The 459,476-nt window shown below is 65.4% G+C and carries 402 protein-coding genes, 3 tRNA genes, 2 rRNA genes, 5 pseudogenes and 3 riboswitches (2 of these 415 running past the window's edge); of the genes and pseudogenes, 236 read left to right on the top strand and 176 right to left on the bottom strand.

From position 1 onward, the window contains the following. Together XH93_RS40735 and XH93_RS40730 are read right to left on the bottom strand one after the other, a co-directional pair. Positions 1-109, bottom strand: the 5' portion of a protein-coding gene (locus XH93_RS40735) for a GlsB/YeaQ/YmgE family stress response membrane protein (RefSeq protein WP_139858489.1). 170 nt of this gene lie to the left of the window's left edge; 109 of the gene's 279 nt are visible here — the first part of the coding sequence; the start codon lies at positions 107-109; the stop codon falls past the left edge of the window. A 25-nt stretch (positions 110-134) separates the two neighbouring features. Further along, positions 135-737 (bottom strand): YidB family protein, encoded by a 603-nt coding sequence (locus XH93_RS40730; RefSeq protein ID WP_139481787.1) that lies wholly within the window; start codon positions 735-737, stop codon positions 135-137. 178 nt (positions 738-915) lie between these two features. Here XH93_RS40730 and XH93_RS40725 point away from each other — a divergent pair, with 178 nt between their 5' ends. The 3 genes from XH93_RS40725 to XH93_RS40715 all read left to right on the top strand — a co-directional run bounded on the left by XH93_RS40725 (position 916) and on the right by XH93_RS40715 (position 2,940). Then, positions 916-1,926 carry a 2-dehydropantoate 2-reductase gene (locus XH93_RS40725; RefSeq protein ID WP_194475530.1) on the top strand — a complete coding sequence of 337 codons (1,011 nt, stop codon included), beginning with the start codon at positions 916-918 and terminating at the stop codon, positions 1,924-1,926. Between the two features lie 82 nt (positions 1,927-2,008). Further along, on the top strand, positions 2,009-2,215 hold the full coding sequence (locus XH93_RS40720) for a hypothetical protein (RefSeq protein WP_194471763.1): 207 nt from the start codon (positions 2,009-2,011) through the stop codon (positions 2,213-2,215). Between the two features lie 302 nt (positions 2,216-2,517). Then, entirely contained in the window at positions 2,518-2,940 is a 423-nt protein-coding gene (locus tag XH93_RS40715; protein ID WP_194471762.1) for a CAP domain-containing protein, read from the top strand. A gap of 111 nt (positions 2,941-3,051) precedes the next feature. On the opposite strand, the gene XH93_RS40710 is transcribed toward XH93_RS40715, so the two are convergent. From XH93_RS40710 to XH93_RS40700, 3 genes are all read right to left on the bottom strand, one after another. Continuing rightward, positions 3,052-3,648 (bottom strand): hypothetical protein, encoded by a 597-nt coding sequence (locus tag XH93_RS40710; RefSeq protein WP_371815142.1) that lies wholly within the window; start codon positions 3,646-3,648, stop codon positions 3,052-3,054. A 270-nt stretch (positions 3,649-3,918) separates the two neighbouring features. Further along, positions 3,919-5,016, bottom strand: coding sequence for a helix-turn-helix transcriptional regulator (locus tag XH93_RS40705; RefSeq protein WP_194471760.1), 1,098 nt, complete (start codon positions 5,014-5,016; stop codon positions 3,919-3,921). A 216-nt stretch (positions 5,017-5,232) separates the two neighbouring features. After that, positions 5,233-5,871 carry a TetR/AcrR family transcriptional regulator gene (locus tag XH93_RS40700; RefSeq protein ID WP_194471759.1) on the bottom strand — a complete coding sequence of 213 codons (639 nt, stop codon included), beginning with the start codon at positions 5,869-5,871 and terminating at the stop codon, positions 5,233-5,235. A 77-nt stretch (positions 5,872-5,948) separates the two neighbouring features. On the opposite strand from XH93_RS40700, the gene XH93_RS40695 reads away from it, so the two are divergent. Next, complete coding sequence (locus XH93_RS40695) at positions 5,949-7,454, top strand: NAD(P)/FAD-dependent oxidoreductase (RefSeq protein WP_194471758.1); 1,506 nt, start codon at positions 5,949-5,951, stop codon at positions 7,452-7,454. Positions 7,455-7,569: 115 nt separating this feature from the next. Then, positions 7,570-7,646: transfer RNA gene (locus XH93_RS40690), tRNA-Arg, on the top strand. 45 nt (positions 7,647-7,691) lie between these two features. Here XH93_RS40690 and XH93_RS40685 read toward each other — a convergent pair. Beyond that, positions 7,692-8,690: a LysR family transcriptional regulator gene (locus tag XH93_RS40685; protein WP_210340431.1), complete on the bottom strand. Its 999-nt coding sequence runs from the start codon at positions 8,688-8,690 to the stop codon at positions 7,692-7,694. 336 nt (positions 8,691-9,026) lie between these two features. On the opposite strand from XH93_RS40685, the gene XH93_RS40680 reads away from it, so the two are divergent. The 8 genes from XH93_RS40680 (at position 9,027) to XH93_RS40645 (ending at position 16,592) form a co-directional block, all read left to right on the top strand. Next, positions 9,027-9,626 (top strand): flavin reductase family protein, encoded by a 600-nt coding sequence (locus tag XH93_RS40680; protein ID WP_194471757.1) that lies wholly within the window; start codon positions 9,027-9,029, stop codon positions 9,624-9,626. A 2-nt stretch (positions 9,627-9,628) separates the two neighbouring features. Beyond that, entirely contained in the window at positions 9,629-10,045 is a 417-nt protein-coding gene (locus tag XH93_RS40675) for an ester cyclase (RefSeq protein ID WP_194471756.1), read from the top strand. A gap of 3 nt (positions 10,046-10,048) precedes the next feature. Further along, complete coding sequence (locus XH93_RS40670; RefSeq protein WP_194471755.1) at positions 10,049-11,656, top strand: 4-hydroxyphenylacetate 3-hydroxylase family protein; 1,608 nt, start codon at positions 10,049-10,051, stop codon at positions 11,654-11,656. Positions 11,657-11,747: 91 nt separating this feature from the next. Then, complete coding sequence (locus XH93_RS40665; RefSeq protein WP_194475528.1) at positions 11,748-12,653, top strand: dioxygenase; 906 nt, start codon at positions 11,748-11,750, stop codon at positions 12,651-12,653. Positions 12,654-13,022: 369 nt separating this feature from the next. Beyond that, a complete protein-coding gene (locus XH93_RS40660; RefSeq protein WP_194471754.1) occupies positions 13,023-13,340 on the top strand; it encodes a DUF485 domain-containing protein in 318 nt (105 codons plus the stop codon). Next, the gene (gene actP / locus XH93_RS40655) at positions 13,337-15,031 is read left to right on the top strand and encodes a cation/acetate symporter ActP (RefSeq protein ID WP_194471753.1); all 1,695 of its coding nucleotides are present in this window, start codon (positions 13,337-13,339) and stop codon (positions 15,029-15,031) included. The genes XH93_RS40660 and actP overlap by 4 nt, the downstream gene beginning before the upstream one ends. Before the next feature lie 37 nt (positions 15,032-15,068). Continuing rightward, positions 15,069-16,424, top strand: coding sequence for a fumarylacetoacetase (gene fahA / locus XH93_RS40650; RefSeq protein ID WP_194471752.1), 1,356 nt, complete (start codon positions 15,069-15,071; stop codon positions 16,422-16,424). Between the two features lie 15 nt (positions 16,425-16,439). Continuing rightward, on the top strand, positions 16,440-16,592 hold the full coding sequence (locus tag XH93_RS40645; protein ID WP_194471751.1) for a hypothetical protein: 153 nt from the start codon (positions 16,440-16,442) through the stop codon (positions 16,590-16,592). Here the strand turns inward: XH93_RS40645 and XH93_RS40640 are convergent. Further along, entirely contained in the window at positions 16,555-17,631 is a 1,077-nt protein-coding gene (locus XH93_RS40640) for an AraC family transcriptional regulator (RefSeq protein ID WP_194471750.1), read from the bottom strand. The genes XH93_RS40645 and XH93_RS40640 overlap by 38 nt on opposite strands. A 240-nt stretch (positions 17,632-17,871) precedes the next feature. Between XH93_RS40640 and XH93_RS40635 the strand changes: the two genes are divergently transcribed. The 3 genes from XH93_RS40635 (at position 17,872) to XH93_RS40625 (ending at position 20,814) form a co-directional block, all read left to right on the top strand. After that, positions 17,872-18,639 carry an enoyl-CoA hydratase/isomerase family protein gene (locus XH93_RS40635; RefSeq protein ID WP_139481802.1) on the top strand — a complete coding sequence of 256 codons (768 nt, stop codon included), beginning with the start codon at positions 17,872-17,874 and terminating at the stop codon, positions 18,637-18,639. A 2-nt stretch (positions 18,640-18,641) separates the two neighbouring features. After that, a complete protein-coding gene (locus XH93_RS40630; protein ID WP_194471749.1) occupies positions 18,642-19,853 on the top strand; it encodes a CaiB/BaiF CoA-transferase family protein in 1,212 nt (403 codons plus the stop codon). Between the two features lie 109 nt (positions 19,854-19,962). After that, complete coding sequence (locus XH93_RS40625; RefSeq protein ID WP_371814878.1) at positions 19,963-20,814, top strand: tetratricopeptide repeat protein; 852 nt, start codon at positions 19,963-19,965, stop codon at positions 20,812-20,814. A gap of 373 nt (positions 20,815-21,187) precedes the next feature. Here XH93_RS40625 and XH93_RS40620 read toward each other — a convergent pair whose 3' ends face one another. Then, a complete protein-coding gene (locus XH93_RS40620; RefSeq protein WP_139858469.1) occupies positions 21,188-21,898 on the bottom strand; it encodes a hypothetical protein in 711 nt (236 codons plus the stop codon). 381 nt (positions 21,899-22,279) lie between these two features. On the opposite strand from XH93_RS40620, the gene XH93_RS40615 reads away from it, so the two are divergent. After that, a complete protein-coding gene (locus XH93_RS40615) occupies positions 22,280-23,821 on the top strand; it encodes an aspartate ammonia-lyase (RefSeq protein WP_194471748.1) in 1,542 nt (513 codons plus the stop codon). 189 nt (positions 23,822-24,010) lie between these two features. On the opposite strand, the gene XH93_RS40610 is transcribed toward XH93_RS40615, so the two are convergent. Further along, positions 24,011-25,846, bottom strand: coding sequence for a cytochrome c (locus XH93_RS40610; protein ID WP_194471747.1), 1,836 nt, complete (start codon positions 25,844-25,846; stop codon positions 24,011-24,013). 245 nt (positions 25,847-26,091) lie between these two features. On the opposite strand from XH93_RS40610, the gene XH93_RS40605 reads away from it, so the two are divergent. Together XH93_RS40605 and XH93_RS40600 are read left to right on the top strand one after the other, a co-directional pair. Further along, on the top strand, positions 26,092-26,772 hold the full coding sequence (locus tag XH93_RS40605; RefSeq protein WP_246799443.1) for an alpha/beta family hydrolase: 681 nt from the start codon (positions 26,092-26,094) through the stop codon (positions 26,770-26,772). A 135-nt stretch (positions 26,773-26,907) separates the two neighbouring features. Then, the gene (locus XH93_RS40600) at positions 26,908-27,636 is read left to right on the top strand and encodes an aspartate/glutamate racemase family protein (protein ID WP_194471745.1); all 729 of its coding nucleotides are present in this window, start codon (positions 26,908-26,910) and stop codon (positions 27,634-27,636) included. A 137-nt stretch (positions 27,637-27,773) separates the two neighbouring features. Here the strand turns inward: XH93_RS40600 and XH93_RS40595 are convergent, their stop codons facing one another. Then, entirely contained in the window at positions 27,774-28,550 is a 777-nt protein-coding gene (locus XH93_RS40595; protein ID WP_194471744.1) for an SDR family oxidoreductase, read from the bottom strand. Between the two features lie 168 nt (positions 28,551-28,718). On the opposite strand from XH93_RS40595, the gene XH93_RS40590 reads away from it, so the two are divergent. The 3 genes from XH93_RS40590 to XH93_RS40580 all read left to right on the top strand — a co-directional run bounded on the left by XH93_RS40590 (position 28,719) and on the right by XH93_RS40580 (position 31,685). After that, positions 28,719-29,546, top strand: a complete 828-nt coding sequence (locus XH93_RS40590; RefSeq protein ID WP_194471743.1) for a phytanoyl-CoA dioxygenase family protein — start codon at positions 28,719-28,721, stop codon at positions 29,544-29,546. Between the two features lie 22 nt (positions 29,547-29,568). Continuing rightward, positions 29,569-30,363 carry an acetoacetate decarboxylase family protein gene (locus XH93_RS40585; protein WP_210340430.1) on the top strand — a complete coding sequence of 265 codons (795 nt, stop codon included), beginning with the start codon at positions 29,569-29,571 and terminating at the stop codon, positions 30,361-30,363. An 80-nt stretch (positions 30,364-30,443) separates the two neighbouring features. Next, positions 30,444-31,685 (top strand): ABC transporter substrate-binding protein, encoded by a 1,242-nt coding sequence (locus XH93_RS40580; RefSeq protein WP_371814877.1) that lies wholly within the window; start codon positions 30,444-30,446, stop codon positions 31,683-31,685. Positions 31,686-31,736: 51 nt separating this feature from the next. On the opposite strand, the gene XH93_RS40575 is transcribed toward XH93_RS40580, so the two are convergent. Then, the gene (locus tag XH93_RS40575; RefSeq protein ID WP_194471742.1) at positions 31,737-32,516 is read right to left on the bottom strand and encodes an IclR family transcriptional regulator; all 780 of its coding nucleotides are present in this window, start codon (positions 32,514-32,516) and stop codon (positions 31,737-31,739) included. Between the two features lie 87 nt (positions 32,517-32,603). Then, the gene (locus tag XH93_RS40570; RefSeq protein WP_194471741.1) at positions 32,604-33,578 is read right to left on the bottom strand and encodes a ketopantoate reductase family protein; all 975 of its coding nucleotides are present in this window, start codon (positions 33,576-33,578) and stop codon (positions 32,604-32,606) included. 163 nt (positions 33,579-33,741) lie between these two features. Between XH93_RS40570 and XH93_RS40565 the strand changes: the two genes are divergently transcribed. Beyond that, positions 33,742-34,542 (top strand): enoyl-CoA hydratase-related protein, encoded by an 801-nt coding sequence (locus tag XH93_RS40565; protein ID WP_194471740.1) that lies wholly within the window; start codon positions 33,742-33,744, stop codon positions 34,540-34,542. Positions 34,543-34,551: 9 nt separating this feature from the next. On the opposite strand, the gene XH93_RS40560 is transcribed toward XH93_RS40565, so the two are convergent. Together XH93_RS40560 and XH93_RS40555 are read right to left on the bottom strand one after the other, a co-directional pair. Then, on the bottom strand, positions 34,552-34,821 hold the full coding sequence (locus XH93_RS40560) for a hypothetical protein (RefSeq protein ID WP_246799442.1): 270 nt from the start codon (positions 34,819-34,821) through the stop codon (positions 34,552-34,554). A 56-nt stretch (positions 34,822-34,877) separates the two neighbouring features. Then, positions 34,878-35,762 carry a LysR family transcriptional regulator gene (locus XH93_RS40555; RefSeq protein WP_194471738.1) on the bottom strand — a complete coding sequence of 295 codons (885 nt, stop codon included), beginning with the start codon at positions 35,760-35,762 and terminating at the stop codon, positions 34,878-34,880. Positions 35,763-35,867: 105 nt separating this feature from the next. Here XH93_RS40555 and XH93_RS40550 point away from each other — a divergent pair, with 105 nt between their 5' ends. From XH93_RS40550 to XH93_RS40535, 4 genes are all read left to right on the top strand, one after another. Then, complete coding sequence (locus tag XH93_RS40550; RefSeq protein ID WP_194471737.1) at positions 35,868-37,229, top strand: FAD-dependent oxidoreductase; 1,362 nt, start codon at positions 35,868-35,870, stop codon at positions 37,227-37,229. Between the two features lie 24 nt (positions 37,230-37,253). After that, positions 37,254-38,258 (top strand): ABC transporter substrate-binding protein, encoded by a 1,005-nt coding sequence (locus XH93_RS40545; protein ID WP_194471736.1) that lies wholly within the window; start codon positions 37,254-37,256, stop codon positions 38,256-38,258. Between the two features lie 404 nt (positions 38,259-38,662). After that, on the top strand, positions 38,663-39,436 hold the full coding sequence (locus XH93_RS40540) for an ABC transporter ATP-binding protein (RefSeq protein ID WP_194471735.1): 774 nt from the start codon (positions 38,663-38,665) through the stop codon (positions 39,434-39,436). After that, entirely contained in the window at positions 39,429-40,253 is an 825-nt protein-coding gene (locus XH93_RS40535) for an ABC transporter permease (RefSeq protein ID WP_194471734.1), read from the top strand. Before XH93_RS40540 ends, XH93_RS40535 begins: the two co-directional genes overlap by 8 nt. A 158-nt stretch (positions 40,254-40,411) precedes the next feature. Here XH93_RS40535 and gtdA (XH93_RS40530) read toward each other — a convergent pair whose 3' ends face one another. Continuing rightward, a complete protein-coding gene (gene gtdA, locus XH93_RS40530; protein WP_194471733.1) occupies positions 40,412-41,452 on the bottom strand; it encodes a gentisate 1,2-dioxygenase in 1,041 nt (346 codons plus the stop codon). 95 nt (positions 41,453-41,547) lie between these two features. On the opposite strand from gtdA (XH93_RS40530), the gene maiA (XH93_RS40525) reads away from it, so the two are divergent. The 3 genes from maiA (XH93_RS40525) to XH93_RS40515 are packed head-to-tail and all read left to right on the top strand — an operon-like array spanning position 41,548 to position 43,857. Next, positions 41,548-42,180: a maleylacetoacetate isomerase gene (gene maiA / locus XH93_RS40525; RefSeq protein ID WP_194471732.1), complete on the top strand. Its 633-nt coding sequence runs from the start codon at positions 41,548-41,550 to the stop codon at positions 42,178-42,180. Continuing rightward, positions 42,170-42,676: a MarR family winged helix-turn-helix transcriptional regulator gene (locus tag XH93_RS40520; protein WP_139479727.1), complete on the top strand. Its 507-nt coding sequence runs from the start codon at positions 42,170-42,172 to the stop codon at positions 42,674-42,676. The genes maiA (XH93_RS40525) and XH93_RS40520 overlap by 11 nt, the downstream gene beginning before the upstream one ends. Further along, positions 42,676-43,857, top strand: coding sequence for a 3-hydroxybenzoate 6-monooxygenase (locus XH93_RS40515; protein ID WP_194471731.1), 1,182 nt, complete (start codon positions 42,676-42,678; stop codon positions 43,855-43,857). The genes XH93_RS40520 and XH93_RS40515 overlap by 1 nt, the downstream gene beginning before the upstream one ends. Before the next feature lie 204 nt (positions 43,858-44,061). Here the strand turns inward: XH93_RS40515 and XH93_RS40510 are convergent, their stop codons facing one another. From XH93_RS40510 to XH93_RS40485, 6 genes are all read right to left on the bottom strand, one after another. Beyond that, positions 44,062-45,162 (bottom strand): ISAs1 family transposase, encoded by a 1,101-nt coding sequence (locus XH93_RS40510; protein ID WP_139480423.1) that lies wholly within the window; start codon positions 45,160-45,162, stop codon positions 44,062-44,064. Positions 45,163-45,311: 149 nt separating this feature from the next. Beyond that, positions 45,312-46,922: a benzoate-CoA ligase family protein gene (locus XH93_RS40505; protein WP_194471730.1), complete on the bottom strand. Its 1,611-nt coding sequence runs from the start codon at positions 46,920-46,922 to the stop codon at positions 45,312-45,314. Continuing rightward, positions 46,919-48,064, bottom strand: a complete 1,146-nt coding sequence (locus tag XH93_RS40500; RefSeq protein WP_194471729.1) for an FAD-dependent monooxygenase — start codon at positions 48,062-48,064, stop codon at positions 46,919-46,921. The genes XH93_RS40505 and XH93_RS40500 overlap by 4 nt, the downstream gene beginning before the upstream one ends. 329 nt (positions 48,065-48,393) lie before the next feature. Then, complete coding sequence (locus tag XH93_RS40495) at positions 48,394-48,606, bottom strand: hypothetical protein (protein WP_139479723.1); 213 nt, start codon at positions 48,604-48,606, stop codon at positions 48,394-48,396. A gap of 113 nt (positions 48,607-48,719) precedes the next feature. After that, positions 48,720-48,941, bottom strand: coding sequence for a cysteine rich repeat-containing protein (locus XH93_RS40490; protein WP_194471728.1), 222 nt, complete (start codon positions 48,939-48,941; stop codon positions 48,720-48,722). A gap of 42 nt (positions 48,942-48,983) precedes the next feature. Further along, positions 48,984-49,778: a hypothetical protein gene (locus XH93_RS40485; protein ID WP_194471727.1), complete on the bottom strand. Its 795-nt coding sequence runs from the start codon at positions 49,776-49,778 to the stop codon at positions 48,984-48,986. Between the two features lie 204 nt (positions 49,779-49,982). On the opposite strand from XH93_RS40485, the gene XH93_RS40480 reads away from it, so the two are divergent. The 6 genes from XH93_RS40480 to XH93_RS40455 all read left to right on the top strand — a co-directional run bounded on the left by XH93_RS40480 (position 49,983) and on the right by XH93_RS40455 (position 58,033). Beyond that, on the top strand, positions 49,983-51,215 hold the full coding sequence (locus tag XH93_RS40480; protein ID WP_194471726.1) for an efflux RND transporter periplasmic adaptor subunit: 1,233 nt from the start codon (positions 49,983-49,985) through the stop codon (positions 51,213-51,215). Between the two features lie 10 nt (positions 51,216-51,225). Further along, positions 51,226-54,402 carry an efflux RND transporter permease subunit gene (locus XH93_RS40475; protein ID WP_194471725.1) on the top strand — a complete coding sequence of 1,059 codons (3,177 nt, stop codon included), beginning with the start codon at positions 51,226-51,228 and terminating at the stop codon, positions 54,400-54,402. Positions 54,403-54,688: 286 nt separating this feature from the next. Further along, entirely contained in the window at positions 54,689-55,291 is a 603-nt protein-coding gene (locus XH93_RS40470) for an adenylate/guanylate cyclase domain-containing protein (RefSeq protein ID WP_194471724.1), read from the top strand. A gap of 95 nt (positions 55,292-55,386) precedes the next feature. Then, positions 55,387-57,087: a peroxidase family protein gene (locus XH93_RS40465; RefSeq protein ID WP_194471723.1), complete on the top strand. Its 1,701-nt coding sequence runs from the start codon at positions 55,387-55,389 to the stop codon at positions 57,085-57,087. 47 nt (positions 57,088-57,134) lie between these two features. Continuing rightward, entirely contained in the window at positions 57,135-57,545 is a 411-nt protein-coding gene (locus XH93_RS40460; protein WP_139858438.1) for a hypothetical protein, read from the top strand. Between the two features lie 77 nt (positions 57,546-57,622). Then, on the top strand, positions 57,623-58,033 hold the full coding sequence (locus XH93_RS40455; protein ID WP_139858436.1) for a hypothetical protein: 411 nt from the start codon (positions 57,623-57,625) through the stop codon (positions 58,031-58,033). Positions 58,034-58,045: 12 nt separating this feature from the next. Here the strand turns inward: XH93_RS40455 and XH93_RS40450 are convergent, their stop codons facing one another. The 3 genes from XH93_RS40450 to XH93_RS40440 form a co-directional block, all read right to left on the bottom strand. Next, positions 58,046-60,124, bottom strand: a complete 2,079-nt coding sequence (locus XH93_RS40450; protein ID WP_194471722.1) for a BTAD domain-containing putative transcriptional regulator — start codon at positions 60,122-60,124, stop codon at positions 58,046-58,048. Positions 60,125-60,241: 117 nt separating this feature from the next. After that, on the bottom strand, positions 60,242-61,537 hold the full coding sequence (locus tag XH93_RS40445; RefSeq protein WP_194471721.1) for a YcaO-like family protein: 1,296 nt from the start codon (positions 61,535-61,537) through the stop codon (positions 60,242-60,244). A 163-nt stretch (positions 61,538-61,700) separates the two neighbouring features. Further along, on the bottom strand, positions 61,701-62,702 hold the full coding sequence (locus XH93_RS40440; RefSeq protein ID WP_194471720.1) for an NADP-dependent oxidoreductase: 1,002 nt from the start codon (positions 62,700-62,702) through the stop codon (positions 61,701-61,703). Positions 62,703-62,919: 217 nt separating this feature from the next. Here XH93_RS40440 and XH93_RS40435 point away from each other — a divergent pair, with 217 nt between their 5' ends. Further along, positions 62,920-64,209: a dicarboxylate/amino acid:cation symporter gene (locus tag XH93_RS40435; protein ID WP_194471719.1), complete on the top strand. Its 1,290-nt coding sequence runs from the start codon at positions 62,920-62,922 to the stop codon at positions 64,207-64,209. A 12-nt stretch (positions 64,210-64,221) separates the two neighbouring features. Continuing rightward, positions 64,222-65,151 carry an amino acid ABC transporter substrate-binding protein gene (locus XH93_RS40430; protein WP_194471718.1) on the top strand — a complete coding sequence of 310 codons (930 nt, stop codon included), beginning with the start codon at positions 64,222-64,224 and terminating at the stop codon, positions 65,149-65,151. A gap of 472 nt (positions 65,152-65,623) precedes the next feature. Here XH93_RS40430 and XH93_RS40425 read toward each other — a convergent pair whose 3' ends face one another. Beyond that, positions 65,624-66,568, bottom strand: a complete 945-nt coding sequence (locus tag XH93_RS40425) for a RimK-like protein (protein ID WP_194471717.1) — start codon at positions 66,566-66,568, stop codon at positions 65,624-65,626. 298 nt (positions 66,569-66,866) lie between these two features. On the opposite strand from XH93_RS40425, the gene XH93_RS40420 reads away from it, so the two are divergent. From XH93_RS40420 to XH93_RS40410, 3 genes are all read left to right on the top strand, one after another. Then, positions 66,867-67,640, top strand: a complete 774-nt coding sequence (locus XH93_RS40420) for a ferredoxin--NADP reductase (RefSeq protein WP_194471716.1) — start codon at positions 66,867-66,869, stop codon at positions 67,638-67,640. A 365-nt stretch (positions 67,641-68,005) separates the two neighbouring features. Then, positions 68,006-68,875 carry a patatin-like phospholipase family protein gene (locus XH93_RS40415; protein ID WP_194471715.1) on the top strand — a complete coding sequence of 290 codons (870 nt, stop codon included), beginning with the start codon at positions 68,006-68,008 and terminating at the stop codon, positions 68,873-68,875. A gap of 381 nt (positions 68,876-69,256) precedes the next feature. Continuing rightward, positions 69,257-70,882, top strand: coding sequence for an FMN-binding glutamate synthase family protein (locus XH93_RS40410; RefSeq protein WP_194471714.1), 1,626 nt, complete (start codon positions 69,257-69,259; stop codon positions 70,880-70,882). A 213-nt stretch (positions 70,883-71,095) separates the two neighbouring features. On the opposite strand, the gene XH93_RS40405 is transcribed toward XH93_RS40410, so the two are convergent. The 4 genes and pseudogenes from XH93_RS40405 to XH93_RS40390 form a co-directional block, all read right to left on the bottom strand. Beyond that, positions 71,096-72,556, bottom strand: coding sequence for an FAD-dependent monooxygenase (locus XH93_RS40405; RefSeq protein WP_194471713.1), 1,461 nt, complete (start codon positions 72,554-72,556; stop codon positions 71,096-71,098). A 249-nt stretch (positions 72,557-72,805) separates the two neighbouring features. Then, positions 72,806-74,794, bottom strand: coding sequence for a carbohydrate porin (locus XH93_RS40400; RefSeq protein ID WP_194471712.1), 1,989 nt, complete (start codon positions 74,792-74,794; stop codon positions 72,806-72,808). Between the two features lie 362 nt (positions 74,795-75,156). Continuing rightward, positions 75,157-76,801: pseudogene (locus XH93_RS40395) on the bottom strand (Nramp family divalent metal transporter). A 174-nt stretch (positions 76,802-76,975) separates the two neighbouring features. After that, positions 76,976-77,242, bottom strand: coding sequence for a hypothetical protein (locus XH93_RS40390; protein WP_194471711.1), 267 nt, complete (start codon positions 77,240-77,242; stop codon positions 76,976-76,978). Between the two features lie 334 nt (positions 77,243-77,576). Between XH93_RS40390 and XH93_RS40385 the strand changes: the two genes are divergently transcribed. After that, positions 77,577-77,849 (top strand): metal-sensing transcriptional repressor, encoded by a 273-nt coding sequence (locus XH93_RS40385; protein WP_194471710.1) that lies wholly within the window; start codon positions 77,577-77,579, stop codon positions 77,847-77,849. Positions 77,850-77,970: 121 nt separating this feature from the next. Here the strand turns inward: XH93_RS40385 and XH93_RS40380 are convergent, their stop codons facing one another. Continuing rightward, positions 77,971-78,240: a hypothetical protein gene (locus XH93_RS40380; RefSeq protein ID WP_194471709.1), complete on the bottom strand. Its 270-nt coding sequence runs from the start codon at positions 78,238-78,240 to the stop codon at positions 77,971-77,973. A 147-nt stretch (positions 78,241-78,387) separates the two neighbouring features. After that, entirely contained in the window at positions 78,388-79,197 is an 810-nt protein-coding gene (locus XH93_RS40375; RefSeq protein ID WP_194471708.1) for a creatininase family protein, read from the bottom strand. A gap of 142 nt (positions 79,198-79,339) precedes the next feature. Here XH93_RS40375 and XH93_RS40370 point away from each other — a divergent pair, with 142 nt between their 5' ends. From XH93_RS40370 to XH93_RS40340, 7 genes are all read left to right on the top strand, one after another. Next, positions 79,340-80,371, top strand: coding sequence for an ABC transporter substrate-binding protein (locus XH93_RS40370; RefSeq protein WP_194471707.1), 1,032 nt, complete (start codon positions 79,340-79,342; stop codon positions 80,369-80,371). 220 nt (positions 80,372-80,591) lie between these two features. Then, a complete protein-coding gene (locus tag XH93_RS40365) occupies positions 80,592-81,383 on the top strand; it encodes an ABC transporter ATP-binding protein (protein WP_371814875.1) in 792 nt (263 codons plus the stop codon). Then, positions 81,380-82,168 (top strand): ABC transporter permease, encoded by a 789-nt coding sequence (locus tag XH93_RS40360; RefSeq protein ID WP_194471705.1) that lies wholly within the window; start codon positions 81,380-81,382, stop codon positions 82,166-82,168. The genes XH93_RS40365 and XH93_RS40360 overlap by 4 nt, the downstream gene beginning before the upstream one ends. Then, positions 82,168-83,151, top strand: coding sequence for a 2-hydroxyacid dehydrogenase (locus tag XH93_RS40355; protein WP_194471704.1), 984 nt, complete (start codon positions 82,168-82,170; stop codon positions 83,149-83,151). The genes XH93_RS40360 and XH93_RS40355 overlap by 1 nt, the downstream gene beginning before the upstream one ends. 92 nt (positions 83,152-83,243) lie before the next feature. Then, positions 83,244-83,846, top strand: coding sequence for an AprI/Inh family metalloprotease inhibitor (locus XH93_RS40350; RefSeq protein ID WP_172626624.1), 603 nt, complete (start codon positions 83,244-83,246; stop codon positions 83,844-83,846). Positions 83,847-84,336: 490 nt separating this feature from the next. Further along, positions 84,337-84,732, top strand: a complete 396-nt coding sequence (locus tag XH93_RS40345) for a YciI family protein (protein ID WP_139479700.1) — start codon at positions 84,337-84,339, stop codon at positions 84,730-84,732. Between the two features lie 31 nt (positions 84,733-84,763). Then, positions 84,764-86,038, top strand: a complete 1,275-nt coding sequence (locus XH93_RS40340) for an RNA polymerase sigma factor (protein ID WP_194475524.1) — start codon at positions 84,764-84,766, stop codon at positions 86,036-86,038. A gap of 1,173 nt (positions 86,039-87,211) precedes the next feature. On the opposite strand, the gene radC is transcribed toward XH93_RS40340, so the two are convergent. Next, positions 87,212-87,922, bottom strand: coding sequence for a DNA repair protein RadC (gene radC, locus XH93_RS40335; RefSeq protein ID WP_194471703.1), 711 nt, complete (start codon positions 87,920-87,922; stop codon positions 87,212-87,214). A 105-nt stretch (positions 87,923-88,027) separates the two neighbouring features. On the opposite strand from radC, the gene XH93_RS40330 reads away from it, so the two are divergent. Beyond that, on the top strand, positions 88,028-88,747 hold the full coding sequence (locus tag XH93_RS40330; protein ID WP_194471702.1) for a DNA-3-methyladenine glycosylase I: 720 nt from the start codon (positions 88,028-88,030) through the stop codon (positions 88,745-88,747). 11 nt (positions 88,748-88,758) lie between these two features. Here the strand turns inward: XH93_RS40330 and map are convergent, their stop codons facing one another. Continuing rightward, the gene (gene map, locus XH93_RS40325; RefSeq protein WP_194471701.1) at positions 88,759-89,583 is read right to left on the bottom strand and encodes a type I methionyl aminopeptidase; all 825 of its coding nucleotides are present in this window, start codon (positions 89,581-89,583) and stop codon (positions 88,759-88,761) included. Between the two features lie 194 nt (positions 89,584-89,777). Then, entirely contained in the window at positions 89,778-91,094 is a 1,317-nt protein-coding gene (locus XH93_RS40320; protein WP_194471700.1) for a mechanosensitive ion channel family protein, read from the bottom strand. 245 nt (positions 91,095-91,339) lie between these two features. Here XH93_RS40320 and XH93_RS40315 point away from each other — a divergent pair, with 245 nt between their 5' ends. Continuing rightward, complete coding sequence (locus XH93_RS40315; protein WP_194471699.1) at positions 91,340-93,133, top strand: potassium/proton antiporter; 1,794 nt, start codon at positions 91,340-91,342, stop codon at positions 93,131-93,133. A gap of 11 nt (positions 93,134-93,144) precedes the next feature. Here the strand turns inward: XH93_RS40315 and XH93_RS40310 are convergent, their stop codons facing one another. The 7 genes from XH93_RS40310 to mepA form a co-directional block, all read right to left on the bottom strand. Continuing rightward, positions 93,145-94,308, bottom strand: a complete 1,164-nt coding sequence (locus XH93_RS40310) for a hypothetical protein (protein ID WP_194471698.1) — start codon at positions 94,306-94,308, stop codon at positions 93,145-93,147. Positions 94,309-94,503: 195 nt separating this feature from the next. Then, positions 94,504-95,175, bottom strand: a complete 672-nt coding sequence (gene modC, locus XH93_RS40305) for a molybdenum ABC transporter ATP-binding protein (RefSeq protein WP_194471697.1) — start codon at positions 95,173-95,175, stop codon at positions 94,504-94,506. Between the two features lie 2 nt (positions 95,176-95,177). Next, the gene (gene modB / locus XH93_RS40300; RefSeq protein WP_194471696.1) at positions 95,178-95,873 is read right to left on the bottom strand and encodes a molybdate ABC transporter permease subunit; all 696 of its coding nucleotides are present in this window, start codon (positions 95,871-95,873) and stop codon (positions 95,178-95,180) included. Positions 95,874-96,036: 163 nt separating this feature from the next. Then, positions 96,037-96,822: a molybdate ABC transporter substrate-binding protein gene (modA, locus tag XH93_RS40295; RefSeq protein WP_194471695.1), complete on the bottom strand. Its 786-nt coding sequence runs from the start codon at positions 96,820-96,822 to the stop codon at positions 96,037-96,039. Positions 96,823-97,241: 419 nt separating this feature from the next. After that, positions 97,242-97,751: a hypothetical protein gene (locus XH93_RS40290; RefSeq protein ID WP_194471694.1), complete on the bottom strand. Its 510-nt coding sequence runs from the start codon at positions 97,749-97,751 to the stop codon at positions 97,242-97,244. A 270-nt stretch (positions 97,752-98,021) separates the two neighbouring features. Next, a complete protein-coding gene (locus XH93_RS40285; RefSeq protein WP_210340429.1) occupies positions 98,022-99,629 on the bottom strand; it encodes a serine hydrolase in 1,608 nt (535 codons plus the stop codon). Further along, positions 99,607-100,554 (bottom strand): penicillin-insensitive murein endopeptidase, encoded by a 948-nt coding sequence (gene mepA / locus XH93_RS40280; protein WP_194471692.1) that lies wholly within the window; start codon positions 100,552-100,554, stop codon positions 99,607-99,609. The genes XH93_RS40285 and mepA overlap by 23 nt, the downstream gene beginning before the upstream one ends. 355 nt (positions 100,555-100,909) lie before the next feature. Here mepA and XH93_RS40275 point away from each other — a divergent pair, with 355 nt between their 5' ends. Then, positions 100,910-101,290, top strand: a complete 381-nt coding sequence (locus XH93_RS40275) for a L,D-transpeptidase (protein ID WP_194475523.1) — start codon at positions 100,910-100,912, stop codon at positions 101,288-101,290. A 331-nt stretch (positions 101,291-101,621) separates the two neighbouring features. Beyond that, complete coding sequence (locus XH93_RS40270; protein WP_194471691.1) at positions 101,622-103,835, top strand: bifunctional diguanylate cyclase/phosphodiesterase; 2,214 nt, start codon at positions 101,622-101,624, stop codon at positions 103,833-103,835. 351 nt (positions 103,836-104,186) lie between these two features. Here XH93_RS40270 and XH93_RS40265 read toward each other — a convergent pair whose 3' ends face one another. Genes XH93_RS40265 through XH93_RS40255 form a run of 3 tightly spaced genes read right to left on the bottom strand, consistent with a single transcriptional unit; the run spans position 104,187 to position 106,071 of the window. Next, positions 104,187-104,648, bottom strand: coding sequence for a DUF1801 domain-containing protein (locus XH93_RS40265; RefSeq protein ID WP_194471690.1), 462 nt, complete (start codon positions 104,646-104,648; stop codon positions 104,187-104,189). Between the two features lie 28 nt (positions 104,649-104,676). Continuing rightward, on the bottom strand, positions 104,677-105,453 hold the full coding sequence (locus tag XH93_RS40260; RefSeq protein ID WP_194471689.1) for a sulfite exporter TauE/SafE family protein: 777 nt from the start codon (positions 105,451-105,453) through the stop codon (positions 104,677-104,679). A 12-nt stretch (positions 105,454-105,465) separates the two neighbouring features. Beyond that, positions 105,466-106,071 carry a TetR/AcrR family transcriptional regulator gene (locus XH93_RS40255; RefSeq protein ID WP_194471688.1) on the bottom strand — a complete coding sequence of 202 codons (606 nt, stop codon included), beginning with the start codon at positions 106,069-106,071 and terminating at the stop codon, positions 105,466-105,468. A gap of 147 nt (positions 106,072-106,218) precedes the next feature. Between XH93_RS40255 and XH93_RS40250 the strand changes: the two genes are divergently transcribed. Next, positions 106,219-106,551, top strand: a complete 333-nt coding sequence (locus XH93_RS40250) for a sterol desaturase family protein (protein WP_246799441.1) — start codon at positions 106,219-106,221, stop codon at positions 106,549-106,551. Between the two features lie 184 nt (positions 106,552-106,735). Here XH93_RS40250 and XH93_RS40245 read toward each other — a convergent pair whose 3' ends face one another. Together XH93_RS40245 and XH93_RS40240 are read right to left on the bottom strand one after the other, a co-directional pair. Continuing rightward, a complete protein-coding gene (locus tag XH93_RS40245; RefSeq protein WP_194471687.1) occupies positions 106,736-108,703 on the bottom strand; it encodes a methyl-accepting chemotaxis protein in 1,968 nt (655 codons plus the stop codon). Positions 108,704-108,918: 215 nt separating this feature from the next. Beyond that, positions 108,919-109,713, bottom strand: a complete 795-nt coding sequence (locus XH93_RS40240) for a hypothetical protein (RefSeq protein ID WP_194471686.1) — start codon at positions 109,711-109,713, stop codon at positions 108,919-108,921. 284 nt (positions 109,714-109,997) lie between these two features. Here XH93_RS40240 and XH93_RS40235 point away from each other — a divergent pair, with 284 nt between their 5' ends. Continuing rightward, entirely contained in the window at positions 109,998-110,288 is a 291-nt protein-coding gene (locus tag XH93_RS40235; RefSeq protein WP_194471685.1) for a DUF1330 domain-containing protein, read from the top strand. Between the two features lie 143 nt (positions 110,289-110,431). On the opposite strand, the gene XH93_RS40230 is transcribed toward XH93_RS40235, so the two are convergent. After that, entirely contained in the window at positions 110,432-110,674 is a 243-nt protein-coding gene (locus XH93_RS40230) for a hypothetical protein (RefSeq protein WP_194471684.1), read from the bottom strand. Positions 110,675-110,766: 92 nt separating this feature from the next. Then, positions 110,767-111,747, bottom strand: a complete 981-nt coding sequence (locus XH93_RS40225; RefSeq protein ID WP_194471683.1) for an AraC family transcriptional regulator — start codon at positions 111,745-111,747, stop codon at positions 110,767-110,769. Positions 111,748-111,897: 150 nt separating this feature from the next. Here XH93_RS40225 and XH93_RS40220 point away from each other — a divergent pair, with 150 nt between their 5' ends. Further along, positions 111,898-112,479 (top strand): VOC family protein, encoded by a 582-nt coding sequence (locus tag XH93_RS40220; RefSeq protein WP_194471682.1) that lies wholly within the window; start codon positions 111,898-111,900, stop codon positions 112,477-112,479. 137 nt (positions 112,480-112,616) lie between these two features. On the opposite strand, the gene XH93_RS40215 is transcribed toward XH93_RS40220, so the two are convergent. After that, entirely contained in the window at positions 112,617-113,789 is a 1,173-nt protein-coding gene (locus XH93_RS40215; protein ID WP_194471681.1) for an acyl-CoA dehydrogenase family protein, read from the bottom strand. Positions 113,790-113,937: 148 nt separating this feature from the next. Then, on the bottom strand, positions 113,938-115,164 hold the full coding sequence (locus tag XH93_RS40210; RefSeq protein WP_194471680.1) for an MFS transporter: 1,227 nt from the start codon (positions 115,162-115,164) through the stop codon (positions 113,938-113,940). A 197-nt stretch (positions 115,165-115,361) separates the two neighbouring features. Between XH93_RS40210 and XH93_RS40205 the strand changes: the two genes are divergently transcribed. Beyond that, a complete protein-coding gene (locus XH93_RS40205) occupies positions 115,362-115,808 on the top strand; it encodes an isoprenylcysteine carboxylmethyltransferase family protein (protein WP_194471679.1) in 447 nt (148 codons plus the stop codon). A gap of 327 nt (positions 115,809-116,135) precedes the next feature. On the opposite strand, the gene XH93_RS40200 is transcribed toward XH93_RS40205, so the two are convergent. Both XH93_RS40200 and lepA read right to left on the bottom strand, forming a co-directional pair. Continuing rightward, entirely contained in the window at positions 116,136-116,465 is a 330-nt protein-coding gene (locus XH93_RS40200) for a hypothetical protein (protein ID WP_194475522.1), read from the bottom strand. A 280-nt stretch (positions 116,466-116,745) separates the two neighbouring features. Next, on the bottom strand, positions 116,746-118,557 hold the full coding sequence (gene lepA / locus XH93_RS40195; protein WP_139479674.1) for a translation elongation factor 4: 1,812 nt from the start codon (positions 118,555-118,557) through the stop codon (positions 116,746-116,748). A 241-nt stretch (positions 118,558-118,798) separates the two neighbouring features. On the opposite strand from lepA, the gene XH93_RS40190 reads away from it, so the two are divergent. Beyond that, a complete protein-coding gene (locus XH93_RS40190; protein ID WP_194471678.1) occupies positions 118,799-120,415 on the top strand; it encodes a glycosyltransferase family 39 protein in 1,617 nt (538 codons plus the stop codon). 201 nt (positions 120,416-120,616) lie between these two features. Here XH93_RS40190 and XH93_RS40185 read toward each other — a convergent pair whose 3' ends face one another. From XH93_RS40185 to XH93_RS40165, 5 genes are all read right to left on the bottom strand, one after another. Continuing rightward, positions 120,617-120,943 carry an HPr family phosphocarrier protein gene (locus XH93_RS40185; protein ID WP_194471677.1) on the bottom strand — a complete coding sequence of 109 codons (327 nt, stop codon included), beginning with the start codon at positions 120,941-120,943 and terminating at the stop codon, positions 120,617-120,619. Further along, a complete protein-coding gene (locus XH93_RS40180; RefSeq protein WP_021076632.1) occupies positions 120,940-121,341 on the bottom strand; it encodes a PTS sugar transporter subunit IIA in 402 nt (133 codons plus the stop codon). The genes XH93_RS40185 and XH93_RS40180 overlap by 4 nt, the downstream gene beginning before the upstream one ends. A gap of 87 nt (positions 121,342-121,428) precedes the next feature. Then, positions 121,429-121,995 (bottom strand): HPr kinase/phosphorylase, encoded by a 567-nt coding sequence (locus XH93_RS40175; protein WP_194471676.1) that lies wholly within the window; start codon positions 121,993-121,995, stop codon positions 121,429-121,431. Next, entirely contained in the window at positions 121,992-123,803 is a 1,812-nt protein-coding gene (locus XH93_RS40170; protein ID WP_194471675.1) for a sensor histidine kinase, read from the bottom strand. The genes XH93_RS40175 and XH93_RS40170 overlap by 4 nt, the downstream gene beginning before the upstream one ends. A gap of 109 nt (positions 123,804-123,912) precedes the next feature. Further along, entirely contained in the window at positions 123,913-124,614 is a 702-nt protein-coding gene (locus XH93_RS40165; RefSeq protein ID WP_139479670.1) for a response regulator transcription factor, read from the bottom strand. Between the two features lie 243 nt (positions 124,615-124,857). Here XH93_RS40165 and XH93_RS40160 point away from each other — a divergent pair, with 243 nt between their 5' ends. The 3 genes from XH93_RS40160 (at position 124,858) to XH93_RS40150 (ending at position 130,262) form a co-directional block, all read left to right on the top strand. Then, positions 124,858-125,592: a HugZ family protein gene (locus tag XH93_RS40160; RefSeq protein ID WP_194471674.1), complete on the top strand. Its 735-nt coding sequence runs from the start codon at positions 124,858-124,860 to the stop codon at positions 125,590-125,592. A 146-nt stretch (positions 125,593-125,738) separates the two neighbouring features. Next, a complete protein-coding gene (locus XH93_RS40155) occupies positions 125,739-128,333 on the top strand; it encodes a CHAT domain-containing tetratricopeptide repeat protein (protein WP_194471673.1) in 2,595 nt (864 codons plus the stop codon). Between the two features lie 312 nt (positions 128,334-128,645). Then, entirely contained in the window at positions 128,646-130,262 is a 1,617-nt protein-coding gene (locus XH93_RS40150) for a phosphoenolpyruvate carboxykinase (protein ID WP_139479667.1), read from the top strand. A 228-nt stretch (positions 130,263-130,490) separates the two neighbouring features. On the opposite strand, the gene rocF is transcribed toward XH93_RS40150, so the two are convergent. From rocF to XH93_RS40130, 4 genes are all read right to left on the bottom strand, one after another. After that, positions 130,491-131,468 (bottom strand): arginase, encoded by a 978-nt coding sequence (gene rocF / locus XH93_RS40145; RefSeq protein WP_139479666.1) that lies wholly within the window; start codon positions 131,466-131,468, stop codon positions 130,491-130,493. Between the two features lie 108 nt (positions 131,469-131,576). Beyond that, complete coding sequence (locus tag XH93_RS40140; RefSeq protein WP_139479665.1) at positions 131,577-132,395, bottom strand: acyl-CoA thioesterase II; 819 nt, start codon at positions 132,393-132,395, stop codon at positions 131,577-131,579. Positions 132,396-132,541: 146 nt separating this feature from the next. Continuing rightward, positions 132,542-133,198, bottom strand: coding sequence for an alpha/beta fold hydrolase (locus XH93_RS40135; protein ID WP_194471672.1), 657 nt, complete (start codon positions 133,196-133,198; stop codon positions 132,542-132,544). Between the two features lie 98 nt (positions 133,199-133,296). After that, positions 133,297-135,843 (bottom strand): glycogen/starch/alpha-glucan phosphorylase, encoded by a 2,547-nt coding sequence (locus XH93_RS40130; RefSeq protein ID WP_371814874.1) that lies wholly within the window; start codon positions 135,841-135,843, stop codon positions 133,297-133,299. A gap of 261 nt (positions 135,844-136,104) precedes the next feature. On the opposite strand from XH93_RS40130, the gene XH93_RS40125 reads away from it, so the two are divergent. Then, on the top strand, positions 136,105-136,338 hold the full coding sequence (locus XH93_RS40125; protein WP_194471671.1) for a hypothetical protein: 234 nt from the start codon (positions 136,105-136,107) through the stop codon (positions 136,336-136,338). 278 nt (positions 136,339-136,616) lie between these two features. On the opposite strand, the gene XH93_RS40120 is transcribed toward XH93_RS40125, so the two are convergent. Further along, entirely contained in the window at positions 136,617-136,910 is a 294-nt protein-coding gene (locus tag XH93_RS40120) for a GIY-YIG nuclease family protein (protein WP_194471670.1), read from the bottom strand. 194 nt (positions 136,911-137,104) lie between these two features. Between XH93_RS40120 and XH93_RS40115 the strand changes: the two genes are divergently transcribed. Next, positions 137,105-137,536, top strand: coding sequence for a hypothetical protein (locus XH93_RS40115; protein ID WP_194471669.1), 432 nt, complete (start codon positions 137,105-137,107; stop codon positions 137,534-137,536). Between the two features lie 171 nt (positions 137,537-137,707). Here XH93_RS40115 and XH93_RS40110 read toward each other — a convergent pair whose 3' ends face one another. After that, entirely contained in the window at positions 137,708-138,481 is a 774-nt protein-coding gene (locus tag XH93_RS40110) for a DUF2865 domain-containing protein (protein WP_194471668.1), read from the bottom strand. Between the two features lie 372 nt (positions 138,482-138,853). Beyond that, entirely contained in the window at positions 138,854-139,417 is a 564-nt protein-coding gene (pyrE, locus tag XH93_RS40105; protein WP_139479661.1) for an orotate phosphoribosyltransferase, read from the bottom strand. A 202-nt stretch (positions 139,418-139,619) separates the two neighbouring features. On the opposite strand from pyrE, the gene XH93_RS40100 reads away from it, so the two are divergent. Continuing rightward, the gene (locus tag XH93_RS40100) at positions 139,620-140,246 is read left to right on the top strand and encodes a glutathione S-transferase family protein (protein ID WP_194471667.1); all 627 of its coding nucleotides are present in this window, start codon (positions 139,620-139,622) and stop codon (positions 140,244-140,246) included. Between the two features lie 792 nt (positions 140,247-141,038). Continuing rightward, positions 141,039-142,151, top strand: a pseudogene (locus XH93_RS40095) (integrase core domain-containing protein); the annotation flags it as partial. A gap of 183 nt (positions 142,152-142,334) precedes the next feature. Here XH93_RS40095 and XH93_RS40090 read toward each other — a convergent pair. From XH93_RS40090 to XH93_RS40065, 6 genes are all read right to left on the bottom strand, one after another. Continuing rightward, a complete protein-coding gene (locus XH93_RS40090; RefSeq protein WP_194471666.1) occupies positions 142,335-142,967 on the bottom strand; it encodes a LysE family translocator in 633 nt (210 codons plus the stop codon). Positions 142,968-143,599: 632 nt separating this feature from the next. Then, a complete protein-coding gene (polA, locus tag XH93_RS40085; protein WP_194471665.1) occupies positions 143,600-146,650 on the bottom strand; it encodes a DNA polymerase I in 3,051 nt (1,016 codons plus the stop codon). 239 nt (positions 146,651-146,889) lie between these two features. Next, positions 146,890-147,627, bottom strand: a complete 738-nt coding sequence (locus XH93_RS40080) for a response regulator (RefSeq protein WP_194471664.1) — start codon at positions 147,625-147,627, stop codon at positions 146,890-146,892. After that, on the bottom strand, positions 147,624-149,372 hold the full coding sequence (locus XH93_RS40075) for a DUF3369 domain-containing protein (protein WP_194471663.1): 1,749 nt from the start codon (positions 149,370-149,372) through the stop codon (positions 147,624-147,626). Before XH93_RS40075 ends, XH93_RS40080 begins: the two co-directional genes overlap by 4 nt. Next, complete coding sequence (locus XH93_RS40070) at positions 149,342-151,333, bottom strand: HAMP domain-containing sensor histidine kinase (RefSeq protein ID WP_194475520.1); 1,992 nt, start codon at positions 151,331-151,333, stop codon at positions 149,342-149,344. The genes XH93_RS40075 and XH93_RS40070 overlap by 31 nt, the downstream gene beginning before the upstream one ends. Before the next feature lie 97 nt (positions 151,334-151,430). Then, entirely contained in the window at positions 151,431-152,420 is a 990-nt protein-coding gene (locus tag XH93_RS40065) for a TRAP transporter substrate-binding protein (RefSeq protein WP_194471662.1), read from the bottom strand. A gap of 151 nt (positions 152,421-152,571) precedes the next feature. Here XH93_RS40065 and ugpB point away from each other — a divergent pair, with 151 nt between their 5' ends. The 10 genes from ugpB to XH93_RS40015 all read left to right on the top strand — a co-directional run bounded on the left by ugpB (position 152,572) and on the right by XH93_RS40015 (position 165,647). Next, complete coding sequence (ugpB, locus tag XH93_RS40060; protein ID WP_194471661.1) at positions 152,572-153,927, top strand: sn-glycerol-3-phosphate ABC transporter substrate-binding protein UgpB; 1,356 nt, start codon at positions 152,572-152,574, stop codon at positions 153,925-153,927. Between the two features lie 1,022 nt (positions 153,928-154,949). Beyond that, a complete protein-coding gene (locus tag XH93_RS40055) occupies positions 154,950-155,903 on the top strand; it encodes a phosphotransferase (RefSeq protein WP_194471660.1) in 954 nt (317 codons plus the stop codon). A gap of 233 nt (positions 155,904-156,136) precedes the next feature. Next, the gene (locus XH93_RS40050; RefSeq protein WP_194471659.1) at positions 156,137-157,759 is read left to right on the top strand and encodes an ABC transporter substrate-binding protein; all 1,623 of its coding nucleotides are present in this window, start codon (positions 156,137-156,139) and stop codon (positions 157,757-157,759) included. A gap of 767 nt (positions 157,760-158,526) precedes the next feature. After that, positions 158,527-159,540: an ABC transporter permease gene (locus XH93_RS40045; RefSeq protein WP_194471658.1), complete on the top strand. Its 1,014-nt coding sequence runs from the start codon at positions 158,527-158,529 to the stop codon at positions 159,538-159,540. 9 nt (positions 159,541-159,549) lie between these two features. Continuing rightward, complete coding sequence (locus tag XH93_RS40040) at positions 159,550-160,449, top strand: ABC transporter permease (protein WP_139858310.1); 900 nt, start codon at positions 159,550-159,552, stop codon at positions 160,447-160,449. Positions 160,450-160,947: 498 nt separating this feature from the next. Beyond that, positions 160,948-162,801, top strand: a complete 1,854-nt coding sequence (locus XH93_RS40035) for an ABC transporter ATP-binding protein (RefSeq protein WP_194471657.1) — start codon at positions 160,948-160,950, stop codon at positions 162,799-162,801. A gap of 79 nt (positions 162,802-162,880) precedes the next feature. Next, entirely contained in the window at positions 162,881-163,060 is a 180-nt protein-coding gene (locus tag XH93_RS40030) for a DUF4089 domain-containing protein (protein ID WP_194471656.1), read from the top strand. A 7-nt stretch (positions 163,061-163,067) separates the two neighbouring features. Further along, positions 163,068-164,465, top strand: coding sequence for an AtzE family amidohydrolase (locus tag XH93_RS40025; protein WP_371814873.1), 1,398 nt, complete (start codon positions 163,068-163,070; stop codon positions 164,463-164,465). Between the two features lie 2 nt (positions 164,466-164,467). Next, positions 164,468-164,857 carry an oxalurate catabolism protein HpxZ gene (gene hpxZ / locus XH93_RS40020; RefSeq protein WP_194471655.1) on the top strand — a complete coding sequence of 130 codons (390 nt, stop codon included), beginning with the start codon at positions 164,468-164,470 and terminating at the stop codon, positions 164,855-164,857. Positions 164,858-164,918: 61 nt separating this feature from the next. Continuing rightward, positions 164,919-165,647, top strand: a complete 729-nt coding sequence (locus XH93_RS40015) for a GntR family transcriptional regulator (protein ID WP_246799439.1) — start codon at positions 164,919-164,921, stop codon at positions 165,645-165,647. Positions 165,648-165,758: 111 nt separating this feature from the next. Here XH93_RS40015 and atzF read toward each other — a convergent pair whose 3' ends face one another. Together atzF and XH93_RS40005 are read right to left on the bottom strand one after the other, a co-directional pair. Continuing rightward, positions 165,759-167,498: an allophanate hydrolase gene (atzF, locus tag XH93_RS40010; protein WP_246799765.1), complete on the bottom strand. Its 1,740-nt coding sequence runs from the start codon at positions 167,496-167,498 to the stop codon at positions 165,759-165,761. A 171-nt stretch (positions 167,499-167,669) separates the two neighbouring features. Beyond that, entirely contained in the window at positions 167,670-167,828 is a 159-nt protein-coding gene (locus XH93_RS40005; RefSeq protein WP_194471653.1) for a hypothetical protein, read from the bottom strand. 89 nt (positions 167,829-167,917) lie between these two features. Here XH93_RS40005 and XH93_RS40000 point away from each other — a divergent pair, with 89 nt between their 5' ends. After that, positions 167,918-169,819 (top strand): feruloyl-CoA synthase, encoded by a 1,902-nt coding sequence (locus XH93_RS40000; protein ID WP_194471652.1) that lies wholly within the window; start codon positions 167,918-167,920, stop codon positions 169,817-169,819. Between the two features lie 392 nt (positions 169,820-170,211). Here the strand turns inward: XH93_RS40000 and XH93_RS39995 are convergent, their stop codons facing one another. Continuing rightward, complete coding sequence (locus tag XH93_RS39995; protein WP_246799438.1) at positions 170,212-170,736, bottom strand: MarR family winged helix-turn-helix transcriptional regulator; 525 nt, start codon at positions 170,734-170,736, stop codon at positions 170,212-170,214. Positions 170,737-170,818: 82 nt separating this feature from the next. Between XH93_RS39995 and XH93_RS39990 the strand changes: the two genes are divergently transcribed. Then, positions 170,819-172,021, top strand: a complete 1,203-nt coding sequence (locus XH93_RS39990; protein ID WP_194471651.1) for a cytochrome P450 — start codon at positions 170,819-170,821, stop codon at positions 172,019-172,021. 41 nt (positions 172,022-172,062) lie between these two features. Continuing rightward, on the top strand, positions 172,063-173,274 hold the full coding sequence (locus XH93_RS39985; protein ID WP_194471650.1) for an ABC transporter substrate-binding protein: 1,212 nt from the start codon (positions 172,063-172,065) through the stop codon (positions 173,272-173,274). Between the two features lie 346 nt (positions 173,275-173,620). On the opposite strand, the gene XH93_RS39980 is transcribed toward XH93_RS39985, so the two are convergent. Continuing rightward, a complete protein-coding gene (locus tag XH93_RS39980; protein ID WP_194471649.1) occupies positions 173,621-174,895 on the bottom strand; it encodes an NAD(P)/FAD-dependent oxidoreductase in 1,275 nt (424 codons plus the stop codon). Positions 174,896-175,009: 114 nt separating this feature from the next. Then, entirely contained in the window at positions 175,010-176,419 is a 1,410-nt protein-coding gene (locus XH93_RS39975) for an MFS transporter (RefSeq protein ID WP_194471648.1), read from the bottom strand. A 181-nt stretch (positions 176,420-176,600) separates the two neighbouring features. Between XH93_RS39975 and XH93_RS39970 the strand changes: the two genes are divergently transcribed. Together XH93_RS39970 and XH93_RS39965 are read left to right on the top strand one after the other, a co-directional pair. After that, on the top strand, positions 176,601-176,909 hold the full coding sequence (locus tag XH93_RS39970) for a hypothetical protein (RefSeq protein WP_194471647.1): 309 nt from the start codon (positions 176,601-176,603) through the stop codon (positions 176,907-176,909). Positions 176,910-176,944: 35 nt separating this feature from the next. Continuing rightward, positions 176,945-177,838 (top strand): sigma-70 family RNA polymerase sigma factor, encoded by an 894-nt coding sequence (locus tag XH93_RS39965; protein WP_194471646.1) that lies wholly within the window; start codon positions 176,945-176,947, stop codon positions 177,836-177,838. Between the two features lie 105 nt (positions 177,839-177,943). Here the strand turns inward: XH93_RS39965 and XH93_RS39960 are convergent, their stop codons facing one another. Next, complete coding sequence (locus tag XH93_RS39960) at positions 177,944-178,486, bottom strand: DUF805 domain-containing protein (RefSeq protein ID WP_194471645.1); 543 nt, start codon at positions 178,484-178,486, stop codon at positions 177,944-177,946. Between the two features lie 392 nt (positions 178,487-178,878). Here XH93_RS39960 and XH93_RS39955 point away from each other — a divergent pair, with 392 nt between their 5' ends. The 5 genes from XH93_RS39955 (at position 178,879) to XH93_RS39935 (ending at position 183,631) form a co-directional block, all read left to right on the top strand. After that, the gene (locus XH93_RS39955) at positions 178,879-180,051 is read left to right on the top strand and encodes an ABC transporter substrate-binding protein (RefSeq protein WP_139858283.1); all 1,173 of its coding nucleotides are present in this window, start codon (positions 178,879-178,881) and stop codon (positions 180,049-180,051) included. A gap of 237 nt (positions 180,052-180,288) precedes the next feature. Next, entirely contained in the window at positions 180,289-181,206 is a 918-nt protein-coding gene (locus XH93_RS39950) for a branched-chain amino acid ABC transporter permease (RefSeq protein ID WP_194471644.1), read from the top strand. Continuing rightward, complete coding sequence (locus XH93_RS39945) at positions 181,203-182,150, top strand: branched-chain amino acid ABC transporter permease (protein ID WP_194471643.1); 948 nt, start codon at positions 181,203-181,205, stop codon at positions 182,148-182,150. The genes XH93_RS39950 and XH93_RS39945 overlap by 4 nt, the downstream gene beginning before the upstream one ends. Then, complete coding sequence (locus XH93_RS39940; RefSeq protein WP_194471642.1) at positions 182,143-182,910, top strand: ABC transporter ATP-binding protein; 768 nt, start codon at positions 182,143-182,145, stop codon at positions 182,908-182,910. The genes XH93_RS39945 and XH93_RS39940 overlap by 8 nt, the downstream gene beginning before the upstream one ends. Further along, a complete protein-coding gene (locus tag XH93_RS39935) occupies positions 182,903-183,631 on the top strand; it encodes an ABC transporter ATP-binding protein (RefSeq protein WP_194471641.1) in 729 nt (242 codons plus the stop codon). Before XH93_RS39940 ends, XH93_RS39935 begins: the two co-directional genes overlap by 8 nt. A gap of 188 nt (positions 183,632-183,819) precedes the next feature. Here XH93_RS39935 and XH93_RS39930 read toward each other — a convergent pair whose 3' ends face one another. After that, positions 183,820-185,256: a glutamine synthetase family protein gene (locus XH93_RS39930; protein WP_194471640.1), complete on the bottom strand. Its 1,437-nt coding sequence runs from the start codon at positions 185,254-185,256 to the stop codon at positions 183,820-183,822. Positions 185,257-185,443: 187 nt separating this feature from the next. Continuing rightward, on the bottom strand, positions 185,444-186,802 hold the full coding sequence (locus tag XH93_RS39925) for an aromatic ring-hydroxylating dioxygenase subunit alpha (RefSeq protein ID WP_194471639.1): 1,359 nt from the start codon (positions 186,800-186,802) through the stop codon (positions 185,444-185,446). 112 nt (positions 186,803-186,914) lie between these two features. Between XH93_RS39925 and XH93_RS39920 the strand changes: the two genes are divergently transcribed. After that, positions 186,915-187,700, top strand: coding sequence for an IclR family transcriptional regulator C-terminal domain-containing protein (locus XH93_RS39920; RefSeq protein ID WP_194471638.1), 786 nt, complete (start codon positions 186,915-186,917; stop codon positions 187,698-187,700). Between the two features lie 124 nt (positions 187,701-187,824). On the opposite strand, the gene XH93_RS39915 is transcribed toward XH93_RS39920, so the two are convergent. Then, the gene (locus tag XH93_RS39915) at positions 187,825-188,733 is read right to left on the bottom strand and encodes a helix-turn-helix transcriptional regulator (protein WP_139480360.1); all 909 of its coding nucleotides are present in this window, start codon (positions 188,731-188,733) and stop codon (positions 187,825-187,827) included. Positions 188,734-188,891: 158 nt separating this feature from the next. Between XH93_RS39915 and XH93_RS39910 the strand changes: the two genes are divergently transcribed. From XH93_RS39910 to boxB, 4 genes are all read left to right on the top strand, one after another. Further along, complete coding sequence (locus XH93_RS39910) at positions 188,892-190,433, top strand: benzoate-CoA ligase family protein (protein WP_194471637.1); 1,542 nt, start codon at positions 188,892-188,894, stop codon at positions 190,431-190,433. A 278-nt stretch (positions 190,434-190,711) separates the two neighbouring features. Then, the gene (locus tag XH93_RS39905) at positions 190,712-191,518 is read left to right on the top strand and encodes an alpha/beta fold hydrolase (RefSeq protein ID WP_194471636.1); all 807 of its coding nucleotides are present in this window, start codon (positions 190,712-190,714) and stop codon (positions 191,516-191,518) included. A 250-nt stretch (positions 191,519-191,768) separates the two neighbouring features. Further along, the gene (boxC, locus tag XH93_RS39900; RefSeq protein WP_194471635.1) at positions 191,769-193,457 is read left to right on the top strand and encodes a 2,3-epoxybenzoyl-CoA dihydrolase; all 1,689 of its coding nucleotides are present in this window, start codon (positions 191,769-191,771) and stop codon (positions 193,455-193,457) included. 196 nt (positions 193,458-193,653) lie between these two features. Beyond that, a complete protein-coding gene (gene boxB / locus XH93_RS39895) occupies positions 193,654-195,105 on the top strand; it encodes a benzoyl-CoA 2,3-epoxidase subunit BoxB (RefSeq protein WP_194471634.1) in 1,452 nt (483 codons plus the stop codon). 359 nt (positions 195,106-195,464) lie between these two features. Here the strand turns inward: boxB and XH93_RS39890 are convergent, their stop codons facing one another. Together XH93_RS39890 and XH93_RS39885 are read right to left on the bottom strand one after the other, a co-directional pair. After that, positions 195,465-196,265 (bottom strand): SDR family NAD(P)-dependent oxidoreductase, encoded by an 801-nt coding sequence (locus XH93_RS39890; protein ID WP_194471633.1) that lies wholly within the window; start codon positions 196,263-196,265, stop codon positions 195,465-195,467. 307 nt (positions 196,266-196,572) lie between these two features. Beyond that, positions 196,573-197,631 carry a polysaccharide deacetylase family protein gene (locus XH93_RS39885; protein WP_194471632.1) on the bottom strand — a complete coding sequence of 353 codons (1,059 nt, stop codon included), beginning with the start codon at positions 197,629-197,631 and terminating at the stop codon, positions 196,573-196,575. 168 nt (positions 197,632-197,799) lie between these two features. On the opposite strand from XH93_RS39885, the gene XH93_RS39880 reads away from it, so the two are divergent. The 13 genes from XH93_RS39880 to phoB all read left to right on the top strand — a co-directional run bounded on the left by XH93_RS39880 (position 197,800) and on the right by phoB (position 209,901). Continuing rightward, positions 197,800-199,197 (top strand): OmpA family protein, encoded by a 1,398-nt coding sequence (locus tag XH93_RS39880; protein WP_194471631.1) that lies wholly within the window; start codon positions 197,800-197,802, stop codon positions 199,195-199,197. A gap of 2 nt (positions 199,198-199,199) precedes the next feature. Further along, positions 199,200-199,496, top strand: coding sequence for a hypothetical protein (locus XH93_RS39875; protein WP_139858229.1), 297 nt, complete (start codon positions 199,200-199,202; stop codon positions 199,494-199,496). 100 nt (positions 199,497-199,596) lie between these two features. Next, positions 199,597-200,187, top strand: coding sequence for a TetR/AcrR family transcriptional regulator (locus XH93_RS39870; RefSeq protein WP_194471630.1), 591 nt, complete (start codon positions 199,597-199,599; stop codon positions 200,185-200,187). Then, a complete protein-coding gene (locus XH93_RS39865) occupies positions 200,184-201,095 on the top strand; it encodes a haloalkane dehalogenase (protein WP_194471629.1) in 912 nt (303 codons plus the stop codon). The genes XH93_RS39870 and XH93_RS39865 overlap by 4 nt, the downstream gene beginning before the upstream one ends. A gap of 10 nt (positions 201,096-201,105) precedes the next feature. Beyond that, on the top strand, positions 201,106-201,333 hold the full coding sequence (locus XH93_RS39860; protein ID WP_194471628.1) for a SelT/SelW/SelH family protein: 228 nt from the start codon (positions 201,106-201,108) through the stop codon (positions 201,331-201,333). A 454-nt stretch (positions 201,334-201,787) separates the two neighbouring features. Next, positions 201,788-202,843 (top strand): lysylphosphatidylglycerol synthase domain-containing protein, encoded by a 1,056-nt coding sequence (locus tag XH93_RS39855; protein ID WP_194471627.1) that lies wholly within the window; start codon positions 201,788-201,790, stop codon positions 202,841-202,843. Between the two features lie 82 nt (positions 202,844-202,925). Then, entirely contained in the window at positions 202,926-204,230 is a 1,305-nt protein-coding gene (locus tag XH93_RS39850) for an ATP-binding protein (protein ID WP_139480345.1), read from the top strand. 136 nt (positions 204,231-204,366) lie between these two features. Further along, positions 204,367-205,377 (top strand): phosphate ABC transporter substrate-binding protein PstS, encoded by a 1,011-nt coding sequence (gene pstS / locus XH93_RS39845; protein WP_194471626.1) that lies wholly within the window; start codon positions 204,367-204,369, stop codon positions 205,375-205,377. Between the two features lie 224 nt (positions 205,378-205,601). After that, positions 205,602-206,591 carry a phosphate ABC transporter permease subunit PstC gene (pstC, locus tag XH93_RS39840; RefSeq protein WP_194471625.1) on the top strand — a complete coding sequence of 330 codons (990 nt, stop codon included), beginning with the start codon at positions 205,602-205,604 and terminating at the stop codon, positions 206,589-206,591. A 4-nt stretch (positions 206,592-206,595) separates the two neighbouring features. Continuing rightward, on the top strand, positions 206,596-207,441 hold the full coding sequence (gene pstA / locus XH93_RS39835; RefSeq protein ID WP_194471624.1) for a phosphate ABC transporter permease PstA: 846 nt from the start codon (positions 206,596-206,598) through the stop codon (positions 207,439-207,441). Beyond that, complete coding sequence (pstB, locus tag XH93_RS39830) at positions 207,438-208,256, top strand: phosphate ABC transporter ATP-binding protein PstB (protein ID WP_194471623.1); 819 nt, start codon at positions 207,438-207,440, stop codon at positions 208,254-208,256. The genes pstA and pstB overlap by 4 nt, the downstream gene beginning before the upstream one ends. 103 nt (positions 208,257-208,359) lie before the next feature. After that, positions 208,360-209,076 carry a phosphate signaling complex protein PhoU gene (gene phoU, locus XH93_RS39825; RefSeq protein WP_139480340.1) on the top strand — a complete coding sequence of 239 codons (717 nt, stop codon included), beginning with the start codon at positions 208,360-208,362 and terminating at the stop codon, positions 209,074-209,076. A gap of 114 nt (positions 209,077-209,190) precedes the next feature. Further along, positions 209,191-209,901 (top strand): phosphate regulon transcriptional regulator PhoB, encoded by a 711-nt coding sequence (gene phoB / locus XH93_RS39820; protein ID WP_016844067.1) that lies wholly within the window; start codon positions 209,191-209,193, stop codon positions 209,899-209,901. A gap of 84 nt (positions 209,902-209,985) precedes the next feature. On the opposite strand, the gene XH93_RS39815 is transcribed toward phoB, so the two are convergent. Beyond that, positions 209,986-210,498, bottom strand: a complete 513-nt coding sequence (locus XH93_RS39815; RefSeq protein WP_139480338.1) for a GcrA family cell cycle regulator — start codon at positions 210,496-210,498, stop codon at positions 209,986-209,988. Positions 210,499-210,983: 485 nt separating this feature from the next. On the opposite strand from XH93_RS39815, the gene XH93_RS39810 reads away from it, so the two are divergent. The 3 genes from XH93_RS39810 (at position 210,984) to XH93_RS39800 (ending at position 214,230) form a co-directional block, all read left to right on the top strand. Beyond that, positions 210,984-212,189 (top strand): aspartate aminotransferase family protein, encoded by a 1,206-nt coding sequence (locus XH93_RS39810; protein ID WP_172626646.1) that lies wholly within the window; start codon positions 210,984-210,986, stop codon positions 212,187-212,189. Next, positions 212,189-213,115, top strand: coding sequence for an ornithine carbamoyltransferase (argF, locus tag XH93_RS39805; protein WP_139480337.1), 927 nt, complete (start codon positions 212,189-212,191; stop codon positions 213,113-213,115). The genes XH93_RS39810 and argF overlap by 1 nt, the downstream gene beginning before the upstream one ends. 113 nt (positions 213,116-213,228) lie before the next feature. Continuing rightward, positions 213,229-214,230: an Hsp33 family molecular chaperone gene (locus XH93_RS39800; RefSeq protein ID WP_139858213.1), complete on the top strand. Its 1,002-nt coding sequence runs from the start codon at positions 213,229-213,231 to the stop codon at positions 214,228-214,230. A gap of 127 nt (positions 214,231-214,357) precedes the next feature. Here XH93_RS39800 and apaG read toward each other — a convergent pair whose 3' ends face one another. Beyond that, positions 214,358-214,753 carry a Co2+/Mg2+ efflux protein ApaG gene (apaG, locus tag XH93_RS39795; RefSeq protein ID WP_139480335.1) on the bottom strand — a complete coding sequence of 132 codons (396 nt, stop codon included), beginning with the start codon at positions 214,751-214,753 and terminating at the stop codon, positions 214,358-214,360. Between the two features lie 312 nt (positions 214,754-215,065). Between apaG and XH93_RS39790 the strand changes: the two genes are divergently transcribed. The 8 genes from XH93_RS39790 to XH93_RS39755 all read left to right on the top strand — a co-directional run bounded on the left by XH93_RS39790 (position 215,066) and on the right by XH93_RS39755 (position 225,924). Beyond that, positions 215,066-216,319 (top strand): OpgC domain-containing protein, encoded by a 1,254-nt coding sequence (locus XH93_RS39790; protein ID WP_194471622.1) that lies wholly within the window; start codon positions 215,066-215,068, stop codon positions 216,317-216,319. After that, positions 216,316-217,080: an SGNH/GDSL hydrolase family protein gene (locus tag XH93_RS39785; protein ID WP_139858209.1), complete on the top strand. Its 765-nt coding sequence runs from the start codon at positions 216,316-216,318 to the stop codon at positions 217,078-217,080. Before XH93_RS39790 ends, XH93_RS39785 begins: the two co-directional genes overlap by 4 nt. Before the next feature lie 40 nt (positions 217,081-217,120). Further along, positions 217,121-218,146: a GDSL-type esterase/lipase family protein gene (locus tag XH93_RS39780; protein WP_194471621.1), complete on the top strand. Its 1,026-nt coding sequence runs from the start codon at positions 217,121-217,123 to the stop codon at positions 218,144-218,146. 268 nt (positions 218,147-218,414) lie between these two features. Continuing rightward, a complete protein-coding gene (gene glpK / locus XH93_RS39775) occupies positions 218,415-219,917 on the top strand; it encodes a glycerol kinase GlpK (protein WP_194471620.1) in 1,503 nt (500 codons plus the stop codon). A 56-nt stretch (positions 219,918-219,973) separates the two neighbouring features. After that, on the top strand, positions 219,974-222,418 hold the full coding sequence (locus XH93_RS39770; protein WP_194471619.1) for a penicillin acylase family protein: 2,445 nt from the start codon (positions 219,974-219,976) through the stop codon (positions 222,416-222,418). Positions 222,419-222,617: 199 nt separating this feature from the next. Continuing rightward, a complete protein-coding gene (locus XH93_RS39765; RefSeq protein WP_194471618.1) occupies positions 222,618-223,211 on the top strand; it encodes an N-acetyltransferase in 594 nt (197 codons plus the stop codon). A 228-nt stretch (positions 223,212-223,439) separates the two neighbouring features. Further along, positions 223,440-225,125, top strand: a complete 1,686-nt coding sequence (locus XH93_RS39760) for a hypothetical protein (RefSeq protein ID WP_194471617.1) — start codon at positions 223,440-223,442, stop codon at positions 225,123-225,125. 172 nt (positions 225,126-225,297) lie between these two features. Beyond that, positions 225,298-225,924: a glutathione S-transferase family protein gene (locus XH93_RS39755; protein ID WP_194475516.1), complete on the top strand. Its 627-nt coding sequence runs from the start codon at positions 225,298-225,300 to the stop codon at positions 225,922-225,924. 211 nt (positions 225,925-226,135) lie between these two features. Here the strand turns inward: XH93_RS39755 and maiA (XH93_RS39750) are convergent, their stop codons facing one another. From maiA (XH93_RS39750) to metF, 3 genes are all read right to left on the bottom strand, one after another. Beyond that, the gene (gene maiA / locus XH93_RS39750; RefSeq protein WP_194471616.1) at positions 226,136-226,795 is read right to left on the bottom strand and encodes a maleylacetoacetate isomerase; all 660 of its coding nucleotides are present in this window, start codon (positions 226,793-226,795) and stop codon (positions 226,136-226,138) included. A 289-nt stretch (positions 226,796-227,084) separates the two neighbouring features. Then, positions 227,085-230,930, bottom strand: coding sequence for a methionine synthase (gene metH / locus XH93_RS39745; RefSeq protein ID WP_194471615.1), 3,846 nt, complete (start codon positions 230,928-230,930; stop codon positions 227,085-227,087). Between the two features lie 3 nt (positions 230,931-230,933). Beyond that, positions 230,934-231,839: a methylenetetrahydrofolate reductase [NAD(P)H] gene (metF, locus tag XH93_RS39740; protein WP_194471614.1), complete on the bottom strand. Its 906-nt coding sequence runs from the start codon at positions 231,837-231,839 to the stop codon at positions 230,934-230,936. A 396-nt stretch (positions 231,840-232,235) separates the two neighbouring features. Here metF and XH93_RS39735 point away from each other — a divergent pair, with 396 nt between their 5' ends. Continuing rightward, complete coding sequence (locus tag XH93_RS39735; protein ID WP_194471613.1) at positions 232,236-233,255, top strand: LLM class flavin-dependent oxidoreductase; 1,020 nt, start codon at positions 232,236-232,238, stop codon at positions 233,253-233,255. 268 nt (positions 233,256-233,523) lie between these two features. Here the strand turns inward: XH93_RS39735 and XH93_RS39730 are convergent, their stop codons facing one another. Then, positions 233,524-234,384, bottom strand: a complete 861-nt coding sequence (locus XH93_RS39730; protein WP_194471612.1) for a prephenate dehydratase — start codon at positions 234,382-234,384, stop codon at positions 233,524-233,526. Between the two features lie 33 nt (positions 234,385-234,417). After that, positions 234,418-235,158: a 3-deoxy-manno-octulosonate cytidylyltransferase gene (locus tag XH93_RS39725; protein ID WP_194471611.1), complete on the bottom strand. Its 741-nt coding sequence runs from the start codon at positions 235,156-235,158 to the stop codon at positions 234,418-234,420. Positions 235,159-235,357: 199 nt separating this feature from the next. Here XH93_RS39725 and XH93_RS39720 point away from each other — a divergent pair, with 199 nt between their 5' ends. From XH93_RS39720 to XH93_RS39695, 6 genes are all read left to right on the top strand, one after another. Then, positions 235,358-235,903, top strand: coding sequence for a cytochrome c family protein (locus tag XH93_RS39720; RefSeq protein WP_194471610.1), 546 nt, complete (start codon positions 235,358-235,360; stop codon positions 235,901-235,903). A gap of 229 nt (positions 235,904-236,132) precedes the next feature. Further along, on the top strand, positions 236,133-238,034 hold the full coding sequence (locus tag XH93_RS39715; RefSeq protein WP_194471609.1) for an extracellular solute-binding protein: 1,902 nt from the start codon (positions 236,133-236,135) through the stop codon (positions 238,032-238,034). Between the two features lie 16 nt (positions 238,035-238,050). Then, positions 238,051-239,922, top strand: a complete 1,872-nt coding sequence (locus tag XH93_RS39710; protein ID WP_194471608.1) for an extracellular solute-binding protein — start codon at positions 238,051-238,053, stop codon at positions 239,920-239,922. A 3-nt stretch (positions 239,923-239,925) separates the two neighbouring features. Continuing rightward, the gene (locus XH93_RS39705; RefSeq protein ID WP_194471607.1) at positions 239,926-241,038 is read left to right on the top strand and encodes a microcin C ABC transporter permease YejB; all 1,113 of its coding nucleotides are present in this window, start codon (positions 239,926-239,928) and stop codon (positions 241,036-241,038) included. Next, on the top strand, positions 241,038-242,222 hold the full coding sequence (locus tag XH93_RS39700; RefSeq protein ID WP_194471606.1) for an ABC transporter permease: 1,185 nt from the start codon (positions 241,038-241,040) through the stop codon (positions 242,220-242,222). Before XH93_RS39705 ends, XH93_RS39700 begins: the two co-directional genes overlap by 1 nt. Before the next feature lie 3 nt (positions 242,223-242,225). Beyond that, on the top strand, positions 242,226-243,851 hold the full coding sequence (locus XH93_RS39695) for an ABC transporter ATP-binding protein (RefSeq protein WP_194471605.1): 1,626 nt from the start codon (positions 242,226-242,228) through the stop codon (positions 243,849-243,851). A gap of 316 nt (positions 243,852-244,167) precedes the next feature. Here the strand turns inward: XH93_RS39695 and XH93_RS39690 are convergent, their stop codons facing one another. Both XH93_RS39690 and XH93_RS39685 read right to left on the bottom strand, forming a co-directional pair. Beyond that, positions 244,168-245,010: a C40 family peptidase gene (locus XH93_RS39690; RefSeq protein ID WP_194471604.1), complete on the bottom strand. Its 843-nt coding sequence runs from the start codon at positions 245,008-245,010 to the stop codon at positions 244,168-244,170. After that, complete coding sequence (locus XH93_RS39685) at positions 245,003-246,382, bottom strand: M17 family metallopeptidase (RefSeq protein WP_194471603.1); 1,380 nt, start codon at positions 246,380-246,382, stop codon at positions 245,003-245,005. Before XH93_RS39685 ends, XH93_RS39690 begins: the two co-directional genes overlap by 8 nt. Before the next feature lie 200 nt (positions 246,383-246,582). On the opposite strand from XH93_RS39685, the gene XH93_RS39680 reads away from it, so the two are divergent. Next, positions 246,583-247,404 carry a tetratricopeptide repeat protein gene (locus XH93_RS39680; protein ID WP_194471602.1) on the top strand — a complete coding sequence of 274 codons (822 nt, stop codon included), beginning with the start codon at positions 246,583-246,585 and terminating at the stop codon, positions 247,402-247,404. Between the two features lie 334 nt (positions 247,405-247,738). Here the strand turns inward: XH93_RS39680 and XH93_RS39675 are convergent, their stop codons facing one another. The 9 genes from XH93_RS39675 to XH93_RS39635 all read right to left on the bottom strand — a co-directional run bounded on the left by XH93_RS39675 (position 247,739) and on the right by XH93_RS39635 (position 256,490). Further along, positions 247,739-248,713 carry a type II secretion system F family protein gene (locus XH93_RS39675; RefSeq protein WP_194471601.1) on the bottom strand — a complete coding sequence of 325 codons (975 nt, stop codon included), beginning with the start codon at positions 248,711-248,713 and terminating at the stop codon, positions 247,739-247,741. A gap of 9 nt (positions 248,714-248,722) precedes the next feature. Continuing rightward, positions 248,723-249,700, bottom strand: a complete 978-nt coding sequence (locus XH93_RS39670) for a type II secretion system F family protein (RefSeq protein WP_139480310.1) — start codon at positions 249,698-249,700, stop codon at positions 248,723-248,725. A 12-nt stretch (positions 249,701-249,712) separates the two neighbouring features. Continuing rightward, positions 249,713-251,176: a CpaF family protein gene (locus XH93_RS39665; protein ID WP_139480309.1), complete on the bottom strand. Its 1,464-nt coding sequence runs from the start codon at positions 251,174-251,176 to the stop codon at positions 249,713-249,715. Between the two features lie 21 nt (positions 251,177-251,197). Then, positions 251,198-252,466, bottom strand: a complete 1,269-nt coding sequence (locus XH93_RS39660) for an AAA family ATPase (RefSeq protein WP_139480308.1) — start codon at positions 252,464-252,466, stop codon at positions 251,198-251,200. Next, on the bottom strand, positions 252,463-253,215 hold the full coding sequence (locus tag XH93_RS39655) for a CpaD family pilus assembly protein (RefSeq protein WP_194471600.1): 753 nt from the start codon (positions 253,213-253,215) through the stop codon (positions 252,463-252,465). Before XH93_RS39655 ends, XH93_RS39660 begins: the two co-directional genes overlap by 4 nt. 9 nt (positions 253,216-253,224) lie before the next feature. Then, positions 253,225-254,691 carry a type II and III secretion system protein family protein gene (locus XH93_RS39650; RefSeq protein WP_194471599.1) on the bottom strand — a complete coding sequence of 489 codons (1,467 nt, stop codon included), beginning with the start codon at positions 254,689-254,691 and terminating at the stop codon, positions 253,225-253,227. Between the two features lie 17 nt (positions 254,692-254,708). Further along, positions 254,709-255,503: a Flp pilus assembly protein CpaB gene (cpaB, locus tag XH93_RS39645; RefSeq protein ID WP_139480305.1), complete on the bottom strand. Its 795-nt coding sequence runs from the start codon at positions 255,501-255,503 to the stop codon at positions 254,709-254,711. A gap of 126 nt (positions 255,504-255,629) precedes the next feature. After that, positions 255,630-256,154 (bottom strand): prepilin peptidase, encoded by a 525-nt coding sequence (locus XH93_RS39640; protein ID WP_194471598.1) that lies wholly within the window; start codon positions 256,152-256,154, stop codon positions 255,630-255,632. Positions 256,155-256,325: 171 nt separating this feature from the next. Continuing rightward, positions 256,326-256,490 carry a Flp family type IVb pilin gene (locus XH93_RS39635; RefSeq protein WP_139480303.1) on the bottom strand — a complete coding sequence of 55 codons (165 nt, stop codon included), beginning with the start codon at positions 256,488-256,490 and terminating at the stop codon, positions 256,326-256,328. A gap of 281 nt (positions 256,491-256,771) precedes the next feature. Here XH93_RS39635 and XH93_RS39630 point away from each other — a divergent pair, with 281 nt between their 5' ends. The 6 genes from XH93_RS39630 to XH93_RS39605 all read left to right on the top strand — a co-directional run bounded on the left by XH93_RS39630 (position 256,772) and on the right by XH93_RS39605 (position 262,226). After that, a complete protein-coding gene (locus XH93_RS39630; RefSeq protein ID WP_139480302.1) occupies positions 256,772-257,602 on the top strand; it encodes a sterol desaturase family protein in 831 nt (276 codons plus the stop codon). 36 nt (positions 257,603-257,638) lie between these two features. Further along, positions 257,639-259,084 carry a hypothetical protein gene (locus tag XH93_RS39625; protein ID WP_194471597.1) on the top strand — a complete coding sequence of 482 codons (1,446 nt, stop codon included), beginning with the start codon at positions 257,639-257,641 and terminating at the stop codon, positions 259,082-259,084. Between the two features lie 24 nt (positions 259,085-259,108). After that, positions 259,109-260,155 (top strand): acyltransferase, encoded by a 1,047-nt coding sequence (locus tag XH93_RS39620; RefSeq protein ID WP_194471596.1) that lies wholly within the window; start codon positions 259,109-259,111, stop codon positions 260,153-260,155. Positions 260,156-260,347: 192 nt separating this feature from the next. Next, a complete protein-coding gene (locus XH93_RS39615; protein ID WP_194471595.1) occupies positions 260,348-260,860 on the top strand; it encodes a pilus assembly protein N-terminal domain-containing protein in 513 nt (170 codons plus the stop codon). 170 nt (positions 260,861-261,030) lie between these two features. Further along, complete coding sequence (locus tag XH93_RS39610) at positions 261,031-261,597, top strand: TadE/TadG family type IV pilus assembly protein (protein WP_139480299.1); 567 nt, start codon at positions 261,031-261,033, stop codon at positions 261,595-261,597. An 8-nt stretch (positions 261,598-261,605) separates the two neighbouring features. Then, entirely contained in the window at positions 261,606-262,226 is a 621-nt protein-coding gene (locus XH93_RS39605) for a TadE/TadG family type IV pilus assembly protein (protein WP_229173756.1), read from the top strand. Between the two features lie 158 nt (positions 262,227-262,384). On the opposite strand, the gene XH93_RS39600 is transcribed toward XH93_RS39605, so the two are convergent. The 3 genes from XH93_RS39600 to XH93_RS39590 all read right to left on the bottom strand — a co-directional run bounded on the left by XH93_RS39600 (position 262,385) and on the right by XH93_RS39590 (position 264,630). Continuing rightward, complete coding sequence (locus tag XH93_RS39600; RefSeq protein WP_016842648.1) at positions 262,385-262,597, bottom strand: cold-shock protein; 213 nt, start codon at positions 262,595-262,597, stop codon at positions 262,385-262,387. 269 nt (positions 262,598-262,866) lie between these two features. Further along, on the bottom strand, positions 262,867-263,157 hold the full coding sequence (gene infA, locus XH93_RS39595) for a translation initiation factor IF-1 (protein WP_139480297.1): 291 nt from the start codon (positions 263,155-263,157) through the stop codon (positions 262,867-262,869). Between the two features lie 24 nt (positions 263,158-263,181). Further along, the gene (locus XH93_RS39590; protein WP_246799437.1) at positions 263,182-264,630 is read right to left on the bottom strand and encodes a DEAD/DEAH box helicase; all 1,449 of its coding nucleotides are present in this window, start codon (positions 264,628-264,630) and stop codon (positions 263,182-263,184) included. Between the two features lie 516 nt (positions 264,631-265,146). Between XH93_RS39590 and urtA the strand changes: the two genes are divergently transcribed. From urtA to XH93_RS39500, 18 genes are all read left to right on the top strand, one after another. Continuing rightward, positions 265,147-266,475, top strand: coding sequence for an urea ABC transporter substrate-binding protein (gene urtA, locus XH93_RS39585; protein WP_139480296.1), 1,329 nt, complete (start codon positions 265,147-265,149; stop codon positions 266,473-266,475). A 128-nt stretch (positions 266,476-266,603) separates the two neighbouring features. Continuing rightward, positions 266,604-268,184, top strand: a complete 1,581-nt coding sequence (gene urtB, locus XH93_RS39580; protein WP_194475514.1) for an urea ABC transporter permease subunit UrtB — start codon at positions 266,604-266,606, stop codon at positions 268,182-268,184. Next, a complete protein-coding gene (gene urtC / locus XH93_RS39575; protein WP_194471593.1) occupies positions 268,181-269,359 on the top strand; it encodes an urea ABC transporter permease subunit UrtC in 1,179 nt (392 codons plus the stop codon). Before urtB ends, urtC begins: the two co-directional genes overlap by 4 nt. Positions 269,360-269,363: 4 nt before the next feature. Further along, positions 269,364-270,125, top strand: coding sequence for an urea ABC transporter ATP-binding protein UrtD (gene urtD / locus XH93_RS39570; RefSeq protein ID WP_194471592.1), 762 nt, complete (start codon positions 269,364-269,366; stop codon positions 270,123-270,125). Positions 270,126-270,128: 3 nt separating this feature from the next. After that, positions 270,129-270,824: an urea ABC transporter ATP-binding subunit UrtE gene (urtE, locus tag XH93_RS39565; RefSeq protein WP_139480293.1), complete on the top strand. Its 696-nt coding sequence runs from the start codon at positions 270,129-270,131 to the stop codon at positions 270,822-270,824. 46 nt (positions 270,825-270,870) lie between these two features. Beyond that, a complete protein-coding gene (locus XH93_RS39560; protein ID WP_194471591.1) occupies positions 270,871-271,707 on the top strand; it encodes an urease accessory protein UreD in 837 nt (278 codons plus the stop codon). Between the two features lie 46 nt (positions 271,708-271,753). After that, entirely contained in the window at positions 271,754-272,056 is a 303-nt protein-coding gene (locus XH93_RS39555; protein ID WP_139480291.1) for an urease subunit gamma, read from the top strand. 9 nt (positions 272,057-272,065) lie between these two features. Beyond that, complete coding sequence (locus XH93_RS39550) at positions 272,066-272,371, top strand: urease subunit beta (RefSeq protein WP_194471590.1); 306 nt, start codon at positions 272,066-272,068, stop codon at positions 272,369-272,371. A gap of 415 nt (positions 272,372-272,786) precedes the next feature. Beyond that, positions 272,787-273,242, top strand: coding sequence for an endonuclease domain-containing protein (locus XH93_RS39545; protein ID WP_194471589.1), 456 nt, complete (start codon positions 272,787-272,789; stop codon positions 273,240-273,242). A gap of 131 nt (positions 273,243-273,373) precedes the next feature. Beyond that, complete coding sequence (locus tag XH93_RS39540) at positions 273,374-273,913, top strand: HD domain-containing protein (protein ID WP_194471588.1); 540 nt, start codon at positions 273,374-273,376, stop codon at positions 273,911-273,913. Continuing rightward, positions 273,910-275,625 (top strand): urease subunit alpha, encoded by a 1,716-nt coding sequence (gene ureC / locus XH93_RS39535; protein ID WP_194471587.1) that lies wholly within the window; start codon positions 273,910-273,912, stop codon positions 275,623-275,625. The genes XH93_RS39540 and ureC overlap by 4 nt, the downstream gene beginning before the upstream one ends. 48 nt (positions 275,626-275,673) lie before the next feature. Continuing rightward, positions 275,674-275,973, top strand: coding sequence for a putative quinol monooxygenase (locus tag XH93_RS39530; RefSeq protein ID WP_139480286.1), 300 nt, complete (start codon positions 275,674-275,676; stop codon positions 275,971-275,973). A gap of 26 nt (positions 275,974-275,999) precedes the next feature. Continuing rightward, the gene (locus XH93_RS39525; protein ID WP_139858136.1) at positions 276,000-276,299 is read left to right on the top strand and encodes a putative quinol monooxygenase; all 300 of its coding nucleotides are present in this window, start codon (positions 276,000-276,002) and stop codon (positions 276,297-276,299) included. Between the two features lie 251 nt (positions 276,300-276,550). Further along, a complete protein-coding gene (locus XH93_RS39520) occupies positions 276,551-277,213 on the top strand; it encodes an urease accessory protein UreE (protein WP_194471586.1) in 663 nt (220 codons plus the stop codon). Then, positions 277,194-277,931 carry an urease accessory protein UreF gene (locus tag XH93_RS39515; RefSeq protein WP_194475513.1) on the top strand — a complete coding sequence of 246 codons (738 nt, stop codon included), beginning with the start codon at positions 277,194-277,196 and terminating at the stop codon, positions 277,929-277,931. Before XH93_RS39520 ends, XH93_RS39515 begins: the two co-directional genes overlap by 20 nt. A 193-nt stretch (positions 277,932-278,124) precedes the next feature. Then, positions 278,125-278,772, top strand: coding sequence for an urease accessory protein UreG (gene ureG, locus XH93_RS39510; protein WP_194471585.1), 648 nt, complete (start codon positions 278,125-278,127; stop codon positions 278,770-278,772). Between the two features lie 423 nt (positions 278,773-279,195). After that, positions 279,196-280,857: an HWE histidine kinase domain-containing protein gene (locus XH93_RS39505; protein WP_194471584.1), complete on the top strand. Its 1,662-nt coding sequence runs from the start codon at positions 279,196-279,198 to the stop codon at positions 280,855-280,857. A gap of 407 nt (positions 280,858-281,264) precedes the next feature. Beyond that, on the top strand, positions 281,265-282,290 hold the full coding sequence (locus XH93_RS39500) for a cytochrome-c peroxidase (protein ID WP_194471583.1): 1,026 nt from the start codon (positions 281,265-281,267) through the stop codon (positions 282,288-282,290). Between the two features lie 31 nt (positions 282,291-282,321). Here the strand turns inward: XH93_RS39500 and XH93_RS39495 are convergent, their stop codons facing one another. Beyond that, positions 282,322-282,486 carry a hypothetical protein gene (locus tag XH93_RS39495; protein ID WP_172626644.1) on the bottom strand — a complete coding sequence of 55 codons (165 nt, stop codon included), beginning with the start codon at positions 282,484-282,486 and terminating at the stop codon, positions 282,322-282,324. Positions 282,487-282,789: 303 nt separating this feature from the next. Between XH93_RS39495 and XH93_RS39490 the strand changes: the two genes are divergently transcribed. Then, the gene (locus XH93_RS39490; RefSeq protein WP_194475512.1) at positions 282,790-283,773 is read left to right on the top strand and encodes a hypothetical protein; all 984 of its coding nucleotides are present in this window, start codon (positions 282,790-282,792) and stop codon (positions 283,771-283,773) included. A 33-nt stretch (positions 283,774-283,806) separates the two neighbouring features. Here the strand turns inward: XH93_RS39490 and XH93_RS39485 are convergent, their stop codons facing one another. After that, a complete protein-coding gene (locus XH93_RS39485; protein ID WP_194471582.1) occupies positions 283,807-284,172 on the bottom strand; it encodes a methylamine utilization protein in 366 nt (121 codons plus the stop codon). 213 nt (positions 284,173-284,385) lie between these two features. Between XH93_RS39485 and XH93_RS39480 the strand changes: the two genes are divergently transcribed. Beyond that, on the top strand, positions 284,386-287,298 hold the full coding sequence (locus XH93_RS39480; protein ID WP_194471581.1) for an EAL domain-containing protein: 2,913 nt from the start codon (positions 284,386-284,388) through the stop codon (positions 287,296-287,298). Positions 287,299-287,636: 338 nt separating this feature from the next. Here the strand turns inward: XH93_RS39480 and XH93_RS39475 are convergent, their stop codons facing one another. Together XH93_RS39475 and XH93_RS39470 are read right to left on the bottom strand one after the other, a co-directional pair. Further along, positions 287,637-288,185 carry a sigma-70 family RNA polymerase sigma factor gene (locus XH93_RS39475; RefSeq protein WP_066515735.1) on the bottom strand — a complete coding sequence of 183 codons (549 nt, stop codon included), beginning with the start codon at positions 288,183-288,185 and terminating at the stop codon, positions 287,637-287,639. Beyond that, the gene (locus tag XH93_RS39470; protein ID WP_172626643.1) at positions 288,185-288,388 is read right to left on the bottom strand and encodes a NepR family anti-sigma factor; all 204 of its coding nucleotides are present in this window, start codon (positions 288,386-288,388) and stop codon (positions 288,185-288,187) included. The genes XH93_RS39475 and XH93_RS39470 overlap by 1 nt, the downstream gene beginning before the upstream one ends. Before the next feature lie 318 nt (positions 288,389-288,706). Here XH93_RS39470 and XH93_RS39465 point away from each other — a divergent pair, with 318 nt between their 5' ends. Further along, positions 288,707-289,516: a response regulator gene (locus XH93_RS39465; protein WP_139858121.1), complete on the top strand. Its 810-nt coding sequence runs from the start codon at positions 288,707-288,709 to the stop codon at positions 289,514-289,516. A gap of 90 nt (positions 289,517-289,606) precedes the next feature. Here XH93_RS39465 and XH93_RS39460 read toward each other — a convergent pair whose 3' ends face one another. After that, positions 289,607-290,806, bottom strand: a complete 1,200-nt coding sequence (locus XH93_RS39460) for a cytochrome P450 (protein ID WP_194471580.1) — start codon at positions 290,804-290,806, stop codon at positions 289,607-289,609. 125 nt (positions 290,807-290,931) lie between these two features. Between XH93_RS39460 and XH93_RS39455 the strand changes: the two genes are divergently transcribed. The 3 genes from XH93_RS39455 to XH93_RS39445 all read left to right on the top strand — a co-directional run bounded on the left by XH93_RS39455 (position 290,932) and on the right by XH93_RS39445 (position 292,855). After that, positions 290,932-291,660 carry a TetR/AcrR family transcriptional regulator gene (locus XH93_RS39455; RefSeq protein ID WP_194471579.1) on the top strand — a complete coding sequence of 243 codons (729 nt, stop codon included), beginning with the start codon at positions 290,932-290,934 and terminating at the stop codon, positions 291,658-291,660. Positions 291,661-291,756: 96 nt separating this feature from the next. Next, on the top strand, positions 291,757-292,638 hold the full coding sequence (locus tag XH93_RS39450; protein WP_194471578.1) for a DMT family transporter: 882 nt from the start codon (positions 291,757-291,759) through the stop codon (positions 292,636-292,638). A 73-nt stretch (positions 292,639-292,711) separates the two neighbouring features. Next, positions 292,712-292,855 (top strand): hypothetical protein, encoded by a 144-nt coding sequence (locus XH93_RS39445; protein ID WP_194471577.1) that lies wholly within the window; start codon positions 292,712-292,714, stop codon positions 292,853-292,855. Between the two features lie 37 nt (positions 292,856-292,892). Here the strand turns inward: XH93_RS39445 and XH93_RS39440 are convergent, their stop codons facing one another. After that, the gene (locus XH93_RS39440) at positions 292,893-293,132 is read right to left on the bottom strand and encodes a hypothetical protein (protein WP_194471576.1); all 240 of its coding nucleotides are present in this window, start codon (positions 293,130-293,132) and stop codon (positions 292,893-292,895) included. A 321-nt stretch (positions 293,133-293,453) separates the two neighbouring features. Here XH93_RS39440 and XH93_RS39435 point away from each other — a divergent pair, with 321 nt between their 5' ends. Continuing rightward, positions 293,454-293,648, top strand: a complete 195-nt coding sequence (locus XH93_RS39435) for a hypothetical protein (protein WP_194471575.1) — start codon at positions 293,454-293,456, stop codon at positions 293,646-293,648. Between the two features lie 87 nt (positions 293,649-293,735). Further along, a riboswitch (Fluoride riboswitch) is annotated at positions 293,736-293,797 on the top strand. Positions 293,798-293,866: 69 nt separating this feature from the next. Further along, the gene (gene crcB, locus XH93_RS39430) at positions 293,867-294,265 is read left to right on the top strand and encodes a fluoride efflux transporter CrcB (RefSeq protein WP_194471574.1); all 399 of its coding nucleotides are present in this window, start codon (positions 293,867-293,869) and stop codon (positions 294,263-294,265) included. A gap of 128 nt (positions 294,266-294,393) precedes the next feature. Here the strand turns inward: crcB and XH93_RS39425 are convergent, their stop codons facing one another. Beyond that, positions 294,394-294,648, bottom strand: coding sequence for a hypothetical protein (locus XH93_RS39425; protein ID WP_194471573.1), 255 nt, complete (start codon positions 294,646-294,648; stop codon positions 294,394-294,396). A 196-nt stretch (positions 294,649-294,844) separates the two neighbouring features. Here XH93_RS39425 and XH93_RS39420 point away from each other — a divergent pair, with 196 nt between their 5' ends. The 3 genes from XH93_RS39420 (at position 294,845) to XH93_RS39410 (ending at position 296,870) form a co-directional block, all read left to right on the top strand. Next, a complete protein-coding gene (locus tag XH93_RS39420) occupies positions 294,845-295,066 on the top strand; it encodes a hypothetical protein (RefSeq protein ID WP_139480269.1) in 222 nt (73 codons plus the stop codon). 68 nt (positions 295,067-295,134) lie between these two features. Beyond that, positions 295,135-295,815: a transglutaminase family protein gene (locus XH93_RS39415; RefSeq protein WP_194471572.1), complete on the top strand. Its 681-nt coding sequence runs from the start codon at positions 295,135-295,137 to the stop codon at positions 295,813-295,815. Positions 295,816-295,940: 125 nt separating this feature from the next. Further along, a complete protein-coding gene (locus XH93_RS39410) occupies positions 295,941-296,870 on the top strand; it encodes a DMT family transporter (RefSeq protein ID WP_194471571.1) in 930 nt (309 codons plus the stop codon). A 178-nt stretch (positions 296,871-297,048) separates the two neighbouring features. Here XH93_RS39410 and XH93_RS39405 read toward each other — a convergent pair whose 3' ends face one another. Beyond that, the gene (locus XH93_RS39405) at positions 297,049-297,999 is read right to left on the bottom strand and encodes an AraC family transcriptional regulator (RefSeq protein WP_194471570.1); all 951 of its coding nucleotides are present in this window, start codon (positions 297,997-297,999) and stop codon (positions 297,049-297,051) included. Positions 298,000-298,426: 427 nt separating this feature from the next. Between XH93_RS39405 and XH93_RS39400 the strand changes: the two genes are divergently transcribed. Next, complete coding sequence (locus XH93_RS39400; protein WP_194475511.1) at positions 298,427-299,356, top strand: helix-turn-helix domain-containing protein; 930 nt, start codon at positions 298,427-298,429, stop codon at positions 299,354-299,356. Between the two features lie 65 nt (positions 299,357-299,421). Here the strand turns inward: XH93_RS39400 and XH93_RS39395 are convergent, their stop codons facing one another. Next, the gene (locus XH93_RS39395; RefSeq protein WP_194471569.1) at positions 299,422-300,339 is read right to left on the bottom strand and encodes a catalase; all 918 of its coding nucleotides are present in this window, start codon (positions 300,337-300,339) and stop codon (positions 299,422-299,424) included. 368 nt (positions 300,340-300,707) lie between these two features. Between XH93_RS39395 and XH93_RS39390 the strand changes: the two genes are divergently transcribed. Next, a complete protein-coding gene (locus XH93_RS39390; protein ID WP_194471568.1) occupies positions 300,708-301,097 on the top strand; it encodes a hypothetical protein in 390 nt (129 codons plus the stop codon). A 16-nt stretch (positions 301,098-301,113) separates the two neighbouring features. Here XH93_RS39390 and XH93_RS39385 read toward each other — a convergent pair whose 3' ends face one another. Continuing rightward, complete coding sequence (locus XH93_RS39385; RefSeq protein WP_194471567.1) at positions 301,114-302,184, bottom strand: mandelate racemase/muconate lactonizing enzyme family protein; 1,071 nt, start codon at positions 302,182-302,184, stop codon at positions 301,114-301,116. Between the two features lie 2 nt (positions 302,185-302,186). Then, on the bottom strand, positions 302,187-303,062 hold the full coding sequence (locus XH93_RS39380; protein WP_194471566.1) for a fumarylacetoacetate hydrolase family protein: 876 nt from the start codon (positions 303,060-303,062) through the stop codon (positions 302,187-302,189). A 107-nt stretch (positions 303,063-303,169) separates the two neighbouring features. Between XH93_RS39380 and gtdA (XH93_RS39375) the strand changes: the two genes are divergently transcribed. Then, the gene (gene gtdA, locus XH93_RS39375; RefSeq protein ID WP_194471565.1) at positions 303,170-304,216 is read left to right on the top strand and encodes a gentisate 1,2-dioxygenase; all 1,047 of its coding nucleotides are present in this window, start codon (positions 303,170-303,172) and stop codon (positions 304,214-304,216) included. A gap of 459 nt (positions 304,217-304,675) precedes the next feature. Here gtdA (XH93_RS39375) and XH93_RS39370 read toward each other — a convergent pair whose 3' ends face one another. Then, positions 304,676-305,860 (bottom strand): FAD-dependent oxidoreductase, encoded by a 1,185-nt coding sequence (locus XH93_RS39370; RefSeq protein ID WP_210340428.1) that lies wholly within the window; start codon positions 305,858-305,860, stop codon positions 304,676-304,678. A 149-nt stretch (positions 305,861-306,009) separates the two neighbouring features. Between XH93_RS39370 and XH93_RS39365 the strand changes: the two genes are divergently transcribed. Next, entirely contained in the window at positions 306,010-306,555 is a 546-nt protein-coding gene (locus XH93_RS39365; protein WP_194471563.1) for a MarR family winged helix-turn-helix transcriptional regulator, read from the top strand. 76 nt (positions 306,556-306,631) lie between these two features. Continuing rightward, on the top strand, positions 306,632-307,840 hold the full coding sequence (locus tag XH93_RS39360; RefSeq protein WP_194471562.1) for an ABC transporter substrate-binding protein: 1,209 nt from the start codon (positions 306,632-306,634) through the stop codon (positions 307,838-307,840). 292 nt (positions 307,841-308,132) lie between these two features. Here the strand turns inward: XH93_RS39360 and XH93_RS39355 are convergent, their stop codons facing one another. The 3 genes from XH93_RS39355 to XH93_RS39345 all read right to left on the bottom strand — a co-directional run bounded on the left by XH93_RS39355 (position 308,133) and on the right by XH93_RS39345 (position 310,327). Next, positions 308,133-308,573: a hypothetical protein gene (locus XH93_RS39355; RefSeq protein ID WP_194471561.1), complete on the bottom strand. Its 441-nt coding sequence runs from the start codon at positions 308,571-308,573 to the stop codon at positions 308,133-308,135. 126 nt (positions 308,574-308,699) lie between these two features. Beyond that, positions 308,700-309,065 (bottom strand): YqjD family protein, encoded by a 366-nt coding sequence (locus XH93_RS39350; RefSeq protein ID WP_139480255.1) that lies wholly within the window; start codon positions 309,063-309,065, stop codon positions 308,700-308,702. Positions 309,066-309,202: 137 nt separating this feature from the next. Next, positions 309,203-310,327 carry an AI-2E family transporter gene (locus tag XH93_RS39345; RefSeq protein ID WP_194471560.1) on the bottom strand — a complete coding sequence of 375 codons (1,125 nt, stop codon included), beginning with the start codon at positions 310,325-310,327 and terminating at the stop codon, positions 309,203-309,205. A 229-nt stretch (positions 310,328-310,556) separates the two neighbouring features. On the opposite strand from XH93_RS39345, the gene XH93_RS39340 reads away from it, so the two are divergent. Together XH93_RS39340 and XH93_RS39335 are read left to right on the top strand one after the other, a co-directional pair. Continuing rightward, positions 310,557-311,363, top strand: a complete 807-nt coding sequence (locus XH93_RS39340; protein ID WP_194471559.1) for a L,D-transpeptidase — start codon at positions 310,557-310,559, stop codon at positions 311,361-311,363. Between the two features lie 65 nt (positions 311,364-311,428). Next, positions 311,429-312,064, top strand: coding sequence for a DUF2865 domain-containing protein (locus XH93_RS39335; protein ID WP_194471558.1), 636 nt, complete (start codon positions 311,429-311,431; stop codon positions 312,062-312,064). A 432-nt stretch (positions 312,065-312,496) separates the two neighbouring features. Here XH93_RS39335 and XH93_RS39330 read toward each other — a convergent pair. Further along, positions 312,497-314,602 (bottom strand): annotated as a pseudogene (locus XH93_RS39330) (methyl-accepting chemotaxis protein). 200 nt (positions 314,603-314,802) lie between these two features. On the opposite strand from XH93_RS39330, the gene XH93_RS39325 reads away from it, so the two are divergent. After that, entirely contained in the window at positions 314,803-314,958 is a 156-nt protein-coding gene (locus XH93_RS39325) for a Thivi_2564 family membrane protein (RefSeq protein WP_139480398.1), read from the top strand. A 204-nt stretch (positions 314,959-315,162) separates the two neighbouring features. Here the strand turns inward: XH93_RS39325 and XH93_RS39320 are convergent, their stop codons facing one another. From XH93_RS39320 to cysD, 3 genes are all read right to left on the bottom strand, one after another. Then, the gene (locus tag XH93_RS39320; RefSeq protein ID WP_194471557.1) at positions 315,163-317,325 is read right to left on the bottom strand and encodes a malate synthase G; all 2,163 of its coding nucleotides are present in this window, start codon (positions 317,323-317,325) and stop codon (positions 315,163-315,165) included. Between the two features lie 253 nt (positions 317,326-317,578). Continuing rightward, on the bottom strand, positions 317,579-319,498 hold the full coding sequence (gene cysC, locus XH93_RS39315; protein WP_194471556.1) for an adenylyl-sulfate kinase: 1,920 nt from the start codon (positions 319,496-319,498) through the stop codon (positions 317,579-317,581). 49 nt (positions 319,499-319,547) lie between these two features. Then, entirely contained in the window at positions 319,548-320,342 is a 795-nt protein-coding gene (gene cysD / locus XH93_RS39310; RefSeq protein WP_194475510.1) for a sulfate adenylyltransferase subunit CysD, read from the bottom strand. A gap of 248 nt (positions 320,343-320,590) precedes the next feature. On the opposite strand from cysD, the gene cysG reads away from it, so the two are divergent. The 9 genes from cysG to XH93_RS39265 all read left to right on the top strand — a co-directional run bounded on the left by cysG (position 320,591) and on the right by XH93_RS39265 (position 329,368). Then, positions 320,591-322,042 (top strand): siroheme synthase CysG, encoded by a 1,452-nt coding sequence (gene cysG, locus XH93_RS39305; protein WP_194471555.1) that lies wholly within the window; start codon positions 320,591-320,593, stop codon positions 322,040-322,042. After that, entirely contained in the window at positions 322,039-322,356 is a 318-nt protein-coding gene (locus tag XH93_RS39300) for a DUF2849 domain-containing protein (RefSeq protein ID WP_139858066.1), read from the top strand. Before cysG ends, XH93_RS39300 begins: the two co-directional genes overlap by 4 nt. 25 nt (positions 322,357-322,381) lie before the next feature. Continuing rightward, positions 322,382-324,037: a nitrite/sulfite reductase gene (locus tag XH93_RS39295; protein WP_194471554.1), complete on the top strand. Its 1,656-nt coding sequence runs from the start codon at positions 322,382-322,384 to the stop codon at positions 324,035-324,037. Further along, on the top strand, positions 324,024-324,539 hold the full coding sequence (locus XH93_RS39290; RefSeq protein WP_194471553.1) for a DUF934 domain-containing protein: 516 nt from the start codon (positions 324,024-324,026) through the stop codon (positions 324,537-324,539). The genes XH93_RS39295 and XH93_RS39290 overlap by 14 nt, the downstream gene beginning before the upstream one ends. Further along, positions 324,536-325,267, top strand: a complete 732-nt coding sequence (locus XH93_RS39285; RefSeq protein WP_194471552.1) for a phosphoadenylyl-sulfate reductase — start codon at positions 324,536-324,538, stop codon at positions 325,265-325,267. The genes XH93_RS39290 and XH93_RS39285 overlap by 4 nt, the downstream gene beginning before the upstream one ends. A gap of 150 nt (positions 325,268-325,417) precedes the next feature. Next, complete coding sequence (locus XH93_RS39280) at positions 325,418-326,407, top strand: sulfate ABC transporter substrate-binding protein (RefSeq protein ID WP_172626651.1); 990 nt, start codon at positions 325,418-325,420, stop codon at positions 326,405-326,407. 164 nt (positions 326,408-326,571) lie between these two features. Beyond that, positions 326,572-327,357: a sulfate ABC transporter permease subunit CysT gene (gene cysT, locus XH93_RS39275; protein ID WP_246799764.1), complete on the top strand. Its 786-nt coding sequence runs from the start codon at positions 326,572-326,574 to the stop codon at positions 327,355-327,357. A 129-nt stretch (positions 327,358-327,486) separates the two neighbouring features. Continuing rightward, positions 327,487-328,329, top strand: coding sequence for a sulfate ABC transporter permease subunit CysW (cysW, locus tag XH93_RS39270; protein ID WP_194475509.1), 843 nt, complete (start codon positions 327,487-327,489; stop codon positions 328,327-328,329). Beyond that, the gene (locus XH93_RS39265; RefSeq protein ID WP_139858059.1) at positions 328,319-329,368 is read left to right on the top strand and encodes a sulfate/molybdate ABC transporter ATP-binding protein; all 1,050 of its coding nucleotides are present in this window, start codon (positions 328,319-328,321) and stop codon (positions 329,366-329,368) included. The genes cysW and XH93_RS39265 overlap by 11 nt, the downstream gene beginning before the upstream one ends. A gap of 211 nt (positions 329,369-329,579) precedes the next feature. Here XH93_RS39265 and XH93_RS39260 read toward each other — a convergent pair whose 3' ends face one another. Beyond that, positions 329,580-330,050, bottom strand: a complete 471-nt coding sequence (locus tag XH93_RS39260) for a nuclear transport factor 2 family protein (protein ID WP_194471550.1) — start codon at positions 330,048-330,050, stop codon at positions 329,580-329,582. Between the two features lie 370 nt (positions 330,051-330,420). On the opposite strand from XH93_RS39260, the gene XH93_RS39255 reads away from it, so the two are divergent. The 3 genes from XH93_RS39255 to XH93_RS39245 all read left to right on the top strand — a co-directional run bounded on the left by XH93_RS39255 (position 330,421) and on the right by XH93_RS39245 (position 333,039). After that, entirely contained in the window at positions 330,421-330,918 is a 498-nt protein-coding gene (locus tag XH93_RS39255; protein ID WP_139480412.1) for a CAP domain-containing protein, read from the top strand. 151 nt (positions 330,919-331,069) lie between these two features. After that, positions 331,070-332,239 carry a DUF3734 domain-containing protein gene (locus XH93_RS39250; protein WP_194471549.1) on the top strand — a complete coding sequence of 390 codons (1,170 nt, stop codon included), beginning with the start codon at positions 331,070-331,072 and terminating at the stop codon, positions 332,237-332,239. Positions 332,240-332,250: 11 nt separating this feature from the next. After that, a complete protein-coding gene (locus tag XH93_RS39245) occupies positions 332,251-333,039 on the top strand; it encodes a 3-hydroxybutyrate dehydrogenase (RefSeq protein ID WP_139480414.1) in 789 nt (262 codons plus the stop codon). A gap of 111 nt (positions 333,040-333,150) precedes the next feature. On the opposite strand, the gene XH93_RS39240 is transcribed toward XH93_RS39245, so the two are convergent. Together XH93_RS39240 and XH93_RS39235 are read right to left on the bottom strand one after the other, a co-directional pair. Next, on the bottom strand, positions 333,151-334,530 hold the full coding sequence (locus tag XH93_RS39240; RefSeq protein ID WP_246799436.1) for a flippase: 1,380 nt from the start codon (positions 334,528-334,530) through the stop codon (positions 333,151-333,153). A 122-nt stretch (positions 334,531-334,652) separates the two neighbouring features. Then, entirely contained in the window at positions 334,653-335,489 is an 837-nt protein-coding gene (locus tag XH93_RS39235; protein ID WP_139858052.1) for a protein-disulfide reductase DsbD domain-containing protein, read from the bottom strand. 136 nt (positions 335,490-335,625) lie between these two features. Between XH93_RS39235 and XH93_RS39230 the strand changes: the two genes are divergently transcribed. After that, on the top strand, positions 335,626-336,285 hold the full coding sequence (locus XH93_RS39230) for a YqgE/AlgH family protein (RefSeq protein WP_194471548.1): 660 nt from the start codon (positions 335,626-335,628) through the stop codon (positions 336,283-336,285). A 318-nt stretch (positions 336,286-336,603) separates the two neighbouring features. On the opposite strand, the gene XH93_RS39225 is transcribed toward XH93_RS39230, so the two are convergent. Then, entirely contained in the window at positions 336,604-337,491 is an 888-nt protein-coding gene (locus tag XH93_RS39225; protein ID WP_194471547.1) for a TauD/TfdA family dioxygenase, read from the bottom strand. A gap of 97 nt (positions 337,492-337,588) precedes the next feature. After that, positions 337,589-338,368, bottom strand: a complete 780-nt coding sequence (locus XH93_RS39220) for an SDR family NAD(P)-dependent oxidoreductase (protein ID WP_194471546.1) — start codon at positions 338,366-338,368, stop codon at positions 337,589-337,591. Positions 338,369-338,549: 181 nt separating this feature from the next. Between XH93_RS39220 and XH93_RS39215 the strand changes: the two genes are divergently transcribed. Both XH93_RS39215 and XH93_RS39210 read left to right on the top strand, forming a co-directional pair. After that, positions 338,550-339,284, top strand: a complete 735-nt coding sequence (locus XH93_RS39215; RefSeq protein ID WP_194471545.1) for an SDR family NAD(P)-dependent oxidoreductase — start codon at positions 338,550-338,552, stop codon at positions 339,282-339,284. 60 nt (positions 339,285-339,344) lie between these two features. Beyond that, complete coding sequence (locus tag XH93_RS39210; RefSeq protein ID WP_139480419.1) at positions 339,345-339,722, top strand: CsbD family protein; 378 nt, start codon at positions 339,345-339,347, stop codon at positions 339,720-339,722. Positions 339,723-339,913: 191 nt separating this feature from the next. On the opposite strand, the gene XH93_RS39205 is transcribed toward XH93_RS39210, so the two are convergent. Both XH93_RS39205 and XH93_RS39200 read right to left on the bottom strand, forming a co-directional pair. After that, a complete protein-coding gene (locus tag XH93_RS39205) occupies positions 339,914-341,620 on the bottom strand; it encodes an SGNH family hydrolase (protein ID WP_194471544.1) in 1,707 nt (568 codons plus the stop codon). A gap of 260 nt (positions 341,621-341,880) precedes the next feature. After that, complete coding sequence (locus XH93_RS39200) at positions 341,881-343,272, bottom strand: lytic murein transglycosylase (protein ID WP_194471543.1); 1,392 nt, start codon at positions 343,270-343,272, stop codon at positions 341,881-341,883. Positions 343,273-343,493: 221 nt separating this feature from the next. On the opposite strand from XH93_RS39200, the gene galU reads away from it, so the two are divergent. Then, on the top strand, positions 343,494-344,369 hold the full coding sequence (gene galU, locus XH93_RS39195) for a UTP--glucose-1-phosphate uridylyltransferase GalU (RefSeq protein WP_194471542.1): 876 nt from the start codon (positions 343,494-343,496) through the stop codon (positions 344,367-344,369). Between the two features lie 288 nt (positions 344,370-344,657). Here galU and XH93_RS39190 read toward each other — a convergent pair whose 3' ends face one another. After that, positions 344,658-344,846, bottom strand: a complete 189-nt coding sequence (locus tag XH93_RS39190) for a hypothetical protein (RefSeq protein WP_194471541.1) — start codon at positions 344,844-344,846, stop codon at positions 344,658-344,660. 167 nt (positions 344,847-345,013) lie between these two features. Beyond that, complete coding sequence (locus tag XH93_RS39185) at positions 345,014-346,507, bottom strand: diguanylate cyclase (protein ID WP_194471540.1); 1,494 nt, start codon at positions 346,505-346,507, stop codon at positions 345,014-345,016. Positions 346,508-346,734: 227 nt separating this feature from the next. Between XH93_RS39185 and XH93_RS39180 the strand changes: the two genes are divergently transcribed. Further along, a complete protein-coding gene (locus tag XH93_RS39180) occupies positions 346,735-346,992 on the top strand; it encodes a hypothetical protein (RefSeq protein WP_139858023.1) in 258 nt (85 codons plus the stop codon). Between the two features lie 411 nt (positions 346,993-347,403). Here XH93_RS39180 and XH93_RS39175 read toward each other — a convergent pair whose 3' ends face one another. Both XH93_RS39175 and XH93_RS39170 read right to left on the bottom strand, forming a co-directional pair. Continuing rightward, entirely contained in the window at positions 347,404-350,280 is a 2,877-nt protein-coding gene (locus XH93_RS39175; protein WP_139858020.1) for an EAL domain-containing protein, read from the bottom strand. 120 nt (positions 350,281-350,400) lie between these two features. Continuing rightward, positions 350,401-351,399, bottom strand: coding sequence for an NAD(P)H-quinone oxidoreductase (locus XH93_RS39170; RefSeq protein ID WP_194471539.1), 999 nt, complete (start codon positions 351,397-351,399; stop codon positions 350,401-350,403). Positions 351,400-351,549: 150 nt separating this feature from the next. Between XH93_RS39170 and XH93_RS39165 the strand changes: the two genes are divergently transcribed. The 4 genes from XH93_RS39165 (at position 351,550) to XH93_RS39150 (ending at position 354,459) form a co-directional block, all read left to right on the top strand. Next, entirely contained in the window at positions 351,550-351,741 is a 192-nt protein-coding gene (locus tag XH93_RS39165) for a DUF1192 domain-containing protein (protein WP_194471538.1), read from the top strand. Between the two features lie 615 nt (positions 351,742-352,356). Continuing rightward, positions 352,357-352,869 (top strand): DUF1465 family protein, encoded by a 513-nt coding sequence (locus XH93_RS39160; RefSeq protein WP_139486804.1) that lies wholly within the window; start codon positions 352,357-352,359, stop codon positions 352,867-352,869. A gap of 191 nt (positions 352,870-353,060) precedes the next feature. Continuing rightward, positions 353,061-353,687 (top strand): FMN-binding negative transcriptional regulator, encoded by a 627-nt coding sequence (locus tag XH93_RS39155; protein ID WP_194471537.1) that lies wholly within the window; start codon positions 353,061-353,063, stop codon positions 353,685-353,687. A 154-nt stretch (positions 353,688-353,841) separates the two neighbouring features. Further along, positions 353,842-354,459 carry a LysE family translocator gene (locus XH93_RS39150; RefSeq protein ID WP_194471536.1) on the top strand — a complete coding sequence of 206 codons (618 nt, stop codon included), beginning with the start codon at positions 353,842-353,844 and terminating at the stop codon, positions 354,457-354,459. Between the two features lie 338 nt (positions 354,460-354,797). On the opposite strand, the gene rpmE is transcribed toward XH93_RS39150, so the two are convergent. Further along, positions 354,798-355,025 (bottom strand): 50S ribosomal protein L31, encoded by a 228-nt coding sequence (rpmE, locus tag XH93_RS39145; protein WP_016845230.1) that lies wholly within the window; start codon positions 355,023-355,025, stop codon positions 354,798-354,800. A gap of 192 nt (positions 355,026-355,217) precedes the next feature. On the opposite strand from rpmE, the gene XH93_RS39140 reads away from it, so the two are divergent. The 6 genes from XH93_RS39140 (at position 355,218) to XH93_RS39115 (ending at position 364,644) form a co-directional block, all read left to right on the top strand. Further along, positions 355,218-357,077, top strand: coding sequence for an ABC transporter ATP-binding protein/permease (locus XH93_RS39140; protein WP_194471535.1), 1,860 nt, complete (start codon positions 355,218-355,220; stop codon positions 357,075-357,077). Positions 357,078-357,229: 152 nt separating this feature from the next. After that, positions 357,230-357,619, top strand: coding sequence for a hypothetical protein (locus XH93_RS39135; RefSeq protein ID WP_246799435.1), 390 nt, complete (start codon positions 357,230-357,232; stop codon positions 357,617-357,619). 145 nt (positions 357,620-357,764) lie between these two features. After that, positions 357,765-359,255, top strand: coding sequence for an amidohydrolase family protein (locus XH93_RS39130; protein ID WP_246799434.1), 1,491 nt, complete (start codon positions 357,765-357,767; stop codon positions 359,253-359,255). Positions 359,256-359,271: 16 nt separating this feature from the next. Then, positions 359,272-360,201, top strand: coding sequence for a GTP-binding protein (locus tag XH93_RS39125; protein ID WP_194475507.1), 930 nt, complete (start codon positions 359,272-359,274; stop codon positions 360,199-360,201). A 338-nt stretch (positions 360,202-360,539) separates the two neighbouring features. After that, positions 360,540-360,738: riboswitch (cobalamin riboswitch) on the top strand. 115 nt (positions 360,739-360,853) lie between these two features. Further along, positions 360,854-363,136 (top strand): TonB-dependent siderophore receptor, encoded by a 2,283-nt coding sequence (locus XH93_RS39120; protein ID WP_194471532.1) that lies wholly within the window; start codon positions 360,854-360,856, stop codon positions 363,134-363,136. A gap of 2 nt (positions 363,137-363,138) precedes the next feature. Continuing rightward, complete coding sequence (locus XH93_RS39115) at positions 363,139-364,644, top strand: PepSY domain-containing protein (RefSeq protein WP_194471531.1); 1,506 nt, start codon at positions 363,139-363,141, stop codon at positions 364,642-364,644. 31 nt (positions 364,645-364,675) lie between these two features. Here the strand turns inward: XH93_RS39115 and XH93_RS39110 are convergent, their stop codons facing one another. The 3 genes and pseudogenes from XH93_RS39110 to XH93_RS39105 all read right to left on the bottom strand — a co-directional run bounded on the left by XH93_RS39110 (position 364,676) and on the right by XH93_RS39105 (position 367,429). Then, entirely contained in the window at positions 364,676-366,097 is a 1,422-nt protein-coding gene (locus tag XH93_RS39110) for a WG repeat-containing protein (RefSeq protein WP_246799433.1), read from the bottom strand. Positions 366,098-366,301: 204 nt separating this feature from the next. After that, positions 366,302-366,481 (bottom strand): annotated as a pseudogene (locus tag XH93_RS43225) (WG repeat-containing protein); the annotation flags it as partial. Positions 366,482-366,871: 390 nt separating this feature from the next. Continuing rightward, positions 366,872-367,429, bottom strand: a complete 558-nt coding sequence (locus XH93_RS39105; RefSeq protein WP_139486795.1) for an HNH endonuclease — start codon at positions 367,427-367,429, stop codon at positions 366,872-366,874. A gap of 194 nt (positions 367,430-367,623) precedes the next feature. On the opposite strand from XH93_RS39105, the gene XH93_RS39100 reads away from it, so the two are divergent. Next, positions 367,624-369,384 carry a chloride channel protein gene (locus XH93_RS39100; protein WP_194471529.1) on the top strand — a complete coding sequence of 587 codons (1,761 nt, stop codon included), beginning with the start codon at positions 367,624-367,626 and terminating at the stop codon, positions 369,382-369,384. A 197-nt stretch (positions 369,385-369,581) separates the two neighbouring features. On the opposite strand, the gene XH93_RS39095 is transcribed toward XH93_RS39100, so the two are convergent. The 6 genes from XH93_RS39095 to XH93_RS39070 form a co-directional block, all read right to left on the bottom strand. Beyond that, positions 369,582-370,559: a peptidyl-alpha-hydroxyglycine alpha-amidating lyase family protein gene (locus XH93_RS39095; RefSeq protein WP_194471528.1), complete on the bottom strand. Its 978-nt coding sequence runs from the start codon at positions 370,557-370,559 to the stop codon at positions 369,582-369,584. Positions 370,560-370,662: 103 nt separating this feature from the next. Continuing rightward, entirely contained in the window at positions 370,663-372,450 is a 1,788-nt protein-coding gene (locus XH93_RS39090; RefSeq protein ID WP_194471527.1) for an NAD(P)/FAD-dependent oxidoreductase, read from the bottom strand. A gap of 123 nt (positions 372,451-372,573) precedes the next feature. Next, on the bottom strand, positions 372,574-373,662 hold the full coding sequence (locus tag XH93_RS39085) for a DUF2855 family protein (RefSeq protein WP_194471526.1): 1,089 nt from the start codon (positions 373,660-373,662) through the stop codon (positions 372,574-372,576). Positions 373,663-373,758: 96 nt separating this feature from the next. Then, the gene (locus XH93_RS39080; RefSeq protein ID WP_194471525.1) at positions 373,759-375,285 is read right to left on the bottom strand and encodes an acyl-CoA synthetase; all 1,527 of its coding nucleotides are present in this window, start codon (positions 375,283-375,285) and stop codon (positions 373,759-373,761) included. 13 nt (positions 375,286-375,298) lie between these two features. After that, a complete protein-coding gene (locus XH93_RS39075) occupies positions 375,299-376,456 on the bottom strand; it encodes an ABC transporter substrate-binding protein (protein WP_371815141.1) in 1,158 nt (385 codons plus the stop codon). Between the two features lie 58 nt (positions 376,457-376,514). Next, positions 376,515-377,486 (bottom strand): nitronate monooxygenase family protein, encoded by a 972-nt coding sequence (locus XH93_RS39070; RefSeq protein ID WP_194471523.1) that lies wholly within the window; start codon positions 377,484-377,486, stop codon positions 376,515-376,517. Positions 377,487-377,651: 165 nt separating this feature from the next. Between XH93_RS39070 and XH93_RS39065 the strand changes: the two genes are divergently transcribed. The 4 genes from XH93_RS39065 to XH93_RS39050 all read left to right on the top strand — a co-directional run bounded on the left by XH93_RS39065 (position 377,652) and on the right by XH93_RS39050 (position 382,224). Next, the gene (locus XH93_RS39065; RefSeq protein WP_194471522.1) at positions 377,652-378,539 is read left to right on the top strand and encodes a LysR family transcriptional regulator; all 888 of its coding nucleotides are present in this window, start codon (positions 377,652-377,654) and stop codon (positions 378,537-378,539) included. 430 nt (positions 378,540-378,969) lie between these two features. After that, complete coding sequence (locus XH93_RS39060) at positions 378,970-379,785, top strand: hypothetical protein (RefSeq protein WP_194471521.1); 816 nt, start codon at positions 378,970-378,972, stop codon at positions 379,783-379,785. A gap of 244 nt (positions 379,786-380,029) precedes the next feature. Continuing rightward, positions 380,030-381,160: a sterol desaturase family protein gene (locus tag XH93_RS39055; RefSeq protein ID WP_194471520.1), complete on the top strand. Its 1,131-nt coding sequence runs from the start codon at positions 380,030-380,032 to the stop codon at positions 381,158-381,160. A 362-nt stretch (positions 381,161-381,522) separates the two neighbouring features. Beyond that, positions 381,523-382,224, top strand: coding sequence for a hypothetical protein (locus XH93_RS39050; RefSeq protein ID WP_194471519.1), 702 nt, complete (start codon positions 381,523-381,525; stop codon positions 382,222-382,224). Positions 382,225-382,408: 184 nt separating this feature from the next. On the opposite strand, the gene XH93_RS39045 is transcribed toward XH93_RS39050, so the two are convergent. The 3 genes and pseudogenes from XH93_RS39045 to XH93_RS39035 all read right to left on the bottom strand — a co-directional run. Beyond that, positions 382,409-382,777 carry a hypothetical protein gene (locus XH93_RS39045; RefSeq protein ID WP_194471518.1) on the bottom strand — a complete coding sequence of 123 codons (369 nt, stop codon included), beginning with the start codon at positions 382,775-382,777 and terminating at the stop codon, positions 382,409-382,411. Between the two features lie 16 nt (positions 382,778-382,793). After that, positions 382,794-383,288: a hypothetical protein gene (locus tag XH93_RS39040; RefSeq protein WP_194471517.1), complete on the bottom strand. Its 495-nt coding sequence runs from the start codon at positions 383,286-383,288 to the stop codon at positions 382,794-382,796. Continuing rightward, positions 383,278-383,472, bottom strand: a pseudogene (locus XH93_RS39035) (DNA-3-methyladenine glycosylase 2 family protein); the annotation flags it as partial. The gene XH93_RS39040 and the pseudogene XH93_RS39035, both read right to left, overlap by 11 nt. Positions 383,473-383,591: 119 nt before the next feature. Here XH93_RS39035 and XH93_RS39030 point away from each other — a divergent pair. The 3 genes from XH93_RS39030 to XH93_RS39020 all read left to right on the top strand — a co-directional run bounded on the left by XH93_RS39030 (position 383,592) and on the right by XH93_RS39020 (position 385,242). Continuing rightward, positions 383,592-383,798: a DUF2892 domain-containing protein gene (locus tag XH93_RS39030; protein ID WP_194471516.1), complete on the top strand. Its 207-nt coding sequence runs from the start codon at positions 383,592-383,594 to the stop codon at positions 383,796-383,798. A 6-nt stretch (positions 383,799-383,804) separates the two neighbouring features. Further along, the gene (locus XH93_RS39025; protein WP_194471515.1) at positions 383,805-384,350 is read left to right on the top strand and encodes an RNA polymerase sigma factor; all 546 of its coding nucleotides are present in this window, start codon (positions 383,805-383,807) and stop codon (positions 384,348-384,350) included. 379 nt (positions 384,351-384,729) lie between these two features. Then, entirely contained in the window at positions 384,730-385,242 is a 513-nt protein-coding gene (locus XH93_RS39020) for an isoprenylcysteine carboxylmethyltransferase family protein (protein WP_194471514.1), read from the top strand. A gap of 60 nt (positions 385,243-385,302) precedes the next feature. On the opposite strand, the gene XH93_RS39015 is transcribed toward XH93_RS39020, so the two are convergent. Further along, positions 385,303-385,956, bottom strand: a complete 654-nt coding sequence (locus XH93_RS39015) for a DNA-3-methyladenine glycosylase (protein WP_194471513.1) — start codon at positions 385,954-385,956, stop codon at positions 385,303-385,305. A 145-nt stretch (positions 385,957-386,101) separates the two neighbouring features. Here XH93_RS39015 and gluQRS point away from each other — a divergent pair, with 145 nt between their 5' ends. Together gluQRS and XH93_RS39005 are read left to right on the top strand one after the other, a co-directional pair. Then, positions 386,102-386,968 carry a tRNA glutamyl-Q(34) synthetase GluQRS gene (gene gluQRS / locus XH93_RS39010; protein ID WP_194471512.1) on the top strand — a complete coding sequence of 289 codons (867 nt, stop codon included), beginning with the start codon at positions 386,102-386,104 and terminating at the stop codon, positions 386,966-386,968. 291 nt (positions 386,969-387,259) lie between these two features. Continuing rightward, positions 387,260-388,546: an ATP-binding protein gene (locus XH93_RS39005; RefSeq protein WP_194471511.1), complete on the top strand. Its 1,287-nt coding sequence runs from the start codon at positions 387,260-387,262 to the stop codon at positions 388,544-388,546. Here the strand turns inward: XH93_RS39005 and XH93_RS39000 are convergent. Then, positions 388,473-389,366 (bottom strand): YihY/virulence factor BrkB family protein, encoded by an 894-nt coding sequence (locus tag XH93_RS39000; RefSeq protein WP_194471510.1) that lies wholly within the window; start codon positions 389,364-389,366, stop codon positions 388,473-388,475. The genes XH93_RS39005 and XH93_RS39000 overlap by 74 nt on opposite strands. Before the next feature lie 146 nt (positions 389,367-389,512). Between XH93_RS39000 and XH93_RS38995 the strand changes: the two genes are divergently transcribed. From XH93_RS38995 to XH93_RS38970, 6 genes are all read left to right on the top strand, one after another. Next, the gene (locus XH93_RS38995) at positions 389,513-389,707 is read left to right on the top strand and encodes a twin transmembrane helix small protein (protein WP_194471509.1); all 195 of its coding nucleotides are present in this window, start codon (positions 389,513-389,515) and stop codon (positions 389,705-389,707) included. Between the two features lie 160 nt (positions 389,708-389,867). Next, positions 389,868-390,440, top strand: coding sequence for a cob(I)yrinic acid a,c-diamide adenosyltransferase (locus tag XH93_RS38990; protein WP_139486775.1), 573 nt, complete (start codon positions 389,868-389,870; stop codon positions 390,438-390,440). 127 nt (positions 390,441-390,567) lie between these two features. After that, the gene (locus XH93_RS38985) at positions 390,568-391,317 is read left to right on the top strand and encodes an electron transfer flavoprotein subunit beta/FixA family protein (RefSeq protein WP_194471508.1); all 750 of its coding nucleotides are present in this window, start codon (positions 390,568-390,570) and stop codon (positions 391,315-391,317) included. Beyond that, a complete protein-coding gene (locus XH93_RS38980) occupies positions 391,317-392,264 on the top strand; it encodes an electron transfer flavoprotein subunit alpha/FixB family protein (protein WP_194471507.1) in 948 nt (315 codons plus the stop codon). The genes XH93_RS38985 and XH93_RS38980 overlap by 1 nt, the downstream gene beginning before the upstream one ends. 150 nt (positions 392,265-392,414) lie before the next feature. Further along, positions 392,415-393,296 (top strand): 3-hydroxybutyryl-CoA dehydrogenase, encoded by an 882-nt coding sequence (locus XH93_RS38975; protein ID WP_194471506.1) that lies wholly within the window; start codon positions 392,415-392,417, stop codon positions 393,294-393,296. Positions 393,297-393,542: 246 nt separating this feature from the next. Next, the gene (locus XH93_RS38970; RefSeq protein WP_139486771.1) at positions 393,543-393,731 is read left to right on the top strand and encodes a putative motility protein; all 189 of its coding nucleotides are present in this window, start codon (positions 393,543-393,545) and stop codon (positions 393,729-393,731) included. Positions 393,732-393,891: 160 nt separating this feature from the next. Here XH93_RS38970 and XH93_RS38965 read toward each other — a convergent pair whose 3' ends face one another. Then, a complete protein-coding gene (locus XH93_RS38965) occupies positions 393,892-394,593 on the bottom strand; it encodes a TlpA disulfide reductase family protein (protein WP_139486770.1) in 702 nt (233 codons plus the stop codon). Positions 394,594-394,708: 115 nt separating this feature from the next. On the opposite strand from XH93_RS38965, the gene argH reads away from it, so the two are divergent. The 4 genes from argH to XH93_RS38945 all read left to right on the top strand — a co-directional run bounded on the left by argH (position 394,709) and on the right by XH93_RS38945 (position 398,797). Beyond that, the gene (gene argH, locus XH93_RS38960) at positions 394,709-396,106 is read left to right on the top strand and encodes an argininosuccinate lyase (RefSeq protein WP_194471505.1); all 1,398 of its coding nucleotides are present in this window, start codon (positions 394,709-394,711) and stop codon (positions 396,104-396,106) included. 93 nt (positions 396,107-396,199) lie between these two features. After that, positions 396,200-396,463 carry a lipoprotein gene (locus tag XH93_RS38955; protein WP_194471504.1) on the top strand — a complete coding sequence of 88 codons (264 nt, stop codon included), beginning with the start codon at positions 396,200-396,202 and terminating at the stop codon, positions 396,461-396,463. Between the two features lie 6 nt (positions 396,464-396,469). Beyond that, on the top strand, positions 396,470-397,735 hold the full coding sequence (gene lysA, locus XH93_RS38950; RefSeq protein WP_194471503.1) for a diaminopimelate decarboxylase: 1,266 nt from the start codon (positions 396,470-396,472) through the stop codon (positions 397,733-397,735). A gap of 183 nt (positions 397,736-397,918) precedes the next feature. Further along, complete coding sequence (locus XH93_RS38945) at positions 397,919-398,797, top strand: dienelactone hydrolase family protein (protein WP_194471502.1); 879 nt, start codon at positions 397,919-397,921, stop codon at positions 398,795-398,797. 61 nt (positions 398,798-398,858) lie between these two features. On the opposite strand, the gene XH93_RS38940 is transcribed toward XH93_RS38945, so the two are convergent. The 3 genes from XH93_RS38940 to XH93_RS38930 form a co-directional block, all read right to left on the bottom strand. After that, positions 398,859-400,589 carry a tannase/feruloyl esterase family alpha/beta hydrolase gene (locus XH93_RS38940; protein ID WP_194471501.1) on the bottom strand — a complete coding sequence of 577 codons (1,731 nt, stop codon included), beginning with the start codon at positions 400,587-400,589 and terminating at the stop codon, positions 398,859-398,861. 188 nt (positions 400,590-400,777) lie between these two features. Then, positions 400,778-401,689 (bottom strand): NAD(P)-dependent oxidoreductase, encoded by a 912-nt coding sequence (locus XH93_RS38935; RefSeq protein WP_194471500.1) that lies wholly within the window; start codon positions 401,687-401,689, stop codon positions 400,778-400,780. An 85-nt stretch (positions 401,690-401,774) separates the two neighbouring features. Beyond that, positions 401,775-402,158: a carboxymuconolactone decarboxylase family protein gene (locus XH93_RS38930; protein ID WP_139486763.1), complete on the bottom strand. Its 384-nt coding sequence runs from the start codon at positions 402,156-402,158 to the stop codon at positions 401,775-401,777. A gap of 171 nt (positions 402,159-402,329) precedes the next feature. Here XH93_RS38930 and XH93_RS38925 point away from each other — a divergent pair, with 171 nt between their 5' ends. Beyond that, entirely contained in the window at positions 402,330-404,966 is a 2,637-nt protein-coding gene (locus XH93_RS38925) for a TIGR02302 family protein (protein WP_194471499.1), read from the top strand. Positions 404,967-405,394: 428 nt separating this feature from the next. Here the strand turns inward: XH93_RS38925 and XH93_RS38920 are convergent, their stop codons facing one another. Continuing rightward, positions 405,395-405,772: a response regulator gene (locus XH93_RS38920; protein WP_139486761.1), complete on the bottom strand. Its 378-nt coding sequence runs from the start codon at positions 405,770-405,772 to the stop codon at positions 405,395-405,397. A gap of 36 nt (positions 405,773-405,808) precedes the next feature. Next, on the bottom strand, positions 405,809-406,684 hold the full coding sequence (locus XH93_RS38915; protein ID WP_194471498.1) for an MJ0042-type zinc finger domain-containing protein: 876 nt from the start codon (positions 406,682-406,684) through the stop codon (positions 405,809-405,811). Positions 406,685-406,854: 170 nt separating this feature from the next. On the opposite strand from XH93_RS38915, the gene ftsE reads away from it, so the two are divergent. The 4 genes from ftsE to XH93_RS38895 all read left to right on the top strand — a co-directional run bounded on the left by ftsE (position 406,855) and on the right by XH93_RS38895 (position 410,208). After that, positions 406,855-407,514 carry a cell division ATP-binding protein FtsE gene (gene ftsE / locus XH93_RS38910; RefSeq protein ID WP_139486759.1) on the top strand — a complete coding sequence of 220 codons (660 nt, stop codon included), beginning with the start codon at positions 406,855-406,857 and terminating at the stop codon, positions 407,512-407,514. Further along, positions 407,507-408,478 (top strand): ABC transporter permease, encoded by a 972-nt coding sequence (locus XH93_RS38905; RefSeq protein ID WP_139486758.1) that lies wholly within the window; start codon positions 407,507-407,509, stop codon positions 408,476-408,478. Before ftsE ends, XH93_RS38905 begins: the two co-directional genes overlap by 8 nt. Before the next feature lie 122 nt (positions 408,479-408,600). Next, positions 408,601-409,311, top strand: a complete 711-nt coding sequence (locus XH93_RS38900) for a YdcF family protein (protein WP_194471497.1) — start codon at positions 408,601-408,603, stop codon at positions 409,309-409,311. 129 nt (positions 409,312-409,440) lie between these two features. Beyond that, positions 409,441-410,208: a 1-acyl-sn-glycerol-3-phosphate acyltransferase gene (locus XH93_RS38895; RefSeq protein WP_194471496.1), complete on the top strand. Its 768-nt coding sequence runs from the start codon at positions 409,441-409,443 to the stop codon at positions 410,206-410,208. Between the two features lie 173 nt (positions 410,209-410,381). Here XH93_RS38895 and XH93_RS38890 read toward each other — a convergent pair whose 3' ends face one another. The 6 genes from XH93_RS38890 to XH93_RS38865 form a co-directional block, all read right to left on the bottom strand. After that, positions 410,382-411,161 (bottom strand): DUF3050 domain-containing protein, encoded by a 780-nt coding sequence (locus XH93_RS38890; RefSeq protein WP_194471495.1) that lies wholly within the window; start codon positions 411,159-411,161, stop codon positions 410,382-410,384. Between the two features lie 547 nt (positions 411,162-411,708). Beyond that, positions 411,709-413,325 (bottom strand): MFS transporter, encoded by a 1,617-nt coding sequence (locus tag XH93_RS38885; protein ID WP_194471494.1) that lies wholly within the window; start codon positions 413,323-413,325, stop codon positions 411,709-411,711. Then, entirely contained in the window at positions 413,322-414,500 is a 1,179-nt protein-coding gene (locus tag XH93_RS38880; RefSeq protein WP_194475506.1) for an HlyD family secretion protein, read from the bottom strand. The genes XH93_RS38885 and XH93_RS38880 overlap by 4 nt, the downstream gene beginning before the upstream one ends. Before the next feature lie 172 nt (positions 414,501-414,672). Continuing rightward, positions 414,673-414,945, bottom strand: coding sequence for a hypothetical protein (locus XH93_RS38875; protein WP_194471493.1), 273 nt, complete (start codon positions 414,943-414,945; stop codon positions 414,673-414,675). A 154-nt stretch (positions 414,946-415,099) separates the two neighbouring features. Further along, positions 415,100-416,683, bottom strand: coding sequence for a beta-(1-6) glucans synthase (locus XH93_RS38870; protein ID WP_246799431.1), 1,584 nt, complete (start codon positions 416,681-416,683; stop codon positions 415,100-415,102). A 470-nt stretch (positions 416,684-417,153) separates the two neighbouring features. Then, on the bottom strand, positions 417,154-419,394 hold the full coding sequence (locus XH93_RS38865) for an alkaline phosphatase family protein (RefSeq protein ID WP_194471492.1): 2,241 nt from the start codon (positions 419,392-419,394) through the stop codon (positions 417,154-417,156). A 226-nt stretch (positions 419,395-419,620) separates the two neighbouring features. Here XH93_RS38865 and XH93_RS38860 point away from each other — a divergent pair, with 226 nt between their 5' ends. After that, positions 419,621-420,376, top strand: coding sequence for an SDR family NAD(P)-dependent oxidoreductase (locus tag XH93_RS38860; RefSeq protein WP_194471491.1), 756 nt, complete (start codon positions 419,621-419,623; stop codon positions 420,374-420,376). Positions 420,377-420,474: 98 nt separating this feature from the next. On the opposite strand, the gene XH93_RS38855 is transcribed toward XH93_RS38860, so the two are convergent. Continuing rightward, positions 420,475-422,169, bottom strand: a complete 1,695-nt coding sequence (locus XH93_RS38855; protein ID WP_194471490.1) for a GMC family oxidoreductase — start codon at positions 422,167-422,169, stop codon at positions 420,475-420,477. 419 nt (positions 422,170-422,588) lie between these two features. On the opposite strand from XH93_RS38855, the gene XH93_RS38850 reads away from it, so the two are divergent. Continuing rightward, positions 422,589-422,969, top strand: coding sequence for a hypothetical protein (locus XH93_RS38850; protein WP_246799430.1), 381 nt, complete (start codon positions 422,589-422,591; stop codon positions 422,967-422,969). A 141-nt stretch (positions 422,970-423,110) separates the two neighbouring features. After that, positions 423,111-423,248, top strand: coding sequence for a hypothetical protein (locus tag XH93_RS38845; RefSeq protein ID WP_194471489.1), 138 nt, complete (start codon positions 423,111-423,113; stop codon positions 423,246-423,248). A 22-nt stretch (positions 423,249-423,270) separates the two neighbouring features. On the opposite strand, the gene XH93_RS38840 is transcribed toward XH93_RS38845, so the two are convergent. From XH93_RS38840 to XH93_RS38830, 3 genes are all read right to left on the bottom strand, one after another. Then, on the bottom strand, positions 423,271-424,752 hold the full coding sequence (locus XH93_RS38840) for an aldehyde dehydrogenase (RefSeq protein WP_139486747.1): 1,482 nt from the start codon (positions 424,750-424,752) through the stop codon (positions 423,271-423,273). Between the two features lie 115 nt (positions 424,753-424,867). After that, positions 424,868-425,335 carry a peroxiredoxin gene (locus XH93_RS38835; protein ID WP_194471488.1) on the bottom strand — a complete coding sequence of 156 codons (468 nt, stop codon included), beginning with the start codon at positions 425,333-425,335 and terminating at the stop codon, positions 424,868-424,870. Positions 425,336-425,405: 70 nt separating this feature from the next. Then, positions 425,406-428,702 carry an efflux RND transporter permease subunit gene (locus XH93_RS38830; RefSeq protein ID WP_194471487.1) on the bottom strand — a complete coding sequence of 1,099 codons (3,297 nt, stop codon included), beginning with the start codon at positions 428,700-428,702 and terminating at the stop codon, positions 425,406-425,408. Positions 428,703-429,019: 317 nt separating this feature from the next. Between XH93_RS38830 and XH93_RS38825 the strand changes: the two genes are divergently transcribed. After that, positions 429,020-431,002: a glycosyltransferase family 41 protein gene (locus XH93_RS38825; RefSeq protein ID WP_194471486.1), complete on the top strand. Its 1,983-nt coding sequence runs from the start codon at positions 429,020-429,022 to the stop codon at positions 431,000-431,002. A 36-nt stretch (positions 431,003-431,038) separates the two neighbouring features. Here the strand turns inward: XH93_RS38825 and XH93_RS38820 are convergent, their stop codons facing one another. Continuing rightward, positions 431,039-431,650: a gamma-glutamylcyclotransferase gene (locus XH93_RS38820; RefSeq protein WP_194471485.1), complete on the bottom strand. Its 612-nt coding sequence runs from the start codon at positions 431,648-431,650 to the stop codon at positions 431,039-431,041. Positions 431,651-431,813: 163 nt separating this feature from the next. Here XH93_RS38820 and XH93_RS38815 point away from each other — a divergent pair, with 163 nt between their 5' ends. From XH93_RS38815 to XH93_RS38805, 3 genes are all read left to right on the top strand, one after another. Next, positions 431,814-432,995 carry a DUF2125 domain-containing protein gene (locus tag XH93_RS38815; protein ID WP_194471484.1) on the top strand — a complete coding sequence of 394 codons (1,182 nt, stop codon included), beginning with the start codon at positions 431,814-431,816 and terminating at the stop codon, positions 432,993-432,995. Between the two features lie 204 nt (positions 432,996-433,199). Beyond that, a complete protein-coding gene (locus XH93_RS38810; RefSeq protein WP_139857917.1) occupies positions 433,200-434,222 on the top strand; it encodes a tripartite tricarboxylate transporter substrate binding protein in 1,023 nt (340 codons plus the stop codon). Positions 434,223-434,672: 450 nt separating this feature from the next. Further along, positions 434,673-436,244: a winged helix-turn-helix domain-containing protein gene (locus tag XH93_RS38805; RefSeq protein ID WP_194471483.1), complete on the top strand. Its 1,572-nt coding sequence runs from the start codon at positions 434,673-434,675 to the stop codon at positions 436,242-436,244. A gap of 162 nt (positions 436,245-436,406) precedes the next feature. Here the strand turns inward: XH93_RS38805 and XH93_RS38800 are convergent, their stop codons facing one another. Next, the gene (locus XH93_RS38800) at positions 436,407-436,910 is read right to left on the bottom strand and encodes a hypothetical protein (RefSeq protein WP_139486736.1); all 504 of its coding nucleotides are present in this window, start codon (positions 436,908-436,910) and stop codon (positions 436,407-436,409) included. A gap of 306 nt (positions 436,911-437,216) precedes the next feature. Here XH93_RS38800 and XH93_RS38795 point away from each other — a divergent pair, with 306 nt between their 5' ends. Beyond that, entirely contained in the window at positions 437,217-437,630 is a 414-nt protein-coding gene (locus XH93_RS38795) for a hypothetical protein (RefSeq protein WP_194471482.1), read from the top strand. A gap of 54 nt (positions 437,631-437,684) precedes the next feature. Here the strand turns inward: XH93_RS38795 and XH93_RS38790 are convergent, their stop codons facing one another. Then, positions 437,685-438,902: an ABC transporter substrate-binding protein gene (locus XH93_RS38790; RefSeq protein WP_194471481.1), complete on the bottom strand. Its 1,218-nt coding sequence runs from the start codon at positions 438,900-438,902 to the stop codon at positions 437,685-437,687. Between the two features lie 324 nt (positions 438,903-439,226). Here XH93_RS38790 and XH93_RS38785 point away from each other — a divergent pair, with 324 nt between their 5' ends. Further along, positions 439,227-439,463 carry a DUF1127 domain-containing protein gene (locus tag XH93_RS38785; RefSeq protein ID WP_139486733.1) on the top strand — a complete coding sequence of 79 codons (237 nt, stop codon included), beginning with the start codon at positions 439,227-439,229 and terminating at the stop codon, positions 439,461-439,463. 28 nt (positions 439,464-439,491) lie between these two features. Here the strand turns inward: XH93_RS38785 and XH93_RS38780 are convergent, their stop codons facing one another. The 3 genes from XH93_RS38780 to XH93_RS38770 all read right to left on the bottom strand — a co-directional run bounded on the left by XH93_RS38780 (position 439,492) and on the right by XH93_RS38770 (position 442,473). Then, positions 439,492-440,430, bottom strand: a complete 939-nt coding sequence (locus tag XH93_RS38780; protein WP_194471480.1) for a prephenate/arogenate dehydrogenase family protein — start codon at positions 440,428-440,430, stop codon at positions 439,492-439,494. A gap of 8 nt (positions 440,431-440,438) precedes the next feature. Next, the gene (gene hisC / locus XH93_RS38775; RefSeq protein WP_194471479.1) at positions 440,439-441,536 is read right to left on the bottom strand and encodes a histidinol-phosphate transaminase; all 1,098 of its coding nucleotides are present in this window, start codon (positions 441,534-441,536) and stop codon (positions 440,439-440,441) included. 88 nt (positions 441,537-441,624) lie between these two features. Continuing rightward, positions 441,625-442,473: a chorismate mutase gene (locus tag XH93_RS38770; RefSeq protein ID WP_194471478.1), complete on the bottom strand. Its 849-nt coding sequence runs from the start codon at positions 442,471-442,473 to the stop codon at positions 441,625-441,627. A gap of 189 nt (positions 442,474-442,662) precedes the next feature. Next, positions 442,663-442,742: riboswitch (SAM riboswitch) on the top strand. 83 nt (positions 442,743-442,825) lie between these two features. Here XH93_RS38770 and XH93_RS38765 point away from each other — a divergent pair. Beyond that, a complete protein-coding gene (locus tag XH93_RS38765; RefSeq protein ID WP_194471477.1) occupies positions 442,826-444,034 on the top strand; it encodes a homoserine O-acetyltransferase in 1,209 nt (402 codons plus the stop codon). Next, positions 444,031-444,696 (top strand): methionine biosynthesis protein MetW, encoded by a 666-nt coding sequence (gene metW, locus XH93_RS38760; RefSeq protein ID WP_139486728.1) that lies wholly within the window; start codon positions 444,031-444,033, stop codon positions 444,694-444,696. Before XH93_RS38765 ends, metW begins: the two co-directional genes overlap by 4 nt. A gap of 133 nt (positions 444,697-444,829) precedes the next feature. On the opposite strand, the gene XH93_RS38755 is transcribed toward metW, so the two are convergent. Next, entirely contained in the window at positions 444,830-445,702 is an 873-nt protein-coding gene (locus tag XH93_RS38755; protein WP_194471476.1) for an alpha/beta fold hydrolase, read from the bottom strand. Positions 445,703-445,933: 231 nt separating this feature from the next. Between XH93_RS38755 and XH93_RS38750 the strand changes: the two genes are divergently transcribed. Then, positions 445,934-446,620, top strand: coding sequence for a TIGR02594 family protein (locus XH93_RS38750; RefSeq protein WP_194471475.1), 687 nt, complete (start codon positions 445,934-445,936; stop codon positions 446,618-446,620). On the opposite strand, the gene XH93_RS38745 is transcribed toward XH93_RS38750, so the two are convergent. Continuing rightward, on the bottom strand, positions 446,602-447,429 hold the full coding sequence (locus tag XH93_RS38745; protein ID WP_194471474.1) for an MOSC domain-containing protein: 828 nt from the start codon (positions 447,427-447,429) through the stop codon (positions 446,602-446,604). The two genes, XH93_RS38750 and XH93_RS38745, sit on opposite strands and share 19 nt — an antisense overlap. A gap of 68 nt (positions 447,430-447,497) precedes the next feature. Beyond that, positions 447,498-448,013: a GNAT family N-acetyltransferase gene (locus XH93_RS38740; RefSeq protein WP_194471473.1), complete on the bottom strand. Its 516-nt coding sequence runs from the start codon at positions 448,011-448,013 to the stop codon at positions 447,498-447,500. Between the two features lie 56 nt (positions 448,014-448,069). On the opposite strand from XH93_RS38740, the gene XH93_RS38735 reads away from it, so the two are divergent. Together XH93_RS38735 and clpB are read left to right on the top strand one after the other, a co-directional pair. Then, entirely contained in the window at positions 448,070-448,636 is a 567-nt protein-coding gene (locus XH93_RS38735) for a helix-turn-helix transcriptional regulator (RefSeq protein WP_194471472.1), read from the top strand. Positions 448,637-448,827: 191 nt separating this feature from the next. Continuing rightward, positions 448,828-451,467, top strand: a complete 2,640-nt coding sequence (gene clpB / locus XH93_RS38730) for an ATP-dependent chaperone ClpB (RefSeq protein ID WP_194471471.1) — start codon at positions 448,828-448,830, stop codon at positions 451,465-451,467. Between the two features lie 26 nt (positions 451,468-451,493). Here clpB and nuoI read toward each other — a convergent pair whose 3' ends face one another. Next, entirely contained in the window at positions 451,494-451,982 is a 489-nt protein-coding gene (gene nuoI / locus XH93_RS38725; RefSeq protein ID WP_139486721.1) for an NADH-quinone oxidoreductase subunit NuoI, read from the bottom strand. Between the two features lie 288 nt (positions 451,983-452,270). On the opposite strand from nuoI, the gene XH93_RS38720 reads away from it, so the two are divergent. Further along, positions 452,271-452,762: a hypothetical protein gene (locus tag XH93_RS38720; protein WP_194471470.1), complete on the top strand. Its 492-nt coding sequence runs from the start codon at positions 452,271-452,273 to the stop codon at positions 452,760-452,762. 15 nt (positions 452,763-452,777) lie between these two features. On the opposite strand, the gene XH93_RS38715 is transcribed toward XH93_RS38720, so the two are convergent. From XH93_RS38715 to XH93_RS38705, 3 genes are all read right to left on the bottom strand, one after another. Then, positions 452,778-453,050, bottom strand: coding sequence for a hypothetical protein (locus XH93_RS38715; RefSeq protein WP_194471469.1), 273 nt, complete (start codon positions 453,048-453,050; stop codon positions 452,778-452,780). Between the two features lie 79 nt (positions 453,051-453,129). Further along, positions 453,130-453,507, bottom strand: a complete 378-nt coding sequence (locus XH93_RS38710; protein WP_139486823.1) for an SPW repeat protein — start codon at positions 453,505-453,507, stop codon at positions 453,130-453,132. Positions 453,508-453,701: 194 nt separating this feature from the next. Further along, complete coding sequence (locus XH93_RS38705; protein ID WP_194471468.1) at positions 453,702-455,768, bottom strand: M23 family metallopeptidase; 2,067 nt, start codon at positions 455,766-455,768, stop codon at positions 453,702-453,704. Positions 455,769-456,774: 1,006 nt separating this feature from the next. Between XH93_RS38705 and XH93_RS38700 the strand changes: the two genes are divergently transcribed. The 4 genes from XH93_RS38700 to XH93_RS38685 all read left to right on the top strand — a co-directional run. Next, a 16S ribosomal RNA gene (locus tag XH93_RS38700) occupies positions 456,775-458,263 on the top strand. 210 nt (positions 458,264-458,473) lie between these two features. Then, positions 458,474-458,550 (top strand) — tRNA-Ile (locus XH93_RS38695). Between the two features lie 110 nt (positions 458,551-458,660). Further along, a tRNA-Ala gene (locus XH93_RS38690) sits at positions 458,661-458,736 on the top strand. A 389-nt stretch (positions 458,737-459,125) separates the two neighbouring features. Beyond that, positions 459,126-459,476 (top strand): 23S ribosomal RNA (locus tag XH93_RS38685) (it continues 2,489 nt past the right edge of the window). The 16S and 23S rRNA genes sit together here with 2 tRNA genes alongside, the layout of an rRNA operon.

Below are 459,476 nucleotides of genomic sequence, written 5' to 3'. Positions count from 1 at the left end.
GCACGGTGGTGAGGATGAACCCGGTCGGATTGTTCGGCCCCGGCGACAGGAATCGCGCGATGATCCCGGCGATGAAGCCGACGATGATGATCCAGATGATGCCGCCCATGTTGATCGCCCTCCGGTGAATTCCGTCACAGCCTGCCGTGCAGCTCGTCGCCGCTCGGCAGCCGGCCGTCCGGCGTCAGATGATTGATCGCGTCGGGCAGATACTGGCTGAGGCCCTGCAGCAATTCATCGCGCGACAATCCGCTCTGCGACGCCAGCGAGTTGATCTGGTCGGCGCCGAGCGCGTTGGCGAGATCGCCGGGTTCGATCGACTTGTTGGGACCGTTGCTGACCCACGAACTGGCGGTATCGCCATGACCCTTGTCCTGCAGCTGCTTGAGCAGGTCGTTGAGCCCGCCGCTCAGCACGGTGCCGGCCGCGCCGCCTGCGAGCAGGCCGCCCAGTCCGCCCTTCAGGAGATCGGACAGCCCGCCGCCACCGGCTCCGCCGGGCAAGCCTGCGGTGACGTTGCCGGGCAGCGGTGGCGCCTGTGCCGGCTTCGGCGTCGGGGCCGCTTCACCCGGCTGGCCGCTGCCGCCGAAATGCTTGACCGCCTTCCAGGCCAGCAGTGCCAGGATGGCCATCGTGATCGGCGACATTCCGCCACTGGAGCTATCGGATTGTGAGCTTGGCGCGCTCGGGCCGCGGGGGCCGTTCTGCATGCCGTTGAGTACGTCGAGCAAACCCATGTCGTTTCCTCCTGCCGCAACCGTGCCCCGCCGCGGAAACATAGCTTCGGCCCATGACGGTTACAAGGCGACGGTTGCAAGGCGACGGTTACAAGGCGAACGCCTGGCCCGGCGGCGCGTTGAAATAGGCAGCCACACTGTGGTCTGCTATCGCCTTGATGAACGGATGTTGGGTCAGATGAACGAGAACCGGCCGATCGGCATTGCAGGCGCCGGCAGCATCGGATGCTTCGTCGGCGGTATGTTGGCTGCGGCCGGACGCCGCGTTGCGCTGCTGGCGCGGCCGCGGGTGGTGGAAGAAATTACCACCAATGGGCTCCGCGTCACCAATTACGACGGTGCCGAGCAAAAGCTAGCCGCTGACCGGCTGATCCTGGCGGACGATCCGTCGATCTTCGCCGATGCGCAGATGGTGCTGGTGACGGTGAAGAGCGCCGACACCGGCGAGATGGCCGAGCTGATCGCTCGCCATGCCGCGCCCGATACCGTGGTGGTCAGCCTGCAGAACGGCGTCGGCAATGTGCCGGTGCTGCGCGAGCGCCTCGCCGGCCGCAGCGTGCTCGGCGGCATGGTGCCGTTCAATGTGGTGGCGCTCGGCGACGGCCGCTTTCATCGCTCGACCTCGGGCGACATCGTGATCGCCAACGACGACGCCGGCACCGCGGCGCGCCTCTCGGTCCCGGGCCTTGCCATCCGCGCGACCCGCAACATCGACGGCGTGCAGTGGGGCAAGCTGATCGTCAACCTGAACAACGCGCTCAATGCGCTCTCAGACATTCCGCTGCGCCAGCAGCTCGCGCAGCGCAATTGGCGCCGCCTGTTCGCCGACCAGATGGCGGAGGGGCTGGCCGCGGTCCGCGCCGAGGGGATCGCGCCGGTGTCGCCGACGCCGCTGCCGTCGAGCTGGATGCCGCCGCTGCTGCGGCTGCCGGACGCGGTCTTCGAGATGCTGCTCGGCCGCACCATGAAGATCGATCCCGAGGCGCGCTCCTCGATGTGGGAGGACCTGCAGCGCGGCCGCCGCACCGAGATCGACTATCTGCAAGGTGTCATCACCGCGATCGCCGATCGCCGCGGCCTCGACGCGCCGCTGTCGCGCCGCGTCATCGCACTGGTCCGGCAGGCCGAAGCCAACGGCAAGGGCTCGCCCGGGCTGACGCCGGAGCAGATCCGCGCGGGCAGAGCATGATCCGGAAAAGTGCGAAGCGGTTTTCCGAATCGATCACGCTCCAACAAAGGGTGCGTTGGATTGCGTTCGGAAGGAGAGTGGCATGAAAGCGATTGTCGTGATGTTGGTGACGATTGCAGGACTCAGCTCAACCGTTGCGCACGCCGCGCCGCCGACCGTGGTGCCGTCACCAGGCTACGACGCGCGGCTGCAGGAGCAGCGCGCCGCGAGGTCGGCGCGATCGGGCGAACAGATAGCCCCGCTCGCGCGGCCAACGAAGCACCACCACAGGAAGCGGACACGCCACTAGGCGGACCGGCGCCGGGTCACCGCTCCCCGCGAGGGGCGGTTTCAGATTTCGGAATATTGGAAGAATATCGTTGAGTTGCCCGACGTGTCAAGTGCCGAACGCCGGCCGCCGCAGGCTACTTTGCATGGGGTTGTTTTTCGGCATTTTTGGCACGTGCCCCCTGCGGCGATGCCGGCTGCTGTTCGTTCGCGGATGAATCCTCTATAGATGCCCCTCGCATCCCGCGCCTTGCAAATGTCGCATGGCGGACAAGGCACCGACAACCCACCGCATCACCCCAGGCAATGATCAGACGATTTGAAATGAGATCCGCCGTCCTCGCGCTCGGTCTCGTGGTTGGCTTCGCCACGACCGCCGGCGCCGGCGACTATGCTGGCGCCATCAGCAGCTATCGGCGCGCGCACCGCATGCCTGCGGTGAGGCTCGATGCCAGGCTGAATGCAGTGGCGCTGAAGCAGGCGCAGGCGATGTCGGCGACCGGATCGGTCAGCCATTCCGCCGGCGGCAGCTTCTTCACCCGCATCAAGCCGCTGAAGAAGCAGCGCGCCGCGGAAAACATCGGCGCCGGCTTCATCGCCTTTGCCGAGATGCTGAAGCAGTGGGAGAATTCGGCGGGGCATCGCGAGAACCTGCTGATGCCGGGCGCGAAGCGCGTCGGCGTCGCCTTCGTCGACAATGCGAAATCGCGGTACCGCAGGTTCTGGGCGATGGTGATCAGCGACTGAGCCTGCATTGTCATTCCGGGGCGGCGCGAAGCGACGAACCCGGAATCTCGAGGGCGCTTGCAGCGGATTCCGGGTTCTCGCTGCGCGAGCCCCGGAATGACGAACTGAAAGTCAGCCGCGCTTCGCGGTCCGGTTCGGCGTCGCCGGCGGTGCGGGCTGCGGCGTGAAGATCTTCTTGAGATCATCGAGACTCTGCGACAGCCGCGGCCATTCGCACGAGAACGCGTTCTTGGCGCATTGCGCCGCGCGGATCCGCGCCGCCTGCTTGACCGGGCTCGCGACCGGCACCGGCACCTTCTCGGTCGGGCTGCGCAGCGATGCCTGCTGAAGCTGCGGCGGATGTTGCTGCGGTTGCGGCGGCGGCTCGGGCGCCTTCTCCTGCTCCTGCAGTTGTTTGGCGTTGAACGCCGCGACGATGCTCGAGCGGCGCTGCTTCTCGAGATAGGCGGTGTATTCGAGGTCGATCCGCTTCTGCTCTTCCGGCGTCGGATTGGGACCGGCGATGTCGTAGCTGCGGTCCTGCATGAAGTCGTAATAGGTGTAGCCGCCGCCCGGCTTGCGGCGCCCGGCGAATTTGGAATTGCACTCGGCGAGTTGCGCGGTCTTGTCTTGCTTGGTCTTCGCCTTCTCGGCGAGATCGGCGCAATCCTCAAAATCTTTCGGCGAGCTGCGCCACCATTGCGCGCGCGCCTCCGCAGACGCCAGCATCAAGCCGGCGGTACAAACGGCAACAGCCAACGTCGATGATCGTGACGGCATCACGGACATTGAAACCAAACCTTGGGAACACAGATTTAACCGATTGTCGCCATTTTGGTGACGCTTGTCACCCCCGGAACCCGATGATTTCGGTGCGCTGCGGAACGGCAATTTCGTCGCTGTGTCTGATGGAACACAGCCTTTCGCATCTCCGCCACATTTGAAGGCGTCTTAAGCGCGCTGGCGTGCAGAACTCCCGAACAATTCGTGTCGAATCCTTCACTTCACCTTGTGCAGCAGCGCCACCAGTTCCGCCTGCCGGTGCGTGCCGGTTTTCTGGAAGATCGCCTTCAACTGATTGCGCGCGGTGGCGAGCGCAACGCCGGCCTGCACGGCCGCATCCTCGACCGAATCGCCGCGCGCAAGCCGCGTCGCGAGGCGCGCCTGCGCCGGCGTCAGTTCGAAGGTCGCGGCGAGCAGCGCCTGGTCGAATGCGGGATTGCCTTCGAGGTCGCGGATCAAGAGGATCGCGCGGGCGCCTAGGAACGGCGAGCGCGCTGCCGGCAGCACCGGCTGCATCTGGATCACGATCGGCCGCTTGTCGATCCTGCGCACCACGATCGGCGATGACGGCATTGGCTGCAGGTCCGAGCTGTGGGCCAGCTGATCGATCAGCCGCGTCAGGTCGGCATTGGCCTGGCGGTCGCGCAGCGTCAGGCGATTGTTGCGGATCGCAAGCTCGGGGCCGAGGCAGGCCTCGGCCTGGCTGTTCATGCCGATGATGGCGCCGAAGCGGCCGACGGCAATCGCCGCGACCTGAATCAGGTCGAGCGCGCTGGTGACGCCCGACAATGCGGCGCGGCCGGCGATGGTGGACAGCGTCGCGGCTTCGGTGAGCCGTCCCGATATTCTCGCCAGCGCCTTGATCTCGTCGGCCTCGAACATGCCTTCCTTCGGCGAGCGCTGGATGGTCAGCGCCCACAGCGCCGGGCCGGCGTGGAAGCCGACGCCGGCAAACCATTTCAGCCCGAACTCGCCGAGCGTGGCGTAGAGCGGATCGCGCAGCATCTCGGCTTCCGACTCGAACAGATCGCCGTCGGTGATCACGGTGGTGCCGGCGATCATCAGCGGCACCCCGCGGGCGGCGCGGATGTCGGTGCGATGCAGGTTGGTGGGGAAGTAGATCCTGGTGAAATAGTCGGTGATCGAATCGGTGCGCGGAATGTCCTCGGTGCGGACATCGCTCTGCAGCATCGCCGCGCCGGTGGCGCCGACGGCGGCGCAGACCTGGTCCATGAAGGAGGGCCATCCAGCGGGATCGAGCACCACGTCGCCGAGGCCAGCAGTCACATCGTCCAGTCTGCGCAGGTCGATCAAGGCTCAGCTCCGCCCGATGCAAGAAGCCCTTTACTTCGCGAGACGAAACCCGCTGCACTCGCTTACGCCCGCTACCGTGCTTAGGAAAGCCGGTGCCGCCCAACTTGCAAGTTAAATTACCGCCACGGATATGAGCTGCTTCACCAGGCCCGGACTTTTCGGCGCGAAATCGCCCGATTTGGGCTGTTTTGCGCCGTGGTTTCCTGCGACGGAACGCTAGCCCCGGTGGCGATCGGCCTCAGCCAGCGCTACGCGGCAGAAGCTGCCCGCGGTCGCGACCACCTCCTCGAGCGGCTGCGGATACGCCTTCGACACCCAGCGCAGCGCGATCGAGATCACCGCGCCGACCATGCCGATCGAGAGCAGCGCGGCCGCTGACGCCTTGTCGCCGCGTTTCGGATCGATCGCCGGCGGCACCAGGATGTTGCTGAAGGTGCACAGTGCATCGAGCTTGACCGCATCGACCGCGGGACTGATGCCGGAAATTTCCAAGAGGAACACCCGCGCCGGCTTCGGATGCTGCTTCAGCCGCGTGAAATACAGCGTCAGCGCCGCGTGCAGCCGCGCCTCGGGATCGTTGCCCGCGCTTGCCGCGGCCGCCGCCATTTCCTCATGCAGATGGCCGACGACATGGCTGTAGGCGGCGATCAGCAGCGCCTCGCTGTTGGCGAAGGATTCGTAGAAATAGCGCTCGGTCAATTCGGCGGCTTCGCAAATCGCCTTCACGGTGGCGCCGCGATAGCCGACCTCGCCATAGACCTCGACCGCCGCATCGATCAGCTTGAGCCGCCGCTCGGCGCGGCGTTCCTCGGCGTCCATGCCGCCATAGAGGCGGGCTTTGCGGCTGCTTCCCATGAAAAAGTATTGACACGCGGCATTGTCAGATGTCAAGTTATCTGACAAGATAGATTGTCAAAACGGGAGGTGCGGGCGTGTCCAGTCATTTCGACGTGCTGATCGTAGGCGCGGGCCTCTCCGGCATCGGCGCCGGCTATCATCTGCAAAAGAACTGCCCGGACCACAGCTACGCCATTCTCGAGGGCCGCGATTGCATCGGCGGCACCTGGGACCTGTTCCGCTATCCCGGCATCCGCTCCGACTCCGACATGTACACGCTCGGCTATTCGTTCCGGCCGTGGACCGAGCCGAAGGCGATCGCCGACGGCCCGTCGATCCTGAATTACGTGCGCGAGACCGCGCGGATGTACGGCATCGACCAAAAGATCCGCTTCAACCACCGCGTCGTCAGCGCCGACTGGTCCTCAGCGGACGCGCGATGGACGGTCGAGGTCGAGCGCGGGCCTGAGAAGGCGATCGAGCGCCTGACCTGCAGCTTCCTGTTCATGTGCAGCGGCTACTACAAATACGAACAGGGCTACACGCCCGACTTCCCCGGCATCGCCGATTTCGCCGGCCGCGTCGTGCATCCGCAGAAATGGACCGACGACATCGACTATGCCGGCAAGAAGGTGGTGGTGATCGGCTCCGGCGCCACCGCGGTGACCCTGGTGCCGGAAATGGCCAAGACCGCCGCGCATGTCACCATGCTGCAGCGCTCGCCGACCTATGTCGTGGCGCGTCCGGACAAGGACAGGGTCGCCGACTGGCTGCGCGCCCGGCTGCCGGCAAAGCTCGCCTACGGCCTCACCCGCTGGAAGAACGTGCTGTTCGGGATGTATTTCTACCGGCTCTGCAAGCGCGACCCCGAGCGGGTCAAGAAGCTGATCCTCGGTGGCGTGCGCCACGCGCTGGGGCCCGACTACGACGTCGCCACCCATTTCACGCCGCGCTACAATCCGTGGGACCAGCGGCTCTGTCTGGTGCCGAACGGCGACCTGTTTGAATCGCTGCGCAGCGGCACATCGTCCGTTATCACGGACCAGATCGAGACGTTTACGCCCGAGGGCATCAAGCTGAAGTCAGGCAAGGCGCTCGACGCCGACATCGTGGTGACGGCGACCGGCCTCGATCTGCAGGTGCTCGGCGGGCTCGCGCTCAGCGTCGACGGCGCCGGCGTCGATCTCTCCAAGACCATGAACTACAAGGGGCTGATGTATTCGGGCGTGCCCAACCTCGCCGCGGCCTTCGGCTACACCAACGCGTCCTGGACGCTGAAATGCGACCTGTCTTGCGAATATGTCTGCCGCACGCTCAACTACATGAAGGCCAAGGGCTACGCGCAGGTGACGCCGCGGCGCAACGATCCTGGTGTCACCGAGCTGCCCTGGGTCGATTTCTCCTCCGGCTACATCCAGCGCGCCGCCGCCAAATTCCCCAAGCAGGGCTCGCGCCGGCCGTGGCGGCTGTACCAGAACTACGCCCTCGACATCATGACATTGCGCTTCGGCGCGCTCGCGGACGAGGCGCTCGAGTTCCTGCCGGCGCGAAGCGCTGCTGCGGCCAACGCGGCCGCCAGCCAGGCCCGGCAGGTCGCGTAGAGCGGCGGACACGCGCATACCGCGCAACTTCATGCGCGCCGAACGTCTGCGCAGGCTGGCGATCAGGCGCCACCTCTGCTATGGGATGCACGCCCGCATGCTTCGCCGGGTTCGCGGTCCCGTAGCTCAGCCGGATAGAGCGACGGTTTCCTAAACCGTAGGTCGGAAGTTCGAGTCTTCCCGGGATCGCCAACACCTTCTGCATGCCAAGCTGGCGGGTATCCAAGCGTTGTCGGTCTATTCGGCCGCATCCAGTTCCTTGGCGATCGCCTTGAGCCGCTCGCGCAGCCAGAGATGGCCGGGGTCGGTGGTGTGGCGCGGATGCCAGAACATCGCCTCGTGGATGTCGGGCACATCAAAGGGTGATTCCACGAGCCGAATGCTGCTCGTTGGAATCAGGCGCTTGGCGGCGCGTTCGAGGACGTGAGTGACCAGTTGGGTGCCCTGAATCAGGAAGGGCGCCAGCAGAAAGCTTTCAACCGTGACGTCGATCTGGCGCTGGATGCCGAGCTGCGCCAGATACTGGTCCGCGAGGTTGAGCTGTCGATCGCGTCCGATGCCGTAGACCAGATGCGGCAGCCGCAGAAACTGCTCCTGCGTGATCTCGCCCTCCCGCACCGCCGGATTGTCGGCATCCAATGCGCAGAGCCAGCGATCGCTCATCAGCGCGGCAGAGAGAAACTCGCTGTCGCCGAACAGCTCGCTCGGCTCGATGACAAGGTCGGCCTGGTTCGCCTGAAGGATGCGGGCGGGATCCCGCGAGCGAGGCAGCAGGTGAATCGTCACGTTCGGCGCTTCGGCGGCGACCGCGCGGACCAGAGGCGCCAGCAGCACCAGACCCGCATAGTCGGACGCGCTGATGGAAAATGTCCGGACGTCCGCTCCAGGATCGAAGTGTGGCTTCTGCAGCAGCTTGGTTTCGATCCGGTCGAGCGTCTCGCGCAGCGGGACGATCAGCTCTTCAGCGTTGCGCGTCAGTGCCAGATCCCGGCCGACGCGAACCAGCAGCGGATCGTGAAACATGTCCCGCAGCCGCGCCAGCGCAGCGCTCACCGCGGACTGACTGAGGCCGATGCGTTCGCCGGCGCGGCTGACGTTGCGCTCGTTCAGCAGCGCATCGAGCACGACGAGCAGGTTCAGATCAACGTTCCGCAGGTTCAAAACAGGCTCCCGTCGATGGAGCGGATCGCAGCATTCAAATCGAACTGACTGCCGGCGGCAGCGATACATCGGCATTGAGTCGGTTGAGATTCTGCAATGCGGCAGAGCTCAATGCTAGCAAGTTCAATACCATCAACGTTCACAGGCGACAATCTAGCGGGACGCGAAGCCCCGCCAAACGGATGCCCTAGCCGCGAATGCCGACGAAAGCCGCAGCCCTCGCGATGCGGCAGAAGGCCGTATCCACGCGGCCAATAGTTCGAATCTCAAATATCGATTGGACCCTCCCTCTACCCTGCGCCTACCGTTGGATCGTCGATGCAACGGACGCGATCAGTCGCGGCACGCAAACAAGAGCGAGCAAGTCGCAAGCGTGGCGCAGGCGCGGGATGCCGGACGGCGGGAGGATATATGGCCGAGTGTGAGGCACGATATGCGCTGCCGAGCGAACGCAGCGGCGACGTCGGGCAGGCGTCGTGGGAGCTGGAAGGCGGCTCCGACGCCGATGTGTTCCGGGCGGCGATGCGGCGCATGGTCGGCGGCGTCACCGTCATCGCCACGCGTCACGAAGGCCGGCCGTGGGGAATGACCGTGAGTGCATTCACTCCGGTCTGCATGGATCCGCCGACGCTGCTGGTCTGCGTCAACAGCCGCACCGTGACGGCGTCGGACATTTTGCGCGACGGCCGCTTCGCCGTGAACCTGCTGAGCCAGGCGCAGCTCCACGTGTCCCAGCTCTGCTCCAGCGCCGGTTCGGACAAGTATGTCGACGATCACGTCGTCCCGGCCGCGTTGCTCCCTGGCCGGGTCGTGATGCCGATCCTTCGGGATTCCATCGTCAGCTTCGATTGCAAGGTCGCGGAAGCCCGCCCGGTCGGCAGCCACAACGTCGTCATCGCGACCATCGAGTCGATCCTCGCACCGACGTCGCGCCGCCCGCTGCTTTACGGCGAAGGCAAGTATCTGCGCGGCGTCGGGATCGACGACTTTGCTGCTCTCGAAGGAGCGTAACCATGACGCTGACCGGACTGCCCGGGCTTCTGTACCGAGCCTACAACGATCACGACGCTGACGCGGTCGCCAGACTGTACGCGTCCGATGCGACCCACGAGGATGTCGCGCAGGGCAAGCCCAAGCGCGGCCCCACCGAGATCGCAAACGGGCTGAGTAAATTCTTCAGCTGGTTTCCCGATGCGCATTGGGCTGCGCAGGCCCAGATCACCGATCCCTCCGGATCGGTCGCGATCACCTATCTCATGACCGCAACGCTGCGCGGGCAGATGGGACCGATCCTGCCGCGCGGTCAGCGAGTGTCACTGCAGGGCGTTCACGTCCTTCATACGGGAGAGGGCGTGATCCTCTCCAGCAGAGACTACTGGGATGCAGCCACGTTCCAGCGCCAACTCAACACCCCCAAAACTGGAGATTAGAGCATGAGGTCCGGCAAAGAGTATCTTGCGTCGCTGCGTGACGGCCGAAAGGTCTACGTCGGCGGCGAGCTGATCGAAGACATCACGACCCACCCGGCCACCAAGGGCTACGCGCACGCGATCGCCGGGTATTACGACCTTCACCTCGATCCGAAGAACCAGGATATCGCGACCTTCGTCGACACCAATGGCAAGCGGCAGTCGATGCACTGGTTCCTGCCGCGATCGAAGGAAGACGTGGTGCGGCGCCGGAAGTACTGCGACTTCCTCTGCCGGCACTTCAAGGGCGGCATCTTCACGCGGCCGCCGGCCGGCATGAACGTCGTCATGTTCACCCAGGTCGACGACCAGAAGCCGTGGGCGGAGAATTCGCGCTTCAAGAACGGCAAGCGCGATCTCTCCAAGAACATCCAGCGCCAATGGGAAGAGGTGACGTCGAAGGACCTCGCGATCTCCCCGATGTTCCTCGACGTGCAGTTCGATCGCGGACGCGACAACGCGATGGCCGAGACCCCGATGCTCAAGATCATCGAGGAGCGCGACGACGGCATTCTCGTTCGCGGCTGGAAGGCGATCGGCACGTCGGTGCCGTTCGTGAACCATCTTCTGATCGGCAATTTGTGGCGCCCCGGGCAGACGTCCGAGCAGACCGTCTACGCTTTGGTGCCGATCGCGACCAAGGGCATCTCGGTGGTCGCGCGCAAGTCGAATGCCGAGCCCGACGCCGATCCCTATGATCGTCCGCTGGCCACCATCGGCGACGAGCTCGATGCGATGGTGTATTTCGACGACGTGCTGATCCCGTGGGCTCAAGTGCAGCACATCGGCAATCCCGACCACGCCAAATGGTATCCGCAGCGGCAATTCGACTGGGTGCATCTGGAAACCCAGATTCGTCATTGCGTTCATGCCGAGCTGATGGTCGGGCTTGCGCTGCTGCTCACGCAGTCGCTGGGCACGACGGCAAATCCGGTCGTCCAGGCGCAGCTTGCGGAATTGATCCGCTTCCGCGAGACCTGCCGCGCCTTCATGATCGCCGCCGAGGAAACCGGCTTCGCCACCCCCGGCGGGCTGTACAAGCCCAACAATATCTACATCGACTTCGGCCGCGCCTACTATCTCGAGCACCAGCACAAGATGGTCAACACGCTGATCGATTTCTGCGGCCGGGGCGTGGTCATTCAGCCCTCCAAGCGCGAGCTGGAGGATCCCTACATCGGGCCCAAGCTGGCGGAAGCGCTGCGCGGCGCCGAGATCAGCGCGCATGACCGGATCAAGATCTTCCGGCAGATCAGCGAGCGCTTCCTCACCGAGTGGGGCAGCCGGCATGAGATGTTCGAGAAGTTCAACGGAACGCCGCTGTATCTCATCAACCTGCTGACGATGCAACGCACGGAGTACCAGGTCGACGGCCCGCTCACCGAACTGGCGCGCCAGGTGCTCGGCTTCGGCGACACCGCGGAATTAGGCAAGCGCGCGCAGGAGGCCGAAAAGGCCTCGCACTACGCCAGCGTCCGCTTCCAGCCCGATTACGCCAAGGCCCAGGACGTGCACGACGGCTACATTGGCCGCGACGGCGAGAAGAAGCCGGCTGCGGCTGCCGCGAACTGACATCTGCGCCCCGGGACGGTTCGCCGTCCCGGGGCGCGAGACGGAAAATCCGTCCCGCGATACTGCAATGAACCTCTCCGGGGATCCCTCCATGACTCGGTTTGATGATCGCCTGCTGACCAAGCGGGTCGTCGAGAGCTTTTCGCAGACACCGAATGCGCGGCAGAGATCGTTGCTGGTCGAGCTCGTGACCACGTTGCACGATTTCGTGCGCAGGACCGACCTGACGTTCGAGGAATGGAACTCGGCGATCGACTTTCTGACGCGCACAGGTCAGAAATGTACGCCGACACGTCAGGAGTTCATCCTGTTGTCCGATGTGCTCGGCGTGTCGATGCTGGTCGATGCGGTGAATCACCGGGAAAGGGAGGGCGCCACCGAGACCACCGTGCTTGGGCCCTTCTATGTCGGCGAGCACAAGGACGTGCCTGATGGCAGCGACATATCTGCCGGACTGAACGGCAAGCCGATGTTCGTGACTGCGCGCGTCACCGCTCCCAACGGCGTGCCAGTCGCGAACGCGATCGTCGACGTGTGGCACGCCGACGATGAGGGATTTTACGACACGCAGAGGCCGACGCACGCTACGGGCGACGGTTCGTTGCGCGCGCGCTTCAGAACCGATGCAGCCGGCCTGTTCTCGTTCCGCACCATCCTGCCATGCAGCTATCCGATCCCGACCGATGGGCCGGTTGGCGAACTGATCCGCGCCTCAAACCGCCACGCCATGCGGCCGGCTCACGTTCATTTCCTGGTCAACGCATCGGGCTTCGAGCCGCTGGTGACGCACGTGTTCATGGATGGCGATGATTATCTCGACTCGGACGTCGTGTTCGGCGTCAAGGAAGAGCTGGTGTGCCGGGCCGAGCGGCATGATGGCGCGGTGATGCCTGACGGAAGCAAGGCATCCGGCCCCTGGTACACGATGACCTACGACTTTCACGTTCGGCCTGGCACCGGCCACCTGCCGCAGCCCCTCACCGCGGGCGCCGGTTAAGCTCGAAGCTCGGCAAATCATGTCGCGAGATGCCAAGCTACATCCCCATTCACACTGTCGTCGCCCGGCTTGACCGGGCGACCCAGTACGCCGAGGCTTCTCGGCTTACCCACTGCTGTCTCTGGAATACTGGATCACCCGCTTTCGCGGGTGATGACACCGAGACTGGATGCCGCGTTGTGCGCCTTTGTCGACGCCCCGCCATGGCATGAAATCACCCGGAGTTTGGCAGGATATCACCTTGCCGGACGCGATCCGGATTCTGATGCTCCGAGCCTGGAGAGGAGACACCCCGAGCCCTGAATCTCCGCGGCGCAACGCACGCGGATCGGCACGGCGATCAGCAAATGTCTCCGAGGGAGGAATCGGATGCTGCACCTGTCGCCGGACCGCACGCGAAAAATCCTTGCCGACGCCGCGTTCAGGGAGCTCGTCTCGGGACGCGCGCGGCTGCGATGGGGTCTGTCCATCCTGACGCTGGTCATGTTCTTCGGCTTCATCGCGCTGATCTCGACCGCGAAAGCCGCGCTTGGCGCAAGTTTCGCCGGCAGCGCGATGCCGCTCGGCTTCGCGCTCGCGCTTCTCATGGTCGCGGCGATCATCGCCTTCACGGGCTTCTACGTTCAGCGCTCGAACGCGCGCTTCGACGAACTGGCGCGCAGCGTCAAGCGGGAGCTCGGCCGATGATCGCCAGATCGCTGTTGATCGCGCTTTGCGTGGCGTTTCCATTCGCGGCCATGGCGCAGGGGGCGCCCGCGGCGGGGGCCCGCGGGCCCGACTGGATCGCGATCGCGATGTTCCTCGCGATCGTGGCCGTCACGCTCGTCATCACCTGGCGCTCGGCCGGCAGCACGCGATCGAAGGCCGGCTTCTACACCGCCGGACACGCGATCACGCCGCTGCAGAACGGGCTGGCGACCGCCGGCGATTTCCTGTCGGCGGCCGCCTTCCTCGGCATCTCCGCGCTGGTTTACGCCAACGGCTTCGACGGCTTCATCTACGCGCTTGGGTTTCTCACGGGATGGCCGATCGTGCTGTTCCTGATGTCGGAGCGCATGCGCAACCTCGGCAGCTATACCTTCGCGGATGCGGCGGCGTTTCGCCTGCAGCGGACGCCGGTCCGCCTCGTTGCCGCGACCGGAAGCCTCGTCGTCGTGCTGTTCTACCTGATCGCGCAGCTGATCGGCGCCGGCAAGGTGATCCAGCTCTTGTTCGGCATCAACTACATCTTCGCCGTGCTCGGCGTCGGCGTGCTGATGATCCTTTACGTCATCGTCGGTGGCATGCAGGCCACCACCTGGGTGCAGATCACCAAGGCCGTGCTGCTGCTGTGCGGCGGAACGCTGCTCGCGCTGGCTGCGCTGTGGCATTTCGACTTCAGCCTCGGGCGGCTGCTTGCGGCCGCGAGCAGCATCCATCCCAAGGGAGCCGCCATTCTCGTCCCCGGCGGACTGTTTGCCGAGCCGGTGTCGGCGACCTCGCTCGGCCTCGCTTTGGTGTTCGGCACTGCCGGCCTGCCGCATATCCTGATGCGGTTCTTCACGGTGAGGGATGCCGCGGCCGCCCGCAAATCCGTGTTCTATGCGACGGCCTGCATCGCCTATTTCTGCTGGATCATTCCGGTGCTGGGCTTTGCCGCCGCGGCGATCCTGATGGCCGATCCCAGCTATTTCAATGTCGCGGCATCCGGGCAGTTTAACAAGATCGCCGATCTGATCGGCGGGCCGAACATGGCGTCGATCCATCTCGCCCACGCGATGGGCGGTCCGCTGCTGCTCGGATTCATCTCCGCAGTGGCATTCGCGACCATCCTGGCCGTCGTCGCCGGCCTGACGCTCGCCGGCGCCTCCGCCGTCAGTCATGACATCTACGGCCAGGTGCTGGCTGGCGGCAAGGCATCCGAAGCGCGCGAGCTGCTGGTCTCGAAGATCTCGGCGATGGCGATCGGCGTCGTTGCGGTTCTGCTGGCCTACGCCTTCGAGAACCAGAACGTGGCGTTCATGGCGGGACTTGCGTTGTCGGTGGCCGCGAGCTGCAACTTCCCGGTGCTGGCGATGGCGATGTTCTGGCGCGGCACCACGACGCGCGGCGCCGTCGCGGGCGGCCTCGCTGGCCTCGTCGCATCGGTCGTGCTGGTCGTGCTGAGCAAGACGGTCTGGGTCGCCGTCCTCGGCTTCCCGACTGCGCTGTTCCCTTACGACAATCCGGCGCTGGTCTCGATGCCGCTCGCCTTCCTGTTCGTCTGGCTGTTCTCGGTGACGGACCGCAGCGAGCGCGCGGCGCGCGAGCGCGAGGCGTTTGCGGCGCAGTTCATCCAATCCGAGATCGGAACGGTTTTGGCCAGCGAACGCCCGGCTCTCGCCGCCGCGGCCTCGTGACAATGGATGGCACGGATCGAGGAACCTGGAAGACGGCATGACCAACGCGATTCAACTCGACGAGACCCACGACCCGGCACGGCGGAGCTTTGTCGAGACGGCAAACGGCGGCGCGACCGACTTCCCGATCCAGAATCTGCCGCTCGGCATCTTCGGCACCACGGCCGATCCGCAGCCGCGGATCGGTACGGCCATCGGAGATTTCGTCTTCGACCTGAAGCGGGTGCTCGGTTCGGATGAGCGCCTCGCGGCGCCGATCCGCCAGGCGCTGCAGCAAGGCACGCTCAATGCGCTGTTCGCGCTCGGACCTGTGGCGATGCGGGAGCTGCGTCGCCGCGCCGCCGATCTGCTTGGCCAGGGCAGCGCGGCCAACGACACCAGGCGCCGCGCCTCCGAACTGCTGACGCCGCTCGCCGACGCAACGCTGCATCTGCCCACACGCGTCTCGAACTACACGGACTTCTACGCCGGCATCTATCATGCGCAGGCGGCGGGCGCGCTGCTGACGCCGGAAAATCCGCTGCCCGCGAACTACAAATGGGTGCCGATCGCCTATCACGGCCGGGCCTCGTCGGTGCAGGTCGGGCGCGGAATCGTGCGGCGGCCGCTCGGGCAGCGTCCGCCGACGGTGGCGGGCGCCGCGCCGGGCTTCGGCCCGTGCGAACGGCTGGATTTCGAGCTCGAGATGGGCTTCTACCTCGCTGCAGGCAACAGGCTCGGCAATCCCGTCCCGATCGCCGAGGCATCGCAGCAGATCGTCGGCTATTCGCTGCTGAACGACTGGTCGGCGCGCGACATCCAGCGCTGGGAGATGTTTCCGCTCGGGCCGTTCCTCAGCAAGAGCTTTGCCACCTCGGTGTCGCCGTGGGTCGTCACGTCGGATGCGCTGGCGCCGTTCCGCGTCGCGGCGCTGGCGCGCCCGGACGGCGATCCGCGTCCGCTCGATTATCTGTTCGACACGGCCGATCAATCGCACGGCGGATTGGATGTTCATCTCGAGGTCCTGCTCTCGACCGCGCAGATGCGCGCCGCAAACCAGCCCGCCGCGGCGATTCTCAGCTCCAATGCCAAATACCTGTATTGGACGCCGGCGCAGATGGTCGCGCACCACAGCATCAACGGCTGCAATCTGCAGCCGGGCGACCTGATCGGCACCGGCACCATTTCGGGGCCGAGTCCGGCGCAGCTTTCGAGCATGCTCGAGTTCACCGCGGCCGGATCGCGGCCGGCCGTGCTTCCGAACGGCGAGCGCCGCGGCTTTCTCGAGGACGGCGACGAGGTCACCTTCCGCGGCCGCTGCAGCCGGGAAGGTTTTGCGAGCATCGGGTTCGGCTCATGCGTAGGCAGGATCGGGCCCGCCGACGCCGTGATTGCCGGAAGCAACCATGCCTGACAGCGGGAGGCTGATATGGAATGCCAATCTCTGCTCATCCACGCACACCTTCAGAACGCGGCCGTCGACCCGGACGATGTCCGCTTCGGACAGCTCCTGACCTTGGCGGTCGGGCTGTCGCTGCTGTTGGTCACGCGTCTGGCGATGCTGCTGCCCGCTGCGCTGTAGGGTGACGGAAGTCCGACGGCGAGCGGTTGGTCCACTTCTTGAACGCCTTGCGGAAGCTGGTGGCGTCGGCGAAGCCGACCCGCTCGGCGACCTGGTCGATGGCCAGATGGGTGTTCTCGAGCAGCTCCGTCGCAATCGACCGCCGCATCCCGTCGACGATCGACTGGAACGACTGCCCGTCCTCCGCCAGCCTGCGGTGGAAGGTTCGTAGCGATAGCCCGAGCTGCGATGCGATCTCCGGCGCGCCGGCAAATCGGTTCGGACTGTTGAGACAGGCGGCTCTGATCCGCCTGACCAGCTCGGATTCGCCGGGCCGCTCGGTCATGACGACGTCGCAGAGCTGCTGGCAGATCTTCGCGGTGATCGGGTTGGCGTTGGGGCAGGGCAGATCGAGCACCTTGGCGTCGAAATGCCATTCCATGCGATCGGCGCCGAAGTCGATCGGGCAGTTGAACATCCGCTCATAATTGCGCCAGTGCACGGGCGCGGGAAAAGGAAAGATCATCCGCTTGCTCGGGAACGGCGACTCGAGGATGCGGCTGAACACCGCGGTCATCGAGCTGCGCCAGAATTCCGCGGCGAACGGCAGCAGGTCGCCGAGCGGGTCGAGCCCATGGCTGCGCAGGATCGCGGTCGTCCCTTGCTCGATCCGGAAGCTGATCTGCCGCACCGCCGGGCCGGCCATGGTGATGTGATCGAGCGAAAACATCAGCGCTTCGCCGAACGTCCGGCTGGAGACCAGCGCATAGCCGTAGATGCCGTAGTCGCTGATGCGCTGCCGGGCGCCGGCGAGCAGTCCGATGTCGGATCGCTTCGCCAGCCGCATCGCGTTGCGGTAGATCGCCAGCCGCTGGCGGTGCGAGATGCGGGCATGGGGATCCTCGAGCTGGGAAGCGTCGAGGCCGGTCCGTGCAAACAGCTCGCGCACCGACACGCCTTCCGCCGCCAGCTCGGCGGCCAGCGCGCCGAGGCCGAGCAGGCTCTGCGTCGGCGCATCGGGATCGCTCGAGATCGGCATCACGATCTTGATCGGCTTCATGGCACGTCCTCCACCTCCGTCTGGCACAGATTGACAGGCCGACGAGCGGCTCTTCCGGCCGCTTGGCAATTTTCGACATCATAATTGGCAGAGCTTGACGTTGTCACGCTTGTTATGACGGGCGACATTCAAATCATCAGAACAGCGGGACGCGAGCAAGGCAGCCTGCAACGAGGAGACGTCCGCCCGCCGCGTCGAGAGCGCGGCTGGCCGGCTTTTGCATCGAGCGGAGGGAACCCGATGGCGACAGTACTTCACGAGATGGACGGCAAGGTCGGCGTGGTCACGCTGGCGAAGCCGCCGCATAATTTGCTCGACGACCAGCTCATCAGGGATCTGGTCGGCGCCTACCACGCGGTGGTCGCGGCCGGTTGCCGCGCCATCCTGCTGCGCAGCGCGATGCGGCACTTCTGCGCCGGCGCGGAGATGGCCTCGTGGGGAACCGGCACCAAGCTGCACACCGACCAGGCCGGGCTCGAAGCGATCTGGCGCAGTCTCGAGGATGTGCCGGTCCCGACGGTCGCGGCCGTCAATGGCGGTGTGCTCGGCGGCGGGCTCGAGCTCGCCTTGACCTGCGACATGATCATAGCGGCGAATACCGCGTTCCTCGGCCAGGTCGAGGTCGCAGTCGGATTGCTGCCGTTGCTCGGCGGCACGCAGCGCATCGCGCAACGCGCCGGCATCGCCCGCGCCAAGGAGATCGCGATGCTCGGCCGCCGTCACACGCCCGAGGCGTTCGAACGCTGGGGCATCATCAATCTCGTCGTGCCGGAAGCGGAATTGGGCGCGTCATCGATGACCATGGCGCGGCAGCTCGCCGCCGGCCCGACCAAGGTCATCGCCGGCGTCAAGATGCAGGCGAACCTGCAGGCGCGCGGCGGCGTCGCCGCCGCCGACGCGCGACAGGTCGAGATCAACGACATGATCTGGAAGACCAAGGATCGCCAGCGCGGCGCCGATGCCTTTTTCGCCTCCGGCCCGGCAACCGCCGTCTTCGAGGGAGACTGACGATGTCGGCTGCGCCTCTTCAGGGATTGCGGGTGGTCGATTTCACCCGCGTATTGGCTGGTCCGCATTGCACCAAGGCGCTGCGCGATCTCGGCGCCGACGTCACCAAGATCGAGCCGCCGTCCGGCGACATCGGCCGCGCCGGACTGCCGTTCGTCAGCGGCATGGGTCTCTATTTCGTGCAGCAGAACGCCGGCAAGCGGAATCTCAGCATCGACCTCAACTACGCGGAGGCGCGCGAAATCGTCACCCGCCTGTGCAGGGATGCCGACGTCATCGTCGAGAACTTTCGTCCCGGCACCTTGGCGCGGTTCGGCTTCAGCTACGACGACGTCCGCGCCTTCAATCCCGGCATCATCTATGTCTCGCTCAGCGGCTACGGGCAGTCGACCTCCTGGCGCAATCGTCCGGCCTTTGCGCCGACGGTGCAGGCCGAGACCGGGCTGACCTCGATCGTGCAGGATCATTTCGGCGCGGCGCTGTCCGAGCCGCGCGGCGATTCCTGTAGCCATGCCGATGTCTATACCGGGCTGCAGGGCGTCATCGCCGTGCTCGCCGCGCTTCAGCATCGCAACCGCACCGGCGAGGGACAGCACATCGATGTGTCGATGGCCGCGACGATGCTGTCGGTCAATGAGCGCGCCGGCGCGATGATGTCGGGCATCGACACCGACGGCGAGCCGATCGCGCTGTCCGCCAATGAGTCGCACATATTTGAGATGTCCGACGGCACCCGCCTGACGATCGCCGCCAGCCCGATCTATTCGCCGATGTTCACGCGCTATTGCGCGATGATGCGGCGAAGCGATCTGCTCGCCGATCCGCGCTATGCCACCGCGAGCCTGCGCCGGCAGAACCTCGCGCCGCTGCTCGCTGACATCCGCGCCTGGATCACCACGTTCGAGAATCTCGAGCAGTTGCAGGCGCAGGTCAGCGAAGCCGGGCTCGCGGTCGGGCGCGTGCGCACCGTCAATGAGTTCGTGGAGACCGACTGGGCGAAAGAGTGGAACGCCGTGGTCGAGGTCGATGACCGCGCCGGCGGGCTGGTCCGCATGCCCGGCAATCCCTGGATCTTCAGCCGCTCCGAACTGCCGTCCCCCGGCGTGCCGGCCTATCAGGGCGAGCACAATGAAGACATCCTCGGCCAGCTCGACGTCGCGCCGGAGCGGATCAGGGATCTGCAGCAGCGCAACATCCTGCTCAGCAAGCGATAGGAGGACGTTTCCGGGGCAGCACTTCGAAGCGCCCCATCACGCGACTGTTGCTGGACGTCGTCGTCCGGGCGATGCTAACCGCCGAAACGACGATTCCATCACGAGCCGCATGCCAAAACCTCCGCCGCCGCCGACTGCTCATCGCGGTCAAACTCCGTCCCCCGCCCTGCAACGCGCCGCGCTGGCGCTGCAGATGGGGCAGTTCGCCGAGGCCGAGCGGATTGCCGGCGAACTCCTGAAGGCGAGCCGGACCGATGCCGGCGCCGCCACCATCCTGGCCCGGGCGCTGCTGGCGCAGAACCGCGGCGCGGAGGCGATCGCGCCGCTGGAGCGGATCGCGCGGCGCCTCGAGGATGCCGGTGTCGAGACCCTGCTTGGCGCGGCGCTGGGCGGGGCCGGACGCGGCCGCGAGGCGATCGAGCTGTTACGCAAGACCACCGCGCGCCGGCCGCCGTTCTTTCCCGCGTTTCAGGAACTAGCCGGTCAGCTGTCCGCGGCCGGACGCCTCGACGAGGCGATTGGTGTCATCGAGGACGCGCTTGGCCTCGCGTCCGGCGCCGTCGAGCTGCAACTATCGCTGGCGCGGCTGGTTCTTCAGCGCAACGAGCGCGGCCGGGCGCGCGACCTGCTCGAAAAGGCGCGCGCCGCCGCGCCGGGGCACCCCGAAATCCTCACCACGCTGGCGCGGGTGCTGCTGCTCGACGGCAACTATGCCGGCGCCGCCGATCTCTATCGCCAGGTGCTGGCGCTGCGGCCCGACGATGCGATGACGCGCGCCGATTTTTCCGCCTGTCTGCTCGAGATGGGCGACCGCGCCGGCGGCGAAGCCAATCTGCGCCTGGCGCTGCGCGGCCGCCCGCACATGATCGGCCGCACCACCCACGCGCTCGCCAAGTCCTCGCACGGCCGCTTCTTCTTCCGCCCCAGCGCATTCACGAAGTTTTTGAGCGAGCCGGGCTAGGCCGTAGCGCCGGCGGCTCTACCGTCGCGAGAATGTAAAACGGCGTCCCCCACCCAAAACTGTCGTCGCCCGGCCTGTGCGCAATTGCGCACATAGACCGGGCGATCCAGTACGCCGCGGCCTATCTGCTCAAGCACTGCTGTCTCTGGAATACTGGATCACCCGCCTTCGCGGGTGATGACACCGAGCCAGCTGTTCGACAGTTGAATCAAACCAACACCATCCCCGTCATCCTGAGGTGCGAGCCTCTTTTGGCGAGCCTCGAAGGATGCACGGCCCGGCTGGTGGCCGTCGATCCTTCGAGGCTCGCCGAAGAGGCTCGCACCTCAGGATGACGGAACCGCCAGCGGTGCGTGCTGAGCGTGAACAACCGCTACGTCCGGAATTGCCGGCGGTACAACCCGGGCTCGCGGCTGATCTGCTTGGTCAGATCCTGCACCCGCAGCGTCTCGTCCGGTGTCATTGCCGCGGTCTGCGCGGACCAGTTGTCGCGCTTGACCGGGATGCATTGCGCGACCGGCGTGCCCTTCGGCAGCACGCCGTTGAAGCTGGTGTCGTGCCAGCGCGCCGGGAAATGAATCCAGCTGTCGTGATAGAGGTCGCAATCGACCAGGCCGCTCAGCGTGGTGAACGGCAAATCGAAGCGATTGAGCGGATGGGTGAAGAACAGCGAGTAGCCCTCCGGCGCCTCGATGGTCCACAGATTGTGAAACTTGATCACGAAGCGGTCCGGCTCGAACAGCGGCGTGCCGGTCACCTGGCTCTCGTCATGAAAACCGATCGGCGCGCGCGGGAAGTCGAGCACGCCGGTGGGGAGGTCGTTGTCCCAGGTGATCTCGCCGTTCTCGACCCTGAGGTCGCAGATCAGCGGCAGCAGGAAGCCCGTGGTCATGGCGTCGACGAACGGCGGGCAGCGCTTGACGGTATCCTCGTCGCGCATGTTGACCGCGTTGAAGGCCTGCGTCGGCATCGCCTTGAGCCAGCCGGGAAGGCCCAGCGTCGCCGGCACCGGCGGCGGGATCTTGCCCTCGAGCTCCGCCGGGCAGCGGAAGGTGATGGTCAAGCTGTCATGAGCGTTGGACACGATTTCGAATTCTGCCTCGTTGTCGGTGTGGAGCTGTTAGTCGATCCGGGCCACGCCGCAATGTCACAAAGCCGTGGTTGGCTGGCAAGACATGTTTGGAAACAACAGGCTATCTCAAGTTCCGCGGGCAGCGTCAGCCTCGTTCCGTGCCCGTGCTCATGACTGCATCACTGCTTCGGTATCTCGCAACCGCGAACATCGCGACGTCCAGGTGCGGCGCCGGGCTTTCACCAGCAATCCACGCAAAACGTCGCAACCGCGGCGGAGACGCCATTGGCTTTGTTCCGGGGCCGGGGGCATCATGCGCGTGGGGAATGCGGCTGCGATCTCAACGCGCCATGTTGAAACGATGCCGCGACATCAGAGGTAACGGAGGTACCGATGGCCGAATCGAAGGTTGAGACCGCCACCACCGCAGTCGCCGCGGCGCCATCGGGCGAGAGCTCCGGCCCCAGCGAACTTGCGGTCGCGACCGTCCGCACCGTGCCGATCGGGCAGGCGCAGTCGCGCACCGAGCACGATCTGCTCGGCGAGGACGAGGTCCCGGCCAACGCGCTGTGGGGCATTCACACCAAGCGCGCGGTGGTGAACTTTCCGATCACCGGCGTGCCGGTCGGCCATTTTCCGGAATTCGTCCGTGCGCTGGCGCTGGTGAAGCAGGCGGCGGCGCGCGCCAACAAGCGGCTCGGCTATCTCAGCCCCGAGAAGGCCAATGCGATCGAGGCGGCCTGCGTCGAGGTGGCGACCAACAAGGTCTATGCCGAATCCTTCGTGGTCGACGCGATCCAGGGCGGCGCCGGCACCTCGACCAACATGAACGCCAATGAAGTGATCGCCAACGTTGCGCTGCGGCTGATGGGCCGCAAGCCGGGCGACTATCACGCGCTGCATCCGAACGACGACGTCAACATGGCGCAGTCGACCAACGACGCCTATCCGACCGCGCTGCGGCTCGCAGTGATCTTCGCCACCCAGCCGCTGGTGCGCGCGCTGGACGATCTCGCCTACGCGTTCAAGGGCAAGGCAGTGGAGTTCGCCGACGTCCTGAAGATGGGCCGCACCCAGCTGCAGGACGCGGTGCCGATGACGCTCGGCCAGGAGTTCGACGCCTTCCACGTCACGGTGAAGGAGGACGTCGCGCGGCTCAACGAGATCTCGAGCCTGTTCCGCGAGGTCAATCTCGGCGCCACCGCGATCGGCACCGGCATCAATGCCGATCCGCGCTATGCCGCGCTTGCGGTGGAGGAATTGGCGCGGTTGTCGGGCCAGCCGATGGTGCTCGCCTCCAACCTGATCGAGGCGACCTCCGACCTCGGCGCCTTCGTGCTGTTCTCCGGTGTGCTCAAGCGCGTTGCGGTCAAGGTCTCGAAGATCTGCAACGATCTGCGGCTGTTGTCGTCGGGGCCGCGCACCGGCATCGGCGAGATCCGGCTGCCGGCGGTGCAGGCCGGCTCCTCGATCATGCCCGGCAAGGTCAATCCGGTGATCCCCGAGGTGGTCAACCAGGTCGCCTTCCTGGTGATCGGGCACGATCTCACGGTGACGATGTGCGCCGAGGGCGGGCAATTGCAGCTCAACGCGTTCGAGCCGACCATCGGCTATTGCGTGCTGAGCTCGCTGCGGATGCTGACCGCGGCGGTCGACACGCTGACAAAGCGCTGCGTCGAGGGCATCGAGGCCGACCGCGAGCGCTGCCGCAGCCTGGTGCAGGGCTCGATCGGCCTGATCACCGCGCTGGCGCCCAGTCTCGGCTATGAGGCGAGTTCGCGCGTCGCCCGCCGCGCGCTGCAGGAGAACCGCTCGGTCGCCGACATCGTGCTGGAGGAGAAGCTGTTGACCGAGGAGCAGCTCAACCAGCTGCTCGAGTTGGAAGCCATGACGCGTCCGGCGCGCCGCCAGGGCGCGCCGGGGCCAAAGACGTGAGCGGATTCGAGTAAGTCCGCCCCGCGAACTCGATTCACCTCTCCCGCTTGCGGGGGAGGTCGGATTGCATCCTCGGATGCAATCCGGGTGGGGGCTCTCTCCACGACACGACTCGCGGAGACACCCCCACCCCAGCCCTCCCCCGCAAGCGGGAGAGGGGGCGCAGTCCCTTCGCGGCTGGACCGCCGGCTACAGCGTCTTGATGAACTCGATCAGCGCGCGGCGCTCGTCCTCCTTCAGCTCCGGCCCGATCACGCCGCGCCGCTTCTCGTTGGAGAATTCGTGACCGGAATTGGAGTTGCCGCGCTTCGACGTGTCGAGCTGGAAGCCGTTCTTGATGCTGTCCTTCCACACGTAGCCGAGATCCTTGGGGTCATATTCCCGGCTGCCGAGCCAGAACGTCGCCGGCCGGTCCTTCACCGGCGACAGCAGCGCGTAGATGGTCGGCACCGACCCGTTGTGCAGATAGGGCGGCGTCGCCCAGATACCGTTGAGCGGCCGCACCTTGTAGGCCAGCGGCGCCTGAATCTTGTTCGGCATGTAGCCGTCGATCCGCTTGCGGTCCTCGGGCGGGGTCTTGTTCTGGTCGTACCAATAATTGACCGTCTTCTCGACCAGCTCGCCGAGCGCCGGTCCGAAGGCCGTGTCCTTGAGCTTCAGATTGTCCGGCGTCTCGACGACGCGGGTCGCGAGGCCCTCGGCCTGGGCGCTGTCGGTGCCGATATGGCTGATCGGAACGAGTTCGACATCGAGCAGCGGCTGGCCGGCCTCGTTCTTGATCCAGCGCTTGGTGTCCTTGAACAGCGCGAAGGCTTCGCTCGGCGGCAGCGCCTTGCTGTCGATCGCCGGGCCATGGCACTCTTGGCAATGCGCCTTGTAGAGCTCGCCGCCCTTCTTCGCGAGATCCATGTTGATCGGCGGCAAAATGTTCTCCGGCCATTTCGGCGACGCCAGCCCGCCAAAACCCTTGTCCGCGCTCGGCGGCTCGCCGGCGATCATCCGCTCCATCTCGTACAGCACCTCGACCCGCGCGCTCGACTTGTACAGGCCCTTGGCCTCGTCGAGCAGATTGAGCTCGGCGCTGACGCCGAGCGCCTCGCCGGCATTGCGCACCATCGGCTGCATGATCGAGCCGTCATACTGCACCCAGCTGAACCACGGCGCATTCCAGATCCGCGGGAAATGCACCGGCGCCGAATGCGAGGCGTAGTTGTTCGGATTGTTCAGATTGATCGAGAACACCTGGTTGCCGATCCGGTTCAGCGCGTCGAGCCGGGCGTAGCCCTCTTCGACGCTGTTGGCGGCGACCTTGGTCTCCAGCGTATTGATGTTGGCGTACTGCTTCAGCACCAGATCGAGTTGGCCGCGCAGCGCCATGCGCTCGTCGAGGCTGGCATCCTTGCCGAGAATCTCCTCGGCAAAGCGGGCGAAGCGGCCGGGCCAGAACCGCGTCAGCAGCAGCGACAGGCCGACGCTCTTCTGGAACTCGAACAGATTGGTGTTGGCCGGGCCGCCGTCGATCACGATTGCCGTGCCGCGATAGTTGAAGCTGCCGGTATGGCAGGCCGCGCAGGTCAGCCCGATGCCGTTCATGTCGGCCTTGGTGTGCGGATTGCGAAACGGCGCGCCATTGGCGTCCAGCATCGGGCCGCCCGGCGCGAAGCCGATCGGCAGCGGATCAGCCTTGCCCGGAATCACGGTATCCGGAATGAAGCCGAAGCGGCCGAGATAGTCGGTCTCGGAAAGCCGCGGCGCCGCGCCGATCAGCGGCCAGACCGTCGGCTGCTCCAGCACCATGAACCATTCCTTGGGAATGCCGAAGGTCCTTGTGCCCTGGTCGGCATGGTAGAACCAGCGCAGCCGCTCGGCGCTGACATTCTGGTCGAGCCACACGGTCTTGGCCGGCGCCTGATAATCGACGGCCTTGACGTGGAAGCCGCTCGTGACCGTCTCGATGTCGTCCTTGAAGTAGAGCAGGCCGGCGACAATCAACAGCCCGATGATAACGATCGTCTTGCGAGGCATGCCCCGTCCCCCAGATTCGCGGTCACCGCGCGTGATATGGATGAGATGTTAAGAATCGCCGAAAACGGATTCTCGTCCTGCGTGTATCGTGCTGTGCATCATCCTACAGTAGCGTCGCTTGATCTACCAACGGAAATGTTCGGTGGCTGTGAACCAGTTCACGTTTCGCGGCAACGTCCGGGCGGCATTTGCGCGCATCGCGGCGGGAAGCTACAACTGCAATGCAATTTTTTCCGAGGCATCGCTTGAACGCGGCCGGCGCAGAGCAGCTCACTATCGCAGTCTCGGACAACAGCAATGTGTCCGCGCTGCTGCTGCGCCCGGCTGAGCCGCGCGCGGCCTATGTGTTTGCCCACGGTGCCGGCGCCGGCATGGCGCATCCGTCGATGCAGACGATCGCGGCCGGCCTCGCCGAGCGGGGCATCGCGACCTTGCGCTATCAGTTTCCCTACATGGAGAAGGGCAGCGGCCGGCCCGATCCGCCTGCGGTGGCGCAAGCGGCCGTGCGCGCCGCGGTGGCGGAGGCGGCGCGCCGTTGCGGCGATCTGCCGCTGTTCGCCGGCGGCAAGTCGTTCGGCGGGCGCATGACCTCGCAGGCCCAGGCGAAGGCGCCGCTGGCCGGCGTGCGCGCGCTGGTGTTCCTCGGCTTTCCCCTGCATGCCGCCGGCAAGCCGTCGAGCGACCGCGCCGCGCATCTCGCCGAGGTCAAGATTCCGATGCTGTTTCTGCAGGGCACCCGCGATGCGCTGGCCGAGCTCGACCTGCTGCAGCCTGTCGTGAAGGGGCTGGGTGCGCGGGCGACATTGCAGCTGGTGAAGGAGGCCGATCACTCCTTCCACGTGCTGAAGCGCTCCGGCCGCAACGACGGCGAGGTGATGGCCGAGGTGCTGGATGCGTTCGCGGCGTGGGTGGCGAAGATCTCGTAGCTAAGCTCTTGTAGCCCGGATGAAGCGAAGCGAAATCCGGGAGTCTTTCCGGCTGCGGCACTGTCCCGGATTACGCTTCGCTCCATCCGGGTTACGATCTACGCTTGGTCGCGAAAGGGATGCTAACTTCCAACCATGACAAAGATCCTGATCGTCAATCCCAACACCACCGCATCGATGACCGCGACCATCGCCACCGCCGCGCGGGCGGTGGCCGCGCCGGGCACCGAGATCGTGGCCGTCACCTCCGCGATGGGCCCGGCCTCGATCGAGGGCTTTTATGACGAGGCGTTCGCCGTCCCCGGGCTGATCGAGGCATTGCGCAACGCGCCCGACGCCGATGCCGGCATCATCGCCTGCTTCGACGACACCGGGCTCGATGCCGCGCGCTCAGTGGCGCGCTTCCCGGTGGTCGGGATCTGCGAGGCGGCGCTGGTCACCGCCGGGCAGGTTGCAAAACGCATCGGCATCGTCACCACGCTGCCGCGCTCGATCGTGCCGCTGGAGGAGCTGGTGCGCCGCTACGGCTTTGCCGAACGCGCCGCGGTCACCGCCTGCGACGTCGCGGTGCTGGATATCGAGAAGCCCGGCTCGGGCGCCAAGGCGAAGCTGCAGGCGGAGATCGCGCGGGCGCTGGACAAGGGCGCGGACGCCATCGTGCTCGGCTGCGCCGGCATGGCCGATCTCGCGCATGAGCTGTCGGTGCAATTCGGCGTGCCCGTGGTCGATGGCGTCGCCGCCGCCGTGAAGCAGGCGGAGGCGCTCGCGGGCCTCAAGCTGACGACATCACGCCGCGGCGCCTACGCCTCGCCGGCGGCGAAGCAATACACGGGATTGCTGGAAAGGTTTGCGCCGAAGGAGTGATGGCGTCATTGCGAGCGAAGCTGCGTAGCCCGGATGAAGCGCAGCGCAATCCGGGACAGATTATCCGCGGTTACGGTGGCCCCGGATTACGCTTCGCTGCATCCGGGCTACACTCAGCTACATCCGGGCTACGCTGGTCACACCACCCCGCCATAGATCTTGTCGCGCAGGCGGCGCATGCCGGACAGCCAGCGGTCGCGATTGGCGGCCTTGCGCTGCATGTACTCCTGCACTTGCGGATGCGACAGGATGAGGAAGCGTTCCTCCGCCATCGCCTCGATCACCATCCGCGCCACCTCAGCTGGCTGCAGCACGCCGTCGACCCGCGCGGCGCTCGGGCCCGGCGTCGTCATGCCTGTCTGTACCGACTGCGGGCAGAGCACGGAGACGCGGATGCCGCGGTCGCCATACTGAATCGCGAGATGCTCGGCGAGCGCGACCGCGGCGCTCTTCGTCACGCCATAGGCCATCGAGTTCAGCGACGCCAGCAGCCCCGCCGCCGACGCGGTGTTGAGCAGATAACCGGAACCGCGCACGAGCATGCCGGGCACCAGCGCCCGCGCCGCGAACACATGGCTCATCACATGCACTCGCCAGCTCACGTCCCAGTCGGCATCCGAGGCGGACTCCTGTCCCTTGCGCGACAATCCGGCATTGGAGAAGAACACGTCGACCGGTCCGTATTTGTCCTCGGCGGCGGCGATCAGCGCCTTGACGTCCTCTTCCAGCCCGACATCGGCAGTCACCGCGAGCCCATCGATGTCGCCGGCGACGCTGGCGAGCCGGTCGCGCGACGTCTTCAGGTCGGCGACCACGACGCCGCGCGCGCCGGCCGCTGCATAGGCCCGCGCCACCGCTTCGCCGATCCCGCTCGCGCCGCCGGTGACGACGCAGACCTTGTCCTTGAGTTGCATGCCTGCCCTTCCGGGTTCCGAGAGTGATCGCGACCATTGTCATGGTCCGGTCACCGGCAGGCAACTGCTTTCAAACGGACGGAACTCGCCCCGGCGCGGCTTGACTCGTCGTGAGTTTGGATTTCATATATGCAATCAAAGAAGCATATATAAAATAATGGGGAACCCATGGGACGTCTTTCTGATGCGGCGGTCGCGCATTACCAGGAGCACGGCTATTACGCGCCGATCCCCGCATTGTCCGGCGACGAGGCCGCGGCCGTCCGCCGAAAACTGGAAGCCCACGAGGCCGCGCACGGCGTGCTGAAGGGCTCGATGCGCCACAAGAGCCATCTGCTGTTCACCTGGCTCGACGAATTGATCCGCCATCCGGCGATCCTCGATGCCGTCGAGGGCGTGATCGGCCCGAACATCCTGTGCTGGAGCAGCACGTTCTTCATCAAGGAAGCGCGCGATCCCGGCTTCGTGTCCTGGCATCAGGATTCCACCTATTGGGGTCTGGATCCCGCCGATATCGTCACGGGCTGGGTAGCGCTTTCGGAGAGCACGGCGGAGAACGGCGCCATGCGCGTCATTCCCGACACGCAGAAGCTCGAGCAGATCGCGCATCGCGACACCTTTGCCGCCGACAATCTCTTGACTCGCGGACAGGAGATCGAGGTCGACGTCGACGAGAGTCAGGCCGTGATGCTGCAATTGCAGCCGGGCGAGATGTCGCTGCACCACGTCCGGCTGATCCACGGCTCCGACCCGAATCCGTCCGGCAAGCGCCGGATCGGCTTTGCGATCCGTTATCTGCCGACCCACGTCCGCCAGATCGTCGGCACGCGCGATAGCGCAACCTTGGTCCGCGGCGTTGACCAGTTCGGCAACTTCGAGCCGGAATACCGGCCCGAGCGCGACCTGTCGGAAGCTGCCGTCGCCTTCCACGCCCACGTCATGGGCGATCAGCAGCAGGTGCTGATGAAGAACGCGCAAACCGCCGTGATGCGGTGAGCAATGAACAGAGAAGAGCCTGATGTCCGACATTGATGACCCGACGCGCCGCATGTTCGGCGACTATCGATTGAAGCCGAACAGCGGCGTGAACCCGCCCTATTCGCCGGCCTATCCCGTGGAGTGGGGCTGCACCCTGCGCACTGTCGAGATCATGACGCGGGTCGCGCCCGGCAAGGTCGCGCGGCTGCTCGCCGACACGCCGTTCGAGATCGCGAGCGACCGCGTCGCCTTCCGCTTCATGGTATCGCCCGGACACTCGCTTGCGGTGCATGCGGGGCAGATGTTCGACCTGATGATCACGGTGCCGGTCCGCTACAAGGGGCTGTTCACCGAAACGCATATCTTCATGTATTGCAGCGATCCGATGGGGATCTGCGCCGGGCGCGAGGTGTTCGGCTACACCAAGAAGGACACGCATTACGCGTTCGACGAGCGGCCGGACGGCTCGATCTCGGGTTGGGTCAGGCGCCGCGGAATTCCGCTGGCCGATTTCAGCTTCACGCCGGATGCCACCGCCCCGGTGATCCGCGTCGTCGATGGCGCCGAGCAGCCCGGCGGTGAAATCCACGTCCGCCGCGTGCCGCACCCTGCGCGGCTCGAGACCGCCTATGCCGACATCGCCTATCGCCGCACGCCGCTGAAGTATTCCGCGCCGGTGCCCGGCCGCGCCGCCATGACGCTGCACCGCTCGGAATACGATCCGATTGCCGATCTCGAGCCCGAGATCATCGGCGCGCAGTTCATGGTCTCGGAGGTTTATGGCGGCGGCTTCGAGGTCGAGGACAGGCGGCTGATCGAGCGTCTCATTCCCTAGCAGGAACGACCCCGCACGCGGGAACATCAACAACCGCACCGGCTGGAAAAAAAGCCGGGCGACAATTAGGAGGAGCGTCGATGGGAAGGTCTTTTGCAATCAGCCGCCGGCGCTTGCTGGCCGGCGCCGCCGGACTGGCGGTCGGGATGGGCAGTCTGGCAGCGCGGGCCGACGACAACATCCCGCTGCGGCTCGGCGTGCTCACGGATATGTCGAGCCTCTATGCCGACGTGACCGGTCCAGGCTCCGTCATCGCCGCCAAGATGGCCGTCGAGGATTTTCAGGCGGCGACGCCGAAAATGAAGCGGCCGATCGAGGTTCTGACCGGCGACCACATGAACAAGGCTGATCTAGGCGCCAACATCGCGCGCGAATGGATCGACCGCAGCGGTGTCGATGCCGTGATCGACGTGCCGAATTCGGCGGTCGCGCTCGCTGTACGCAACGTCGTGCAGCAGAACAACAAGGCGCTGATCGTGTCCGGCGCCTCGTCGTCCGATCTCACCGGCAAGGCCTGCTCGCCCAATCTGGTGCACTGGAGCTACGATACCTACGCGCTGTCGTCGGGCACCGCGCGGGCGGTCGTCGCGGCCGGCGGCAAGACCTGGTTCACGCTGACCGCCGACTATGCCTTCGGTCACGCCATGGAGGCAGAGGTCAAGAACGTGGTCTCCAAGCTTGGCGGTTCGGTGGTCGGCGGCGTTCGCACGCCGATCAACACGCAGGACTTCTCGTCCTTCCTGCTCCAGGCGCAATCGTCGAAAGCCCAGATCATCGGCCTGATCAACGCGGGCGGCGACACCATCAATTCGATCAAGCAGTCCGTCGAGTTCGGCATCCCGCAAGGCGGCCAGCGCGTGGTCGCCACCGTGCTGTATCTGAGCGACGTGCATGCGCTCGGTCTCAAGGTCGCGCAGGGCCTGCAATTCACCGAAGCCTTCTACTGGGACATAAATGACGAGACGCGGGCCTGGGCCAAGCGCTTCGCACCGCGCAACAACGGCCGCTATCCGACCGCGATGCAGGCAGGCGTCTATGCGGCGACGCTGCATTATCTCAAGGCCGCCGACGCTCTCAGCAGCACCTCGGACGGCAAGGCCGTCGTGCAGGAGATGAAGAAGCTGCCGACCGACGATCCGCTGTTCGGCAAGGGCAGCATTCGCGCCGACGGGCGCAAGCTGCACAACATGTATCTGTTCGAGGTCAAGAAGCCCGACGAGTCGAAATACCCGTGGGATTACTACAGATTGATCAAGACCATACCGCCTGGTGAAGCCTTCAGGCCGCTGGAAGAGGGCGGCTGTGATTTCCTGAAGTCATGATGGCATAGACGGCGAAATCGGCCGCGCGACCGTCTTCTAACGGTCGCCTTGCTACGGGCGAACGGTGCCGCCGATCTTCTCCGACACGGTCCGCGCCGCGCTGCGCAGCTCGCCCGCAATGCTGGCCGCCTCGGCGGTCGCGATCTTGTCCTCGCGAACGAGCGGCACCGTCAGCGCCGCAACGGCGCGCCCGGATGCCTCGATGATCGGGCAGCTATAGGCGAGGATACGGGTATAGCCGTCATCGTTGGAGAAGTTTCCGCCTTCGGCCGAGACCCGGTCGAGCGCGGCCACGGCTTTCTTCAGGCTGACGTGGTCGTGCGCAGCGATGACGTCGGCCAGCTCGTTGCGCCGCGCTTCGAGCTGGAAGGCGGCGAGCACCTTGGCGGACGCGTATTGCTGCGTCAGCGGAAACACCGCGCCGACCTTCACCGACCAGCCCATCAGCCACTCCGGCTCGATGCGCGCGATCACCAGGAACTGCTCGCCATGCAGCACCGTGAGATGACACGATAGCCGGACACGCGCGGCCAGCTGCTCCATGATGGGAAGCGCTGCCTGCAACAACCGCTCGGTCGGCGGGAATTGCGACGCGATCCGGAACAGCTTCAGCGTCAGCGTATATTCGCCGGTCGCGAGGTCGCGGGTGACGTAGCCGCGCTGCTCCAGCGCCACCAGCATGCGGAAGATCTCGCCGACGGAGCGGCCGACCCTTTCTGCGAGCTGCTTCTGGTTCAAGCCGCGCGATTCCGCGGCCAGTGCCTCCAGCAGGTCGAGCCCCTTCTCGAGCGCCGGGGCTCCCGGCTGAACGGTCTTCTTCGCTTTCTTCATCCAGCTTTCCTGCGCGACATCCGGGCGGCTGTGCTGGATGTACTCGATATCATCGGATGCGGAAAGTTGCCCTGTGACCGGTGGCGCTCAGCCCGAATACAGCCCCCTGTCACGCGCCTTCTGGATCGCGAGCGCGGCCATCAGGTCGAGCATCGGGGTGGCAAGGCCGGCAGTGCGCGCAAACGCGGCCGGGGCGCGGACCAGCACGTCGATCTCCATGGCGCGGCCGAGCTCGAAATCCTGCAGGATCGACGGCTTGTGATCCGGCGCCGGGCCTGAGCGGGTGACACGCTTGACCGCGGGGATGTAGCGCGTTGCGATCGCATTGGCCTCGTCGAGCAGGCGCGGGATCACCTCCTGCATCGCCGGATCGTCGCGGACGCCGCGCGCGGTCAGCCCGGTCAACAGGCAGAGCACCGACATCGACATGTTGGTGAGCAGCTTTGACCAGATCGTCTCGCGGATTTCCTTGACCTCGGGCGATTCGATCGAGGCCCCATTGAGCGCGGCGCGCAGCTGCGCGATGCGCTCGCTCGGCCGGTCGTCGCATTCGCCGATCAACAGGCGGTTGCGGTCCGGCGACAGGTTCGCGACCACGCCGGGCGCGATCACCTCGTTGGAGGAGAAGATCACGCCGCCGATGATCCGCTGTTTCGGCACGGCGCTGCGCAAGCGCCCGCCGGGATCGAGGAAGCCGAGATCGGGAATCGCCGGATGCTGCGGCGCCAGGCCGAGATCGTACCACCAGGGAATGCCGTTCTGCGCGAACACGATCGCGGTCCCATCGTGCAGCAGCGGCGCCAGTCCGTCCGCGAGCGCGTCGATGCCGGTCGCCTTCAGCGTGCTGATGACGACGTCCTGCGGCCCGAGATCGGCGGGATCGGCCGATGCCTTCACCCTTGCGGTGACGGCGGTGTCGCCGACCTTGAGCGTCAGGCCATCAGCCTTGACCGCGTCGAGGTGCGCGCCGCGCATCACGCAGGAAACCTCGTGCCCGGCGCGCGCCAGCCGGACCGCAAAATGGCTGCCGACGGCGCCCGCGCCGAAAATGCAAATCCGCATGGGTGGAACAGTCCTCGAATGGTGTCGCCCCAGTTTCCACAGACGCACAGCATCGCGCAACCGGTCATGCGTGGGGCGCGGCCCGGCGCGCTCGAAAGTGATGGATCAGGCCATGTGCTCTCGGCCATAGTGCCGCCAGACAGACAATGAGGGAGACACGTCCATGTCCGCCAGCCCGGTCCTGTGGAGCCTCGACGCGCGCGGGGTCGCGACCGTCACGCTGAACCGCCCGGAGGTGAACAATGCCTATGACGGGGCGCTGATCGAGGGCGTGCTGGCGGCGATCGACGATCTCTCCGCCAAGCCGGTCCGCGTCGTGGTGCTGAAAGGCAATGGCAAACACTTTCAGGCCGGCGCCGATCTGAAATGGATCAACAGCGTGCGGCCGAAATCGTCAGAGGAGAACGAAGCGGCTTCGCGCGCCACCTTCGAGGCGGTGCAGCGACTCAACACGCTGCCGGTGCCGACGGTGGCGCTGGTGCAGGGCGGCTGCTTCGGCGGTGGCACCGGCGTGATCGCGGCCTGCGACGTGGTGATCGCGGCCGACAACGCGCTGTTCTCGATCACCGAGGTGCGCTGGGGCCTGACCGCGGCGATCATCATCCCGCAGCTCTGCGACGCCATCGGCGTGCGCCAGGTGCGCCGCTATGCGCTGACCGGCGAGCGCTTCGGCGCCGAGGACGCGCGCCGCATCGGCCTGGTGCACGATGTGGTGCCGCTGGCCGATCTCGACGGCGCCGGCGCCAAGGTCGTCGAGCAGCTGCTGGCGAACGCACCGAACGCGCTGGCCGAGACCAAGAAGCTGGCGCTGGAAAGCTCGTTCGGCGGCATGGCCGTCGACGACGCCGCCTACAAGCGCCTGGTGCATCTGCACTCCGCAAAGCGGCAGACCGAGGAGGCGGCGGAAGGGCTGGCGTCGTTTGCGGAGAAGCGCGCGGGCCGCTGGGGCGGTGGCGCGGCTTAGGCACGCCGCTCAGCAGCCGTTGCAGATGCCGCCGATGCTGCGATAGACCTCGGCGTCATCGCGGCGCATCTGCTGCAGCGATTGCACCGTCTTTGCTTCCGCTGACGGCCCGGCCACCGGCGCAGGCTCCGGCTTGCGCCGCGCCGCAAGCTCCTGCTCCTGACGGTGATAGCAGGCCTCGCGTTCGGCCTTGTCCTGGATGAAACGGCAGGTCTCCAGCGCCGCCGCGGGCGTGGCGCAGACGATGAGACCGAGCAAAGCTGAGACCAGGCGTTTCAAGACGGGCAATCCTTTCGCGCTGTTGTCTCAGGTTCGCATGCAGGGGGCAAGGCGCCTCACAGCGGCTGCGCCAGCGATGTCTTCAGCGTCGTGAGCAGCGCCTGCACCGCGGCGGCATCGATGCGGCGCTCGGGAACGGCGGCCTTCACCCACAATTCGGGGATCGGAAACTCCGGCAGCACCGGCTGCAAGCTGCGGTCGCGCAGGGCGTCCGCGACCAGGTAGTGCGACAGCAGCGCGATGCCGTTGCCGGCGATCGCGCTCTGCTCCAGCACGCGGCCCTCGTTCGAGGACAGATACGGCCGCACCTGGATGTTGATGCGGCCGCGCGGCCCCTCGAACGGCCATTCCGGGCCGGTCGGCAGGAAGCTGAGGCAGCGATGATCGACCAGGTCGCGCGGATGTTTTGGCGTACCGTGCTTGCGCAAATACGCGGGCGAGGCGCAGAGCAGCCGCGGCAGCAGGCACAGCGGCTCATCGACGACGCCGCCGAAGGAATGCGGGAAGGCGCCGATCGCGATGTCGAATCCCTCCGTGACCGGATCGACCGGGCGGTCGATCATCACGATCTCGAGCTTGACGCTCGGGTTCTGTTTTTGAAACGCGGTGAAGGCGTCGGCGAGCCGCGCCACCGTCAGCGAGGTCGGCGCCTTGACCCGCAGATGATCGGTGAGGTCGCGCCGCTTCTCTCCCATCCGCGACAAGAGATCGCCGACATCGGCGACGACGCCGCGCGCGCGATGCACATATTGCTGGCCGGCCTCGGTCAGCCGCAATTGCCGGGTCGAGCGATGGAACAGCGCGGTGCCGATCCGCTCCTCGAGCTGAGTGACGCGCTTGGCCACCACCGACGTCGCGACGTTGAGCTTGCGCGCGGCGGCCGAGAAGCCGCCGGCGTCGGCGGTGGCGAGGAAGGCTTCGAGGTTGACCAGCGTGTCCATCTGCCTTTCTCGATTCGAGAAAGCTGATTACATTATTTGGTGGATTGTACTTCAATTCGCATCAATTCATAGTCGGCATCAATCAAATTGATCAGGGCGGAAATGATGCGGTCGAACACGATCGAAGAGCCGGCGCGGCAAATCCCGGTCTACGGCGAATATGACGTGGTCGTGCTCGGCGGCGGACCGGCCGGAATCGCGGCGGCGGTGGCCGCGGCGCGGGCCGGGCGGCGGACACTGCTGATCGAACGCTACGGCTTCCTCGGCGGCATGGGCACCGCGGCGGGCGTCACGAATTTCTGCGGCCTGCATGCCAATGTGTTCGGCGAGATGCACCGCGTGGTGCGGGGCATTGCTTCCGACCTGCTGGCGCGGATCGATCGACTCGGCGGGCTTAACGCGCCGCATCTGATCCTCGGCAAGATTTTGGCGCAGGCCTACGACACCGCGGCCTACAAGATCGCCGCCGACGATCTGCTCGCACATCACAAGGTCGACATCCTGTTCCATGCCCTCGGTGCCGGCGTCGTGATGGACGGGTCGCACATCCGTGCGCTGATGGTGGAGACCAAGGCCGGCCGCCAGGCGGTGCTGGCCAGCATTTTCATCGATTGCTCCGGCGACGGCGATCTTGCGGTGTGGGCCGGCGCGCCGTTCGAGGTCGGCGACAATGCCGGCAACATGCTCTACCCCTCGATGATGTTCCGCCTCAACGGCATCGATCCGGTTAGGGCCGGCGATGCCTGGCGGACCATTCCGGCGCTGATGGCCGAGGCGGAGGCGAGCGGCACGCACACGTTTCCGCGCAAGTCCGCCATCGTGCGGCCGCAGAAATCGCAGATCGAGTGGCGGGTGAATTTCACCCAGCTTGCGCGCGAGGACGGCAGTGCGGTGTCCGGCATCGACCCCGACGACATGACCCGCGGCGAGATCGAGGGCCGCCGCCAGGCGGTCGAGGCCTTTGCCTTCCTGCGCACGGTGCCGGGTTTTGAAAACAGCTACATCGTCGATCTGCCGCCGCAGCTCGGCATCCGCGAGACGCGGCGGGTGATCGGCGGCTACATGCTGTCGGGCGAGGACGTGCTCGGCTGTGCCTCGTTTGCGGATTCGATCGGCGTCAATGGCTGGCCAAAGGAATCCCATGTCCCGGGCGACGTGATCTTCGAGTTTCCGCCGATCCCTGACAGCCGCGGCTACAATGAATTGCCGTACCGGATGCTGGTGCCCGAAGGCGTTGACAATCTGTTGATCGCCGGCCGTTGCGCGTCGATGACCCATGAGGGTCAATCGGCGGCGCGTGTCTCCGGTGCCTGTTTCGTGATGGGCGAGGCGGCCGGAACCGCGGCGGCGTTGGCGCTGTCGGGCAACACGATTCCGCGCGACATTCCCGTCGAAAAGTTGCAACAACAGCTCACGACGCAGGGCGCATTCATCGGCCGCGATCAGGCCGTGCCCAAGGGGTTATAGGGCGATTATAGGCGGAGGACGGCGATGAAGGGTTGGGCGCGGCTCGTGCTTGCGGGTCTCGTGATGTGGGCAGCGAGCGGCGTCGCGCAGGCCGATGATCTCTTGAAGGCGAAGATCGGCGTGCTGCGGCTGTCGTCCTCGGCGCCGGTGTTCATCGCGCAGGACATGGGCTACTTTCGCGACGCCGGCCTCGAGGTCGAGCTGAAATTCTTCGACGCGGCGCAGCCGATCGCGGTCGCGACCACATCGGGCGACGTCGATTTCGGCATCACCGCGTTCACCGCCGGGCTCTACAATCTCGCCGGCAAGGGCACGCTGAAGGTGATCGGCGGCATGAGCCGCGAGAAGGCCGGCTATCCGCTGATCGGCTATTTCGCCAGCAACAACGCCTATGCGGCCGGCCTCAGGACGCCGAAGGATCTCGCCGGCAAGCGCGTCGCGGTAACTCAGGTCGGCTCCAGCTTCCATTACTCGCTCGGCCTGCTCGCCGACAAATACGGCTTCAAGCTGTCGGACGTGAAGGTGGTGCCGCTGCAGTCGCTGTCGAACGCCGCCGCGGCGCTGAAGGGCGAGACGGTCGACGCCGCGCTGCTACCGGCTTCGACCGCGCGCTCGCTGATCGATTCGGGCGGCGCAAAATTGTTGGGCTGGGTCGGCGACGAGACGCCCTGGCAACTGGGCGCGATCTTCGCCTCGCCGAAGATGCTGGCCAACGCACAGCTGGTGAAAAAACTGCTCACCGCGCTGGTGCGCGCCGATCGCGAATATCACGACGTGATCCTGGCCACCATCAAGGACGGCGTGGTGCCGATCACCGAAAGCACAAAACCGCTGCTCGAGATCATCGCCAAATACACCAACCTGCCGGTCGAGCAGGTGGTCGGCAACTGCGCCTATATCGATCCCGACGGCAAGCTCGACGTGAAGAACGTCGACAACCAGATCAAATGGCTGCAGGAGCAGGGCTTTGTCGACAAGGGTTTTGATGCGAATGCGATCATCGCAAAGGACTATGTGAAGGCGGATTGATTGATGGCAGGCCGCACACATCACATTCATCCCGTCACCCTGAGAAGGTGTGAAGCTTTGTCCTCATCCACCGCTGTCATCGCCCGGCATGACCGGGCGATCCAGTACGCCGCGGCCCCTCGGTTCATTCACTACCGCCTCTGGAATACTGGATCACCCGCCTGCGCGGGTGATGACACCGAGCAAGTTGAGCAAACCAACGCCGTCACCCTTCGAGGCTCGCCCAGCAGCGCAACTGCCCTGCAAGGCTCGCACCTCCAGCGACAAAGGCGAAGCCTTTGCGCAGGGGTGACGGGTCTATCAGCGTCATTGCGAGCGAAGCGAAGCAATCCATCGCGCGGCGCACGCGGAAGCATGGATTGCTTCGCTTCGCGCGCAATGACGGCTTGCGAGTGGGACGCGCCATGGACCTGATCGCCGACCATATCAGCCATCGCTTCGGCGCGCTCGACGTGCTCGACGATGTCTCGTTCCAGGTTGCCGGCGGCGAGGTGGTCGCGATCGTCGGGCCGTCGGGCTGCGGCAAGAGCACGCTGCTGTCGATCCTCGGTGGCCTGCTGCTGCCGAGCGAGGGCGCGGCACGATTGCGCGGCGCGCCGCCGGCCGGCAGCCTCAATCCGCTGACCTTCGTGTTTCAGGATTTTGCGCTGCTGCCGTGGAATACGGTGGAGGAGAACGTCGCGTTCCCGTTGCTGCACACGGCCCTGAGCACCGCCGAACGCAGTGCGGTGATCGACGATGCGCTGCGTCGCACTGGCCTTGCGGATTTTCGCGCCGCCTATCCAAAGCAGCTCTCAGGCGGCATGCGGCAGCGCGTCGGCATCGCGCGGGCGCTGGCGGTGCGGCCGGCGATCCTGTTGATGGACGAGCCGCTGTCGGCGCTGGATTCGCAGACCCGCGAGCTGCTGATGGAGGACTTTGTCGGGCTGCTCGCCGACGGCGCGATGGGCGCGGTGTATGTCACGCATAACCTCGAGGAGGCGGTGCGGCTCGCCGACCGCGTCGTGGTGCTGTCGCGCCGCCCGGGCCGCATTCGCGAGATCGTGAGCATCCCGTTGACCCGCGCCGAGCGCGGCGCGGTGGATGCGCGCGGCAAGATGGCCGCGCTGCAGGCCGACCTGTGGTCGCTGATCCGCAAGGAAGCGATCGATGCCGAGCGCGAGGTCCAGCATGCTTGATCGCGCGCCGCAGGCGAAGGACCAGGCGACGGACGCCGAGCGCCCGGTCGAATTTCGCGGCGCCGGATTTGCACCGGGCGGTAGCCGCTATTCGGGCTGGATCGCGCTCGCGCTTGTCATCGCGGTCTGGCAGCTCGCCGGCAGCGCCGGCTGGGTCAATGCGCTGTTCCTGCCGGCGCCGTCGGCCATTGCTGTAGCGATCTACAAGCTCGCGACATCGGGCGCGCTGTGGCATCACCTCTCGTGGTCGCTGCTGCGTATCGGCACCGGCTGGATCATCGGCACGGTCGCCGGCGTCATTGTCGGCTTTGCGATCGGGCTGTCCGGCATGGCGCGTGGCGTCGGCATCACCTTCATCTCGGCGTTGTTCCCGATCCCGAAGATCGCGCTGCTGCCGCTCTTGATCCTGTGGCTCGGGATCGGCGAGGAGCCGAAGATCGCGACCATTGCGCTCGGGGTGTTCTTCTCGACCGCGATCTCGGTCTACAGCGGCGTCGATGCGGTGCCGCGCAATTTGATCCGGATGGCGCAAAGTTTTAACGTGCCGTTCCACGCCATCGTGCGCCGGGTGATCTGGCCCGGCGCGCTGCCCTCGATCCTCGCCGGCTTCCGCATCACCGCCTCGGTCGCGCTGCTGCTCGTGGTCAGCGCCGAGATGATCGGCGCCGAATACGGCATCGGCGCCTTCGTGCTGCAGGCCGGCAATCTGATGCAGACCGACCAGCTGCTCGCCGGCGTCGTCATCCTGTCGCTGTTCGGACTGGCGGTGGGCAGGCTGATCAACTTGCTCGAGGCGCGGCTGCTGCATTGGCGGTGAGGGCACGCCGTCATTGCGAGGCGCCAACGGGTCGCGCGAATGCGTGCCCGATGACAGGCTCCGCGACGAAGCAATCCATCTCCCCGCGAATGCGGAAAGTTGGATTGCTTCGCTTCGCTCGCAATGACGGTAGGAGGCGCCTTTGCCTCCCTAGCCAGTTACGCGTTCCCGCGATCCTCGCGGAACAGGTCGAGCTTCTGCTGCACCGGGCGGTCGGAGAACGAGAACAGCACCGAGTCGGTATCGGCCTCGTGCGTCACCCAGTGCCAGCTCGGCACCACGAACAGGTCGCGCGGGCCCCATTCAAAAGTCTGGTCGCCGATCCTGGTGCGGCCCTTGCCTTCGATCGCGGCGAACACGGTGGCGTCGGTCGAGCGATAGCGCGCGGTCTTGAAACCCTTCGGCAGGAGCTGGATGAAGGTGCCGATGGTCGGCATCGCAAAATCGCCGGTCTCGGGGTTGGAGAAGCGCAGCTTCAGGCCGTGGCAGGCGTCCCACTCGTCGCTGGCTTTGGCCTTCTCCAGCGCCTCGCGGGTGTACTCATAGGGATAGTTGAAGATCGGCGAGGTCTTTGACGTCCGCCGCTGGTCGACCGGCAACAGGTTGTGGCCGTAGCGCCCAAAACTGGCGCCTGACGGTTTCGAGATCTGCTGTTGGTCCTCCTTGGCGCCTTCGGCGAACGAGCAGTCGAAGAACTGCACCATTGGGATGTCGAGCCCGTCGAGCCAGAACATCGGCTCACTGGTTTCGTTGGAATGATCGTGCCAGGTCATCGACGGCGTGATGACGAAATCGCCCGGCGCCATCGCGGTGCGCTCGCCGTCGACGGCGGTGAAGGCGCCCTTGCCCTCGAGCACGAAGCGCAGCGCCGACTGGGCGTGGCGATGGGCGGGGGCGATATCGCCCGGCACCACCATCTGCACGCCGGCGAACAGCGAGGTCGTGATCTTGGACTGGCCGCGCAGGCCGGGATTTTCCAGCACCAGCACGCGGCGCTCGGCCTCCTTGGCCGTGATCAGCTTGCCGGCCTCGTTCATGTAGTCGCGGATCTGGTCGAACTTCCACAGATGCGGGCGGCAGGCGCTCTTCGGCTCCGGCGTGATCAGGTCGTTCATCACGTTCCACAGCGCCGAGAGGTTTTGGCCGTCGATCTTCTTGTAGAACGCCTCGCGCTCCGGGGTCTTCTGCACGGCTTCCATGGCAAGCCTCCCATCGTTCTTGTCGGTTCAATTTATTTGACAGTATACTGACAATGTGGCTAGCGTCAATTCAACGAAATGCAAGGGAGGTTCCGATGAAGCTGCATGGCTATTTCCGCAGCAGCGCGTCCTATAGGGTCCGGATCGCCCTCAATCTGAAGGGACTTTCGCCCGAGCACTTGCCGCATCATTTGCGCAAGGGCGAGCAATGCGCACCGGCCTATCTTGCGATCAACCCGCAGGGCCTGGTGCCGACGCTGGAGAATGACGCCGGCGCCATTCTGACCCAGTCGCTCGCCATCATCGAATGGCTGGACGAGACCCATCCCAATCCGCCGCTGCTGCCGCAGGACCCGCTGCGCCGCGCCAAGGTGCGCGCCTTTGCGCAAGTGCTCGCCTGCGACACCCACCCGGTGCAGAACCTGAAAGTGCTGGCGCGGCTGCGCCAGCTCGCCCTGCCTGAAGAGAAGGTGACGGAGTGGGCGGCCTGGGCCAACCGCGAGGGCTTGTCGGCCTGCGAGATCCTGATCGCGGGGGAAAGTGGGCCGTTCTGTTTCGGCGATGCGCCGACGCTGGCTGATCTCTGCCTGGTGCCGCAGCTCGCCAATGCGCGGCGCTTCGGCGTCGACGTCTCGGCGTTTCCGCGCCTGCTGAAGGCTGAAGCCGCGGCCAGGCAGGTCAAGGCATTCGCCGACGCCGCTCCGGACCAGCAGCCCGATGCCGAATAGCAAGCCCGTCACCATGGACGCGGTCTACACCGCGCCCGGCTATCTGTTCCGCCGAATGCAGCAGATCGCGGTCGCGCTGTTCATCGAGGAGTGCAAGGCGTTCGACCTGACGCCGGTGCAATACGCCGCGCTGATCGCGATCTCGACCCATCCGGGTATCGACGCGACGCGGCTCTCCGCGGTGATCGCGTTCGACCGCTCCACGCTCGGCAACGTGATCGAGCGGCTGCAGGCCAAGGCGTTCATCGTGCGCAAGCCGGCGCCGGAGGACAAGCGCGTCAAGCTGCTGTATCTTACCAAGGCGGGCGCCGCGGTGCTTGATCAGATCATGCCCTCGGTCGACAAGGCGCAGGCGCGAATGCTGCAGCCGCTGAAGCCGGCCGACCGCAAGACGCTGCTGGCGCTGCTGACCCAGTTGGTCGATCTCAACAACGAGGCCTCGCGCGTGCCGCTGCGCGCCGAAGATGCCCTCGAGCATTTGGGAAGGTCCACCTGATGGCAGGGGCAAATCCGGTTCTGATCGCGGGCGGCGGCATCGGCGGGCTCGCCGTGGCGCTGGGGCTGGCGCAGAAGGGCATTCGTTCGATCCTCCTGGAAAAGGCCGCCGCGCTCGGCGAGATCGGCGCCGGCATCCAGCTCGGCCCGAACGCCTTCCACGCCTTCGACTATCTCGGCGTCGGCGAGGCCGCGCGCAACATGGCGGTCTATATCGACAAGCTCCGGCTGATGGACGCGCTGACCGCCGACGAGATCACCCATATCGATCTTGGCGATGCCTTTCGCGCGCGGTTCGGCAATCCCTATGCGGTGGTGCATCGCGGCGATCTGCACGGCGTGTTCCTGCGCGCCTGCGAGAATCATGAGTTGATCGAGCTGCGCGTCTCGAGCGAGGTGACCGGCTACGAGCAAGACGGTTCGTCGGTGACTGCAACAATCGCCAATGGCGAGCGCGTCACCGGACGCCTGCTGATCGGCGCCGACGGGCTGTGGTCGAACATCCGCAAGCAGGTGGTCGGCGATGGCCCGCCGCGCGTCTCCGGTCACACCACCTATCGCTCGGTGATCCCGACCGAGCAGATGCCGGAGGATCTGCGCTGGAACGCAGCGACGCTGTGGGCCGGACCAAAGTGCCACATCGTGCATTACCCGCTGTCGGGCTGGAAGGTGTTCAACCTCGTCGTCACCTATCACAACGACGCCCCGGAGCCGGTCGCCGGCAAGCCGGTCTCGGAAGCCGAGGTGATGAAGGGTTTTGTCCACGTCCATGAGCGCGCGCAAAACATCATCCGCCACGGCACCAACTGGAAGCTTTGGGTGCTGTGCGACCGCGACCCCGCCGAGCGCTGGATCGACGGCCGCGCCGTGCTGCTCGGCGACGCCGCGCATCCGATGCTGCAATATTTCGCGCAAGGCGCCTGCCAGGCGATGGAGGACGCGGTCTGCCTGTCGCACATGCTGGCCAACCACGACGACCAGGCGGCGCTGGAGGCCTATCGCGCGCAACGCTTCCCGCGCACCGCACGCGTGCAACTGATGTCGCGCGCGATCGGCGAGCACATCTATCACCCCGCCGGCGACCACGCCCGCATCCGCAACGCCATCATGAGCGCGAAGTCGCAGGATCAGTGGTGCGATGACATCGCGTGGCTGTATGGCGGGACGGGGTTGGCGGCCTAACTCTTACATGTTCACTGAGAGAGCGCGCCGTGTGACACCCCTCTCCCCAACCCTCCCCCGCAAGGGGGGAGGGAGCCCTTCCGCCGGTGTGCTCCTTACATCCGCGTTGAGTCAGCATTGATCGCCACGAACCAATCTCCCGAGAGGACGCATGCGTGTGAGGTGAGCACGCTGGTCAGGCTCCCTCCCCCCTTGCGGGCAGGGCTATCGCATATGAGTAAAGAGTTCGAAGAAGAAGTCTTTGCTCCACATGGCGCGGCGCATTTTGCTGCTGATGGATGCTTTGGAGGGATGCATTCGCAAGATGTTCTGAGCAAGGCGGCGGATCACAGCAAGGTTTTCCGGTCCATGATCCTTGCGAGTGCGCGCGGCATCCTCGTCGAATACGACGTCGAGAATCCAATGCAACTGGTTCTCGATGCTCCAATGTGCACGCACGACTTGGGCCAGTGTTTCCGGCGGGAGCTTGCGCGAGAGCGCAATATAGCGCGTGGCGGTTTCGCGCTTGCCGCTGGCCAGCGTGCGTTCCGCTTCGATGCGACCAAACGCCTTGAGGCCAGGCAGCAAGGCGCGGGCTGCGGCCGGAGCTGGCACCACGCTCGCACGGCGCCGCTCGATCCGGCCGTGAGCCTTCTCCTCGGTGGCCAGCGCAGGAACGGCCTCGCCCGCCTTCGCGAAGGCGCGCCCGGCCTCCGCGTAAAGCGGACCGTTGTTGGCCTTGAGACCGAGAGCATAATCGGCCTTGGCGTCCAATACCGCCTGTGCCATCGCCGGGTGGCAATGCAGTGCATCCGCCGTCACGGTGCAGCCCTTGAGGACAAGGCTGCCCAGCAATTGCAGGGTTGCGGCCACCTCGTTTCCGCCGGGCGCACGCGCTTGGGCCATGGCCACTCGTGTCTGGGTGTCCCAGATGCTCACCATCAATGGCGGCAGGTAGGCCCGCCCCTTCTCGTAGCCGCGCCGTAGGCTTTTGCCGTCGATTGCCACAACCCCCGGTGCCGGCCCTAACCCGAGCTCCGCCCGCAGCGCCGTCATAAAGGCCGTAAACGCCTTCGCCAGTTCGTCCGGATCGAGCAGGCGGAGCAGGCGACTGAAAGTATCGTGGCTCGGTGCCCCATGCGGCAGATCGACGATCGCGGAAAGCTCTTCCACACGAGCTTCCACGAAGTCGGCCACTTCGGCGCTGCTCTTGGCTCCGCACAGCGTCGCCGCCAAAGTCAGAAAAAGTATAGTTCCGATCGGGTGACGGGCATTGATGTCGCGAGGATCGTGCACTTCTCGCAATATCGAGATGTAAGACTGCATCGGGCCTTCTCCACAAAGAGAAAGCCACAACAGAATCTCTCAAACGGCGATCCGCAAGCCGCGTTTTACTCATATGCGATTCCCCTGCCCTTGCGGGGGAGGGTGGGGAGAGGGGTGGCCCCGGGCGAGGACGTTCGCGCCGGCTCACACTACATCCGCATCACCGCCTGCCGGTCGATCTTGCCCGTTCCGGTCTTCGGCAGCTCGTCGACGAACGTCACCTCGCGCGGGTATTTGTACGGCAGCAGCTTTGCCTTGACGTAATCCTGCAGCCGCCGCGTCGCCTCGGTTGCTTCGAAGCCGCCGCGGTTCATCACCACCACGGCCTTCAGCGTCATGCGGCGGTCCGGCAGTTCGGCGGCGTAGACGGCGCATTCGCGGACGTCGGGGTGATCGGCGAGGCAGAGCTCGACCTCGAGCGGATAGATCCACTGGCCGGAGATCTTGACCAGGTCGTCCGCGCGGCCGCGGAAGAAATGAAAGCCGTCGCTGTCGCGCACAAAGCGGTCGCCGGTGTAGATCCAGCCATCCTCGCGCACGGTCTCGGCATTCTTGTCCGGCCGATTCCAGTACAGCGGCGTCGCGGAATCGCCCCGCACCCACAAAATGCCTTCCTCGTCGTCGCCGACCTCACGGCCGTTGCTGTCGCGCAACATGATCTCGTAACCCGGTACGCGCATGCCGGCGGCGCCGAGCTTTTTTGTCTCGGCGCGATTGCAGAGATAAATGTGCAAGACCTCGGTCGAGCCGAGACCCTCGATGATCTCGAGCCCGGTCAGCCGCTTCCAGCCATTGAAGACTTCGGCCGACAGCACCTCGGCGGCGGAAACCGCCATGCGCAGCGAGGAGAAGTCGGCAGCATCCGCGCCCTCCGCCTTGGTCAGGGTCACGTAGAGCGTCGGCAGGCCGAAGAACACCGTCGGGCGGTATTGCTCGATCGCGGCGAAGATCGCCGCCGGCTTCGGCTGCCCTGGCAGCAGCAGCGTCGCCGCGCCGACCGAGAAGGGGAAGGTGATCGAATTGCCAAAACCGTAGGCGAAGAAGATCTTTGGCACCGAGAAGCAGATGTCGCCGGGTGAAAGCTTCAGCACGCTGCGGGCAAAGGCCTGCTCGCTGTAGGCCATGTCGTGCTGCAGATGCACGATGCCCTTGGGGCGACCGGTCGAGCCCGACGAATACATCCAGAACGCCATGTCGTTGCGATGCGTGTCGGCCGCGTCGAGCTCGCTTGCGAAATCCGGCAGCCATTCGCCTGCATTGCGCGCCTCCGCGACGGCGTGCTCGCCTACCGTGCCGTTGACCACGATCAACGTGCGCAGCGGCGTGTCCTTGCAGGCCTCAGCGCTGAAGCGCGCGCAAAACTCGGCGTCGGTCACCGCGACCTGCGCGTCGGCGTCGGACAAATAGAATTGCAGCAGCTCCGGCGTCGTCAGCGTGTTGATCAGGAGCGGCACAAAACCCGCGCGCACCGCGCCGAAGAATGCCGCCGGATAGGCCGGGGTATCGTCGAGGAACAGCAGGATGCGGTCGCCGCGCGTAAGTCCCAGCGACTGGAAGGCGTGGCCCCAGCGTGCAGCCTCGGCGCAGAGCTCGCGATAGGTCCGCGTGCCGGCCGGGCCGGTCAGCGCGAGGCGCTCGGCATTGCCGTTGCCGAGATTGTCGAACAGGATGCGGCTCGCATTGTAGCGCTCGGGAAGCGCAAAGCCGATCTCGCGCGCGCCGGGATTGTCCTGCGGGACCTGGTCGGCGATCTCGGTCATGGCGTGCCTCTCGAAGACTTGCCCTTTGCGGCCTCGTAACGGGCCATGAACGCCGGCGACATCGCGCGCAGCCGCGCATCGTCGATCCGCCCGGAGCGGATGATGTAGCTGTAGGCGAAGTCCATCAGGCCGAGCTTCATGTGCTCGGGGAAATGCTCGTACCAGTCGGCGCTAGTGCGCGCCGCGGTGACGAGTTTTTTCACGATCGGCTTGCGCTCGCTCTCGTAGCGCGCCAGCGCCGCCGCAACGCCGCTTTCCGCCTCCAGCGCCTTGGTCAGCGCGATCGCGTCCTCGATCGCGAGCCGTGTGCCCGAGCCGATCGAGAAATGCGCCGAATGCAGCGCGTCGCCGATCAGCACCATGTTGCCGTGCGACCAGCGCTCGTTCCAGATCCACGGGAAATTGCGCCACACCGATTTGTTCGAGATCAGCCGGTGGCCGTCCAGCGTCGCCGCGAACACGTCCTCGCAGATCGCCTGCGACTCTTCGATGCTCTTGCTGGCGAAGCCGTAGGAGTCCCAGGTCGCCGCGTCGCATTCGACCAGGAAGGTGCTCATGTCCGTCGCGTAGCGATAGTGATGGGCGTTGAAGCTGCCGCGATCGGTGGCGACAAAGGTCTGCGACAGCGTCGCGAAGGGCTTTGTGGTGCCATACCAGGCGAACTTGTTGGTGGATTGCGACACCGAGGCGCCGAACGCGCTCTCAAAGCTGCGGCGGACCATCGAATTCAGCCCGTCGGCGGCGACGATCAGATCGTAGCCTTGGAGCTGGTCGACAGATTGCACTGTGGTGTCGAAGCGCGGTGCGATGCCGACGCTGCGCACGCGTTGCTGCAGGATCTGCAGCAGCGCCAGCCGCCCGATCGAGGAGAAGCCGACACCGTCGATCTCGACACTCTCGCCGCGCAGGTTCAGCGTGATGTTCTTCCAGCTCTCCATCTGTGGGGTGATGGCGTCGACCGTCTCGGGGTCGTCGGCACGCAGAAACTCCAGCGCCTGCTCGGAGAACACCACGCCAAAGCCCCAGGTGGCGCCGGCGGCGTTCTGTTCGAACAGGTCGATCTCGGCGTCGGGGTGACGCTTCTTCCAGAGATAGGCGAAGTAAAGCCCGCCGGGCCCTCCGCCGATCACGGCGATCCGCAACGTCTGCCTCCCAGATTGACAGTGTACTTACAATTTGGGTCCAGACTAATCGCCCTCCGGCGGGAACGCCAGAGGGAAAATGCGGGTAATTGGCCCGATCAGTGGTGTGCCACGATGAAGTCGGGTGGACGCGGTGTCGCGGCAGGCGCACTGCACCTCTCCCGCTTGCGGGGGAGGTCGCATCGCATCGATAGATGCGGTGCGGGTGGGGGCTCTCTCCGCACAATGAACAGCATCGTCCGCCGTGATACCCCCACCCCAGCCCTCCCCCGCAAGCGGGAGAGGGGGCGTAGTTCCTTCGCGGCGCTACCTCATTTCATCAGATGCGCTCAATAGCAGCGGCGGACCTTGACGCCGCCGACCCACACCCAGCGGCAGCCGGCAGCGACGGGCTTGCGGACCACGACGGCGCCGCGCGGGCCGGCGCATCCGGCACGATAGGGGCCGCGTCCGCAGACGGCGGCACTGGCCTCGGAGGATTCAAAAATCATGACGGCGGCAAAGGACAACAGGGCCGCGGCGATCAGCAAAAATGCGCGCATGGTAATCCCTCTCCCGGGGAGATCTGGTTGGGCCTGTGGTTGATCAGCAAGGTGCTACGGATCCGTGCCGGGCGTTCCGCCGGGCACACGTCGGATCATCGTGTCCGCAGCGGCTACTTCTTTTCCGCCGCCGCCAGCACCTTCTTGCAGGCGGGTGTCAGTTTGTCGCTCTCCTTGGCGAGGCAGGCGATGATGCGGCCGCCGCCGGGCGTCACGCTTTTGCAAAATTTCTCGTAGTCGCCCATGCAGGCGTCGCGCTGCGCGGCAGTCAGCTCCTGGGCGAAGGCGCCGCCCGCGGCAGTGAGCAGCACGGCAGTCAGGACGATACGCAACATCTGTCGCTTCCTTTTCCGGTCGGGTTGCAGGAGCAAACGGGATCAGCGCGCCGCGAACGGCGCCAGCACGTCGCGGCAGGCCGGCGAAAGCGAGCCGGCATTGTCTCCAAGGCACTTCACGATCCGGCCGCCGCCGGGTTGGACGCCGCCGCAGACCGAGCGGACGTCGGCGCCGCAGGCCGAGCGCAGCACGAACAGCTCTTCGCGCGGGCGCAGCGGCCGCAGCACGATCACGGTCGCCGCGGGGGCTGCCGCCGGTGCCGCGGCGGGCGCAGCCGTCGAGGTTGCGCCGCCGGCGGCCGGCGCCGCGCCACCGGCGCTGGCGGCGGCCACCGCCTTTTCGCAGCCCGGCGAGAGCTTCGCCTTGTTCTTCTCCAGGCACTGCAGCGCCGGGGCGCCGCCGGGCGGCACGCCGGCGCAGACCTTGGGATAATCGGACTGGCAGGCGCTGCGGATCGCCGAGACCTGCGCGCTCGACGGCTTACCCGCCGCCGCTGCGGCCGGCTTGGCGGCGGTCGCAGCCGGCGCGGCTTCGGTCTTTGCGGGTGCGGCGTCCGTCTTCGGCGCAGCCGCCGCGGCCGGCGCCTCCACCGCGCGCACCGCGCTCGCGCAAGCCGAACCGAGGCTCGCCATGTTCTTCTGCAGGCATTGCAGCGACGCTTCGCCGCCGGGCGGAACGCTGGAGCAGTGCGCGATGTAGTCGTTGCGGCATTGCGACTTGATGGCGTCGCGCTGCGCCTGGGTCGGCGCTTGCGACAAAGCGGGTGCAGCGCTCACCAATGTCACGGCCGCAAGCCATGCGGACAGCTTCGCTGCTCGTGTCAGCACGTTCATCATTTGACAAAATCCCTTGTTGTCGCCGGAGGCCGCCGCTCCGACCGAACTGAGTTTTGAAAAAAGTCTTCTTGTCGCAATCTCAACGAGCGATATCATTTTCGCTTTCGAGTTCCACTGCAAGCAGATTGTTGCTATGCATTGGATCAGGCTGGTTTTCACTCGATACGACGACTTGACGAAAGCTTTTTGAATCGAGGCTCGGAAATGAGGCTTGCGCCCACACCGCCGCATTTCGTGCAAAGCAACAGCAATATTGTGCGACTGCGAACCGCGCCCTTGCTGCGCATCGCCTTCGCCGGATTCGCATTCGTCAATTTAAGTGCCTGCGATCAAAACAGTTTTGTCCCGCCTCCGCCGCCGAAGGTCGAGGTCGCGCCGCCGGTGCAGCGCGCCATCACCCGCTATCTGGACGCAACCGGAAACACCGCGCCGATCCAGACCGTCGATCTGGTCGCGCGTGTCCAGGGATTCTTGCAGTCGATCGATTACAAGGACGGTGCCTTCGTGAAGAAGGGCACCACCCTGTTCACCATCGAGCCGGAAACCTACAAGCTGAAGCTCGAGCAGGCGCAGGCCGCCGAGGTCGGCGCGCAGGCGACGGTGAAGCAGGCCGAAGCCGACTACAAGCGGCAGGTCGAGCTGGTGCAGCGGCAGGCGGTCTCGCAGTCCACGCTGGATACCTCGACCTCGACCCGCGACAACGCGACCTCCAATCTGACGCAGGCCCAGGTCAACACCAAGATCGCCGCGGTCAATTACGGCTACACCAATGTGGCCGCGCCGTTCGACGGCATCGTCAGCAACCACCTGGTCTCGGTCGGCGAACTGGTCGGCGTGGCGTCGCCGACGCAGCTCGCCACCATCGTGCAGCTCGACCCGATCTACGTGAACTTCAACGTCAGCGAACAGGACGTGCAGCGGGTCCGCGACGAGGCGCGGCGGCGCGGCATCCCGATCGACGAGATCAGGCAATTGCCGGTCGAGGTCGGCCTGCAGACCGAGACCGGTTATCCGCACAAGGGCAAGCTCGATTACGTGGGGCCGACGGTCAACCAGTCGACCGGCACGCTTCCGGTGCGCGGCCTGATTCCCAATCCGGATCGCGCGCTGCTGCCGGGATTCTACGTCCGGGTTCGCGTCCCCTTCGACAAGCAGGACAATGCGCTGCTGGTGCCCGATACCGCGATCGGCAGCGACCAGGCCGGCCGCTACGTGCTGGTCGTCAACGCCGACAATGTGGTCGAGCAGCGCAAGGTCACGACAGGGCCGCTCGACGAGGGCCTGCGCGTGATCGAGAGCGGGCTGAAGGCCGACGATCGCATCGTCACCGCCGGACTGTTGCGCGCGATCCCCGGGCAGAAGGTCGATCCGCAGCTGCAAAAAGCCGAAGCCGCGGCGGCGCCTGGCAAGGAAGCAGCGCCGGCTCCGGCGAAGTAGGGGGCGCGCCATGATCTCGAAATTCTTCATCGAGCGCCCGGTTCTTTCCAACGTCATCGCGATCCTGATGATCCTGCTCGGCGGCGTGGCGCTGTACAACCTCGCGGTCGCGCAATATCCCGACGTGGTGCCGCCAACCGTGCAGGTGACGACGCGCTACCCGGGCGCCTCGGCCAAGACGGTGGCCGACACCGTGGCGCTGCCGATCGAGCAGCAGGTCAACGGCGTCGAGGACATGCTGTACATGCAGTCCTACAGCGGTGCCGACGGCACCTATACGCTGACCGTGACCTTCAAGATCGGTACCGATCTCAACTTCGCGCAGGTGCTGGTGCAGAACCGGGTCTCCAGCGCGCTGTCGCAGCTGCCGTCGGCGGTGCAGAACCAGGGCGTCACGGTGCAGAAGCGCTCGACCGCGATCCTGCTGTTCGTGACGCTGACCTCGCCGAACAAGACCTATGACAGCCTGTTCCTGTCGAACTACGCCACCATCAGCATCCGTGACGAGCTGTCGCGGCTGCCCGGCGTCGGCAACGTCACGGTGTTCGGCGCCGGACAATATTCGATGCGGGTCTGGCTCGATCCCAACAAGCTGCAGGTGCGCGGGCTGGTGCCGCAGGACGTGATCCAGGCGATCCAGCAGCAGAGCCAGCAGGTCACCGCCGGCCAGGTCGGCGCGCCGCCGGCGCCGCCCGGGCAGGCGTTCCAGTACACGCTGAACGTCAACGGCCGGCTCGACGACAAGAGCCAGTTCGAGGACATCATCGTCAAGAGCGGCAACGTCGGCGACGTCACCCGGGTCCGCGACGTCGGCTGGGTCGAGCTCGGAGCGCAGACCTACAGCCAGATCTTCTCGCTGAACCAGAAGCCCGCCACCGGCATCGGCGTGTTCCAGTCGCCGGGCGCCAACGCGCTGGAGGTCGAGAAGGCGGTCGAGAAGAAGATGGCGGAACTGGCCAAGCAGTTCCCGCAGGACATCAGATACGACACGCCGTTCGACACCACCAAGTTCGTCAACGCCTCGATCGAGGAGGTTTACAAGACCCTGATCGAGGCCGGCCTGCTGGTGCTGGTCGTGATCCTGGTGTTCCTGCAGGACTGGCGCGCGATGCTGGTGCCGGCGACCACCGTCCCGGTCACCATCATCGGCGCCTTCGCGGCGATGGCCGCGCTCGGCTTCACCATCAATTTGTCGACGCTGTTTGCGATCGTGCTCGCGATCGGCATCGTGGTCGACGACGCCATCGTCGTGGTCGAGGGCGCGGCGCACAACATCGAGCGCGGCATGTCCGGCCACGATGCCGCGATCAAGGCGATGGACGAATTGTTCGCGCCGATCGTCGGCATCACGCTGGTGCTGATCTCGGTGTTTTTGCCGGCCGCCTTCCTGCCGGGGCTGACCGGGCGGATGTACGCGCAGTTCGCGCTTGTCATCGCCGCCACCGCGCTGCTCAGCGCGGTCAACGCCGCGACCTTGAAGCCGACGCAGTGCGCGCTGTGGCTGCGCCCGCCAGCGCCGCCGGAACAGCGCAACTTCTTCTATCGCGGCTTCAACGCGGTCTACGACCGGCTGGAGCGTTTCTATGCCCGCATGGTCGGCGGCATCGCCGGGCACGCCAAGATTTCGGTCGCCATCGCGCTGATCATCATCGGCGCTGCCGGCTACGGCCTGTCGCGGGTGCCGACCGGGTTCATTCCGATCGAGGACCAGGGCTATCTGCTCGCCGCCGTGCAATTGCCCGACGGCGCCGCGCTCGGCCGCACCCAGCACGTGCTCGACAAGGTCACCGAGATCGCCAGCAAGACGCCGGGCGTCGACCAGGTGGTCTCGATCGCCGGCATCTCCGCGCTCGACAACTCGTCGAGCCTCGCCAATGCCGGCGTCGCCTATCTGATCCTGAAGGACTGGAGTGCGCGCGGCCCGGGCGAAGACCTGCGCTCGCTGGTCTTTGGCCTCAACGACAAGCTCGCGGTGATCCCGGAGGCGCGCATCCTGGTGATCCCGCCGCCGCCGATCCAGGGCATCGGCAACGCCGCCGGCTTTGCCATGCAAGTCGAGCTGCGCGACGGCAACGCCGATTACGGCAAGCTGCAGGCGGTCACCGGCGCGATCGTGGCCAACGCGCAGAGCCAGAGCGCGCTGCAGCGCGTGCAGTCCTCGTTCCGCTCGATGGTGCCGCAGTTCGACGTCGAGGTCGACCGCATCAAGACCCAGACCCTGCACGTCACTCCCGACCAGATCTTCTCGGCGCTGTCGACCTATCTCGGCGCGAGCTACGTCAACCAGTTCACCAAGTTCGGCCGCACCTTCCAAGTCTACACCCAGGCCGACGCGCAGAACCGCCTCAGCCTGCGCGACATCCAGAACATGATGGTGCGCAACAGCAATGGCGACATGATCCCGCTCGGCACCGTGGCGAAGATCACGCCGTCGGTCGGGCCCTCGCTGATCAGCCTGTATAACCTCTATCCGTCGGCATCGATCATCGGCCTGCCGGCGCAGGGCTATTCGTCCGGCCAGGCGATGGCGCTGATGGAGGAGATCGCCGCCAAGACGCTGCCGCCGGGCACGGGCTATGAATGGACGGCGATGTCGTACCAGGAGAAGGCGGTCGGCGGTCAGATCTACTACACGTTCGCGCTGGCGCTGCTGCTGGTCTATCTCGTGCTCGCCGGGCAGTATGAGAGCTGGTACGCGCCGATCTCGGTGATCCTGGCGGTGCCGCTGTCGCTGCTCGGCCCGATGCTGGTGCTGGTGGGCCTGCGGATCGACAACAACCTCTACACCCAGATCGGCATCATCCTGTTGATCGCGCTGTCGGCCAAGAACGCGATCCTGATCGTCGAGGTCGCGCTGGAGCGCCATCTGCGCGACGGCCACACCGTCCTGCAATCCGCGATCGACGCGGCGCGCGCCAGATTCCGGCCGATCCTGATGACGTCGTTCGCCTTCATCCTCGGCGTGCTGCCGCTGGTGCTCGCCACCGGCGCCGGCGCCAACGCCCGCAAGTCGATCGGCATCACCGTGTTCTCGGGCATGATTGCCTCGACCTGCCTCGCCGTGCTGTTCGTGCCGGCGTTCTTCGTCGTGGTGCAGAGTTTCGAGAACTGGCGCAAGGCGAAGAAGGGGAAGGCGGCGGGGCCGCAGCCGACGCAACAGACGCCGGCGCCGGGCGCAATCCGGTAATTCAGCGTCAATCGCTGCGTCATATTTCATTTTTCTTCAAATGCCTGTGACGGGCGGGCTCGCGGCGAGCGGGCGCCGACCGCCGACGAGAAGGCGCTGGATTCGCATCGGCGCCGACAGGCCAAGTCCTTCGACAAGCTGACAAAAAGGCCTCTTGCGCTGGCGGCCGGCGGCGCCGTGCGCAATCGCACCTCATGCCGAGCCCAGGCGGATAACGCTGATATGACGCACGCCTGCGAGGTTGAGCCGATCAAAACGGGGACGTGCAAACAGTGTGAGGTCGGTCATGTATATCGAGCGCTTCACGGCAACTGCGCGGCAATTGGTCGACGACGTCGCGAGCGAGCCCAGCGTCCAGTACCCCATCCGGAGATGGGGCGCGATCATTGCCGTCGATGTCGTCGAGTATTCGCGGCTCACGATCGTCGACGAGGAGCAGACCTATCACCAGTACAAGTCGCATCGCCGCGAGCTGATAGACCCCAAGATTGCGGAGTTCGGCGCCCGATTCCTCAAATCGACCGGCGACGGCATCATGGCGGAATTCGAGACCGCACTGGACGCCGCCCGCTGCGCCGTCCACGTGCAGCAGGGAATGGTCGGCAGATCAAGCGGTGAGGATGCCGACACACAGATTGTCTTCCGTATTGGCGTCAGTTGCGGCAGGATCATCGCCGATCCGGAAGACATCTACGGCCATGACGTCAACGTTGCCGCGCGGCTGCAGACACTGGCTCCGCCCGGCGGCATCGCGATGACCGAGGAGGTCGCCGATCGTGTCCGCGATGCCGTGGGCCTGCCGCTGGAAGATCTGGGCCTTCATTACTTCAAGAATATGTGCCGCCCGGTGCGGGTCTTTCAGTACCGGTTTGCAGCTGAAGCGAACTGATAAATTTCAATAGAATCAGTAAGTTGATAAATTTGACGATGGATTGACGCAGCCGCTGCATCATCGACAGGTCGCAAACCAGGGGAGATGCGCCCGTGCACGGAATTAGCCTCTCGACCATTCCTGAACTCGTCGACGGCGTGACAAGGCTCGCCGTCGACGCTGACCTCAGCGGTACGCAGAATTTGCTCGCGTTGACCGACGATTCGATGTTCGGCGCCGGCAAGGAGCCCGCGGAATTGCGAAAACTGATGCGCAGGCTGGCGGCGCGCATCAGCCGCGAGACGCTTCGTTCGGATCGCCCGGGCCGCAGCGAGGACAACCCCAACATCCCGTCCGGATACACCTACCTGCTGCAGTTCATTGCCCACGACATGGTCAACACGTCGATCTCCCTGGCGGCGACCGCGGGGCGGCGGTTCGGTTTTCAGAACGCAAGGCAGCAGCCGCTGACGCTCGACACGATCTATGGCGGCGGCCCGGATGTGAGCCCTCAGGTATACGAGTACAGCGCGCAGTGCGTGCACTCGCGCGGGCTGATGCCGCGAACCAAGATGCGCTGCGGCCGCGCGCAGGACCGTGTCCATCCGGACGAAAAGATGCCGTTTGCCGATATCGGACGCGCGATGCCGGTCGAGGTCCAGGACAGCGGCCTCGACTCCAGCCCCGGCAATCCGGAGTGTCTGCGCACCGAGGCCCTCGTCGCCGATGCTCGCAACGACGATCACGCGCTGATCGCGCAAGTGACGCTGCTGTTCCATCGCATGCACAACTTCATTCTCGATCAGCTGAACAGCGCCACGCCGGCAAAAACCGCATCGGACGCCTATCGCAATTTGATCTGCGCCCGCTTCATTCTGACGCTTCTGTACCGGCGGATCATCGTCAAGGACGTGATGTACCGGCTGCTGGATCCCTCGGTGTATCGCTATTACTTCCTGCCGGATATCAACAGCGGCAAGCTGGTCTGCGACCCGGATGCGGGCGTCCCTGTCGAATTCTCGCATGGTGCCTTCCGCTGCGGCCACGCCATGACGCGCAACAGCTATCGCGTTCGCGACGACACGCCGATCCCGGCCACGCGCGCCATGCAGTTCAGCTCACGGCGCGCGCCGCAGTTCGTGCCGCTGAGCAAGGAGTGGATCGTCAGATGGGAGCAGTTCTTCGAAATCAACGGCAAGAAACCCGCCAATTTGAGCCGCCGGCTGCGCCCCGACTTCTCCTCGCTTGCACGCAGCGAATTCTACTTTCCGCCGCTGCTGCTTTCGAGCGATGGGCCCGGATTGCCAAATCGTGACCTGGTCAGTGCCGTCTACGCGCGAATATGGTCCGCTCCCAAGCTGATCGACGCCTTGCGGTCAAAGAACCCCGAGCTCGCCAATTTCCTTCCGACCTATCAGCGGGAATACGCTGCAAAACTGACCGCCTGGTTGAACGAAACCGCGGATCCGAAGGGGGTCTCCGAACAATTCGAGGCGGGCGACATCGCGGCCATCGTCGACGATCCGCCGCTTCCGTTCTTCGTTCTGTTCGAAGCGGACATCAAGCACGACGGCCAGCGGCTCGGTCCGCTCGGCTCGATCATCATCGCCGAGGCGATCATCGGCGCGATGGTGAAGTCGCCGCTCGGCAAAGGCCCGTTTGTCCTGGACCCGATGCGGCTACTGAAAGACCAGACGGGAGAATTCCGGAAGCTCGGCGTCGATGAAAAGGCGTTTTCCGTCATATCGGAAATGCAGAGTTTTGAAGACCTCCTGGTGTTCATGAACGCGCATGGGCTCTTGCATCAGGGGTAGTGAGCCGACCTGCGACTTAAAGGGATTTGCAGCAAAGGAGTATGGATATGGGCACGACCTTGAAAATCAGCGATGACGTCCGTTGGGGCAAGTTGGTGAAGTCCTGGGCCACCGGGCGGAACTACTTCGATGCGGCCGGGCAGCCGATCCCGATTCCGCGGACCCTCGACGAACTGGTAAGGACGGCGAGCGGCGTCGGCGTCGACATCGTTTTTCCCGACGGCATGGTCGGCCTGGCGGTCATTCAGTACAGCCCCCAGACGGCCGTGGTGAAGCTGCCGCCCAAGGCGATGGTGGAGGAGACGGAAGCCCAGTTGCGTCAGCCGGGCGCGGTCTATCCAATGCCGCCATTCTATGAACAGTTCTTCGAATCCCCGCTGCCCGCAATGTCCACCGAGGATCTCTTCAATCTCCATGCCGCGCGCATCGGCGACTACTCGATCAGAAACTGCGGATGAAATCTTGCGGTCCGTCCTGCGCGCCATGTGCTCGCCGGACCGGACGCGTAACGACCGCAATCGAGATGGAGGAGATCATGGGTACTAGTCTGGAGATCAGCGACGACGTCCTGTGGGGCAAGCTGGTCAAATCATGGGCGACCGGCAATAACTACATTGCACCGACCAGGCCGGCTCCGCCGATACCGCGGACGCGCGACGAGTTGCTGGCGCAAGCCGCCGAGATCGGGCTTACCATCACGTTTCCGGACGGAATGGTCGGCCTGGAAATCATCCAGTACAGCGGAGAGACGGCGGTCATCAAGCTTCCGCCCAAATCGATGATCGAAGAGACCGAGGCGCTATTGCGCGGCGCGGATGCGCTCTATCCGATGCCGCAATTCTACGAGGACTTCTTCGCCGCGCCGCTTCCCGCGATGGACGAGGCTCGGCGCTTGGAGCTGCATGCGGCCCGGATCGGCGACTATTCGGTGCGAAACTGCGGCTAGGATCGTCGCGGGCTACCACCCGTGATGGCTGAGACCATCGACCGGCGCGCCGGCGCCGGCGATGCCGTCGCGCAGGCGGGCCCAGCTTTCTGCGCTTGCGATCGGGAACAGATAGAGAAGCCAGCGGGTCATGGTGGCGGGGGTCGCGGGCTCCGCGGACGACCAACGCTCGCGAACGACGTTGAAGAAGTGATCGAGTTCGGCGCGCGCCTCGTCGTGGCGTCCGAGGTGATATAGCGCGGCCGCCTTGAAGCCTGGCACGTTTGCATTGAGATCGCCGGCGAAATCCGCGGCTGAGACACAGCCTTCGTAGTCCTTGATCATGAACCGCACCGCGGTGTGATACGCCCATTGCAAGGCACTGGGCGCGACGGTCGCCATTCGCTTCAACATCGAATCGACGATGTCGCGGGCTTCGGCGTCGCGGCCGCAGAACGCATAGCAATTGGCGGCGGATACCAGGGTCCACGGGTCGTTGTGGTTGAGCTCATGCGCCAGCGGAATGTAGATCATCGCCTGCTCGTAGTGCCGTGCCATCGCGTGCGACCAGCCGAGGCACAGCTGGCTGCGCGAATCGAGCGGATCCAGCCGCGCCGCTTCCTGCGCATAGGCGAGGGCCTGCAAGGTCCGGTTGGCGTCGCGCGGCGTGCCGGGCTTGACGATGTGATAGGAGTTGTTGAGTTGCGCGAGGCTCGAAAAGGCCGGCGCAAAATCCGGCATCAGCTGCACGACCTGCCGGAACAGTTCCGCCGCCCTGTCCCATCGCTTGACATCGAAGCCGAGCAGGGTCGCCTGTCCGAACAGCCAGATGTCATAAGCTTTCAGGTCGACGAGTTGCCGGCTCATGACGCGGTTCAAGCGCTCCGCCGAAACGTGAACGTTGAGCGTCGATGCGATGCGGCGCACCAGGTTTTGCTGGGACTGGTGCCAGTTCTCCAGCGTCAGCGAGAGACTCTCGCTCCAGAGATAGGTCCCGTTGATGCCGTCACGCAGGGTCAGCACCAGGTGAACCGCCTTGCGGCTCTCGAATCCACTGGCGTCGAGCACGAACTCGTCCGCTTGAGTACTGGGCGTGGGACTCGCCGGGGCGCCCGCCCAATCCCTGATATGCCATTCGCGAAATCGCACGAGGCAGGCGATCAGTTCGCGTCGAAAGCCCTGGGCCAGGTAGTCGCGCTTCAGCTCGCTGCCCGACAGGGTGAACGATCCGACTGAAAGAATCAGCCGGGCGTCGCGCGCGGCCAATTGCTGGTCCACGCTCAGTCCCGCGGGCGGGCTGGGTGGCGGGCTCGCGATGATGCGCGTCGCGGGCAATGGCGCGGGACCGCCGGGAGCTTCGAGACCGGACGGCGCTCCGCTGAACGGCAGCGCTGCCTTGACCTCAGCGATCAGGTCTTGCGTCTGCTGCGTCGGCTCGACGTCGTACTCGGCCTCGAGCAGGTCCCAGAGATTCTTGTAGACCTTGAGCGCGCTGCCGATCGCGCCGTCTGCAACATGCCCGCGAATCAGATAACGGCAGGCTTCCTCGTGGGTCTGATCCAGATTGATGATCGCGGCGGCGATATCGCGGCCTTTCGCAGTAATGGTGATCTCATCGCGCAGCGCGGTCTCCAGATGGCGAATGAGTTGATCGCGAATGGTTTGCCGCTTGGCCGATACCCAGGTCTGAAATGCGGGGTCGCTGCTCTCGACCTCGCCGAAGATGTCGTCGACCAGGTTCTGCTGCGTCAGCAACTGCGGGTGCGGAGTTCCGGCCAGCGCATCCCTCAGCGCGTCGACCAGATCCACCTTGATCCGGGTGCGGTCGAGCGCGACAACGAGCTTGTCCGCGTGCAGTCCCTCGAAGCGGGACGGCGCGAGCGCGTTTCTGATCTCGTGCAGCGCCTGCCGCAGCGAGGCGCGCGCACGCTCCTCGGGGGATTCGCTCCAAAACAGACCGATCAGTCGTTCGCGGCTCTCTTCTCGCGACTCGGTGAGTGCCAGGTACCCAAGCAGCGCTTTGGTCTTGCGGCTGAGGGATTCGATCTCGTGTTCGCCAACGGACAGCGTCAGCTTGCCGAGCAAATTGATTGAGAGCGGGGGATCTTTCATCCCGCCACCTATTCCGCTCGCGCTAATCACAACTGGCGGCTCCACAAAATTGCCGCGATATGACAACGAATTGTCGGCTAGATATCATACTACCGAATTGCCTTCCATCGATTCAGCTCAGCCTATCAGTGCAAGCCCTCCCGTGTAGCGATCGCCTCCTCCGTAGTCGTCGCAGGCACGTTTGAGACGTTCTGTCACATTTGACGAAGGCAGAAGTTGGAGCGCCGGGGCGATTGCCCGCACGACCGGAATGCCGAACCGGGGACGCGTCATGTCGATCAGGATCGTCTCGATTCCGGACACGCTCATCGCCTGCGCCAGGACGTGGAATGGTTTGTCGCCTGCCGTCCGATCCTGTGTCGTCGATAGGCCGCGCGGATGCAGGAGGTCGCATTGGCCGGCATCGATGGCCGCGTCCCGTTCGAGATGGGCAAGTTCGGATGCTGCGAGCGAGTCCTGGCCGGCTTCGGCGCGCTTCAGCTCCGCGAGCTGTATGGCGAGCTCGGTCTGGCAAAGCTCGAGGATTGCGGCGCGAGCCGCCTCTTCCAGGGTCAGTCGAGCCGCCAGACCATAAGCGAGCTGCCGGCCACGGCGGTTGCACGAAAGCGCGGCAATCACGGGAATTTCGAGGTCGGTCGTGATGTCGAGCAGCCATGAAACGCGAGCTTGGGTTTGCTGCCGGAGGAATTCCAGGAGGCGGACCGCTTCGCGCATTGCTGCGCCGTCGAGCGGCAGGGATCTGCCGGGCCGGCCGCCGATCCACCACAGGCTCGCCGCATCGCGCTCGATGAGTTCCAGAGCGGCGCGTGTGGCCGCCCATTCGAAGCTCGGGCCGGCGGCGACACCGACGCTGAGCTCGCTGCGTGGTCGCAGCCGTTGCTCGACGGCGGCGCGTCGCACCGTCCAGTCCGCCGGGACCAGCACGTCATCAGTCCGCTCCCCGGCAGCGCCGAGGCGGCGGCCGCGCATCCATGCAAGTTCGGTTGTCTGAGGAAGCCCCTGATCGGCCAAATCATCCGAGACGGCCATCGCCAAGGCGGGCGGCACCCGGGGCGCGAGCTCCGCCAGCGTTCCGACGCAATGAATATCGTCGGGACGTGCAATTTGTGCCAGCCGATCGATGCCTTCTCCGACACAGGCGACGAACGCATCTTCCAGCCGCTCTCCGGATCCGCTGAGGCTGTACACGACCGGCGGCACACCATCGCCGATGTCCTCGGCGGTGGTTTCCGCTCCCATGAAGCGAAGTGCGGGCGCCCAAGGAGATCGGAGCATGAACATCCGCCGAGCGAGGGATGCGGCGCGCGTCATGTCCGGTCCAAACCGATTGGTGACGGTGCCTTGAAGGGCCAGCCCCTGCGGCGAGGCGAGGTCGACTTCCATGAATGCCGGACGAACTGACTGCTCTGTCATAGCTGCACCGGTCCCGATTGGCCTCTCGAGACGAGCAGCCGACCACGGAGCCGAGGAGCCATCTCGAATGAGTCCTCAGCGTTGGCCCGTCCAGCCATGCAGTCAAGCCGACCGCATCACCGGCTGCAATGCGCCAAAACGCCCGGCTGGGCCGCGGCGGGCGCTACACCTTCACCATCCGCTTGCCGCGGTTCTCGCCGGCGAGCAGCCCGATCAGCGCCTGCGGCGTGTTTTCGATGCCGTCGATCACGTCTTCCTGCACCTTGAGCTTGCCGGAGGCGACCCAGCCTTGCAGCTCGGCCAGCGCCGCGTCGCGCTGGTCCATGTAGTCCATCACGATGAAGCCCTGCATCACCAGCCGCTTCACCACGATTAGGCCGGGCACACCGCGCGGGCCGTGCGCGGAGGGGACGCCGTCATATTGCGAGATCGCGCCGCAGCAGGCGATGCGGCCGCGGTTGTTCATCTGCGCCAGGCAGGCTTCGAGGATGTCGCCGCCGACATTGTCGAAATAGACGTCGATGCCCTTGGGCGCCGCCGCGCGCAGCGCCTTGTAGGTGGCGCCGTCCTTGTAGTCGACCGCGGCATCGAAGCCGAGCTCGCTGGTCAGCCAATCGCACTTGTCCTTGCCGCCGGCAATGCCGACCACGCGGCAGCCCTTGAGCTTGGCGATCTGGCCGACGATCGAGCCGACCGAGCCGGCAGCCGCCGACACCACCACGGTCTCGCCCTCTTTCGGCTTGCCGACATGGAGCAGGCCGAAATAGGCGGTCAGCCCGGCGATGCCGAACACGCTGAGCAGATGCGTCATCGGCTCCAGCTTCGGCACCTTGGCAAGGTGCCGGGCCGGCACCGCGGCATAGTCCTGCCAGCCGGTGTCGCCGAACACCAGGTCACCCGGCTTCAGCGCGGGATCCTTCGACGTCACCACCTCGGCGATGCCGCCGCCGGCCATCACGGTGTTGGCTTCGACCGCGGCGCGATAGGTCGCGCCGTGCATCCAGGCGCGGTTGGCGGCGTCGAGCGAGATCAGGCGGGTGCGCACCAGCGCCTCGCCGTCCTTCGGCTCGGGGATCGCGCCGCTCACCAGGCGGAAATGCTCGGGCCCAAGCTTGCCGGTCGGCTTTTCAACTAGCAGGATCTGGCGATTGACGGTGTCGTTCATGGCGAATGTCTCCCCTCGCGTTTGATCGTTCTGAGCGCAATTGACTGCGTGGTACGCAGCTCGCTGCACAGATTGTGCGCTGCATGAACGCTAGTCCGCGCGCTGGCATTCCACAACGGAAACGTTCCGGCAAAGTCCCGTCCCGGCGCGAAGCGTGTTGCGTAGCTGCGTAAATCTGCCACACTTATCCTTTGCCGGGAACTTACGGGGGTAAGAAATGTCCAGCAGGTTTACGCAGTACATCCTGATTGCGATGGCGCTAGGCATCGTGATGGGGACGATCGTCTTCAACTACTTTCCCGACAGCCGTGCCACGATCGCAGCCGACGTCAACCTGATCGCGATGTTGTTTCTGCGCCTGATCAAGATGATCATCGCGCCGCTGGTGTTCGCGACCCTGGTCGGCGGCATCGCCCATATGGGCAGCGGCTCCAAGCTCGGGCGCGTCTTCGCCAAGACCATGGGCTGGTTCGTTTCCGCCTCCTTCGTCTCGCTGCTGCTCGGCCTCGTGATGGTCAACCTGCTGCAGCCCGGCGCCAACTTCCCCGGCACGCTGCCCGAACAGGGCCAGGCTACCGGCCTGCCGGTGTCGGCATTCTCGATCGAAAAATTCCTGACCCATCTGATCCCGACCTCGATCGCGGATGCGATGGCGCAGAACGAGATCCTGCAGATCGTGGTGTTCGCGGTGTTCTTCGCGGTGGCGCTCGGCGCCATGCCGGAACGCGCGAAGCCGATCATGGGCCTGATCGACGATCTCGCCCACATCATGCTCAAGGTCACCGGCTACGTGATGCTGTTCGCCCCGCTCGCGGTGTGGGCGGCGATCATGGCCACCGTCTCCAAGAACGGCCTCGGCGTGCTCTGGAAGCTCGTCGTGTTCATGGGCGGCTTCTACCTGTCGCTGCTGATCCTGTGGGCGATCCTGGTCGTGGTCGGCTTCGTCGTGATCGGGCCGCGCTACAGCCATCTGTTGCGGCTGATCCGCGAGCCGCTGATGATCGCGTTCTCGACCGCCTCGTCGGAGGCGGCCTATCCGAAGACGCTGGAGGGGCTGAACCGGTTCGGCGCCTCGTCGCGGATCTCGGCCTTCGTGCTGCCGCTCGGTTATTCCTTCAACCTCGACGGCACCATGATGTACTGCACCTTCGCGAGCGTCTTCATCGCGCAGACCTACCATATCGAGATGTCGCTCGGCACCCAGCTCGCGATGCTGGCGACCCTGATGATCACCTCGAAGGGCGTCGCGGGCGTGCCGCGTGCCTCGCTGGTGGTGATCGCCTCGACATTGGCGCAGTTCGGCATCCCCGAGGCGGGCCTGTTGATGATCATGGGCATCGACACCTTCCTCGACATGGGCCGCAGCGCCACCAACGTGATCGGCAACTCGCTGGCGACCGCGGTGGTCGCCAAGTGGGAGGGCGAGCTGAAGGCCGAGCATGAGCTCGGCCCCGACGACGCCGTGCCTTCCGACGCCGTGGCCGGCGACGCTGTGCCGGCGCACTGATGGGAGGGATGCATGCATCTCGTCCGCTGGAGGCCGATACGGGCTGAATGCCGGATTCTGTCAGCATGCCTGCTGCTTGCAGGCGTGCTGGCGGCCCCGGCGTCGGCGCAAACCGCGGGCGAGGGGCTCAGCCCCACGCTCGCCAACATCAAGGCCACGCACACGGTGCGGATCGGCTATCGCGAGAGTTCGCCGCCGTTCTCGTTCCTCGATCATTCCAACCGGCCGATCGGCTACAGCCTCGAGCTGTGCGATGCGATCGTCGAGGAGATCGGGACCGAGGTCGACGACGCCAACCTCAAGGTCGATTACGTCAAGGTCACCTCCGACGACCGGATTCCGGCCGTCGTGCAGAACAAGATCGACCTCGAATGCGGATCGACCACGGCGAATTCCGAGCGCGCCAAGCAGGTGGCGTTCTCGCCGCTGATATTCGTGGCCGGCACCAAGCTGATGGTGCCGAAGGCCTCGGGCGTCACGCAGATCGCCGACCTGAAGGGCAAGACCGTGGTGGTGACCAAGGGCACCACCAACGAGCAGGCGATCAACAACGTCAACGCCAAGCAGTCGCTCGGGCTGAACGTCGTCACCTCGCCCGACCACGAGCAGTCCTACCAGATGCTGGTTGACGGCAAGGCGGACGCGTTCGCGACCGACGACATCCTGCTCTACGGCCTGATCGCGCGGCACAAGTCGCAGGACAAGTTCCGCGTCACTGGCGACTATTTGTCCTACGATCCCTACGGCATCATGTACCGCAAGGGCGAGAAGCAGATGAAGGATGTGGTGGAGCGCGCCTTCCGCCGCCTTGCCTCCAACCGCGACATCGTCCCGCTCTACAACAAGTGGTTCATCGCCCGCCTACCGACCGGCGAAAAGCTCAACGTCGCCATCTCGCCGCAGCTCGAGGAAGCGTTCAAGGTGCTCGACGAGACCCAGTAGCCTCCGGTCGCGCGGCAAACACCACCGTCGTCCCGGCTTTCGCCGGGACGACACCATGTCTGTTGCACACCCCACCCCGTCATCCCCGCGCAAACGCTCCGCGTTTGTCGCTAGAGGTGCGAGCCCTTCGGCGAGCCTCGAAGGATGAATCGGCCCCGCTGGTGGCCGTCGATCCTTCGAGGCTCGCAAGAGCTCGCACCTCCAGCGACAAAGGCGAAGCCTTTGCGCAGGGATGACGGTGTTGTTTGCTCAGCTTGCTCGGTGTCATCACCCGGCTTGACCGGGTGATCCAGTATTCCAGAGACGCCGGTGATAGAAGCGAGAGGCCGCGGCGTACTGGATCGCCCGGTCCATGTGCGCAATTGCGCACAGGCCGGGCGATGACACCGGTGGGTGAGGAGAAAGCTTCACACCCTCTCAGGATGACGGGTTGATAGCTTCGCCGGGACGACGACGTTGGGAAGCGCTCTGCCTACGGCTCTTCGGCGAACACCGCGTCCAGCGCCGCCGCATACGCTGCCTCGACCAGCTCCGGATGCTGCTTCCCGAGCGCTTCCATCTTCACCCCCGAGTTCACCTCGAGGATCTTCCAGGCGCTATCGACACGCACGACATCGATCGAGGCGAAGCGGATGCCGACCGCCCGGGCGGCTTCGACCGCGAGCGCGGCGCAGGCGTCGTGCGTCTCGCCACCGCTCAGCAGCACCGGCGCCGCGCCGGCATCGAGGTTGTGCCGCCAGTTGATCATGCATCGCTCTGCTGCCGCCGGGATTGCGTCGAGCTCGGCCGCGGAAAAATCCTCGGCCATGGTCTTGAGCTGCTGCGCCGTTGCCGCCTGCTGCGCCAGCTCGCGCAGCGAATGCACGCCGTCGCCGATGACGGATGGGCGCGTCTTGCCGTAGACGATTAGCGCGCGTTCATCGAGCAGCACCACGCGGACCTCGTCCTCGATCGCGACATAGGGTGAGATCGCCAGCGCGCGGTACTCGGCAAAGATGCGCGCGACCGCCGTCTCCAGCTGCGGCCGCGTGGTGACGCGGGTCACCAGCTCGCCGGAGGTGCCCTCGTTGGGCTTGACCACGAGGCCGCGCGGATGCGCGTCGAGCAGCTGCGCCATCGCGTCGATCGAGCCCGATCCCGGAATGTGCACGCTGTGCTTGGCGCCGAGAAACAGCGTGTGCGGGATCGCGTCGATACCGGCCGAGGCCAGCACCTCGGCGCAGGCCGCCTTGTCGCTTGCCACCTGATGCGCCACCGCGCTGTTGAGCCCGACGTCATAGCCGATCGCGAGCCGCCGCTCGGTGCCCCGCCGCATGATCACCAGCCAGCCGCCGGACCGCATCTCGACCGCGATCTCGCGCGCGAGACAATATTTTTTGATGGTTTCCAGGAAGATTCGCTGGCTGATCAGGACCACTGAATGATTTTCCCTTCGCCGCGCCTCGCGTAGCAATTATTTGCCGGATTGGCGGCGATCCCAGCAAGTATATTACGCCCGTCACGACACGTTAACGATGTCGTGGGTTGAACCTCTCTGCGGATTCGAACGACTGCCATTCTGAGATCGCAATTGCACGCCAGTCGATCTTGACTATCTCATGCATCGGCGCGATGGACACGCGAGATCTTCAGTGATTTCGGGCACTTCTGCGCCGTCCGAGGCAGCCTAAAAATCAAACCATTCTAAGTCTGGTCAATCGAGAAAACGAAAACACATGAGCGCGTTCTATCGAGAGAAGGTTCTTTCCGTTCAGCACTGGACCGATACGCTTTTCAGCTTCCGGGCTACCCGCGATTCCGGTTTCCGCTTCCAGAACGGCCAGTTTGCCATGATCGGCCTCGAGGTTGACGGCCGGCCGCTGCTGCGCGCCTATTCGATGGCGAGCGCCAATCACGAGGAAGAGCTCGAGTTCTTCTCGATCAAGGTGCAGGACGGCCCGCTGACCTCGAAGCTGCAGAAGATCCGCGAGGGCGACACCATCCTGGTCGGCCGCAAGGCGACCGGCACGCTGATCACCGACAACCTCATTCCCGGCAAGCGGCTGATGCTGCTGTCGACCGGCACCGGGCTCGCGCCGTTCGCCAGCCTGATCAAGGACCCCGAGGTCTATGATCGCTACGACCAGATCGTGCTGGTGCATGGCTGCCGCCAGGTCTCCGAGCTCGCCTATGGCGAGGAGCTGGTGGCGAAGCTGCGCGACGACGAGCTGTTCGGGCCGATGCTGTCCGAGAAGCTCTCGTATTATCCGACGGTGACGCGCGAGCCGTTCCGCAATCGCGGCCGCATCACCGACCTCATCACCTCCAACCAGCTGTTCTCGGACCTGCATCAGGGCCCGCTCGACATCGAGACCGACCGCATCATGATGTGCGGCAGCCCGGCGATGCTGGAAGAGCTGAAGCAGCTGTTCGAGACCCGCGGCTTCAAGGAAGGCAGCGGCAACACGCCCGGCCACTTCGTGATCGAGAAGGCGTTCGTCGAGCGCTGAGTAACGATAATAAGTTATCGTCCCGGCCTAGTGCGCAATTGCGCACGGGGCCGGGGACCCATAACCACCGCTCTCTGTTTTGCGAAGGCTGGGCCACATCAGGCTCCAGCCTTTTGCATTTGTGAGAAGCCATTCGCGGCGAGCTCCGTTCGCCTCTCCCGCTTGCGGGGGAGGCCGACACGCGTAGCGTGGCGGGTGGGGGTTTTCTCCATGAAGGGAGTCTCGCTGGTGGCGAGACCCCCACCCCAGCCCTCCCGCAAGCGGGAGAGGGAGCGCAGTCCCGTTGCGGCTGGCGGTTCATTTCCACTTGTGTGGCGCGTACCATTCCCGCTGCTATAAATCCGCGGCGGCTGGGAGCAAGCAACTTGTCCATCACCGAACCCGATCCACCGAAGACCGCCTTTGTGTTCGCCGGCGGCGGCAGTTTTGGCGCGGTGCAGGTCGGTATGCTGCAGGCGTTGGCCGCGCATGGCATCGCCGCGGATTTCGTGGTCGGCTCCAGCGTCGGCGCGCTGAACGGCGCCTTCTATGCCAGCGACCCCACGGTTGCAGGCGTGGCGCGGCTGGCAAAAATCTGGCGCGGCCTGAACCGGCATGACGTGTTTCCGGTGACCTGGCGAACGCTGGCAAGCTTTCTGTGGCGGCGCGATTTCCTGATCCCGCATGACGGCATCCGCAAGCTGATCGACGACCACATCCCGTTCCGCAATCTCGAGGACGCCCGCATCCCGGTGCACATCGTCACCACCGACATCATCACCGGCGACAGTGTGGTGCTGTCGGAAGGCTCCACCGCCGAAGCGATCGTCGCGTCGACCGCGATCCCCGGCGCCTTCACGCCGGTGCGCTACCGCGATCATTTCCTGGCCGACGGCGCGATCTCCAGCAACACGCCGGTCCGCGTCGCCGTCAAGCACGGTGCAAAACGCCTGATCGTGCTGCCGACCGGACATGCCTGCGCCAACCAGGAGCCGCCGGTCGGCGCGCTCGCCAACGCGCTGCATGCGCTGACGCTCTTGATCGCGCGGCAGCTCGTCAACGAGCTCGAGAATCTCGGCGACGGCGTCGAGTATTTCGTGGTGCCGCCGCTCTGTCCGCTGGTCGGCTCGCCCTATGATTTCTCCCGGACCTCGGACCATATCGCCCGCGCGCTCGCCACCACCAATGCCTGGATCGAGAGCGATGCGCTGAAAGCGGGCCACATCCCGCACGAACTGCAGCCGCACGATCATTGAGGCCGAAATGCTTTGCCGAGGCGCGCTTCGCTTCGCCTCTCCCCGCCTGCGGGGAGAGGCCGGATCGCATGCCAATGCGATCCGGGTGAGGGGGAGCCTCCGCGATCCATCTGCCAGAGTTACTGCGGAGGCGGCCCCTCACCCCAACCCTCTCCCCGTAAGAACGGGGAGAGGGAGTTACAGCGCGCGCCGCGGCTCCCTTCGTTGCACCGCAAAAGCACCTCCCGCCAGCCGGTCCGCCGACTACGACCGCGGCACCCGCCCATTCGGGCGGTTGTCACATCCGTGACTGCCGGGCGGATATAACGTGTGGCGCTGGCTCGCTAAGTTGGATTAGGCTCACGGCCAAACAAACGGCCATGCCAATTGGTTGAGGGACTTATGGAAACGATGCTGCTTCCGTTTTCGCCGCGCTTCATCGTGCTGACGATCTGCGCCGTCATCACCGCGCTCCTGCTGCTGGTTGGAATTTTCGATCCGAAAGTCTTCAAGATCGTCCTGATCCCGCTTGTCATCTTCGGCGCCCTGACGCTGCTCGGCATCCGCGACCTCACGCAAAAGGGCCACGCGGTGTTGCGCAACTACCCGATCTCGGCGCATGTCCGCTTCCTGCTCGAGGAAATCCGCCCGGAGATGCGGCAGTATTTCTTCGAGAGCGAGAAGGACGGCATGCCGTTCTCGCGCGACACTCGCGCGGTGGTCTATCAGCGCGCCAAGATGGTGCTCGACAAGCGGCCGTTCGGCACCCAGGAGGATGTCTACCGCGAGGGCTACGAGTGGATGCACCATTCGGTGGCGCCCAAGCCGCATGCCGACGAGAAATTCCGCATCACCATCGGCGGCCCGGACTGCACCAAGCCGTATTCGGCCTCGGTGTTCAACATCTCGGCGATGAGCTTTGGCGCGCTCAGCCCGAACGCGGTGCGGGCGCTGAACGCCGGCGCCAAGAAGGGCGGCTTTGCCCATGACACCGGCGAGGGCGGCGTCAGCCCCTATCACCGCGAGATGGGCGGCGACATCATCTGGGAGGTCGGCTCCGGCTATTTCGGCTGCCGCAACCGCGACGGCAGCTTCAACCCCGACGAGTTCGCGCGCATCGCCGGCGAGGACCAGATCAAGATGGTCGAGCTCAAGATCAGCCAGGGCGCCAAGCCCGGCCATGGCGGCGTGCTGCCGGCGGCCAAGGTCTCCGAGGAGATCTCCAAGATCCGCGGCGTGCCGATGGGCGAGGACTGCATCTCGCCGGCCTATCACAAGGCGTTCTCGACCCCGCTGCAGATGATGGCGTTCGTCGCCAACATGCGAAAGCTGTCCGGCGGAAAGCCGGCCGGCTTCAAGATGTGCATCGGCCATCCCTGGGAGTTTCTGGCGATCTGCAAGGCGATGAAGGAGAGCGGGCTCTATCCCGACTTCATCGTGGTCGACGGCAATGAGGGCGGCACCGGCGCCGCGCCGCTCGAGTTCATGGATCATTTGGGCATGCCGATGCGCGAGGGCGTCAATTTCGTCCACAACGCGCTGGTCGGCATCGGCGCGCGCGACCGCATCAAGATCGGCGCCTCCGGCAAGATCGCGACCGCCTTCGACATGGCGCGCGCGATGGCGATCGGCGCCGACTGGTGCAATTCGGCGCGCGGCTTCATGTTCTCGCTCGGCTGCATCCAGTCGCTCAGCTGCCACACCGACCGCTGCCCGACCGGCGTCACCACCCAGGATCCGTCGCGCAACCGCGCGCTCTATGTGCCGGACAAGATCGAGCGCGTGTACAACTACCACCACTCGACCCTGCACGCGCTGACCGAGCTGCTCGCCGCCGCCGGCCTCGAGCACACCCGGGATTTGCGGCCGATCCACTTCTCGCAGCGCACCTCGACCACCGACGTCCGCTCCTTCGCGCAGCTCTATCCGGCGCTGCGGCCGGGCGAACTGCTCGAAGGCACGCAAGACCCGCGCTACCGCGACGCCTGGGCCATGGCGCGCGCGGATTCGTTCCAGCCGGCGGGATAGGGGGCGCTCGTATCCGCACCGTCATTGCGAGGAGCGAAGCGACGAAGCAATCCATTGCTTCCGCGTATGCGGAACGATGGATTGCTTCGCTTCGCTCGCAATGACGGCGAAAAGCATGTAGCCCGGATGAAGCGCAGCGAAATCCGGGGACAGTCTCTCCGTGGATCGTTCTGCCCTGGATCACGCTTCGCGCCATCCGGGCTACGCTTACCGTCAAAGTCGCGGCGCGCCGAACCATTGGGTCAGCGCCTCGGTCAGTCCCGCCTGTGTCTGCTCGCCCACCCACGCTACATGGCCGTCCGGTCGAACCAGCACGGCGCTGGGCGCCGCGACCGCGCCGACGACCGGAAGCTCCCAGGCGCCGCGATAGCGGGCATCGATCACTTGAATGCGGTCGCTCCATCCCGCGATGTCGATGCTGCAACGTTCGGCAAAATTGATCAGCACCGGCCGCGCCTCCTGCAGCAAGGCGAACACCCGCACCTCCCCATCGGCAAGCACCAGGTCGAGATCGGGCATGCGGCGTCCGAGCAGCGGATGTCCCTCGCCGAAATCGTAACGAACGTCGAGCCCGGACGTTGCCGCGACGACGCGCTGGCGCGGCTCATCCATGCTGACGAGTTCGGACACGAACTCGTTCAGCGCCTTGCTGCGGTCGTCGGTACGGCGCAGCGCGACCTGCGCCATCGTGTGACGCAACACCCGCATGCCGACCGGATGGCGCTCGGCATGGTAGCTGTCGAGCAGGCCGTCCGGCGAAATGCCCTTGACCACCTGGGCCAGCTTCCAGCCGAGATTGACCGCGTCCTGCACGCCGATATTGAGGCCCTGCCCACCCATGGGAGGATGCACATGCGCGGCATCGCCGGCCAGCAGGACACGGCGTTCGCGATAGCTCGCGGCCTGGCGGGTCATGTCAGTGAACCGCGAGATCCAGGCGGGACTGTTGATCCCGTAGTCGGTGCCGTAGATCGCGATCAGCGTTTCGCTCAGGTCGCTCAAGCCGGGCTCGCCGGATCCGAGCTGCGGCTCGGTCAACACCAGCCGCACGCCGCGCCCGTCCTCCATCTTGCCGATGCCGTGGATGCCGATCGCGTCGTAGCGGAATCCCAATGCCGGCTCCTCGGACATCTGGGCTTCCGCGATCAGCCAGCTCGTGGTCGGATCGAAGCCGGGGAAATCGATGCCGGCCGCCTTGCGCACCAGGCTGCGGCCGCCGTCGCAGCCGACGAGATACTGCGCCCGCAGCACCGCGCCGTCCGACAGCGCGACATCGACGCCGCCCTCGTCCTGGGTGAAGCTGGTCACGTCGCGCGCGCGATAGATCGGCACGTTCAGCTCGCCGACCCACTCGGCTAAAATGCGCTCGATATGGTTCTGCCACAGCGCGAGCGTGTAATTGTGCCGGGTCGGAAGGCCGCTGAAATCCAGTGGCACCGGGTGGACGTGGACGACCGGATGGCGCGTTCCCTGCGCGACGAACCGCTCGGCGATGCCGCGCTGGTCGAGCACCTCGATGGTGCGCGCATGCAGCCCGCCCGCGCGCGAACCAACCAGTTCCTGGCTGGCGCGCCGCTCGACGATCGCAACGTCGATATCAGCCAGCGCCAGTTCGCCCGCCAGCATCAGCCCGGTCGGACCGCCGCCGGCAATCACCACTGCATGTTCCCGCATCCCGCACTCCTCCGTCCGATTGGGCGCGCGTTCTACGGGATCACGCCGGGCTTGCGGCAAGCCCGGGGGGTCTACATATATCTAAGTGGGGAGAGGGGCTTTTCTGCCCGATCCCGTTCCAGCCGTCATTGTGAGAAGCGAAGCGCAAGCAATCCATTGCTTCGGCGTGTGCGGAGCCATGGATTGCTTCGCTGCGCTCGCAATGACCGTGTGTGATGCGCGTCCGGAACGACGCGGGAGAGAGCCCGCCTAAAACTCCCCGTGCACGCGGCCCGAGAAAATGTGCACCGGGCCGCGATCGGCGTTGTAGGCGGGGTTGGTGATGAACTGATAGTCCGCGGTCAGCGTCAGGTTCTTGTTCACCTGATAGGCGTAGTAGGTCTCAAAGATCCGCTCCGGGCTGTAGTTCAGCGCGCCGTCGCCGATCAGAAGGCCAAGGCCGCCGGCGGCGAGGAAGTCGCGATGCGCGGCGGATAGGCCGTTGACCGCGCCGCCGATGCCGATGGTGTCGTTCGGCCGTCCCCAGCGGCCGCCCTTGATCGACAGGCCGCCCGAGACGCTGCGGTCGACGTCGGTGAACGACAGGATCTCGTTCTGGCCGTCGTTCCAGGAGAGCCGGCCGAACAGGCCGACGTCCTGCACGATCTGCTGCTCGCCGTTCAAATAGAAGCCGTATTTCGGATTGTCCTTGCGGATGCCGGCCATCACGTCGTTGATGTCGAGCCCCGGATTGGCGTCCTCGATTGCGAGCGCCTGGCGATAACTGCCGGAGTTGCCGCGATTGCCGAAGATGCCGACGCGCAATTTGCCGGGCTGCTCGAAGATCGAATAGCGGCCTTCGAATTCCACCACGGCGCCGCCGGTGTTGTAGACCAGAACGTCGCTGTTTGGCGCGTTCGGCACCTGGAACAGGCCGGCGCGCACCGCCCAGTCCTTGCGGTTGAGCTCGACCACGGCGCCGCGGGTGTAGCCGGGCAGGTCGGCCGGGAAGTCGTAGGCGGCCGACGCCCACATCGCCCAGTTCATGAAGTCGGCGCGCGGATCCTTGGCGTAGGAATTGCCGTCGAAGAAGTCGCCGACCGCGAAGCGGCCGACCACCACCGTGATGCGATCGATGTCGCGCTTGCCGGCGATCTGGTTGGGGCCGTCGGCCACCTCTTCCTGCTCGCCGCCGAGGCCGAAGGTCTGCTTGAAGTAGTAGCGCTGCGGCCGGATTTTTGGGTACGGCGCGCCCGCCTTCTGCGCCTCGCCGTTCGAGAAGCCGGCGAGGCCGAGCGTGCCGTTGAGGCCAAAGCCCTGCGCCGTCTCCGGATTGAAGTAGAACTCGCCGCCGTCCCAGAGCCGCACGCCGAGGAATGCGGTCGTGGTCCAGGTCATCTGCGTCTGCCCCGGACCGGGAAGGCTGTTGGTGCCGGTGTAGGGCGCACGGAATGATGGATAGGTCTGCGGCAGCAGCGTCGTCTGCGCATGCACGCTCCAGTTATCGGACTCCGGCACCGCAGTCCGCGCCGGTGCCGCCGACCACGGCGAGTCCCCGAGCTGGTAGTTGAGGCCGAATTTCAAAAGATGCAGCCGCGGCTCGATCGCGACGCCGGGCATGCCGAACTCGGCAAGGCCGAGCGTCTTGCGCGGCAGGTCGACATACTCGTATTCGACCTTGGCGGTCCAATTGCCGCTCAGCGCGAACTCGGCGCCGGCGCCGGCGGTCCAGCCCGTGTGGTACTGGCCCGGCTCGGAGATCACCGCGCCGTCGGCGTCGTTGACCTTGACGTGGCTGTGGCCCCAGGCGAAGCCGCCGGTCAGATACGGCATCCAGTTGCCGAAGCTGTAGCCGACGCGGCCGCGCAGCGTTCCGGCGTAATCGATCGTCGAGTTGAACGGAGCGAGCACGCGCCGCGGGATATCGGTGGGGCTGGTGAAGGTCGCATCTGCCTCGACGCCGAGCACGAAGCGGTTGGCGAATTCCTTGTTGTATCCGACCTGGAAACCGCCGATGCCGCCGGTGACCGTCGGTGGAAACAGGAAACCCTGTTCGGGCAGCGGATTAGTGCCGGGGCCGAGGCTGCCGTCGCCATAGCCGACATGGGCGCCGACGTAGAAGCCGGTCCAGCTGTAGACGGTGCGGGCGGCGGGCGACTTGAGGGCCATGTCGGCCGCGGCCGCCGGCGTGCCGAAGGCGGCCGCGCCGAGCGCGGCGCCGGCGGCGATCTGGACCCGGAACAGGCGGATGCAGGTCATGACGCGGCGTCTTTCCGCGAACGGTTGGCAGTTTCGCCTGCCATCACTGCAGATTTGGCGGCCCCTCGCCACCCAAGATTTGAACTCATCGCCCGCCGTCCCCGGTCCGATCCGCGCCTGTCCCCGCAGGGCCAGGCCAGCACCCATCATCCTCAGGTTCTTATTGCAAGTAATTCGCAATAGCAACTGAGCGCAGCCGGTTACCCATCGGATTTGCACGCCACTATGACAGCGATGCAACAGCGCGCGATGGCCGGCCCTTGCCGCTGCCATTGGCCAGGCCGCCGCGGCCTCGATCGATGTCGCCATGGTCTTCATCCCTGTCCTGATGGCCGGCGGTCTCGATTTCTTCCCCGGCATGGTCACGCCTCCACCGTGGCGAGCTGGACGATGCGCAGCAGCACGAGGCCGGCGGCGACGGCGAGATAACCACGCAGCACGATCATCCAGATCCGGCTCAGCGGGCTGAGGCGGGTCGGCGGCAGCCGGTCAAGGGGCGGCATCCGCCAGCTATCGCGATCGAGTTTTGGTTGAGACGGCGTGAAGCGGCGCGGCGCATTGCGCCGTGACGATACTTCGAAAAGTTTCGCCGCCGCGGTCACCGCGAGCGCCAGCACGCTGCCGCCAATGAGGATGCCGATGATCCAGGCCTCGCCGAGATCGGGATACAGCACCGCAGCGGTCAGGATCACCGACAGCATCACCAGCGCCGCGACCACCGCGCCGGTGAACAGGTTCAGCCGGGGTCGAATTCACCCAAGGCCCGAGGATGTGGCGGTCGTTGCAGAGCAAGAGCAGGAACACGGTCGCGCTCGGCAGCAGCACGCCGGCCAGCGTCTGCACCGCGTTGGTGAGCAGCCCGAGCGGCGTGCCCGGCGTCAGCACCAGCACCGCGGCGAGCACGATCAGGCCGCAATAGACGCCATAAAAACCCTTCGCATCGGATGGCTTGCGGTGCAGCGAGTGCTTGACCGCGAACACGTCGCCGATCGCATACGCCGTCGCCAGCGAGACCGCCGCCGCGCCGATGATGCAGGCATCGAGCAGCGCCAGCGCAAACAGCACCGCCGGCAATTTGCCGGCATATTTCTCCAGCCCCACCGCGGTGCCCAGCGCGTCGGTGTAGTTGCCGAACTCGGGCCGTCCGGCGAACGCCTGGGCGCAGAACGCGATCATCGCGACCGCGCCGATCACCACGAGGGCGATGCCGACGCACAGATCGATCCGCTCATAGCGGATGAAGCGTGGCGTGATCCGCTTGTCGACGATGTAGCTCTGCTGGAAGAACAGCTGCCACGGCGCCACCGTGGTGCCGACGATCGCGACGATCAGCAGCATCACGTCGCTCAGTCTCGCGTCCTGCGGCATCTTCGGCACGAGGAAATCAGCCGCGATCTGCCCGACCGGCGGATGGACCAGCAGGATCACAGGTACCAGCAGCAGGCTGCCGGCGACCAGCACAATGCCGAACCGCTCGAAGCGGCGGAAGTCGCCGGTCGAGACCGCGAGCATCACGATCGCCGCCGAGGCCAGCACGCCCCAGAACCGCGAGACGCCGAGATAAGATAGCGCCAGCGTGATGCCGATGAACTCGGTGACGATGGTCAGCGCGTTGAGCAGCAGCAGGTCGATGACGCTGAACGCGCCCCAGAACTTTCCGAACCGGGCGAAGATCAGCCGGGCATGGCCGACGCCGGTGACGGCCCCTAACCGCACCACCATCTCCTGGTTGACGTAGAGCACGGGGATCAAGAGCAGCAGCGTCCACAGCAGCGTGGTGCCGTAATTCTGTCCGGCCTGGGTGTAGGTGCCGAACGCGCCGGCGTCATTGTCGCCGACCATCACGATCAGGCCGGGGCCGACGATGGCGAGCAGGGTCTTCAGCCGCGCCAGCCACGTCGCGCGCGGCGCGGTGTCGTCGCGGGCAATGCTGCCGAGCGCGCCACGAATGTCCCCGGTATGTGCGGTGTCGAGAACGGCCGTGCGGGTGGTGCAGGTTTCGGTCATATCGCGTCTCCTCGCCGCTTGGCACGGCGAGGGGACGCGGAGCGGGTCTATGCGCGCGCGCCTCCGCTGCCGTGAGCAGCGGCACTTCCAGATGTCATGCGTTGCGGGAATCCCGTTGCCGCGCCTGAGTGGCGCGCAACGGGACGACTAGGTCCTTCGTCCATGTCGGCCTCCTCAGGCGCTGGCTGCGATCTTTGGAGCGCGCGGGTCAAGACGCCGGCCCGCGCGTCGCTGCTGCGGAAGATCACCGCTGCTGTCGTCGACGGTCCACCGGCATTCAAGATGGCCGCCGATCAGGAGCCAATGACAGGTCAGCGCCGGGGCTGGACGCCGGCGCCGCGCCGGATGGCGAACGCCCGGCAGGTTGTCATTGCAATGGGTGGCCGCCCGCGGCACACGCCGCGGCTCGAACGGCCGGAATTTTGCGAGCTTTTCGAACATCGCTCACCTCCACTTCCGCTGGTCGCGGCAGGCCGGTGAGGAGCGGGCGGTCAGAAGAGGGGCGACCACCTGTCCACGCAGCGGGAGCCTGCGCGATCAGTCTTGCTGTGTTGCGGCGGCAGTGCTCCCATCGGGATACTGTCGCCAGAGTTGCTACTGCCCATGTGCCTTCTGTGCTGGCTCGTGGTCTGGTTCGTGTCCGGGGATACAATCCCGGTGCGGAACGAAGTTTCCGTCAATCGCGCACTACGCCTCACGATATAGGCTGTCAAGCCGAATCTGCTATCCTCCGGGGAGGATCAGGATCATCCTCCGGGGAGGATAGGAGAGCCATATGCCCGACGACGACCACCCGCATACAGCGATCGCCCGGCGCCTGAAGCGCGCCGGCGGTCATCTCGAGACCATTGTCGAGATGATTGAAAAGGGCCGGCCCTGCGCCCAGATCGCGCAGCAATTGCAGGCGGTGGAGAGCGCGATCGAGAGCGCCAAGAAGGCGCTGATCCACGATCACATCGGCCACAGCCTGGAGGAGACGCTGAAGGCCTCAGGCCCGAAGGGCCGCGCCGTGCTGCGCGACTTCAGGCTGGTCGCAAAATATCTCTGAGCGTCACGCGGTCCAAAAAATGACCCGCCCGGGGGGATCGCCGGGCGGGTCGGGGTACGACATGGGCTGGATGAGGACCCATGCCGAACGCCGGATCCGCAAACCGAAGATACCGTATCGATCAGTAGTAGCAGGTGCGCACGCGGCCGATGTAGTTGCCGTAGACGTCGTATTGGCGCACGAAGCCGCAGTGGCGATAGCCGTTGTAGTAGTAGCCGTCGTTGCTGGCGGCGATCGCGCTGCCGACGATGGCGGCGCCGACCAGGCCCGCGCCGACGCCATAGCCCCAGCCGAGCGGCTTGGCATTGGCCTGCGAGGTGGTGGTCGCGATGGTGCCGGTCACGGCAAGCGCAGTGAGGGCGAGGGCGGCGAATTTGGTCTTGATCGACATCGGATACTCCATCCTGTTTGAGCGCGGCGCCGGTGTGGCCCGCATGCCCGTTGGACGGAGCTGTTCCGGTTCCGGTTCGAGGAGTGAGGCGGAAATATGGTTTCGTGAAATGTTTCGTCGCGGCGTTTACAACGAAACAAGGCCGCTTTATCGACCGCGGAGCGTGGCTTCGACGTCGAATTTGTCGACATCGTCGAGCAGCTCGCAGAACGCGCGCGCGCCGTGCTCGAGCAGCTTCTCACCTTTCTCCGCCGTAGCCTTGGTGGCGTCACCGATCGCGCCGCTCGGGTGCAGGTCCTGCGCCTGCCAGGCGAATGGCGCCGGCCGCTGCGTCGACAGATGGCGGTGCTGCTTTTCGATTTCGATGCTCGCCGGCGTGAAGTTCGCGATCGCATCGGTGCGCACGTGCTGCGGATAGCGCGCCAGCATGATCGACGTCTCGACCGCGCCGCCGTGAATGCCGTGGCGCAATTCCTCAGTGTCGAACAGCCCGTCGGGCGTGCCGAACCGCGACCAGTTCGTGGTCACCACCAGCATGCCGTGCTGCGCGCGCAGATCCTGCGCCACCAGCGACATCGCGGCGGAGTTGCCGCCATGGCTCGTCACCATCACGAGCTTCTTGACGCCGGCGCGCGCCACGCTGGCGCCGAGCGCCATCCAGCTGGTCAGCGCCGCCTTGGTCGGCAAGGTCAGCGTGCCCGGAAAATCGATGTGCTCGGTCGAGATGCCGACCGGCTGGAGCGGCAGGAACGTCGCCGGGATCGCCGCCGGCAACAATTCTCGCACCCGCGAAAGATAGGCCTCGCCGATCATGACGTCGGTTCCAAGCGGCAGATGCGGCCCGTGCTGCTCGGTCGCGGCCAGCGGCAGCACCGCAATCCAGCGCGAAGCGGCGGCTGCGGCCATCTCGGGCCAGCGGATGGCGGTCCAGTCACGGGGCAGAAGCGAAGAAGTCATCGAGCCAGACGTTTACAAGCGTTTCATTGGATGGATTTGCAGGGTAGTTTGTTGAGCCATCACGGGGGCGTTCCGCGCCCTTGGGCGCGGTCCACGTCCTCTGCCTTCCATCATGGGCCATAATGATCGACGGAGTCCAACCATGATGTCGGCCTTTTTGCCGCGAGCGTTAACCACAGCCCTGCTGGCCGCCGCGATTTCCGCTTCAGGTGCCCTACTGGCGGCGCATGCGCAGACCCTGGACAAGGTCTCGTTCGGCACCAACTGGGTGGCCGAGGGCGAGCATGGCGGCTTCTTCCAGGCGGTCGCCGACGGCACCTACCAGAAATACGGCCTCGACGTCACCATCGTGCCGGGCGGTCCCAACGCCAACAACCGCACGCTGCTGATCGCGGGCAAGCTCGATTTCTTCATGAGCGCGAACTCGCTGCAGACCTTTGACGCCGTCACCAACAACGTGCCGCTGGTCGCCGTCGCCGCCATGTTCCAGAAGGACCCGCAGGTGTTCTTGACCCATCCCGAGGTCAAGGTCACCAAGATCGAGGACCTGAAGCCGCTGACGCTGCTGATCTCCAAGGAGGGCATCACCAGCTACTTCCAATGGCTGAAATCCGAATACGGTTTCAGCGAAAGCAAGGTGAAGCCCTACACCTTCAACCCGCAGCCCTTCATCGTCGACAAGCAGACCGCGATGCAGGGCTATGTCACCTCCGAGCCCTATGCGGTGGAGAAGGCCGCCGGCTTCAAGCCGAACGTGCTGCTGCTCGCCGATTACGGCTTCAACTCCTACTCGACGCTGATCGAGACCCGCCGCGACCTCGTCGACAAGAAGCCGGACCTCGTGCAGCGCTTCGTCGATGCCTCGATCGTCGGCTGGTACCATTACGTCTACGGCGACAATTCCGCCGGCAACGCCATGATCAAGAAGCTCAACCCCGACATGAACGACGAGCTCTTGGCCTACTGTGTCGCCAAGATGCGCGAGCACGGCATCGTCGATTCCGGCGATTCCATCAAGAACGGCATCGGCGCCATGACCGACGAGCGGATGGCTGGTTTCTTCGACAAGATGGTGCGTGCAGGCGTGGTCAAGAGCACCATCGACTATCGCCAGGGCTACACGCTGCGCTTCGTCAACAAGGCGGTCGGCGTCGAGCTGCGGCCGAAGAACTGAGCATGGTCCGATCTGCCTCGGCACCGGCAGTCCACCTCTCCCCCTGTGGGAGAGGTCGGATTGCATCGCCAGATGCAATCCGGGTGAGGGGTTCCGCTCCCTCGTGGGACCTGCGCCCCCTCACCCGCGCCTTCGGCGCGACCTCTCCCCGATGGGGAGAGGTGCAACTCGCGGCGCGGCTGCGCTCAACAACATCCGGTCGGCAATGGTAGCAGGCACCATGTCGGCGATCGACGCCACCAGTCCAGCCGTGCGGCTGCGCGGGGTGACAAAGATCTATGAAAGCGGCGTCGCGGCGCTCGGGCCGCTCGATCTCGACGTCGTCAGCGGCGAGTTCGTCGCGCTGCTCGGGCCGTCCGGCTGCGGCAAATCCACCGCGCTGCGGCTGATCGCGGGGCTCGCTGCGCCCAGCGCGGGAACGGTCGAGGTCTCGCACCACGGCGCGCAGCGGCGCGGCGGCCACAGCATCGGCTTCGTGTTCCAGGAGCCGACCTTGATGCCGTGGGCCACGGTGCGCGACAATGTCCGCCTGCCGCTGAAGCTCGCGCGCGCAACCGGCGGCGATGCCGAGACGCGGATCGACGCCGCGCTCGACCAGGTCGGGCTCGCCGAGTTCGCGAGGGCCTATCCGCGCGAATTGTCCGGCGGCATGAAGATGCGGGTGTCGCTGGCGCGCGCGCTGGTCACCGATCCGGATATCCTCTTGATGGACGAGCCGTTCGCCGCGCTCGATGAGATCACGCGCTTCCGCCTCAACAACGACCTGCTGGTACTGTGGCGCAACCTGCACAAGACCGTCATCTTCGTGACACACTCGGTGTTCGAGTCGGTCTATCTCGCGCAGCGCGTGATCGTGATGACGGCGCGGCCCGGCCGGATCGGCGCCGAGTTTCGCATCACCTCGCCGGAGCCGCGCGGCGAGGCGTTCCGCACCTCGGCCGAATATGCCGCGTTCTGCCGCGAGGTCTCCAATGCGCTGGCGCCGTCCTACGCAGGGCAGGCCGGCGCATGAAATCTCCGCAGCATCTCGTCCGCCTCATCGCTCCGGTCGTGGTGCTCGCCGCCGGCCTCATGCTCTGGGAAGCGATCGTCCGCGCCTATGACATCCAGCCCTATGTGCTGCCGAGCCCGCTTCTGGTGCTGAAAACCCTGGTCAGCGACTGGGGCGTGCTGTCGCAATCGCTCGGCGTCACGCTGCTCACTACGCTGGAAGGGTTCATCGCGGCCGCGATCGGCGGCGTCGTGCTCGCCTTGCTGTTCAACCAGTCGAAATGGCTGGAATATTCGCTGTTCCCCTATGCGGTGATCCTGCAGGTCACCCCTGTCATTGCGATCGCGCCACTGCTCTTGATCTATCTGGAGCAGCAGACCGCGGTGATCGTGTGCGCCTGGATCGTCGCGTTCTTTCCGGTGCTGTCCAACACCACGCTCGGCCTCAACTCGGTCGATCGCAACCTCGCCGGATTGTTTCAGCTTTATGGCGCCTCAAAGCTGCAAACGCTGTTGTTCCTGAAACTGCCCGCCGCGCTGCCCTATATCCTCGGCGGCCTGCGCATCGCCGGCGGGCTATCGCTGATCGGCGCCGTGGTCGCGGAGATCGCCGCCGGCAGCGCCGGCGCCGGCTCGGGGCTCGCCTTCCGCATCGCTGAATCCGGCTACCGGCTGAATATTCCCCGCATGTTCGCCGCACTTCTGCTGTTGTCGCTGGCCGGGATTGTCATCTATGGGTTGCTGGCGCTAGTTTCCCACCTGCTGTTGCGGCGCTGGCACGAGAGTGCGCTAGGAAAGGAAAGCTGATGGCCTCGATTTCTTCCGACAAGATCGATCTCCTGATTTACGGACCGATCCGGCCAATCCTCGAAAACGGCTTTTCCGATCAGTACGTGCTGCACAAGGCCGAAAGCCGCGGTGACCTCGAGCGCCTGACGCCGGATACCCTTGCAAAAATCCGCGGCATCGCCGTCACCTATCACACCATGGCGACCGACAAGACCGCGCTGGCGATGTTTCCGAAGCTGGAGATCGTCGGCAGCTTTGGCGTCGGCTACGACCACATCGATTCCCACTACGCGCGCGATCACAACATCGTGGTGACCAACACGCCCGACGTGCTGACCGAGGAGGTCGCCGACGTCGCGATGGGCCTGTTGATCGCGACCTTGCGCGAGTTCGTCAAGGCCGACCGCTACGTGCGCTCCGGCCTGTGGCAGACGCAAAACTATCCGCTCAGCGTCGGCTCGCTGCGCGACCGCAAGATCGGCATCGTCGGCATGGGCCGGATCGGCCAGGCGATCGGCCGCCGGCTGGAAGCCTCACTGGTGCCGGTGTCGTACCATTCGCGCAATCCGGCCAAGGATGTCAGCTACAAGCACTACCCTGATCTGATCGAGATGGCGAAGGCGGTCGATACCTTGATCGTGATCGTGCCGGGCGGCGCCTCGACCGCGAAGATGATCAATGCCGAGGTGTTCAAGGCGCTCGGCCCGCGCGGCGTCGTCATCAACGTCGCACGCGGCTCGGTGGTCGACGAGCCGGCGCTGGTCGCCGCGCTGAAGTCCGGCACCATCCTCGCGGCCGGCCTCGACGTGTTCGCGGCCGAGCCGAACGTGCCGGATGAATTGAAGGCGATGCAGAACGTCGTGCTGCTGCCGCATATCGGCTCGGCGTCTGTGGTGACGCGCAACGCGATGGATCAGCTCGTGGTCGACAACATCAAGAACTGGTTCGCCGGCAAGCCGCCGCTGACGCCGGTTGCCGAAACTCCGGTGAAGGACCGCTGATGCCGTTGTCCCGCTTCAGCGCCGCACTCGTCGTGCTGCTGGCCGCCTGCAGCGGCGCTGCCGCGCAGGATGCCTCGACGCTGAAGAAGGACATGATCGGGCAGTGGGAGCTCGCCACCACCGAGCGCAGCAAGACCTGCGTCGTGACGCTGAAGGGCGATGCGGCGCCGCAGGGCTTCAAGCTCGAGCTCGAGCCGGCCTGCGCCGCCGCGCTGCCCTTCACCAAGGGCATCACCGGCTGGAGCATCAAGGGCCTCGGCGACATCGTGCGGCTGCAAAATGCCGCCGGCGAGGCTGTGATCGACTTCACCGAGGTCGAGACCGGCATTTTTGAGGGCCTGCGCACCAACGAGGGCGTCTACATCCTGCAAAACCTCGCCGCCGCGCGCTCGCTGGCCAAATCGATGGACCAGATGATCGGCGACTGGTCGATGGTCCGCGGCAACGGCCAGGCGATCTGCACGTTGGTGCTGACCAACACCGACGCCGGCAACGACAACTTTCAGGTGTTCGTGAAAGGCAAGTGCGATCCCGCGATCACCGCCTTCAACCCGACCCTGTGGCGGCTCGATCACGGCCAGATGCTGTTGATGTCGGCCAAGGGCGAGACCTGGCAGTTCGAGGCCGACGACAACGCCCAATGGCGCCGCGTCCCCGACACCGCCGCGCCATTGATCATGCTGCGGGAGCAGTAACGGACTCGTTGGCTCCCTCCGGGCTACAGTGTCCTAACCTCCCCTTGAAAGGGGAGGTCGCTTTGCTCGCCAGAGCAAAGCGGGTGGGGATCCGCTCCCTCCGCATACAGCGTCGCCCGCGGCTGACCCCCATCCCGACCTTCCCCCTTTCAGGGGGAAGGAGAAGCGCTCCACCGGTTGCGTGGCTGCTGCTTCGGGCTACGGTATCCTAACCTCCCCTTGAAAAGGGGAGGTCGCTTTGCTCGTCAGAGCAAAGCGGGTGGGGATCTGCTCTCTCCCCATGCAGCGGCGCCCGCGATTGACCCATCCCGACCTTCCCCCTTTCAGCGGGAAGGATAAGCGCTCCACCGGTTGCTCGGCTGCCGCTTCGCGCGCCCCAAAAAAATAATTCCCACCCCCTGTCGATCCGGCTGGCTCCGGATCGTCGTTCCCTGTAGCGAGCCGGTCTTGCGGCGATCATCGCCGCGCCTCGCCCAACAGGAGTTCTCCGATGCGCTTCATGTATATCGTCACCTCCTCGCAACCGCCGCGGCCGCCGACGCCGGCCCTGATGGAGGCGATGGGCAAGCTCGCCGAGCGGGAAATCAAGGCGGGCCGCATGATCGATACCGGCGGGTTGCTGCCGGTCGCGATGGGCGCCCAGGTGCGGATTACGGACGGCAAGCTCAATGTCATCGACGGACCCTTCGTCGAGACCAAGGAGATGATCGGCGGCTACGCGATCTTCGAGCTCCGCAACAAGGAAGAGGCGGTGGCGGCTGCCGTGGAGTTCATGCAGTTGCACAAGGAGCATATGCCCGGCTGGGACGGGACCTGTGAGGTTCGCCCCTTCGCGGCCATGGGTGCCGACGGCGGCTGTCAAGTCGACGTCTCCGCTTGCGCCTGATGCGCAGCGCGGCGATCTCAAGTCGGCGGCGATGACGGCCGCCGACGTCCAGGCCACCATCCTCGGCGTGTGGCGCATCGAGCAGCCGCGGCTGATCACCAGCCTGTCGCGGATGCTGCGCGACGTGCCGCTTGCCGAGGATTTGACCCAGGAAACGCTGGTCGCCGCGCTCGAGCACTGGCCGGTCAGCGGCGTGCCGGAGAAGCCGGGCGCCTGGCTGATGGCGACCGCGAAACGGCGCGCGCTCGATCATCTGCGCCATGCCAGCATGCGCACCCAGAAGCACGGCATGCTGGCGCATGATCTGGCGCGGGAGCAGGAGACCATGCCCGATTTCGATTCCGCGCTCGACGACGACATCGGCGACGAGCTGCTGCGGCTGATCTTCACCGCCTGCCATCCGCGGCTGTCGCGCGAGGCCCGCGCGGCGCTGGCGCTGCGCATGATCTGCGGCCTCACCACGGAAGAAATCGCGCGCGCCTTCCTGCAGGCGGAGGCGGCGATCGCGCAGCGCATCGTGCGCGCCAAGCGCACGTTGTCCGAGTCCGGTCTCGCCTATGAGACGCCGTGCCGCGAGGAATTATCGGAGCGGCTCGCCTCGGTGCTCGAGGTGGTCTATCTGATCTTCAACGAGGGTTATACCGCGGCGCGCGGCGACGAATGGCTGCGGCCGCAGCTCTGCAACGAGGCGCTGCGGATGGGCCGCGTGCTCAGTTCGATCGCGCCGACCGAGCCCGAAGTGCACGGGCTCGTCGCCCTGATGGAGCTCAACGCCTCGCGGATGGCGGCGCGGATCGATGCGGCCGGCGAGCCGATCCTGCTGATGGAGCAGAACCGCGCGCTGTGGGACCGCCTGCAGATCCGCCGCGGGCAGCTGGCGCTGGCGCGCGCCCGCGAGCTCGGCGGCGCCGGCGGCTTCTACGCGCTGCAGGCCGCGATCGTCGCCTGCCACGCCGAGGCCGCCACGTCAGATGCGACCGACTGGCGCCGCATCGCCGCGCTGTACGGCGACCTCGCCGCGCTGGTGCAGTCGCCGGTGATCGAGCTCAACCGCGCCGTCGCGATCGGCATGGCGGAAGGTCCGGCAGCAGCGCTCGCGATCGTCGACGCCCTCGCGCACGAGCCGGCGCTGAAGTCCTATCATCTGCTGCCGAGCGTGCGCGGCGACCTCTTGCAGAAGCTCGGCCGCTTCGACGAAGCCCGCGCCGCCTTCGAGACCGCCGCCGATCTCGCCGGCAACGCCCGCGAACGCGAGTTGCTGCTGCGCCGCGCAGCGACGGCGGCACGCGCCGCACGCGACGCGTAAGCTGAGCACACCTCTCAGGCTCCCTCTCCCCTTGCGGGAGAGGGTGGGGAGAGGGGTAAGCCCCGGGCGAGATGATCGATTGAAGCGTGGCGTTTGCAATCTCGCACGACGCAGTCAAAACGCAACGGAGAGGCACGTCGTGTGGCACCCCTCTCCCTAACCCTCCCCGCAAGGGGGAGGGAACCCTGCCGCTGGTGCGTCCCTTACGGTTGCGTAGCCCGCATGAGCGTAAGCGATATGCGGGACTCATCGCGACGCCCCCGGATTTCGCTCCGCTGCATCCGGGCTACGAGGTCGTGCGCGCCAACGACGATTTGGTGTGAATGACGGATTAACCGCGATCCCCGCGCATCTTGCTTAACGGTTTGCTGAAGCCGTCAGAGGCTGCGCGGCATGGTGCGGCGTCGCGCGTCGCCGGGATTGAACATCGCAAATGTTTCCCTAACGCGCGCCGCAGGCGTCGCGTTGGCAACCGGTGCAGAAGCCGTGTCAGGCGTCGGGCGGAATTCGTTCGGTCCCGGCCAGCGCCGCGCAACGACGTCGTTTGCCGCAGGCGGCGCGAGAATGCCGTCGCTGTGGCAGGCATCGTAAACGTACAAGGCCGCAAGCGATGCGGCTGCGACAGTAAGAACAATCCGGAAAATGGACATTGCAATAACGCCTGCTTGATTGCGGCGAACAATGCCCGGCGACCGTGAACCGCGCGTTGAAGCGACGGATCGATCGGTCGCTACGGTTCCCGGCTGATGAACGGGATGCGTAAATTGCTCGCTTACCAAGGCTCTCAACGGTGCGGCAACCAGCTTTCCTCACAGGCCGGCAAGGAGTCTCTGGCATTGAGGGACAAAGGCAAAAACAGGAGGCACCATGTTCGTCGCCGTCAGGATCATGATTTTGATCGCCAGCGCCTACGCCGGCTCGGCCGTCGCAGAGATGCAGTTCGCGCCGCTGCCGAGCGTCGCGGTCTCGGCCCAGCCGTAAGACGACGGCGAGTTTGTTGCGCTAAAATCCATCCCCGTCATCCTGAGGTGCTCGCCTCTTCGGCGAGCCTCGAAGGATGAATCGGCCCGGCTGGTGGCCGTCGATCCTTCGAGGCTCGCAAGGGCTCGCGCCTCAGGATGACGGGGTCCAATAGTCGTCGCGCGCAGAACAGCCGCCCGCGGCACCGCCCCCTCACATCAGCCGCATCCCCTTCAGGCTGGCATGGCCGTTCTTGCCGACGATGATGTGATCATGCACTGCGATCCCGAGCGGTTTTGCAATTTCGACGATCGCTTTCGTCATCTGGATGTCGGCCTGTGACGGCGTCGGGTCGCCGCTCGGATGATTGTGCACCAGGATCAGCGCGGTTGCCGATAATTCCAGCGCGCGCTTGATCACCTCGCGCGGGTAGACCGGGGTGTGATCGACGGTGCCGGTCTGCTGCACCTCGTCGGCGATCAGCTGGTTGCGCTTGTCGAGGAATAGCAGGCGGAACTGCTCCTTGTCGGCGAACGCCATGCTGGAGCGGCAATAGTCGATCACCTCGTTCCATGATGACAGCGCGACGCTGCGCTTGATCTCGCCTTTGGCGATCCGGTCGGCGGCGGCGGCGATCAGCTTGAGCTGGTTGATCGCGGCGTCCTTGACGCCGTCGACCTCGCGCAGCCGCGCCACCGGGGCGTGCACGACCTCGGCGAACGAGCCGAATTTCTTCAGCAGCGCCTTGGCCAGCGGCTTGGTGTCGCGGCGCGGGATCGCGGCGAACAGCGCCATCTCCAGCAGCTCGTAGTCGGTCAATGCCGCGGGCCCGGCCGCATAGAAGCGCTCGCGCAGCCGCTCGCGATGGCCGTGATAATGCGGCGTCTCGTCGGCGTCGTCCGGGCTGTCACTCTTGGCGGGCATCGGCCACAACCATGCCGTGCCGGCTGCGATTTGCAAGCGCCGCTTTGCCTTGACCGGAGCGCTGAACTACCGTTCGGCTGCTGTCCGAAGGCATAAGGTGTCTGCATGACGTCGTTCAAGGTGATCCGCGCCCGCGCCGAGAAGCGCAAGGGCGGGCCGAAGGCGCTGGAGAAGCTGCTGCATCCGCCGGCCGGCGCCAAGGCGCTGGCAAAGCTCGGCGATGACCGCGTGCTCGCCGAGATGACCCGGCGGGTGTTCTGCGCCGGCTTTGCCTGGAGCGTGATCGACGCCAAATGGGATGGCTTCGAGGCGGCCTTCCTCGGCTTTGCGCCGGCCAAGCTCGCCTTCAAACCCGACGAGTTCTGGGAGAAGCTCACGAGCGACGCGCGGATCGTGCGCAACGGCGCCAAGATCATGTCGGTGCGCGACAATGGCCGCTTCGTGCAGGAGATCGCGCGCGAGCACGGCAGCTTCGGCAAATTCCTCGCGGCCTGGCCGTCGTCGGACGAGATCGGGCTATTGGATCTCTTGGCCAAGCGCGGCAGCCGGCTCGGCGGCAACACCGGGCAGATGCTGCTGCGCTTCCTTGGCTGGGACGGCTTTGTCACCTCGCGCGACGTCGTCGCCTGCCTGCGCGATGCCGGGCTCGACATCGCCGAGGAGGTCAAGTCGAAGCGCGATCTCGCCAAGGTGCAGGCGCAGTTCAACGCCTGGGCCGAGGAGACCGGTCTGCCCTATCTGCATCTGTCGCGCATCTGCGCGATGTCGATCGGAGAGAATTATTCACCGCAGCAGATCGAAGACCGCACCCGCAGCGACTACTGACCGCGCCGCGGTTACACCGTAACCCACGGCTTCTCGCCGTGGCGCTCGGACAGCGTAAAAATCTCGACGCCGTCGGCGGTGACGCCGACCGAGTGCTCGAACTGCGCCGACAGCGAACGGTCGCGGGTCACCGCGGTCCAGCCGTCGGACAGGATCTTCACATGCGGCTTGCCGAGATTGATCATCGGCTCGATGGTGAAGAACATGCCGGGCTTCAGCGGCACGCCCTCGCCGGGGCGGCCGATATGGATGATGTTCGGCTCGTCGTGGAACAGGCGGCCGAGGCCATGGCCGCAGAAGTCGCGTACCACGCTCATGCCCTGCGGCTCGACGAAGCTCTGGATGGCATGGCCGATGTCGCCGGTGGTGGCGCCGGGCTTCACCGCGGCAATGCCGCGCATCATCGCCTCATAGGTCACCTCGATCAGCCGCTCGGCCTTCCGCGCGATCGGGCCGATGGCGTACATCCGGCTGGAATCGCCGTACCAGCCGTCGACGATGAAGGTGACGTCGATGTTGACGATGTCGCCCTCCTTCAGCGGGCGGTCGCCCGGCATGCCGTGGCAGACCACGTGATTGATCGAGGTGCAGGTCGAATAGCGATAGCCGCGATACATCAAGGTCGCCGGATAGGCGCCGTGGTCGAAGGCGAACTTGCGGACGAACTCGTCGATGACGGAGGTGGGGACACCCGGCTTGACGATATCGGTGAGCGCGTCGAGGCACTTCGACACCAGCGCGCCCGCCTTGCGCATGCCGGCAAAGCCGCTCTGCCCGTGCAGCTTGATCTGGCCGGTCTTGCGAAGCGAGGTGTCGGTGGCGTCGATATAGCTCATGGGCGGGGCGTTTTCCGGGGCAAAGGGCTGGATTCAGAGCCTAATCTAATGATCGGGGCGGCCGGTGCAAGCCAAGGTTGGGCATGGGAGGATGCCCAAACGGGCTGATTCTGGAGCATGGTCCGGACAAGTGGGCACCGGTTTTCCCTCGCGACAAGCCCGGAACGGGCTTGCGCGGAGATCATGCTCAAAACCTAGGAGGAAACCTCGACAACGCTCTCCACGGGCAGGGCGCCGCCGCGGACCCGGAGTTCCCGCACCGGGTAGGGAACGCGGATGCCGTTGGCCTTGAAGGCGTCCCACAGCGACAACATGACGTCGCTCTTCACATTGTCCATGCCGTCGGGGTCGGCGATCCAGAAGGTCAAAGAGAACTTCATGCCGGCCTCGGCGAATTCGGTCAGGATGCAGTTCGGCGTCTTGCCCTTGGTGGCGCGCGGATGGGCGCCCGCGGTCTCGATCGCGAGCTTGCAGACCTGGCGCGGATCGGCGTCGTAGTTGGTCGAGAAGGCGATCTTCACCAGCGTGTTCTTGTCGGTGTAGGTCCAGTTGGTGACCTTCTGGGTCACCAAATCCTCGTTCGGGATCAGGAACTCGCGGCCGTCGCCGGCGGCGACCGAGATGTAGCGGGTCTTCATCGCGCTGATCTTGCCGGAATTGTCGCCGATGGTGACGAGGTCGCCGGGCTTCACCGACTTGTCGACCAGCAGGATCAGCCCGCTGATGAAGTTGGCGACGATCTTCTGCAGGCCGAGACCGATGCCGACGCCGGCCGCGCCGGTGAACACCGCAAGCGCCGCGAGGTTGATGCCGACCGCGCCGAGCGCGATCACGATCGCCATCACCATCAGCCCGATGCGGATGATCTTGACCAGCAGCACCTGGATCGACGGCGTCAAATCGGTGGCGCGGTTGATGCGGCTCTCGGCGAAATTGCTCGCCATGTTGGTCGCCCACAGCGTCACAATCAGCAGCGCGCCGGCCTTGATCAGCAGCAGCGGCGTCAGTCGCAGTCCGCCGACGTCGATCGCAAACGAGTCCAGCGTCTCGGCGGCCCAGTCGAGCTGGCCGATGATGCTGAGCGCCGCGACCAGCCAGGCTGTGATCGAGACCAGCTTGACGATGAAGGCGTTGTCGATCACCGAGGTGACGAGGCGGATCACCAGCCAGGCCAGCGCCAGCTTGGCGGAGACCGCGATCAAGTAGCTGCGGCTCGGCCAGGTCGCATGGTACATCACGATCCGCGAGACGATCATCAGCACCGCGAACACGGCGGTGGAGGCGCTCTTCACCATCACCCGTGCGAAGTGCCGCAGCGGCAGCGGCCAGCGCATCCCCAGCGACGACAGCTCGACGCGGGCGTGGATTGCGGTATCGGCCGCATAGGCGATGCCGGCGGCGGCAAGGATGATGCCGAACTGCAGGTAGAACCAGGGCGAGGCGATCTCGGCGCCGACCTGGCGCGCCGCCATTTGGATCGATTCCAGCAGGTCCTTCAGGCCCATGTCCATCGGCAAAATCTCAACTTGAAGCGCGGGTCAGGCAAATGTGATTCGAGGCCCCGTGGAGAATCCCACAAAGGCGCAGCTGCGACCATCGATACAACACAGTGTCGCGGCGACGTCGAGGCGGCGCATGGGCGATCTCGGCCCGGCAAAACCGGACCAATTGCCGCTGATGTTCAGAAATGGGGTTGGCGTCCAAGTGTGGCGACGATAAGGATGCAAATACAAGCATTTGATCCCCTCTGAGGCGCATGGCATCCCTCGATTCGGTCAGTCTGGCGATCCTGCTCGGCGCGGTTCTGGTGATGGCCGGAATCCTGTCGAGCCTGTTGGCGCTGCGGTTCGGCGCACCCTTGCTGCTGGTGTTCTTGCTGGTCGGCATGCTGGCCGGGGATTCCGGGCCGGGCCGGCTGCAGTTCGACGACGTCCGCACCACCTATCTGGTCGGCTCGGTAGCGCTGGCGCTGATCCTGTTCGACGGCGGACTGAAGACGCGCTTCGCCAGCATCCGCACCGTGCTGGCGCCATCGATGGTGCTGGCGACCGCCGGCGTGCTGCTGACCGCGCTGATCACCGCACCGGTCGCAAGATATGTGCTCGACCTCAACTGGACCGAGTCGCTGCTGGTCGGCGCCGTCGTCGCCTCGACCGATGCGGCGGCGGTGTTTCTCCTGGTGCACACCCAGGGCCTGCGCCTGCGTCCGCGCGTCGGTGCGACGCTGGAGGCTGAATCCGGCACCAACGATCCGTTCGCGATCTTCCTCACCTTGATGCTGGTCGAGTTCATCTCGATCGGCCAGAGCTCGGCCTCGCACATCGCGATGGAGTTCATCCAGGAAGCGGTGCTGGGAGCCATCATCGGGGTGATCGGCGGCCGGCTGGTGGTGCTGGCGCTGAACTATGTGGCGCTGCCGCAGGGCCTGCATGCGCCGTTCGTCACGACGGCGGCGCTGGTGATCTTCGGCGGCTCGCAGATGGTGCATGCCTCGGGATTCCTCGCCGTCTATCTCGCCGGTATCATCATCGGCAACCGGCCGACCCGCGCGCATAATTCGGTGGTGACGTTCCTCGACGCCGCCACCTGGCTGGCGCAGATCGTGATGTTCGTGCTGCTCGGCCTCTTGGTATCGCCGCATCGCCTGGTCTCCAGCATCAGCGGCTCGGTGCTGGTGGCGCTGGCGCTGATGCTGATCGCCCGTCCCTTGGCGGTTGCGATTTGCCTCGCGCCGTTCAAGTTCAACTGGCGGGAGAAGGTCTTCATCGCCTGGACCGGCCTGCGCGGCGCGGTCGCGATCTTTCTCGCCTCGATCCCGATGCTGGTCGGTCTGTCGAAGGCCTATCTCTATTTCGACGTCGCCTTCGTCGTCGTCATCATCTCGCTGTTGCTGCAGGGCTGGACGCTGGGGCCGGCGGCGCGGCGGCTGCATGTCGCGCTGCCGCGCGCCGAGCGCGGGCCGCGGCGTGTCGAGCTGGATCTGCCCGGCCAGCTCGAGCAGCAGCTGGTCGGCTATCCGGTGCGGCCGAAGAGCCTGTATTTCCGCCGCGGCCTGATCCCGTCCTGGTCGAAGCCGACGCTGGTGATCCGCGACGAGCGGATCCTGACGCCTGTCGAGGCCGATCCGGTCGCGCCCGGCGACTACATCTATCTGCTGGCGCCGCCGGAGCGCGCCGAGGCGCTCGACCGCTTCTTCGTCGACATGCCGCCGTCGGCCGAGCCCGATCCGCATCTGCTCGGCGACTTCATGGTCTCGGGCGAGCATACGCTCAGCGAGCTCGCCGAGATCTACGGCGTCAAGGTCGACGAGCATCAGGCCCAGCTGACGCTGGCGGACTATTTCGACATCTATCTCGACCGCGCGCCGAAGCAGGGCGCCGAGCTCGGGCTCGACACCATCGTGCTGGTGGCGCGCAACATCAGCGGCGGCCGCGTCAATGTCGTCGGCCTGCGTCTGCCGGAGGAAGAGGAGGCGGCGCCGCCGCTGACGCGCATGCAGATCGTGAAGCGCAAGCTCGCCGATATCTGGGGGTCGGTCGCGGGGGTCTGAACCTCAGCGCGTCACTGCTTGCGCAGGAAGCTGGAATCCGGCGCGAACTTCTTGATCATGTCGGAGAGGCCATCGTCGCCGGGCGCCGCCGCGTCCTTCGCCGCATCCGTCTTGGCGGAGCCGTGGGCTTTCTCGCCCGAGATCTCTGCGAGCGCGGCAAGCAGCGCCTGGTCGAGGTCGTCGGAAGGCGCCTTGGGCTTGGGCTCCTTCGGCGGCTCGTTCGCCGACTCCTCGGGCGGGACCGCGCGGATGTCGGGCTCGCTCTTGGCCGCTACGGGCGGAGGTGCGGGCGGCTTCGCCGGCTCGGCGCGCTTGGCGGAGGCCTGCGTGACGGCGGCGATCAGCGATGCCTCGAGGTCGGCGGGCGTGCTGGCCGGCATCGGCGGCGGCGAGGGCGGCCTGGACTCCCGGGCCGCGCTGCCGAACAGCGGGCTGCGCCGGGTCGCGGGCGCGGTTTCGGTCGCCTTGGCGGGCTTGGGCGGCTCGGCGCGTCCGGTGGCGGCCTTGGCGGCGGATGCCTCCTCGACGGCGGCGATCAGGGAGGCCTCGAGCGCGTCGGCCGGGTTGGCCGGCGCCGGTGGAGGTGGGGGCGCACCTGGTCGTTCGATGGGCAGGATCACCAAATGCGGCGCGACCCGCGGCGCCGGCGGCGGCCGCGGCGCCTCGGGTGGGGCAGGGGGCTGGGCTGGCTGGCCACCGCGGGCGCGGGCGATGATGCCGTCAACGATCGCGCCGAGGCGGTTCTTGTCCGGGGCGGCCAGATAGCTGGTGGCGAGCTCGTCGACATATTGCGGGCCGTAGTCGGCCAGCACCTTGGCGAGCCCGGCGAGATCGGGGTCGCTTTCGACCAGCCGGCGCCACGCCTCCCGGTCATAGGGCGCGCCGCTGCGCTTGTCGGACCGGCGCGACTGCTGCGATGACGCGGTGTCCTGGGAGGCGTCTTGGGAAGCGTCCTGGGCGAGGGTCGGCGGCTGCAGCCCGGCGGCGACCAGCGGAGCAGTGAACTCGGCACCCCCGGCGCCGGCGCCGGCGACTTCTGCCCGGAGCCGGCGGCGTTCGGCCACCTGCAGCGCGATCAGGCCGACGCCCATCAGCAGAAAGCCGAGCGCCGCCCAGGCGATGGTTGCGCACAGCAGCCCGCCGATCAGCAGCAATATCCAGCCAGTCAGTCGCACAGCCTGCCTTTCCCCTGCCGCCGATCCGGCGCCCGATTCGTAACCTGATGGACAAGCTGGACTATCTTATGCCGATTTTCGCGGGAAACAGCCAGCTAGAGCATGATCCGGAAAAGTGTGAAGCGGTTTTCCGAAAGATCATGCTCAAATAAGAAGCTAAAGCGCGATGACGATCCGACCCAATCTCATCGCGCTTTAGGAGCCGCCGGTCAGCACCCTGACACCGCCGAATGCGGTGACCCGTCCGCCGCGCAGCATCACGATCTGGGTGGCGAGCTGGCGCAGCTCGGCCGCGTCATGGCTGACGTAGACCATGGGGATGCCGGCCTCGTCGCGCAGCCGCACCAGATAGGGCAGGATCTCCAGCTTGCGGCCCTCGTCGAGCGCGCCCAGCGGCTCGTCCAGCAACAGCAGCCGCGGCTTCGACAACAGCGCCCGGCCGAGCGCGACGCGCTGGCGCTCGCCGCCGGAGAGTTTTCCGGGGCGGCGGTCGAGCAGGGCGCCGATGTCGAGCAGGTCGACGACGCGCCGGCGCTGCGCGGGATCGTCGGCAAGGCCGTTCATGCGGCGGCCGTAGTCGAGATTCTGCCGGACATCGAGATGCGGAAACAGCCGCGCGTCCTGGAAGACGTAGCCGATTCGGCGGCGCCAGGTCGGCACGTGGATGCCGGCCGCGGTGTCGTCGACGGTGTCGCCATCGATCACGATGGTGCCGCGGTCGGGCCGCAGCAGCCCCGCGATGATGTTGACCAGCGAGGTCTTGCCGGAGCCGGAGGCGCCGAACAGGCCGGTGACGCGGCCCTCGCTGGCGAACGACGCCGCCAGCGTGAACTCGCCGAGCTGTTTTGCAACATCGACGCGCAGCATCGCTATTGTCCGTGCAGGCGCGCGGTGGCGCGGCGCGCGAACACTTCTGCCGCGATCAGCGCGCCGACCGCCAGCACGATCGAAATGATCACCAGCCGCGCCGCGGCGGGGTCGCCGTCCGGCGTCTGGATCAGCGAATAGATCGCCGACGAGATGGTCTGGGTCTCGCCGGGGATGTTGGAGACGAAGGTGATGGTGGCGCCGAATTCGCCGATCGCCTTGGCAAAGCCGAGCACCATGCCGGCGAGCACGCCGGGCAGCGCCAGCGGCAGCGTCACGGTCGCGAACACCCGCCAGGGCGCGGCGCCGAGCGTCTCGGCAGCCTGCTCGAGCCGGCGGTCGATCGCCTCGATCGACAGCCGGATCGGCCGCACCAGCAGCGGAAACGACATCACGCCGCAGGCCAGCGCCGCGCCGGTCCAGCGGAACGCGAACACGATGCCGAGATGCTCGGCCAGCCAGCCGCCGACCAGGCCTTTCTTGCCGAGGGTCAAGAGCAGCAGATAGCCGGTGACCACAGGTGGCAGCACCAGCGGCAGATGCACGGCGGCATCGAGCAGGGACTTGCCCCAGAAATCGCGCCGCGCCAATAGCCAGGCGAGCGCGATGCCGAACGGGGTCGCTACCAGCGTTGCGATGATGGCGACCCGCAGCGACAGCAGGATCGCCGTCCATTCGGTCGGCGAGATCTCGAACACTAGTGTCTGTTCCCGAAGTTCGTATGCAAGTGCGGCTCCTCTGTTACGAACTTCGCGAACAGACACTAGCAAGAGTCAATATGCCAGTGCCGCTGATCGATTTGACGTTCCTCACCGTATGCGCGGCAGTCACTGGAGGAACGTCAAATCGGCGGCGCTGGTCTCAAGTCGTCGGGCTGATCAGGAACTTGAAGCCGTACTTCTCGAGAATCGTCTTCGCCGCGGACGAGCGCAGGAAGGCGAGATACTGGGCGGTCTCCGGCTTCGCGGTGGTGGTCGCCGCCACCGGATAGATGATCGCGGGATGGCTGTCGGCCGGGAAGGTGCCGACGATCTTGACGCCGGGCTCGACCTTGGCGTCGGTCGAGTAGACGATGCCGAGCACCGCCTCGCCGCGCGCCACCAAGGTCAGCGCCGCGCGCACGCTCTCGGCCATCGCGAATTTCGGCTCGGCGGCCTGCCAGGCGCCGAGCTTCTCCAGCGCCGCCTTGGCGTATTTGCCGACCGGCACCGCCCTGACGTCGCCGGTCGCGATCTTGCCGTCGCCGGCGAGCTTGGCGAGGTCGAAGCCGGAGGCGATGGTGACGTTGTCGATCTTGAAATCCTTCGGCGCGATCAGCACGATCGCATTGCCGAGCAGGTTCACCCGGGTCGCTTCATTGATGTTCTTCTGCTTGATGGCGTAGTCCATCCAGTCGGTGTCGGCGGAGACGAACACGTCGGCCGGCGCGCCCTGCTCGATCTGCCTGGCCAGCGCCGAGCTCGCGGCATAGCTGGCAGTGATCTTGACGCCGGTCTTGGCGGTGTAGGCCGCGTCGATGTCGTCGAGCGCGTTCTTCATCGAGGCCGCGGCAAAGACGGTGAGCGTCTTGTCCTCGGCCGCGGCAGGCGAATGCAGCGCGCCGAGCAGGATGACGATGGCAGTGAACAGTCCGGCAAGTCGTGACATGGAAGCGCTCCGTGCGAGCTCGCGCGCGAACGAGCGCGCGCAAATCAGGCGTTGGTGGGTACTGGGCTGCGACGGACGGAAGCGCTGTTCCGCGGGTCTCCGACGGACTTACGGTCCTCGGGGATATCGCACTGCAAACATAGCAGGCTGAGGCTTACGGTAAAGGCGACCGTTTGTCTAACCGATCGACGTCTCGAGCGGGATGAAGTTCGGTTGAATCGATTTTGCCTCGGGTTCGGTACACCTCTCCCCGACGGGGAGAGGTCGATTTGCGCAGCAAATCGGGTGAGGGGCTGCAGCTCTAATGAGGGACCGCAACCCCTCACCCGGCGCTACGCGCCGACCTCTCCCAAGGGAGAGGTCAACCTCCGATGCCGCTCTAACTTGACCCAACCTCACCATTCTCTAACCGGTCGGCCTTATTCAGCCGCCGGCTGGATCACGACCGAGAGCGCGTTCTCCCTGGCGCCGCTGACCTGCAGCACGAAGGGGCTGGCGGCGAGCTCGAATTTCACGGTCTTGCGGATACCGTCGCAATCGGTGGCGCCGGAAAACGCCTTCGGCTTGAGGACATGCCCGTCCTGCACCACGTCGATCCAGGCCCCGGCCGAGAGGCTGATGGTGTAGAGCCCGGCCTTCGGCGCGGTCTTGAAACTGGTGAAGCCGGCGAAGGTGCCCTCCTTCGGCGCGCGCTCCGGCGGCGTCGGCAGTTTGGCATCGGCCGGCGTCACCAGCGCCAGCGTGATGGCGGTCGACGGCAGCGCCGCCTGTTCGCTGCCCGATGCGAGCCTCGTGCGGTCCGGCGCGGTGAGCGCGGCGCGCGCGTGGTCGATCGGCCATTTGAACTTGTCACAGCCGCTCGGCTCCTCCGCTGCGAAAGCGGGTGCGGAGACGATCAACAGCAATGCGGTGAGGAGGGGTTTGTGCATGGCTAATCCACTCAATCATGACGGATGAACAGATCAGCGGCCCCGATCCTTCGCTCGAACGCGCTTGCGGCGCGCCGATAGGTGTTTTTAGCCCATCTCGGAGGCAATTGAAAACCTGCCCGCGCGGGGCCGCGACTAGAGCATGATCCGGAAAAGTGTGAAGCGGTTTTCCGAAAAGATCATGCTCAAACAAAGAGCTAAAGCGCGATGATGATTCAACCTGATCTCATCGCGCTTTAGTGTCGCGTTATATCGCGCCGAAGCGCACGCTCACTCCGCTGCTTCGCCACGCAGCGCGGCCTTGGTGCCGTCGGTATTCGCGAACGCGACGGCCACCTTGTTGCCGTCGAATGTCAGGGACCAGGTTTGCATTTCACCATGTCCCAGGATGCGGCGTTCGACCAGGAAGGTACGTTCGTTGAGCCAGCGGCCGCGGACGGCATTGATGCCATAGCTCGCCGGCAGGCTGGTGCGGAACGTGCCGTCGAGTCCCATCGGTCCGGTGAATCGATCCTCGATACCATCCGGCTTGCCGGTCTCCGTGGTGATCAGCCACGAGGCATCCGGTTCGGAGAAGGTGAGGGTGAAAGTCCTGACGCGCAAATCGTTCTTGTCAAGCCGATAGGTTCGCCCCGAGATCGTCTTGGCGAGTTCGGAGGTGCCGCCCAGCGCGGACGGCCGTTCGGTCGCGGCTTGCTGGATCGCGGCGGCGAGCAGGGATTTTGCGATCGGGTCCGCCGGCAAGGCGGACTCCGATTTCACCGCGCTTGCAATGTCGTCGATCAGGCGCGAGGTGGAGAAAAATTCGTCGTCCCGCAACACGCCGGTCATCACCGCAACGATGTCCAGTTTTGGCAGCACCAGGATCAGTTGCGAATGGCGGCCGCGCGCCATGTAGGCGCCCTTCTCGGGTAGCGACCACCACAGATTTCCGTAGTGAAATCCGAAGGTGGCCTGCACCGGGCCGGCCTTCGCCCGTTCCACCCATGATCGCGGGATCAATTGCTTGCCGTCCCACATGCCGTCGTGGAGATAGAGATAGCCGATCCGCGCCATGTCGTGCGGCGCCAGATAGAGGCCGGCTTCGCCGTTGCTGTTGCCCTGCGCGTCGACGCGGCCCCACGCCGCGCTGGTGATGCCGAGCGGCGCGAACAGCTCCTTCCTGGCGAAGTCGAACGCGCTCTGCCCGGTCTTCCTGGTGATCAAAGCGGAGAGCAGATAGGGATTGCCGCCATTGTAGTAAAACTGGCTTCCCGGCGCGTCCGACATCGGCTGGTCGAGCACGAACGCGGCGCGGTTCGGGCTGCGGTACATCTGCATGATCGTCTCGTCCGGCGTGTAGGCCCGCTCGCGCCACTTGATGCCGGATGTCATGTCGAGCAGGTGCTGCACCGTGATCGCGCGCTTGAGGTCGTCATCGTTGGCCACGGGCTTGTCGGAGAAGAGATCAACGATGGCGTGATCGACGCTGTCCAGCTCGCCGCGCTGGGCCTCGATTCCGACCAGCGTTCCGACGACGCTCTTGGTCACTGACCTGAGGTCGTGGGCGATGCCGGCGACATAGGGCGCGTAATAGACATCGGCGACGATCCGTCCGTGCCGGATGATCGTCAAACTGTCTTGCTTGTAGCTGCCGACAGTTTCGATCAGCCGGGCAAGGCTCGCGGACTCCATTCCTTGCTCCTCGGGCGTCGAAACCGGCCACGCTTTGGTGGGCCAGGGAATCTCCGAAGATGAGACGCCTGGCGCTCCCTGGTCATCGGCGGCGTTGGCCGGTGTGCTCGAGCCGGCGAAACATTGCAGCGTCGCGATCAGCGCCGCCGTCATCGCAATCCTGAAGGGCATGTCGGCTCTCCTATTGCTTCGCGTCGGGGGCATTCAGCACGGTCTTGCAGGGCACCGGCAGCTGCGCCAGTGTCATCGGCGGCCGCGGCTTCGGCGGCTTCGGTGGCGGCTTGGGGTGCAGCACCGAATCCTTGAACCAGAAGGCGAGGTCGGAGGGCTTGCAGCCTTCGCCCTCGGATTGCGGCTTTTGTCCCTCGCATTGCGGGCTGCCGGGCGGGCATCGCATGCGGATGTGGAAGTGATAGTCGTGACCCCACCACGGCCGGATCTTCGACAGCCAGCTGCGGTCGCCCTTGGCCTCGCGGCACAGCGCCTTCTTGATCGCGGGGTTGACGAAGATGCGCTGCACCGCCGGCTCCTGCGCCGCGTCGCGCAGCACCAGCACATGGCCCGGCGTGAACACCCGCGGATCGATGTCGAGCCGGTCGTCGCGCACCATCATTACCGCGGAGGTTTCTTCACGCTCCTCGCGCGACAGCTTGCGATCCGGCATCGGCGTCAGCCAGATGTCGGCGTCGAGGCCGATCTGGTGGCTGGCGTGGCCGGACAGCGCGGGGCCGCCGCGCGGCTGGCCGATGTCGCCGACCAGAATGCCTGGCCAGCCGGCGTCCTTGTGTGCCTTGGCCGCCAGCCGCTTGAGCAGCGCGATCATGGCAGGATGGCCCCAGTAGCGGTTGCGCGACAGCCGCATCACCTGCCAGGTGTCGCCGTTCAGCGGCATCTGCGCGCCGCCGGCGAGGCAGCCCTTGGCGTAGCCGCCGATCGCCTGCGTCGGCAGCTCCGCCGGCAGCACCTTGCGCGCGAACAACTCCCTCGCCCCGAGCTTCGGATCGTTAGGGTTAGCGAGCGGCGGCAGCGGCTTCGGATTGACGGAGCCCTTGTCCTGCGCCCGTGCGGACAGGCTGCAGGCGATGACGGCACAGAACAGGAGCGGGATCAGACGCAGGCGGGGTGTCATTCGGATCACTCTGTCGGCGCAAGGTCAGAGCGTTTTCCAGCGAAGTGGATACCGGTTCGCGCGAAGAAAACGCGTCAAAGCAAGAATCTGGAGCTCCGTTCCGATTTCGATCGGAACGGAAATAGCTCTAGCATGGATTTGCCGCGCGCGAACCGCGCCTTCATCGCAATTGCTTGATCGCCCACAGGGCGGATTAAGATTACCGGCGGCTTCCCGCTCCGCGTGTGACGTGCAGCACTTTACAAATACCCGTTAAGGGCGACATCATGCGCCCAATAATTTCAGGTTAGGCGTTAGTATGACGAGCGTATTTGGCGTACGGCTGGCGTTCGCGGCCGCGATTGCTGTTTTGACGATGGCGTTCACGCCGGCAGAGGCCGGCGTCGTGGTTCACATCGACAAATCATCGCAGCGCATGGCCGTCAGCGTCGACGGCGCGATGCGCTACAACTGGCCGGTGTCGACCGGCCGCCACGGCTACGGCACGCCGAGCGGGGTGTTTCGTCCGCAGATGATGGTGCGGCGCTGGTACTCGCGCAAATACTATAACTCGCCGATGCCGCATTCGATCTTCTTCTATGGCGGCTTCGCCATTCACGGCACCTATGAGCTCGGGCGGCTCGGCGGTCCCGCCTCGCATGGCTGCGTGCGGCTGCACCCGTCACACGCCGCGACGCTCTACGCGCTGGTCGAGCGCAACGGCCGCGGCAGCACGCGGATCGAGATCACCAACTAGACTTTTGACTTGCAGGACGGCTCGATCGCGTCGCGGCTTAACCGCGCGATAACCCTGTTGCGCGTTGACGCATATTGATGCGCGCAAGGGCTGCTTCAGCGCATTGATTGTGCAATCCCGCCGCGATCTACCGAATAGTCACTTCTGCATGGCAGCTTTCGCCCGGCGAATCCGCTTGCAGCGCGCGGATCGCTCGCGCGCTGCGCGAAGCCGCCTGCAAAGCGAGCAGGCCGCGATGTCTCATCCGGCGCAGAGATATACCGAGAGATACCAATTTTTCAGATACTTATCGCAGAAGTGTCGTCGAACTGGACTACGCGTGGGGCGTGCGATGCCGATGATGCGGCCAAAGAAGATCAAGAAGCCAAAGCGGGCCAAGCTGCCGCGCCCGCCGGGCCGCCGGCCCAAGATGATGGCGAAACCCTCAGGTAATTCGCGCCGCGCTGCCGCCGAGATCGGTGAGTTGGTGCGCCAGCGCGCGCAAGCCGAGGCCGCGATCGCGGAGGCGCGCAAGTCCAACGCACGGCTGCGCGAGGCGATCGACATCCTGCCGCAGGGCATCGTGTTCCTGGACTCCGAAGGCCGCTACATTCTCTGGAACAGGAAATATTCGGAAATCTACCAGCGCAGCTCCGACCTGTTCGAGCACGGCGCGCGTCTCGAAGACACCATCCGCATCGGCGTCGCGCGCGGCGATTATCCCGAGGCCGCCGGCCGCGAGGAAGAGTGGATCGCCGAGCGGCTCGCGAAGATGTACCAGCCGGGCGAGCGGCATGAGCAAATGCTGGCCGACGGCCGCGTCGTGCTGATCGAGGAGCGGCTGACCTCGGATGGCGGCATCGTCGGGCTGCGCGTCGACATCACCGAGCTGAAGCAGCGCGAGGCCTCGTTCCGCCTGCTGTTCGACGGCAATCCGGTGCCGATGATCCTGTGCGCGCTCGATGGCGAGAAAATTCTCAGCGTCAACGATGCGGCGGTCGCCCATTACGGCTACGCCCGCGCCGAGTTCGAAAAACTCTCGATCCGGAGCCTGCAGGCGTTCGATCCCGAACTGCCCTGGGCGGCGGGGCGCAGCAGCGACGAGCAGGCGGCGCGGACCTGGAAGCATGTGCGCGCCGACGGCACGCTGATCGATCTTGCGATCTACTCGCGCCAGCTGATGCACGGCGACCAGCCGGCGATGCTGCTCGCGCTGATGGACATCACCGAGCGCAAGCGCGCCGAGGCGCGGCTGGCGTTCATGGCCCAGCACGACGCGCTGACCGGCCTGCCGAACCGCAATCTGCTGCGGCAGCGGATGGACGAGATGCTGCAGCACACCCGCCGCAGCACCGACAAGGTCGCGGTGCTGATGCTCGGGCTCGACAATTTCAAGGCGGTCAACGACACGCTCGGCCACGGCGTCGGCGACAAGCTGCTGCGCGGGGTGGCAAAGCGGCTGCGTTCGACGTTGCGCGAGGAGGACGCGCTGGCCCGGCTCAATTCGGACGAGTTCACGGTCGTGCAGGCCGGCGTGACGCGGCCGGAGGACGCGGTGCTGCTGGCGCGGCGCATTCTCGACGCGATCGGCGAGCCCTATCTGCTCGAGGGACATTCGGTGGTGATCGGCGCCAGCATCGGGATCGCGATGTCGCCCGGCGACGGCGAGGATTCCGAAAAGCTGCTGAAGAGCGCCGACATGGCGCTGTCGCGCGCCAAGAGCGAATTCCGCGGCACCTTCTCGTTCTTCGAGGCGGAGATGGACGCGCGCGCCCAGAGCCGCCGCAAGATCGAGATCGATCTGCGCGACGCGATCCAGAACGAGGGCCTGCGGCCGTATTACCAGCCGCTGGTCGATCTCGGCAGCGGCCGCATCACCGGCTTCGAGGCGCTGGTGCGCTGGCCGCATCCGGAGCGCGGCATGATCTCGCCCGCCGAGTTCATCCCGGTCGCCGAAGAAACCGGCCTGATCAACGCGCTCGGCGGGCTGATGCTGCATCGCGCCTGCATGGACGCGGCGCAGTGGCCGGACGACGTCCGCGTCGCGGTCAACCTGTCGCCGCTGCAATTCCGCACCGGCAATCTGCTGTCGGTTGTCACCGACGCGCTCAGGCAGTCCGGCCTGCCGGCGCGGCGGCTCGAGCTCGAGATCACCGAGACGCTGCTGCTGGAGAAGAGCAGCCAGGTGCTGGCGACGCTGCATGCGCTGCGCGCGCTCGGGGTGCGGATGTCGATGGACGATTTCGGCACCGGCTATTCGAGCCTCAGTTATCTGCGTAGCTTCCCGTTCGACAAGATCAAGATCGACCAGTCGTTCGTGCGCGACCTCGACGCCAACCGCGATGCCCAGGCGATCGTGCGCTCGATCGTCAGCCTCGGCGTCGGGCTCGGCGTCACCATCACGGCCGAGGGCGTCGAGACCGAGGCCGAGCTGAGCTGCCTGCGCGCCGAAGGCTGCCACGAGGGCCAGGGCTTCTTGTTCAGCCGCGCCCGGCCCAACGCCGAGGTCATCAGCCTGCTGCGGGCCCAGCGTGGGGCTGTGGCGAGCGCGGCGCTGGTGGCGTAGAGCAAGGAATCACCGCGACGTCATTGCGAGCCAACGGGTCGCGCGAACGCGCGCCCGATGACAGGCTCCGCGAAGCAATCCATCCCTCCGCGTATGCGGAACGATGGATTGCTTCGTCGCTTCGCGCCTCGCAATGACGGTGGATGGAATTGTAGCTCGTAGCCCGGATGAGCGCAGCGATATCCGGGGGCCGGCCTGCGGGCACAGCCCGGAGCCGCGAGCGCCGCGCTGGTGACGTAGGGGCGGACGGCTCTATCAACCACGTCATTGCGAGCAAAGCGAAGCAATCCATCTCTCCGCGTATGCGGAACGATGGATTGCTTCGCTGCGCTCGCAATGACGGTGGATACACTATGTCCCGCGGTCCGGCTTCCGCCGCAAATGATACGTCAGCGCCAGCGCCACGCAGTGGCGCAGCGCGGCCTCGGGCAGCTTGTTTTTGACGTCGAGCAGGATCGCGCGATTGCCGCTGTAGCTGAGCTCCGGATAGAGCTCGCGAAACGTCTCGACCAGGTTGGTCTGGCAATGAAAATACACCGCGACCTGGTTCGCGGCCGGCTTCACCTGATCGATTCGAACAGTGCTGCCGCTTCCGGTCTCCACCGTGAGATAGCTTGGCTGGCCCCACTTCAACGTCTCCTGCAGCGCGCCGACGCCCTCAGTCGTCTTCGCTGTGTCGAAGATCAGGCGGCGCAACGCCAACAGCTTTGCCTTGATCGGCGCGGGATAACCTCCGAACAGTGTCTGCGCGGGGCCTGCGGCGGTTGCTTGCGTGCGAGGCTTGCTGGTCGCTCGATTGGCCGGTTTGCGCATGGGCACTCCGCGACGGGGGTGCAGCAATCTACCACAGCGCCTTGAAGGTCATATAGAGCGCCATCAGCGAGACGAAGAAGATCATTGCGCTGCGCAGCGTCGTGCGGTCGATGCGGTTGGCGGCGCGGGCGCCGAGATCGGTGCCGGCGAGCAGGCCGATGATGACGCCGGTCAGCACCGGCCATGACGCGAGCGAACCTTCGCTCCAGTAGATCCAGGCCGAGGGGATCGTGGTCGGGATCAGCGACATCACGAGGCTCGCCATCTGGGCCTGATGTTGCGGGACGCCGAGCACGGCGCTCAATCCCACCACGGTCGCCAGCCCGCCGCCGATGCCGAGGAATCCCGATGACAAGCCGGCGAGCAGGCCGACGACGAGCAGGGCCGGCCATGATGCGTCACGCTTGGCGCCTGCGTCGTCATCCTCGGTCTTGTCGCGCCCACCGCGCAGGATCAGCATCGCATCGAGCGCGACGAGATAAGCCACATAGCTCCAGCGCAGCGCCGGGCCCGCGACGTGGTTTGCCGCGAGCGCGCCGGCCGCGCCGCCTGTGACAAAGCCGATCGTCAGCAGCGCGATCCAGCGCAGCGGCGTGCGGTTGCCGCTTTGCCAATAGCGCCGGATGCCGGCAAGACTGGTCGGCGGCACCTGCGCAACCAGCGAGATGCCCTGCGCGACATGCTGCCCGGCGCCGAGCAGCAGCACCGAGAACACGACGAGCCCGCCGCCGGGGCTGACGCCGAGCAGCCCGGCGGTCAGACCGCCGGCGAGGCCGGTGGCGATGCCGGCGAGGAGGTCGTGCATCGCGCTTCTCCGTTAGCGCCGTGCGGCAAGGCCGGCGAGGAAGATGTCGAAGGCCTGCATGGCCTCCGATGTCGAGACCGTCTCGCCCCACAGCCGCTGCAGCACGATGCCCTGGAACATGGCGACCATCGCCCGCGCGGCGGCGCGCGGCTGCACGCTGCGGTCGATCGCGCCGCTCTTCTGGCCGCGCCGCAACAGGTCGATGATCAGCGCGATCGGTTGGCGGATGCCGCCGACCACCTGGTCGCGCACCACGTCGTCGCGCAGCGCTTCCGCCCAGAGCTGCAGCGCGACTCGGCGGGCGCGCAAGCCGTCTTCCTTCTGCAAATCGCCGAGAAAGCCGCGGGCGATCGCGCGCAGGCTCTGCAGCGGATCGTCCGTGCCGGCCTTGACGGCGAGCAGGGCGCTGTCGCGCTCATGACGGCTCTCGCCGATCGCCTGGATCAATTCCTCCTTGCCGGTGAAATGCCCGTAGATGCAGCCCGCGCTGAGCCCCGACTGCTTGATCACGTCCTGGATCGTGGTCTGGTGAAAGCCCTGGCGCGCAAAGCAGATCTCCGCTGCGCGTAGAATCTCCTCGCGGCGGATCGCGAGCGTCTCGGGTTTCACCTTCGGCATGGTCGGTCCTTGTTGGGTCTCGCGCGTGGTCGTCCGGCGTTTGCAGCGGGCAGCGACCAGGCGACCGGCCGGGCCGCCATCTTGACGGTGGTTCGCATTCAGTATAAAGAACGAATATTCGTTTTGTAAAGAGAGAGAGTGACTCGCATGATCCGCCTGCCCGAGCGGCTCGACCGTTGGCTGCGGCTCGTCTTCGTGACGCCGAACATGCACAAGCTGCATCACTCGCGGCACCAGCCGGAGACCGACAGCAACTATTCGAACCTGCTCTCGATCTGGGACCGGCTCGGCGGCACCTACAATCGCGGCCCGCGCTTCGCCGAGCTGCGCTACGGCCTCGACGGCTTCGACGATGCCAAGAAGCAGTCGCTGCGCGGTTTGTCCAAGATGCCGTTCATGCGCGAGTGGGGAAAGTCGGCAGCGCCGGCGCACGACGAGGTGGAGCCGTCCGCCCCGCCGCCAATGCTGCCGTGGCCGTGATTACGTTCCAGGACTACTGCGCCATTGGCCGAGGCGTACGCCTCTCGCTCCGTCATCCTGAGGTGCGAGCTCTTGCGAGCTTCGAAGGATGCACGGCCCCGCCAGTGGCCGTCGACCCTTCGAGGGCCGCTGAAGAAGCGGCCACCTCAGGGTGACGGGTCATGGTGAATATCACGCGCCAGGACTACGCCGCGTTGCGCAGTCCGGCGAGGAAGGTGTCGACGCTGTGCGACAGCGCGGAGGCCTCTTCTCCGAGCTGGCTTGCGGCCTGCAGCACGTTGCCGGTGAGGGCGCGGGACTGGCCGGCGGCCGCGCTCGCGCCGGCGACGTTGGCGGAGACCTCGCCGGTGCCGGCCGATGCCTGCTGCACGCTGCGGGCGATCTCGCGCGTCGCCGAATCCTGCTGCTCGACGGCGGCCGCGATCGCGGTGGCGATGCCCGAGATCTCGCGGATGGTGCCGCTGATGTCGCCGATCGCGCTGACGCAGTTGCCGGTGGCCGACTGGATCGCGCTGACCTGGCCCGCGATCTCTTCGGTCGCCTTCGCGGTCTGGCTGGCCAGTCCCTTGACCTCGGCGGCGACCACCGCAAAGCCGCGGCCGGCCTCGCCGGCGCGCGCGGCCTCGATGGTGGCATTGAGCGCCAGCAGGTTGGTTTGGCTGGCGATCGCGCTGATCAGGCGCAGCACGTCGCCGATCTTCTCGGCGGATGCCGCGAGGCTGGTCACCATGTCGGTGGTTTCCCTGGCCTTCACCACGGCGTTGTCGGCAACGTGGGCGGAGTGGGTGACCTGACGGCCGATCTCGGTGATCGAGGACGCCAGCTCCTCGGTCGCGGCAGCCACCGCATTGACACTGGCCGAGGCCGCCTCGGAGGCGACAGCCGCCGCCGAGGTCCGTTCCGAGGCGCCGTTGACGCTGGTGGTGATCTCGCGGGCGACGCGCTGCATGTCGCAGGTCGCATGGGCGACCGCAGCGACCACGCCCTTGACGTCGGCTTCGAAGCGGTCGGCCATCTGCCGCTGCAGGGCGCGCTTCTCGGCCTCGCCCTTCGCCTTGTCGGCCTCCTGCGCCTCGCGCAGCGAGGAAGTCTCGATCATGCTGCGGCGGAACACGTCGACCGCCTTGGCCATGGTGCCGAGCTCGTCGCGGCGCTCGCTGCCGGGAATCGTGACGCTGGTGTCGCCGCTGGACAGCCGGTTCATCACCGCGGTGATCGCGGTGAGCGGCCGTGACAGGCCGCGGCCGAGCAGGAAGGCGAGCAGCACGGCGGCGGCCAGGATCGCGACCGTGCCGAGGATCAGGTTGCGCTGCGCGCTGGCGGCGGCGGCTTCATAGTCGCTGGTGTCCTTGACGATCTCGAGCACGGCGACCGGGTGGCCGGCATAGTTCTTGATCTGCCCGAGATAGAGCTCGACCGCATGGCCGTCGAGCGTCGCGTCGCGCAGCAGCGCGGCGCCGTTCATCACGCTTCTGAGCTCGTCCTGGGTCGCGACCACGGTGTCGCCGAAGGTCGAGGACAGCCGCTTAAAGCTCTGGCCGTCGAACGAATGCACGGCGAGGTCGATGCCGAAGCGCTTCTTGGCGCGGTCGACGAATTCCTTGCCGAAGGCGGCGCCGACGTCGACATTGGCCAGCGTCTTGCCGTCGCGCATGATCGGGGTCATGCCGAAGATCGAGAGCGCTTCGCGGCCGGGCTCGACGCCGACGATCGGCTTGCCGTCCCTGATCGATTCCACCACCGTGGTCCGCCGCGTCGAGGCGTCGTCGCCGAACACTTTTGGCGCGTGGACCCGGTAGAAGCTGGTCGCCGGGCCCTGCCAGAACGAGATCAGCGGGATGCCTTGCGCCTTGATCGCCGCACCGGGGTCGCCGAGCAGCCTGCCGAGGCCGTCGCGGTCGCCCTTGGCGATGGCATCGCCGACCGGCGGCAGCGCGGCGATCACCGCCGAGACCGCGAGCGCGGCGCGGCCCTCATAGTCGATCGCCGCAATCACGCTGTCATACTGCAGCTTGAGCTGCTGATCGAGCGCGAGCCGGGTCAGCGCCCGCTGCTGGCTGATGGAGAAGCCCCCGAGGATGGCGCAGGCCACCGCGACCGTGAGGGAAATCGCCAGGATCAGGCGGGCGGCAATCGATCGAAGCGTGAACATGGGACGGGCGGACTCCAGGCATTAGCGCCGGCCGCAATGTCTCAGAAAAAGCTTAACAACCGGATGTTGTTGCCGCCGATATTCGAGCCGCGACCCCTGCCGCCGGTGCTACCTTCGTACCGTGCAGCTAAAGCGCAATGAGCTCGAGTTGAATCAGTCGGGCCGCAGATCCGTTGCATGGGTGCCGCAGCGAGTCCGAGTCTGATAGCCTCCGATCACGGTATCCGCCTGCCTTCCTGCGCGATTGCGGTGTCTGCTTCCACGACGGGATCGTTAAAGGTCCAATAGGGAACCGTACGTATGCGATCGAGGTCGGCAAATACATTGGAATTGTCGGCGGGGCTGGACGGCTCGTCCCGCAGTGCAGCCTTAAACTCCGGGCCAAATCCTTGAAAGCCCTCGGGGGTCAACTCGCAAAGGTGGATTTGATTCCAGTCGATCGTCAGCGCAGGGTCGTGATAGAGCACCGCTGCCGTCTCCATCGCCCTGAACGTTCCGAACTTGCCGGTCCGCAGGAGCTTCTCTGCCGCAGGGCCACAATAATCGCGCATGACGTTCCGGTACTCGCCGAAAAATGCAGGCTCCACTCGGATGAACTCCAGTGACGCCAGCCGCTTCGACCGATCAGCCAGGCCTTGCCAATCGAGCGGCAGAAGAAACGACGACGGGGTTGTCAGGAGAATCTCTGCGCGCAGAAGGTTCGCGTCTGTCGGTTGTCGATTAACGACAAGGTCTTTGGTGACATCCCAAGGGACGAGGCCGCGAAAATAACTCAGTTCGACATGGCTCCACACGAGGGAGCCCGACGGGTTTTGAAAGAACGAGCGGTGCCGATAAAGCGCTTGACCGAGGCACGTCTTCCCCAAGCGCGCCCAATTCATTGCATTTTCCCTAAGAGCAACTTCCATCGCCGGTTCAGGTGCGTGCAGCGTCCTAGCGAGCACCACAAGGCGGTCGTCGAGCCCGACGCGGGTCAGATGTGGCTCTGGCGTTGGATGGATGTTTTGCATCAACGGCGGTCTCCCGGAGCTCGAAGATAATGTTCGGCGTTCGGACGGATCATACATGATTGACCCGTCCAACGGACACTCGGTTGATCACACGAAACCAGATGTCTTCGGATGACTCCGTGTCTCCCGACAGCCGCACTGGCCCTTCACGGACATGGCTGGACCTGTGGCTGATGTCGCCCTTTGACCCCTTGTGGACATTTGATTTGACGCGAGCGGATGCAGCCCCCGATGCTGCCTCGCTGGGGAGCGGCGTTCGATACAACTGGACCGGGAGACCGCAAATGGCGGCTTACGTGATTTTTGACGTCGATATTCGTGACCCAAAGCAATACCAGGAATTCATGTCGGGTGTGAAGCCCGCGCTGGAGATGGCCGGTGGCAAATATCTGGCTCGAGGCGGAGCTCACAAGGTCTACGAAGGAGATTGGGAACCTCGCAGGATTGTCTTGCTGGAATTCCCGTCAATCGCGGCATTTGAGGCCTTTTACAATGGCGCAACGTACCAAGGACTCAAAAGCATAAGAGACTCTTGCAGCTCAGCGCGTTTGGTCGGCGTGGAGGGCCTCGGCTGATGGCTCGCTGGGCCGCACGTTGGTGTCCGCTGTTGGCCCAAAACCGACATGCCGTGGCCACCCGGCAACGTCCGGATTAGGGGGTAGTGTCGACATGGTGGATTTATGAGCACACGCCCTGGTTTAATCTGACTTCTCGCGCCTTACCGCGCCGTCGGCGGAGCGCCGAGGTTGCCCGCCAGGATCGTCTTGCCGGCGTCCTCGAACTGGGTGTCGCGGGCATGGATCTGCTGCGCGATCGCGTGCACATCGCGAAACCGCCGCTCGATTCCGTGCGAACACCGTGGTCGCCCCCGACATGTGATGTGATAGGCGACGTCGACCACGGATGCGCACTGGTGGATGGTCCAGGTCGAGGCGATGCTCTCGGCGCAGGCGGCGCGCAAGCTGGCCTCGGTGCGGTTGTCGCGCCGAGAAGCCGCGTGGGGCCGAACGGCGCTCGTATCCGAACTCGGCCACGTGTCACGTAATGGGCAGGTCACTCCGGATTTCGAGGCGACTTTCCTCTTCGCCATGAACCGGGCGGTACGCCAACATATTTCTTGAAGGCGCGATTGAACGCAGCTTCGGACTCATACCCGACTTCCGCGCCCGCCTGTGCAACGCTGGTTCCCGGGACCGCCAGATGCTTGATCGCCAGTTGCATGCGCCAACGGACAAGATAGTGCATTGGTGAAACGCCGACATAGTGCGCGAACCGTTCGGCGAAGACTGATCGCGAAAGTCCGACTTGGCGGGCCAGTTCGGCCAAGGTCCATGGCTTCTCCGGCTGCCCATGGATGAGCCGCAATGCGTGTCCAACGTGTCGGTGCTTCAGTCCGGACAGCCAACCATTCGAATCATCCGGGAGGTGAGCGATATGCTGACGCACCACTTCGACGAACATCAACTCGGCAAGCCTCGCCAGCAAGCTCTCGCTTCCGGCGCTACCGCAGGCGGCCTCCTCCGCGGCAACACGGAGCATGCTGGAAAGCCAGCCTTGCGCTGCCGCCGACATCTGGCGGAGCAGCATGCGCGGCAGCGCTTCAAGCAGAGGATTGAACGGTCGTGCATCGCAGCCGAAATAGCCGCAAATCAGATGACAATAGTCGGCGCCGTCATTATGCAGACGGGTGACAATCGGCAGCGGCCGGCCTTGCGGCCGAGCGTATTCCTGTAGATCGGGAAGTCCTCGCATGCCCTGCGCTGAGCTCAAGACATTAGCGTCGCCCATCGGATAGATGACGATGTCGCCTGCAGAAAAACGCCGGTTCGACTCGGGACTGCCGGCCAGTCCAGCCCAGCAGGAGCCCGACAGGATGGCATGGAAGCTGATCACGTGCTGCGCATCGGGCATGACCATGGAAGCAATTGTGGCCGAGGGGGGCGACTCACCGACCCAAGGGGCATGGAGATGCCGCTCGAAGAAGATTGCGCCGGTCAGACGCACTGCTTTCAGCACATCCGAGAGAACATCCATCGTCGCGCAACTCTCTTACCGGACGATCGAGCAAGAAAAGCAGACAAGGGAGCATACCAGTACACTCAAACGCCCGCTACAAATGCCCCGCTATTGCATCGCCGAAACGACTAATTTCCGTTATCTGGCGACGTTTAAGGAGGCAACGCGATGGGATCGGTCGAGGCAGCAAACAGCCGGCCAGGTGTACCGGTCGGTGTAAACCACGTCGTGCTTAACGTCCGCAACATGGACGAGAGCCATCAATTCTGGACTGAGGTCGTCGGGTTATGCCTCGTTGGGGAGTTCCGGCAGCGACCCGGCGGCCCGCCTACCCCACGAATGCGGTTCTACAGCGGTATCGGGACCGCGGGCGTCCACCATCATGACCTTGCACTGGTCGAGAATCCAAACCTTCCACCGCCGCCCAGCGAATGGAAAATGTGGGACATGCCGATTGCGATCAACCACATCGCGATCACGTATCCGAGCCGCGAGGCATGGTTGAATCGGCTCGGATATCTTCAAAACAAAGGCTTGGAATTCGACCGTCGTATCGACCACGGTATGACACATAGTGTGTATATTCACGATCCCAACGGATATGGCGTCGAACTTGTCTACGATCTCCCGCGCGAAGTCTGGGAGAACGATATTGACGCCGCGTTGAATTTTGCCGAGCTTCGGCCGCACGAAGGCACAGCGGCGCTCGTTGATCGCACCGATGTCCCAAGATTTGGACCACCGAGCTGAAGCCGAAGTCAGGCTTTTATCTTCGTTTCGCAAATGTCAGCCGTTGGCCCTTAGTCGACTGACCAGGTGCGCCTCTTTGGTCCGCTCCCAAGGGTCATGCGGACGTTCGTCGCCAGGCCGATTTATGGGCACGCGCCCTACCGCGCCGTCGGCGGTGCGCCGAGATTCCCCGCCAGGATCGCCTTGCCGGCGTCCTCATACTGGGTGTCGCGGGCCTGGATCTGCTGCGCGATCGCGTGCATGTCGCGAAACCGCCGCTCGAACGGATTTTTTGCGAACACCGCGGTGGCCCCCGACATGTGATAGGCGATGTCGACCACGGACGCGCACTGGTGGATGGTCCAGGTCGAGGCGATGCGGATTGCGATGCGATGCGCCTCGGTGAGCGGCTCGCCGCGCACGAGGTCGCGCCAGACCTCATTGGCGGTGGTGTAGAGATAGGCGCGCGCGGCGCGCAGGCTGGCCTCGGTGCGGCCGATCTGGCCCTGCACCGCGTTGTTGTCGCGCATCGACTTCAGGCCCTGCGGAGTCTTGCTGCGCGCAAGCTCGGTCGCCGCATCCAGCATGGCGCGGGCGACGCCGAGCGAGGTCGCGGCAAAGCCCATGCTGAACACCATGTTGGTGGAGAGCTTGTAGAGCGGCCCGCTCTCGCGGCACGCCGCGGGATCGTCGCGCAGCGCGGCGAATTTCTCCGGGATGAAGAGGTTGTCGACCGAATAGGAATCGGTGCCGGTGCCCTTCAGCCCGATCACGTCCCAGACGTCGTACATCACAGCCTGCGACATCGGGAACAGGATGGTGCGGATCTCCGGCGAACCGTCAGCCTTCTTGCGCGGCGTGCCGTCGGCCTCGACGACGCGGACATGGGCGCCGAGCCAGCTCGCCTGCCGCGAGCCGGAGGCAAAGTCCCAGCGCGCGCTGGCGCGATAGCCGCCGGGCTCGGCGCGGACCTCGTGCGCGATCGCGCCCCAGGCGAGAATGCCGGGCGGGGTGTTGAAGATCTCGTGGGCCACGTCGGGCTCGAGATAGGCCGCCGTCATGGCGCAGACGCTGCACTGGCCGAGGCACCACGCCGTCGAGGCGTCGGCCTTGGCGATCTCCTCCTGCATCTGCATGAAGGCTTCCAGCGTCGCCTCGGCGCCGCCAAAACGCTTCGGCAGCAGCGCGCGATAGAGGCCGTTCTCGACCAGCGCCGCTGTGACGGCCGGCGTCAGCCGCCGCGTCCGCTCGATCTCGTCGGCGTCGGCTGAGATCAGCGGCGCCAGCGCGCGGGCCCGCGCGGCGAGATCGAATTCTTGCAGCTTGTTCATGCGTTCCTCTGCCCCGTTTTGGCGTTGTTGTTGGGCGGGCGCGCGATGGTGGCCCATCCGGCGGGAGAGGGCAAGGCGGGTCGGCGCGCGCGCAGATCAGCTATCCCGGCGGCGCCGCCGTGTGACGCCGCGACGAACGCGTCGCAGCTTACGCCGCGGCGCGGCCGAGATCGAGCGAAGCCCGGCGCTTCGATGGGAAGCTCAGCGCCACCGCGACCGCCGCAAGGCCGATGGCGAACGAACCGGCGTGCAGCCACGTATAGCCGTGGAACGTGTCGTACACGTAACCGCCGGCCCACGGCCCGAGCGCCATGCCGAGGCTGGCAAACGCCGACACCGCGCCGAACACGGTGCCCATGATGCGCGCGCCGAAGAATTCGCGCACCAGCACCGCATAGAGCGGCATCACCCCGCCATAGGCGAGGCCGAACACGACGGACAGCGCGTAGAATTCGCCGAGCCGCGCCACCGCGAGATAGGTCGCGATCGCGAACGCCTGCACCAGGAGGCCGCCGACCAGCACCGGCTTGGCGCCGAGCCGATCCGCCAGCACGCCGAGCAGCAGACGGCCGCCGAGCCCGGAGAAGCCGGCGAGGCTGTAGACGGTGACCGCGGTGAGCGGCGCGATGCCGCACACCATGGCGTAGGACACCATGTGGAAGATCGGCCCGGAATGCGCCGCGCAGCAGGCGAAATGCGCGCCGGCCAGCGCAAGGAATTGCGGCGTGCGCAGCGCCTGCGCCGCGGTCCATTCGGTGTCGGGTGCGCTCGCGGCCGCGTTGCTCGCAACCTCCGAGCCATGCGGCGCCGGGCGTATCAAAAACGACGCCGGGATCAGCAGCGCCCATGCGGCGATGCCGATCACGAGCATCGCGGTGCGCCAGTCATAGGCCGTGATCAGCCAGCTTGCGGTCGGCGCCACCGTCAGCGGCGACACGCCCATGCCGGCGGAGACCAACGCCACGGCAAGGCTGCGATGCTTGTCGATCCAGGCGCTCGCCAGCGCCATCATCGGCGCATAGAAGCTACCGGCCGCGATCCCGATCAGTACGCCGAAGCAAAGCTGGAATTGCCACAGGCTCTGCGCCTGGCTCGCCGTCACCAGCCCAAGCCCGAGCAGGAGGCTCCCGGCCAGCACCACAATGCGGGTGCCGAACCGGTCCGACAGCGTGCCCCAGGCAAAGGCGGCAAATCCCATGCAGAGGAAATCCAGCGTCGCCGCTGCCGAGATGCCGGCGAGCGACCAGCCCATCGCATCCGAGATCGGCTGCAGAAACACCGCGAGCGACAGCATGGTGCCGAAGCCGACGCAGGTCATCAGCGCACCCGCGCCGACGACGACCCAGCCATAGTCGAACCGAGCGGACTTGCTCATCGCGTTTCCTTGGCGTTTCCCCTGCCGTTTTTGTTGTGTTGTCGAGCGGGCAGGCGATGGTGGCCCATCCGGCCGATCGGGGCAAGCACCGGCGTATTGGCGCTGCGGACCCAAAGCGAACAAATTGCTGCGGTAGCAGAATGTTGCAATGGCAATCGAGGCGCTCATCGAGCGTCGCTTTTGAGCGGGACAGCGCCATGCTCAAGCTTCCTCCGCCGATCTGGACGTTGCTTTATCTCCTTCTCGCCGCGCTGCTGAGCTGGTGGCTCGGCTGGCCGACGCCGGCCGGCCTGCCGATTCCGTCGCTGGGAATCGTGCTGGTGGTGATTGCGTTCGTTCCGCCGGTGTGGGCGTTCATGTTGTTTCAGCGCGAGGGCACCGAGATCGAGCCGACATCGCCGACCAATCGCGCGCTGGTCACGCGCGGTCCCTACCGCTTCACCCGCAATCCGATGTATTCGGGCCTCGTGCTGCTTGTGCTCGGCATCGCGATCTGGGTCGGAGCGTGGCCGATGTTCATCGCGCCGATCGCCGTGTTCGCGACGACCAACTGGGTGCACATTCCGTTCGAGGAAGCCAAGATGCGCCGCCAGTTCGGCGCCGCCTATGACGACTATGTCGCGCGGGTGCGGCGCTGGGTGTGAGCGGTTGGCGCGAGCGGGATGAGATTACTAGCTAGAGCAGGATGGGATTAGGTTGAGCCGACGCGGCAGCGGAAGTTCACCTCTCCCTTGGGAGAGGTCGCGCCGAAGGCGCGGGTGAGCGGTTACGGTCTCTCGTTGGAGCTGCGGCCCCTCACCCGATTTGCTGCGCAAATCGACCTCTCCCCGACGGGGAGAGGTGGACCGAGCCCGCGGCCCAACCGATTCAACCTCACTTCATCACGCTCTGGCTTCTTGTTTGAGCATGATCTCTTCGGAAAACCGCTTCGCACTTTGCGCTAACGCGGCCCTCCGGGTCCGGATCATGCTCTACCCGCAATTCCAGGCGCGCCCGATCGGCGTCCAGGTCCAGCACGGACCAAAACTGCCGCCATTGTACCGGCCGCGATAGAATCCGGGCCGGCCGAAATAATGCCAGTCGCCGCCATAATAATACTGCGGCGACCAGTCCGGATAGCCGCGCGCGGCGCCGCGCGGACCGAACACCGGAATGGTCTCGTTCGGCGGCTGCCGGTAGCCGGGCAGGAAGCCATAGCCATGCCAGCGGGCAGACTGCCGCTTCTTCGATGAAGCGGCCGAGCTGGTATCGGGCTGCAGCAACAGGAGAGCGATGATCGAGATGGAGAGAATGCGCAACATCATCGCAGTTTAGTCGTCACGCAATGCGATGGCGATTCAAATGGTGGTGCGTTTTGTTGCTGGGACAACAATGGACATCATGCCGCGCCCTTAAGCGGCGCTTCAGCTGTCAACCTTCAGCGCGGCGACGAGGCATCCTGCCGGATGTCGACCTTGCCGAATGGGAATGCCGCCGCTGTTCCGCCCGACATGTCACATGTCTTTGGCGGTACTCAAGCACCGTGCCGGCTACTTTGCATGGGGTTGTTTTGCGCGATTCAGCTGGAAGCGGACCGGCGCCTCAGCTGTCCACCTTCAGCGCGGCAATAAAAGCTTCCTGCGGGATGTCGACCTTGCCGAACTGCCGCATCTTCTTCTTGCCTTCCTTCTGCTTCTCCAGAAGCTTGCGTTTGCGGGTGATGTCGCCGCCGTAGCATTTTGCGGTGACGTCCTTGCGCAGCGCGCGGACGGTTTCGCGCGCGATCACCTTGCCGCCGATCGCCGCCTGGATCGGGATCTGGAACATGTGCGGCGGGATCAGCTCCTTCATCTTCTCGACCATGGCGCGGCCGCGGCCTTCGGCGCGGGTGCGATGCACCAGCATCGACAGCGCGTCGACCGGCTCGGCGTTGACCAGGATCTGCATCTTGACCAGGTCAGCCGGCTTGTAGTCGGTGAGATGATAGTCGAACGAGGCGTAGCCCTTGGAGACCGACTTCAGCCGGTCATAGAAATCGAACACCACTTCGTTGAGCGGCAGATCGTACTTCACCATCGCGCGCGAGCCGACATAGGTCAGCTCCTTCTGCGCACCGCGGCGGTCCTGGCACAGCTTTAGGACGCTGCCGAGATACTCGTCGGGGGTGAGAATCGTCGCCTCGATCCACGGCTCGTCGATCTCGGCGATCTTGACCACGTCGGGCATGTCGACCGGGTTGTGGATCTCGAGCTCGGTGCCGTCGGTCAGCTTCATCTTGTAGATCACGCTCGGCGCGGTCGCGATCAGGTTGAGATCGAACTCGCGCGACAGCCGCTCCTGGATGATCTCCAGATGCAGCAGCCCGAGGAAGCCGCAGCGGAAGCCGAAGCCGAGCGCGGCCGACGTTTCCATCTCATAGGAGAAGCTCGCATCGTTGAGGCGGAGCTTGCCCATCGCCGCGCGCAGCGTCTCGAAATCGTTGGCGTCGACCGGGAACAGGCCGCAGAACACCACCGGGATCGCCGGCTTGAAGCCCGGCAGCATCTCGCTGATCGGCTTCCTGTCGTCGGTGATGGTATCGCCGACGCGGGTGTCGGCGACTTCCTTGATCGCAGCGGTGATGAAGCCGATCTCGCCGGGGCCGAGCTCCTCGACCTGCTCCATCTTCGGCGTGAAGAAGCCGACGCGCTCGATGTCATACGCCGCGCCGGTGCCCATCATGCGGATGCGGCTGCCCTTCTTCATCACGCCGTCGACGACGCGGATCAGCACCACGACGCCGAGATAGACGTCGTACCAGCTGTCGACCAGCAGCGCCTTGAGCGTCGCGTCGCGGTCGCCCTTCGGCGGCGGCAGGCGGGTGACGATCGCTTCCAGCACGTCGGGCACGCCGACGCCGGTCTTGGCCGAGATCATCACGGCATCGGAGGCGTCGATGCCGATCACGTCCTCGATCTGCTGCTTGACCTTCTCCGGCTCGGCGGCGGGCAGGTCGACCTTGTTCAGGACCGGCACGATCTCATGATTGTTGTCGAGCGCCTGGTAGACGTTGGCGAGCGTCTGCGCCTCGACGCCCTGGCTGGCGTCGACCACCAGCAGGGAACCCTCGCACGCCGCCAGCGACCGCGACACCTCGTAGGCGAAGTCGACGTGGCCGGGCGTGTCCATCAGGTTGAAGATGTAATCCTTGCCGTCCTTGGCGCGGTAGTTCAGCCGAACGGTCTGCGCCTTGATGGTGATGCCGCGCTCGCGCTCGATATCCATGGAATCGAGCACCTGCTCCTTGCCCGCCATTTCGCGATCCGACAGGCCGCCCGTCATCTGGATCAGGCGGTCGGCCAGGGTCGATTTGCCATGGTCGATATGGGCGACGATGGAGAAGTTGCGGATGTTGGAAATCGGGGCAGTTGTCATGGGCGCGGGATAGCATCCGCACCCCCGCGCGGGCAACCATAATGCAGTATTTTGCAGGGGTATGACGGCGAATCGTGGAGGCGTTCCGGCCGGCCGCCGTAATGATTTCCGGTCACGTTTCTGCTAGGCGTTCCCGACGCCGCCTTTTCCGAAAGATCAACCTCTGACAGACCGAAGGCGCTGGAGCCCTTCTCACGCCAAGCTGATTTCGCGGGCCCAAAAAACACGCTACCCAGAGACCATGTCGACTGCTTCCTATCTCCCCGCCGCGCGCCGCGCCAAGCGCAAGCTCTCGGTCCGCCGGATCGCCGCGTGGATTGCCGCGCGCGCCACCGATCCGAACACGGCCGTGTGGCTCGTGGTCGGTTTCGCGCTGGTCCACGCGCTGCTGTGGACGCTGATCCTGGTCAAGCTCAAGGCCGCGCAGGACGTCCATATGGACGTCGCGGAGGCCTACGCCTGGGGCCAGCGCTTCCTGCTCGGCTATGGCAAGCATCCGCCGCTGTCGGGCTGGATCGCCGGGGTCTGGTTCAGGATTTTCCCGGTCACCAACTGGTCGACCTACCTGCTCGCAATGACCACCGTGAGCTCCGCGCTGGTGGTCTGCTGGCTGATCGCGCGGCGCGTCGTCGACCATCGCCGCGCGTTCTTCATGATGGTGATGCTCGCGCTGTATCCGATCTTCAATTTCAAGGGCTTCAAGTACAACGCCGACCTGGCGCAACTGGTGCCGCTGCCGCTGCTGGTGCTGGCCTATCTGAATGCGTTCGAGAAGCGCACCGTGAAATCCGGCCTGTGGCTCGGCTTTGCCGGCGCGCTGGCGCTGATGACCAAATACTGGGTGGTGACGGTGATCGGCGCCATCGGGCTGGCCGCGCTGATTCATCCGCAGCGGCTCGCCTTCCTGCGCTCGCCGGCGCCATGGGTTGCGCTCGGCACGGTGGCGGTGGCGATGATCCCGCATCTGGTGTGGCTGGAGGAGGTGAACTTCCTGCCGTTCACCTATGCCGGCGACGTCTACGCGTTGCCGAGCCGCGCGCTCAATCTCCAGCACGTCACCGGCTATATCGGGCACAATCTGGCGCTGCTCGCCGCGCCGGCGGTGCTGGCCTTGATCGCGCTGCTCGCGGTGGCGCTGGCGCGCTGGCCGCGGGCGGGCGCGCCGGCATGGATCTGGTCGCGCGGGCCCAATCCGGCGGTCAATCTGCCGCAGGCACTCAACATCTGGCTGATCCAGCTGATCGTCGCCATCGGGCCGCCGCTCGGCGCGCTGGCGTTCTCGGTCTACATCAAGACCGACTGGGGCATTCCGCTGTTCTTCCTGGTGCCGCTGGCCCTGATCGCGATCCCGACGCTGCGGATGCCCCGCATGGCGCTGTTCGCGATCACCGCGATCTGGTTCGTGGTCACGATCGTCACCCTGATCGCCGCGCCGAGCATCGCCTCGCAAGAGGTGGCGTCGAACAGCACCGGCGCCTCGACCTATGCCGCGCGCTCGGAGCTGGCGCGCGAGCTGACCGAGACCTGGCAACGCAAATTCCATTCGCGCTGGGCGGTCGTGGTCGCGCGCTCCGACATCGCCGAGCCGATGACGTTCTACAGCCCCGATCATCCCGCGGCGATCATGCCGGGCGAAGCGTGGTCGTCGGGACTGACCTCGCTCGACGAGGCCAAGCGTCTCGGCTTCATCGGCATCTGCGATCCCAAGGAGCCGGAATACATCACGCCGTGCGAGACGTGGATGGCGGAGCATGCCAAGGGCGCCGAGCAACTGGTGATGACCACGCAGCGCTTCTTCGGCGGCCATCCCGGCCCGTCGACGGTCTGGAAGATCTATCTGGTCCCGCCGGCGAAGTAGCCCGCCTCTTACCTCTCCCCGCTTGCGGGGAGAGGTCGGATCGCATCGAATGATGCGATCCGGGTGAGGGGGTACAGGTCTCTCGATAAAGCACCGCGGTGGAGAGAGCCCCTCACCCCAACCCTCTCAGCGCGAGCTCTGCTCGTCGCGCCCCCGCAAGAACGGGGCGAGGGAGCAGACCGCCTTCGCGGCGCGCGCCGCCTACGTGCCTTCTTCGTTGAACTTGCTGGCGACCAGCTCGGCGATGGCGTCGAGCGCCTGCTGTGCTTCGGCGCCCTTGGCGGACACCACGACGGTGGTGCCGGGGCCGGCGGCGAGCATCATCAGTCCCATGATCGAGGTGCCGCCGACGGTCTCGCCGCCGCGGGTGACCCAGACCTCGGCGTCGAAGCGCTCGACCATCTGGACGAACTTGGCCGACGCCCGCGCATGCAGGCCGCGCTTGTTGACGATCAAGAGTTCACGGGAGATCGCATCCGCGGGCACGCCCGGGCCGACGTCGTTCGCGCCCGGGGCCTCGCCGCTCATTTGCCTGCGAGAACGCGGCTGGCGATGGTGACGTATTTGCGGCCGGCTTCCTGGGCCATCGCGATCGCGTCGGGCAGCGAGCGCTCCTCGCGGACCTTGGCAAGCTTGACCAGCATGGGAAGATTGATGCCCGCGAGCACTTCCACCTTCGGGCGGCTCATGCAGGAGATCGCAAGGTTCGACGGCGTGCCGCCGAACATGTCGGTGAGGATCGCGACACCATCGCCGCTGTCGACGCGATTCACCGCTTCGATGATATCGCTTCGACAGAGATCGGAGTCGTCCTCGGCTCCGATCGTAATTGCTTCAATTTGTTTCTGCGGACCCATCACGTGTTCGAGCGCCGCTCTGAACTCGTCGGCAAGGCGCCCATGGGTCACCAGCACTAGACCAATCATCGGAAACTCCTCGCGGGCGCTCTTTGGTGCACCGCACGAACGCGCCACTTTGACCATCCAGAGGCCCTGCGCAAGAGGGCATCTTGGCTAGTCTCCCTGATCCTGGCGGTAGAGAGGGGAGGCTGCGCCGACTAAATCCGGCGCGATAGTGGATGTGATATGGTTACCAATTCCCTTCCCACAATTGCCCGCAAGATTACGGGAACATGAACTTTCAGTTGTCGTCAGCGCTGCGACAACCAGCGGAAGGGGTTGGAAACCGGCGGAAACCGGGATTCTCGGTATCAAAACACCATTGAGGCTGATTTTGAGTGCCTCCGGCGGAGGCAGCCGCTCCGCATCGTCAGCGGCCAGATCGACGACGAGCCCGACCACGGCCTCCGCCACGAACGGGCAATGGCGGATTCCGAGGCCCCGGATCTCGATCAGACCGGCCAATTGCGGCGCCGGGCGGACCCACAATTGTTCGCCGGCTGTGTCGAGATGGACACGGTCGTCCCCCACCAAAATGGCCGGCGGAAGCTGTCCGGTGCGCCCGGCGAGAATCAGATCGAACGCCAGACGGGACTTGCCGGCCCCCGAGGGACCCCGGATCAGCACGGCGCGTTCGCCGACCAGGACGGCGGATGCGTGCACGCTTGAATTGTCGCTCATAGTGAAGGCAGCCGGACCACGAATCGCGCGCCGGCGATCGTGGGCTTGCCGTCCTCGTCCGCCGCGCCAAAGCGGTTCTCGGCCCAGATCCGTCCGCCATGCGCTTCGATGATCTGCTTGGAGATCGAAAGGCCGAGGCCCGAGTTCTGGCCAAAGCCCTGGTGCGGCCGGTCGGTGTAGAAGCGCTCGAAGATCCGCTCCAGCGCATCCTCGCCGATGCCGGGGCCGTCATCGTCGACCACGATCTCGACCTCGCCGCGGACGCGGCGGCAGACGATGCGCACCTTGTCGCCGGGCTTGGAGAACGACTGCGCATTCGACAGCAGGTTCGAGATCACCTGGCCGAGCCGTGAATCATGGCCGGGCACCGACAGCGTATCGGTCGGTCCGCGGCCCTCGAAGCGGGCCTCGACGGCGACGTCGTGGCCGAGCCGGGTCTCGTTGGCGACGCCGGTCAGCGTCGTCAACAGCCGGCGCAGATCGACCGGCGCCATGTCCTGGCGCTGCAACTCGGCATCGAGCCGGCTGGCGTCCGAGATGTCGGAGATCAGGCGGTCGAGCCGCTGGACGTCGTGCTCGATCACGGCGAGCAGCCGCGCGCGGCTGTTCTCGTTGCGCGCCAGCGGCAGCGTCTCGACCGCGGAGCGCAGCGAGGTCAGCGGGTTCTTCAGCTCGTGGGCGACGTCGGCGGCGAACATCTCGATCGCCTCGATACGGCTGTACAGCGCGTTGGTCATGTCGCGCAGCGCGCCGGATAGATGGCCGATCTCGTCGCGGCGCCCGGTGAAGTCGGGAATTTCGACCCGGGTCTGGATGCGGTGGCGGACGCGCTCGGCGCCGTAGGCGAGCCGCCGCACCGGGCCAGCGATCGTGCTCGCCAGGAGCAGCGACAGCATGATCATGACGGCGGAGGCGACGCCGCCGACCTTGAGGATGGCGAGACGCTCGGACAGCACCAGCTGGTCGATGTCGTCGCCCTGGGTGGTCAACATCAGCGCGCCGCGCACCGCGCGGAAATGCTGCACCGGCACTGCGACCGACACCACGACCGCGCCGCGCTCGGTGACGCGGACCATGCTGCTCTTCATGCCCTCGAGCGACTGGGCGACTTCGGGATAGCCCTTGCCGCCTTCGGGACCGAGCTCGCGATAGACCGGCAGGTCGCCGCGGTTGAACCAGGTCTTGATCGCGATCTTGGTCTTCTCGTACAGCGACGGCTTCTCCGACGGCGGCGGCAGCTCGAAGCGCAGCACGTCGCCGCGGGCAAACAGATTGCGGCTGTCGAGGATCAGCCCGCCGTCGCGGTCGAAGATGCGCGCCCGCGTCTTGGTCGGCGCGATCAGCCGGCGCAGCACCGGCGCGACGCGTTCCGGATTGATCGGGAAATCCGCCGATTCATCCGGCTGGCCAAAGCTCTCGCCGGGCTTCAGGTCGAGCAGGCGGTCGGGATCGATGGTGACGGTGTTGCCTTCGACGGTCGCCGAGGCTGCAATCGCCTCCGAGATGATCTCGGCATAGACCAGCAGGCTCTGGGTGCGGGCCTCGATCAGGCCCTGCCGGAATTGCGAGAGATAGAGGATGCTGGCGACCAGCGCGACGAGGCCGGCCAGATTGAGCGAGACGATGCGGCGCGTCAGGCTCGAGAATGACAATGCGAAGAAGAACTGGCCGGCGCGGCGCAGCCAGCTCAGCGGACGCCGCCAGCCTTTGTCCCGCGCCGCTGCATCGTCGGCGACGAGGTCCTGTTCGAGGAGCTGTGACGCGTCCCCGTGATTCAGTCCAGGCTCGGGCTGCGTTCGATCAAGCACTGGCAAGACTGCCGGTTGGATTGGAGGTTGCCCCGCGAAGCAGGCGTCCGCGAGAGCTTACCCAGCCGCGCGGACGCTGTCAGTTAACAAACCGCCCCATTAGCGCAGATCAGGCTTCCTTGAAGCGATAGCCGACGCCGTACAGCGTCTCGATCATCTCGAACTCGTCGTCCACGACCTTGAACTTCTTGCGCAGCCGCTTGATGTGGCTGTCGATGGTGCGGTCGTCGACATAGACCTGGTCGTCATAGGCGGCGTCCATCAGCGCGTTGCGGCTCTTCACCACGCCGGGCCGCGTCGCCAGCGCCTGCAGGATCAAGAACTCGGTCACGGTCAGCGTCACCGGCTCGTTCTTCCAGGTGCAGGTGTGGCGCTCCGGGTCCATCCGCAGCAGGCCGCGATCGAGCGCGCGGGCGTCCGGCTCCTTCGGCGGCGCGGTCGGATCCTTCGGCTGGCCGCGGCGGAGCACGGCCTTGACGCGTTCGACCAGCAGGCGCTGCGAGAACGGCTTGCGGATGAAATCGTCGGCGCCCATTTTCAGGCCGAACAGCTCGTCGATCTCTTCATCCTTGGAGGTCAGGAAAATCACCGGCAGGTCGGACTTCTGGCGCAGCCGCCGCAGCGTCTCCATGCCGTCCATCCGCGGCATCTTGATATCGAGGATCGCGAGGTCTGGCGGCGACGTTCGAAATCCATCCAGCGCCGATGCACCATCCGTGTAGGTCATGATGCGATAGCCTTCGGCTTCGAGCGCGATCGAGACGGAAGTGAGAATGTTGCGGTCGTCGTCGACCAAGGCGATTGTGGGCATGAGCTGCTTTCACAATGAGAGTGGCTTAAACGGCGGGCATTCCAAGCGACGCGCCGTCAAAATGGGCTTCGAACGTGGTCAACCGAGCAATGCAAGCTGGGCTGAAGTGTGACCGAGTTCCGCAAAAACTGCTTCTGCGTCCCATGCGATGGACCCCATATAGCACCCTGAGACCACGAGAAAAGGCCCTTTTTCATCGCAAAGCGGCGGGTTCCGCAATTAAACTGACCCAACAGGCCTCCCATGCAACCGACCGCCGATTTCGACCCCGCTCACCTCGCCCGCTCGCTGCTCCGCCGCAGCCGCCAGGGGGCGCTCGCCACACTAATGGCCGGCAGCGGCGATCCCTATTGTTCGTTGGTCAATCTGGCCAGCCATCCGGACGGCGCCCCGATTCTGTTGATTTCGCGGCTGGCGCTGCACACCCGGAACATCCTGGCCGACGGCCGGGTGTCGCTGATGCTGGACGAGCGCGCCGAGGGTGATCCGCTGGAGGGGGCCCGGATCATGCTGGCAGGGCGGGCGGAGGAGGTTGCGGAGGCCGAGCGGGAACTCGTTCGCCGGCGCTACCTCGCGGCCCATCCATCAGCGGAAGCCTTTGTCGAATTTAAGGATTTTTCGTTCTTCGTAATCCGGCCGAGCGGCGCCCACCTGGTCGCCGGGTTCGGCCGCATCGTCGACCTCAGCCCTGCGCAGTTCCTGACCGATCTGAGCGATGCCGCGTCGCTGCTGGAGGCTGAGGCGGGCGCGGTGGCGCATATGAACGAGGATCACCGCGAGGCGATGAACCTCTACGCCACGCGTCTGCTCGGCGCCGAGAGTGCGGACTGGATCACAACCGGCTGCGATCCTGACGGCATCGACCTGCAGGCCGGCCGCAAGACGCTGCGGCTGGATTTTCCCGAGCGCGTCACCGACGGCACCTCGCTGCGCAAGATGCTGGTCCGGCTCGCCGGTGAGGCGCGCGCCAAGACATAGCGCCAAGACGTAGCGATCAAGGATCGCGACAAATCTTCCAGGCCTTGAACGGACATTGCCGCTGCCGCGACTCATGGCAGCGCAGCGAGGCATCATGTCGCACGGCCATGGCTCCTGCGCGATCGGTGAAGCGGCGAGCGAGGCTCATGAAGTCAGGCATTCATCTGGTCGTCGCGGCGTGGCTCGCGCTTGCCGCAAGTACCGGCCTGAGTGCGCCGGCGTTCGCGGAAGGCGTCGCTGCGCTGAGCGCTAAAATCAACGCGCTCAGCCGCGCCGGCAAATATGCCGAAGCCGTGCCGTTGGCGCAGGGCCAGCTCGATAGTCTCGAGAAGAAATACGGCCCCGACAATCGCGACGTCGCGGCGGCGCTGAACAATCTCGCCCAGCTGTATGGCGAGCAGGGCCGCGACGCCGAGGCGGAGCCGCTGCTCAAGCGCGCCATCGCGATTCTCGACAAGGTGTCCGGCCTCAACTCCGCCGAGGCGGCGCCGGAGTTGAACAATCTCGCCGCGCTCTATCAGCGCCAGCAGCGCTATGCCGACGCCGAACCGCTGTTCAGGCGCGCGCTTGCGATCCGCGAGAAGGCGCTCGGGCCGAACCATCCCGATCTCGGCCAATCGATCAACAATCTCGCGACGCTCTACGAAAAGCTCGACCGCCATGAGGATTCCGAGCCGTTGTTCAAGCGGGCGCTGGCGATCTACGAGAAGGCCGCCGGCCGCGAGCATCCCGCGGTCGCGACGCTGCTCAACAATATCGGCCAGGTCGAGAAGGTGCAGGGCCGCTACGCGGAGGCCGAACCGCTGATCCGGCGTTCGCTTGCGATCCGCGAGAAGGTTTTGGGGCGTGAGCATCCCGACGTCGCGCGCTCGCTCAACAACCTTGCCGATCTCTACGAACGCCAGGGCCGCTATACGGACGCCGAGCCGCTCTATCAGCGCGCGGTCGCGATCCGTCAGGCCGCACTCGGCCCCGATCATCCCGATCTTGCGATATCGCTCAACAACCTCGCTTCGCTCTACCAGGCCGAAGGTCACACGAAAGATGCGCTGCCGATCGTGCAGGCCACGATCGCAAGCGGCCGCATGCAGCTGCGCGTGGCGCTGCCGGTGCTGCTGGCCGCGCAGCGCCAGCAACTGCTGCCGAGCGAGAAGGCGCTCGACGATGCGCTCAACGTGGTGCAGCGCGCCACGCAATCGTCGGCGGCCTCGGCCGTGAACAAGCTCGCGGTGCGGCTTGCCGCCGGCACCGATCGGCTCGCGCAACTGGTGCGCCGCGATCAGGATCTCACAAGCGAGGCCGAGGCGCTCGACAAGTCGCTGCTGTCGGCGGTGTCGAAGGATCGCGCCAAACGCGATGCCGCCGCCGAAGCGAAGAGCCGCGCGCGGCTCGCCGCCATCGCCGCCGAGCGCGCCGGCCTGCAAAAGACGTTCGCCAGCGAATTCCCCGACTATGCCGCGCTGTCGAATCCGCTGCCGATGACCGCAAAGGAGATCCAGTCGCTGCTTGCCGCCGACGAGGCCATGGTGCTGTTCGCGGTCGCCGAGAAGGAAAGCTTTGTGTTCGCGCTGACCCGCGATGGCGCCGATTGGACATCCGTTCCGCTCGGCGCCGGCGCGCTGTCGGAGAAGGTTGCCGCGTTTCGCCGCGGCCTCGACATCGGCAAGGCGCAGGACGCCACCGGCAAGGCCGGCCTGTTCGATCTTGGCCTCGCCAACGAGCTCTATGCGACGCTGCTCGGACCGGTGGAATCGCTCATCAAGGACAAGCGCAGTCTGCTGGTTGCGCCGGTCGGATCGCTGACAGCGCTACCATTTCATTTGCTGGTCACCGCGCCGCCGCCGGCTGCGATTCCCGAAACCTTTGCCGGTTATCGCGACGCCTCGTGGCTGCTGAAGCGGCAGTCTGTCTCGATCCTGCCGGCGGCCTCCAGCCTGAAGGCCTCGCGCGTGTTCGCGCGCAAGGAGCAGAGCACCAAGCCGCTGACCGGCTTCGGCGATCCCTTGTTCAATCCGTCGCTCGAAGGCGCCGGCGACAACCGCACGGCCGTCAAACAGGCCTCGCGTGCGCTGGTCACTTCGGCCTACACCGATTTCTGGCAGGGCGCCGGCGTCGATCGCGTGCGGCTTGCGGCGGCGCTGCCGCAACTGCCTGATACCGCCGACGAGTTGAATGCCGTGGCAAAGGATCTCGGCGCCGCCAGCACCGACATCCATCTCGGCGCCGACGCCAGCGAATCCACGGTCAAACGCGCGCAATTGGCCGATTACGGCATCGTCTATTTCGCGACGCACGGCCTTGTCGCCGGCGATGTGAAAGGTCTTGCGGAACCTTCTCTGGTCTTGAGCATTCCAAAACAGCCGTCCGCTTTCGACGACGGCCTGCTGACCGCAAGCGAGGTCGCGCAGCTCAAGCTCAACGCCGATTGGGTGGTGCTATCTGCGTGCAACACGATAGCCGGCGACAAGCCCGGTGCCGAAGCCCTCTCGGGGCTGGCGCGGTCGTTCTTCTATGCCGGCGCGCGGGCATTGCTGGTGTCGCACTGGTCGGTGGATTCGGAGGCCGCAACGCGGCTGACCACATCGACGTTCGATCGTTTGAAGGCCGATCCGAAGCTCGGTCGCGCCGAGGCGCTGCGCCAGGCCATGCTGGTCTATCTCAACGACACATCGTCGCCGCGAAATGCATACCCGGCATTCTGGGCGCCGTTCGCCCTGATCGGCGAGGGCGCGGCCCGCTGACTGGCACCGTTTGTGCATCGCAACGCCCTGTCGACAGGGAGAATGGTGGCAAAACGCCGCGCGACTCCTTTGAAAACAACAGGAAAACGAAAGCAGGGCGAAACGCTGCCGCGCTGCGGCATATGCACATGACGATGTGGCTGCCTTGGAATAAACCAAAAGCCAGTCGACTAGCTTGGCAAGCCCGGCGATCCCCACTATTAGGTCGCCGGACCGGAGCCGAGAGGCTATATTCCACAGACGGTCACCGCGGCGGGGCGCGTTTGGCGACATTCGCGCGAACAAGGATACGCGGGTTCGAGGAGGTTCTTCGTGCAAGAGACGGGCGTGCATAACGGTGCCTTTGGCGCCGACAAATTCGGCTTAAAAAATCTCAAGGGCGTGCATTGGAACTACGGCGCGCCCCAGCTCTACGAGCATTCGTTGCGCAATGGCGAAGCGGTGCTCTCGGCCGACGGCGCGCTTTGCGCGGACACCGGTGTGTTCACCGGCCGTAGTCCAAAGGACAAGTTCACGGTTCGCGACGGCCTGACCGACAAGAACATGTGGTGGGCTGGCAATCAGTCGATCACCTCGGAGCAGTTCGCGACGCTTCATGCCGACTTCCTCAAGCACGCCGAAGGCATGACGCTGTTCGCGCAGGATCTCTACGGCGGCGCCGATCCGAAGCATCGCATCAAGACGCGCGTCTTCACCGAACTCGCCTGGCATTCGCTGTTCATCCGCACGCTCCTGATCCGTCCCGAGACGTCGGAGCTCGCAAGCTTCGTTCCGGAGCTCACCATCATCGACCTGCCGAGCTTCCGCGCCGATCCGAAGCGTCACGGCGTGCGCTCGGAGAACGTCGTCGCGATCGATTTCGCGCGCAAGATCGTCCTGATCGGCGGCTCGCAATATGCCGGCGAGATGAAGAAGAGCGTGTTCACCACGCTGAACTATTACCTGCCCGAGAAGGGCGTGATGCCGATGCATTGCTCGGCCAATGTCGGGCCCGCCGGCGATACCGCGATCTTCTTCGGGCTATCAGGCACCGGCAAGACCACGCTGTCGGCCGATCCCAAGCGCACGCTGATCGGCGACGATGAGCACGGCTGGAGCGAGGACGGCGTCTTCAACTTCGAAGGCGGCTGCTACGCCAAGTGCATCAAGCTGTCCGGCGAAGCCGAGCCGGAAATCTACGCCGCCAGCAAGCGCTTCGGCGCGGTGCTGGAGAACGTCGTGCTCGGCGCGAACGACCGCGTGCCCGATTTCGACGACGGCTCGAAGACCGAGAACACCCGCTCGGCCTATCCGCTCGACTTCATTCCGAACGCCTCGCGCACCGGCTGCGCGCCGCATCCGAAGAACGTGGTGATGCTCGCCGCCGACGCCTTCGGCGTGATGCCGCCGATCGCCAAGCTGACGCCGGCGCAGGCGATGTATCACTTCCTGTCCGGCTACACCGCGAAGGTCGCCGGCACCGAGCGCGGCCTCGGCAACGAGCCGCAGCCGGAATTCTCCACCTGCTTCGGCTCGCCGTTCCTGCCGCGCGATCCCTCGGTCTACGGCAACATGCTGCGCGAGCTGATCGCCAAGCACGATGTCGATTGCTGGCTGGTCAACACCGGCTGGACCGGCGGCAAGTACGGCACCGGCCGCCGCATGCCGATCAAGGTGACCCGCGCGCTGCTCACCGCCGCGCTGGACGGTAGCCTGCGCAATGCGAGCTTCCGCACCGACAGGTATTTCGGCTTCGCGGTGCCGACCTCGCTGCCGGGCGTCGAGCCGCATCTGCTCGATCCGATCAAGACCTGGGCCGACAAGGCCGAGTTCGACAAGACCGCGCGTGCGCTGGTCGGCATGTTCGCCAAGAATTTCGCCAAGTTCGAAGCCCAGGTCGACGCCGAAGTCCGCGCCGCCGCGCCGGACGTCAAGGTGGCGGCCGAATAGGCCGCGTCCTGATTGCGTGATTGAAAAGGCGGCCCGTGTGGCCGCCTTTTTTGTTTTGTACAGACCCTGTCAAACCCGTCATCCTGAGGTGCGAGCCCTTGCGAGCCTCGAAGGATGAATCGGCCACCGGCCGGGCCGTGCATCCTTCGAGGCTCGCCGAAGAGGCTCGCACCTCCAGCGACAAAGGCGAAGCCTTTGCGCGGGGATGACGGGGATAGAGCGAGCGCGCTACTCCCCCATCTCCGGCAGCACGGCGTTGCTCGGTGTCTGCCTGTCCGTAATCTGCAAGCCGAACAGGCTGCCGATCAATTCGACCGCGACGCGCGCGGTGCGGCCGCGCTCGTCGAGGAACGGGTTGAGCTCGACGATGTCGAGCGAGCGCACCAATCCAGAGTCGTGCAGCAGCTCCATGATCAGATGGGCTTCCCGATAGGTCGCGCCGCCCGGCACCGTGGTGCCGACGCCGGGCGCCACCGCCGGATCGAGGAAGTCGACGTCGAACGAGACGTGCAGCACGCCGTTCTTGGCGCGCACGCGCTCGATCACGCGGCGGGTCAGCACGGCGACGCCGAACTCGTCGATCTGCCGCATGTCGGCGATCGAGACGTTGCGCTGGCGCAGCAGCTTGCGCTCCAGCGGATCGATCGAACGCGCGCCGATCACGTCGAGCTGGCTCGGCGGGATGCTGGCGCGCGGCAAGCCGCCGAGCAGATCGTCGAGCCCGGGCTCGCCGCACAGGAACGCGGCCGACATGCCGTGCATGTTGCCGGTGATGGTGGTGGCCGGCGTGTTGTAGTCGGTGTGGGCGTCGACCCACAGCGCGAACAGCGGCCGGCCCTGCTCCTGCCAGTAGCGCGCGACGCCGTTGATCGAGCCCATCGACAGCGAGTGATCGCCGCCCATGAAGATCGGGATCGCGCCGGACTGCGCCAGCCAGTAGGCGCGCTCGGACAGCGCGCGGGTCCAGGTCTTCACCTCGTCATAGAACTTTGTGTTTGCCGGCACCGGGCCGTCGTTGACGACCGCGGGGATCGCAAGGTTGCCGTGGTCGTCGACCTGAAAACCGAGCTGCTCGAGCAGCCGCGCGATCCCGGCGGTGCGCAGTGCGTCCGGTCCCATCAGCGGGCCGGCCTGCGCCGCGCCGATCTCGATGGGAACGCCAAGCAGCGCGATCCGCTGATGCTTTACAGTGTCGGCTTCGGACATGCGGCATGGCTCCCAAGGGTGTGGAACAGCAGCGACGCGCCAATGTTCCCTCAACCCTTGAAATAGGCAATCCGATCCTATCAGGCCATTGTGGATAGCCGGCTGCGCCTACGCCTTGAAATACGCGATCTGCGTCGTGGTCGCGAGCAGGCGGCCGGACGGCGACCACAATTCGCCGTGCTGGTCGCCATAGCTCTTGTGGAACGTCTTGGCGTCGGCGACCGCGACCAGGCGGGTGGTGTCCTCGGCCGCGAGGTCGGCCGCATCGGCATGGAAATAGGTCGTCAGCGACACCGTGCCGAACGGCACCAGCTCGTTGCGCGCGTGGAAGATGCGGCCGAAGAACGCGTCCGACATCGACATCAACGATAGCGCGTCCACCTTGCGCGGCACGCGGTCGGCCATCCAGAGCTTCGAGTACGGGCTCACCGGTTCTTTCAGCGCGGCGCCGCCGATATCCGGCCTGCCTTCGTCGAAGCGGAAGTCGTATTGGTTGGTCCAGGTCATCGCGAGCTTTGGATACGGGCGGAGTTCCTCGAACGCCTTGGCGCCGGGGAAGTCCGTCGGCTGATGCGACCATGACGGCCGCCGCTCGGCGAACACCGCGGTCGCGAGCGTCGCCACCTCGCCGCCGCCCTGCGTCATCTCGACCGACCAGTGCTGGCTCGAGCGGTTGGCCTTCACCAGCCGCACATCGAGATCGAACACGCCCTCGGCGACCGGCGCGCAATAATTCACGGTCAGCGCCAGCGGATCGCCGGCGCGCTGCGGATGCTGCATCAGAGCGCGCAGGATCGTCGCCGCGGTGCAGCCGCCGAACGGCCCGACGAACGCCCAGTAATCCGGGCTGGTGCGCCCCTGCCAGCGGCTGTCGCCGGCGGTGACGGCGGTGGCTTCATCGAAAAGGTGTGGCGTCTTGGTGAGCATCAAAGCCTCGAATGAAAGTCGTGTCTCCGTCATTGCGAGGAATGGAGCTGCGCTCGCAATGACGCTCGACATGCAATATCGCGAGCGAGCGCGCCGAATTCAATGACGTCGGACGTAATCGATTTCCGCGTCCCGGGATTAAGCTGCTATGGGCGATCCAAAGGGGTGCAGAAGCCGTTGATGACCTCGACTGCGGCTTCGGGGTGGGTCGCCAGCAGCATATGCGAGGCATCGAGCCAATGGACCTGGCAGCGCGGCTGCGCAGCGACGATCTCGGTGACCTGTCGCTTGCCGGTCAGGCGATCGTCACGCCCGTAAAGACACAGCATCGGGCAGCTGATCCTGCGCAGCCGATCGCGCTTGTCGACGCCGAGCGCCTCGCGGGCGCGGTCTTGAAGGATCTTGCGCGGCAAGATCGCGAGCACGTCATGAAGACGGGCCGAGAGTTCAGGTCTCGCTGTCGCTCCCATCAGCGCCGCTGTCACGAGACGCTTCGGGAGCCATCTGACGTCCAGGGCCCGAACGAATGCGGCGAGCTGCGCCGGCAACGGATGCCGCGCAAAGCTCGACGCCAGGACAAGGCCCGCGACGCGCTGATCCGTGGCGGCCAGCTCGATCGCGATCGGTCCGGAGAACGATTCGCCGAGGATGACAAACGGCGCGTCCGGCGCGCGTTCGACGACATAGGCGGTCAGCTCGGCATAGCCCAGCGATCGATCGCGCGGGTAGCTGAGCAGTTGCACCGGCCGATGCGTGGCCAGTCTCTCCGCGAGACCCTTCAGCAACTCGCCGGTGCCATCCATGCCCGGCAGCAGGACGACCGGGATGGCTCCGGGCCGGCTCATCTGGACGTCGCAGCGCGTCGCAGCCCAGCAGGAGCCCAGCCCGATCGCATTGACATCTACCCCTTCGCCTCGCGCCGCGTGCCGATCAGCGGCGGCGCGCTCGGGTGCACCGGCACGTGCCAGATGTCCTCGGCATATTCGCGGATGGTGCGGTCGGAGGAGAACCAGGCCATCCGCGCGACGTTGAGGATGCTGGCGCGGGTCCAGGCCGGGATCACCTGCCAGCGCGCGTCGATGCCGCGCTGCGCCTCGTAGTAGGAATCGAAATCGGCCGAGACCATGTAGTGGTCGAGATAGCGCAGCGCGTGGCCGATCGAGGCGAAGCGGGCGGGATCGCCGGGCGAGAACTCGCCGCTCTCGATGGCGCGAATCGCGCGCTCCAGCCGCGGCGATTTGCGGATGATGTCGCTGGCGTCCAGCCCCTGCTTGCGGCGGACCATGACGTCGCCGGCTTCCAAGCCGAAGATCGCGATGTTCTCCGCGCCGACGGCGTCGCGGATCTCGATATTGGCGCCGTCGAGCGTGCCGATGGTCAGCGCGCCGTTCAGCGCGAGCTTCATGTTGCCGGTGCCGGAGGCCTCCATGCCGGCGGTCGAGATCTGCTCGGAGAGATCGGCGGCCGGGATGATCACCTCGGCGAGGCTGACATTGTAGTCGGCCAGGAACGCGACCTTCAGTCTGCCGCCCAGCGAAGCATCATTGTTGACGACCTCGGCGACGTCGCTGATCAGCTTGATGATCAGCTTCGCGTAGCGATAGCTCGCCGCCGCCTTGCCGGAGAAGATTTTTACCCGCGGCACCCAATTGGCCTGCGGGTTGTCCTTCATTGCGTGGTAGAGCGCGATCGTCTCCAGGATGTTGAGCAGCTGCCGCTTGTATTCGTGGATGCGCTTGATCTGCACGTCGAACAGCGCCGACGGATCGAGCTTGATGTGGTTGCGCTCGCCGATCAGCCGGGCCAGCGCCAGCTTGTTGTGGTGCTTGACGTCGCGAAAACGCTTCTGGAATTCGAGGTCGCTGGAGTGGGTCTCGAGTCGCTCCAGCAGCGAGAAATCGTCGAGCACGGCCTCGCCGCAGGTCTCGCGCAGCAGCGCGGTCAGGCGCGGGTTGGCCAGCATCAGCCAGCGGCGGAAGGTGATGCCGTTGGTCTTGTTGGTGATGCGCCCGGGATAGAGGTGGTGCAGATCGTGGAACACGGTCTCCTTCATCAAATCGGAATGCATCGCGGAGACGCCGTTGATGCGGTGCGAGCCGACGAAGGCGAGCTGGCCCATCCGCACCCGGCGGCCGCTCTTCTCGTCAATCAGCGACACCGAGGCGCGATATTCGATGTCGCCGGGGCAGCGCTCCTCGGCGAGCGCGAGGTGCTGCACGTTGATGCGGTAGATGATCTCGAGATGCCGCGGCAGCAGCCGCTCGAACAGTTCGACCGGCCAGGTCTCCAGCGCCTCCGGCAGCAGCGTGTGGTTGGTGTAGGAGAACGTCGCGACCGTGATCTTCCAGGCCTCGTCCCAGCGGTAGGAGTGCAGGTCGACCAGGATGCGCATCAGCTCGGTGACCGCAAGGCTCGGATGGGTGTCGTTGAGCTGCACCGCGGCCTTTTGCGCGAGGTTGCGCAGGCCGCCGTCGGAGGAGAGGTGGCGGTGCACCAGGTCCTGCAGCGAGGCCGAGACGAAGAAATATTCCTGGCGCAGCCGCAACTCGCGGCCTGCTGCGCTCTCGTCGTTCGGATACAGGAATTTGCAGATCGCCTCGGCGCGCGCCTGTTCGGCGCTGGCCGAGACGTAGTCGCCGGTGTTGAAGACGTCGAGCCTGAGCGGATCGGGCGCATGCGCCGACCACAGGCGGAGCGCGTTGACGTGCTGGCCGCGCCAGCCGACGATCGGCGTGTCGTAGGCCATCGCCTCGATGGTTTCCGCGGGATGCCAGGTGGCGCGGTCGCGGCCGCGGTCGTTGACGTGCTCGACATGGCCGCCGAAATGGACGTTGTAGACCACTTCCGGCCGCTGGAATTCCCAGGGGTTGCCGTAGGCCAGCCACTCGTCGGGATATTCCTGCTGCCAGCCCTGGTTCATGATCTGGCGGAACAGGCCGAAATCATAGCGGATGCCGTAGCCGATCGCGGGGATCGCCAGCGTCGCCATGCTCTCCATGAAGCACGCCGCAAGCCGTCCGAGGCCGCCATTGCCGAGCGCGGCATCCGGCTCGCATTTGCGCAGGTCCGACAGATCGACGCCGAGATCGCCGAGCGCGGCCTCGAACACCGGCAGCAGCCCCATATTGTTCAACGCGTCGGTGAACAGGCGGCCGATCAGGAACTCGAGCGAGAGATAATAGACGCGCTTGGCGCCGGCATCGTAGCTCTCCTTCTCGGTGCTCAGCCAGTGGTGCACGATGCGGTCGCGCAGCGCCAGCGCCGCCGCCTTGTACCAGTCGCGCCGCGTCGCCATGCCGGCGTCCTTGCCGATCGCGAGCCTGAGCTTGGCGAGGATCGCGCTCTTGATCTCGCCCAGCGCCAGTTCATCGATCGGCTGATTTAGTAGTGGGTAGTTTGTTTGTTCCTGCAACGCGCCCAATCCCTGCCATTCAGACTTCGGGATCATGATGCGAATCCCCGCAGCATGATCCCATCCCTTCGCTGGAGCATGGAACTTTTCGGAAAACCGGTGCCCACCCTTTTCCGACCATGCCCTGGCGCAATGATACGCGCGTTGCATGGCAATCGAAACCATCCGAAATGCGGCCATGCACGGCGTTGCCGCAAATTTATGCAAAGACCGGGCCGATTTGAGCGCTTCGGAACCGTCATCGCCGGTGCTACGATCAGCGCGAAGCCGGGACTTTGCGACAGCAGAGGAGGCGTGATGAGACTGTTGATCGAGATCGCAGCCGCAACGTTGCTCGTGGTCTGCATCACCGCAACCAGCGCCGCCTATGCGGCGGGCAAGACCGGCCGCAGCGCCGACGGCCTCACCTGCGGTTTCAGCGTCGCACAGAACGCCACCCCCGCCGCGCGCTGCGCCGCCATCAAGCGGCAATGCGGCGGCAAGTTCTATGCGAACGCCTGCGGCGACAAACTGCTGTCGGCCGCAAACTGACGCACGCAAATCGGCTGACGTCAGATAGGGCACAGGCGCTGTTCCGCGTGAGCGGTGGGCTTGGTTCGCTCGTTGCCTGATTCACCGGAAACACCGTGGTGATACGGATTTCCAGAGTTTAACGAGTTGTTTACAGATGTGCCTGCCGGCGCGGGGCAGGCACATTTCATCTCGAAGACATTATTTCAAGCGGGCCGCTGACATCACTCAGCGGCCCTTATTGCTTTGGGGGATGCAATCGTCGTCCTGGCGAAAGCCAGGACCCATTACCCCGCCTGTCAAATGAGGCCCGACCGGTCATTCCAATCAGGATTGTCCGCTTCGATCAGTTTGATCTTCCAATCGCGCTTCCAGAACTTCAGCTGCTTCTCTCGCGCGATGGCTTCCTGCGCTGTGGCAAATTCCTCCAAGCGAACGAGGCGGAAGACCCTGTATTTGTGGACGAACTTGGAGCCTCGCCCGGAGCGGTGCAGTTCGAGCCGAGCCCGAATATCATTTGTGACGCCGATATAGATCGTTCCGTGATGGCGGCTTGCGAGAATGTAGACGTAGTAGCTGCCTGCTGTGCTCATGTGCCAGAGCTCGCAAAACAATGGGCCGTCGGGGTAATGGGTCCTGGCTTTCGCCAGGACGACGGCTAGGGACGACGGATCATAAACCATCCAGAACGAATTAAGAACACTTTAGCAAGCCTTTGATATATCATTGTGATTCGGCGCATTCGCCGACACAATATCTATGGCCTCTCAGTCTCCGCGAGGACTACATGTCCACCATCGCCTTTGATCAGTTCGCTCTCACCCGGATTGCCGATTTCGCGCGCTCGCTGACCCGGCTGCACCAGGTGTCGCGGCGCCAGCCGATCGACGACGATCAGCTCGACCGCGAGTTCAACGCGGTCTGCATGTCGATCTGGGGCTACACCACGGATGATTTCAGCGACGATCTGTTCTCGCTGGAGGATCACGCCTGGCTCGATTCGCTCGACGAGGCGCATGCGCGCATCTTCGCCGCCGAGCAGGGCTACGATCTGGTCGACGATCACGGCATGCTGACGGATTGGTGGGGCTATTGCTGGATGATCCTCGCCGAGAAGCGCGGCATCCTCAATCCGGAGAACCGCGCCGCCGCGCGCGCCGCGATCGAGGACAAGTACCTGGCGGCGCCGAACGTGATCGGCGTGATCGTCGGGCGCTGATCGTTGATGACACGAATGGCCGCTTCGTGGCTGTCATCGCCCGGCCTGTGCGCAATTGCGCACATGGACCGGGCGATCCAGTACGCCGCGGCCTCTCGGTTCAATAACGACGGCCTCTGGAATACTGGATCACCCGCTTTCGCGGGTGATGACACCGCGTTGGCATTTGGATCAATGCACCTCGGCGCGCTTCGCGGGCTTCGCCACTGACGTCTTCGGCACCACCGAGGCCGGCGGTGACGGCGCCACATCCCTCCGGGTTTCCGGCAGCGGCGCGTCGCCGGCGATCTCCGCGGTGACCGGGGCGACCTTCATTTCGCCGAGGCGGGCGCGGATCTCGGAGGTCAGGCCGGGATAGGATGCGATCGGCGTGAAGTCGAAGGCCTGCTCATTGCCTACGCGGATGCCGGTGTAGGCGACCAGGCCGTCGGTCGTCGCGATCACATCGCCGGCGCGCAGCGAGGTATCGAGCGCCAGATCGACCGGTGCGAGCCCCGCCGGATCGCGGCCGTTGCAGGTACAGTCGGCGCGCAGTTCCTTGCGATAGGCATAGGCGTTCTCGCTGTCGGCGTAGCGGCCGCCGGTGTTCGACGAGGCGCTGTCGATGCTGCTGCCGTAATAGACCTTGGTCGCGCTGGCCGGGCAGAACGCCTGGCACATCTGCACCGGCGTGGCGTTGCCGCGCATGGTCAGCGGAAAATACTTGCCGTCGCAGGTGCGCACGCAGAACGCCGGCCCGGAGCCTGCGACGCGCGCCACCGGCGCGGCCGGCCGTTCCGGCTGCTGGGTGTTGCCGAACGGATCGGCGAAGAAATTTGCCTGCGGCGGGGCTTGGCGACTCTGCTGCTTCTGCGCGCCGCCGAAGAAGAAATCGAACAGCCCTTCGGCCGAGACGGGCGCGGGCACGACCATGACGGAGCCCGCAAGCATTGCGGCAGCCAGCATCACGCAGCGCCGCACGCGCCGATCACTCAACTCTGTACGCAACGCCAACTCCACCCGACGCGCCACGCCGCGGCGACAGCTGCCGCAGCGGCTTCACCATAGTGCGGGATGGTAAACGAGCGATTGATTGGGCGGATGAGGAAGAAGACGCGGGGGAATTCCTTCGCCTCTCCCCGCCTGCGGGGAGAGGCCGGATCGCATCGCAAGATGCGATCCGGGTGAGGGGGACTCTCCGCGAGTCTGGTGCGCGGAGAGAAGCCCCTCACCCCGACCCTCTCAGCGCGAGCTCTGCTCGTCGCGACCCCGCATCCGCCTTCGCCCGAAGGCGGGCTTCGGCGGACAAGAGAGCGGGGCGAGGGAGCAGAGGGACCGTCAGCCCTTCAAAAATTCGCCGGCCTTGTACAACGCGCGGAACGGCAACCCGGCCTCCGCAAACGTCTCGGTGGCGCCTTCCTCGCGGTCGACCATGGTGAACACCAGCGCGATCTCGCCGCCGGCCTCGCGCACCGCTTCCACCGCCTTCAGCGCCGAGCCGCCTGTGGTGGTAACGTCCTCGACGATCACGATGCGCTTGCCCGCGAGCGACTCGCCCTTGGCGAGCCCTTCCACTGCGAGCCGCGCGCCGTGCTCCTTCGGCTTCTTGCGCACGAAGAAGGCCGCGATCGGGTGGCCCTTCAGCCAGGAGAGCTGCGCGATCGCGCCGGCCAGCGGCACCGCACCCATTTCCAGCCCGCCGACGAAATCGAGATTGTCGTCCTTCAGCGCCTCGTAGGTCAGTTCGGCGAGCAGCGCGGCGCCCTCGGGATCGAGCATGGTCGGCTTCAGGTTGAAATAGAAGTCGCTCTTGCGGCCCGACGCCAACGTGATCTCGCCGCGGCCGAACGAGCGCTTGCGGATGATCTCGGCGAGGCGGGCACGGGAGGCTGATTTGGACAAGGCTTGTTCCCTTGAAAGCTTGCTCGGCGGTTCGAAACGGGCGGCAATCTATCGATGGTAGCCGGGACATTCCAGCGCGGAAATTGGCCCGTCAACAGCGCCCATGCCGCGATTTTTGAAGGGCGCGCTTGCGATCCGCGCGGGTTGTGCCGCCCCCGGCTTCCCCGTAAGCAAGCGGCAAATATCTGGAAGGGAAGCGGAAATGACCATCGAGCTGCACACCTGGAACACGCCCAATGGCCGCAAGATCTCGGTGGCGCTGGAGGAGATGGGGCTGCCCTACAAGGTGATCCCGGTGAACATCAGTAAGGGCGAGCAGATGGCGCCCGCTTTCCTCGCCATCAGCCCGAACAACAAGATCCCGGCGATCGTCGATTCCGACGGGCCGGGCGGCAAGCCGGTCAGCATCTTCGAATCCGGCGCGATCCTGCTCTATCTCGGCGAGAAGACCGGCAAGTTCCTGCCGAAGCCGCTGGCCGAGCGGATCCCGGTCTACGAGTGGCTGATGTGGCAGATGGGCGGTTTCGGCCCGATGCCGGGCCAGGTGCATCATTTCATCGCGCTGGAGAACGAGCAGGACCGCGCCTACGGCCTGAAGCGCTACAAGGCCGAGACGCGCCGGCTCTACGGCGTATTGGACCGCCGGCTGGACGGACGCGAGTTCGTCGCCGGCGACCTCTCGGTCGCCGATTTCGCCATCCTCGGCTGGGCCTGGCGCCACCCGCGCCACAAGGTGGAGCTATCAGACTTCCCCAACGTCAAGCGCTGGTACGAGGCGCTGATGGCGCGGCCCGGCACGAAACGCGGCATGGAAGCAAAGCTGGATTGAGAGGCCTTCTTCCCTTCTCCCCTTGTGGGAGAAGGTGGCGCGGACGCAGTCCGTGACGGATGAGGGGTTGTCTCTGCTTGCGAGGCTTTGCCGTGTGGAGAGATACCCCTCACCCGGCTTCATCTCGCTCCGCTCGATTGCGCCACCCTCTCTCACAAGGGGAGAGGGTATTCACTGGGCGCTTGCTCTTCCCTTCTCCCCTTGTGGGAGAAGGTGGCGCGGACGCAGTCCGCGACGGATGAGGGGTTGCCTCCGCTTGCGAGGCTTTGCCGCGTGGAGAGATACCCCTCACCCGGCTTCATCTCGCTCCGCTCGATTGCGCCACCTCTCCCACAAGGGGGAGAGGGTATTCACTGGGCGTTTGCTCTTCCCTTCTCCCCTTGTGGGAGAAGGTGGCGCGGACGTAGTCCGCGACGGATGAGGGGTTGCCTCCGTTTGCGAGGCTTTGCCGCGTGGAGAGATACCCCTCACCCGGCTCCATCTCGCGCCGCTCGATTGCGCCACCCTCTCCCACAGGGGGAGAGGGTATTCACTGGGTGCTGCTCTTCCCTTCTCCCCTTGTGGGAGAAGGTGGCGCGGACGTAGTCCGCGACGGATGAGGGGTTGTCTCCGCTTGCGAGGCTTTGCCGTGTGGAAAGATACCCCTCACCCGGCTTCATCTCGCTCTGCTCGATTGCGCCACCCTCTCCCACAGGGGGAGAGGGTACTCGGGTCCTAACCGGCTACATAGGTAACAGAATAGACCGGCGACATAGGTAACAGGTCAACTGATCGGCAAGGAGGAGCTTGCCGATGGGGTGGATGGAGACCTGTGCTGTGGATGAGCGGATGCGTTTTGTGGTGGCGGCGCAAAGGCACGATGAATCATTTGCGGCGGTGTGCCGGCGGTTCGGCGTGAGCCGTCGGGTGGGCTACAAATGGCTTGCACGGTTCGAGGAAGAAGGTGCGGCCGGACTGTTCGATCGTTCGCGAGCTCCGCTGCATCGTCCGCACAGCATTGCCGAGAAGATTGCCGAGCGTTGCCTTGAGGTGCGTCGGGCGCATCCGACCTGGGGGCCGATCAAGGTGCTGGCCTTTCTCGAACGGAAGTCCCCTCGGACGGCCTGGCCTGCCGCAAGCACGATAGGCGAGCTGTTCGACCGAGAGGGCCTGACCGTGAAGCGCAAGCTGCGCCGGCGCGGCCCGCCTTCGAGCGCGCCCTTTGCCGGTTGCGAGGCGGCCAACGACGTGTGGTGCATCGACTTCAAGGGCTGGTTCCTGACCGGGGACGGCATGCGCTGCGAACCGCTGACGATCACCGATGCCTACAGCCGCTATCTGCTGCGCTGCCAGGCTCTGGCACGCACCGATACCAATCATGTCTGGCCGGTGCTGGACGCGGCGTTCCGGGAGTTTGGATTGCCGCACGCCATGCGCTCGGACAACGGCTCGCCGTTTGCTTCGCGCGGCGCCGGAGGATTGTCGCGGCTGTCGGTCAAGCTGATCAAAGCCGGCGTGACGCCGGAGCGCATTGCGCCGGGCAAACCTCAGCAGAACGGGCGCCATGAGCGCATGCATCTGACCCTGCTGCAAGACGTTGCCAATCCGCCGGCCCGCACCATGCGCGAGCAGCTCAAGCGTCTGCACAGCTTCCAGCACCTCTACAACGAGGAGCGGCCGCACCAGTCGCTCGACAATGCTACGCCTGCCGACCGTTACCAGGCCTCCCCACGCCGCTTCGACGGCGTCTTGCGCCAACCGGAATACCACGACCAGGACGTCCGTTCCGTCCGGCACAACGGAGAGATCAAGTGGCTGGGCAACACGATCTACATCAGCGAAGCGTTGATCGGCGAACCCGTTGGGTTGGCCGAGAACCAGGACGGCTGGACCGTCAGCTATGGTCCGATCGTGCTCGGCACGATCGCCCACCGGGGCGACCTGCTCCGCAGACCCAAACGAAAGACAAAAGGCTGTGGACTTGAGGACAACGCTGCGCGTTGCCCTCAGGGTCCACAGCCTCAACAACAACAGACCTGAACGAAACGAGAATTGTGTTACCTATGTCGTCGGTCTGAACTGTTACCCATGTCCCCGGTTGCTCACTCGTCAGGCCCTCCGCGCCTCCAGCGCCATCTTCATCGCGAGACCCGCCAGCACCGTGCCCATCAACCAGCGCTGTACCAGCAGCCAGCTCGGGCGGGTGCCGAGGAACACCGCGATCGAGCCCGCGGCGAGCGCGATCATCGCGTTGACGCTGACGCTGATCGCGATCTGAATCGAGCCGAGCGCAAGCGACTGCGTCAGCACGCTGCCGGCGGGATCGATGAACTGCGGCAGCAGCGCGAGATAGAGCATCGCGATCTTCGGATTAAGGAGATTGGTGACAAGGCCCATCGCGAACAGCTTGCGCGGGCCGTCGACCTGAAGCTGCTTGACCTGGAACGGCGAACGGCCGCCGGGCTTCAGCGCCTGCCACGCCAGCCACAGCAGATAAGCCGCGCCGGCAAAGCGCAGCGCATCATAGGCGTAAGGGATCGCAAACAGCAGCGCGGTGATGCCGAACGCCGCGCACAGCAGATAGAACACGAAGCCGAGCGCCACGCCGCCGAGCGAGACGATGCCGGCCGCCGGTCCCTGCGTGATCGAGCGCGAGATCAGATAGATCATGTTCGGCCCCGGCGTCAGCACCATGCCGAGCGACACGAGGGCAAAGCCGAGCAAAGCGGATGTGTGGGGCATGACGGGTCTCGCGAGGGGATGCACGCAGTTCTAGCGTGCGAGCCGGCGCGCGGCCATGCTGGAATTGTTCTCGGAGCAATGTAGCGGCGATGGCGGTGGTGCGAGAGCTTCGGCCGGAACGGCAGATCGTACACAGTAAGGTGAGCACATCGGTCAGGCTCCCTCTCCCCTTGCGGGAGAGGGTGGGGAGAGGGGTGGCCCCGGGTGAGATGATGAATGGACACGCGGCTCGTGCAACATCGAACCGCGCGTCATCGAAGCTCACGTTGAGAGAGCACGTCGTGTGGCACCCCTCTCCCCCACCCTCCCCCGCAAGGGGGGAGGGAGCCCGGCAACCGTGCTCACCTTACCTAATGCGCCTCGTCCCAATTGTTTGCCGCGCGCGCGTCGACCTGTAGCGGCTGATCGCACACGGCAAGTAAGGTGAGCACACTGTCAGGCTCCCTCTCCCCTTGCGGGAGAGGGTGGGGAGAGGGGTAGCCCCGGGCGAGATGATGAATGGACGCGCGGCTCGTGCAATATCGAACCGCGCGTCATCGAAGCTCACGTTGAGAGAGCACGTCGTGTGGCACCCCTCTCCCCAACCCTCCCCCGCAAGGGGGGAGGGAGCCCGGCAACCGTGCTCACCTTACTTAGTGCGCCTCGTCCCAATTGTTCGCGGCGCGGGCGTCGACCTGCAGCGGCAGCGATAGCAGCACGGCCGGGAACGGCGCGTCCTGCATCACCTTCTGCACCACGGGCAGCGTCGCCGCGACCTCGTCGTCGGGCACCTCGAAGATCAGCTCGTCGTGCACCTGCAGCAGCATCTGCGCCGAGAGCTTCTTTTCGGTGAGCGCGTCCTCGACGCGGATCATGGCGCGGCGGATGATGTCGGCGGCGGTGCCCTGCAGGCGGGCGTTGATCGAGGCGCGTTCGTTGAAGGCGCGCACCGAGGCGTTGGAGGCCTTGATGTCGGGATAGTACATCTTTCGGCCGAACAACGTGGTGACGTAGCCGTTCCTGCGGCAGGAATCCTTGGTCTCGTCCATGTAGGCGCGAATGCCCGGGAAGCGCTCAAAATATTTCTTGATGTAGGCCGAGGCTTCCTCGCGGGCGATGCCGAGCTGGTTGGCCAGGCCGAACGCCGAGATGCCGTAGATGATGCCGAAGTTGATCGCTTTCGCCCGGCGGCGCACCTCGCTCGGCATGTCCTTGATCGGCACGCCGAACATTTCCGAGGCCGTCATCGCGTGGATGTCGAGCCCGTCGCGGAACGCCTGGCGCAGCACCGGCACGTCGGCGATCTCGGCGAGCAGCCGCAGCTCGATCTGCGAATAGTCCGCCGACACCAGCTTGTGGCCCGGCGTCGCGATGAAGGCGCGGCGGATTTTCCGGCCGTCTTCGGTGCGCACCGGGATGTTCTGCAAATTCGGCTCGTTCGACGACAGCCGCCCCGTCGTGGTCGCGGCCAGCGCGTAAGTCGTGTGGACGCGGTGGGTCTGCGGGTTGACGTAAGTCGGCAGCGCGTCGGTGTAGGTCGATTTCAGCTTCGAGACCTGGCGCCACTCCAAAATCTTCTTCGGGAATTCGTGGCCCTGCTCGGCGAGCTCGTCGAGCACCTGCGCGGTGGTCGACCACGCGCCGGTCTTGGTCTTGCTGCCGCCGGGCAATCCCATCTTGCCGAAGATGATGTCGCCGATCTGCTTCGGGCTCCCGACATTGACCGGCTCGCCGGCGATCTCCTGGATCTCGGCCTCGACCCGCGCCGCGGTCTGGGCGAAATCGCCCGACAGCCGGGACAGCACCTGGCGGTCGATCGAGATGCCGCGCCGCTCCATCCGCGCCAGCACCGCGACCAGCGGCCGCTCCAGGGTCTCGTAGACCGTCAACATCCGCTCGGCGGTCAGGCGCGGCTTCAGCACCCGCCATAGCCGCAGGATCACGTCGGCGCTCTCGGCGGCGTATTCGGTGGCCTTGTCGATCGTGACCTGATCGAAGGTCAGCTTGCCCTTGCCGCTGCCGACGAGACCGCCGTAGTTGACCACGGCATGGCCGAACCAGCGCTCGGCCAGCGCCTCCAGCGCGTGCGAGCCGCGGCCGGCATCGAGCGCGTAGGACATCAGCTGGGCGTCGTCATGGTTGGCGAGCGAGATGCCGTGCTGCGCCAGCAGCACCGCGGTGAACTTGGTGTTGAAGCCGACCTTCTGGATGCCCGCCGCCTCCAGCAGCGGTTTCAGCGCGGCGAGCGCGTCGGCGGATTTCATCTGTCCGGGCGCGAGGCCGGCGTCGAACAGGCCGGCGCCGCCGCCGGGCTGCTTGTGGCCGAGCGGAACGTAGCAGGCGTCGTTCGGCGCGACCGCCAGCGCCAGCCCGGACAGCTCGGCCTGCATCGGGTCGATCGATTCCGACATCGCCTCGATCGCGACATAGCCGGTGTCGCGCACGCGGCCGATGAACGCCTTGAGCTGATCGAGACTCGCAATCGCCTGGTAGGCCTTGCGGTCGAAGCCGGCCTTCTTGATCGCCTCGCCGCGGATCTCCGCCAATGCGGCCGGCGTCCCCTTCAGGCTGGAATTCTTGTCGTCGCGCGCGCCGGTCGGCTTGGCGCGCTCCTTCGCCGGCGCAGGCGCGGGCGCAGCAGCCGTCGGTGCGTCGCCGGGTGCCGGCGTCACGTCGGACGGCGGCAGCGGCGAGAACACGCTGGCGCCGCTCTTGTTGCCGGGATCGGCGTCGACATTGGCGGGATCGATCTGCGAATATTCGGCGACGCGGCGGGTGAGGGTGGAAAACTCCATCGCCTTGAGGAAGGCGATCAGCCGCCTCGGGTCGGGTTCGTGCACCGCGAGGTCGTCGAGCGGCACTTCGAGATCGACCTTGTCGTCGAGCAACACCAGCTGGCGCGAAATCCGCGCCTTCTCGGCATTTTCCAGCAGCGCCTCGCGCCGCTTCGGCTGCTTGATCTCGGTGGCGCGGAACAAGAGCTGCTCGAGATCGCCGTATTCGATGATGAGCTGCGCCGCGGTCTTCACGCCAATGCCGGGCACGCCGGGCACGTTGTCGGTGGAGTCGCCGGCCAGCGCCTGCACCTCGACCACCTTCTCCGGCGGCACGCCGAATTTCTCGATCACCTCGTCGCGGCCGATGCGGCGGTCCTTCATGGTGTCGAACATCACCACCTTGTCGGTGACGAGCTGCATCAGATCCTTGTCGGAGGAGACGATGGTCGTGGTGGCGCCGCGCTCGCTGGCCTGCCGCGCATAGGTCGCGATCAGATCGTCGGCCTCGAACCCGATCTGCTCGAGGCAGGGCAGGTCGAAGGCGCGCACCGCTTCGCGGATCAGCGCGAATTGCGGGATCAGATCGTCGGGCGCCGGCGGGCGGTGCGCCTTGTAGTCGGGATAGAGCTTGTTGCGGAACGTGATCTCGGACTTGTCGAACACGATGGCGAGGTGGGTCGGCTTGTTGTCATCAGGCATCTCGCGCAGCAGCTTCCACAGCATGTTGCAGAAGCCGAGCACCGCATTGACCTGCAGCCCGTCGGACTTGCGGTTCAGCGGCGGCAGCGCGTGATAGGCGCGGAAGATGTAGGAGGAGCCATCGACCAGGAAGACATGGTCGCCCTTCGCCGTCGCCTTGGCGGCAACGGGTTTTGGCGCGGTCTTCGGAGCTGGCTTGGCGGGGTCTTTGGAGGCTGTCTTCGGCATGGCGGAAACTTAGGGATTTTTGCGCGAATTGACAGCCTTGATGCTGTGGATTCCGGGCGCGCCGCACAGTGATTTCGCTGAATTTAGCCCCGTCATCCCCGCGCAAAGGCTTCGCCTTTGTCGCTGGAGGTGCGAGCTCTTGCGAGCCTCGAAGGATGAATCGGCCACCAGCCGGGCCGTACATCCTTCGAGGCTCGCAAGAGCTCGCGCCTCAGGATGACGGGTCAGCAGCGGAACGCCTACGCCTTATCCCCGGTCGGCGAGAACAAATAGCCGCCGCCGCGGATGGTGCGGATCACCGACGGCTTTGTGGGATCGAACTCGATCTTGCGGCGGATGCGCATGATGCGGAGGTCGACGGCGCGGTCGAAGGCTTCGGCGTCGCGGGCGTTGGCGAGTTCCAAGAGCCGCTCGCGCGACAGGACCCGCTTGGGGTTGGCCGCGAACACCTTGAGCAGGCCGAATTCGGAGGCGGTCAGCGGGTGCTCATTGCCCTCGTCGTCGCGCAGCGCCTGGGCCTCGAGATCGAGCCATTTGGTGCCGAACCGGACCAACTGCTCTTTTTCGGCCTTGGCGGCCGCCGGCTCCGGCGCCGCGGCCTTGGCGGGGCCGGCCCGTCGCAGCACCGAGCGGATGCGGGCCATCAGCTCGCGCAACTCGCAGGGTTTTGCCACGTAGTCGTCGGCGCCGAGCTCCAGGCCCACGACCCGGTCGATCGGGCTGGCAGTGGCTGTCAGCATGATGACGGGGACGTTGATCTTGCTCTTGAGGTCGCGAATGATCGACAGCCCGTCTTCCTCGGGCATGTTGAGGTCGAGCACCACGAGATCGGGCACGCTGCTCTCGATTTCCTTGCGCAGGCTCTTGCCGCCGTCGCACAGCGTCACGCCAAAGCCGTGCATCTTGAGGTAATCGCCGACCATTTCGCGGGCCGGCGCCTCGTCGTCGACGATGAAGATGTGCGGTGTCTGGCTCATGCTGTCTCTGTCGCGGGCAGTGTAACCGTAAAGGTCGAGCCCTGTCCGGGGCCGGGGCTCTGCGCGGTCACATGGCCGCCATGCATGTCGATGATGCGCTTGACAATCGACAAGCCGAGGCCGGTCGAGCTTTCGCCGGCGGTGGGCTTGGCCGACAGCCGCTGGAACCGGCCGAACAGCCGCCCGAGGTCCTCCGGGCTCAGACCCGGGCCCTGGTCGACGATCCGGATCACGGTGTTGTCACCCTCATGGCTGACGGTGACGTTGATCTTGCCGCCGATTGGCGAATATTTGATGGCGTTGCTGACCAGATTGTCGATCGCCTCGCGGATCCGGTCGGAATCGCACATCGTGACGAAGTGCTGCGGCCCCGACACCGAGATGCTCTGCTGCTTGTTGATGGCCGAGGGCAGATTGGCCTCGGTGACCTCGTTGACCAGCGCCGCGACGTCGACCGGCTCGCGGCGGATGGTGATGTCGAAGGCATCGGCCATCGCATCCGAGATCAGATGGTCGACCATCGAGGTCAGCCGCTTGGTGGCGTCCCTGATGTGCTCGACCTGCGCGGTGACGTTTTCCTTCGGCGAGCCGGCGCCGATCAATTCGGTCAGCATCTCGGTGCGGCCGAGGATGACGCCGAGCGGATTCTTCAGATCGTGGGCGACGGTGCCCAGAATCTCGTTCTTGAAGCCGTTGGCGCGCTGCAGCCGCAGCCACTGCGCCGACAGCCGCCGGTTGGCCTGCATCAGCGCGCGGGTGCGCTGCGCGACGCGGTCTTCCAGCTGGGTGTTGGCCTCGTGCAGCTGCTGGTAGAGGATCACGTTGTCGAAGGCGATCGACAGCCGGCTGGAGAAGATCTCGACCAGCGCGCGGTCGGTGTCGGAGAGCTGGCGCTCGGCCTGCAGCAGCACCACGACCTCGCGGCCAGATCCGGTGCGCGAATAGAGCACGCTGCGATGGTCGGCGAATTCGTTCTTGCGGCGCTGGAACGCGGCTTCCACCATGTGCCGCAGGTCGGGATCGAGCGCCTTCGACGAGGTGGTGCCGATGAAGCGGCTGTAGCAGCCGGAGCAGGCCAGCACCGAGAAATCGGCCGCGGTCGCGTTGCCGTTGTCGCGCAGCACCAGGATGCCGGCGCAGTCGACGTTGAGCAGCGAGGCGAGCTGGGTCAGCACGCCCTCGGCCAGCCGCTGCATCGACTTGAAGTCGTACAGCGTCGAGGCGGCATCGATGATGATCTCGAGCCCGCGCCGGGTCTGCACCATGCGCTCGAGCTGCTGGTAGCTGCGCAGCGCCGCGGTCAGCGAGGTGAACAGCTTGTCGGCGGTGAGCTCGGTCTTCGCCTTGTAGTCGTTGATGTCGTATTGCACGATGACGCGCCGCTCCGGCGCCTGGCCGGGCTGGCCGGTGCGCAGGATGATGCGGACGGTCTCGTTCTTGATCTCGTTGCGGATGTATTCGACGAGCTCGAGCCCGGCGATGTCGGTCTCCATGATGACGTCGAGCAGCACGGCGGCGATATCAGGATTGTCCCGCATCAGCGTGCGGCCTTCGGCCGCGGAATAGGCCGAGAGAATCTCCAGCGTCGCGCCGTTCAGATTGTAGTCGCTGAGCGCAAAGCGGGTTCCTTCATGCACCGCATGATCGTCGTCGATGACGGCGATCTTCCATTTGCGGGCCGACGAGTCCTCCGGGGGGCTCTCGGTATCGTCGATCAGTTGGAGGACATCGTCCTGTTCGGCCATTGACTGGTTCCGTCGGCTGCTGCGTCAGTGATCGTGGGCTGTCCCTTGGCGATCCTGGGCATGATAATGCGAAAAGTGGTGCCTTGTCCTACCCTTGACTCCAGCATCATGCGTCCGCCGAGCTGCTGGGTGACCAGGTTATAGACGATATGGAGGCCGAGGCCCGTACCACCTTCGTTGCGGCGCGTCGTGAAAAATGGGTCGAATGCCTGCCGCTGCACGTCCGGCGTCATGCCGGCCCCGTCATCGGCGAAGATGATCTCGACATCGTCGGCGTCGCGCCCGCGCGCCGAGATCGAGATCATGCCGGAGCGACCGTCAGCAAAAGCATGATTGACTGCGTTGAGGAAAAGATTGGTTAAGATCTGCCCATAGGCGCCGGGGTAGCCGTCGATCAAGAGGCCCTCGGGCACGTCGACCGACAGCGTGATGGCGGCCTTCTTCAGCACCGGCCGCAGGCTCGCCACGATCTGGTCGGTCGATTCACTCAAGCTGAATTGGCGCCGCTCGGCATGCGAGCGGTCGACCGCGACCTGCTTGAAGGACTGAATCAGTTCACCGGCGCGCTGCAGGTTGGCGACCAGTTGTTGCGAGGCATCGCGCGAGGTGCGGACGAACTCGTCGAGCTTGGAGCGGCGCAACTGCTCGGTCTTCAGATCGTTCTCGAACATCTCGGCGCGCCGGGCGAAGCTCGAGGCCACCGTGAGGCTGATGCCGATCGGGTTGTTGACCTCATGCGCGACGCCGGCGACGAGGCCGCCGAGCGCGGCGAGCCGCTCGGCATCGATCAGGTTCTGCTGCGCGGTGTTGAGCTCGAGTAGTGCGCTCTCGGCCTTCTCCTTGGAACTGCGCAACTCGTCCTCGGTCTTGCGCTTGGCAATCGCGTTCTCGCGGAACACCTCGACCGCGCGCGCCATGGCGCCGACCTCGTCCCTGGCCGTGGTGCCCTGCACCGGCCGGTCGAGATCGCCCGAGGTGATGGCGCGCATCGCCGCCATGATCTGCGCCAGCGGCAGGCGGATCGACAGCGCGATCATGACACCGGCCGACATGATGACGCCGAGGAAGACCACGGCAATCGACAGCACCCGGCGCGAGATCGCGGACAGGGTCTTGTCGAAGGTCTCCTGCGCCTTCTGCTCGCGCTGGCGCATCTTGACCGAGAGGCCGTCGATGGCGCCGATCGCATCGGCCTGGCTGGCGTCGATGGTGTTGCGCAACAGTTCGGTGCGGCTGGCAAGCTGCTCGCTCAATCTGGTGAGCCCGTCGCGCAGCTCCGCGGTCTTGACCTTGAGCCGCGCCAGCGCCATGCGCTGCAGGTCGTTCTCGGCGAGATCGGTCATCACCGGAATGGTCTTCTCGATCGTATCGGTGTTGCGGCGGGCCTCCTCGGCCGACGCCGAGGCGAGCGACAGATAATAGGCGTTGGCGGCGACCAGCAGCGAGGTGAAGGCTTCGCGGGATTTGCCGAGCGCGGGCCAGATCAGCGCGTCGCGATGCCCGGTCGCGCCCTCGATGATCGAATAGAGTCCGGCCATGTCCTTGGTCGGCGCCAGCACCTGCTCGTCATAGGTCTTGGTGATGGTGGTCTGCAGCGCGCGCAGTTCGCCGAAGCCGTCGAGGAAGTGGCTGGTGGCGCGCTCCAGCTCCTCCACCGAGCCCGACAGCATCGGATCGGTCGAGGCGCGGTTGGTCAGCGTGCCGAGCACGGCCTCGCGCAGCAGCAGGATCTCCGCAAACAGATCGGGGCTCGGCTGGTTGATGTAGCGGTGGATCAGGTTCTGCAGCCTGGAGGTCTCGCTCTCCAGCTTGGCAAGGATCTTGTCGGAGTCCCGCACCTGGCGGACGTCGTCCCAGGCCGAGCCGAGCACCTTGGAGCCGTTCCAGATCAGGAACGCGAGCGCGACCACGACTGCGGAGTTGAGCAGCGCGATCGAAAGGATGCGCCAGCGGATCGGCACCGCACGCAACAGTTGGACGACGCGGAAGCGGCCCTGCGGCCCGAAAGCCGCCGGCCGCTTCGTCACATTGTCCTGTTGGGATGCGGCCAAGATCCCCTCACTCCACGTTGCGGATGCGTTCGATCAGCGCGGAGATCGCCGGATCGCGTTCGGCCTTGGCATAGATGCCGGCCATCGCCGCCTCGAACGGCCGGCGGTCGATGTCGGCGATGATCTTGACGCCGGCGGCCTCGGCCTGCTTGCGCGAGCGCTCCTCGAGCTCCTTCCATTTCTCGCGCATGTAAGTGCTGGAGCGCTGCGCGGCCTCACGGAAGATCGTCTGCTCGTCCGGCGACAGGCTGGCCCAGGCCTTTTTCGACATCACCAGCACTTCGGGGGACACGGTGTGCCGGGTCAGCGAGTAGTAGCCGGCATATTTGTAATGGCCGGTGGTGACGAAGGACGGCCAGTTGTTCTCGGCGCCGTCGATCAGCTTGGTGGCGAGCCCGGTCAGCACCTGGCCGTAGGGCATCTCGACCGGCTGGGCACCGAACGCGCGGATCATCTCCGCCATCTGCGCGGATTGCTGCACCCGCAGCCGCAGGTCCTTGAGGTCCTCGAGCGAACGCACCGGGCGGACGCTGTTGTAGATCGAGCGGGCGCCGGAATCGTAGAACGTCAGCCCGACGAAGCCATGGGTCTCGAAGCTATCCAGGATCTCGGTGCCGATCGGCCCGTCCAGGGTTTTTTGCAGGTGCTCAAGCGATCGAAACAGGAACGGCATCGCCAGCACGTTCACGGCCGGCACCATGGTCCCGATCAGGGCGACATTGGTCCGGTTGAGGTCGATGGCGCCGGCCCGGGTCTGCTCCAGGGTCTCCTTCTCCTCGCCGAGCTGGCGGGAATGGAAGACCGTGATCCGGTGCCGGCCGCCGGTACGCTCGGCGATCAGCTGACCCATGTAATTCAACGCCTGGACGGTCGGATAGTCCTCGTTCTGGGTATCGGCGGTGCGGAATTCGCGCGCGAAGGCACTCGCCGAAACCACTGCGGACAGCAGCGCGACGGCAAGCGTTATGGTCCGCGAAAGGCCGGCGCGGCGGTACACAGGCTACTATTCCCCTTGTGATTTGAGTCCAGGGCGGGAGGAAAAGGTTCAACGGATTCTTAGCAGAAGGCGCGAGCTTCGCCCATCGGCCAAACGTTAAATACGGCGCTGCAACCAGCGGTGTCGATTGCAACCGCTTGTATGTCGCCTTATGAGGGAACGTTGCCACCGAAAAGGGCTGATCGTGAAGCTCGGTTTGAAAGTCCTGCAGCTCGCCGCGGCGGCGGCGCTCCTGCTTGTATCGCCTGCGCAGGCCGCGACCGAGATCATGTGGTGGCATGCGATGTCCGGCGAACTCGGCAAGCAGCTCGAGAAGCTCGCCGCCGATTTCAACGGTTCGCAATCCGATTACCGGATCGTGCCGGCCTACAAGGGCAATTACACCGAGACCGTCACCGCGGCGATCTTCGCGTTCCGTTCCCGCAGCCAGCCGGCGATCGTGCAGGTCAACGAGATCGCCACCGCGACCATGATGGCGGCGCGCGGCGCGATCTATCCGGTGTATGAGCTGATGCGCGATCAGAAGGAGGCGTTCACGCCGTCGGCCTATCTGCCCGCGGTGGCCGGCTACTACGCCGATGTCGACGGCAACATGCTGTCGTTCCCGTTCAATGCGTCGACGCCGATCCTCTACTACAACAAGGACATGTTCCGCTCGGCCGGGCTCGATCCGGACGTCGCGCCGAAGACCTGGCCCGAGGTCGGCGCGGCGGCGAAGCGGCTGCGCGCGGCCGGCATGATGTGCGGGCTCACCACGTCGTGGCCGTCCTGGATCAATGTCGAGAATTTTTCCGCCTTCCACAATCTGCCGATCGCGACCAAGACCAACGGTTTTGGCGGGCTGGATGCGCAGCTGATCTTCAACAACCCGCTCTTGGTGCGCCACATCGCCAATCTCGCGGACTTGCAGACCACCAAGGCGTTCGACTATAGCGGCCGCGGCCAGGCCGCCGAGCCGCGCTTCCAGAAGGGTGAGTGCGGCATCTTCATCGGCTCCTCCGGCACCCGCGCCGACATCAGGGCCAATGCGAAATTCGAGATCGGCTACGGCATGATGCCGTATTATCCCGACGTGCAGGGCGCGCCGCAGAACTCGATCATCGGCGGCGCCACGCTGTGGGTGCTGCGCGACCGGCCGCGCGCCGAATATGCCGGCGTGGCAAAGTTCTTCGCCTATCTGTCGCGGCCCGAGGTGCAGGCCGCCTGGCACCAGAACACCGGCTACATGCCGATCACCCGCGCCGCATTCGATCTGTCCGGGACGCAAGGCTTTTACGAGCGCAATCCCGGCGCCTCGATTTCGATCGAGGAGGTCACCTTGAGGCCGCCGACCGACAATTCGCGGGGCATCCGGCTCGGCTCGTTCGTGCTGGTCCGCGATGTGATCGAGGAGGAGCTCGAGCAGGTGTTCTCCGGCAAGCGCTCCGCGCAGGCCGCGATGGACAACGCAGTCGAGCGCGGCAACCGCCTGCTGCGCCAGTTCGAGCGCGCCAATCCGGATAGGTGATGGGGGCCGTAGGATGGGTAGAGCGTAGCGAAACCCATCATCTCATTGCGCCTGCACCGTATCGTAAGGTGAGCACGCTGCTCGGGCTCCCTCCCCCCTTGCGGGGCAGGGCGATCGCATATGGCAATTCCCGAGTCTCTTCCGATGCTTGGCTTGGCGCGGCACGCGCTCGACCTGAATAGGCCGTGAAATCGGATGGAGAACAAATCGGAATCGGAGCGCGAATGGCGGACACGTTCACTCGACCCACCCCTCGCAGAACTATCGATTCCACGAGGGTTTCTTTCATATGCGATAGCCCTGCCTTGCGGGGGAGGGTTGGGAGAGGGGTACCACACGGCGCGCTCTCTCAACCTGAGCTTCGATCGCGGGGTTCGATATTGCACGAGCCGCGCGTCCACCAATCATCTCGCCCGCGGCCACCCCTCTCCCCACCCTCTCCCGCAAGGGGAGAGGGAGCCTAACAGGTGTGCTCACCTCACGTAGCTGCATCCGGCTATGAAGGTCTTTCCAATTCTGACCGGTGAGGTTGCGGCCTCACCGCCGTCATTGCGAGCGAAGCGAAGCAATCCATCGTTCCGCATACGCTGCTACATGGATTGCTTCGCTCCGCTCGCAATGACGGCCTGATGCACGATCCGGGCTACAAGGTTTTATGGTAAGGTGAGCACGCTGCTCGGGCTCCCTCCCCCCTTGCGGGGGAGGGTTGGGGAGAGGGGTACCACACGGCGCGCTCTCTCAACCTGAGCTTCGATCGCGGGGTTCGATATTGCACGAGCCGCGCGTCCACCAATCATCTCGCCTGCGGCCACCCCTCTCCCCACCCTCTCCCGCAAGGGGAGAGGGAGCCTGACAGGTGTGCTCACCTCACGTAGCTGCATCCGGCTATGAAGGTCTTTCCAATTCTGGCCGGTGAGGTTGCGGCCTCACCGCCGTCATTGCGAGCGAAGCGAAGCAATCCATCGTTCCGCATACGCTGATACATGGATTGCTTCGCTTCGCTCGCAATGACGGCCTGACGCATGACCCTATCTCTGCCACCCATCACCGACTACGACACCTACCGCGCCTGGCGCAGCGACACGTCGCGCTGGCTGCCGGTCGTGCGCGAGATCGCCGACGGCCACGGGCTTCCTTGCACTGCGCCGCATGTGTTCGCGACCGGCACCAACCTCGTCATCGGCCTCGACGGCGATCTGATGCTGAAACTGTTTCCGCCGTTCCTGCGCGGGCAGTTCGTCTCCGAACGCGCTTCGCTTACGGAGCTGCGCGGCCGGCTCGGCCTTCCGATTCCCGAACTCGTTGCGGAGGGCGAGCGCGACGGCTGGCCCTATCTCGCCATCACGCGCCTGTCGGGCGTCGTCGGCTCGGAGGTCTGGCCGGCGCTGCCGGAGGCCGAGAAGGAGCAGGTGCTCGGCGAGATCGGCGCCGTCATCGCCGAGGTGCAGCGCGTGCCGCCGGGTGCGCTGCTGGCGATCGAGCCGCGCTGGGATGGCTTCATGCGCACCCAGATCGCGCAGTGCCGGGCCCGCCATGTGCGGCTCGGGATGCCGGCAAAATTTCTCGCAGGGCTCGACGATCTCTTGCGCGACGCCGCCGAGCTGATCCCGCTGCGCGCGCCGCCCGCCATCCTGGTCGGCGAGTACATCCCGGAAAACTTCCTGCTGGCGCGCCGCGCCGACGGCTGGCACGTCGCCGGGCTGTTCGACTTCGGCGATGTGAAGACCGGATGGGGCGAGTACGACCTGCTCGGTCCCAGCGCCTTCATGGCGGCGGGCCATCCGCGCCGTGTCCGCAGCCTGTTCGACGGTTTTGGTATCGCGCGGGCGGACGTGACCTTCGCCCTGAAGCGGCGGCTGATGGCGCTGATGCTGCTGCATTCCGCCAGCGATCCGCTCCGGCACATCTGCATTCCGGGCTGGCTGGACCAGGCCAGTGACCTCGTGCAGTTGCAGGAGCTGATCTGGCCGGACTAGTTCTGCGGGAGACTCCAGCACACCAAAAACCAAGCAGCGGGCCTGCGCTGCTCTAATATTGAGCAATGGATCCGGCTTTGTATGCAATCTACTTCACCGGAATTGGATACCGATCCGAAGTTTCCAGTGTGATTTCAGGCGGCTAGATCGAAACAACGCGTCGTTAAGGTTTGGCACGAACCTTGCGATCCCTGTTCCAAAGCCATTTCCCCAAAAGGCATTTGGAGCATCCCATGAAGCGTCGCGATTTCCTCAAATCGGTATCCGGATTGGCCGCGGGCGCGTTGGCGCCGACTGCGCCCGCGATCTTCTCGCCGGCCAAGGCCGACGCGCGCTCCGAGACGCTGCTGATCGTTTCCGAGGGCGGCCCGAACAATCTCGACATTCATGGCGTCGGCACCAACGTGCCCGGCTATGAGGTGTCGTGGAATTGCTACGACCGGCTGATCAGCCACGAGATGAAGAGCGGCCCGGGCGGCGTGCCCTATTACGACCGCGACAAGTTCAAGGGCGAGCTCGCCGAGGACATCAACATCGGCGACATGTCTGTCACCTTCAAGCTGCGCAAGGACGCCAAATTCCACGACGGCGCACCGGTGACGGCGAAGGACGTCAAATGGTCGCTCGATCGTGCGGTCTCCGTCGGCGGCTTTCCGACCTTCCAGATGAGCGCCGGCTCGCTGACCAGGCCCGAACAGTTCGTGATCGTCGATGACTCGACCGTCCGCGTCGACTTCCTGAAGAAGGACAGGCTGACGATTCCCGATCTCGCCGTGATCGTGCCCTGCGTCGTCAATTCCGAGCTGGTGAAGAAGAACGCGAACGAGAAGGATCCCTGGGGGCTCGAGTTCACGAAGCAGCAGACCGCCGGCTCCGGTGCCTACAAGGTCACCAAGTGGACCGCCGGCACCGAAGTGATCATGGAGCGCAACGACGCCTGGGTCGGCGGCCCGATGCCGAAGATCAAGCGCGTGATCTGGCGCATGGTGCCGCAGGCCGGCAACCGCCGCGCGCTGCTGGAGCGCGGCGACGCCGATATCTCCTACGAGCTGCCGTTCAAGGACTTTCAGGAGATGAAGGCGAACGGCAAGCTCAACGTGGTCTCGCTGCCGTTCTCCAACGGCATTCAGTATATCGGCATGAACGTCACCAAGCCGCCGTTCGACAATCCGAAGGTGCGGCAGGCGATGGCCTACGCGATGCCGTACCAGAAGATCATGGATGCGGTGCTGTTCGGCCTTGCCAATCCGATGTTCGGCGCGGCCAAGGACAAGCCGACCGAGGTGGCCTGGCCGCAGCCGACCAAATATGTCACCGACATGGAGAAGGCGAAGCTGCTGCTGACGGAAGCCGGGTACGCCAACGGCTTCGAGACCACGATCTCCTTCGACCTCAACTTCGCCGGCGTCAACGAGCCGCTCTGCGTGCTGGTGCAGGAGAGCCTGGCGCAGCTCGGCATCAAGACCACGATCAACAAGGTGCCCGGCGCCAACTGGCGCACCGAGTTGAACAAGAAGGAGATGCCGCTGTTCACCAACGTGTTCTCGGGCTGGCTCGATTACCCCGAGTACTTCTTCTACTGGTGCTATCACGGCAACAATTCCGTCTTCAACACCATGAGCTACAAGTCGCCGGAGATGGACAAATTGATCGACGGCGCGCGCACCGCCGCCGCCAGCGGCGACACCGCGGCCTACGCTGCCGACGTCAAAGGCTTCGTCGACCTTGCCTTCGCCGACGTCCCGCGCATCCCGCTCTACCAGCCCTTCGTCAACGTCGCGATGCAGAAGAACGTCACCGGCTACGAATACTGGTTCCACCGCCGCCTGGATTATCGCGCGATGGCGAAGGGGTGAGCGATGGCAAGCGCGCGCACCTCGTTCGCGTGTGTCGATCTCTTCAGTGAGGTAGGCGCTGCTCTCTCATTCCCTCTCCCCTTGTGGGAGAGGGGCAGGGTGAGGGGTAGCCACGAACTCCGATCTCGCTTGGGGCCACCCCTCACCCCAACCCTCTCCCATCGCAAGTCGGGCCTACCCGACTTGCGCAAATCGACGATGCGCAACCGGGGTAGACCCCGGTTGCGTGGGAGAGGGAGCCCTGCCACCGCCCGCGTTGCTTTGCGCGATGCTACTCGTGAGGTGAGCACGCCTCTCAGGCTCCCTCCCCCCTTGCGGGGGAGGGTGGGGAGAGGGGTAAGCCGCGAACGCGGAACGATGACATCTGGCGAGATGGTGCCGCACCATGTCGCCGCCTCACGAGCGACCTCGCGTGGAATTCGATTTCGTCTGGCTTGTGAACAAGCGGTACCCCTCTCCCCAACCCTCCCCCGCAAGGGGGGAGGGAGCCCTGCCGCCGCCCGCGTGGCCTTGCATGTTGCTACGAGTGACGTGGGCGCTGCTCTCTCATTCCCTCTCCCCTTGTGGGAGAGGGGCAGGGTGAGGGGTAGCCACGAACTCCGATCTCGCTTGGGGCTACCCCTCACCCCAACCCTCTCCCATCGCAAGTCGGGCCTGCCCGACTTGCGCAAATCGACGATGCGCAACCGGGGTAGACCCCGGTTGCGTGGGAGAGGGAGCCCGGCCAGTCCCTTCGTGGCCTTGCTGAATGCCGGAGGGAATCAGTCATGCTGACCATGATCGGCAAGCGCCTGCTGTTCGCGGTCCCATCGCTGATCGGGGTCGTGATCGTCACCTTCCTGCTGACGCGCGCGCTGCCGGGCGATCCGGCGGCGTATTTTGCCGGGCCTGCGGCGACCAAGGAGGCGGTCGAGCAGATCAGGAAGAAGCTCGGCTTCGACAAGCCGCTGATCGAGCAGTTCTTCCGCTACACCAACGATCTCGCGCATGGCGATTTCGGCACGTCGTTGACCACGGGCCAGCCGGTCGCGGCCGAATTGCGCAGCCGCTTGCCGGCATCGGCCGAGCTGACGCTGCTCGGCCTGCTCGTTTCGATCGTGATTGCAATTCCGCTCGGCGTGCTGGCGGCAACGCGGCCGGGCTCCTGGATCGATCATCTTTGCCGGGTCACGACAACCGCCGGCGTGTCGCTGCCCGTGTTCTTCACCGGGCTGGTGCTGGTCTACGTGTTCTATTTCCGCCTCGGCTGGTCGCCGGCGCCGCTCGGCCGGCTCGACGTGTTCTACAGCGCGCCGCCGACGGTGACCGGCTTCTTTCTGATCGACACACTGATCGCGCGGGACGTCGAGGCGTTTCGTTCAGCGCTCAACCAGTTGATCCTGCCGGCGGTGACGCTGGCGATCTTCTCGCTGGCGCCGATCGCGCGCATGACGCGCGCCTCGATGCTGGCGGTGCTCGCTTCCGACTTCGTCCGCACCGCGCGCGCCAGCGGCCTGTCGCCGGGCAAGGTGATCGTCACCTACGCGTTCCGCAATGCGATGCTGCCGGTCATCACCACGCTCAGCATGGTGTTCTCGTTCCTGCTCGGCGCCAACGTGCTGGTGGAAAAAGTGTTCGCCTGGCCCGGCATCGGCTCCTATGCGGTCGAAGCGCTGATCGCCTCGGACTTCGCCCCGGTGCAAGGCTTCGTGCTGACCATGGCGGTGATGTACGTGCTGCTCAATCTCATCATCGACATTCTCTATGGCGTGATCGATCCGCGCGTGCGGCTGGAAGGGTAGGGAGGACGGATGAGTAGCGTTGCCCCCACTGTTGAGCCGGTCGGCCCGGCACGGACCTCGGGCCTGGCCGCGATCCTCGAGCAGACTCGCTACGTGCTCGGCGAGAACAAGGTCACCGGCTTCGCCTTCGCGCTGCTGCTGGTGATCCTGTTCGCCGCGCTGTTCGGTCCCTACGTCGTGCCCTACGACCCGCTCGCCTCCGACACCGCCGCCGCGTTGAAATCGCCGTCGGCCGCGCACTGGTTCGGCACCGATCAGCTCGGCCGCGACATTTTCAGCCGCGTCATCGTGGCGACGAGGCTCGATACCTTTATCGCGGTCGCCTCCGTCGTGCTGGTGTTCTTGATGGGCGGGCTCGCCGGCATCGCCGCCGGCTATTTCGGCGGCTGGACCGATCGCATCGTCGGCCGCATCGCCGACACCATCATGGCGTTTCCGCTGTTCGTGCTCGCGATGGGTATCGTCGCCGCGCTCGGCAACACCGTGCAGAACATCATCATCGCGACCGCGATCGTGAATTTTCCGCTCTATGCCCGCGTCGCGCGCGCCGAGGCCAATGTCCGCCGCAACGCCGGCTTCGTGCAGGCGGCGCGGCTGTCCGGCAACGGCGAATACCGCATCCTGTTGGTGCACATCCTGCCCAACATCATGCCGATCATGATCGTGCAGATGTCGCTGACGATGGGCTACGCCATCCTCAACGCCGCGGGCCTGTCCTTCATCGGCCTCGGCGTGCGGCCGCCGACCGCCGAATGGGGCATCATGGTCGCCGAGGGCGCCGGCTTCATGGTGTCGGGCGAATGGTGGATCGCGCTGTTCCCGGGCCTCGCGCTGATGATCGCGGTGTTCTGCTTCAATTTGCTCGGCGACGGCCTGCGCGACATCGTCGACCCGCAACGGAGGACGTGATGATGAAATCTTTCGTCCAGCGCGCCCGTCTTCGCCTCTCCCCGCCCGCGGGGAGAGGCCGGATCGCATGCAATGCGATCCGGGTGAGGGGGAGTCTCCGCGAACTCCTCCGTAAGCTGTGTGCGCTGATAGACGCCCCTCATCCCAACCTTCTCCCCGTAAGAACGGGGAGAAGGGGCACACCGCCTCAGCGGAGGACGTGATGAAGAAATCTTTCGTCCGGCGCGCGCCTCTTCGCCTCTCCCCGCCCGCGGGGGAGAGGCCGGGCCGCATTAGCGGACCGGGCGAGGGGGAGTCTCCGCGCACTCCTCAGCCAATTGTGTGCGCTCATAGATGCCCCTCATCCCAACCTTCTCCCCGCAAGAGCGGGGAGAAGGAGCGCACCGCCGCAGCGGAGGACGTGATGATTGCCCTTTCACGGTGCAATGATACCATTTTTCTACTTTGCATGGGGTTGTTTTGCGGCTTTTTGCCTGACGCCTCGCGGGAGGGGCGCGCATGACCGCCCAGCCGCTGCTCGACGTCCAAAACCTCACCGTCGAATTCACCACCCGCCGCGGCATCGTCAAGGCGGTGCAGCATGTCGACATCCAGGTCGGCAAGGGCGAGACCGTCGGCATCGTCGGCGAGTCCGGCTCGGGCAAGTCGGTGACGTCGTATGCCGTGATGCGGATCCTCGATCGCGCCGGCAAGATCGCCGAGGGCTCGGTGATGTTCTCCGGCATCGACGTCAAGGCCGCGACCGAGAGCCAGATGCGCGATCTGCGCGGCCGCGAAGTCTCGATGATCTTCCAGAACCCGCGCGCCGCGCTCAATCCGATCCGCAAGGTCGGCGATCAGATCGAGGACGTGCTGCGCCAGCATGTGCAGCAGGCGCAGGTCGGCGACCGCGGCGAGAAGGCGATCGAGGCGCTGGAGCAGGTCAAGATCGCCCGTCCCCGCGAGCGCTATCACGCCTATCCGTTCGAGCTGTCCGGCGGCATGTGCCAGCGCGTCGTGATCGCGCTGGCGCTGGCCTGCAACCCGCAGCTCCTGATCGCCGACGAGCCGACCACCGGTCTCGACGTCACCACGCAGAAGGCGGTGATGGATCTGATCGTCGAGCTGACCAAGCGACGGTCGATGTCGACCATCCTGATCACCCACGATCTCGGCCTTGCCGCCGCCTATTGCGACCGCGTCGTGGTGATGGAGAAGGGCCGCGTGGTCGAGACCGCCAAATCAGCCGACATCTTCGCCGCGCCCCAGCACGCCTACACCAAGAAGCTGATGCGCGCGACGCCGCGGCTCGGCGTCTCGCTGCGCGACTTGCTGCCGGAGGAGGACGCTCCTGCCTCTCCCCGCACGCGGGGAGAGGCCGACGCGCTCGGCAGCGCACTTGCGCGCCAGAGCGCGGCGGGTGAGGGGGACTCTCCGCGGACCGTGCTTGCTGAAACAGCCCCTCACCCCAACCCTCTCCCCGCGAAGAGCGTGGAGAGGGAGAACGGAGGGGCAAGCGGGGAGAGGGAGCAGACTCAACCGCTCCTCTCCGTCGAAAATCTGATCAAGGAATACCCGCGCCAGGGCGCGACCTCGGTGCTTTCAAAGCTGTTCGGCCGCAAGCCGCCGGTGCAGGAGGAGATCTTTCGCGCCGTCGACGGCATCAGCTTTTCGGTCGGCCATGGCGAGAGTGTCGGCCTAGTCGGCGAATCCGGTTGCGGCAAGTCGACGACGTCGATGATGGTGATGCGGCTCCTGGACCAGACCTCCGGCCGCATCCTGTTCGACGGCGAGGACATCGGCGGTATCCTCCCGCAGTCGTTCGCGCGACTGCCGCAGCGCAGCCAGATCCAGATGGTGTTTCAGGATCCGACCGACAGCCTCAACCCGCGCTTCACCGCGGCGCGCGCGATCGCCGACCCGATCCTGCAGCTCGGCGACATCAGCGGACGCGACGCGCTGCGCGCCCGCTGCGAGGAGCTGGCGCGTCTGGTCGGCCTGCCGGTCAATCTGCTGGATCGCTTTCCGCATCAGCTCTCCGGCGGCCAGAAGGCCCGCGTCGGTATTGCGCGCGCGATCGCGCTGCATCCGAAGCTGGTGATCCTTGACGAGCCGACCGCAGCGCTCGACGTCTCGGTGCAGGCGGTGGTGCTCAATCTGCTGCAGGATCTCAAGCAGTCGATGGGCATGAGCTATCTGTTCGTCTCGCACGATCTCAACGTGGTGCGCCTGCTCTGCGATCGCGTCATCGTGATGCGCGCCGGCCACATCGTCGAGCAGGGCACGTCCGAACAGGTCTTGGGCAATCCGCAGGATGCTTATACAAGGGAATTGCTGACGGCGATCCCGCATCCGCCGTTGCCGGTGCACTGACGCATGACGCATGATCCGGAAAGGTGGCAACCGGTTTTCCGAATGGATCATGCGCAAAGCTAACTCGAACGGGAGTGAAATGGCCGAGCATCTCGACGATTACATCGACGCCATCGCCAGCGCGATGGCGTTGCCGCTGGAAGACGCCTGGCGTCCTGTGGTGCGCGCCAACCTCGAGGTATCGCTGCGGCTGGCGCGGCTGGTCGACGAATTCCCGCTGCCCGACGACACCGAGTCGGCCGCGATCTATGCGGCCTGAGCACGCGATGTCCGAGAATCCCGTTCCCATGTCGGCCGCCGAGATCGCGCAGGCGGTCTCCGGCCGCAAGATCACCGCCGTTGCGGCCACCGAGGCCGCGCTCGCGCGCATCGCGGCGCATGACAAGATTCTCAATTCATTCACCGACGTCACCGCGGATCGTGCGCGTGCCAAGGCGCGGGCGATCGACGCCGCGATCGCGGCCGGCCAGTCGGTGGGGCCGCTCGCCGGCGTTCCGTTCGCGGTGAAGAACCTGTTCGACGTGCAGGGCCTCTCGACCCGCGCCGGCTCGAAGATCAACCGCGACCTGCCGCCGGCGCCGCGCGATGCCACGCTGATCGAGCGGATGGAGGCGGCCGGCGCCGTGCTGGTCGGCGCGCTGAACATGGGCGAATACGCCTACGACTTCACCGGCGAGAACGTGCATGACGGTCCGTCGCGCAATCCGCACGATCCGACGCGGATGACCGGCGGCTCGTCGGGCGGCTCCGGCGGCGCGGTCGGCGGCGCGCTGGTGCCGATCGCGCTCGGCTCCGATACCAACGGCTCGATCCGCGTGCCGGCGTCGTTCTGCGGCATCTTCGGCCTGAAGCCGACCTACGGGCGGCTGTCGCGGGCGCGCAGCTTTCCGTTCGTGGCGAGCTTCGATCATCTCGGCCCGCTTGCGCGCACCGTGACCGATCTCGCGCTGGCCTATGATGCGATGCAGGGGCCGGATGCCGATGACGCCGCCTGCACGACGCGGCCAATCGAGCCGGCGCTGCCGTCGTTGACCTCAGGCCTCGGCGGGCTGCGCATTGCGATCGCCGGCGGCTACTTCCAGAGCAACGTCCTTCCGGAAGCGACCGAGGCCGTCGCGCGGGTGGCAAAGGCGCTTGGCGCGACGCAGACTGTCGAGATTCCCGAAGCCGCGCGCGCCCGCGCCGCGGCCTTCATCATCACCACGACCGAGGGCGCCTCGCTGCATCTCGATCGGTTGCGCAGGCGTCCCAATGATTTCGATCCGGCGGTGCGCGACCGCCTGATCGCCGGCGCGATGATCCCGGCGGCCTATGTCGACAAGGCGCAGAAATTCCGCCGCTGGTACCGCGCCAAGGTGCTGGAGCTGTTTCAGTCGGTCGACGTGATCCTGGCGCCGGCGACGGCCGGCACCGCGCCGAAACTCGGGCAGGTCAATTTCGTGCTCGACGGTGTCGAGCTGCAGGTACGCCCCAATATCGGCATCCACACCCAGCCGATCTCGTTCATCGGCCTGCCGGTGGTGGCCGTGCCGGTGCCGCTCGAACCGCTGCCGATCGGCGTGCAGATCATCGCCGCGCCCTGGCGCGAGGATGTTGCGCTGCGGGTTGCCTGGGCGCTGGAACAGATGGGTGTCGCGGCCGCGCCGGCGCCGAGGGGAATCTAGCCATGGACATCGATCTTCCCGACGTGCTCGCCGAGGTCACCGCGCAATTCGAGCGCTACGAGAAGGCGCTGGTCACAAACGATGTGGCCGTGCTCGACGAGTTGTTCCGCAACGACAGGCGCACGCTGCGCTACGGCATCGGCGAAAATCTCTACGGCTATGACGAGATCATGGCGTTCCGCGCTGCACGCTCGCCGGTCGGGCTGATGCGCAGGATCGACCGCACCGTGATCACCACCTATGGCCGCGACACCGCTGTTGCCTCGACGCTGTTCTACCGCGACAGCACGCCCGGCAGGGTGGGCCGGCAGATGCAGACCTGGGTGCGTTTCCCGGAGGGTTGGAGAATCGTCGCGGCCCATGTCAGTGTGATCGATGAGCCGCGAGCATGATCCGGAAAAGTGGATCCGGTTTTCCGGAAAGATCATGCTCAGAAACAAGGGCGCTTGAGGCATGAGCCTGGACGATCTTTCATCGCGTGCGGCACAGCCCCCCGGCGCCGAGGCCGTGCCCCGCGTCGATCGCCCGTCACAGCTCGCCGACAAGACCACCCGTGCCGAGGAGCTGCGGCTGCAACTCGCCGACGAGATCGTGCGCGGCACGCTGCCGCCGGGCGCGGCGCTCGACGAGACCGACCTCGCGCGCCGCTTCAACGTCTCGCGCACGCCGGTGCGGGAGGCGCTGCGGCAGCTTGCCGCCAGCGGCCTGATCGACGCCCGCGCGCATCGCGGCGCCGTGGTGGCGCGGCCGTCGCTGGATCGGCTCACCGGCATGTTCGAGGCGATGGCCGAGCTCGAGGCGATCTGCGCCGGCCTTGCCGCCGAGCGGATGACGCCGGCCGAGCGCCATGCGCTGGAGGCGGTGCACGAGGAGTTGCGGGTGTTGAGCTACACCGGCAATCCCGAGCGCTTTCACGAGGTCAATGAGCGCTTCCACAACGCGATCTATGCCGGTTCGCAAAACGCCTACATCGCCGAGATCACCCTGGCGACGCGCGTGCGCGTGCAGCCGTTCCGCCGCGCCCAGTTCCGCAATCTCGGTCGTCTGGCAAAGTCCCACGCCGAGCACGACCGCGTCGTCGTCGCCATCATGCGCGGCGACAAGGCCGGCGCCGCCGCCGCAATGCGCGCCCATATCGAACAGGTGCGCGGAGAGTACGAGACCTACGCGGTGTCGGTGTAGAGAGCCGTGCTCTCACCGCTCGTCATTGCGAGGAGCGAGCGACGAAGCAATCCATCTATCCGCATGTGCCGAGGCATGGATTGCTTCGCTTCGCTCGCAATGACGGAGGGACTACCCCTTCGCCTTCTCTGCCATGAATGCGCGCCAGCCGCCATAGGCGGAAATATCCTTCGCCCCCGTGATCGCGGCGGGCTCCACGATAAAGCCCTTGGCCTGCCGACCGTCCGCAAGTCGCACCGTTCCGATCGACAGCGGCGGCGGGATCGCGGCGACGAATTTGCCGAACGCGGCCGGCGACATCGCCCAGAGCTCGAGCTTGATCGAGGTGCCTGCGCCGGCATCGACGCGTAGCATGCCGGGTTTCGGTGGCGTGGTGTTGAGTGCGTAGAGCTTGTAGTCCGGCGCGGTGACCGCCTCTTCCTGCAGGCGCGCATCGAGCGTCGTCAGCTCGTGGTTCAGCGCCATGCCTGAGAGATGGGCGCCGACCACCGCGATCGTGATCTCATCGGATCCGGCACGCGCCGGCACGGCGGCAAGCGGAGGCTGCGGCAGCGCCTTGCTGCCGATCGGCAGCTCGGTGTCGGCATGAAACACCCGGCCAATGCTCGCAAGCTTGGCGTCGCGGCCGGCCGGTGCCAGCAGCGTGATGCCGAACGGCGCACCGTCGGGTTGCATCGCCGCCGGCAGCGCCAGGCCGCAGAGATCGAGCAGGTTGACGAAATTGGTGTAGGTGCCGAGCCGGGAGTTGAGCTCGATCGGATTGGCCAGCACCTGCGCGGTCGAATAGACCGTCGGCGCGGTCGGCAGCACGATCGCGTCGAGTTGCGCAAAGGTTCGTTCGGCGACACGGCGCAGCGCCTCGAGCCGGTAGAGCGCGGAGAAGGTGTCTGCTGCAGTCGGCCGCGCGCCGGCGATGGTGATCTCGCGCGTCACCGGATGGATTGCCTCGGGCGACGACGCCAAGAGATCGCGGATCACGAGATAGCGCTCGGCGACCCATGGTCCTTCATAGAGCAGCCGCGCGGTCTCGTAGAACGGCTCAAGGTCGAATTCGACCAGTGTGGCGCCGAGTGCCTGCCAGCGCTTGCACGCCTCGCCATACGCCTTCTCGGCCGCGTGGTCGCCGAAGAAGATCAACTGGCCAGCCTTGGGAATGCCGAGCGTCAGCTTCGCCGGGAATGCCGCGAGCGGCGCCAGCGGCCGATCGCGCGAGAACGGATCGGCGCCGTCGGGCCCGGCCATCGCGGCAAGCGCCGTGATCGCATCGTCGACGGTGAGCGAGAACACGGAGATGCAGTCGAGCGTGCGGCAGGCCGCCACCAGCCCCGCATTCGAGATCAACCCGAGGCTCGGCTTCAGCCCGACGATGTTGTTGAGCATTGCCGGCACGCGGCCGCTGCCCGCAGTGTCGGTGCCGAGCGAAAGCGGTACAAGGCCCGCGGAGACCGCGACCGCCGAGCCCGAGCTCGATCCGCCCGGCACAAGATCTGCGCGCACCGGATTCTTCGGAATGCCATAGGGCGAGCGCACGCCGACCAGGCCGGTGGCGAACTGGTCGAGATTGGTCTTGCCGATGATGATCGCGCCGGCCGCGCGCAGTCTTGCTACCGCCGTCGCATCCTGTGCCGGCAAATAGGAATACGCCGGACACGCCGCGGTGGTCGGCAGGCCGGCGACATCGATATTGTCCTTCACCGCGACCGGCACGCCGTACAGCGGCAGTGTCGGGTCCGCCAGCCGCGCGGCCTCGGCGATCGCGTCCGCCTCGTCGCGCAGGCTGATGAAGATGGCGGGATCGTTGTGCTCGCGGATGCGCTGATAGCTGCGCGCCACGGTTTGCGCCGGCTTCATGGTGCCGGCGCGGTGCGCGGCGACGATTGCGGCGACAGTTTCGGTCACGTGGTTGGCCCCGTCAGATGAGCGGCAAGGCAACGGCGCCTTGCGCGAGAGATGCAGTCCGATCGAAGCAAGCAGTGTGCCATTGTGTACAATTGCCCGGCGCGGATCGTCCGGGTGATTATGTCATTGTTTCAGTAGCTTGAGTTGGCTGCCCAGAGCAGAGCGATGCGGGTTGCCGGCATGATTGCCGTATTTTTGGGCAAATCGATGAGTGTTGGCGGCAACTGCTTTGGAGCTTCCGGCTGCGATCGGATAGCCGCGATTGAAGATTGTTGTCGACAACAACAATCTGCGATACGGAGCATGACAAGAGCCTGGCCGGGACCGTGCCGCGACGCACGATCCCGCAAGACACGGGCGAGGAGGAAACCATGACGATTGCCGCCAGCCGCGGTGACGATCCGCAAAGCCTGTTCGCGACGCCGGCGATCGTGGCCGATCGCCGTGCCGACGGCAGCATCCTTGTCCGCTCCAACACGCCGCTAAAGGACAGCGCCCGCTGCGTCGGCGATTGGCTCGAGCACTGGGCGCGGCAAACGCCGGATCGCATCTTCCTCGGCGAGCGCGCCAGTGCCGAACTGCCCTGGACCACGGTCAGCTATCGCGATGCGCTCGCAATCGTGCGCGCGGCCGCGTCCTGGATCCTGACGCAGGGGCTGAGCGCGCAGCGGCCGCTGGTCATTCTCTCCGACAACGGCATCGATCATGCGCTGTTTGCGCTGGCCGCCCAGCATGTCGGCGTGCCCTCGGCCGCGATCTCGCCGGCCTATTCGCTGATGTCGAAAGACTTCGACAAGCTCAAGAGCATGATCGGCCTGCTCGAACCCGGCGCGATCTATGTCAGCGGCACAAAACCGTTCGCGGCGGCGCTCGCCGCGATCGAGCCGCTGCATCGCGCGACCATCGTCAGCGGCAATGCAGACGATGCCGACGCGCTGCCGTTCCGCCGCATCGCGGCGACGCCGGAGACGCCTGATGTCGCCAAGGCATTCGCGGCCGTGACGCCGGATACGATCGCAAAATTCCTGTTCACCTCGGGCTCGACCGGCACGCCGAAAGCGGTGATCAACACCCAGCGCATGTTGACCTCGAGCCAGCAGGCCAAGGCGCAGACCTGGACCTTCCTTGAAACCAGCGGCGACGAACTCGTCATTCTGGACTGGCTGCCGTGGAGCCATACCTTCGGCGCCAACCACAATTTCAACCTGGTGCTGCGCAACGGCGGCACGCTCTACGTCGACGGCGGCAAGCCGGCGCCCGGGCTGTTCGCGACCTCGCTCGCCAATCTGCGCAGCGTGGTGCCGACGGTCTATTTCAACGTGCCGCGCGGCTTCGACATGCTGATCGCGGCGCTGCGCACCGACGAGGCGCTGTGCCGCAAATTCTTCGAGGGGACAAAATTCGCCTTCTATGCCGGCGCGGCGCTGCCGCAGAATCTGTGGGATGGGCTGGAGGAGCTGTCGCTCAAGACCGTCGGCCGCCGCCTGCCGATGGTCTCGGCCTGGGGCTCGACCGAAACCTCGCCGCTCGCGACCGACTGTCACTTCCTGGCCAAGCGCTCCGGCAATATCGGCGTGCCGATTCCCGGCACCGAGCTGAAGCTGGTGCCGGCGGGCGACAAGCTCGAAGTGCGCGTGCGCGGGCCGAACGTCACGCCGGGCTACTGGAAGGCGCCCGAGCTGACCGCGCAGGCTTTTGACGACGAGGGTTTTTACAAGATCGGCGACGCCGTCACGTTTGCCGATCCCGAGCGGCCCGAGCTCGGCCTGTTCTTCGATGGCCGCGTCGCCGAGGATTTCAAGCTCAATTCCGGCACCTGGGTCAGCGTCGGCACGCTGCGTGTCGCCGGCATCTCGGCGCTGGCGCCGCTGGCGCAGGACATCGTCGTCACCGGCCATGGTCGCGACGAGGTCCGCTTTCTGGTGTTCCCGAATCTCGCCGCCTGCCGCGCGCAGGCCGGGCTGCCGGAGGGCGCGGACGCGAAAGATGTGATCGGCCATCCGGCCGTCCGTTCCGCGATCGCGCAAGGGCTGGCAAAGCTGAAGGCGCAAGGCGGCCATTCCTCCGGCCACGCCACCCGCGCGCTGCTGCTCGCCGAGCCGGCCTCGGTCGACGGCGGCGAGATCACCGACAAGGGTTACATCAACCAGCGCGCGGTGCTGACCCGCCGCGCTGCGGCAGTGGCGGTATTGGAGGATGATGCGTCGTCCGAGCCGATCGCGTGCACGAGCACCGGTGGAGGGGTTCCCTTCCCCCTTGCGGGAGAGGGTTAGGGAGAGGGGTGCCACACGGCGCGTCCTCTCAGCAGTGTTTGGTGCTTTCGACGACGATTGCGAAAGCGGGATTGCATTGATCATCTTGCCCGGGGCTTACCCCTCTCCCCAACCCTCCCCCGCAAGGGGGGAGGGAGCCTGACGAGCTTGCTTCCCTGACCTGATGATCAATGTCACAACTCTGTCCGCTCATGACTTGCGGCAACGCGTCATCGCGTTTTTAGTTGCCATGGCAACTAAGCTGTGCGAGTTTCCGCGCCAATCAGCAGGGCCGGTCAAAGGCCACGCGTCAGGAGGAAACAATATTGCGCGGTAGGGCGCGAACAGCGCGGATTGGCGAATGTCTCGGGACCGTCGCGGTATCGCCGGATGCCGCGCCCGGCCCCGCGCGCTCAGGTCGTGCTTTGCCCGGTCACGGCGCCGAGATTCTCGTGCAGCCGGCGCAGCAGGTCGATCAGCACCTCGCGCTCGTCCTTTTTCAGGCAGGACAGCAGCCGCCGCTCGCGTTCCAGCGCCGCGACGATGACCTTGTCATGGACGGCGCGGCCGCGCGCCGTCAGCGTGATCGAATGGGTGCGGCCGTCATCGGGGGCGGTGCGGATCGTCAACAGGCCGCGCTTTTGCAGCGCCGCGAGGTTGCGGCTGACCGGCGCCTTGTCGAAGCCGATCACCTGGCAGATTCGCGAGGCCGGAATGCCGGGCTCGATCGCAAGCTGCGATATGATCCGCCACTCGGTGACGTTGACGCCGAAATTCTTCTGATAATAGGCAGTCGCGCTGTTCGACAGCTTGTTGCCGATGAAGGTGATGAACGCCGGCACATAGCGGTTGAGGTCGAGCAGCAGGCCGCCGGCGGCGTCTGCGGGGTCGACCGGTCTCGGCCGGCGGGGCTTTCGGGGGAGGGGCTGGCTGCTCATTTCTCAAATCATCGCTGCGAATTGCACCGGGAGCAATAGACATGCGGTGCAACTTGACAAGATCAAACCTCGGGAGGTCTCGATGACTGCACAAGCCGGCACGTCCGTTCCGCATCTCGACGTCGACCCGTTCGCGCTCGAGTTCTTCGCCGACCCGTTCCCGACCCACGAGCGGCTGCGCGAGGCCGGGCCCGTGGTCTACCTCGACAAGTGGAACGTCTATGGCGTGGCGCGCCATGCCGAGGTCCATGCGGTGCTGAACGATCCCGCGACGTTCTGCTCCAGCCGCGGCGTCGGCCTGAGCGATTTTGCCAAGGAGAAGCCGTGGCGGCCGCCGAGCCTGATCCTGGAGGCCGACCCGCCCGCCCATACCCGCACCCGCGCGGTGCTGAGCACGGTGTTGTCGGCGAGCGTGATGAAGCCGCTGCGCGAGCGATTTGCCGCCGCCGCGGAGGCCCGCGTCGATGCCCTGCTGGAAAAGCGCCGTTTCGACGCGATCGAGGACCTCGCCGAAGCCTATCCGCTGTCGATCTTCCCGGATGCGCTGGGCCTGAAGCCGGAGGGTCGCGAGCATCTGCTGCCCTATGCGAGTCTGGTGTTCAACGCCTTCGGGCCGCCGAACCAGCTCCGCCAGGAGGCCATTGAGCGCTCGGCGCCGCACCAGGCCTACATTGCCGACCAGTGTCAGCGCGACAATCTCACCCCGGGCGCCATCGGCGCCTGCATCCACGCCCACGTCGACAGCGGCGCCATTACGGCCACGGAGGCGCCGCTGCTGGTGCGCTCGCTGCTGTCGGCCGGTCTCGATACCACCGTCAACGGGATCGGTGCGGCCGTCTATTGCCTGGCGCGTTTCCCCGACCAGTTCGAGAGGCTGCGCGGCGATCCGACGCTGGCGCGCAACGCCTTCGAGGAAGCCGTGCGGTTCGAAAGCCCGGTCCAGACCTTCTTCCGCACTACGACCCGCGACGTCGAGCTCAGCGGGGCCACGATCCCGGAAGGCGAGAAGGTGCTGATGTTCCTCGCCGCTGCCAACCGTGATCCGCGGCGCTGGGACAAGCCCGACAGCTACGACATCACCCGCCGCACCTCCGGCCATGTCGGCTACGGTTCGGGCATCCACATGTGCGTCGGCCAGCTCGTCGCCCGCCTCGAAGGCGAGGTGATGCTGGCGGCGCTGGCGCGGCGTGTCGCCGGGATAGAGATCACCGGCGAGCCGAAGCGCCTTTTCAACAACACGCTGCGCGGGCTCACGAGCCTGCCAGTCGAGATCACACCGGCCTGACGAACAGGCTGGCTCAGGAACGACACAAGGGAGGGGATACGATGAGGGGCTTTGGGATCGGTCTGGCGCTGGCAGTGGCCTGTGCCGCGGGCAGCGCGCGTGCGGAAATTTCCGGCGACGTGGTGCGCGTCGGCGTGCTCAACGACATTTCCGGCATCTTCCAGGACACCAACGGCATGGGCTCGGTGGAAGCCGCGCGCATGGCGGCGGAGGATTTTGGCGGCGGCGGCAAGGGCATCAAGGTCGAGATCGTCTATGCCGACCATCAGAACAAGGCTGACGTCGGATCTGCGATCGCGCGCAAATGGCTCGATGTCGAAGGCGTCGACGCCATCGTCGATGTGCCGAACTCGGCGGTCGGCCTCGCCATCAACACCATCCTGCGCGACAGCAAGATGACGTTCCTGGCCTCGTCGACCGCGAGCTCGGACCTCACCGGCAAGGCCTGCTCGCCGAACACCATTCAATGGGTCAACGACGCCTGGGCGACCGGCAACACCACCGCGGCCGCGATGATGCAGCGCGGCGGCAAGGACTGGTACTTCGTCACGGTCGATTACGCGCTCGGCAAGGGCATCGAGGCCGAGGCGACCAACTACATCGAGAAGCACGGCGGCAAGGTGCTCGGCTCCAGCAAGCACCCGCTCGGCACCTCCGACTTCGCCTCCTTCCTGCTGCAGGCACAGAGCTCCAAGGCCAAGGTGATCGGCCTTGCCAACGCCGGTGGCGACACCATCAATGCGGTGAAGCAGGCCGCCGAGTTCGGCATCCAGCAGGGCGGCCAGACCATGGTGGCGTTCCTGCTGTTCGTGAACGACATTCACGGCATGGGCCTGAAGGTCGCGCAGGGCCTGCAGTTGCTCGAGGCGTTCTACTGGGACATGAACGACGACACCCGCGCGTTCGCAAAGCGCTTCGCCGCCCGGCCCGGCATGAACGGCAAAATGCCGAGCGGCAACCAGGCCGGCGTCTACGCCTCGACGCTCGCCTATCTCAACGCCGTCGCCGCCACCGGCAGCGACGACGCCAAGGTGGTGGTGCCCCAGATGAAGACCTTCAAGGGCAACGACAAGCTGTTCGGCGAGACCACGATCCGCCAGGACGGCCGCGTCATCCACCCGATGTATCTGTTCGAGGTGAAGAAGCCGGAGGAGTCGAAGTATCGCTACGACTACTACAAGCAGATCGCGACGATCCCCGCCGAGCAGGCATTCCGCCCGCTGGCGGACGGCGGCTGCTCGCTGGTGAAGTGAGCAGCGCGTACCGCGGCTCTGCTCTAAGTAAGGAGCGCACCGGCGAGTGGGCTCCCTCCCCCCTTGCGGGGGAGGGTTGGGGAGAGGGGTACCACACGGGTGGTCTCAACATGAGCTTCGACGATAAGCCGACGCGTCCATCGATCATCTCGCCCGCGGCCACCCCTCTCCCCACCCTCTCCCGCAAGGGGAGAGGGAGCCTGACGATCGTGCTCACCTCACTTGCGAGCCTCGAAGGATGAATCGGCCACCAGCCGGGCCGTCGACCCTTCGAGGGCCGCTGAAGAAGCGGCCACCTCAGGGTGACGGTGATGGATGGTGTGTGCGTCGCTTGCCGCAGCTTCGCCTACTGCGCGACCTTGCTGCTGCCCTGGGTGATCAGCCGCGCGGCGCGCTGGTTGCGGGCGTGGACCCAGAGCCAGCTCAGGGCGACGCTGATGCGGTTGCGCAGGCCGATCAGGAAGTAGATGTGGGCGATGCCCCAGATCCACCACGCCAGCGCGCCGCGCAGCTTCATCCAGCCGAAATCGATCACCGCGAGCCGCTTGCCGATCTGGGCGAGGTTGCCGGCATGCTTGTAGCGGAACGGCGGCAGCGTCTCGCCGTTGAGCCGTGCTTTGATCAGCGCCGCGGCGTAGCGGCCCTCCTGCTTGGCGGCCGGCGCGATGCCGGGCACCTGCTTGCCGTCGGGGCCCTTGATGGTGACGGTGTCGCCGACCGCGAAAATCTCGGGATGGCCGGGCACGGTCAGATCAGGCTCGACCTGCAGCCGCTGCGCGCGGTCGGCCGGCGCGCCCAGCCATTCCGCGGCGCGCGAGGCGCGCACGCCGGCGGCCCAGACGATGGTGCGCGCCGCAAGCTTGTTGCCGCCATAAACCACGCCGTCGGCCGTGCATTCGGTGACGGGCTGGCCGAGCACCACCTCGACCCCGAGGCTCTCCAGCGCGCGCTGCGCATAGGCGGATAGATCATCGGGAAACGCCGGCAGCACGCGCGGGCCGGCCTCGATCAGCACAACGCGCGCCATCCGCGTGTCGATGTGGCGGAAGTCGCGCGGCAGCGTGTCCCGGGCGAGGTCGGCGATGGTGCCGGCCATCTCGACGCCGGTCGGGCCGGCGCCGATCACGACAAAGGTCAGCAGCGCCGCGCGCACCTGCGGATCGGTCTCGCGCTCGGCGCGCTCGAACGCGACCAGGATGCGCCGGCGCAACGTGGTGGCGTCCTCCAGCGTCTTCAGCCCGGGCGCGAACGGCTCCCATTCGTCATGGCCGAAATAGGCGTGGCGCGCGCCGGTGGCGAGGATCAGCGTGTCGTAGGGGACACTGCCGCCGTCGTCGAGCAGCACGCGCTTGTGCGCTGCGTCGACGCCGCCGACATTGGCGAACAGCGTCGTCACTTCGGGCCGGTCGCGCAACAGATAGCGGATCGGCCAGGCGATCTCGCTGGTCGCCAGCGACGCGGTCGCGACCTGGTAGAGCAGCGGCTGGAACAGATGATGGTTGCGGCGGTCGATCAGCGTGATCTCGACCGGCGCGCCCTTGAGTCCGAAGGCGGCTTCGAGCCCGCCGAAACCGGCGCCGACGATCACCACGCGATGGGGTTTGGCCGGCGCTTGCGTCATCTGATGTCGCCTCGGTTCCGAACGGCTTCGTCATTCGATTATGTATTCATTTGCAGCCTCATTCCAATACGCATTGCCTGATCGCCCGATAGCGAAACCCAATCGCTGCAAGCCTTACGCATCCTGCGGCGTCGCGGTGGCGGCGACGACGCGCCGCCGCGTCGGCAGGAACAGTCCCGCGACCGCGCCGGCCAGTGACAGCGTTGCCGCAAGGCTCATCGCCGCCGCGAATCCGCTGCTGAAATGTCCGGATGAATCGGCGGCACCATTGGCGGAGAAACTCGCCACCAGCGCCGCGATGCCGAACATCCCGCCGAGGAAGCGGCCCATGTTGAAGATGCCCGACGCCTTGCCCATCTCGCTGACCGCAACTGCGCTCAGCACCGCGTTCTGCGCGGCCGGCATCGCCATCGACACGCCGACGCCGGCAAGCACCAGCGGCGCGACCAGGGCGGAATAGGATACGGCCGGGCTCACGATCTCGCTGATCCAGCCGAGACCGATCGCCTGCATCAGCAGTCCGGTGACGACCAGCGTGCGCTCGCCGAACCGGTTGACGGCGGCGCCGGCGATCGGCGCCGTGACGAACAATGTCGCGGTCCATGGCACCAGGCGAAGCCCGGCGCCGAAGGCGTCGAAGCCGAGCGCGATCTGCAGGAACTGCGGCAGCAGGAACAGCACGCCGTACATCGCGGCATAGAACAGCACGCTCGCGGCCATGCCGGACGCAAACGGTTTTGCCGCGAACAGGCGCATCGGCACCATCGGGCTGGCCGCCCGCATCTCCCACAGCACGAACACCACGGCCAGCGCGGCGCCGGCGATCAGCGCGCCGGTCACCTCTGCGCTCGCCCATCCGACGCTGTTGCCGCGCAACAGGCCCCAGACCAGCGCCAGTGCAGCGAGCGCGACCAGCGTCAGTCCGATGACGTCGAGCGGTGCTGGCGCGCCAAAACTTTCGCGCAGCCGCGCCATCACCAGCGCGATCGCGACGAGGCCGATCGGCAGGTTGATCCAGAAGATCCAGCGCCAGCCGAGATGCTCGGTGATGAAGCCGCCGATCGCGGGGCCGATGATCAGCGCACAGCCGGTGATGCCGCTGAAAATGCCGAGCGCGCGGGCGCGCTCCTCGCGGCCGAACGCGCCGCTCAGGATCGCCATCGCCAGCGGCATCACCAGCGCCGCACCCGCGCCCTGCAGGGCCCGCGCAGCGATCAGCGCCGCGGCGTTGCCGGCCAGCGCGCAGGCCGCGGATGCCACGACGAACAGCGCGATGCCGGCCGCGAACATCCGGCGCCGCCCGAAACGGTCGCCGAGCGCCGCGCCGGTCAGCAGCAGCACCGCGAAGGTCAGATTGAAGGCGTTGACGGTCCATTGCAGCGTCTCCACCGGGCTGCCGAAATCGGCGCGGATGGTCGCGAAGGCAGTGGTCATGATCATGGCGTCGAGCGCCATCATGAAGGATGCCAGCGCGGTGAGGCCGAGCACCCAGCGCTGTTCGGCGCGCTGCTGAGGGGTCTGCATGGTCGTTCTCCGTTGGCGTGCCGCAGGTTGCGGCGCGCTTCGCCGGCAAGGACGATCCGGAACGGGCAAAGGATGCGGGGAAAAATCATTTTTGCCGGACCGCATCCTTTGCCGGCCGGCAAACGTCCTTGGGGATGACGCGGCCTTTCAGCGGCCGCCAAACCAGGCCAAGGAGGCTGCGATGAGACGGACCCTGATCAGGTACAGGGCGAAACCGGAAATGGCGGACAAGAATGCCGAGCTGGTGTCGGCCGTGTTCGCCGAGCTGAAGGCGGCCAAGCCGGACGGCGTGCGCTATCTGACGCTGCGGCTGGAGGACGACACCTTCATCCACATGGTCGAGACCGCGGCGGCGGACGGGTCGAGCCCGATCCCGAAGCTGGCCGCGTTCCAGGCCTTCCAGGACGGCATCCGCGACCGCTGCGCCGAGCCGCCGCTGGTTCGCAGTGCGGTGATCGTCGGTAATTATCGTATGCTGGATGAGCCGTGAACCGACGAGCCATCAACCGATCCGGCGGAGCCATCATGACCTCACCACCTCAGATGCCCCGAGCCGACGTCGATGCGCTGCTCGCGGCGCTGCGGCCAAGGCTGCATCGCTATTGCGCGCGCATGGTCGGCTCGGTGATCGACGGCGAGGATGTGCTGCAGGACGCGCTGATCAAGGCGGTGGAGGCGTTCGCCTCCGCCGCCCCGATCCAGAACGTCGAGGCCTGGCTGTTCCGGATCGCGCACAACACCGCGCTCGATTTCCTCAGGCGGCGCAACCGCCAGGACGCGCTCCACGCGCCGGAGGAGGTGGACATGATGGCCGGAGAGCTTGACGACATCGCCCGCCGCGAGATCGCCGCGAGCAGCCTGCGCACCTTCATGCGTCTGCCGGTGGCGCAGCGCGCCAGCGTGATCCTGATGGATGTGCTCGGCTGCTCGTTGCAGGAGGTCTGCGACATCATGGACTTCAGCCTGCCGGCGGTGAAGGCGGCGCTGCATCGCGGCCGCACCCAGCTCCGCGTGCTGGCGCAGGAGCCGGACGACGCGCCGCGGCCCGGCCTGTCGGAGGCGGATCGCTGCCGGCTGAACGCCTATGTCAGCCATTTCAATGCCCACGACTTCGATGCCGTCCGCGCCATGATTGCCGACGACATCAGGCTCGAGCTGGTCAACCGGACGCGGCTGAACGGCAAGGCCGAGGTGTCGCGCTACTTCACGAACTATTCGCGCGCCACCGACTGGCATCTGGTGCCGGGGCAGATCGAGGGGCGTCCTGCGATTTTGGTTTTCGATCCGGCGGAGCCGGGCGCCGCGCCGAAATCATTCATGCTGCTCGCCTGGTCCGCCGACAAGGTCGCCGCGATCAGGGATTTCCGCCACGCCGCCTACGCCATCGACGGCGCTGAGTGGGCGGTGGATGAGGGGTGATCGATCGTCATTGCGAGGAGCGAAGCGACGAAGCAATCCATCGCGCCGCATCCGCCGAAGCATGGATTGCTTCGCTTCGCTCGCAATGACGTGGAGAGAGTCTTGCTACCGCGCCTTGCCCCCGAACTCGCCGCCGGCGATCCGGGCGATGCGGTTCGTGGCTGCGGCTTGTGGCGCACTTGGCCGCCAGGCGCCGTCACTGCCGGCATCGTCCGGCTCCTGTTCCTTGTAGAGGCCGCCACTCGGCCAGAACAGCAGGACGAGATTGAGTGCAGCATTGGCGAGCGCGCCGACCGCCGTGCCGGTGTGCTGGTAGGTCAGCGCATATTCCGGGAATTTTTGCGCGACGATCCGGTCGATCACCATGAGGGCGATCCACCCCGCCATCACGCAGACCGGATCCCATCCGATGTCGCGCACGCGCATCGACTGCAGCATGAAGCAGATGACGAGCACGCCGTAAAAAGCGAACAGCAGCGGCTGGCTGGCCGATGCCTGCGCCAGCAGCACATCCATCCTGCCGCTCGACGGCACGTTGCCGGTGGCCCCGTAGGCCAGCATCACAAAGCCGACGCCGACCACGAAGGAGGAGAAGAAGAAGGCCAATCGGCCCATCCTGGCGTTGAAGCCGAACAGGTAATTCAACATGTGAAATGCCCCTATCCGGCCGACCCTCGCTCCAGAATGCTTTCCGGACCATGAAGGGACGGACGGCCGGCAGGAGGCGTGGTTTCCGATCGCTTTCCCGAATGTGTAAATCTCGCTCGACCCGCCTCGAGCGGCTTGGGCCTGCGACAATCGTTGCCCTCGCAACCGGCATTATATTTCTTGCCATGGCCGGTTACGGCGAATTATGGTGCAAGGTGCTGGGGTATGCGCCGAAGGTTCTAACGCCGGGCCCTCGGTTCGTGCTTGCTGCAGAGTTGCGATTTCGCGCACAAAACAGATCATGAGAACCGCGCGGACAAGCGCGGCGCCAGACCGGCTTCCAAGGGCTGCGAAGGGCTGGCGGGACATTTTGGTTGAGGAGGGGAGTGAATATGAAAAAGGCATTTTGGCTGGCAGGCGCCATGGGTTTGGCGCTGGCGCAGCCCGCGACGGCGGCTGACAGCGTCAAGATCGGCTTCGTCTCGACCTTCAGCGGCCCGACCGCGGTGATCGGCAACGACATGCGCAATTCGTTCGAGCTCGCGCTCGACCATCTCGGGCGCAAGATCGACGGCAAGCCGGTCGAGGTGATCTACGAGGACGACCAGCAGAAGCCCGATGTGGGCAAGCAGAAGACCGAGAAGCTGATCCAGTCCGACAAGGTCGATTTCATCGTCGGCTATATCTGGTCGAACGTGCTGCTGGCCTCGCTGAAGACCGCGGTGGATTCCAAAACCTTCCTGATCTCGGCCAATGCCGGTCCGTCGCAACTCGCCGGCGAATTGTGCTCGCCCTATGTGTTCTCGACCTCCTGGCAGAACGACCAGACGCCCCAGGCGATGGGCACCTACATGACCCAGAAGGGCGTCAAGTCGGCGTTCCTGATCGGCCCGAACTATGCCGCAGGCAAGGACATGCTCGCGGGCGTCAAGAGCACTTTCAAGGGCCAGGTGGTCGGCGAGGAGTATACGGTGTGGCCGAGCCAGCTCGACTTCTCGGCCGAACTGACCAAGGCGCGCAACTCGGGCGCGGAATCGATCTTCGTGTTCTATCCGGGCGCCGCCGGCGTGCAGTTCCTCAACCAGTACACCCAGGCCGGTATCAAGCAACAGATCCCGCTCTATACCGCCTTCACCATCGACGAAACGACGCTGCCGCTGCAGAAGGACAATGCGATCGGCGTTCCCGGCACCCAGCAATGGGTCAATGACCTGCCGAACGAGGAGAACAAGAAGTTCGTCGCCGACTACCGCAAGAAATATCCCGGGCTGCGCCCGTCGTTCTACGGTGCGCAGGCCTATGATGCGGCCAACCTGATCAACAGCGCCGTCATCGCGGTGAAGGGCGACCTCACCAAGAAGGACGCGATGAAGGCGGAGATGGAGAAGGCGAACTTCAAATCGGTGCGCGGTCCGTTCAAATACGGCAACAACCACATCCCGATCCAGAACTTCTATCTGCAGGACGTGGTCAAGGATGCCGACGGCCAGCTCTCGCTGAAGACGGTTGCGACCATCGTCAAGGACGATCAGGATCGCTTCCACGACAAGTGCCCGATGAAATAACCGCTGGGCAATCTTTGGCCCGCGGCTTGCTTTATCTTCACCTCGCCCCGCTTGCGGGGAGAGGTCGATTGCGAAGCAATCGGGTGAGGGGGACTCTCCGCGAATCCAATCTGTGGAGACGGCCCCTCACCCCAATCCTTTCCCCGCCAGAAAGGGGCGAGGGAGAACCCGCAACGCGCAATGCGGCGGCGTGCTCGCGCTGCCGCTGTTTTCATTTGAAGGTGACGTAGCCTCACGATGTATCTTGTCATCGAACAACTGCTGAACGGCCTGCAATTCGGGCTCCTGCTGTTCCTGCTGGCGGCCGGCCTGACGCTGGTGTTCGGCATCATGGACTTCGTCAATCTGGCGCACGGCTCGCTCTACATGATGGGCGCCTATTTCGCCGCGACCTTCGTGGCCTGGACCGGCAGTTTCGTGCTCGGCGCGCTGCTGGCGCTCGGCGCCACGCTGCTGCTCGGCATCGTGCTCGAATTCAGCGCGCTCAGACATCTCTACGGCCGCGATCATCTCGACCAGGTGCTGGCGACGTTCGGCCTGATCCTGTTCTTCAACGACGCCGTCAGGCTGATCTGGGGCCCGGCCGGCCTGGCGCTGCCGCTGCCGACCTGGCTCACGGTGCCGGTGCAGATCATCCCGGGCGTGTACTATCCGGCCTACCGGCTGATGATCATCGTGGTCGCGCTCGCGGTCGCCGCGCTGCTCTATCTCGTCGTGATGCGCACCCGCGTCGGCATGCTGATCCGCGCCGGCGCCTCCAACCGCGAGATGATCGGCGCGCTCGGCATCAACATCAAGCTGCTGTTCACGCTGGTGTTCGGCCTTGGCGCCGCGCTCGCCGGCCTTGCCGGGCTGATGCAGGCGCCGATCCTGACCGTGCAGATCGGCATGGGCGAGAACATTTTGATTTTGGCCTTCGTCATCATCGTGATCGGCGGCATCGGCTCGATCCGCGGCGCGTTCATGGCCGCGATCTTCGTCGGCATGATCGACACCCTCGGCCGCGCCTTCCTGCCGGACCTCCTGCGCAAGGTCTTGAGCGGCGCGGCGGCCTCGACCGCGGCGCCGGCGTTGTCCTCGATGCTGATCTATCTGCTGATGGCGATCGTTCTCGTGGTCCGGCCTGAAGGGCTGTTTCCGGCGGCCAAACGATGAAGCCCAAGCTCAACGCCTCCAGCGCCGTCGCGGCGCTCGTCTGCGCCGCCCTGGTGCTGCTGCCGGTCTATTCGGCGGCGACCGGCAACATCTTCCTCCTCACGCTGTTCACCCGCATCGTGATCTTCGCGCTGGCCGCCGCCAGCCTGAACCTGATCATGGGCTATGGCGGCATGATGAGCTTTGGCCATGCCGCCTATCTCGGCATCGGCGGCTATGCGGTCGGCATTCTCGCCGCCGAGGGCATCGGCTCCGGCTTCATCCAGTGGCCGGTGGCGCTCGCCGCCTCGGCCCTGTTCGCGCTGGTGGTCGGCGCGCTCAGCCTGCGCACCCGCGGCGTCTACTTCATCATGATCACGCTCGCCTTCGCGCAGATGGCCTATTACATCACCTCCGGCCTGTCGCGTTATGGCGGCGACGACGGCCTCACCGTCTACAAGCGCAGCGATTTCGCCGGCCTGATCAACCTGTCGGACCGCAACCAGTTCTACTACCTCTGCCTCGCCTGTCTGTTCGGCGGCCTCTATCTGATCTGGCGCATCGTCAATTCGCGATTCGGCCTTGTCGTGCAGGGCGTCCGCTCCAACGAGCAGCGCATGCAGGCGATCGGCTTCCATGCCAACCGCTACCGCCTGGTCTGCTTCGTCATCGCCGGCACCATCTGCGGCCTCGCCGGCGCGCTGCTCGCCAACAACACCGACTTCGTCAGCCCGGCCGTGATGTACTGGACCCGCTCCGGCGATCTCATGGTGATGGTGATCCTCGGCGGCATGGGTTCGCTGTTCGGTCCGGTGGTCGGTGCGATCGTCTATCTCCTGCTCGAGGAGCTGCTGTCGCAGTTCACCGAGTATTCCGGATTGATCCTCGGCCCGGTGCTGCTGCTGATCGTGCTGTTCGCGCGCGGCGGCATCATGGGCCTGCTCGGGAGGATGAGCCGTGGCTGAATCATTGCTCCGCGTCGACAATCTGGTGCGCCGCTTCGGCGGCATCACCGCGACCGACAATTTGTCGATGGAAGTCGTGCCGGGCGAGCTGCACGCCATCATCGGCCCCAACGGCGCCGGCAAGACCACGCTGATCAGCCAGCTCACCGGACAGCTGATGCCGAACTCCGGCACCATCCAGTTCGGCGGCCGCGACGTCACCGGCCTGCCGTCCTACAAGCGCAGCCGGCTCGGGCTGGCGCGCTCGTTCCAGATCACCTCGCTGCTGAAGGATTTTTCCGCGATCGACAATGTCGCGCTCGCGGCCCAGGCGCATGACGGCCACTCCTTCCGGTTCTGGGGCAATGCGCGCAAGGAGAAGCACCTGCGCGATGGCGCGCGCGCCGCGCTGGAGCGCGTCGGCCTCGGCAAGCGTGCCGATATCGTGGTGTCGCAGCTCAGCCATGGCGAGCAGCGCGAGCTCGAGCTCGCGGTCGCGCTCGCGACCAAGCCCAAGCTGCTGCTGCTGGACGAGCCGATGGCCGGCCTCGGCGTCACCGAATCGGCGCGGATGGTTTCCCTGCTCAAGGAGCTGCGCAAGGAAGTGACCATCGTGCTGGTCGAGCACGACATGGAGGCGGTGTTCGCGCTCGCCGACCGCATCACGGTGCTGGTCTATGGCCGCGTCATCGCCTGCGACGTGCCGGACGCGATCCGCAAGCACGAAGAGGTCAAGCGCGCCTATCTCGGCGAACAGCATGCGGTGACGCGTCATGGCTGAAACAAGAACGGCTGATAATTTGCTCGAAGTCGATGCGATCGAGACCTGCTATGGGCTGAGCCAGGTGCTGTTCGGCTTGTCGCTGCAGATCAAGGCCGGCGAGATGGTCGCGCTGATGGGCCGCAACGGCATGGGCAAGACCACGACCATCCGCTCGATCATGGGCCTGACGCCGGCCCGCGCCGGCGCCATCCGCTTCGCCGGCGAGGCGGTGCGCGGCCTGCCGTCCTACAAGATCGCAAAGCTCGGCATCGGCCTCGTGCCCGAAGGACGCCAGATCTTCCCGAACCTCACGGTGCGCGAAAACCTCGTCGCCGCCTCCGGCAATCGGCTCGGCGCCTCCGATCCCTGGACGATCGAAAAGATCCACGCCCTGTTTCCGCGGCTCGCCGAGCGCACCAGCAACATGGGCGTCACGCTGTCCGGCGGCGAGCAGCAGATGCTGGCGATCGGCCGCGCGCTGATGACCAATCCGAAGCTGCTGATCCTCGACGAGGCGACCGAAGGCCTCGCGCCCTTGATCCGCGACGAGATCTGGAGCTGCCTGTCGATGCTGAAGGGCCGCGGGCAATCGGTGCTGGTGATCGACAAGAACGTCGGAAACCTCGCCCGCATCGCCGACCGCCACTACATCATCGAGCGCGGCAAGACGGTGTGGAGCGGCACGAGCGAGCAACTGATCGCGGAGCCCGATCTGCAGCACAAGTATCTGGGGATTTAGCCCGAGGCGAAGTCTTTCACCGTCATCCTGAGGTGCGAGCCCTTGCGAGCCTCGAAGGATGCACGGCCACCATCCGGGCCGATTCATCCTTCGAGGCTCGCCGAAGAGGCTCGCACCTCAGGATGACGGGTTGGGCAGCGGCGCAACATACCCCGGCGTCGTCCCGGCCTTCGCCGGGACGACAAAACTCAAAACATCTCGAAATATTCGCGCTGCTCCCAGTCCGATACCTCGGCCTGGAAACGCTCGATCTCCGCGTTCTTGATGTGGACGTAGTAGTCGACGAACTCCGGGCCCAGCGCCTGGCGGAAGAACGGGTCGTCGTCGAGCGCGAACACGGCTTCGCGCAGCGATTTCGGCAGCAGCGCGGCCTTGGTCTCGTAGGGCGTATCGGCCGACGGCCCGGGATCGAGCTTGCGGTCGACGCCGTCGAGGCCGGAGAGGATTTGCGAGGCCATGTAGAGATACGGGTTCGCCGCCGGCTCGCCGATCCGGTTCTCCAGCCGCGTCGCGGGATCATTGGCCGCCCCGAGCACGCGGATCATGACGCCGCGGTTGTCGCGGCCCCAGATCGCGCGATCCGGCGCCAGCGAATAGGAGCGGTAGCGCTTGTAGCCGTTGATGGTCGGCGTCGTGAACACGGTCGAGGCGCGGGCATGCTCGATCAGGCCGGCGAGCCAGGCGCGGCCGAGCGGGCTCAAGGTCTCGCCGGTCTCCTTCGCCATGAACACGTTCTCGCCGCCCGCGCGCGACACCAGCGACTGGTGCAAATGCCAGCCGGAGGCAAACACGTTCGGCAGCTTCGGCCGGCACATGAAGGTGGCGTGAGCGCCGTGGCGGCGCGCGATCTGCTTCACCGCGGAGCGGAACAGCACCATGGTGTCGGCCGGCGCGAGGCCTGTGGTCGGCGCGAAGGTGAACTCGCACTGGCTCGGGCCGAACTCGACCTCGACCGAGCGCAAGGGCAGGCCCAGCGCGATGATGTCGCGGCGAATGCTCTCGAGCGCCGGCTCCATCAAATCGTAGCGTTGCTCGGACAGATACTGGTAGCCGTGCCACAGCAGGCTGACATCGGGCGGCCGTCCGGGCTGGCCGGCATCCTCAGGCGCCATATGGGCGTCGTTGAGCTTGAACAGATGGAATTCGACCTCGAGGCCGGCGACGAAGTCGTAGCCGCGGCTGGTGAGCTGATCGAGCACCTTGCGGTAGAGATTGCGGGTTGCGAACGGCACCGGCCGGCCGTCGCTGAAATGGAGATCGCAGAGCAGCCAGCCGGTGTTTTCGGCCCAGGGCAACACGCGGAACGTGGTGGGGTCGGCGACCATCAGCACGTCGGCCGCGCCCTCCATCTCCTTCATGCCGAAACCGCCGCCGGCGCTGAACACCGGAAACACCGTTTTGTGCGAGGTGTCCTTGGCCAGCAGCGACGTCGTGATGGAGCAGCCGCCTTCCAGCGCACGCACCGCCTCGGACGCAATCAGCGTCTTGCCGCGCAAGATACCGTGCTGGTCGGGGAACGACAGGCGGATGACTTCGAGGTTTTTCTCCTCGACGACGCGGCGGAGGCGCTTGGCCGCTTCCTTCTGCTCATCCGACCACAGCCCATGGCGCTCGACGAAGCTCACGGCGTCGCTCCTTTGTTGCTCCCTCTCCCCGCTCTTCGCGGGGAGAGGGTCGGGGTGAGGGGCTCTCTCCACAGGGGTGATCTGTCGATAGACCTGTACCCCCTCACCCGGATCGCTGACGCGATCCGACCTCTCCCCGCAAGCGGGGAGAGGTGAAGGGTGCGAGGCTGCGCCATTGCGGCCATCATCACTCGGCCGCCGTCAGATGCGTCACCTTGCCGGCGATCTCGTGCGGCACCGGGGCGGCCCACGGCGCGCCGCGGCGGCGCTTGACGTCGACTTCCATCCAGTAGAGCTCCCAACCTTGGGTCGGCCCGATGCCGTCCATCGTCGCCGGGCCCTGGATGCTGCGCGCGCTGGCCGCATCGAGGAACAGCAGCGGCTTCTCGCCGCCGGCAACCTTCTGGATCTCGGCCCGCAACAGGCGGCGATACTGCACGATCGCCTTGTCGCTCTGGCCGAGATGCTCGTTGGTGCGGTCCTGGATCGCGCCCATCGATTCCACCGCCCACTGGTCGTGCACGTTGATGTCGGCGCCCATGCCGGTATAGGTCTCGGTCGCCTGCTCGTGCGGATCGAAGCCGTAATCGTTGCTCTTGTTCTTGCGCGAGGTGTAATCCGGCAGCTCGTAGAGCTCGAGCCGCTGTTCGCGCATCTTCTGCTTGTCGACCGGGTTCGTGAAGCTGGTGAAGATCGCGTACCAGTAGCAGTTCTCGTCATCGACTGGCACATGCCACTGCGTGATCGTCATCTCGGTCGACATCGGCAGCACGAAGCCGTGCGGGAAGACCTGGTTGGTCACCCGCACATGGGTGCGCTCCTCGTCGATCTGGCGGAGCGTGATCAGGCGCAGGCCATATTCGGTGTGCTCGACATTGATGATGGGACGGTCGAACTCGCGCATGATCTTGGTCATCGGCATGTCGGTGCCGGCGGAGGCGCCGCGGAACTGCTTGCCGTAGGCGGTCGAGGTGTCCTCGTCCTCGAAGAAGCGGTGCAGGAAGGAGGCGTGCGACGGGTCGATGCCGACCTCGAGCGCCTGCAGCCAGTTGCAGCCCCAATGGCCCTTGAACGCAAAGGTGTGGCTGTCGGGCGCGGTGAAGCAGTCGAGCTCCGGAAACGCCGGCGGCTCGCCTTCGCCGAGATAGGCCCAGAGGATGCCGCTCTTCTCGACCACCGGATAGGCGCGCTGCTTGATGCCCTTGCAGAGCTGCGAGCCGACCGGCTCGGCCGGCGTCTCCAGGCACTGGCCGCTGGTGTCGAACAGCCAGCCGTGGAAGGCGCAGCGCAGCCCGCCATGCTCCAGACGGCCGAAGGCGAGGTCGGCGCCGCGATGCGCGCAGTGGCGGTCGATCAGCCCGTAGCGGCCGTCCTTGTCGCGGAACAGCACCAGGTTCTCGCCGAGCAGTTTGACCGGCCGCACCGCCCGCTCGCCCTGCAGTTCGTCCACCAGCGCCGCCGGCTGCCAGTACATCCGCATCAGCTTGCCGCAGGGGTCCTTGCGGCTGACGCGGGTGATCAGATCGTTCTGCTCCTGGCTCATCATGGCGGCGTCTCCTGGTTTAGGTATGTTCGCCTATTGAACGAATGTTCGAATTATGCCATGTCTGTCACGGACAGCAAGCGTAATTTTTGAACCGTTCAAACCCGAAAAGCCCATGCCCAAGCTGAAACGGCCCGACCAGGACGAGCGCGCCACCGACTTCGTCGAGAGCCTCGATCGCGGCCTGCGGCTGCTGCAGGTGTTCGGCACGGTCACGGGACCCGCGACCTTGAGCGATCTCGCCCGCGCCGCCGACCTGCCGCGCGCCACCGCGCGCCGCATCCTGTTCACGCTGGCGCATGGCGGTTTCGTTGCCACCGACGGCAAGTTGTTCTCGCTGACGCCGCATGTGCTGACGCTCGCCGGCTCCTTCCTGCAATCCAACCAGGTGGTGACGGTGCTGCAGCCGGTGCTCGACCGCATCGCCACGGCAGCACAGGAGATCGCCTCGCTCGCGCTGCTCGACGGCGACGACGTCGTGTTTGTGGCGCGCTCCAGCCCGACGCGGGTGTACTCGGGCGGCCTCGATATCGGCTACCGGCTGCCGGCGTTTTGTACGTCGGTCGGCCGCGCCATGCTCGGCCGCCTTGACGATAACGAGCTCGCGGCGCGGCTGAAGGCGATGCGCCGCGAGCCGGTGACGCCGCAGACCGTGACTGATCCGAAAAAACTGCTCGCCACCATCATCGCCGATCGCGCACAGGGCTATTCGCTGGTCGACCGCGAGGCCGAGCCGCATTTCCGCTCGATCTCGGTGCCGGTGCGCCGCTATGACGGCACCATCGTCGCCGCCATCAACATGGGCGCGCATGTCGATCGCGTGCCGAAGCAGGAGTTGATCGATCGCTTTTTGCCGTTGCTGCGGGAGGGCGCGGAGGATGTGAAGAGCCGGCTGCTGTAAAGGGATTCGCCTCTGAGCCACGTCGTCATTGCGAGCGAAGCGAAGCAATCCATGCATCCACACGCGCGGAAAGATGGATTGCTTCGCTTCGCTCGCAATGACGGGGATAGATGATGCTACAAGGCTACAGCGCGACGCTGCGCAGGCCGAACGACCGTGCTTCGTTCTGCAGCACCGGCCGCACTGAATCGATCAGCCGTGCCGCCGCTGCATCCACGCTGAGGCCGGCAGTATCGACCACCGCCGACGCCCGCGCGTAAAGCGGCTCGCGGCTGACCAAAATGTTGCGCAGCTCGGCCATCGCCGAGCGGTCGTCGGCCATCGGGCGCAGGTCACCCTGGCGGCGGACGCGGGCCATGTGCTCTTCGGGCTCGGCCTTCAGCCAGATCGTGTAGAACGACGACAGGATCAGATCGAAGGTCAGCGCCTCCGAGACGATGCCGCCGCCGGTCGCCAGCACCATCAATTCCTTGCGCGCCAAGAGTTGCGTCAGCGCGGCCTGCTCCATGCGGCGAAAACCTTCCTGGCCGTACAGCGCGATGATCTCGGCGACGGAGAGGCCGTTCTGCGCCTCGATCTCCTTGTTGAGCTCGACGAAGCTCCAGCCGATCTTCTTCGCCAGCATCCGGCCGAGCGTGGTCTTGCCGGCGCCGCGCAGCCCGATCAGCGCGATGCCGGAGAACGAGGCGCGGCGCGGCGCCAAGGGACTGCTGCCGGCGAGAATGTCCTTGGCCTGCGCGATCTGGCTCGGCGACGCTTTTCGCAGGAGATCGCGGATCATGGCCCAGTCGGGGATCGGCTCGGCCGAGGGGATCAGGTCCTCGAGATGCGCGCCCATCGCCCCTGCGACACGGCGCAGCAGCACGATCGAGACATTGCCTTTGCCGCTTTCCAGCTGGGCGATGTAGCGTTCGGAAATGCCGGAGACTTTTGCGAGCACCTTGCGCGACATGCCGCGCAGGGCGCGCGTCGTGCGCACACGCTGGCCGAGCTGGTCCAGGAAGCCGGTTTCCGGATCGTTGTCTGCGGTCATGATCCCCGTGCGAGGCGCGGATCCCGATTGAATCGGGACCAAAGCTCTAGGAAACATAGTGCCGATGAGGATTGACAGCAAGCCAATGTAGTGGCTTTGTATGAATTATAATTCTTATCTCCACGGGAGAGAGCGGTGGCGCGTCTGAGGAGCGGGGCATGACGTACAACGCAGTCACCTGGCTGCTCGACCGCAATGTCGACGAGGGCCGCGGCGGCAAGATCGTCTTCGACGACACGGTTTCCCAGCTCACCTATGGCCGGTTGCAGCAGCAGACCCGGCGGGTCGGCAACATGCTGCGTCGGCTCGGCGTCCGCCGCGAGGAGCGGGTCGCCATGATCATGCTGGATACGGTCGATTTCCCGATCGTGTTCCTGGGGGCGATCCGCGCCGGCGTCATTCCGGTGCCGCTCAACACGCTGCTGACCGCGGAGCAATACGCCTACATCCTCGGCGATTGCCGCGCCCGCGTGCTGTTCGTGTCCGAGGCGCTGCTGCCTGTCGTGAAGGACATCATCGGCCGCATGCCGGACCTCGAGCACGTGGTCGTCTCCGGCAAGGAGGCGCACGGCCACAAGAAGCTCACTGATGAGATCGCGCGCGAGAGCGATGTGTTCGCGACCGCGCCGACCCATGCCGACGAGCCGGCGTTCTGGCTCTATTCGTCGGGCTCGACCGGCATGCCGAAGGGCGTGCGCCATCTGCATTCCAACATGGCCGCGACCGCGGAGACCTACGCAAAACAGGTGCTCGGCATTCGCGAGGACGATGTCGGCCTGTCCGCGGCAAAGCTGTTCTTCGCCTACGGCCTCGGCAACGCGTTGACCTTCCCGATGTCGGTCGGCGCCACTACGGTGCTGAACGCGGAGCGTCCGACGCCGGCCGTGATGTTCGCGCTGATCAACAAGTATCACCCCAGCATCTTCTTCGGCGTGCCCACGCTGTTCGCGGCAATGCTGAACGACGAGGCGATGAAGGGGCAGGGCGGCGGCAAGCGCCTGCGTGTCTGCACCTCCGCCGGCGAGGCGCTGCCGGAATCGGTCGGCAATGCCTGGAAGGCGCGGTTCGGCGTCGACATTCTCGACGGCGTCGGCTCGACCGAGCTGCTGCACATCTTCCTGTCGAACGCGCCCGGCGACATCAAGTACGGCTCATCCGGTCGTCCGGTGCCCGGCTACAATGTGCGGCTGGTCAATGAGCTAGGCGCAGAGGTCGGCGACGGCGAGGTCGGCGAGCTGCTGGTCGATGCGCCCTCGGCCGGCGAGAGCTACTGGAACCAGCGCGCCAAGAGCCGCGCCACTTTTGAAGGCGCCTGGACCCGCACCGGCGACAAATACATCCGCGACAGCGACGGCCGTTACACCTTCTGCGGCCGAGCCGACGACATGTTCAAGGTATCGGGCATCTGGGTGTCGCCGTTTGAGGTCGAGAGCGCGCTGATCACCCATCCGGCGGTGCTGGAAGCCGCCGTGGTGCCGGAAGCCGATCCGGAAGGGCTGCTGAAGCCGAAGGCCTACGTGGTGCTGCGGCCCGAGAGCACGAAAGAGGGTCTGCACGAGGCGCTGAAGGAGCACGTCAAGCAGAAGATCGGCCCCTGGAAATACCCGCGCTGGATCGACGTGGTGGAGAGCTTGCCGAAGACCGCGACCGGCAAGATCCAGCGCTTCAAGCTGCGCGACGGCGAGGGCGCCAAGCACTAAAGCACCGGCATGGAGCTTGGCGTGAGCGTGTGTGAGGTGAGCACCCTGGGCGGGCTCCCTCCCCCCTTGCGGGGGAGGGTTGGGGAGAGGGGTGAGCCCCGGGCGCTGACGTCAGATATGGGGCGCCATCTCGGCGACGGATTTCGCGGAGAGTGGCGTTTCGCTCCCCGTCGCGCAGCGGAGCAAGCGGCACCCCTCTCCCTGCCCCTCCCCCGCAAGGGGGGAGGAAATGAGAGAGTTGTGCGCGCCTCGCCAGCAAATCGAGAACGGAGCTTCGTATGACACTCGCACCCAACGGCTCCCTCAGCATCGACGGCGCCGAGCTCGAATATCGCATGCTTGGCCCGTCACCCGACTCAGCGCCGACCATCGTGATGCTGCATGAAGGCCTCGGCTCGGTCGGCCTGTGGGGCGATTTTCCGGAAAAGCTGCAGGCGGCGACCGGCGCCGGCGTGCTGGTCTATTCGCGCGCCGGCTATGGCGCATCAACGCCGGCAAAGCTGCCGCGTCCGGTCGATTACATGCATCGCGAGGCGCTCGATGTCCTGCCGAAACTGCTCGACCGGATCGGCTTCCGCCGCGGCCTCCTGGTCGGCCATTCCGACGGCGCGTCGATTGCGGCGATCTATGCCGGTGCGCATCAGGATCATCGCCTGCACGGGCTCGCGCTGATCGCGCCGCACTTCATCGTCGAGGACATCTCAGTGAAATCGATCGCCGAGATCAAGACGGCGTATGAGACCACCAATCTGAAGGAGAAGCTGGCGCGCTGGCACAAGGACGTCGACAACGCGTTCTATGGCTGGAACGGTGCCTGGCTCGATCCGAAATTTCGCGACTGGGATATCTCCGAGTACCTCGCCTATATCCGCGTGCCGGTGCTGATCGTGCAGGGCGTCGACGATCAATACGGCACGATGCGCCAGGTCGAGATCGCCAGGGACGAATGCTACTGCCCGGTCGACGTCGCCGTGGTCGCAGGCGCCGGCCACTCGCCGCACCGCGAGGTGCCGGCGGTGACGCTGGAGGCGGTCACCGATTTCGCCAAAGCGGCGCTGCGCGACGACCGGACGCTGGCGGCCTGAGAGGGCTGCGGATGTATCCGGCCGCGTCATTGCGAGCGAAGCGAAGCAATCCATCGAGCAGCGCACGCGGGCGCATGGATTGCTTCGCTCCGCTCGCAATGACGGGGATAGAGCTAGGTCATTGGACAGGCGGGCGATTTTCCGAACATGAAACAAAATGCATGTTTTTGCATTTTGAACTAGACCAGATCGAAAACATGCATTATTGTGCATGAAGATATCAGAACCAATAACGGCAAAGGGTGGCCCAATGGCTGGCGACGATCGCGTCCTTGCAGGCGGGGCGAAATACATCGATTTCCAGACCGAGCCGCAGCGCTACCGGCACTGGAAGCTGGACGTCGCCGGTGACGTCGCGACGCTCACCATGGACGTCGACGAAAATGCCGGCCTGTTCGAGGGCTACCAGCTCAAGCTGAACTCCTACGACCTCGGCGTCGACATCGAGCTGGCGGACGCCGTGCAGCGGCTGCGCTTCGAGCATCCCGAGGTCAAGGTCGTGGTGATGCGGTCGGGCAAGAACCGGGTGTTCTGCGCCGGCGCCAACATCCGCATGCTGGCCGGCTCGACCCACGCCCACAAGGTCAACTTCTGCAAGTTCACCAACGAGACCCGCAACGGCCTGGAGGATTCTTCGGAGAATTCCGGCCAGAGTTTTATCTGCGTGGTCAACGGCACCGCGGCCGGCGGCGGCTATGAGCTGGCGCTCGCGACCGACCACATCATGATGGCCGATGACGGCGCGGCCGCGGTGGCGCTGCCGGAAGTGCCGCTGCTCGCGGTGCTGCCGGGCACCGGCGGCCTCACCCGCGTGGTCGACAAGCGCAAGGTGCGCCGCGACCATGCCGACTTCTTCTGCACCATCGAGGAAGGCATCAAGGGCAAGCGCGCCGTGCAGTGGCGGCTGGTCGACGAGATCGCGCCGAACTCCAAGCTCGAGGGCAAGCTCGCCGAGCGCGTCAAGGAATTCGCCGCGAAGTCGAAGCGCAACGGCACCGGCAAGGGCATCGCGCTGACCAAGCTGAACCGGACCGTCGACGACAGCGCGATCCGCTACGATTTCGTCAGCGTCGACATCGACCGCAACGCGCGCATCGCCACCATCTCGATCAAGGCGCCGGAAACCGCCGCGCCGGCCGACATCGACGGCATGATCGCGCAGGGTGCGTCGTTCTGGCCGCTGCAGGTCGCGCGCGAGCTCGATGACGCGATCCTGCATCTGCGCCTCAACGAGCTCGGCATCGCGATGCTGGTGTTCAAGAGCCACGGCGACCGCGCCAATGTCGTGTCGTATGACGCGTTCCTGGACGCCAACAAGGCGCACTGGCTGGTCAACGAGATCAGGCATTACTGGAAGCGCGTGCTCAAGCGCATCGACGTCACCTCGCGCACGCTGGTGACGCTGGTCGAGCCCGGCTCCTGCTTCGTCGGCACGCTGGCCGAGCTCGTGTTCGCCGCCGACCGCTCGTACATGCTGATCGGCCAGAAGCAGGGCGACAACCGCCCGCCGCCGGCGATCGAGCTCACCGCGATGAACTTCGGCCCGTATCCGATGAGCCACGGCCTGACCCGGCTGCAGTCGCGCTTCCAGGCCGACCCGTCGGATCTCGAGCGCGCGCAAGGATTGATCGGCAAGGCGCTCGATGCGGAAGAGGCCGAAGAGCTCGGCCTCGTCACCTTCGCGCTCGACGACATCGACTGGGACGACGAGGTCCGCGTGTTCTTCGAGGAGCGCACCTCGTTCTCGCCCGACGGCCTCACCGGCATGGAAGCCAATCTGCGCTTCGTCGGTCCGGAGACCATGGAATCGAAGATCTTCTCGCGCCTCACCGCGTGGCAGAACTGGATCTTCCAGCGGCCGAACGCGGTCGGTGAGGACGGCGCGCTGCGCCGCTACGGCACCGGCCAGAAGGCGCAATTCGACATGACGCGCGTGTAGAGGCGAATACCGCCGTCATCCTGAGGTGCGAGCGCTTGCGAGCCTCGAAGGATGATTGGGGGAAAAGAATGCCGAACAGCATCCTTCGAGGCTCGCGCAAAATGCGCGAGCACCTCCAGCGACAATGGCGAAGCCATTGTGCAGGGATGACGACGGAGCAAGATGCGATGCGAGCCAGGATGAAAAGGAGCACGCCGTGAACATGAACATCATGAACGTCGATTACTCGACCAAGATCCCGAACAACGTGAACCTCGCCGAGGACCGCCAGGTGCTCAAGGCGCTGGAGGGCTGGCACCCCGGTTACATGGACTGGTGGAGCGACATGGGCCCGGACGGCTTCCAGGAGTCGCTGGTCTATCTGCGCACCGCCTATTCGGTCGATCCGCGCGGCTGGGCCAAGTTCGACTATGTGCGGATGCCGGAATATCGCTGGGGCATTCTACTGGCCCCGCAGGAAGAGAACCGCGTCATCCCGTTCGGCGAGGACTTTGGCAAGCCGGCCTGGCAGGAAGTCCCCGGCGAGCATCGCGCCATGCTGCGCCGCCTGATCGTGATCCAGGGCGACACCGAGCCGGCCTCGGTCGAGCAGCAGCGCCATCTCGGAAAGACCGCGCCCTCGCTCTACGACATGCGCAATTTGTTCCAGGTCAATGTCGAGGAAGGCCGCCATCTCTGGGCGATGGTCTACCTGCTGCAGAAGTATTTTGGCCGCGACGGTCGCGAGGAAGCCGATGATTTGCTGCGCCGCCGCTCCGGTGACGCGGATTCCCCGCGCATGCTCGGGGCCTTCAACGAGGCGACGCCGGACTGGCTGTCGTTCTTCATGTTCACCTACTTCACCGACCGTGACGGCAAGATGCAGCTGCACTCGCTGGCGCAGTCGGGCTTCGATCCGCTGTCGCGCACCTGCCGCTTCATGCTGACCGAGGAAGCGCACCACATGTTCGTCGGCGAGACCGGCATCACCCGCGTCGTGCAGCGCACCGTTGATGCGATGCGCGAGGCCGGCATCACCGATCCGACCGACATCGCCAAGGTTCGTGCGCTCGGGGTGATCGACCTGCCGACCATCCAGAAGAAGCTGAACCTGCACTATTCGCTGTCGCTCGACCTGTTCGGCTCGGAAGTGTCGACCAATGCGGCCAACGCCTTCAACGCCGGCATCAAGGGCCGCTACAAGGAAACCACCATCGAGGACGATCACCAGCTCAAGAACTCGACCTATCCGGTCATGAAGTTGGTCGACGGCCAGATCAAGATGGTCGACGAGCCGGCGCTGACCGCGCTCAACATGCGGCTGCGCGACGACTACACGCAGGACTGCGTCAAGGGCATGCTGCGCTGGAACAAGGTGATCTCGACCGCGGGCTACGACTACAAGCTCACGGTGCCGAACACCGTCTTCCATCGCCAGATCGGCGAGTTCAAGGATGTCCACGCGACGCCCGATGGCCTGTTGATCGACAACGCCACCTGGGCCAAGCGCAAGAACGAGTGGCTACCGTCGACCGAGGACGGCGACTTCATCGCCTCGCTGATGAAGCCGGTCACCGAGCCCGGCCAGTTCGCCTCCTGGATCTCGGCGCCCAAGGTCGGCATCGACAACAAGCCCGGCGATTTCGAGTATGTGAGAATCGAGAGCTGATCGCGCGCGATCCGGAAAAGTGTGAAGCGGTTTTCCGACGAGATCATGCTCAAATAAGAGTTCTCTCCTCCCGGAGAGAGACCACGAAAGGGGTGAGCCGAGAAGGTCCTGGCTCGCCCCTTTCTTTATTTTGATGCGTGCGCCTGCTCAGAGCGTAATGAGGCTAGGGTTGATTAGTCCGACCACGTGCTCGCTTCACCTCTCCCCGCTTGCGGGGAGAGGTCGGATCGCTCTTGCGATCCGGGTGAGGGGGTACAGGTCTCTCAACGATCACACGGGCGGAGAAAGCCCCTCACCCCAACCCTCTCCCCGCAAGAGCGGGGCGAGGGAGCACACTTCCGATGCCGCGCGTTTGCCGCCTACCCCGCGATCTCCAGCCCGGCGGCCGCGTAGACCACGCCGCCGTCGACCGCGATGGTGGTGCCCACCACATAGTCGCCGGCGCGCGAGGCGAGATAGATCGCGGTCCCCGCCATATCCTCGTCGGTGCCGACCCGCCGCGACGGCACGCGCTGGGCGACCTCGTCGGCGTGATCGCGCGCGGCGCGGTTCATGTCCGACTTGAAGGCGCCCGGCGCGATCGCGGTGACGTTGATGTTGTCCTTGACCAGGCGCGTCGCCATCCGCCGCGTCAGATGGATCACCGCCGCCTTGCTCGCGGCATAGGAGTAGGTCTCCATCGGATTGACGAAGATGCCGTCGATCGAGGCGATGTTGATCACCTTGCCCGGTCTGTCGTGCGAGGCCGCCGCGCGCAGCGGCTTTGCCAGCGCCTTGGTCAGGAAGAAGATCGATTTGACGTTGAGGTTCATCACCTTGTCCCAGCCGCTCTCCGGGAATTCGTCGAAATCGGCGCCCCAGGCCGCGCCGGCATTGTTGACGAGGATGTCGAGCTTCGGCTCGCGCTTGCTGATTTCCGCAGCGAGCTTGTCGCAGCCCTCGACGGTCGAGATGTCGATCGGCAGCGCGATACATTCGCCGTCATAGGCGGCCGACAGCTCCTGGGCGGTGGCCTCGCAGGGCCCGGCCTTGCGTGCGGTGATGTAGACCTTTGCCGCGCCCTGCGCGAGGAATCCGGCCGCGATCATCTTGCCGATGCCGCGCGATCCGCCGGTCACCAGCGCGACGCGGCCGTTGAGTGAGAACAGGTCCTTGAACATTGCGTTCCTCCGTTGCGTTGCCGTTGGTTCTGGGCGTGGCGGAGGGGCGAGTCAAGAAACATGGAGGCACCGGTAGCCCGGATGGAGCCAACGGGTCGCGCGAACGCGCGCCCGATGACAGGCTCCGCGTAATCCGGGAGAGGTCTATCCGCGGACGCACCTGCCCCGGATTGCGCTGCGCTTCATCCGGGCGACGTGGAGCGGTCAAGCCGCCCGGTCGAACCCCGGCAGCCGCCGGCTACTTTGCATGGGGTTGTTTTCGCTGTTTTGGCAGCGTGATCCGCGGCGGCCTGTCCCGGATTGCGCTCTACGCCGCGTCGACGCGGCGAAAGCCGTTCCACACCGCGGTGGCGGCGCCGGAGGTCAGGACCGGCAACAGCCGCGGCTGCTGGTAATGGCCGTTGAGCGAGACCCGCTGCAGCGCCGTCATGTGGTCGGCGCTCTCCGCAAACAGCATGCCCGGCCGCGTGGTGACCGCGGTCCGGAAGCCGATCTTTTTGGCGAGCGCGAATTCGCGCTGGCCGGCGGCGATCCGGTCGCCATAGGGATAGGCGAGATGCAGCACCGGCCGCTGCAGCGCGTCCTCGATTCGGGCGCGGCTGGTCGCAAGTTCGAACGCGGCGATGGTCTCGCTCTGCTTGGCGAGATTGCAATGGGTGATGGTGTGCGCGCCGATGGTGACCAGCGGATCGTCGGCAAACGCGCGCAATTCGTCCCAGGACATGCAGAGCTCGCGGGCGATGCCGGTTTGATCGACGCCATGCCGGGTGCAGAGCGTCGCGATCGCATCCTGCATCTCGGCCTCGCCGGGCAGTGAACGCAGCCACGTATGCATGCGGTTGAAGGCGGCCTGTTTGGCCGGTGCCGTCGCGGTGTCGAGCCGGGTCATCGCGCCGTCGATCGGCACCTCGATCGCGGACGCCGCCGCGATCACCCGCTCCAGCGCGATCCACCACAGCCGGCCGCAACCCTCGGCGAAATCGCTGGCGACATAGACGATCAGCGGCGCGTCGAACTCGCGCATCACCGGCAGCGCATAATCCCGGTTGTCGCGATAGCCGTCGTCCAGGGTGAAGCAGGCGAAGCGCCGCGAAAAATTCCGTTCGGTGAGACGGCGATGCGCCTCGTCCATGCTGACGACGTCGACATCGAGCTCGCGCAGATGCGTCAGCATCCTGCGCAGGAAGTCCGGTTCGACCTCGAGATGGCGATTGGGCTGGAACACGTCGCTACGCGGCGGGCGCACGTGGTGCAGCATGAAGATGGTGCCGACGCCGGCGAAGATCGGCCGCAGCAGCACATGGGCACCCGAGAAATACAGCGCTTCCATCCCGGCGCGGATCACGGCGTTGCGGAGTTGTTTCATGAGGGCGCGGGCCGGCCGATTTGCATTCCGCGCTGAACTTAGCGAAAGACCACTGAAGAAACTGTTATTCCGCTCGGACACGGCGGCTCCGCAGGGCAGCGCGATTTGGGGTTTGACAGTCAGCCAAGGGTTTGTTTTCTCTCTGGTTCCCGACCCGCAGGACCCTGAATGCACGGACTTTTCAAGTGGAGTAGCAAGTGGTGGCCGGGTGTGATTCCGCTGGTCATCTTTTGGGGTATCGCGGCCTGGACCAGCACGGCAACGGTGGAGGGCGATCTTGCCGCGCGTTCTAATGCCGCACTCAAGGACACCGTGCTCGACAAGCGCCGCATCAGCGTCGACGGCCGCGACGTCACCTTTTCCGCCAACGCCTTCTCCGAAGACGGCCGTCTCAGCGCAGTGGCCTCGGTCGACGCGGTGCCGGGCGTTCGGCTGGTCAACGATGAAACCCGCCTTGTTCCGGAAGCCAAGCCGTTCGTCTGGTCCGCCGAGCGCGACGTCGTGCGCGTGACGCTTGGCGGCAACGCACCATTGCCGTCGAGCAAGAGCAAGCTGGTGGAGGCCGCGAAGGCCGGTCTCGGCGGCGGCGTCGAGGTCGCGGACCAGATGGCGCTGGCCCGCGGCGCGCCGCAGCGCTTCGACGCCGTGGCGCTGCTGCTGCTCGATCAGATCGGCAAGCTGAAGGACGGCAAGATCACGCTGACCGACACCAAGATCGCGCTCGCCGGCATGGCGCGCGAGCTCGGCGGCCGTGAAGCGATCGCGGCCGCGCTGAAGAACCTGCCGGAGGGCTACTTGGTCGCCGCCAACGACATCAAGGCGCCGCCCTACGTGTTCCAGGCCTACAAGGATCCGGTCGCGGTGACGCTGACGCTGACCGGGTACGTCCCCGACAACAACATGCATGCCGCGCTGGTCGCCGCAGCGGGGCGAAAATTCTTCAGCGAAAAGGTGGTCGACAATCTCAAGGCCAGCGTCGGCGCGCCGTCGGGCTTTGCCGCCGCGGTGGTGCCGGCGCTCGGCGCGCTGTCGCGGCTGTCGACCGGCACGCTGGTGGTGTCGGACCGCGAGGTCAAGCTGTCGGGCGATGCGCTCTACGACGCCGCCGCCGGCCAGATCCGCGACGGCCTCGGCAAGGATTTTCCGCAGGGCTGGCAGTACAAGGCCGAAGTCACGGTCAAGCCGGCGGCGGCGCCGGTCGATCCCACGGTGTGCCAGCAGCTGTTCTCCGAGATCCTCTCCAAGGGCAAGATCCGCTTCGAATCCGGCAAGGCCGACATCGTCCCTGATTCCGCCGGGCTGCTCGACCGCCTGATCGAGACCGCGATGCGCTGCCCCAACGCGACCATCGAGGTCGCGGGCCACACCGACGGCGACGGCGACGAAGCCGCCAACCGCGCGCTGTCGGAGCGGCGGGCGCAGGCGGTGGTCGACTATCTGGTGCGCGCCGGGCTACCGGCCAGCCGCTTCACGCCGATCGGCTATGGCAGCACGCAGCCAGTGGCCGGCAACGACAGCGAAGACGGCAAGGCGCAGAACCGGCGCATCGAATTCGTGGTGAAGTAGCGATGATGGCGCTTGCGACATTCTTCTGGGGTTGGCTGCTGGCGGCGCTGCTGCTCGGCTTCGGCATGGGGTGGATCGCCGTGGTGCATCGGGCGCAGGGCGTCTCCCGGATGTGGATGCGCTGGCTGGCGTTGCTGGCCATCGCGCTGCTCGCCGCGTCATTCAGCCGGATCGTGCCCGGCCGCTTCGGCTATTGGCTCGACCTCTTCCTGGTGATGTTCGCGCTCTACCTGGTCGGCTGCGCCATCGGCTCCTGGCTGCGCGACCGGGTGGTGTCACGCAGCCGGCCGGCGAACTGAGATCCCAACACCTGCCTGACTGAAAGGAAGCGTCGGCGCCGCGCCGGCGATCCCAAATCGCTGCTTGACAATCAATACGTACGTACGTATTGATTGCAGTATGCCCAAACCCTCTCTCCGCGAAACCATCCTCGACGCCGGCCTGAAGGCGATGTTCCGCACCGGCTATCACGGCACCAGCGTGCGCGACGTCACCGCGGCCGCCGACGCGCCGCAGGGGTCCTTCACCAACCATTTCCGCTCGAAGGAGGCCTTCGCCTCCGAGGTGCTCGACCGCTACTTCCTCTATGTCCGCGGCCTGGTCGCGGAAGCGCTGGATGACAGATCGGCGCCGCCGCGGGCGCGGCTCAGGCGCTATCTCGATCTGATCACCGGCAAGCTTGCCAATGACGGCTTTACCCGCGGCTGCCTGATCGGCGACTTCAGCCTCGAGGCGTCAGGCTCCAGCGAGCTGCTGCGCGAGCAGCTCGACGCCATCTTCCGCGAATGGCGTGTGCCGTTCGCCGCCTGCATTGCCGAAGCGCAGGCCAAGGGCGAGATCGCGTCCGACTTCGATGCCGACGAGCTCGCCGATTTCCTGCTGGCGTCCTGGCAGGGCGCGATGCTGCGCATGAAGGTCGAGCGCAGCGAAGCCGCGCTGGCGCGTTTCAAGACGATCGCATTCCAAACCGTGTTCAAGGAGCTGCCATGAGCGTGTCTGCCGACATCAGCCTGCATTACCGGTCCGTGCGCGGGACCACGATGGCCTATCGCGAAACCGGTTCGCGCGAGGCGCCGCACGTGCTGTTCCTGCACGGCAATCCGACCTCGTCCTACATCTGGCGCAACATCATGCCGCTGGTCGCGCCGGTCGGGCACTGCGTCGCGCCCGACCTGATCGGCTACGGGCAATCCGGCAAGCCGGATATTGCCTACCGCTTCTTCGATCATGCGGACTATCTCGACGCGCTGATCGACGATCTCGGTATCGGATCGGCCTATCTGGTCGCGCAGGATTGGGGCACGGCGCTGGCGTTTCATCTTGCCGCGCGCCGCCCCGACTTCGTGCGCGGGCTCGCCTTCATGGAGTTCATCCGTCCGATGCGCGACTGGTCGGATTTCCACCAGCATCAGGCCGCGCGCGACACGTTCAGGAAATTCCGCACGCCGGGCGAGGGCGAGGCGATGATCCTCGACAACAATGCCTTCGTCGAACGCGTCCTGCCGGGCTCGATCCTGCGCCAGCTCAGCGCGGAGGAGATGGACGCGTACCGCGCGCCGTTCACGACGCGCGAGAGCCGCAAGCCGACCTTGATGCTGCCGCGTGAACTGCCGATTGCGGGCGAGCCCGCCGATGTCGATCAGGCGCTCACGGCGGCCCATGCGGCGCTCGCCGCGTCGACCTATCCAAAGCTGCTGTTCGCAGGAACGCCCGGTGCGCTGGTCTCGCCGGCATTCGCCGCGGATTTTGCCGCGACGCTCACGCACTGCGCCGTCATTCAGCTCGGCGCCGGTGCGCACTATCTGCAGGAAGATCATCCGGAGGCCATCGGCCGCTCGGTGGCGGGCTGGATCGCCGGCATCGAAGCCGCCTCCGCGCAACCCCGCTTTGCCGCATGAGGAGACTGACATGACGGAGGTCTCGATCACCTATTGCCGGCCCTGCGGTTACGAGAAGCGCGCAAAGGAGGCCGCCGCGCTGTTGCGCAGGCGTCTTGGGCTCGATGCAACGCTGGTCCCCGGCAAGGGCGGCATCTTCGAAGTCAGGCTTGGCGACAAGGTGGTCGCCAAGCGTGCCAAGGGACATTTTCCCGATGCCGCAGAGATCGTCGCGGCGGTGGCCGCCGCGCGGGCGTGACGAGCCGCGCGGCCACGTCCGCGCCAATCTGCTGACCGACGATCTCGCGGCGGCGGCTGCGGCGAATTGCAGCCTGGGCTGATCATTCTGGAGGCAGTATCGGGCCGGGAGCTGTGCTGTGCGGTCGCTTCTGGTCGGAACACGCCGGCAAAGCCGTGCAACATCGCCGCCCGGCGCCGCGCCAATGCCCGTAGTTTCCCGGATTCACACGCCGATGGTTGGGTGAGTTATCTCCCACACGCGCACCGCGAAGCTTGGTCGCAGGTGACGGGAAACGCTCAAATTTGTGCATCCACTGTCATGAATCATCCCTAATATCTTGAAGATGCGCGTTTTATTGTCTTTTGACGAATTCCACTGCGGCTTAAAACACGCTACACGGGGCAGGGAACAGCGGAGCGTCGGCGGGGTTCGCCCGGGAGCCGCCGTCGCGGGATCGCAACTCGAGGTCTAGATGCTGGAAGCAATACGCAGGGCGATGGCGTTTATGCGCCAGAAGCAGATCCTGCATAGGCTGGGTGTTGTCATCAGCATCGCCGTCATCGGCATCGCCTGCTACGTCCTCTACCATATGCTGCGCGGCATCGACACCAACGAGGTGCTCGAGGCCATCAAGAGCACCGAGCCGCGCCAGATCGCGCTGGCCGCGCTGTTCGTCACCGCCGGCTACTTCACGCTGACCTTCTACGATTTGTTCGCAGTGCGCGCGATCGGCCACGCCCATGTGCCCTATCGCATCAACGCGCTCGCGGCCTTCACCTCCTATTCGATCGGCCACAATGTCGGCGCCAGCGTCTTCACCGGCGGCGCGGTGCGCTACCGGATCTATTCGGCTTGGGGCCTCAACGCGATCGACGTCGCAAAGATCTGCTTCCTCGCCGGCCTGACCTTCTGGCTCGGCAATGCCGCCGTGCTCGGGCTCGGCATCGCCTATCACCCGGAGGCCGCCGCCAACATCGACCAGCTGCCGCCCTGGCTGAACCGGACGCTGGCCTTTGCGATCATCATCGCCCTGGTCGCCTATGTGGTCTGGGTCTGGACCCAGAAGCGGGTGGTCGGCCGCGGGCCCTGGACGGTGACCCTGCCGGGCGGGCCGCTGACGCTGCTGCAGATCGCGATCGGCATCGTCGACCTCGGGTTCTGCGCGCTGGCGATGTACGTGCTGGTGCCGGACGAGCCCAATCTGGGGTTCGTCGTGGTCGCCGTCATCTTCGTGTCGGCGACCCTGCTCGGCTTCGCCAGCCACTCCCCCGGCGGCCTCGGGGTGTTCGATGCCGCCATGCTGGTCGGCCTCTGGCAGATGGACCGCGAGGACCTGCTCGGCGGTATGCTGTTGTTCCGCCTGCTCTACTATATTGCCCCGTTTGTCATATCTGTAATCTTGCTGACGTTTCGGGAGGTTATCGTCGGCGCCCGACTCAAACGGCTGCCGCAGGCTGATTCGGGTCCCCGCGCCGAGCCGCAGCACGAGGCGGTTTTTGTCCGCAAGCGCGGTGACTCCGGCGCCTGACGAGGCGGCCAGCCAGCTCCTGGCGCGAGGTCGATGGGACCTCCACTGAGCGAGGCACGAACCGAAGGGAAACGCCGCCGCGATGGCAATCGACGACTCGCCTTCCTCCATCTTCTCGCCATGGCCCGACCGCCTGCGCCATGCCGCGCTGATCCTGCTTGCCGCGGCGCTTGCGCTCAGCGTGGTGGTCGCGCTCGGCGAATTGTCGCTGGTGCGCGCCTGCGCGGTGTTCGCCTGCATCGCAGCCGCGGCGCTGGTGCCGTGGCGGCTGCACGATGCGACCGCCTCGCGCGAGGATGTCCGCGGCGTCAACCCGGTCGAGGCCAATGCGGTCAGCGCCGTCGTCGCCGGCATGCCGGATCCGGCCGTGCTGCTCGATCGCGCCGGCCGCGTCATCCACCTCAATGCCGCCGCCGCCGAGCTCGCGCCGGCACTGCGCAAGAACGAACTTGCGCAATTTGCCCTGCGTTCGCCGGAGATTATCACAGCGCTGCGCGAGGCGATCGCGACTGCCGAGCCGCGCCGCGCCACCTACACCGATCACGTGCCGGTCGATCGCTGGATGGAACTGGTGATCACGCCGGTGCCAGTGCCGACCCAGTTCGGCGGCACCGACAAGTGCATGCTGATGACCTTCCACGATCTGACGCCGCTGCGCCGGGTCGAGGAAATGCGCGCCGACTTCGTCGCCAATGCGAGCCACGAATTGCGCACGCCGCTCGCCGCTTTGTCCGGCTTCATCGACACGCTGCAGGGGCCGGCGCGCGAGGACGCGCGGGCGCGCGAGCGCTTCCTCGGCATCATGCACACCCAGGCCACCCGCATGGCGCGGCTGATCGACGACCTGCTGTCGCTGTCGCGGGTCGAGCTCTCGGCCCATGTCCGGCCCGAGGCCTCGATCGATATCGTGCCGATCATCCGCCAGGTGGTCGACGGGCTCGAGGCGCTGGCCGCCGAGCGCCAGGTCGAGATCGATGTCGACCTGCCGGAGGCGCCGGTCGCGATCGCCGGCGACCGCGAGGAGCTGCTGCGGCTGTTCGAGAACCTGATCGAGAACGCGCTCAAATACGGCGCCTCGGGCGGCCGCGTCATAGTGTCGCTCAGCCAGGCGGCGTCGGGGGACCCGTCGCCCGAAATCCGGGTCATGGTCCGGGATTTCGGCCCAGGCATCGCCCCGGAGCACCTGCCGCGGCTGACCGAGCGGTTCTACCGGGTGGACGTCGGCGACAGCCGCAACCAGGGCGGAACAGGCCTCGGATTATCGCTGGTGAAACATATTCTTAACCGTCATCGCGGGCGGCTTCTGATCGAAAGCGTGCCGAAAAACGGCGCCACTTTTACCGCCTGTTTTCCTCGCCCGAAGACCCTGGTACCGACACAAAGCTAAGCATTTTCAGCAGCTTGGCGCTGTCATCCAACTGTCATCTAACCTTTATAAAACCAGCACCGACCGCTCCTAGATGGACCGGCGTGAGCGCGATCGGGCGCATTCGGCGCTTCGCTCACAAGATGGAGACGACCCCATGAATTTCATCAAAGCAATCGTCGCTGCCGGCATGGTCGCCGCTTCGACGTCGGCCTTCGCTGCCGATATTACCGGCGCGGGCGCGACGTTTCCGTTCCCGATCTATTCGAAGTGGGCTGACGCTTACAAGAAGGAGACCGGCAACGGTCTGAACTATCAGTCGATCGGCTCCGGCGCCGGCATCAAGCAGATCCAGGCCAAGACCGTGACCTTCGGCGCCACCGACGCGCCGCTCAAGGCCGAGCAGCTCGAGAAGGACGGCCTCGTTCAGTGGCCGATGGTGATGGGCGCGATCGTTCCGGTCGTGAACCTCGAAGGCATCAAGCCGGGCGAGCTGGTCCTGTCGGGCGAAGTGCTCGGCAACATCTATCTCGGCAAGGTCACCAAGTGGAACGACGAGTCGATCGCCAAGCTCAATCCGAAGCTCAAGCTGCCGGCCGACGCCATCACCGTCGTGCGCCGCTCGGATGGTTCGGGCACCACCTTCAACTTCACCGACTATCTCTCCAAATCGAACGCCGACTGGAAGTCCAAGGTCGGTTCCGGCACCGCGGTCGAATGGCCGGTCGGCGTTGGCGCCAAGGGTAACGAAGGCGTCGCCGGCAATATCAGCCAGACCAAGAACGCGATCGGCTATGTCGAGTACGCCTACGCCAAGCAGAACAAGCTGACCTATGCCGCGCTGGTCAACAAGGCCGGCAAGACCGTGCAGCCGACCATGGAAGCCTTCCAGGCCGCTGCCGCGAACGCCGACTGGGCCAAGGCTCCCGGCTACTACGTGATCCTGACCGACCAGCCGGGCGATGCCTCCTGGCCGATCACCGCGGCGACCTTCATCCTGATGCACAAGGATGCGACCGACAAGGCGGCCTCGCAGGAAGCCCTCAAGTTCTTCAAGTACGCTTTCGAGAAGGGCGACAAGGCGGCTGAAGAGCTCGACTACATCCCGATGCCGGACTCGGTCGTCAAGCTGATCGAGAAGACCTGGGCCGCGGACATCAAGAGCTAAGTCGCAACGTTTCGAATGAGGCCTGTGCCGCCCAACGGCGGCACAGGTTGAAGTGCCAAGAGCCTGCTCCGTCACGACCCATAAAACCATGGAGCTTGGGCTCGCGCGTCCTTCGGGGCGCAGCCGGAATGACGCCCGGCCCAAAAGCGTCGGTGAAGATCGCTTCGGGGGCGTACCGGTTTGCGTTGCTTTCACATAGTAGAGAGGGGATAGGCGTGGCAGACATGGCTGTTCAGGGCGATGTGATGGAAGCTGCCGGTCCGTATGATCGCGCCAAGGCTCTCAGTGCGTTCAAGCTCGGTGATGCCACCTTCTACTGGATCACCCGTATCTCGGCGATCTCGGTCCTCCTGATCCTCGGCGGCATTATTCTGTCGCTGATCGTCGGCGCCTGGCCGGCGATGCGGGAATACGGCTTCGCCTTCCTGTTCACGCAGCGCTGGGCGCCCTCGGCCGATCCGCCGGTGCTCGGCGCGCTCGGTCCGATCTACGGCACGCTGATCACCTCGGTGATCGCGATGATGATCGCTATTCCGGTCGGCATCGGCATTGCGGTGTTCCTCACCGAGCTGTGCCCGCAGTGGCTGCGCCGCCCGATCGGCATCGCGGTCGAACTGCTCGCCGGCATCCCCTCGATCATCTACGGCATGTGGGGCTTCTTCGTGCTGGGCCCGTTCCTCGCCAACACCTTCCAGCCGTTCATGATCCGGATCTTCGAGGGCGTGCCGGTGCTGGGCGCGATCTTCGCCGGCCCGCCGTCCTATCTCAGCCTGTTCAATGCGGCGCTGATCCTGGCGATCATGGTGCTGCCCTTCATCACCGCGATCTCGGTCGACGTGTTCAAGACCGTGCCGCCGGTGCTCAAGGAGGCCGCCTACGGCATGGGCTGCACCACCTGGGAAGTCGTCAAGAACGTGGTGATCCCCTACACCCGGGTCGGCGTGATCGGCGGCATCATGCTGGCGCTCGGCCGCGCGCTCGGCGAGACCATGGCGGTGACCTTCATCATCGGCAACTCGTTCCGCATCTCATCGTCGATCTTCGCGCCGGGCACCACGATCTCGGCGGCGATCGCCAGCGAATTCGCCGAGAGCGACGGGCTGCATCAGTCCGGCCTGATCCTGCTCGGCCTGCTGCTGTTCGTATTGACCTTCTTCGTGCTCGCCGCGGCGCGTCTGATGCTGATGCGGCTTGAGAACAAGGCGGGGAAGTGACGCCATGAACCCGATCTACAAATCCCGCCGCCGCAACGACATCATCATCCGCGCGCTCTGCTTCGCTGCCGCCGCGTTCGGCGTCACCTGGCTGGCCCTGATCCTGCTGACGCTGCTCTACAACGGCATCGCCGGCCTCAGCGTGCAGTTGTTCACCCAGAACACGCCGCCGCCCGGCTCGACCGAAGGCGGCCTGCTCAACGCCATCGTCGGCTCGGTCATCATGACCGTGATCGGGGTCGGCATCGGCGCGCCGCTCGGCCTGTTCGCCGGCACCTACCTTGCCGAATACGGCAAGCATGACAAGCTGACCTCGGTGATCCGCTTCATCAACGACATCCTGCTCAGCGCCCCCTCGATCATCATCGGCCTGTTCATCTACGGCGCGGTGGTGGTGCCGATGCGCGGCTTCTCGGCGATCGCCGGCGCGCTCGCGCTCGCCGTCATCGTCATCCCGGTCGTGCTGCGCACCACCGAGGACATGCTGCTGCTGGTGCCCAATCCGCTGCGCGAGGCGGCAAGCGCGCTCGGCCTGCCGCGCTCGCTGGTGATCAAGCGGATCGCCTACCGTGCCGCCCGGTCGGGTCTGATCACCGGCGTGCTGCTGGCGACCGCCCGCGTCGCCGGCGAGACCGCGCCGCTGCTGTTCACCGCGCTGTCGAACCAGTTCTTCAGCCTGAGCCTGAACAAGACGATGGCCAACCTGCCGGTGACCATCAACAACTTCGTGCAAAGCCCCTACGCCTACTGGAAAGAGTTGGCCTGGAGCGGCGCACTGCTGATCACCTTTACCGTGCTCGCGCTGAATATCGGCGCGCGTATCCTTGGTGCCGAAAGGGCCGCAAAATGACCGAGCTTTCGATTTCGACCACCGCCGCCGGCCACGTTCCCCAGGCGCCGCTGCCGGAAGCCGCGCCGAAGGTTACGGCGCGCAACCTCAACTTCTATTATGGCGAGCACCACGCGCTGAAGAACATCAACCTGACGCTCGGCACCAACCGCGTCACGGCGTTCATCGGCCCGTCGGGCTGCGGCAAGTCGACCTTGCTGCGCATCTTCAACCGGATGTATGATCTCTATCCGGGCCAGCGCGCGGTCGGCCAGCTGATGCTGGACCAGACCAACATCCTCGACGCCAAGCTCGACCTCAACCTGCTGCGGGCGCGGGTCGGCATGGTGTTCCAGAAGCCGACGCCGTTCCCGATGACGATCTATGAGAACATCGCCTTCGGCATCCGCCTTTACGAGAAGATCTCGAAGTCGGAGATGGACGGCCGGGTCGAGAAGGCGCTGCGCGGCGGCGCGCTGTGGAACGAGGTCAAGGACAAGCTGAACGCCTCCGGCCTGTCGCTCTCCGGCGGCCAGCAGCAGCGCCTGTGCATCGCGCGCACGGTGGCGGTGCGGCCCGAGGTGATCCTGTTCGACGAGCCGTGCTCGGCGCTCGATCCGATCTCGACCGCCAAGGTCGAGGAGCTGATCCAGGAACTGTCCGAGGACTACACGATCGCGATCGTGACCCACAACATGCAGCAGGCGGCGCGCGTCTCCGACAAGACCGCCTTCATGTATCTCGGCGAGTTGATCGAGTTCGACGACACCAACAAGATCTTCACCTCGCCGAGCGATCGGCGCACCCAGGACTACATCACCGGTCGGTTCGGCTAACGCCTGATCGGAAAAAAGCGGGGATGGTTTCCCGCCGAGATCAGGCTGAAATGAAGGCATGAGATCGTGATCCTCTTGGGATTATGATCGAAGGAGACAAGCGATGGCTTCTGAACATACCGCCAAGGCATTCGACAGCGACCTGCAGGAGTTGACCCGCCTGGTCGCCGAGATGGGCGGCCTGGTCGAGCGCATGATCACCGAGTCGGTCGATGCGCTGATCCGCCGCGACGTCGCGCTCGGCAAGCGCGTGGTCGCCGCCGACATCGAGATCGACAGCCTGCAGCGCGTCATCGAAGAGCGCGCGGTGCTGACGATCGCGCGGCGCCAGCCGATGGCGATCGACCTGCGCGAGATCGTCAGCGCGATGCGGGTGGCCACCGACCTCGAGCGGATCGGCGACCTCGCCAAGAACATGGGCAAGCGCGTCGCGGCGCTGGAGAGCGATTTCCAGCCGCTGAAGCTGATCCGCGGCCTCGAGCACATGACCGACCTCGTGCTGTCGCAGGTCAAGTCGGTGCTCGACGCCTACGCCGCGCACGATTTGCCGGCGGCGATGAACGTCTGGAAGGGCGACGAGGAGGTCGACGCGATCTGCACCTCGCTGTTCCGCGAGCTGCTCACCTACATGATGGAAGATCCGCGCAACATCTCGTTCTGCATCCACCTGATGTTCTGCGCCAAGAATATCGAGCGGATCGGCGACCACGCCACCAACATCGCCGAGACCGTGTTCTACATGATCGAGGGCCAGCAAATCACCGACAAGCGCCCGAAGGGCGACATGACCAACTTTGCGACCACGGTGCCGGGTAACTGAAGCACGATCCGGAAAAGTGGGTACCGGTTTTCCGACAAGATCGTGCTCATCAGGACGATGAGCGTTTCGGTTTTGCGTCTGGGCAACGGATCAAGATAGAGAGAACTTAGACCGATGAGCGCACGCATTCTGGTAGTCGAAGACGAGGAAGCGCTGACAACGCTGTTGCGCTACAACCTCGACGCGGAAGGCTACGATGTCGAAACGGTCGGGCGCGGCGACGATGCCGACACCCGCCTCAAGGAGCGCGTTCCCGATCTCGTGGTGCTCGACTGGATGCTGCCGGGCCTGTCCGGCATCGAGCTCTGCCGCCGCTTGCGGGCACGTCCCGAGACCAAGCAGCTGCCGATCATCATGCTGACCGCGCGCGGCGAGGAGAGCGAGCGGGTGCGTGGGCTGGCCACCGGCGCCGACGATTATATCGTCAAGCCGTTCTCGGTGCCGGAGCTCCTGGCGCGGGTGAAGGGCCTGCTGCGCCGCGCCAGCCCCGAGCGGCTCGCCACCGTGCTGACCTATGGCGACATCGAGCTCGACCGAGAGAAGCGCCGCGTTGCGCGCTCCGGCCGCCCGATCGATCTCGGCCCGACCGAATATCGGCTGCTCGAATTCTTCCTCGAGCATCCCGGCCGCGTGTTCAGCCGCGAGCAGCTGCTCGACAGCGTCTGGGGCCGCGACATCTATATCGACGAGCGGACCGTTGACGTGCATATCGGCCGCCTGCGCAAGCTGCTCAATCCGGGCCGCGAGCAGGATCCGATCCGCACCGTGCGCGGCGCCGGCTACGCCCTCGACGACCGTTTTGCCAAGGCCGAGCCGCAGCCGTAAGGCCCGGTCCGACCGCTGCAACAAAAAAATCCCCGCCTTCGCGGGGATTTCTTTTTTGACGTCGTCGCTGGTTTCGTCGTCGGCCTATTTGAGCTGCGGCTTGTTCGACGGCCGGCGGCGATCGCCGGCGGGCTGGTAAGCGACGCGCGAGTGGTGCGCGCAATAGGGCAGGCCGGTGAGCGCCTTGCCGCCGCAGAAGAAGAATTCCGGGCTCGAGGGATCGCCGACCGGCCAATGGCAGGTGGCCTCGTTCAGCTCCAGCAGCGACAGCCGCTGGCTCATCGGCACCACGTTGTCGTAGGCGATCGGATCCGGCTCGAGTTCGACCTCGAAAGCCTGCGCCAGCGCGGTGTTGCCGCGCGAGACCGGGCGCGCCACCCGCATCATGTGCTGGGCGGGACGGGCCTTGCGCTGCCGCGGCGCGGCGGTGGAGGGCGCCTTGGCGCGGCCGGACAGGCCGAGCCGATGGACTTTGCCGATCACGGCGTTTCGCGTCACATTGCCGAGTTCCGCCGCGATCTGGCTGGCGGAGAGGCCACTCTCCCAGAGCTTCTTCAGCTGCTCGACGCGATCGTCGGACCAGGTCAATACCGTCATCGCATTCTTCCTTTCGCGGTGCGCCGGCCGGTGATGGGAGCGGCGCTGCGAGCCAAATCTGTCAAAATCCCCGCGGTCAGAATCCCTTAGCCCTCGCCGGGCGTGCTGTTGCGCCCGAACGTTCACGCAGAACAAATGGCTACTAAGAGGGTCCAGTACTGCCGCACGAGATGTCGTACCCGACAGGCCAAACGCTACAATATGGCGTGACTCTGGCGCAAGAGTCCGCGGCAGCGCGTCCACATGTTCCCAACATTTAAGCCTTGCAATCAGGCTTTTCCACTGCTCCGGAATACTCCGGATTGCATGCGTTTCGCATTGCAGGAAGGCCACTTCGTGGCGATTGACACGGACCGGGCGCAGCATAGAATGCCCCGCACGTGCTGCCCGCAAGGCGGCACGTTTTTGTTTTCCGAAGCTGGCCGTTGCTGCGCTGGCGTCAAGGCGCGCGGCAATTGTCGGCCTCAAACCCGTCAGTGATCGCCATGACCAACAGCGCCACGTCGCACCTGCTCCCCGTCTTTGCCCGGATCGATCTCGGCTTCGAGCGCGGCGAGGGCGCCTGGCTGATCGCAACCAACGGCGACCGCTATCTCGACTTCACCTCGGGCGTCGCGGTGAACGCGCTCGGCCATGCCCATCCGCATCTGGTCAAGGCGCTGCAGGAGCAGGCGACCAAGCTCTGGCACATGTCGAACCTGTTCAAGAGCCCGGACGGCGAGGCGCTGGCGGCGCGGCTCTGCGAGCAGAGCTTTGCCGACTACGTGTTCTTCTGCAATTCCGGCGCCGAGGCGATGGAGGGCGTGATCAAGCTGGTGCGCCACCACCATTTCTCCAAGGGACATGGCGAGCGCTACCGCATCATCACCTTCGAAGGCGCGTTCCACGGCCGCACGCTGGGCACGCTCGCGGCGACCGGCTCGGCGAAATATCTCGAAGGCTTCGGCCCGCCGATGGACGGCTTCGACCAGGTGCCGCATGGCGACATCGAGGCGGTGAAGAAGGCGATCGGCCCGCACACCGCCGGCATCCTGATCGAGCCGGTGCAAGGCGAGGGTGGCGTGCGCGGCGCGCCGCAGGCCTTCTTCAAGGCGCTGCGCCAGCTCTGCGACGAGCACGGCCTGCTGCTCGCCTTCGACGAGGTGCAGACCGGCATGGGCCGAACCGGCGAGTTGTTCGCCTACAAGCGCACCGGCGTCACGCCGGACGTGATGTCGCTGGCGAAGGCGCTCGGCGGCGGCTTCCCGATCGGCGCGGTGCTGGCGAGCGCCAAGGCCGCCGAGGGCATGGCGCCCGGCTCGCACGGCTCGACCTTCGGCGGCAATCCGCTCGCGGTCGCCGCGGCCAATGCCGTCCTCGACGTCATGCTCAAGCCTGGCTTCTTCGAGCACGTGCAGAAGGTGTCGCTGCTGCTCAAGCAGAAGCTCGCCTCCGCGGTCGACCGCTTTCCCGGCGTGCTGTCGGAAGTGCGCGGCGAGGGTCTCCTCATCGGCGTCAAGGCGGTGGTGCCCTCGGGTGACCTCATTGCCGCGCTGCGCAACGAAAAACTGCTCACCGTCGGCGCCGGCGACAACGTCGTCCGCTTCCTGGCGCCGCTGATCGTCACCGAGGCCGAGATCGACCACTCGATCGCCGCGCTGGAGCGCGCCTGCGCTGCGCTGTCGGCGCAGCCGAAGAAGGCGGCGGGGTAATGAGCAAGTCGGTCCGTCACTTCCTCGACATCAACGAATTGCCGCTCGCCGAGCTGCGCAACATGCTGTCGGCCGGCGCCGCCATGAAGGCGCAGCGCAAGGCGCACGAGAAGGCCAGGAAGCCGCTCGAGGGCAAGACGCTGGCGATGATCTTCGAACGCCCGTCGACCCGCACGCGGGTGTCGTTCGACGTCGGCATGCGCCAGCTTGGCGGTGAATCCATCATGCTGACCGGTGCCGAGATGCAGCTCGGCCGCGGCGAGACCATCGCCGACACCGCGCGCGTGCTGTCGCGCTATGTCGATGCGATCATGATCCGCATCCTCAATCACGATGCGCTGCTCGAGCTTGCCGCCCACGCCACCGTTCCCGTGATCAACGGGCTGACGCGGCGCTCGCATCCCTGCCAGGTGATGGCCGACCTCATGACCTATGAGGAAAACCGCGGCTCGATCGAGGGCAAGACGGTGGCCTGGACCGGCGACGACAACAACGTGCTGGCCTCCTGGGCGCACGCCGCCGAGCGCTTCAAGTTCCAGCTCAATGTCGCGACCCCGCCGGAGCTCGCGCCGAAGAAGCCGATGCGGGACTGGATCAAGGCGACGAATGCGCCGATCGTACTCGGCACCGACCCGGAGGCCGCGGTGCGCGGCGCCGACTGCGTCGTCACCGACACCTGGGTGTCGATGGGCGACAAGGAGGGCGAGCACCGCCACAACGTGCTGCGGCCCTATCAGGTCAATGCCAAGCTGATGTCGCTTGCGAAACCCGACGCACTGTTCATGCACTGCCTGCCCGCGCATCGCGGCGAGGAGGTCACCGACGAGGTGATCGACGGCCCGCAATCCGTCGTGTTCGACGAGGCGGAAAACCGCCTGCATGCGCAAAAGGGCATTCTGGCCTGGTGTTTCGACGCGGTGGCGTAGCAATAACGCTGTCGTCCCGGCCCAGTGCGCAATTGCGCACTAGGCCGGGACGACGATCTCTGTGTTCGCGTGAACCCCTTTATTTCATGGTCCGAGACCCCAGATAGAGCGCCATGGTTTCACAATCCCCCGACATCAAAATCACGGCCGAGGCGCCAATCCGCGCGCCATCGGCGGTTCCTGTTGACGATGCCGTGCTGGCCTTCGAGGTCGGCGCGCTGGATCTGCGCGGACGGCTGACCCGGCTCGGCCCCGCGCTCGACGAGGTCCTGCACAAGCACGATTATCCGCCGCCGGTCGGCAAGCTGCTCGGCGAGGCGATCGTGCTGACGACGCTGCTCGGCTCCTCCGTGAAGTTCGAGGGCCGCTTCATCCTGCAGACCCGGACTGACGGTCCGGTCTCGCTGCTGATCGTCGACTTCCAGGCGCCGGATCGGCTGCGTGCCTATGCGCGCTACGATGCGTCACGCATCAAGAACGGCCAGACCTCGGGCCAGCTGCTCGGCAAGGGCCATCTGGCGATGACCATCGATCAGGGCGCCAACACCAGCCGCTACCAGGGCCTGGTGGCGCTCGACGGTGGCAGCCTCGAGGACGCCGCGCACGAATATTTCCTGCGCTCCGAGCAGATCCCGACCCGGGTGCGTCTTGCGGTCGGCGAAGAGATGCGCGGCGGCGAGCGCGGCAAGCTGCACTGGCGCGCCGGCGGCATTTTGCTGCAATTCCTGCCGAAGTCACCGGAGCGCGCCAAGCAGGCCGATCTGCATCCCGGCGACGCGCCGGAGGGAACGGTTGCGCACGCGGTGCCGGACGACGACGCCTGGGTCGAAGGTCAGTCGCTGATCTCGACCGTCGAGGATGTCGAGCTGATCGATCCGGATCTGTCCGGCGAACGGCTGCTCTACCGCCTGTTCCACGAGCGCGGCGTCCGCGTCTTCACCCCGCAGCAGCTGCGCGCGCAGTGCTCCTGCTCGCGCGATGCGGTGTCCGCGATGCTGAAGAGCTTTGCGCCAAAAGACCGCGCCGACATGGTCAAGGACGGCAAGGTCGTCGTGACCTGCGAGTTCTGCTCGTCGGTGTATGAATTCACGCCGGACGAAGCCGGCGTGGAGTAGGACGCTCGTTAACGTAGCCCGGATGCAGCGAAGCGAAATCCGGGGCGCTCCAACCGCGAATGATGCTGTTCCGGATTGCGCTGCGCTGCATCCGGGCTACGCACTGTCCGCATTTGCTACGCAGGCCTCAGTTCAACACCCGCTTGCCGTCCGGGCTCGGGCTATCCAGCGAAAACGTCGGCACGTCGATGTCGAACCGCTCGCCGCTTTCGTTGACCATCTGGTAGCTGCCGGTCATGAAGCCGGAGGCCGTCGACAGCGGCACGCCAGAGGTGTACTCGAAGCGCTCGCCGGGCGCGAGCACCGGCTGTTCGCCGACCACGCCCTCGCCGCGCACCTCCTGGCGGCGGCCGGTGGCATCGGTGATGATCCAGTGCCGGGTGCGCAGCTGCACCGTCTCCGGGCCCGAATTGGTGATCACGATCGTATACGACCAGAAATACTCGCGCCCCACCGACGAGCGATCCGGCATGAAGTTCGGCTCGACGGTGACTTCGATCTGGCGGGTAACGGCACGGTACATCAGGCTCAATCCGGTGGTCTCAAAGCACGATTCGGAAAGCGCGGTGCGGTTTTCTGTTGCGATCGTGCTCAAACAGGCGGCTTATCATAGCGAATTCGTCCACCGGAACCAATCGCTTGGCTGGCCGTGAAAAACCGGACGAAAAGCCGGGGCAAAAAGCCGGTACAGGCCGCGCCTGCAATCGCGGTTTCAACATAGTTCCGTCCTAAAGCCCCGCCGGCATGCCGCCGCACTCAGTGCTTTGTCCGCAAATCGCGGGCCGATATTATCTTTTCAGGGCGCGCCCGACTTCCAGAGCCGCTTTGGTGCTTGATGAGCTCGATTGCCGATCCCATAGCCGGTTCGCCGGTGGCTGAGGCCAAAGCCGAGGCGAAGGCAAAGGCCGCCGCGGCGTCGCCGGCGATCACGCTGCCCGCGGCGGGCGAGCGCGAGCTCCGGCTCGACCTGTTTCGCGGCCTCGCACTATGGCTGATCTTCATCGACCACTTGCCGACCAATCTCCTGACCTGGCTGACGATCCGCAACTACGGATTCTCCGACGCCACCGAGATCTTCATCTTCATCTCCGGCTACACCGCGGCCTTCGTCTACGGCCGCGCCATGCTGGAGGCGGGCTTTTTGATCGCGACTGCGCGCATCCTGCGCCGGGTCTGGCAGATCTACGTCGCCCATGTCTTCCTGTTCACGATCTTCCTCGCCGAGATCTCCTATGTCGCGACCTCGTTCGAGAACCCGCTCTACACCGAAGAGATGGGGATCATGGACTTCCTCAAGCAGCCCGACGTCACCATCGTGCAGGCGCTGCTGCTGCGCTTCCGCCCCGTCAACATGGACGTGCTGCCGCTCTATATCGTGTTGATGCTGTTCCTGCCGCTGATCCTGTGGCTGATGAAGTGGAAGCCCGACGTCACGCTCGGCCTGTCGGTCGTGCTCTACGCGGTGACCTGGCAGTTCGATCTCTATCTGTCGGCCTATCCGAACGGGTTCTGGGCGTTCAATCCGTTCGCCTGGCAATTGCTGTTCGTGTTCGGCGCCTGGTGCGCGCTCGGCGGCGCGCGGCGGATGTCGCGCATCCTGTCGTCGAACATCACGATGTGGATCTGCATCGCCTATCTGGTCGCGGCGTTCTTCGTGACGCTGACCTGGTACGTGCCGCAGCTCGGCCACATCATGCCCAAGGTGATCGAGCAGTGGATGTATCCGATCAACAAGACCGACCTGGACGTGTTGCGCTTCGCGCACTTCCTGGCGCTCGCGGCGCTGACCGTGCGCTTCCTGCCGAAGGACTGGCCGGGGCTGAAATCGCCCTGGCTGCGACCTTTGATCCTGTGTGGCCAGCATTCGCTTGAGATATTCTGCCTCGGGGTCTTCCTCGCCTTTGCCGGTCATTTCGTGCTTGCCGAAGTGTCGGGCGGTGCCGTGCTGCACGCCTTGATCAGCGTCGCCGGCATCCTCATCATGTGCGGCATGGCGTGGATCATTTCGTGGTACAAGCACTCTGCCGACAAAGGCGCTTCGAAAAAAGGCGCCGGCGGCAACGCCGATCTGGCGGGAGGGGAAGCATGAAGTCCGCGTGGACGATGCTGGGCCTGACGCTGCTTGCCGCCTCGCTGGCGGCCGCGCCCGCGCGCGCCGGCGACACGGCCGAGCCGCCGCCTCCCTGCGAAGTGCCCGCCTATCTCCTGTCCACCGAAAACGCGCTGCCGAAGGTCACGGAGGCCGTCAAGGCCAACCGGCCGCTCAGCGTGCTCGTGGTCGGCAGCCGCTCCTCGACCATCCTCGGCAACGAGCCGAGCGCCTACCCGGCCAAGCTGCAGGCGGCGCTGAAGGAGGCGTTGCCGTCGGCCACGGTCGATCTATCCGTAGAACTACAGGGAAAGAGCACCGCCGAGGATACCGCAGGAACTCTTGTTAAGCTTGTTGAGGCTAAGAAGCCTACTTTGGTTATCTGGCAGACCGGAACGGTCGATGCTATGCGAGCGATTGATCCCGACGATTTCCGTGCCGCCATCCACGATGGCCTTGCTGCGTTGCGGAACGCCGGGACCGACGTGGTGCTGGTCAATCTGCAGTACAGCCCGCGTACCGAAACCATGATCTCGGCGCCGCCCTATCTGGACAACATGAAGGTGGTGGCGACGCAGCTCGAGGTGCCGCTGTTCGACCGCTTCGCGATCATGAAGCAGTGGAGCGATGCGGGGTATTTTGACCTGTTCAGCACCTCGCACGGTGTCGACCTGGCCAAGAAGGTGCATGCGTGTCTCGGCCGCGCATTGGCGAAATTCGTCATCGATGCGGCCCATCTCGGTCCGGTGCAGCAGAATTAGAGCGTACTGGAATTAGAGAGAGTTAGAGGAAGTAGAGTTGATGCGTTTTGACTTCCCTTTTCGTCCGATCACATCGCGAGCCGTGTGCGCGGTCGCCGGGCTCGCGCTGCTGATGCCGGTCGCACCATCGTGCGCGCAGACCGCGCAGGCGCAGGTCGATCAACACGCCGCGCTGGCGCCGGGCGCCAAGCCTGAATCCGTTAAGGCCGAGGCCGCCAAGCCTGACGCAACCAAGCCTGACGCAACCAAGTCTGATGCCGCCAGTTCGCCGCATCCGGGTATCGCCGAAAAGGCGCTCGACAAGTTCAAGCAGGCCGCGAAATCCGCCACCGATATCTTCCACCGCGTGCCCTGCCAGCAGCCCAAGGGCGTGCCGAACACCACCGGCTCGCTGCCGCATGTCGCGGCCAAGCTCGCGGCCGGCAAGCCGGTCGTCATCATCGCGTTCGGCTCGTCCTCGACCGAAGGCTACGGCTCGTCGGCGCCGGAATTCACCTATCCGAACCGGCTCGCGGCGCAGCTGAAGCGGCAATATCCGTCGGCCGACATCACCGTGCTCAACCGCGGCAAGGGCGGCGAGGACGCACCGGAGATGATGCGGCGGCTGCAGACCGAAGTGATCGACGTGCATCCCGACATGGTGATCTGGCAGGTCGGCACCAACGCGCTCTTGCGCAACCTCGATCCGGCCGAGACCGGCAAGCAGGTCGAGGACGGCGTGGCGCGCATCCAGGCCGCCGGCGCCGATGTCGTGCTAGTCGATCCGCAATATTCGCCGCGCGTCACCGAGCGGCCCGAGAGCGCGCGGGGCATGGTCAAGCTGCTCGGCCGCATCGCCGCGCTGCGCCATGTCGGCCTGTTCCCGCGCTTCGAGGTGATGCGCGACTGGCACGAGAAGCAGGCGATCCCGATCAACGATTTCGTCACCGCCGACGGCCTGCACATGAACGACTGGGGCTACGCCTGCTTCGCGCAGCTGCTCGGCGACGACATCATCCGCTCGGTCGGCCAGATCAAGATCGGCGTCAACGTGCCGGCGGATGTGCGCACGTATCGGCCGATGTAAGCGGGCTTCTGCCCGCTCTTTCACCGTCACCCTGAGGTGGCCGCTTCTTCAGCGGCCCTCGAAGGGGCGACGGCCCCGCTGGTGGCCGTGCATCCTTCGAGGCTCGCAAGGGCTCGCGCCTCCAGCGACAAAGGCGAAGCCTTTGCGCGGGGATGACGGGTTGGAGTGTCGCAGTCGACGCAACAGCGTCGCTCCTGCTTGACGTTGCCGCGGTAATCCGCTCCCTTGGCCCCTGATAAAATCCCGTCGAGACCAAGGGAAAACGCCCATGTCTTTCGTGCTGGCCATCGATCAGGGCACCACCTCGTCGCGCGCCATGGTGTTCCGCAGCGACATCTCCATCGCCGCCGTCGCGCAGCAGGAATTTCCGCAGCATTTTCCGGCCTCCGGCTGGGTCGAGCACGAGCCGGAGGACATCTGGACCTCCACCGTGATGGTGTGCCGCGACGCGCTGGAGCGGGCCGGCCTCAAGGCAAAGGACATCGCCGCGATCGGCATCACCAACCAGCGCGAGACCACCGTGGTGTGGGACCGCGCCACCGGGCAGGCGGTGCACCGCGCCATCGTCTGGCAGGACCGCCGCACCGCCGACATCTGCGCCAAGCTGAAGGCTGAGGGCCACGAGCCCGCGATCTCGGCCAAGACCGGCCTGATCATCGATCCCTATTTCTCGGGGACAAAAGTCGCCTGGATCCTCGACCACGTGCCGGGCGCGCGCGAGCGCGCCGAGCGCGGCGAATTGTTGTTCGGCACCGTCGACTGCTATTTGCTGTGGCGTCTCACCGGCGGCAAGGTGCACGCGACCGATGCCACCAACGCCTCGCGCACGCTGCTGTTCAACATCCACACCGGCACCTGGGACGACGAGCTGACAAAACTGCTGCGCGTGCCGCGCTCGATGCTGCCCGAGGTGAAGGATTCGTCGGCGCGCTTCGGCGAGAGCACCGCCGATCTGTTCGGCGGCCCGATCGCGATCTCCGGCATCGCCGGCGACCAGCAGGCCGCGACCATCGGCCAGGCCTGCTTCGAGCCCGGCATGATGAAATCGACCTATGGCACCGGCTGCTTCGCGCTGCTCAACACCGGCACCACGCCGGTCGCCTCGAAGAACAAGCTGCTCACCACCATCGCCTATCAGCTAGCCGGAAAACGCACCTATGCGCTGGAAGGCTCGATCTTCGTCGCCGGCAGCGCGGTGCAGTGGCTGCGTGACGGCCTCGGCATCATCAAGCAGGCCGCCGAGACCGGGCCGCTCGCCGACAAGGCGGACGGCATGCAGAGCGTCTACCTGGTGCCGGCGTTCGTCGGCATGGGCGCGCCGTACTGGAATCCGCGCGTGCGCGGCGCGCTGATCGGGCTGACCCGCAACACCGGCCCGGCCGAGATCGCGCATGCGACGCTGGAGAGCGTCTGCTACCAGACCTTTGACCTGTGGGCCGCGATGCGCACCGACTGGCCGGAGGCCACCGCCGCCAACACCGTGCTGCGCGTCGACGGCGGCATGACCGCCTCCGACTGGACCATGCAGCGTCTTGCCGACCTGCTCGACGCTCCGGTCGACCGTCCGATGATCCAGGAGACCACGGCGCTGGGCGCCGCCTATCTCGCCGGCTTCGAGGCCGGCGTCTATCCGGAGCCGGCAAAATTCGCCGACAACTGGCGGCTCGAGCATCGCTTCAAGCCAGCGATGAGCCAGGCGACGCGCGAGCGCAAGCTCGCCGGCTGGGCCCGCGCGGTGAAAGGCGTGCTGGCGAGCGACGAGGGGGAATGAGCCCTGCGCGGAAAAGCGCGGGTCTTCAAACAATAACAACCATGGGAGAAAACAACATGAACACGGATTTCAACCGGGTCGCCAAGCTGCTGAGCGCCGCGCTCTGCGCCGCGCTGCTCGCCGCGCCCGCCGCGGCGCGCGAGAAGGACAACGCGCTCTCATCCGCGCGCCAAATCAAGACCGACGTCGCCGGGCTGAAGGCGCCGGCCCAGATCCTGGTCGATGTCTGGGGCATCCCGCACATCTATGCCGGTAACGAGCACGACCTGTTCTTCCTGCAGGGCTTTAATGCCGCGCGCGACCGGCTCTGGCAGATCGATCTCTGGCGCAAGCGCGGGCTCGGCCTGCTGGCCAAGGATTTCGGTCCGGCCTATGCCGCGCAGGACAAGGCGCTGCGCCTGTTTCTCTATCGCGGCGACATGAATGCGGAGTGGGCCGCCTACGGCCCGAAGGCGAAAACCTATGCGGAGGCGTTCGTCGCCGGCGTCAACACCTATGTCGCCGACGTCAGGGCCGGCAAGCGCCCGCTGCCGATCGAGTTCAGGATCGCCGGCACCATGCCGGACCCGTGGACGGCGGAGGACGTCGTGCGGATCAGAAGCCACGGCCTGACCCGCAACGTCGCTTCCGAGGTCAAGCGTTCGCTGGTCGCTTGCGCCAGCGGCCTCGAGGCCGACCGCTTCCGCGTCAAGCTGGAGCCGGCCTGGACCACAAAGGTCCCCGACGGGCTCGATCCCTGCAGCGTGCCGAAGGCGGTGCTCGCGGCCTACGATCTTGCCACGCGCCCGGTGAAGTTCGCCGCGCCAAAGGACCAGAAGGCCGCGCAGGCTCACGATCCCGACACCTTTCTCGCCGAGGCCGACCAGCAGCGTGACACCATCGGCTCCAACAACTGGGTGATCGCGTCGTCACGCACCGCGACCGGCCGCCCGATCCTCGCCAATGATCCGCATCGCGAGCACTCGGTGCCGTCGCTGCGCTACATCGTCGGCCTCAATGCGCCCGGCATCTCCGTGATCGGCGCCGGCGAGCCGGCGCTGCCGGGCATCTCGATCGGCCACAACGGCACCATCGCGTTCGGGCTGACCATCTTCAACGTCGACCAGGAAGATCTCTACGTCTACGAGCTCAACCCCGCCAACCCGAACCAGTATCGCTACGGTTCGGGCTGGGAGGACATGCGCATCGTGCACGAGAAGGAGCAGGTCAAGGGCGAGGCCGATCGCGACCTCGAGCTGAAATTCACCCGCCACGGCCCGGTGGTTTATGTCGACACCGACAACAAGCGCGCCTTCGCGGTGCGCTCGATCTGGTTCGAGCCCGGCACCTCGGCCTATTTCGGCTCGTCCGACTACATGACCGCGAAGAACTGGAACGGCTTTCTCGGTGCGATGCGGCGCTGGGGCGCGCCGTCGGAGAACCAGGTCTATGCCGACACGTCAGGCAATATCGGCTGGGTCGCCGCCGGCAAGACGCCGCGCCGCGCCGGCTATGACGGCCTGATGCCGGTGCCCGGCGACGGCCGCTACGAGTGGAACGGCTTTCTGTCGCTCGACGAGCTGCCGAAATCCTATCAGCCGAAGCAGGGTTTTATCGCCACCGCCAACCAGATGAACCTGCCGGCCGACTATCCCGTCAGCGAGCGCAAGGTCGGCTTCGAATGGGCCGACAGCGCGCGCTGGCAGCGCATCACCGAGGTGCTGGAGAAGGACAGCAAGGTGACGCTGGCGGACGCGATGGACCTGCAGAACGACGACACCGGCATGCTCGCGCGGCGTCTCGTCGCGCTGCTGAAGCCGCTGACATCCGATGATGCCAACGTCAAGAAGGGCCTCGATCTTCTCAAGGCGTGGGACGCGCGCGACACGGCGGACAGCGCGGCCGCCGCGGTCTACGAGGTCTGGATCGCCAACCACCTCGGCCCGGTGCTGCTGAAAACCGCGGCGCCGAAGGCCGCCGAGCTGATCGCGCCGGAAGCCTCCAGCATCTCCGCGATCGTCGACTACGTCGAAAAACCCGATGCCGCGCTCGGCAGCAATCCGGCGGCGGAGCGCGACCGCGTGCTGCGCGACAGTCTCGGCGAAGCCGTCGCCGACGTCACCGAGAAGCTCGGGCCCGATGCCTCGATGTGGCGCTGGGGCCGCCTGCACGTCGCAAAATTCGATCACGCGTTGATGCCGATCGCCGACAAGGCTACCGCAACGCAGATGCTGGTCGGTCCGCTGGCCTTCGGCGGCGCCGCCAACGTGCCGCGCGCCGCCACCTACCGCCGCGCCGACTATCATCTGCTGTCGGGCGCCTCGTTCCGCATGGTGCTCGACGTCGGCAATTGGGATGCGAGCCGCACCATCAACACGCCCGGCCAGTCCGGCGACCCCTTCAGCGGCCACTACCGCGACCTCGCGCCGCTGTGGGCGGCAGGCCAGTACGTCCCGCTGCTCTACAGCCGCACCGCCGTCGAAGGCGCGACCGCGCAGGCGATCACGCTGACGCCGAGGTGATTCCCACTTCACCTCTCCCCGCTTGCGGGGAGAGGTCGGATTGCGCAGCAATCCGGGTGAGGGGGAGTCTCCACAGTTTCCCTGTCTCCGTATGCGCGGAAGCAGCCCCTCACCCAACCCTCTCCCCGCAAGGGCGGGGCGAGGGAGCGCGATCCCGCTGCGACTTTGGTTTTCGTCTGCTCGTTGAAGGATGCGTCCAATGATGCTGCCCGACGGCTACTCCGACGTTCCCCAAGGCAAGATCGCCGCCGTCGTCACCCATCTGGAGATGACTGCCCGCCCGCCACGGCGCGACGATCCGCCCGGCGCCTGGGGCCTGCGCCGTGTCGAGCAGCCCGCGCTCGACTGGTACCGCGAGCTCTACCGCCGCGTCGGCGACGAGTGGCTGTGGTTCTCCCGCACTCGGCTCGATGACGCCGGTCTTGCCGCGGTGATCCGCCCTCCCGGCATCGAGGTCTACGCGCTGGTCGTCGACGGCTGCGACGAAGGCCTGCTCGAGCTCGATTTCCGCGAAAGCGGCCAATGCGAGCTGGTCTATTTCGGCGTCACCGCAAAATTCATCGGCGCCGGCGCCGCCCGCTTCCTGATGAACCGCGCGCTGGAGCAGGCATGGCGCAGCGGCGTGCAACGAGTCTGGGTGCACACCTGCACCTTCGACCACCCGGCGGCCGTGGCGTTCTACCAGCGGTCAGGGTTTCGCCCGTTCCGCCGCCAGGTCGAGGTCGCCGACGACCCGCGGCTCGACGGCAGCGCGCCGCGCGATGTGGCGCGACATGTGCCGGTGATCACGTAGATGTCGGCGTCGACGCCGGCTTGAGCCCCACGAGACATTGCCCCAAGTTCCATCGCCAAGGCCGCGTCGGGTTTCAATGAAGCCGAATTAAAGCACGCCTGAAGTCGATTTTCCGGCCGCACGACATGTTTTCGAAGTCGTCATCGCGGACGATCAGTGGCGGATAGTGCGAGCAGTTTCAAAAGGAAAGCGATCAAGGCAACAAGCATTGCGAGAAGGAGCGAAGCCATGGCGAATACTCCGCCTGTCGCAACGATCAACGATAATTCCGTGCGGACGCTCGCCTGGAATCAAATCGGCAATTGGCTGACCTATTTGGATGTCAATGGCAATCCGGCGGTCAAGTATCAGTTCTGGGACAGCGGCGCCGCTGCCGATAGTGGATTGATCTGGAGCGATGCCGGCACCGGACAGCTTGCGCCGAACACGACGCTTGAAATCAATGCTGCGGATCTGTCGAAGATCTGGGTGCGCGGCGGAGCGGTTGGTGGCAGCGAGACCATGTGGGTGCGGGCCTTTGACGGCACGGACTGGGGCAATTGGGACTCGTTCACCCTGACGACCGTGCCGAACACGGCGCCCGTCGCCACCGTCAGCGATCACACCGTGCGCATCGGCGAATGGACGCATGCCTCGAACTGGATCTCCTATTCCGACGCGGATGGCGATGCCGCCACGCGTTATCAGTTCTGGGACAGCGGGACGTCGACCAGCAGCGGCTATCTCTGGAGTGATCTCGGCACAGGCCAGCAGGCGCCGAACACGGTGCTCGACGTCGCCGCGTCCGATCTCGACAAGATCTGGATTCGCGGTGGATCGGCCAGCGGTAGCGAAACGTTCTGGGTGCGCGCCTTCGATGGCCACGACTGGGGCAACTGGGACTCGTTCACCCTGACGACGCAGCCGAACACTGCACCGGTCGCCAGCATTGCCGATCATACGGTGCACGTCGACCAGTGGTCGCCGGTGTCGAACTGGCTGTCCTATTCCGACGCGGACGGCGACGCGGTGACCCAGTATCAGTTCTGGGACGGCGGCGCGGCCGCGACCAGTGGCTACATATGGAGCGACCTCGGCACCGGCCAGCAGCCGGCGAACTCGACGCTCACGGTCGCGGCGAGCGACCTGTCGCAAATCTGGATCCGCGGGGGATCGACGACTGGCAGCGAGACGATGTGGGTGCGCGCCTTCGACGGTCATGACTGGAGCAACTGGGACTCGTTCACATTGACGTCTCAGAATGTGGCGCCGGTTGCCAGCATTGCCGATCATACGGCGCATGTCGGCCAATGGGTTCGCGCCTCGAACTGGCTGTCCTCCTCCGATGCGGACGGCGACGCGGTGACGCAGTACCAGCTCTGGGACGGCGGCGCGGCCGCGACCAGTGGCTATATCTGGAGCGACCTCGGCACCGGCCAGCAGCCGGCGAACTCGACGCTCACGGTCGCGGCGAGCGACCTGTCGCAAATCTGGCTGCGCGGCGGATCGACGACTGGCAGCGAGACCATGTGGGTGCGCGCCTTTGACGGGCACGACTGGGGGCTCTGGGACTCCTTCCAGTTTGACACCGTGACGAACACCGCGCCTGTCGCCGACATCGCCGACCATTCGCTGCATTTGAATGAATGGACGCGGGTGACGAACTGGCTGTCGTATTTCGATTCAGAAGGCGATGCGGTGACGCAGTATCAGTTCTGGGACGGCGGTGCCGGCGCGACCAGCGGCTACATCTGGAGCGACCTCGGCACCGGCCAGCAGCCGGCGAACTCGACGCTCACGGTCGCGGCGAGCGACGTGTCGCAAATCTGGCTGCGCGGCGGCTCCGCGACCGGCACGGAGACCATGTATGTCCGCGCCTTCGACGGCATTGACTGGAGCGGCTGGGACGCCTTCACATTGACGACGATTGCATGAAATGCGAGCCGGAGCGCTCACCTTGTTGCAAGGCGACGCAACTCGGCTAGGATGCTGCAAAGCGCAACCCGCCAATCGCATCCATGAAGCGCGGGCTTGACCCCGGCATCCAAGCATCTTCAGAGGAGCGATGGATTGCCGGGTCGAGCCCGGCAACGATGAGTGTTCAAACATGTTCCTGATCGGCCAGTACGACTCGCCCTTCGTCCGCCGCACCGCGATTGCACTGCGGCTCTACGGGTTGCCTTTCGAGCACAAGCCATGGTCGACCTTCGGCGATGCGGAGCAGGTCGCGGCCTACAATCCGCTGCGGCGGGTGCCGGCGCTGGTGCTCGATGACGGCGAGGCGCTGATCGAGAGCGGCGCGATCCTGGATTATCTCGACGAGCTGGTCGGGCCGGAGCGGGCGATGCTCGCGCGCTCCGGCGCCGAGCGGCGCCGGCATCTGCGCATCATTGCGCTTGCCACCGGGCTCGCGGACAAGGCGGTGAGCCTGATCTATGAACGGGTGCTGCGCAAGGAGCAGCTCAAGCTGTGGGTCGAGCGCTGCGAGGCGCAGATCACCGGCGTGCTCGCCGTGCTGGAGCAGGAGCGCGCGGCTGTGGCTGCGCCCTATTGGCTCGGCGAGCGCATCGGCCATGCCGACATCGCGGTCGCCTGTGCGCTGCGCTTCACCGGCGAGGCGCATCCGCACCTATTCGACGCGCGCTACACCGTGCTGAAGGCCCACGCCACACGCTGCGAAGCGCTGCCGCCGTTCCAGGAGATCGTCCAGCCGCTGGCGCCGCCGAGCGGTTAGGGGATCGGTTGCGTCCCCACCCAAAACTGTCATCGCCCGGTCAAGCCGGGTGATGACACCGAGCAAGCTGAGCAAGCCAACCCGTCATCCTGAGGTGCGAGCTCTTGCGAGCCTCGAAGGATGAATCGGCCACCAGCGGGGCCGTGCATCCTTCGAGGCTCGCCGAAGAGGCTCGCACCTCAGGATGACGGGACTCATAGCAGCGCGCGGGCTATTTCGCCCGCATCGCCTCCGGCGTGTCGGGCTGCGCGGACGGATGGGCTTTCGCAAACGCCGGCAGCGCCATGGCGGTTTCATGAATGCGCTTCACTGTCGGCCATGGCGCGAGGCTGATCTGCTGGTTGACCGCCGCGGTGACGTGGCTGACCAGGCAGATGTCGGCGAGGCCGGGCGCGTCGCCGTGGCAGAACCGGCCGGTCGCCGTGTGGCCGGCGAGATGGCCTTCCAGCGCGGCCAGCGTCTCGACGGTCCAGTGCCGGCGCCAGGCGCTTTGCTGGCTGTCGCGCAGATCGAGCTCGCGGTCGAGATAGCGCCGCACCCGCGGCGTCAACAGTGGATGGCCCTCGCAGGCGACGATCAATGCCAGGCCGCGCACCCGGGCGCGGCCGAGCGGATCGGCCGGCAGCAGCGGCGGGTTCGGAAAGGTCTCGTCGAGATAGTCGACGATGGCGAGCGACTGGAACAGCACATCGCCGTCATCGGTGACCAGCGCGGGCAGCGCCATCTGCGGATTGAGCTTGCGATAGGCGTCAGCGCGATGCGCGTCGGCATCGATGTCGACGAACACGACTTCGGCCGGCACCTGCTTCAGGTTGAGCGCGATCCGTACCCGAAAGCTCGCCAGCGACCGCCAGAAGGAGAAGAATTTCATGGGGCACTCCGCTCGTCATGCCGCGGGCAAAAGCGCGAAGCGCGTCTTCGCACCCGATGCCCGGGCATCCATCGACTGGAGAGACATTTCCCTGAAGATGGATCGCCGGGTCAAGCCCGGCGATGACACGTCTTGGAGAGGCGCGGTGCTTTCCCTCTCCCCTTGTGGGAGAGGGTCGCTTCGCGTAGCGAAGCGGGGTGAGGGGTCTGTCTCCGCGGATGGAGACCCCTCATCCGTCGCGGACTGCGTCCGCGCCACCTTCTCCCACAAGGGGAGAAGGGAAGGAGAGTTAGCCCGCGCCGACCGCCTTCTTGCGCCAGGCCAGGTGCACGGCGCAGGTGCAGCCCTTCGGATGTGAGGCCAGTTCCACGTCGTTGGCCGGTGTCGCGGCCGGCGCGATCTCCTTCGCGTCCTGCGACGGGATGTAGTTCAGCACCGGTGCGAGCCAGCGCTCGACTTCGGCGACCGTCATGCTCTTGCGCGCGGCATAGTCCTCGACCTGGTCGCGCTCGATCTTGCCGACGCCGAAATAGAAGCTCTCGGGATGGCTGAAATAGAGCCCGGAGACCGAGGAGCCCGGCCACATCGCAAAGCTCTCGGTCAGCTTGACGCCCGCGGTGTTCTCGGCGTCGAGCAGCGCGAACAGCGTCTGCTTCTCGGTGTGGTCGGGCTGCGCCGGATAGCCGGGTGCGGGGCGGATGCCGTCGTATTTCTCGAGGATCAGTTCGTCCGACGAGAAGGTCTCGCCCGGCGCGTAGCCCCAAAACTCCTTGCGGACGCGCTGGTGCATGCGCTCGGCAAAGGCTTCGGCGAGGCGGTCGGCCAGCGCCTTGCACAGGATCGAGGAGTAGTCGTCATTGGCGTTCTTGAAGCGGTCGGCCACCGCGTCCTCGCCGATTCCGGCGGTGACGACGAAGCCGCCGATATAGTCCGCCACGCCGGTCTCCTTCGGCGCGATGAAGTCGGACAACGCGGCGTTGAAGCGGCCCTCGCGCTTCTCGAGCTGCTGGCGCAGCGTGTGGAAGGTCGCGATCTTCTGCTTGCGGGTGTCGTCGGCATAGACCTCGATGTCGTCGCCGACGGCGTTTGCCGGCCAGAAGCCGATGGTGGCGCGGGCGGTGAACCATTTTTCCGCGATGATGCGACCCAGCATCTTGCGCGCATCGTCATACAGCGAGCGGGCGACCTCGCCGACCTTGGGATCGTCGAGGATCGCCGGAAAACGCCCGGTCAACTCCCAGGTCTGGAAGAACGGCGTCCAGTCGATGTAGTCGGCGAGCTCGGCCAGATCGTAGGCATCAAAGCTCTTCAGCCCGAAGAACGCCGGCTTGGTCGGCGGCGCCTTGGCAAAATCGATCGCGACCTTGTTGGCGCGGGCCTCAGCGAGCTTGAGCCGCTTCTTGTCGGCCTGGGCACGGAAATGTGCCGCGGAAATCTTGGCGTATTCGGCGCGCACCTCTGCGGCGTAGGCCTGCTTTTTCTCAGCCGACAGCAGCGAGGAGGCGACGCCGACCGCGCGGCTGGCGTCGTTGACATGCACCACCGGCCCGCTCTTGTAGTTCGGGTCGATCTTCACCGCTGTGTGCACCCGGCTCGTGGTGGCGCCGCCGATCAGCAGCGGCACGTTCATGCCCTGGCGTTCCAGCTCGCCGGCGAGGAAGCTCATCTCGTCGAGCGAAGGCGTGATCAGGCCGGACAGGCCGATGATGTCGGCGCCTTGGGCCTTGGCGGTCTCGATAATCTTGGCGGCGGGCACCATGACGCCGAGGTCGATCACCTCGAAATTGTTGCACTGGAGCACGATGCCGACGATGTTCTTGCCGATGTCGTGGACATCGCCCTTCACGGTCGCGAGCACGATCTTGCCCGCGGCGTTGCGGCCGCCGGTGACGCCATTGGCGAGGTTGCGCGCCTTCTCCTCCTCCATGAACGGCATCAGATAGGCGACCGCTTGCTTCATCACGCGGGCCGACTTCACGACCTGCGGCAAAAACATTTTGCCGTCGCCGAAGAGATCGCCGACCACGTTCATGCCGGCCATCAGCGGCCCCTCGATGACGTCGAGCGGGCGAGCGGCGTTCTGCCGCGCGGCCTCGGTGTCTTGCTCGATGAACTCGGTGATGCCGTGCACCAGCGCGTGGCTCAGCCGCTTCTCGACCGGCCATTCGCGCCAGGCGAGATCAGCTTCCTTGGTCTGCTTCTCCTTGCCGCGGAATTTTTCGGCGAGCGCCAACAGCCGCTCGGAAGCGCCGGGATCGCGGTTGAGGATGACGTCTTCGCACACCTGGCGCAGCTCGGCATCGATGTCGTCATAGACGATCATCTGCCCGGCATTGACGATGCCCATGTCCATGCCGGCGTGAATCGCATGATACAGGAACACCGAGTGCATCGCCTCGCGCACCGGCTCATTGCCGCGGAACGAGAACGACAAATTGGACACGCCGCCCGAGATATGCGCGCCGGGCAGGTTCTGCCGGATCCAGCGCGTCGCCTCGATGAAGTCGACGCCGTAATTGTTGTGCTCCTCGAGGCCGGTCGCGATCGCGAAAATATTCGGATCGAAGATGATGTCCTCGGGCGGGAAGTCGAGCTGGCCGACCAGGATGTCGTAGGCGCGCTTGCAGATCTCGGTCTTGCGCTTGAACGTGTCGGCCTGGCCGGTCTCGTCGAACGCCATCACGACCACGGCGGCGCCGTGCCGCTTGGCGGCGGTCGCCTCGTGCAGAAACTTCTCCTCGCCTTCCTTCAGCGAGATCGAGTTCACGATCGGCTTGCCCTGGATGCACTTCAGGCCGGCCTCGATGACATGGAATTTCGAGGAGTCGACCATCACGGGCACGCGCGCGATGTCGGGCTCGGCGGCGACGAGGTTGAGGAACGTCACCATCGCGTTTTCGGAGTCGAGCAGGCCCTCGTCCATGTTGACGTCGATGACCTGGGCGCCGTTCTCGACCTGGTCGCGCGCCACCTGCAGCGCGGCGGTGTAGTCGCCCGCGGTGATCAGCTTGCGGAAGCGGGCCGAGCCGGTGACGTTGGTGCGCTCGCCGACGTTGACGAACGGAATCGCGTCCGTCAGCGTGAACGGCTCGAGGCCGGACAGCTTCAGCCGCGGTCCGATTTCGGGCACGACGCGCGGCTTGTGCGGCGCGACGGCCTTGGCGATCGCGGCGATATGGTCCGGCGTGGTGCCGCAGCAGCCGCCGACGATATTGACGAGGCCGGCGGCGGCGAACTCGCCGATCAGCCGCGCCATGTAGTCCGGCGTCTCGTCATACTGGCCGAACTCGTTTGGCAGGCCGGCGTTCGGGTACGCACACACCAGCGTATCTGCGACGCGGCCGATATCGGCGATATGGGCGCGCAGATCCTCGGCGCCGAGCGCGCAGTTGAAGCCGATGGTCACGGGCCTCGCGTGCCGCACCGAATGCCAGAACGCCTCCGGCAACTGTCCGGAGAGCAGGCGGCCGGACTTGTCGGTGATGGTGCCGGAGATCATCACGGGCACGTCGATGCCGCGCTCCTCGATGATCTCGGCGATCGCATAGAGCGCCGCCTTGGCATTCAGCGTGTCGAAGATGGTCTCGACCAGCAGCAGATCGGCGCCGCCGTCGAGCAGGCCGCGGGCCTGCTCGCCATAGGCCTTGCGCAGATCGTCGAAGGTGACCGCGCGATAGCCGGGATTGGAGACGTCGGGCGAGATCGAGGCGGTGCGGTTGGTCGGGCCGAGCGCGCCGGCGACGAAGCGCTGCTTGCCGTCTTCGGCCGACACGCGCTCGGCCGCGGCGCGGGCCAGCCGCGCGCCTTGCAGGTTCAGTTCATAGGCGAGGTCCGACATATCGTAGTCGGCCTGCGCGATCGAGGTCGAGGAGAAGGTGTTGGTGGCGACGATGTCGGCGCCGGCGCGCAGATAAGCGGCGTGGATGTCGGTGATCGCCTCGGGCTGGGTCAGGATCAGCAGATCGTTGTTGCCCTTGATGTCGCGATGGAAGTCCGCAAAGCGCGCGCCGCGGAACGCGGCCTCGTCGAATTGCAGACCCTGAATCATCGTGCCCATGGCGCCGTCGAGCACCAGGATGCGCTCGCGGGCAGCCGCGAGCAAAGCAGAACGCTTGGGAGAAACGGGTACAGTCATGGTTCAGGCGGCTTTCTGGGCGCCATGCGGCCGGATGCCGAGCAGATGGCTGATCGCGAACACCAGGTCCGCGCGGTTCATGGTGTAGAAGTGGAAGGTGTCGACGCCGTGCTTGGCCAGCTTCTGCACCTGGCCGGCGGCGACCGTCGCGGCCACCAGCTTGCGCGTCTCGGCATCATTGTCGAGGCCGTCGAATTTTTCCGCGAGCCAGTCGGGCACGCTGGTGCCGGCGCGAGTCACGAAATTGCGCGCCTGCTTGAAATTGTGCATCGGCATGATGCCCGGCACGATCGGGATATCGATGCCGCGCGCCCGCACCCGGTCGACGTAGCGGTAATAGAGATCGTTGTCGAAGAACACCTGGGTGATCGCGCGGTTCGCACCGGCGTCGACCTTGGCCTTAAGCGTGTCGATGTCGGTGTCGAAACTGGCGGCTTCCGGATGCTTCTCGGGATAGGCGGAGACCGAAATCTCGATATCGGGATGGCGCTTCTTGATTCCGGCGACGAGCTCGGCCGAGCTCTGGTAGCCGTCGGGATGGGTGAAATAGGGCGTGCCGATGCCGGCCGGCGGATCGCCGCGCAGCGCGACGATGTGGCGGACGCCGACCTCGTGATAGCGGTCGACGATCTCGTCGATCTCGCCGCGCGAGGAGCCGACGCAGGTCAGATGCGCGGCCGGCAGCAGGTCGGTCTCGCGCAGGATGCGGGTGATGGTCGAATGGGTGCGCTCGCGGGTCGAGCCGCCGGCGCCATAGGTGACCGACACGAAGTTCGGCGTCAGCGGCGCCAGGCGGTTGATGGTCTCCCACAGATTGCGCTCCATCTCCTCGGTCTTCGGCGGGAAGAACTCGAAGGAGATTTTGGGCGCACGATGCCCATTCGACACGGGAGAAACGGTCTCGGTCATGATACGCAAGGGCTCCGCAGCAGGTGGGCAGATGTCTCGCCTGGATATGGAGCCCCCAAGATAGGCGAAACCGGCCGTCCGAAACAGCCCATCGCACATGGGAAATTGCCCATTATTGTAAAATGCTTTGCAATCAATTCTCTCATGAGTGAGAATTTGTGGGCAAGATGTTCGCTGCGTCGTTTGCGTAATTAATTGAAATTATTGCGTAAATATGCTTGTGGCTCGAGCCTGCGCCATCTATCGGATGTGGGCTAGATTAGACCGTCAATAAACGGTCCTATTTCGTCCCAAGAGGTGGGGCCGTCAACGCCGCGACACCGGCCCTCCGGCGCGGGCCTGATCTGCACAGCGGAGGGCTTTGTCGGCCCGCGGGGCGCCACTAGGTTCAGCGCCATGATTCCGCTCTCCGTTCTCGACCTTTCCGTCGTCACCACCGGCACCAAGCCGGCCGCGGCGCTGCGCAACAGCATCGATCTGGCGCGCCATGTCGATGGCCTCGGCTATGTCAGGTACTGGCTGGCCGAGCACCACAACCTCGCCTCGGTCGCGAGCCCGGCGCCGGACCTGATGATCGGGCAGATCGCGGCGGTGACCCGGCACATCCGGGTCGGCTCCGGCGGCGTGATGCTGCTCAACCACGCGCCGCTGGTGGTCGCCGAGCGCTTCAAGATGCTGGAGGCGCTGTTTCCCGGCCGCATCGATCTCGGTCTCGGCCGCGCCCCCGGCACCGACGGCGCCACCGCCTACGCGCTGCGCAGCCGGCTCGACAAGCGCGAGGGCGACGATTTCCTCGAGCGGCTGCACGAGCTGACCTTGTGGGAGACCCGCGATTTCCCGGCCGGCCATCCCTACAACAATGTGGTGGCGATGCCGGACGACTCGCCGCTGCCGCCGATCTGGCTGCTCGGTTCGAGCGATTATTCCGCCGAACTCGCCGCGCAGGTCGGGATGGGTTTTGCGTTCGCGCATCATTTCGCCACCCACGACGCGGTCGCGGCGATGACCAATTATCGCGCGCATTTCACGCCGTCAGGCTGGCGCGCGGCGCCGCAGGCGATTCTGGCGGTCGCGGCCGTCGTGGCGGAGACCGATGCCGAAGCGGAAGAGCTCGCGCTGTCGATGGATCTCAACCGCCTGCGCCGCGACCGCGGCCAGTATCTGCCGCTGCCCAGCGTCGAGGAGGCAAAAGCCTATCCCTACACCGACGCCGAGCGCGCCGCGATCGCGCGCAACCGCGCCCGCTTCTTCGTCGGCAGCCCCGCGACCGTGCTGGCAAAACTGCAGCCGCTGATCGCGGCGACGCAGGCGGATGAGCTGATGGTGATCACTGCGGTGTATGATCACGAGGCGAGGAAGAAGTCGTACAGCCTGCTCGCGGAGGCGTTCGGGCTGACGAAGAAGGTGGCCGCATAACGACTGTCGTCCCGGCGAAGGCCGGCAACTGTTATGTCGGCTTTCGCCGGGACGACACTGATATGCTGCACCGCTGACAAACCCGTCATCCTGAGGTGCGAGCCTCTTCGGCGAGCCTCGAAGGATGAATCGGCCACCAGCCGGGCCGTCGACCCTTCGAGGGCCGCTGAAGAAACGGCCACCTCCAGCGACAACGGCGAAGCCGTTGCGCGGGGGTGACGGTGATAGGATGCGCGCTAGGCCCGGACGACGCAAGGGAAGGCTCGGCCTAGTCCCGCGTTTCGCTGAACGTGGCGCGGAACGGGTGGCCGGGATAGACGCCGACGATGCGGAATTCGCGCGAGAAGAATTTCAGTTCCTCCAGCGCGAAGGCCAGTCCGCGGTCCTCGGGGTGGCCGTCGACGTCGGCATAGAACTGGGTGGCGAAGAAATTGCCGTCGACCATGTAGCTCTCGAGCTTGGTCATGTTGACGCCGTTGGTGGCAAAGCCGCCCAGCGCCTTGTAGAGCGCGGCGGGCAGGTTGCGCACCCGGAACACGAAGGTGGTGACCAGCGGCCCGGAGGCCTGCGCGGCCCATTTGGCCTCGCGCGCCAGCAGCACGAAGCGGGTGGTGTTGTGGGCCTCGTCCTCGATGTCCTCGGCGAGGATGTCGAGGCCGTAGATCTCGGCGGCGAGGCGCGAGGCGATCGCGGCGACGCTCTTGTCCTTGCGTTCGGAGATGTCGCGGGCGCTGCCGGCGGTGTCGGCGGCGACCATCGGCCTGATGCCGAGCTTGCGGATCACGCGGCGGCACTGGCCGAGCGCATGGACGTGGCTCTCGACGCTCTTGATGTCGGAAAGCTTGGTGCCCTTGATCGCCATCAGCTGGTGGCGAACCGGCAAAAACCATTCGCCGACGATGAACAGGCCGGAGGCCGGCAGCAAATGATGGATGTCGGCGACGCGGCCGGCGACCGAGTTCTCGATCGGGATCATGCCGAGATCGGCCTCGCCCGAAGAGATCGCGGCCAGCGCGTCCTCGAAGGTCGCGCAGGGCAACGGCTCGGCGTCGGGATAGGCCTCGACGATCGCGATATGGGAGTTGGCGCCAGGCTCGCCCTGGAATGCGATTTTCAGCTTTTTGGTCATCGGTTCTTTCCTAGCCGGCCTTTTAGCACCCGGTCAGGCTTTGGAAAGTATCCTGCGGGCGGTTTCGAGATCGGCCGGGGTGTCGACGCCGCGTGGGACGGTGTCGACGATGGTGACGTCGATCCGCATCCCGGCCTCCAGCGCGCGGAGTTGCTCGAGCTTCTCCTGCTGTTCCAGCGGCGAGGGCGGCAGCGCCACGAACCGCTCCAGCGCGGCGCGCCGGTAGGCATAGAGGCCGATATGGTGGTAGCGCGGTCCGTCGCCGTAGGGCGCGGAGGCGCGGGTGAAATACAGCGCGCGGAGCCGGTTCGGCCCGATCGGCGAGCCGACCGCCTTGACCACGCTGGGGGCCCGGTCCTCTTCCTCGGTATGGATGCGCGAGGCCAGCGTCGCGATATCGACCGCGGGGTCGGCCAGCGGCGGCATCACGCTGCGGATGGTGTCGGGCGTGATGGTCGGGAAATCGCCCTGCAGATTGACCACGATCTCGGCCGTCCCGTCCGGATCGAGGATCGTCATCGCCTCATGGATCCGGTCCGAGCCGGATGGGTGGTTGGCATGGGTCATCACCACCTCGCCGCCATGGGCGGTCACGGCAGCTGCGATCTCCACCGTGTCGGTGGCGACCGCGACCCGGCCGATTCCGGCCGCCTCGGCCCGCCGCAACACGTGCACGATCATCGGCAGGCCGGCGATATCAAGCAGCGGTTTGCCGGGCAGCCGGGTGGCGGCCATGCGGGCCGGAATCAGCACCAGGGTACGTGGTTCGGTCATTGGTGTCGGGGCCTGTCCGGCCAGCGGAAATTGACGGGGAGGACGTTGAATTCGGCGCGTTTATACGGGTTGCCAGAGCGCGGGCAAACCGATATCTCAAACCGGCTTGGGGGCGGTGCGAAAGGCCGATTCCCAGGTCTCTCCCCGCGGCCGTATTCCCGGCCTGAAGTCGACATTCAAGGCCCGGAGCCTGACCCCGATGGACTCCTTCGAACTGAACAAGATTCTCGGTGCGGTGCTCGGCACCTGTATTTTTGTCCTGGTGCTGAGCTTTGCCGCCGGCGCGGCGTTCTCGCCGAAGCTGCCGCAGAAGCCGGGCTTCGAGATCGCGGTCAAGGAGGAGACCCATGGCGGTGGCGAGGCCGCTGCGGCGTCGTCCGAGCCGATCGAGAAGCTGCTGCAGACCGCCTCCGTCGAGAAGGGCGCTGCCGCCGCCAAGAAGTGCCAGGCCTGCCACACCTTCGAGAAGGGCGGTCCCAACCGCGTCGGTCCGAACCTCTATGGCGTCGTCGGCGAGAAGAAGGGCGAGGGCCGCGGCTTCAACTTCTCGGCGGCCATGAAGTCCAAGGGCGGCGAATGGACTTTCGACGACCTCAACAAGTTCCTGACCAACCCGAAGGGCTTCGTCCCGGGCACCGCAATGGGCTTTGCCGGCGTGCCGAAGGACAGCGAGCGCGCCGACATCATCGCCTATCTGAATTCGAACTCGGAGCACCCGGCTCCGCTCCCGACCGCTTCGAAGTAGCGATTTGGTTCTCGCAATCATGCGTGAATGAAACGGCCAGGCAATGCCTGGCCGTTTTCGCATGGGAACGGTCGTCCCCTTTTGGGGTTGCAGGGGTTGTTATCGAGACGTTTCGCCGCAGCGGATCGGTTCCGGACCGGTTATCATTAGGAAAAAGCAACGTAAATGGTCGAACCGTTGCCGTATATTGAGGTCCATCTAGGCGGGGTCAGCAACAGGAATTCCGGATTTGGCAATCACCCGACGACACCTCCTTCAGGGCAGCGCACTGGCAGCAGTGGCTCCGGCACTCGGATTGAACTCTGGCGTGTCAGCGATAACGCCGGTACTCGCCGATAACGTCCCCAGTGGGCTCAAATGGCGGCACGGCCTGTCGCTCTTCGGCAACGTCAAATACCCGGCTGACTTCAAGCGATTTGACTACGTCAATCCGGATGCACCGAAGGGGGGCCTTGTCCGGCAAATCGCAATCGGCACTTTCGATAATTTCAACATTGTTGTCTCGGGTGTGAAAGGCTCCATCGCGGGCGCTGTCGCCTTGATTTATGAATCGCTGACGACGCCTTCGCTCGACGAAGTCTCAACGGAGTACGGATCGCTGGCGGAGGCCGCAAGTTACCCGGACGACTTCTCCTCTGTCGTTTACCGTCTGCGCCCTCAGGCGAAGTGGCATGACGGAGCACCGGTTACTCCGGAAGACGTGATCTTCTCGCTCGACGCCTTCAAGACGCATCACCCGATGTTTTCTGCCTATTACAGCCATGTCGTGAGGGCGGAGAAGCTTAGCGATCGCGAAGTGAAATTTGTCTTCGATATGCCGGGCAACCGCGAACTGCCACAGATCGTGGGCCAGCTTACGATCTTGCCCAAGCACTGGTGGGAAGGCACCGATAGCCAAGGACGCAAACGCGATATCTCCGCGACAACGCTGGAGCAGCCGCTAGGGTCGGGACCGTATCGGATCAAGGAATTTGTCGCAGGGCGGACTGTGACTTTGGAGCGCGTCAAGGACCATTGGGCGCGGGATCTCGCGATCAATGTTGGGCGCAATAACTTCGACGAACTTCGCTACGAATATTTCAGGGATCCGACGGTTGCGATCGAGGCATTCAAGGGCGATCAGATCGATTGGCGTTTGGAGAACAGCGCGAAGGCGTGGGCGACCGCCTATAATTTTCCGGCTGTCACCGACAAGCGCGTGGTGCTGGAAGAGTTTCCGAACCGCAGTTCGGGCGTCATGCAGGCCTTTGTCCCCAACCAGCGGCGCGCCAAATTCAAGGATACGCGTGTTCGCCGCGCCCTGAACTACGCGTTCGACTTCGAGGAGGTCAACAAGCTGCTCTTCTTCGGCCAGTACAAGCGCATCATTAGCTACTTTGATGGCGCCGAGGAGTTGATGGCGACTGGGCTGCCGCAAGGCAAGGAACTCGCCATTCTTGAATCCATGCGTGATCAAGTGCCTGGCGAAGTATTCACGACGGTCTATGCGAATCCTGTCGGCGGCAATCCAGAAGCAGTGCGCGAAAATCTCCGTGAAGCATCTCGTCTGCTCAAGGAGGCTGGGTACGAGGTACGAGACAGGAAGCTCGTGGATGCAAAGAACGGAGAGCCGTTCTCCATCGAATTGTTGAACGAGGATCCGAATTTCGAAAGGATCATGCTGGCTTACAAGCCGGCACTCGAGCGGCTCGGATTTTCGGTCACGGTACGCACGATCGATCCAATCCAATACGAGAATCGGATTCGCAGTTGGGATTTTGACGTCGTCATCGGATCCTGGGGGGAATCCTTGTCACCCGGAAACGAGCAGCGTGAATACTGGGGATCGAAAGCTGCAGATACAGCCGGATCGCGCAATCTTGCCGGCATCAAGAGCCCGATAATCGACAAGCTCATCGAGCGGGTGATTTTTGCGACGGATCGCGAAGATCTCGTCGCGGCGACGAAAGCGCTCGATCGCGTGTTATTGTGGAACCATTACGTCGTCCCGCAATGGAACTATCCGAAGGTCCGTACAGCCCGCTGGGATCGCTTCGGCCGTCCGACTGAATTGCCCAAATATGGACAATCGGGGTTCCCGGCGATTTGGTGGTACGACGCCGACAAGGCGGCCAAGCTCAAGCGTTCATAACGTCAAGGATTCGCGCATGGCGCTGTTTACCCGTCGGCACGCACTCGGTCTCGGCATCGGTGCGTTGAGTGCTGCAGGATTTCGTGCCCTACCTGCGGCGGCCGAAAACGGAACCGAGATGCACGGCATGTCGGTGTTCGGCGACCTGAAATATCCGGCGGATTTCCAGAGCTTTGATTACATCAATCCGAAGGCGCCGAAGGGCGGGTTGTTTTCAACGATCCCTTCGACCCGCGCCTATAACCAGTCGTTCTATACCTTCAGCTCGTTCAACGCCTTCATCCTCAAGGGTGAAGGCGCGAAGGGAATGGAATTGACCTTCGATTCGCTGATGGCGCGCGCGGCCGATGAACCCGATGCGATGTACGGGCTGGCAGCAAAATCGGTCTCGATTTCTCCCGACAAGCTCACCTACCGTTTCACGATGCGGCCCGAAGCGCGTTTCAATGACGGCTCGAAGCTGACGGCGCAGGACGTCGCCTTTTCGCTCAACACGTTGAAGGAGAAGGGGCATCCACTGATCGTGGTGCAACTTCGCGATTTCGTGAAGGCCGAGGCGCCCGACGACGCCACGGTGATCGTGACTTTCGCGCCCAACCGCGCCCGTGATGTGCCGCTTTATGTTGCAGGTCTGCCGATCTTCTCGAAGGCCTATTATGCGACCAGGCAATTCGAAGAGTCGACGATCGAAGTGCCGCTCGGCTCAGGGCCCTACAAGGTCGGCAAGTTCGAGGTCAACCGCTTCGTCGAATACAATCGCGTCAAGGATTGGTGGGCCGCCGACTTGCCGGTCAATCGCGGCAGCTACAATTTCGACACGGTGCGCTACGAGTTCTATCGCGATCGCGACGTCGCGTTCGAAGGCTTTACCGGCAAGAACTATCTCTTCCGCGAGGAGTTTACCGCGCGAGTCTGGGCGACGCGGTACGATTTCCCCGCCATCAAGGATGGGCGGGTCAAGCGCGAAACGTTGCCGGATGAAACGCCGTCCGGCGGACAAGGCTGGTTCTTCAATACCCGTCTCGATAAATTCAAGGACCCGCGCGTACGGGAGGCATTGATCTATGCCTTCGATTTCGAGTGGACCAACAAGACCATCATGTATGACGCCTACGCGCGCAGCGTCTCGCCGTTCCAGAATTCGGACATGGTGGCGATGGGGCTGCCGTCGCCGGAGGAATTGAAGCTGCTCGAACCGTTCCGCGGCCAGGTGCCGGATGAGGTGTTCGGCCAGCCCTTCGTGCCGCCGGTATCGGATGGATCGGGACAGGACCGGGCACTGCTGCGTAAGGCTACGCAGATGCTCAACGAGGCAGGATGCGTCGTCAAGGACGGCAAGCGGCGACTTCCGAATGGCGAACCCCTTACGATCGAGTTTCTGCTCGATGAGCCGACATTCCAGCCGCATCACGCCAGCTTCATCAAAAATCTTACCCCACTTGGGATCGACGCCAACATCCGGCTGATCGACGTGGTGCAGTATCGTGCGCGGGTCGAGGCTTTCGATTTCGAGGTGACGACGCAGCGTATCAGCATGTCGGCAACGCCGGGTGACAGTCTGCGGCCTTACTTCACGTCCCACGCCGCCGCCACCAAAGGCTCGTACAATCTCGCAGGCGTGGCCAATCCGGCGATCGACGCATTGGTCGAGAAAGCCATTGCTGCCGAGACGCGAGCGGACCTGACTTTTGCCTGCCGCGCGATCGATCGGGTATTCCGGGCCGGCCGCTACTGGGTGCCGCAATGGTATTCCGGCAAACATCGCGTCGCCTATTGGGATCAGTTCGGTCATCCGGAGAAGCCGGCGAAATATGCCCAGGGCGTCGGCGCGTCCGAGAACTGGTGGTATGACGCGGCGAAGGCCGCGAAGCTCGAGCAGGCGAAGTAGCCGATGAGCGCCTATATCGCCCGCCGTATCCTGTTGATGCTGCCGACCCTGCTCGGCATTCTGTTCGTGTCCTTCGTGGTCGTGCAGTTTGCCCCCGGCGGGCCGGTCGAGCGCGTCATCGCGCAGATCAATGGCGCCGACACCGGCGGCACCTCGCGTGTCTCGGGCGGCGGCGGCGATCTGGCCGCGCAGCGCGGCCAGGGTGCTGGGGCAGCCGGTGCTGCGATCAACTCGAAATACCGCGGCGCGCAGGGGCTCGATCCCGACTTCATCAAGAAGCTCGAGGTGCAGTTCGGCTTCGACAAGCCGGCGCCGGAGCGCTTCGCGCTGATGGTGTGGAATTTCGCCCGCTTCGATTTCGGCAACAGCTATTTCCGCAGCGTCAGCGTGATTCAGCTGATCAAGGAGAAGCTGCCGGTCTCGATGTCGCTCGGCATCTGGATGACGCTGATGACCTATCTGATCTCGATCCCGCTCGGCATCCGCAAGGCGGTGCAGGACGGCTCGCGGTTCGACACCTGGACCTCGGCGGTGATCATCATCGGCTTTGCGATTCCGGGCTTCCTGTTCGCGATCCTCCTGATCGTGCTGTTCGCCGGCGGCTCGTTCCTCAACATCTTCCCGCTGCGCGGTCTCACGTCAGACGGTTGGTCCCAGTTCCCGTGGTACTGGAAGATCATCGACTATTTCTGGCATCTGACGCTGCCGCTGGTGTCGATGGCGCTCGGCGCGTTCGCCACCATGACGCTGCTGACCAAGAACTCGTTCCTCGACGAGATCCGCAAGCAATACGTGATGACGGCGCGCGCCAAGGGCTGCAGCGAGCGCCAGGTGCTGTACGGCCACGTCTTCCGCAACGCCATGCTGATCGTGATCGCGGGTTTCCCGGGTGCCTTCATCCACGCCTTCTTCTCCGGTTCACTGCTGATCGAGACCATCTTCTCGCTCGATGGGCTTGGTCTGCTCGGCTTCGAAAGCGTGCTGAACCGCGACTATCCAGTGGTGTTCGGAACGCTGTTCATCTTCTCGCTGGTCGGCCTGGTAGTGAATCTGCTCTCCGACCTCGCTTATATGTGGATCGATCCGCGGATCGACTTTGAGGCGCGGGAGGTGTGATGACGATGCTCGCGCCCCAGCCGGTCGAAACCACGACGCAATCGCCGCTCGGCGAAGCCGTGCCCGCCACGCAACACGGTTTTGCACCGTCGCCACTCAACAGGCGGCGCTGGCAGAATTTCAAGGCCAACCGCCGCGGCTACTGGTCGTTCTGGATCTTCCTGACCCTGTTCGTGGTGTCGCTGTTCGCCAACTTCATCGCCAACGACAAGCCGCTGCTCGTCAAATATGACGGCCATTTGTATTGGCCGGTGGTGGCCAACTACGCCGAGACCACGTTCGGCGGCGACTTCGAGACCGAGGCCGACTATCGCGATCCCTATCTGCAAAAGCAGATCGCGGCCAAGGGCGGCACCATGATCTGGCCGCCGATCCGCTACTCCTATGACAGCCGAAACCTGGATCCGCCGACTCCCGTACCGTCGAAGCCGACCTGGCTGCTGACCGAAGCGCAGTGCAAGGACGTGGTGCAGCGGAAGGGGCTGACCGGCTGCCGCGACCTCGAATACAACTGGCTCGGCACCGACGATCAGGGCCGTGACGTGGTCGCGCGGCTGATCTACGGCTTCCGCATCTCGGTGCTGTTCGGCCTGACGCTCACCATCCTGTCCTCGATCATCGGTGTTGCTGCCGGCGGCGTGCAGGGCTATTTCGGCGGTTGGACCGATCTGATCTTCCAGCGCCTGATCGAGATCTGGACCGCGATCCCCTCGCTCTATCTGCTGCTGATCATCTCGGCGGTGCTGCCGCCCGGCTTCTTCATCCTGCTCGGCATCCTCCTGCTGTTCTCCTGGGTCTCGCTGGTCGGCCTGGTGCGCGCCGAGTTCCTGCGCGGCCGCAATTTCGAATACATCCAGGCGGCGCGCGCGCTCGGCGTCTCCAACGCCGTGATCATGGTCCGCCATCTGCTGCCGAATGCGATGGTCGCGACCATGACGTTCCTGCCCTTCATCGTGTCGTCCTCGGTGATGACGCTGACGGCGCTGGATTTCCTCGGCTTCGGCCTGCCGCCCGGCTCGCCGTCGCTTGGCGAATTGCTGTCGCAGGGCAAGGCCAATGTGCAGGCGCCGTGGCTCGGCCTCACCGGCTTCTTCTCGGTCGCGATCATGCTGTCGCTCCTGATCTTCATCGGCGAAGCCGCGCGCGACGCCTTCGATCCGCGCAAGACATTCTCGAAGGGCTGACGCATGGATGCCAGCAACCAGCCCCTGCTCGACGTCAGCGACCTCTCGGTCGCGTTCGGCCGCGCGCTCGCGGTCGACGGCATCTCGTTCTCGATCAAGCGCGGCGAATGCGTCGCCCTCGTCGGCGAGTCCGGCTCGGGCAAGTCGGTCAGCGCGCTGTCGGTGCTGAAGCTTTTGCCCTATCCGGCGGCGTCGCATCCCACGGGCGCGATCCGTTTCCGCGGCCGCGATCTGTTGACCGCATCGGATCAGGAGATGCGCGAGGTCCGCGGCAACGACATCTCGATCATCTTCCAGGAGCCGATGACCTCGCTCAATCCGCTGCAGACCATCGAGACCCAGATCGGCGAGATCCTGTCGCTGCACCGGGGGATCGGTGGCAGCGCGGCGCGGGCGCGGACGCTGGAATTGCTGCGCCAGGTCGGCATTCCCGAGCCGGAGACGCGGCTGCAGAGCTATCCGCACCAATTGTCCGGCGGCCAGCGCCAGCGCGTGATGATCGCGATGGCGCTCGCCAACGACCCCGATCTTCTGATCGCGGACGAGCCGACCACCGCGCTCGACGTCACCGTGCAGGCGCAGATCCTGGCGCTGCTCGCCGAGATCCGCGCGCGGCTCGGCATGAGCCTGCTGTTCATCACCCACGACCTCGGCATCGTCCGGCGCATCGCCGACACCGTCTGCGTCATGAACAACGGCAAGATCGTCGAGCAGGGGCCGGTCGAGCAGGTCTTCACCGCCCCGCAGCACGCCTACACCAAGGCTTTGCTCGCGGCCGAGCCGAAGCCGGATCCGGCGCCGCCGCAGCCCGACGCGCCGGTAGTGATGTCGGCGGACAATCTCAAGGTTTGGTTTCCGATCAAGCGCGGGCTGCTGCGCTCGACCGTCGGCCACATCAAGGCGGTCGACGGCGTCAGCCTCGCGGTGCGCAAGGGCGAGACGCTCGGCGTGGTCGGCGAATCCGGCTCCGGCAAGACCACGCTCGGGCTGGCGCTGCTACGGCTGATCTCCTCCGATGGCCCGATCGTGTTCCTCGGCAACGACATCCAGGGCCTGCGCTTCAAGCAGATGCGGCCGTTCCGCCGCGACATGCAGATCGTGTTCCAGGACCCGTTCGGCTCGCTCAGCCCGCGCATGTCGATCGCCGACATCATCGCCGAAGGTCTCGAGGTGCACCAGAAGCAGCTGTCGCGCGAGGAGCGCGAGGTGCGGGTGGTCAAGGCACTGAAGGATGTCGGCCTCGATCCGGAATGGCGCTTCCGCTATCCGCATGAATTCTCCGGCGGCCAGCGCCAGCGCATCTCGATCGCGCGCGCCGTGGTGCTGGAGCCGAACTTCATCGTGCTGGACGAGCCGACGTCGGCGCTCGACATGCTGTTCCAGGCCCAGATGGTCGACTTGCTGCGCGACCTGCAGCGCAAGCGCGATCTCACTTACATGTTCATCTCGCACGATCTGCGCGTGGTGGCCTCGCTGGCGAGCCATCTGATCGTGATGAAGTCGGGCAAGGTGGAGGAAGAGGGCCCGGCCTCCGTGCTGTTCAAGACCCCGAAGAGCGACTACACCCGCGCGCTGTTCGCCGCCGCGTTCCGGCTCGAGGCCGACGGCGACGGCGCGGTGGCGACGTAGCGTTGCTGTCGCTTCGTTCTGTCTAGGATAGTGAAGTTTCAAAGGGGCGTCGTAAGGAGAGCACGCCGGTCAGGCTCCCTCCCCCCTTGCGGGGGAGGGCTGGGGAGAGGGGTAAGCCCCAAGCGAGATGATCGACGTGGATTTCGCTTGCCCAATTCTGGAGTGCGTCGGTTCAACGAATGTTGAGTGGAGAGAGTTGGCCGCGTGGCACCCCTCTCCCTAACCCTCCCCCGCAAGGGGGGAGGGAACCCTGCCGCCGGTGCGTCCCTTACACGAACGCGGCAATGGCAGCGAAGCAATAGGTTCGTTGAGCGGATCAGAGCCGCTTGATTGCGACGACTTCGCTTCCCGCCGCCTTGATCCGCGCGATCGCGGCCTGGGTGTTCTCCACCACGGTTGCCATGTGATGCGCGTTGGCGTGCACGATCGTGGTCGCATCGCGGACGATGGCGACGTGGCCCTTCCAGAAGATCAGGTCGCCGCGCTGCAGGTGCCTGGCTTCCGCTTCCGCCAACGCGCGGCCGAGGCCGTCCTGCTGCATGTCGCTGTCGCGCGGGCAGCCGGTGCCGGCTGCCGTCAGCGCGACCTGCACCAGGCCGGAGCAGTCGATACCGAGGCTAGATTTGCCGCCCCAGAGATAGGGCGTGCCGACGAACTGCTCGGCGACCGAGACGAAATCGTTTGCCATCACCTCGAGCGGAGCGACGTGCTGACGCGGCAGGTGCCAGCCTTCGCGAGTCACGGCAAATGCGCCATCCTCGCGGATCACGGTCAGCTTGGTGCCCAGCGCCAGCGCCTCGACCGGCGGCAGCTTGATCGACGGCCCCGGGAAGGCGAGCGTGCGCAGCGCCGTCACCTTGTGCGTTGGCGCTGCACCCGGCCTGGTCAATGCCGCATCGGGAATCCAGCCGACATAGCCGTCATCGCCGAGCTGGCCCCAGGCCCAGCCTTCGCCATTGCGGTCGTAGATCGTGACCCGCTCGCCCTTCAGCGCCTGCGTCATCTGCTCGGCATCGGACGCCGGGGCGCGGCGCAGCGGCGCGATCGCGTCGCTGACCTCGTAATCCTCGCCCTCGACGAAGCGCGCCGCCTTGACCTTGCCCTCGAGATACTTTGCGGCGAGGTCGTCGCGGGCCGGGGTCAGACGCGGGTCATGCATAGCGCTGGCTCAGCAGTTTGTAGATCGCGCGCGCGGCCTGGCACTCGCCGCCCTCGGGGCGGCCGGGCTTGGCCGACGGCGTCCAGCCATAGATGTCGACATGCAGCCAGCTTGCCGCGTGCTCGACAAAGCGCTGCAGGAACAGTGCGCAGGTGATCGAGCCGGCGAAGCCGCCCGACGGCGCGTTGTTGATGTCGGCGGTCTTGGAGTCGAGCCAGGCATCGTAGGCCGGCCACAACGGCATCCGCCACAACGGATCGTTCTCCCCCTTGGCGTGCGCTGCGACGTCGGCGGCGAGCGTCTCATCATTGGTGTAAAAGGGCGGTAAATCCGGCCCCAGCGCGACACGCGCCGCGCCGGTCAGCGTGCCGAGATCGACCAAGAGATCGGGCCTCTCCTCGTCGGCCAGCGCCAGCGCGTCGGCGAGCACCAGCCGTCCCTCGGCGTCGGTGTTGCCGATCTCGACGGTGACGCCCTTGCGCGAGCGGAAGATGTCGAGCGGACGGAACGCATTGCCGGCGACCGCATTCTCGACCGCCGGAATCAGCACGCGCAGCCGCAGCTTCAGCTTGGCGTCCATCACCATCTGCGCCAGCGCCAGCACGTTGGCGGCGCCGCCCATGTCCTTCTTCATGAGCAGCATGCCGCTCGACGGCTTGATGTCGAGCCCGCCGGTATCGAAGCAGACGCCCTTGCCCACCAGCGTCACCTTCGGATGGGCCGGATCGCCCCACGTCAGATCGATCAGCCGCGGCGCGCGCGTCGAGGCCATGCCGACGGCGTGGATCAGCGGAAAGCCCTGTTCGAGCGCCTCGCCGGTGATGCAGTCGAAGCCGGCGCCGAACCGTGCCGCCAGCTCGCGCGCGGCGTCGGCGAGCTCGGCGGGACCCATGTCGTTGGACGGCGTGTTGATGAGGTCGCGCGCCAGCGCCGCCGCATCCGCCATCCGCGCGATCTCTGCGGCATCGATGCCGTCTGATGGCACCAGACGCACGTCGGGCGCCTCGTTCTTGCGATAGCGGCCGAAGCGGTACGCGCCGAGCGCAAACGCCAGCGCGGCGAGCCTCGTGTCATGCGGCGCGTTGGCAAAGCGGTAGACGCCCGGCGGCAGCAGGCCGGGCAGCGCGCCCGGCCGGAACGGATCGCGCGCCTTGTGGGTCTCGTCATCGAGGCCGAACAGCACCTGCGCGATGCTGCCGTCGGCGGCCGGCAAGGTCAGGCACTTGCCGGGCTTGGCGGCAAAGCCGTTGGCTTCGGCAAACTGCCGCGCCGGCGCCGGCAGCTCGTTCCGGATCGCGTCCCAGGTCGATTTGGTGACGAAGGTGATCGGGATGGCGGCGGGGGTGGTTGCGGTCTCGAACACGGATGACATGCGACTCTCGGCTGTTCAGGCGTCGTCGGTCGTACACGCCTTTCGCCGGCGATGGTAGCGCGCCGGCGTTGCGCGGCGGTGACCGGAACCTGCGGCATCCGGCGTGGCGCGATCAGCCAATTAACCAGACGTTAGGGTTAACAGTCTATTGCTGGCACGCTCGGCTCGATCCATTTGCCCGATTTGTGAGTCAAAGTGCCATGCGTCGACAATCCAGCCTGACCCGGCATGTTGCCCGGCATCTTGCCTCTGCTGCCCTGGTGGCGGCGGTGGCGGCGGGCCTCGGCGGGTGCCAGACCATGTCTGATGTGAAGGGGGCGCTGGCGTCCTCCTCCGCTTCGCGGCCGGACCCGGTGCCCGACGACCCGCGCAGCGCCGTCGAAGTCTATGGCGAGCGCTATCGCAAGAATCCCAAGGATGTCGACGCCGCGATCGCCTATGGCGAGGGCCTGCGCAAGACCGGCCAGCGGTCGCAGGCTTGCGCCGTGCTTGAACAGGCGACGATCGCCAATCCCGGCAACAAGCCGCTGCTGGCCGCCTATGGCCGCGCGCTTGCCGACAACGGCAATTCGCAGGCCGCGTTCGACGTGCTCAGCCGCGCCCACAGCCCCGACAATCCGGACTGGCGCATCCTGTCGGTGCAGGGAACCACGCTCGACAAGATGGGCCGTCACGAGGAGGCGCGGCGCTATTATGACAGCGCCCTGCGTATGGCTCCCGAAGAGCCGTCGATCCTGTCGAATCTCGGTCTCTCCTACATGCTGACCAAGGAACTGCCGAAGGCCGAGGAGACGCTGCGCCGCGCCTATGCCAGCGCCCGCGCCGATACGCGGATCCGGCAGAACCTCGCGCTGGTCGTCGGCCTGCAGGGCCGCTTCGCGGAGGCCGAGACCATCGTCAAGGCCGATCTGCCGGCCGAAGAGGCCGCGGCCAATGTCGGTTATCTGCGCGACATGCTGAACCGCAGGGCTGGCCCGAAGACGGCATCGCGCGCCGCGCCGGTCCTCGCCAAGGGCGATTAGGCCGCTCGGCTCAGATCGTAGCCCGGATGAAGCGCAGCGCAATCCGGGACCGGCATTTCCGCTGACCGACTTTCCCCGGATTTCGCTTCGCTGCATCCGGGCTACGCGATGTCGCAGTTTCCCGCCTCCGCTTGAAAAGGGTGAGGGTGCGATTGCGCGATTTCGGAATATTGGAAGAATACCGGTGAGTTGCCCGACGTGTCAAGGTGCGTGTCGGACAGCTGCCTGGTCGAGCGCCGGCGGCCACCGGCTACTTTGCATGGGGTTGTTTTTCACATATTGGCAGCATCGCCCCTGCGACGGCCCTTCAAGGGGGGAGAAGGCCGCCACGGGCTCAATGCATCGTCGCGATCTTGATGTAGGACGGTCCGAGAATCACGATGAACAGGCAGGGCAGGAAGAACAGGATCATCGGCACGGTCAGCTTGGGCGGCAGCGCCGCCGCCTTCTTCTCGGCCTCGTTCATCCGCATGTCGCGGTTTTCCTGCGCCATCACCCGCAGGCTCTGGCCGAGCGGGGTGCCGTAGCGTTCGGACTGCTGCAAGGCCATGCAGACCGACTTTACGCCTTCGAGGCCGGTGCGGCGGGCGAGGTTCTCGTAGGCGGCTTTGCGATCCTGCAGGTAGGACAGCTCCGCCGTGGTCAGCGCGAACTCCTCCGACAGCGCCACCGACTGGCCGACGATCTCGCTGGCCACCTTGCGGAACGCGACCTCGACCGACATGCCGGACTCGATGCAGATCAGCAGGAGGTCGAGCGAATCCGGAAAGGCGCGCTTGATCGAGAGCTGACGCTTGGTGATCGCGTTGTTCAGGAACAGCATCGGTGCCTGGAGCCCGGCATAGGTCGCCGCGACGCAGATGCCGATCTTGACCGTGAGCGACCAGCCCGCGCCGGCGATGAAGAACGTATAGATGACCGCGGCGATCAGCATCACGACCGGCGACACCGCGCGCGCCGCCAGGAAGTAGACGTACGGGGCGTGGCCGCGGTACCCGGCCATCACCAGCTTCTCGAGCGCGGACTCCTGGGCGACCCATTTGGTGAGGTTCAGGTTGTCCACCATGCTGGAGACGGCCTGCTTGGGCGTCTGGCGCAGCGAGATCTTCTCCGACTTGGCGAGGCGCTCGCGCTCGCGCTGCCGGATCCGCTCGCGCTCGCTGGCGACGGCCTTCATGCGCTTGTTGAGATCGCCGCCGGCCAGCAGCGGCATCACCAGCGTATAGACCGTCGCGCTCGCCGCGAAGAAGGCAAGCATCATGGTCATGAACCTGACGTCGTGGAGTTTGCCGATGAGGAAATCAATCATGCTGCACCGTCAGAAATCGAAGTTGATCATCTTCTTCATCACCATGATGCCGATCGACATCCAGACCACGCAGGCGACCAGCATCAGCTGTCCCATCGAGTTGGTCCACAGCAGCGCGATGTAGTCGGGCGTGGTGATGAACACCAGGATCATCACGATCGGCGGCAGCGAGCCGATGATGCCGGCGGAGGCCTTCGCCTCCATCGACATCGCCTGGATCTTGTCGGCCATCTTCTTGCGGTCGCGCAGCACCTTGGACAGGTTGCCGAGCGCTTCCGACAGATTGCCGCCGGATTTCTGCTGGATCGCGATCACGATGCCGAAGAAGTTGGCTTCCGGGAGCGGCATGCGCTCGTAGAGCCGCGCGCAGGCCTCGCCGAGCGGCATGCCGACCGCCTGGGTCTCGATGATGGCGCGGAACTCGCTGCGCAGCGGCTCCGGCGAATCGTTGACCACCACCTTGATCGATTCGAACAGCGGCAGGCCGGCCTTGATGCCGCGCACGATGACGTCGACGGCGTCGGGCAGCGCCTTCAAGAAAGCCTTTTCCCGTCGCTTCTTCAGGAAGCCGAGCAGCCAGCGCGGCATGCCGAGGGCCATGGCGAAGCCGATGCCGGCCGCGCCGAGCATGCCGCCGCCGGCCAGGAATGCGGCGCCGAACCCGAGCAGGCCGAGCACGCCGGAAATCATCCAGAACTTCTGCTCCGACCATTCCAGTCCGGCCTGCGAGATCCGCATGGCGAGCGGGACCTTCTTGTCCTTCTGGGCGCGTGCCTCGAGCTCCTTCAAGGAGCCCTCGACCTGCTCGCGGCGGGAGCGCTGCGCGCGGTCGGCCTGTCGGGTGGCGGCGGGCTCGCTGCGCGCCACCGACGCACGGCGGGCCTCGGCCTTCTTCTCCCCGGAGAGGTAGGGATACAGGAAGACCCAGGCGAGACCGCCCACGAAGGCGGCGGCGAGGAAAGCGAGGGCAAGGGTTTGCATTTGCATGGTGCGTCCCCTTTAGGCCGGCGGCGGGGCTTCGGAGGCGTCGAGCGCCGCCGCAAGCCGCTTCTCTTCGTTGTAGTAGCGGGCGCGCTCCCAGAATTTCGGCCGGCCGATCCCGGTCGAGCGGTGCTTGCCGATGATCTTGCCGTTGGCGTCTTCGCCGACGACGTCGTAGACGAAGATGTCCTGGGTGATGATGGTGTCGCCTTCCATGCCCATCACCTCGGTGATGTGCGTGATGCGGCGCGAGCCGTCGCGCAGGCGCGCGGCCTGGATGATGACGTCGATCGAGGCGCACATCATCTCGCGAATGGTGCGCGACGGCAGCGCGAAGCCGCCCATCGTGATCATGGATTCGCAGCGCGACAGGGCTTCGCGCGGGTTGTTGGCGTGCAGGGTGCCCATCGAGCCGTCATGGCCGGTGTTCATCGCCTGCAACAGGTCGAACGCTTCGGGTCCGCGGACTTCGCCGACGATGATGCGTTCGGGACGCATACGCAGGCAGTTGCGGACCAGTTCGCGCATCGTGACCTGGCCTTCGCCTTCGATGTTCGGCGGCCGGGTTTCCAGCCGCACCACATGCGGCTGCTGCAGCTGGAGTTCGGCGGCGTCCTCGCAGGTGATGACGCGCTCGTCGTGCTCGATATAGTTGGTGAGGCAGTTGAGCAGCGTGGTCTTGCCGGAGCCGGTGCCACCGGAGATCAGGACGTTGCAGCGGACCCGGCCGATGATCTGCAGGATCGCTGCGCCTTCCGGCGTGATCGCGCCGAACTTGACCAGCTGATCCAGCGTCAGCTTGTCCTTCTTGAATTTGCGGATGGTGAGCGCGGGGCCGTCGATCGCCAGCGGCGGCACGATGGCGTTGACGCGGGAGCCGTCGGCGAGGCGGGCGTCGCAGATCGGCGAGGATTCGTCGACGCGCCGGCCGACCTGGCTGACGATGCGCTGGCAGATGTTGAGCAGCTGCTGGTTGTCGCGAAAGCGGATGCCGGTGCGCTGGATCTTGCCGGCGACTTCGATGAACACCGTGCCGGCGCCGTTGACCATGATGTCGGCGATGTCGTCGCGCGACAGCAGCGGTTCCAGCGGGCCGTAGCCGAGCACGTCGTTGCAGATGTCGTCGAGCAGCTCTTCCTGCTCGGCGATCGACATCACGATGTTCTTGATCGCGATGATCTCGTTGACGATGTCGCGGATTTCCTCGCGCGCCGATTCGCTGTCCAGTTTGGCGAGCTGGGCGAGATCGATCGCCTCGATCAGGGCGCCGAAGATGGTCGCCTTGACCTGGTAATAATTGTCGGAGCGGCGGGTCTCGACGACGGGAGCGGGCGGCGGCTTCGCCGGCGCAAGCGGCGGCGACGACATTACGGGTGCGGCGGTCTCGCGCGGCATCGCCGCCGGTCCCGCAGGTTCCGGCGCCTGAAACGCGGGCTTGGGCGCCCGCACATCCACATCGTTTCCGCTACGCTTACCAAACACGACGTCTTCACTCCATGCGAGCTATTTCGCCCGCAGCTTTTCCAGCAGGGGTGACAGGAACGATCCCCTCGGCTTCTTGGTTTCGCCGCGGCCTGTCAGCCGCTGCGCCATCTGCAGGAACATCTCGACCGCGCGGTGATTGGCGGCAATTTCCGCGATCATCTGCCCGTTGTTGGCGGCCGAGCCGAAGATCTGCGGATCGAACGGAATGGTGGCGATCGGCTGGCTTTCGATCGCCTTGGCAAACTCGGCAGCGGCGATCTCCGGACGCTTCGGCACGCCGACCTGGTTCAGGCAGTACAGCGGCGCGCGGTCGTTGGGCCGGGATGCCTTCAGGAGGTCGAACATGTTCTTGGCGTTGCGCAGATTGGCGAGATCGGGCGCCGCCACGATCAGGATGTCGTCGGCCGCGATCAGCGCGCGCTTGGTCCAGCCCGACCATTGGTGCGGCACGTCGAGCACGATGCAGGGCATCGTGCCGCGCAGCGTGTCGAACACCGCATCGAACGCTTCGGCGCCGAAATCATAGACCTTGTCGAGCGTCGCCGGCGCCGCCAGCAGGCTCAGATGGTCGGTGCATTTCGACAGCAGGCGGTCGACGAAGGCGGTATCGACGCGGTCCGGCGAGAACACCGCGTCCGCGATGCCCTGCACCGGGTCCTGGTTGTAGTTGAGGCCGGCGGTGCCGAATGCGAGGTCGAGATCGGCCACCACCGAATCCAGCGCCAGGTCGCGGGCGATCGCCCAGGCGATGTTGTGGGCGATGGTCGAGGCGCCGACGCCGCCCTTGGCGCCGACGACGGCGACGATGCGGCCGACCGCCTTGGCTTCCGGTGCCGAGAACAGGTTGCAGACCGCGCGCACCACGTCGATCGCATGCGCCGGCGCGATCACGTAGTCGCTGACGCCGCGGCGCACCAGCTCGCGATACAGCGTGACGTCGTTGACCCGGCCGATCACGACCACGCGGGTGCCGGCGTCGCAGACCGTGGCGAGCTGGTCGAGGCCGGCCAGCACATCGCTGCGGCCTTCGGTTTCGAGGATGATAACGTTGGGCGTCGGCGCCGAGCGGTAGGCCTCGATGGCGGCCGCCATGCCGCCCATCTGGATCTTGAGATGAGCCTTGGCCAGCCGGCGGTCCTCGCCCGCCGACTGCACGGCGGCGGCGGTCTCGACGGTCTCGCAGAACGCCTGGACCGAAACCCGCGGTGCCGGCGCAATGTGATCCTCCACCGCCGGCGGCGTGACGTCCGGCTGCTCTTCGGAGTTTTGCTGCGCGTAGGTGATCATTTGCCGGTGTCGCTGAGTTTGGCCTTTTCGGCCTCGGAATAGGTCGTCGCGGTGCTGTCACCCTTGCGATATTTGTCGAAGGCGATGCTGCGACGCGGCGTGTAGGCGGGGGTCTCCGCCCGCGGCTGCACGAGGTCCGCCGGATCCTCGACCATTGCCGCCAAGTTGCGTTGATTGGCGCAGCCGAAATTGTAGTACTGCTTGTTCTCGAGGTAGGACTTGTTGTGGATCGACGGGCCGAGATCCTCCGGCCAGATGCCGCACGGCCCGGCGGTGGCCGTCATCTTCGGATAGTTGACCCGGATCGCCGGCAACTGGCGCGGATCGTCGGGACGATATTTGCGAACCAGGATGCCGCGCGGCGGCACGCCGGCGGCGGCGAAGATCGCCTGGATCTCGCGCAACGATTCCTGGGCGGCGCGCGCATTCGCCGTGTCGGCGGGAACGTCGACGGCCACCGCACCGGTGCCCTCGCGCATCCAGTCCCGCGCCAGACCCATCACCTGGGCGCGCTGCTCGGCGGTCAGCCCGCCGCGGCTGCGGCCGACGAACACCACGACCGAACGATCGATCTCGGTAACCGCGATCGGATGACGCTGGCGGTAGTCGGCCGGCGCATCGATGTAAGCGAGACTGTTGTCGGGGCTGTGCTGGCAGGCGCCCAGCGCCATGGCGAGCCCGACCAGCGCGCCAGCGAGAGTGAGCGTACGCTTGCGATCGGCTGAAGTGGTGGATGTCGTCTGTGTCATGTCCCCGCCTCAGTCGGTGATGAAGCCGTAAGTGCCACGGTAGTTCCGGGCCGGCTCGGTGCGACCGGGCACCCCGTAGATGCGATTGATGCTGCCCAGCAGGTCGGCCTGCGGGTCGGAGGCGTTGGTGAAGCCGTCATCCGGACGCGAGAGGTCCTTCTGGGCGACGGCGCGGACGACATAGGGCGTCACCAGCACCATCATTTCGGTCTGGTTGTTGACGAAGTCGCGGCTGCGGAACAGCGTTCCCAGCACCGGCAGCGACGCCAGCCCGGGCAGGCCGTTGACGGCCTGTTTGGTCTGGTCCTGGATCAGGCCGGCCATCGCCATCGAGCCGCCCGACGGAATCTCCAGCGTGGTCTCGGCACGGCGGGTCTTGATCGAGGGGATCGTCGTCCCGTTCTGGCCGCCGGTCAGCGAGTTCTCGGTCGATACTTCCGACACTTCCGTCATCACGCGCAGGCTGATCCGTCCCTCGGTCAGCACGACGGGCGTGAAGTTGAGCGAGATACCGAATTTCTTGAAGCTGACCGTCTGGACGCACTGCCCGATGGCGCCGCTCGTCGTGGTCTGGCAGGTCACGCCGGTCGGAATTGGAAATTCACCGCCCGAGATGAAGGTCGCCGATTCGCCGGAGATCGCCGTCAAGTTCGGTTCGGCGAGCGTGCGGACGACGCCGGCGCTTTCCATGGCGCGGACCGTCGCCGACACCGACGGGGCGGACCCGAACGAGGTGGTAATGGCGTTGGTGGGCACCAGCGGCGCGTTGTTTGCCGTAAACGGGTTGCTGTTGGCGAACTTCACCACCGCCGTGCCGTAGTTGAGGTTGGCGGTGAGGTCGATGCCGAGCTGCTTGATCAGTCTGCGCGAGACTTCCGCGACGGTCACCTTCAGCATCACCTGGTCGCGGCCGCGAACCGTGATCGAGTTCACCACCTTTTCGGCGCCGCCGACCAGCCGCGTCGCGATATCGGCGGCCTGCTGGGCTTCGATCGGGGTCGCCGCGGAGCCGCTCAACATGACGCCGTCGCCGACGCCCTCGATCTGGATGTCGGAATTCGGCAGCGCCTGGCGCAGCGCCGCGCGCACGCCGTTGAGGTCGCGCTTGACAGCGATGTCATAGGCCGCGATCTGCTGGCCGGCGGCGTCGAAGAACACGATGTTGGTCTGGCCGACCGTCGCGCCGATGATGTAGGCGCGCTGCGCCGAGCGGACCACCGCGTTGGCGATCTTGGGATCGGCGACCAGCACGTCCTTGATGTCCCGCGGCAGGTCGATCACCAGCGACTTGCCAACGCCGAGCGACAGGAAGCGGGCGTTCATCTGGCCGTCGGCCGCGGCAGGCGCGGCGGCGCGGTAATCGCCCGCCAGCACCGGGGTCAATGCCGGGTTGAGGGTGAGCGCCGCGACGGCCGAAAACGACAGGGCGCGGACCAGCAAGGTCCGCATCGTCCGTGGTGTTGCCCCGCACTTCATCTCGTGTGCCCTCATCGTCACTTCTGCATTGTCGCCTGGCTGGCGACGCCGTAGCGGATGACGTTGACCGTCTCGCCGCGTCTATTGTTGTCGTCTTCGGTGGGGGCATCGACCACATTGGCGTCGGCGATGCTGCGCAGCGCCAGCGACAGCACGCCGCTCTGGCGCGAGCGAGCCAGCGTCTCGGTCTGCTCGGGCTTCAGCTCGAGCGTCACCGTCTTGCCGACCACCGTGTTGGAGCCGTCCTTTTCCTTGGGCGCCTGGTCGATCGCCAGCACGCGGACATTGGTCAGGATGACCTCGGTCCTGATGATATCGGCGCCGTTGCGGTCGGGATTCTTGTCGCGCTTGGACAGCAGGACGTCGACCTTGTCGTTCGGCAGGATGAAGCCGCCGGCGCCGGTTTCGGGCGAAATCTCGGTCGATACCGCACGCATGCCGCTCGGCAGGATCGCCGCCATGAAGCCGCCGCCGTCGGATTTGACGAGCTTCTGCTCGCGGATCGGCTCGCCCTGGATGAACGGGGCGCGGACGATCGAGCCGGTAACGTCCTTGATGGCCTCCGCGTTGGTGTCCCGGCGCAGGAAGCTGGTGCTGGCGGTGGCCGCCGGCCAGGTCTGCCACTGCAGATCCTCGGCTTTCACCGTGGCGCCGAGGCCGATGTCGGTGCGTGCGACCAGGACGTCGACCGTCGGCAGCTGCGCGACCGGGGGCGCGGGCTCCGGCTTGTTGTCGCTGCCGCTCGCGAGATAGAGCGCCGCGAGGCCGGCGCAGCCTGCAATAGCGAGGACCAGAATGCGGGCCGTATTCATTACGCTTCACTTTCCACATGACGCCGCGACGCCGCCGCCGCCGTGATGGGAGTTGACCAGCTATTCGTCAAAGCATGGTTAATGAGGCGTATCTAAATCGCCTTAACGAGCGGTTACCCGTTGCTTTCAGCGCATGGCAAAGTGCGCGAGGTCCAGCGTCTTGATCCAGTCCGTCTCCGGATAGACCAGGAGCGCGCCGAGCGCGAGCGCGATGCCGTAGGGGACGTCGGCCTGCTTGTCGTGCAGCCGGGCGATCCAGGCCTGCGAGGCCAGCAGGTAGGGCAGCGGCCATTGCCTGACCTGCAGCAGCAGCACGGTCAGCGCGCCGCCGAACAGCGACGCAAACACCAGAAAGGCGAGCAGATGGTCGAACCCCAGCCAGAGGCCGGCCGCCGCCACCAACTTGGCGTCGCCGCCACCGATCCATCGCATGGCGAACATGCCGAACGCCACCACCAGCACCAGCGCGCCGGCGCCGGCATGGACGAGGATGTCGTAGGCGCCCATCCCGCTCAGCGGCGCCAGAATGAAAAAGCCGGCCAGCAAGCCCAGCGCGACCCGGTTCGGGATCGTCATCGTCAGCAAGTCGCTCGCCGCCGCGAATGCCATCAGGGCCGGAAACAGCATCAAGCGTGCGATATCGATAATCATGGGCGAACGCCGTCAAGCTGGAGCGAGGTCGTGACCCGACGCTAGCGGCCAATGGTGAACAATCGGGAAAGGACCGGCCGCGCCTTCAGCCAGGCATGCCGGCCGGGTCCGATAAATAGCAAAGGTCCCGGCCACGCCGGGACCTTTGAATGCCGAGGTGCCGGAGACGGCTTACTTCAGCGAGCCCGAGATCGAGTTGAAGGTGCCGGACAGCTTGGAGCCGACGCCGTTGACCGCGGCAATGATCGCGATCGCAATGCCGGTCGCAATCAGGCCATACTCGATAGCGGTCGCGCCGGATTCGTCCTTCACGAAACGCGAAACGAGGTTCTTCATCAATCACTCCTATGTACACGTGGCTGGTCGAACTAGGTTTGGTCTGGCCGGCGTTCTCAGCACCGTGACCATTGCCGCACCGTAGGGTTCGACGATTTCGGCGCAGTTAATTTGATTGCAGAAACTGCGGCGGAACCTGCTGTTGTTACGCACAGTAAATTTGGCATTAAACGGCTTGCTAAAATTGCAGATTGTTGCTGCGGCCCAACGGCTTGCTGCGGCGTTCACAGCTCCTTAAGCGCGAGCCTTTACCCATGGGCCTTCTGCAGAACGAGGCCGTGATGTCCAGCTTGCCGTTTGAAGTCGCCGAGATGATGGGCCAGACGCTGGCGAGGGTGGTGCCGATCACGATCGTGCTGGCGGTCATCTTCGCGGTGCTGACTCACTTCTGGGCCTGCAATCCCGGCAAGCCCTGGTGGCGCAAGCGCGAGCTCGTCACCGACATGTGCTACTGGTTCTTCGTGCCGGTGTTCTCCCGCGTGTTCCGCATCGGGCTGCTGGTGGTGGGCGCGGCCGCGGTCTTCAACGTTCACGGCGCCGACGACCTCATCGCGTTCTACGAGAACGGGCACGGTCCGCTGTCCGAGCTTCCGCTCTGGCTGCAGGCGATCATCTTCGTCGTCGCCGCCGACTTCATGCTGTACTGGCTGCACCGGATGTTTCACGGCGGCGGCTTCTGGAAGTATCACGCCATCCATCATTCATCCGAAGACCTCGAATGGATCTCGGCGGCGCGCTTCCATCCCGTCAACCTGCTGATCGGCACCATCACCGTCGACGTGATCCTGCTGATGGCCGGCATCTCGCCCAACATCATGGTGTGGGTCGGTCCGTTCAACACCTTCCACTCGGCGTTCGTGCACGCCAATCTGAACTGGACGCTCGGCCCGTTCAAATACGTGATCGCGACGCCGGTGTTCCATCGCTGGCATCACACCGCGCTCGAGGAAGGCGGCGACACCAACTTCGCCGGCACCTTCCCGCTCTGGGATATCCTGTTCGGAACGTTCCGCATGCCGGAAGGCAAGCTGCCCGACGATTACGGCGTCGACGCCGAGCAGGGCGTGCCGCACGAAATCGGCGGACAGCTGGCGTATCCGTTCAGGCAATGACATCGTCGTTCGGCCCGTGACGCCATGAGCGCTGAGATGAGTGCTGAGGTCGCCATCATTCCACGCGAGCGGACCTCCGCGCTCGCCGCCGTCCCCGCCTGGTTCTCGATCGCCTGCGGCGTCTACGCCCTGCTGCTGATCGTCTGCGTCAGGCTGCTCGGCGATCCCGACACCTACTGGCAGATCACCGTCGGCCGCTGGATTCTCGATCACGGCGCCCTGCCGTCGGTCGACATCTATTCGTTCACCAAGGCGGGCGAGCCGTGGGTGTCGTCGTCCTGGCTCGCGCAGCTCGTGTTCGCGAAAGCCTATGATCTCGCCGGCTGGAGCGGGCCGGTGGTGCTGACCGCGGCTTGCGCCGCCGCCGCCTTCGCGCTGCTCACCGCCATCCTCAGCCGCGCGATGCCGGCGACCTATGCCTGCCTCGTGACGCTGGCGGCATTCATGCTGACATGCGGGCACCTGCTGGCCCGCCCGCACGTGCTGGTGCTGCCGATCATGCTGCTGTGGGCGAACAGCCTGATGGTCGCCAGCGAGCGCCGCCAGGCGCCGTCGTTCTGGCTGCTGCCTTTGCTCGCGCTGTGGGCCAATCTGCATGGCGGATTTCTGTTCGGCCTGGTGCTGCTCGGCGCCTTCGCGCTCGATGCGATGTGGAATGCCGCCCCGGCGCAGCGGACACAGCTGGCGCTGCGCTGGACGGCGTTCGGCATCGGCGCGCTCGCCGCATGCTGCGTGACACCCTACGGCTGGGGCTCGATCCAGGCCGCGCTGAAGATCCTCAGCCTCGGTGAGCTCTTGCATCTCATCGCGGAGTGGATGTCGGTCGACTTCAGCCACCTCGGCATGTTCGAGGTGATCCTGCTCGGCCTGATCGGCGGCGCGCTGTTCTGCGGGGTGCGGTTGCCGCCGGTGCGGATTGTCCTGGTGCTCGGCCTGCTGCACATGGCGCTGTCCCATGTCCGGAATATCGATCTGTTCGCCCTGCTGCTGCCGCTCGCCGTGCTCACGCCGGTGACGTCGCAGTTCGGCCTGCGCGCGGCGGCCGCCGTCCGGCTGAAGGCCGCTCCGGCGGCGCTGCTGGTCGCAGGGCTCTGCGTCACCACCGTGGCGGTTGCGGCGCGCGGGGATGTCGCGCCGCCGGCCGTGCATTCGCCGGCCGCCGCGGTCGATGCGCTGAAGGCGCACAACGCCAGGCGGGTGCTGCACGATCTGCAGTTCGGCGGCTACCTGATCTGGCGGCAGGTGCCGGTGTTCGTCGACGGCCGCGCCGAACTCTACGGCGAGAAATTCGAGATGGACTATTACCGTGCGCTGCAGCTCAAGGACGTCGACGGCTTTCTCGACCTGCTCAAGACCTACGACATCGACGCGGTGATGCTCGAGCCGACCACGCCTGCCGTCAAATTGCTCGACCGCATCGGCGGCTGGCAGCGCCTCTATGCCGACGAGCGGGTGGTGATCCATGTGCGCAGCGCCAATTGAGCCTCAGGGCGGAGCCACGCCGCCATGACGACGCGCAATCAATCGCTGGATCTGTTGCGCGGCATTGCCATCCTGATGGTGGTGGCCTCGCACTGCGCCAACCATGCAACGAGCTTCATTCCGGGGCTTCTCGCCTTCACCTATGACTACGGCCAACTCGGGGTGCAGCTGTTCTTCATCGTCAGCGGCTATACGATGATGCTGACTTATGGCGGCAGGACCGATCTCGCGGCCGCGGGCTCGTTCTATCTGCGCCGCGCGTTCCGGATCGTGCCGCTGTTCTGGATCGCGATCGTGTTCTATCTCGTGATCACCAGGGGCGAAGGCGTCAAGCAATGGGCTCCCGAGGGCCTCGGCGCCCCGGATGTCGTCCTGACCGCGCTGTTCCTGCATCTGTTCAGCCTGACCGCGTTCAACTCGGTGGTCCCGGGAGGCTGGAGCATCGGCGTCGAGATGCAGTTCTATCTGCTGTTTCCGCTGATCATCCGGCTGTTCAGGCAGCCGAACGGCCCGGTGGCCTGCTATGCCCTGATTGCCGCGACGAGTGTGGCGGCCGGCGCGCTGGCGAAGTTCTATCTGGTCCCGCATCTTGCCGCATCATTGCCGCCGCAGCAGGCCTATCTCGCCGAGGGCTTCTACTTCTGCTGGCTGCCCCGCCAGGTGATCTGCTTCGGTCTCGGCCTCCTGTTTTACGACATCGTCGAGCGCGGCAATCGGCCCCGGCTCGGCGCGTTGCTGCTGGCCGGGGCGTGCCTGACCTCGGCTTGGGGCGCGCAGGTCGCGCTGCTCGGGGCAATGGCCTACGTCCTGCTCAAGGGCAGCGTTGCGAATTCGGTGCTGGGCCTGCTTGGACGTCACTCCTATGCGATCTATCTGGTGCATTTTCCGGTGGTGCCGGCGATCGCGGCGTGGCTGCATGTCGATATTCTGCTGCTGACGATGCTGGTGGCAGGAGCCTCGCTGGCGTTGAGCTATTTCATCATCGAGCCCATGATCGAGCGGCGCTTCAACCGGCTGGGTCATCAGCTGGCTGCAGACCTCGGCCGCAGCCGGGGCGTCGCGACCGCCTGAGGCGCGATCGGCGCATCAGCGCAAAGCGATGGGGTAGGGCGCTGGCCGATCCGTCGCCGAAGTCTCGACATGCGCGCAATTCGGCGGGCGATTTTTGCTCTTCTTAAATGAATTGCCGTCAGATTCGCCTGCGTCGGGCGCCGGTCCGCTGCGTATCGCTTTTGCCGGCTTGTCAACGTCCCGGGGTAGAGTATGTCGTTTCAGACCCAGCGTATTCGCGCCGTCGCGCGCATTGGATTCATCTCGCTCGCCGCAGCCATGCTGCTGTGGCCCGCCATCTCCACGGCTGCGCCGGATCCCGACAGGATCGCGGTCAATGTCGATCAGGCCAAGCTCGTCAAGCTGCCCTCGGGGATCGCCACGATCGTGGTCGGCAACCCCCTGATCGCCGACGTGACCTTGCAGAACGGCGGGGTCGTCGTCGTCACCGGCAAGGGCTACGGCGCCACCAACTTCATCGCGCTCGACCGCACCGGCCAGGTACTGGTGGATCGCCAGATCCAGGTCGAAGGCCCACCTTCCGACCAACTCGTCACCGTCTATCGCGGCATCGATCGCGAGACCTACAGCTGCATGCCGGTCTGCCAGCGTCGCATCACCCTCGGCGACGGCGAGAACTACTTCAAGGCGACGATGACCCAGGCCGGCTCGCTCAGCCGGGAGGCCACGACGTCGGGGGCCGTTGCATCGCGGCCGTCCAACTGAAACGTCTCGGCTGCGGCGCTTCCACGCGCCGGGGCCGCGGTCGATGCCCCCGGCCACTCGGCATGGTTAACACTGACCTAACGGATCGGGTCGCCCTGTCTCGATCCGGCGAAACACTTCAACAATGAGTCTTGGGTAGTTGTTGCCGCCATGCTGATCCGGGGTTGTTAATGCCGCTGCCCGCTCGTTCTTCCCGAAACCTCCTGCGTCGCTTTCGCCGTAACAACCGTGGCTCGGCCGTGGTCGAGTTCGCGCTGATTGCGCCGCTGTTCTTCGGCTTGCTGTTCGCGATCATCGAGGTTTCGATGATCTTCTTCGCCAGCCAAGTGCTCGAGACCGTGACGCAGGATTCGGCGCGCATGGTCATGACCGGTCAGGCGCAGGGCGCGTCGTACACCCAACAGCAGTTCAAGGACTTCGTTTGCGGCCGGGTCGCCGCGCTGTTCGACTGCACCAACGGCGTCTATGTCGACGTGCGCAGCTATCCCAACAACGGCTTTGGCAGCATCAACATCGCGCCTCCGATCGACAGTAGCCAGGCGTTCAATCCCAACATGAAATACTGTCCCGGGAGTGCCGGCGACGTCGTGGTGGTGCGCCTGTTCTATCAATGGCCGCTGTTCGTCACCAAGCTTGGCTTCAACACCGCCAACCTCGCCAACGGCAAACGCCTGCTGACCGCGACCGCGACGTTCAAGAACGAACCCTCCGGCGTCAGTGGCGCGACATGCTCATGAGCAAAGTCATGAAGACCGTACCTGCGATCCTGCGCCGCGTCGCCACCGCATTCAGGGACGACTGCCGGGGTCTGGCAGCCGTCGAATTCGCGTTCATCCTGCCGCTGATGCTGGTGATGTTCTTCGGCACCGTCGAGATCTCGTCCGGCGTCGCGGTCGACCGCAAGGTGACGCTGATGGCGCGAACGCTGTCGGACCTGACGTCCCAGGCGATTCAGGTCTCGGACAGCGATCTCAAGGCCTTCTTCACCGCCAGCGTCGGCATCATGACGCCCTACGATGCCTCGCCGACCAAGGCGACGTTGTCGGAGATCTACATCGACAGCAACAAGATCGCGAAGATCAAGTGGAGCAAGGCTGCGACGATTGCCAGCGGCGCCACCCAGGCGACGCTGACGAACTCGACCCGCACCGTGGGGCAAGACGTCTCCAGCCTGATTCCGACGGCGCTGCTGGTGCCGGGCACCTATCTGATCTTCAGCGAGATCAGCTACAAATATGTTCCGACGATCGGCTATGTGATGGCGAAGACGGGCATCAACCTCAGCGATGTTGCCTATACCCGTCCGCGGCAATCGCTGTGTGTGATCTATCCGACGACATCGCCTTTGCCGTTGTGCCCGACGTGACGGCATCAGCTTTCTGATCGAACATGCGGCGTGCGAGTGCGCCCTAAAACAACAAGCCCACCTGAGGGTGCGGCAAAAACAACAAGGGCCGCACCCGGGGGTGCGGCCCTGCTGCTTTGACGCAATTTCCCGGAGCGTTTCGGCTCCCGGAAATCGGCTTATCCGGCGGCGCGCAGATTGTCGGCCGAGGATTTGCCGGAACGGCGGTCAGCCACGATCTCGTAGGAGATCTTCTGGCCTTCACGCAGAGTGCCAAGGCCGGCGCGCTCGACTGCACTGATGTGCACGAACACGTCGTTCCCGCCTTCATCCGGCTGGATGAAGCCGTAGCCCTTGGTCGCGTTAAACCACTTCACGGTTCCCATGCTCACGTGGGTAGTCCCTTCTCAGATATACAAGTTCAAGACCCGCTGATTGGCGGGGTGGTGAGATCGAATTTTTGGAAGGGTCGTCAGCGTCTGAACCGGCTGTACCGGTGTTAGCTAATGTCGTCCGGCCGAAAATCGATAGGCCCTATATTATTCGATAGAGGGGCTCAAAACAATCCTGACGTGCGCGATTTTTTGGCCGGCGGGCCCGCCGGCCAATTGCCGCGCAGGACATCAGGCTGTCATGCGCGCAACAGTTGCAAACTTGCGGCCTAGCGGCGGCGGAACTGGCCGCCGCGCTGCGGTCCGCCCCGCGGCGGGCCGCCCGGCGTGCTCGGGCGCTCGTCCTTGTGGCGGAAGATCAACCGGCCCTTTTCGAGATCATAGGGCGACATTTCGATCGTGACGCGGTCGCCCGCGAGCGTCTTGATGCGGTTCTTCTTCATCTTGCCGGCGGTGTAGGCGACGATCTCGTGCCCGGCATCGAGTTGCACCCGGTAACGAGCGTCAGGGAGGATTTCGGTCACCAGTCCTTCGAACTGGATCAGCTCTTCCTTAGCCATGTGGTTCTCCAGATCGAGCGACGGCTAGTGCTGCGGTTGCTTGTTGCGGTTGGGTTGCTGTTTCGGCCGGCTCTCGCGATGCAAGAAGGCGACGCCTTGAATGCTCTCGCTGCTGCCGGCCTGCGACGGACGTGGCGACTCGCCCCGGTTCGTCTGCGCTGCCCCATTATTACCACCTCGACGGCGGCGGCGGCGAGGCCCTTTTGCGCTTTGGGCATGCTCATTCCCACGGACATTATGTGCGCGGGGCGCAGAGCGGCCGCTACGGTGCGGCTGGGCGGCCTGCGCCGGTGCGGCGGCGTCGCGGTTGCCGTCACGGTTGCCTGGCGTGCGGCGGTCTTCCCGCGGCACGGTGATCCGGATCAGCCGCTCGATATCGCGCAGATAGCCCATTTCCTCGGCGCCCGCGACCAGCGAGATCGCGACCCCGTCGGCGCCGGCACGCGCGGTGCGGCCGATGCGGTGGACATAGGTTTCCGGGATGTTCGGCAGGTCGAAATTCACCACATGGCTGATGCCGTCGACGTCGATGCCGCGGGCGGCGATGTCAGTCGCCACAAGCGTGCGGATTTCGCCGGAACGAAATGCCGCCAATACGCGTTCCCTATGGTTTTGCGATTTGTTGCCGTGGATGGCGTTGGCCTCGATGCCGGCCTTGGCGAGGCCCTTCACCACCTTGTCGGCGCCATGCTTGGTGCGGGTGAAAACCAGCGCACGGTCGACCGGTTCCTGCTTGAGGATCTGGGCCAGCACCGCCGGCTTGGCCGTGAAATCGACCTGGATCGCGCGCTGGGCGATGCGGTCGACGGTCGAGGACACCGGGGTCACCGCGACGCGGGCGGGATCGCGCAGCATCGCCTCGGCGAGTTCGGCGATGTCCTTCGGCATGGTGGCCGAGAAGAACAGCGTCTGCCGCCGGATCGGCAGCTTGGCGACGATTTTGCGGATGTCGTTGATGAAGCCCATGTCGAGCATGCGGTCGGCTTCATCGAGCACCAGGAACTCGACCTGGTTGAGTTTGAGCCCGTTGCTCTGCACGAGGTCGAGCAGGCGGCCGGGGGTGGCCACCATCACCTCGACGCCCTGCATCACGGCGCGGACCTGGCGGCCCATCGGCACGCCGCCGATCGCCAGCGCCGAGGACAGCCGGATGTGGCGGCCATAGGCGTTGAAGCTGTCGAGGATCTGCCCGGACAGCTCGCGGGTCGGAGAGAGCACCAGCACGCGGCAGCTCTTCGGCTGCGGGCGGACGCGGTTCTCGAGCAGCCGGTGCAGGATCGGCAGCGCGAACGACGCGGTCTTGCCGGTGCCGGTCTGGGCGATGCCGACGACGTCACGGCCGGCCAGCGCGAGCGGGATGGTCTGGGCCTGGATGGGAGTCGGCGTGAGATAGTTTTCTTCTCGAAGCGCGCGGGCGATGGGATCGGCGAGGCCGAAATCCTGAAAGGAGGTCAAAAGGGTCGTTCTTTCCATAAAAGCGATCGTCGTCCCGGCGGAAATCGCCAGGATCGCACGAGGGCGTCGGGACACCCGCGTGTCTGGGGCATCAAGCTTGGTTGGGTGAAAGGCGAGCCAGAAGCCGTTGAAACGACCCGGAACACGCAGCTCGCGCGGCACACCGCGATTCTCGCGGGCACGGCATGGATATGGACCAGGAACGCGGCGCTTTCAAGATGTTATGCTGCCCTGCGGCATTGACGTTCGCCGATCAACCGCGCAAAGCGCTCGCAAAGTTGTTGCCGGAAATTTAGACAAAAGGGTGTTTTTGCCTACAAAATAGCCTGAATGCCCTTTCGGCATACATTTTTATAGCCCAACGATTAGGCATCGAGCTCCCGTATTTTCCCGGAACTCGATAAATATTGTAGAAAAATCATAAGCTTAAGTCGTCTCCGTACCGTGGCATAGTTCTTGCGATTCCCTTAATCGCAGGCGGCCAGACGGGCCGTTTCGCAAGCGTTCACGCCTGCGTCAGGGAGATGACATTTCATGCTTACTCGGCTTACTCACGACATAGCGACGATGACCCGTCGCCGCCTTCTCGCGGCGACCGCCGGCCTGGTTTTGGGCCTGGCAGCGGTCTCGCCGTTCTCGCCCGCGCAAGCGGCCGACGACACCATCAAGGTGGGCGTCCTGCATTCGCTCTCCGGCACCATGGCCATCAGCGAGACCACGCTGAAGGATACCATCCTTTTCCTGATCGACGAGCAGAACAAGAAGGGCGGCGTGCTCGGCAAGAAGCTCGAGGCCGTCGTGGTCGACCCGGCGTCGAACTGGCCGCTGTTTGCGGAGAAGGCGCGCGAGCTGATCACCAAGGACAAGGTCGCGGTGGTGTTCGGCTGCTGGACCTCGGTGTCGCGCAAGTCGGTGCTGCCGGTGTTCAAGGAGCTGAACAACATCCTGTTCTACCCCGTCCAGTATGAGGGCGAGGAGTCCGAGCGCAACGTGTTCTACACCGGCGCCGCTCCGAACCAGCAGGCGATCCCCGCCGTCGACTACCTGATGAAGGAAGAGAAGGTGAAGCGCTGGGTGCTGGCCGGCACCGACTACGTCTATCCGCGCACCACCAACAAGATCCTGGAAGCGTACCTGAAGTCGAAGGGCGTCGCCCAGGACGACATCATGATCAACTACACGCCGTTCGGTCATTCCGACTGGCAGACCATCGTGGCCGACATCAAGAAGTTCGGCTCGGCCGGCAAGAAGACCGCCGTGGTCTCCACCATCAACGGCGACGCCAACGTGCCGTTCTACAAGGAGCTCGGCAACCAGGGCATCAAGGCGACCGACATCCCGGTGGTCGCGTTCTCGGTCGGCGAGGAAGAGCTCGCCGGCATCGACACCAAGCCGCTGCTCGGCCATCTCGCCGCCTGGAACTACTTCCAGTCGATCAAGACGCCGGAGAACGAGAAGTTCATCAAGGAGTGGCAGGCCTACACCAAAAACCCGAAGCGCGTGACCAACGATCCGATGGAAGCGCATGTGATCGGCTTCAACATGTGGGTGAAGGCGGTCGAGAAGGTGAAGTCGACCGATCCGGACAAGGTGATCGACGCGCTACCCGGCACCGAGGCGCCGAACCTGACCGGCGGAATCTCCAAGATGCTGCCGAACCACCACATCACCAAGCCGGTGTTCATCGGCGAGATCAAGGGCAACGGCCAGTTCGACGTGGTCTGGAAGACCCCGGGCCTCGTCGCCGGCGACGCCTGGTCGAAGGAGCTCGATGGCTCCAAGGACCTGATCGGCGACTGGGTCGAGAAGAAGTGCGGCAATTACAACGTCAAGACCAACAAGTGCGGCGGCCAGGGGTCCTAAACTCCCTGAGCTGACAACGACACACACAACCTTCCAACACCGGAGAAGGCGGCACGGCTCGCCGCCTTCTCCTCCACTCCTGCCGGGGTATTGACGTGTTTGGCTTTTGTTTCGGTCGCGCGCGCGCGCTGTTTCTGTTCATTCTGCTGCTGAGCTGCTTCGCCTTGCCGGCGCTGGCCGGTCCGTTCGACGATTCGGTCGCCAAGTTTGCCAATGACGAGTTCTCCGACACCGAGGCTGCGGTCGGCGAGGTTGCGTCGTCAGGCAATCCGCTGGCCTCTCCCATCATCAGCGCGCTGAAGGACGGCCGGCTGTCGGCCGATCCGGGCAGCAAGAAGGTCTTCATCACCCAGGCCGACGGCAAGATCGTCGATGCCGCCAGCGGCGCCGCGGTCGACAAGCTGCCGGACAACGCCGCCGCCGTCCGCCTCAACAACCGCTTGCGCCGCAGCGTGGAGGCCGCGCTCGGCGGCCTGACGCTGCTGTCGCCGGATCCGGCGAGGCGCCTTGCCGCCGCGCAGTCGGTGTTCAAGAGCCACGAGGAGAACCTGCTGCCGACGGTGGACAGCGCGCTCGCCAAGGAGAGCGTCAAGTCGATCAAGCAGGCGTTTGCCGAGGCGCGCGCCGCCATCATCCTGTTCAAGTCCGACGCGTCTGAGAGCGACAAGCTCGACGCCATCTCCGTGGTCAAGGCACGCGGCGACCAGGAGGCGCTGGCGCTGCTCACGAGCGTCGGCGGCGACGCGCCGCCGCTGGTCGCCAAGGCCGCCACCGGCGCGATCTCCGCGATCCAGAGCAATCTTGCGATGTGGTCGATGGTGCAGAACGCCTGGTACGGCCTGTCGCTCGGCTCGGTGCTGCTGCTCGCCGCCATCGGCCTTGCCATCACCTTCGGCGTGATGGGCGTCATCAACATGGCGCATGGCGAGATGGTGATGCTCGGGGCCTACACCACCTTCGTGGTGCAGGAGGTGATCCGCACCAGCTATCCCGGGCTGTTCGACTATTCGCTGCTGATCGCGGTGCCGCTGGCCTTCCTGGTCGCCGGCGCGATCGGCGTGCTGATCGAGCGCAGCATCATCCGCTTCCTCTACGGCCGGCCGCTGGAAACCCTGCTCGCGACCTGGGGCCTGTCGCTGGTGCTGCAGCAGGCGGTGCGCACCGCGTTCGGCCCGACCAACCGCGAGGTCGGCAACCCCTCCTGGATGAGCGGCGCGTTCGAGCTCGGCCAGATCACCATCACCTATAACCGGCTCTGGATCCTGTGCTTCACGCTCGCCGTGTTCGCGATCCTGCTGGCGATGCTGCGCTACACCGCGCTCGGCCTCGAGATGCGCGCGGTGACCCAGAACCGCCGCATGGCGGCCTCGATGGGCATCGCCACCTCGCGCGTCGACGCGCTGACCTTCGGACTCGGCTCCGGCATCGCCGGGATTGCCGGCGTGGCGCTGTCGCAGATCGACAATGTCAGCCCCAATCTCGGCCAGAGCTACATCATCGACAGCTTCATGGTCGTGGTGTTCGGCGGCGTCGGCAATCTCTGGGGCACCTTGGTCGGCGCCTTCACGCTCGGCATCGCCAACAAGTTCCTCGAGCCTGTGGCGGGCGCGGTGCTCGGAAAGATCGCGATCCTGGTCTTGATCATCCTGTTCATCCAGAAGCGGCCGCGCGGCCTGTTCGCGCTCAAGGGACGGGCGGTGGAAGCATGACGCCGCACATCCTCACCCGTTCGCTGGATCGCGCGGCAACCAGCTTCATCCTGATCGTCGCCGGTTTCGGCGTGCTGATCCCGCTGTCGAACCTGTTGATGCCGCAGGGCTCGATCTTCCAGGTGCCGACCTATCTGGTGGCGCTGTGGGGCAAGTATCTCTGCTACGCCATCCTGGCGCTGTCGATCGACCTGATCTGGGGCTATTGCGGCATCCTCTCGCTCGGCCACGGCGCGTTCTTCGCGCTCGGCGGCTACGCCATGGGCATGTACCTGATGCGGCAGATCGGCAGCCGCGGCGTCTACGGCAACCCGGTGCTGCCCGACTTCATGGTGTTCCTGAACTGGGACAAGCTGCCCTGGTACTGGTACGGCTTCGACAAGTTCGCCTTCGCCGCGCTGATGGTGCTGCTGGTGCCGGGCCTGCTTGCGTTCTGCTTCGGCTGGCTCGCGTTCCGCTCCCGCGTCACCGGCGTCTATCTGTCGATCATCACCCAGGCGATGACCTATGCGCTGCTGCTCGGCTTCTTCCGCAACGATTTCGGCTTCGGCGGCAACAACGGCCTGACCGACTTCAAGGACATCCTCGGCTTCAACGTGCAGGCCGACGGCACGCGCTGCGCGCTGTTCTTCCTGAGCTGCCTGGCGCTGGTGATCGCCTTCCTGATCTGCCGCGCGGTGGTCACCTCGAAGCTCGGCAAGGTGCTGATCGCGGTCCGCGACGCCGAAAGCCGCACCCGCTTCCTCGGCTACCGGGTCGAATCCTACAAGCTGTTCGTGTTCACGCTGTCGGCCTGCATGGCCGGCGTCGCCGGCGCGCTCTACGTGCCGCAGGTCGGCATCATCAATCCGAGCGAGTTCGCGCCTGGAAATTCGATCGAGGCGGTGATCTGGGTCGCGGTCGGCGGCCGCGGCACGCTGGTCGGCGCGGCGCTCGGCGCCGTGGTCGTCAACTACGCCAAAACGTTCTTCACCTCGGGACCGCTGGCGCCGTACTGGCTGTTCATGCTGGGTGCGCTGTTCATCCTGGTGACGCTGCTGCTGCCGAAGGGCATCGTCGGCACCTTCAATGCCTGGTGGGAGCCGTGGAGGACAGGGCGCAGCACCGGCCTTGCGGCCGATGAGGAAAGCGCCGCCCGCGAAGACGGCATCGGCGCAGCGAACGCGGCGGAGTAGGCCAATGAACGTCATGGATACCCGCGCCACCTCGGCCATGCTCTATCTCGACGGCGTGCACGTCTCGTTCGACGGCTTTCACGCCATCAACAATTTGTCGCTGGCGCTCGAGCCCGGCGAGATGCGCGCCATCATCGGCCCCAACGGCGCCGGCAAGACCACGATGATGGACATCATCACCGGCAAGACCAAGCCGGACGAGGGCACCGTGCTGTTCGACGGCACCGTCGACCTCACGCGGCTCGATGAGACCCGCATCGCCGAACTCGGCATCGGCCGCAAGTTCCAGAAGCCGACCGTGTTCGAGAGCCAGACCGTGCAGGACAATCTCTTGCTCGCGCTCAATGTCGACCATTCGGTGCGCGGCACGCTGTTCTGGCGCGGCAGCAAGGCCGAATCCGAGCGCATCGACAAGGTGCTGGAGACCATCCGCCTGGCCGACGCCCGCAACCGCCTCGCCGGCAGCCTCAGCCACGGCCAGAAGCAGTGGCTCGAGATCGGCATGCTGCTGGCGCAGGATCCCAAGGTGCTGCTGGTCGACGAGCCCGTCGCCGGGATGACCGACGTCGAGACCCATCTGACCGCGGAGCTGCTGAAACAGATCAACAAGAACCACACCATCATGGTGGTCGAGCACGACATGACCTTCGTGCGCGAACTCGGCGTCAAGGTGACCTGCCTGCATGAGGGCTCGGTGCTCGCCGAAGGTTCGATCGACCAGGTGTCGTCGAACGAGCGCGTGGTCGAAGTCTATCTGGGGCGCTAAGCGATGCTGAAGGTCGACAACATCAATCTGTTCTACGGCGCCGCGCAGGCGCTGCGCGGCGTGTCGCTGACCGCCGAACCCGGCAAGGTCACCTGCGTGCTCGGCCGCAACGGCGTCGGCAAGACCTCGCTGCTGCGCGCCATGGTCGGGCAGTACCCGATCGCCTCCGGTGCGATCAATTTCGACGGCAAGGACATCACCGCGCTGAAGCCTTACGAGCGGGCGCGGCGCGGCATCGGCTTCGTGCCGCAGGGCCGCGAGATCTTTCCGCTGCTGACGGTCGAGGAGAACCTCAAGACCGGCTTCGGTCCGCTGAAGCGCGAGGACCGCAACATCCCCGACGATGTGTTCTCGCTGTTTCCGGTGCTGCAGACCATGCTCGGCCGCCGCGGCGGCGACCTCTCCGGCGGCCAGCAGCAGCAGCTCGCGATCGGCCGCGCGCTGGTGATGCGGCCAAAGCTGCTGCTGCTCGACGAGCCGACCGAGGGTATCCAGCCCTCGATCATCAAGGACATCGGCCGCGCCATCTCCTACCTGCGCAACCTCGGCAACATCGCGATCGTGCTGGTCGAACAATATCTCGACTTTGCCTGCGAACTCGGCGACAGTTTTGCTGTTATGGACCGGGGTGCGGTGAAATACACCAGCGACCGCGCAAGCCTCGATCCCGCCGAGATCAGCCGCCAGATGGCGCTGTGAAGATGTGACGTCGCATCCGCGGCGTGGGTGAGGGAGCGTGAGGGGGATGCGGAGCGGGATCGCAAGCGCGACGGCGGCGACGTTTGCGGCGAACCGCGCCCAGGGCGCGGTGCGGTTCGGCGTGCATCTTGCCGATGGTGTTACCCGCCGCGGCGACCTCCACGAGTCAGGCTCGCTGCGCGTCCGCTTTCCATCGCCGGAGGATGACGGCCTGTCGGCGATGTTCGTCAACACCGCCGGTGGCATTGCCGGCGGCGACCGTTTCGACATCGCGATCGCGGCGGGTGAGGGCGCCCGGCTGACACTGACCACGGCGGCGGCCGAAAAGGTCTACCGGGCGCCAGGCGCGGCGGCCCGGCTCGACATCGCGCTCAAGGTGGATGCCGGCGCGCATCTCTCCTGGCTGCCGCAGGAGACCATCCTGTTCGACCGCGCGCGCATTTATCGCGGCTTCGACATCGAGCTCGCCGAGGACGCCTCGCTGCTGCTCTGCGAGATCGTGGTGTTCGGCCGCGCCGCGATGGGCGAGACCATGCGGCATGGCGAATTCGTCGACCGCTGGCGGATGCGCCGCGGCGGCCGGCTGGTGTTTGCGGAGACGGTCAGACTCGACGGCGAGATCGGCGAGAAGCTCGCGCGGCACGCCATCGCGGGTGGCGGCACCGCGATCGGCACCGCGCTGATCGTGCCGGGCGACGAGGCGCTGGTCGAGCGCATCCGCGAGGCGTCGGAGCGTTTTGGCGGCGAGGTCGGCATCTCCGCCTGGAACGGCTTTGCAATGGCGCGCTTCTGTGCCCAAGATGCCGCACGGCTGCGCACCGACATGATGACGGTGCTCGGCCGCGCCTCCGCCGTGCCGCTGCCAAGACTCTGGCTTAACTAAGAGGCTGTGGCTCAACTAATCCTTTGAGAACGATCAGAGTGCTCGCATGAATTTGTCTCCCCGCGAAAAGGACAAGCTGCTGGTGTCGATGGCCGCCATGGTGGCGCGCCGCCGCCTCGAGCGCGGCGTCAAGCTGAACCATCCGGAAGCGGTGGCGCTGATCACCGATTTCATTGTCGAGGGCGCGCGCGACGGCCGCACCGTTGCCGAACTGATGCAGGCCGGCGCCAAGGTCCTGACCCGGGATCAGGTGATGACCGGCATCCCCGAGATGATCCACGACATCCAGGTCGAGGCGACGTTTCCCGATGGCACAAAACTCGTCACCGTGCATGAGCCGATCCGATAGGAGCTCGACATGATCCCCGGCGAACGCTTCATCAAGGACGGCGAGATCGAGCTCAATGCCGGCCGCAAGACCGTGACGATCACCGTCGCCAACACCGGCGACCGCCCGATTCAAGTCGGCTCGCACTATCATTTCTTCGAAACCAACCCGGCGCTGAAATTCGACCGCAAGAAGGCCCGCGGCATGCGCCTCGACATCGCCGCCGGCACCGCGGTCCGCTTCGAGCCCGGCCAGACCCGCGACGTCCAGCTCGTCGCGCTGGCGGGAAAGCGCGTGATCTACGGCTTCCGCGCCGAGGTGAAGGGGAAGCTGTGATCGCTGTTGCAGTAGTTCATTGTGAGGTGAGCAAACCGGTCAGGCTCCCTCCCCCCTTGCGGGGGAGGGTTGGGGAGAGGGGTAAGCCCCGGGCGCTGACCGATGAGATCTTGCGAGTGCGCGCAATCCAGCTCGGTAGCGCCAACGGCGCAAGCGTGATTCTCACCTCACGTCACCGAGCAGAGCAAGCGGCACCCCTCTCCCTAACCCTCCCCCGCAAGGGGGGAGGGCACCCTTCCGCCGATGCGTCCCTCACCTCCGAGACCGATGGAGCGGAGGTATTGATGGTACAGAAAGTAGTCGTAACGCGACGTGAGGTGAGCACGTTGCTCAGGCTCCCTCCCCCCTTGCGGGGGAGGGTTGGGGAGAGGGGTAAGCCCCGGGCGCTGACCGACGTGGTTTTGCGGAGAGGGGCATGCCGCACACTCAGGTGAGCGACACGCAGCGCGATCGCGCCAAGCAGCTCCGCCGCACCATGACGTGCGCGGAGACCTTGCTGTGGCGTCACCTGAAGGCTGATCGCCTCGCCGGGCTCAACTTCCGTCGCCAGGCGCCGATCGGCACCTACATCGCGGATTTCGTCGCGCATTCGTGCAAGCTGATTGTCGAAGTCGACGGGGAGAGCCACGATTTCGAAGAACGTATTCGTCGCGACGAACGGCGCGATGCGTGGTTGGCGTCGCGCGGCTACCGTGTGCTGCGGTTCACCAACGACGACGTGATGAAGAATTTGGAAGGTGTTGCTCTTGCGATCCTTCAGGCAGCCGAGCAAGCGGCACCCCTCTCCCTAACCCTCCCCCGCAAGGGGGGAGGGAACCCTTCCGCCGGTACCTCCCTTACATCTGACACTGATGGAGCGGAGGAGCCGTGATGCGACGAGCGCAGGCTGCGAATTTCGGTGAGGTGAGCACGCCGCCCAGGCTCCCTCCCCCCTTGCGGGGGAGGGTTGGGGAGAGGGGTAGGCCCCGGGCGCTGACAGCAGCAGTGGGAGCGGCGTAGCCCATGCTCCCCGCCATCCGCTTGATCTCCGAAGCCGCCCAACTCGCCGCGCGCCGTCACAACGGGATGGCGCGCAAGGGGCGGGGCAATGAGCCCTACATCAATCATCTCGCCGAAGTCGCGAACCTGCTGGCGCAGGTGACCGATGGCGCCGATGCGGAACTGGTGGCCGCAGGGTGGCTGCATGACACCATCGAGGATACCGGGACCACGCGCGAGGAGCTGGCCCAGAAATTCGGCGCGCGCGTCGCCGATCTCGTGGTCGAATGCACCGACGACATGAGTCTGCCGAAAGCCGAGCGCCGGCGGAAGCAGATCGAGGATGCCCCGCACAAGTCGCCGGATGCGAAGCTGATCAAGATTGCCGACAAGATCAGCAACACGCTCGCTCGCATCGTGCCGCAACCAAGCGCGGACGAGCGCGACGATCTCGCGGACTATGTCGCGTGGGCCGAGAAGGTCGTCGCAGGTTGTCGCGGCGTCAATGCGACCCTCGACCGAATGTTCAACGAAGCAGTCAGGCTTGCCAGGAGCACGCTGTGAGCACCAAAATCAAACGTTCCGTCTATGCCGACATGTTCGGCCCGACCACCGGCGACAAGGTTCGGCTCGCTGACACCGACCTCATCATCGAGGTCGAGAAGGATTTCACCACCTACGGCGAGGAGGTGAAATTCGGCGGCGGCAAGGTGATCCGCGACGGCATGGGGCAGTCGCAGGTGACCAATGCGCAGGGCGCGGCCGACACCGTCATCACCAATGCGCTGATCGTCGATCACTGGGGCATCGTCAAAGCCGATGTCGCGATCAAGGAAGGCATGATCGCGGCGATCGGCAAGGCCGGTAATCCCGACATCCAGCCCAATGTCACCATCATCATCGGTCCCGGCACCGACGTGATCGCAGGCGAAGGAAAAATCCTCACCGCCGGCGGCTTCGACAGCCACATCCATTTCATCTGTCCGCAGCAGATCGAGCACGCGCTGATGAGTGGCGTCACCTCGATGCTGGGCGGCGGCACCGGTCCCTCGCACGGCACCTTCGCCACCACCTGCACGCCCGGCCCGTGGCACATGGGGCGGATGATCCAGTCGTTCGACGCGTTCCCGGTCAATCTCGGCATCTCAGGCAAGGGCAACGCCTCGCGTCCGGCGGCGCTGGTCGAGATGATCAAGGGCGGCGCCTGCGCGCTGAAGCTGCACGAGGACTGGGGCACCACGCCGTCGGCGATCGACACCTGCCTCTCGGTCGCCGACGATTACGACGTCCAGGTGATGCTGCACTCGGACACGCTGAATGAGTCCGGCTTCGTCGAGGACACCGTGAAGGCGTTCAAGGGTCGCACCATCCATGCTTTCCACACCGAGGGCGCCGGCGGCGGCCATGCGCCTGACATCATCAAGATCGCCGGCCTGAAGAACGTGCTGCCGTCCTCGACCAACCCGACCCGTCCCTTCACCCGCAACACCATCGACGAGCATTTGGACATGCTGATGGTGTGCCATCACCTCGATCCGTCGATCGCCGAAGACCTCGCCTTCGCCGAGAGCCGGATCCGCAAGGAGACCATCGCGGCCGAGGACATCCTGCACGATCTCGGCGCGCTCTCGATGATGTCGTCGGACTCCCAGGCGATGGGCCGGCTGGGCGAAGTCATCATCCGCACCTGGCAGACCGCCGACAAGATGAAGAAGCAGCGTGGTGCGCTGCCGCAGGACAAGGGCAACGACAACGACAATTTCCGCGTCAAGCGCTACATCGCCAAATACACCATCAACCCCGCGATCGCCCATGGCGTGTCGAAGCTGATCGGCTCGGTCGAGAAGGGCAAGCTCGCCGACCTCGTGCTGTGGTCGCCGGCGTTCTTCGGCGTCAAGCCGGACTGCATCATCAAGGGCGGCTCGATCGTGGCGGCTCCGATGGGCGATCCCAACGCCTCGATCCCGACGCCGCAGCCGGTGCACTACCAGCCGATGTTCGCCGCGTTCGGCAAGTCGCTGACGGCGTCCTCGGTGGTGTTCACGTCGAAGGCCGCGGTGACCGGCGGGCTCGCCCGCAAGCTCGGGATCAGCAAAAAGCTCTACGCGGTGCAAAACACCCGCGGAAAGATCTCCAAGAAGAGCATGATCCACAACGACGCCACCCCCGAGATCGAGGTCGATCCCGAGACCTATGAGGTCCGCGCAGACGGCGAGCTTCTGACCTGCGCGCCGGCCGAGGTGCTGCCCATGGCACAGCGCTACTTTATGTTCTAAAACCCATCCCGGTATCTAAAGCCAAAAGAGAAAACCGGGAGGATTTCCGTGATTTACGTCGTCGCCACGCTGACCATCAAGCCCGAGACCCGCGCCGAATTCATCGCTGCGGCGACCGCCTGCATCAAGGAGACCCGCAAGGAGCCCGGCAACATCGCCTACGATCTGCACGAGAGCGTCACCGACCACAGCAAGATGGTGTTCGTCGAGCAGTGGGAGAACGCCGAGGCGCTGGTGCCGCATCGCACCGCCGAGCACATGAAGACGTTCGGCCGGGTCGCGGTGAAATGCATGGTCTCGCCGCCGCGGATCGAGGTCATCACGCCCGAGAAGGTCGACGTCCGCTAAGCAAGAACAAGAGCAGGAAGCGCATCATGATCTACGTCATCGCCACCACGCCGATGAAGCCCGAGAACCGCGAGGACTTCATCAAGGGCCACAAGGCCTGCACGGTCGAGACCCGCAAGGAGAAGGGCTGTCTTGCCTATGATGGCCACGTCAGCGTCAACGACCCCAACCTCTACGTCGTGGTCGAGCGCTGGGAGACCCGCGACGACCTCAACGCCCACGCCCGCGCGCCCCACATGAAAGTGTGGCGGGAATATTCCGCGCAGATGAAGACCGCGCCGACGGTGATCGAGATCATCAGCGACGGCAAGGTCGAGAAGCTTTGAGCTGATCATGCGTCAAACTGCGCCACGAACTCCACTTCACCTCGCCCCGCCTGCGGGGAGAGGTCGTAACGCATCGCCAGATGCGTTACGGGTGAGGGGGAGTCTCCGCGGACGCATCTGGCGCCGTCGATGCGGAAGTAGCCCCTCACCCCAACCCTCTCCCCGTAAGAACGGGGCGAGGGGGCGCACCGTGATCGTGGTCGGCACCGACCTCATCTCACTGCGTTCCAACGCATAACACGAAGGCACCGATGATCCGCGCAACCAAAATTCTCGGGCAACATCGCTGGACGCACGCCGCGGCCGACACCGTCGTGCTCGATTTCGACGACCGGCACCGGCGGCGGATGGCGATGACGGGGACGCGTGGGCTCGAATTTCTGCTCGATCTTGAAAATGCCGTCGCCCTGCGCGGCGGCGATGCGCTGGTGTTGGAGGACGGCCGCCTGATCGAGGTGGTCGCCGCCCCCGAAGCGCTGCTCGAAATCCGCGGCAGCGATCCGCATCATCTGATCCGGGTCGCCTGGCATCTTGGCAACCGGCATCTGCCGACCCAGATCATGCCGAAGGGGCTACGCATCCGCCGCGACCACGTCATCGAAGCGATGGTGAAGGGTCTTGGCGCCCGCGTGCTCGAGATCGAGGCGCCGTTCGATCCCGAGGGCGGCGCCTATGCCGGGCACGCCCACGCCGAGGAGCCCGCGCAAGGTCATACCGGGCACGATCATGCCCACAGCCATGCGCATGATCACGGTCATCACCACGGTCACGATCACCACGATCATGATCACCACCATCACCACGACGAGCATTGCGGTCACGACCATCACCACGGTGATAGCCATCACCACGGTGATGGGCATCACCACGGTGATCACCATCACGACCACTCCCATGCTCATGACCACAAATGAGCCCGATCCCGCTGCCGTCGGCGGCGGGATGACGGAGCGCGAGGCCGCTGCGCTGTACCGGCTGATGACGTGGCTGTCGCCATCGTTCCCGGTCGGCGCGTTCTCTTATTCCAGCGGCATCGAATGGGCGGTGGAGGCCGGCGACATCAGCGATGCCGCCTCGCTGCGCGACTGGCTCGCCGCTATCCTCACCGACGGCAGCGGCTTTTGCGACGGCGTCTTGCTCGCGCACAGCCACCGCGCGGCGGCGGAGCAGGATGCCGCTGCCTTGAAGCAGATCGCCGAACTCGCCGCCGCCCTGGTGCCGTCGCGCGAGCGCCAGCTCGAGACCACGACCCAGGGCCGCGCCTTCATCGAGATTGCCCGCACCGCCTGGAATTCGCCCGGCCTCGACGACAGCATTGCAGCCTGCGATGGCCCGATCGTCTATCCGGTCGCGGTCGGCCTGGTCAGCGCCGCGCACGGCATTCCGCTGGCGCCGTCGCTGCACGCCTTCCTGCATGCTGTGGTCTCGAACTGGATTTCGGCCGGCAGCCGGCTGATCCCGCTCGGGCAGACCGACAGCCAGCGCGTGCTCGCCGCGCTCGAGGGCGACGTCGCCGCCACCGCAGCGCGTGCCGCGACCGCTTCGCTCGACGACCTCGGCAGCGCGACCTTCCGCGCCGATCTCGCCAGCTTGCGGCACGAGACGCAGTATACGAGGCTGTTCAGATCATGATCTGCGACTCTCTCCACGCGTCGTCCCGGCCTAGTGCGCAATGCGCACGGGGGCCGGGACCCATGACCACAGGCCTTTGTGGTTGTGCAGCGCTGTGGCCCCAGCGTCGCGCAGCAACTCAATTCGGCGGTAATGGGTCCCGGCCCCCGTGCGCAATTGCGCACTAGGCCGGGACGACGATGGATGGATTGACATGCCTACTTCTCACGGCCCGTTGCGCGTCGGTGTCGGTGGTCCGGTCGGCTCCGGCAAGACCGCGCTGATGGATCTGCTCTGCAAGACGATGCGCGAGCGCTACGACATCGCCGCGATCACCAACGACATCTACACCAAGTGGGACGCCGAATTTCTGGTGCGCTCCGGCTCGCTGACGGCGGACCGCATCGCCGGCGTCGAGACCGGCGGCTGTCCGCACACCGCGATCCGCGAAGACGCCTCGATGAACCTTGCCGCGGTCGCCGACATGCGGGCCAAGTTTCCGAACCTCGATCTGGTGCTGATCGAATCCGGCGGCGACAATCTCGCCGCGACCTTCTCGCCGGAATTGGCCGACCTGACCATCTACGTCATCGACGTCGCCGCCGGCGACAAGATCCCCTCCAAGGGCGGCCCGGGGATCACGCGCTCCGACCTGCTCGTGATCAACAAGATCGACCTCGCGCCCCATGTCGGTGCGTCGCTTGAGAAGATGGAGACCGACACCAGGCGGATGCGCGGCGAGCGGCCCTTCGTGATGACCAACCTGAAGAAGAGCGATGGCCTGGAGCGCATCGTCAGCTTCATCGAGACCAAGGGCGGCCTTCGGTCGCAGGCCGCCGGCCGGGCCGCCAAGGCGAGCTAGTCGTTAATCATTGTGGCGGACGAGGCCGACCGTGCTGGTCCCGTCATCCTGAGGTGCGAGCCTCTTCGGCGAGCCTCGAAGGATGCACGGCCCGGTCAGTGGCCGACTCATCCTTCGAGGCGCGCAAGAGCGCGCACCTCAGGATGACGGGAAGCAGCCGTACCGAGCTCCCCCCGCCGCAAAAAAGCTGCGCAATCGCCGGAACAATTGCCAACTTTGCCGATTAGCAATCCTTGGCGCCGCCAAACATCGGCCGGGTGGCGTCGGCGTTAATGCTGCCGACCGGCTTCAGTTGCGTACCAATGATCGCTACTCCATATTCCGGTGCGGCTGGTGTACTTCACGTGTTGATTTGTCGCCGCCCCCGCAGACCCGAGATGCCATCCGTCCCGTTTCGCCACCCCTTGATTGCCGAGTAAACGCGTGGTTCGGCTGGGCTTTATCGTCGCCTTGATCGCGCTGATCGGGATCCTGCTCTCCGGTCTCGCGGCCTATCGGGTGCACGATCAGGAGCTGGCGATCGACGGCATCGCGCTGGCGCGGGCGATCGACGTTCACGCCAGCCTGGTGCAGGACCGCCTGACCGAGCGCGAGCTGCTGGCGCGGGTGGCCTCCGGCCTGTTCCGGGCGCCGTCGATGGTGAAGGCCAACATGCTGCAGCCGCTGCGCTCGGCGATCTATGCCTTCAAGACCGACTTCGTCGTCGCCACCTGGATCGCGCGGCTGAGACCGAACGAGCTCACCGCGGCCGAGGCGGAGCTGAAGGCCGCAGGCTTTACCAACCCGCAGATCAGGGATTTCGACGACCAGCCGCTCGACATCAAGGCACTCGACAAGCCGATCAACGTGCTGATGGACGTCGAGCCGCGCAACCCGGAAACGCTGAGCATCCCGGGCCGCGCCTTCGACCGCCACTCCGTGGTCGGCCCGATGCTGACCAAGGCGATGGCCGAGGCGAAGCCAGTGGCCTCCGATCCGATCCCGCTGTTGCGACAGAATGGTCCGATCGGCGTCGCGCTCGCCGCGCCGGTGTTCCAGGAGGGCGCGTCGGAGCCGGCCGGCTTCGTCACTTTTTCCTACGAGCTGTCGTCGCTGATGCTGACCAATGACGACACTTCGCTGTTTGCCGTGGCGCTGAAGGATCCGCGCGATTCCAATGACGAGTTCACCGCCAACGAGCAGGGCGTCGTCACCTCGCGCGCGGTGCGCCAGGACGGTCCGCTGCCATCGATGGTTCGCACCGTGACGTTCGGCGGCCGCGACTGGTCGCTCGACTACTACGCCAAGAGCAACGCCACCGTGCGCGCGCAGCAGACCGCGACCATCGTCGCCGCGATCGGGCTTGCGCTCACCGGCATCGTCTGCGGCCTGTTCGGCTACGTCGCCTACAACAATCTGCGGCTCAGCCGCGAGATCGAGGTCCGGATCGGCTTCGAGCGGCGCCTGACCGCCGTGATCGACGAGCTCAACCATCGTGTGAAGAATATCCTGGCGGTGATCCAGTCGATCGTGACGCGCACGCTGCGCCACGGCACCGACATCGACGTCGCGCGCGAGCTCTTGATCGGGCGCATCCACGCGATGTCGAACGTGGTGACGCTGCTCAGCGAGAGCCAATGGCAGGGCGTCAAGCTGAAGGGCCTGTTCGAGTCACGCTCGATCCCGCATGCCGACCGCATCGCGGTGAACGGCCCCGACATCACCGTCAGCGCCCGCGCCGCGCAATCGCTGTCGCTGCTGTTCTTCGAACTCGCCTCGCATTCCGACGAGGGGCTGTCGCTGGTCGGCAAGCATCCGCACATCGTCGCCAATTGGGAGGTCAATGGTGAGACCGCGGACGCGGTCTTCCATTTCCGCTGGGAGGAGTTCAACACCAGCCAGGCGACGCGGCGCGCCGACAGCGATTTCGGCCTGATCCTGCTTGACCGCGTCGCGCCCGAAGCGCTCGGCGGCACCGCCAAGCGCTACTTCACCGACGTCTCCTACGTCTACGAACTCACCGCGCCGATGGACACCGTCGTCGACATGACCGAGCGCGACCGCACCGAGCAGTTCTCCGCGCCGCTGCGCCCGGTGAAGAAGTGAATGGTCAGCAATCGTGACGGGATAGGGGCGCATGTGAAGGGCGATCGAGGGGGCAGACGCCAGCCGCGCCAACGTAAGGGAAGCACTAGCGGCCGGGTTCCCTCCCCCCTTGCGGGGGAGGGTTAGGGAGAGGGGTATCCCACGGGGACTCTCTCCGAATACCAACCGGATCGCGCAACTATGAGGGCTCGAACCGCGTCGACCATCTCGCCCGGGGCCACCCCTCTCCCCAACCCTCCCCCGCAAGGGGGGAGGGTGCCTGAGCAGCCTGCTCACCTCACGCGGGCACGCAGCACCCACCCTCAACGGGAATCCTGGCTCCCGTCCGTAATCCCCGCAACCGATCGTTAAAACTTCATTGAATATGCTTGTGCATATAGCGGGCAGGATACCGTCTGAGGAACCCAATGAGACTTTGGGTCGGCCTGACCTTGCTCGCGGCACTTGCGCCGGTCGGGCTGTCGTTTGCGTTGAACGCGACGACGGCACCCGACAGCGTCGCGACAGGCCGCGCCAGCTATCGCCGGCCGGACGCCGTTCCCTATCCCGCCAGCAATCCGTGGTCCGAGGCGAAATCCGCGCTTGGGCAGATGCTGTTCTTCGATCCGCTGCTGTCGCGGTCGAAGACGCGCGCCTGCGCGACCTGCCATAACCCGTCGCTGTCCTGGGGCGACGGCCTGCCCCGCGCCATCGGCGAGGATCCGAAGGGCCTACCGATCCGCTCGCCGACCCTGATCGATGTCGCCTTCTTCGAGCCGCTCGGCTGGGACGGCAAGTTCAAGACGCTGGAATCCGTCGCGTTCGGGCCGATCGAGAATCCGGCCAATATGAACATGACCGAGCCGGAGCTGCTTGCGCGGCTGTCGGCGATCCCCGGCTATGTCGATGCGTTCACCCGCGCCTTCGGCGACGGCGCGATCACGCGGCCGAGGATCGAAGCATCGCTGGCGACCTTCGAACGCTCGATCGTGGCGGGCGAGGCGCCGTTCGACCGTTGGATCAAGGGCGACAACAGCGCGATCAGCCCGGCGGCACAGCACGGCTTCGAGCTATTCAACGGCAAGGCGGGCTGCGCTGCCTGCCACAGCGGCCCGTCGTTCTCGGACGGCTCGTTTCAGGATATCGGCACCGCCAAGGGCCATGACATCGGCCGCGGGCGCTTCTTTCCGGCATCGGCGAAGCTGCGCTTCGCGTTCAAGACCCCGACATTGCGCGACGTGGCGCGCCGCGCCCCCTACATGCACGACGGATCGGTCGCGACCCTGGACGATGTGATCGAGCTCTACAACAAGGGCGGGGTCGACCGTCCCAGCCGATCGCCCGACATCAAGCCGCTGTCCCTGACCGCAAGCGAGAAGGACGACCTGATCGCGTTTCTGCAAACGCTGACGGCGAATTCACCGGTTCCCGCAGGCCCAAGATTGCCGCGCTGATCGCGGCCGCAAGCCTGTCGGCCGACGCCTGTCAGAGCAGGTGAGGCAGCGCCGATCCGAGCAGACCGAGCCCGACGAGCAGGAACGCGCCGGCGCAGGCCTCCAGGGCCGCAGTACGCGATGGGTACAACTTTGTCGCGAAGGCGAGCGCCGACCCCACCCCGATACTGACGACGCTCAACGCAGCTCCGAACATGGCGCGGCCTCCCGATCCGACGTGTTCGGGCCTTCATTACGACAGTTGAATTGAGCTCCCGTGCCGGAATTAGCTAAAGCTTTATGCAACTGCCGCGTGAAAACGAGTGCCCGCTACCGGGCAGAACGGTTAACCACAATGCAACCAAAGGTGTCCGTGGCCGGGCAAAATCGTTAAGATTTGATGTAAGTTGGAACAAGTCGTTAAGCGTGGGCAGTCGGTGTGATGTTCAGTGAATGGGGGCGAGAGGCCGGTACGGCACTCCGTGGGCGCTCCTTGTTCGCCAGGTGCATCGTAGCGCTCCTGTTTTGCGTGGTGTCGGCACGGTCTGCCGAGGCGCATGTCAAATGGTTTTGCGCGTTCGATGTCGCCGGGCAGCCGCGGGGACTCGAGAATGTACTCTGTCTCGATTTCGAGCTGCTGCTCGGCATCGCGGTATTCTGGCTGCTTGCCGGCTGCCTGATCGAGCCCACCTCGCTGGGCGCCGCGACGATCCGCGCGATGGATCGCATCACCGAGGGATTGCAGCGGCACACCGAAGTGATGATGCGCGCCGTCACTGCGTTCTTCTTCATCTCGATCTGGGCGGTGGGCGGCATCCTGCTGACGCCCGAGTTGAAGACGGCGTCACCGCTGGTCGGCGCGCTGCAACTCGGCATCGCCGCGGGCATGCTGTCGCGGCGGACGATGCCGCTGTCGGCCGCCGGGATCGCGATCCTGTTCGGCATCGGGGTCTACAATTACGGCGTCTTCCATCTCGCCGACTATCCGATCTTTCTCGGCGTCGCCGCCTATCTGGCGCTGGTCGGGCTGAAAAAGGATTTGTTCGGTGTCGCGCCGCTCGACGTGATGCGCTATGCCGCCGGAATAACCCTGATGTGGGCCTCGATCGAGAAATGGGCCTATCCCGAATGGAGCTTTCCGCTCCTGATCGAGCACGCCTCGATCACCCTCGGCTTCGACAACGAGTTCTACATGCGCGCCGCAGGCATGGTGGAATTCGTGCTCGCCTTTGCCTTGATGTGGACGCCGCTGATCCGGCGGTGTGCGGCAGCCGTGCTGACCGGAATGTTCATCAGCGCATGCTTCGAATTCGGCAAGCTCGACACCATCGGCCACTCGGCGATCATCGCCGTGCTGCTCGCGATCGTCTGCGACAACCGGGTATCGGCGGACGATCGCCGCGCGCCGTGGCTTGCCCCGGTCGGGCTCGGCGCCGCGTTGGCGGCGACGCTGTTCGTCTACTATGTCGGGCACGCCGCGCTGTTCAAGACGTCGATCCTGTAGGGATCGCTGCCGGCAGGATCGTTACCTCCAGCATCATTTGGCGACGTGGACGGCGAGCTTCATCTTCGGATGAATGCCGCACAGCACCATGAAGTCGCCGGGCACCGAGAAGGTGACATCGAACTTGCTGCCCGGCTGCTGATCGCCGGAGTCGAAGCTGAAAGTGTCGGTGCTCAAATAAGCGTGATGCAGCAGTTCCCCATCATCGTTAATGAATCGTAAAGTCTCGCCGCGCTTGATCGCAATCTGCGCCGGCCTGAATTCGCGATCCTTCTGCGAAATGGTATACGGACCCGCGCCCAGGGCCGCTCCTGCAAGGATTCCCGTGAAGATCACAATCAGAAACTGCACGCGGCCGCGCTGGGCCACGCGCGAGGTGCGCAACAAGCCTGCCTGCATCTCAACCCCGCATCAACGTCCGATACCCGGAACCCTATGGCACAAATGTGCTCGCCGGATTACCTGAGGTGCGGATTATCGCCAGCTCATCTTAACGATTTCAGCATCAGTTCGGGTCACTACTAGCGGAATTTGAGCCAACAATCATTTCCGCAGTGCCGCGCCCTTTGCGTGGCTTGAGCAGCGAGCACGGCAGCACGGCAAAACGCGGGTATGGATACGGTCTTCGACAACCTCAAGGTGAAAAGTGTTGCGGCTTTCCGGTTTGCGGCCGGTCGTCTTTCGAGGCTTGCCCTGACCACGGGATCGATTCGCACCCAGATCCTGATCTTTTGCCTGGCGATGAGCGCCATTGCGGTGGCGCTCGGCGGCTACTCGACCCTCGGCATCCGCCACGCCGGCGATCTGGTGACGCGGACGTTCGACGAATCCCTGATGTCGATCAACTATGCCCGTGCCGCGGGTGCCGACTTCGCGGCGATGCGGGTCGCCTCGTCGCAGCGCCTGTTAACCACCGACCCGGCGATCCACGCCAGCCTCGACAAGCAGATCGACGAGCTCGCCAAGACGCTGTCGGAAGACCTCGCGATCGCCGCCGACCGCTCGCAGTCCTCGCGGGCGGCGAACGCCGCCGCCAAGGTGCAGGAAGCCGCCGACGCCTGGATGGCGCTGCACCGCATCGCGGTCGAATCCTCCTCCGACGGCAGCTTCGCGAGCGATACGCCCGGCACCTCGATCGGCGACGTCGACCGCTATTCCAGGATCGTCAGCCAGCAGGTCGAGCTACTGGTCAACTATACCGCCGGCGACGGCTTCCTGTTCCGGCAGCGCGCGCTCTCGACGATCCGGCGCGATCTGCAGCTCAACGTCGCCGGGCTGACCCTCGCACTGTTTCTGTCGGCGCTGTTCTCGTGGCTGCTGGCGCGCCGCATCATCGGGCCGGTCGCCATTGCGTCCCGGGCCGCGCGGCGCATCGCCGACGGCGACCTCAACGCGACGATCCCGAAGGGCGGCACCGACGAGCTCGGTACGCTGCTCGGCGCGATGGAAACCATGCGCGACAACATCCGGCGGACGGTCAATCAGGAGGTGTCGGAACGCCGCTCCGCGCAGGCGCGGTTGTCCGATGCGCTGGAAAGCTCGCGCGAAGGCGTCGTGCTGCTCGACGCCGACGGCCAGATCGCGCTGGCCAATTCGCGCGCCAGCGAGCTGATCCATCTGTCGCCGCAGCTCCTGCATTCGGACCGGCTCGATGCCGCGGCGCCGGCGACCGCGGCAATCGACAGCGACAGCGATCCGTTCGCCAGCGAAGCGCAGCTTCCCGACGGGCGCTGGTTGCGGGTCAGCCGCAGCGAGACCCAGGAGGGCGGCGTCATCCTGGTCTACAGCGACATCACCACGCTGCGGCAGCAGAAGGCCGAGCTGCACGAGACCAATCTGCGGCTCGATGCGGCGCTGACCCACATGTCGCAGGGGCTGTGCCTCTACAACAGCGAGGCGCGTCTGCAGGTCGCCAACCGCAGGTTCTGCGAGATCTTCGATATTTCTCCCGAGCTCGTCGTCCCCGGCATGACGATGGAGGACATCTTCGGTCTGAGCATCGCCGCCGGCAATCACGGCAGCTGCACCGTGGTCGACCTGATGGCGGAACGCGACCGCTCGCTCGCGCAGAACGAGGGTGGCAACTATCTGCAGCATCTCGCCGACGGGCGGATCATTTCGATCGCGCAGCGGCCGACCACCGACGGCGGCTGGCTGGTCACCTGCGAGGACGTCACCGAGCAGCAGCGCGCCGAGTCGCAGATCGCGTTCATGGCGCGGCACGACGCGCTGACGCGGCTGCCGAACCGCACCCTGCTGGCCGAACGGATCGAGCTTGCGGTCGCGCAGGCCGGCCGCGGCCTCGGCTTTGCCGTGCACTGTCTCGATCTCGATAATTTCAAGCAGGTCAACGACACGCTGGGCCACCCGGTGGGCGACGAATTGCTGTGCGCGGTCGCGGACCGGCTCAACGCCTGCGTCCGCGAGATCGATACCGTCGCGCGTCTCGGCGGCGACGAGTTCGCGGTGATCCAGTCCGGCCTGCATGACGGCGCGGAGGCCGAGCATCTTGCGCGACGGATGGTCGAATGCGTCGGCATGCCCTACGAGCTGAACGGGCATCGTGTCGTGGTCGGCTGCAGCGTCGGCATCTCGATATCGCCGGGCGACGGCACCTCGGGCGAGAAGCTCCTGAAGAACGCCGACGTCGCGCTGTACCGCGCCAAGATGGAGGGCCGCGGCACCTGGCGGTTCTTCGAGCCCTCGATGGACGCCAGCCTGCAGCGGCGCCGGGCGATCGAGCTCGATCTGCGCGAGGCGATGGCCAAGGACGAATTCTCGCTCTACTACCAGCCGCTGTACGACCTGCATCTCGACCGCATCTGCGGCTTCGAGGCGCTGCTGCGCTGGCATCATCCAAAGCGCGGGATGGTGCCGCCCGACCAGTTCATCCCGATCGCCGAGGAGATCGGGCTGATCGGCCCGCTCGGCGAATGGGTGCTGCACCGGGCCTGCGAACAGGCCGTCACCTGGCCCGGCGAGATGAAGCTTGCGGTCAACGTTTCCGCGGCGCAGTTTCGCGATTCCGGCTTCATCGACATCATCGCCGACGCGCTCGCGACGTCGCAATTGTCGCCGCGCCGGCTGGAGCTCGAAATCACCGAATCGGTCTTCCTCGCCAACAGCACCGAGACGCTGGCGACGCTGCACAAGCTGAAGGCGCAGGGGCTGCGCATCGCGCTGGACGATTTCGGCACCGGCTATTCCTCGCTGAGTTATCTGCGCAGCTTCCCGTTCGACAAGCTCAAGATCGACAAGTCCTTCGTCCGCGACGCCACCGCGACCCATGGATCGAAATCGATCGTGCGGGCGGTGATCAGCCTCGGCAGGAGCCTCGGCATGACGACGATTGCCGAGGGCATCGAGACGGTCGAGCAGCTCAACCACATGCGCGCCGAAGGCTGCAACGAGGCCCAGGGTTTTCTGTTCAGCCACCCGGTGCCGGTGACGGAGATCGCCGCAAAAATCCTCGAGCTCCGGAACGGCTTCAAGACATCAGCGCTCAGGAATGCGATGGCGAGCTAGGGCGCGATGAAGTTAGGTTGAATCGGTTTGACCGCGGGCTCGATCCACCTCTCCCCGACGGGGAGAGGTCGATTTGCGCAGCAAATCGGGTGAAGGGCTCCAGCTCCAACGAGAGACCGTAACCCCTCACCCGGCGCTTCGCCATAGCCGAAGCTTCGCTTCGGCGTCCTTAAGGACGGCCGCCAAAGGCGGCCGATGCCTCTCTCAATGGGAGAGGTGAACCTCCGTGCCGCGCCAGCTCAACCTAATCTCATCATGCTCCGGCGCACCAAGCTGCACCGAAACAATAAAGGCGGCCCTGGTCGGGCCGCCTTTATCGTTTTCGGCGGATTGCGCGCTTAGCCGCCGTTGCCGCCGATCACGGCGCGCACGGTGTTGTCGGGCCCAAAGTCCTCGGCGCTGTCGACATAGAGCAGCGCGGAGAGTTTGGATCGCGCGCGGTTGACGCGGCTCTTGATGGTGCCGACCGCGCAGCCGCAGATCGCTGCGGCGTCCTCGTAGGAGAAGCCGGAGGCGCCGACCAGGATCAACGCCTCGCGCTGGTCCTGCGGCAGCTTGTCGAGCGCGGCGCGGAATTCCTCGAACTCCAGATGCGCGGCCTGCGACGGCTGGCTCTTCAGCGTCTTGGCGTAGTTGCCCTCGGCGTCCTCCACCTCGCGTCGCCGCTTGCGGTAGTCGGAGCGAAACAGGTTGCGCAGAATGGTGAACAGCCAGGCCGGCAGGTTGGAGCCCGGCTGAAACGAGTCGATATTGGCGATCGCGCGCAGCAGCGTTTCCTGCACCAGATCGTCGGCGCGGTCGCCATTACCGGACAACGAGATCGCGAAGGCACGCAGGCTCGGGACCGACGCCAGGATGTCGTCGCGAAGTTCATTCGTGAGAGGCATTAGTCCCCTCCATTGTTCTTGTCAGTATCGCCCCCGGCGACGGCCGCCGCGGCAGCCTCGGGCCCGTCGAGTTTGCGGACCAGCTCCGCAAAGCGGTCGGGCACGCCCTGCCGCACCACGTCATCGTACATGGCGCGAAGCTGGTGGCCGATTCTGGACTGAATCTCGGCGTTGAGACCGCCCTGCTTCTTTACTTCCTTCATGATCTGATCCACGCTTCCCCGGGAGGTTAAGTCTCTGATTTTCAAGTCGCTTCCTCGAAAAAAGAGGCTGGCCGCGTCGCTCGTCGGTCAGGAGCTAATGCAAAGTTGCGCAGAAAGTTCCGAAATGCGGGAACTATTTCTTGGAACTTTTTTGCCGCTCGCGCGTAGTCGGGCATGCAGGGAACCGGGGACGCCCGGGGAACCGGCCATGCGCTGGAATTCGTTGGTCCAGGACGTTGGCCCCAGGACTCGGTGATTGCTCCGTGGTCACCAACGCGTTTCAGGCCGTTTGGCCTCATGAACAAGGATGGAGTGGGAATGTCCCGATCGCAGGTCGTTGCTGAACATCTTCCGCTGCTGCGCCGCTATGCCCGCGCACTGACCGGAAACCAGGCGTCGGGCGACGCCTATGTCGGGGCCATGCTCGAGGCCCTGCTGCAGGATCAATCGCTGCTCGACCAGACCCACGGCCCGCGCGCCGGGCTGTTCCGGTTGTTCACCCAGATCTGGAATTCGGTCTCGGTGAACAACGACAACGCCGACGTGGCGACGCTGTCGCTGCCGCCGGAGCGGCGGCTGTCCAACATCACGCCGCTGCCGCGCCAGGCCTTCCTGCTGCTGTCGCTGGAAGGCTTTTCCGAGGAGGAGGTGGGCTACATTCTCGGCATCGACATCGCCGAGACGCGCAAGCTCACCGATGCCGCCGGCCGCGAGATGGCCGCCGAGATCGCCACCGACGTGCTGATCATCGAGGACGAAACCTTCATCGCGATGGATCTCGAGAGCCTGGTGAAGAATCTCGGCCACAACGTCATCGGCGTCGCGCGCACCCATTCCGATGCGGTGGCGCTCGCCAAGAACAAGAAGCCCGGCCTGATCCTCGCCGACATTCAGCTCGCCGACGGCTCGTCTGGCCTCGATGCGGTCAACGAGCTGCTGCGCACCTTCGAGGTGCCGGTCGTGTTCATCACCGCCTATCCCGAACGCTTCCTGACCGGCGAGCGGCCGGAGCCGGCGTTCCTGATCTCCAAGCCGTTCCAGCCGGCGATGGTGTCGGCGGTGGCGAGTCAGGCGCTGTTCTTCCAGCGCAACTCGCGCAACCGCACGCCGCGCGCGGCGTCGGCATGACCCGTTGAACTGACGTAGGCTGGTCAACTACAGCCGGCGTGCCGCAAGGTGCGCCGGTTTTCTTTATGCTGCGCGTGACGCACGAGGGTCCTATTTCGGCGTCACGCGGACCGGCATCGTGCTGAGCGCCCGCAGGCCGGTGCTGTCGCGCAACGCGACGTCGCCCGCGATCTCGATCTGCTTGACGCGCGCGGCGAGCGCTGCGATCACCGCCTCGGCCTCCAGCCGCGCCACCATCTGGCCGACGCAGCCGTGAATGCCGACGCCGAAGCCGACATGCCCGGACAGCCGCCGCGTGATGTCGAACCGGTCGGCCTGCTCCCAGCGCGTGTCGTCGCGGTTGGCGGAGGCGAGCAGCAGCAGCACCTTCTCGTGTTGCCCGATTCTGACGCCGGCGATCTCGGTCTCGTGCGGCGTGGTGCGGAAGACGAACGGCGCCGGCGAATCGAAGCGCAACGTCTCGTCGAATGCCGCGCGCGAGAGCGAGGGGTCGGCGACCAGCAGCGCCCACTGGTCGGGATGGCGTGCCAGCGTGTACAGCGCCATGCCGATCGCGCTGATCGTGGTGTCGAGCCCGGCCGACAGCATTGAACGCACCAGCAGCTGCGCTTCCTCCGCGCTGATCTCGCCGGCATCGGCCGCCTCGTAGACCTGCGCGCCAAAACTGCCCGGCCGCAGCGCCTCGCGCTGGCAGCGCGCCGCGACCCATGGCAGCACGCGCGGCGCCTGCGCCATCAGCGCGCGAAAATAGTCGTTCTCCGGCCCGAAGCCGGCGAACACCATCGCGCCATAGGTCAGGAAATTCTCGCGGCCCTCCTGATCGATGCCGAGCGCGTCGGGAAACACGCTGACCGGAAACACCTCGGCGAGATCGCCGATCGCATCGAACGACCCGCGCTCAACCAGGCCGTCGACCAAGGTCACGGCCTTGGCCTTGAACTCGTCCGCCAGCCGCCGCATCGCGCCCGGTGAGAGGATCCGCGCCAGCACCGCGCGGGTCCGGGTGTGCAGCGGCGGATCGGCCTCCAGCACGATGCTGGGCGGCCGCCACGGCTTTTCCTTGAAGTGGTTGGCGAGCCCGGCGCCGCCGGCGTTACTGAAATTGACGTGGTCGCCGAAGATGGTCTTGACCTCGGCAAAGCGCGGCACCGCCCAGATGTCGTACTTGGTCAGGCGAATGGCCGGCGCCGCAGCGCGCAGCTCGGCGTAAGTGCCGTAGGGATCGGCCCGCGCCGCAGGGCTGAACGGATCGAAATCGCTGCGGACAACCTCACCGGCAAGACTGCTCATCGGATCCTCCCGTCTGGTCATTTGTCTGTTAGACAGTTAATTGACCATAGTCAATTAACTCGTGGCTGGCAAGGGGGCCGGGGTTGCCATCCGGACGGACACGCGGCATGGAGGCGCGAGGGAGCATGGCAATGTCGATCGCGGAGCGGTCAAGCGGCGGACGGCGGTTTCAACGCCGGGCACGGCAGGAGGCCGACAAGGAGGCGCTGAAGGCGCTGATCCTCGATACCGCGCGCAAGGCGTTCGCCGAAGGCACGCTGGAAACGGTCTCGATCCAGAAGATCGCCGATGCCATCGGCTACTCGAAGGGCACCGTCCTCAAATATTTTCCGACCAAGCTGCTGCTGCTGCTGGCAGTCAAGCAGCAGAACCTCGAGGCGGTCGCCGAACGGCTGGAGAGGATACGCGCCAACACCGCCGACAGCGATCAGCGGCTGCGGCGCGTGATGGAAGCCTATCTGGATTACTGGGCCGACAATCCCGACCACTTCCGCTCGCTGTTCTCGATGTCGGGCACCATCGAGGACCGCCGCTTTCCCGATGGCGTCTATTTCGGCGAGACCGAGATCGCCCGCCGCAGCTACGAGCTGTTCGTGATCTCGGTGCGGGAATTTCTGGCGGCGCATGGCGCCGAGCCTGCGCCCGGCCTGCCGCAACGGCTGGCGACCGCGCTGCTCGCGGCGGTTCATGGCGTGGTCGCGCTGACGCTCGGCACGCCGACCATGAAACTGCCCGACATGCGCGGCACCGGCCGGCTCCTGATCGCGAGCCTGATCGACGCCTGGATCGCCAGGCTCGCCACCGCCCGGACAAGCGAGAGCTGGCCGCGGATCACGATCGGCACGTTTGCCTGACGGCGCCGCCCTCGCGGGCCGGTTCGCGCGTTTGCCGCGGTGGAGCATGCGCCGTGCGGCGTGGAATCGCGCATCTCGGCCTGCTAAGCGCAGGCCATGGACACGACGCAACGCGACCGATCGATCGGTTTCCTCTGCCTGGTGGTGACGGCGTTCGGCTGGGCGCTGAACTGGCCGCTGATGAAGCTGTTGCTGCAGCAATGGCCGCCGCTGTTCGCGCGCGGGCTGGCCGGCACCTGCGCCGCGCTGATCCTGGGCTCGCTGGCGCTGGCCCGCGGGCAGTCGCTCGCGGTGCCGCGCGAGGCCGTTCCGCGGCTGCTGTTCGCCTCCTTCACCAATGTCTTCGCCTGGATGGGCTTTGGCACCATGGCGATGAAATTCGTCAGCGTCGGCGAGGGCGCGCTGCTGGCCTACACCATGCCGATCTGGGCGATGCTGTTCGCCTGGCCGGCGCTCGGCATCCGCCCGGCGCTGCGCGACTGCGCCGCGCTGGTGCTCGGCACAGCCGGCGTGGCGCTCCTGCTCGGCGGTGGCGGCTTTGCGTTCAGCGCCGACAAGCTCACCGGCATTGCGCTGGCGCTCGCCTGTGCCACCCTGTTCGCGCTCGGCAACGTCCTGAACCGCAAGCCGCTGCCGATGCCGCCGCTCACCGTGGTGGCCTGGCAGGTCGGCATCGGCTGCCTGGTGATGCTCGTGCTCGGCGTTCTGTTCGAGCAGCCGAATTACACGGCGATCACGCCGTTCGGCCTGTTTTGCCTGACCTACATGACGCTGATGCCGATGGGCATCTGCTATCTCACCTGGTTCGAGACGCTGCGCCGGCTGCCGCCGACCTCCGCATCCACAGGCATGCTGCTGGTGCCGGTGATCGGCGTGGTGTCGGCGGCGATCATCCTCCGCGAGCCCTTGGGGCTGCGCGAGATCGGCGCGATGGTGCTGACGCTCGGTGGCGTGACGCTGGCGCTGCAGCGCGCCTGATGGGGCCAGGAGGGCGGGGCGGGTCGGAACCGGGATCGGCGCGGCGCGTTCTTCTGAAAAAGGGAGTTTGGCCATGCGCAAGGCGATCGCGCAGCTTGATGCGGAGCAGAAGGCGCAGCTGCTTTATCTCGCGGATTTCGGCACCGCGACATTTTCATCGGCGCTGGTGGTCAGCGTCCTGAAGGGCATCGTGGACATGCTGGTCGGCGCGGCCTGAGCCCGGCGCCATCCCGAACCATCGTCCGTGCGGACGGTCAATCCTCGGACGCAGCCGCCTCCGTGTGCCCCTCGGGGCCCCGATCGAACACCCCATAATCGCTGGATTTCGCCCCAGCCGTGGCATCGGTGGCCTCGCCGCCAAGCCCGAGCCTGAGCAGCTCGCGGATGGCCGCGGCGCGCGTCGGCATGCGGTGCTTGAAGCGAAAATCGTCGACGGCGGCCAGTTCCTCGGGCGACAGCATGACCTGGAGGCGCTCGGCACGAAGCTCATTCATCGCAGACCACCCAATCTTAGTCAGTTGAGTAGTTTGCTAAACGAACCACTTCAGGGTCGGTTCCTCAAGCGTCGACAAAAAGGTCAAGTTAGCAATATTGTCAAGCAAAATCAATCATTTATCTGTTGTTCATCGGAACGATTCGTCGCGCCGAATCTTATTTACGCGGGAGGACATCCAATGCCTCACGAATCAATCTGCCGCGCAAACTGTCCGAGGAACCGGACGCTCCAAAGCCGAAGCGTCCAAGTCATGCGCAGGTCATCGAGCAACTCGACCGCTGGGCCAACAGTCCCGGTCTCCAACCGCCAAAGGTGGACGATGCAGAAGACGATTCAAAAGCGGAAGCGATCTGAGCCTCACACGTTCGAGCAGCGCCTTGACGAGCACCGCGTGCGGCTTGAAGGCGAACTCGCACGGCTGCCGGAGGGCGACGCGCGCAATTCGGTGGCCGCACGCATCGAGCAGTTGCGGACCGCAATGGAACTGAATGCGATGCTGTCGGCCAACGCGTGATCTATTCTCAACGCACGTAAGGCCGGCATGAACTGCCTTGCAGCGGCGGGCGCACTGCTCCCGCCGCTGCGGTGCCCTAGCATCCCCGGCGTTGATGGGGATGGAGTTCCCCCGATAACCGCCGCAAGGCTGATGACTCCTACCGGGCGCGATAGCGTCGGTAGGAGCATGTGCCAACCGAACCGCCACCGCGCCCGCGAACGAGAAGGGGCGAAAGCATGGCGGATCTTCCTTCTTCACTCTCATTGACGGCGGTCGCGATCGGCGGCGCGCTGGGGTCGGTCGCGCGCTATCTGGTGGCGATCGGCGCGGGCCGCCTGGTCGGCGCCGAATTTCCCTGGGGAACGCTGGTGATCAATATCGCGGGTTCGTTCCTGATCGGGGTGTTTGCCGAATCCTTCGCGCTGATCTGGAGCGTCAGCCAGACCGTGCGGGTGTTTCTCACCGTCGGCATCTGCGGCGGCTTCACCACTTTTTCGACGTTCTCGCTCGATGCAATCGTGCTGATGCAGCGCGGCGAGCTGTGGGCGGCCGCGAGCTATATCGCAGCGTCCGTCGCACTTTCGATCCTCGCGTTGTTCGCCGGGTTATTGCTGGTGCGGGCGCTTGTGGCGTAGCGCGCTGTTGTTTCCCGGTGCGCTCAGCGGCGCCCGGCACGGCTTCGGAATAATAAAATAATACCGCTGATTTGCCCGACCGGCTACTTTGCATGGGGTTGTTTTTCGGGATTTGGCTGAGCGCGCCTCTAATCCGTTGCCCGCCGCCCGGTGCGCGGGTTCAGCGGCGGCGTCGGCCGTCGCCGCAAGCCCTCGGGCAAGAAATCCTCGCCGCGTTTCGGCGAGGCCCAGGCGCGGACGTCGGCGGCCCATTGCGCGCGTTCGTGCGGCGTCTGGTTGTCGTTGAACGCCCGCCTGACGTCGAGCCCGTCAACGGGGTCATTGACGCCGTTCCGGCTGGCGGGATGGTCGACACCGCTATGGATATCGTTGCAATTGCCCATGATCAGCCTCCGCGCCCATTCCCTCCTAAGCCAACGTGGCCCGCGCCGCCGCCGTTCCAAAAAAGTGAAGGGCTGGATGCGCGGTTCGGCGGTCGGAATCCTTGGCGTCGGCGGGACCAGCCGGTAGGATGGAACCCGGAGACCAGGCCCGAGGGGCCTGGAGGTCCCAGGGAAGTGGAAAGGGAAAGTCCGGGGGATGAAATACGTCGACGTCGCGGTGATCGCAGCCACGCTTTGGCTGCTGGCGTCGATGGTGCTGGACATCCTGACGCCCGCCTCCATCAGCGCGCCCATGCTCGCGATCGCGCTCGCGCCGCCGTTCCTGATCGGAGTGGCGATCCATTTCGCGCGCGAATATCTCAAGGCGAAGCGGCGCAGCTACCGGCCGCCGCAATGGGACGAACGCTTCCGGAACTAGCGCATGATCCGGAAAACGGCGCGCAACTCCTGCATTGAACCGCGCGGGTGACTTGGTAGTCTTGCGCCATGACCGACATGCTCCCCGCCACCATCAGCCGCCTTTACACCGAGCCCGCCGAATATATCGACAGCGACCATCCCGCCGTCGAAGCCTTCGCGCGCGCCGCCGTCCCCTCCGATGCCGGCCCGCGCGATAGGGCAGCCAGGCTCTACACCGCGGTGCGCGACGGCATCCGCTACAATCCCTATGTCAGCATGCGCCGGCCGGAGAGTTTTCGCGCCTCCAGCGTGCTCGCCGCCGGCAACGGCTATTGCGTCGGCAAGGCCGCGCTCTACGCCGCCGCCTGCCGCGTTCACGGCATCCCGGCGCGGGTCGGCTTCGCCGATGTCCGCAACCATCTCACCACCGAGAAGCTGCGCGCGAGCATGAGCACCGACCTGTTCACCTGGCACGGCTTCACCGAGGTGTTCGTCGACGGCGCCTGGCGCAAGGCGACGCCGACTTTCAACGACACGCTGTGCGCCAAGCTCGGCGTCGCGCCGCTGGATTTCGACGGCCACGCCGATGCGCTGCTGCATCCGTTCGACGGCGCCGGGCGCGCCTACATGCAATACGTCAACGACCACGGCAGCTATCACGACGTCCCGGCCAAATTCCTGATGCGGGAGATGGCGCGCGAATACGCCAACATGCAAGGCGAGGATCTCTCCGGCCGCGACATGGAGCGCGAGGCGGCGGAGCAATGACCGCAAGAGCGGCGCGCTCCCTCGCCCCGCAAGCGGGGCGAGGTGAGGCGGAGCCTGACGCTCGACTTTCCAAATCGTCGGCCGAGATCGAAATGGCGCATGATCGTTAGGGCAGGACGTTGATCATGAACGCGAAGCTGCCGGAGGCCTCCAGTGCAAAGCCGCCCGCCGCCGGCTGGCAGGATGCCATCGCCCTGATCGGGTTCATTCTGGTCGCGACGGGGCAGGCCTCCAACCAGGTGCTGGCGCGCGGCCTCGCCGGTTCGGTGCCGCCGTTCTCGCTGGCGTTCTTCCGCTGGAGCATCATCGCGATCGGGCTCGCGCCGTTTGCGCTGGCCGCGATCCGCGAAGGAAAAATCCCGCTGGCGCAGAACGCCTGGCCGATCCTGGTCGCGGGCTTTCTCGGCATGTTCCTGTGCGGCGGTCCGGTCTATGTCGCCGGCATCACGACGACGGCGATCCATATCGCGCTGATCTTCGCGCTGTCGCCGATCATGGTGCTGTTGATCTCGGCGGCGCTCGGCATCGAGCATATCGGCCCGCTGCAATGGCTCGGCACCGGCCTTGCGCTGTCCGGCGCGCTGTTGATCGTCTCGGGCGGCCATCTGGAAACGCTGACCCAGTCGAGCGCGGCGTGGGGCGATTTGCTGGTGGTGCTGGCGATGCTCGGCTGGTCCGGCTACACGCTGATGCAGTCGCGCGTCTCCCCCGGCGCCTCGCTGCTCGCCCGCGTCAGCCTGTTCTCCGCCGCCGGCGCGCTGTGCTCGCTGCCGATCGCGATCCACGAGATGTGGACCATGCCGGCGGCAGTCTTCAACACCAGGGCCTATGAGGCCTATGTGTTCGCGGGCCTGGTGCCCGGCCTGATCGCCTATGCCGGCTTTGCCTGGCTCGGCGGCAAGTTCGGCTCGGTGCGCACGTCGCTGGTGCTCTACGTCGCCCCGATCGCGAGCGCGCTGCTGTCCTGGATCATCCTCGGCGAGCCGCCGCGGCTGATCCACCTGGTCGGCGGCATGCTGATCCTCGGCGGCGTCTGGGCGAGCTTGCGGAAGTAGATCCCGGCTCTATCTGGAAGCCGTGAACGACGGAGAGGACGCTGAAACGCTGGGACGATTGGAGCCGGAGCGATCATGCCAAGATCACCGCGGGGGCGGTTAGCGCCGTCGTCGCGACAGGCATGCTCTTTATGATCATCCTCGCGGTGGCGATCGCGATCCGCTAGTCCTGCCGCGGCTAGCGCATGCGGCGGCGCCAATCGGTCGGGGTTTCACCCGTCAACCGCTTGAACGCCGCGGCGAACGCGGTTTGCGAGGCGTAGCCAAGCTCGGCCGCCACCGACACGATCGATGTGTCTGGATCGCGCAGCATGTTCATGGCCTGCTCGAGCCGGTGCTGGCGCAGCCAGGCATGCGGCGAAAGTCCGGTGCTCTCCTTGAAGGCGCGGCAGAAGTGGAAACGCGACAGGCCGGCATCCGACGCCAGCGCCGCGAGCGAGACGTCGGCATCGCTGTCCGAGCGCAGGCGCTCGATGGCGCGCAGCAGCGTCTTCGGCGCGAGGCCGCCGGTGGCCGGCCGGGGCGTCGATGGTGCGCCAGTGTGCGCGGCCAGCAGCCGGGTGGCCAGCAGGTCGGTCAGTTGCTGCCTGAACAGCGTATCCAGCGCCTCGGTGCCATCGATGACGTCCGCGGCGCTGATCAGCAACCGGGATGTCACCGGGTCGGGATGCGCGGTCCGCTCCAGCAGATCGATCGGTGCGGCGATGTCGGCCTCGTCGGCGACGCGCGCCAGCGTCTTGTGCGGAAGATAGAGTTGAACGACGTCGACCGGCTTCGGAATGTCCCAGCGGGAGCTCGAGCCTTCCGGAATGATGATCACGACCCCGGGGCGAAACGTCCCGATCGCAACCTGTCGTCCGGTCCGCCGCTCCATGTGCTGGACCGTGCCGTTGTAGGCCATGATGACGTGGTGGGTCATCGGCTCGACGATGTCGTGCAATGGTTCATGTTTCCAATGCGCGATTCCGGCGCCGGAGGAGTCCAGCGCCATGCGGAATGGTGTGGTCCCGAGCACGCGCGCCATCTCGGCATCGGCGTGGCGATGCTCGTTGTTGGGCGTGGCGGTCTGAGGCGCCTCGTGTGCGCCCGGCAAATATTCCGCAGCATCGTGCCGGTTCGGCTTGGTCATGAGCTTGTGCTCGCAGTGAGAGGACATGCACGCGGCGCCGTCGGGCATGGCTTCTCGGGCTGGCGCGAAGTCTGTTGCTTCGGGCGAGCGGGGCATGTCGGTCGGCGCGGCGAGATTGCGCTGGGTGTTCTAGGCGCGGAGAATTACGGGGTCTTTCCCAAAGCCGGCCCGTTTTGCCTGAATCTGCTTCGAGCAACGGGTGCGGCGTCTTGGCTCGCCGAAGTCCGTCAGCATCGCCGGGCGATCCGCGCGGCGGTCACGGGGGCACGTTGAAATCGCTGTGAAAATTGTTCCGCCGCGCCCTGTCACAATTGCCGCGCGCGAAACGTCAAAGCTGGACCATCGGGTGCCTATCGCGGATAATGGCGGTGACCGCGTACAGGCCATGAGATCAGCCGCGCAGTCCTCACGGATGAGATCAGTCTCCATGCTTCAGCCGGGCAACTTCGGACAGAGGGTCGGGCAGTATCTGCACATGCGCGACGCGCCGGCCTCGCTGGTCACCCGTTCGCTGCGCGGCGCCGAGCTCGCGGCGACCGAAGCCTGGGATCACAACCCGGTGCCCGGTTTGTCCGGCTCGCTCGCCGACGATGCCTATCTCGTCAGCCTGAAACTGCAGGATTATCCGGAGTGCGAACTCTGGGAGAACGGCAAGTGCGTCACCAAGACCGACGTGCGAACCGGCACGACGTACCTGTACGACCTCAAGCGCGATCCGCGCTATGTCATCGACAAGCCGTTTCACTCGGTTCACTTCTATCTGCCGCAGTCCGCGCTCGACGGCTTCGCCAGGCAGGCCGGCGCGCGACGGATCGATAAGCTCGTCTGTCAGTTCGGCACCGGCCACGACGATGCGGTGATGCGCCACATCGGTGCGGCCTTGCTGGAAGGGCTGCGCCGGCCTTCCGAGACCAATCAGCTTTTCATCGACCACATGATGCTCGCGTTCACCGCGCACATTACCCGGACCTACGGCGGACTGCAGCGCGACGGCCAACTGGCCCGCGGCGGTCTCGCCCCCTGGCAGCTCAGGCGGGCCTGTGAGCGGCTCGAATCCGACCTCGGCGGCAGCATGTCCCTGCAGCAGATCGCGGCCGAGCTCGGGCTTTCGGTCAGCCACTTCTCGCGCGCGTTTCGAATCTCGACCGGCCTGCCGCCGCATCAGTGGCTGCTGCGCCAGCGCATCGAGGCGGCCAAGCAGTTGCTGGCGGTGCGTGACCTGGCGCTGGCCGAAATCGCGATGTCGGCCGGGTTTGCCAATCAAAGCCACTTCACGCGGGTGTTTTCCGCCGCCGTCGGCGTCAGTCCCGGCGTCTGGCGCCGCGAGACCTACGGCAGGCCCGAGCCCGAGACCTGATCAGTCACGCCCGCCCAGGAGCATGATGCGGAAAAGTGTGAAGCGGTTTTCCGAAGACATCATGCTCAAACAAGGAGCTTCAGGCCGTAGGCGGTGCTGCGCGCAGCAAAAATCTCGTCAGGCGGAGGGCCGATGCCCTCGGCGAGGTTGGCCGGATCGAACAATGCGGTGTCGCAGGCGTCGTTCGGTGCGACGCGGGTGATCACGATCGTTCCCAGCCGCACCGCCTCGCGATGCTCTTCGTCCGGCCACCGGATGGTGACGTCCATGACCGGATCGCCGGGATGGTCGAGCAGCGCCATCAGGCTGAACCGGACATCGCCCGCGGCGATCCGGATCTTGAGATCGTCGTGCAGGAAGTCGGCGGGCTTCGCCCTGGCCTCGTCCTCGGTCAGGACGAGATCGCCGCCGACCGGGCTGACCTTGAACTTGATGAACCGCGTCTCGCCTTTCGCATTGGTTGCCGGGAAGGCGTGCACGCCCCAATAGGTCGTGCCGGCAAAGCTCGCGGTCGGCAGCCGCGCGCCGACATGGTCGGCCTGATGCAGCGTCTCGGGATTGGCGGCGGAGAATGCCGCGACCTTCGCCGGATCCGGATTGCCGTCCGGTCCCGGCATGCGCGCTTCGAGGAAGCCCAGCATCTGCGCGGGCGTCCTTGCATAATGCACCGGCGCGCTCTGGGTCAGGATATCCGAGCGGTGACCATTGCTGCCGAGCCGGAAGCTGAAGCCGCGCAGCATCCGCCGGTCGGCGTCGGCCGCCCCTGAGTTACCGTCCACCGCGAAGCGCCCCAGCACCCGGGACGGCGTCGTGAAGCTGCGGCACTTGGTGATCTCCTTCGCCCGGTCCGACGGCAGATAGGTGCCGCGGACGCATTGGCCCCTGGCAAAGCTCGCACGCATCCCCGATGGCCCATGGGTTGCCGCCTTCATCGCTTCGACGATGGACGCTGGCGTGACGGTACCGGTCGGAGGCTTGGGCATGGCGGCAACGGTGGCGCAACCGACCGCGCGCCGCCCCAGTGCGATTGATCCCGTTGCAGCGCGATTGCTGATTGATGCGCAGGCGAGGTCTTGCTGGTGTCCGGGGGCGGCGCAACGGGCCAAAGCCGGGCGCAAAAAAGCAGGGCGCGACCGGCATCACCACGGTCGCGCCCTACGTCACCGGTCAATGGGGCAGGGGGAATAACCGGCTGCCGAAATGACTCCGATCCCCCCGGACTCGTTCCGCGCGGGTGAAAATTATTTTTGTACACGGTTAAGTGATGGCGGGGCGCGAGAACCGCAGCGGTTTTGTTCGCGTTGTGTCCGGGATCGCCAAGGGAATTCTTCACGGGGCGAGGGACATCACCATGTCACAGATTCAAAAGGGAATTCTCGTCGTGCTCGCGGCCGGCGCCACGCTCGGTGCGGTCCAACTGGCGTCCGGCCATGACCTTGTCGGCGGTCGGCTCACCGCAACCGCCGCCGCGCCGGAGAGCGCCGTCAACCGTGCCGCGAAGGCCGACCGCGCCGCGGTTCCCGCAATCGCCCTGAAGAGCCAGACCGTTACGCTCAAGCCCGGCGGTCTGCCGGACACCTCGGTGCTGATCCGCGTTCCCGCCAGGGAAGAGGCGCGCAACCGCCCGGCGACGCCGGCGCGCGCCAAGCCCGGAGATGTCCGCAAGGTCGCCTGCGAGCCCGTCGTCAGCGTGCTGACCGACGTCGCCAAGCTGCTGCAGCCCGGCCGCTGCATCACCTGACGGTACTGCTGCCCGACTAACCCTTCAGAAGCTGCTCGCTCAAGCCGGACAGGCGCAGGCCATGTCCGGCTGATTGCGTCATCATCGCGCATCCCGACCGGATGTCGGGCCAGCCATCGAACAGCGGTTCCAGCAGCGGAAAGTCTTCCAGCCAGGTCACCGCGGGCGAGGCCGCGGCGAGATGGACGAACAGCCCGTGCAGGAAGTGCGGGCTGACCGCGGTGCCGAGCGCCTCGGCCATCACGCAGATGTCCATCACGGGGCTCAGCCCGCCGATCATCGCAAGATCCGGCTGCACGACGCCGAGCGTCCCCGGCTGCATCATGGCGAGCAGCTGCCGGTGATCCTGCGCGTGCTCGCCGGCCGCGAGCGTCACGAGGCCGGCGGCGTCGAGCCGCGCGTAGGAGGCGGCAAGCGACCACGGCAGCGGCTCCTCCACGAACAGCACGCCGTGGTCGCGCGCGAGCTGCAGCAAGCGGCGCGCCGTGACCAGATCGCATTTCTCGTTGGCGTCGGCCATCAGCGCGACCTCGTCGCCGACCGCGGCCCTGACCGCGGCGATGACCTTGGCATCCTTCGCGGCGCCCGCGACCCGCGGCTTCACCGCGCGCAGCCCGCGCGCCACATGGCTTGATGCAGCCTCGGCTGCCTCTTCCGGTGCCTGCTGGGTGTTGAAGCCGCCGCTGCCATACACCGGCACCGCGCGCGGCTCGCCGCCCATCGCGACGCCCAGCGGCACGCCGCAGCGTCGCGCATGCAAATCCCACATTGCGACATCGATGGCGGCGAGCCCGATCAGGTTGGGGCCGGGCCCGCTGCGGTTGAAACTGGCCGCAATGCTCTGCCATGCCGCGCGCGGCGGAGCAGGGGTTCTTGCACGGACGAAGCGCGCGAGCTGATCCTCCGCCGCCAGCAGCGCAAGCTTGCCGTTGCCGCCGAGCACATAGGAGAAGCCGAGACCTTCCGCGCCGTCGGCATCGGCGAGTTTTACGATGATGACGTCGACCGCGGCGACCCCGGAGCCGCCGACGGCGCGATCGAGCCTGTAGGTGAAGAGCTCGGCGGTCGCCCGTTCGATCCGCGCCATGGTCAGGCGGCGGAGCGCTTGCGCGACGAGACGACCCTGACCTGCATGGTGCCGAGACCGGTCACGCTGCTGGTCACGAGATCGCCGTCAACGACGGGGCCGACGCCTTCCGGCGTGCCGGTCATGATCACATCGCCCGGATAGAGCCGGTAGCCGGCCGACGCGTAGGCGATCAGCTTTGGGATGCTGAAGATCAGCGCCCTGGTGTTCGACGACTGGCGCTGCGTGCCGTTGACGGCGAGCGATAGGTCGAGATTGCCGGGGTCGGCGACTTCGTCCGCGGTCACCAGATAGGGCCCGAGCACGGTAAAGCTGTCGTAGGATTTGCGCCAGCTGCGGTCCTCGGTGCCGCGCACCGACATGTCGAGACCGATGCAATAGCCGAACACATAGTCGAGCGCGTCGCGCTCGCTGACTTGCCAACACTCCTTGCCGATCACGGCGACGACCTCGACCTCATGATCGATCCGCCGCTCGAGATCGGGCAGCACGATGCCTTCGCCGGCGCCGACCACCGAGGTCGACGACTTCAGGAACAGCCCGTAATGGTCGATCGTCTTGATGTCGCTGCCGAAGTTCACGCCGGCATCGGCGCGCGCCTCGGCGAGGTGCAGCGCATAGTTGACCGGTGCGGCGATCACCTTCGATGCATTGGCGACCGGGCTCAGCAGCCGCACGCTCGAAAGCGGATAACGCGGGCCGGTCGTCATCGCCTGCGCGATCGCGCCGCGCAGGCCGGCAAAGTTGCGGATCAGATGGTCGCCGGGCACGAGCGGCCAGCTCAGCTGCGGCAACGCTGCGAGCGCTGCGCTGACATCGACGACATCGTCGCCGGCCACGACGCCCAGCCTGTCCTCGTTGAAACGGCAGATCCTCATGCGCATTCCTCCCGCGTGATGACGGCGCCGCAGCAGCGCCGGCGTTGACCGATGTCAAATAGATAGTATACTGATTATTAGTATGCAACACATTTCGGAGTGAGACGATGACCGCAGAGGGAGGCGACCGCCGCGCCGCCTATTACGCCCGCGTTGCGCAGAAACACATGACGCCGCTCTGGACCATCATGTCAGAGGCGGTGCCCGACGAGCCGCGGCCGCGCTTTGCGCCGGCGTTCTGGGATTACGACGCCGACATCAGGCCGAGCCTGATCGAGGCGGCGGATTTGATCTCGGCCGAGGAGGCGCAGCGTCGCGTGCTGGTGCTGAACAATCCGAGCCTGCCGCGCGGCGCGACGCACACGCTGTTCTGCGCGCTGCAGCTGATCAAGCAGGGCGAGGTCGCGCCGGCGCATCGCCACACCCAGTCGGCGCTGCGCTTCGTCGTCGAGGGCAGCGGCGCCTACACCGCTGTCAACGGCGAGAAGACCGCGATGTCGCCCGGCGATTTCATCGTGACCCCGGCCTGGTGCTGGCACGATCACGGCAAGGAGAGCGACGGCACGATGATCTGGCTCGACGGGCTCGACATCCCCTTCGTCAATCATCTGGGCGCAACCTTCGGCGAGGACTATGAGGCGCCGCGCTATCCCGAGCAGCGTCAGCCCGACGACTCCGCCGCCCGCTTCGGCGCCGGCTTGCTGCCGGTCGACGCGCCAAAATCCAGCCTGCATTCGCCGGTGTTCAGCTATCCCTATGCCCGTTCGCGCGAGGCGCTGGAAAAGCTGCGCCGCGGCGGCGACTGGGATACTGTGCACGGCATCAAGCTGAAATACGCCAACCCGCTCAACGGCGACTACGCCTTGCCGACGATCGCAAGCTTCCTGCAATTGCTGCCGCAGGGTTTTCGTTCGCTGCCCTACCGCTCGACCGAGGGCGCCGTGTTCGTCGTCGCCGAGGGTAGCGGCCGTGTGAAGATCGGCGACCAGCTCTATTCCTTCAAGAAGAACGACATCTTCGTTGCGCCGAACTGGACCTGGTATTCGTTCGAAGCTTCGGAGGACGCAGTCCTGTTCAGCTATTCCGATCGCGCCGTACTGGAAAAGGTCGGCCTCTGGCGCGAGCAGCGCGGCAACGGACCGGCGGGGCACTGAGGGCTGGTCGCTGCTGTTTGCCCCGTCATCCTGAGGAGCCGCGAAGCGGCGTCTCGAAGGATCGGCTGCTAGCAGCCGGGCCGATTCATCCTTCGAGGCTCGCCGAAGAGGCTCGCACCTCAGGATGACGGGGAGATGGGTGCTTGTGCATCCACTCTCCAGTGCCGTCCTTGCGAAAGCAAGGTGTGCGCTACTGCTAGTCCCGTCATCCTGAGGTGCGAGCCCTTGCGAGCCTCGAAGGATCGACGGCCCGGCTTCCTCCGTGCGGCGTCAGCGGGGCCGATTCATCCTTCGAGACGCGCGCAAGTGCGCGCTCCTCAGGATGACGGTGATGGATTTTGGCGTGGCCTACCCGCGTCATTGCGAGCGGAGCGAAGCAATCCATGCCTCAGCTCGGGGAGGGATGGATTGCTTCGTCGCTATCGCTCCTCGCAATGACGAACGCATCTCCTCGCCCCCTCACCCAATCGGCAGCGCCGCCGGGCTCGACACCGCGTGCCCATACAGCCAGTTGACGTACCGGAAATCGTCGCGGGCGGTGGTGGCGAGCAGCGCGTTTCTTGTCAACTGGTTGGCGGCGTCGGCATGGATGATGTCGCCGAAGATGCGGGCGTTGGTCTGCACACGCGCGGTGCGCGGCGCCCGCAGCGCTTCATAGGCGCGGAAGGCGTCCTCGATGCGGTCGCCGTGGCGGGCGACCTGCTCGGAGAGGCATACCGCGTCTTCCAGCGCTTGGCAGGCGCCCTGCGCGAGATATTGCAGCATCGGATGCGCCGCGTCGCCGAGCAGCGCGATCCGACCCTTGACCCAGCCGCCCGCGGGCGCGCGGTCGTACAGCCGCCACCGCCGGGCGCGGCCGACGGTCGGGATTGCCCGCCGCACATGCGCGCAGGTCCAGGCGTAACGCTCGTCCAGCTCGGCCGAGATCTTCGCCGGCTCGCTGTCATCGGCGCCGACAGGCGTCCTGAACACCGCAACCTGGTTATAGAGCTCGCCGCGCCGCACCGGGTATTGCACGAGATGGATCTCGTGGCCGGTCCACAGCACGACATTGTCGAGGCCGGCATGCTCCGACATCTCGGTCATCGCCACCGCGCCGCGATAGGCGACGTAGCCGGAATCGATCGGCTCGCCGTCATCGATCAGTTTGGTACGGATCACCGAGCGGATGCCGTCGGCGCCGATCACCGCCGTGGCCGACAGCGTGCGGCCGTCCGCGCAGCTTACGATGATGCCGTCGCGCTCATTCGCGACGCCGACGACGTCGCACGCCGTGTTGAGCGAGATCGCCGGATTGGCCCTGCAGCCGTCGAGCAGCGCCTGGTGCAGATCGGTGCGATGCATCACGAGGTAGGGATAGCCGTAACGGTCGCGAAACGATGTTCCGAGGTCGAGCTCGGCGATCTGGCTACCGTCGGCGATGTCGCACATCGTCAGCCGGCCCGGAAACACCGCCGAACGATGCACGGCGTCGAGCACGCCGAGCTGGTCGAGCATCCGGCTGGCGTTCGGGCCGAGCTGCAGGCCGGCGCCGACTTCGCCGAACTGCGGCGCCTTCTCCAGCACGGTGACCCGGTGCCCCGCTTTGGCCAGCCCCAACGCGGCGGCCAGCCCGCCAATGCCACCCCCGACGACGACGATCATGCCGCTCTCCCAATTGATCAGTATACGGATTGACATAATACTGATCATTTGCCAGATTGCAATCTGTTGATGGTCGCTTCGGTTCTTTCGCGGGAGGTGAGACGCCGTGCTACAACACGATCAAATCGCAACCGCGTACCGGATCCATCATGAAGCGAAAGACTCACGCCGAGCCGCTGGCGCTCGACATCGACCTGCTGCTGCATCGCAAGCCCGGCCATCTGATCCGGCGGCTGCAGCAGATGGCGGTATCGATCTTCCTCGAGGAGACCGCGGAGTTCGAGGTCACGCCTGTGCAGTACGCCGCGATCGCCGCGGTCTCGGTCTATCCCGGCATCGATCAGCTCCGGCTCGCCAATGCGATCGGCTTCGATCGCACGACGATCTCAGGCGTGATCGATCGTCTGGAGGCCAAGGGCCTGGTGGTGCGGCAGGTCTCCGAAGAGGACCGCAGGGCCAAGCTGCTGTTTCCAACCGCAGCGGGCGAACGTCTGCTGGCGGAGATCCAGGACGCCACCGAGCGCGTGCAGCAGCGGATCCTCGCGCCGCTCAATGTCACCGAGCAGAAGACGTTTCTCGAATTTCTGAACCGGCTTGTTCTCTCCCATAACCATTCGAGCCGGGTGCCGATCGACAAAGCCCTGATCCCAAGCAAGAAGGTCTCGAATTCCGCGAGAGGAGGTCGCAAGGGCTGATCCTCTCATCGGGCTAATCCTTCGAGGCCGCCGGCGCCGAGACAAGGCGCCGGTCATCAACCAAGGAGGACGCGTGATGAGAGGTGTGAAGCTGGTTGCGGCCGCGGTTTGCCTATGGACGCTGAGCGGCGCGGCGCGGGCGGAAATTTCCGGCGGCGTCGTCAAGATCGGCGTGCTCAACGATCAATCCAGCCTGTTCGCTGATGCAACCGGGCAGGGATCGGTGATCGCGGCGCAGCTTGCGATCGACGACTTCCGGGCCGGTCATCCGTCGATCAAGGTCGAGCTGCTGGCCGCTGATCATCAGAACAAGGCCGATGTCGGCTCCAGCATCGCGCGGCGCTGGAAGGACGTCGACGGCATCGACGCGATCGTCGACGTGCCGAACTCGGCGGTCGCGCTGGCGCTGAACGAATTGTTGCGCGGCTCCAACGTTGCCTATCTGCCGTCGAGCGCGGCAACCACCGACCTCACCGGGGCAGCGTGCTCGCCGAACACGGTGCAATGGGTGTTCGACACCTACGCGCTCGCCAACTCGACCGGCCGCGCCGTCACCCGCGCCGGCGGCAGCAGCTGGTACTTCGTCACCACCAACTTCGCGTTCGGCGCCTCGCTGGAGAGCGAGGCATCGCGGGTCATCGCCGCGAACGGCGGCAAGGTGCTAGGATCGGTCAAGCACCCGCTGAACACGTCGGACTTTTCGTCCTATCTGCTGTCGGCCCAGACGTCGGGCGCAAAAATCATCGGCCTCGCCAATGTCGGCGGCGACACCGTCAATGCGCTGAAGCAGGCCGCCGAGTTCGGCATCGGCGGCAAGGACCAGCAGGTGGCGGCGCTGTTGATCTTCATCAACGACGTGCACTCGCTCGGCCTCAGCGCCGCCCAGGGCCTGCTGCTGACCACGGCGTTCTATTGGGACCTGAACGACGCGACGCGGGCATGGAGCAAGCGCTTCTTCGACAAATCAGGCAAGATGCCGAACATGAACCATGCCGGCGTCTATTCGACCGTGCGGTCGTATCTCGCCGCGGTGGCCGCCAAAAATTCCGACAACGGGCTCGAGGCGGTGGCCGAGTTGAAGCGCATGGAAATCCAGGATCCCTTGTTCGCCAATGCAAAGGTCCGTCCCGATGGCCGGGTGATCCACGACATGTATCTCGCCAAGGTCAAGACCCCGGCGCAGTCGAAGCGGCCGTGGGACTATTACGAAATCCTCGCGACGACGCCGGCGGCCGAAGCTTTCAAGCCGCTCGAGGAGGGTAACTGCAAGCTGATCTCGCAGTAGCGCGGGAGAACCAACCGCGCCAGTGAGGGAAGCACCAGCGGATGGGCTCCCTCCCCCCTTGCGGGGGAGGGACTGGGGAGAGGTGTCCCCGGACGAGTTGATGATGTGAAGGTCAATCTCGCAACGACGAGTATGCCTCGTTCGCGCTGAGAGAGTTCGCTGTGTGGCACCCTCTCCCCACCCTCCCCCGTAAGGGGGGAGGGAGCCTGAGAGGCGTGCTCACCTCACATCTCAGCTGGAAAGTAGGTGCGACAAAGCAATCCGAGTGGCGCAACAAATTCGATGTCGTCCGCTATTCCTCCTCCGCCGGCTCCTCGCTCGCGGTGGCGCTGCGGCTTGCCATCAGGCCGAGCGCGAGGCCGCCGACGGCGATGATCGGAATCAGCCGCTTGACGCCGATGGCGCGGACGATCTGCAGGCCGGTCGCGATCATCACCGGATCGGCAAGCGCCGCGGCGGCGGTGGCCTTCGCGGCCCGTTCGGCGCGCCGCCGCATCTCGCGCCGGCGCGCCATGAAGGCGCCGGCGGCGATCAGCGTGACCACGAAGAACAGCGCGGCGCCGGCCAGGCACGCCTCCACCGGACCGTAATGCTCCAGCACGAACACGAAGGCGGCGGCGCACAGGAAGGCGATGGTGATGAACAATGCGATCGCGGCCGCGCCGGCGAGCGAGGTCAGCCGCAGCGCGCTGCCGGCGGAGTCCTTGACGTCATTGATCAGCCGCTGGAGCATCGCCGTGCCTTGCCTCGAAACGCTCTAGCGCTATTACCGTTCCGATGGAATCGGAACGGAGCTCTAGATTCCTGTTTTGACGCGTTTTCTTCACGCGAACCGGCATCCACTTCGCTGGAAAACGCTTTAGCGGCGCCAGGTGAGGCCGATCAAAAAGCCGAGGCCGAGCGCAAGGCCGACGGTCGCGAGCGGCCGCTGCGCGATCACCTCTTCCAGCGACTCCTCGATCGAGGATGCCGCGTCCTGCGCCGCGCCCATCATCGCGCTGCCGCGTTCCGACATGTCGTCGAGCTTGGATTCCGCGTTGCTGCGGGCCTCGTTGAGGCGGCGGCGCGCCTGCTTGCCGGCGTTGCCGGCAAACGAATTGAGCGCGTCGGTGATCTGCTCGGTGAGCGCGGCAATGTCGTTCTTCACCGCGATGACATCCTTCTCGAGGCGATCGTAGGTCGTCTTGTCCGTCATGTTCCTGATCCCAAATACGCTGTCCGACATCGAAAGCTCCCGGAGAACTCGCGTGCTTGCCGAGAAAACGTTTCGCCGCGGGCAATGTTCCTTGCGTGAAACCAGCCATTGCCGTTCGACGCGTGTTCTTCACGCCAAGGGCTGTCCACCTCGCTCGAAAACGCTTTCTATTCCTCAGGCAGCTGCGGCGAATTGACCGGCATCAGATGCTCCTTGACGATCAGCCCCACGATCAAGAGCGGCGACGACAGGAAGGCGCCCATCGGGCCCCACAGCCAGGTCCAGAACGCCAACGCCAGGAACACCGCGAGCGCATTCAATGACAGCCTGCGGCCGACGATCGTCGGGGTGACGAAGTGGCCTTCCATGAAGGTCAATACGGTGAAGCAGGCCGGTGCGATCAAGCCGGCGCCGATGGTCGGCGAGGCGATGATTCCGACTGCAACCAGCACCGCGAACATCGCGACCGGGCCGATGATCGGGACGAAGTTCAATGCCGCGGCCAGCGCGCCGAGGCCGGCCGGATTCGGCATGCCGGTGACGGCGCAGATCGCGCCGGTGAGGATGCCGACGCCGATATTGATCATCGTCACCGTCAGCAGGTAGTTGCCGAGATGGACTTCGAGCTCGTTGAGGATACGCAGCGTGCGCAGCCGCGCCTGCCGCTCGCTGAAGGTCATCACCAGCGCGCGGCGCAGGTCCTTCCAGCTCGCGATGAACAGGATCAACGTTGCGATGAACAGCAGGAATTCGGTGAAGGTCGGCGACAGGAATTCGAGCGTCGGCTGCACCCATTCGAATTTCGGCAGTTGGAATGTGGCGAGCGTGTCGGAACCGCCGACCATGCTCTGCAGCTCCTGCCACAGCGCCAGCGGCCGGTCGAACACGTGCAGCTTGTCCCTCAGGATCGCGCCGAGCTCGGGCAGCCGCGAGCTCCACTCCATCACCGGCGAGGCGATCAGCCCGACCATGAAGGTGACGGCGGCGCCGACCGCGATCACGATCAGCACGGCGCCGAGCGGGCGCGGAATCCGGTAGCGCTCGAGCAGGCTTGCCGCCGGCGACAGCATGGTGCCGATGATGAAGGCCATGGTGATCGGCAGGAAGAACGCGCGCGCCAGATAGAGCACCGCGACGACGACGATGACCAGCAGCGCGACCAGCGCGAAGGCGACCAGCTCGGCGCGGCGAATCACCGGCGGCAATTCGGCCTTGCTGTCGGGGAGCGGCGTGCCTTCAGAATGACCTTGGGGCGTATTGCCAAGCAGACGTTCACTCGGAAAGGCGCGCACCAGAAGTCTCCCGCGCGAGCACGAACAACAACTGCGCCGCGAAATCGCCCCGCGCGTCGAACTGCCGGTGACAACGAGACAGCCCGGCGAAAGGTTCCGTCGCGAAGTCGTGAGCTGCCGCGGGTTGACAATCGCAGCCTTGCGATGATTCGGGCCGGAACCGGCGGACGGCGAGGCGCGTTGGCTTGGCATCGCATCACCTCGATGCGCATCCCTCCAGGGGCAGCACATGACACAGCAGTCTCCCTCCCGCCGCCGGCCTGCGTCGCGCGCCGCGCGCACCCTTGCCTTCGGCATCCTGCTCGCAGCACCGTTCGTCACGAGCCCGGCCAGCGCTCAGATGAACTACCGCCCGCTCGGCTATGCCTCGACCCAGCCGGATGGCTTCCCGACCGACGAGGTGATGAACGATCCCGCGGCCGGGACGGAGGACGGCGCGCTGCCGGAGCGGCTGCGCCGCACCACCGTCGCGCTCAACAGCAACGAGCCGGCCGGCACCATCATCATCGATACCGGCAACACCGCGCTTTACTATGTGCTCGGTGGCGGCCGGGCGATCCGCTACGGCGTCGGCGTCGGCCGCGAGGGCTTCACCTGGTCGGGCGTGCAGACCATCAGCCGCAAGGCGGAGTGGCCGGACTGGCATCCGCCGGCCGAGATGATCCGCCGCCAGCCCTATCTGCCGCGCTTCATGGCCGGCGGCCCGGGCAATCCGCTCGGCGCGCGCGCGATGTATCTCGGCTCCAGCGAATACCGCATCCACGGCACCAACGACCCCTCGACCATCGGCAAGTTCGTGTCCTCGGGCTGCATTCGGCTGACCAATGAGGACGTTGCCGACCTGTTCAGCCGGGTCGATGTCGGCACCAGGGTGGTGGTGCTGGCGAAGAACGCGCCGCATCTCGCCGCGCGCGAGCTCGGCCCGACCACGACCCGGATTTCGGACCGGCCGGCGTCGCCGCAGCCGCGTCCCGCCGTGACCACGCTGCGGTCGGGGCGCCAGGCGATGAACATCGCGGCGCCGGCGGCCTACTAGAGCATGATCCGGAAAAGTGGGGACCGGTTTTCCGAAAAGATCATGCTCAAACGAAGAGACTGGTTATGGTGAGACGGACGACGATACGGTGGACGCTCGGGACGGCAGCGTTGTGCTGCGTTTCGCTGGCGCCCGCCGCGCAGGCCCAGGACTTCTTCTCGCAATTGTTCGGCGGCCTGATGCAGGGCCGTCCTCCGATGGTCCGGATGCCGTTCGATGATGGCTATGCGCCGGCGCAGCGGGTCGAGCGTCCGCGCTACAGCAGCTATGGCGGCGGCCAGGCCTATTGCGTGCGGAGCTGCGACGGCCGCTACTTCCCGCTCGCGGCGACCGGCAGGCAGAGCAAGCAGGAATCCTGCAACAGCTTCTGTCCGGCGAGCGCCACCGAGGTGGTCTATGGCGGCAACATCGACAGCGCCGAGACCGAGGATGGAAAACCCTATTCCGAGCTGCCCAACGCATTCCGCTATCGCGACGAGATCGTCGCGGGCTGCACCTGCAACGGCAAGGATCCGGTTGGCCTCGCCGCGGTCAAGATCGAGGACGATCCGACCCTGCGCAAGGGCGACATCGTCGCTGGCAAGGACGGACTGATGTCGGTCAGCCGCATCGATCGCCGCAGCGCCGAGGTCAACTTCTCCCCGGTCCCCGACCGCATCCGCGCCAAGTACCAGCGCGCGCCGGTGGTGGCGCGGGAGTGATCCGTCAGTAATCCGTCATCCTGAGAGGGTGTGAAGCTTTGTCCTCACCCACCGCTGTCATCGCCAGGCCTGTGCGCAATTGCGCACATGGACCGGGCGATCCAGTACGCCGCTGCCCCTCGCTTCTATCACCGGCGTCTCTGGAATACTGGATCACCCGGTCCCGTCTACGCCAAGGCTTCGACGAGGCTTGCGACCTTGGGCACGCCGAAGCTTTAGCGGAGGCGGCAAGCCGGGTGATGACACCGAGCAAGCTGAGCAAACCAACACCGTCATCCCCGCGCAAAGGCTTCGCCTTTGTCGCTGGAGGTGCGAGCCTCTTCGGCGAGCCTCGAAGGATGCACGGCCCGGCTGGTGGCCGTCGACCCTTCGAGGCTCGCAAGAGCTCGCACCTCAGGGTGACGGGTCAAGCAGCGAAGACCGCGGCTCAAATCACGCCGCGCGGATTCGGCCGAGGAACGCGGTGACCTGATGGCCGAGCTGCTGGCTCTGGGTCTCGAGCAGCTCCGAGGCGCGCTTGACCTGGTCGGCGGCCGCGGCCGAGGCATCGGCGTCGAGCTTCACGCCGGTGATGTTCTCGGAGACGTTCTTGGTGCCGTGCGCCGCGAACTGCGTGCTGCGGGTGATCTCCTGGGTCGCGGCGCCCTGTTCCTGGACCGCGGCGGCGATCGCGGTGGCGACCTCGTTGACGACCTCGTTGACCTCGCCGATGATGCTGCCGATGCCCTTGATGGCGTCGATCGCATCGCCCGCCACCTTCTGGATGTCGGCGATCTGCTCGGAAATCTCCTCGGTCGCCTTGGCGGTCTGGCTCGCCAGCGATTTGACCTCGGAGGCCACCACCGCAAAGCCGCGGCCGGCATCGCCGGCGCGTGCGGCCTCGATGGTGGCGTTGAGCGCGAGCAGGTTGGTCTGCGCCGCGATGCTGTTGATCAGGCCGACCACCTCGCCGATCCGGCCGGCGGATTTGGCCAGGCCCTGCACGGTGCCGTCGGTCTCGCGCGCCTGGTTCACCGCGCGGCTGGCGATGCCGGCGGCGTGCGCGGCCTGCTGGCTGATGTCGTTGATCGAGGCGCTGAGCTCCTCGGCCGCGGCGGCGACTGCTTCGACGCTCATCGAGGCCTCGCCGGAGGCCTTCTCGGCGACCTGGACGCGCTCGTTGGTCTGCCGCGACACCGATGACAGGCCGTTCGAGGTGGTGCGCATCTGGCCGGAGGCATCGCCGAGCCGGTCCAGCGTCTCGCGCACCAGGCCCTCGAACTCGCCGACATGGCCCTCGATCGCGACCTGGCGCGCCGCAGCCCCCGCATTGCGTTCGCGCTCCTGGCCCTCGATCCTGACCTTCTCCTCGGCCTGCTGCTTGAACGTCTCGAGCGCCCCGGCCAGCGCGCCGATCTCGTCGCCGCGCCCGGCATAGCCGGTGTCGACCGAGAGATCGCCGGACGCGACCTTGAGCATGGCGTCGCGCATCCGGTGCAGCGGCGCGATGACGCGGCGGCCGACCAACAGCTGTGCGCCGACGGCGAGACCGATCGCGACGGCGAGCAGCGCGAGCTGCATGATCAGGGCCTCGCGGGCGGAGGAATACTGGCCCGCAGCGTGCGCCTTGGCCGCATCGAGCGCCGCTTCGGCAACGCCGACCGCGGCGGCGAGACGGCCGACGGTGAGCGGGGTCCACTGGTTCGCGGTCAGCTCGGGCTTGCCGCCCGCGGCAAGCGTGTCGAGCAGGCGATCGCGCAGCGTCAGGTATTGCGGCTCGAAATAGGCGGTCTTGTTGGCGGCCATCGCGCTCGACAGCGCCTGCGGCAATTGCATGCCCGCAGTGGTCAATTCCAGCGCGCTCCATGCGGCCTCGATGCCGCCGACGAACCTGGTGTAGCTGGTCCTGATCTCGGGCGTGACGCTGCCCTTGTTGAGCCCGGTGGAGACGATCAGCGAGGCTTCGCCGGCCGTGTTGCGCAGCAGCCAGGCGATCTGCTTGATCGCCAGCAACTGGTCGATCATGGCGTCCTTGTGATTGACGTCGGCGGCGAGCACGCCGGACAACTTGTCCATGGTGTCGAGCAGCGCGTTCACCGTGTCGGTGTAATCCTTGGCGAGCGCCGGCCGGCGCGAGGCCTTCGACTTGGCCATCGCATCCCAGAACTCGCTCTGCAGCGTGGTCATGATCTTGAACAGGCGGTCGAGCTCGCCGACCAGCGTCTTCTGCTACGCGAATTCGAAGCTGCCGAGCACCGTGAGCGCATTCGATATCGCCGGCATCTCGGTGTCGCGGATGTTGCGCAGGTACTTCTCGATCTCCGGATCGACAGCCGCGTCCGAACCGAGCAGGCGGGTCGAGGTTGAGCGGTCGGTGCGCAGATTGTGCATCGCCTTGAACAGATTGGCCGAGGCATCCGCGATCACCGAGATGCGGCTTGCGACCCGCAGGCGTCCGAAGGACTCCCAGGCATTGAGCGAGATCGCCACCACCACGCAGAACGAGGTGACGAGGATAACGGCCTTCAGCAGCGCCGATACGGTCAGGCGATTGAGCATGTTGCTTCCCCCAAAGCTTTCGCCATTTGGGGCAAGAAGGGTAAAGACCTTAAAATTTTTGATGCCGTATAACTACGGAACCGTTGGAATCACTTGTGTTTTGTCGGTTACTCGCGGTTCCTCCGTCGGGAACCGAGCCTTGGACGACACGTTGAAGTGGGACTGTTCGTGACCTTCAACCATGCCTTCAGGGGGCCCGCATGCTCGTCGGCGTACTCGTTACCTTCCTTGTCATTATCCTGGTTCTTTATCTCATCAACATGCTGCCGCTCGACGGCCGCGCCAAGCAGATCGCGCGCGTCATCGTCATCATCATCGGCATCGTCTCGCTGCTGAAATATCTCGCGGTGTTCTAGCTGTGCTCCGACCCGTCACCCTGAGGAGCGCGCTCTTGCGCGCGTCTCGAAGGGTCGACGGCCACCAGCCGGGCCATGCATCCTTCGAGACGCGCGCAAGGGCGCGCTCCTCAGGGTGACGGAGTGATTGCGCGCAGAACTGCACTTCGAACAAAAAAGCCCCGGCACTGTGCCGGGGCTTTTGCTGTGTGTACGCTGCGCCAATCAGCCCGCGGCCTTGGCCTCGCGGCGGCGCGCGGTGAGGATGTATTCAGTGTAGCCGTTCGGCTGGGTGCGGCCCTCGAACACGAGGTCGCAGGCGGCCTTGAAGGCAACGCCGTCGAAGGAGGGCGCCATCGGCTTGTAGAGCGAGTCCCCGGCGTTCTGCTTGTCGACCACAACCGCCATGCGCTTCAGTGACTCCATTACCTGGTCCTTGGTGATGACGCCCTGATGCAGCCAGTTCGCCAGGTGCTGGCTCGAGATGCGCAAGGTGGCGCGGTCTTCCATCAGGCCGACGTCGTGGATGTCGGGCACCTTGGAGCAGCCGACGCCCTGATCGATCCAGCGCACGACGTAACCCAAAATGCCCTGGCAGTTGTTGTCGATCTCCTGCTTGACGTCGTCGGGCGCCCAGTTCGACTGCGATACCGGAATGGTGAGGATGTCGGAGAGTTTTGCGCGCGGCCCGCCCTTGGCAAGCTCCTGCTGGCGCGCTGTTACGCTGACCTGGTGATAGTGCAGGGCGTGCAGCGTCGCCGCGGTCGGCGACGGCACCCAGGCGGTGGTGGCGCCGGCCTGCGGATGGCCGATCTTCTGGGTGAGCATGTCAGCCATCTTGTCGGGCGCGGCCCACATGCCCTTGCCGATCTGGGCGTGGCCGGGCAGGCCGTCGACCAGACCGGTGTCGACGTTCCAGTCCTCATAGGCCTTGATCCAGGGTTGCGCCTTCATGTCGTTCTTGCGGATCATCGGACCCGCTTCCATCGAGGTGTGAATCTCGTCGCCGGTGCGGTCGAGGAAGCCGGTGTTGATGAACATGATGCGCTTGGAGGCGCGCTGGATGCAGGCCTTGAGGTTGACCGTGGTGCGGCGTTCCTCATCCATGATGCCGACCTTGATGGTGTTCTCGGCCAGGCCGAGCATCTTCTCGACCTCGCCGAACAGGTCGCAGGTCAGCTGCACCTCGTCGGGGCCGTGCATCTTCGGCTTGACGATATAGACCGAGCCGGTGCGGCTGTTCTTGGTCTTCGAATTGCCCTTGAGGTCGTGGATCGCGAGCAGGCCGGCGACGGCGGCGTCCAGAATGCCTTCCGGAATCTCCTCGCCCTTGGCGTCGAGCACCGCGTCGGTGAACATGTGGTGGCCGACATTGCGCATCAGCAAGAGGCTGCGGCCATGCAGCTTCAGCTCGCCGCCGGCCGGCGTCTTGTAGACGCGGTCGGTGTTGAGCGCACGGGTCATGGTCTTGCCGCCCTTCTCGAAATCGGCAGACAGCGTGCCGTTCATCAGGCCGAGCGTGTTGCGATAGACCAGCACCTTGTCCTCGGCATCGACCGCGGCGACCGAGTCTTCCATGTCGAGAATGGTGGAGACCGCGGCTTCCATGATCATGTCGGCAACGCCGGCCGGATCGTCCTTGCCGATCGGATGCTTGCGGTCGATCTGGACGTCGACATGCAGCCCGTTGTTGACCAGCAGGATCGCGCTCGGCGCGGCCGCATCGCCCTGATAGCCGGCGAACTGCGCGGCATTCTTCAAGCCGGTGGAATTGCCGCTCTTCAGTTTTGCGGATAGCTGGCCGGCGATCACGCTGTAGGCGGTGACGTCGGTGTGGCTGCCGGTGGCAAGCGGCGCGGAGGCGTCGAGGAAGGCTTTTGCCTTTGCGATCACCTTGTCGCCGCGCGCCTTGTTGTAGCCCTTGCCGGCATCGCTCGGGTCATGCGGGATCGCGTCGGTGCCGTAGAAGGCGTCGTAGAGCGAGCCCCAGCGCGCGTTGGCGGCGTTCAGCGCGTAGCGGGCGTTGGTGAGTGGCACCACGAGCTGCGGACCGCAGATCTTGCCGATCTCCTCGTCGATATTGGCGGTCTCGACCGTGTGGGTCGCGGGCTCGGGGAGGAGATAGCCGATCTCCTTCAGGAACGCGGTGTAGGCGTTGAGGTCGAACGCCTTGCCCTTGTGGGCGCGATGCCAGTCGTCGATCTTGGCCTGCAGCGTGTCGCGGAACGCGAGCAGCTCGCGGTTCTTCGGTCCGAGCTTCTGGAGGATGGCGGCAAGTCCGGCCCAGAATGCATCCGGCGCGATCCCGGTTTTGGGGGCCGCCTCCTTGGCGATGAAATCGAACAGGACAGGGGCGATCTTCAATCCATGGGCATCGACACGATTCATGATGGGCTTTCTCAAGGAAATGGGGCGTTTAGGCGCTGTTTTCGGAAGAAATCAGCAAAAAACGCGCCAAAGGGCCGCGTTCACGGCCCTTTTAGCCCTAAAGCCACGGCTCTGAGAAGGCCCCCCGTAACCCACACTCCGGTGTCATGCCCCGCCTTGAGCGGGGCATCCAGTACGCCGCGACCTCTCGGCTAAAGCACTGACGTCTCTGGAATACTGGGTCGCCCGGTCGAAGCCGGGCAACGACAAGCGGTTAGATATTCGCCGCGAGGTCGGTCAGCTCGTCGAACAGCACGCCGGTCTTCGCCAGCATCCGCTCGATCTCGTCGGTGGCATCAGTCACCGAGCGGTTCGAGGTGTCGATGGTGAGCTCATTGCCCGACGGCGGCTGATAGTCGTTGCCGATGCCGGTGAAGCCTTGCAGCGCGCCGGCGCGGGCTTTGGCGTAATGGCCCTTGGGGTCGCGGGTCTCGCAGACCTCGGCCGGCGTCGCGATGTAGATCTCGCGGAACGCGCTGTCGGCGATGCGGCGCGCGGCGGCGCGGTCGGCGGCCGACGGCGACACCGCGGCGACGATCGCGATATGGCCGTTGCGCGCGAGGTGGGTCGCGACCTCGGCAAGGCGGCGGATGTTTTCGGCGCGATCCTGTGGCGAGAAGCCGAGGTCGCCGTTCAATCCGGCGCGCAGCGTGTCGCCGTCGAGCAGGATCGGCGATCCGCCATTGCCGAACAGGCGGCGTTCCAGCGCGCGCGCCAATGTCGATTTGCCGGAGCCAGGCAGGCCGGTCAGCCAGATCACCGCGCCGTTATGGCGGTAGCGTGCCGAGCGCTCGTCGGGCCGCAGCGCGGATTCGACGGGGACGATATCGACCGGCACCGCGGGCCGGCCGGCGTCGACCGACAGCACGAGGCCGCCGCCGGCGATGCGGCCGTTGACCTCGATCACCAGGCGCCCGGTGCGCGGATTGTCGGTGTAGGGATCGGCGGCAACCGGCTGCGCCAGCGAGATATCGATCTCGCCGACATGGTTGCGCGCGATCGCGGTGTTTTCCTCGTTCGAGAGTGCGCCCGGGTCGATCGCCTTTTCGATCGCCACCACGGTGGCGCGGCTCTCGCGGGTGCCGAGCCGGATCAGGATCTGCTCGCCCTTGGTCAGCGGCTTGTCGTGCAGCCAGAAGATCCGCGCGCGGATGCGGCGGGTGTCACGCGGGCTCTGCCCAGCGTGCCCGATGATGTCGCCGCGCTCGAGGAACAGTTCGCGGTCGAGCGTGATACCGACCGAGCGCCCGGCGCCGTGCGGGCCGTTCACCGGCGTCACCGGCCAGCTCTCGACGGTCTTGATCTTGGCGATCTTGCCGGCCGGCATGATGACGATCTCGTCGCCGGCCTTCAGGCTGCCGGACTCGATGCGGCCCGCAACGATGCGGCGGTCGTCGAATTTGTAGATCGCCTGCACCGGCAGCCGCAGCGGCAATTCGGCCAGCGGCCGCGCCGGCTCGAGCGCATCGAGCGCGTCGACCACGGTCGGGCCCTTGTACCAGTCGATCCGCAGCGTGCGCTCGGCGACGCCGTCGCCGTCGCGCGCCGAGATCGGGATCACCGCGGTCGGCTTGACGCCGAGGCCGATCAGATGCGTCGAAATCTCGTCGCTGATCTGCTTGAAGCGATCGGCGCTGAAGTCGACGCGGTCCATCTTGTTGACGACGACCGCGACCTGCTTCACGCCGAGCAGATGCAGCAAATAGCCGTGGCGCCGGGTCTGGTCGCGCACGCCTTCGAGCGCGTCGATGATCAGCACGGCGCCGTCGGCCTGCGAGGCGCCGGTGATCATGTTGCGCAAGAATTCGGCGTGGCCGGGCGCGTCGATCAGCACGACGTCGCGCGAGCGGGTGCGGAAGCGGATCTGGGTGGTGTCGATGGTGATGCCCTGGTCGCGCTCGGTCTGCAGCGCGTCGAGCAGGAACGACCACTCGAACGGCATGCCGCGCCGCGCGCTGACCGCCTTCAGCATTTCCAGCTTGCCGTCGGGCAGGCTGCCGGTCTCATGCAACAGGCGCCCGACCAGGGTCGACTTGCCGTGATCGACATGGCCGACGATGACGATGCGCACTTGCGGCCGCGTGGTGCCGTTGGGCGTTGCCGAGATCGCGGCGGTGGGAAGGATCATGTTCATCGGAACGCTCGCACGAAGTGGAAGGCCAGGTTTTTCTTCGAGGGGAAAATCAGAGATAGCCGGCGACACGCAGCCGCTCGAACGCATCCTCGGTCTCGTGGTCGAGCGCGCGGCCGGCGCGCTCCGGGATCTTGGTGTTCTCGAGCTCATCGAGGATTTCGTCGATGCTGGTCGCGGTCGACGCCACCGGGTTGGTGATGTCCTGGTCGCCCAGCGAGCGGTAGCGCTTGCCGTCCTTGGCGAGATAGAGCGGGATGATCGGAATGTTCTCGCGCTTGGTGTAGGCCCAGATATCGGCCTCGGTCCAATGCAGGATCGGATGGATGCGTAAGTGCGCGCCCTGCGGCGGAGATGCGTTGAACTGGTCCCAGAACTCCGGCGGCTGGTCGCGAACGTCCCATTCGCCTTCGAGGCCACGCGGCGAGAACACGCGCTCCTTGGCGCGGGTCGCCTCTTCATCGCGGCGGATGCCGGCGATCAATCCGTCGAAGCCGTATTTGTTGAGCGCGAGCTTCAGCCCCTCGGTCTTGCGCGCGGCAGAACGCGCCGCCGGCGGCAGGGTCGGGTCGACGCTGTCGATCGGCGGGCAGGGCTCGACGCGCAGGTCGAGGTCCCACTCTTTGCCGAAGCGGTCGCGGAACGCGTACATCTCCGGAAACTTCTTGCCGGTGTCGACATGCAGCGCCGGGAACGGCACGCGGCCGAAGAACGCCTTGCGTGCCAGCCAGATCATCACGTTGGAATCTTTGCCGAGCGACCACAGCAGCGCGAGCTTCTTCAGCCGGGCGAACGCCTCGCGCAAAATGTAGATGCTCTGGGCCTCCAGTTCGTCGAGATGGTCCATCGACGGAGCGGCCTGCGCGGCGGCTGCCGGCGGCACAAAAGATGCTTTCGTGAGGGCGGCGGAACGCGATCCGGCGGTGGCGGATTCGTTGTCGAGAAGATGCATCTATCGGGCCTTGGCCTGAGGGGGTGAAAATTCTAAAGTTGCGCCGCAATAGAGAAGAAATAATTTTCTCTTTGCTGGCCTTGATCGAGAGATAAATAGAAAATAATTTCAGTCAACCCCCAAGTTGGGGAAGCGAGTGTCTGATGCGATACCTGCCTGTGTTTCTGGATCTGCAAAGCGGCAAGGTGCTGCTCGTTGGAGCGGGCGAGCTCGTGCGCGCCAAGCTGCGGCTGCTGGCGGCCGCCGGCGCCGCGGTTCGCTGGTATGCGACCGACGGTGATCATGATCTCGCCGGGCTTTCGGCCGAGGACGCGGCGCGCATCGAGCGCGCCACTGACGATCCGCTTGCGGCTGATCTGTCCGACGTCATTGCGGTGCTCTGCGCCGGCGCCGGCGAGATCGGCGTTGCGATGTCGGCGCGCGCGAAGGCGATCGGCCTGCCGGTCAACGTGATGGACGACCTCGCGCATTCCACTTTTATCATGCCGGCTATCGTCGATCGCGGCGATGTCGTGGTCGCGGTCGGGACCGGCGGCACCTCGCCGGTGGTGGCGCGCCGCATCCGCGAGCGCATCGAAGCGGTGCTGCCGGCGCGGATCGGCGATCTCGCCGGCTTCATCGGCCGCGTCCGCAAATCGATCCATGCTCGCATCGAGGAATTTCCGCTGCGCCGCCGCTTCTGGGAGCGCATCATCGACGGCCCGATCGGCGCGCTGGTGCTGGCCGGCCGCAAGGACGATGCCGAGCAGGCGCTCAACGCGATCGCCGATCCCGCCGCATTCGCAGGCGCGAGCGCGGAAGGAAAAGCGATTGGCCACGTCACGCTGGTCGGCGCCGGCCCGGGCGATCCCGACTTGCTCACCGTCAAGGCGCTGCGCGCGCTGCAGGATGCCGATGTCGTATTCTATGACGAACTGGTGTCGCCGGACATTCTCGACCGCATCCGCCGCGATGCCTCGCGCATTCCGGTCGGCCGCCGCGTCGGCAAGCCCGGCATCGGCCAGGATGCCATCAACAAATTGATGATCGAGGCCGCGCAGGCAGGCCAGCGCGCGGTGCGGCTGAAGGGCGGCGATCCCTTCATCTTCGGCCGCGGCGGCGAAGAGATCGAGACGCTGCGCGACGCCGGCGTTGCCTATTCCATCATTCCCGGGATCTCCGCCGGTCTCGGCGCCGCGGCGCAATTCGAGGTGCCGCTGACCTTCCGGCACGAGGCGCTGCGCATCTCCTTCCTCACCGCGCATAAGGCGCGCGATGCCGAAGTCGTCGACTGGTCGGCGCTGACCGATACGAAGATGACGGTCGTCGTCTACATGGGCATGACCGCGGCACCGTCGATCCGCGAGGGTCTGCTCGCAGCCGGCCGCTCGCCGGAAACGCCGGTCGGCGTGTTCGCGCGGGTGACCCGCCCCGACGCCAAGGCCGCGGTCGGTACGCTGGCGCGGCTGCCCGAACTGGTCAAACAGGTCGACGGCGGTCCCGCCGTTCTCATCATCGGCGACGTGGTCGCGCATTCCGCGCCCTGGAGCCGATCCAACGTCACCCAACTGTTCTCCAACCAAATGTTCTCTGAATTGCTGAAGGCTGCCGAATGACCTCTCCGCTCGAACAAAAGAAAATCCGGATCACGGGCCCGTCGGTGGTCACCGCCAACCGTACCTGGGATGGTGCGGTGGTGTACCGGACCGCGCAAAAGGGCTGGTCCACCGAACTTTCCGATTCCGCGATCGTCAGCACCTCCGACGACGCCCGTGCGCTGCTGGCCGAAGCCACCGCCGACGACGTCGGCGCGGTCGGCCCCTATATCGCGCCGGTCGAGATCAAGGACGGCGGCAAGGTCAAGCCGGGCAATCTCCGCGAACAGATCCGCGCCAAGGGCGTCACCATCGACCTCCAGGTCCCCGCTTAAGGCGCCGGCGTAAGGTTCATCCATCATGTATGCATATGACGAACTCGACCGCACGCTGATCAACGAGCGTGTCTCGGAATTCCGCGATCAGGTGAAGCGCCGCCTCTCCGGCGAGCTCACCGAGGACGAATTCAAGATCCTGCGCCTGCAGAACGGCGTGTACCTGCAACTGCACGCCTACATGTTCCGCGTCGCGATCCCCTACGGCACGCTGTCGACCAGGCAGCTGCGCCGGCTCGCCCATGTCGCGCGCCGCTACGACCGCGGCTATGGCCATTTCACCACGCGGCAGAACATCCAGTTCAACTGGATCAAGCTCGCCGAACTGCCGGATGCGCTGGCCGATCTCGCCGAGGTCGGCATCCACGCGATGCAGACCTCCGGCAACAACATGCGCAACGTCACCTCGGACCAGTGGGCCGGCGTCGCGCCGGGCGAGATCGAGGACCCGCGGATCTGGTCGGAGCTGATCCGTCAGCACACCACACTGCATCCGGAATTCTCGTTCCTGCCGCGCAAGTTCAAGATCGCGATCACCGCCTCCGAGCACGACCGCGCCGCGATCAAGATTCACGACATCGGGCTGCGGCTGCACAAGAATGCCGACGGCGAGACCGGTTTCGAGGTGCTGGTCGGCGGCGGGCTCGGCCGCACGCCGTTCATCGCCAAGACCATCAAGCCGTTCGTGCACGGCCGCGACGTGCTGAGCTACATCGAAGCGATCCTGCGCGTCTACAACCAGTACGGCCGCCGCGACAACATCTACAAGGCGCGCATCAAGATCCTGGTGCACGAGCTCGGCATCGAAAAATTCGCCAAGGAAGTCGAGGAAGAGTGGAAGCAGATGGGCGACAGCGAGCTGCGGCTCGACCACGCCGCCATCGAGGAGGTCCGCTCGCGCTTCTCCTATCCTGCTTACGAAAAGCTGCCGCACATGCCGGACGAGCTGAAGCAGGCCGCGCATGACCCGCTGTTCGAGCGCTGGCGCAAGAACTCGGTGTCGCCGCACAAGGTGCAGGGCTATTCGATCGTGACGCTGTCGCTGAAGCCGGTCGGCGGCCCGCCCGGCGACGCCACCGCCGAGCAGATGGACGCGCTTGCCGATCTCGCCGACAAATATTCGTTCGGCGAGGTTCGCGTCGGCCACGAGCAGAACCTGGCGCTGCCGCATGTCGCCAAGCGCGACCTGCCAGCGCTGTTCAAGGCGCTCGACCGCCTTGGCCTGGCGACGCCGAACGTCAACCTCGTCACCGACATCATCGCCTGCCCGGGGCTGGACTACTGCTCGCTGGCCAATGCGCGCTCGATCCCGATCGCGCAGGAGCTGACGCGGCGCTTTGCCAACCACGACACCGCCGGCCTGATCGGCCGGCTCCACATCAACATCTCCGGCTGCATCAATGCCTGCGGCCATCACCATGTCGGCCACATCGGCATTCTCGGCGTCGAGAAGAACGGCGAGGAGTTTTATCAGATCACGATCGGCGGCCGCGCCGACGAGAACGCGCAGATGGGCACCTTGATCGGCCCGGCCGTTCCCTATGCGGAAGTCGCCGACGTGATCGAAGACATTGTCGAAGCCTATCTCGCGCTGCGCGACCGTCCCGAGGAGCTGTTCGTCGACACGGTGAAGCGTCTGGGCGTCGAGCCATTCAGGGAGCGGGTCTATGCCACTCGTTAAGCAGGGAAGAATCACGACCGATCTGTTCGTCCATGTCGCCGACGGCGCCGAATTGCCGGGCGACGGCGCGGTGCTGGTGACGGCCGAACGCTTTCTCGCCGATCCGGAGGCGCTGCTGCGCCGCCCCGGCAAGGTGGGGGTGGTCTGGCCGAACAACCGCAATCTCGACGATCTCGTGCCCCATCTCGATCGTCTGGCCTCGGTCGCGCTGGTGTTTCCGACCTTCCGCGACGGCCGCGCCTACAGCCAGGCGCGCCTGCTGCGCGAGCGCTACGGCTATGACGGCGAGCTGCGCGCCACCGGCCAGATCCTGCGCGACCAGTTCGTGTTCATGACCCGCGCCGGCTTCGACGCCTTCGAGGTCAAGAAGGATGCGGATGCCGACGCCTTCGCCGAGACCATGAAGCGCTACTCGGTGTTCTATCAGCCGACCGGCGACGGCCGCGTCACCGCGCTGAACCGCCGCATGCAGCAGCGCCATTCGGAGAGCGCCGGCCAGTGAGCACGCTTGCACCGGAGCTCGCGCAGCCGCAGGCGGGCGCATTGCCGTCCGCCGATGCGCTCGACCGTGCGCTGCGCACCGCCTCGCCCGCCGAGGTGATCGCCGCTGCGCTGGAGACGGTCGGCCGCGAGAAGCTGGCGCTGGTGTCGTCGTTCGGCACCGAGTCTGCCGCACTGCTCAAGGTGATGGCGGATGTCGATCCGTCGATTCCCGTCGTTTTCCTCGACACCGGCTGGCTGTTCGAGGAGACGCTGGCTTATCGCGATACGCTGATCAAGGCGCTCGGGCTCACCGATGTGCGTTCGATCAAGCCCGACGAACAGGCGCTGGCGCAACAGGATCCGGATCGCGAGCTGTGGTTCAACGATCCCGACGCCTGCTGCCGCATCCGCAAGGTCGAACCGCTGGCGCGCGCGCTAAAGCCGTTCGCCGGCTGGATCAACGGCCGCAAGCGGTTCCAGGGCGGTACGCGCGCCGACATCCCAGTGGTCGAGGATGACGGCGTCAGATTGAAATTCAATCCATTCGCCAACGTCTCCCGCGAGGACATCGAGGCGATCTACGCGCTTGCAAAGCTCCCGCCGCATCCACTTGTCGCATCGGGATATCAGTCGGTCGGGTGTATGCCTTGCTCGAGCCGGTCCGCCGCCGGCGAGGATGCACGCGCTGGCCGCTGGCGTGGCCGGGCGAAGACCGAATGCGGCATCCATACGATGAAGATGTCGTAACAAAGCGTTTGCAGTGCGGTGACTTCGTAGCACAAGCGCGCTGCACGACAGAAAACAAAGAAAACCGGTTTCGTTGACTTACACCCGCTTCACCGCGAGTTATGTCAGGGTGTGTTCCCCTGACATTCCCGGGGTTGAATGGAGAGCAAGATGGTCCGTCGTATCCTGCCGCTGATCGCGGGGCTGTTGTGGGCAAGCTCGGCGTTCGCCGCCGACGTGTCGCTGCTTAACGTGTCCTACGATCCGACGCGCGAGCTCTATGTCGACTTCAACAAGGCGTTCGCCGCGGCCTATCAGAAGGAGACCGGCAAGAGCGTCGAGATCAAGCAGTCGCATGGCGGCTCCGGCTCGCAGGCGCGCGCGGTGATCGACGGGCTGCAGGCCGACATCGTCACGCTGGCGCTGGCCTACGACATCGATGCGATCGCCGGTAAGGGCCTGGTCGCGGCGGACTGGCAGAAGCGGCTGCCGCTCAACGCCTCGCCCTACACCTCGACCATCGTGTTCCTGGTGCGCAAGGGCAATCCCAAGGGCATCAAGGACTGGGACGATTTGATCAAGCCGGGCGTCGCCGTGATCACGCCGAACCCGAAGACCTCGGGGGGCGCGCGCTGGAATTATCTTGCCGCCTGGGGTTACGCGCAGAAGAAGTATGGTTCTGCCGACAAGGCCAAGAAGTTCGTCGCCGATCTTTACCAGAACGTGCCGGTGCTCGACACCGGGGCGCGCGGCTCGACCGTCACCTTCGTCGAGCGCGGCGTCGGCGACGTGCTGCTCGCGTGGGAGAACGAAGCCTTTCTGGCGCAACGCGAATTCGGCAAGGACAAGTTCGAGATCGTGGCGCCGCCGCAGTCGATCCTGGCCGAGCCGCCGGTCGCCGTCGTCGACACCGTTGCCGACAAAAAAGGCACCCGCGCGGTCGCCGAGGCGTATTTGAAATACTGGTACACCAGGGAAGGCCAGGAGATTGCCGCGCGCAACTCCTACCGGCCGCGCGACCCCGAGATCGCCAGGGAGTACGAAAAATCCTTCGCCAAGGTTGAACTTTTCACCATCGACGACGTTTTTGGTGGTTGGACCAAGGCGCAGAAGGAGCACTTCGCCGAGGGCGGCATCTTCGATCAGATCTACAAGAACTGATCGAAATATCGGCGCATGATCCGGAAAAGTGTGACGCGGTTTTCCGATAAGATCATGCGTAGCCAACAGACTAAAGCGCGATGGATCGCGCTTTAGGTCGAACAGGGGGATTTGTGAGCACAGCGGTTGCACGGCGCAGTACCCTGCCGGGGTTCGGTCTCACCATGGGACTGACCCTGACTTGGCTCTCCGTCATTATCCTGATTCCGCTGGCCGGCCTGTTCCTCAAGACCTTCGAGCTTAGCCTCGACCAGTTCTGGGGCATCATCACCAGCCGCCGCACCCTGAATGCGCTGAAGATTTCGTTCGGGCTGTCGTTTGCGGCGGCCTGCGTCAATCTGGTGATGGGCACCATCATCGTCTGGGCGCTGGTGCGCTACCGCTTTCCGGGCCGACGGCTGTTCGACGCCATCGTCGACATTCCCTTTGCGCTGCCGACCGCGGTCGCCGGCGTCGCGCTGACGCAGCTGTTCGCGCAGAAGGGCTGGCTCGGCGCGCCGCTCGCCGAGCTCGGCATCAAGGTCGCGTTCACGCCGATCGGCATCTTCATCGCGATGATCTTCATCGGCATTCCCTTTGTGGTGCGCACGGTGCAGCCGGTGCTGATCGACCTCGATCCTGAGATCGAGGAGGCGGCGGCGAGCCTGGGCGCCAACCGCTGGCACACCGTATTCCGCGTCATCCTGCCGAGCCTGATCCCGGCGCTGCTCACCGGCTTTGCGCTGGCCTTCGCCCGCGCCATCGGCGAGTACGGTTCGGTGATCTTCATCGCCGGCAATCTGCCCAACGTCTCCGAGATCGCGCCGCTGCTGATCGTGATCCGGCTGTCCGAATTCCGTTACGCCGACGCCACCGCGATCGCGGTGGTGATGCTGCTGGCCTCGTTCCTGATCATCTTCCTGATCAACCGCCTGCAGCGCTGGGCGCAAACCCGCATTCCCGCGCATTGAGGCCTTGCGATGTCGATGCAGACGGGATTGGTGACTTCGACCAGGCAGTTGCGGACCTACGCGCCCACGACCGACGTCAGCGTCGCGGCGCCGGCGCCGCGGCTCGAGATCGTGCGCGCCCAGCCGGCCATGGCGCCGCGCAATTTGCGCACCGAGCCGGGGCCGATCCGCTTCATCATCATCGCGCTGGCGATCACCTTCCTCAGCGTGTTCGTGGTGCTGCCGCTGGTCGTGGTGTTCGCATCCGCCTTCTCGAAGGGCATCATGGCCTATATCGCGGCGCTGGCCGAGCCCGAGGCGATGGCGGCGATCGAGCTGACGCTCGTGGTCGCCGCGATCTCGGTGACGCTCAACCTCGTGTTCGGGGTGATCGCGGCCTGGGCGATCTCGAAATTCGAATTCACCGGCAAGACCTTCCTGATCACGCTGATTGACCTGCCGTTCTCGGTCTCGCCGGTGATCTCCGGCCTCGTCTTCGTGCTGCTGTTCGGCGCCCAAGGCTTCTTCGGCACCTGGCTGCAGGCCCACAACGTCCATATCCTGTTCGCGGTGCCCGGCATCGCGCTGGCGACGATCTTTGTCACCTTCCCGTTCGTGGCGCGCGCGCTGATCCCGCTGATGCAGGAGCAGGGCACGCAGGAGGAGGAGGCCGCGATCTCGCTCGGCGCCTCCGGCCTGCAGACCTTCTTCCGCGTCACGCTGCCGAACATCAAATGGGGCCTGCTCTACGGCGTGCTGCTGTGCAACGCGCGCGCGATGGGCGAGTTCGGCGCGGTGTCTGTTGTCTCCGGCCACATCCGCGGCGAGACCAACACGATGCCGCTGCTGGTCGAGATTCTCTACAACGAATACCAGTTCGTCGCGTCGTTCGCGATCGCATCGCTGCTGGCGATGCTGGCGCTGATCACGCTGGTCATGAAAACCATTCTGGAGCGGCGGCTGGGCGAGACAGAGGTGGCCGATGGCGATTGAAGTCAAGAACATCGTGAAGACGTTCGGCAGCTTTGCCGCGCTCGACGACGTCGATCTCAAGGTCGCCGACGGCGAGCTGTTGGCGCTGCTCGGTCCGTCCGGCTCCGGCAAGACCACGCTGCTGCGGATCATCGCCGGCCTCGACTGGCCGGACTCCGGCGAAGTCGCGATCGACGGCGAGAACGCGCTGACCCGCGGCGCCAGCGAGCGCCAGGTCGGCTTCGTGTTTCAGCACTACGCGCTGTTCCGGCACATGACCGTGTTCGAGAACGTCGCCTTCGGCCTTCGCGTGCAGCCGCGCGCGGTCCGCAAGGACGAGGCGACGATCCGCGCCCGCGTCAAGGAGCTGCTCGATCTGGTGCAACTCGACTGGCTTGCCAACCGCTATCCGAGCCAATTGTCCGGCGGTCAGCGGCAGCGCATCGCGCTGGCGCGTGCGCTCGCGATCGAGCCGCGCATCCTCTTGCTCGACGAACCCTTTGGCGCGCTCGACGCCAAGGTGCGCAAGGAGCTGCGGCAATGGCTGCGCTCGCTGCACAACGAGATCCACGTCACCTCGATCTTCGTTACCCACGACCAGGAGGAGGCGCTCGAGGTCGCCAACCGCGTCGTGGTGATGGACAAGGGCAAGATCGAGCAGATCGGCTCGCCCGGCGAAGTTTACGACAATCCGGCCACCGCCTTCGTCCACGGCTTCATCGGCGAATCCATCGTGCTGCCGGTCGATGTCGCCGGCGACGCGGTGCGGCTGGACGGCCGTCCGCTCAACATCCCGGCGCTGGGTGCGGCATCCGGCGCGGCAAAACTGTTCGTCCGCCGCCACGACATGGCGATCGGCCCGGCGGGCTCGGGCGCGCTGGACGGCGCGATCCGCCACGTCCGTTCGTTCGGCCCGATCCAGCGCGCCGAAGTGGCGCTGGCCGGCGACGCAGGCAAGACCGTGATCGAGATCGACGCCCCCCGCGACCGCGAGCTGCAAGCCGGCGAAATCGTCTCCCTGCAGCCCCGCCGCTACCGGATCTTTGCCGCGCAGGATTAGGGGCCCGCTACTGGGTCTTCACCCTCCCCTTGAAAAGGGGAGGTCGCTTTGCTCGCCAAGAGCAAAGCGGGTGGGGATCTGCTCTCTCCGCGGACACCGTCGCTTGGGGCCGACCCCCATCCCGACCTTCCCCCTTTCAGGGGGAAGGGGAAGCCAGCCCGGATTGCGCTGCGCTCTATCCGGGCTACGCGTCCCTATCCGGGCTCCCCGATTAGCGGGCCTTGACCGGCCGGTTGCCGTGGCTGTCCTGCGGCACCCCGCGCTGGAGCGACATGTGGGAGTGAATGCCGAGCCAGCGCCCGTCGGCCTGACGCGCGAGAATGATCGTCGCACGCCCTGGCCGATCGAAGCGGCTGCCATCGGCGTGGAAGCCGGTACTCGTCCAGGGCGTGATCACCGTGGCCACGCTGCCGTCGGCGCTTGCCAGCACCACCGTGTTGGCGAGATCGAAGGCGAAATCCGCCGTGCGCGGCCAGACATTGTCCCATTGCATCTCGGCCCAGCGCGCGCGGCCGCGGATCAACTCCTGGTAGGTGCCGAAGGAGATGATGTCGGAGTGCCAGAACGGGCGGGCGGCCGCATAGTCCACCGCCCTGACGCAGGCGGAAAACCGTTCGAGCCAATCGAAGATCGATTGTGTCGTCGCCGGATCGGCGATCGGCAGGGCGGCTTCCTGGCTCATCATCTTCCCCAACCGGACGGGCAGTGCGGACCGACGGAGCCAGAAACGCACAACGGTGTCAACGGGATGGCCTGGTAGAGCGCGGGGCTCGATCCGGGCCGAAACCTCCCCTTGAAAAGGGGAGGTTGCTTTGCTCGCCAGAGCAAAGCGGGTGGGGATCTCCTCTCTCCGCGGACACCGTCGCTTGGGGCCGGACCCCCATCCCGACCTTCCCCCTTTCAGGGGGAAGGGGGAAGCAAAGGCCGGTAGCCCCCGAATGCCGGTAGGCCTCCGAATGACGGCTTTTGACCGCCAAAAGTTAGCCGCCGTTCACCATTCAGCCACGGTTGGTATGCAACAACGGCCGGCCAACTTGTGGGGGTTTTCAGACGTGAAACGGACGATGGTCGCCCTGTTCGGGCTGCTGGTGCTTGCCGGCTGCGCCGCGGACACCAAGATCCCGGAAGAACCGGCCATGTATCTCAACATGGCACAGCCCGGCGCGGTGCTGGACAACCAGGCCGCGGCGATCCTGTTCTCCCAATACCGTCAGAACAACGGGCTGGGGACCATCGTGGTCGACCCCGACCTGGTGAGGCTCGCCGAGCAGCAGTCGCAGGCGATGGCCGCCCGCAACAAGATGGACCACGACGTCAAGGCCCCGCTCGGCAAGCGGCTGCAGGCCGGCGGCTATCCGGCAACGGTGGCGGTCGAGAACATCTCGGCCGGCTATCACACGCTGGCGGAAGCGTTTTCCGGCTGGCGCGATTCACCGCCGCACAAGGCCAATATGCTGAAGAGCGGTGTCACAAAAATGGGCATCGCGGCGGTCTATGCTCCCAACACCAAGTACAAGGTGTTTTGGACGCTCATTTTGGCGGCAACCTGATTTCGATAAATTCGGCGTGAGCGGATCCGGAAGAGTGTGATGCGGTTTCAGAAACGATCACGCTCAATAGGAGCTCATCTCGCAGATTGACGCCGCGCCCGACAGCCGCCACGCTGCGCCGCAACGTGTTTTCCTGACCGAACGGTTTCCAATGAATACCTCGGATTCCGCGCCGGACACGGCGCCCGCGCAAGCGCATCGCGTGCTCGTTCTGCAGGGCGGCGGCGCGCTCGGCTCCTACCAGGCCGGCGCCTTCCAGGCGCTCTGTCACGCTGGCTTCGAGCCGGAATGGATCGCCGGCATCTCGATCGGCGCCATCAATGCCGCGATCATCGCCGGCAACGAGCCGGCCAACCGGGTGCCGCGGCTCAAGGAATTTTGGGAGATGGTGTCCTCCCCGGTGTCGTGGAATCCGGTCGCCAAGGGCGAGCGCGCCCGCTCGCTGTTCAACGAGACCAGCGCGGCGCTGATCGCGACCTTCGGCGTGCCCGGCTTCTTCACCCCGCGGATTCCGCCGGCGCCGTTCTGGCCGCCGGGCAGCTCGGCGTCGCTGAGCTATTACGACACCGCGCCGCTGAAGAAGACGCTGGAGCATCTCGTCGACTTCGATCGCATCAACGATCTGAAGACCCGCCTGTCGGTCGGCGCGGTCGGCGTCACCTCGGGCAACTTCCGCTACTTCGACAATTACGAGTTCAAGAAGCTCGGCAAGAAGATCGGCCCCGAGCACATCATGGCCTCCGGTGCGCTGCCGCCGGGCTTCCCTTCCGTCGTGATCGAGGGCGAGCACTATTGGGACGGCGGCATCGCCTCCAACACCCCGCTCGACTTCGTGCTCGACGAGGAGACGACGCGCGATCTCCTGATCTTCCAGGTCGACCTGTTTTCCGCGCGCGGACCCTTGCCGGAGACGCTGCTGGAGGCCGCCGAGCGCGAAAAGGACATCCGCTATTCCTCGAGGACGCGGATGAACACCGACAAGAACAAGCAGATCCACAACGCCCGCATGGCGGTGCGCGACCTGATCGGCAAGCTGCCGGACTATCTGAAGAACGATCCGTCGGTCGAGCTGCTGCGCAAGGCTTCCAAGGAGAACACCGTCACGGTGGTGCACCTGATCTACAAGAGCAAGAACTACGAGACCAATTCCAAGGACTACGACTTCTCCCATGTCGCGATGGTCGAGCACTGGGGCGCCGGCGTGCGCGACGTGCATTTGTCGATGCGTCACAAAGAATGGCTAGAACGGCCGCAGTCCGGGGAAACCATGGTGACTTACGACCTGACGGGAGACGAAGGAAAATCTCCCGCAAGCAAATAGGAGCGATCGACATGGGTACGTTGACAGGCAAGACCGCCGTTGTGACCGGTTCGACCAGTGGCATCGGATTGGCGATCGCGCGCGGCTTCGCGGGCGCCGGCGCCAATATCGTTCTCAACGGCATGGGCGTGCCGGCCGACATCGAGAAGGAGCGTTCCGGCATCGAGACCGACTTCAAGGTCAAGGCGGTGCATTCGCCGGCGGACATGACCAAGCCGGCGGAGATCGCCGAGATGGTCGCGCTCGGCGAGAAGACCTTCGGCTCGGTCGACATCCTCGTCAACAATGCCGGCATCCAGTTCGTCTCGCCGATCGAGGAGTTTCCGCCGGAGAAGTGGGAAGCGATCATCGCGATCAACCTGTCGTCGGCGTTCTACGGCATCCGCGCCGCCATCCCCGGCATGAAGAAGCGCGGCTGGGGCCGCATCATCAACACCGCCTCGGCGCACTCGCTGGTCGCCTCGCCGTTCAAGTCGGCCTATGTCTCGGCCAAGCACGGCATCGCCGGCCTGACCAAGACCGCCGCGCTCGAGCTCGCGCAGCACAAGATCACCGTCAACTGCATCAGCCCGGGCTATGTCTGGACGCCGCTGGTCGAGCACCAGATTCCGGAGACCATGAAGGCGCGCAACCTGACCAAGGAGCAGGTCATCAAGGACGTGCTGCTCGCCGCGCAGCCGACCAAGGAGTTCGTGACCTCCGAGCAGGTCGCCGCGCTGGCGCTGTTCCTGTGCAGCGACGACGCTGCGCAGATCACCGGCTCCAACTACTCGATCGACGGCGGCTGGACCGCGGAATAATCCGCGCCGCTGATTGTCGGTGACAGGCAAAGGCCGGCCCTGATCGGATCAGGGCCGGCTTTCGTTATTGTGAGATGGGGGATTGATTTGGCGATCGCAGGCGCTGTCGTATCAGCGCTTCCCGAACGCCAGCACATGCAGGCCGAGCCGCGAGCGCACGACGTAGAACAACAAAATGGTCTCGAAGGTCAGCGACAGCGAGGTCGAGGCCGCCGCGCCCATGCCGCCGTAGCGCGGCACCAGCGCCATGCAGAGCCCGACATTCATGAAGAAGGCCACGGCATAGGCCGCCGCGCAGATCTGCTGGTGGCCGAGCATGTTGAGCAGGCGCTCCACCGGCCCGATCGCCGAGCGCACGATCAGCCCGATCGCGGCGACCAGCATGATGTCGTAGCCGCCGACGAAGTTCGGGCCGAACAGCCACAGCAACGGCTTGCCGACCACGAGCAGGGCCGCGGTAGCGAGCAGCGACGGCCAGAACGTCCATTTGATCGCGTGTGCGACATAGGCCGACAGCCGATCCTTGTCGCCGAGTGCGTTGTATTCGGCGAAACGGTGCGCCGTCGTCGCCGCCATCGCGTAGTGGATGAAGGAGACCAGCGCCAGCGTCTTGACCACGGCGAAGTAGACGCCGACCTCCTCGGACGGGCGGAACTGCTGCAGCATCAGCACGTCGGTGTAGGACAGCAACTGGTAGAAGCTCTCGACCAGCAGGATCGGCAGCGAGGTCGCCAGCCAGCCCTTGACATCGTGGGTCTTCTCGCCGGGCTCGATATGGCTGACGAGGCGGCGGTTCAGCACGATCATCTGGCCGATCATGGAAATCCACACCGCCGCGGCGCTCGCCGCCATCGCGGCGGTGGCGCCGAGATTGAGGCCGAGCGCCAGCGCACTGGCGGTCAGTCCGATGATCAGCCCCTGGCGGATGATGAATTGCGGCATCAGGCCGAGCTGCATCCAGTCGTGCGAACGCGCGATGCCGTCCTGGGTGTTGGCGACGACGAAGGCCGGCAGCGTCAGGCAGCCGATATAGAGCGGCACGATCGAATTGGGATCCATCCAGGGCGACAGCAGATGGACCACGCCGGCCAGCAGCAGCGCGATGATGCCGGAGGACGCCAGCGTCAGCCAGCGGCTGCCGGAGAGAAAGCCGCGCAGCAGCGCCAGTTCGCCGCGCGTGCGGTACTCCGGAATGATCTTCTGCGCCGACGGCGCGATGCCGAGGTCCAGCATGCTGCCGAGCAGCAGCACCCAGGTCCAGACATAGACATAGATGCCGTAGTCCGAGGCGCCCATCCAGCGCGCCAGCAGGATCTGCGCCAGATAGGCGATCGCGGCGCTGATGACGCGGATGATGAAGATGGTGCCGGCGAGCCGCTTGGTGACGGAGGCCTCGTGGCTGCCGCCGAGCAGGCCCGCAACGAGCCCGCGCAGGCGCGCGAGCGGGCCTGCCGGCGCGGGAGTTGCGGATTGGCTCTGCATCACGGCCACAGCGGAAATTCCTCATATCGCCGGCAAAGCGGCGACAATGCCGTGACCTATCAACGAAACGTTAAGATTAGGTTGGACGCACCCCGCTGTCGTCCCGGCCTAGGCCGGGACGACCGGGAGGGTCAATTCAAATTGATATTGAATTCGTAGGCCTTGTCGCCGCCGACCAGCGTCAGCTTCAGCGCGGCGCCGTCGGCCTTGGCACCCGGCGGCAGGCCGTCGAGCTCGAAGGCGAAGCGCTTCACGCCCGATGGCGCGTGCTCGACGAGTTTTGGCACCGGGAGCGCCCAGTCCGGCGTCGGGCCCTCGACAAACAGGCTGAGATCCTTGCCCTCCGGCGCGGCGACGTCGACCAGCACGTTCTTGCCGTCGCGCTTGACGTCGCGGATGGTGAACGGGATCGGGTCGCCGATATTGGCCGGCTTCGGCACCGCGTTGAGGGCTTCCGAAAGCGTCGCGTCCTCGGTCGAGGCGACGCTCGCGAACGCCAGTTCGGCCTTGGCTTCCACCGGCACGCACAGTTTTTCGCACACCGCGTAGTTGATGTCGGCGCGCAGCACCAGCGGCTTGTCCGGGTTCTTGGCGACGATGCGCAGCGGCAGCACCACCTGCTTCTTGTAGCCGAGCGAGGTGCCGCCGGCGCCGTCGTCGAATTGCCGCGGCGCCGGCCACATCACCGTGACAGCCTCGACATTGTCCGACTTGGAGAAGTCGAAGCGCGGCGGCACGCCGGAATCGCCCGGCGTCCGCCAATAGGTCTTCCAGCCGTCCTGCAGCTTGAAGGCGATGCCGCCGAGCAGCACCGCGCCGCTGCGCGATCCCGCGATCAGCCGCACCGCCGAATGCGTATCCTGCTGCCACGGCGATGCATCGTCGGCGCGCACCTCCGCTGCCATACATGCGACGGAAAAAATGGCGGCGACGCGAATTGTGGCCCGCAGCGGAACTGTGACGATCATGAGACGTCTTTACCTGCAACTTTCGTTGCAAACCATTGAATTGCTTGTGATGCACCGCCGTGCGCGGCGCGATGGTTGATTGACAGAACGGCCACCCAATATCAGGATGCCAAATCAGCAGGAGAGGCCTCTGCGGATGAGCCCTGAAGGCAAAACAGGCAAGGCGCGCAGGACCGCCCCCGGCAGAGGCGCCGGGCTCGGCCATAACGCGGCCGACGAGGGCTACCTCGATGGCCAGCTGCTGATCGCGATGCCTGTGATGAGCGACCCTCGCTTCGAGCGCTCCGTGATCTACATGTGCGCCCATTCCTCCGAGGGCGCGATGGGCATCATCGTCAACCGCCCGGCCGGCAGCATCGACTTTCCCGGTCTTTTGGTGCAACTCGACATCATCCAGAAGGCGGACCAGATCACGCTGCCGGAAAATGCCGAGATGATGAAGGTGATGAAGGGCGGTCCGGTCGACACCGGCCGCGGCTTCGTGCTGCACTCCAGCGACTTCTACATCCAGGATGCCACGCTGAACATCGACGAAGACATCTCGCTGACCGCGACCGTCGACATCCTCAAGGCGATCGCCAGGGGCGCCGGCCCCAAGCACGCGATCCTCGCGCTCGGCTATGCCGGCTGGGGCCCGGGCCAGCTCGAGACCGAGATCCAGCACAATGGCTGGCTGCACTGCGACTCCGATCCGGACCTGATCTTCGGCGCCGACGTCGACGAGAAGTATTACCGCGCCTTGCGCAAGATCGGCATCGATCCCGGCATGCTCTCCAACGAAGCCGGCCACGCGTAAGCTGTCTCCACACCCCCGATGTCGTCCCGGCCTTCGCCCTAGTGCATGAACACATCTCACGCATCACTCAGCCGATCTTGCTTAAGGCTGCACGGGAGGTGGGAGGGCTCTCTCCCCCCTTGCGGGGGAGAGTTGGAGAGAGGGGTAAGCCACAAACACCGCCCGCGCGGCTTACCCCTCTCCCTAACCCTCCCCCGCAAGGGGGGAGGGAACCCATCCGGCGGTGCCTTCCTGACCTGTAAGCCCTCGCACCGGATGTGCATGCCCTAGGGCGAAAGCAGAGACGACGGCTGTAGGTTTGGCCACGACAGCCGCCAGCTACTCCGCCGCTTCCTGCGCCACCGTCGGCCGCGTGCCGGCCACCGTGGCGCGGCGCATGTCGCGGGGCTGCGACTGATCGTAGCGACGCACGCGGTGCACGGTCTGGCGGTTGTCCCACATCACGAGGTCATGCACCGTCCATTTGTGCACGTAGACGAATTCGCTCTGCGTCGCGTGCTCGGTGAGGTCACGCAGCAGCACCCGCGCTTCCGGCACGCTCATGCCTTTGATCGCGCCGGCGTGCGACGACAGATACAGCGACTTGCGGCCGTGCACCGGATGGGTACGGACCAGGCGCTGCAGCACCGGCTTGAACATCTCCTTCTCTTCGTCGCTGTAGTCGAGAAAGCCGAGCGAGCCGCGCGAATACATCAGTGAGTGCTCGCAGATCATGTCCGCGATCTCCGCCTTGGTCTCGTCGTCGAGCGCGTCATAGGCGGCGCGCATGTCGGCGAATTCGGTGTTGCCGCCCTTCGGGTTGACCACGCGCGCCGACAGCAGCGAGAACTTTGCCGGGATCGGGCGGAACGAACTATCGGAATGCCACAGGCAGTTGCCGAGGTTGAAGAGATGGGTGCGGTGATCCTTCGGCAGCGGCTTGCCGTCCTTGCCGAGGTTGCCGACGTCATTGAGCCCGGAGGTGAGGCGATAGTCTTCCTTCTTGGTCACGGTGCCGCCGCGGGATTTTTCCCGCTCGCCGAAATTCAGCGCGAAGGCCATCTGCTGATCGTCGGTGATGTCCTGTCCGTGGAAGATCAGCACGGCGTATTTGTCCATGCCGGCCTCGATGTCTTCAGCCTCCTGCTTGGTCAGCGGCTGGCGCAGATCGACGCCGGACACCTCGCCGACGAAATGCTTGTGCAGCTGCCGGATCAGGACGGTCATGGCACATCTCCCCTGTGCGGGCGGTTTGTCCCGCTTCGTTTGCAGGGAAGGCTACTCGCGGCGCGCCGCCTGTCAACGCTTCGCCGCCGCGCGCGGATCAGGCATTCCGCGCCATCAACCCGCCGTCGACCGGAATCACGGCGCCGGTCAGGAACGATGCGGCGGGCAGGCACAGGCTGAGCGTCATGTGCGCAACCTCTTCCGGATCGCCGTAGCGCAGAAGCGCGGTGCGGCGCTTGGCGTAGATCGTCTTGTGCTCCTCGGAGATGCGGTCGGTGATTGCGGTGCGGATCGGCCCCGGGCAGATGCAGTTCACGGTGATGCCCTCGCGTCCCAGTTCCACGGCGAGCGAGCGGGTCAGGCTGGCCACGCCTCCCTTTGCCGCGGAGTAGGGGCTGTGCAGCGCGGTCGCGCCCAGCGCCTCGGTCGAGGCGATGTTGACGATGCGCGGCGATCGCGACTTGCGCAGATGCGGCAGCGCGGCGCGGATGATGCGCGGATGCGCCGTCAGCATCACGGTGATGCCCTTGGCCCAGGCATCCTCGTAGGCGGGATCGTCGATTCCGACGCGCACCGAGATGCCGGCATTGTTGACGATGATGTCGAGCCCGCCGAAATGCGCGGCGACCTCGTTGACGACTCGTGTGATCGCATCGCGATCGGCGACATCGAGCACCCAGGCTTTGGCCGAGCCGCCGCCTGCTGCGATCTCTCTCGCCACCGCCTGCGTGCCCTCTTCAGTCAGATCGGTGACGGCGACATTGGCGCCTTCATCGGCGAACACGCGCGCGGTGGCGCGGCCCATGCCGCTGGCAGCTCCCGTGACGAGAACGGTGAGGCCCTTCACCGAGCGGCTGAGCTGCTTGAATTCGGACATGAGGGACCCCGCTGATTTTTTGGCGCGTTGTGAGACCGGCGAGGCTGGCATCGATCCTCCGGCAGGTCAAACCGACGGCGTGATCCGCCGCCGCAGTAGCGGGTTAACGCAAGTCCGGCGTTGGCTTTTCAAAAAGGATCGTGCTCAATCAAGAAAAGGGCAAACGACAAGGAGACGCGCGATGAACGAGCTCGATTTCTCAGGCAAGCAAGTGCTGGTGGTCGGCGGCTCCAGCGGCATCGGCAACGGTATCGCGCAGGCGTTCCGCGCCAAAGGCGCGCGCGTTGCCGTCTGCGGCACCCGCGCGCAGGCGAGCGATTATTCTGCGGAAGATGGCTCGGATCTCGCAGGCCTCATTTATGCGCAGCTCGACGTCAGCGATCCGCAGGCGGTCGCAGCGTTCAAGCCGTCGTTCGATCGTCTCGACGTGCTGGTGCTGGCGCAGGGCGCGGTGATTTACCGCCGCGGGGAATTTCAGATGGACGGTTTTCGCAAAGTGATGGAAGTCAATCTGATGAGCCTGATGGCTTGCGCCACCAAATTCCACGAGATGCTCGCTGCCGCCAAGGGTTCGCTGATCATCGTGAGTTCGACCGCGGCCTATCATTCCACCATGGGCAATCCGGCCTACAACGCCTCGAAGACCGGCGCGATGGGACTGACCCGCACGCTCGGCGAGGCCTGGGCCGAGGACGGCATCCGCGTCAACGGCATCGCGCCCGGCCTCGTCGACACCAAGATGACCAAGGTGACGACGGCAAATCCGAAGCGGCTGGAAGGCGCGCTCGAGCGCATTCCGTTGCGGCGGCTCGGCACGCCCGGCGACATGGCCGGCGCCGCGTTGTTCCTCGCTTCGCCGCTCGCCTCCTACATCGTCGGCCAGACCATCATCGTCGACGGCGGGCTGATCCTCTAGCCGAGGAACAGGCGCAGGGTTCGCAGGTTAGCTCCCCGATAGATGCAGGGAGTTTCCATAATGGACAAGGATCGGATTTTTGGGACAGCGAAGGAGTTCGCGGGCAAGGCTGAAGGCGCCGTTGGCGATATGACGGACGACAAGCAGACGCAGGCTTCGGGCCGCGTGCGCGAGGCGGCCGGTGCCGCGCAGGACCTCTACGGCCAGGCCAAGGACACCGTGCGCGATGCCGCTGACACCGCGGCCAACTACGCCAAGGACGCCTATGAGCATCGCGGCGAGACCATCCGCTCAGGACAGAAGGCGATGGCGCAGACCGTGCAGGACAATCCGCTCGGTTCGCTCTTGATCGCCGGCGGCATCGGCTTTGCGCTCGCGCTGCTGATGACCCGCCAGCCGCGCCGTCCGCCGCCATCGCGCTGGCGCTATTACGGCTGAGTTGCGGAGGGCGGTTTACCCTGCGCTAATCCGCCCTACGGTCTATCCGCGTCATTGCGAGGAGCGGCAGCGACGAAGCAATCCATCTTTCCGCGCGTAGGGAACGATGGATTGCTTCGCTTAGCCTGTCATCGGGCGGCGCTTCGCGCCGACCCGTTGGCTCGCAATGACGTGGATGAAGCGCAGCGTGCCTACTGCACCGCGTTGCTCGGCACCGATGCCGAGCGGCCGACATTGCCCGGTGGGCGCGGCGGCCGCGGCGGTGCCAGCGGGCGCTGTTGCGGCTGTGGCCCGCCGAAGCCGAAGAAGTCGCGCAGCCACGGTTGCTGCTGTTGCGGCGGCGGGGCCTGCGCCGGACGGAAAATCCGCTTCTGCGCCGGCTTCTGCGGGGCCGTGATGATCGAGCCATCGGGCGCGATCGCGGTGGTCGAGGGCGGCGGGTTCGCCGGCGCTGCCGGTGCAGCCGGCGTGGTCGCGGCGACCGGCACGTCGCCCTTGGCCTGCTCGCGGCCGATTTCGCGGCGCGGCCAGGCAAAATCATCGGCGCGGCCGGCGGGTGCCGCCAGCGCCTCACCCTTCACCAGCGTGCGCGCGGCGAGCGCATCGACGGCGGCGGGCCGCGAGCCCGGTCCGCCGAGCAATTGATCGGTACCGATCGAGGAGGCGACCAGCGGCAGCACGGGACCTGCCAGCGGACGCGGCGACGGCTTGCCGGGCTCGGCACTGGTGTCGGGCGTTGCGGGTTCGCTCGGCAGCGCGATCGGCCCGGTGCGCACCGCGAGCAGCCGCGTCACCTCGCGCTCGACATAATGCGCGAGCTTGCGCGCGCCGGCCTTGGTGAAGAACACGCCGTCATAGGTGCGCAGCGTGCGGGGCTGGCCTTCGAAGTCCGGGCCCTTCTGCATGAAGCGGCCGGCCTCGTCGACGAAGCCGTCCCAGACGTCGACATAGGTGATGCCGGCCTTGCCGGCGGCGTCGCGATACAGTGCGTCGAGGAACAGCATGTCCGACGTGCCCTTCTGGCCGCGGATCGCGGGCAGCCCGACCCACAGCACCGGCACGCCCTTGCTCTTCAGCACGTTGATCATCTCCTCGATCTTCTTGCTGTAGAGCTCGACCCAGCGGTCGTCGCGGAATTCGTAGAGCCCGTTCGGCGAGCGCGCGGCCTTGTCGTGCGTGGCCTGCGCGTCGTTATCGGCGTCGTCCTGCGGCAGGTCGGTGTCGACGGGCTTGTCATCGGGCTTGGCGGCTGCATCCGGCTTGTCGCCGGGTTTGGCATCCGGTTTGGCGCGGGTGTCCTTCTTGTCCTTGTCGTCCTTCTTGTCGGTTTTTTTCTCCACCGCCGGCTCGCGCAGCGCTACGCGGTCGTTGAGGCCGAGCATCACCACGATCGCGTCGGGCTTTTCGGTCGCGAGAATGCCCCTGGCGGCGGCGGCCCAGTCGGCCGGATCGCCCTTGGGCTGATAGCGGATCAGGCCCGACACCGTCTTGTGCTTGCGGATCACGCCCATGTCGGGCTGCTCGGAATAGGCGTCCTCGAGGCCATAGGCGAGCCAGTCGGCCATGGCGTCGCCGAGCACCAGCACGTTGCGCTCCGCCGCCGCCTCGCGCTTGGCCGGCGGTGGCGCCCGCGAAAAATCCTCGCGCGGCCGCTGCGGCTGCGCTTGCTGCGGCCGCTCCTGGAACGGCTGGAAGAAGTCACCGCCGAACCAGCCGCCACCACCGCGCTGCTGCGGCGCTTGGCGCTGCTGTGGCGGCGGCGAGCCGAAGCCCGGGAAGTTGAAGAATTGGGCCGAGGCGGGCTGCGCGATGCCGATCAACAGCCCAAGCGCGACCGTTAGCGCGACCAGCGGGCCGGCTTCCGTGAAGACGCGCAAAAATGATCTTGGCTTCGGCATCGAGTTCGGATCGCAAATCTGGAAGTGCCAAACATATTAGCGGAATCGGGCCGCAAGCGGGCAGCTTTTCCACCATAAATCGGGTGCGGGCGGCCACCGTCAAGGCAGCCGGCAAATATCGGATTTCACGGTTACTTTCGGGGCGATGCCCCCGTAGCCCGGATGAAGCGAAGCGCAATCCGGGGAACAGGCTAACCGCTCGGCGAGAACCCCCGGATTTCGCTGCGCTTCATCCGGGCTACGGGCCTGGGCCAGCCGCCCTACCGTCCCCGCAGCCGGTCCAGCACCTCGGAGGTGGCAAATCCGTCGGCCGGCGCCCCGATGGACGCCTGGAAGCCGCGCAGGGCTTCTCTGGTCTGGCCGCCGAACTGGCCGTCGGGCGTGCCCTTGTAGAAGCCGCGCTGGGCCAGCAGCTGCTGCAGTTCCAGCCGCTCGGCGCGCGACAGCACCCGTTCCTGGCGCGGCCAGGGCTGCACGAAGGGCGGTCCGCCGCGCAGGCGGTCGGCGAAATGGCCGATCGCGAGTGCGTAGGCCTCGGCCGGGTTGTACTTCATGATGACGCGAAAGTTCTGCAGCATCAAGAAGCCCGGCCCCTCGGCGCCGGCCGGCGCCAGCAGATAGGCCTTTTCGGCAGGTTGCGGGAACGGCTGGCCGTTGGCGCGCTTCAGCCCGAGATGCTCCCATTGCGACAGCGGCATCGCCTTGGCGCGGTCGGCCAGCATGAAGTTGAAGTTTTGCGGCAGCACGACCTCGTAGCCCCAGCTTGCGCCGGTCTGCCAGCCATCCTTCTTCAAATTGTTGGCGGTCGAGGCGATCAGGTCGCTCGGATCGTCGACGACGTCGCGGCGGCCGTCGCCATCGCCGTCGACGGCGTAGCGCTTGAAGGCGGTCGGCATGAACTGGGTCGGACCGAACGCGCCGGCCCACGAGCCGCGCAATTGCTCCGGGCGAAGATCGCCGCGGTTGAGGATCTCCAGCGCGGAGAGGAATTCGTCCTTGAAATAGGCCTGGCGGCGGCCGATGCAGGCCAGCGTCGCGGTCGACTGCACCACGCTGCGATCGCCCATTTGGGTCGAATAGTTCGACTCGATGCCCCAGATCGACGCGATGATGTAGCGGTCGACGCCATAGGCTTTTTCAGTCGCGTCGAACTGCGGCTTGTATTTTGCGAGGATCTCGCGGCCCTTGGCCAGCCGCGCGTCGCTGACCAGGATGTCGAGATAATCCCAGATCGCCTTGGTGAATTCCGGCTGTGAATCCAAGAGATCCATGATGCGCAGATCGGGCTGTAGCCCCGCGGTGAAGCGCTCAAAGTTCTCACGGCTGATGTTGCGCCGTGCGGCATCCGGCCACATCGCGGCGACGCAGTTCTGGAAATTCCCGGCGGCCTCGCGGATCGCAGCCGCGGTCATCAGCGGATGACCGGAGGCGCCGTCCTCGCCGCTCCATGGCGGCGACGCGCCGTCCTGACCGGTCGCGCCTTGACCGGTTGCGGCTTGCGGCGGCGTCGCGTTCTTCGAAAAGATGCTGTCGATCAGGTTGGTCAGGCCGTTGCCTGACGATTGCGCGCGCACCGCGCCCGGCAACAGCAGGGCCAGCGCGATCAGACTCACGCCGAAAAAATTGGTCCGCAATGTTCCGGTCGAGCGCATTCGCGTATGCCTGTCAAAAAGGGTGCTGTTCCAGAAGGCCCCGGCACGGTTTCCAATAACTTAACAACGGCGAAATTCTGTTGGCCGCGGGATTTGCCCCGGTGGAACAGCGGAATTATGCCGCACCACACATCCGCCTTTGTTAGCGGGTGCAAAACGGGTTACCACTGATGCGATCGACTTCGCATACCCCCAACCATTGCAAGGCTTACGACAATCCCATGAAGATCCGCAAAGCCGTATTCCCCGTCGCCGGCCTCGGCACCCGCGTGCTGCCCGCCACCAAGGCGATGCCGAAGGAGATGCTGACCATCGTCGACAAGCCGCTGATCCAGTATGTGGTCGACGAGGCGCGGGAAGCCGGCATCGAGCATTTCGTGTTCGTCACCGGACGCAACAAGGGCGTGATCGAGGATCATTTCGACCGCATGTTCGAGCTCGACACCACGCTTGCACAGCGCGGCAAGAAGACCGAGCAGGAAATCCTGGCGCAGAACCAGCCCGCAGCCGGCGCGATGAGCTTTACCCGGCAGCAGTCGCCGCTCGGGCTCGGCCACGCGGTGTGGTGCGCGCGCGACATCGTCGGCAACGAGCCGTTCGCGGTGGTGCTGCCGGATGAACTGGTGCTGAACACGCCGGGTTGCCTGAAGCAGATGATCGAGGCGGCGAGCGCGCTGGGCGACAAGTCCAACGTGATCGCGGTCGAGGCGGTGCCGGACGAACTGACCCATCAATACGGCATCTGCAGCGTCGGCAAACGTACCGGCAGGATTTTTGAGGTCGACGCCATGGTGGAGAAGCCGCCGCAGGGCACCGCGCCCTCCAACCTCTCGATCACCGGCCGCTACATCCTGCAGCCGGAGATTTTCGACATCCTGGCCACCCAGGAGCGCGGCGCCGGCGGCGAGATCCAGCTCACCGACGCCATGATCGGGCTTGCCAAGACGCAGAAATTCTACGGCGTCGAGTTCGAAGGCGAGCGCCACGATTGCGGCTCCAAGGCCGGCTTCCTCCGCGCCAACATCGCCTTCGGCCTCAAGCGCCCCGACCTGCGCGATGGGTTGCGTGCCGAGATGAAGAAGTATCTGGGGGAGTGAGGCGTTGTTGCGTGGAGCGCGCGGTAAGTTTGCGCTCTTGCTCCGCGTCGTAAGGGAGCACCCTGGCTGGGCTCCCTCCCCCCTTGCGGGGGAGGGTTGGGGAGAGGGGTGCCGCTTGCTCCGCTGCTGATCTGGAGGAGCGCACGCTTCCGCGAGTGCTTGATTTGTTGATTGGCGCTGCCCGATGTCTCGCATCGCGCCCGGGGCCACCCCTCTCCCCACCCTCTCCCGCAAGGGGAGAGGGAGCCTGACCAGTGTGCTCGCCTCACTTGTCGGCGCTTCCGCCGGTCAGGCCGCGCTTCTGCTCTGCTCTTCCGTGCGCTGCTGCTCGGCCTTCCATGCGTCGAGGTCTCCCGGCAGCAGCTCGGGTTCCAGTGCGACTTCTTTCCGCGGGCCGAAGGCCAAGCCAATGAGCCCAACCAGTACGAGGAGGGCTCCGGCAATGATCAACCAGTGCGGCAATTCCAACAATGGCATGGCGACACCTCGCTGCCGTTGATGAATACACACCTGCAAGTATCAGCTTACGCCGGCCGGCCGCCTATCGCCATATACCATCTTGGTTAATGCCGATGCTGCCGGTTCCCTTCCTGGCGCTGGTCATCGCGCGCAGCCGTGCAACGTCCGGACGTGAAGCCGGGCTCTTACGCCACCAGCGCGATTTTCGGCGTGGTGGCGAGCACCGACTGGTTACGGCCGTTGGCCTTGGCGGCGTAGAGCGCCTTGTCGGCGGCCTCGACCAGATCGGCCCATTGCTGGCCGGCGGCCGGCCGCATGCTGGCGACCCCGATGCTCACGGTCGTGATCAGCTCGCCCTCGCACCATTGCTCGACCTTGCCGCGGATGGCCTCGGCCATGCCGAAGGCCTCGAGCGCGCTGGCGCCGGGCAGCAGCACCGCGAATTCCTCGCCGCCGAACCGCGCCGGGCAGTCGCCGGCGCGGCGCACCGCGTCCGAAATGCAGATTGCGATCCCGACCAGCACCTGGTCGCCGGCCTGGTGCCCGAAGGTGTCGTTGTAGGCCTTGAAATGATCGGCATCGATCATCAAGAGCGCGACGGATTGGCCGTGCCTGATGGCGCGGCGCCACTCCAATTCGATCTCGGTGTCGAACTTGCGCCGGTTCTTCAGCCCGGTAAGGGCGTCGGTGGTCGCGAGCTCCTCGAGCTTGTCTTCGGCGTCGGCGCGGCGGCTGATCTCGCGCGCCAGCACCAGCGCCGTCAACAGCACGAACAGGATCAGCGCCGCCATGATCGAGCCGATCCGGATCGCCTCGGTATGCCAGAGCCGGAACACGGCCTCGAGCGGCTTTCCGACCACGACATAGAGCGGGCCCGAGCTGCTGCGCCGGACATAGAGCCGCGGCGTATCGTCGACCGGGCCCTTGCCGGCGTAGGTGCCGCCTGGCTTCAGGTTGTCGGACTTCCAGTCCAGCGCCTCCGCGAGGTTCTTGCCGATGATGTCGAGATCGAACGGCGTGCGCATGATGATGGTGCGGTCGTTGCGCAGCACGGTGATGGTGTCGCCCGGCGCCAGGTTGAGCCGGCCGAACAGTTCGTGGAAATAGCTGAAGCGGATCGAGCCGACGACGACGCCGAGGAAGCGGCCGTCCTCGTCGGTGATGCGCCGGCTCAGCACGATGGCGTAGGCACTGCGATGCAGCATCGGCCGGCTGACATACAGCCCGGTATCGGGATGGTCGCGGTGAACCGTGAAATACTCTTCATCGCGGCGGTTCTCCGGCCGCGGGTCGAGGCTTGCGGCGTCGATCGTGAGGTTGCCGTCGGCATCGAACACCTGGATCGCGCCGAAATGCTTGGCGGTGGCGGCGTGGTCGAACAGGATCAGATGACGGAGCTCTTTGGAGACGTTGCGGATCTCCGGCATCTCCAGATTGCTGGCGACCGCGCGCAGCGACAGGTCGTAGAGCTCGATGTTGCGGCTGACGTCGGCGTCGATGCCCGAGGCGAGGTTTTCCAGCGTGCGGCGAGCCAGCTCCTCCTCGCCGCGGCGCATGTCGAACATCACGCCGGCGCAGATCGCGGAGAAGCCGAGCACGGTCGCAATCGACGAGACGATCAGCAGCCGTGCCGATATCCGCCAGCGCCGCCTCGCGTCTTTTCCCCGCCGAAATGCCATGTCCGACTCCAGGAGCGTGATCCGGAAAAATGTGCAGCGGTCTTCCCGAAAAGATCATGCTCAAACAAAAAGCTGGAGCGGGATGATGCTTCGAAGGAAAACGTCATCACGCTCCAGGCGCCGTCATGCATCGGGAAACCTTGTTGTCGCCTTAAGTGGCGACAGCGGCCGCCGAATGGGTTAACGGGTGGTTGCCGGGATTGTTTATCTTGTCACCGAGGGCTGTTGTGAACGACTACGACGCGCTGCGCGACTATCTGAAGAAGCAGCACCTGCCCGAATTCGTGCTGACCTTCGAGGAGATCGAGGCGATCATCGATGCGGCGCTGCCGCGCGCCGCGCAGCGGGCGTCGTGGTGGGATACGCTGCGCAGCCCGCAGGAGAAGATGCCGCAGCGCGAGGCCTGCCTCGACGGCGGCTACATCGCCACCCGCCAGGCCGACGGCAACAGCGTGAAGTTCAAGAAGATGCCGAAGCCGCGTTAGCAGCGCCACCTCAGACTGTCATCGCCCGGCCTGTGCGCAATTGCGCACATGGACCGGGCGATCCGGTATTCCAGAGACAGTAGCTATTGAGTCGATAGGCCGCGGCGTACTGGATCGCCCGGTCAAGGCCGGGCGATGACAGCGGTGGGCGACTGGGCAGGTAACCTGCCTTCGACCTGACTAGCTCGCGGCCTCGAGCCGTTCCTCGGCGAGCGGCCGCGGCGGAAGTGCGCTCCCTCGCCCCGTTCTTACGGGGTCGAGACGAGCGAAGCTCGCTCTTAGAGGGTTGGGGTGAGGGCTGTCTCCTCGCCAACGGTGACAAGATCATCCGCGGAGGCTCCCCCTCACCCGGAATTCAAGCTGCGCTTGAATTCCGACCTCTCCCCGCAGGCGGGGCGAGGTGAAGGGGCACTAGCTCGCGGCCTCCAGCCGTTCCTCGGTCAGCAGTCGCGTCGCGGCGTCGGCGTCCATCGGCTCGCCGAAGGCAAAGCCCTGCGCGTATTCGCAGCCGAGCTGGTAGAGCTCGACGGCGTCCGAGTCGGTCTCGGCGCCTTCCGCGACCACTTCCATGCCGAGATCGTGCGCCAGCGCGATGATCGATTTCAGGATCACCGGGCGGGTGCCGCGGCTGGTGGTGCGGACGAACGACTGGTCGATCTTGATGGTGTCGAACGGGAAGCGCTGCAGGTAGGACAGCGAAGAATGGCCGGTGCCGAAATCGTCGAGCGACAACCCGGTGCCGAGCTCGCGGATCCGCGCCAGCATCTGCGCGGCGTGCTCCGGGTTCTCCATCACCAGCGATTCCGTCAGCTCCAGTTTGAGCGTGCCGCGCGCCACCGAGGAGCGCGACAGCACGGTGCGGATGTCGTGGATCAAATCGTGGCGCAGCAATTGCCGCGAGGAGACGTTGACGGACGCGAAGATCGGATCGCGGGCGCGCATCGCGCGCTGCCACACCGCGAGTTGGCGCGCGGTCTGGTCCATCACGAACATGCCGAGATCGACGATCAGGCCGGTCTCCTCGGCGACATTGATGAACTCCGACGGCGACATCCGGCCGAGTTTTGGATGATCCCAACGCGCCAGCGCCTCGAAGCCGGCGATCGCGCGATCCTCCAGCCGCACGATCGGCTGGTACAGGATCGTGATCTCCTGGCGCTCGATGGCGCGGCGAAGGTCGCTTTCCAGCGTCAGGCGGTCGGTCTTGCGCGCCCGCATCGCCGGCTTGTAGACGTCGATGCGGTCGCCGCCGATCCGCTTGGAATGATACATCGCAAGCTCGGCATCCTTGATGATCTCGTCCGACAGCGGCGCCTGCGGATCCGACAGTGCAAGCCCGATCGAGGCGGTGAGGAAGATCTCGCGGTCGTTGAACGCGATCGGCGCGCGGATGGTCTTGCGGATGGTCTCCGCGAAATTGGTGATCCGCGCCGGGTCCTGCTCCGACAGCAGGATCAGGCCGAACTGATCGCCGGCCATTCGCGCCAGCGTGTCCTGCGGTTTCAGGATGCGGGTCAGCCGCCGCGCCAGGGTCAGCAGGATGGAATCGCCGACTGCGATGCCGACGGAATCGTTGACCTGCTTGAAGCGGTCGAGGTCGATCACCATCAGGGTCGGCCGCAGGTTCGGCATGGTCTTGGCGAGGTTCGCCACCGCGCTGAGGCGGTCCATGAACAGGCGGCGGTTCGGCAGGCCTGTCAGATTGTCATGCACGGAATCGTGCAGCATCCGCTCTTCCGAGTTCTTGAACTCGGTGACGTCGGTCAGCGTGCCGACCACGCGCGAGACTTCGCCGTCGGAGCCGACCACCGGGCGCGCCTTCAGCGCGAACCACATGAAGTGGCCGTCGGGCGTGCGCAGGCGAAAATCCTGCACCAGGCGGCCGCGGCGCTGGTCGAGCACGCTGTCGAGCGCGGCGCGGAAGCGGTCCTGGTCGAGCGGGTGCAGCACTTCCAGCCATTTCGCGGCGGGGCCTTCCAGCGTGCCGCGCTTCAGGCCGAGCAGCGCCTCGGTCTCGGGGCTGGTGAACACCTTGTCGGCGGAGACGTCCCAGTCCCAGATCAGATCGCCCGAGCCGGTCAGCGCCAGCGCGCGGCGCTCGACGTCGGAGACCACGCCGGTGGTGGCGCCGCCGCCAGCGAAGGCGTGCTGCATCACCGTAAAGCCGATCAGCATCACGATCAGCACGAGGCCGCCGAGCAGCGCCGGGCCGACGATGTCGTTGGTGACCGAGCCCGCCACCGTCATGCCGGCTGCGACCACCCAGACCACCAGCAGGAACCAGGTCGGGATCAAGAGCACCGCGCGGTCAAAACCGTGGGTCGAGAGATAGACGATCAGCGCAAAGCCGGCGAACGCGATCATCACCAGCGACATCCTTGCGATGCCGGAGGCGACCGCAGGATCGAACAGCGCCAGCGCGACAAGCGCGCCGAGGAACAGCAGCCAGCCGATCGTGATGTGCGAGTAGCGCACGTGCCATCGGCTCAGGTTCAGATAGGCGAACAGGAACACCAGCAACGTCGCTGCGAGGATCGCCTCGCCCGCCGCGCGCCAGACGCGCTCGGCGTTGTTCGACATGTCGAGCACCTTGCCCCAGAAGCCGAAGTCGACGCCGATATAGACCAGCACCGCCCAGGCCAGCGCCGCCGCGGCCGGGAACATGATGCTGCCTTTCACCACAAACAAAATCGTGAGCACCAGCGCGAGCAGGCCGGAGATGCCGATCACGATGCCCTGATACAGCGTGAACGAGTTGACCTTGTCCTTGTAGGCGTCGGGTTCCCACAGATAGAGCTGCGGCAGCTTGTCGGTGCGCAGCTCGGCGACATAGGTGACGACGGCGCCGGGATCGAGCGTGATGCGGAACACGTCGGCGGTCGGGCTCTCCTGCCGCTCCGGGCGATCGCCGACCGACGGCGTGATGGTGGCGATGCGCGACAGGCCGAGGTCGGGCCACAGCAGGCCTGACGACACGATACGGTAGTGCGGTGCAACGATCAGGCGGTCGAGCTGGTCGTCGGTGTTGTTGGCGAGCGCGAACACCACCCAGTTCTGGCCGCCTTCGCGGGCGCGCACCTCGATGCGGCGCACGATGCCGTCGGTTCCGGGCGCGGTGGAGACCTGGATGCGGTCGGTTTCGCTGCGCTGATGATCGAGGACGGCGGTGAGGTCGATCGCTGGCGCATCACTGCGGACGCTGACGGCGTCGATCGCATACGCCTTGGGCGTAGCGGCAAACATCATGAGGCCCAGCGCCAACAGCGCAAGGCACCTGATCAGACGCAATGTCAGTACTCCGCGATCGACAAACTGCCCGAGCCAGGCGAACGGCCCGGTGATGGCGCGATAAATGACACGAAAGCGAAGGGAATCAAAGGGTTTCCACCCTTGCTTCCGTTGTCAGAGTTAAACCACCAACACAATTTTGCCAATATGTTCGCTGGTCTCCATGCGGCGGTGCGCATCAGCGGCCTTTTCCAGCGGGAAACTGCTGTCCATCAGCGGTTTGACGCGGCCTTCGCGCAATAGCGGCATCACCTTGGCCTCGATCGCCGCCACCATCGCCGCCTTGTCCGCATTACTACGGGGGCGCAGGGTGGAGCCGGTGTGATGCAGCCGCTTCACCATCAGCTTGGCGAAATTGGCCGTTGCTTTCGGCGGTCCCGAGAGGAACGCGATCTGGACGATGCGGCCCTCGACCGCGGCGGCGTCGTAGTTCCGATCGATGTAGTCGCCGCCGACCATGTCGAGGATGACGTCGGCCCCGTTGCCGCCGCTGTGCTTCTTCACCGCCTCGACGAAGTCCTCGTTCTTGTAATTGACGGCGTAGTCGGCGCCGAGCTTGAGGCAGGCATCGGCCTTGTCCTGCGAACCGACGGTGACGATCACCTTGGCGCCGAACGCCTTTGCGAGCTGGATCGCCATGGTGCCGATGCCCGACGAGCCGCCATGGATCAAGAGCGTCTCGCCGGCTTTCAGCGCGCCGCGCTCGAACACGTTGTGCCACACCGTCATCAGCGTTTCCGGAATCGCGCCGGCTTCCTGCATCGACAGTGACGGCGGCACCGTGATCGCCTGCGCGTCCTGCGCGATGCAATATTGCGCATAGCCGCCGCCGGCCACCAGCGACATCACCTTGTCGCCGATCTTGTGCTTGGCGCCGTCGCCGAGCGCCACCACTTCGCCCGCGATCTCGAGGCCGGGCAGGTCGCTGGCGCCGGGCGGCGGCGGATAGGAGCCGGAGCGCTGCGCGACGTCAGGACGGTTGACGCCGGCCGCCGCGACCTTGACCAGGATCTCGCCCGCCTTCGGCACCGGCAGCGCGCGGCTCTCCGGTACCAGCACCTCGGGTCCACCAGGCTTGCTGATGGCGACGACGGTCATTTGCGCGGGCAGGTTCGTCATGGTGCGTCCTCAGGGAAGGGAAGGGGTTTGCCGGATGGCATAGCGCCTTTCCCGCCGAAGTGAAACGCCGTCAAGCGATTGTTGCAAGGGCGCGAAACTCGCTGCAAATTCAAGGCAGGTGCCGTTGGACCATCAATGCCGGGAGGCCATATGCCGATCGAGGATGAGGACCGTCCCAGGAAGAAGATCACCCACGAGATCGGACAGGATCTCGCGCTGTTGTCGGTCGAGGAATTGACCGAGCGCATTGCGCTGCTCAATGCCGAAGTCGATCGCTTGAAAGAGGCGATGACCAAGAAGCGCGCCTCGAAGGACGCCGCCAACGCGTTCTTCAAATCGTAGCGCTGCTCTACCTGCGTAGCCCGGATGAAGCGAAGCGCAATCCGGGAGTGCGCCATCCGTCTGCACCGGCCCCGGATTACGCTTGCGCTCCATCCGGGCTACGCGTTCTCCAAACCTCCCCTTGAAAAGGGAGGTCGCTTTGCTCGCCAGAGCAAAGCGGGTGGGGATCTGCTCTCTCCACACGCGCCGTCGCTTGTAGCTGACCCCTATCCCGACCTTCCCCCTTGCAGGGGGAAGGAGAAGAAGCGCTGCCGATCGTGCTTGCGCTCCATCCACACTGGCGCCGCAGCCGCTGTCCCAAACTCGGTCAATGGCCGACATGGCAAACAAAGCCTGAAGAAATCAGTTCATTTACGATCGGTTAAGCTTTCTCGAATATGACTGCATTGTCCTCGTTTGGACACCGAGTGGCTCCTGTCCACTCTGTTTGACGCCTCCCTGTTATCAACTTCAAAAGCCGCCGGAAACGGCGGCTCTTTTTTGTGCGCCCTAGCCGTTGGAAACCATAAATCCGGTTGCGGCTGGACTCTTCGCCGCGCCCGCGCAATGATTTGTTCATCATAAGCCGGCGCACTGAATGCCGGCGGGCGTTACGGTGGTGTGAGGGCGTTAACCATGGCGGATCGTTCCCAGAGCGAATCCGGTCTCGTGCTGTTCAGTGAACGGCTGACCAATTCGGCGGCATTCGGCGTCTTGTTCCGCGAAGGCATGGATCTGGTCGAGCAGACCGCCGCCTATCTCGACGGCGATGGCCGCAGCGAAGCCAAGGCGCTGGAGCGCTCCGTCAGCCTGACCTACGCCACCGAAAGCATGCGCCTGACCACCCGCCTGATGCAGCTCGCGTCCTGGCTGCTGCTGCACCGCGCGGTCAAGGAAGGCGAGATGACGCTCACGCAGGCCAACCGCGAGAAGACCAAGGTCAAGCTCACCGCCGCCGATCCCGGCCCGGCCGACATGGTCGCAAAGCTGCCGCCGCAGCTGCAGCTTTTGATCGCGCGCTCGATGGACCTGCAGACCCGCGTCCGCCGGCTCGACACCACGATCCATGCGCCGGCGCCGGACCGCTCCTCGATCGGCAACCCGCTGGTGCCGCAGCTCAACCGGCTGAAGGCTGCGTTCGAGCAGTAAGTTCGGCGTGAGCAATCACGACGCGCGGCGCGGAGTTGCCTGCCGCTGCAATCCATCCTGATCCATCACCTTGCGCAGCCGCAGCGCCGCGTGGGCGCGGCATAGTAGTCCAGCCAGAATGATCGAAAGTGGCTCTTATCATAGACCACTTCGGCGCTATTGTGCGAGCCGATAGCTGACGAGGTTTCTCGATGTATCTGTCGCCGCACTTCAAGATCGACGAGCTTGCCGCGATCCACGCCGCGATGCAGGCGTCGCGGCTGGCGACGCTGGTCACCGCCACCGCGGATGGCCTGATCGGCACGCCGCTGCCGCTGATCCTCGATGCGCGCGAGGGCGAGTACGGCACGCTGTACGGCCACGTCGCGCGGCCCAACCCGCAGTGGAAGACGCCCGCCACCGGCGAGGCGATGGCGATCTTCACCGGCCCCGACGCCTATGTGACGCCGTCCTGGTATGTGACCAAGGCCGAGCACGGCAAAGTGGTGCCGACCTGGAATTACGTCGCCGTGCACGCCTATGGCGCGGCGGAATTTTTTGAGGATGCCGACCGCCTGCTCGACGTCGTGACGCGGCTGACCGAACTGCATGAGAGCTCGCGTGCGGAAGCCTGGCAGGTCAGCGACGCTCCGGCCGACTTCATCAAGGCGCAGCTGCGCGGCATCGTCGGCCTCAAAATGCCGATCACGCGGCTCGACGCCAAGAAGAAGATGAGCCAGAACCGCAAGGCGGAGGACCGCGCCGGCGTCATCGCCGGGCTCGGCGCCAGCGACAATCCCGGTGACCGTGAGGTCGCGGCGATGATCCCGATGGAGTGAGAGGTCCTTCAACAAACGCAGGTCGTCATTGCGAGCGAAGCGAAGCAATCCATCCCTCCGAGGATGCGGTGATATGGATTGCTTCGCGGAGCCTGTCATCGGGCGCGCGTTCGCGCGACCCGTTGGCTCGCAATGACGGCGGAGAAAGCCCACGATGGAATTGTACCTTGCCTTCGCGATCACCACCGCGACCTTCGCGCTGATCCCGGGTCCGGCCATGCTCTACGCCGCGGCCCGCACCATGGCGGGCGGCCGGCGCGCGGGCCTGATGGCGTCACTCGGCCTGCATCTCGGCGGCTACGTTCATGTGATCGCCGCGGCGGCCGGCCTTGCGCTGCTGTTTCACGCGGTGCCGCCGCTGTTCATGGCGATGAAGCTCGCCGGCGCCGGCTATCTGGTCTGGCTCGGCCTGTCGCTGTTTCGCGATCGCGATGACGTGGAGCGTCCCCGGCTCGCGCCACTCTCCGCAAAGCGCGCCTTCGCGCAAAGCATCGTCGTCGAGGTGCTCAATCCGAAGACCGCGATCTTCTTCCTGGCCTTCCTGCCGCAATTCGTCGACGCGTCGGCCAGCCTGCCGGTGTGGGCGCAGCTGTTCGTGCTCGGCGCGATCGTCAATCTGTCGTTCTCGCTGGTCGATATCCTCTGCGTGCTGTTCGCCAGCGCCGTGATGGCGAAGCTGCAGCGCTCCCGCACCTCGCAGCGCATCATGCAAAAGATCGGCGGCAGCATCCTAGTCGCGCTCGGCGCGCGGCTCGCGTTGCAGGATCGATAGCCGCTCACCGCCTCTCTCGTCATTCCGGGGCGCGCGAAGCGCGAACCCGGAATTCATCAAGCCGCAAAGTTGGTGGAGCATGGATTCCGGGTTCTCGCTTCGCGAGCCCCGGAATGACGACGGAAGGAGTAACGGATCAGCCCAACCCGTCATCCTGAGGCGCGAGCCTCTTCGGCGAGCCTCGAAGGATGAATCGGCCCGTCTGGTGGCCGTCGATCCTTCGAGGCTCGCAAGCTCGCACCTCAGGATGACGGGTCCAACAGTGGCGTCCAAAAAACAAAACGCCCCCGCGAGGGGGGCGTTTTGGACCGGCCCGTGACGGGCGATCGGTGCGAGGCTCAGTCCTTCTTGAGGAAGCCCGAAAACTTCTTCTGGAACCGGGACACGCGGCCGCCGCGGTCCATCAGCTGCTGGGTGCCGCCGGTCCAGGCCGGGTGCGACTTGGGGTCGATGTCGAGGTTCAGCGTGTCACCTTCCTTGCCCCAGGTCGAGCGGGTCAGGTACTCGGTGCCGTCGGTCATGACGACCTTAATCGTATGATAATTCGGATGAATATCGGCTTTCATAACAGTTCCTTCGGCGCGCCGGCGCCCGTCTCAAGATGTCTGGGATCGGGATTTGGGCGGCTCTATAGCCCAAGGGGCCCCCTAAAACAAGCCGGAAACCGGCTCAAGCCCATCACCGGATTAGGACTTTCCGTCCATTTGCCAGCTGGGGGCGAGGGGCCTATGTGGGGACAGTAGAACCGGTCCAGAATGATGAGCGTAGCCGAACAGCTGGAAACCCCTCGCGGCAATCAGCCGCCGCCCCCGCGCGACGCGCTGCTCGAGGAGGAGGCCTTCATCGAGAGCCAGCTCGCCGGGCCGGCGAAGAGCCGCGCCCGGCTGCGGCCGCTGCTGGCGCTTGCGCCCTATGTGGCGCGCTACAAGGGCCGCGCGATCCTTGCGCTGATCTCGCTGACCATTGCGGCGATCACCACCCTGGTGGTGCCGGTTGCGGTCCGCCGCATGATCGACATGGGCTTTACGCCCGAAGGCATCGCGATGATCAACAGCTATTTCAGCGTGATGATCGCGGTCGTCGCGGTGCTGGCCTGTGCCAGCGCCTCGCGCTACTACCTCGTGATGACGATCGGCGAGCGCATCGTCGCCGATCTCAGGCGCGACGTGTTCGCGCATCTGATCTCGCTGTCGCCGTCGTTCTTCGATTCCGCGCGAAGCGGCGAACTGGTGTCGCGGCTCACCGCCGACACCACCCAGATCAAGTCGGCGGTCGGCGCCTCGGTCTCGATCGCGCTGCGCAACATGATGCTGTTCATCGGCGCCGCCACCATGATGGTGATCACCAGCCCGCGGCTCTCGCTGTTCGTGCTGCTGGCGATCCCGATCATCGTGATCCCGCTGGTCGCGTTCGGCCGTTGGGTGCGGCGGCTGTCGCGCAACGCCCAGGACACGCTGGCCGACGCCAGCGCCTATGCCAGCGAACTCGTCAACGCGATCCGCACCGTGCAGGCCTATACCGGCGAGCGGCTGGCGCGGACGCGTTTTGCCGGCGAGGTCGAGCAGGCCTATGAGGCGGCGCGCAGCTCGACCAAGGCGCGCGCGGTGCTGACGCTGATCGTGATCTTCATCGTGTTCGCCAGCGTCGTCGTGATCCTCTGGGTCGGCTCGCACGACGTGCTGGTTGGCACCATCAGTCCGGGCCGGCTCGGCCAGTTCATCCTCTATACGGCGTTCGCAGCCAGCGGCCTCGGCCAGCTCAGCGAGGTCTGGGGCGAGGTCTCGGCCGCATCGGGCGCCGCCGAGCGGCTGTTCGAGATCCTGCGCGTCAGGCCGGAGATCGCTGCGCCCGCCGCGCCGCGCGCGCTGCCGCAGCCGGCGCGCGGCGATGTCGGATTCGACAATGTCAGCTTCGCCTATCCTGCGAGGCCCAACGCGCTCGCCGTCGACGGCGTGTCGCTGTCTGTGCGCTCCGGCGAGAAGGTTGCGATCGTCGGCCCCTCCGGCGCCGGCAAGAGCACGCTGTTCCATCTGCTGCTGCGGTTCTACGATCCGAAATCCGGCACCATCTCGCTCGACGGCGTGCCGATCAGGCAGGCCGATCCCGCCGAGGTGCGCGCGCGCATCGCGCTGGTGCCGCAGGATTCCGTGGTGTTCGCCGCCAGCGCCCGCGACAACATCCGCTTCGGCCGTCCCGATGCGACCGATGCCGAGGTCGAGCGCGCCGCCGATCTCGCGCACGCCACCGAATTCCTGCGCCGGCTGCCCGACGGCTTCGACGCCCAGCTCGGCGAGCGCGGCGTCACGCTGTCCGGCGGCCAGCGCCAGCGCATCGCGATCGCGCGCGCGATCCTGCGCGATGCCCCGCTGCTGCTGCTCGACGAGGCCACCTCGGCGCTCGATGCCGAGAGCGAGACGCTGGTGCAGACCGCGCTGGAAGAGCTGATGCGCCACCGCACCACGCTGGTGATCGCGCACCGCCTCGCCACCGTGCTGTCCTGCGACCGCATCCTGGTGCTGGACCAGGGCCGGATCGTCGAGCAGGGCACCCACGCCGAGCTGGTCGCCGCCGGCGGCCTCTACGCCCGGCTGGCCCGGCTGCAGTTCGAGGGGATTTGAGGGACGAGAGACGTCGTGCGCTCCGCCTATGCGATTCCTATGCGATCGCCGGCTGCCTCCCCTCGAAAACCTATTCCCGCGCAAGGATAGTCGCGCCGCGCCGGACTTCCCTCGATCGCCGAAGGAGCATCGGCGCGCGGGGTGTTCGACTGATGCAGGTGAAAGCGACCGAACCGGCGACGAGGCTACTCCGCGCCTGGCAGCTCGCCGTGCTGCGCTTTGCCGTGACGCTCGACGACGATGATCGGGTGCATGTTCTCGGCGTGGCCGGCGAGGTCGACCGGCTGGGCGGCGCGAGCGGCGACGCCTTCCACTTCTTCCGCAGGACGACCGCGGAATTGTGCGCGGCGATCTCCGCTGAGGGCACGGATCAGGACGCCGTCATCCAGCGGTTTCTGGCGCAGCTCGATAATCCGAGGCTCAGGCGTGCGTTCGAAGCGGCCATCACCAAGGACCGCACGCCGCCGAAAATCGTCACCAGCCGGTTGAAGCCCCGCAACGATCTCTGTAGAGGTCTGCCGTCGCGGCGTACGGGGACGTAAGCACGCGCCGCTCCACTCACGCCGCTCGCCGGATATTCCATTACAGCATGTCGCTACAACCCTGGCCGGGTTGCTGCGATCGGTGTGATGCGCTTCTCTGTGCCAGAGAACAGGTCGGTCGGCTTTGGAATGCAGGAGTGGTGAGATGGGTGGCTTGGTGATCAGCGGCGGCCGGGTGGTGGATCCGGCAAGCGGAATGGACGCTGTCGGCGATGTCGCCGTCGTGGACGGCAAGATCGCCGCCGTCGGCACCGGGCTCGGCGGCGCCGAGCGGCAGATCGACGCCACCGGGCTCGTGGTGGCTCCGGGGTTCATCGACCTTCACGCCCACGGCCAGACCATTCCGGCCGACCGCATGCAGGCGTTCGACGGCGTCACCACCACGCTCGATCTCGAGGCCGGCGTGCTGCCGGTGGCATCCTGGTACAAGCGCCAGGCCGAGAAGGGGCGGGTGCTGAACTACGGCGCCGCCGCCAACTGGGCGTTCGCACGGATCGGCGCCATGACCGGCTCGAACGCGGAAAGCTCGCTGGAGTCGTTCGGCGCCGCGATGCGCGATCGGCGCTGGATCGAGAATGTCGCGACCGACAGCGAAGTCGGCGGCATCCTCGAGCGCCTCGCCAATGGACTGAACGAGGGCGGCATCGGCATCGGCATTCTCAACGCCTATGCCCCGGGTGCCGGGGTGCAGGAGCTGACCGCGGTGTGCCAGCTCGCGGCCAATCATGCGGTGCCGACCTTCACCCATGTCGCCTACATGTCGCGCATCGACCCCGAGAGCGCCGCCGAAGCCTATATCCGGCTGATCGGCTATGCCGGCGCCACCGGCGCGCATATGCACATCTGCCATTTCAATTCGTCGAGCAAGACCGATATCGAGCGCTGTGTGGGGTTGATCGCCAAGGCGCAGGCGCAGGGCCTGCCGATCACGGTGGAGGCCTATCCGTATGGCACCGGCTCGACAGTGCTGGCGGCGACCTTCTTCAGCGATCCAAAATTCGAGGAGCGCAACGGCCTCGGCTACGAGTCGGTGCAGCGCGTCACCGACGGACACCGCTTCGGCAGCCGCGAGGAGCTGCTGGCGGCGCAGGCCGAAGACCCGTCCGCGTTGGTGCTGTGGCACGTGCTCGATATCGAGAACAACGCGCATCACCGCGACCTGCTCGACATGGCGGTGCTGTATCCCGGCGGCGCCATCGCCTCCGACGCGATGCCGTGGACGCTGTCGAACGGCAAGCCGTACAGCGGCGATGCCTGGCCGCTGCCTGACGATGCCACGTCGCATCCGCGCTCGGCGGGCTGCTTCACCCGCTTCATCCGCGAATGGGTGCGCGAGCGCAGAAAAGTCTCGCTGCTCGAGGGCATCCGCAAATGCGCGCTGATCCCGGCCGAAATTCTCTCGGCGAGCACGCCGGCGATGCGCGCGAAGGGCCGGCTGCAGGCCGGCGCCGATGCCGACGTCGTGGTGTTCGACTACGAGACCTTGAGCGACCGCGCCACCTTTTCGGCGATGAACCGTCCGGCGGAGGGCGTGCGCCATCTCGTGGTCAGCGGCCAGCCGTTGATCAACGATGGCGTGCTCGATGTCGCGGCGCGGCCGGGCCGCCCGGTGCGCCGGCCCATCACTGGGGGCTGACGTGCAAGCCCAAGTCCTGCCGGTCCCGATCCTGCTGGTCGCGGGCTTTCTCGGGGCGGGCAAGACCACGGTCGTCAACCATCTCCTGGCGCACGCCGAGGGCCGGCGCATCGCTGCCGTGGTCAACGATTTCGGCGCCATCAACATCGATGCCGAGCTGATCGCAGGTAGCAGCGATGGCGTGGTCAGCCTGAGCAATGGCTGCATCTGCTGCACGCTGGAAGGCGATCTGATCCGCACGCTGGCCACGCTGCTGCGGCGCGACCCGCGCCCGGAGTTCATCGTGATCGAGACCAGCGGCATCGCCGATCCTTCCGACATCGTGCGCAATTTGATGGATCCGGTGATCTGGAAGGAGGCGCCGCTGGAGACGGTGCTGTGCGTGGTCGATGCCACGCAGCCTCCGGCCGCATTGAACGACGCGCTGCTGCGCTCGCAGCTCCGCGCGGCCGATGTGGTGGCGTTGAGCAAGGTGGACCTCGCGGACCCTGGCGCGCGCGCGGCGACGCGTGAGGCGATCCGCGCACAGCGTCCGGCGGCCGTGGTGGTCGACGCCGATCACGGCGAGGTACCCGCCGCGCTGCTGTTCCCGATCGACCCGGACCGCATGCCGGAGCCGCGCGACGTGACACCGCGCCGCCCGGCGGCGGATCGGTTCGAGACGCTGAGCTGGACGTCGGACCGGCGCATCGTGCTGCCGCGGCTGCAGCAGGCGATCGGCCGGTTGGCGCCAAAGCTCGCGCGGGCAAAGGGCCTGTTCGAGACGGTCGAGCAGCCCGGGCGGCTGACGGTGTTTCAACTCGCCGGCGGACGCGCGACCTTGGCGGCCGGCGGCGCGCCCACGCCCGGCGTGCCGCGAACACGCATCGTCTTCATCGCCGAGATGGGCGCGCTGTCGCGCGCCGAGATCGATGCGGTGATGCAAGGATGTGTTGAAGCGGGATGACATGAAGCATAAGTTTTCCGTCACCCCCGCGCAAAGGCTTCGCCTTTGTCGCTGGAGGAGCGCGCTCTTGCGCGCGTCTCGAAGGGTCGACGGCCACCGGCCGGGCCGTGCATCCTTCGAGACGCGGCCAAGTGGCCGCTCCTCAGGATGACGGGGCAACAGTCTCAGCGCTGCGTGAGTTATCCGTCACCCCCGCGCAAAGGCGAAGCCTTTGCGCGGGGATGACGGGGCAAACAGTCTGTGCGTCAGACACCGCTAGCGCTGTGTCGCTTCCGCCGCACCATCTCGCAAACGATGCGTGTGACATTCACGTCGAATTGACACCCCCGGAGCCGGCACCTATCGTTCCGCCCGACGGTTCTCCTTCGGGGGATCAAAAGGGAATGCGGTGCGGGTGACATCCCAATGCCGCGGCTGTCCCCGCAACTGTAGGCGGCGAGCCTCTCGTCAATTTGCCACTGGTCCGTCAGGCCCGGGAAGGCGGCGACAGGCGACGACCCGCGAGCCAGGAGACCTGCCGTCAGTCGTGGTCACACGCGAGCACATCGGGCGGGGCGTCCTGGTGGGGATCGGCGTATTACCTTGGGTGTCCCTTGGGGTGATGCGGTGTCCGCGTTCGCGGTGACGTGCCACGTTACCCGCGAGTCCGTTCATGTCGTCCCCCGCCTCCGTCGCGCTCAGGTCGCGCCTCGGCTTCATTTGCTCCCTGTCATCACTGTTGTTGCCGGCCGAAGCGCTCGCGCAGACCGCCCGATCAACCACCGTGCTCGATCCGGTCGAGGTGTCGCCGCCCGCCGCCGCCAAGCCGAAGCGCGCCGAGCGCAACGGCGCCACCACCGCTGCGCGGCCCCGGCCACGACCTGCGGCGCCCGCCGCGGCCGCCACTGGCTTGTCGCAACCTGTCGCTTCGTCCGGATCGGGCGCGCCATCTCCGACCCTCAACGCCAACACGCCGGGCGGCACCGGCAGCCGTCTCAACCTGACGCCGCTGCAGACGCCGGGCAGCGTCGAGATCATCCGATCGCAAACCATCGAGGAGCGCGGCCAGCATAATGTGACCGACGCCGTCACCCAGAATGCGGCCGGCTTCACCGCAACGCCGGCGCCCGGCAATGGCGGGCTGTCGTTCAGCACCCGCGGCTTCGCCGGCAGCAATTCGGTGATGACGCTGTATGACGGCACCCGCTTCTATATCGGCTCCGGCACCCTGACGTTCCCCTACGACACCTGGTCGACCGAGCGCATCGAGGTGCTGCGCGGCCCGGCCTCGGTGCTGTACGGCGAGGGCGCGATCGGCGGCGTCATCAACGTGATCCCGAAGAAGCCGCTCAATACGCCGTACAACGAAGCCGCGGTGTCGCTCGACAGCAACATGACGAAGCGGCTCTCGGTCGACAGCACCGGCCCGATCAATCCCAATGTGTCCTACCGCATCAACGCCACCGGCAACATGTCGGACGGTTTTGTCGATCGCGACAAGAGCTCGAACGGGGTGGTCTCCGCCGCGGTGCGGGTGCAGGCCTCGGAGAATCTCGCCTTCACGCTGTCGGAGGACTATGGCGACCGCAGCCCGTCGCGCTATTTCGGCACGCCGCTGGTCGGCGGCACCATCCTCGATACGCTCCGCTTCAAGAACTACAACGCGCTGGACAGCACCATCCGCTACCGGGACAGCTGGACCCGGTTCAAGACCGAGTGGGATGTCGCCGACGGCATCAGGATCAACAACACGCTGTATTATCTCAACAGCCAGCGGCACTGGCGCGACATCGAGAACTACACCTTCAATCCGAAGACCCAGCTGATCGATCGCACCAGCTATATCGAGATCCTCCACGACCAGAAACAGTCCGGCAACCGGATGGACGCAACGTTCAGTGGTCGCGTCTTCGGCCTTGCCAACCAGTTCGTTGCCGGATTCGACGTCAATCACATCGAGTTCTTCCACACCAACAACTCGCCGTTTGGCGGCGCGTCGTCGGTGAACCCATACGTGTTCGATCCCGGATCGTTCTTCGCAACGACGACGGCGACCACGCCGGGCTTCAATTCGATGGTCAATCAATACGCGCTGTTTGCCGAAGACCGGCTGAAGCTGACCGATCAATTGTCGCTGGTGACCGGCGTCAGGTACGACCGCCCCGATGTCGACCGTACCGACTACAAGACGCCGGCGAACAGTTTTGAAACCACGTTGTCGGGCACCAGCTGGCGCGCCGGCGTGGTCTATGAGCCGATCAAGAACCTCGCCTTCTACGGCCAGTATGCGGTCGGCGCCGATCCGGTCGGCAATCTGATCTCGCTGTCGACCACGCAAAAGACCTTCCAGCTTGCCACCGGCAAACAGACCGAAGTCGGCATCAAGCAGTCGTTCTGGGGCGGCCGGGGCGAGTGGACGCTGGCGGCCTACGAGATCGTCAAGACCGGGCTGACGATTCCCGATCCCGCCAATCCCAGCGGCCTCGCGTTGCAGGTCGGCCAGCAATCATCCCGCGGTGTCGAAGGAACGATCGGGCTGGCGCTGGACTATGGCTGGCGCATCGATGCCAATCTGGCGGTGCTGCGCGCAAAATACGACAACAACAGCCAGCTGGTCGGCGGCAAGATCGTCAGCTTCAATGGCAACGTCCCGGTCAACGTGCCGCAGCAGGTCGCCAACATCTGGCTGACCTGGGATTTCGCGCCGAACTGGTCGGTCTATGGCGGCGTGCAGATGGTCGGCGCGATGTACTCCGACCTCGCCAACACCCAGCTGCGGCCCGGCTACAACGTCGTCAATGGCGGCATCAGGTGGAAGCCGGATGACCGCACCACGGTGGCGTTCCGGGTCTACAATCTGCTCGACCAGATTTATGCAGTGACTTCGAACGGCACCGGGCAGTGGCTGCTCGGCATGCCGCGCACCGCCGAACTCTCACTCAACGTGAAGTTCTGACTATGCGCAGCAAACTGATCCGGCGGGGACGGCGATGGCTCTACGTCATCCATCGCTGGATCGGCATCGCGACATGCCTGCTGTTCGCGATGTGGTTCATCTCCGGCCTCGTCATGATGTATGTGGCGTTTCCTCGCCTCACCGACGGCGAGCGCCTTGCGGCGCTCCCTGCGATTCTCTGGAGCACGGTGCAGATCACGCCCGATCGCGCCATGGCGATCGCAGGCATGGAGCGTTATCCGCGCGACCTGCGGCTGTCGATGATGGACGATAGTCCGGTCTACCGCGTGACCGGATGGGAGGGCGCGGCGGTCACCATCTCAGCGGTCGACGGCAGCATCATCGACCGCATCACGCCGGAGCAGGCGCTGGCGATTGCCCGGCATCACCCGCAAGCGGTGCAGCCGCAACTGCTCGACACGGTGACGCGCGACCAATGGTCGGTCACGGCGCGCTTCGATCCGCTGCGGCCGCTCTATCTGATCGGCCTCGGCGACGCCGACGGCACCGAGCTGTATGTGTCCGCGCGCAGCGGCGAAATCGCGCTCGACACCACCCGGCAGGAGCGGGTCTGGAACTGGCTCGGCTCGATCCCGCACTGGATCTATCCCACCGTGCTGCGCAAAGACGGCCCGTTGTGGCGCGACGTGGTGCTGTGGATCTCGGGCATCTGCCTCGTCGTCGCGGTCACCGGCTTCTGGATCGGCATTCTCCGGCTGCGGCTGACCCGCCGTTACGCGCGCGGCACAATCTCGCTTTATCGCGGCTGGATGGCCTGGCATCACATCGCCGGCCTGATCGGCGGCATCTTCGTGCTCACCTGGATGTTTTCCGGCTGGCTCTCGCTCAATCCCGGCGGCGCGTTCTCCGGCCGCGGCGTCACGCGCGAGATCGCGGTCGGCTACAGCGGCCACGATGCGCCCGACATCGTCTCGCGCGTTCAGTCAGCGCCGCCGATGCCGGCGACCGAAGCGCGCTTCGTCTGGCTCGGCGGGCACCCGATGATGGTGCTCAGCGATCGCGACGGCAGTCAGACCATCGCCGATGCGGCAACCGGCGCGCCGGCCACGCTCTCACAGGACCAGATCGTCGCAGCCGCCCGCCGCGCGATGCCGGGCGCTGCGATCAGCTTCGTGCGGCAACTCGATGCGCCGGACGCCTACTGGTACACGCTGCATCAGCGCCGCGAGCTTCCGGTGCTGCGGATCGGCTTCGACGATCCCGCCCGTACCTGGCTGTACATTTCGCCTGCCACTGCCGAGATCCTCGACCGCAGCGACGACAGCCGCCGCTCCTACCGCTGGCTGTTCAACGCGCTGCACAGCATGGATTTCCCGCTGCTGCTGCAGGTCTGGCCGCTGCGCGACGTCGTGGTCTGGCTGCTGTCGGCGGTCGGCACCATCGTCTCGATCAGCGGCATCGTGATCGGCTGGCGCCGATTGCGGCGGCGCCATCCACGGTCAATGCGGAGAGAAGGTATGTCCGCCGGCTCAGCACGCGCCGCCTAGGACGACGCGCACACGGTGCGTGATGCTCACGTCACGGCTCGACCACGCATCGGAAATAACCGCCGCCTTCGCCCAAGGGCGGGCGTTCGGTGCATGCCAATCCCGGTACATCGTGGCCGCGGCGGTCGATGGGGCACCAGCGGCCATCGTGCTTGGCCCAGGCGATGCCGCGAAGTGACGGCCGGAAGCTGACTTGGGCGTCGTAGGTCGGCTGGATTGCGACTTTCCCGGCGGTGTCCATCAATCCCCACTTGCCGTCCGCCAGAAACGGCAGCAGCCCTGTCTCCAGGTCTATGCCGAGCCGGTCGACATGCGCGTCGATCCACGGCTCTCCGCTTGGCGAGAGGATGCTGCGGTGTCCCTCGCGCTGCGACAGGATCCCGTAAGGGATGTCGCACATCACGCCCGGCCGCGGCGCGACGGTCCATGATTGGTCGTTCACCCTGATGATGCCGGTGCTGCCGTCCACCGTCACAAACGCGGTCCCGGAATCCCGCGGCCGTGCGGCGTCGAATCGCGGCTCGATCAGCCAGCTTCCGTCTGCATTCAGAAAGCCGCGCTTGGCCTCCGTTGCCGCGACAATGATCGAGTCGCTGTGCGAGAGGTAGTCGAACTTCGGCTCGAACAGCCAACGGCCATCGGACCCGAGGCGCCCCCATTTTCCGTCGCGCTTTGCGTTCCAGATATCCTTCGTGACGGTGATCAGCGCGTCCAGTGCAGGCGGGATGATCTCCTTGCCGTCGCCGTCGACCAGCCCAAACTTGTCGCCGGCCTTCACGATGTAGGGCGCGCGCGAGCCGCAGCTGGCATCGAGGATTCGGCCCTCCTGTGGCTCTAGCGGGCCGCCATCGCTCTTGAAATAAAGCCTTTGCCCGTCCTCGGAGGCGACGAGATGGCCGTCGCTACAGCGCTGGACGGGTTGATCGAAGCCGGCCTTCAGCAGGATGCGGCCTTCGAGATCGAGCAGACCCCAGCGGCGGCCCTGCTGGAAATGCCAGCCGAATTGTGTGCCGCCGTTCCGGTCAGATGCGACCGCTCGATACAGCCCGCTGGCAGGAATTCGAAATGTCCAGGCGCCGGTGCGATCGATGACGCCCGCGTGCCCGCCTTGGCGCACGGGCGTGTTTTCGAGACCGGGCTTGAACGCCCACGCTTCATCGAAGACGGGGTCGATGACAAATCGGCCGCTGCGGTCGACGAAGCCGATCTTGCCGCTCACCCTGACGCGGGCGAGGCCGCCGCTGAGCGCATCCACGGCATTGAATTGCGGCTTGACCAGCCAACTTCTGTCGCTGCGCTGCAGCCCCCACAGAGCGTTCACGAGCACGATGCGGATCGATCGCTCGTCGGGGTCGAATATGTTGATGACGGGTGGCTCGATCCATTTGCCGGTGCGATCGATGATCCCAGGTTTGGTCTCGTTGGATGAACCCGAGATCGTGCCCTCGTCCACCCGAGACTCACCCCTGACATCGAGAAATGTCTCGGCGCCAATCGTTCCGCCCAATTGCCGCGCGTCCGAGACGCGGAATCGATCGGGAGCGATGGCCTGGATGAAGCCGTATCGCGGTTCGATCACCAATCTGCCGTCGCGATCGATCAGGCCCGACTTGCCGTCGATGTCGACCTGCGCGAAGCCGAATTTGTAGTCGCCGACGATGCGATAGCGCGGCGGTACGATCTCGCGGCCGTCCTCGTCGACGAAGCCATAGAGGCCGCCTGTGCGGACGGCGGCGCGCCCGTCGGAGAATGCGCCGACCCAGTCGTAGCGCGGCGGCACGGCAATACTTCCGTCGCGGCGCACCGCGCCGCAGAGGCCGTCGGGAAAGGTGCACATCGCAAGCGGGAAGGTCAGCGGCTGTTCGGGACCGGGCCGGCCATGGTCCGCAACGCCGTCGCTGGCGAGCTGCGCTTCGAGGATGGCTTTGCCGGCCGCTGTCAATTCAACCGGTCGATCCTGCGCCTGAACGGATGAGCCGAATGCAAGGATGCCGAGTGTCGCGGCAATCAGACGGCGCATGTGATGAAGTTCTGCAAGAATCCACGCGCCTCGAGGGATGAGACGTCCATTCAAGTCATCTGCCGCCGTCATGAGTCCCGCTCTACCTTGAAGCGGGCTATCTATCTAAGATTGCAAGCAGTGGCAATCGGCAGCGCCGGGCGATGGTCTTGTGCCGGTCCGTTGCGCCCCCTGGGCGCAGCGCGCCACCTGTGGGGTCGCCGTGCCCTACGGATCGAGCTCCGTATCCCAGTAGAGATAGTCGAGCCAGCTCTCGTGCAGATAGTTCGGTGGAAACAGGCGGCCGTTGCGGTGCAGCTGGTGCACGGTCGGCGCGTAGGGCGTCTGCTTCGGAAACATCTTGGCCTGCTGCGGCGTCAGGTTGCCCTTGCGCAGATTGCAGGGCGAGCAGGCGGCGACGACGTTCTCCCAGGTGGTCTGGCCACCCTTGCTGCGCGGAATGATGTGATCGAAGGTCAGGTCGTCCGCGGAGAGGCAGTACTGGCAGGAGAAGCGGTCGCGGAGGAAGACGTTGAAGCGGGTGAAGGCGGGGTGGGTGGTCGGCTTGACGAAGGATTTTAAGGATACAACGCTCGGCAGCTGGATTTCGAACGACGGACTTCGTACCGCTCTGTCGTAGTACTCGACAATGTTGACACGATCGAGGAACACCGCCTTGATCGCGTCCTGCCAGGACCAGAGCGACAGCGGGTAATAACTCAGCGGCCGGAAGTCCGCATTCAGCACCAGCACCGGCCAACCGCCTTGCGAGACATGTGCGTTCAAATAACGCTCCTGACTCCCATTAGCTGCGAAGCAGCATGCACTCACATACTACAGGCAGCGTGACGGGATTGTGAAGAGCATAGAGCGGCTTATCTGCCGTGCGCTTGCCATGTTCCCGCCCCGATTGCCACCCGTCCCTGAGGTCCGTAAAGGGAGCCGCAAGGCCCCTGTCGGCCGCTGACGGACCTTATCCGATGACCACGTCGTCCAGCTACCTCGAGGCGCCGCGCCGGCTGCGCGCATTCGTGCGCGCGCATGAAACCAGCCTGGTGGTGCTGGCGGTGCTGATCGGCGCCATTGGCGGCCTCGTGGTCGCGGCCATGAGCGGGCTGGTCTCGGTGCTGCATGCGGTGCTGTTCAATCTGCCATTGGGCGACCGGCTGTCGAGCCAGCCGAGCATCGATCCGCTGCGCGCCCTGCTGGTTCCCTCGGTCGGCGGCCTGCTGCTCGGGATTGCGTTCCTGCTGCTGATTCGGGTCCGTCCGGCGCGCGAGATCGACCCGATCGAGGCCAATGCGCTCTATGGCGGGCGGATGTCGTTCCGCGGCAGCGTCATCGTGGCGCTGCAGACGGTCTGGTCGAGCGGCATCGGCGGCTCGGTCGGGCTCGAGGCCGGCTATACCCAGCTGTCGAGCGGGCTCGCTGCGTCGCTCGGTCGCGGCTTTCATTTGCGCCGCAACGACCAGCGAATCATGGTCGGCTGCGGCGCCGCGGCGGCGATCGCCGGCGCCTTCAGCGCGCCGCTGGCGGGCGCGTTCTATGCTTTCGAACTTGTGATCGGCGGCTATACGCCGGCGAGCCTGACCCCGGTCGGCGTCGCCGCGGTGTCAGGCTATTTCGTCGCGCATGCGTTCGAGCCGCTGCCGCTCGGGGTCGGCGTCGGCGTGGTCGGTGACGTGCTGGGGCGGGATCTTGCGATTGCCGCGCTGCTCGGCGTGGTCGCCGCCCTGACCGGCATTGCGATCATGCGCGGGGTGACGCTGTGCGAGGCGCTGCTGGCGAGGACCCGGCTCTGGCCGCCGCTGCGGCCGGCGCTCGGCGGGCTTGCGGTCGGCGCGCTGGCGCTGCTCACCCCGCAGGTGATGTCGTCCGGCCATGGCGCGCTGCGTTTCGCCGGCATCGTGGCGATGCCGCTCGGCTTCATCGCCGGTGTGTTCGCACTGAAGGCCATTGCATCGATCATCTCGCTCGGCAGCGGTTTTCGCGGCGGCTTGTTCTTCGCCACGCTGTTCATGGGTGTGCTCGGCGGCCGGCTGTTCGCCGCCGGGGTCGATAGCGTCTGGCCGGGGCTGAACCTCGATCCCAACGCCTATGCGGTGATCGGGATGAGCGCGCTGTCCGCCTCGGTGATCGGCGGTCCGCTGACGATGTCGTTCATCGCGCTGGAATCGACCGGCAATCTCTGGCTCACCACCGCGGTGCTGGTCGCGGTGATCATCTCGACCACCATGACGCGCGAATTGTTCGGCTACTCGTTCGCGACCTGGCGGCTGCATCTGCGCGGCGAGAGCATCCGCAGCGCCGCCGATATCGGCTGGATCCGCGATCTCACTGTCGGGCGGATGATGCGGCAGGACATGACGACGGTGGACGCCGCGATGCCGCTCGCGACCTTTCGCGAGAAATTTCCGCCGGGCTCGAAGACCCAGGTGGTCGCGGTCGACGGCGAGGGCCGCTATGCCGGGCTCGCCGTGGTCGCCGAAGCGCATGCGCCCGACATCGAGACCGACAAGGGCCTCGCCGCCATCCTGCGCCACGCCGACGTGGTGCTGCATCCCGCCATGAACGTCCAGGAGGCGATCGCGGTGTTCGACGCGGCGGAGGCCGAATCGCTCGCGGTGGTCGAGGGCGACGGCGACCGCCGGCCGATCGGCCTGCTCACCGAGGCCCATGCGATGCGCCGCTATGCGGAAGAATCCGAGCAGCGCCGCCGCGAGGTGATCGGCGAGGTTTGATTTCAGCGGCGAAAGCCGCAAAGGCCTCGGGGATCAAGCCGGAGTGATATGTTTCACGCGGCAATCTCTTTTCCCGTCATCCTGAGGTGCGAGCCCTTGCGAGCCTCGAAGGATGAATCGGCCCGGTCGGTGGCCGTCGACCCTTCGAGGGCCGCTGAAGAAGCGGCCGCCTCAGGGTGACGGGGGTGGGGAAGAAGCTATGCCGTCACCCGCTCCAGCTTCTGCAAGCACCGGCTCACCCGCACCGCAGCCGGCATCTCGGTGTCGGGAAAGCTGGTCTTCCAGTCGGTGACGCCGACCTCGCCGACATAGATGTCGCCCTTCGAATCCAGCGCGAGGCCGTGCGGCGCCAGGAATTTGCCGGTCTCGACGCCGGGGCCGTGTTCGCCGCCGAGTTTGGCGATGCGGTTGCCCTTGGCGTCGACGATCGACAGCCGCGGGCCGAGGTTGGGGACCTTGCGGTTCACGGCCATGCCGGGGCCGAGCTCGCCGATCAGAAAGTTCGGCTGCTTGCCGCCGCCGCAGCAGCACAGCGCGCAGGGGCGGTGCAGATTGTTCCACTGCGTTTCGTACCGGCCGTTGCCGTCGAACACCTGCACGCGATGGTTCTCGCGGTCGGCGACATAGACATAACCGTCGGTATCGGTCGCGATGTTGTGCACGATGTTGAACTGCCCGGGATCGGTGCCGGGCTCGCCCCAGCTTTTGATCAGTCTGCCGTCCGGCGTGTATTTGTGGACGCAGGCATTGCCGTAGCCGTCGGAGACGTAGATCTCGCCCTGCGGCGACAGCGCGGTGTGGGTGCAGCGGTGGAACGGCTCGCCGCTCATGAACGGCGCCGGCTTGTTGGGAATCCCGATCGTCAGCAGCACCTTGCCGTCAACAGAGCACTTGCGGACGGTGTGGTCGCCGTCATCGGTGCAGTAGAGATTGTCGTCGGCGTCGATGTGCAGGCCGTGGGCGCGGGAGAACAGGCCTTCGCCCCAGCTGCGGAGGAAATTGCCCTCGCGGTCGAGCACCACCATCGGATGGGCGCCGCGGTTGAAGACGTAGATGCGGTCCTTGCTGTCGACCGCGACCGAGGCGACGTCGGTCAGGCTCCAGCCGTCGGGCAGTTTTGCGAAATTTTCGACGACGCGGTAGCGATGCTCGCCGGAGCCGAGGATTGTTGGCATTTTTCTTCTCTCCCCAGGGTGTCGTTCCGGGGCGCGAAGCGAACCCGGAACCTCGAGATTCCGGGTCTGCGCTTCGCGCATCCCGGAATGACATTAGTGATTATTACGACAACCTCGCCACCGGCCCGACATCGCGCGGCAACAGCCCTTCCTCGATCGCCTTGATCTGCAGCGCGAGGTAGCGCGAGTTGATGCGGCATTGCGCGAGGCTGCCGGCGATGAACCAGAGGCCCGGCTGCGGCGTGCGGGTGTACATGTTGCGCAGCTCCTGGCCGTCGCCAAAGCCCCAGATCGGGCCGACATGCGCGGCCATCGCCGCACCGAACAGCTTTTTCACCAGCTCTTCCTGCGGCCGGTAGCCGGTGGCGAGCACGATCAGGTCGGCGGCAATGGTCTCGCCGCTCTTCAGCCGCGCGCCTTCATTCACGAACGTATCGATATCCGCAAACTGCTGCAGCCTGATCGCGCCATCAGCGACGAGGTCGGCGCAGCCGACATTGAAATAATAGCCGCCGCCGCGGGTGAGGTATTTGAACTGCCAGCCGGTGCCGCCGTCGCCGAAGTCGAGCTTGAAGCCGACCTTGGCGAGGCCGTCGAGCAGCGGCTTGTCGAGCTGCTTCGACTGTTCGGTGATCAGCACGTGGCTGCGCCTGGCGAGCGTCAGCGGCATCGAGGTCGCGATCAAATCGTTGTCCTCGAGCGTGCCCTCGTTGTAGGCGGCATAGGCGAGCTGCGCCGACGGTTCGATATTGGTGATGAGTGTCGAGGAGCGCTGCACCAGCGTGACGTCGGCGCCCGAGGAATGCAGGTCCTGGGCGATGTCGTGGCCGCTGTTGCCGGTGCCGATCACGATCGCGCGCTTGCCGTAAAAATCCTCGCCGTCCTCGTAGCCGCTGGAATGCAGCACCTTGCCGGCGAAATTTTTCAGCGAGGGGATGTCGGGCCGGTTCGGAATGCCGCTGACGCCGGTCGCCATCACGACATGGCGCGGCTGCATCTTGCGGGTCGAGCCGTCGGCGCGGCGCAGCTCGACCGTCCAGCGTCCCTGCGCGGCATCATAGCTGCCGCCGGCGAATTCCGTGCCAGTCCAGAAATTCAGCTCCATCGCCTCGACATAGGCCTCGAACCAGTTGGCGAGCTTGTCCTTCGGGATGTAGGTCGGCCAGTTCGGCGGGAACGGCATATAGGGCAGGTGATTGACCTGCACCTGGTTGTGCAGGGTCAGCGCGTGATAGCGCTTGCGCCAATTGTCGCCGATCCGCGCCTCGCGGTCGACGATCAGCGCATCGATGTTCAATTGCTTGAGCCGCGCCGCAATCGCGAGCCCGGCCTGGCCGCCGCCGACCACCAGCACGTCAGGATCGCGGTCGGCATATTCGGCCGCCGCCTTGCGCTGGTCGAGCCAGTTCGGCCCGCGGAAGTCGCGCGAATAGGCTTGCCCACGCGGCCGCGCGCTCCCTTGCTGCTCCTCAAAGCCTTTCAGTTCCTCGAGCGCGGTGAGCAGCGTCCAGGCTTTCAGGCGGTTGTCGTCGGCGGCGTCGGGAATCAGCCGCACGATGCCGTGGCCGCGGCCGATCGCGGTCTCGAACTTGAAGATCGCCTCGATCGCTTGGGTGCCGGCGCGCATCACCCGCCGCGGCGCCGCGCGCTCGGCATCGATGCGGAAATTGTGCGGCGTGCTGCGCTGCGCATGCGCGGGCAGTTCCTCGAGGATCGCGAAGGCGCGGTTGACGGTCTGGATGTTCCAGGTGAAGGCGAGCACGTCGCGCCAGTAGCTGTCGGGATGGAACAGCGGCTTCAGCAGCACGTCGTCCGGGCTCGCCAGCGCGTCCTCGAACTGCAGCAGCCAATGGTCGGCGGCGACCGAAATATCGTCCGACTTGTCAAGCATCCGGCGTTTCTCGTCATCGGCCGCTTTGGCGACGTTGCCTTGCGGTGCTTTTTGCAGCGTTTCCCGTGCCGCGAAGCCTATACCGATTTGCCGAGGCGCCGAAAGGCCGTGACGGGATGCCGCCTATTCGGCCAGCGACAGGATCAGGCCTTGATCCGGCGGCACCCGGCCCTGCAGGGTATCGAGATAGGCCTCACGCACCGCGTGCACGCCGCGCCGTTCGACAACCCTGATCCAGTCCGGCAGATGCGGCACGAGCTCGGCCCACGCGGCGCCAAAACGCTGGTCGACGCCGCCCGGTCCCCACTCCCTGGCGCGCTTGCGGATCTGGTCCGGCGCGAAGAACCACACCGGCTTGGCGCCGGGCAGCACGGGCTCGTCCGCGTCACTGGCGCGATGGGTCAGCCCGACGCGGAGCGAATGGACCATCTGCACGCCAAGGTGCCGATGCAGGGTCTCGCGCAGCGCGCTGTTGCCGGCCATGTCGACATAGGCCGTGGGCTCGCCTTGCGGCATCGCGGTGACCTGATCGTAGGTCATGACCTCGTCGTAGCAGCCGAGCGATTTGACGAAATCGACATTGCCCTTCGACGTCAGCCCGACCACCCTGACGCCCGGTCGCTTGTGCAGCAGATGGGCGAGACCGAACGCGGTCTTGCTCGAGGCCGACGACAGCATGACACGGCGTGCGCCGTGGAATTCATTCTCGGCCAGAAAGTCGTCGACCATGAACGACAGCATGAACAGCGGCAGCATCAGCGCCCGGTAATCGCCCTGCCGGCCGGCATAGGTCGGATCATCCGAGACGCGGGAGTAGACGTTGTAGACCGGCGACACGCCCTGGCGGTGCGCGGCAGCGTCGCGCAGGCCGCGCTTCGTCACATCGGCGGCCTCGATGACGAGATGCGTCGCCATCGGGAAATAGCCGAACAGCGTTTCGCCCACAGCGACGTTCGGATGATTCGAGGCGATCACCTCGCCAAAACCCCAGACCGGGATGATGCCGTAGCCCTGCGGCGCCGGAAACAGGTTCCAGTATTTCAGTTGCTCGCCGATCACGGCATAGGTGATGTTGTTGGCGGTGAAGGCGAAGCTGACAACTTTCACCAGCAGCGCGTCGGCCGGCAGCGCCGCGCCGTCCGGCAATTGCGTTTCGATGATCTTGCTCTGCGGCAGATCGTTGCGGACCACGATGAAATCGGTCGAGTTCATTTTGCGGACTCTCGCTTGTTGCGCGCCGTGATCCTTGCCTTGTCCGCGGCCCGCTTGGCAACAGCAACAAAGTTTGAAACGCTGTTCGCCCTGCCGTCACCGGACGGCGTGCAACTGCCCGTCGCGGTGGAGATCGCGCAGCTTGCGCTTGAAAATCTTTCCGGTGGCTTCGCGCGGCAGCGCGTCCATGAACTGGATGTCCCGCGGCACCTTGAAATTGGCGAGCTTGCCGCGCAGGAAATCCTGCACCGCCGCGACCGACAGCACTGCGCCGGCTTCCGGCTCGATGCAGGCGAACAGCCGCTCGCCATACTCCGGATCGGGGACGCCGAACACGGCGCAGTCGCGCACGCCGTCCATGCCGATCAGCGCATTCTCGATCTCGGCGGGATAGATGTTGACGCCGCCCGAGATCACCATGTCGCGCTTGCGGTCGCACAGGAACAGATAGCCGTCCGCGTCGAGATAGCCGACGTCGCCGACGCTGATCAGGCCGTCGCGGTCGGCCTCGGCGCGCGCCTTGGCGTTGCCGTGGTAGTCGAAATCCGAGGTCGCGGTCTGCCGCATGAAGATCTCGCCGGGCTCGCCGACGTCGCAGAGCGTGCCGTCGGGGCGGAAGATTTTCACGATGCCGCCCTCGATCGCGCGGCCGACCGTGCCGGGCTTGGCCAGGGCTTCGGCGGCCGAATGCCAGACCGGGATGCCGGTCTCGGTGGAGCCGAGATATTCGTTCACGACGGGGCCCCACCATTCGATCATCGCGCGCTTGACGTCGACGGGGCAGGGCGCGGCGCCGTGGACGATGAAGCGCAGCGACGACAGATCGTAGCGGCGCCGCGTGTCCTCCGGCAGGCGCAGCAGCCGCACGAACATGGTCGGCACCATGTGCATGTGGGTGACGCGATGACGCTCGATCAGTTGCAGCAGGTCCTCGGGATCGAAGCGCGGCTCCAGTACGATGGTGCAGCCATTGCGGAAGGCGAGCATGCCGTAGGAGTGCGGCGCCGAGTGATACATCGGCCCGTTCATCAGGATCACCTGATCCTCGTTCGGCTTGATGCCATAGGTGATGGCGCCGACGCGGGCGGCCGCCGCCTGCTGCTCGGGCCGCATCGGCTTGCGCCGCACGCCCTTGGGCAGGCCGGTGGTGCCTGACGTGTAGAACATCGGCGCGGCGCCGATCGGCGGCTCGGCGAGCGGCTGATGGGTATCGCGCCAGCGGTCCCAGTCGGTTAGGCCGTCCGGCACGGCGGCCAGCGCCGGCGTCACGCCATAGGCGGCCGCGATCTCCGGCGGCGTCGCAACCACCAGCAGCTTGATATCGGGCGGCAGCCCGTCCCTGATCTGCGGCAGCAGATCGGCGTGGCAGACCAGCGTGCCGGCCCCGCTGTCGGACAGGATGTAGCCGACCTCCTCGGCCTTCAGGTGCCAGTTGATCGGCACCACCGGGCTGCCGAGCGCGGCCGCGGCCGCCACCACCTCGAACAGCGCGAAGTCGTTGCGCAGCATCATGCCGACCGGCCTGCCGCCGCGAACGCCGAGCGCGCGCAAGCCGGTCGCTGCCCGCGCGATGCGGGCGTGCATGTCGCCGTAGCTGATCTGTCTGTCGCCGCTGATGATCATATCGCCTTGTCTCCTAGCGATCGTCCAGGATCTCGCCGAAGCTGATCCAGCTCTTGCCGTTGAACCGGCGCAGCCGCAACTGCTGGAACGGCAGGTAATCGTCCGGTCCGGTGGACACCGTCATGCCCGGCAACAATAGCGGCAGCGGAACCTCGTGCAACGATGCTGCCTGGCGCATGATGTTCTCGCGGCTGAAATCGTTCTTGCACGCCTTGAGCACGGCCATCAGCAGCGTCGCATAGTGATAGCCGGCCGAGTAGTTCGAGTTGCTGAGGTCCGCATTGGGCAGGTACTGCTTCATGAAGGCAAGATACTCCTTCACGGCGGGGTCGTCGGCCCATTGCGCGTCCATCGTGTCCTTCTGGTTGCTGGACGAGATCAGGCCGACCGCATTCTCCAGCCCGGCGGGCTCCAGGAACGAGATCGACGAGGCCGACGTGGGCACGAAGAACAGCTCCGGCTTCCAGCCGATCTCGGCGACGCCCTTGATCATCTGCGGGGTGAACTTGCCGAGCACGACGCCGAACAGCACGTCGGCGCCGGACGCCTTCAGGGTCGCGAGCTGCGAACTGATGGTGGGCGCCGAGGTCTCGTAGCTCGCTTCCGCGACGATCATGCTCGCGGCCTTGCTGCCGAGCGCGCGCTTGAAGCCGGCGACATAGTCGCGGCCGAAATCGTCGTTCTGCGCGAGGATCGCGATTTTCGCATCCGGCTTGGTCTGCAGCACATGTTTGGCATAGACCACGCCCTCGGATTCGTACGAGGCCATCCCCGGCATGGTCCACGGATAGGTCTTCGGATCGGCCCATTTGGTCGCGCCGCTCAGCACGAACAATTGCGGGATCTTCTTGGTGTTGAGATAGCGGTGCACGGCATTGTTGGTGGCGGTGCCGAGCGAGCCGAACATCATCAGCACCTCCTCCTGCTCGACCAGCTTGCGGGTCTGCTCGACGGTCTTCGGCGGGGAATAGGCGTCGTCCAGCGTGATGAATTTCACCTGCCGGCCGTTGATGCCGCCCTCCGCGTTGACCTTGGCGAAAAACGCCTCCTGGGCGCGGCCGATCGTGCCGAAGCCGGAGACCGGCCCGCTATAGGGCAGCGTCTGGCCGATCCGGATCGCCTCATTGTTGTCGGCGGCCGCCGTGCTCGTGATCGCGCAGGCGGCAAGCATCGCCGCCAGCGCATGCTGCGCTCGTCTCATCATTCGCTCCCGGACTGCTGCAATAGGGTCAGGCGCTGGCCCGCAGGAAATCGCTGCGCGCCGCGGTGAACTCCGCCTTCAGCCGCGCCACCAGTTCGGCGACCGGCGGGGCGTCGGTGATCTGGCCGATGCCCTGGCCGGAGCCCCAGATGTCGCGCCAGGCCTTGGCCTTCATGTTGCCGCCGGAGCCGAAATTCATCTTGGTCTTGTCGGCGACCGGCAGGTTGGCGGGGTCGAGCCCTGCCGCCGCGATCGACGGCCCGAGATAATTGCCGTGCACGCCGGTGAACAGGTTCGAATAGACGATGTCGTGGGCGGCGTGTTCGGTCAGCGCCTGCTTGTACCTGAGATCGGCATTGGCCTCCTCGGTGGCGATGAAGCGGGTGCCGATATAGGCGAGGTCGGCGCCGAGCGCGAGCGCGGATGCGATGCTCCAGCCGTCGGAAATCGCCCCCGACAGCAGGATCGTGCCCTTGAACCATTGCTTGACCTCGCGCACCAGGGCGAACGGCGACAGCGTGCCGGCATGCCCGCCGGCGCCGGCGCAGACCAGGATCAGGCCGTCGACGCCCTGCTCGGCGGCCTTGCGCGCGTGCTTGACGTTGATGACGTCGTGGAACACGACGCCGCCATAGGAGTGCGCGGCCTCGACGATCTCGGACGGCGGGCGCAGCGAGGTGATGATCACGGGCACCTTGTGCTTCACGCAGGTTTCCATGTCCTTCATCAGCCGGTCGTTGGAGGCGTGGCAGATCTGGTTCACCGCGTAGGGCGCGACCTTCTTCTCCGGATGCAGCGCCTGGTACTCGCCGAGCTCGTCGGCAATGCGCGCCAGCCACTCGTCGAGCTTTTCGACCGGACGGGCGTTCAGCGCCGGGAACGAGCCGACGATGCCGGCCTTGCACTGCGCGATCACGAGCTCGGGCCCCGACACGATGAACAGCGGCGAGCCGACCACCGGCAGTTCGAGCTTGTTGGCGAGCGAAGCGGGTAGCGGCATCTGTCAGGTCCTCCATGCGCGCGCCATCGGCCGCGGCCGGGCGGGAAACGCGTTGTGTTGTGCTGAGCGGCAGTTTTCTTGCCCGCCAATATAAGGCTGGACGGCGTCGGCTTGGCGTTCAATATTGAACAGACAATTCACCAAAATTGAACGGGACGGAATGTCATGGACTGGGATCTCTGCAAGACGTTCGTCGCGGTGGCGGAGACGCGGAGCTTGGCCGGCGCTGCGCGCCGGCTGCGCATCAGCCATCCGACCGCCGGCCGCAACGTCGCGGCGTTGGAACGGCAACTCGGCACCCGCCTGTTCGCTCGCTCCAGTGACGGGCTGTCGCTCACCTCGCACGGCCGCAAGTTCCGCGAGCACGCCGAGGCGATGGCCGCGGCGGCCCTGCGCGCGGAGGCCGTGGCGTCCGCGACCGGCGCACAGGCCCGCGGTGTCGTTAAGCTGTCGATCGGCGCGACGCTGGCGTCGCACTGGCTGATGCCGCGTCTCAAGCCGTTCCTGCGCGATCACCCCAACATCCAGCTCGAGATCATCACCCACCCGTTTCCGGCAAGCGTGCGCCGCCGCGAGGCCGACGTGGTGCTGCGGCCGGTCGATGCCGGCGACGAAAATCTGATCGGGCGCCGGATCGGACGGCTTGGTGCCGGCTTCTACGCCTCGCGCGACTACGCGGCCGGACGCAAGCTTCCCGAGCGCTCGGACGAGTGGAAGGGGCACAGCGTGATCGGCTTCGCCGACCAGGCCTCGAATGCGGATCTGGCGCGCTGGAGCGACTTCGTCACGCGGCAGGGCACGATGGTGATGCGCTGCTCCTCGCAGGGCGACATGCTGGCGGCGGCGCGCGCCGGGCTCGGGGTGTCCGTGCTGTCCTGCCTGGTGGCGGCGCCCTATCCCGATCTGATCCGGATCGCGCCGCAAAAGCTCTTCAGCCTTTCCGATCTCTGGCTGCTCGCGCATCCCGACCTGGTCGAGCTGCCCGCGGTGCGCGCCGTGCTCGGCTTCGTCACCGACTGCGCACGCCAGGACCGCGTCCGGCTGCGGGGGTAGAGCGTTTTCCAGCGAAGTGGATGCCGGTTCGCGTGAAGAAAACGCGTCAAAACAAGAATCTAGAGCTCCGTTCCGATTCCATCGGAACGGAAATAGCTCTAGGGATACAATTTTCACGCAGAACGGCCAGACTTGGTGCCGTCAAGCCGGGTTGCAATGTCCGCTGTCCGAGGAAAACCGGAAGTGACACCGCGGAGTTGTCAGATCTGCCTGTGACCCGAAGCGGCCATGCGTCGTTCTATCGCGGCTTTAAACGTCGATTGCAAATCGCTTACCACCAGCCGTCCTAATTAATCAAAATTTGAAGTATCGGTGAAATGGGCCGTGCAACCTCCATGGTATTATGCGAGGCATCTTCAATTATGTTGGCACGTAGTCGCTTTCTGCTAGCTGCCTAAACCGCCGAGAGCAGATGATCCAGGGTAGATTGATGGCGCTCTCACCAAATCGCATGTCTAACTTTGGCATTGCGACCAGTGCAATCTGCGGTCGCGATTTGTCCGTTGGCTTAGCCTTTTTCATTTGCTCAATGTTGAGCATTAGTTGCGGTACTGCCACAGCGGACGAGTTCAAGGCGGTCAGAGAAAGACTCGCCGTATCGACCGACATGACACAGATCGATATCGAAGTCGTCGGTTCCACCAGCCAATTGCCGCAGTTCCATAGACTCATTCCCGGGCTCGTTGTCCGTTTTCGGTTGGCCCGCGCATACGTTGGTCTTTATGCAGAGCATGAGCCGGGATTCGAGATCTTCAACATTGGCGTTGATCTCGAGACCGCATCGCCGATGTCACTATTCGAGACGGCGATCCTGGGGCCTCGATTCGGAAAGGACATTCCCGGCATTCCAAAGCTGCTGCCGGAAGAGGTGCGTCGCCGCAATATACGGATGAGCATTCATAGCGATGATCGTGCCGAGTATTTGCGAAAGTTCGGCGAAAAATTAGCTGGATGCCATGGCGACGTACTCGTCGAGAACGACATGTGGGTCTACGAGCGGAGGGCGGACTGTCCGGGGCTCGGCTCCCGGACGTTTGGCAGGGTCGTCCAGATGGACGCTACCTTGTTGACTAAGATCGAATGCGAAGAATGGCTTCCTCCCTCATGGGCGCGATGTAAAACCGCATTTCCCTTTGAAGGTTTTACAGTTCGCTTGAACTTCGACCGCGATTTGCTGTCGCGCTGGCGAGAGGTTGTCAGCTTCTCAGCGGCATTCTTGAAATCAAAGCAATATCCAACGCAGTGAGCGGCTGGCATCTGCTATTGGCCCGTAGCTGACGCTTGCTCAGATTGACGCAATGTCCGCTGCCGGGAGGAAAGCCGACCAAGGTCAAGCGGGGCGTCGTGGTCGGCTTGTGACCCAAAGCGGACTTTTGACTTCTCGCAATTTTAACTCTTATCGGCCATCTATGTATCCTAGACGTTGAATTTGAGTAAACTCTCGCGGGCCTATGCTGACGCGCTTCAGAATCTTTGTAGGGAGACCGTTGATGGCTCAAGAAAGTTCGAGGCCGCGTATCGGCGAAGGGCGCATAGGCAGTTCTCTCTGCGCCGCGATCGGCGTGCTCAGCGTCGCTGCGGTACTATGCCTGCGCTACCCTGCCTTTCTCACGACGCCTGAGCTGCGCGTCCACTACGACGTCGAGCTGCTCCGCCTCACCCTCGCGATCGCGATGGTCGTCGGTGTCTGGCTCGGCGTCATTGGGATCATGCTTGGCGGCCCGCGGGCGCCCGCTACGATCGGCCTCAGCGCGCTTTTTTTCGCCACGCTGCTTGGCGGACCCTACGTGCCGACACCAGATTTTCTCCAGCCGCGCTTCTATCTCGGCCTCGACTGGCTGGTGCTCGATCTATTCTTCACCGGCGCAGCATTCGTGCTGCTCGAGTGGGTCTTCCCACGGGTGCGGCCGGAGCAAGGGCCGCTCAGCCCCGGCTGGAGGCTCGATCTCGCCTATTTCGGAGTCAACCACCTGCTGATCGGCGTCTTCCTGGTGGTCTCGACGCATTTTGCCCATGACTATTTCGCCTGGGCGATCAGCCCGGCACTGCAAGCGCATGTCGTGGCCCTGCCGTCGATCGTCCGCTTCGTGCTGGTGATCCTGGCGGCCGATGCTGTCGAATACATCTCCCACCGCGCCTATCACGAGGTGCCGTGGTTATGGCGAATCCATGCGGTTCATCATTCGCCCGAACACATGGACTGGCTCTCGGGATCGCGCCTCCATTTCTTCGAGCCATTGGCAACGCGCGCCCTGGTGCTGGTGCCGATCGTCCTGCTCGGCTTCCCGCAGGACACGATCTTCGCCTATCTCATTTTCATCTCCGTGCAATCGGTGCTGATCCATTCAAACATCAAGATGGATGTCGGCTGGCTGCGGTACGTGATCGTCACGCCGCAATTCCATCACTGGCACCACGCCTCGGACGCCGAGGCCATCGACAAGAACTACGCGGCACACACGCCGCTGTTCGATATGCTGGGCAGAACCTGGCACCTGCCCAAAGACCGCTGGCCGGTCAAATACGGAACGGTGAAGCCGATCCCCGGCGGCATGCTCGGCCAGTTCGCGCACCCCTTCATCGGGCCGGTGAAGGAATTCCTCGAACATCGGGACCCATGAAGCGGCGTGTTCCGCTGTTGCCAGCATGAGAGCCGCAGCGTGTTTGCTCACTAAGGAAAATCGGGTGAGGCGATGCCGGCGATGCGTGCTCTCCGGCAGTTTCGGTGACGGAATGTCCGCCTAATTTCAAAGATGCGTGCTTTTGGCCCGGAACCAACGTTTGTTCAGAATGCCGCAATGTCCGCTGCCGGGAGCGAAGCCGACCAAGGTCGAGCGAGACGTCGTGGTCGGCTTTTGACCCATTGCGGACCTTTGACGCCTATGACCCGAAGCGGACTTCGGCAAATTCCACAGGTTCGGGCAAACGAGGGTTAACCTTCCGTTGTTTAAGTAGCAGGTATCAACCATCACAAAAGTGCATCATGAAACTCTTTGGGATCGCTGCTTTTGCCGTCTTTGCATCGCTGACCGTGGATGGAGCTTGGGCGTTAGACTTCTCAGTTCGCTGTCAAGGCAAGCCATCAAGCGGGGCCTATTTCGCAACATTTGACACTAACGCGAAGACTGCCGTCTTCGAGTCACCATCCGTAAACGAGACCACAGTCGATGGCACGAATGTGTTCGCTGGAGAGATCGTCTCCTCTGGCGACCGGCCTGATGGCAAGATCGAGTTCACGCTGCGCGTTGTTGGCGGAAAGTTCACTCTCACCTATGACGTCACCGCAAAGAGAATGATTTGGCCTGGGTTTAACGACGCGCCAAGTCATCCCTGCACGGTCACAGCAGCGAGGAGCGTTCTAGATTTCCGGGCTTTTGGTTCGGTTCAGCATCCGATCACCATCAAATGCGCGGAAGCAGGCTACATGTTTTTCACAATCGACCTGGAATCGAAGAGAGCGCTGTTCGAACGCGATGGAGGGCCAATTTACCGGGCACAGGTCGCAGCCGTCCGTGGCGATGATATCGACATCCTTATGAAGGAGGGTACGCCAGGGCGGATATCGTGGAGCAGAAGTGGCCGAACAATCACTTTCGAAAGCGCCGATGGCAACAGAGGCTCCCCGAGACAGTGCGAAGAGATAGCGCCACGCACGATGATTGAATACCACAACAGGCTACGGTGACTACCAGGCTGTTGCGGAGAGGCTCCCTGACCGGAGGTATCATCATTAGATGTCTGTTGTTGGCCCGAAGCCGACGTTTGTTCAGAATGCCGCAATGTCCGCTGCCGGGAGCGAAGCCGACCAAGGTCGAGCGAGACGTCGTGGTCGGCTTTTGACCCAGAGCGGAAAATTGACCGGCTACCTTTCAACGGGTCGCAAGCTCGTTGAGCCAGGAACAGAAGACCGCAGGAATTGCTCCAATTAATCCCCAGCGATACTCAAAGGGGATAGAAACTGTAGTTTCGACGAGATTTTCGAGCATCAGCAAATAGGCAGTCGCGTAACCAATAGCTGCGACCCCCATGAAGCGGCCACTCCGACGGAGGGGCCATTTTTCAAATGCGCTGTCAAATAGCGCCGTCAGAATCGCGGGTACCAAGCCTGCAATCATGGCAAAGGGCAGCAAAATTAGGAATGCCTCAACGGCGTGACTCGCAAAGCCGCCACCTAGCGCAATGAATACCAGGAAGCCCACGAACGGTCCGATAAGGCCAAATATTGCGAACCGTCTCACGTTCACTCCCCCGGTTTCACCGTTCAGCGCCGTCTTTTGCGCCAGTTACAATTGACAATAGAGTAAGTTGCATTGACGCTATTCTTGTCGTTGTCACAACACGAATGATCGGCAAATTGCCGCCGGGCTTGTCCGGAATTGTGAGGAAATGTGCGGACTGGTCGCTCTGCTTCAAAGCGCCACCGCGAGCGAACTGATAGCCCAATTTCGGCCACCGCTGATTGGCCGCGATGTTCGTTCGTGGCCCATAGCAGACCAACCGGGTCGATCTCGTGATGTCCGTTGATGGCGGCGAACCGGCAGTAGCTGGCAACGGAAATGCCTGTCTCGGCCAAACCGGCTGGAAGCCGGGAACTACCGCCAGGCCCGCCGCTGAATCCCGGTCCCTGCAAGCGGGCCCGTCCTTGCTTTGCATGGGATTGTTTTCGATATCTTGTAGTGGGATCTGAAGCGCGCCGCCGAAGGGCGTTGCACCTTTTCTAAGACACGCGACCCGGATTTTATTGCGCAAGTACGCCCTCGCGCTTCCGGAGCACGCGGTAATACGCGCACCACAGATGTGCGGCGGCGCCGCGCAGCGGACGCCACGGCTCGGCGAGCGGCGCCATCTGCTTCGACGTCGGCCGCTCCTTCAGCCCGCGTCCGACCTTGACCGCCTCCTGCACGGCGAGGTCGCCCGACGTCCACGCCAGCCCGCCGAAGCTGCCAGCCCCCCTCAAATTATTTTTTGGGCCGCGACCCCGGCGCCGGGTTTGCGCCCTCTTGTCTGGATGAATGCGCCATCGCGGCGTGTCACGAACCGGAGCACAGAACCATGTGGTATAGGAAGAACGTCGGCGGATGGGAGCGCGCGGCCAGACTGATCGGCGGGAGCTTGATGCTCATCTGCGGCGTGGTTGCGCTGCACGCTTCGCCGCTCGGGCTACTGCTTAGCGGTGCGGGTGTGGTGACGCTGGTCACTGGCGTGTTCGGCTATTGTCCTGCTTGCGCCGTCGCCGGGCGCGAGCCACTGAAGGGGTGACCGCCCTTGGCGCGCGTATCAGACGATCTCTTGCTCGCGGCACAGTCGGGCGACCGCCACGCGCTGACACAGCTCCTGGTGGCGCTGCAGCCGGACATTCGACGCTACGCCCGGCGCCTTTGCTACCGCGCCTCGGTCATCGAAGATGTGGTGCAAGAAGCACTCATCGTCGTGTACCGGCGCGTGGGCACGATCCGCAGTCCAGCCGCACTCGCCGGCTGGCTGCTAACCGTCATCGCGCGCCTTTGCATGCTGCCGGCGCTGATGCTGATGCGCGGGGTCGAGGAGCTCGCCAGCCTGGAAGAGGCACGCGAACTCGCAAAGGTCCCGCAAGACGAGTTGCGCATAGACTTGGTCAATGCGATCGAGTCGCTTTCGCCGTCGCATCGCGAAGTGCTGCTGCTGCGAGATCTCGAAGATCTGACGATTGGGGAAATCGCCCGGCGGCTCGGCGTGACGCGCGAAGCGGCCAAGAGCCGCCTGCGCCGCGCCCGCGCATTGGTGCGCGAATATCTGCTCGGCGCAAAGGACAGCGGACGAGAGAGCACATGAATTACTTTCGTGGAACCGGCATGTTCGGGAGCGTTTTCCTGGGCGCACACCTGATGCGCGGCGCAGCTGCGGCGGCGCTATTCGCTTGGGCCGTCGTCCACCAGACCGCGCACCCTTGGCTATCCCTGGGCGCGGGCGTTGCCGCCCTCGTCGCGTTACGCGGATGCCCGATGTGCTGGACCGTGGGCTTGGTCGAGACGCTTTCGCAAGGCCGTCGCGATTCAACAGATGCTCTTTCAATAAATAGAGCGTTTTCCAGCGAAGTGGATACCGGTTCGCGTGAAGAAAACGCGTCAAGACAAGAATCTAGAGCTCCGTTCCGATTCCATCGGAACGGAAATTGCTCTAGCGCCGCCCACGAGAGCATCAGGGAGTGACCATGCAAAGGGTGGGTGCCGTCTTGGGCTCTGCACTATTCTTCCTGGTTGCGCCGTGTGTGCTCGCAGGTCTGATCCCGTGGTCGATGACGCGCTGGGAGTTCAAGCCTGCCTTTTTCGGTCTTGAAGGCGCGCGCTCAGTCGGCGTTCTCCTCATCTTGGTCGGCTTGCCCGGACTTGTGGACTCCTTTGCACGATTTGCGCTTCAAGGACTCGGCACACCTGCGCCGGTTGCGCCAACCAAGAACTTGGTGGTCACAGGTCTCTACCGGCATGTGCGCAATCCGATCTACCTCGCCGTCGTCGCAATCATCCTTGGTCAAGCGATGCTGTTTGGCGATTGGCGCCTCGTTCTGTTGGGCGCACTGCTCTGGCTCGCCTTCCACCTGTTCGTCGTTGCTTATGAAGAGCCGACTTTGCGGGACACGTTTGGTTCGGAGTACGAGGCATATTGCGCGAACGTCCGCCGCTGGATTCCGCGGGTGATCCCCTGGAGAGCGCCGCAGTCCGGTTGACGATAGCCCGCCAAGAAATGAGGTCGGCGATTTTGTTCCTGCGGCAAATTTCATCCCGCACTAGGCGGTGCTCGCGATGACGCCCTCGCGCTTCCTGAGCACGCGGTAATACGCCCACCACAGATGCGCGGCGGCGCCGCGCAGCGGACGCCACGGCTCGGCGAGCGGCGCCATCTGCTTCGACGTCGGCCGCTCCTTCAGCCCGAGGCCGGCCTTGACCGCCTCCTGCACGGCGAGGTCGCCCGCCGGCCAGGCGTCGCCATGGCCGAGGCAGAACAGCAGATAGACGTCGGCGGTCCACGGGCCGATGCCGGGCAGCGCGGTCAGCGTGTTGTGCGCGGCGTCGGCCTCCTCATTGGCGAGCACGTCGAGGTTCAGCCGCTCCTCGGCGAGCTCGCGCGCGATGTGCTTCAGCGTCTTGATCTTGGCCGCCGACAGCCCGAGCCGGCCCAGCCGGTCGGCGCGCGCCTTGCGGATCGCATCGTGATCGAACGGGTCGAACGCCTTGCTGACGCGGCCCCAGATCGCCGCCGCGCTCGCCGTCGAGAGCTGCTGGCCACAGATGATCGCGGCGAGCCCGGCAAAGCCCGGCTCGCGCTGCCGGATCGCCGGCATCCCGGTCAGTTCGAGGATCGGACGCAGACGCCGGTCCTGCGCGACGAGCTTTTGGATCGCGTCATCGAGGTCGGCCTGGGTTTCGAGGTGGATCAGCATTGTGGGACTGGCTTCAACTTGTCATGCGCGGGCTTGACGGGTGCATCCATCTCCTATCGTAACAGAGTCTCGTTTAGAAGAATCGCCGGGCATAGGCGAGCGGAAGCAGGCGGCTATGCCCGGCCATGACTTGCGATTGATCGCCATGCCACCCGTTTTCCGTTTTGCGCCGAGCCCGAACGGCTATCTGCATCTCGGCCACGCCTATTCGGCGCTGCTGAACTTTGACCTCGCGCGGCAGACCGGCGGGCGCTTGCTGCTGCGGATCGAGGACATCGACGTGACGCGGTGCCGGCCGGAGTTCGAGACAGCGATTTATGAGGATCTCGCCTGGCTCGGGATTGTCTGGGAGACGCCGGTGCGCCGGCAGTCGGAGCATTTTGCCGCCTATCGCGCGGCGGTCGAACAGCTCGCGGCGCAAGGGCTGGTCTATCCGAGTTTTGAGAGCCGCGCCGAGATCGCGCGGCTGGTGGCCGAGCAGGACGCCCGCTGCGCCTGGCCGCGCGATCCCGACGGCGCGCCGCTCTATCCGGGAACCGCGAAATCGCTCGCGCCCGATGAGCGCGACCGGCTGATGGCGCAGGGCCTGCCGTTCGCGCTGCGGCTCGACATGGCGGCGGCGTGCGCGCGTGCCGGCGGCCTCGCCTGGCGTGAAGCCGGCGCGGGGCCGGGCGGCGAGACCGGCGAGGTGGCGGCCCGCCCGGAGGCCTGGGGCGACGTCATCCTGGCGCGCAAGGAGACCCCGACCAGCTACCATCTCTCGGTCGTGATCGACGATGCCCTGCAGGGCGTCACCGACGTCGTCCGGGGCATGGACCTGTTCTGGTCGACCAGCATCCATCGCCTGCTGCAGGCGCTGCTCGGCCTGCCGCAACCGGCCTACCGCCATCACCGGCTGATCCACGACACGGCGGGGCAAAAACTGTCCAAATCGACCCGGGCGACCGGGCTGCGCGAATTGCGGGCGGCGGGAGCGAGCCCGGCCGACATCCGCCGTCTGGTCGGCTTGTAGTCCGCCGCGGAGGAGCTGTGCTCCCTCAGCCGGGGGAGCCTGCATGATTTTCTGAATAGTAGAATAATACCGCTGATTTGACCGGAGTGTCGGGTTGCCGGGTCGAACCGGCCGCTGCCGGCTACTTTGCATGGGGTTGTTTTTCGGCATTTTGGCAACGCCCGTGGCAGAGGTTCCGCAAATGGATGGACCGCTTACCAATCCTGATTCGCCTCGGCTCCTCCCAAAGGGCGCCGTGACTCTGCCACTGCTGGCATGCCATGCTGGCGCCGGGGCGGGGTCACGGAGATCATGGCGAAACGATCGCGCGGAGGGCGCAGCAAGCGGCAAGCCAGGCGGCCGCCGCCGAAGACGCGCGCCCTGAAGACAAAAGCCCGCACGGCCAAAACCCGCGCCGTCAAGGCGGCCGCGAAGCCGCGCCGCAAGGCGTCGAAGCCGTCGGCGAAGTCCGGCCCCGGCATGGTCGAGACCGCGCTGGCCGCCTTTGCCCATGAGGTGCGGACGCCGCTGACCGGGATTCTCGCGATCAGCAACCTGCTCGCGACCTCCGATCTCGGCGAGCGCGAGCGGCGCTGGGTCGATACCATCAAGGCCGGCGCCGAGCACTTAGCGAGCCTTGCGACCCTGTTCGTCGATGCCGCGCGCAGCGAGGGGCCCGGGCTCGAGATCCGCCAGGACTTCTTCGACCTGCGGGCGCTGGCGCGCAGTGCCGGCGATTCGCTGGCCGGCCGCGCGGCGGCCAAGGGGCTGCAGGCCTCCGTCGAGATGTCCGACAAATTGCCGGCCTTCGCGGTCGGTGATCCCGTCCGCCTGCGGGCGGCGCTGGAGAACCTGATCGACAATGCCGTCAAGTTCACCGAGCAGGGTAGCATCGAGCTCGATGTGATGCCGGCGAGCGCGCCGAAGGGCAAGGTCGGCGTTGCCTTTGCGATCTCCGACAGCGGCATCGGGCTGTCGCTTGCCGAGGTCAAACGCCTGTTCCGGCCGTTCTCGCAGGCCAATGTCTCGATCGCTTCGCGGTTCGGCGGCGCCGGGCTCGGCCTGTCCTCGGTCAAGCAGCTGGCGCGCGCCATGGGCGGCGACATCGTCGCGACGCCTCGCGCCGGCGGCGGCACCGTGTTCACGCTGAACGTGGTGCTGGCGCCGGCCGACGGCCCGGTCGGCGTGCTGTCCGACGATCGGGCGGCGAATGCGGCGCAGGGGATGCGGCTGCTCAGCGTCGAGGACAACCCGTTCGGCCGCGTTGTGCTCAACACCATTCTGACCGAGCTCGGCCATCACGCCGAATTCGTCGGCCGGGGCGAGGCCGCACCGGAGCGGCTCGGTCAGGGCGCGTTCGACGCGGTGCTGATGGATATGGTGCTGCCGGGCATCGGCGGGGTCGAGGCGATCAAGCGCATCCGCGCGCTGCCGCCGCCGCATGGCCGCATCGCGATTGTCGGCATCTCCGGCCGCGCCGAGGACGAGGCCGCCGCGCGCGCCGCCGGCGCCGACGGCTTCCTCGTCAAACCGGTGTCTCCGCGCGCGCTGGCAACTGCGCTGCTTGAAGCGTGCCGTCGCGCGGCAGCCGCGACTTGATGATCGCCGCGTTGAGCTCGCCGCCGAACACGAAGATCGCGGCGATGAAATACAGGAACACCAGCGCGATCACCACCGAGGCGAGCCCGGCATACATCGTGACGTAGTTGTTGGCGAAGCGCGCCAGGTACATGCCGAAGCCGATGCCCGACAGCAGCGAGGCGACCACGGTGAAGACGATGCCGGGCACGATCTGCAGGAAGCTGCGGCGGCCCGCCGGCAGCCAGGCGTGCAGGATGAACAGCGCGACCACCAGCGCCAGGATCGTGATGCCGTAGCGGGCGGTGTTGAGCAGGCTCTCGTTGGATTCGACGAAGAACGGGATATAGCGCCGCGCCGCCTCGATGATCAGCGGCCCGAGCACGATCAGGAACGCCATCGCCAGCGACGTGACTGCGGCGACCAGCGTGTAGCCGATCGATTCCAGCCGCAGCCAGTACCAGCTTCGCGGCTCGGGCACGGCATAGGCGCGGTTCAGCGCCACCCGCAGCGCCTCGACGCCGTTGGAGGCGAAATAGACCGCGAGCACCGCGCCGATGGTCAGGATATCGCCGCGTGTCGTGGTCAGCACGTCGTGGATCTCGCCGGACAGGGAATCGGCGACCTGCTGCGGCCAGACCTGCAGCAGCAGCCCGACCGCCTGGTCGGCCAGCTGCTTGGAGCCGAAGAAGCCGGCCAGCGACGTCAGCACGATCAGGAACGGGAACAGCGCCATCAGGGTCGAGAGCGCGATGTGGCTCGCGATCGCCCAGCCGTCATCGGCGAGGAACGTGTAAAGGGCATCGATCACGACATGGGTGACGTAACGAAGCTGTTTCACATTCCACCCGGCATCATCGACAACGGCTCAGCCCGAGACTGGGTCCAGCTTGGGATATTACGCGCGGAAAAGCCAGTCGGTTGCATCGACCGGTCGCATGGCCGCCGTCGGTGGAAGTCCGCCTCACGCGGTGTTATGTAGCGAAGATGGCATCTGCTCTCAGCATGTTCATTCTTCCAATCGCCGTCGGCGCTGTGGCGCTGGTGCTGCTGCTCGGTCTCATCAACATGATGAAAGGCGGCTCGCCGAACACGTCGCAGAGGCTGATGCGGCTGCGCGTCCTGCTGCAATTCGTCGCCATCGTCATCGCCATGATCGCGGTCTGGGCGATGGGGCGGTAGGCAAGGTAGATGTTCACCTCTCCCATAGGGAGAGGTCGGATCGCGTTAGCGATCCGGGTGAGGGGTTCAGGTCCATCGTGCGACGCAACCCCTCACCCGCTCGCAAGATGCTCGCGACCTCTCCCTATGGGAGAGGTGGAAACCAACACCGGAGCTGGCCATGGTCGTTCTCAATCGGATCTACACGCGCACCGGCGATGACGGCACCACCGCGCTCGGCTCCGGCGAGCGGCGGCCGAAATACGATCTGCGCGTTGCCGCCTATGGCACGGTCGACGAGACCAATGCTGCGATCGGCGTGGTCCGGCTGCATCTGGCTGATAGTCCCGACGTTGATGCGATGCTCGGGCGGATCCAGAACGATCTGTTCGATCTCGGCGCCGATCTCGCGGTGCCCGAGCGCGAGGGCAAGGCCGAGCGGCTGCGGATGCTGGCGAGCCAGGTCGAGCGGCTCGAGCGCGACATCGATCAGCTCAATGACCAGCTGGCCCCGCTGACCTCGTTCGTGCTGCCGGGCGGGACGGCGGCATCTGCATATCTGCATCTCGCCCGCACCATATGTCGCCGCGCGGAACGCATGATGGTGGAACTCGCGGCCCGGCCGGACGAGCCGGTCAATGCCGCTGGCATCCAGTATATGAACCGCCTGTCGGATTTCCTGTTCGTTGCCAGCCGCTTCCAGAACAACAAGGGCGCCGGGGACGTGTTGTGGGTGCCCGGCCAGAACCGCTAAACTGGTTCAAATCCGGGAGGACGGATTTTTGGTTTTGGCGCGTTGACCGGGGGTAGCGGGACCTTTAGGTTCCGCGCCAGCCAACCAAAACCCATAAAATCAAAGCGAAAGAGGATCAGAGGGATCGATGAAGGTTCTTGTGCCGGTAAAGCGGGTCGTCGACTACAACGTCAAGGTCCGCGTCAAGAGCGACGGGACGGGCGTTGAGCTCGCCAACGTCAAGATGTCGATGAACCCGTTCGACGAAATCGCCGTCGAGGAAGCGCTGCGGCTGAAGGAAGCCGGCAAGGCGACCGAGGTGGTGGTGGTGTCGATCGGACCGGCGCAGGCCTCGGAGACCATCCGCACCGGCCTCGCCATGGGCGCCGACCGCGGCATCCTCGTGAAGGCCGAGGGCAACGTCGAACCGCTCGCGGTCGCCAAGATCCTCAAGGCGGTGGTCGAGGCGGAGCAGCCCGGCCTCGTCATTCTCGGCAAGCAGGCGATCGACGACGATAGCAATCAGACCGGCCAGATGCTGGCCGCGCTGCTCGGCTGGTCGCAGGCGACCTTCGCCTCCAAGCTCGAGGTCGATGGAAGCGACTTCAAGGTGACGCGCGAAGTCGACGGCGGCCTGCAGACCATCAAGCTGAAGGGCCCGGCGATCGTCACCACTGACCTGCGTCTCAACGAGCCGCGCTACGCCTCGCTGCCCAACATCATGAAGGCGAAGAAGAAGCCGATCGACGACAAGAGCGCGTCGGACTACGGCGTCGATCTCGCGCCGCGTCTGGAAATCATCAAGACCTCGGAACCGGCAGGCCGCAAGGCGGGCGTCAAGGTGAAGGACGTTGCCGAACTCGTGAACAAGCTCAAGACCGAAGCCGGGGTTCTCTGATGACGACGCTGCTGATTGCTGAACACGACCACGAGACCCTCAAGGACGCCACCAACAAGGCGCTGACCGCAGCCAGCCAGCTCGGCGGCGACGTGCATGTGCTGGTCGCCGGCGGCCAGGGCACCAAGGCGGCCGCCGAAGCCGCGGCCAAGCTCGCCGGCGTCGCCAAGGTGCTGGTCGCCGAAGGTCCGGCCTATGAGCACGACCTCGCCGAGCCGCTGGCGGCGCTGATCGTGGCGCTGGCGCCGAACTATGACGCCTTCGTCGCGCCCGCGACCTCGCGCTTCAAGAACGTGATGCCGCGCGTCGCAGCCCTGCTCGACGTCATGCAGGTCTCCGAGATCATCAAGGTGGTCGCGCCCGACACCTTCGAGCGGCCGATCTACGCCGGCAACGCGATCCAGACCGTGAAGTCGAAAGACGCCAAGAAGGTGATCACGGTGCGCACCTCGACCTTCGCCGCCGCCGGCGAGGGCGGCAGCGCCGCGATCGAGAGCGCCGCGGCGGCGGCCGATCCGGGCCTGTCCACGTTCGTCGGCGAGGAGGTCGCCAAGAGCGACCGTCCGGAGCTGACCTCGGCCAAGATCATCGTCTCTGGCGGCCGCGCCATGCAGAGCCGCGAGAATTTTGCAAAATACATCGAGCCGCTCGCCGACAAGCTTGGTGCCGGTGTCGGCGCCTCGCGCGCCGCGGTCGATGCCGGCTATGCGCCGAACGACTGGCAGGTCGGCCAGACCGGCAAGGTGGTGGCCCCGGAACTTTATGTCGCGGTCGGCATCTCCGGCGCGATCCAGCATCTGGCCGGCATGAAGGACTCCAAGGTGATCGTCGCGATCAACAAGGACGAGGACGCGCCGATCTTCCAGGTCGCCGATTACGGCCTGGTCGCCGATCTCTACCAGGCGGTTCCGGAGCTCACCGAAGCGCTCGGCAAGCTCGGAAAGTAAGCGACAAGACACCGGCCGGATGGCTAAGCTCCGGCCGGTGTTCTTATTTTGAACAGCCGATTCCGGAATTGGGCAACCCGGAAGGCTTCTTTTCGGGTATCGTTGGGCATGGGCAGGCGCGATGTGCGCGCCGTTCCGGTGGATGACAAGATGACGGTGGCAATCAAGAAGGTCGGCGTGATCGGTTCGGGCCAGATGGGCAATGGGATCGCCCATGTGGCGGCGCTGGCCGGCTTCGACGTGGTGCTCAACGACGTGTCCGCCGACCGGCTGAAGTCGGCGCTCGCGACCATCAACGGCAATCTGACCCGCCAGGTCGCGAAGAAGACCATTTCAGAGGACGAGCGCAAGAAGGCGCTCGACCGCATCGCCTCCGCCGAGGCGCTCGACGCGCTCGCCGATTGCGATCTCGTGATCGAGACCGCGGTCGAGAAGGAAGAGACCAAGCGCAAGATCTTCCATGAGGTCTGCGCGGTGCTGAAACCCGAGGCGATCGTCGCGACCAACTCGTCGTCGATCTCGATCACAAGGCTCGCCGCCTCGACCGATCGTCCGGAGAAATTCATCGGCATTCATTTCATGAATCCGGTACCGGCGATGGAGCTGGTCGAGCTGATCCGTGGCATCGCCACCGACGACATGACCTTCGACACCGCCAAGGCGTTCGTCGCCAAGCTCGGCAAACAGGTCGCGGTGTCGGAGGATTTCCCGGCCTTCATCGTCAACCGCATCCTGCTGCCGATGATCAACGAGGCGATCTACACGCTGTATGAGGGCGTCGGTAACGTCGAAGCGATCGACGCGGCGATGAAGCTCGGCGCGCATCATCCGATGGGCCCGCTCGAGCTCGCCGATTTCATCGGCCTCGACACTTGTCTGTCGATCATGCAGGTGCTGCATGAGGGCCTCGCCGATTCAAAATACCGGCCGTGCCCGCTGCTGGTGAAATACGTCGAGGCCGGCTGGCTCGGCCGCAAGACCCAGCGCGGCTTCTACGACTACCGCGGCGACCGCCCGATCCCGACGCGGTAGCCGAGCATCTGTCTCTACGACCGTCACCCTGAGGTGCGAGCCCCTTGCGAGCCTCGAAGGGTCGACGGCCACCAGCCGGGCCGTGCATCCTTCGAGACGCGGCCAAGAGCCGCTCCTCCAGCGACAAAGGCGAAGCCTCTGCGCGGGGATGACGGATTACGGGAACGATGCGCCGGCCTGCCTCGGCCGGTTACCCGCCATTAACTTGCGCGCGCTACGCCATGCGCTGTTCTGGGAGTACCGCGCATGGACATGATGAGCATGGTCACGAGCATCCTGTCGATGCAGCAGGGCAATCTGCAGAACGAGATCGCGACCCGCGTCACCAAGCAGAACATCGACGCCGAGAGATTCGCGGTTCAGACCCTGCTCGGCACGCCCTCCACGGCAAATTTGGCCGCCGGCGTCGGCGGCAACCTCAACACCGTCGCCTAACACTGTCCCGTAGTTCCGAGGCGCGAAACTATCCGCGTCATTGCGAGCAGCGAAGCAATCCATGCTTCAGATTGCGCGGAGGGATGGATTGCTTCGCTTCGCTCGCAATGACGGGTGTGAGTAGTGCGGGGCCGATCCGGCTGCAGTCACGCCCGAAGTGTCAAAGCCCGGCCGCGGCGGGCTGCATGGCGGCCTTCACCAGCTTGATCGCGTCGTCGCTCGCCCATTCGGCGGGGCCGGCGATGTTGGCGATTTCGCAGCCCTTGGCGTCGACCAGCACCGAGGTCGGCATTCCGAGCGCCTTGCCTATGTTCTTAAGGTCCTGAAACACCTTGGCTTTTGCATCGCTGAAATAGCCCAGATTATTCAGATTGGCCTCTTTCAGGAACGCCCTCGGCTTGTCGGGGTCGCGGGTGTCGATGTTGATGGCGACCACCTCGAAATCCTTGCCGCCGAGCTTGGTCTGCAGGCTGTCGAGCGCCGGCATCTCCTTGCGGCAGGGCACGCACCAGGTCGCCCACAGGTTCACCAATACGGTCTTGCCGCGGAAGTCCGAGAGCTTCTTCGGCTGGCCGTTGGCGTCCTCGAAGCTGAGGTCGGGCAGCCGGAGCGGGGTGCTCGCCATGGTCAGCGCGGCGACCTCGCCATGGGCCAGCGGCGCGATCTTTTTGGCCAGGTCCACGGCCCCGGTGCAGGCCAAATCGCCGGCCGGACGCTTGAAGCTCGAGACGGCGGCATAGCCGATCACGGTCCCAACCAACACCGCGCCGATCACGAGCGGGATGCGCCACTTTGCAGCCGGCCTGGCAGCCGGCTCGGCGGTGGGCTCTGGCGGGGTCGTCTCGGGCATATCGTTTGTCATCCTGGGTCAGATATGGCTATGCAGTGCGAGGAATACGATCGGAACCGCCCCGCCGTTTCGCCGCTCCGGCAGCGAGACCACAAGGCCTGCAATACAAAGTCGTGAGCGAGAAGTCATGAGCAACAAGATGTGGGGCGGCCGGTTCTCGGAGCGTCCCGACGCGATCATGGAGGAAATCAACGTCTCCATCGACGTCGACCGTCACCTCTATGCCCAGGACATCTCAGCGTCCAAGGCCCACGCCGCAATGCTTGCCGCGCAAGGCATCATCACCGCAGCTGATGCGAAAAATATCGGCAAAGGTCTAGACACGATTTTGTCAGAAATCTCCAAGGGCGATTTCGACTTCAAGCGCGCGCTCGAGGACATTCATATGAATGTCGAGTCACGCCTGTCCGAGTTGATCGGGCCGGCCGCGGGCCGGCTGCACACCGCGCGCTCGCGCAACGACCAGGTCGCGACCGACTTCCGGCTCTATGTCCGCGACACCATCGATGAGACCGATGCGGCGCTGGCGGCGTTCCAGCAGGCGCTGGTCGACCGTGCGCTGGAGCATGCCGGCACGGTCATGCCGGGCTTCACCCATCTGCAGACCGCGCAGCCCGTCACTTTCGGCCACCATCTGCTGGCCTACGTCGAGATGGCCTCGCGCGACCGCGGCCGCTTTGCCGATGCGCGCAAGCGGCTGAACGAATCGCCGCTCGGCGCCGCGGCGCTGGCCGGCACCTCGTTCCCGATCGACCGCACCGCGACCGCCAAGGCGCTCGGCTTCGACCGTGCGATGGCCAATTCGCTCGATGCGGTGTCGGACCGCGATTTCGTGCTGGAGACGCTGTCGGCGGCGGCGATCTGCGCCGTGCACATGTCGCGCTTTGCCGAGGAGATCGTGATCTGGACCTCGCCGCTGGTCGGCCTGGTCAAGCTCAGCGACAAGTTCACCACCGGCTCGTCGATCATGCCGCAGAAGCGCAACCCCGACGCCGCCGAGCTGGTGCGCGCCAAGACCGGCCGGGTAATCGGTGCGCTCACCGCGCTGCTGATCGTGATGAAGGGCCTGCCGCTCGCCTATCAAAAGGACATGCAGGAGGACAAGCAGGGCGCCATGGAGGCGTTCGCGGCACTGTCGCTGGCGATCCGGGCCATGACCGGCATGGTCGAGGATCTGGTGCCGGACGAAGCGAAGATGAAGCTTGCTGCCGGCGAGGGCTACGCCACCGCGACCGACCTCGCCGACTGGCTGGTGCGCACCCTGAAAATGCCGTTCCGCGACGCCCACCACGTCACCGGGCGCATCGTCGGCCTCGCCTCGGCGCAGGGCGTGGCGCTGCACGAGCTGCCGCTGCAGGCGATGCAGGAGGTCGAGCCCAAGATTACCGCGGACGCGCTGAAGGTGCTCAGCGTCGAATCCTCGGTGAAAAGCCGGACCTCGTTCGGCGGCACGGCGCCCAAAAACGTGCTGGCGCAGGCCAAGGCCTGGGCCAAGCGGCTGGAAAAAGAGCGAAAATTGGGCTGAACGGGAAAATTTGGCCGCGATTTCGTGACCCGCCGCCTCTCGCCAGAGCAGATCAATGTTTGTATGGTGCCGCCCGAATTTGGGGATTTCGTCGTGACTAGCAAGAATCGCCTGACCCCGTCGGGATGGGCCATCGTTGTGCTGAGCGTTTCCGCGCTCGCGCTCGGCGGCTGCGGCCGCAAGGGACCGCTCGACCTGCCGCCGACCGCGAACGTCGCGCCGGCGCCGGGCGATACCGAGACCGAACGGTCGGCGCAGCCCAGCGTGTTCAACCCGACCTACGGATCGGAATCCGGGCCGGCGGCGTCGAAAGGCGCCAAGAAGCCCTTTATCCTCGATCCGCTGCTCGGTAATTAAACCCCTATGAACCACTTCGACTATCGCAACGGCGTGCTGCACGCCGAGGCGGTCAATCTCATTGAGCTCGCGGAAGCCGTCGGCACGCCGTTCTACTGCTATTCGACGGCGACGCTGGAGCGGCACTACCGCGTCTTTACCGAGGCGTTTGCCGGCGAGAAGACGCTGGTCTGCTACGCCATGAAGGCGAACTCCAACCAGTCGGTGCTGCGCACGCTGGCCAGGCTCGGCGCCGGCGCCGACGTGGTCTCGGGCGGCGAGCTGAAGCGGGCGCTGGCCGCGGGTTTCCCGCGCGACAAGATCGTATTCTCCGGTGTCGGCAAGACCGAGGCCGAGCTGCGCGCGGCACTCGCCGCCGACATCCACTGCATCAATGTCGAATCCGAGCCCGAGCTCGAGCTGCTGTCACGCCTTGCGGCCGAGATGAACACCACTGCGCGCATCTCGCTCAGGGTCAATCCCGACGTCGACGCCGGCACGCATGCGAAAATCTCGACCGGCAAGTCGGAGAACAAGTTCGGCATTCCCCTGGCGCGCGCCCGCGAGGTCTATGCCCGTGCGGCGAAGCTGCCCGGCATCAAGGTGACCGGCGCCGACGTGCATATCGGCAGCCAGATCACCGATCTCGGCCCGCTGGAGGCCGCCTTCCGCCTGCTTGCCGACTTCGTGCAGACCTTGCGCGCCGACGGCCACGACATCGCGCACATCGATTTCGGCGGCGGCCTCGGCATTCCCTATTACATGGACCGCGCCGCGCCGCCGGCGCCTGACGCCTATGCCGCGATGGTCAAGCGCGTGACCCACAATCTCGGCTGCACGCTGATGTTTGAGCCGGGCCGCATGATCGTCGGCAATGCCGGCATCCTGGTCACCCGCGTGATCTATGTGAAGCCGGGCGATGCCAAGAATTTCGTCATCATCGACGCCGCGATGAACGATCTGATCCGGCCGACGCTGTACGAGGCGCATCACGACATCCTGCCAGTCCGCGCGCCGGCGCCCGGCACGCCGACGATGATCGCCGACGTGGTCGGCCCGGTCTGCGAGACCGGCGACTATCTCGCGCTCGACCGCTCGCTGCCGCAGCCGAAGGCCGGCGATCTCCTGGCGATCATGACTGCCGGCGCCTACGGCGCGGTGCAGTCCGGCACCTACAACACCCGGCCGCTGGTGCCGGAAGTGCTGGTCAAGGATGACCAATACGCGGTGGTCCGCCCGCGCATCGACGTCGACGCCCTGATCGCGATGGACAAGCCCGCGCCCTGGTTGTGAGCGCGCTGACTGCGCCGCATTCTCGCTGTCGTCCCTGCGGAAAGCACGGACCCATAACCACCACAGGTCATTGCTGGGCAACGCTGGGCCACAGCTCGCCTTAGCGACTCAATCCTGTGATTATGGGTCCCGGGTCGCGCTTCGCTTGCCCGGGGCGACAGCCTATATTTGACGACGAGTATCATGCAGCGCAGCGATACCCATCGCCCCCTCCGCGCGCACCAGGGGAGGTTGCCATTGCCACGGCCGGTGACTCTTCCGATCGCAATCGTGCTGATGCTTGGCTGCATCGCGCCTGCATGGGCCGCGACTCTTGGGCGCGTCGAATTCGACAGCGCCGCGCCGCGGCTGGATTCGCCCATTCTGGGCGACCCCATCCAGGGTGATCTGGCCCGGCCCCAAGGCGCAGGTCCGTTTCCCGCCGTCATCGCATTGCACGGCTGTGCCGGGATGCACGACACGACCAAGCAGAGGCTCGCCGATGCGCTTGTCGCGTGGGGCTATGTCGTCCTGCTCGTCGACAGCTATGCCACGCGCGGCATCAATCACGTCTGCACCTCGGGTGCGTTCGCGACCTTCGTCAAGCGCAGGCAGGATGCCTACGGCGCGCTCGATTTCCTGGCGCGCCAATCCTTCGTCGACCGGCACCGCGTGGCTGCGGTCGGTTTCTCGGCCGGCGCCTGGGTGACGCTCTCCGTGGCGGAGCCGAATTCGTTCGAACAGTTCGTCGCGCCGGACAGCGATCTGCGATTCCGCGCGGCGGCCGCGTTCTATCCGCCATGCAGGGGAGCATCGACGCGCCCGGCGATACCCACGCTGATTTTCATCGGCGCTGCCGACGACTGGACGCCGGCGGCGGATTGTTCCGGCAAGGTCGCCGACTGGGGCAATGACGGACCGCCGATCGAGCTGATCGTCTATCCCGGCACCTATCATGGATTCTATTACGTACACCTGCAGCCCGGCGCGAGGTTGTTTGACCACTGGCTGGAATACAACGGCGCCGCCGCCGACGATGCGACGGACCGGCTGCACCGGTTTCTCGATCGCCATCTCAATTGAAGGCGTGAAGGCGTGCCGGCCGCCTCTCCCGCAAGGGAGGGGCGGCCGAACGCGCGTCGCATCACGGCCCGTATTTCGGCGCCGGCGTCTGGTTGAACTCGTCGTCGTGCACGACGCAGGTGAAGCTCGCCGCGCTGTTGGCGTTGCCGCTGCCGTTGTATTTCGGCACCTTGGGGAAGACGCAGAGCGGCCGGGTCATCTGCACCGCGGGCGGCGTATCGGCGACGAACTTGGTCGCAAGGATGGTCTCCGGCGGCGTGCCGGTCTCGACCCAGGTCATCAGCGGCGTCAGCGCGTCGAACGTGTTAGGGCCGGGCCCGCCGGAGCAATGGTACATCCCGGGCACCATGATCAGCCGCGCGTAGCTCTGGGTCTGCCGCAGCGCCGGATTCCCGCCACCGCCCGGGAAGAAGCCGGCCTGCTGCACCCCGCGGCCTTCGTTGCCGACCAGCGCATTGAAGTAATTGATGCTGCTCTGCGACGGGATCAGCGGGTCAGCCCAGCCGTGGTACATCAACAGCTTGCCGCCATGCCCGCGGAATTCGCTGAGATCGGTGCTGGTCGCGTTCAGCACGTCGGCCAGCACATCGTCGACCTTTTTGATGTCGTGATGGAAGTCGAAATTCGAAAAATTCACCGGGCTTGACGGGTAGCCGAAGCTCGGGCCGAACACCCAGTAGAACAGGCCGTCGAACGCAGGTTCAGGCAATCGCTCCTGGAACGCGAGGCCGAGCGCGAGCAGATCGTCGGTCTCGTTGCCGCGCTGTGAGCCCGGATTGACAAGCTGTCCGTTCACCGGGTCGACCGTGCCGCCGTAGTATTTCTGCATCGTCGTGACCTGGTCGGAGGTCAGGCATGCGGGCGGCACGTTGCCGCCGGTGCATAAAAGGGCCTTTGGATCAAAACGACAGTCGCGCGGGTCGTTCAGGAACTGGTCGCTCGGGGCGCCGCCGTCGCGGCCGACGCACTGCTTGAGCACGGCCTGGTTGACCAAGGTCATCTGGCCCGCCTGGATGAAGCGGCCGGGGCTCGCATGCGCGTTCTGCCAGCTAAAAAGTCCCGCCATGTGCAGATGGGTGCGGTTGAACGCCGGCGCGCCGGCCAGGATGCCGTCATAGTCGTTGGGAAAGCGCTGCGCTTCCATCAGGGCGTTCTGGCCGCCGGTGGAGCAGCCGGCGAAATAGGCCCGCTGCGCGCGCTGGCCGTAGAAGGCGTTGACGATCTCCTTGCCCCGCACGGTCATCAGATGAATCGCGCGGTAGCCGAAATCCTTGATCCGTTCGGGATGGCCGAACAGGCCGGTCGACGGCGCCGCCGGATCGCCGAACTGGATGGCGAGCGGATTGCCCATGTTGCCGTTCGAGCCGCAGAACAGCGGATTGCAGCCCGAGGAGCCGGTGCCGAGATCGCTGTTGGTCGCCGCAAATCCACCCTTGAGGCCGTTGGCGAGCGAGGCGTAGCTGATCACGCCCTGGAACCCGCCGCCTCCGGTGCCGAGGAACCTGCCGTTCCACCCGCTCTTCGGCAGCCAGACCTCGATCTTGATGCTGGAATCCGAACTCGGGATCAGGGTCGCGACGATCCGGCAGAACGGCGGCAGGCCGGTGATCGGCGGATTGCCGGGCGCGACGAAGGTGCCGGAATCATTGTCGGTCGCCGAATTGATGACCGTGTGCTGCAGCTGCAAGGATTGCAGATTGGTGCACGGCGTCGCCATGGCTTGTGTGCTGGTGATTGCGAGACCGGCAAACAGGGCCACGGTCGCGCCGACGAAAGGTCGATGGCACCTCATTCAGTCCTCCCCGATTTTTGTAGTTGTAGGGAAGGAAGGATAACCGACCGAGATGACAACTCAAGGGTGAATGCACACAACGAGCGCATCGCGCTGCAACGCGCGGAATGGTTGTGTTCAATTGTAGCTTTGCAGGATGGGTGGAGCGCAGCGATACCCATCCTACGCAGCGGTTGCCCATGCGGCTGTTATTTCGCGGCGTGCGCGCCGCCTTTGCCGCCACCGACGATCACGCCGGCCGCCTTCTCGATCGGCTTGATCGCCGCCGTGAAGTCCGACTCCGGTCCCTGGTCGCGGATGATGACCTCCCAGAGCCGGCCGACCGCCTCGGCGACTTCCATCGACAGTCCGAGCGAGCGCATCTCCTCGACCGCGAGCCGCACGTCCTTCACCATCAAGCCGGTGGCGAAGCCGAAGTCGAAGCTGCGCGGCAGCACCGAACGCGGAAACTTGTCGCGGCTTGCGGTGTTCAGCCCGGAGCCGGCATTGATGACGTCGATCATCACGGCCGGATCGAGCCCGGACTTCACGCCCATCACCACCGCTTCCGAGGTCGCGACCATCGCAGTTGCGGACAGGAAATTGTTGGCGAGCTTCATGGTCTGGCCGGAGCCCGGCTTGGTGCCGATGAAGAACACCTTGCCGATCACGTCGAGCGCGCCCTTGACCAGCTCGAAGTCGGCCTTCGGTCCCGACACCATCACCGCCAGCGTACCGTTCTCGGCGCCGGAGACGCCGCCGGAGACCGGGCTGTCGATCTGCACGATGTTCTTCTGCGCCAACAGGTCGTGGATCTTCACCGCCATCTGCGAGCCGACGGTCGAGAGGTCGATGAAGCGCTTCACCCGCGCGCCCTCGATCACGCCGCCTTTGCCGGTCGCGACATCGAGCGAGGCCTGCAGCGAGGGCAGGCTCGCCATCACGGTCTCGACCCGGTCGGCGATGTCCTTCGGCGACGTTGCAGCCAGGGCGCCGCGCGCCACCAGCTGGTCGACGGCGTCCTTGCGGGTGTCGAACACGGTGAGCGTGTGCCCGGCCTCGATCAGCCGGCGCGCCATCGGGAAGCCCATCTTCCCGAGGCCGATGAATCCGATTTCCATGGTGTTTCCTTTTTTCTTCGTTGTTGCGCGAAGGCCGCTGCCGCAAGCTCGATGTCGTCCCGGCCTTCGCCGGGACGACGAGGCCTCATGCCTTGCCGTCGAGCTCGGCGAACACCTCGCGCGCGATGCGGAAGCTGTCGACGCCGCAGGGAATGCCGGCGTAGATCGACGCCTGCATGAAGATCTCGCGGATCTCGTCGCGGCTGACGCCGTTGGTCAGCGCGCCCTTGATGTGCGCCCGCAATTCGTGCGGCCGGTTGAGGATCGCGATCATCGCGAGGTTGAGCATGCTGCGGGTCTTGCGCGGCAGCTCCTCGCGACCCCATACCGCACCCCAGCAATATTCGGTGACCAGTTCCTGAAACGGCTTGTTGAAGCTGTCGGAGTTCTTCAGCGCGTTGTTGACATAGGCCTCGCCGAGCACCGCCTTGCGGATCTCCAGCCCCTTGTCGTGCGTCTTTTGGTCCATGATGTTCCCTCATGCGTTGATGCGATGGCTCGGTCCGGGACGTTACGGGGTCGCACCGCCGCAGTCACGCCTTCGTGTTATGCGTATTTCCCGGTGTGGGTTACGCCCTGGAACAGGTGCCTCATTGGCGCCGCTGTGCTAGGCTCCCTTGCCGGTAACCCGGAGATTTGATTGAGCGGTGCCAACATCGACCCGTCAGACCCCTCACGCGCCAGCGACGCGATCGCGCGCCTGAAACTGACGCAGGCTCTTGAACGGGCAAAATTAGCGATTGCGTGGGAACGGGTCTGGCCGCATCTGGCGCGGTTCCTCACGGTCGCCGGTCTATTCCTGGTCGCGTCGTGGGCCGGGCTGTGGCTCGTGCTGCCGTTTGTCGCACGCGTGGCCGGCACCGCGCTGTTCGCGATTGCCGCGCTGGCCATGCTGGTGCCGATGCTGCGCTTCCGCTGGCCGAGCCGTGAAGAGGGCTTGAGCCGGCTCGACCGCGGCGCCGGCGTCCGCCACCGCCCGGCGACCGCGCTGTCCGACACGCTGACGACGCAGGATCCGTTTGCGGTCGCGCTGTGGCAGGCGCAGCGCGAGCGTACGCTGGCCTCGATCAAGCGGATCCGCGCCGGGTTGCCGAAGCCGAAGCTCTCGCTGCATGACCCTTGGGCGCTGCGCGCGCTGGTCATCGTGATGCTGGTCGCAACCTATGTCGCGGCCGGCGACGAGCGCGGCCTGCGCATCGCCTCCGCATTCGACTGGAACGGCATCATGACGCCGACCAACATTCGGGTCGACGCCTGGGTGACGCCGCCGAACTACACCGGCAAGCCGCCGATCATCCTGTCCAACGCCAACAAGGATGCTGCCGCGGCCGACGCTGGCCCGCTGCCGGTTCCGGCCGGCTCGACGCTCCTGGTGCGCTCCAGCGGCGGCACCATCGACGTCGTGGTCGGCGGCGGCGTCACCGAGATCGCGCCGGGAGAGCAGGCGCCGAAGGGCACCAACGAGCGCCACTTCAAGATCGCAGCCGACGGCACCGCGCATGTCCGCGCCCCGGCCGGCCAGCCGCTGTGGAAGTTCACCGCGACCCCCGACCGTCCGCCGTCGATCGCGCTCGCCAAGGATCCGGAGCGGCAGTCCCGCGGCTCGCTGCAGCTGTCCTACAAGCTCGAGGACGATTACGGCGTCACCGAAGCCCGCGCCCAGTTCGCGGCGCGTCCGGGCGATGCCAAGAACGATGCCAAGAACGACGCGAAGAACGACAGCAAGACTGCTGGCAAGGACGATGCCGGCAAGGCGGCGCAGCCGCGTCCGCTGTTCGAGGCGCCGCAGTTCGCGCTGGTGCTGCCCAATGCGCGCACCCGCAACGGCGTCGGCCAGATGGTCAAGGACCTCAGCGAGGATCCCTATGCCGGCGCCGACGTGACGCTGACCCTGACGGCGAAGGATGAGGCGGGCAACGAGGCCAAGAGCGAGCCGTTCAACATGCGCCTGCCCGAGCGCCTGTTCACCAAGCCGTTGCCGCGGGCGCTGATCGAGCAGCGCCGCATCCTGGCGCTCGATGCCAACCAGAACGGCCAGGTGTTCGCCGCGCTCGAGGCGCTGATGATCGCGCCGGAAATGTTCACGCCGGAAGCCGGCCACTATCTCGGCCTCTACAGCGTCAGCCATCAGCTCGAGGCGGCGCGCACTGATGACCAGCTGCGCGAGGTCGTCGCCAGCCTGTGGGCGCTCGCGGTCTCGATCGAGGACGGCAATATCAGCGACGTCGATAAGGCGCTGCGCGCGGCGCAGGACGCGCTCAAGCAGGCGCTGGAGCGCGGCGCGACCGACGAGGAAATCAAGAAGCTCACCGACAATCTGCGCGCGGCGCTGGACAATTTCCTGCGCCAGCTGGTCGAGCAGAACCGCAACAATCCGCAGCAGCTCGCCCGGCCGCTCGATCCCAATGCCAAGGTGCTGAGCCAGCAGGATCTGAAGAACATGCTCGACCGCCTGGAGCGGCTGTCGCGCTCCGGCGACAAGGAGGCCGCCAGGCAACTGCTCGAGCAGCTGCAGCAGATGCTGGAGAACCTGCAGATGGCGCAGCCCGGGCAGGGCGACGACGGCATGGAGCAGGCGCTCAACGAGCTCAACGACATGATCCGCAAGCAGCAGCAGCTGCGCGACAAGACCTTCAAGCAGGGCCAGGATTCGCGGCGCGACCGCATGCGCGGCAAGCAGGGCGACCAGTCGATGGGCGACCTGCAGCAGGATCAGCAGGCGCTGCGCGACCGCCTCAAGAAGCTGCAGGAAGAGCTCGCCAAGCGCGGCATGGGCCCGGAGCAGCGCGGCCAGAAGGGGCAGAAGGGCCAGCGCGGCGACCAGCAGCAGGGCCAGCAAGGCGATCCGGGTGATCAGGGCGACCAGGGTGACGACGGCGACGGGCTCGATCAGGCCGATTCCGCGATGGGCGACGCCTCGGGGCGGCTCGGCGAGGGCAATGCCGACGGCGCGGTGGATTCGCAGGGCCGCGCGCTGGACGCGCTGCGCAAGGGCGCGAAAGACGTCGCCGACGCGATGCAGCCGGGCGACGGCGACCAGCCTGGCGATCAGCCCGGCAATCCCAACGGCCGCCGCCAGGGCGCCGGCAATTCGACCGACCCGCTGGGCCGGCCGCTGCATGGCCGCGAGCTCGACGACCACACCGTGAAGATCCCGGGCGAGATCGACGTGCAGCGCGTGCGCCGCATTCTCGAAGAGCTGCGCCGCCGCCTCGCCGACCCCGCACGGCCGCAGCTCGAGCTCGACTACATCGAGCGGCTGCTGAAGGATTATTGAGCGCAGCGACGGCCCTGTCGCCCGGATGAGCGAAGCGACATCCGGGAGCGGTGTCACCTGTGGCCCGGATGTCGCTTCGCTCATCCGGGCTACGGATCTGCTGAAGTCCGGCTGCGCACCCACCGCTGTCATCGCCCGGCTTGACCGGGCGATCTAGTATTCCAGAGACGTCAGCGATTGAATCGAGAAGCCGCGGCGTACTGCATGCCCCGCCTTCGCGTGGCATGACAGCGAGTAGGTGGAGCGGGCGCTTCGCTCGCAATGACGGAGATTAGCCGCGCGCACCCAATCATCACCGTCATCCTGAGGTGCGAGCCTTGCAGCGCAATTGCGCTGCTGGGCGAGCCTCGAAGGATGAATCGGCCACAGTCGGGCCGTGCATCCTTCGAGGCTCGCAAGAGCTCGCACCTCAGGATGACGGAGATAGATTACGCGCTCTTCCTCGCCGCCAGCGCATCCGCGACGGCGGTGCGGATGTCGGCTACCGAGAACGGCTTCGTCACCACGTCATGGACGATCGCCTCGAGGCCGGAGGCGCGCTCGCGCTGATGGGCGAAGCCGGTCATCAGCAGGATCTTCAGCGCGGGGAAGTCGCGTGCCGCGGTCAGCGCCAACGCGATGCCGTCCATGACAGGCATCTGGATGTCGGTCAGCAGCAAGTCGAACGCGCCCTCGTCGCGGGTCAGCACCTCGAGCGCCTCGGCGCCGTCCTGCGCGGTCACGGTCTCGTGGCCGTCCATGGCGATGGCGCGCGCCACCAGCGAGCGCATGGAGTCTTCGTCGTCGGCAATCAGGACACGCGTCATGGCGATTGATCAGTTCCCGAAATGTCAGGCCCGCCCTTAGACGTGGCCGCCGGTGAGGTCGCGCTTGTTGAAGAATCGTATGTCGATATTGCGGCCTTCGGGCGGCGGCGAGGCGAGGCGCGACTTGAAGAAGGCGCGTTCGCCGGGATTGAGCACCGACTGCTCCAGCACCGCGTTCCAGGCGTAGATTTCGGCGCCCTGGGCGTCGCGGACCGCGAAGCGCAACCGCGGCAGCTCGACCGGCTTGCGGGTCTGGCCGACGATCACGCCCTCGATCACCAGCACCGGCTTGCCGTCGACGGTCTCGTTGGTGATCTTGAGGTCCTTGAACGCCAGCCCGCGCAAATTCACGTCGAACCCGACCATCCTGTAGAACAGCGCGGTCTGCGGCAGCAGCCGCACCACGTCGCTGCGCCAGACCAAAAGCGCGATGATCAGCGCGCCCATCGCCGCGCAGGCGGTCGGCAGCGCACCGACCACGGGCATGAAGGGGATCCGGGGCAGTGAGGGCAGGCGGAACAGACGGGGCAGGGCGAAGCGGCGCTTGCCGCCGGCCGCCGCGGCGTCGGCATGGGCGGCGGCATCCGCCTCGGCCACCGCCGGCCAGTCGGCCGCGTCCTTGCCCTCGGCGGGCCAGTCGGCCGAGATCGAGGGGCTATCGACCACGGGGGTCTCGGCGGCATCCTCATGCCGGCCCATCGCCTCCCATTCGGCGGCAAGGTCGGGGCCGGCGGATTGGGCGGTCGCCAAGGAAGGCACCATGACCGGTACCGCCGCCTCCTCGACCACGTCCTCCGGCCGGGCCAGCCAGACCTCCCTGCAGCGGGAACAACGGACGGTACGTCCGGCCTCGCCCAGGGTCGACGCCTTGATGGCGTAGGATGTTGTACAATGCGGGCAAACGATAGGCATGGAGCCGAATCTCCACCGTGACTTTGCCCGGATGCTACTTAGCGACCGTTAACGAATCGGAAACCATAACCGAAGCACAACCCTTCTGTGCGGTTCGCGGCCGGTCGGCCGGCCCGGGGGCCGTTTGTGTGAGGTGTTGGGCTCTCGGCCCTCTCGGACGGAGCTAGCGCTTGGTTCGGTTCGAACATGTCGGTCTTCGCTACGGGCTCGGCCCGGAGATTCTGCGCGACCTCTCTTTCACGGTGCCGGCGCACTCGTTCCAGTTCCTCACCGGACCGTCGGGCGCGGGCAAGACCTCGCTGCTGCGGCTGTTGTTCCTGTCGCTGCGGCCGACCCGCGGGCTGGTCAATCTGTTCGGCCATGACGTCTCGCTGCTGAGCAAGGACCAGGTCGCCGACCTGCGCAAGCGCATCGGCATCGTGCTGCAGGATTTCCGCCTGCTCGACCACATGACGACCTACGAGAACGTCGCGCTGCCGTTCCGCGTGATGGGCCGCGACGAATCCAGCTATCGCCGCGAGGTGATCGACCTCCTGAAATGGGTCGGGCTCGGCGAGCGCATGGACGCGCTGCCGCCGATCCTGTCCGGCGGCGAGAAGCAGCGCGCGGCGATCGCGCGCGCGGTGATCTCGCGGCCGCAATTGCTGCTGGCGGACGAGCCGACCGGCAGCGTCGATCCGACGCTCGGGCGGCGGCTGCTGCGGCTGTTCATCGAGCTCAACAAATCAGGCACCGCGGTGATCATCGCGACCCACGACATCACGCTGATGGATCAATACGAGGCGCGGCGGCTGGTGCTGCACCAGGGACGGCTGCACATCTATGAGTAAGGACGGCGACGAGAAGGTGCAACTGGTCGATCTCGGGCGCGAACGTCCACAGGTCCCCGCCACCGCGCGCAACATGTCGCCGATCGTGCCGCGCGCCTCGATCTCCGGCCGAGCGCTGGTCGCGGTGGTCGCGATCATGACCTTCCTCGCCTCGCTGACCACAGGCACCGTGCTGCTGGTCAGCGCCTCGGCTGCGGAGTGGCAGTCGGAGGTCGCAAGCGAGATCACCATCCAGGTGCGGCCCTCACCGGGCCGCGATCTCGACCGCGATGCGCAGGCCGTGGTGGAGGCGATGCGGGCGCAGCCCGGCATTTTGGAGGTTCGCCCGTTCAGCAAGGAGGAATCCTCAAAGCTGCTGGAGCCGTGGCTCGGCAGCGGGCTCTCGATCGACGATCTGCCGGTGCCGCGCGTCATCGTGGCGCGGGTGCAGCCGGGCACCACGCTCGACCTCGCCGCGCTGCGCGCGCGGGTGACGCAGGCGGCGCCGAGCGCGAGCGTCGACGATCACCGCGCCTGGATCGAGCGGATGCGCTCGATGACCGGCGCCACGGTGTTTGCCGGCGTCGGCATCCTGATCCTCGTGATCATCGCCACCATCATCTCGGTGTCGTTCGCCACCCGCGGCGCGATGGCGGCCAACCGGCCGATCGTCGAGGTGCTGCATTTCGTCGGCGCCGGCGACAGCTACATCGCCAACCGCTTTCTGCGGCACTTCCTCCGCCTCGGTCTGGAAGGCGGGCTGATCGGCGGCGGCGCGGCGATGCTGGCGTTCGGCTTTTCTGAATCGATCGCCAACTGGTTCTCCGGCACGCCGGTGGGCGACCAGTTCGCGGCCCTGCTCGGCACATTTTCGCTGCGGCCGTCCGGCTATCTGGTGCTGGCGCTGCAGGCGGTCCTGATCGGCGCGATCACTGCATGGGCGTCACGGCGCACCTTGTTCGCGACGCTCGACGACATCGACTGACCGCGGCGTCGGAGTGTGATCCGGCGCGCGGCGGCGCGGCCCTTGCCGCGGCAAAACCGGGTTTCCACTTTGATGGTTCATGCATTAGAATCCCTGAGGGGGAAGGACGACTACCGCATCACATGAGTTTGGAGACCGACGATACGTTGCCGAACGGCCGTGCCGCGCGCCCGCGGGGCTGGCTGCGTGCCGTCATCGTCGTGCCGCTGGCGCTGGCCTTTGTCGCGGCCGGCATAGGCTTCGTCGGCTTCCTCTCGCAGCTGCGCGGCGTGGAGACCGATCCGCCGCAGACTGCCGACGGCATCGTGGTGCTGACCGGCGGCTCGTCGCGGGTCTCGGATGCGATGGAGCTGCTCGCCGCCGGCTACGGCAAGCGGCTGTTGATCTCGGGCGTGCATCCAACCAATGCCGCCAGCGACATCTCCCGCTCGCTGCCGGACAGCCAGCGGCTGATGAGCTGCTGCGTCGATCTCGACCGCTCCGCGGTGAATACCCGCAGCAATGCGGCGGAGACGCGGCGCTGGGCGCGCGAGCGCGGCTTCAAGTCGCTGATCGTGGTGACCTCCAACTACCACATGCCGCGCGCCATCGTGGAACTGTCGCATGCGATGCCCGATGTCACCCTGATCCCGTTCGCCGTGATCGGCGACAAATGGCGCGATGAACCGTGGTGGACGAGTGGCGCGACCTTCCGTCTCTTGCTATCGGAGTACGCCAAATACGTCGCCGCCGAGGTGCGGGTGCGGCTGGCCGATATCGGGCTCGACCTGGCCTCCGATCTCGGCGAGCCGGCGGCCACGCCGCGCCGCCCCGCCACCGCGCAGGCGAATTGATATCACGCACCGTCATTCCGGATGGTGCGCAAGCACCAGACCTCAGATACACAATTGTGTATCGGGGAATCTCGAGATTCCGGGTTCGCTTCGCGCCCCGGAATGACGGTGTAGAGGGATTGTGTTGAGATGACTTCGATCTTCCTGCGCTCACTCATCTTCAACGTGCTGTTCTATGTCGTGCTGGTGCTGCTCTGCATCGTCGCGATCCCGACGCTGCTGCTGCCGCGGGGCGCGCTGATGGCGCTGCAGGCGGCGTGGGCCGACATCAGCCTGTTCCTGATGCGCGTGATCTGCAACATCAGGATCGAATTCCGCGGCGTCGAGAAAATTCCCGCGGGTCCGCTGATCATCGCCTCTAAGCACCAGTCGTTCTGGGAGACCTTTGCGCTGGTGCGCTTCTTCGACCACCCGCTGTTCATCCTCAAGCGCGAGCTGATGATGATCCCGGTGTTCGGCTGGTTGCTGAAGAAGGCCGGCATGATCTCGGTCGAGCGTGGCGGCGGGCCGCGCTCGCTGATCAAGACGCTGAAGCAGGCGGCGGCCGAGGTGCAGCGTGGCCGCCAGCTCGTGATCTTCCCGGAAGGCACCCGCACCGCGCCGGGCGCGCCGCCCGCCTACAAGGCCGGCGTCGCGCAGATCTATGCCGAGAGCGCAGTGCCGTGCCTGCCGGTCGCGCTCAATTCAGGTCTGTTCTGGCCGCGCCGCACCTTCATGCGCTATCCCGGCACCTTGGTGGTCGAATTCCTCGATCCGCTGCCGCCGGGTCTGCCGCGCGACGAATTCATGACCCGCGTCCGCGACCAGATCGAAACAGCGACGAGCCGCATCGTCGCGGCCGCCCGCGCCGAGCAGGAGCAATTGTTCGGCGGCGTGCCGAGCCCGGCGAAGGGTTAGGACACGGTCTCGGCAGCAGCCTCCGGGGCTGACCCGGAGCGGACATCATGCTGCGCAGCGCAGGCAGTTTGCAGGCATCTTGCTGTTTTGCATCGAGCCCCGGCACGGCCCGATCTTATTGCCCTCTGCCTCAATTCCGAACTGAAGCAGAGGGCCCACTTCGACGTCGCGGGCTACGCGGCGCGGGCGGCTCGAAGGGTGCTTAAGGTGCCGTTCCAAAGCTCGATCCGCGCCTGGATGCTGTTGCATGCAGCGCGCAGCGCGCGTTCGTTTCGTGGCTGCGAATCCGCAACCAGGCCGTCGAGCAGTTCCCTCCCCATTGGACCATGGCTGTCACCGTCGAGCTCGATATGCCGCTCGATGTAGTAGATGAAGTGACGCAAGCGCGCGTTGTCGTGCTTCATGCCAGGGAGCGTTTTCCGCAGCCTGCTGAACATCTCCGGAATGATGTCCTCGCGGCCGTAGAAAAATGCCGCCAAAACCTCTTCCGTCGACCCCGACTGGGCGAGCGTCATGGTATGCGCGACAAAGGCTCGGACATGTGGCGGCACGCCAGACCGCGCCAATCCCCCTTCGACCGACGAACCGACCCGCGCCAGTGAGCGGAACGCCTCGAATTGGCGAGTGCTGGCACCGACGTCCGCCATGGCGCGGAGGTAGAGATCGAGGTGGCTGACATAGGAGCCGTCCAGATCGACATCTGTCTCCTCACCGATAACGATGTCGTTGATCAAGCGCGCAGCCCGCGCATTGTCCGCAGGAAACCAAGGCACTCTTGTGCATGTCAGGTCCTGCTGCAGCCGCTTCAGCAGCGACATGAAATCCCAGACGGCGAAGACATGATCTTCCATGAATCGCCTCAGATCCTCGACGGAAGCAACCTCCACGTAGATGGGGTGATTCAAAAGCCCCGCGCGAAGATCGGCTAGGTGGTCATGAATCTGTTTCGACATGTTAGACCTCTATTCTGGCAGGTTTGACCTCGGCTCTGGATCGAAGGATGAGCGAGGCTTAGGTCGCTCATGTTCGTTTGCGTGGTGCGATTAACAAGAGCTTCACGAGTCAGGCGTGCGTGAGCCGCTGACTTCACAGTCAGAATCTGTCACCGGAGTCATTTTCTGAAGTTTGCCGTTCCACGTCTTCCGCGCGCATGCCTTCACGGGGCGACGATTCGTTCGTCGATTCGAAGTCGTTGCGCGATCGCAACTTCACGCTGTCCATTTCATCGTCGAGATCACCTGTCTGGCTTCGCTCGCGTTGCTTCGATCGGAGCGGATGACTCTGCTCCTTCTCCCCGCGTGCGGGGAGAAGGTCGGGATGAGGGGGAGTTTCCGCGGGGACGGTAGGAGTGGGACTCGTGGAGAGTCCCCCTCACCCGGGTCGCATCTGCGATGCGATCCGGCCTCTCCCCGCAGGCGGGGAGAGGCGAAGAGGGTCTACTTCACCAGCGAGCAGCCCCGTCGGCGAGCGGGCGGAACGCCTGCTCGGCGGGAATCGTCGCTAGCCCTGGTGTGCATTCCCGCCGCGATTGGCCGGGATCGGCGGCGTGAGCGGGCCGGCCGGCGCCGCCCGCATCAGACTAACCAGCAACAGCCCGATGATCGCGGCCCAGAAGGCAACCTGGAAGCCGTCGATGATCGACAGCACATTGGCTTCACGCCGCACGATTGACGCCATCGTGCCCATGGCGCGCGCCAGCGCCGTCTCCGCGGCGGCGCTATGCTGGATGAATTTGCCGGTCAGGCTGCCGAGGGCCCGCGTCACCTCGCCGTCTCCGGCAAACACGTGCAGCCCGATCAGATTCGAATGGACCTGCTGGCGCACGCGCAGCCACGTCGTCATTGCCGTCACCGCAATCTCGATAACATCGAGGCGCATCACCTGGATGTAGGCGACGAAGGCGGTGGCCCGTGCCGGGTTGGCATTCGACAGCACGAAGATCAGCAGGCCGGTGAAGGTGAGGCCCTGGCCGACCGCTTGCACCAGCGCCATCGGAATGAAGTTCGCCGGCGCCCATTCCTGCGTGATACGGGTGCCCATCCAGGCAGCGATCGCAAAGCTCGTCAGCCCGAGCAGCACCACGATCCGGGCATCGATCCGGCGCAGCAGCCAGACGGCGGCGGGCACTGCGACCAGCAGCGGCAAGGCCACATAGAGCAGGAACAATTGGCCGATCTGCTCGGGCCGAAGCCCGGCGACGACGATCAGGAAGTTGGGGACCAGCATGGTGTTGGACAGGCTGGTGACCATGTAGGTCATCATGGTCAGCAGCACCAAGGCGACGTTGCGCGAGAACAGCACCGTGGGGCTCGCCCACGGCTCCGGGACGAGCGCCTCGTTGACGAGGAAAGCGAAAACCAGCGCGCCGCCGGCGACGATCAGCCCGGTCACGGTGCCGGATTCGAACCAGTCGAGCCGGTTGCCCTGGTCGCAGCCGGCGTAGATCAAGGCGAGGCCGGCGCCGAGCAGCAGCATGCCGCCCCAGTCGGCCTGCGCCATCAGCTGGCGATTGACGTCTTGCGCAGGCGTGCCGAGCCAGGTCAGCAGCGCCATCAGCAAGGCGACCACGGCGTCCTGCCAATACAGCCACTGCCAGCCAACATGATCCACATAGAAGCCCACCAGCGACACGCCGGCGTTGCCGGTGAACGACAGCCGGAAGGAATAGGCGGCGAGGCCGACGATCCACCATTTCATCGGCATATTGTGCAGCACGATCATGATGGTCGCCGGGACGAAGATGCCGAGCAGCAGGCCGCGGACGAGGTGCAGGGCCAGCAGCATCTGGTAGTCGCGAACCAACGGAATCGCCAGCGACACGACGACATAGAGCAGGCTCGGCCCGATCAAGACGCGGCGCAAGCCGAACACGGTGGCAAGCCAGGCGACGGCGGGGGCGATCAGGATCTGCGGCGCGGTCGACGCCGTCGTCAGCCATGCCCCCTCGTCGAAGCTGAGGCCGAACTTGCCGCGCAGATCCGGCAGGCCCAGCGCGAACAGCCGCACGTCGAAGCTCGCGATGAAGGCGCCGAGCAGTACGGCTCCGACGGCGAGCAGCGGGCGGTGCGAGGTGTGGCCGGCGGAGCCCGGGCCGCTGCTGATGGTTGCGCTGGTCATGACGCCTCTCCGGCAATCTTGATATGCGTGACCACAGACATTCCCGGCCGCAGCCGCTCGACCAGCGGCTGGCCGGGATCGAACTCGATGCGGACCGGGATGCGTTGCACCACCTTGGTGAAGTTGCCGGTCGCGTTGTCCGGCGGCAGCAGGGCGAAGGTCGATCCGCTGGCCGGGGAGATGCGCTCGACGCTGCCACGCAGCACCACGCCGGGGAACGTGTCGACAGTGACGTCGACCGGCTGGCCCGGCGTCACATGCGTCAGCTGCGTCTCCTTGTAATTGGCCACCACATAGACGTTCGGCAGCGGCACGACGGCAATCAGATTGGTGCCGACATTGACGTAATTACCTTCCTGAACCATGCGCTCGCCGACGACACCGTCGAACGGCGTCACGATGCGGGTATAGCCCTGACGCAGCAGCGCCGTGGTGAGGTCGGCCTCACCGGCGCGGAGTTTTGCGCGCAGCAGATTCTCGTCGCCGTTCAGAATCTCGAGCTGGCTGCGCTGCGCCTCGATCGTCGCTTCAGTCGCGGCCAGCGCGGCGCCGGCGGTGTCGTGCGCGGCGGTGGCCTGCTCCAGCCGCTGCTTGGTGCCGGCGACGCCGCCGCGCAGCAGCTGGTCCTGCCGTTCCAGCTCTTGCCGCGTTTCCAGCTCGCGGGCGATGGCGGAGCGGCGCTGCGCCTCGGCCTGGCTGATGACGGCGCGTTGATGCGCCTTCTGATTCTCCAGATTGTCGAGCGTGGCCTGGGCCGCGGCGACACTCGCCTTGGCCTGCACCACCGTCGCATCATAGTCCGCCGGCTCGATCTCCATCAGCAGGTCGCCGGCCTTGACGCGCTGGAAATCCCGCACCAGGACGCGCCTGACATTGCCGCTCACCCGGGCGCTCAGCCGGCTCATCTCGGCATGCACGGTGGCGTTGTCGGTGGTCTGGACTGCGGCGGCGCCCACCCAGGTGTTCCAATGGGCTGACGTCGCGAGGACGAGTGTGGCCGCCGCGCCGACTGCCGCCAGCGGAATGAGCAGGCGTCGGGGGACGCGCGATGGGGCGCCGGTGCCGGGCTTGTCCGGGGCGGCCGGCGGCGCCTTGGCTTCCGGACTTTTGGCCTCCGCCGGTGCTATGGCCCGGCTGACTTCGGCAGCCTGAGAAATCGCTGTGATGGTAACCATGTCGCTCCCTTTCTCGATCTCGGCGAGGTGATTTGACGACCCGCGCATGCGGGATCGCCTTGAACAGGAATGCGCGGCGCCCCCGCCGCTTGGGCGACGGGTGATTGCGCTCGATGGCGACGCAACGGAGTGAAAAGCCGGGCCTGCTATGGAAGCAGGCGGCAGCCCGGCGTTACTGGCATTGCCAGGGGGATTTCACCCGCATGGCTTGCAGACTCGGCTGAACCGGCGCTGGCCAATTCTGGGAGGTGGTCCGGGCGCCGTTGTTCACCATGATCGACGTCATGGGATTGGCGCTGAGCGCGACTTGCGGTGGAATTTCGGTTTCCTCGCCCGCGGCCGACGTGAAGCGAACGGCCAGTGAAAGTCCGTAGACAACGGCGGTTGCAACCAATCGCCGATGTGATCCGATCGCACGGGATCTGACGATGCTTCTCCAGATCATCTTTCCCTCCGTCCAGTTGAACCTGGGCATGGTGATGATCTAGCGGATCGGACCTGCGGCTGCGCCAGCGCGATTGCTCTGCCTGCAGAGCGATTGCGGCTAACCCCTGCGCTGCGGTTTATGGACCTCCCTCGACGGAATCGGACCACTTAGCTCAGGCACGCGCCCGCCATAGCGTGAGCGCAAGCAGCAGGAAGGCCGCGCAGGTCCACAGCGCCTGCCAATTGGCCGGCCCTTCGTTGAGCCCGGTATAGATCGCAGCTGCGAAAAAAATCCCGGCAAAGATCGATTCCGCCATCGGGCGGATGCCCTTGCCGGGAGGATTGAGCAGCGTCACCGCCGCAAACGGCAGCGCCGCCATGCTCAGTGCCGCATAGGGAAAATCGATGAAGCGCGGATCGAACACGAGGCCGATGGCGGTCGCCGTGCCGATCACGATGGTGACGATCCAGTCCAATCCGTGCATGGTCGCCAGCACCGATTCGGTCTGGTAGCCCTTCGGACCCAGCACCTCCAGAAAACTGGGCGCTGCGCGACCCGACATCAGGGCGTTGGCGCCGAACAGCGGCGAAGCCGTCGCCGCCGCCAGCAGCGCGCCCCACAGCAGCCAGCCGCCCGCGCCGTAACTTTCATAGGCCATCTTCTGGGCGGCGACGCCGAACAGGATTCCGGCCGTCGTCGCCGACAGTCCGACCGCGATCCATGACGCGAGGCTGGCCTCCCTCGGCTTGCGGCGCGAGGTCAGCCACGCCGTCGCGAACACCAGGATCGCCAGCGCCATCCCGGCGCCCATCTGCAGCTTCCAGCGCGGGAAGTTGCTGATCGGAACGCCGGGCGGATATTTCGGCTTGCGCTGCTCGGAATCGAACAGGCCCCAATATCCGCCGATCGTGCCCTCGATCTCCCGCTTCCACGATTCGTCATAGGCCTCGAACAGATTGACGCGGAAATGCTCGCGCTTGGCGAGGTCGAGCACCTCCGAGACCACCCGCGCCTGATTGACCGGCGAGGCCAGCGACGACTCGCGCATCCGCCCTTGGCTCGGCCACCCGACTTCTCCGATGAAGATCTCTTTGCCCGGAAACACCGCCGCGACCTCCTGGCGAATCTTGTCGGCATGCGCGGCGGCACGTTCGGCGGGGATCGGGATATTCTCCCAATAGGGCAGGATGTGAATGGTGATGAAATCGACGGCGTCGGCGAGTTCGCGATTGCTGAGCCAGAACTCCCAGACGTCGGCGTAGGTGACGGGCACGGTGACCTGCGCTTTGATCGAGCGGATCAGCGTGCCGAGGTCGGACGCCGACATTTCCTTGCGCAGCAGCACCTCGTTGCCGACCACGAGCGCGATGATGGTGTCCGGATATTCCTTGGCGAGGCGGATCGCGGTCGCGACCTGCGTTGCGTTCTTCGGCCGGTCACGGTCGAGGAAAATGCCCTGAATGACCTTCAGCCCGGCCTTGGCAGCAAGTTCGGGAATCTGGTCGAGCCCCAGATCGTTCGCATAGGTGCGAATGCAGTTGGATATTTTGGCGAGGTCGGCGAGATCTTCCGCGATCTGCTCCCGTGATACCTTCGTCGCCGGCTCCAGCGACGTCTGGTTGTTGCGGAACGGCGCGTAGGAGATGCATTGCACCTTGTCATCAGGATCGAGCGGTGCGCGCACCAGGTGGACAGGTATGCCCAGCCACCACCACACGGCGGCGATGGCGCCCAGCGATATCGAAAGAAGCGCCAACGGGATGCGGAGAGAAATCAGATCCGTCCTCCTTGCGGGAAAAATTTACTGGGAATCCTCAATGGGCCGGGACGGCGGGCCGATGAAAATACTTGTTTGCTGACGTTATGTCACGCGATCGCGCCGCAGCTGCGCCTCTCCGGCAGGCGCGGCACATTGGTTCGAGGCACCGGCAAGGGTGTCCATCAAAGAGGGCAAGAAATTGAATTTGTTCTTCGGACGTTCCGCGCTCCGCTCCGGAGGTGGAAGCGGACGCAGCCAAATGCCGGGGCTGCGGGGGCTTGCTTGGCCTGTCCCTCGCCGGGCGAGCGGGCGGAGGTCGAAGCGATCGATCGGGGCATCAGCAACGGATGGCCCGGCAGCCCCGCGCCGGCTCGCGTAAAAGTGAGCGCAGCGGCCGGGCTGCACCACAGGCGAAGTCCGGTGGGCGCCGGGCAGCGCCCACCGGATGAGGCTTGATCAGCCCATCGTCAGCGCAGGACCTCGTGCAGCACCTCGCCATCGACCTGATTGGGCTTGACGCCGAGGATCTTCATGATGGTCGGGGCGACGTCGATGTTGCGCATGCGCCGAATCGAGGTGCCCTCGCGGATCTGCGGGCCGGCGGCGATGAAGGTCGCGCTCATCGTCGGCAACTCGGGATCGTGGCCATGGGCGCCGTAGAAGTTCGGCATCGATAGCGTGGTGGTCGCCGCGTTGAACGAGGGATCGCCGAGGCGGGCGACGCCGGGGTTCTGGATGCCGTCGAAATTGTAGCCCGGCGCCATCAGCGCGAACACATCGCCGAAGTCCTGGCCGATGGTCTTGCTGGTGCACAGCCCGGGCCCGGCGCTGCATTGCAACGGCCGGGTCTCCACCACGGTGAAGATCTGCCCGTTCGTGAGCGAGAAGTTGAACCGCGGGTTGGGATCGACCGCGCTCTTCACCGCGTTGGTGATCTGCGTCACCAGCGCGTTGTAGGTCGCAACGTCGACGGTGCCGCCCTGCTCGCGGCCCTGCTCGTTGACATAAATATTGACCGCGGGACCCGAGGTGCGGATCCCCAGCTTGCTGGTGTCGATGCCGGCATTGCGCAGGATGTTGGTCATGCTGACCGAGGTGTGGAACGGTGCGAAGCCGTGGTCCGACACGACGATGACGTTGGCGTTGTGGCCGGCGGCATCGGCGATCTGCTTCACCGCCTTGTCGGCGGCCTGATAGGCGAAGCGGATGTACGAGGCGTAGCGGGCCACCTTGGCGGGGTCCTGGCCGGCGCCGATCGAATTCGGGTCGGTCGGGTTGGTGCCCTGGCGGCGGTCGGTGAGCAGGAACTGATGCTCGGAGCCATCGGGCTCCTCGAGGTAGACCATCACGAGGTCGGCGTCGGGATGGTTCTTGATCGCGCGCTCGCCGATATCGGCCTGATAGCGCACGAAGGTCTTCACCATGTCCTCGTACATTGTCTCGATCTCGAGGTCGGGGAAGTTGGCAAAGCCGGGGCTCAACCGCTCCGGAATGCGGAAGTCACCCTGCGGACGCCAGAACCCGATGTTGTTGTTGATGTCGTCGACATCGGCCAGCACCGGCGTGTTGCGCGGGATGAAGTTGGCGCCGTAGCGGGCGAAGCGCACCGCCGAAAGGTCGGGCGCCAGCGCCGAGACGAAGTAGGCGGCGCCGACCTTGGCTCCGCTGCCTTCAAAGAAGAACGGCGCATTCTCGCCGCCGAGCTTGGCGTAGGCCGGGCCGGTCGAGGGCGCTAGGAACGGGCCTGCGGTGATGCCGCGCGTCGTGTCGAAGAACACCAGCGTGTCGTAGTTCACCTTGTTGTCGTTGGTGGTGTCGAGCGCAGCCACCCGGATCGCGTATTTGACGTCGAGCGTCTGCCCGCTCGAGCAGGTCGCGGTCTGTGCCGAGGAGCACGAAAACGTCTCGATCGGCGCCGACGTGGCCAGCACCGGGCTGTACGAGAAGTGGCCGGAGGCCTGCACGGCGGCGACGATCGCCGGATCCGAGACGAAGTTGGCGCGGGTAAGCGAGAAGCCCTGGGCCCCGATGCCGCCGAACGCCCCGAACGGCACGGTATAGTCGGTGACACGGGTCGGTGTGGAGGGCTGCACCACGGTGCCGTTGATGGAGATGTCGGCGCCGTCGCCGCCCGGCCAGGTCGCGGTGGCGACCTTCTTGCCCTGCTGGCGCAGCTGCACCCACAGCGGCGCCGCGGCGGGACGCGGCGACGGTCCGAGCGGGCTCTCCTGATAGCCGCCGATCGGCGCTGCGAAGCCGCTGATGCTCGACGTGATCGGGGCGACCACCGCCTCGAAGGTGTTCGACGGGATGTCGTTGTGGACCGCGGTCGAGCCGGTGGCGATCGCGATGTGCGACACCGCGGTGAGCGAGGGCGAGGCCGTCACGTTCTGCGTTGCCACCGCGCCGCGGCGGCTCAGCCGCGCCAGGCCGCCGTCACGCGGCAGCACGCCTTCGTCGATGAATTTCTTGATGAAATCGGGCTTGGCGCCGTCCAGCGAGATCAGCACCACGCGCGGCTTGCGGCCGTGATGGCCACCGCCCTGGCGGTCCCCGCCCTGATCACCATCCTGGCCCTGATTGCGGAAATCGCCGGAGCCGTTGTCGCGATCCTTGCCGTCCTGATCGGCCTGCGCCGGCGCAACGCCGGAAAGCGATGCGGCGAGCGACATCGCCGATATCAATGAAAGCAACGTCTTCAGATTCATGTGATGCCCCATCTTCGCGGCGCAATTTGCGCGGGTGGTTTCGAGGAGGAGGCATTGACTACCGGCGTTGGCTGACGCGCATGTGACGTTCGCGCGACGGCTGTGACGTGCCGCGACGGGCATGGCGACGATGCCACAGGGCTTGGGCGCGCGATTTTTGCCGGCCGCGTTGAAACGTGTATCCTTGGCTCCGAGCGGTGCCGTTGGTGCGAACGAGGAGAAAGCTATGGATCTCAAAGGAAAGGTCGCATTGGTCACCGGCGGCACGGGCGGAATCGGCGAAGCGATTGCCCGGGCTCTCGCCGCCGCCGGTGCGGACGTTGCGGTTTCCTATGTCGGGGAAGCGGCGCGCGCGGGTGAGTTGGTCGAGGCGCTGCGGATCGCTGGCCGGCGCAGCCACGCAGTGCAGCTGGATCAGCGTGATCCCAACTCGATCGATGCGTGCGTTACGGCCGTCACCGGGCATTTTGGTCGGTTGGACATTCTGATCAACAACGCCGCGTGGAATGTCGGCATCCCGTTCAAGGAGCTCGACGCGCTGACGCCCGAGATCTGGGATCGGATTCAGGAAACCAATACCCGCGGCCCATTTCTGCTCGCGCGGGCCTTTGCCGCCGAACTTCGGCGGCACAAGGCCGGCCGCGTCGTCAACATCGCGTCGATTGCCGGGCTCGTGCCGGGTGGCAGCAGCATCGCTTATGCGGTCAGCAAGGCGGGGTTGATCCATCTCACGCATTGCCTGGCCGTCACGCTGGCGCCCGAAGTCACCGTCAACTGCATCGCGCCGGGCCTGGTGGAAGGCACGCGCATGGCCGATCGGGTGCCCGAAGCCATGCGGCAGTCGGCGCGCGCCCAGTCGGTCCTCGGACGCACCGGCAGCGCCGATGACATCGCCGAGCTCGTGGTGGCCTATTGCCGGATGGAGAGCGTCACCGGGCAGACCATCGTCGTCGACGGCGGCAACCCGATGGCGATGCACTAGAGAGCGTTTTCCAGCGAAGTGGACGCCGGTTCGCGTGAAGAAAACGCGTCAAAACGAGAATCTAGAGCTCCGTTCCGATTCCATCGGAGCGGAGCTCGTCACTGCATTGCTGCTGCGATCTTCTCCGCCGACATCAGCACCGGAAAATTGGTGTTGGCGCATGGCACCACCGGGAAGATCGAGGCGTCGACGACGCGCAGACCCTGGATGCCCCTGACGCGGCCCTGGGTATCGACCACTGCCATCGGATCATCGGCGCGCCCCATGCGGCAAGAGCATGAGGCGTGCCACACGCCGATGGTGCCCTTGCGCACGAAGCTTTCCAGCGCCTCATCGTCGTTGATCACGTCATCGAAGCTGAAGCCTTCGACCACGAAATTGTCGATCATGTAGTGGCGCAGCGCTGCCGGGCCGTCCATCAGCATCGCGGCGATGTTGGTCAGGATTCTGTTCTTGTTGTTGACGACGCCGATCTTGCGCACGCGGTCGGTATAGGAGGCTGGGAACGGCTTGTCCGTCACCGCCTTGACCGCATCGCTCATCTGGACGGCGGCCATCTTGCGGAAACCGCTCATCAGGCGGTCGAGATCGCGCCGGTCAGACAGCAGATTGAACTCGACGATCGGCTCCGCCTCAGGCTCGCGCGAGGCCAGCTTGATCTGTCCGGTCTCGGAATAGGTCTTGTTCACGAATGTCAGCAGTGAGCCGATCTGCGCGCCGACCGCGTGCCAGGCCGACTTGCTGAGCACGACGACGAACATGTCGCCCTTCGGCACATCAGGCAGCCCGGACGAATAACGCAGGCCGAGCTGCATGTGCCGCCTGGTGTGCTCGTTCATGCGCGCGCCGCGGCGGACAAAGGACGACAGCGAAATCGAGGGGTGATCCATCAGGCGCTGGCCGACGCCGGCGAGGCCCATCCGGACCGGAATGCCCATGTCGCGGAGATGGCCGACCGGGCCGATGCCGGCGCGCAGCAGATGCGCCGGCGAATGGATGGCGCCGCTGGACAGAATGATCTCGCGGCCGCGGAATTCCTGCTCGCGTCCGTCGACCTTCGCCTTCACGCCGACGCATTGCGTGCCTTCGAACAGCAGTTCTCTGACCTGGGTGTTGGTGGAGATCGTGAGGTTGGCGCGCTGGCGCGTCTCGCGGTCGAGATAGCCCATGGCGGCCGAGACGCGCTGCTCGGCCTGGTTGGAGTGCGTTACCGGGAAATAGCCGTCGACGAACTCGCCGTTCTGGTCCGGTATGAATTGATGGCCGGCTTGCTGGAATGCTTCGGCAAAAGCCTGTGAATGCCGCGTCCAGTGCTCCCTTGGGATTCTGCGCACCGGAATACGGCCGTCCTTGCCGTGGTACGGTCCGTCGAAATCGAGATCGCGTTCGACCTTTTTGAAGAACGGCAGCACGTCGTTCCAGCTCCACCCGGCGGCGCCGCGCGATTCCCATTCATCGTAGTCGGTCGGCGCACCGCGGTTGGCCATCTGCCCGTTGATCGACGAGCCGCCGCCGAGCACGCGCGCCTGTTCGTATTTGCGCAAGGGAGGGCGCCGTTCGTCCGGATTGTTGTGGCTGACGACCTGGGTCGTGACCTTGAGCTCGGTCCAGTGGAAGCGCGGATCGAAATAGGCGGTACCTGGATAGCTGTCCCGGATCTCGGCCGGCTCGTTGCCGGGCGGCGTGTCCTGCCCGGCTTCGCACAGCAGAACCTTGTTGGCGCTCTTGGCCGACAGCCGGTGGGCCAGCACCGACCCCGCCGAGCCGCCGCCGACGATAATGTAGTCGTACACGATGGGGGCTTCCTCTTGCTCTTGATTTTTGTCCTAGGAGGATAGCGCGATCTTTTTGCGCGGTCACGCTGGCCCTGCCGCGGCAGTTTTACCGTCGCTGTTCGTACGTCCGCCGCTCGCGCCACAACGGCCACGGCAAGCAGATGCCGCTGCGTGGTGATCCGGCAGCTCGCGCAGCTGATGCCGGAATGCCTCTGTGACAACCAGGCCGAAATCACGTCATTGCGTTCTGCTGGGCGAGAATTACGAGCCACATTTTGGCCATAGCCCGCACCTTAAACGGCCGGGCGGGCCTTTGCCCGCCCTGTGTTGCGTCGCCCGACCGATGCGGTCGCTTCGCAATTGATCGCGGGATCATCCGCGACGTCCCCTCACACACAATGGATGGTCTCCCGCCAACAGCAAGAAGGACTATTGTTATGCGTAAAATCCTGGTTGCAGCTGCCGTGCTGTCGGCATTCGTTTCATCTGCTGCCGAAGCCCGCAGCCACCACCGTCATCGGCATCATGCACATTCCGGCCGTCCGGCAGCGTGGTGCGGCTGGTACATGCGTACGCAGGTCGGCAGCGATCCGGGGCCGCAGTACAACCTGGCGCGATCCTGGGCGCGCTACGGCAGCAATGCCGGCGGCCCGTCGATCGGCACCATCGTGGTGTGGCGTCACCATGTCGGCAAGATCGTCGGCCAGCAGAACGGTCAATGGATCGTGCAGAGCGGCAACGATGGTCATGGTGTTCGCGCACGGCCGAGGTCGCTGGCCGGCGCGATCGCGTTCCGCAACGCGTACGCTTCGTTCTGAAGACAGCGGCCAACGCTCGGCCAGATAAACGAACCGTTCATCAAGGCCGCCTAGGTTGGCAGCGGCTTCGCAAGAAGCTCTCTCAGACAGGCGCCGTCGCCCGTGTTGACCAGGCGGCGGCGCCGATTCGAATGGCCACACATGCCGAAGAAACCGAACAAGGCTGCGACCGTGACGTACTGGTCGGCTGCCTATCTCAGCCTCTGGAACGGCATCGCGGTCGTCGCCGTGACCAGCGGCGTCCTCGGCTTCCTGTTGGTGGCCAAGCGCTATCTGTGAGCGTGCGCGAGGCCGCAGCCGCTCACCGCATCACGAACGGATTGGCCGGCACGTCCTGTGCGGTCGAGATCCAGACGCTCTTGGTTTCCTGATATTCGCGCACCGCGTCGATGCCGCTCTCGCGGCCGACGCCGGAGAACTTCATGCCGCCGAATGGCATCATGTAGCTGATGGCGCGATAGGTGTTCACCCACACGGTGCCGGCGCGCAGCTGCTTCGGCACGCGGATGGCGCGGGCGAGATCCTTGGTCCAGATGCCGGCGGCGAGGCCGTAGATGGTGTCGTTGGCGATCCGGATGGCGTCCTCCTCGGTGTCGAAGGAGATGATCGACAGCACCGGCCCGAACACCTCTTCGCGCGCGATCCGCATCGAGTTGTCGACATCGGTGAAGATAGTCGGTTCGACGAACTGGCCGCCCATGATGCCGTCGCCGGAGGCCGGCTTGCCGCCGAGCAGGCAGCGCGCGCCCTCGGCTTTGGCGATGTCGATATAGTCGAGCACCTTCTTGTACTGCGCCGGCGTCGTGATCGGGCCGACATTGGTGTCGGGCTTGCTGGGATCGCCGATCTTGGCGGATTTCGCCAGCTCCAGCACGCGCGCGACGAATTTTTCCTTGATCGAGCTCTGCACCAGCAGCCGCGATCCGGCGATGCAGGTCTGGCCGGTCGCCGCAAAAATGCCGGAGATCGCGCCGGCGGCGGCCGCCGTGAGGTCGGCATCCTCGAACACGATGTTGGGCGACTTGCCGCCGAGCTCGAGCGAGACGCGCTTCAGGCTCTTCGCGGCGGTCTCGTAGACTCTTGCGCCGGTCGTGTCGGACCCGGTGAAGGTGATTTTTGCCACCCCCGGGTGCGAGATCAGCGCGGCGCCGGCCTCGGGCCCGAAGCCGGTCACCACGTTGAAGATGCCGTCGGGAATCCCGGCCTCTTTGGTCAGCGCCGCGAATTCCAGCGTGCTGGCCGAGGTGAATTCCGACGGCTTGACGACGACGGCGCAGCCGGCGGCGAGCGCGGCGGCGCATTTCCAGGCGACGAACAGCAGCGGCGAATTCCAGGCGGTGAGCGCCGCGACCACGCCGACCGGCTCATGGGTGGTGTAGGCAAAGGTCTCCGCCTTGTCGATCGGCACCAGGCCGCCTTCGAGCTTGTCGACGAGGCCGCCAAAATACCACCACCATTCCGGATGGTAGCGCAGCTGGCCCAGCATCTCCGCCATCAGCTTGCCGTTGTCGCGCACCTCGATCTCGGCGAGGCGCTCGGCATTGGCGGCGACGAGATCGCCGAGCTTGCGCATCGCCTTGCCGCGCGCGGATGCCGTCATCTTGGCCCAGGGGCCGTTCCACATCGCCTCATTGGCGGCCTTCACCGCCTTGTCGGCGTCGGCGGCGGTGCCGCGCGGGATCTTTGCCCAGGCCTCGCCGCGATAGGGATCGATCGTCTCGAACCATTCGCCATTGGCGGGGTCGACATACTGGCCGTTGATGTAGAGCTGGTAGGTTTTCACGGTATCCTCCCGATCCTGGCAGACGATGCTTCCGATTGGTCAAACGCTACCACGCCTTTCGCGACGTCGTTACAACGCAGCCGCGCGAGCGGGTTGCAGCCGGCGCTGGCCGGCATCACCCCGGCGTATTGGCGAGCTCCGCGGCGATGATGGCACCCAGCGCCATGTCGCTCTGCTGCCCAAAACCGTGATGCACGATGTTGCCGTCGCGCCCGATCAGGATGCTGGTCGGCGTGCCCTGCATGCCATAGCGCTGCATCGTCACCGGGATCGGCGTGTCCTCGCCGGGCTGGTCGACGCCGATCGGAAAGGTCAGCCGGTACTCGTGAATGAACGCTTCCAGCGACACCGGCGTCATCGCGTCGTGGTGCTCGAATACGGTGTGCAGGCCGATCACCTGCAGGTCGGAATGCTTGAACAGCTCGAAGGCGCGCTGCGTCTGCGGCGTGCCGTGCGCGACGCAGCCGGGGCACAGCATCTGGAAGGCGTGCAGCAGCACCGGCCGGCCGCGCAGCGCGGCCAAAGTCAGCGGTTCGCCGGCGTTGAACCAGCGCGTGACTACGAGTTCCGGTGCGAGAGTCACGGATCGGTTCCTTGCGCTGTCTCTGACCGCAGGTTGGCAAGGTCAGCACCGGTCTGTCAACGACCGGAGGTCAAGACGGGTTCGACGCTGCCCTCCGCGCGCGGCGTGCAGCGCGCCGCCGCTGGGTCCAGAGCCGGGCGCGGTCGAGATAGAGGTAGACCACCGGCGTCGTGTAGAGCGTCAGGATCTGGCTCAGGATCAGGCCGCCGAAGATCGCGATGCCGAGCGGCTGGCGCAGCTCGCTGCCCTCGCCGAAACCGATCATCAGCGGCACCGCGCCGAACAGCGCGGCGAGCGTCGTCATCATGATCGGCCGGAACCGCATCAGGCAGGCCTCGTAAATCGCATCGCGCGACGACAGCCCGCGTTGCCGTTCGGCGTCGAGCGCGAAGTCGATCATCATGATGGCGTTCTTCTTCACGATGCCGATCAGCAGGATTACGCCGATCGCGCCGATGATGTCGAAATCGGTCCGCGACAGCATCAGCGCCGCCACCGCACCGACGCCGGCCGAGGGCAAGGTGGAGAGGATGGTCAGCGGATGGATGTAGCTCTCGTAGAGCATGCCGAGCGAGATGTAGATCGTCGCCAGCGCCGCCAGGATCAGAAAGATTTCGTTGGCCAGCGCCTGCTGGAAGATCTTGGCGGTCCCCGCGAAGCCGCCATGAATTCCCGCCGGCATGCCGATCTCGTGCATCACCCTCTCGATCACCGTGGTAGCTGTGCCAAGCGAGGCGCCCGGCGGCAGGTTGAAGGAGATGGTGCTGGCGACCAGGAGGTCCTGGTGATTGACCGCAAGCGGCGTCTCGCCCGGCTCGAAGCGGGCTACGCTCGACAGCGGGATCATCGTCTCCGCGCTGGTCGAGACCGCGGTCCCGGTCGAGGCGACACCCTTGCCGGTGGCGCCGATCGAGTTGGTGGCCTGGTTGCGCACCGCATTGGCGGCGACTGCGCTGAGCGAACTCGTCTGCGATGACGAGGCCACCGTTCCGGCCACCGCGTTGGTGCTCTGGGTGCCGGTCGCCGATCCGCCCGCGGTGGAGATATAGACCTCCTTCAAGGTCTCCGGATTCTGCGAATAGCGCGGCGCGACCTCCATGATGACGTGATACTGGTTGCGCGCGACGAAGATGGTCGAGACCTGGCGCTGCCCGAACGCGTCATAGAGCGTGTTGTCGATCTGGCTGATGGTGAGGCCGAGGCGGGCGACCGAATCGCGATCGATCACCAGATTGGATTGCAGCGCCTTGTTCTGCTGGTCCGTGTTGACGTCGGCCAGCAACGGCTCCTTCTGCAGCGCGGCGACGAGCTTTGGCGTCCACTCGTTCAGCTCCTCGAAGGTCGAGCCCTGCAGCGTGTATTGATAGGCGGCGTTACCGGAACGCCCGCCGGCGCCGAGATCGCCGACCGATTGCAGGAACAGCGTGGCGCCCGCGACCTCCGAGAGCTTGTCGCGCAGCCGCTCGATCACCCGGTCGGCGCGCAGGTTGCGTTCGCTCATCGGCTTCAGCGAGGCGAACACCGTGCCGGTGTTGGTGGCGCCGCCCGGGCCCGCGCCGCCGCCGCCGGTGAAGCCGACCGCGGTATCGACCGCCGGATCGCTTTTGACGATCTCGATGAACTGCGTCAGCTTCTGCTTCATCAGCTGGAACGAGGTGCTCTGGTCGGCCTGGATCGAGCCGATCAGGAGGCCGGTGTCCTGCTGCGGCACAAAGCCCTTGGGCACCACGGCGTAGAGGTGGAAGTTCAGATAAAGGGTCGAGCCGAGGATTAGCATCACCATCAGCGGGTGGCGCAGCGCGAGCGCCAGCGTTCGCCGGTAGCCGCCCAGCATCAGTTCGAAGATCCGCTCGCTGATCCAGTAGATCCGCCCGTGCTGCCGGCCGCGCTCGCTGCGCAGCAGCACGGCGCACATCATCGGCGTCGTGGTCAGCGAGACCACCAGCGAGATCACGATCGCGATCGTGATGGTCATGGCGAATTCGCGGAACAGGCGGCCGACCAGGCCGCCCATCAACAGGATCGGCACGAACACCGCGATCAGCGACACGCTCATCGACAGTACGGTGAAGCCGACCTCGCGGGTGCCGAGCAGCGTCGCCTGCAGCCGCGACATCCCGGCATCGAGGTGGCGGCTGATGTTTTCCAGCACCACGATGGCGTCGTCGACCACGAACCCGGTCGCGACCGTCAGCGCCATCAGGGAGAAGATGTCGAGCGTGTAGCCGAGCAGGTACATCACGGCGAAGGTCGCGATCAGCGACACCCCGACCGCCACCACGGGCACCAGCGTGGCCCGCGCACTGCGCAGGAACGCGAACACCACCAAGATCACCAGCGCGACGGCGACCAAGAGCGTGATCTCGACGTCGTGCAGCGAGGCGCGGATGGTCTTCGAGCGGTCCATCGCGAGGTTGATGTCGATGGCGGGCGAGACCGAGGCCTTCAGCTGCGGCATCAGCGACTTCACCTGGTCGACCATCTGGATGATGTTGGCGCCCGGCTGTCGGTACACGATCATCACGATCGCCGGCTTGCCGTTGGCAAGCCCGATGGTGCGCACGTTTTCCACGGAATCGATGACGTCGCCGACGTCGGTCAGCCGCACCGGCGCGCCGTTGCGGTAGGCGACGACCAGCGGCTTGTAGTCGTCCGCCTTCCGCGCCTGGTCGTTGGCATAGATCTGGTAGCGCTGCTCGCCGACGTCGATGCCGCCCTTCGGGCTGTGCGCATTGGCGCTGGCGATCGCGGCGCGGACGTCTTCCAGCCCGATGCCGTATTTGTTGAGCGCCGGCGGGATCAGCTCGACCCGCACCGCGGGCAGCGAGCCGCCGCCGACCGAGACTTCGCCGACGCCGGCGACCTGCGAGAGCTTTTGCGCCAGCACGGTCGAGGCGGCGTCGTACAGCTCGGCCGGCGTAAGCGTGTCCGACGTCAGCGTGTAGATCAGGATCGGCGCCGAGGCCGGATTGAATTTGCGGTAGGTCGGATTGGCGCGCAGATTGGTCGGCAGGTCGGCGCGCGCCGCGTTGATCGCCGCCTGCACGTCGCGCGCCGCTCCGTTGATGTCGCGGTCGATGTCGAACTGCAGGGTGATGCGGGCGGAACCGAGCGAGCTCATCGATGTCATCTCGGTGACGCTGGCGATCTGGCCGAGGTGGCGCTCGAGCGGGCTCGCCACGGTGGCGGCGACGTCCGCCGGGCTCGCGCCGGGCAGCGTCGCCTGCACCATGATGGTCGGAATGTCGACGTCGGGCAGCGGCGACACCGGCAGCTTGAAGAACGCAATGACGCCAGCCACCACGAGCCCAAGCGACAGCAGCGTGGTGCCGACCGGTCGGCGGACAAAGGGCGCGGAGAGGTTCATTGCATCAGCATCGGCGTCGTTGCTGGGAGCTTCTATCCGCCTGCGCCGTAATGCAAAAGCTTAAATGTCACAGCGCGCCGCCACACCGCCGCCGCGTTTCGCCGGATCGCCGGTGAGGCCGCGGTGCGCAGCAACATTCCCGCAATAAATGCCTCCGCCACGCCGTCCCAGGTGAGGATTTTGGCATTCGCTCACTGGACGGCACTGTTCCTTGCCGTCGAGGCTGGACGCGTTTGCACCATCCGCGGTAACCTCGCCCGGCGGTTGCGGCCGGCGTTGCTGCGTGTGGTGATCCGATCCTGATGCTGTGAGCTGCAATGTCCGTGATCGCCAAGACCTTCAATGACGGGCTGGCCGCGCTCAACGGCCGCGACTTCAGGCGCGCCGAGGAGCTGTTCCGCCGCGTCGTCAAGAGCGATCGCTCGAATGTCCCGGCGCTCAACCTCCTGGTCGTTGTTCTCATGAGCATGGAGCGCTTTGCTGAGGCCGAGCCGCTGATCGCCCGCGCGACCTCGCTCAATCAGCAGTCGGACGTGTCGTTCTACAATTACGGGCTGATCTCCAAGCATCTCGGCAAGCCGCAGCAGGCGCTGGAGAACTTTAGCAAGGCGCTGGCGCTCAATCCGCGCACGGCCGAGACCTGGAACAATCGCGGCACGGTCTACAACGATCTCGAGCAATATGGACTAGCGGTCGCCGATTTCGACCGGGCGGTTGCGCTGAACGGGGCCTATGCCGAAGCCCATGCCAACAAGGCCAAGACGCTGCTGCTGCTCGGCCGCGCCGCCGAGGCGCTAGCGGCCTATGAGCGGGCGCTGGCGATCAATCCGCGCCTCGCGGAGGCGTGGCTCGGCCGCGGCAATGCGCTCTACGATCTCGGCCGCTATGACGAAGCCTTCAGCGCTTACGACCAGGCGCTGTCGCTGAAGCCCGATCTGGAGGGCGTCGAGGGGGCACGGCTTCACACCAAGATGCGGCTGTGCAATTGGGACCGCCTCGGCGACGAGGTCGCGCGCCTCACGGCGTCGGTGCACGCGGGCAAAGCGAGCTGCGGGCCATTCGCGCTGCTGTCGCTGTCGGACGCCGCCAAAGATCATCAACGCTGCGCCGAGGCCTGGGTGACGCAGCGGCATCCCGCGGCGCCAAAGCCGCTGTGGCGAGCTGCGCCCCGCGCCCACGACAGGATCCGCCTCGGCTACGTCTCCACCGATTTCCGCAAGCACGCCACCGCGTATCTGATCGCGGAATTGTTCGAGCTGCATGACCGGACGCGGTTCGATCTGTTCGGCTATTCGATCGGACCGGACGACGCCTCCGACATCCGCGCCCGCCTGATCAAGTCGTTCGACAATTTTGCCGCCTGCGAAGCGCGGCCGGATGCCGAGGTCGCGCGCGCGATCGCGGACGCGGAGATCGACATCCTGGTCGATCTCAACGGTTTCACCAAGGGCGCGCGCAGCAATATCTTTGCGCTGCGTCCGGCGCCGATCCAGGTCAATTATCTCGGCTATCCCGGGACGATGGGGGCGCCCTATATCGACTACATCATCGGCGATGCGACCGTCCTGCCGGAGTTGGACGCCGCCTGTTACGCGGAGAAGCTGGTCCGGCTACCGCACAGCTATCAGCCCAACGACCGCAAGCGGCCGGTGACCGATCGGCCGTTCACCCGGCGCGAGTTCGACCTGCCCGACGACGGCTTCGTGTTCTGCTGCTTCAACAACAGCCACAAGATCCTGCCCGAGACGTTCGCAAGCTGGATGCGCATCCTCGGTGCCGTCGACGGCAGCGTGCTCTGGCTGGTGGCCGAGAACCAGACCGCGATCGGCAATCTGCGCAAGGAGGCCCGCGCGAGAGGTATCAACCCGGCCCGCCTGGTCTTCGCCGGCCGGCTCGATCCGGCGGAGCATCTGGCGCGTCACCGCCTCGCCGACCTGTTCCTCGATACGCTGCCCTACAACGCGCACACCACCGCCAGCGACGCGCTGTGGGCCGGGCTGCCGGTGGTGACCCGGATCGGCCCGACGTTTGCGGGCAGGGTAGCCGCGAGCCTGCTCACGGCGGTCGGCCTGCCCGAACTGATCGCGCAAACGGCGGAGCAGTTCGAAGACCTCGCCGTGCGGCTTGCCAAACATCCCGATGAACTCGCCGCCGTCAAAGCCAAGCTCGAGCGCAATCGCCTGACCGCACCGCTGTTCGACACTGCTTCGTTCGCGCGGCATATCGAGTCCGCCTATCAGGCGATGGTCGATCGCTACCGCGCCGGGCTGCCGCCGGATCATATCTCGGTGTCGGCCTAGAGCCTACGGATCGTTGCTGAAGCAAACGCCCGTGCCTCAGCCCGGCTCGATCCCTCCACCACCCGCGCGCGCATCGTGATGCAGTGTCCCGGCATCGCGCAGCATCGCTGCAAGCTGATGCAGCTGCGCGTCGCGAAAACCCTGCTTCTCGATCGCGGCGACCGTCGAGAGCACATAGTCGCGGTTGTCGCCGGAGCGGCCGTGGCCCTGCTGCACCAGGCGGAGCTGCTCGGCCAGCGACAGCCGGCCGGCATATTGCACATGGCCGCGATCGACCACATAGGCCAGCGCACTGACCCGATCGCGCGCCTCGTTCTCCAGCCACACCGAGCGCATCACCTCGCGATAGACATTGGTGGTCTGCTCGCGGCCGCGCAGATAGGCGATGGTGTCGTTGCGCAGGTGCGCGGCGACGCGGAACGCGATGCCGCGGCAGGCGCCGCCGCGGTCGAGCCCGAGCACGAGGCCCGGCTTCTCCGGCGTGCCGCGGTGGTCGAACGAATAGACGCAGAGTGCGCGATGCTCGCCGATCAGCCGCGCCGGCGTCTGTTCCAGGAACGCGAAGCCCGGCTTCCACATCAGCGAGCCGTAGCCGAACACCCAGAGGTCGCCGTCAGCGGTTTCGGAGCTTTGAGGATTTGCTGCCATTGCGCTGATGGGCTAGCAGAACAAATCGCTCAGGCGAAGCAGATTTCGTGATGTTTCCAAAGGGCACTGAAGCGGCGCTTACGGGGGGTCTTCGAGTCCTCAAGGGTTGCTTAAGGCTTGCTACCGCTTAGATTTTGACAAATTCGCACGTCAAAGGACCCGCATGTCCGATCTGACACCGCGCCGTCGCTCGCGCTTCGGCCTCTATCTCGTGCCCGCCCTGGTGCTCATCGCCGCCGTGCTGTGGAGCGCCTTCTGGTGGTTTGCCGCCTCGCAGGTCGGCGTGCAGGCCGATGCCTGGCGGGCGCAGGAGGCAAAGGCCGGCCGGGTCTATGATTGCGGCAACCGCTCGGTGGCGGGTTACCCGTTCCGCTTCGAGGTCCGCTGCACCGATCCGAGCGTGATGCTGGTGTCGCAGACCGCCGCGCCGCAAATGGCGTTCGTGGCGCGGCTCGCTGAAATCCTCGTGGTGGCGCAGGTCTACGATCCAAAACTCGTCATCGCCGAGTTCAAGGGACCGGCGACGCTCGCCGAGCGCGGCGCGCAGCCGAACCTGTCGATCAACTGGCGCAGCGGGCGCAGCAGCGTGGTCGGGCTGCCGGCGGTGCCGCAGCGCGCCTCGCTTTTATTCGACGATCTTGCGATCGATCGGATCGGCGGCCCGGCGCCGCTGCCGGTCGCGCGCGTCAACCATATCGAGCTGCACGGCCGGCAGGTCGACGGATCGGCGCCGGACAGTCCCGCGATCGAAACCGTGCTGCAGATCAATGGCGGCACCCTGCAGGACGTGCATCCGCTGCTGACCCAGCCGTTCAACGCCGACATTCATGCCCGGCTCAACGGCCTCAAGGATTTTTCGCCAAAACCGTGGCCCGACCGCTTCCGTGAGATCCAGGCCGCCGGCGGCAGTGTCGAGATCCAGCAGTCGCGGATCGAGCAGGGCGATCTGCTCTCGGTCGCCGCCGGCACGCTGCGCCTCAACGCGCAGGGCCGCATCGAGGGCGAGCTGCAGATGACGGTCGCCGGCATCGAGCGCGTGATCCCCGCGCTCGGCATCGACAAGATGCTGGAGGAGGGCGTGCCGCAGTCGACGCTCGATCGCGTCGCGCCCGGCGTGAAGAGCCAGGACGTCAGCAATTTGTTCGGCGCGCTCGACCGCGCGATCCCCGGCCTCGGCAAGGTGATCAAGCAGAACGCCAATGCCGGCATTTCCGCCGGCATCAATTCGCTCGGCAAGGACGCCGTGCTCGAAGGCAAGAAGGCCCGCAGCTTCCCGCTGCGCTTCGCCGACGGCGCGGTGTTCTTGGGCCCGCTCAAGGTCGGACAGATTCCGCCGCTGTTTTGAGCTCTGCCGTCATTGCGAGCCAACGGGTCGCGCGAACGCGCGCCCGATGACAGGCTCCGCGAAGCAATCCATCGTGCGGCATACGCGGAGACATGGATTGCTTCGCTTCGCTCGCAATGACCGCGGTGGGATCGTGATGCGCTAGGGTAATCCGCCCTATGGCATATCTACTGCGCCAATCTGTCCCGTGGCCGCGGCCGAACGATGCGATACCCTTCCGAAAAATCGAGGGAGGGAGCCGTGCCGACGCCATTCAATCGCCGTCACTTCATCGCTGCAGGCGCGGCCGCCGCCGCGATGCCTTTCCTGTCGCGTCGCGCGTTGGCGCAAGCATGGCCGTCGCGGCAGATCCGGATGATCTGCAGCTATCCCGCGGGCGGGCAGACCGACCTCTTGGCGCGGGCCTTCGGCGAATACATCTCGAAACAGGTCGGGCAGACCGTCGTGATCGAGAACAAGGCCGGCGCGTCCGGTTCGATCGGCGCCGCGGAAGTGGCGCGCGCGGCGCCTGACGGCCACACCATCCTATGCTCGATCTCCACTACTTATGTGATGAACCGGGTGATGATGAAGAACCCCGGCTACGACATGGACAAGGATCTGACGCTGGTCAGCGTGCTGCCCGGCGCCGGGCTGCTGCTGGTCGCGAGCCCGAAGCTCGGCATCAAGAACCTCGATGATTTCGTCGCCTTCGCGCGCAAGAGTGGCAAGGTGAATTTCGGCACCTACAGCGCCGGCTCCGCCCCGCACATGACCATCAACGAGCTCAACAAGCAGTATGGCCTGCGCATCGAGCCGATCCACTATCGCGGCGAGGCGCCGATGTGGACCGGACTTGCCGAAGGCACGCTCGACGTCGCGATGGGCAGCTACACCGCCGCGCAATCGGTTCTGCAGAGCGACCGCGGCATCGTGTTCGCGGTGCATTCCAAGAAGGTCGACGCGATCCCCCATATCAAGACGCTGCCCGAGCAGGGCGCGACGTCAAAATTCTTCACCGTGAGCGGCTTCACCGGCTGGGCGCTGCCGAAGGCGACGCCGCAGCCGATCGTCGACCGGCTCGCCGAGCTCTGCGTCGCCGCCAGCAGCGATCCCAAAGTGAAAGAGGTTCTCGCCACCTTCGTGCTGGAGCCGACGCTCGGCTTCAAGGAAACCAATGCGCTGTATCAGCGCGAATTGCCGGTCTGGCTGGAGACCGCCCAGGCGCTCGGCCTCGATCCGGCGTAGCGGTCGATCGATGGATCGGCCATTGCCGGCGCCATGCCGACACGACGGACCAGAACCGTAGGGTCCAACGCCGAAATCTTTCTGAACGGGGCAGGACCGTCTCGTCCGGCCGCAACCAGCATTCCTCGTACCAATCAGGCCGAACCCGAAACACGTCGATCGCCCGTTCGAATTCCACCGGAAGAGTCCTTTGTGGTCGCATGACGCGATCCCCGACGACCTGAAGCCTGTGCCGCGGGGACGCGCAGGCGCAACCGCATGCGGCCCAACCGCATTGCGGGGCACGTCCTTTGCACCTCTCCCGGCGTATGCCTGGTCTTGAAAGTGGCAGCGCAGCCGAAGGCTTGCTTGACATCCAGCTTACATTTTTCTCACCTCCGGCTTATTCTTTCTGCGCCAGACCGTGTTCGAGCGCGGTGCGCGATCAGGGGCAATTTGGGGAATGGTGCCTTGCGCTATTTCTTCGAGGATTATTCGTTCGATACCGAGCGGCGCGAGTTGCAACGCGGGCCCGAAATCATCCCCATCGCGCGTCAGGTCTTCGCGCTGCTTGAGTATTTGATCCGCAACAGGGACCGCGTCGTCAGCAAGGACGATCTTGTCGACGCGATCTGGAACGGACGCATCGTGTCCGATGCGGCGTTGACGACCCGCCTGAACGCCGCCCGCAATGCGGTCGGCGATTCCGGGCAGGAGCAGCGCCTGATCAAGACGCTGGCGCGGCAAGGTTTCCGCTTCGTGGGCACCATCGTCGAGGACCGCGCGGCCGGACCGGGTGGCCCGGCGACGGATGGCGGCGAGTCTGCAAGGATGCCGTCCACCACCCCCCGTCTTTCCGTTGCCGTGATGCCCTTCGCCAATCTGAGTGGCGAGGCTCGGCAGGACGACTTCGTCGATGCGATGACGGAAAATCTGACCTCCGACATATCTCGCCTTCCTGACTATTTCGTCATCTCGAGCAAGACGGCGTTCGCATTCAAGGGCAAGACGGTGGATGCGCGGCAGATCGGCCGCGAACTCGGCGTTCGCTACGTGCTGGAAGGCAGCGTGCAGAGCGGGGCCGATCGCCTGCGCGTGAACGCACAGCTCATCGACGCCGAATCCGGTGCCCACATTTGGGCTGAGCGATTCGACAAGCCACGGTCAGACCCGTTCGAGATGCAGGATGAGATCACAGCCCGGCTCGCACGGGCCATGGATATCCAGATGGTGGCGGCGGAAGCGCGGCGGCTGCAGCGCAAAGAGGCGTTGGATGCAGTCGATCTGGCGCTGCGCGGGTGGACGGTGTTTTTCCAGAAAGTGTCGGTCGCCGGCGCCCGCGAAGCACGGAGCATATTCGAGCAGGCGCTCCGCATCGACAATGCCAACGCCGATGTCCTGATGGGCTTGACCGAAGCCCACCTGTGGGAGGTCAACGCCTACATGTCCGAGGCGCGTGCCGAGCAGGTTCGTCTGGCCGAGACGGCAATGTCAAAAGCGTCGGGACTGACGCCCCTCACGGCCCGCCTCCATTTTTGTCGCGCCGCGTTGTTGATCGCTCTGCGAGCACCGGAACGAGCGCTTCGAGAGATTGAACTCGCCATCAGCCTGGATCCAGATCTGCCCTACGTTCACGTGAGAGCAGGGTGGGTGAAGGTCTTCCTTGGGCGAGGCGAGGAGACCGAAGGCCACCTGGCCACCGCGATGCGCCTCAGCCCGCGTGATCCGATGCTCGGAACCTGGTACGCGCTCCTGGGCCTGGCGGATCTGCAGCTCGGCAGGCTTGATATGGCTGTGGACCGTTTGCGCAGGGCCATCGAGATTGCTCCCGCCAATGAGCTCCCGTACTTCCATCTCGCAGCGGCTCTGGCGCTTCAGGACCGTCAATCGGAGGCGGCGGAGGCTGCCGAAACGGGGAGGCGGCTGGCTCCCATTTTCCGTATCGGCAAGTGCCGCCTCGAAGTCCAAAGCGACAACCCGGTTTTCCTGGCCCAGCGCAATCGAATCTATCAAGGCATGGAACGGGCCGGTGTCCCGGAGTGACGGCGTTTCACAACGGCGATGGTGTCGTCGATCGGCGACGCTCGGCCTGCAGCCTTCCCATCTGCGTATTCACGGATCGGTCGGATACGCTTTCCTGCCGGAAGCCTACGTTGAAGCCGCCATGGATGCACGTCGGCCTTGGCCCAGAACTGACACAGGGGACTAACGCCTGCGTTTGACGCCGAAAATAGAGACGGGATCGGACACGGTGCCAACGGGATGGCCCAGGATTTTCAAAACTTGAAGTTCCTGCGCGAAGACAATCCCGTGCTCCCGTGTTGTTGTTATTCCAGCCTTCAGCGCCTGCTTTTCTCGCCCGGCGCCAGCGCTGCGGTTGATCTCGGCCCATACTGGGAACAACCGCACGTAGCTCACATTGCTGCCGGGTAAATTAGCCCAACTCTGGGGAAAAACGTGGTCGATATCCACATTGTCACCCCATTCGTCAGCCGCTTCTACAAATCCCGACGCGCTCGCTTTGGTCCAGACCGCACGGTAGGTACCGAGTTTCGGCGAAGCCCACACCATACACGGGTCACTCGCATTCTTGGTAACGAGCACCAAGGCTTGTGCCTGATGACCGAGTGGCCATGGATCGCCAAGCTTCAGAAGTGCCTCAAAGCTCTCCGCAGCCACGGGAATATTTCCAGGAAGAGTTAGACCCATGCAGTCCTCTCCTTCGAGCCCTCAGCACCGACGCGCCACGGACGAAATCTTTGCAATGCGATAGGAGGCGTTGGGTAATGCCTCGTTCAACATAGCACGAATTTTATCGAGGCCGCCTCCACAATCTCGGCATCCTGCTGCCGAGACGCTCAGCCAGCGACGTCCGCCTCGCCGGCGAAAGCCGACGTTGAAGCCCGGCCTTGGCCCGGTAGCTGGCGTGTCTTCCTGAAGAACAGGCTTGTGCTATCGTCATTCGGCAATCGATCAATTGGTCATGGTTCGACCGCCGCAGGGAAAACCACGACAATGAACATCAAATTGTCAGCCGTCGCGTTGCTCGCGATAATCGCGCCGGGACAGGCGGGTGCCGCAACGCTCACCGACGCCGAGGCGGCGTTCCTCGAACAGGTCGTCATCGCGTCCGCGGTGCTCGAGCAGCGCTGCCCCGGCTACGAGGCCAATGGTGCCGGCGGCGTGCAGCTCGGCGCCAGTCTGCTCGGCAGCACCGATGCCGCGATGGCGATGATCAATGCCTTTGACACCGCCATCAAGGCGCACGACGGCGTGGACTACGATCCCGCCAATTTCCGCCCCGAGGTGTCGGAGGCGGCCGGCAGGACCTTCAAGCGCGTCCATGCAGAGTTGATCGAAGACCCGCAACGCGCTTGCGCCGACTATGGCGAGGCCAGCGCGGTGCGCGGCCTGCTGCGACGGTACTGAACGGCTTTTTGCGCGCCTGGCCCGCCATCGCGTGTCGGGGCGCACCGACCGTCGTTACTTCCTGCTCGTATCCGCGAACGCGGTATCGAGCACATCGCCGATCGGCTGCCAGCTGCGGCCGTCGAACTGCAGCAGCCGCAATTGCTCGACCGGCCGGAAGCCACCGGTGTTGATCTTGATGCCCGGGAGCAGCGCGGCGGCCTGATAATCCCTGAGCGCCGCCGCCTGCTTCATGACGTTGTCGCGTGACAGGTCGTTGCCGCATTGCCTGAGCACCTGGACCAGCGTTTCGGCGGCGGCATAGCCATAGACGGCGGCAGCGTCATCCTTGCCGCCGGCTTTCGTGTACTTGTCGAGGAAGCTGCGCCAGGCGCCGGTGTCCTGCTGGTCCTTCCAGGCCGGATCGCTGGCATCCTTCAGGAAGGCGGCGGTGATGACGCCGGTCGCGTTCTCGATGCCGGCCGGCCTGAGCACCGTCTCGATCGACGATGCCATCTGGTTGAGGATGAACACCGGCCGCCAGCCATGGTCGGCCGCGGACCGGATCACCTTGGCCGCATTGTCCGGCACCCCGGCAAACACGAACACCTCGGCCCCCGAGCGCTTCAGGATCGAGACGTGACCGTCGAGATGCTGATCATCGACATCATAGGCGATGTCGACCCTGATGTTCTGCGCGACCTTGCCCAGGCCCTGCTCCAGCCCCTTGAATAATTCCCGCCCGAACGTGTCGTTTTGCCAGAGCGCCACGATCTTCTTGCCGGGATAGAACGCCTGGATGTAATTGGCGTAGATGCGGCCCTCGTCGCGGTAGGAGGGCTGCCAGCCCATGGTCCATGGATAGACGGACGGCTGATTCAGGTGCTCATCGCCGGAGGCAACGAACAGCTGGGGGATCCGCCGTTCGTTGAGATACTTCCGCACCGCCAGATTCCCCGCTGTTCCGAACGAGCCGAACATCAACAGCACATTGTCGGTCTCGACCAGAATGCGCGTGAGGTCCATGGCGTTGGCGGCGTCGGATAGATCGTCGTAGGACATGAAGCGGATCTTGCGGCCGCCGATCCCGCCGCGTTCGTTGATCATGTCGAAATAGGCGGCTTCCGCCTTGCCGATCTGGCCGAAGATTTCCAGCGCGCCGCTATACGGCATCAGATTGCCGATCCGGATCTCGGTATCGGTATAGCCCTGGTCGCGTACTTTCTGCGTGATGGCGCCGAGTGATGCCAGCGCGAGGGCGCCGGCCAGCAGAGTTCGGATCAATGTAGCCATGGGAGGAACTCGCACGAGGGCAGACACCGCTGCCTAGATTTCGGTTCAGCTCGCGTCGTTCATTGATCTGGATCAATAGCACTTCGACGGGATCGCCGGCACCCCCTTCGTCAGCCCTCCGGAACCGCCGCCATGCGCATGCCCGCATAACTTCGTTCGCGCGCGGCCACATATTCCCGCACCGTGCCGACGAAGCGAAAACCCCTGCGGCCGGAGCCGCAAGAATAAGCCGCCGGTAATGAAAATGTAAGCTGGCCATTAAGCGCGCCTTCGCCTGCTGCGCCAATCTGGTCTGGTCAACCCATCAGACCGGGTAGTACCACAATGAGCAGGATCTACGGGACTACCGAGCCTGTACCGGCCGCGACAAGGCGGCCGGTCTACAGTCCGCTCGAGGTGTATTGGGAAGCATTCCAGGAATGGCGCAAGCGCGCGAGGCTGCGACGCCAGCTCTGCCAGTTGAGCGACAGCGAGCTGATCGACATCGGCATCACGCGCGGTGAGATCGACTACGTCGCCTCGCACCCATCGATCGACCCGACCGGCTGCCGCTCGCGCTGACGCGCGGCGCTGGGCGAGAGCCGCGTGCTTATCCCGGCTTCTTCAAATTCGCATGCGGGCGGCCGAAGTCGGGGGCGGCGGAATCCTGGCCGGTCTCGACGATGCCGCGGCGGATGGCGCGGGTGCGGGTGAAGTGCTCGAACAGCGCCTCGCCGTCGCCGCGCCGGATCGCGCGGGTGAGCTTCGACAGATCCTCGTTGAAGGTGCCGAGCATCTCCAGCACGGCCTCCTTGTTGGCGAGGAAGACGTCGCGCCACATCGTCGGGTCGGAGGCGGCGATGCGGGTGAAGTCGCGAAAGCCGCCGGCGGAGAATTTGATCACCTCGGATTCCGTCACCTGCGCCAGCTCGTCGGCGGTGCCGACGATGGTGTAGGCGATGAGATGCGGCAGATGGCTGGTGATCGCGAGCACGAGGTCGTGATGATCCGGCGTCATGATTTCGACCTTGGCGCCGAGCGCGGCCCAGAACGCGCGCAGCCGCTCGGTCGCGGCCGGATCGGTGCCCTCCGGCGGCGTCAGGATGCACCAGCGGTTGATGAACAGCTCGGCGAAGCCGGAGTCCGGCCCGGAATGCTCGGTGCCGGCCACCGGATGCGCCGGCACGAAGTGCACGCCGCCGGGCAGATGCGGCGCCATGTCCCGCGCGACCGCGCCCTTCACCGAGCCGACGTCGGAGATGATGGCGCCCGGCTTCAGATGCGCGGCGATCTCGGCCGCGACCGGGCCGCAGGCGCCGACTGGGATGCAGAGGATGACCAGATCGGCATCCTGCACCGCCTCGACATTGGTGGCGACGACCTTGTCGACGATGCCGAGCTCGGCGACGCGCTCGCGCGTCTTCTCGGAGCGGGCGGTGGTGACGATCTCGCCGACCAGGCCCTGCGCGCGGGCACCGCGCGCGATCGAGCCGCCGATCAGGCCGAAGCCGATCAGCGCAAGGCGGTTAAACAGCGGAGCCGTGGTCACGTCAGCGTTCACTTTCCGGCCAGGAAGTCGCGCAGCCCCTCGACCACGAGACGGTTGGCCTCCTCGGTGCCGACCGTCATGCGCAGCGCATGCGGCAGCTTGTAATTCTTCAGCGCCCGCAGCACGAGGCCGCGCCGGGTCAGGTAAGCGTCGGCCTCTTCCGCAGTCTTGCCTTTGTCGGTGGGGAAATGGATCAGCACGAAATTGGCGACGCTTGGCGTTACCTTCAGCCCGAGCTTTTCGATTTCCTCGGTGAGCCAGTTGCGCCACTGCTCGGTGTGCGCCTTCGACATCTGCACATGCGCGGAGTCCTCGATCGCCGCCACCGCCGCCAGCATCGCCGGCGTCGAGACGTTGAAGGGACCGCGGATGCGGTTGCAGGCGTCGATGATGTGCGCCGGCCCGAACATCCAGCCGATCCGCAGTGCCGCGAGGCCATGGATCTTGGAGAAGGTGTGGGCGACGACGGTGTTGTCAGTGGTCGCGACCAGCTCGATCCCGAACTCGTAATCGTTGCGCGAGACATAGTCGGCATAGGCGGCGTCGAGCACCAAGAGCACATGCGACGGCAGGCTGGCGCGCAGCCGCTTGACCTCGTCGAACGGCAGATAGGTGCCGGTCGGATTGTTCGGGTTGGCGAGCCAGACCAGTTTTGTGCGCGGCGTCACCACCTTGAGGATGGCGTCGACGTCGGCGGTGAAGTTGGTTTCGGCCGCGATGACGTTCTTGGCGCCGTTCGCCATGGTCGCGATCGGGTAGACCAGGAAGCCGTGGGTGGTCGAGATCGCCTCGTCGCCGGGGGCGAGATAGGTGTGCGCCAAGAGGTTGAGGATCTCGTCGGAGCCGGCGCCGCAGATGATGCGGTCGGGATCGAGCCCATAGACGCGGCCGATCGCCTCGCGCAGCACCCGCGAGGAGCCTTCCGGATAATCCTCGAGATGGTCGGCCGCCGCCTTGTAGGCCGCGATCGCCTTCGGCGACGGGCCGAACGGGGTCTCGTTGGCCGACAGCTTGAACACCTTGCGGCCCGGTTCCGGCGTCGGAGCCTTGCCCGGCGTGTAGGGCGCAATATCGAGAATGCCGGGGTTCGGCACGGGGCGGGACATCGTCAACTCCGAATAGCGCGTCTTCCAGCGAAGGGGGTTACCGGTTCGCGTCAGGAAAACGCCTCAAGCAAAAATTTGGGCGGGCGGCTCAACCCTTGGCCGACCCGTTGGAAGGCACCGTATAGCGCGTTGCGTGGCTGCCGACGAGGGCCGACGAGCGGACCGAGGCGCCGGCCTTGATCAGGGCCGTCTTCACGGTCTCGAAGCCGGTGCCGGTGATCGAGACCAAGAGCGCCGCGCCGTCGAAGGCGGTGTCGGGCACCGCAACGATTTCGGCGAGCGGCGCCACCGCACGGGCGACTTCGGCGGTCCAGCCCGAGACGCGCACGCTCCAGGTCTGCACCTCTGTCACCATGGCATCGTCGGCGACCCGCGAGATCACGAACACCGGCAGCGCGGCCGGGTGGTCGGCGCGCTCCAGGAACGGCAGCCGCGCAATGATCTTCGGCGCGCCGTCGGCTTCCAGCGCATTCCACCACGGCGTCCGGCTGGCGATCGCCGAGACCAGCGCGAGGTCGCCCTTCGACTTCGCCACCGCCTCGACCGCGGCCTGTGCGCTGAAATGCGACACGTAGGGCACCACGAAGCCGAAGTGGAAGCGCGCCGAGTCGCGCATCGCGGACTCGCCGACCGAGACATCGGCATGCACCGCGAACGGCGCCTGGACGTAGGTGAAGGTCGAGATGATGACGCGCCAGATGCTCTCGATGGTGTCGAGCGGCAGGATGCCGCGATGCCGCCGCACCAGCTCGCGCATCATGCTGGCCTCGCGCGCCGGGCGGAACGCCGAGCCGACCTCCTGGGTCTTCTTGACCTGGATCAGGCGGTCGATGATGTCGCCGCGCGCCATCAACAGGCGGTGAACCTGCTCGTCGATCGCATCGATCTCCTTGCGCAGCTCGGCCAGCGAAGGCGGCGACGGGGGTGGGTTGGACATCGCGAAAACCTTGTTCGTCCGGGCGGGCTCGATGTGGCCGCGGACCGCTCCCTGATTAGGAAAGACGGGCGACGAAAGCAAAGAGAAACCTCGCAAATGAGCCCTTTGCGGTTCAGCCCTGCGCAATCGGTTAACCATCGGGCCGGGATGCAGGCTGGCTTGACGACGGGGGGCCCGAGGACTAGTTTCCCGCTACTCCGTGGTCATTTGAGCCGGCCGGCTTGCAGCCACGTTAAATAACTCGCTAAACAGGCCGGGGACAGATCGCTCCCGGCCGAACCTATGTTCAGGCCGGGTTTTTTATGGCCTGATTTCTGTTCGAGGCCTCCCGCGCGGAGGCAGGGTCGCCTACATGAGCAACGTGCGTCCGATACTCAGTCCCACGGCCCAGAGCGAAGATCGCGCGCATGAGGCCGATCATCCGTCGTCGCTGGTGGCGAAGTTCGGCATCGACCAGCCGCTCAAGCTCGATTGCGGCGTCGACCTCGCGCCGTTCCAGATCGCCTACCAGACCTATGGCGAGCTCAACGCCGACCGCTCCAACGCGATCCTGATCTGCCACGCGCTGACCGGCGATCAGCATGTCAACAACACCCATCCGGTCACCGGCAAGCCCGGCTGGTGGGACACCATGGTCGGCGCCGGCAAGCCGCTCGATCCCGAAAAATACTTCATCATCTGCTCCAACGTGATCGGCGGCTGCATGGGCTCTACCGGGCCGGCCTCGATCAACCCTGCCACGGGCAAGATGTGGGGGCTCGAATTCCCCGTGATCACCATCCCCGACATGGTGCGCGCGCAGGCGATGCTGATCGATCGGCTCGGCATCACCACGCTGTTCTGCGTGGTCGGCGGCTCGATGGGCGGCATGCAGGTGCTGCAATGGACCGCGGCCTATCCGGAGCGCGTGTTCTGCGCGCTGCCGATCGCCTGCGCGACGCGCCACTCGGCGCAAAACATCGCGTTCCATGAGCTCGGACGGCAGGCCGTGATGGCCGATCCGGACTGGCGCGGCGGCCGTTATGTCGACGAGGACACCCATCCGCATCGCGGCCTCGCGGTGGCGCGGATGGCGGCGCACATCACCTATCTCTCGGACGCTGCGCTGCATCGCAAGTTCGGCCGCAGGATGCAGGATCGCGAGTTGCCGACCTTCTCGTTCGACGCGGATTTCCAGGTCGAGAGCTATCTGCGCTACCAGGGCTCGTCGTTCGTCGAGCGCTTCGACGCCAATTCCTATCTCTACCTGACCCGCGCGATGGACTATTTCGACATCGCCGCCGACCACAACGGCGTGCTGGCGAACGCGTTCACCGGCATCAAGACGCGGTTTTGCGTGGTCTCCTTCACCAGCGACTGGCTGTTTCCGACTTCGGAATCGCGCGCGCTGGTGCACGCGCTGAATGCGTCGAGCGCGCGGGTGTCGTTCGCCGAGATCGAGACCGATCGCGGCCACGACGCCTTCCTGCTCGACGTGCCGGAATTCTTCGACATCTCCCGCGCCTTCCTGCAGGCCGCAGGCAAGGCCCGCGGGCTCAACGACGGCGACGTGCAGTCATGACCATGCAGCAGACATTGCCCTTGCCGGGCGTCGCGCCGGAGCGGACCGGCGGCCATCGCACCGACCATCTCCTGGTCGCCGACATGGTGCGGCCGGGCTCGCGCGTGCTCGACGTCGGCTGCGGCGACGGCGAGTTGCTGCAGCTCCTGGAGAGCCGCGGCATCGACGGCCGCGGCATTGAGCTGTCGCGCGAGGGCGTCAATGGCTGCGTCGCCAAGGGGCTCGCGGTGGTGCAGGGCGACGCCGACACCGACCTCGTGAATTATCCCGACGACGCCTTCGACTACGTGATCCTGTCGCAGACCCTGCAGGCGACGCGGCAGCCGCGGGTGGTGCTGGAGAATCTGTTGCGCATCGGCCAGCGCGCCATCGTCTCGTTCCCGAATTTCGGCTTCTGGAAGATGCGGCTGCAGCTTTTGATCGGCGGCCACATGCCGCGCACCGAGAACCTGCCGGCGACCTGGTACGACACGCCGAACATCCATTTCTGCACCATCAAGGATTTCGTGCAGCTCTGCGACGAGATCAACGTCAAGATGGAGCGCGCCGTCGCGCTCGACCTCTACGGCCGCCCGGTGCCGCTCAACCTGCCGTGGTGGGTCTGGAACATGTTCGGCGAGCAGGGCGTGTTTTTGCTCAGCCGCGGCGGCACGGGGAAGTAGCCAAAACCATCATTGCGAGGAGCGGAGCGACGAAGCAATCCACCCCTCCGCGTATGCGGACTCATGGATTGCTTCGCGCAGCCTGTCATCGGGCGCGCGTTCGCGCGACCCGTTGGCTCGCAATGACGGTATCTCACACCGGCGCGGCCACCAGCGACCTTGGATCGCGTACCGGCCAGCGGCCGGCCTCGACCAGCGCGATGAAGCGCTCCACCATCTCGTTGAACAGCGCCGGCTCCTCGAGATTGAGCACGTGGCCGGACTTCGGGAAGAACGCGAGCCCCGCTGCCGGCAAGTGCTTTTTCAGGAACAGGCTCGGCGCGATGCAATTGTCGTCCTCGTCGCCGCACAGGATCAGCGCCGGCGTTACCACGCGGCGGATCGCGTCCGTCATGGTGTAGATCGAGGGTCGGCCGCCCTGGAAGCTGCGCATGGTGTTGGCCGAGCCCTTGGCATCATGGCGGGCCAGCGCGGCGTAGAAGTCGGCATGGCCGCGCGGGTCCTTCAGCAGGAAGGGAATCCGGCTCGGCGCCTCGCGCGTCAGCTTGGCGACCTCGACCGAGCCGATCGCCTCATATTGCTCGGCATTGGCGCGGCATTGCGCGCGGAAGGCGTCGAGGTTCTCCAGGCTGGAGCCGGAGCCGACCGCGGCGAGCGTCATCGACAGCGCGCGCTCCGGCGCGTTGAGGCCGATCTGCAGCGACGAATAGGAGCCCATCGAGAGCCCGACGAAATGCGCCTGCGGGATTTCGAGGTGGTCGAGCACCGCCAGCGCATCGGTGTAGAAGTGCTTGTGGGTGTAGACGTCGGCGCTCAGTGGCACGTCCGACGGCGTATAGCCGCGCGCGGAATAGGCGATGCAGCGGTGCCCGCGCGAGAAGTAGCGCAGCTGCGGCTCCCAGTTGGTGTGGTCAGCCGCGAACTCGTGCAGGAAAATGATCGGGGTTCCGCTGCCGGCCTCCTCGAAATAGAGGCGGACATTATCTTTCGTGATGGCGTGGGGCATTGAACGATCCTCTCGTGGGCCGCCGCCAGATTTGCAGTTAATTTCCGCGGCTGCAATGCGGCTGTTCTCGTCTGCTTTTGCCTCCGAAATTGCGCGGAATGACCCAGAAATCGATCCCGCAGTGCCGCATGAAATCTTCCTCTCGCCACATCCCGATTTTCAAAACCACCGCCGCGTTCCCGGAGGGAACGCGATGGGGATCGGGGGGTGCTACAGAGGACCTGATAAGGAATGATTCAGTTGCTTGCGTATCGCCAGTCGCTTCGTGTTTTGGCGCTGGCTCTGTGCTCGTTCACTCTCGCCGTCGTCTCCGCCGCTCCGGCGTCCGCCCGTCCCCGTCATTCGCATCACGCGCATTCGGCCCATGCCGGCCATTACGCGCATCATCACTCTCGGCACGCGACGCGGCTGTCGCGCGCGGAGCGCAGGGCGGCCCAGAGGCAGTCCGAGGATGTCGCCGAGGCCAACACGCCCTTCACGTCTCGCACGCGCATCGTGTCTCACGCCGACGTCGTGCCCAACACCGGTGGTGTGACCTTCGAAAACAGCTTCAGCACCGCGAGCAGCTTCGGTTCATCCAACCTCGTCATGGAAGCGCGCCGTTACCTGGGCGGCAATCCGACCGACCGCCGCAGCCTGTGGTGCGCGCGCTTCATGAACATGGTGCTGCAGCATACCGGCCATCGCGGCACCGGCTCCGACATGGCGGCCTCGTTCGCCAAATACGGTCAGCGCATCTCCGGCCCGCAGGTCGGCGCCATCGCCGTGATGGGCCGCCGCGGCGGCGGCCATGTCGGCATCATCACCGGCATCGATGCCAAGGGCAATCCGATCATGATCTCGGGCAACAACGGCAACCGCGTCCGCGAGGCGCCGGTGTCGCGCGGCCGGATCTACACCTATGTGATGCCGAACTGAGGCATCGCATGATGGGTGGGCACGCGCCCCGCGCTGCCCACCTGCGCGATCGTATCGCCGACCGCGGCCTCGCCGTCGCTGATGGTCTCGGCATAGATGCCGCACTCATTGTGGCCGAGCCGCTGCATCAGCGTGTTCGGGACCACGAGGTCGCGGACGCCGGTATCGGGATCGACATTGACCGCCGCGCAGCGGGTGATGCGCTTCACCACCTGCGCCCGCGCGCTGCCGATCGCAATGGTCTGATCGAGCAGGGTGGCTTCATGCCAGGCCGGCCAGCCCTCGACATAGAGGTTGGCGCGGAAACGCAGCGGATGCACCGGCGCCTGCACCATATTCTCGATGGCGCGCAGGCTCGCCAGATTGATGATCGAGACCACCTTGCGGGGCACGTCGGAAAAGCTGTGCCCCGGGCTCGTCAGCACTTTTGGCGGCCCCTTGATCCGGTCCGGATGATGGACGGCAAAGTAGCGCTCGATCGCGGCGCGCCCCGCTTCGGTCTCAAGGTCGCCCTGGGCCAGCATCGCGCCATCCCGGTGCAGCGTCAGCACGTGGCTGTCGTCGTCGAAATGGGCGCGTAGCGGCGCCAGCCATTCGTCCCGCTGCAGCATCAGGAAATGCGGCTTGGCCAGCCATTTCGGCGCGGCCGGGTCAAAACCGCTCGGGCCGTTCTCGATCGCGTAGCGGCGGTCGGAGCGAAGCGTCTGGCCGGTCTTCAGTTCGGCGCGGGGCAGGGGCTCGGGCGTGAGGCCCTTGACGGGATAGCGGTAGATGCCGGTGATTTTTGCGGAGGTGTGCGTCTGTTCCATCCGCCCGCTCTAGCCTGTTTGGCGCGCGAGGAGAACTGTCAGCACGCCATGGCAGTCAACTTTGGCGGTCAATCGCCGCGGGCGGCGCCGGGCGTGTCGAGAACACGCTGCATGAAGACGAGATCAAGCCAACGGCCGAACTTGCGTCCGACCTCCGGCATCCGGGCGACCTCGACAAAGCCCGCCTGCGCATGCAGCCGCAGCGAGGCATGGTTGCCGCCGTCGATGCCGGCGATCATGACGTGCTTGCCCAGCGCCTTCGCAGCGGTCACCAGTTCGTCGACGATGACGCGGCCGAGCCTGCGGCCGCGATGGTCGGCATGGATGTAGACGCTGTGCTCGACGCTGTAGCGATAGCCGGGGAAAGCCCGGAAATCGCCGAACGTGCCGTAGCCAAGCACCGTCGGCCCTTCGGCGGCGACCAGCACCGGATAACCGAGCGCCTGCCGCGCCGTCATCCAGGCGAGCCGCTCGGCGTCGGAATCCTGCTTCTCCGTCCAGATCGCGTTCGAGTTGACGACCGCCTCATTGAAGATCGCGGTGATCGCGGGAACGTCCTGTTCCGTGGCTGGGCGGATGACCATGGGCTTTCCTTCAAAAATCTCTTGAACCGACCCTATCGTCTACTATATAAGACACTATGTCAATTATAGAGGACAAGGCGGACACGGTTCTCGGGCGGCGCGTCCGTTCCGAACGGGAGGGCCGCGGCTGGTCGCTGGCGGAACTCGCCGGGCGGGCCGGGGTGTCCAAGGCCATGCTCAGCAAGATCGAGCGAGCCGAGGCGAGCCCGACGGCGGCGACGCTGTCGCGGATCGCCACGGCCTACGGCCTGACCATGGCCGCGCTGTTCGAGGTGGCCGCGGGCGAAGGCGCGCGGCTGCAGCGGGCCAAGGATCAGCCGGTGTGGCGCGATCCGAAGGCGGCCTATCTGCGGCGGCAGGTGTTCCTGCATCCGGCCAATCCGCTGGAGCTGGTTGAGATCGAGCTGCCTGCGAAACAGGAGGCCGGCTTTCCCGCCAGCGCCTATCACCTGATCCGTCAGGTGGTCTGGGTCATCGACGGCCGCCTCGTCCTGATGGAGGGCGCGGTGCGCCACGAGCTCGCTGCGGGCGACCGCGTCGAGCTCGGTCCGCCGTCGGACATCGTCTTCCGTAACGAGAGTGCTCAGCCCTGCCGCTACCTTGTCGCCATCGTGCGGCGCTGAGCTTCATCGGGCGAAATCGCAGGCCGTGGCTCTTCCGTTTTGGAACCAAGTGCCCACATCTGCGGCAAGCCTGAAAAATGATGGCGACGACCAGAGGCTGGTTGAGGAACGTCAACGCGGCCCGCGGAAACCCAATGAAGATGCCGGAACCATGCCTGATTGGGTGGTGACGGCAGGCCGAGGGAAACGAAATGAACGTAGAGAAGTACACCGAGCGCGCGCGCGGATTCATCCAGTCTGCCCAGTCGCTCGCAATTCGCGATGGTCACCAGCAGTTTTCGCCGTTGCATCTGCTCAAGGTGCTGCTGGACGACAGCGAGGGGCTCGCCGGCGGTCTGATCGACCGCGCCGGGGGCAATTCCCGAGCAATCCTCAAAGCCACAGAAGATGCGCTGAACAAGCTGCCGAAAGTATCCGGCAGCGGTGCCGGGCAGGTCTACCTGTCGCCGGAGCTGGCGCGCGCCTTCGATGCGGCGGAGAAAGCCGCCGACAAGGCCGGCGACAGCTTTGTCACCGTCGAGCGTCTCCTGCTCGGGCTCGCGCTCGAGAAGGGCACCGAGGCGGCCAGCATCCTGAGCAAGGGCGGCGTCACCGCGCAGAACCTGAACGCGGCGATCGAAGCGCTGCGCAAGGGCCGCACCGCCGATAGCGCGACTGCGGAAAACGCCTATGACGCGCTGAAGAAATATGGCCGCGACCTGACCCAGGCCGCGCGCGACGGCAAGCTCGACCCGGTGATCGGCCGCGACGAGGAGATCCGCCGCACCATCCAGGTGCTGTCACGGCGCACCAAGAACAATCCCGTCCTGATCGGTGAGCCCGGCGTCGGCAAGACCGCCATCGTCGAGGGCCTGGCGCTGCGCATCCTCAACGGCGACGTGCCGGAGAGTTTGAAGGACAAGAAGCTGTTGTCGCTCGACATGGGCGCCCTGATTGCGGGTGCAAAATACCGTGGCGAGTTCGAGGAGCGGCTGAAGGCCGTGCTGCAGGAGGTCTCGTCCGCCGAGGGCGGCATCATCCTGTTCATCGACGAGATGCACACGCTGATCGGCGCCGGCAAGGCCGACGGCGCGATGGACGCGTCCAACCTCTTGAAGCCCGCGCTGGCCCGCGGCGAGCTGCACTGCATCGGCGCCACCACGCTCGACGAGTACCAGAAGCATGTCGAGAAGGATGCCGCGCTGGCGCGCCGCTTCCAGCCGATCTATGTCAGCGAGCCGACGGTCGAGGACACCATCTCGATCCTGCGCGGCCTCAAGGACAAATACGAGCAGCATCACGGCGTGCGCATCACCGATTCCGCGCTGGTGGCCGCGACCACGCTGTCGAACCGCTACATCACCGACCGCTTCCTGCCGGACAAGGCCATCGACCTGATGGACGAGGCGGCGGCGCGGCTGAAGATGCAGGTCGATTCCAAGCCTGAGGAGCTGGATTCGCTGGATCGCGACATCATCCGGCTCAAGATCGAGCAGGAGGCGCTGAAGAAGGAGAGCGATGCCGGCTCGAAGAGCCGCCTGCAGACGCTGGAGAAGGAGCTCGCGGATCTCGAGGAGCGGTCGGCGTCGCTGACCGCGCGCTGGAGCGCCGAGAAGAGCAAGCTCTCCAATGCGCAGAAGCTGAAGAGCGAGCTCGATGCGCTTCGCGTCGAGCTGGCCAATGCGCAGCGTCGCGGCGAATTCCAGAAGGCGGGCGAGTTGGCCTATGGCCGGATTCCCGACCTGGAGAAGAAGCTCGCGGACGTCGAGGCGCGTGAGAACGGCGGCGAGATGATGGAGGAGGCGGTCACCGCCAACCACATCGCGCAGGTGGTCTCGCGCTGGACCGGCGTGCCGGTCGACAAGATGCTGGAGGGCGAGAAGGACAAGCTGCTGCGCATGGAGGAGCAGCTGGCCAAGCGCGTCGTCGGTCAGGCCGAGGCCGTGCATGCGGTGGCAACCGCGGTGCGCCGCGCCCGCGCCGGCCTGCAGGACCCGAACCGGCCGACCGGCTCGTTTATGTTCCTGGGGCCCACCGGCGTCGGCAAGACCGAGCTCACCAAAGCGCTCGCCGCTGATCTGTTCAACGACGAGACCGCGATGGTCCGCCTCGACATGTCCGAGTTCATGGAGAAGCACTCGGTCTCGCGCCTGATCGGCGCGCCTCCCGGCTATGTCGGCTACGACGAGGGCGGGGCGCTGACCGAGGCGGTGCGGCGGCGGCCCTACCAGGTCGTGCTGTTCGACGAGATCGAGAAGGCGCATCCGGATGTCTTCAACGTGCTGCTCCAGGTGCTCGACGACGGCCGCCTGACCGATGGACAGGGCCGCACCGTCGACTTCCGCAACACGCTGATCATCATGACCTCGAACCTCGGTTCGGACTTTTTGGTGAATCAGCCGGAAGGCGAGGATACTGCTGCTGTTCGTGACCAGGTGATGGGCGTCGTGCGGGCGCATTTCAGGCCGGAGTTCCTGAACCGCATCGACGAGATCATCTTGTTCCACCGCCTCCAGAAGAGCGAGATGGGCCGCATCGTCGAGATCCAGTTCGCGCGGCTGACCAGGCTGCTCGAGGATCGCAAGATCGAGCTCGAGCTCGACGCCAAGGCGCGCGACTGGCTCGCGGAGAAAGGCTGGGATCCGGCCTATGGTGCCCGCCCGCTGAAGCGCGTGATCCAGCGCAGCGTGCAGGATCCGCTCGCCGAGATGATTTTGGCGGGCGAAGTCAAGGACGGCGATCGTGTCGCGATCTCGGTCAAGGGCAACGTGCTGACCTTCAATGGTCGGGTGCCGAACACCGCTGAGATCGTGCAGTTCGAGGCCCCGGTCCCGAAGCGCAAGCTGAACTGAGCTCAGCTAACCAATCTGGATGCGGCCTAGCGATAGGGCGCATCCAGCGCCAGGTTGGCGGCGATCGCGCGCTCCCAGCGGTCGCCATTGGCGAGCAGTTTCCCCTTGTCGTAGTAGAGCTCCTCGCGTGTCTCGCTGGCGAATTCGAAATTCGGTCCCTCGACGATGGCGTCGACCGGGCAGGCTTCCTGGCACAATCCGCAGTAGATGCATTTGTGCATGTCGATGTCGTAGCGCGTGGCACGGCGGGTGCCATCGTTGTTGCGCGGTCCCGCCTCGATCGTAATCGCCAGTGCCGGGCAGATCGCCTCGCACAATTTGCAGGCGATGCAGCGCTCCTCGCCGTTCGGATAGCGGCGCAGCGCGTGCTCGCCGCGAAAGCGGGGCGACAGCGCGTTTTTCTCGAACGGATAGTTCAGGGTCGGCTTTGGCCGGAAGAAGTAGCGCATCGCAAGGCCAAAGGCGGAGACGAACTCTGCCAGCAGCAGAGCTCGCGTTGCTGAGTCAACTGTCATGTCGCTTTCCCGACGGCGGCGCGGCGCGACCCTTCGTTGAGTCGTCAGCGGCTTGCTTCACGGACTCTCGTTGGCGTGACAAACCAAAGCGCGCCTGCGGCGGCATCGCTGATCCTGTTGATCCGGTCTGTCCCTCTTGAGGGGCCCAATGTCGGCTAACCAACCGGTGTGTCGGCGCGGTCGTTCCTAATCCGCGGCCCGATTTAATGAAACTGCCGTCGGATGCCGTTCGTTTCACCCCGATGATCGGCTGGTGTGGCCCGGTGCCTGCCTGGCGCAGAACAGTCAGTGTTCGCGCCGCTGCACCAAGCCTACCGCCGGTCCCCATGGAAAAAAGCGAATCTCATGAATAGAGAACCCATCGCCCATAACCGGCCCGTCAATATCGCGCATAACCGGCCCGTCTATGACGAGCTTCATCCCCGCGTCTACGGCGTAGCCGTCGGTCTGGTCGCGTGGTTCGCGCTGGCGGCCTGGATATTGTTCGACCGTCAGGACGACGTCGAATTGTCGCTGATGTTCGTCAGCGTATTGCTGTTCGTCGCCGTGCTCTTGCCGTGGCTGCTATCGCTGGTCTGGCAACGATACGACGATCGGCATGACCGGCATGCGCGAGCCGTTCCATTCCGCGAGTGGCGAACGGCCGAATTCGCCGTCTGGGGCAGCACGATCAACAGCACGCATGCCACGATCGACATGCTGCTTCCGCTCGCGTCGGTCGCATTCGGGCTGACTGCGATCGGGATCGTCTTCCTGATCTGCGCGAGCCTTGCGCCGTAACGGCGTCGGGCGGCGTCACTCCTGCGGCGCGGTGGGCGGACTCGGAGCGCCGGGAACGTCGTCCTCGTCGCCCGGCTCGAGTTCGGACAGGATGTCCACCAGCTCGCGCGCCCGTCCGGTCGCCAGCGGCTTGCCGGCGTTCATCAGCGGCTCGTCATTGGCAAGCCAGGCCTGCGCCTCGGCAAGCTCGGTCACGGTTGCCCCCGACGCGATGATCCTGGCGATGGTGACGTCGTCGGCGTGGCCGACGGCTTTCAGCACGTCGTCGCGGGTGAGGCGAGTCGTCATGGCGCGTAACCCTCTCGATAAAGCACAATGATCTCCCTGCCCGCGGCCGATGCGGGCAAGGAGATAGGCGTTTGATGGCTCAGCTGTGTGTCGTGAGCCGAGGCGGATGCTGCGACATCATCCAAAGCTCGATCGCGGCAAGAATCGCGACGGCAGCACCGATCGCCACATGCACGGTCATCGCGCTGGTGCCGTGGAAGCCCAGGACCCATGGCGAGACCAGGGTCCAAAGCCCGACGACCAGATTCAGCCACTCTTCCCAGACCGCGAAAGCCGCGAGCGCGGCGATCGCAAGCACTGCGATGACGAGGCCGGCGATGTGGGCATTGGTGGAAACCGCGCCGTCGTCGAACTTGAACAGCCATGGCGACAGGAAAAGAATCGCGCCAAGGGCCAAGTTCGCGACGTCGCACAGCTTTGCGTTCGTCCAGTTGGTCCAGTTCGTCCAGTTCTCCATGATTTCCTCCATTGGAGGATTCGCTTGTAAATCAACTGGATGACCGCGATCCGGGTTCCCGCTTCCGGACATGAAATTTGATGGAACCCGCGGATCGCGGGGCCGGTTGGGCGGCGAATTGCTGATCGCCACCGGTGGCGTGGGGGGAGAGGCTGTGCAGGCGGGCTTCCGGCCTGCGCGGGAGGGACGCGTGATCAGCGGTTGCTGATCGAGCGTGTCTGCGAGGTGCTGCTGGTGGCGTCGGAGACGATGCGCGCGCCGCCGCGGCTGCTCATCTGGGCATCGATCGCATCGCGGGCCTTCTCGAACGCGGCCAGCATCGGGCCTTCGAGCGAACGGCCGCGTGGCAGTTTCACGCGCATCGGATCGACGAAGCGGCCGTTGACCAGAATTTCGTAGTGCACGTGCGGACCGGTCGATTGTCCGGTCGAGCCGACGAAGCCGATCACCTGGCCTTGCCGCACCTTCTTGCCGACCTCCATGCCCTTGGCAAAGGCCGACATGTGGCCGTAGGCGGTCTCGTAGCCGTTGGCGTGCTTGACGCGGATGTATTTGCCGTAACCGCCTTCGGGGCCGATCTTCTCGATCATGCCGTTGCCGGAGGCGAAGATCGGCGTGCCGTAGGCGGTGGCCCAGTCGACGCCGGTGTGCATCTTCACATAGCCGAGGATCGGATGGCGGCGGCCGCCGAAGCCCGAGCGCATGATCGCGTTGTTGACCGGCTTGCGCACCAGGAATTTCTTCGCGCTCTTGCCGGTCTCGTCATAGAAGTCGACCAGGCCATCGTCGGAGCTCTGGAAGCGGTAGTATTTCTTGGTTTCGCCGCCGACCGTCAGCGAGGCGAACAGCACTTCGGTCTTTTCGGTGTTGGTCGTGCCTTCGTCCTCGCCGGCATAGAACACGTCGAAGGAATCGCCGGGCTGCACCTTGCGCTGGAAGTCGACGTCGTAGGAGTAGATCTTGACCATGTCCTCGATCACGGTCGGCGGCACCTTGTTGCGCAGCGCGGTCTCGTAAATGCTCTGGTAGAGCCGCACGCCGCTGCCGTCATCCTCGTCATCGTCGCTGGAATTGTCGGCGGTGTCGGTGACGGTGTTCAGGCTCTGCACGTCGACGGCGACGTATTTGCCGATGTCGGACAGCGCGGCCACCGCTTCGATCACGGACTCGTTGGCGACGACGACCCGATAGGGCTGCAGCCTGACGCCCGGTCCGGGCGCGGCCGGCGCCATCAGGATCCGCACCTTCTGGCCTTCCTTCAGCCCGCCGTCGCGGCCGCGCGGGCCGAGCATTGCGGCAATCGCCCTGGCCTCGTCGGCCGTCGCACCCTGGTCGCGCAGGATCGAGGTGACAGTGTCGCCCTTCCTGACGATGTGCACCCGTTCGCCAACCGGATTGCCGCCGGTGACCTGCTCCTTGGTCTTCGGCAGCAGGGTGACGTTCTCCGGCACCACGCGGGTCTCGAAGCCCGCATAGGGATCGGAGACGTTGCCCTCGGTGGCATAGGCGAGCTTCATGTCGGGGCCGGCGGCGCCGGTCGCATCCGCCGTGGCGTTGGCCAGCGTGTAGCGCACCGAGGCACCGGAGCCGCGCCAATTGGCGGCGTCGCGCACCCGCATCAGGATGTCGTCGAGCGCGACCACGACGGCGAGCTTCGCCTTCGGCAGCACGGATCCGAGGTCCTTGGTGACGAAGGAGACCTCGGCGTCGGGCTCGACCGCCTCGGGATTGTTGGGATCTTCGGCCGCGGCCGGGGTGTCGGAGCCGACATCGGCCAGCAGGCGCTGCGCGTTGAAGGCGGGAATCTTGGCCGACAAATCGCTCGTGGTCATCGAGAGATTGCCGGAAATGCGAACAAACGGCCTGACCCGCATCACGTCGCGGTTGCCGACGCGGGTCGCGGTGGAGACGCGGATCACGCTGCGGGAGGCGGAGGATTCGCTCGGCGGCGGCAGGCGATCGCCCTTGTGCAGGCTGACGACGCGGTCATTGCCGGTGAAGGCGCCGCGCAGCGCGCCCTCGACCCGCTCCGGCACCTTGGCAAAGGTCATCTCGCCGTCGAGCGAGGCAAACACGGCGCCGCCGATCAGGGCCGCGCCGCACAGACCGGTCAGGATGGTGCCGCTGAACCATTGTACGGAGACACGGCGGCGATCGATCACCGCGGCCTCGGTGCCGTCGACCGAAAGCGGCGGCTCGTGACCGAGATCGATCATCCCGGTCTCGCGCCCATAGCTTCCGCGTGACGCCCGTTGGCTCAACCCTGTGTCCCCCCAAATTCCACCAACATGCGATCGACCTTTGCTCGTCCTGTCTCGCCGTCATCCTCTTGCAAGAGGAATACGGCAGCCTGGCGAGCCATACACGTCGAAGTCCGGGAGACGATGGGCCATCAGCGAGGCCGCGATCTCGAACATCAACGGGTGTGTAGATCTCTCGATATTGCTCGGCCGTGAAGGGAAGAGGCGACGGGTTTGTGGAGAGATCGCCTGTTTCCCCCAAATAAACCGCCCTAGCCCCCAACTGGTTCGGGCGGTTCAGTGCATACGTATAGCGAGAACGTCGCAGGATTGTGGCTCAAGTGCGGCATTCCAGATGGAAAAGCTTTCCGAAGCGGGCTCGCGTGCGGCCTCGCCTGGCGAGGCCTGGAACCCCGATCCGGGGCGCCTCACGAGGCCCCCGCCCGCAAACTTTTTTCAGATTTTTTACCACGCGCGTTGCGCGTCTCAATTTTACCTCTCACCTAAGCCTCAGAAAGTACGAATACTTTTTCGCACTGCACAAGCGATTTTGGCGTGCGACGATTTGTTGACAATGGCCGTTGACAATCCCGAGGGGCCGGGACTATAACCCAACCACTGAGCGCGGCGCCGCCGGGTCACTGACCGAGGCGAGCGAACGCGCCACTGATGCTCCTCACTTCGATGAGTGACACAACAGCCGACACAAGTCGGTTGAAGTTCACCGTCGGCCGCTGAGGGGTAGAACCACCCTCTAAGGGTGTGGGGTCGTCCGATCCCGGGCTGTTTGACAAGTGAAGATGAAGAAAGAGAAACGTGGACGGCGGAGTCCTTGCGTCTCTCGGAATACTTGAAAGCTTCGGCTTTTGACTTTCTGAGAGAGGACGAAAGACTTCGGCGGTACACGTTTTAAAGGTTACACCATCGTTGCCAGCGATGTGAATCGTAGGCAGCTCGTCGACTTCGGTCGATGAAGAATGGTGGGACCTCGTCAAACGTTGTGATCAGCCGGTTCAAAGTTCAAGTCCAACTTGAGAGTTTGATCCTGGCTCAGAGCGAACGCTGGCGGCAGGCTTAACACATGCAAGTCGAGCGGGCGTAGCAATACGTCAGCGGCAGACGGGTGAGTAACGCGTGGGAACGTACCTTTTGGTTCGGAACAACTGAGGGAAACTTCAGCTAATACCGGATAAGCCCTTACGGGGAAAGATTTATCGCCGAAAGATCGGCCCGCGTCTGATTAGCTAGTTGGTGAGGTAATGGCTCACCAAGGCGACGATCAGTAGCTGGTCTGAGAGGATGATCAGCCACATTGGGACTGAGACACGGCCCAAACTCCTACGGGAGGCAGCAGTGGGGAATATTGGACAATGGGGGCAACCCTGATCCAGCCATGCCGCGTGAGTGATGAAGGCCCTAGGGTTGTAAAGCTCTTTTGTGCGGGAAGATAATGACGGTACCGCAAGAATAAGCCCCGGCTAACTTCGTGCCAGCAGCCGCGGTAATACGAAGGGGGCTAGCGTTGCTCGGAATCACTGGGCGTAAAGGGTGCGTAGGCGGGTCTTTAAGTCAGGGGTGAAATCCTGGAGCTCAACTCCAGAACTGCCTTTGATACTGAAGATCTTGAGTTCGGGAGAGGTGAGTGGAACTGCGAGTGTAGAGGTGAAATTCGTAGATATTCGCAAGAACACCAGTGGCGAAGGCGGCTCACTGGCCCGATACTGACGCTGAGGCACGAAAGCGTGGGGAGCAAACAGGATTAGATACCCTGGTAGTCCACGCCGTAAACGATGAATGCCAGCCGTTAGTGGGTTTACTCACTAGTGGCGCAGCTAACGCTTTAAGCATTCCGCCTGGGGAGTACGGTCGCAAGATTAAAACTCAAAGGAATTGACGGGGGCCCGCACAAGCGGTGGAGCATGTGGTTTAATTCGACGCAACGCGCAGAACCTTACCAGCCCTTGACATCCCGGTCGCGGACTCCAGAGACGGAGTTCTTCAGTTCGGCTGGACCGGAGACAGGTGCTGCATGGCTGTCGTCAGCTCGTGTCGTGAGATGTTGGGTTAAGTCCCGCAACGAGCGCAACCCCCGTCCTTAGTTGCTACCATTTAGTTGAGCACTCTAAGGAGACTGCCGGTGATAAGCCGCGAGGAAGGTGGGGATGACGTCAAGTCCTCATGGCCCTTACGGGCTGGGCTACACACGTGCTACAATGGCGGTGACAATGGGATGCTAAGGGGCGACCCTTCGCAAATCTCAAAAAGCCGTCTCAGTTCGGATTGGGCTCTGCAACTCGAGCCCATGAAGTTGGAATCGCTAGTAATCGTGGATCAGCACGCCACGGTGAATACGTTCCCGGGCCTTGTACACACCGCCCGTCACACCATGGGAGTTGGTTTTACCTGAAGACGGTGCGCTAACCGAAAGGGGGCAGCCGGCCACGGTAGGGTCAGCGACTGGGGTGAAGTCGTAACAAGGTAGCCGTAGGGGAACCTGCGGCTGGATCACCTCCTTTCTAAGGATGGTTCTTCAGCGAGCTCAGGCTCACTATCGAACCGTTTTAGAAACATTCAGGGGCCAACAGTTTCAGGATTGTTGAGCTCCATTGGCGGGATTTCGCCGTCTACGTTTCTCTTTCTTCGCGGACGAACACGCGCCAGGGGCTGAGCGCTTGAGCGATGCGTCGGCGAGAGCCGATCGCGCGCCAGTGTGCCTCTCGTGTTAGGGGCTTGTAGCTCAGTTGGTTAGAGCGCGCGCTTGATAAGCGTGAGGTCGGAAGTTCAAGTCTTCCCAGGCCCACCAGCCTTCGCGCTTCGCTGCTTCGGCTAGGCAGGCCCTTCGAAACGAAGGCTGCTGCACCGTAGCCTTGGCGAAGGCGAGCGGCATCAACAATGCGCTTCGTCTTCTGGTACGGGGCCATAGCTCAGCTGGGAGAGCGCGTGCTTTGCAAGCATGAGGTCGTCGGTTCGATCCCGTCTGGCTCCACCAGATGGAATCGAAGATCGAGCATGCCTCGACCAAATCGTTCGCGAAACATCACTTCGCATGCGTGAGCCTGGATAGGCTGCGACATGCGTGTTTTCTGACATCGTAAAGAGGAGATCGATCCGAGTTGGATCGTGCAGCAATTGTTGCGCGGGCCTTCATTATCTCCGGATCATTTCGGCGCTCGCTTTCAGCCGTGAGGTTGAATGCGGGTTGTAAATGATCCTTTCAGCGAAGCTTGACCGCCTCGCTGTCGGAACGATCTTACGAAGCAAGCTGGTCTTTCTAGTCAATGTCCGGCTGCGACAATCGCATTCATCGAGGATGCGTGCCTTCAATGGCAATTGCGCAGACAACATTCTGCCGAGTGTGTGGACATTGATAATGAGAGCAATCAAGTGCCTTAAGGGTGTTCGGTGGATGCCTTGGCGCTGAGAGGCGATGAAGGACGTGCTACGCTGCGATAAGCCGTGGGGAGCTGCGAAGAAGCTTTGATCCGCGGATTTCCGAATGGGGAAACCCACCTTCGATAGCCGGAACTCCAAGACCTTGTGTTTTGGGGTTCGACCAGAAATGCGAGAAATCAAACCGCGAGGTTTTGGATTTCCGGTTATCAAGAGAAGGTATGAGACCTCTGAATAAAATAGGAGGTTTTAAGCAAACCCAGGGAACTGAAACATCTAAGTACCTGGAGGAAAGGACATCAATCGAGACTCCGTTAGTAGTGGCGAGCGAACGCGGAC

This window comes from Bradyrhizobium sp. CCBAU 51753, from assembly GCF_015291565.1.
Lineage (GTDB): Bacteria > Pseudomonadota > Alphaproteobacteria > Rhizobiales > Xanthobacteraceae > Bradyrhizobium > Bradyrhizobium ivorense.
The sequence above is the reverse complement of the archived record's forward strand: the minus strand, read 5'-3'. Positions and strand labels throughout refer to the sequence as shown.

Excerpts from the sequence above, each read along its gene's own strand:
- XH93_RS40355 (WP_194471704.1), top strand. The coding sequence starts at position 82,168 with ATGGCCTCGATTTCTTCCGACAAGATCGATCTCCTGATTTACGGACCG.
- XH93_RS40495 (WP_139479723.1), bottom strand. The coding sequence starts at position 48,606 with ATGCGCGCATTTTTGCTGATCGCCGCGGCCCTGTTGTCCTTTGCCGCC.
- map (WP_194471701.1), bottom strand. The coding sequence starts at position 89,583 with ATGAGCTATATCGACGCCACCGACACCTCGCTTCGCAAGACCGGCCAG.
- XH93_RS38715 (WP_194471469.1), bottom strand. The coding sequence starts at position 453,050 with ATGACGACTCGCCTCACCCGCGACGACGTGCTGAAAGCCGTCGGCCAC.
- XH93_RS39960 (WP_194471645.1), bottom strand. The coding sequence starts at position 178,486 with ATGTTGAATTACCTGTTCGGCTTCAACGCCAGGATGGGCCGATTGGCC.
- XH93_RS39480 (WP_194471581.1), top strand. The coding sequence starts at position 284,386 with ATGGATACGGTCTTCGACAACCTCAAGGTGAAAAGTGTTGCGGCTTTC.
- XH93_RS39815 (WP_139480338.1), bottom strand. The coding sequence starts at position 210,498 with ATGACGGTATTGACCTGGTCCGACGATCGCGTCGAGCAGCTGAAGAAG.
- XH93_RS40450 (WP_194471722.1), bottom strand. The coding sequence starts at position 60,124 with ATGAAAGATCCCCCGCTCTCAATCAATTTGCTCGGCAAGCTGACGCTG.
- metF (WP_194471614.1), bottom strand. The coding sequence starts at position 231,839 with ATGACCGAGACCGTTTCTCCCGTGTCGAATGGGCATCGTGCGCCCAAA.
- XH93_RS39685 (WP_194471603.1), bottom strand. The coding sequence starts at position 246,382 with ATGTCATCCGTGTTCGAGACCGCAACCACCCCCGCCGCCATCCCGATC.
- urtE (WP_139480293.1), top strand. The coding sequence starts at position 270,129 with ATGCTGAAGGTCGACAACATCAATCTGTTCTACGGCGCCGCGCAGGCG.
- XH93_RS40050 (WP_194471659.1), top strand. The coding sequence starts at position 156,137 with ATGAAGCGTCGCGATTTCCTCAAATCGGTATCCGGATTGGCCGCGGGC.
- XH93_RS40480 (WP_194471726.1), top strand. The coding sequence starts at position 49,983 with ATGAGGCTTGCGCCCACACCGCCGCATTTCGTGCAAAGCAACAGCAAT.
- XH93_RS40115 (WP_194471669.1), top strand. The coding sequence starts at position 137,105 with ATGTCCACCATCGCCTTTGATCAGTTCGCTCTCACCCGGATTGCCGAT.
- XH93_RS40090 (WP_194471666.1), bottom strand. The coding sequence starts at position 142,967 with ATGCCCCACACATCCGCTTTGCTCGGCTTTGCCCTCGTGTCGCTCGGC.
- XH93_RS39165 (WP_194471538.1), top strand. The coding sequence starts at position 351,550 with ATGCCGATCGAGGATGAGGACCGTCCCAGGAAGAAGATCACCCACGAG.
- XH93_RS39780 (WP_194471621.1), top strand. The coding sequence starts at position 217,121 with ATGCGTTTTGACTTCCCTTTTCGTCCGATCACATCGCGAGCCGTGTGC.
- XH93_RS38710 (WP_139486823.1), bottom strand. The coding sequence starts at position 453,507 with ATGGAGAACTGGACGAACTGGACCAACTGGACGAACGCAAAGCTGTGC.
- XH93_RS40185 (WP_194471677.1), bottom strand. The coding sequence starts at position 120,943 with ATGAGCGGCGAGGCCCCGGGCGCGAACGACGTCGGCCCGGGCGTGCCC.
- XH93_RS39420 (WP_139480269.1), top strand. The coding sequence starts at position 294,845 with ATGAAATACGTCGACGTCGCGGTGATCGCAGCCACGCTTTGGCTGCTG.
- XH93_RS40505 (WP_194471730.1), bottom strand. The coding sequence starts at position 46,922 with ATGACCGAGATCGCCGACCAGGTCCCGCAGGACAATCCCGGCGCGCGC.
- XH93_RS39725 (WP_194471611.1), bottom strand. The coding sequence starts at position 235,158 with ATGACCGAACCACGTACCCTGGTGCTGATTCCGGCCCGCATGGCCGCC.
- XH93_RS40315 (WP_194471699.1), top strand. The coding sequence starts at position 91,340 with ATGGCATCCCTCGATTCGGTCAGTCTGGCGATCCTGCTCGGCGCGGTT.
- XH93_RS40615 (WP_194471748.1), top strand. The coding sequence starts at position 22,280 with ATGGCCGAATCGAAGGTTGAGACCGCCACCACCGCAGTCGCCGCGGCG.
- XH93_RS38885 (WP_194471494.1), bottom strand. The coding sequence starts at position 413,325 with ATGACCAGCGCAACCATCAGCAGCGGCCCGGGCTCCGCCGGCCACACC.
- XH93_RS40545 (WP_194471736.1), top strand. The coding sequence starts at position 37,254 with ATGAAGGGTTGGGCGCGGCTCGTGCTTGCGGGTCTCGTGATGTGGGCA.
- XH93_RS40200 (WP_194475522.1), bottom strand. The coding sequence starts at position 116,465 with ATGTTGCGCATTCTCTCCATCTCGATCATCGCTCTCCTGTTGCTGCAG.
- XH93_RS40600 (WP_194471745.1), top strand. The coding sequence starts at position 26,908 with ATGACAAAGATCCTGATCGTCAATCCCAACACCACCGCATCGATGACC.
- XH93_RS40475 (WP_194471725.1), top strand. The coding sequence starts at position 51,226 with ATGATCTCGAAATTCTTCATCGAGCGCCCGGTTCTTTCCAACGTCATC.
- XH93_RS40375 (WP_194471708.1), bottom strand. The coding sequence starts at position 79,197 with ATGACTTCTTCGCTTCTGCCCCGTGACTGGACCGCCATCCGCTGGCCC.
- XH93_RS39850 (WP_139480345.1), top strand. The coding sequence starts at position 202,926 with ATGGCAATCGACGACTCGCCTTCCTCCATCTTCTCGCCATGGCCCGAC.
- XH93_RS39610 (WP_139480299.1), top strand. The coding sequence starts at position 261,031 with ATGCCGCTGCCCGCTCGTTCTTCCCGAAACCTCCTGCGTCGCTTTCGC.
- XH93_RS39620 (WP_194471596.1), top strand. The coding sequence starts at position 259,109 with ATGACGACGCGCAATCAATCGCTGGATCTGTTGCGCGGCATTGCCATC.
- ugpB (WP_194471661.1), top strand. The coding sequence starts at position 152,572 with ATGAGGGAACGTTGCCACCGAAAAGGGCTGATCGTGAAGCTCGGTTTG.
- XH93_RS39135 (WP_246799435.1), top strand. The coding sequence starts at position 357,230 with ATGCAGGTGAAAGCGACCGAACCGGCGACGAGGCTACTCCGCGCCTGG.
- XH93_RS39435 (WP_194471575.1), top strand. The coding sequence starts at position 293,454 with ATGCAGAAGACGATTCAAAAGCGGAAGCGATCTGAGCCTCACACGTTC.
- XH93_RS38980 (WP_194471507.1), top strand. The coding sequence starts at position 391,317 with ATGACGACGCTGCTGATTGCTGAACACGACCACGAGACCCTCAAGGAC.
- XH93_RS38880 (WP_194475506.1), bottom strand. The coding sequence starts at position 414,500 with ATGGTTACCATCACAGCGATTTCTCAGGCTGCCGAAGTCAGCCGGGCC.
- XH93_RS39545 (WP_194471589.1), top strand. The coding sequence starts at position 272,787 with ATGCCGCACACTCAGGTGAGCGACACGCAGCGCGATCGCGCCAAGCAG.
- XH93_RS39730 (WP_194471612.1), bottom strand. The coding sequence starts at position 234,384 with ATGACCAAAAAGCTGAAAATCGCATTCCAGGGCGAGCCTGGCGCCAAC.
- XH93_RS39385 (WP_194471567.1), bottom strand. The coding sequence starts at position 302,184 with ATGGCGCGGATCGAACGGGCGACCGCCGAGCTCTTCACCTACAGGCTC.
- XH93_RS39670 (WP_139480310.1), bottom strand. The coding sequence starts at position 249,700 with ATGCAAATGCAAACCCTTGCCCTCGCTTTCCTCGCCGCCGCCTTCGTG.
- XH93_RS40720 (WP_194471763.1), top strand. The coding sequence starts at position 2,009 with ATGAAAGCGATTGTCGTGATGTTGGTGACGATTGCAGGACTCAGCTCA.
- lysA (WP_194471503.1), top strand. The coding sequence starts at position 396,470 with ATGAACCACTTCGACTATCGCAACGGCGTGCTGCACGCCGAGGCGGTC.
- XH93_RS39425 (WP_194471573.1), bottom strand. The coding sequence starts at position 294,648 with ATGGGCAATTGCAACGATATCCATAGCGGTGTCGACCATCCCGCCAGC.
- pstB (WP_194471623.1), top strand. The coding sequence starts at position 207,438 with ATGACCGAGCTTTCGATTTCGACCACCGCCGCCGGCCACGTTCCCCAG.
- XH93_RS38990 (WP_139486775.1), top strand. The coding sequence starts at position 389,868 with ATGGTCGTTCTCAATCGGATCTACACGCGCACCGGCGATGACGGCACC.
- XH93_RS40320 (WP_194471700.1), bottom strand. The coding sequence starts at position 91,094 with ATGGACATGGGCCTGAAGGACCTGCTGGAATCGATCCAAATGGCGGCG.
- XH93_RS40490 (WP_194471728.1), bottom strand. The coding sequence starts at position 48,941 with ATGTTGCGTATCGTCCTGACTGCCGTGCTGCTCACTGCCGCGGGCGGC.
- XH93_RS40360 (WP_194471705.1), top strand. The coding sequence starts at position 81,380 with ATGAAATCTCCGCAGCATCTCGTCCGCCTCATCGCTCCGGTCGTGGTG.
- XH93_RS40180 (WP_021076632.1), bottom strand. The coding sequence starts at position 121,341 with ATGATTGGTCTAGTGCTGGTGACCCATGGGCGCCTTGCCGACGAGTTC.
- XH93_RS40685 (WP_210340431.1), bottom strand. The coding sequence starts at position 8,690 with ATGCCGATGTATCGCTGCCGCCGGCAGTCAGTTCGATTTGAATGCTGC.
- XH93_RS39445 (WP_194471577.1), top strand. The coding sequence starts at position 292,712 with ATGCGCAAGGCGATCGCGCAGCTTGATGCGGAGCAGAAGGCGCAGCTG.
- XH93_RS40100 (WP_194471667.1), top strand. The coding sequence starts at position 139,620 with ATGACCATCGAGCTGCACACCTGGAACACGCCCAATGGCCGCAAGATC.
- XH93_RS38945 (WP_194471502.1), top strand. The coding sequence starts at position 397,919 with ATGCAGCGCAGCGATACCCATCGCCCCCTCCGCGCGCACCAGGGGAGG.
- XH93_RS40710 (WP_371815142.1), bottom strand. The coding sequence starts at position 3,648 with ATGCTGGCGTCTGCGGAGGCGCGCGCGCAATGGTGGCGCAGCTCGCCG.
- XH93_RS38860 (WP_194471491.1), top strand. The coding sequence starts at position 419,621 with ATGGATCTCAAAGGAAAGGTCGCATTGGTCACCGGCGGCACGGGCGGA.
- XH93_RS40595 (WP_194471744.1), bottom strand. The coding sequence starts at position 28,550 with ATGCAACTCAAGGACAAGGTCTGCGTCGTCACCGGCGGCGCGAGCGGG.
- XH93_RS39475 (WP_066515735.1), bottom strand. The coding sequence starts at position 288,185 with ATGCCTCTCACGAATGAACTTCGCGACGACATCCTGGCGTCGGTCCCG.
- XH93_RS40725 (WP_194475530.1), top strand. The coding sequence starts at position 916 with ATGAACGAGAACCGGCCGATCGGCATTGCAGGCGCCGGCAGCATCGGA.
- XH93_RS39950 (WP_194471644.1), top strand. The coding sequence starts at position 180,289 with ATGTATCTTGTCATCGAACAACTGCTGAACGGCCTGCAATTCGGGCTC.
- XH93_RS39675 (WP_194471601.1), bottom strand. The coding sequence starts at position 248,713 with ATGATTGATTTCCTCATCGGCAAACTCCACGACGTCAGGTTCATGACC.
- XH93_RS39030 (WP_194471516.1), top strand. The coding sequence starts at position 383,592 with ATGTGGTATAGGAAGAACGTCGGCGGATGGGAGCGCGCGGCCAGACTG.
- gtdA (WP_194471565.1), top strand. The coding sequence starts at position 303,170 with ATGACCGCAGAGGGAGGCGACCGCCGCGCCGCCTATTACGCCCGCGTT.
- XH93_RS39605 (WP_229173756.1), top strand. The coding sequence starts at position 261,606 with ATGAAGACCGTACCTGCGATCCTGCGCCGCGTCGCCACCGCATTCAGG.
- XH93_RS39945 (WP_194471643.1), top strand. The coding sequence starts at position 181,203 with ATGAAGCCCAAGCTCAACGCCTCCAGCGCCGTCGCGGCGCTCGTCTGC.
- modC (WP_194471697.1), bottom strand. The coding sequence starts at position 95,175 with ATGCTGCGCGTCGATGTTGCAAAACAGCTCGGCGAGTTCACGCTGGCG.
- XH93_RS39185 (WP_194471540.1), bottom strand. The coding sequence starts at position 346,507 with ATGGCATTTCGGCGGGGAAAAGACGCGAGGCGGCGCTGGCGGATATCG.
- XH93_RS39965 (WP_194471646.1), top strand. The coding sequence starts at position 176,945 with ATGACCTCACCACCTCAGATGCCCCGAGCCGACGTCGATGCGCTGCTC.
- XH93_RS39355 (WP_194471561.1), bottom strand. The coding sequence starts at position 308,573 with ATGCTCCAGCGGCTGATCAATGACGTCAAGGACTCCGCCGGCAGCGCG.
- phoU (WP_139480340.1), top strand. The coding sequence starts at position 208,360 with ATGGCTTCTGAACATACCGCCAAGGCATTCGACAGCGACCTGCAGGAG.
- XH93_RS40345 (WP_139479700.1), top strand. The coding sequence starts at position 84,337 with ATGCGCTTCATGTATATCGTCACCTCCTCGCAACCGCCGCGGCCGCCG.
- actP (WP_194471753.1), top strand. The coding sequence starts at position 13,337 with ATGATCGCCAGATCGCTGTTGATCGCGCTTTGCGTGGCGTTTCCATTC.
- cpaB (WP_139480305.1), bottom strand. The coding sequence starts at position 255,503 with ATGAATACGGCCCGCATTCTGGTCCTCGCTATTGCAGGCTGCGCCGGC.
- XH93_RS39695 (WP_194471605.1), top strand. The coding sequence starts at position 242,226 with ATGGATGCCAGCAACCAGCCCCTGCTCGACGTCAGCGACCTCTCGGTC.
- XH93_RS40535 (WP_194471734.1), top strand. The coding sequence starts at position 39,429 with ATGCTTGATCGCGCGCCGCAGGCGAAGGACCAGGCGACGGACGCCGAG.
- XH93_RS39655 (WP_194471600.1), bottom strand. The coding sequence starts at position 253,215 with ATGACACAGACGACATCCACCACTTCAGCCGATCGCAAGCGTACGCTC.
- hpxZ (WP_194471655.1), top strand. The coding sequence starts at position 164,468 with ATGGACATCGATCTTCCCGACGTGCTCGCCGAGGTCACCGCGCAATTC.
- XH93_RS39880 (WP_194471631.1), top strand. The coding sequence starts at position 197,800 with ATGCACGGACTTTTCAAGTGGAGTAGCAAGTGGTGGCCGGGTGTGATT.
- XH93_RS38745 (WP_194471474.1), bottom strand. The coding sequence starts at position 447,429 with ATGGAACAGACGCACACCTCCGCAAAAATCACCGGCATCTACCGCTAT.
- XH93_RS40055 (WP_194471660.1), top strand. The coding sequence starts at position 154,950 with ATGACCCTATCTCTGCCACCCATCACCGACTACGACACCTACCGCGCC.
- XH93_RS39320 (WP_194471557.1), bottom strand. The coding sequence starts at position 317,325 with ATGAATCGTGTCGATGCCCATGGATTGAAGATCGCCCCTGTCCTGTTC.
- XH93_RS39540 (WP_194471588.1), top strand. The coding sequence starts at position 273,374 with ATGCTCCCCGCCATCCGCTTGATCTCCGAAGCCGCCCAACTCGCCGCG.
- XH93_RS39190 (WP_194471541.1), bottom strand. The coding sequence starts at position 344,846 with ATGCCATTGTTGGAATTGCCGCACTGGTTGATCATTGCCGGAGCCCTC.
- XH93_RS39680 (WP_194471602.1), top strand. The coding sequence starts at position 246,583 with ATGCGTCGACAATCCAGCCTGACCCGGCATGTTGCCCGGCATCTTGCC.
- XH93_RS39515 (WP_194475513.1), top strand. The coding sequence starts at position 277,194 with ATGCTCATGACCACAAATGAGCCCGATCCCGCTGCCGTCGGCGGCGGG.
- XH93_RS39390 (WP_194471568.1), top strand. The coding sequence starts at position 300,708 with ATGTCACAGATTCAAAAGGGAATTCTCGTCGTGCTCGCGGCCGGCGCC.
- XH93_RS39260 (WP_194471550.1), bottom strand. The coding sequence starts at position 330,050 with ATGAGCCAGGAAGCCGCCCTGCCGATCGCCGATCCGGCGACGACACAA.
- XH93_RS40555 (WP_194471738.1), bottom strand. The coding sequence starts at position 35,762 with ATGGACACGCTGGTCAACCTCGAAGCCTTCCTCGCCACCGCCGACGCC.
- XH93_RS39440 (WP_194471576.1), bottom strand. The coding sequence starts at position 293,132 with ATGAATGAGCTTCGTGCCGAGCGCCTCCAGGTCATGCTGTCGCCCGAG.
- XH93_RS39465 (WP_139858121.1), top strand. The coding sequence starts at position 288,707 with ATGTCCCGATCGCAGGTCGTTGCTGAACATCTTCCGCTGCTGCGCCGC.
- XH93_RS40660 (WP_194471754.1), top strand. The coding sequence starts at position 13,023 with ATGCTGCACCTGTCGCCGGACCGCACGCGAAAAATCCTTGCCGACGCC.
- XH93_RS39395 (WP_194471569.1), bottom strand. The coding sequence starts at position 300,339 with ATGCCCAAGCCTCCGACCGGTACCGTCACGCCAGCGTCCATCGTCGAA.
- XH93_RS39525 (WP_139858136.1), top strand. The coding sequence starts at position 276,000 with ATGATCTACGTCATCGCCACCACGCCGATGAAGCCCGAGAACCGCGAG.
- XH93_RS39360 (WP_194471562.1), top strand. The coding sequence starts at position 306,632 with ATGAGAGGTGTGAAGCTGGTTGCGGCCGCGGTTTGCCTATGGACGCTG.
- XH93_RS40155 (WP_194471673.1), top strand. The coding sequence starts at position 125,739 with ATGAAGTCAGGCATTCATCTGGTCGTCGCGGCGTGGCTCGCGCTTGCC.
- XH93_RS40370 (WP_194471707.1), top strand. The coding sequence starts at position 79,340 with ATGATGTCGGCCTTTTTGCCGCGAGCGTTAACCACAGCCCTGCTGGCC.
- XH93_RS39215 (WP_194471545.1), top strand. The coding sequence starts at position 338,550 with ATGAACGAGCTCGATTTCTCAGGCAAGCAAGTGCTGGTGGTCGGCGGC.
- XH93_RS38865 (WP_194471492.1), bottom strand. The coding sequence starts at position 419,394 with ATGAATCTGAAGACGTTGCTTTCATTGATATCGGCGATGTCGCTCGCC.
- maiA (WP_194471616.1), bottom strand. The coding sequence starts at position 226,795 with ATGAAATTCTTCTCCTTCTGGCGGTCGCTGGCGAGCTTTCGGGTACGG.
- XH93_RS38850 (WP_246799430.1), top strand. The coding sequence starts at position 422,589 with ATGCGTAAAATCCTGGTTGCAGCTGCCGTGCTGTCGGCATTCGTTTCA.
- XH93_RS39225 (WP_194471547.1), bottom strand. The coding sequence starts at position 337,491 with ATGACCGTCCTGATCCGGCAGCTGCACAAGCATTTCGTCGGCGAGGTG.
- XH93_RS39885 (WP_194471632.1), bottom strand. The coding sequence starts at position 197,631 with ATGAAACAACTCCGCAACGCCGTGATCCGCGCCGGGATGGAAGCGCTG.
- XH93_RS40245 (WP_194471687.1), bottom strand. The coding sequence starts at position 108,703 with ATGTTCACGCTTCGATCGATTGCCGCCCGCCTGATCCTGGCGATTTCC.
- XH93_RS40430 (WP_194471718.1), top strand. The coding sequence starts at position 64,222 with ATGCATCTCGTCCGCTGGAGGCCGATACGGGCTGAATGCCGGATTCTG.
- XH93_RS39170 (WP_194471539.1), bottom strand. The coding sequence starts at position 351,399 with ATGACGAACCTGCCCGCGCAAATGACCGTCGTCGCCATCAGCAAGCCT.
- XH93_RS38890 (WP_194471495.1), bottom strand. The coding sequence starts at position 411,161 with ATGTCGAAACAGATTCATGACCACCTAGCCGATCTTCGCGCGGGGCTT.
- XH93_RS39130 (WP_246799434.1), top strand. The coding sequence starts at position 357,765 with ATGGGTGGCTTGGTGATCAGCGGCGGCCGGGTGGTGGATCCGGCAAGC.
- XH93_RS38815 (WP_194471484.1), top strand. The coding sequence starts at position 431,814 with ATGTCCGATCTGACACCGCGCCGTCGCTCGCGCTTCGGCCTCTATCTC.
- XH93_RS39080 (WP_194471525.1), bottom strand. The coding sequence starts at position 375,285 with ATGATCATCAGCGGCGACAGACAGATCAGCTACGGCGACATGCACGCC.
- XH93_RS40215 (WP_194471681.1), bottom strand. The coding sequence starts at position 113,789 with ATGAACAAGCTGCAAGAATTCGATCTCGCCGCGCGGGCCCGCGCGCTG.
- XH93_RS40240 (WP_194471686.1), bottom strand. The coding sequence starts at position 109,713 with ATGCAAAACATCCATCCAACGCCAGAGCCACATCTGACCCGCGTCGGG.
- XH93_RS39075 (WP_371815141.1), bottom strand. The coding sequence starts at position 376,456 with ATGCTTGCCGCCTGCGCGATCACGAGCACGGCGGCCGCCGACAACAAT.
- XH93_RS40350 (WP_172626624.1), top strand. The coding sequence starts at position 83,244 with ATGATCGGGCAGTGGGAGCTCGCCACCACCGAGCGCAGCAAGACCTGC.
- XH93_RS39295 (WP_194471554.1), top strand. The coding sequence starts at position 322,382 with ATGTATGCATATGACGAACTCGACCGCACGCTGATCAACGAGCGTGTC.
- cysT (WP_246799764.1), top strand. The coding sequence starts at position 326,572 with ATGGGACTGACCCTGACTTGGCTCTCCGTCATTATCCTGATTCCGCTG.
- XH93_RS40235 (WP_194471685.1), top strand. The coding sequence starts at position 109,998 with ATGGCGGCTTACGTGATTTTTGACGTCGATATTCGTGACCCAAAGCAA.
- XH93_RS39205 (WP_194471544.1), bottom strand. The coding sequence starts at position 341,620 with ATGCCGAAGCCAAGATCATTTTTGCGCGTCTTCACGGAAGCCGGCCCG.
- XH93_RS38905 (WP_139486758.1), top strand. The coding sequence starts at position 407,507 with ATGAGTAAGGACGGCGACGAGAAGGTGCAACTGGTCGATCTCGGGCGC.
- XH93_RS39280 (WP_172626651.1), top strand. The coding sequence starts at position 325,418 with ATGGTCCGTCGTATCCTGCCGCTGATCGCGGGGCTGTTGTGGGCAAGC.
- XH93_RS39335 (WP_194471558.1), top strand. The coding sequence starts at position 311,429 with ATGGTGAGACGGACGACGATACGGTGGACGCTCGGGACGGCAGCGTTG.
- XH93_RS39980 (WP_194471649.1), bottom strand. The coding sequence starts at position 174,895 with ATGACGCAAGCGCCGGCCAAACCCCATCGCGTGGTGATCGTCGGCGCC.
- XH93_RS39250 (WP_194471549.1), top strand. The coding sequence starts at position 331,070 with ATGAATACCTCGGATTCCGCGCCGGACACGGCGCCCGCGCAAGCGCAT.
- XH93_RS40400 (WP_194471712.1), bottom strand. The coding sequence starts at position 74,794 with ATGACCTGCATCCGCCTGTTCCGGGTCCAGATCGCCGCCGGCGCCGCG.
- XH93_RS40445 (WP_194471721.1), bottom strand. The coding sequence starts at position 61,537 with ATGACAGAGCAGTCAGTTCGTCCGGCATTCATGGAAGTCGACCTCGCC.
- XH93_RS39700 (WP_194471606.1), top strand. The coding sequence starts at position 241,038 with ATGACGATGCTCGCGCCCCAGCCGGTCGAAACCACGACGCAATCGCCG.
- XH93_RS38875 (WP_194471493.1), bottom strand. The coding sequence starts at position 414,945 with ATGATCTGGAGAAGCATCGTCAGATCCCGTGCGATCGGATCACATCGG.
- XH93_RS39120 (WP_194471532.1), top strand. The coding sequence starts at position 360,854 with ATGTCGTCCCCCGCCTCCGTCGCGCTCAGGTCGCGCCTCGGCTTCATT.
- urtD (WP_194471592.1), top strand. The coding sequence starts at position 269,364 with ATGAACGTCATGGATACCCGCGCCACCTCGGCCATGCTCTATCTCGAC.
- XH93_RS39555 (WP_139480291.1), top strand. The coding sequence starts at position 271,754 with ATGAATTTGTCTCCCCGCGAAAAGGACAAGCTGCTGGTGTCGATGGCC.
- XH93_RS39590 (WP_246799437.1), bottom strand. The coding sequence starts at position 264,630 with ATGGAAAGAACGACCCTTTTGACCTCCTTTCAGGATTTCGGCCTCGCC.
- infA (WP_139480297.1), bottom strand. The coding sequence starts at position 263,157 with ATGGCTAAGGAAGAGCTGATCCAGTTCGAAGGACTGGTGACCGAAATC.
- nuoI (WP_139486721.1), bottom strand. The coding sequence starts at position 451,982 with ATGACAGTTGACTCAGCAACGCGAGCTCTGCTGCTGGCAGAGTTCGTC.
- XH93_RS39380 (WP_194471566.1), bottom strand. The coding sequence starts at position 303,062 with ATGAGGATCTGCCGTTTCAACGAGGACAGGCTGGGCGTCGTGGCCGGC.
- XH93_RS40730 (WP_139481787.1), bottom strand. The coding sequence starts at position 737 with ATGGGTTTGCTCGACGTACTCAACGGCATGCAGAACGGCCCCCGCGGC.
- XH93_RS40570 (WP_194471741.1), bottom strand. The coding sequence starts at position 33,578 with ATGCGGATTTGCATTTTCGGCGCGGGCGCCGTCGGCAGCCATTTTGCG.
- XH93_RS39230 (WP_194471548.1), top strand. The coding sequence starts at position 335,626 with ATGAGCCCTGAAGGCAAAACAGGCAAGGCGCGCAGGACCGCCCCCGGC.
- XH93_RS39265 (WP_139858059.1), top strand. The coding sequence starts at position 328,319 with ATGGCGATTGAAGTCAAGAACATCGTGAAGACGTTCGGCAGCTTTGCC.
- XH93_RS40540 (WP_194471735.1), top strand. The coding sequence starts at position 38,663 with ATGGACCTGATCGCCGACCATATCAGCCATCGCTTCGGCGCGCTCGAC.
- XH93_RS39350 (WP_139480255.1), bottom strand. The coding sequence starts at position 309,065 with ATGTCGGACAGCGTATTTGGGATCAGGAACATGACGGACAAGACGACC.
- XH93_RS40590 (WP_194471743.1), top strand. The coding sequence starts at position 28,719 with ATGGGACGTCTTTCTGATGCGGCGGTCGCGCATTACCAGGAGCACGGC.
- XH93_RS38895 (WP_194471496.1), top strand. The coding sequence starts at position 409,441 with ATGACTTCGATCTTCCTGCGCTCACTCATCTTCAACGTGCTGTTCTAT.
- XH93_RS39640 (WP_194471598.1), bottom strand. The coding sequence starts at position 256,154 with ATGATTATCGATATCGCACGCTTGATGCTGTTTCCGGCCCTGATGGCA.
- XH93_RS38900 (WP_194471497.1), top strand. The coding sequence starts at position 408,601 with ATGAGTTTGGAGACCGACGATACGTTGCCGAACGGCCGTGCCGCGCGC.
- XH93_RS40000 (WP_194471652.1), top strand. The coding sequence starts at position 167,918 with ATGACGATTGCCGCCAGCCGCGGTGACGATCCGCAAAGCCTGTTCGCG.
- XH93_RS39935 (WP_194471641.1), top strand. The coding sequence starts at position 182,903 with ATGGCTGAAACAAGAACGGCTGATAATTTGCTCGAAGTCGATGCGATC.
- XH93_RS40340 (WP_194475524.1), top strand. The coding sequence starts at position 84,764 with ATGACGGCCGCCGACGTCCAGGCCACCATCCTCGGCGTGTGGCGCATC.
- atzF (WP_246799765.1), bottom strand. The coding sequence starts at position 167,498 with ATGAAGCCGGCGCAAACCGTGGCGCGCAGCTATCAGCGCATCCGCGAG.
- XH93_RS39220 (WP_194471546.1), bottom strand. The coding sequence starts at position 338,368 with ATGTCCGAATTCAAGCAGCTCAGCCGCTCGGTGAAGGGCCTCACCGTT.
- XH93_RS40250 (WP_246799441.1), top strand. The coding sequence starts at position 106,219 with ATGATCCGCCTGCCCGAGCGGCTCGACCGTTGGCTGCGGCTCGTCTTC.
- XH93_RS39470 (WP_172626643.1), bottom strand. The coding sequence starts at position 288,388 with ATGAAGGAAGTAAAGAAGCAGGGCGGTCTCAACGCCGAGATTCAGTCC.
- XH93_RS38740 (WP_194471473.1), bottom strand. The coding sequence starts at position 448,013 with ATGGTCATCCGCCCAGCCACGGAACAGGACGTTCCCGCGATCACCGCG.
- XH93_RS40035 (WP_194471657.1), top strand. The coding sequence starts at position 160,948 with ATGACCGCCCAGCCGCTGCTCGACGTCCAAAACCTCACCGTCGAATTC.
- XH93_RS40520 (WP_139479727.1), top strand. The coding sequence starts at position 42,170 with ATGCCGAATAGCAAGCCCGTCACCATGGACGCGGTCTACACCGCGCCC.
- XH93_RS39370 (WP_210340428.1), bottom strand. The coding sequence starts at position 305,860 with ATGATCGTCGTCGTCGGGGGTGGCATTGGCGGGCTGGCCGCCGCGTTG.
- XH93_RS40330 (WP_194471702.1), top strand. The coding sequence starts at position 88,028 with ATGACGTCGTTCAAGGTGATCCGCGCCCGCGCCGAGAAGCGCAAGGGC.
- XH93_RS39995 (WP_246799438.1), bottom strand. The coding sequence starts at position 170,736 with ATGAGCAGCCAGCCCCTCCCCCGAAAGCCCCGCCGGCCGAGACCGGTC.
- XH93_RS39855 (WP_194471627.1), top strand. The coding sequence starts at position 201,788 with ATGCTGGAAGCAATACGCAGGGCGATGGCGTTTATGCGCCAGAAGCAG.
- XH93_RS38930 (WP_139486763.1), bottom strand. The coding sequence starts at position 402,158 with ATGGACCAAAAGACGCACGACAAGGGGCTGGAGATCCGCAAGGCGGTG.
- XH93_RS39520 (WP_194471586.1), top strand. The coding sequence starts at position 276,551 with ATGATCCGCGCAACCAAAATTCTCGGGCAACATCGCTGGACGCACGCC.
- XH93_RS39810 (WP_172626646.1), top strand. The coding sequence starts at position 210,984 with ATGACCAACAGCGCCACGTCGCACCTGCTCCCCGTCTTTGCCCGGATC.
- XH93_RS40380 (WP_194471709.1), bottom strand. The coding sequence starts at position 78,240 with ATGTCGATCAAGACCAAATTCGCCGCCCTCGCCCTCACTGCGCTTGCC.
- XH93_RS40580 (WP_371814877.1), top strand. The coding sequence starts at position 30,444 with ATGGGAAGGTCTTTTGCAATCAGCCGCCGGCGCTTGCTGGCCGGCGCC.
- crcB (WP_194471574.1), top strand. The coding sequence starts at position 293,867 with ATGGCGGATCTTCCTTCTTCACTCTCATTGACGGCGGTCGCGATCGGC.
- XH93_RS39150 (WP_194471536.1), top strand. The coding sequence starts at position 353,842 with ATGGAATTGTACCTTGCCTTCGCGATCACCACCGCGACCTTCGCGCTG.
- XH93_RS38915 (WP_194471498.1), bottom strand. The coding sequence starts at position 406,684 with ATGCCTATCGTTTGCCCGCATTGTACAACATCCTACGCCATCAAGGCG.
- radC (WP_194471703.1), bottom strand. The coding sequence starts at position 87,922 with ATGCCCGCCAAGAGTGACAGCCCGGACGACGCCGACGAGACGCCGCAT.
- XH93_RS40675 (WP_194471756.1), top strand. The coding sequence starts at position 9,629 with ATGACGCTGACCGGACTGCCCGGGCTTCTGTACCGAGCCTACAACGAT.
- XH93_RS39990 (WP_194471651.1), top strand. The coding sequence starts at position 170,819 with ATGACTGCACAAGCCGGCACGTCCGTTCCGCATCTCGACGTCGACCCG.
- XH93_RS40460 (WP_139858438.1), top strand. The coding sequence starts at position 57,135 with ATGGGCACGACCTTGAAAATCAGCGATGACGTCCGTTGGGGCAAGTTG.
- XH93_RS39405 (WP_194471570.1), bottom strand. The coding sequence starts at position 297,999 with ATGACCAAGCCGAACCGGCACGATGCTGCGGAATATTTGCCGGGCGCA.
- XH93_RS40260 (WP_194471689.1), bottom strand. The coding sequence starts at position 105,453 with ATGCACGACCTCCTCGCCGGCATCGCCACCGGCCTCGCCGGCGGTCTG.
- XH93_RS39635 (WP_139480303.1), bottom strand. The coding sequence starts at position 256,490 with ATGAAGAACCTCGTTTCGCGTTTCGTGAAGGACGAATCCGGCGCGACC.
- XH93_RS38770 (WP_194471478.1), bottom strand. The coding sequence starts at position 442,473 with ATGTCCAACCCACCCCCGTCGCCGCCTTCGCTGGCCGAGCTGCGCAAG.
- XH93_RS38785 (WP_139486733.1), top strand. The coding sequence starts at position 439,227 with ATGAGCAGGATCTACGGGACTACCGAGCCTGTACCGGCCGCGACAAGG.
- cysD (WP_194475510.1), bottom strand. The coding sequence starts at position 320,342 with ATGGACCATCTCGACGAACTGGAGGCCCAGAGCATCTACATTTTGCGC.
- cysW (WP_194475509.1), top strand. The coding sequence starts at position 327,487 with ATGGCGCCGCGCAATTTGCGCACCGAGCCGGGGCCGATCCGCTTCATC.
- XH93_RS39985 (WP_194471650.1), top strand. The coding sequence starts at position 172,063 with ATGAGGGGCTTTGGGATCGGTCTGGCGCTGGCAGTGGCCTGTGCCGCG.
- XH93_RS38935 (WP_194471500.1), bottom strand. The coding sequence starts at position 401,689 with ATGGAAATCGGATTCATCGGCCTCGGGAAGATGGGCTTCCCGATGGCG.
- XH93_RS40485 (WP_194471727.1), bottom strand. The coding sequence starts at position 49,778 with ATGATGAACGTGCTGACACGAGCAGCGAAGCTGTCCGCATGGCTTGCG.
- XH93_RS38825 (WP_194471486.1), top strand. The coding sequence starts at position 429,020 with ATGTCCGTGATCGCCAAGACCTTCAATGACGGGCTGGCCGCGCTCAAC.
- XH93_RS38920 (WP_139486761.1), bottom strand. The coding sequence starts at position 405,772 with ATGACGCGTGTCCTGATTGCCGACGACGAAGACTCCATGCGCTCGCTG.
- XH93_RS40645 (WP_194471751.1), top strand. The coding sequence starts at position 16,440 with ATGGAATGCCAATCTCTGCTCATCCACGCACACCTTCAGAACGCGGCC.
- XH93_RS38765 (WP_194471477.1), top strand. The coding sequence starts at position 442,826 with ATGAGCAACGTGCGTCCGATACTCAGTCCCACGGCCCAGAGCGAAGAT.
- XH93_RS40670 (WP_194471755.1), top strand. The coding sequence starts at position 10,049 with ATGAGGTCCGGCAAAGAGTATCTTGCGTCGCTGCGTGACGGCCGAAAG.
- XH93_RS39710 (WP_194471608.1), top strand. The coding sequence starts at position 238,051 with ATGGCGCTGTTTACCCGTCGGCACGCACTCGGTCTCGGCATCGGTGCG.
- XH93_RS39050 (WP_194471519.1), top strand. The coding sequence starts at position 381,523 with ATGAAACTCTTTGGGATCGCTGCTTTTGCCGTCTTTGCATCGCTGACC.
- metH (WP_194471615.1), bottom strand. The coding sequence starts at position 230,930 with ATGACTGTACCCGTTTCTCCCAAGCGTTCTGCTTTGCTCGCGGCTGCC.
- XH93_RS40225 (WP_194471683.1), bottom strand. The coding sequence starts at position 111,747 with ATGGATGTTCTCTCGGATGTGCTGAAAGCAGTGCGTCTGACCGGCGCA.
- XH93_RS39290 (WP_194471553.1), top strand. The coding sequence starts at position 324,024 with ATGCCACTCGTTAAGCAGGGAAGAATCACGACCGATCTGTTCGTCCAT.
- gtdA (WP_194471733.1), bottom strand. The coding sequence starts at position 41,452 with ATGGAAGCCGTGCAGAAGACCCCGGAGCGCGAGGCGTTCTACAAGAAG.
- XH93_RS40030 (WP_194471656.1), top strand. The coding sequence starts at position 162,881 with ATGGCCGAGCATCTCGACGATTACATCGACGCCATCGCCAGCGCGATG.
- XH93_RS40160 (WP_194471674.1), top strand. The coding sequence starts at position 124,858 with ATGCAACCGACCGCCGATTTCGACCCCGCTCACCTCGCCCGCTCGCTG.
- XH93_RS39200 (WP_194471543.1), bottom strand. The coding sequence starts at position 343,272 with ATGCGCTCGACCGGAACATTGCGGACCAATTTTTTCGGCGTGAGTCTG.
- fahA (WP_194471752.1), top strand. The coding sequence starts at position 15,069 with ATGACCAACGCGATTCAACTCGACGAGACCCACGACCCGGCACGGCGG.
- XH93_RS40405 (WP_194471713.1), bottom strand. The coding sequence starts at position 72,556 with ATGCGGGAACATGCAGTGGTGATTGCCGGCGGCGGTCCGACCGGGCTG.
- XH93_RS39615 (WP_194471595.1), top strand. The coding sequence starts at position 260,348 with ATGTCGTTTCAGACCCAGCGTATTCGCGCCGTCGCGCGCATTGGATTC.
- XH93_RS40515 (WP_194471731.1), top strand. The coding sequence starts at position 42,676 with ATGGCAGGGGCAAATCCGGTTCTGATCGCGGGCGGCGGCATCGGCGGG.
- XH93_RS40435 (WP_194471719.1), top strand. The coding sequence starts at position 62,920 with ATGTCCAGCAGGTTTACGCAGTACATCCTGATTGCGATGGCGCTAGGC.
- XH93_RS38975 (WP_194471506.1), top strand. The coding sequence starts at position 392,415 with ATGACGGTGGCAATCAAGAAGGTCGGCGTGATCGGTTCGGGCCAGATG.
- XH93_RS38830 (WP_194471487.1), bottom strand. The coding sequence starts at position 428,702 with ATGAACCTCTCCGCGCCCTTTGTCCGCCGACCGGTCGGCACCACGCTG.
- XH93_RS39460 (WP_194471580.1), bottom strand. The coding sequence starts at position 290,806 with ATGAGCAGTCTTGCCGGTGAGGTTGTCCGCAGCGATTTCGATCCGTTC.
- XH93_RS40290 (WP_194471694.1), bottom strand. The coding sequence starts at position 97,751 with ATGCACAAACCCCTCCTCACCGCATTGCTGTTGATCGTCTCCGCACCC.
- XH93_RS40565 (WP_194471740.1), top strand. The coding sequence starts at position 33,742 with ATGTCCGCCAGCCCGGTCCTGTGGAGCCTCGACGCGCGCGGGGTCGCG.
- XH93_RS39325 (WP_139480398.1), top strand. The coding sequence starts at position 314,803 with ATGCTCGTCGGCGTACTCGTTACCTTCCTTGTCATTATCCTGGTTCTT.
- XH93_RS39450 (WP_194471578.1), top strand. The coding sequence starts at position 291,757 with ATGGACACGACGCAACGCGACCGATCGATCGGTTTCCTCTGCCTGGTG.
- XH93_RS38800 (WP_139486736.1), bottom strand. The coding sequence starts at position 436,910 with ATGGGTCTAACTCTTCCTGGAAATATTCCCGTGGCTGCGGAGAGCTTT.
- XH93_RS39925 (WP_194471639.1), bottom strand. The coding sequence starts at position 186,802 with ATGATGAGCCAGGAGCAGAACGATCTGATCACCCGCGTCAGCCGCAAG.
- XH93_RS40410 (WP_194471714.1), top strand. The coding sequence starts at position 69,257 with ATGGAAACGATGCTGCTTCCGTTTTCGCCGCGCTTCATCGTGCTGACG.
- XH93_RS39735 (WP_194471613.1), top strand. The coding sequence starts at position 232,236 with ATGATTCCGCTCTCCGTTCTCGACCTTTCCGTCGTCACCACCGGCACC.
- XH93_RS40275 (WP_194475523.1), top strand. The coding sequence starts at position 100,910 with ATGGCGTTCACGCCGGCAGAGGCCGGCGTCGTGGTTCACATCGACAAA.
- XH93_RS39630 (WP_139480302.1), top strand. The coding sequence starts at position 256,772 with ATGTCCAGCTTGCCGTTTGAAGTCGCCGAGATGATGGGCCAGACGCTG.
- XH93_RS39495 (WP_172626644.1), bottom strand. The coding sequence starts at position 282,486 with ATGTTCGGAGCTGCGTTGAGCGTCGTCAGTATCGGGGTGGGGTCGGCG.
- XH93_RS39760 (WP_194471617.1), top strand. The coding sequence starts at position 223,440 with ATGGCGAATACTCCGCCTGTCGCAACGATCAACGATAATTCCGTGCGG.
- XH93_RS39455 (WP_194471579.1), top strand. The coding sequence starts at position 290,932 with ATGGCAATGTCGATCGCGGAGCGGTCAAGCGGCGGACGGCGGTTTCAA.
- XH93_RS40190 (WP_194471678.1), top strand. The coding sequence starts at position 118,799 with ATGTCGACTGCTTCCTATCTCCCCGCCGCGCGCCGCGCCAAGCGCAAG.
- XH93_RS40015 (WP_246799439.1), top strand. The coding sequence starts at position 164,919 with ATGAGCCTGGACGATCTTTCATCGCGTGCGGCACAGCCCCCCGGCGCC.
- XH93_RS40110 (WP_194471668.1), bottom strand. The coding sequence starts at position 138,481 with ATGCTGGCTGCCGCAATGCTTGCGGGCTCCGTCATGGTCGTGCCCGCG.
- XH93_RS40550 (WP_194471737.1), top strand. The coding sequence starts at position 35,868 with ATGCGGTCGAACACGATCGAAGAGCCGGCGCGGCAAATCCCGGTCTAC.
- XH93_RS39085 (WP_194471526.1), bottom strand. The coding sequence starts at position 373,662 with ATGAACTCGACCGATTTCATCGTGGTCCGCAACGATCTGCCGCAGAGC.
- XH93_RS39955 (WP_139858283.1), top strand. The coding sequence starts at position 178,879 with ATGAAAAAGGCATTTTGGCTGGCAGGCGCCATGGGTTTGGCGCTGGCG.
- XH93_RS39100 (WP_194471529.1), top strand. The coding sequence starts at position 367,624 with ATGACCACGTCGTCCAGCTACCTCGAGGCGCCGCGCCGGCTGCGCGCA.
- XH93_RS39055 (WP_194471520.1), top strand. The coding sequence starts at position 380,030 with ATGGCTCAAGAAAGTTCGAGGCCGCGTATCGGCGAAGGGCGCATAGGC.
- phoB (WP_016844067.1), top strand. The coding sequence starts at position 209,191 with ATGAGCGCACGCATTCTGGTAGTCGAAGACGAGGAAGCGCTGACAACG.
- XH93_RS38985 (WP_194471508.1), top strand. The coding sequence starts at position 390,568 with ATGAAGGTTCTTGTGCCGGTAAAGCGGGTCGTCGACTACAACGTCAAG.
- XH93_RS40700 (WP_194471759.1), bottom strand. The coding sequence starts at position 5,871 with ATGGGAAGCAGCCGCAAAGCCCGCCTCTATGGCGGCATGGACGCCGAG.
- XH93_RS40040 (WP_139858310.1), top strand. The coding sequence starts at position 159,550 with ATGAGTAGCGTTGCCCCCACTGTTGAGCCGGTCGGCCCGGCACGGACC.
- XH93_RS40665 (WP_194475528.1), top strand. The coding sequence starts at position 11,748 with ATGACTCGGTTTGATGATCGCCTGCTGACCAAGCGGGTCGTCGAGAGC.
- argF (WP_139480337.1), top strand. The coding sequence starts at position 212,189 with ATGAGCAAGTCGGTCCGTCACTTCCTCGACATCAACGAATTGCCGCTC.
- XH93_RS40365 (WP_371814875.1), top strand. The coding sequence starts at position 80,592 with ATGTCGGCGATCGACGCCACCAGTCCAGCCGTGCGGCTGCGCGGGGTG.
- XH93_RS40455 (WP_139858436.1), top strand. The coding sequence starts at position 57,623 with ATGGGTACTAGTCTGGAGATCAGCGACGACGTCCTGTGGGGCAAGCTG.
- XH93_RS40270 (WP_194471691.1), top strand. The coding sequence starts at position 101,622 with ATGCCGATGATGCGGCCAAAGAAGATCAAGAAGCCAAAGCGGGCCAAG.
- XH93_RS40680 (WP_194471757.1), top strand. The coding sequence starts at position 9,027 with ATGGCCGAGTGTGAGGCACGATATGCGCTGCCGAGCGAACGCAGCGGC.
- XH93_RS38970 (WP_139486771.1), top strand. The coding sequence starts at position 393,543 with ATGGACATGATGAGCATGGTCACGAGCATCCTGTCGATGCAGCAGGGC.
- lepA (WP_139479674.1), bottom strand. The coding sequence starts at position 118,557 with ATGACAACTGCCCCGATTTCCAACATCCGCAACTTCTCCATCGTCGCC.
- XH93_RS40075 (WP_194471663.1), bottom strand. The coding sequence starts at position 149,372 with ATGGCCGAACAGGACGATGTCCTCCAACTGATCGACGATACCGAGAGC.
- XH93_RS38750 (WP_194471475.1), top strand. The coding sequence starts at position 445,934 with ATGATTCAGTTGCTTGCGTATCGCCAGTCGCTTCGTGTTTTGGCGCTG.
- XH93_RS39875 (WP_139858229.1), top strand. The coding sequence starts at position 199,200 with ATGATGGCGCTTGCGACATTCTTCTGGGGTTGGCTGCTGGCGGCGCTG.
- XH93_RS39210 (WP_139480419.1), top strand. The coding sequence starts at position 339,345 with ATGGACAAGGATCGGATTTTTGGGACAGCGAAGGAGTTCGCGGGCAAG.
- XH93_RS39020 (WP_194471514.1), top strand. The coding sequence starts at position 384,730 with ATGCAAAGGGTGGGTGCCGTCTTGGGCTCTGCACTATTCTTCCTGGTT.
- ureG (WP_194471585.1), top strand. The coding sequence starts at position 278,125 with ATGCCTACTTCTCACGGCCCGTTGCGCGTCGGTGTCGGTGGTCCGGTC.
- XH93_RS40025 (WP_371814873.1), top strand. The coding sequence starts at position 163,068 with ATGTCCGAGAATCCCGTTCCCATGTCGGCCGCCGAGATCGCGCAGGCG.
- XH93_RS39975 (WP_194471648.1), bottom strand. The coding sequence starts at position 176,419 with ATGCAGACCCCTCAGCAGCGCGCCGAACAGCGCTGGGTGCTCGGCCTC.
- XH93_RS39800 (WP_139858213.1), top strand. The coding sequence starts at position 213,229 with ATGGTTTCACAATCCCCCGACATCAAAATCACGGCCGAGGCGCCAATC.
- XH93_RS39245 (WP_139480414.1), top strand. The coding sequence starts at position 332,251 with ATGGGTACGTTGACAGGCAAGACCGCCGTTGTGACCGGTTCGACCAGT.
- XH93_RS40510 (WP_139480423.1), bottom strand. The coding sequence starts at position 45,162 with ATGCAGTCTTACATCTCGATATTGCGAGAAGTGCACGATCCTCGCGAC.
- XH93_RS38795 (WP_194471482.1), top strand. The coding sequence starts at position 437,217 with ATGAACATCAAATTGTCAGCCGTCGCGTTGCTCGCGATAATCGCGCCG.
- XH93_RS40385 (WP_194471710.1), top strand. The coding sequence starts at position 77,577 with ATGCCCGACGACGACCACCCGCATACAGCGATCGCCCGGCGCCTGAAG.
- XH93_RS40420 (WP_194471716.1), top strand. The coding sequence starts at position 66,867 with ATGAGCGCGTTCTATCGAGAGAAGGTTCTTTCCGTTCAGCACTGGACC.
- XH93_RS40390 (WP_194471711.1), bottom strand. The coding sequence starts at position 77,242 with ATGTTCGAAAAGCTCGCAAAATTCCGGCCGTTCGAGCCGCGGCGTGTG.
- XH93_RS38755 (WP_194471476.1), bottom strand. The coding sequence starts at position 445,702 with ATGCCCCACGCCATCACGAAAGATAATGTCCGCCTCTATTTCGAGGAG.
- XH93_RS39500 (WP_194471583.1), top strand. The coding sequence starts at position 281,265 with ATGAGACTTTGGGTCGGCCTGACCTTGCTCGCGGCACTTGCGCCGGTC.
- XH93_RS40130 (WP_371814874.1), bottom strand. The coding sequence starts at position 135,843 with ATGATCCCGAAGTCTGAATGGCAGGGATTGGGCGCGTTGCAGGAACAA.
- glpK (WP_194471620.1), top strand. The coding sequence starts at position 218,415 with ATGTCTTTCGTGCTGGCCATCGATCAGGGCACCACCTCGTCGCGCGCC.
- modA (WP_194471695.1), bottom strand. The coding sequence starts at position 96,822 with ATGTCACGACTTGCCGGACTGTTCACTGCCATCGTCATCCTGCTCGGC.
- pstA (WP_194471624.1), top strand. The coding sequence starts at position 206,596 with ATGAACCCGATCTACAAATCCCGCCGCCGCAACGACATCATCATCCGC.
- clpB (WP_194471471.1), top strand. The coding sequence starts at position 448,828 with ATGAACGTAGAGAAGTACACCGAGCGCGCGCGCGGATTCATCCAGTCT.
- urtA (WP_139480296.1), top strand. The coding sequence starts at position 265,147 with ATGCTTACTCGGCTTACTCACGACATAGCGACGATGACCCGTCGCCGC.
- XH93_RS39865 (WP_194471629.1), top strand. The coding sequence starts at position 200,184 with ATGAGCGTGTCTGCCGACATCAGCCTGCATTACCGGTCCGTGCGCGGG.
- XH93_RS39235 (WP_139858052.1), bottom strand. The coding sequence starts at position 335,489 with ATGATCGTCACAGTTCCGCTGCGGGCCACAATTCGCGTCGCCGCCATT.
- XH93_RS39770 (WP_194471619.1), top strand. The coding sequence starts at position 219,974 with ATGAACACGGATTTCAACCGGGTCGCCAAGCTGCTGAGCGCCGCGCTC.
- XH93_RS40125 (WP_194471671.1), top strand. The coding sequence starts at position 136,105 with ATGAGACTGTTGATCGAGATCGCAGCCGCAACGTTGCTCGTGGTCTGC.
- XH93_RS40080 (WP_194471664.1), bottom strand. The coding sequence starts at position 147,627 with ATGAGCCAGACACCGCACATCTTCATCGTCGACGACGAGGCGCCGGCC.
- XH93_RS39785 (WP_139858209.1), top strand. The coding sequence starts at position 216,316 with ATGAAGTCCGCGTGGACGATGCTGGGCCTGACGCTGCTTGCCGCCTCG.
- XH93_RS39910 (WP_194471637.1), top strand. The coding sequence starts at position 188,892 with ATGACGTACAACGCAGTCACCTGGCTGCTCGACCGCAATGTCGACGAG.
- XH93_RS39755 (WP_194475516.1), top strand. The coding sequence starts at position 225,298 with ATGTTCCTGATCGGCCAGTACGACTCGCCCTTCGTCCGCCGCACCGCG.
- XH93_RS39140 (WP_194471535.1), top strand. The coding sequence starts at position 355,218 with ATGAGCGTAGCCGAACAGCTGGAAACCCCTCGCGGCAATCAGCCGCCG.
- XH93_RS40165 (WP_139479670.1), bottom strand. The coding sequence starts at position 124,614 with ATGCCCACAATCGCCTTGGTCGACGACGACCGCAACATTCTCACTTCC.
- XH93_RS40470 (WP_194471724.1), top strand. The coding sequence starts at position 54,689 with ATGTATATCGAGCGCTTCACGGCAACTGCGCGGCAATTGGTCGACGAC.
- XH93_RS39705 (WP_194471607.1), top strand. The coding sequence starts at position 239,926 with ATGAGCGCCTATATCGCCCGCCGTATCCTGTTGATGCTGCCGACCCTG.
- XH93_RS40175 (WP_194471676.1), bottom strand. The coding sequence starts at position 121,995 with ATGAGCGACAATTCAAGCGTGCACGCATCCGCCGTCCTGGTCGGCGAA.
- XH93_RS38965 (WP_139486770.1), bottom strand. The coding sequence starts at position 394,593 with ATGACAAACGATATGCCCGAGACGACCCCGCCAGAGCCCACCGCCGAG.
- mepA (WP_194471692.1), bottom strand. The coding sequence starts at position 100,554 with ATGACACCCCGCCTGCGTCTGATCCCGCTCCTGTTCTGTGCCGTCATC.
- XH93_RS39015 (WP_194471513.1), bottom strand. The coding sequence starts at position 385,956 with ATGCTGATCCACCTCGAAACCCAGGCCGACCTCGATGACGCGATCCAA.
- XH93_RS39860 (WP_194471628.1), top strand. The coding sequence starts at position 201,106 with ATGACGGAGGTCTCGATCACCTATTGCCGGCCCTGCGGTTACGAGAAG.
- XH93_RS39720 (WP_194471610.1), top strand. The coding sequence starts at position 235,358 with ATGGACTCCTTCGAACTGAACAAGATTCTCGGTGCGGTGCTCGGCACC.
- XH93_RS40610 (WP_194471747.1), bottom strand. The coding sequence starts at position 25,846 with ATGCCTCGCAAGACGATCGTTATCATCGGGCTGTTGATTGTCGCCGGC.
- XH93_RS40640 (WP_194471750.1), bottom strand. The coding sequence starts at position 17,631 with ATGAAGCCGATCAAGATCGTGATGCCGATCTCGAGCGATCCCGATGCG.
- XH93_RS39115 (WP_194471531.1), top strand. The coding sequence starts at position 363,139 with ATGCGCAGCAAACTGATCCGGCGGGGACGGCGATGGCTCTACGTCATC.
- polA (WP_194471665.1), bottom strand. The coding sequence starts at position 146,650 with ATGCCGAAGACAGCCTCCAAAGACCCCGCCAAGCCAGCTCCGAAGACC.
- XH93_RS40285 (WP_210340429.1), bottom strand. The coding sequence starts at position 99,629 with ATGCCCCCGACGCGAAGCAATAGGAGAGCCGACATGCCCTTCAGGATT.
- XH93_RS39070 (WP_194471523.1), bottom strand. The coding sequence starts at position 377,486 with ATGCCGCTACCCGCTTCGCTCGCCAACAAGCTCGAACTGCCGGTGGTC.
- XH93_RS39920 (WP_194471638.1), top strand. The coding sequence starts at position 186,915 with ATGCCCAAGCTGAAACGGCCCGACCAGGACGAGCGCGCCACCGACTTC.
- XH93_RS38845 (WP_194471489.1), top strand. The coding sequence starts at position 423,111 with ATGCCGAAGAAACCGAACAAGGCTGCGACCGTGACGTACTGGTCGGCT.
- galU (WP_194471542.1), top strand. The coding sequence starts at position 343,494 with ATGAAGATCCGCAAAGCCGTATTCCCCGTCGCCGGCCTCGGCACCCGC.
- XH93_RS40140 (WP_139479665.1), bottom strand. The coding sequence starts at position 132,395 with ATGCTCACCAAGACGCCACACCTTTTCGATGAAGCCACCGCCGTCACC.
- XH93_RS39095 (WP_194471528.1), bottom strand. The coding sequence starts at position 370,559 with ATGCCAACAATCCTCGGCTCCGGCGAGCATCGCTACCGCGTCGTCGAA.
- XH93_RS39340 (WP_194471559.1), top strand. The coding sequence starts at position 310,557 with ATGACACAGCAGTCTCCCTCCCGCCGCCGGCCTGCGTCGCGCGCCGCG.
- XH93_RS40585 (WP_210340430.1), top strand. The coding sequence starts at position 29,569 with ATGTCCGACATTGATGACCCGACGCGCCGCATGTTCGGCGACTATCGA.
- XH93_RS39400 (WP_194475511.1), top strand. The coding sequence starts at position 298,427 with ATGCTTCAGCCGGGCAACTTCGGACAGAGGGTCGGGCAGTATCTGCAC.
- urtC (WP_194471593.1), top strand. The coding sequence starts at position 268,181 with ATGACGCCGCACATCCTCACCCGTTCGCTGGATCGCGCGGCAACCAGC.
- hisC (WP_194471479.1), bottom strand. The coding sequence starts at position 441,536 with ATGTCCCGCCCCGTGCCGAACCCCGGCATTCTCGATATTGCGCCCTAC.
- XH93_RS39090 (WP_194471527.1), bottom strand. The coding sequence starts at position 372,450 with ATGCTTGACAAGTCGGACGATATTTCGGTCGCCGCCGACCATTGGCTG.
- XH93_RS39970 (WP_194471647.1), top strand. The coding sequence starts at position 176,601 with ATGAGACGGACCCTGATCAGGTACAGGGCGAAACCGGAAATGGCGGAC.
- XH93_RS40205 (WP_194471679.1), top strand. The coding sequence starts at position 115,362 with ATGCTCAAGCTTCCTCCGCCGATCTGGACGTTGCTTTATCTCCTTCTC.
- XH93_RS38940 (WP_194471501.1), bottom strand. The coding sequence starts at position 400,589 with ATGAGGTGCCATCGACCTTTCGTCGGCGCGACCGTGGCCCTGTTTGCC.
- boxC (WP_194471635.1), top strand. The coding sequence starts at position 191,769 with ATGGCTGGCGACGATCGCGTCCTTGCAGGCGGGGCGAAATACATCGAT.
- pstC (WP_194471625.1), top strand. The coding sequence starts at position 205,602 with ATGGCTGTTCAGGGCGATGTGATGGAAGCTGCCGGTCCGTATGATCGC.
- gluQRS (WP_194471512.1), top strand. The coding sequence starts at position 386,102 with ATGCCACCCGTTTTCCGTTTTGCGCCGAGCCCGAACGGCTATCTGCAT.
- apaG (WP_139480335.1), bottom strand. The coding sequence starts at position 214,753 with ATGTACCGTGCCGTTACCCGCCAGATCGAAGTCACCGTCGAGCCGAAC.
- rpmE (WP_016845230.1), bottom strand. The coding sequence starts at position 355,025 with ATGAAAGCCGATATTCATCCGAATTATCATACGATTAAGGTCGTCATG.
- maiA (WP_194471732.1), top strand. The coding sequence starts at position 41,548 with ATGAAGCTGCATGGCTATTTCCGCAGCAGCGCGTCCTATAGGGTCCGG.
- XH93_RS40635 (WP_139481802.1), top strand. The coding sequence starts at position 17,872 with ATGGCGACAGTACTTCACGAGATGGACGGCAAGGTCGGCGTGGTCACG.
- XH93_RS40135 (WP_194471672.1), bottom strand. The coding sequence starts at position 133,198 with ATGGATGGCACCGGCGAGTTGCTGAAGGGTCTCGCGGAGAGACTGGCC.
- XH93_RS39790 (WP_194471622.1), top strand. The coding sequence starts at position 215,066 with ATGAGCTCGATTGCCGATCCCATAGCCGGTTCGCCGGTGGCTGAGGCC.
- XH93_RS39155 (WP_194471537.1), top strand. The coding sequence starts at position 353,061 with ATGTATCTGTCGCCGCACTTCAAGATCGACGAGCTTGCCGCGATCCAC.
- XH93_RS39905 (WP_194471636.1), top strand. The coding sequence starts at position 190,712 with ATGACACTCGCACCCAACGGCTCCCTCAGCATCGACGGCGCCGAGCTC.
- XH93_RS39300 (WP_139858066.1), top strand. The coding sequence starts at position 322,039 with ATGACCTCTCCGCTCGAACAAAAGAAAATCCGGATCACGGGCCCGTCG.
- XH93_RS40625 (WP_371814878.1), top strand. The coding sequence starts at position 19,963 with ATGCCAAAACCTCCGCCGCCGCCGACTGCTCATCGCGGTCAAACTCCG.
- XH93_RS40045 (WP_194471658.1), top strand. The coding sequence starts at position 158,527 with ATGCTGACCATGATCGGCAAGCGCCTGCTGTTCGCGGTCCCATCGCTG.
- XH93_RS39625 (WP_194471597.1), top strand. The coding sequence starts at position 257,639 with ATGAGTGCTGAGGTCGCCATCATTCCACGCGAGCGGACCTCCGCGCTC.
- XH93_RS40715 (WP_194471762.1), top strand. The coding sequence starts at position 2,518 with ATGAGATCCGCCGTCCTCGCGCTCGGTCTCGTGGTTGGCTTCGCCACG.
- argH (WP_194471505.1), top strand. The coding sequence starts at position 394,709 with ATGAGCAACAAGATGTGGGGCGGCCGGTTCTCGGAGCGTCCCGACGCG.
- XH93_RS40440 (WP_194471720.1), bottom strand. The coding sequence starts at position 62,702 with ATGAACGACACCGTCAATCGCCAGATCCTGCTAGTTGAAAAGCCGACC.
- XH93_RS39650 (WP_194471599.1), bottom strand. The coding sequence starts at position 254,691 with ATGAAGTGCGGGGCAACACCACGGACGATGCGGACCTTGCTGGTCCGC.
- XH93_RS39890 (WP_194471633.1), bottom strand. The coding sequence starts at position 196,265 with ATGTTCAAGGACCTGTTCTCACTCAACGGCCGCGTCGCGCTGGTGACC.
- XH93_RS39415 (WP_194471572.1), top strand. The coding sequence starts at position 295,135 with ATGACCGACATGCTCCCCGCCACCATCAGCCGCCTTTACACCGAGCCC.
- XH93_RS39410 (WP_194471571.1), top strand. The coding sequence starts at position 295,941 with ATGAACGCGAAGCTGCCGGAGGCCTCCAGTGCAAAGCCGCCCGCCGCC.
- XH93_RS40255 (WP_194471688.1), bottom strand. The coding sequence starts at position 106,071 with ATGCCGAAGGTGAAACCCGAGACGCTCGCGATCCGCCGCGAGGAGATT.
- XH93_RS39550 (WP_194471590.1), top strand. The coding sequence starts at position 272,066 with ATGATCCCCGGCGAACGCTTCATCAAGGACGGCGAGATCGAGCTCAAT.
- XH93_RS39485 (WP_194471582.1), bottom strand. The coding sequence starts at position 284,172 with ATGCAGGCAGGCTTGTTGCGCACCTCGCGCGTGGCCCAGCGCGGCCGC.
- XH93_RS39005 (WP_194471511.1), top strand. The coding sequence starts at position 387,260 with ATGGCGAAACGATCGCGCGGAGGGCGCAGCAAGCGGCAAGCCAGGCGG.
- XH93_RS39765 (WP_194471618.1), top strand. The coding sequence starts at position 222,618 with ATGATGCTGCCCGACGGCTACTCCGACGTTCCCCAAGGCAAGATCGCC.
- XH93_RS40630 (WP_194471749.1), top strand. The coding sequence starts at position 18,642 with ATGTCGGCTGCGCCTCTTCAGGGATTGCGGGTGGTCGATTTCACCCGC.
- XH93_RS39915 (WP_139480360.1), bottom strand. The coding sequence starts at position 188,733 with ATGACCGCAGACAACGATCCGGAAACCGGCTTCCTGGACCAGCTCGGC.
- XH93_RS39660 (WP_139480308.1), bottom strand. The coding sequence starts at position 252,466 with ATGATCACCTACGCGCAGCAAAACTCCGAAGAGCAGCCGGACGTCACG.
- XH93_RS39690 (WP_194471604.1), bottom strand. The coding sequence starts at position 245,010 with ATGCATGACCCGCGTCTGACCCCGGCCCGCGACGACCTCGCCGCAAAG.
- XH93_RS40220 (WP_194471682.1), top strand. The coding sequence starts at position 111,898 with ATGGGATCGGTCGAGGCAGCAAACAGCCGGCCAGGTGTACCGGTCGGT.
- XH93_RS40575 (WP_194471742.1), bottom strand. The coding sequence starts at position 32,516 with ATGAAGAAAGCGAAGAAGACCGTTCAGCCGGGAGCCCCGGCGCTCGAG.
- XH93_RS39160 (WP_139486804.1), top strand. The coding sequence starts at position 352,357 with ATGGCGGATCGTTCCCAGAGCGAATCCGGTCTCGTGCTGTTCAGTGAA.
- cysG (WP_194471555.1), top strand. The coding sequence starts at position 320,591 with ATGCGATACCTGCCTGTGTTTCTGGATCTGCAAAGCGGCAAGGTGCTG.
- XH93_RS38790 (WP_194471481.1), bottom strand. The coding sequence starts at position 438,902 with ATGGCTACATTGATCCGAACTCTGCTGGCCGGCGCCCTCGCGCTGGCA.
- XH93_RS39560 (WP_194471591.1), top strand. The coding sequence starts at position 270,871 with ATGCGGAGCGGGATCGCAAGCGCGACGGCGGCGACGTTTGCGGCGAAC.
- XH93_RS39060 (WP_194471521.1), top strand. The coding sequence starts at position 378,970 with ATGGCGCTCTCACCAAATCGCATGTCTAACTTTGGCATTGCGACCAGT.
- XH93_RS40265 (WP_194471690.1), bottom strand. The coding sequence starts at position 104,648 with ATGCGCAAACCGGCCAATCGAGCGACCAGCAAGCCTCGCACGCAAGCA.
- pstS (WP_194471626.1), top strand. The coding sequence starts at position 204,367 with ATGAATTTCATCAAAGCAATCGTCGCTGCCGGCATGGTCGCCGCTTCG.
- XH93_RS39365 (WP_194471563.1), top strand. The coding sequence starts at position 306,010 with ATGAAGCGAAAGACTCACGCCGAGCCGCTGGCGCTCGACATCGACCTG.
- XH93_RS38810 (WP_139857917.1), top strand. The coding sequence starts at position 433,200 with ATGCGATACCCTTCCGAAAAATCGAGGGAGGGAGCCGTGCCGACGCCA.
- XH93_RS38820 (WP_194471485.1), bottom strand. The coding sequence starts at position 431,650 with ATGGCAGCAAATCCTCAAAGCTCCGAAACCGCTGACGGCGACCTCTGG.
- XH93_RS38995 (WP_194471509.1), top strand. The coding sequence starts at position 389,513 with ATGGCATCTGCTCTCAGCATGTTCATTCTTCCAATCGCCGTCGGCGCT.
- metW (WP_139486728.1), top strand. The coding sequence starts at position 444,031 with ATGACCATGCAGCAGACATTGCCCTTGCCGGGCGTCGCGCCGGAGCGG.
- XH93_RS39065 (WP_194471522.1), top strand. The coding sequence starts at position 377,652 with ATGGACTGGGATCTCTGCAAGACGTTCGTCGCGGTGGCGGAGACGCGG.
- XH93_RS39870 (WP_194471630.1), top strand. The coding sequence starts at position 199,597 with ATGCCCAAACCCTCTCTCCGCGAAACCATCCTCGACGCCGGCCTGAAG.
- cysC (WP_194471556.1), bottom strand. The coding sequence starts at position 319,498 with ATGAACATGATCCTTCCCACCGCCGCGATCTCGGCAACGCCCAACGGC.
- rocF (WP_139479666.1), bottom strand. The coding sequence starts at position 131,468 with ATGTCCGAAGCCGACACTGTAAAGCATCAGCGGATCGCGCTGCTTGGC.
- XH93_RS40120 (WP_194471670.1), bottom strand. The coding sequence starts at position 136,910 with ATGAGCACAGCAGGCAGCTACTACGTCTACATTCTCGCAAGCCGCCAT.
- XH93_RS38735 (WP_194471472.1), top strand. The coding sequence starts at position 448,070 with ATGTCAATTATAGAGGACAAGGCGGACACGGTTCTCGGGCGGCGCGTC.
- XH93_RS40210 (WP_194471680.1), bottom strand. The coding sequence starts at position 115,164 with ATGAGCAAGTCCGCTCGGTTCGACTATGGCTGGGTCGTCGTCGGCGCG.